418 protein-coding genes, 2 tRNA genes, 8 pseudogenes and 1 riboswitch (2 of these 429 cut by a window edge) are annotated in these 454,379 nt (G+C 59.4%); of the genes and pseudogenes, 268 read left to right on the forward strand and 160 right to left on the reverse strand.

All coding sequences use genetic code 11. The features are described 5' to 3' along the window. The 9 genes and pseudogenes from ACYZUD_RS30550 to gap all read right to left on the reverse strand — a co-directional run. Nucleotides 1-519, reverse strand: the 5' portion of a protein-coding gene (locus ACYZUD_RS30550) for a methyl-accepting chemotaxis protein (RefSeq protein ID WP_462025136.1). Its footprint begins 237 nt before the window's first position; the window shows 519 of its 756 coding nt (coding positions 1-519); its start codon is at nt 517-519; its stop codon lies beyond the left edge, outside the window. A 150-nt stretch (nt 520-669) separates the two neighbouring features. After that, nucleotides 670-2,037, reverse strand: a pseudogene (locus tag ACYZUD_RS30555) (methyl-accepting chemotaxis protein); the annotation flags it as partial. 67 nt (nt 2,038-2,104) lie between these two features. Next, a complete protein-coding gene (locus tag ACYZUD_RS30560; protein ID WP_462021526.1) occupies nt 2,105-2,500 on the reverse strand; it encodes a YbaN family protein in 396 nt (131 codons plus the stop codon). Between the two features lie 164 nt (nt 2,501-2,664). Beyond that, nucleotides 2,665-3,264: a biliverdin-producing heme oxygenase gene (locus ACYZUD_RS30565; protein WP_462021527.1), complete on the reverse strand. Its 600-nt coding sequence runs from the start codon at nt 3,262-3,264 to the stop codon at nt 2,665-2,667. A gap of 113 nt (nt 3,265-3,377) precedes the next feature. Then, nucleotides 3,378-5,969, reverse strand: coding sequence for a TonB-dependent receptor (locus tag ACYZUD_RS30570; protein WP_462021528.1), 2,592 nt, complete (start codon nt 5,967-5,969; stop codon nt 3,378-3,380). A gap of 120 nt (nt 5,970-6,089) precedes the next feature. Further along, nucleotides 6,090-7,055: a FecR family protein gene (locus ACYZUD_RS30575; RefSeq protein WP_462021529.1), complete on the reverse strand. Its 966-nt coding sequence runs from the start codon at nt 7,053-7,055 to the stop codon at nt 6,090-6,092. A gap of 125 nt (nt 7,056-7,180) precedes the next feature. Next, entirely contained in the window at nt 7,181-7,699 is a 519-nt protein-coding gene (locus ACYZUD_RS30580) for an RNA polymerase sigma factor (protein WP_462021530.1), read from the reverse strand. A gap of 77 nt (nt 7,700-7,776) precedes the next feature. Continuing rightward, nucleotides 7,777-8,241 carry a methylglyoxal synthase gene (locus ACYZUD_RS30585; RefSeq protein ID WP_462021531.1) on the reverse strand — a complete coding sequence of 155 codons (465 nt, stop codon included), beginning with the start codon at nt 8,239-8,241 and terminating at the stop codon, nt 7,777-7,779. A 202-nt stretch (nt 8,242-8,443) separates the two neighbouring features. Then, complete coding sequence (gene gap / locus ACYZUD_RS30590; RefSeq protein WP_265040509.1) at nt 8,444-9,445, reverse strand: type I glyceraldehyde-3-phosphate dehydrogenase; 1,002 nt, start codon at nt 9,443-9,445, stop codon at nt 8,444-8,446. A 220-nt stretch (nt 9,446-9,665) separates the two neighbouring features. Here gap and edd point away from each other — a divergent pair, with 220 nt between their 5' ends. From edd to ACYZUD_RS30645, 11 genes are all read left to right on the forward strand, one after another. Then, nucleotides 9,666-11,492 carry a phosphogluconate dehydratase gene (edd, locus tag ACYZUD_RS30595; protein ID WP_462021532.1) on the forward strand — a complete coding sequence of 609 codons (1,827 nt, stop codon included), beginning with the start codon at nt 9,666-9,668 and terminating at the stop codon, nt 11,490-11,492. Further along, a complete protein-coding gene (locus ACYZUD_RS30600; protein WP_462021533.1) occupies nt 11,489-12,448 on the forward strand; it encodes a glucokinase in 960 nt (319 codons plus the stop codon). Before edd ends, ACYZUD_RS30600 begins: the two co-directional genes overlap by 4 nt. A gap of 179 nt (nt 12,449-12,627) precedes the next feature. Then, complete coding sequence (locus tag ACYZUD_RS30605) at nt 12,628-13,359, forward strand: response regulator (RefSeq protein ID WP_123409256.1); 732 nt, start codon at nt 12,628-12,630, stop codon at nt 13,357-13,359. Continuing rightward, the gene (locus ACYZUD_RS30610) at nt 13,349-14,818 is read left to right on the forward strand and encodes an ATP-binding protein (protein ID WP_462021534.1); all 1,470 of its coding nucleotides are present in this window, start codon (nt 13,349-13,351) and stop codon (nt 14,816-14,818) included. The genes ACYZUD_RS30605 and ACYZUD_RS30610 overlap by 11 nt, the downstream gene beginning before the upstream one ends. 198 nt (nt 14,819-15,016) lie before the next feature. Then, on the forward strand, nt 15,017-16,276 hold the full coding sequence (locus tag ACYZUD_RS30615) for a D-mannose isomerase (RefSeq protein ID WP_462021535.1): 1,260 nt from the start codon (nt 15,017-15,019) through the stop codon (nt 16,274-16,276). Nucleotides 16,277-16,393: 117 nt separating this feature from the next. Further along, entirely contained in the window at nt 16,394-17,695 is a 1,302-nt protein-coding gene (locus ACYZUD_RS30620) for an ABC transporter substrate-binding protein (RefSeq protein ID WP_462021536.1), read from the forward strand. Between the two features lie 150 nt (nt 17,696-17,845). Next, nucleotides 17,846-18,754 carry a carbohydrate ABC transporter permease gene (locus ACYZUD_RS30625; RefSeq protein ID WP_017340433.1) on the forward strand — a complete coding sequence of 303 codons (909 nt, stop codon included), beginning with the start codon at nt 17,846-17,848 and terminating at the stop codon, nt 18,752-18,754. Next, a complete protein-coding gene (locus ACYZUD_RS30630) occupies nt 18,747-19,592 on the forward strand; it encodes a carbohydrate ABC transporter permease (protein ID WP_462021537.1) in 846 nt (281 codons plus the stop codon). Before ACYZUD_RS30625 ends, ACYZUD_RS30630 begins: the two co-directional genes overlap by 8 nt. A gap of 2 nt (nt 19,593-19,594) precedes the next feature. After that, on the forward strand, nt 19,595-20,755 hold the full coding sequence (locus ACYZUD_RS30635; RefSeq protein WP_462021538.1) for an ABC transporter ATP-binding protein: 1,161 nt from the start codon (nt 19,595-19,597) through the stop codon (nt 20,753-20,755). Between the two features lie 192 nt (nt 20,756-20,947). Beyond that, entirely contained in the window at nt 20,948-22,294 is a 1,347-nt protein-coding gene (locus ACYZUD_RS30640; protein ID WP_462021539.1) for a carbohydrate porin, read from the forward strand. A 107-nt stretch (nt 22,295-22,401) separates the two neighbouring features. Further along, nucleotides 22,402-23,256 (forward strand): D-hexose-6-phosphate mutarotase, encoded by an 855-nt coding sequence (locus ACYZUD_RS30645; protein WP_462021540.1) that lies wholly within the window; start codon nt 22,402-22,404, stop codon nt 23,254-23,256. 113 nt (nt 23,257-23,369) lie between these two features. Here ACYZUD_RS30645 and ACYZUD_RS30650 read toward each other — a convergent pair whose 3' ends face one another. Beyond that, nucleotides 23,370-24,230 (reverse strand): MurR/RpiR family transcriptional regulator, encoded by an 861-nt coding sequence (locus ACYZUD_RS30650; RefSeq protein ID WP_177318169.1) that lies wholly within the window; start codon nt 24,228-24,230, stop codon nt 23,370-23,372. 223 nt (nt 24,231-24,453) lie between these two features. Here ACYZUD_RS30650 and zwf point away from each other — a divergent pair, with 223 nt between their 5' ends. From zwf to ACYZUD_RS30670, 4 genes are all read left to right on the forward strand, one after another. Beyond that, the gene (zwf, locus tag ACYZUD_RS30655; RefSeq protein WP_462021541.1) at nt 24,454-25,923 is read left to right on the forward strand and encodes a glucose-6-phosphate dehydrogenase; all 1,470 of its coding nucleotides are present in this window, start codon (nt 24,454-24,456) and stop codon (nt 25,921-25,923) included. After that, entirely contained in the window at nt 25,910-26,623 is a 714-nt protein-coding gene (gene pgl, locus ACYZUD_RS30660; protein ID WP_462021542.1) for a 6-phosphogluconolactonase, read from the forward strand. Before zwf ends, pgl begins: the two co-directional genes overlap by 14 nt. 17 nt (nt 26,624-26,640) lie before the next feature. Further along, nucleotides 26,641-27,306 (forward strand): bifunctional 4-hydroxy-2-oxoglutarate aldolase/2-dehydro-3-deoxy-phosphogluconate aldolase, encoded by a 666-nt coding sequence (locus tag ACYZUD_RS30665; RefSeq protein ID WP_462021543.1) that lies wholly within the window; start codon nt 26,641-26,643, stop codon nt 27,304-27,306. A 241-nt stretch (nt 27,307-27,547) separates the two neighbouring features. Then, nucleotides 27,548-28,273 carry an intradiol ring-cleavage dioxygenase gene (locus ACYZUD_RS30670; RefSeq protein ID WP_462021544.1) on the forward strand — a complete coding sequence of 242 codons (726 nt, stop codon included), beginning with the start codon at nt 27,548-27,550 and terminating at the stop codon, nt 28,271-28,273. Nucleotides 28,274-28,275: 2 nt separating this feature from the next. Here the strand turns inward: ACYZUD_RS30670 and ACYZUD_RS30675 are convergent, their stop codons facing one another. After that, nucleotides 28,276-29,457 (reverse strand): aminotransferase class V-fold PLP-dependent enzyme, encoded by a 1,182-nt coding sequence (locus ACYZUD_RS30675; RefSeq protein ID WP_462021545.1) that lies wholly within the window; start codon nt 29,455-29,457, stop codon nt 28,276-28,278. Between the two features lie 22 nt (nt 29,458-29,479). Then, nucleotides 29,480-29,716 (reverse strand): DUF3820 family protein, encoded by a 237-nt coding sequence (locus ACYZUD_RS30680; RefSeq protein WP_007949456.1) that lies wholly within the window; start codon nt 29,714-29,716, stop codon nt 29,480-29,482. 204 nt (nt 29,717-29,920) lie between these two features. Between ACYZUD_RS30680 and ACYZUD_RS30685 the strand changes: the two genes are divergently transcribed. The 4 genes from ACYZUD_RS30685 to ACYZUD_RS30700 all read left to right on the forward strand — a co-directional run bounded on the left by ACYZUD_RS30685 (nt 29,921) and on the right by ACYZUD_RS30700 (nt 33,598). Next, complete coding sequence (locus tag ACYZUD_RS30685) at nt 29,921-30,388, forward strand: ferritin-like domain-containing protein (protein WP_462021546.1); 468 nt, start codon at nt 29,921-29,923, stop codon at nt 30,386-30,388. Nucleotides 30,389-30,545: 157 nt separating this feature from the next. Then, nucleotides 30,546-32,534 carry an FUSC family protein gene (locus ACYZUD_RS30690; RefSeq protein ID WP_462021547.1) on the forward strand — a complete coding sequence of 663 codons (1,989 nt, stop codon included), beginning with the start codon at nt 30,546-30,548 and terminating at the stop codon, nt 32,532-32,534. Next, nucleotides 32,521-32,727 (forward strand): DUF1656 domain-containing protein, encoded by a 207-nt coding sequence (locus tag ACYZUD_RS30695; protein ID WP_056741485.1) that lies wholly within the window; start codon nt 32,521-32,523, stop codon nt 32,725-32,727. The genes ACYZUD_RS30690 and ACYZUD_RS30695 overlap by 14 nt, the downstream gene beginning before the upstream one ends. 10 nt (nt 32,728-32,737) lie before the next feature. Further along, a complete protein-coding gene (locus tag ACYZUD_RS30700; RefSeq protein ID WP_462021548.1) occupies nt 32,738-33,598 on the forward strand; it encodes an efflux RND transporter periplasmic adaptor subunit in 861 nt (286 codons plus the stop codon). A gap of 75 nt (nt 33,599-33,673) precedes the next feature. On the opposite strand, the gene ACYZUD_RS30705 is transcribed toward ACYZUD_RS30700, so the two are convergent. Both ACYZUD_RS30705 and ACYZUD_RS30710 read right to left on the reverse strand, forming a co-directional pair. Next, nucleotides 33,674-34,144: a MaoC family dehydratase gene (locus tag ACYZUD_RS30705; protein WP_462021549.1), complete on the reverse strand. Its 471-nt coding sequence runs from the start codon at nt 34,142-34,144 to the stop codon at nt 33,674-33,676. 43 nt (nt 34,145-34,187) lie between these two features. Further along, nucleotides 34,188-35,132 carry a lysophospholipase gene (locus tag ACYZUD_RS30710; protein ID WP_462021550.1) on the reverse strand — a complete coding sequence of 315 codons (945 nt, stop codon included), beginning with the start codon at nt 35,130-35,132 and terminating at the stop codon, nt 34,188-34,190. A gap of 224 nt (nt 35,133-35,356) precedes the next feature. Between ACYZUD_RS30710 and fadD2 the strand changes: the two genes are divergently transcribed. Together fadD2 and fadD1 are read left to right on the forward strand one after the other, a co-directional pair. Beyond that, complete coding sequence (gene fadD2, locus ACYZUD_RS30715) at nt 35,357-37,045, forward strand: long-chain-fatty-acid--CoA ligase FadD2 (protein ID WP_462021551.1); 1,689 nt, start codon at nt 35,357-35,359, stop codon at nt 37,043-37,045. Between the two features lie 375 nt (nt 37,046-37,420). Next, a complete protein-coding gene (gene fadD1, locus ACYZUD_RS30720) occupies nt 37,421-39,121 on the forward strand; it encodes a long-chain-fatty-acid--CoA ligase FadD1 (RefSeq protein ID WP_462021552.1) in 1,701 nt (566 codons plus the stop codon). A 122-nt stretch (nt 39,122-39,243) separates the two neighbouring features. On the opposite strand, the gene ACYZUD_RS30725 is transcribed toward fadD1, so the two are convergent. After that, nucleotides 39,244-39,621, reverse strand: coding sequence for a hypothetical protein (locus ACYZUD_RS30725; protein WP_033056806.1), 378 nt, complete (start codon nt 39,619-39,621; stop codon nt 39,244-39,246). 199 nt (nt 39,622-39,820) lie between these two features. Between ACYZUD_RS30725 and ACYZUD_RS30730 the strand changes: the two genes are divergently transcribed. From ACYZUD_RS30730 to def, 3 genes are all read left to right on the forward strand, one after another. After that, on the forward strand, nt 39,821-40,012 hold the full coding sequence (locus ACYZUD_RS30730; protein WP_010457349.1) for a CsbD family protein: 192 nt from the start codon (nt 39,821-39,823) through the stop codon (nt 40,010-40,012). 171 nt (nt 40,013-40,183) lie between these two features. Next, nucleotides 40,184-41,140 (forward strand): YihY/virulence factor BrkB family protein, encoded by a 957-nt coding sequence (locus tag ACYZUD_RS30735; protein ID WP_462021553.1) that lies wholly within the window; start codon nt 40,184-40,186, stop codon nt 41,138-41,140. After that, nucleotides 41,137-41,676 (forward strand): peptide deformylase, encoded by a 540-nt coding sequence (gene def, locus ACYZUD_RS30740; RefSeq protein WP_462021554.1) that lies wholly within the window; start codon nt 41,137-41,139, stop codon nt 41,674-41,676. Before ACYZUD_RS30735 ends, def begins: the two co-directional genes overlap by 4 nt. A 72-nt stretch (nt 41,677-41,748) precedes the next feature. On the opposite strand, the gene ACYZUD_RS30745 is transcribed toward def, so the two are convergent. The 3 genes from ACYZUD_RS30745 to ACYZUD_RS30755 all read right to left on the reverse strand — a co-directional run bounded on the left by ACYZUD_RS30745 (nt 41,749) and on the right by ACYZUD_RS30755 (nt 44,313). After that, the gene (locus ACYZUD_RS30745; protein ID WP_462019512.1) at nt 41,749-42,720 is read right to left on the reverse strand and encodes an IS110 family RNA-guided transposase; all 972 of its coding nucleotides are present in this window, start codon (nt 42,718-42,720) and stop codon (nt 41,749-41,751) included. A 274-nt stretch (nt 42,721-42,994) separates the two neighbouring features. Next, nucleotides 42,995-43,816: a class I SAM-dependent methyltransferase gene (locus ACYZUD_RS30750; protein WP_462021555.1), complete on the reverse strand. Its 822-nt coding sequence runs from the start codon at nt 43,814-43,816 to the stop codon at nt 42,995-42,997. A gap of 59 nt (nt 43,817-43,875) precedes the next feature. Beyond that, nucleotides 43,876-44,313, reverse strand: coding sequence for a GNAT family N-acetyltransferase (locus tag ACYZUD_RS30755; RefSeq protein WP_462021556.1), 438 nt, complete (start codon nt 44,311-44,313; stop codon nt 43,876-43,878). Between the two features lie 408 nt (nt 44,314-44,721). On the opposite strand from ACYZUD_RS30755, the gene ACYZUD_RS30760 reads away from it, so the two are divergent. The 4 genes from ACYZUD_RS30760 (at nt 44,722) to ACYZUD_RS30775 (ending at nt 48,377) form a co-directional block, all read left to right on the forward strand. Continuing rightward, nucleotides 44,722-45,663 (forward strand): fatty acid desaturase, encoded by a 942-nt coding sequence (locus ACYZUD_RS30760; RefSeq protein ID WP_462021557.1) that lies wholly within the window; start codon nt 44,722-44,724, stop codon nt 45,661-45,663. 136 nt (nt 45,664-45,799) lie between these two features. Beyond that, complete coding sequence (locus ACYZUD_RS30765) at nt 45,800-46,591, forward strand: phosphate/phosphite/phosphonate ABC transporter substrate-binding protein (RefSeq protein WP_462021558.1); 792 nt, start codon at nt 45,800-45,802, stop codon at nt 46,589-46,591. A 233-nt stretch (nt 46,592-46,824) separates the two neighbouring features. Next, nucleotides 46,825-47,367 (forward strand): sigma-70 family RNA polymerase sigma factor, encoded by a 543-nt coding sequence (locus ACYZUD_RS30770; RefSeq protein ID WP_462021559.1) that lies wholly within the window; start codon nt 46,825-46,827, stop codon nt 47,365-47,367. Next, complete coding sequence (locus tag ACYZUD_RS30775) at nt 47,364-48,377, forward strand: ABC transporter substrate-binding protein (protein ID WP_462021560.1); 1,014 nt, start codon at nt 47,364-47,366, stop codon at nt 48,375-48,377. The genes ACYZUD_RS30770 and ACYZUD_RS30775 overlap by 4 nt, the downstream gene beginning before the upstream one ends. Before the next feature lie 141 nt (nt 48,378-48,518). Here the strand turns inward: ACYZUD_RS30775 and gstA are convergent, their stop codons facing one another. After that, on the reverse strand, nt 48,519-49,121 hold the full coding sequence (gstA, locus tag ACYZUD_RS30780) for a glutathione transferase GstA (protein WP_462021562.1): 603 nt from the start codon (nt 49,119-49,121) through the stop codon (nt 48,519-48,521). Between the two features lie 99 nt (nt 49,122-49,220). On the opposite strand from gstA, the gene ACYZUD_RS30785 reads away from it, so the two are divergent. The 3 genes and pseudogenes from ACYZUD_RS30785 to ACYZUD_RS30795 all read left to right on the forward strand — a co-directional run. Then, complete coding sequence (locus ACYZUD_RS30785; protein WP_462021563.1) at nt 49,221-50,093, forward strand: LysR family transcriptional regulator; 873 nt, start codon at nt 49,221-49,223, stop codon at nt 50,091-50,093. A 537-nt stretch (nt 50,094-50,630) separates the two neighbouring features. Further along, nucleotides 50,631-51,254 (forward strand): annotated as a pseudogene (locus ACYZUD_RS30790) (PAS domain-containing protein); the annotation flags it as partial. Between the two features lie 159 nt (nt 51,255-51,413). Continuing rightward, nucleotides 51,414-51,845: pseudogene (locus ACYZUD_RS30795) on the forward strand (methyl-accepting chemotaxis protein); the annotation flags it as partial. A 74-nt stretch (nt 51,846-51,919) separates the two neighbouring features. Here ACYZUD_RS30795 and ACYZUD_RS30800 read toward each other — a convergent pair. Further along, nucleotides 51,920-52,483: a hypothetical protein gene (locus ACYZUD_RS30800; protein WP_462021564.1), complete on the reverse strand. Its 564-nt coding sequence runs from the start codon at nt 52,481-52,483 to the stop codon at nt 51,920-51,922. A gap of 173 nt (nt 52,484-52,656) precedes the next feature. Then, on the reverse strand, nt 52,657-53,289 hold the full coding sequence (locus ACYZUD_RS30805) for a glutathione S-transferase family protein (protein WP_462021565.1): 633 nt from the start codon (nt 53,287-53,289) through the stop codon (nt 52,657-52,659). 85 nt (nt 53,290-53,374) lie between these two features. Between ACYZUD_RS30805 and ACYZUD_RS30810 the strand changes: the two are divergent. Further along, nucleotides 53,375-53,539: pseudogene (locus tag ACYZUD_RS30810) on the forward strand (DUF6124 family protein); the annotation flags it as partial. 159 nt (nt 53,540-53,698) lie between these two features. On the opposite strand, the gene gntR reads toward ACYZUD_RS30810, so the two are convergent. Next, entirely contained in the window at nt 53,699-54,730 is a 1,032-nt protein-coding gene (gntR, locus tag ACYZUD_RS30815) for an HTH-type transcriptional regulator GntR (protein WP_462021566.1), read from the reverse strand. 215 nt (nt 54,731-54,945) lie between these two features. Between gntR and ACYZUD_RS30820 the strand changes: the two genes are divergently transcribed. Both ACYZUD_RS30820 and ACYZUD_RS30825 read left to right on the forward strand, forming a co-directional pair. Continuing rightward, entirely contained in the window at nt 54,946-55,479 is a 534-nt protein-coding gene (locus ACYZUD_RS30820) for a gluconokinase (RefSeq protein ID WP_462021567.1), read from the forward strand. An 81-nt stretch (nt 55,480-55,560) separates the two neighbouring features. Next, nucleotides 55,561-56,913, forward strand: coding sequence for a GntP family permease (locus ACYZUD_RS30825; protein WP_462021568.1), 1,353 nt, complete (start codon nt 55,561-55,563; stop codon nt 56,911-56,913). A 171-nt stretch (nt 56,914-57,084) separates the two neighbouring features. On the opposite strand, the gene alaC is transcribed toward ACYZUD_RS30825, so the two are convergent. After that, entirely contained in the window at nt 57,085-58,302 is a 1,218-nt protein-coding gene (gene alaC / locus ACYZUD_RS30830; protein ID WP_462021569.1) for an alanine transaminase, read from the reverse strand. Between the two features lie 140 nt (nt 58,303-58,442). On the opposite strand from alaC, the gene ACYZUD_RS30835 reads away from it, so the two are divergent. The 3 genes from ACYZUD_RS30835 (at nt 58,443) to ACYZUD_RS30845 (ending at nt 60,461) form a co-directional block, all read left to right on the forward strand. Continuing rightward, nucleotides 58,443-59,105, forward strand: a complete 663-nt coding sequence (locus tag ACYZUD_RS30835) for a LysE family translocator (RefSeq protein ID WP_462021570.1) — start codon at nt 58,443-58,445, stop codon at nt 59,103-59,105. 67 nt (nt 59,106-59,172) lie between these two features. Beyond that, on the forward strand, nt 59,173-59,658 hold the full coding sequence (locus tag ACYZUD_RS30840) for a GyrI-like domain-containing protein (RefSeq protein ID WP_462021571.1): 486 nt from the start codon (nt 59,173-59,175) through the stop codon (nt 59,656-59,658). A 314-nt stretch (nt 59,659-59,972) separates the two neighbouring features. Next, on the forward strand, nt 59,973-60,461 hold the full coding sequence (locus tag ACYZUD_RS30845) for a GNAT family N-acetyltransferase (RefSeq protein WP_462021572.1): 489 nt from the start codon (nt 59,973-59,975) through the stop codon (nt 60,459-60,461). Between the two features lie 57 nt (nt 60,462-60,518). On the opposite strand, the gene ACYZUD_RS30850 is transcribed toward ACYZUD_RS30845, so the two are convergent. The 4 genes from ACYZUD_RS30850 to ACYZUD_RS30865 form a co-directional block, all read right to left on the reverse strand. Then, complete coding sequence (locus tag ACYZUD_RS30850; RefSeq protein ID WP_462021573.1) at nt 60,519-61,226, reverse strand: hypothetical protein; 708 nt, start codon at nt 61,224-61,226, stop codon at nt 60,519-60,521. Between the two features lie 160 nt (nt 61,227-61,386). Beyond that, nucleotides 61,387-62,436 (reverse strand): alkene reductase, encoded by a 1,050-nt coding sequence (locus ACYZUD_RS30855; RefSeq protein ID WP_462021574.1) that lies wholly within the window; start codon nt 62,434-62,436, stop codon nt 61,387-61,389. Between the two features lie 22 nt (nt 62,437-62,458). Further along, nucleotides 62,459-63,625, reverse strand: a complete 1,167-nt coding sequence (locus ACYZUD_RS30860) for an MFS transporter (protein WP_462021575.1) — start codon at nt 63,623-63,625, stop codon at nt 62,459-62,461. Nucleotides 63,626-63,627: 2 nt separating this feature from the next. Continuing rightward, nucleotides 63,628-63,948: an ArsR/SmtB family transcription factor gene (locus ACYZUD_RS30865; RefSeq protein WP_462021576.1), complete on the reverse strand. Its 321-nt coding sequence runs from the start codon at nt 63,946-63,948 to the stop codon at nt 63,628-63,630. 156 nt (nt 63,949-64,104) lie between these two features. On the opposite strand from ACYZUD_RS30865, the gene ACYZUD_RS30870 reads away from it, so the two are divergent. Then, complete coding sequence (locus ACYZUD_RS30870; protein ID WP_462021577.1) at nt 64,105-64,683, forward strand: acyl carrier protein phosphodiesterase; 579 nt, start codon at nt 64,105-64,107, stop codon at nt 64,681-64,683. Nucleotides 64,684-64,809: 126 nt separating this feature from the next. Here ACYZUD_RS30870 and ACYZUD_RS30875 read toward each other — a convergent pair whose 3' ends face one another. Further along, entirely contained in the window at nt 64,810-65,601 is a 792-nt protein-coding gene (locus tag ACYZUD_RS30875; RefSeq protein WP_462021578.1) for a lysophospholipid acyltransferase family protein, read from the reverse strand. After that, nucleotides 65,601-66,356 carry an L-ornithine N(alpha)-acyltransferase gene (gene olsB / locus ACYZUD_RS30880; protein WP_008152922.1) on the reverse strand — a complete coding sequence of 252 codons (756 nt, stop codon included), beginning with the start codon at nt 66,354-66,356 and terminating at the stop codon, nt 65,601-65,603. Before olsB ends, ACYZUD_RS30875 begins: the two co-directional genes overlap by 1 nt. Before the next feature lie 154 nt (nt 66,357-66,510). Here olsB and ACYZUD_RS30885 point away from each other — a divergent pair, with 154 nt between their 5' ends. From ACYZUD_RS30885 to ACYZUD_RS30905, 5 genes are all read left to right on the forward strand, one after another. Further along, nucleotides 66,511-67,389: an acyl-CoA dehydrogenase middle domain-containing protein gene (locus ACYZUD_RS30885; protein WP_462021579.1), complete on the forward strand. Its 879-nt coding sequence runs from the start codon at nt 66,511-66,513 to the stop codon at nt 67,387-67,389. Nucleotides 67,390-67,554: 165 nt separating this feature from the next. Beyond that, on the forward strand, nt 67,555-68,649 hold the full coding sequence (locus ACYZUD_RS30890) for a serine hydrolase domain-containing protein (protein WP_462021580.1): 1,095 nt from the start codon (nt 67,555-67,557) through the stop codon (nt 68,647-68,649). Continuing rightward, a complete protein-coding gene (locus tag ACYZUD_RS30895; protein WP_462021581.1) occupies nt 68,646-68,975 on the forward strand; it encodes an amidase in 330 nt (109 codons plus the stop codon). The genes ACYZUD_RS30890 and ACYZUD_RS30895 overlap by 4 nt, the downstream gene beginning before the upstream one ends. A 179-nt stretch (nt 68,976-69,154) precedes the next feature. Continuing rightward, complete coding sequence (locus ACYZUD_RS30900) at nt 69,155-69,745, forward strand: YceI family protein (protein ID WP_462021582.1); 591 nt, start codon at nt 69,155-69,157, stop codon at nt 69,743-69,745. A 1-nt stretch (nt 69,746) separates the two neighbouring features. Further along, nucleotides 69,747-70,904 (forward strand): phospholipase D-like domain-containing protein, encoded by a 1,158-nt coding sequence (locus ACYZUD_RS30905; RefSeq protein WP_462021583.1) that lies wholly within the window; start codon nt 69,747-69,749, stop codon nt 70,902-70,904. Nucleotides 70,905-71,007: 103 nt separating this feature from the next. On the opposite strand, the gene bglX is transcribed toward ACYZUD_RS30905, so the two are convergent. Next, the gene (bglX, locus tag ACYZUD_RS30910) at nt 71,008-73,299 is read right to left on the reverse strand and encodes a beta-glucosidase BglX (protein WP_462021584.1); all 2,292 of its coding nucleotides are present in this window, start codon (nt 73,297-73,299) and stop codon (nt 71,008-71,010) included. A 237-nt stretch (nt 73,300-73,536) separates the two neighbouring features. Between bglX and ACYZUD_RS30915 the strand changes: the two genes are divergently transcribed. The 4 genes from ACYZUD_RS30915 (at nt 73,537) to ACYZUD_RS30930 (ending at nt 77,158) form a co-directional block, all read left to right on the forward strand. Continuing rightward, nucleotides 73,537-74,145, forward strand: a complete 609-nt coding sequence (locus tag ACYZUD_RS30915; RefSeq protein ID WP_462021585.1) for a LemA family protein — start codon at nt 73,537-73,539, stop codon at nt 74,143-74,145. 173 nt (nt 74,146-74,318) lie between these two features. After that, nucleotides 74,319-75,077, forward strand: coding sequence for a TPM domain-containing protein (locus ACYZUD_RS30920; protein ID WP_462021586.1), 759 nt, complete (start codon nt 74,319-74,321; stop codon nt 75,075-75,077). Nucleotides 75,078-75,105: 28 nt separating this feature from the next. Then, entirely contained in the window at nt 75,106-75,723 is a 618-nt protein-coding gene (locus tag ACYZUD_RS30925) for a TPM domain-containing protein (RefSeq protein WP_462021587.1), read from the forward strand. A gap of 220 nt (nt 75,724-75,943) precedes the next feature. After that, entirely contained in the window at nt 75,944-77,158 is a 1,215-nt protein-coding gene (locus ACYZUD_RS30930) for a class I SAM-dependent methyltransferase (RefSeq protein ID WP_462021588.1), read from the forward strand. A gap of 59 nt (nt 77,159-77,217) precedes the next feature. On the opposite strand, the gene ACYZUD_RS30935 is transcribed toward ACYZUD_RS30930, so the two are convergent. After that, nucleotides 77,218-78,123 carry a DMT family transporter gene (locus ACYZUD_RS30935; protein WP_462021589.1) on the reverse strand — a complete coding sequence of 302 codons (906 nt, stop codon included), beginning with the start codon at nt 78,121-78,123 and terminating at the stop codon, nt 77,218-77,220. 319 nt (nt 78,124-78,442) lie between these two features. Here ACYZUD_RS30935 and ACYZUD_RS30940 point away from each other — a divergent pair, with 319 nt between their 5' ends. Continuing rightward, on the forward strand, nt 78,443-79,024 hold the full coding sequence (locus ACYZUD_RS30940; RefSeq protein ID WP_462021590.1) for a DJ-1/PfpI family protein: 582 nt from the start codon (nt 78,443-78,445) through the stop codon (nt 79,022-79,024). 14 nt (nt 79,025-79,038) lie between these two features. After that, entirely contained in the window at nt 79,039-79,344 is a 306-nt protein-coding gene (locus tag ACYZUD_RS30945; RefSeq protein ID WP_462021591.1) for a ribbon-helix-helix domain-containing protein, read from the forward strand. 147 nt (nt 79,345-79,491) lie between these two features. On the opposite strand, the gene ACYZUD_RS30950 is transcribed toward ACYZUD_RS30945, so the two are convergent. From ACYZUD_RS30950 to ACYZUD_RS30960, 3 genes are all read right to left on the reverse strand, one after another. Beyond that, entirely contained in the window at nt 79,492-82,050 is a 2,559-nt protein-coding gene (locus ACYZUD_RS30950; protein ID WP_462021592.1) for a TonB-dependent receptor, read from the reverse strand. A gap of 122 nt (nt 82,051-82,172) precedes the next feature. Further along, nucleotides 82,173-83,132: a FecR family protein gene (locus ACYZUD_RS30955; RefSeq protein ID WP_462021594.1), complete on the reverse strand. Its 960-nt coding sequence runs from the start codon at nt 83,130-83,132 to the stop codon at nt 82,173-82,175. Next, nucleotides 83,129-83,665, reverse strand: a complete 537-nt coding sequence (locus ACYZUD_RS30960; protein ID WP_462021595.1) for an RNA polymerase sigma factor — start codon at nt 83,663-83,665, stop codon at nt 83,129-83,131. The genes ACYZUD_RS30955 and ACYZUD_RS30960 overlap by 4 nt, the downstream gene beginning before the upstream one ends. A gap of 168 nt (nt 83,666-83,833) precedes the next feature. Here ACYZUD_RS30960 and ACYZUD_RS30965 point away from each other — a divergent pair, with 168 nt between their 5' ends. Continuing rightward, complete coding sequence (locus tag ACYZUD_RS30965) at nt 83,834-84,178, forward strand: YegP family protein (RefSeq protein ID WP_462021596.1); 345 nt, start codon at nt 83,834-83,836, stop codon at nt 84,176-84,178. 88 nt (nt 84,179-84,266) lie between these two features. Here ACYZUD_RS30965 and ACYZUD_RS30970 read toward each other — a convergent pair whose 3' ends face one another. Continuing rightward, nucleotides 84,267-85,154, reverse strand: a complete 888-nt coding sequence (locus tag ACYZUD_RS30970; protein WP_462021597.1) for a dihydrodipicolinate synthase family protein — start codon at nt 85,152-85,154, stop codon at nt 84,267-84,269. Nucleotides 85,155-85,183: 29 nt separating this feature from the next. Further along, nucleotides 85,184-85,966: an aldolase gene (locus tag ACYZUD_RS30975; RefSeq protein WP_462021598.1), complete on the reverse strand. Its 783-nt coding sequence runs from the start codon at nt 85,964-85,966 to the stop codon at nt 85,184-85,186. Nucleotides 85,967-86,125: 159 nt separating this feature from the next. Between ACYZUD_RS30975 and ACYZUD_RS30980 the strand changes: the two genes are divergently transcribed. After that, nucleotides 86,126-86,668, forward strand: a complete 543-nt coding sequence (locus ACYZUD_RS30980; protein WP_462021599.1) for a helix-turn-helix domain-containing protein — start codon at nt 86,126-86,128, stop codon at nt 86,666-86,668. Nucleotides 86,669-86,766: 98 nt separating this feature from the next. Here ACYZUD_RS30980 and ACYZUD_RS30985 read toward each other — a convergent pair whose 3' ends face one another. Continuing rightward, entirely contained in the window at nt 86,767-87,786 is a 1,020-nt protein-coding gene (locus tag ACYZUD_RS30985; RefSeq protein WP_462021600.1) for a DUF4917 family protein, read from the reverse strand. 155 nt (nt 87,787-87,941) lie between these two features. Here ACYZUD_RS30985 and yiaY point away from each other — a divergent pair, with 155 nt between their 5' ends. Then, nucleotides 87,942-89,090: an L-threonine dehydrogenase gene (gene yiaY / locus ACYZUD_RS30990; protein WP_462021601.1), complete on the forward strand. Its 1,149-nt coding sequence runs from the start codon at nt 87,942-87,944 to the stop codon at nt 89,088-89,090. On the opposite strand, the pseudogene ACYZUD_RS30995 reads toward yiaY, so the two are convergent. Beyond that, a pseudogene (locus tag ACYZUD_RS30995) lies at nt 89,087-90,258 on the reverse strand (MFS transporter). The gene yiaY and the pseudogene ACYZUD_RS30995 overlap by 4 nt on opposite strands. 17 nt (nt 90,259-90,275) lie before the next feature. Then, nucleotides 90,276-91,511, reverse strand: a complete 1,236-nt coding sequence (locus ACYZUD_RS31000; protein WP_462021602.1) for an aminotransferase class I/II-fold pyridoxal phosphate-dependent enzyme — start codon at nt 91,509-91,511, stop codon at nt 90,276-90,278. 201 nt (nt 91,512-91,712) lie between these two features. On the opposite strand from ACYZUD_RS31000, the gene ACYZUD_RS31005 reads away from it, so the two are divergent. The 4 genes from ACYZUD_RS31005 to ACYZUD_RS31020 all read left to right on the forward strand — a co-directional run bounded on the left by ACYZUD_RS31005 (nt 91,713) and on the right by ACYZUD_RS31020 (nt 96,496). Beyond that, nucleotides 91,713-92,621, forward strand: coding sequence for a LysR family transcriptional regulator (locus tag ACYZUD_RS31005; RefSeq protein ID WP_462021603.1), 909 nt, complete (start codon nt 91,713-91,715; stop codon nt 92,619-92,621). Nucleotides 92,622-92,862: 241 nt separating this feature from the next. Next, nucleotides 92,863-94,056 (forward strand): CaiB/BaiF CoA transferase family protein, encoded by a 1,194-nt coding sequence (locus tag ACYZUD_RS31010; RefSeq protein ID WP_462021604.1) that lies wholly within the window; start codon nt 92,863-92,865, stop codon nt 94,054-94,056. Beyond that, a complete protein-coding gene (locus tag ACYZUD_RS31015; protein ID WP_462021605.1) occupies nt 94,053-94,979 on the forward strand; it encodes a hydroxymethylglutaryl-CoA lyase in 927 nt (308 codons plus the stop codon). The genes ACYZUD_RS31010 and ACYZUD_RS31015 overlap by 4 nt, the downstream gene beginning before the upstream one ends. 185 nt (nt 94,980-95,164) lie before the next feature. Then, nucleotides 95,165-96,496 (forward strand): MFS transporter, encoded by a 1,332-nt coding sequence (locus ACYZUD_RS31020; RefSeq protein ID WP_462021606.1) that lies wholly within the window; start codon nt 95,165-95,167, stop codon nt 96,494-96,496. Between the two features lie 139 nt (nt 96,497-96,635). On the opposite strand, the pseudogene ACYZUD_RS31025 reads toward ACYZUD_RS31020, so the two are convergent. Continuing rightward, nucleotides 96,636-96,799, reverse strand: a pseudogene (locus ACYZUD_RS31025) (DMT family transporter); the annotation flags it as partial. A gap of 105 nt (nt 96,800-96,904) precedes the next feature. Here ACYZUD_RS31025 and fos point away from each other — a divergent pair. The 5 genes from fos to ACYZUD_RS31050 all read left to right on the forward strand — a co-directional run bounded on the left by fos (nt 96,905) and on the right by ACYZUD_RS31050 (nt 100,313). After that, on the forward strand, nt 96,905-97,321 hold the full coding sequence (gene fos / locus ACYZUD_RS31030; protein WP_462021607.1) for a fosfomycin resistance glutathione transferase: 417 nt from the start codon (nt 96,905-96,907) through the stop codon (nt 97,319-97,321). 64 nt (nt 97,322-97,385) lie between these two features. Next, nucleotides 97,386-98,024: a LysE family translocator gene (locus ACYZUD_RS31035; protein ID WP_462021608.1), complete on the forward strand. Its 639-nt coding sequence runs from the start codon at nt 97,386-97,388 to the stop codon at nt 98,022-98,024. Between the two features lie 85 nt (nt 98,025-98,109). After that, nucleotides 98,110-99,459 (forward strand): sensor domain-containing protein, encoded by a 1,350-nt coding sequence (locus ACYZUD_RS31040; RefSeq protein WP_462021609.1) that lies wholly within the window; start codon nt 98,110-98,112, stop codon nt 99,457-99,459. 116 nt (nt 99,460-99,575) lie between these two features. Next, complete coding sequence (locus tag ACYZUD_RS31045) at nt 99,576-99,734, forward strand: KGG domain-containing protein (RefSeq protein ID WP_010462447.1); 159 nt, start codon at nt 99,576-99,578, stop codon at nt 99,732-99,734. Between the two features lie 75 nt (nt 99,735-99,809). After that, nucleotides 99,810-100,313 carry a DUF4142 domain-containing protein gene (locus tag ACYZUD_RS31050; RefSeq protein WP_462021610.1) on the forward strand — a complete coding sequence of 168 codons (504 nt, stop codon included), beginning with the start codon at nt 99,810-99,812 and terminating at the stop codon, nt 100,311-100,313. A 68-nt stretch (nt 100,314-100,381) separates the two neighbouring features. Here the strand turns inward: ACYZUD_RS31050 and ACYZUD_RS31055 are convergent, their stop codons facing one another. Then, nucleotides 100,382-100,792, reverse strand: a complete 411-nt coding sequence (locus tag ACYZUD_RS31055) for a low affinity iron permease family protein (protein WP_462021611.1) — start codon at nt 100,790-100,792, stop codon at nt 100,382-100,384. Between the two features lie 149 nt (nt 100,793-100,941). Here ACYZUD_RS31055 and ACYZUD_RS31060 point away from each other — a divergent pair, with 149 nt between their 5' ends. Then, complete coding sequence (locus ACYZUD_RS31060) at nt 100,942-101,088, forward strand: hypothetical protein (protein WP_462021612.1); 147 nt, start codon at nt 100,942-100,944, stop codon at nt 101,086-101,088. A 137-nt stretch (nt 101,089-101,225) separates the two neighbouring features. Then, a complete protein-coding gene (gene tam, locus ACYZUD_RS31065; RefSeq protein WP_462021613.1) occupies nt 101,226-101,996 on the forward strand; it encodes a trans-aconitate 2-methyltransferase in 771 nt (256 codons plus the stop codon). Nucleotides 101,997-102,377: 381 nt separating this feature from the next. Here the strand turns inward: tam and ACYZUD_RS31070 are convergent, their stop codons facing one another. The 15 genes from ACYZUD_RS31070 to ACYZUD_RS31140 all read right to left on the reverse strand — a co-directional run bounded on the left by ACYZUD_RS31070 (nt 102,378) and on the right by ACYZUD_RS31140 (nt 117,998). Beyond that, nucleotides 102,378-102,641, reverse strand: coding sequence for a short-chain dehydrogenase (locus ACYZUD_RS31070; protein ID WP_462021614.1), 264 nt, complete (start codon nt 102,639-102,641; stop codon nt 102,378-102,380). Between the two features lie 454 nt (nt 102,642-103,095). Beyond that, nucleotides 103,096-103,503: a type II toxin-antitoxin system HicB family antitoxin gene (locus tag ACYZUD_RS31075; RefSeq protein WP_462021615.1), complete on the reverse strand. Its 408-nt coding sequence runs from the start codon at nt 103,501-103,503 to the stop codon at nt 103,096-103,098. A gap of 37 nt (nt 103,504-103,540) precedes the next feature. After that, nucleotides 103,541-103,720: a type II toxin-antitoxin system HicA family toxin gene (locus ACYZUD_RS31080; protein ID WP_462021616.1), complete on the reverse strand. Its 180-nt coding sequence runs from the start codon at nt 103,718-103,720 to the stop codon at nt 103,541-103,543. Nucleotides 103,721-104,025: 305 nt separating this feature from the next. Beyond that, a tRNA-Gly gene (locus ACYZUD_RS31085) sits at nt 104,026-104,099 on the reverse strand. Nucleotides 104,100-104,280: 181 nt separating this feature from the next. After that, complete coding sequence (locus ACYZUD_RS31090; protein ID WP_462021617.1) at nt 104,281-105,165, reverse strand: alpha/beta fold hydrolase; 885 nt, start codon at nt 105,163-105,165, stop codon at nt 104,281-104,283. A gap of 313 nt (nt 105,166-105,478) precedes the next feature. Beyond that, on the reverse strand, nt 105,479-106,171 hold the full coding sequence (locus tag ACYZUD_RS31095) for a pseudouridine synthase (protein ID WP_462021618.1): 693 nt from the start codon (nt 106,169-106,171) through the stop codon (nt 105,479-105,481). A gap of 58 nt (nt 106,172-106,229) precedes the next feature. Continuing rightward, complete coding sequence (locus tag ACYZUD_RS31100) at nt 106,230-106,424, reverse strand: cysteine-rich CWC family protein (protein WP_462021619.1); 195 nt, start codon at nt 106,422-106,424, stop codon at nt 106,230-106,232. 6 nt (nt 106,425-106,430) lie between these two features. Further along, complete coding sequence (locus ACYZUD_RS31105; RefSeq protein ID WP_462021620.1) at nt 106,431-107,918, reverse strand: sensor domain-containing diguanylate cyclase; 1,488 nt, start codon at nt 107,916-107,918, stop codon at nt 106,431-106,433. A gap of 264 nt (nt 107,919-108,182) precedes the next feature. Beyond that, nucleotides 108,183-109,961, reverse strand: coding sequence for an allophanate hydrolase (atzF, locus tag ACYZUD_RS31110; RefSeq protein ID WP_462021621.1), 1,779 nt, complete (start codon nt 109,959-109,961; stop codon nt 108,183-108,185). Between the two features lie 25 nt (nt 109,962-109,986). Then, nucleotides 109,987-113,619 carry an urea carboxylase gene (gene uca, locus ACYZUD_RS31115; protein WP_462021622.1) on the reverse strand — a complete coding sequence of 1,211 codons (3,633 nt, stop codon included), beginning with the start codon at nt 113,617-113,619 and terminating at the stop codon, nt 109,987-109,989. 303 nt (nt 113,620-113,922) lie between these two features. Continuing rightward, on the reverse strand, nt 113,923-114,564 hold the full coding sequence (locus ACYZUD_RS31120; RefSeq protein ID WP_462021623.1) for an urea amidolyase associated protein UAAP2: 642 nt from the start codon (nt 114,562-114,564) through the stop codon (nt 113,923-113,925). Between the two features lie 11 nt (nt 114,565-114,575). Then, nucleotides 114,576-115,301 (reverse strand): urea amidolyase associated protein UAAP1, encoded by a 726-nt coding sequence (locus tag ACYZUD_RS31125; protein ID WP_462021624.1) that lies wholly within the window; start codon nt 115,299-115,301, stop codon nt 114,576-114,578. A 13-nt stretch (nt 115,302-115,314) separates the two neighbouring features. After that, the gene (locus ACYZUD_RS31130; RefSeq protein ID WP_462021625.1) at nt 115,315-116,103 is read right to left on the reverse strand and encodes an ABC transporter ATP-binding protein; all 789 of its coding nucleotides are present in this window, start codon (nt 116,101-116,103) and stop codon (nt 115,315-115,317) included. After that, the gene (locus tag ACYZUD_RS31135; RefSeq protein WP_046046146.1) at nt 116,100-116,915 is read right to left on the reverse strand and encodes an ABC transporter permease; all 816 of its coding nucleotides are present in this window, start codon (nt 116,913-116,915) and stop codon (nt 116,100-116,102) included. The genes ACYZUD_RS31130 and ACYZUD_RS31135 overlap by 4 nt, the downstream gene beginning before the upstream one ends. A 15-nt stretch (nt 116,916-116,930) precedes the next feature. After that, nucleotides 116,931-117,998, reverse strand: coding sequence for a putative urea ABC transporter substrate-binding protein (locus tag ACYZUD_RS31140; protein ID WP_462021626.1), 1,068 nt, complete (start codon nt 117,996-117,998; stop codon nt 116,931-116,933). Nucleotides 117,999-118,060: 62 nt separating this feature from the next. After that, nucleotides 118,061-118,161: riboswitch (guanidine-I (ykkC/yxkD leader) on the reverse strand. Nucleotides 118,162-118,444: 283 nt separating this feature from the next. On the opposite strand from ACYZUD_RS31140, the gene ACYZUD_RS31145 reads away from it, so the two are divergent. Then, a complete protein-coding gene (locus ACYZUD_RS31145) occupies nt 118,445-118,678 on the forward strand; it encodes a hypothetical protein (RefSeq protein WP_462021627.1) in 234 nt (77 codons plus the stop codon). Nucleotides 118,679-118,845: 167 nt separating this feature from the next. Then, nucleotides 118,846-119,295 carry a hypothetical protein gene (locus ACYZUD_RS31150; protein ID WP_462021628.1) on the forward strand — a complete coding sequence of 150 codons (450 nt, stop codon included), beginning with the start codon at nt 118,846-118,848 and terminating at the stop codon, nt 119,293-119,295. 116 nt (nt 119,296-119,411) lie between these two features. Here ACYZUD_RS31150 and ACYZUD_RS31155 read toward each other — a convergent pair whose 3' ends face one another. Continuing rightward, nucleotides 119,412-120,524: an enoyl-CoA hydratase/isomerase family protein gene (locus tag ACYZUD_RS31155; RefSeq protein ID WP_462021629.1), complete on the reverse strand. Its 1,113-nt coding sequence runs from the start codon at nt 120,522-120,524 to the stop codon at nt 119,412-119,414. 132 nt (nt 120,525-120,656) lie between these two features. Here ACYZUD_RS31155 and ung point away from each other — a divergent pair, with 132 nt between their 5' ends. Next, a complete protein-coding gene (ung, locus tag ACYZUD_RS31160) occupies nt 120,657-121,349 on the forward strand; it encodes a uracil-DNA glycosylase (RefSeq protein ID WP_462021630.1) in 693 nt (230 codons plus the stop codon). 96 nt (nt 121,350-121,445) lie between these two features. Here the strand turns inward: ung and ACYZUD_RS31165 are convergent, their stop codons facing one another. From ACYZUD_RS31165 to ACYZUD_RS31180, 4 genes are read right to left on the reverse strand one after another with little or no spacing between them, the layout of a single operon-like run. Then, nucleotides 121,446-122,486 carry an AbrB family transcriptional regulator gene (locus tag ACYZUD_RS31165; RefSeq protein WP_462021632.1) on the reverse strand — a complete coding sequence of 347 codons (1,041 nt, stop codon included), beginning with the start codon at nt 122,484-122,486 and terminating at the stop codon, nt 121,446-121,448. Beyond that, nucleotides 122,479-123,993 carry a tripartite tricarboxylate transporter permease gene (locus tag ACYZUD_RS31170; RefSeq protein ID WP_462021633.1) on the reverse strand — a complete coding sequence of 505 codons (1,515 nt, stop codon included), beginning with the start codon at nt 123,991-123,993 and terminating at the stop codon, nt 122,479-122,481. The genes ACYZUD_RS31165 and ACYZUD_RS31170 overlap by 8 nt, the downstream gene beginning before the upstream one ends. A gap of 1 nt (nt 123,994) precedes the next feature. Continuing rightward, nucleotides 123,995-124,453: a tripartite tricarboxylate transporter TctB family protein gene (locus ACYZUD_RS31175; protein ID WP_462021634.1), complete on the reverse strand. Its 459-nt coding sequence runs from the start codon at nt 124,451-124,453 to the stop codon at nt 123,995-123,997. A 59-nt stretch (nt 124,454-124,512) separates the two neighbouring features. Further along, nucleotides 124,513-125,490 carry a Bug family tripartite tricarboxylate transporter substrate binding protein gene (locus tag ACYZUD_RS31180; RefSeq protein WP_462021635.1) on the reverse strand — a complete coding sequence of 326 codons (978 nt, stop codon included), beginning with the start codon at nt 125,488-125,490 and terminating at the stop codon, nt 124,513-124,515. Between the two features lie 400 nt (nt 125,491-125,890). Between ACYZUD_RS31180 and ACYZUD_RS31185 the strand changes: the two genes are divergently transcribed. Then, nucleotides 125,891-126,562, forward strand: coding sequence for a response regulator (locus tag ACYZUD_RS31185; RefSeq protein WP_462021636.1), 672 nt, complete (start codon nt 125,891-125,893; stop codon nt 126,560-126,562). After that, entirely contained in the window at nt 126,555-127,940 is a 1,386-nt protein-coding gene (locus ACYZUD_RS31190) for a sensor histidine kinase (RefSeq protein WP_462021637.1), read from the forward strand. The genes ACYZUD_RS31185 and ACYZUD_RS31190 overlap by 8 nt, the downstream gene beginning before the upstream one ends. 119 nt (nt 127,941-128,059) lie before the next feature. Here ACYZUD_RS31190 and ACYZUD_RS31195 read toward each other — a convergent pair whose 3' ends face one another. Both ACYZUD_RS31195 and ygfZ read right to left on the reverse strand, forming a co-directional pair. Further along, on the reverse strand, nt 128,060-128,881 hold the full coding sequence (locus ACYZUD_RS31195) for an HDOD domain-containing protein (RefSeq protein ID WP_462021638.1): 822 nt from the start codon (nt 128,879-128,881) through the stop codon (nt 128,060-128,062). Nucleotides 128,882-128,916: 35 nt separating this feature from the next. Then, entirely contained in the window at nt 128,917-129,858 is a 942-nt protein-coding gene (ygfZ, locus tag ACYZUD_RS31200) for a CAF17-like 4Fe-4S cluster assembly/insertion protein YgfZ (protein ID WP_462021639.1), read from the reverse strand. A 149-nt stretch (nt 129,859-130,007) separates the two neighbouring features. On the opposite strand from ygfZ, the gene ACYZUD_RS31205 reads away from it, so the two are divergent. Together ACYZUD_RS31205 and ACYZUD_RS31210 are read left to right on the forward strand one after the other, a co-directional pair. Further along, complete coding sequence (locus ACYZUD_RS31205; RefSeq protein WP_033054070.1) at nt 130,008-130,262, forward strand: FAD assembly factor SdhE; 255 nt, start codon at nt 130,008-130,010, stop codon at nt 130,260-130,262. After that, entirely contained in the window at nt 130,246-130,698 is a 453-nt protein-coding gene (locus ACYZUD_RS31210) for a protein YgfX (RefSeq protein ID WP_462021640.1), read from the forward strand. The genes ACYZUD_RS31205 and ACYZUD_RS31210 overlap by 17 nt, the downstream gene beginning before the upstream one ends. Here the strand turns inward: ACYZUD_RS31210 and nadB are convergent. Then, nucleotides 130,667-132,283, reverse strand: a complete 1,617-nt coding sequence (gene nadB / locus ACYZUD_RS31215; RefSeq protein WP_462021641.1) for an L-aspartate oxidase — start codon at nt 132,281-132,283, stop codon at nt 130,667-130,669. The two genes, ACYZUD_RS31210 and nadB, sit on opposite strands and share 32 nt — an antisense overlap. Nucleotides 132,284-132,840: 557 nt before the next feature. On the opposite strand from nadB, the gene rpoE reads away from it, so the two are divergent. The 4 genes from rpoE to ACYZUD_RS31235 all read left to right on the forward strand — a co-directional run bounded on the left by rpoE (nt 132,841) and on the right by ACYZUD_RS31235 (nt 136,617). Continuing rightward, nucleotides 132,841-133,422, forward strand: a complete 582-nt coding sequence (gene rpoE, locus ACYZUD_RS31220) for an RNA polymerase sigma factor RpoE (protein WP_003172477.1) — start codon at nt 132,841-132,843, stop codon at nt 133,420-133,422. A gap of 30 nt (nt 133,423-133,452) precedes the next feature. Continuing rightward, entirely contained in the window at nt 133,453-134,040 is a 588-nt protein-coding gene (locus ACYZUD_RS31225; protein WP_462021642.1) for a sigma-E factor negative regulatory protein, read from the forward strand. Between the two features lie 8 nt (nt 134,041-134,048). Then, nucleotides 134,049-135,011: a MucB/RseB C-terminal domain-containing protein gene (locus tag ACYZUD_RS31230; protein WP_462021643.1), complete on the forward strand. Its 963-nt coding sequence runs from the start codon at nt 134,049-134,051 to the stop codon at nt 135,009-135,011. 178 nt (nt 135,012-135,189) lie between these two features. Further along, nucleotides 135,190-136,617, forward strand: coding sequence for a DegQ family serine endoprotease (locus ACYZUD_RS31235; RefSeq protein WP_462021644.1), 1,428 nt, complete (start codon nt 135,190-135,192; stop codon nt 136,615-136,617). A gap of 66 nt (nt 136,618-136,683) precedes the next feature. On the opposite strand, the gene ACYZUD_RS31240 is transcribed toward ACYZUD_RS31235, so the two are convergent. Beyond that, nucleotides 136,684-138,117 (reverse strand): M48 family metalloprotease, encoded by a 1,434-nt coding sequence (locus ACYZUD_RS31240; protein WP_462021645.1) that lies wholly within the window; start codon nt 138,115-138,117, stop codon nt 136,684-136,686. Between the two features lie 98 nt (nt 138,118-138,215). On the opposite strand from ACYZUD_RS31240, the gene ACYZUD_RS31245 reads away from it, so the two are divergent. Beyond that, the gene (locus tag ACYZUD_RS31245) at nt 138,216-138,455 is read left to right on the forward strand and encodes a sulfurtransferase TusA family protein (protein WP_028621876.1); all 240 of its coding nucleotides are present in this window, start codon (nt 138,216-138,218) and stop codon (nt 138,453-138,455) included. A 31-nt stretch (nt 138,456-138,486) separates the two neighbouring features. Then, on the forward strand, nt 138,487-139,557 hold the full coding sequence (locus ACYZUD_RS31250) for an AI-2E family transporter (protein WP_462021646.1): 1,071 nt from the start codon (nt 138,487-138,489) through the stop codon (nt 139,555-139,557). A gap of 142 nt (nt 139,558-139,699) precedes the next feature. Here ACYZUD_RS31250 and ACYZUD_RS31255 read toward each other — a convergent pair whose 3' ends face one another. Both ACYZUD_RS31255 and ACYZUD_RS31260 read right to left on the reverse strand, forming a co-directional pair. Beyond that, nucleotides 139,700-140,173, reverse strand: coding sequence for a peroxiredoxin (locus ACYZUD_RS31255; protein ID WP_046046123.1), 474 nt, complete (start codon nt 140,171-140,173; stop codon nt 139,700-139,702). 10 nt (nt 140,174-140,183) lie between these two features. Further along, nucleotides 140,184-140,744: a glycine cleavage system transcriptional repressor gene (locus tag ACYZUD_RS31260; protein ID WP_008034925.1), complete on the reverse strand. Its 561-nt coding sequence runs from the start codon at nt 140,742-140,744 to the stop codon at nt 140,184-140,186. Between the two features lie 329 nt (nt 140,745-141,073). Here ACYZUD_RS31260 and dapA point away from each other — a divergent pair, with 329 nt between their 5' ends. The 7 genes from dapA (at nt 141,074) to ACYZUD_RS31295 (ending at nt 146,097) form a co-directional block, all read left to right on the forward strand. Next, entirely contained in the window at nt 141,074-141,952 is an 879-nt protein-coding gene (gene dapA / locus ACYZUD_RS31265; RefSeq protein ID WP_462021647.1) for a 4-hydroxy-tetrahydrodipicolinate synthase, read from the forward strand. A gap of 17 nt (nt 141,953-141,969) precedes the next feature. Continuing rightward, nucleotides 141,970-143,085, forward strand: a complete 1,116-nt coding sequence (bamC, locus tag ACYZUD_RS31270; protein ID WP_462021648.1) for an outer membrane protein assembly factor BamC — start codon at nt 141,970-141,972, stop codon at nt 143,083-143,085. Nucleotides 143,086-143,089: 4 nt separating this feature from the next. Beyond that, nucleotides 143,090-143,848 carry an MBL fold metallo-hydrolase gene (locus ACYZUD_RS31275; RefSeq protein ID WP_008153089.1) on the forward strand — a complete coding sequence of 253 codons (759 nt, stop codon included), beginning with the start codon at nt 143,090-143,092 and terminating at the stop codon, nt 143,846-143,848. A 28-nt stretch (nt 143,849-143,876) separates the two neighbouring features. Then, nucleotides 143,877-144,590, forward strand: coding sequence for a phosphoribosylaminoimidazolesuccinocarboxamide synthase (gene purC, locus ACYZUD_RS31280; RefSeq protein ID WP_427636696.1), 714 nt, complete (start codon nt 143,877-143,879; stop codon nt 144,588-144,590). A gap of 83 nt (nt 144,591-144,673) precedes the next feature. After that, nucleotides 144,674-144,763, forward strand: a tRNA-Ser gene (locus ACYZUD_RS31285). A gap of 184 nt (nt 144,764-144,947) precedes the next feature. Next, complete coding sequence (locus ACYZUD_RS31290) at nt 144,948-145,580, forward strand: LysE family translocator (RefSeq protein ID WP_462021649.1); 633 nt, start codon at nt 144,948-144,950, stop codon at nt 145,578-145,580. A gap of 325 nt (nt 145,581-145,905) precedes the next feature. Continuing rightward, nucleotides 145,906-146,097, forward strand: coding sequence for a YegP family protein (locus ACYZUD_RS31295; protein ID WP_462021650.1), 192 nt, complete (start codon nt 145,906-145,908; stop codon nt 146,095-146,097). 54 nt (nt 146,098-146,151) lie between these two features. Here ACYZUD_RS31295 and ACYZUD_RS31300 read toward each other — a convergent pair whose 3' ends face one another. Beyond that, nucleotides 146,152-146,358, reverse strand: coding sequence for a hypothetical protein (locus ACYZUD_RS31300; RefSeq protein ID WP_462021651.1), 207 nt, complete (start codon nt 146,356-146,358; stop codon nt 146,152-146,154). 234 nt (nt 146,359-146,592) lie between these two features. Here ACYZUD_RS31300 and ACYZUD_RS31305 point away from each other — a divergent pair, with 234 nt between their 5' ends. Further along, nucleotides 146,593-147,519 carry a LysR substrate-binding domain-containing protein gene (locus tag ACYZUD_RS31305; RefSeq protein WP_462021652.1) on the forward strand — a complete coding sequence of 309 codons (927 nt, stop codon included), beginning with the start codon at nt 146,593-146,595 and terminating at the stop codon, nt 147,517-147,519. A gap of 57 nt (nt 147,520-147,576) precedes the next feature. After that, the gene (locus tag ACYZUD_RS31310) at nt 147,577-147,942 is read left to right on the forward strand and encodes a 5-carboxymethyl-2-hydroxymuconate Delta-isomerase (protein WP_462021653.1); all 366 of its coding nucleotides are present in this window, start codon (nt 147,577-147,579) and stop codon (nt 147,940-147,942) included. 3 nt (nt 147,943-147,945) lie between these two features. Here ACYZUD_RS31310 and ACYZUD_RS31315 read toward each other — a convergent pair whose 3' ends face one another. From ACYZUD_RS31315 to ACYZUD_RS31325, 3 genes are all read right to left on the reverse strand, one after another. Then, entirely contained in the window at nt 147,946-148,881 is a 936-nt protein-coding gene (locus tag ACYZUD_RS31315) for a LysR family transcriptional regulator (RefSeq protein ID WP_462021654.1), read from the reverse strand. A 96-nt stretch (nt 148,882-148,977) separates the two neighbouring features. Next, a complete protein-coding gene (locus ACYZUD_RS31320) occupies nt 148,978-149,895 on the reverse strand; it encodes a DMT family transporter (protein WP_462021655.1) in 918 nt (305 codons plus the stop codon). A 16-nt stretch (nt 149,896-149,911) separates the two neighbouring features. Beyond that, entirely contained in the window at nt 149,912-151,096 is a 1,185-nt protein-coding gene (locus ACYZUD_RS31325) for a cyanate transporter (RefSeq protein ID WP_462021657.1), read from the reverse strand. A 535-nt stretch (nt 151,097-151,631) separates the two neighbouring features. Between ACYZUD_RS31325 and ACYZUD_RS31330 the strand changes: the two genes are divergently transcribed. The 6 genes from ACYZUD_RS31330 to ACYZUD_RS31355 all read left to right on the forward strand — a co-directional run bounded on the left by ACYZUD_RS31330 (nt 151,632) and on the right by ACYZUD_RS31355 (nt 158,179). After that, nucleotides 151,632-153,014 (forward strand): glutamine synthetase family protein, encoded by a 1,383-nt coding sequence (locus ACYZUD_RS31330; RefSeq protein ID WP_462021658.1) that lies wholly within the window; start codon nt 151,632-151,634, stop codon nt 153,012-153,014. A gap of 179 nt (nt 153,015-153,193) precedes the next feature. After that, complete coding sequence (locus tag ACYZUD_RS31335; protein WP_462021659.1) at nt 153,194-154,843, forward strand: phosphoethanolamine transferase; 1,650 nt, start codon at nt 153,194-153,196, stop codon at nt 154,841-154,843. A 73-nt stretch (nt 154,844-154,916) separates the two neighbouring features. Further along, on the forward strand, nt 154,917-155,579 hold the full coding sequence (locus ACYZUD_RS31340; protein WP_462021660.1) for a class I SAM-dependent methyltransferase: 663 nt from the start codon (nt 154,917-154,919) through the stop codon (nt 155,577-155,579). A 123-nt stretch (nt 155,580-155,702) separates the two neighbouring features. Further along, on the forward strand, nt 155,703-156,836 hold the full coding sequence (gene rnd, locus ACYZUD_RS31345) for a ribonuclease D (protein ID WP_462021661.1): 1,134 nt from the start codon (nt 155,703-155,705) through the stop codon (nt 156,834-156,836). Next, complete coding sequence (locus ACYZUD_RS31350) at nt 156,833-157,126, forward strand: YcgL domain-containing protein (RefSeq protein ID WP_007898694.1); 294 nt, start codon at nt 156,833-156,835, stop codon at nt 157,124-157,126. The genes rnd and ACYZUD_RS31350 overlap by 4 nt, the downstream gene beginning before the upstream one ends. Before the next feature lie 120 nt (nt 157,127-157,246). Further along, the gene (locus ACYZUD_RS31355; RefSeq protein ID WP_462021662.1) at nt 157,247-158,179 is read left to right on the forward strand and encodes a D-2-hydroxyacid dehydrogenase; all 933 of its coding nucleotides are present in this window, start codon (nt 157,247-157,249) and stop codon (nt 158,177-158,179) included. Nucleotides 158,180-158,269: 90 nt separating this feature from the next. Here the strand turns inward: ACYZUD_RS31355 and ACYZUD_RS31360 are convergent, their stop codons facing one another. Then, nucleotides 158,270-158,863 carry a nitroreductase family protein gene (locus ACYZUD_RS31360; protein ID WP_462021664.1) on the reverse strand — a complete coding sequence of 198 codons (594 nt, stop codon included), beginning with the start codon at nt 158,861-158,863 and terminating at the stop codon, nt 158,270-158,272. Between the two features lie 280 nt (nt 158,864-159,143). On the opposite strand from ACYZUD_RS31360, the gene ACYZUD_RS31365 reads away from it, so the two are divergent. After that, complete coding sequence (locus ACYZUD_RS31365; protein WP_462021665.1) at nt 159,144-159,593, forward strand: YcgN family cysteine cluster protein; 450 nt, start codon at nt 159,144-159,146, stop codon at nt 159,591-159,593. A 142-nt stretch (nt 159,594-159,735) separates the two neighbouring features. Next, entirely contained in the window at nt 159,736-160,965 is a 1,230-nt protein-coding gene (locus ACYZUD_RS31370; RefSeq protein WP_462021666.1) for a hypothetical protein, read from the forward strand. A 112-nt stretch (nt 160,966-161,077) separates the two neighbouring features. Here the strand turns inward: ACYZUD_RS31370 and ACYZUD_RS31375 are convergent, their stop codons facing one another. From ACYZUD_RS31375 to ACYZUD_RS31390, 4 genes are all read right to left on the reverse strand, one after another. Beyond that, nucleotides 161,078-161,455, reverse strand: coding sequence for a YgaP family membrane protein (locus tag ACYZUD_RS31375; protein WP_462021667.1), 378 nt, complete (start codon nt 161,453-161,455; stop codon nt 161,078-161,080). Between the two features lie 91 nt (nt 161,456-161,546). Continuing rightward, nucleotides 161,547-162,017 (reverse strand): RNA methyltransferase, encoded by a 471-nt coding sequence (locus tag ACYZUD_RS31380; RefSeq protein WP_462021668.1) that lies wholly within the window; start codon nt 162,015-162,017, stop codon nt 161,547-161,549. 207 nt (nt 162,018-162,224) lie between these two features. Beyond that, complete coding sequence (locus tag ACYZUD_RS31385; RefSeq protein WP_056742523.1) at nt 162,225-162,599, reverse strand: YajD family HNH nuclease; 375 nt, start codon at nt 162,597-162,599, stop codon at nt 162,225-162,227. A gap of 48 nt (nt 162,600-162,647) precedes the next feature. Further along, the gene (locus ACYZUD_RS31390; RefSeq protein ID WP_462021670.1) at nt 162,648-163,334 is read right to left on the reverse strand and encodes a spermidine synthase; all 687 of its coding nucleotides are present in this window, start codon (nt 163,332-163,334) and stop codon (nt 162,648-162,650) included. Between the two features lie 96 nt (nt 163,335-163,430). Between ACYZUD_RS31390 and ACYZUD_RS31395 the strand changes: the two genes are divergently transcribed. Then, nucleotides 163,431-163,721 (forward strand): hypothetical protein, encoded by a 291-nt coding sequence (locus ACYZUD_RS31395; protein ID WP_462021671.1) that lies wholly within the window; start codon nt 163,431-163,433, stop codon nt 163,719-163,721. Here the strand turns inward: ACYZUD_RS31395 and ACYZUD_RS31400 are convergent. Further along, nucleotides 163,718-164,191 (reverse strand): cyclic nucleotide-binding domain-containing protein, encoded by a 474-nt coding sequence (locus ACYZUD_RS31400; protein ID WP_084323263.1) that lies wholly within the window; start codon nt 164,189-164,191, stop codon nt 163,718-163,720. The genes ACYZUD_RS31395 and ACYZUD_RS31400 overlap by 4 nt on opposite strands. Nucleotides 164,192-164,406: 215 nt before the next feature. Next, complete coding sequence (locus ACYZUD_RS31405; protein WP_462021672.1) at nt 164,407-166,461, reverse strand: S9 family peptidase; 2,055 nt, start codon at nt 166,459-166,461, stop codon at nt 164,407-164,409. A 203-nt stretch (nt 166,462-166,664) separates the two neighbouring features. On the opposite strand from ACYZUD_RS31405, the gene ACYZUD_RS31410 reads away from it, so the two are divergent. The 3 genes from ACYZUD_RS31410 to ACYZUD_RS31420 are packed head-to-tail and all read left to right on the forward strand — an operon-like array spanning nt 166,665 to nt 168,526. After that, nucleotides 166,665-167,162 (forward strand): MFS transporter, encoded by a 498-nt coding sequence (locus tag ACYZUD_RS31410; protein ID WP_462021673.1) that lies wholly within the window; start codon nt 166,665-166,667, stop codon nt 167,160-167,162. A 32-nt stretch (nt 167,163-167,194) separates the two neighbouring features. Beyond that, nucleotides 167,195-167,971 (forward strand): class II glutamine amidotransferase, encoded by a 777-nt coding sequence (locus tag ACYZUD_RS31415; RefSeq protein ID WP_462021674.1) that lies wholly within the window; start codon nt 167,195-167,197, stop codon nt 167,969-167,971. A gap of 12 nt (nt 167,972-167,983) precedes the next feature. Further along, on the forward strand, nt 167,984-168,526 hold the full coding sequence (locus tag ACYZUD_RS31420; protein WP_462021675.1) for a DUF2937 family protein: 543 nt from the start codon (nt 167,984-167,986) through the stop codon (nt 168,524-168,526). Nucleotides 168,527-168,557: 31 nt separating this feature from the next. Here the strand turns inward: ACYZUD_RS31420 and ACYZUD_RS31425 are convergent, their stop codons facing one another. The 4 genes from ACYZUD_RS31425 to ACYZUD_RS31440 form a co-directional block, all read right to left on the reverse strand. Next, nucleotides 168,558-170,669, reverse strand: a complete 2,112-nt coding sequence (locus ACYZUD_RS31425; protein WP_462021676.1) for a TonB-dependent receptor — start codon at nt 170,667-170,669, stop codon at nt 168,558-168,560. Continuing rightward, entirely contained in the window at nt 170,666-171,889 is a 1,224-nt protein-coding gene (locus ACYZUD_RS31430; protein WP_462021677.1) for an MFS transporter, read from the reverse strand. Before ACYZUD_RS31430 ends, ACYZUD_RS31425 begins: the two co-directional genes overlap by 4 nt. Continuing rightward, complete coding sequence (locus ACYZUD_RS31435; protein ID WP_462021678.1) at nt 171,879-173,801, reverse strand: IucA/IucC family protein; 1,923 nt, start codon at nt 173,799-173,801, stop codon at nt 171,879-171,881. The genes ACYZUD_RS31430 and ACYZUD_RS31435 overlap by 11 nt, the downstream gene beginning before the upstream one ends. Nucleotides 173,802-173,923: 122 nt before the next feature. Then, complete coding sequence (locus ACYZUD_RS31440) at nt 173,924-174,841, reverse strand: LysR family transcriptional regulator (RefSeq protein WP_462021679.1); 918 nt, start codon at nt 174,839-174,841, stop codon at nt 173,924-173,926. A 147-nt stretch (nt 174,842-174,988) separates the two neighbouring features. Between ACYZUD_RS31440 and ACYZUD_RS31445 the strand changes: the two genes are divergently transcribed. The 4 genes from ACYZUD_RS31445 to ACYZUD_RS31460 all read left to right on the forward strand — a co-directional run bounded on the left by ACYZUD_RS31445 (nt 174,989) and on the right by ACYZUD_RS31460 (nt 178,720). Beyond that, on the forward strand, nt 174,989-176,275 hold the full coding sequence (locus tag ACYZUD_RS31445) for an MFS transporter (RefSeq protein ID WP_462021680.1): 1,287 nt from the start codon (nt 174,989-174,991) through the stop codon (nt 176,273-176,275). Nucleotides 176,276-176,349: 74 nt separating this feature from the next. Then, complete coding sequence (locus ACYZUD_RS31450; RefSeq protein ID WP_462021681.1) at nt 176,350-177,102, forward strand: 5-oxoprolinase subunit PxpA; 753 nt, start codon at nt 176,350-176,352, stop codon at nt 177,100-177,102. Beyond that, nucleotides 177,099-177,803 carry a 5-oxoprolinase subunit B family protein gene (locus ACYZUD_RS31455; RefSeq protein ID WP_462021682.1) on the forward strand — a complete coding sequence of 235 codons (705 nt, stop codon included), beginning with the start codon at nt 177,099-177,101 and terminating at the stop codon, nt 177,801-177,803. The genes ACYZUD_RS31450 and ACYZUD_RS31455 overlap by 4 nt, the downstream gene beginning before the upstream one ends. Then, nucleotides 177,800-178,720 (forward strand): 5-oxoprolinase subunit C family protein, encoded by a 921-nt coding sequence (locus ACYZUD_RS31460; protein WP_462021683.1) that lies wholly within the window; start codon nt 177,800-177,802, stop codon nt 178,718-178,720. The genes ACYZUD_RS31455 and ACYZUD_RS31460 overlap by 4 nt, the downstream gene beginning before the upstream one ends. A 101-nt stretch (nt 178,721-178,821) precedes the next feature. Here the strand turns inward: ACYZUD_RS31460 and ACYZUD_RS31465 are convergent, their stop codons facing one another. Both ACYZUD_RS31465 and ACYZUD_RS31470 read right to left on the reverse strand, forming a co-directional pair. Continuing rightward, on the reverse strand, nt 178,822-180,000 hold the full coding sequence (locus ACYZUD_RS31465; RefSeq protein WP_462021684.1) for a vWA domain-containing protein: 1,179 nt from the start codon (nt 179,998-180,000) through the stop codon (nt 178,822-178,824). A 21-nt stretch (nt 180,001-180,021) separates the two neighbouring features. Continuing rightward, nucleotides 180,022-180,867 carry an AAA family ATPase gene (locus ACYZUD_RS31470; RefSeq protein WP_462021685.1) on the reverse strand — a complete coding sequence of 282 codons (846 nt, stop codon included), beginning with the start codon at nt 180,865-180,867 and terminating at the stop codon, nt 180,022-180,024. Between the two features lie 202 nt (nt 180,868-181,069). Between ACYZUD_RS31470 and ACYZUD_RS31475 the strand changes: the two genes are divergently transcribed. Beyond that, entirely contained in the window at nt 181,070-181,300 is a 231-nt protein-coding gene (locus tag ACYZUD_RS31475; RefSeq protein ID WP_462021686.1) for a DUF4160 domain-containing protein, read from the forward strand. Further along, nucleotides 181,288-181,791: a DUF2442 domain-containing protein gene (locus tag ACYZUD_RS31480; protein ID WP_462021687.1), complete on the forward strand. Its 504-nt coding sequence runs from the start codon at nt 181,288-181,290 to the stop codon at nt 181,789-181,791. The genes ACYZUD_RS31475 and ACYZUD_RS31480 overlap by 13 nt, the downstream gene beginning before the upstream one ends. On the opposite strand, the gene ACYZUD_RS31485 is transcribed toward ACYZUD_RS31480, so the two are convergent. Further along, nucleotides 181,788-182,864: a DUF748 domain-containing protein gene (locus ACYZUD_RS31485; protein WP_462021688.1), complete on the reverse strand. Its 1,077-nt coding sequence runs from the start codon at nt 182,862-182,864 to the stop codon at nt 181,788-181,790. The genes ACYZUD_RS31480 and ACYZUD_RS31485 overlap by 4 nt on opposite strands. Before the next feature lie 126 nt (nt 182,865-182,990). Here ACYZUD_RS31485 and cysK point away from each other — a divergent pair, with 126 nt between their 5' ends. Beyond that, a complete protein-coding gene (gene cysK, locus ACYZUD_RS31490; RefSeq protein WP_462021689.1) occupies nt 182,991-183,965 on the forward strand; it encodes a cysteine synthase A in 975 nt (324 codons plus the stop codon). A gap of 219 nt (nt 183,966-184,184) precedes the next feature. After that, a complete protein-coding gene (locus ACYZUD_RS31495) occupies nt 184,185-185,123 on the forward strand; it encodes an aspartyl/asparaginyl beta-hydroxylase domain-containing protein (protein WP_462021690.1) in 939 nt (312 codons plus the stop codon). A 268-nt stretch (nt 185,124-185,391) separates the two neighbouring features. On the opposite strand, the gene ACYZUD_RS31500 is transcribed toward ACYZUD_RS31495, so the two are convergent. After that, nucleotides 185,392-185,928, reverse strand: coding sequence for a hypothetical protein (locus tag ACYZUD_RS31500; RefSeq protein WP_462025137.1), 537 nt, complete (start codon nt 185,926-185,928; stop codon nt 185,392-185,394). A gap of 458 nt (nt 185,929-186,386) precedes the next feature. On the opposite strand from ACYZUD_RS31500, the gene ACYZUD_RS31505 reads away from it, so the two are divergent. The 4 genes from ACYZUD_RS31505 (at nt 186,387) to ACYZUD_RS31520 (ending at nt 194,927) form a co-directional block, all read left to right on the forward strand. Next, a complete protein-coding gene (locus ACYZUD_RS31505; RefSeq protein WP_462021691.1) occupies nt 186,387-187,250 on the forward strand; it encodes a DMT family transporter in 864 nt (287 codons plus the stop codon). A 298-nt stretch (nt 187,251-187,548) separates the two neighbouring features. Beyond that, nucleotides 187,549-189,642 (forward strand): CHAT domain-containing protein, encoded by a 2,094-nt coding sequence (locus ACYZUD_RS31510; protein ID WP_462021692.1) that lies wholly within the window; start codon nt 187,549-187,551, stop codon nt 189,640-189,642. Nucleotides 189,643-189,652: 10 nt separating this feature from the next. After that, nucleotides 189,653-191,038 carry an esterase/lipase family protein gene (locus tag ACYZUD_RS31515; RefSeq protein ID WP_462021693.1) on the forward strand — a complete coding sequence of 462 codons (1,386 nt, stop codon included), beginning with the start codon at nt 189,653-189,655 and terminating at the stop codon, nt 191,036-191,038. Nucleotide 191,039: 1 nt separating this feature from the next. Next, complete coding sequence (locus ACYZUD_RS31520; protein ID WP_462021694.1) at nt 191,040-194,927, forward strand: CHAT domain-containing protein; 3,888 nt, start codon at nt 191,040-191,042, stop codon at nt 194,925-194,927. Here ACYZUD_RS31520 and ACYZUD_RS31525 read toward each other — a convergent pair whose 3' ends face one another. The 3 genes from ACYZUD_RS31525 to ACYZUD_RS31535 all read right to left on the reverse strand — a co-directional run bounded on the left by ACYZUD_RS31525 (nt 194,928) and on the right by ACYZUD_RS31535 (nt 198,438). Continuing rightward, on the reverse strand, nt 194,928-195,830 hold the full coding sequence (locus ACYZUD_RS31525; RefSeq protein WP_462021695.1) for a hypothetical protein: 903 nt from the start codon (nt 195,828-195,830) through the stop codon (nt 194,928-194,930). It abuts the gene before it with no gap. Further along, entirely contained in the window at nt 195,827-196,741 is a 915-nt protein-coding gene (locus ACYZUD_RS31530; RefSeq protein WP_462021696.1) for a DMT family transporter, read from the reverse strand. The genes ACYZUD_RS31525 and ACYZUD_RS31530 overlap by 4 nt, the downstream gene beginning before the upstream one ends. A 71-nt stretch (nt 196,742-196,812) precedes the next feature. Then, nucleotides 196,813-198,438, reverse strand: a complete 1,626-nt coding sequence (locus tag ACYZUD_RS31535) for a methyl-accepting chemotaxis protein (protein ID WP_462021697.1) — start codon at nt 198,436-198,438, stop codon at nt 196,813-196,815. Between the two features lie 411 nt (nt 198,439-198,849). Between ACYZUD_RS31535 and aceK the strand changes: the two genes are divergently transcribed. From aceK to ACYZUD_RS31550, 3 genes are all read left to right on the forward strand, one after another. Then, nucleotides 198,850-200,568, forward strand: coding sequence for a bifunctional isocitrate dehydrogenase kinase/phosphatase (aceK, locus tag ACYZUD_RS31540; RefSeq protein WP_462021698.1), 1,719 nt, complete (start codon nt 198,850-198,852; stop codon nt 200,566-200,568). Nucleotides 200,569-200,778: 210 nt separating this feature from the next. Beyond that, nucleotides 200,779-204,690, forward strand: coding sequence for an ATP-dependent RNA helicase HrpA (gene hrpA / locus ACYZUD_RS31545; protein ID WP_462021699.1), 3,912 nt, complete (start codon nt 200,779-200,781; stop codon nt 204,688-204,690). Nucleotides 204,691-205,024: 334 nt separating this feature from the next. Next, a complete protein-coding gene (locus tag ACYZUD_RS31550) occupies nt 205,025-206,146 on the forward strand; it encodes a beta-ketoacyl-ACP synthase III (RefSeq protein WP_462021700.1) in 1,122 nt (373 codons plus the stop codon). A gap of 200 nt (nt 206,147-206,346) precedes the next feature. Here ACYZUD_RS31550 and ACYZUD_RS31555 read toward each other — a convergent pair whose 3' ends face one another. After that, a complete protein-coding gene (locus ACYZUD_RS31555) occupies nt 206,347-207,639 on the reverse strand; it encodes a putative porin (RefSeq protein ID WP_462021701.1) in 1,293 nt (430 codons plus the stop codon). Between the two features lie 283 nt (nt 207,640-207,922). Between ACYZUD_RS31555 and ACYZUD_RS31560 the strand changes: the two genes are divergently transcribed. Beyond that, entirely contained in the window at nt 207,923-209,047 is a 1,125-nt protein-coding gene (locus tag ACYZUD_RS31560; RefSeq protein ID WP_462021702.1) for a GNAT family N-acetyltransferase, read from the forward strand. A 141-nt stretch (nt 209,048-209,188) separates the two neighbouring features. Here the strand turns inward: ACYZUD_RS31560 and ACYZUD_RS31565 are convergent, their stop codons facing one another. The 6 genes from ACYZUD_RS31565 to ACYZUD_RS31590 form a co-directional block, all read right to left on the reverse strand. Beyond that, on the reverse strand, nt 209,189-209,590 hold the full coding sequence (locus ACYZUD_RS31565; protein WP_462021703.1) for a hypothetical protein: 402 nt from the start codon (nt 209,588-209,590) through the stop codon (nt 209,189-209,191). Between the two features lie 226 nt (nt 209,591-209,816). Further along, entirely contained in the window at nt 209,817-210,512 is a 696-nt protein-coding gene (aqpZ, locus tag ACYZUD_RS31570) for an aquaporin Z (protein WP_462021704.1), read from the reverse strand. Nucleotides 210,513-210,829: 317 nt separating this feature from the next. Next, complete coding sequence (locus ACYZUD_RS31575) at nt 210,830-212,662, reverse strand: ABC transporter ATP-binding protein (protein ID WP_462021705.1); 1,833 nt, start codon at nt 212,660-212,662, stop codon at nt 210,830-210,832. A 91-nt stretch (nt 212,663-212,753) separates the two neighbouring features. Continuing rightward, nucleotides 212,754-213,311: a peptidylprolyl isomerase A gene (locus tag ACYZUD_RS31580; RefSeq protein WP_017337032.1), complete on the reverse strand. Its 558-nt coding sequence runs from the start codon at nt 213,309-213,311 to the stop codon at nt 212,754-212,756. Then, nucleotides 213,305-214,120 carry an alpha/beta fold hydrolase gene (locus ACYZUD_RS31585; RefSeq protein WP_462021706.1) on the reverse strand — a complete coding sequence of 272 codons (816 nt, stop codon included), beginning with the start codon at nt 214,118-214,120 and terminating at the stop codon, nt 213,305-213,307. The genes ACYZUD_RS31580 and ACYZUD_RS31585 overlap by 7 nt, the downstream gene beginning before the upstream one ends. 14 nt (nt 214,121-214,134) lie before the next feature. Next, nucleotides 214,135-215,058, reverse strand: coding sequence for a LysR family transcriptional regulator (locus tag ACYZUD_RS31590; protein WP_150713769.1), 924 nt, complete (start codon nt 215,056-215,058; stop codon nt 214,135-214,137). 49 nt (nt 215,059-215,107) lie between these two features. On the opposite strand from ACYZUD_RS31590, the gene ACYZUD_RS31595 reads away from it, so the two are divergent. The 4 genes from ACYZUD_RS31595 (at nt 215,108) to ACYZUD_RS31610 (ending at nt 217,933) form a co-directional block, all read left to right on the forward strand. Beyond that, a complete protein-coding gene (locus tag ACYZUD_RS31595; RefSeq protein ID WP_462021707.1) occupies nt 215,108-215,422 on the forward strand; it encodes a 3-phosphoglycerate kinase in 315 nt (104 codons plus the stop codon). Between the two features lie 187 nt (nt 215,423-215,609). Then, nucleotides 215,610-216,209, forward strand: coding sequence for an FMN-dependent NADH-azoreductase (locus tag ACYZUD_RS31600; protein WP_462021708.1), 600 nt, complete (start codon nt 215,610-215,612; stop codon nt 216,207-216,209). A 348-nt stretch (nt 216,210-216,557) separates the two neighbouring features. Next, nucleotides 216,558-217,436, forward strand: a complete 879-nt coding sequence (locus tag ACYZUD_RS31605) for a carboxylate/amino acid/amine transporter (RefSeq protein WP_462021710.1) — start codon at nt 216,558-216,560, stop codon at nt 217,434-217,436. After that, nucleotides 217,433-217,933 carry a MepB family protein gene (locus ACYZUD_RS31610; RefSeq protein ID WP_462021711.1) on the forward strand — a complete coding sequence of 167 codons (501 nt, stop codon included), beginning with the start codon at nt 217,433-217,435 and terminating at the stop codon, nt 217,931-217,933. Before ACYZUD_RS31605 ends, ACYZUD_RS31610 begins: the two co-directional genes overlap by 4 nt. Nucleotides 217,934-217,953: 20 nt before the next feature. On the opposite strand, the gene ACYZUD_RS31615 is transcribed toward ACYZUD_RS31610, so the two are convergent. Further along, nucleotides 217,954-219,252 (reverse strand): mechanosensitive ion channel family protein, encoded by a 1,299-nt coding sequence (locus ACYZUD_RS31615; RefSeq protein ID WP_462021712.1) that lies wholly within the window; start codon nt 219,250-219,252, stop codon nt 217,954-217,956. Between the two features lie 193 nt (nt 219,253-219,445). Between ACYZUD_RS31615 and ACYZUD_RS31620 the strand changes: the two genes are divergently transcribed. Beyond that, complete coding sequence (locus tag ACYZUD_RS31620; RefSeq protein WP_150745821.1) at nt 219,446-220,792, forward strand: DEAD/DEAH box helicase; 1,347 nt, start codon at nt 219,446-219,448, stop codon at nt 220,790-220,792. 72 nt (nt 220,793-220,864) lie between these two features. On the opposite strand, the gene ACYZUD_RS31625 is transcribed toward ACYZUD_RS31620, so the two are convergent. Then, a complete protein-coding gene (locus tag ACYZUD_RS31625; RefSeq protein WP_462021713.1) occupies nt 220,865-221,140 on the reverse strand; it encodes a hypothetical protein in 276 nt (91 codons plus the stop codon). Between the two features lie 292 nt (nt 221,141-221,432). Here ACYZUD_RS31625 and ACYZUD_RS31630 point away from each other — a divergent pair. The 8 genes and pseudogenes from ACYZUD_RS31630 (at nt 221,433) to ACYZUD_RS31665 (ending at nt 234,603) form a co-directional block, all read left to right on the forward strand. Further along, nucleotides 221,433-223,139: pseudogene (locus ACYZUD_RS31630) on the forward strand (ShlB/FhaC/HecB family hemolysin secretion/activation protein). A 24-nt stretch (nt 223,140-223,163) separates the two neighbouring features. After that, nucleotides 223,164-227,294 carry a two-partner secretion domain-containing protein gene (locus ACYZUD_RS31635; protein ID WP_462021714.1) on the forward strand — a complete coding sequence of 1,377 codons (4,131 nt, stop codon included), beginning with the start codon at nt 223,164-223,166 and terminating at the stop codon, nt 227,292-227,294. 274 nt (nt 227,295-227,568) lie between these two features. Beyond that, entirely contained in the window at nt 227,569-230,313 is a 2,745-nt protein-coding gene (locus tag ACYZUD_RS31640) for a DUF637 domain-containing protein (protein WP_462021715.1), read from the forward strand. Between the two features lie 12 nt (nt 230,314-230,325). Continuing rightward, nucleotides 230,326-231,504 carry a hypothetical protein gene (locus ACYZUD_RS31645; RefSeq protein ID WP_462021716.1) on the forward strand — a complete coding sequence of 393 codons (1,179 nt, stop codon included), beginning with the start codon at nt 230,326-230,328 and terminating at the stop codon, nt 231,502-231,504. Further along, a complete protein-coding gene (locus ACYZUD_RS31650) occupies nt 231,501-232,367 on the forward strand; it encodes a PoNe immunity protein domain-containing protein (RefSeq protein ID WP_462021717.1) in 867 nt (288 codons plus the stop codon). Before ACYZUD_RS31645 ends, ACYZUD_RS31650 begins: the two co-directional genes overlap by 4 nt. A gap of 148 nt (nt 232,368-232,515) precedes the next feature. After that, nucleotides 232,516-232,671, forward strand: a pseudogene (locus ACYZUD_RS31655) (hypothetical protein); the annotation flags it as partial. A gap of 512 nt (nt 232,672-233,183) precedes the next feature. Further along, entirely contained in the window at nt 233,184-233,531 is a 348-nt protein-coding gene (locus tag ACYZUD_RS31660) for a hypothetical protein (RefSeq protein WP_462021718.1), read from the forward strand. 889 nt (nt 233,532-234,420) lie between these two features. Continuing rightward, nucleotides 234,421-234,603 (forward strand): hypothetical protein, encoded by a 183-nt coding sequence (locus tag ACYZUD_RS31665; protein ID WP_462021719.1) that lies wholly within the window; start codon nt 234,421-234,423, stop codon nt 234,601-234,603. A 726-nt stretch (nt 234,604-235,329) separates the two neighbouring features. On the opposite strand, the gene ACYZUD_RS31670 is transcribed toward ACYZUD_RS31665, so the two are convergent. After that, nucleotides 235,330-235,602, reverse strand: a complete 273-nt coding sequence (locus tag ACYZUD_RS31670; RefSeq protein ID WP_129442062.1) for a hypothetical protein — start codon at nt 235,600-235,602, stop codon at nt 235,330-235,332. 301 nt (nt 235,603-235,903) lie between these two features. Further along, nucleotides 235,904-236,635 carry a DUF899 domain-containing protein gene (locus tag ACYZUD_RS31675; RefSeq protein ID WP_462021720.1) on the reverse strand — a complete coding sequence of 244 codons (732 nt, stop codon included), beginning with the start codon at nt 236,633-236,635 and terminating at the stop codon, nt 235,904-235,906. Between the two features lie 177 nt (nt 236,636-236,812). Here ACYZUD_RS31675 and ACYZUD_RS31680 point away from each other — a divergent pair, with 177 nt between their 5' ends. Next, a complete protein-coding gene (locus tag ACYZUD_RS31680; RefSeq protein WP_462021721.1) occupies nt 236,813-237,202 on the forward strand; it encodes a transcriptional regulator in 390 nt (129 codons plus the stop codon). 138 nt (nt 237,203-237,340) lie between these two features. Here ACYZUD_RS31680 and ACYZUD_RS31685 read toward each other — a convergent pair whose 3' ends face one another. The 3 genes from ACYZUD_RS31685 to ACYZUD_RS31695 all read right to left on the reverse strand — a co-directional run bounded on the left by ACYZUD_RS31685 (nt 237,341) and on the right by ACYZUD_RS31695 (nt 239,399). Further along, nucleotides 237,341-238,210 carry a DUF6279 family lipoprotein gene (locus ACYZUD_RS31685; RefSeq protein ID WP_462021722.1) on the reverse strand — a complete coding sequence of 290 codons (870 nt, stop codon included), beginning with the start codon at nt 238,208-238,210 and terminating at the stop codon, nt 237,341-237,343. A 65-nt stretch (nt 238,211-238,275) separates the two neighbouring features. Further along, nucleotides 238,276-238,992 (reverse strand): TorF family putative porin, encoded by a 717-nt coding sequence (locus ACYZUD_RS31690; protein WP_462021724.1) that lies wholly within the window; start codon nt 238,990-238,992, stop codon nt 238,276-238,278. A 218-nt stretch (nt 238,993-239,210) separates the two neighbouring features. After that, nucleotides 239,211-239,399, reverse strand: a complete 189-nt coding sequence (locus ACYZUD_RS31695; RefSeq protein WP_017337097.1) for a hypothetical protein — start codon at nt 239,397-239,399, stop codon at nt 239,211-239,213. 351 nt (nt 239,400-239,750) lie between these two features. Here ACYZUD_RS31695 and ACYZUD_RS31700 point away from each other — a divergent pair, with 351 nt between their 5' ends. From ACYZUD_RS31700 to ACYZUD_RS31710, 3 genes are all read left to right on the forward strand, one after another. Continuing rightward, complete coding sequence (locus ACYZUD_RS31700; RefSeq protein ID WP_462021726.1) at nt 239,751-240,587, forward strand: CvfB family protein; 837 nt, start codon at nt 239,751-239,753, stop codon at nt 240,585-240,587. Between the two features lie 418 nt (nt 240,588-241,005). Continuing rightward, complete coding sequence (locus tag ACYZUD_RS31705; protein WP_462021727.1) at nt 241,006-242,451, forward strand: NCS1 family nucleobase:cation symporter-1; 1,446 nt, start codon at nt 241,006-241,008, stop codon at nt 242,449-242,451. A gap of 165 nt (nt 242,452-242,616) precedes the next feature. Then, complete coding sequence (locus tag ACYZUD_RS31710) at nt 242,617-243,549, forward strand: DMT family transporter (RefSeq protein WP_462021728.1); 933 nt, start codon at nt 242,617-242,619, stop codon at nt 243,547-243,549. Here ACYZUD_RS31710 and ACYZUD_RS31715 read toward each other — a convergent pair. After that, entirely contained in the window at nt 243,494-244,675 is a 1,182-nt protein-coding gene (locus ACYZUD_RS31715; protein ID WP_462021729.1) for an MFS transporter, read from the reverse strand. The genes ACYZUD_RS31710 and ACYZUD_RS31715 overlap by 56 nt on opposite strands. A gap of 103 nt (nt 244,676-244,778) precedes the next feature. Between ACYZUD_RS31715 and ptrR the strand changes: the two genes are divergently transcribed. Continuing rightward, the gene (gene ptrR / locus ACYZUD_RS31720) at nt 244,779-245,672 is read left to right on the forward strand and encodes a putrescine utilization regulator PtrR (protein WP_462021730.1); all 894 of its coding nucleotides are present in this window, start codon (nt 244,779-244,781) and stop codon (nt 245,670-245,672) included. 139 nt (nt 245,673-245,811) lie between these two features. Further along, nucleotides 245,812-245,940, forward strand: coding sequence for a PA1414 family protein (locus ACYZUD_RS31725; RefSeq protein ID WP_007914492.1), 129 nt, complete (start codon nt 245,812-245,814; stop codon nt 245,938-245,940). 170 nt (nt 245,941-246,110) lie between these two features. Here the strand turns inward: ACYZUD_RS31725 and ACYZUD_RS31730 are convergent, their stop codons facing one another. From ACYZUD_RS31730 to speB, 6 genes are all read right to left on the reverse strand, one after another. Next, nucleotides 246,111-246,362, reverse strand: a complete 252-nt coding sequence (locus ACYZUD_RS31730) for an acyl carrier protein (protein ID WP_462021731.1) — start codon at nt 246,360-246,362, stop codon at nt 246,111-246,113. Between the two features lie 55 nt (nt 246,363-246,417). After that, entirely contained in the window at nt 246,418-247,143 is a 726-nt protein-coding gene (locus tag ACYZUD_RS31735) for an MBL fold metallo-hydrolase (protein ID WP_462021732.1), read from the reverse strand. Between the two features lie 84 nt (nt 247,144-247,227). Continuing rightward, entirely contained in the window at nt 247,228-248,607 is a 1,380-nt protein-coding gene (locus ACYZUD_RS31740; protein WP_462021733.1) for a sodium:solute symporter family protein, read from the reverse strand. Between the two features lie 169 nt (nt 248,608-248,776). Beyond that, on the reverse strand, nt 248,777-250,288 hold the full coding sequence (locus tag ACYZUD_RS31745) for a purine-cytosine permease family protein (RefSeq protein ID WP_462021734.1): 1,512 nt from the start codon (nt 250,286-250,288) through the stop codon (nt 248,777-248,779). 54 nt (nt 250,289-250,342) lie between these two features. Beyond that, a complete protein-coding gene (locus ACYZUD_RS31750) occupies nt 250,343-250,765 on the reverse strand; it encodes a YybH family protein (RefSeq protein ID WP_462021735.1) in 423 nt (140 codons plus the stop codon). A 9-nt stretch (nt 250,766-250,774) separates the two neighbouring features. Continuing rightward, on the reverse strand, nt 250,775-251,725 hold the full coding sequence (speB, locus tag ACYZUD_RS31755) for an agmatinase (RefSeq protein WP_462021736.1): 951 nt from the start codon (nt 251,723-251,725) through the stop codon (nt 250,775-250,777). A 369-nt stretch (nt 251,726-252,094) separates the two neighbouring features. Here speB and ACYZUD_RS31760 point away from each other — a divergent pair, with 369 nt between their 5' ends. Both ACYZUD_RS31760 and ACYZUD_RS31765 read left to right on the forward strand, forming a co-directional pair. After that, a complete protein-coding gene (locus ACYZUD_RS31760; RefSeq protein ID WP_007945995.1) occupies nt 252,095-252,988 on the forward strand; it encodes a LysR family transcriptional regulator in 894 nt (297 codons plus the stop codon). A 4-nt stretch (nt 252,989-252,992) separates the two neighbouring features. Then, nucleotides 252,993-253,589 carry a tRNA-uridine aminocarboxypropyltransferase gene (locus ACYZUD_RS31765; protein WP_462021737.1) on the forward strand — a complete coding sequence of 199 codons (597 nt, stop codon included), beginning with the start codon at nt 252,993-252,995 and terminating at the stop codon, nt 253,587-253,589. 138 nt (nt 253,590-253,727) lie between these two features. Here the strand turns inward: ACYZUD_RS31765 and ACYZUD_RS31770 are convergent, their stop codons facing one another. From ACYZUD_RS31770 to ACYZUD_RS31780, 3 genes are all read right to left on the reverse strand, one after another. After that, the gene (locus tag ACYZUD_RS31770) at nt 253,728-255,083 is read right to left on the reverse strand and encodes an HlyD family type I secretion periplasmic adaptor subunit (RefSeq protein WP_462021738.1); all 1,356 of its coding nucleotides are present in this window, start codon (nt 255,081-255,083) and stop codon (nt 253,728-253,730) included. Nucleotides 255,084-255,093: 10 nt separating this feature from the next. Next, complete coding sequence (locus tag ACYZUD_RS31775; RefSeq protein WP_462021739.1) at nt 255,094-257,253, reverse strand: type I secretion system permease/ATPase; 2,160 nt, start codon at nt 257,251-257,253, stop codon at nt 255,094-255,096. 156 nt (nt 257,254-257,409) lie between these two features. After that, nucleotides 257,410-258,768: a TolC family outer membrane protein gene (locus tag ACYZUD_RS31780; RefSeq protein WP_462021740.1), complete on the reverse strand. Its 1,359-nt coding sequence runs from the start codon at nt 258,766-258,768 to the stop codon at nt 257,410-257,412. A gap of 595 nt (nt 258,769-259,363) precedes the next feature. On the opposite strand from ACYZUD_RS31780, the gene ACYZUD_RS31785 reads away from it, so the two are divergent. The 3 genes from ACYZUD_RS31785 to ACYZUD_RS31795 all read left to right on the forward strand — a co-directional run bounded on the left by ACYZUD_RS31785 (nt 259,364) and on the right by ACYZUD_RS31795 (nt 271,365). Next, nucleotides 259,364-266,548, forward strand: coding sequence for a retention module-containing protein (locus tag ACYZUD_RS31785; protein WP_462021741.1), 7,185 nt, complete (start codon nt 259,364-259,366; stop codon nt 266,546-266,548). Nucleotides 266,549-266,883: 335 nt separating this feature from the next. Further along, nucleotides 266,884-268,869, forward strand: coding sequence for a hypothetical protein (locus tag ACYZUD_RS31790; RefSeq protein WP_462021742.1), 1,986 nt, complete (start codon nt 266,884-266,886; stop codon nt 268,867-268,869). Between the two features lie 294 nt (nt 268,870-269,163). Then, entirely contained in the window at nt 269,164-271,365 is a 2,202-nt protein-coding gene (locus tag ACYZUD_RS31795) for an autotransporter outer membrane beta-barrel domain-containing protein (protein WP_462021743.1), read from the forward strand. Between the two features lie 64 nt (nt 271,366-271,429). Here ACYZUD_RS31795 and ACYZUD_RS31800 read toward each other — a convergent pair whose 3' ends face one another. From ACYZUD_RS31800 to ACYZUD_RS31820, 5 genes are all read right to left on the reverse strand, one after another. Continuing rightward, nucleotides 271,430-272,047 carry a hypothetical protein gene (locus ACYZUD_RS31800; RefSeq protein WP_462021744.1) on the reverse strand — a complete coding sequence of 206 codons (618 nt, stop codon included), beginning with the start codon at nt 272,045-272,047 and terminating at the stop codon, nt 271,430-271,432. Between the two features lie 10 nt (nt 272,048-272,057). Then, nucleotides 272,058-273,277 (reverse strand): IS3 family transposase gene (locus tag ACYZUD_RS31805; protein ID WP_462021020.1). Its coding sequence is split into 2 segments (ribosomal slippage): nt 272,058-272,932 and nt 272,932-273,277, totalling 1,221 coding nucleotides; the frame shifts between segments, so codons are not numbered across the junction. A gap of 2,275 nt (nt 273,278-275,552) precedes the next feature. Further along, the gene (lapD, locus tag ACYZUD_RS31810; RefSeq protein WP_462021745.1) at nt 275,553-277,493 is read right to left on the reverse strand and encodes a cyclic di-GMP receptor LapD; all 1,941 of its coding nucleotides are present in this window, start codon (nt 277,491-277,493) and stop codon (nt 275,553-275,555) included. A 115-nt stretch (nt 277,494-277,608) separates the two neighbouring features. Further along, nucleotides 277,609-278,004: a YbaN family protein gene (locus tag ACYZUD_RS31815; protein ID WP_462021746.1), complete on the reverse strand. Its 396-nt coding sequence runs from the start codon at nt 278,002-278,004 to the stop codon at nt 277,609-277,611. A 10-nt stretch (nt 278,005-278,014) separates the two neighbouring features. Further along, the gene (locus ACYZUD_RS31820; protein WP_462021747.1) at nt 278,015-278,602 is read right to left on the reverse strand and encodes a UPF0149 family protein; all 588 of its coding nucleotides are present in this window, start codon (nt 278,600-278,602) and stop codon (nt 278,015-278,017) included. Between the two features lie 273 nt (nt 278,603-278,875). Here ACYZUD_RS31820 and recQ point away from each other — a divergent pair, with 273 nt between their 5' ends. The 4 genes from recQ to ACYZUD_RS31840 all read left to right on the forward strand — a co-directional run bounded on the left by recQ (nt 278,876) and on the right by ACYZUD_RS31840 (nt 283,590). Continuing rightward, nucleotides 278,876-281,002, forward strand: coding sequence for a DNA helicase RecQ (gene recQ / locus ACYZUD_RS31825; RefSeq protein ID WP_462021748.1), 2,127 nt, complete (start codon nt 278,876-278,878; stop codon nt 281,000-281,002). A gap of 119 nt (nt 281,003-281,121) precedes the next feature. Continuing rightward, a complete protein-coding gene (locus ACYZUD_RS31830) occupies nt 281,122-281,556 on the forward strand; it encodes a MarR family transcriptional regulator (RefSeq protein WP_007895007.1) in 435 nt (144 codons plus the stop codon). A gap of 129 nt (nt 281,557-281,685) precedes the next feature. After that, nucleotides 281,686-283,257: a FimV/HubP family polar landmark protein gene (locus ACYZUD_RS31835; RefSeq protein ID WP_462021749.1), complete on the forward strand. Its 1,572-nt coding sequence runs from the start codon at nt 281,686-281,688 to the stop codon at nt 283,255-283,257. 45 nt (nt 283,258-283,302) lie between these two features. Then, nucleotides 283,303-283,590 carry an Rdx family protein gene (locus ACYZUD_RS31840; RefSeq protein ID WP_084320512.1) on the forward strand — a complete coding sequence of 96 codons (288 nt, stop codon included), beginning with the start codon at nt 283,303-283,305 and terminating at the stop codon, nt 283,588-283,590. On the opposite strand, the gene ACYZUD_RS31845 is transcribed toward ACYZUD_RS31840, so the two are convergent. Next, nucleotides 283,584-284,477, reverse strand: a complete 894-nt coding sequence (locus ACYZUD_RS31845; protein WP_462021750.1) for a DMT family transporter — start codon at nt 284,475-284,477, stop codon at nt 283,584-283,586. The genes ACYZUD_RS31840 and ACYZUD_RS31845 overlap by 7 nt on opposite strands. Before the next feature lie 156 nt (nt 284,478-284,633). After that, a complete protein-coding gene (locus ACYZUD_RS31850; protein WP_462021751.1) occupies nt 284,634-285,392 on the reverse strand; it encodes a helix-turn-helix transcriptional regulator in 759 nt (252 codons plus the stop codon). A gap of 134 nt (nt 285,393-285,526) precedes the next feature. Here ACYZUD_RS31850 and ACYZUD_RS31855 point away from each other — a divergent pair, with 134 nt between their 5' ends. After that, complete coding sequence (locus ACYZUD_RS31855) at nt 285,527-286,342, forward strand: UDP-2,3-diacylglucosamine diphosphatase (RefSeq protein ID WP_462021752.1); 816 nt, start codon at nt 285,527-285,529, stop codon at nt 286,340-286,342. A 129-nt stretch (nt 286,343-286,471) separates the two neighbouring features. Here the strand turns inward: ACYZUD_RS31855 and ACYZUD_RS31860 are convergent, their stop codons facing one another. Together ACYZUD_RS31860 and ACYZUD_RS31865 are read right to left on the reverse strand one after the other, a co-directional pair. After that, nucleotides 286,472-287,062, reverse strand: coding sequence for an HD domain-containing protein (locus ACYZUD_RS31860; RefSeq protein ID WP_462021753.1), 591 nt, complete (start codon nt 287,060-287,062; stop codon nt 286,472-286,474). A 99-nt stretch (nt 287,063-287,161) separates the two neighbouring features. Next, nucleotides 287,162-287,473, reverse strand: a complete 312-nt coding sequence (locus ACYZUD_RS31865) for an Mpo1-like protein (protein ID WP_462021754.1) — start codon at nt 287,471-287,473, stop codon at nt 287,162-287,164. 160 nt (nt 287,474-287,633) lie between these two features. Between ACYZUD_RS31865 and ACYZUD_RS31870 the strand changes: the two genes are divergently transcribed. Then, complete coding sequence (locus ACYZUD_RS31870; RefSeq protein WP_462021755.1) at nt 287,634-288,695, forward strand: AraC family transcriptional regulator; 1,062 nt, start codon at nt 287,634-287,636, stop codon at nt 288,693-288,695. Here ACYZUD_RS31870 and ACYZUD_RS31875 read toward each other — a convergent pair. Further along, nucleotides 288,652-290,106 (reverse strand): TrkH family potassium uptake protein, encoded by a 1,455-nt coding sequence (locus tag ACYZUD_RS31875; protein ID WP_462021756.1) that lies wholly within the window; start codon nt 290,104-290,106, stop codon nt 288,652-288,654. The two genes, ACYZUD_RS31870 and ACYZUD_RS31875, sit on opposite strands and share 44 nt — an antisense overlap. 121 nt (nt 290,107-290,227) lie before the next feature. Between ACYZUD_RS31875 and ACYZUD_RS31880 the strand changes: the two genes are divergently transcribed. Further along, nucleotides 290,228-290,794 (forward strand): NAD(P)H nitroreductase, encoded by a 567-nt coding sequence (locus ACYZUD_RS31880; protein WP_462021757.1) that lies wholly within the window; start codon nt 290,228-290,230, stop codon nt 290,792-290,794. 112 nt (nt 290,795-290,906) lie between these two features. On the opposite strand, the gene ACYZUD_RS31885 is transcribed toward ACYZUD_RS31880, so the two are convergent. From ACYZUD_RS31885 to ACYZUD_RS31910, 6 genes are all read right to left on the reverse strand, one after another. Then, nucleotides 290,907-292,247, reverse strand: coding sequence for a sensor histidine kinase (locus ACYZUD_RS31885; RefSeq protein ID WP_462021758.1), 1,341 nt, complete (start codon nt 292,245-292,247; stop codon nt 290,907-290,909). A gap of 172 nt (nt 292,248-292,419) precedes the next feature. After that, a complete protein-coding gene (locus ACYZUD_RS31890; protein ID WP_462021759.1) occupies nt 292,420-292,866 on the reverse strand; it encodes an LTXXQ domain protein in 447 nt (148 codons plus the stop codon). Between the two features lie 277 nt (nt 292,867-293,143). Then, nucleotides 293,144-293,821, reverse strand: a complete 678-nt coding sequence (locus tag ACYZUD_RS31895; RefSeq protein ID WP_027922300.1) for a response regulator transcription factor — start codon at nt 293,819-293,821, stop codon at nt 293,144-293,146. Between the two features lie 7 nt (nt 293,822-293,828). Then, nucleotides 293,829-294,242 carry a translation initiation factor 2 gene (locus ACYZUD_RS31900; RefSeq protein WP_462021760.1) on the reverse strand — a complete coding sequence of 138 codons (414 nt, stop codon included), beginning with the start codon at nt 294,240-294,242 and terminating at the stop codon, nt 293,829-293,831. Between the two features lie 109 nt (nt 294,243-294,351). Next, nucleotides 294,352-294,651, reverse strand: coding sequence for a YciI family protein (locus ACYZUD_RS31905; protein ID WP_462021761.1), 300 nt, complete (start codon nt 294,649-294,651; stop codon nt 294,352-294,354). A gap of 1 nt (nt 294,652) precedes the next feature. Then, nucleotides 294,653-295,249, reverse strand: a complete 597-nt coding sequence (locus tag ACYZUD_RS31910) for a septation protein A (RefSeq protein WP_462021762.1) — start codon at nt 295,247-295,249, stop codon at nt 294,653-294,655. A gap of 87 nt (nt 295,250-295,336) precedes the next feature. Here ACYZUD_RS31910 and ACYZUD_RS31915 point away from each other — a divergent pair, with 87 nt between their 5' ends. The 6 genes from ACYZUD_RS31915 (at nt 295,337) to rluB (ending at nt 300,398) form a co-directional block, all read left to right on the forward strand. Further along, nucleotides 295,337-296,200, forward strand: a complete 864-nt coding sequence (locus ACYZUD_RS31915) for a PHP domain-containing protein (protein WP_462021763.1) — start codon at nt 295,337-295,339, stop codon at nt 296,198-296,200. A 13-nt stretch (nt 296,201-296,213) separates the two neighbouring features. Further along, nucleotides 296,214-296,843, forward strand: coding sequence for an L-threonylcarbamoyladenylate synthase (locus tag ACYZUD_RS31920; RefSeq protein ID WP_462021764.1), 630 nt, complete (start codon nt 296,214-296,216; stop codon nt 296,841-296,843). 120 nt (nt 296,844-296,963) lie between these two features. After that, nucleotides 296,964-297,662, forward strand: coding sequence for a segregation and condensation protein A (locus ACYZUD_RS31925; RefSeq protein WP_461988683.1), 699 nt, complete (start codon nt 296,964-296,966; stop codon nt 297,660-297,662). A gap of 11 nt (nt 297,663-297,673) precedes the next feature. Next, nucleotides 297,674-298,648: an SMC-Scp complex subunit ScpB gene (gene scpB / locus ACYZUD_RS31930; protein ID WP_462021765.1), complete on the forward strand. Its 975-nt coding sequence runs from the start codon at nt 297,674-297,676 to the stop codon at nt 298,646-298,648. A 144-nt stretch (nt 298,649-298,792) separates the two neighbouring features. Continuing rightward, entirely contained in the window at nt 298,793-298,984 is a 192-nt protein-coding gene (locus tag ACYZUD_RS31935; RefSeq protein WP_462021766.1) for a DUF1289 domain-containing protein, read from the forward strand. 145 nt (nt 298,985-299,129) lie between these two features. Further along, nucleotides 299,130-300,398 (forward strand): 23S rRNA pseudouridine(2605) synthase RluB, encoded by a 1,269-nt coding sequence (rluB, locus tag ACYZUD_RS31940; protein ID WP_462021767.1) that lies wholly within the window; start codon nt 299,130-299,132, stop codon nt 300,396-300,398. A gap of 196 nt (nt 300,399-300,594) precedes the next feature. Here rluB and ACYZUD_RS31945 read toward each other — a convergent pair whose 3' ends face one another. Then, a complete protein-coding gene (locus ACYZUD_RS31945) occupies nt 300,595-301,560 on the reverse strand; it encodes a leucyl aminopeptidase (RefSeq protein WP_462021768.1) in 966 nt (321 codons plus the stop codon). Nucleotides 301,561-301,628: 68 nt separating this feature from the next. Next, the gene (locus ACYZUD_RS31950) at nt 301,629-301,766 is read right to left on the reverse strand and encodes a hypothetical protein (protein ID WP_010461921.1); all 138 of its coding nucleotides are present in this window, start codon (nt 301,764-301,766) and stop codon (nt 301,629-301,631) included. Nucleotides 301,767-302,695: 929 nt separating this feature from the next. Here ACYZUD_RS31950 and ACYZUD_RS31955 point away from each other — a divergent pair. Both ACYZUD_RS31955 and arfB read left to right on the forward strand, forming a co-directional pair. Beyond that, nucleotides 302,696-304,108: an amino acid permease gene (locus tag ACYZUD_RS31955; protein WP_462021769.1), complete on the forward strand. Its 1,413-nt coding sequence runs from the start codon at nt 302,696-302,698 to the stop codon at nt 304,106-304,108. A 239-nt stretch (nt 304,109-304,347) separates the two neighbouring features. Next, entirely contained in the window at nt 304,348-304,761 is a 414-nt protein-coding gene (gene arfB, locus ACYZUD_RS31960) for an alternative ribosome rescue aminoacyl-tRNA hydrolase ArfB (RefSeq protein WP_462021770.1), read from the forward strand. On the opposite strand, the gene ACYZUD_RS31965 is transcribed toward arfB, so the two are convergent. The 6 genes from ACYZUD_RS31965 to phhA form a co-directional block, all read right to left on the reverse strand. Then, on the reverse strand, nt 304,758-305,957 hold the full coding sequence (locus tag ACYZUD_RS31965; RefSeq protein WP_462021771.1) for an MFS transporter: 1,200 nt from the start codon (nt 305,955-305,957) through the stop codon (nt 304,758-304,760). The two genes, arfB and ACYZUD_RS31965, sit on opposite strands and share 4 nt — an antisense overlap. A 102-nt stretch (nt 305,958-306,059) precedes the next feature. After that, on the reverse strand, nt 306,060-306,242 hold the full coding sequence (locus ACYZUD_RS31970) for a hypothetical protein (protein WP_034146244.1): 183 nt from the start codon (nt 306,240-306,242) through the stop codon (nt 306,060-306,062). A gap of 77 nt (nt 306,243-306,319) precedes the next feature. Beyond that, nucleotides 306,320-306,451 carry a hypothetical protein gene (locus ACYZUD_RS31975; RefSeq protein WP_010461912.1) on the reverse strand — a complete coding sequence of 44 codons (132 nt, stop codon included), beginning with the start codon at nt 306,449-306,451 and terminating at the stop codon, nt 306,320-306,322. Nucleotides 306,452-306,700: 249 nt separating this feature from the next. Beyond that, nucleotides 306,701-307,894: an amino acid aminotransferase gene (locus ACYZUD_RS31980; protein WP_462021772.1), complete on the reverse strand. Its 1,194-nt coding sequence runs from the start codon at nt 307,892-307,894 to the stop codon at nt 306,701-306,703. After that, nucleotides 307,894-308,250, reverse strand: coding sequence for a 4a-hydroxytetrahydrobiopterin dehydratase (locus ACYZUD_RS31985; protein ID WP_008030478.1), 357 nt, complete (start codon nt 308,248-308,250; stop codon nt 307,894-307,896). Before ACYZUD_RS31985 ends, ACYZUD_RS31980 begins: the two co-directional genes overlap by 1 nt. A gap of 104 nt (nt 308,251-308,354) precedes the next feature. Then, complete coding sequence (phhA, locus tag ACYZUD_RS31990) at nt 308,355-309,140, reverse strand: phenylalanine 4-monooxygenase (protein WP_462021773.1); 786 nt, start codon at nt 309,138-309,140, stop codon at nt 308,355-308,357. A gap of 390 nt (nt 309,141-309,530) precedes the next feature. Here phhA and ACYZUD_RS31995 point away from each other — a divergent pair, with 390 nt between their 5' ends. The 64 genes from ACYZUD_RS31995 to ACYZUD_RS32310 all read left to right on the forward strand — a co-directional run bounded on the left by ACYZUD_RS31995 (nt 309,531) and on the right by ACYZUD_RS32310 (nt 378,781). Then, a complete protein-coding gene (locus tag ACYZUD_RS31995; RefSeq protein ID WP_462021774.1) occupies nt 309,531-311,090 on the forward strand; it encodes a sigma-54-dependent transcriptional regulator in 1,560 nt (519 codons plus the stop codon). 296 nt (nt 311,091-311,386) lie between these two features. Further along, the gene (locus ACYZUD_RS32000; RefSeq protein ID WP_462021775.1) at nt 311,387-312,127 is read left to right on the forward strand and encodes a flagellar basal body rod protein FlgF; all 741 of its coding nucleotides are present in this window, start codon (nt 311,387-311,389) and stop codon (nt 312,125-312,127) included. A gap of 45 nt (nt 312,128-312,172) precedes the next feature. Further along, nucleotides 312,173-312,958, forward strand: a complete 786-nt coding sequence (gene flgG, locus ACYZUD_RS32005) for a flagellar basal-body rod protein FlgG (RefSeq protein WP_192302164.1) — start codon at nt 312,173-312,175, stop codon at nt 312,956-312,958. 52 nt (nt 312,959-313,010) lie between these two features. Further along, entirely contained in the window at nt 313,011-313,706 is a 696-nt protein-coding gene (gene flgH, locus ACYZUD_RS32010) for a flagellar basal body L-ring protein FlgH (protein WP_462021776.1), read from the forward strand. 27 nt (nt 313,707-313,733) lie between these two features. Beyond that, entirely contained in the window at nt 313,734-314,822 is a 1,089-nt protein-coding gene (locus ACYZUD_RS32015) for a flagellar basal body P-ring protein FlgI (protein ID WP_462025138.1), read from the forward strand. Between the two features lie 11 nt (nt 314,823-314,833). Then, entirely contained in the window at nt 314,834-316,132 is a 1,299-nt protein-coding gene (gene flgJ / locus ACYZUD_RS32020; protein WP_462021777.1) for a flagellar assembly peptidoglycan hydrolase FlgJ, read from the forward strand. A 23-nt stretch (nt 316,133-316,155) separates the two neighbouring features. Beyond that, entirely contained in the window at nt 316,156-318,222 is a 2,067-nt protein-coding gene (gene flgK, locus ACYZUD_RS32025; protein ID WP_462021778.1) for a flagellar hook-associated protein FlgK, read from the forward strand. Nucleotides 318,223-318,235: 13 nt separating this feature from the next. Next, complete coding sequence (locus ACYZUD_RS32030) at nt 318,236-319,801, forward strand: flagellar hook-associated protein 3 (protein WP_462021780.1); 1,566 nt, start codon at nt 318,236-318,238, stop codon at nt 319,799-319,801. A 95-nt stretch (nt 319,802-319,896) separates the two neighbouring features. After that, nucleotides 319,897-323,469 carry a glycosyltransferase gene (locus ACYZUD_RS32035; protein WP_462021781.1) on the forward strand — a complete coding sequence of 1,191 codons (3,573 nt, stop codon included), beginning with the start codon at nt 319,897-319,899 and terminating at the stop codon, nt 323,467-323,469. A gap of 234 nt (nt 323,470-323,703) precedes the next feature. Then, the gene (rfbF, locus tag ACYZUD_RS32040; protein WP_462021782.1) at nt 323,704-324,477 is read left to right on the forward strand and encodes a glucose-1-phosphate cytidylyltransferase; all 774 of its coding nucleotides are present in this window, start codon (nt 323,704-323,706) and stop codon (nt 324,475-324,477) included. Beyond that, nucleotides 324,459-325,541, forward strand: coding sequence for a CDP-glucose 4,6-dehydratase (gene rfbG / locus ACYZUD_RS32045; RefSeq protein ID WP_462021783.1), 1,083 nt, complete (start codon nt 324,459-324,461; stop codon nt 325,539-325,541). Before rfbF ends, rfbG begins: the two co-directional genes overlap by 19 nt. Next, nucleotides 325,538-326,098, forward strand: coding sequence for a dTDP-4-dehydrorhamnose 3,5-epimerase family protein (locus tag ACYZUD_RS32050; protein WP_462021784.1), 561 nt, complete (start codon nt 325,538-325,540; stop codon nt 326,096-326,098). The genes rfbG and ACYZUD_RS32050 overlap by 4 nt, the downstream gene beginning before the upstream one ends. Beyond that, entirely contained in the window at nt 326,095-327,321 is a 1,227-nt protein-coding gene (locus tag ACYZUD_RS32055) for a methyltransferase domain-containing protein (RefSeq protein WP_462021785.1), read from the forward strand. The genes ACYZUD_RS32050 and ACYZUD_RS32055 overlap by 4 nt, the downstream gene beginning before the upstream one ends. Next, a complete protein-coding gene (locus ACYZUD_RS32060; RefSeq protein WP_462021786.1) occupies nt 327,318-328,175 on the forward strand; it encodes an NAD-dependent epimerase/dehydratase family protein in 858 nt (285 codons plus the stop codon). Before ACYZUD_RS32055 ends, ACYZUD_RS32060 begins: the two co-directional genes overlap by 4 nt. Continuing rightward, nucleotides 328,165-329,235 (forward strand): class I SAM-dependent methyltransferase, encoded by a 1,071-nt coding sequence (locus ACYZUD_RS32065; protein WP_462021787.1) that lies wholly within the window; start codon nt 328,165-328,167, stop codon nt 329,233-329,235. Before ACYZUD_RS32060 ends, ACYZUD_RS32065 begins: the two co-directional genes overlap by 11 nt. 16 nt (nt 329,236-329,251) lie before the next feature. Beyond that, entirely contained in the window at nt 329,252-329,989 is a 738-nt protein-coding gene (locus ACYZUD_RS32070; RefSeq protein ID WP_462021788.1) for a cephalosporin hydroxylase family protein, read from the forward strand. Between the two features lie 51 nt (nt 329,990-330,040). Then, entirely contained in the window at nt 330,041-332,974 is a 2,934-nt protein-coding gene (locus ACYZUD_RS32075; protein WP_462021789.1) for a TIGR00180 family glycosyltransferase, read from the forward strand. 104 nt (nt 332,975-333,078) lie between these two features. Further along, on the forward strand, nt 333,079-334,248 hold the full coding sequence (pseC, locus tag ACYZUD_RS32080; RefSeq protein ID WP_462021790.1) for a UDP-4-amino-4,6-dideoxy-N-acetyl-beta-L-altrosamine transaminase: 1,170 nt from the start codon (nt 333,079-333,081) through the stop codon (nt 334,246-334,248). A 61-nt stretch (nt 334,249-334,309) separates the two neighbouring features. Continuing rightward, nucleotides 334,310-335,005 carry a pseudaminic acid cytidylyltransferase gene (gene pseF, locus ACYZUD_RS32085; RefSeq protein WP_462021791.1) on the forward strand — a complete coding sequence of 232 codons (696 nt, stop codon included), beginning with the start codon at nt 334,310-334,312 and terminating at the stop codon, nt 335,003-335,005. Beyond that, on the forward strand, nt 335,002-336,504 hold the full coding sequence (gene pseG, locus ACYZUD_RS32090; protein ID WP_462021792.1) for a UDP-2,4-diacetamido-2,4,6-trideoxy-beta-L-altropyranose hydrolase: 1,503 nt from the start codon (nt 335,002-335,004) through the stop codon (nt 336,502-336,504). The genes pseF and pseG overlap by 4 nt, the downstream gene beginning before the upstream one ends. After that, nucleotides 336,501-337,553, forward strand: a complete 1,053-nt coding sequence (pseI, locus tag ACYZUD_RS32095; RefSeq protein WP_462021793.1) for a pseudaminic acid synthase — start codon at nt 336,501-336,503, stop codon at nt 337,551-337,553. Before pseG ends, pseI begins: the two co-directional genes overlap by 4 nt. 228 nt (nt 337,554-337,781) lie before the next feature. Continuing rightward, nucleotides 337,782-338,708 (forward strand): ketoacyl-ACP synthase III, encoded by a 927-nt coding sequence (locus tag ACYZUD_RS32100; RefSeq protein WP_462021794.1) that lies wholly within the window; start codon nt 337,782-337,784, stop codon nt 338,706-338,708. 99 nt (nt 338,709-338,807) lie between these two features. Next, nucleotides 338,808-340,100, forward strand: coding sequence for a motility associated factor glycosyltransferase family protein (locus tag ACYZUD_RS32105; protein WP_462021795.1), 1,293 nt, complete (start codon nt 338,808-338,810; stop codon nt 340,098-340,100). After that, nucleotides 340,097-340,366, forward strand: coding sequence for a hypothetical protein (locus tag ACYZUD_RS32110; RefSeq protein ID WP_462021796.1), 270 nt, complete (start codon nt 340,097-340,099; stop codon nt 340,364-340,366). The genes ACYZUD_RS32105 and ACYZUD_RS32110 overlap by 4 nt, the downstream gene beginning before the upstream one ends. Nucleotides 340,367-340,619: 253 nt before the next feature. After that, the gene (locus ACYZUD_RS32115) at nt 340,620-341,471 is read left to right on the forward strand and encodes a flagellin domain-containing protein (RefSeq protein WP_462021797.1); all 852 of its coding nucleotides are present in this window, start codon (nt 340,620-340,622) and stop codon (nt 341,469-341,471) included. 73 nt (nt 341,472-341,544) lie between these two features. Further along, nucleotides 341,545-341,913: a flagellar protein FlaG gene (locus ACYZUD_RS32120; RefSeq protein ID WP_462021798.1), complete on the forward strand. Its 369-nt coding sequence runs from the start codon at nt 341,545-341,547 to the stop codon at nt 341,911-341,913. An 82-nt stretch (nt 341,914-341,995) separates the two neighbouring features. Next, nucleotides 341,996-343,417, forward strand: a complete 1,422-nt coding sequence (gene fliD, locus ACYZUD_RS32125) for a flagellar filament capping protein FliD (protein ID WP_462021799.1) — start codon at nt 341,996-341,998, stop codon at nt 343,415-343,417. Nucleotides 343,418-343,543: 126 nt separating this feature from the next. After that, nucleotides 343,544-343,939 carry a flagellar export chaperone FliS gene (fliS, locus tag ACYZUD_RS32130; RefSeq protein ID WP_462021800.1) on the forward strand — a complete coding sequence of 132 codons (396 nt, stop codon included), beginning with the start codon at nt 343,544-343,546 and terminating at the stop codon, nt 343,937-343,939. 10 nt (nt 343,940-343,949) lie between these two features. After that, nucleotides 343,950-344,246, forward strand: a complete 297-nt coding sequence (locus ACYZUD_RS32135) for a flagellar protein FliT (RefSeq protein ID WP_462021801.1) — start codon at nt 343,950-343,952, stop codon at nt 344,244-344,246. A 173-nt stretch (nt 344,247-344,419) separates the two neighbouring features. After that, on the forward strand, nt 344,420-345,895 hold the full coding sequence (locus ACYZUD_RS32140; RefSeq protein WP_008044600.1) for a sigma-54 dependent transcriptional regulator: 1,476 nt from the start codon (nt 344,420-344,422) through the stop codon (nt 345,893-345,895). Nucleotides 345,896-346,023: 128 nt separating this feature from the next. Beyond that, a complete protein-coding gene (locus ACYZUD_RS32145) occupies nt 346,024-347,229 on the forward strand; it encodes a sensor histidine kinase (RefSeq protein WP_462021802.1) in 1,206 nt (401 codons plus the stop codon). A gap of 5 nt (nt 347,230-347,234) precedes the next feature. Next, nucleotides 347,235-348,620 carry a sigma-54-dependent response regulator transcription factor FleR gene (gene fleR / locus ACYZUD_RS32150; protein WP_462021803.1) on the forward strand — a complete coding sequence of 462 codons (1,386 nt, stop codon included), beginning with the start codon at nt 347,235-347,237 and terminating at the stop codon, nt 348,618-348,620. Between the two features lie 254 nt (nt 348,621-348,874). Beyond that, on the forward strand, nt 348,875-349,204 hold the full coding sequence (fliE, locus tag ACYZUD_RS32155; RefSeq protein ID WP_008035213.1) for a flagellar hook-basal body complex protein FliE: 330 nt from the start codon (nt 348,875-348,877) through the stop codon (nt 349,202-349,204). 15 nt (nt 349,205-349,219) lie between these two features. Beyond that, nucleotides 349,220-351,007, forward strand: coding sequence for a flagellar basal-body MS-ring/collar protein FliF (gene fliF, locus ACYZUD_RS32160; RefSeq protein WP_462021804.1), 1,788 nt, complete (start codon nt 349,220-349,222; stop codon nt 351,005-351,007). Further along, nucleotides 351,000-352,019, forward strand: a complete 1,020-nt coding sequence (gene fliG / locus ACYZUD_RS32165) for a flagellar motor switch protein FliG (RefSeq protein WP_003184041.1) — start codon at nt 351,000-351,002, stop codon at nt 352,017-352,019. The genes fliF and fliG overlap by 8 nt, the downstream gene beginning before the upstream one ends. A gap of 7 nt (nt 352,020-352,026) precedes the next feature. Beyond that, nucleotides 352,027-352,836, forward strand: coding sequence for a flagellar assembly protein FliH (gene fliH / locus ACYZUD_RS32170; protein WP_462021805.1), 810 nt, complete (start codon nt 352,027-352,029; stop codon nt 352,834-352,836). After that, on the forward strand, nt 352,826-354,184 hold the full coding sequence (gene fliI / locus ACYZUD_RS32175; protein ID WP_461951318.1) for a flagellar protein export ATPase FliI: 1,359 nt from the start codon (nt 352,826-352,828) through the stop codon (nt 354,182-354,184). The genes fliH and fliI overlap by 11 nt, the downstream gene beginning before the upstream one ends. A 6-nt stretch (nt 354,185-354,190) precedes the next feature. Then, complete coding sequence (gene fliJ, locus ACYZUD_RS32180) at nt 354,191-354,640, forward strand: flagellar export protein FliJ (protein ID WP_462021806.1); 450 nt, start codon at nt 354,191-354,193, stop codon at nt 354,638-354,640. A 166-nt stretch (nt 354,641-354,806) separates the two neighbouring features. After that, on the forward strand, nt 354,807-355,112 hold the full coding sequence (locus ACYZUD_RS32185; RefSeq protein ID WP_462021807.1) for an STAS domain-containing protein: 306 nt from the start codon (nt 354,807-354,809) through the stop codon (nt 355,110-355,112). 65 nt (nt 355,113-355,177) lie between these two features. Beyond that, entirely contained in the window at nt 355,178-356,824 is a 1,647-nt protein-coding gene (locus ACYZUD_RS32190; RefSeq protein ID WP_462025139.1) for an ATP-binding SpoIIE family protein phosphatase, read from the forward strand. Between the two features lie 30 nt (nt 356,825-356,854). Next, a complete protein-coding gene (locus ACYZUD_RS32195; RefSeq protein ID WP_462021808.1) occupies nt 356,855-357,223 on the forward strand; it encodes an Hpt domain-containing protein in 369 nt (122 codons plus the stop codon). A gap of 82 nt (nt 357,224-357,305) precedes the next feature. Further along, nucleotides 357,306-358,664: a flagellar hook-length control protein FliK gene (locus ACYZUD_RS32200; protein ID WP_462021809.1), complete on the forward strand. Its 1,359-nt coding sequence runs from the start codon at nt 357,306-357,308 to the stop codon at nt 358,662-358,664. A gap of 223 nt (nt 358,665-358,887) precedes the next feature. Continuing rightward, nucleotides 358,888-359,388, forward strand: coding sequence for a flagellar basal body-associated protein FliL (gene fliL, locus ACYZUD_RS32205; RefSeq protein WP_462021810.1), 501 nt, complete (start codon nt 358,888-358,890; stop codon nt 359,386-359,388). Nucleotides 359,389-359,397: 9 nt separating this feature from the next. Continuing rightward, entirely contained in the window at nt 359,398-360,366 is a 969-nt protein-coding gene (fliM, locus tag ACYZUD_RS32210) for a flagellar motor switch protein FliM (RefSeq protein ID WP_008024584.1), read from the forward strand. Between the two features lie 69 nt (nt 360,367-360,435). Next, nucleotides 360,436-360,894 (forward strand): flagellar motor switch protein FliN, encoded by a 459-nt coding sequence (gene fliN, locus ACYZUD_RS32215; RefSeq protein WP_462021811.1) that lies wholly within the window; start codon nt 360,436-360,438, stop codon nt 360,892-360,894. Beyond that, nucleotides 360,895-361,335, forward strand: a complete 441-nt coding sequence (fliO, locus tag ACYZUD_RS32220) for a flagellar biosynthetic protein FliO (protein WP_462021812.1) — start codon at nt 360,895-360,897, stop codon at nt 361,333-361,335. It begins immediately after the preceding gene. Next, nucleotides 361,335-362,093 (forward strand): flagellar type III secretion system pore protein FliP, encoded by a 759-nt coding sequence (gene fliP, locus ACYZUD_RS32225; protein WP_462021813.1) that lies wholly within the window; start codon nt 361,335-361,337, stop codon nt 362,091-362,093. Before fliO ends, fliP begins: the two co-directional genes overlap by 1 nt. Beyond that, the gene (gene fliQ, locus ACYZUD_RS32230) at nt 362,090-362,359 is read left to right on the forward strand and encodes a flagellar biosynthesis protein FliQ (RefSeq protein ID WP_007948918.1); all 270 of its coding nucleotides are present in this window, start codon (nt 362,090-362,092) and stop codon (nt 362,357-362,359) included. The genes fliP and fliQ overlap by 4 nt, the downstream gene beginning before the upstream one ends. Nucleotides 362,360-362,362: 3 nt before the next feature. Continuing rightward, nucleotides 362,363-363,145: a flagellar biosynthetic protein FliR gene (gene fliR / locus ACYZUD_RS32235; protein ID WP_462021814.1), complete on the forward strand. Its 783-nt coding sequence runs from the start codon at nt 362,363-362,365 to the stop codon at nt 363,143-363,145. A 3-nt stretch (nt 363,146-363,148) separates the two neighbouring features. Continuing rightward, the gene (flhB, locus tag ACYZUD_RS32240; protein ID WP_462021815.1) at nt 363,149-364,288 is read left to right on the forward strand and encodes a flagellar biosynthesis protein FlhB; all 1,140 of its coding nucleotides are present in this window, start codon (nt 363,149-363,151) and stop codon (nt 364,286-364,288) included. Between the two features lie 248 nt (nt 364,289-364,536). Then, nucleotides 364,537-366,666, forward strand: a complete 2,130-nt coding sequence (gene flhA / locus ACYZUD_RS32245; protein WP_462021816.1) for a flagellar biosynthesis protein FlhA — start codon at nt 364,537-364,539, stop codon at nt 366,664-366,666. A gap of 11 nt (nt 366,667-366,677) precedes the next feature. Continuing rightward, nucleotides 366,678-368,006, forward strand: a complete 1,329-nt coding sequence (gene flhF / locus ACYZUD_RS32250; protein ID WP_462021817.1) for a flagellar biosynthesis protein FlhF — start codon at nt 366,678-366,680, stop codon at nt 368,004-368,006. Nucleotides 368,007-368,122: 116 nt separating this feature from the next. Further along, nucleotides 368,123-368,953: a flagellar synthesis regulator FleN gene (gene fleN, locus ACYZUD_RS32255; RefSeq protein ID WP_008001746.1), complete on the forward strand. Its 831-nt coding sequence runs from the start codon at nt 368,123-368,125 to the stop codon at nt 368,951-368,953. Then, nucleotides 368,950-369,690 carry an RNA polymerase sigma factor FliA gene (gene fliA / locus ACYZUD_RS32260; RefSeq protein WP_007894214.1) on the forward strand — a complete coding sequence of 247 codons (741 nt, stop codon included), beginning with the start codon at nt 368,950-368,952 and terminating at the stop codon, nt 369,688-369,690. Before fleN ends, fliA begins: the two co-directional genes overlap by 4 nt. 167 nt (nt 369,691-369,857) lie before the next feature. Then, nucleotides 369,858-370,229 (forward strand): chemotaxis response regulator CheY, encoded by a 372-nt coding sequence (locus tag ACYZUD_RS32265; RefSeq protein ID WP_008006721.1) that lies wholly within the window; start codon nt 369,858-369,860, stop codon nt 370,227-370,229. Between the two features lie 22 nt (nt 370,230-370,251). Beyond that, nucleotides 370,252-371,040 carry a protein phosphatase CheZ gene (locus ACYZUD_RS32270; RefSeq protein WP_462021818.1) on the forward strand — a complete coding sequence of 263 codons (789 nt, stop codon included), beginning with the start codon at nt 370,252-370,254 and terminating at the stop codon, nt 371,038-371,040. Nucleotides 371,041-371,054: 14 nt separating this feature from the next. After that, entirely contained in the window at nt 371,055-373,298 is a 2,244-nt protein-coding gene (locus ACYZUD_RS32275; protein WP_462021819.1) for a chemotaxis protein CheA, read from the forward strand. A 51-nt stretch (nt 373,299-373,349) separates the two neighbouring features. Continuing rightward, on the forward strand, nt 373,350-374,468 hold the full coding sequence (locus ACYZUD_RS32280) for a protein-glutamate methylesterase/protein-glutamine glutaminase (RefSeq protein ID WP_462021820.1): 1,119 nt from the start codon (nt 373,350-373,352) through the stop codon (nt 374,466-374,468). Then, nucleotides 374,468-375,208, forward strand: coding sequence for a flagellar motor protein (locus tag ACYZUD_RS32285; protein WP_462021821.1), 741 nt, complete (start codon nt 374,468-374,470; stop codon nt 375,206-375,208). The genes ACYZUD_RS32280 and ACYZUD_RS32285 overlap by 1 nt, the downstream gene beginning before the upstream one ends. Nucleotides 375,209-375,223: 15 nt before the next feature. Further along, nucleotides 375,224-376,117 (forward strand): flagellar motor protein MotD, encoded by an 894-nt coding sequence (motD, locus tag ACYZUD_RS32290; RefSeq protein WP_462021822.1) that lies wholly within the window; start codon nt 375,224-375,226, stop codon nt 376,115-376,117. Nucleotides 376,118-376,160: 43 nt separating this feature from the next. Further along, nucleotides 376,161-376,949, forward strand: a complete 789-nt coding sequence (locus tag ACYZUD_RS32295) for a ParA family protein (RefSeq protein WP_462021823.1) — start codon at nt 376,161-376,163, stop codon at nt 376,947-376,949. Nucleotide 376,950: 1 nt separating this feature from the next. Next, nucleotides 376,951-377,829, forward strand: coding sequence for a CheW domain-containing protein (locus tag ACYZUD_RS32300; RefSeq protein ID WP_462021824.1), 879 nt, complete (start codon nt 376,951-376,953; stop codon nt 377,827-377,829). A 73-nt stretch (nt 377,830-377,902) separates the two neighbouring features. Then, nucleotides 377,903-378,388 carry a chemotaxis protein CheW gene (locus tag ACYZUD_RS32305; protein WP_008024622.1) on the forward strand — a complete coding sequence of 162 codons (486 nt, stop codon included), beginning with the start codon at nt 377,903-377,905 and terminating at the stop codon, nt 378,386-378,388. Then, nucleotides 378,389-378,781: a DUF2802 domain-containing protein gene (locus tag ACYZUD_RS32310; protein ID WP_462021825.1), complete on the forward strand. Its 393-nt coding sequence runs from the start codon at nt 378,389-378,391 to the stop codon at nt 378,779-378,781. Between the two features lie 116 nt (nt 378,782-378,897). On the opposite strand, the gene ACYZUD_RS32315 is transcribed toward ACYZUD_RS32310, so the two are convergent. After that, entirely contained in the window at nt 378,898-379,227 is a 330-nt protein-coding gene (locus ACYZUD_RS32315) for an EscU/YscU/HrcU family type III secretion system export apparatus switch protein (protein ID WP_462021826.1), read from the reverse strand. After that, nucleotides 379,224-380,798, reverse strand: coding sequence for a flagellar hook-length control protein FliK (fliK, locus tag ACYZUD_RS32320; RefSeq protein WP_462021827.1), 1,575 nt, complete (start codon nt 380,796-380,798; stop codon nt 379,224-379,226). The genes ACYZUD_RS32315 and fliK overlap by 4 nt, the downstream gene beginning before the upstream one ends. Nucleotides 380,799-380,995: 197 nt before the next feature. On the opposite strand from fliK, the gene ccmA reads away from it, so the two are divergent. From ccmA to phnP, 23 genes are all read left to right on the forward strand, one after another. Further along, complete coding sequence (ccmA, locus tag ACYZUD_RS32325; protein ID WP_462021828.1) at nt 380,996-381,631, forward strand: cytochrome c biogenesis heme-transporting ATPase CcmA; 636 nt, start codon at nt 380,996-380,998, stop codon at nt 381,629-381,631. Continuing rightward, the gene (ccmB, locus tag ACYZUD_RS32330; RefSeq protein ID WP_462021829.1) at nt 381,628-382,296 is read left to right on the forward strand and encodes a heme exporter protein CcmB; all 669 of its coding nucleotides are present in this window, start codon (nt 381,628-381,630) and stop codon (nt 382,294-382,296) included. The genes ccmA and ccmB overlap by 4 nt, the downstream gene beginning before the upstream one ends. Nucleotides 382,297-382,391: 95 nt before the next feature. Continuing rightward, complete coding sequence (locus ACYZUD_RS32335) at nt 382,392-383,147, forward strand: heme ABC transporter permease (RefSeq protein ID WP_462021830.1); 756 nt, start codon at nt 382,392-382,394, stop codon at nt 383,145-383,147. After that, nucleotides 383,144-383,320 carry a heme exporter protein CcmD gene (gene ccmD, locus ACYZUD_RS32340; protein WP_008055370.1) on the forward strand — a complete coding sequence of 59 codons (177 nt, stop codon included), beginning with the start codon at nt 383,144-383,146 and terminating at the stop codon, nt 383,318-383,320. The genes ACYZUD_RS32335 and ccmD overlap by 4 nt, the downstream gene beginning before the upstream one ends. Then, complete coding sequence (ccmE, locus tag ACYZUD_RS32345; protein ID WP_462021831.1) at nt 383,317-383,772, forward strand: cytochrome c maturation protein CcmE; 456 nt, start codon at nt 383,317-383,319, stop codon at nt 383,770-383,772. The genes ccmD and ccmE overlap by 4 nt, the downstream gene beginning before the upstream one ends. A 3-nt stretch (nt 383,773-383,775) precedes the next feature. Next, nucleotides 383,776-385,764 (forward strand): heme lyase CcmF/NrfE family subunit, encoded by a 1,989-nt coding sequence (locus tag ACYZUD_RS32350; protein WP_462021832.1) that lies wholly within the window; start codon nt 383,776-383,778, stop codon nt 385,762-385,764. Continuing rightward, nucleotides 385,761-386,297: a DsbE family thiol:disulfide interchange protein gene (locus tag ACYZUD_RS32355; protein ID WP_462021833.1), complete on the forward strand. Its 537-nt coding sequence runs from the start codon at nt 385,761-385,763 to the stop codon at nt 386,295-386,297. The genes ACYZUD_RS32350 and ACYZUD_RS32355 overlap by 4 nt, the downstream gene beginning before the upstream one ends. Further along, nucleotides 386,294-386,767: a cytochrome c-type biogenesis protein gene (locus ACYZUD_RS32360; RefSeq protein WP_462021834.1), complete on the forward strand. Its 474-nt coding sequence runs from the start codon at nt 386,294-386,296 to the stop codon at nt 386,765-386,767. The genes ACYZUD_RS32355 and ACYZUD_RS32360 overlap by 4 nt, the downstream gene beginning before the upstream one ends. Further along, the gene (gene ccmI, locus ACYZUD_RS32365; RefSeq protein WP_462021835.1) at nt 386,760-388,001 is read left to right on the forward strand and encodes a c-type cytochrome biogenesis protein CcmI; all 1,242 of its coding nucleotides are present in this window, start codon (nt 386,760-386,762) and stop codon (nt 387,999-388,001) included. Before ACYZUD_RS32360 ends, ccmI begins: the two co-directional genes overlap by 8 nt. A gap of 14 nt (nt 388,002-388,015) precedes the next feature. Continuing rightward, nucleotides 388,016-388,420: a hypothetical protein gene (locus ACYZUD_RS32370; protein WP_462021836.1), complete on the forward strand. Its 405-nt coding sequence runs from the start codon at nt 388,016-388,018 to the stop codon at nt 388,418-388,420. A gap of 366 nt (nt 388,421-388,786) precedes the next feature. Further along, nucleotides 388,787-389,620, forward strand: coding sequence for a phosphonate ABC transporter ATP-binding protein (phnC, locus tag ACYZUD_RS32375; protein ID WP_462021837.1), 834 nt, complete (start codon nt 388,787-388,789; stop codon nt 389,618-389,620). Between the two features lie 43 nt (nt 389,621-389,663). Continuing rightward, the gene (gene phnD, locus ACYZUD_RS32380; RefSeq protein ID WP_462021838.1) at nt 389,664-390,680 is read left to right on the forward strand and encodes a phosphonate ABC transporter substrate-binding protein; all 1,017 of its coding nucleotides are present in this window, start codon (nt 389,664-389,666) and stop codon (nt 390,678-390,680) included. A gap of 141 nt (nt 390,681-390,821) precedes the next feature. Continuing rightward, the gene (gene phnE / locus ACYZUD_RS32385; protein ID WP_419709063.1) at nt 390,822-391,604 is read left to right on the forward strand and encodes a phosphonate ABC transporter, permease protein PhnE; all 783 of its coding nucleotides are present in this window, start codon (nt 390,822-390,824) and stop codon (nt 391,602-391,604) included. Nucleotides 391,605-391,640: 36 nt separating this feature from the next. After that, nucleotides 391,641-392,345: a phosphonate metabolism transcriptional regulator PhnF gene (gene phnF / locus ACYZUD_RS32390; RefSeq protein WP_462021839.1), complete on the forward strand. Its 705-nt coding sequence runs from the start codon at nt 391,641-391,643 to the stop codon at nt 392,343-392,345. 14 nt (nt 392,346-392,359) lie between these two features. Then, nucleotides 392,360-392,806, forward strand: coding sequence for a phosphonate C-P lyase system protein PhnG (gene phnG / locus ACYZUD_RS32395; protein ID WP_462021840.1), 447 nt, complete (start codon nt 392,360-392,362; stop codon nt 392,804-392,806). Beyond that, the gene (gene phnH / locus ACYZUD_RS32400; protein ID WP_462021841.1) at nt 392,806-393,411 is read left to right on the forward strand and encodes a phosphonate C-P lyase system protein PhnH; all 606 of its coding nucleotides are present in this window, start codon (nt 392,806-392,808) and stop codon (nt 393,409-393,411) included. Before phnG ends, phnH begins: the two co-directional genes overlap by 1 nt. Beyond that, the gene (locus ACYZUD_RS32405; protein WP_462021842.1) at nt 393,411-394,484 is read left to right on the forward strand and encodes a carbon-phosphorus lyase complex subunit; all 1,074 of its coding nucleotides are present in this window, start codon (nt 393,411-393,413) and stop codon (nt 394,482-394,484) included. Before phnH ends, ACYZUD_RS32405 begins: the two co-directional genes overlap by 1 nt. Beyond that, nucleotides 394,481-395,353, forward strand: a complete 873-nt coding sequence (locus ACYZUD_RS32410) for an alpha-D-ribose 1-methylphosphonate 5-phosphate C-P-lyase PhnJ (protein ID WP_462021843.1) — start codon at nt 394,481-394,483, stop codon at nt 395,351-395,353. Before ACYZUD_RS32405 ends, ACYZUD_RS32410 begins: the two co-directional genes overlap by 4 nt. Then, on the forward strand, nt 395,350-396,159 hold the full coding sequence (gene phnK, locus ACYZUD_RS32415; RefSeq protein ID WP_462021844.1) for a phosphonate C-P lyase system protein PhnK: 810 nt from the start codon (nt 395,350-395,352) through the stop codon (nt 396,157-396,159). Before ACYZUD_RS32410 ends, phnK begins: the two co-directional genes overlap by 4 nt. A 29-nt stretch (nt 396,160-396,188) precedes the next feature. Then, on the forward strand, nt 396,189-396,908 hold the full coding sequence (phnL, locus tag ACYZUD_RS32420; RefSeq protein ID WP_462021845.1) for a phosphonate C-P lyase system protein PhnL: 720 nt from the start codon (nt 396,189-396,191) through the stop codon (nt 396,906-396,908). Continuing rightward, entirely contained in the window at nt 396,898-398,043 is a 1,146-nt protein-coding gene (locus tag ACYZUD_RS32425; RefSeq protein ID WP_462021846.1) for an alpha-D-ribose 1-methylphosphonate 5-triphosphate diphosphatase, read from the forward strand. Before phnL ends, ACYZUD_RS32425 begins: the two co-directional genes overlap by 11 nt. Further along, the gene (gene phnN, locus ACYZUD_RS32430; RefSeq protein ID WP_462021847.1) at nt 398,043-398,612 is read left to right on the forward strand and encodes a phosphonate metabolism protein/1,5-bisphosphokinase (PRPP-forming) PhnN; all 570 of its coding nucleotides are present in this window, start codon (nt 398,043-398,045) and stop codon (nt 398,610-398,612) included. Before ACYZUD_RS32425 ends, phnN begins: the two co-directional genes overlap by 1 nt. Continuing rightward, complete coding sequence (gene phnP / locus ACYZUD_RS32435) at nt 398,603-399,352, forward strand: phosphonate metabolism protein PhnP (RefSeq protein ID WP_462025140.1); 750 nt, start codon at nt 398,603-398,605, stop codon at nt 399,350-399,352. Before phnN ends, phnP begins: the two co-directional genes overlap by 10 nt. Nucleotides 399,353-399,570: 218 nt before the next feature. On the opposite strand, the gene ACYZUD_RS32440 is transcribed toward phnP, so the two are convergent. Continuing rightward, the gene (locus tag ACYZUD_RS32440) at nt 399,571-400,290 is read right to left on the reverse strand and encodes an SDR family oxidoreductase (protein WP_462021848.1); all 720 of its coding nucleotides are present in this window, start codon (nt 400,288-400,290) and stop codon (nt 399,571-399,573) included. Between the two features lie 268 nt (nt 400,291-400,558). Then, on the reverse strand, nt 400,559-401,764 hold the full coding sequence (locus ACYZUD_RS32445; RefSeq protein ID WP_462021849.1) for an MFS transporter: 1,206 nt from the start codon (nt 401,762-401,764) through the stop codon (nt 400,559-400,561). 235 nt (nt 401,765-401,999) lie between these two features. Here ACYZUD_RS32445 and ACYZUD_RS32450 point away from each other — a divergent pair, with 235 nt between their 5' ends. Then, nucleotides 402,000-402,629 carry a hypothetical protein gene (locus ACYZUD_RS32450; RefSeq protein ID WP_462021850.1) on the forward strand — a complete coding sequence of 210 codons (630 nt, stop codon included), beginning with the start codon at nt 402,000-402,002 and terminating at the stop codon, nt 402,627-402,629. Nucleotides 402,630-402,821: 192 nt separating this feature from the next. On the opposite strand, the gene ACYZUD_RS32455 is transcribed toward ACYZUD_RS32450, so the two are convergent. The 8 genes from ACYZUD_RS32455 to gcl form a co-directional block, all read right to left on the reverse strand. Further along, nucleotides 402,822-403,820, reverse strand: coding sequence for a sulfate ABC transporter substrate-binding protein (locus ACYZUD_RS32455; protein WP_462021851.1), 999 nt, complete (start codon nt 403,818-403,820; stop codon nt 402,822-402,824). Between the two features lie 201 nt (nt 403,821-404,021). Then, nucleotides 404,022-404,846, reverse strand: coding sequence for an ion transporter (locus tag ACYZUD_RS32460; RefSeq protein ID WP_462021852.1), 825 nt, complete (start codon nt 404,844-404,846; stop codon nt 404,022-404,024). A 21-nt stretch (nt 404,847-404,867) separates the two neighbouring features. Continuing rightward, a complete protein-coding gene (locus tag ACYZUD_RS32465; protein ID WP_462021853.1) occupies nt 404,868-405,782 on the reverse strand; it encodes an urea transporter in 915 nt (304 codons plus the stop codon). Nucleotides 405,783-405,945: 163 nt separating this feature from the next. Then, complete coding sequence (pyk, locus tag ACYZUD_RS32470; protein ID WP_462021854.1) at nt 405,946-407,361, reverse strand: pyruvate kinase; 1,416 nt, start codon at nt 407,359-407,361, stop codon at nt 405,946-405,948. Then, nucleotides 407,351-408,631 (reverse strand): glycerate kinase type-2 family protein, encoded by a 1,281-nt coding sequence (locus ACYZUD_RS32475; RefSeq protein ID WP_462021855.1) that lies wholly within the window; start codon nt 408,629-408,631, stop codon nt 407,351-407,353. The genes pyk and ACYZUD_RS32475 overlap by 11 nt, the downstream gene beginning before the upstream one ends. A gap of 150 nt (nt 408,632-408,781) precedes the next feature. Beyond that, a complete protein-coding gene (locus ACYZUD_RS32480) occupies nt 408,782-409,672 on the reverse strand; it encodes a 2-hydroxy-3-oxopropionate reductase (protein ID WP_462021856.1) in 891 nt (296 codons plus the stop codon). A gap of 125 nt (nt 409,673-409,797) precedes the next feature. After that, the gene (gene hyi / locus ACYZUD_RS32485) at nt 409,798-410,580 is read right to left on the reverse strand and encodes a hydroxypyruvate isomerase (RefSeq protein WP_010456880.1); all 783 of its coding nucleotides are present in this window, start codon (nt 410,578-410,580) and stop codon (nt 409,798-409,800) included. A 144-nt stretch (nt 410,581-410,724) separates the two neighbouring features. Beyond that, nucleotides 410,725-412,500, reverse strand: a complete 1,776-nt coding sequence (gcl, locus tag ACYZUD_RS32490) for a glyoxylate carboligase (RefSeq protein WP_462021857.1) — start codon at nt 412,498-412,500, stop codon at nt 410,725-410,727. Nucleotides 412,501-412,766: 266 nt separating this feature from the next. Between gcl and ACYZUD_RS32495 the strand changes: the two genes are divergently transcribed. Together ACYZUD_RS32495 and ACYZUD_RS32500 are read left to right on the forward strand one after the other, a co-directional pair. Then, nucleotides 412,767-413,207: a GlcG/HbpS family heme-binding protein gene (locus ACYZUD_RS32495; RefSeq protein WP_462021858.1), complete on the forward strand. Its 441-nt coding sequence runs from the start codon at nt 412,767-412,769 to the stop codon at nt 413,205-413,207. Nucleotides 413,208-413,421: 214 nt separating this feature from the next. Further along, nucleotides 413,422-413,880, forward strand: coding sequence for an REP-associated tyrosine transposase (locus ACYZUD_RS32500; RefSeq protein WP_462021859.1), 459 nt, complete (start codon nt 413,422-413,424; stop codon nt 413,878-413,880). A gap of 111 nt (nt 413,881-413,991) precedes the next feature. Here the strand turns inward: ACYZUD_RS32500 and ACYZUD_RS32505 are convergent, their stop codons facing one another. Beyond that, nucleotides 413,992-414,597, reverse strand: a complete 606-nt coding sequence (locus ACYZUD_RS32505; RefSeq protein ID WP_462021860.1) for a TetR/AcrR family transcriptional regulator — start codon at nt 414,595-414,597, stop codon at nt 413,992-413,994. 134 nt (nt 414,598-414,731) lie between these two features. On the opposite strand from ACYZUD_RS32505, the gene ACYZUD_RS32510 reads away from it, so the two are divergent. Further along, nucleotides 414,732-415,646, forward strand: a complete 915-nt coding sequence (locus tag ACYZUD_RS32510) for a DUF808 domain-containing protein (protein WP_462021861.1) — start codon at nt 414,732-414,734, stop codon at nt 415,644-415,646. Nucleotides 415,647-415,843: 197 nt separating this feature from the next. On the opposite strand, the gene ACYZUD_RS32515 is transcribed toward ACYZUD_RS32510, so the two are convergent. Together ACYZUD_RS32515 and ACYZUD_RS32520 are read right to left on the reverse strand one after the other, a co-directional pair. Then, nucleotides 415,844-416,632, reverse strand: a complete 789-nt coding sequence (locus ACYZUD_RS32515; RefSeq protein WP_462021862.1) for an MlaA family lipoprotein — start codon at nt 416,630-416,632, stop codon at nt 415,844-415,846. Beyond that, nucleotides 416,625-417,923, reverse strand: coding sequence for a serine/threonine protein kinase (locus ACYZUD_RS32520; protein WP_462021863.1), 1,299 nt, complete (start codon nt 417,921-417,923; stop codon nt 416,625-416,627). The genes ACYZUD_RS32515 and ACYZUD_RS32520 overlap by 8 nt, the downstream gene beginning before the upstream one ends. A gap of 224 nt (nt 417,924-418,147) precedes the next feature. Here ACYZUD_RS32520 and ACYZUD_RS32525 point away from each other — a divergent pair, with 224 nt between their 5' ends. Then, nucleotides 418,148-418,516, forward strand: a complete 369-nt coding sequence (locus ACYZUD_RS32525) for a hypothetical protein (protein ID WP_462021864.1) — start codon at nt 418,148-418,150, stop codon at nt 418,514-418,516. 138 nt (nt 418,517-418,654) lie between these two features. On the opposite strand, the gene ACYZUD_RS32530 is transcribed toward ACYZUD_RS32525, so the two are convergent. Further along, nucleotides 418,655-420,250 carry a glycoside hydrolase family 17 protein gene (locus tag ACYZUD_RS32530; protein WP_462021865.1) on the reverse strand — a complete coding sequence of 532 codons (1,596 nt, stop codon included), beginning with the start codon at nt 420,248-420,250 and terminating at the stop codon, nt 418,655-418,657. Between the two features lie 301 nt (nt 420,251-420,551). Between ACYZUD_RS32530 and ACYZUD_RS32535 the strand changes: the two genes are divergently transcribed. The 3 genes from ACYZUD_RS32535 to ACYZUD_RS32545 all read left to right on the forward strand — a co-directional run bounded on the left by ACYZUD_RS32535 (nt 420,552) and on the right by ACYZUD_RS32545 (nt 423,664). Further along, complete coding sequence (locus tag ACYZUD_RS32535; protein WP_462021866.1) at nt 420,552-421,403, forward strand: glycine betaine ABC transporter substrate-binding protein; 852 nt, start codon at nt 420,552-420,554, stop codon at nt 421,401-421,403. Nucleotides 421,404-421,697: 294 nt separating this feature from the next. Further along, nucleotides 421,698-422,009 carry a DUF485 domain-containing protein gene (locus tag ACYZUD_RS32540; protein WP_462021867.1) on the forward strand — a complete coding sequence of 104 codons (312 nt, stop codon included), beginning with the start codon at nt 421,698-421,700 and terminating at the stop codon, nt 422,007-422,009. Continuing rightward, nucleotides 422,006-423,664 carry a cation acetate symporter gene (locus ACYZUD_RS32545; RefSeq protein ID WP_462021868.1) on the forward strand — a complete coding sequence of 553 codons (1,659 nt, stop codon included), beginning with the start codon at nt 422,006-422,008 and terminating at the stop codon, nt 423,662-423,664. The genes ACYZUD_RS32540 and ACYZUD_RS32545 overlap by 4 nt, the downstream gene beginning before the upstream one ends. Before the next feature lie 914 nt (nt 423,665-424,578). Here the strand turns inward: ACYZUD_RS32545 and gltA are convergent. Next, a complete protein-coding gene (gene gltA, locus ACYZUD_RS32550; protein WP_017337241.1) occupies nt 424,579-425,868 on the reverse strand; it encodes a citrate synthase in 1,290 nt (429 codons plus the stop codon). 363 nt (nt 425,869-426,231) lie between these two features. Here gltA and sdhC point away from each other — a divergent pair, with 363 nt between their 5' ends. From sdhC to ACYZUD_RS32610, 12 genes are all read left to right on the forward strand, one after another. Next, nucleotides 426,232-426,606, forward strand: a complete 375-nt coding sequence (sdhC, locus tag ACYZUD_RS32555; protein WP_462021869.1) for a succinate dehydrogenase, cytochrome b556 subunit — start codon at nt 426,232-426,234, stop codon at nt 426,604-426,606. Continuing rightward, nucleotides 426,600-426,968 carry a succinate dehydrogenase, hydrophobic membrane anchor protein gene (gene sdhD / locus ACYZUD_RS32560; RefSeq protein WP_007945134.1) on the forward strand — a complete coding sequence of 123 codons (369 nt, stop codon included), beginning with the start codon at nt 426,600-426,602 and terminating at the stop codon, nt 426,966-426,968. Before sdhC ends, sdhD begins: the two co-directional genes overlap by 7 nt. Nucleotides 426,969-426,971: 3 nt before the next feature. After that, nucleotides 426,972-428,747: a succinate dehydrogenase flavoprotein subunit gene (gene sdhA, locus ACYZUD_RS32565; RefSeq protein ID WP_462021870.1), complete on the forward strand. Its 1,776-nt coding sequence runs from the start codon at nt 426,972-426,974 to the stop codon at nt 428,745-428,747. 11 nt (nt 428,748-428,758) lie between these two features. After that, complete coding sequence (locus ACYZUD_RS32570) at nt 428,759-429,463, forward strand: succinate dehydrogenase iron-sulfur subunit (RefSeq protein WP_407010860.1); 705 nt, start codon at nt 428,759-428,761, stop codon at nt 429,461-429,463. Between the two features lie 262 nt (nt 429,464-429,725). Beyond that, on the forward strand, nt 429,726-432,557 hold the full coding sequence (locus tag ACYZUD_RS32575; protein ID WP_462021871.1) for a 2-oxoglutarate dehydrogenase E1 component: 2,832 nt from the start codon (nt 429,726-429,728) through the stop codon (nt 432,555-432,557). A gap of 42 nt (nt 432,558-432,599) precedes the next feature. After that, nucleotides 432,600-433,823 (forward strand): 2-oxoglutarate dehydrogenase complex dihydrolipoyllysine-residue succinyltransferase, encoded by a 1,224-nt coding sequence (odhB, locus tag ACYZUD_RS32580; RefSeq protein WP_462021872.1) that lies wholly within the window; start codon nt 432,600-432,602, stop codon nt 433,821-433,823. Nucleotides 433,824-433,933: 110 nt separating this feature from the next. After that, nucleotides 433,934-435,370: a dihydrolipoyl dehydrogenase gene (lpdA, locus tag ACYZUD_RS32585; RefSeq protein WP_462021873.1), complete on the forward strand. Its 1,437-nt coding sequence runs from the start codon at nt 433,934-433,936 to the stop codon at nt 435,368-435,370. A 196-nt stretch (nt 435,371-435,566) separates the two neighbouring features. After that, entirely contained in the window at nt 435,567-436,733 is a 1,167-nt protein-coding gene (gene sucC / locus ACYZUD_RS32590; RefSeq protein WP_007898980.1) for an ADP-forming succinate--CoA ligase subunit beta, read from the forward strand. Continuing rightward, nucleotides 436,733-437,614 (forward strand): succinate--CoA ligase subunit alpha, encoded by an 882-nt coding sequence (gene sucD, locus ACYZUD_RS32595; protein WP_008148605.1) that lies wholly within the window; start codon nt 436,733-436,735, stop codon nt 437,612-437,614. Before sucC ends, sucD begins: the two co-directional genes overlap by 1 nt. A 430-nt stretch (nt 437,615-438,044) precedes the next feature. Then, nucleotides 438,045-439,358 (forward strand): branched-chain amino acid transport system II carrier protein, encoded by a 1,314-nt coding sequence (gene brnQ / locus ACYZUD_RS32600; RefSeq protein ID WP_462021874.1) that lies wholly within the window; start codon nt 438,045-438,047, stop codon nt 439,356-439,358. Nucleotides 439,359-439,624: 266 nt separating this feature from the next. Then, nucleotides 439,625-440,362 carry a DUF599 domain-containing protein gene (locus tag ACYZUD_RS32605; protein ID WP_462021875.1) on the forward strand — a complete coding sequence of 246 codons (738 nt, stop codon included), beginning with the start codon at nt 439,625-439,627 and terminating at the stop codon, nt 440,360-440,362. After that, nucleotides 440,362-440,763: an MAPEG family protein gene (locus ACYZUD_RS32610; protein WP_462021876.1), complete on the forward strand. Its 402-nt coding sequence runs from the start codon at nt 440,362-440,364 to the stop codon at nt 440,761-440,763. Before ACYZUD_RS32605 ends, ACYZUD_RS32610 begins: the two co-directional genes overlap by 1 nt. Nucleotides 440,764-440,844: 81 nt before the next feature. On the opposite strand, the gene ACYZUD_RS32615 is transcribed toward ACYZUD_RS32610, so the two are convergent. After that, the gene (locus tag ACYZUD_RS32615; protein ID WP_462021877.1) at nt 440,845-441,090 is read right to left on the reverse strand and encodes a hypothetical protein; all 246 of its coding nucleotides are present in this window, start codon (nt 441,088-441,090) and stop codon (nt 440,845-440,847) included. Nucleotides 441,091-441,248: 158 nt separating this feature from the next. On the opposite strand from ACYZUD_RS32615, the gene ACYZUD_RS32620 reads away from it, so the two are divergent. From ACYZUD_RS32620 to ACYZUD_RS32635, 4 genes are all read left to right on the forward strand, one after another. After that, entirely contained in the window at nt 441,249-441,725 is a 477-nt protein-coding gene (locus tag ACYZUD_RS32620) for a PaaI family thioesterase (RefSeq protein ID WP_462021878.1), read from the forward strand. Continuing rightward, nucleotides 441,722-442,174 carry a PaaI family thioesterase gene (locus tag ACYZUD_RS32625; RefSeq protein WP_462021879.1) on the forward strand — a complete coding sequence of 151 codons (453 nt, stop codon included), beginning with the start codon at nt 441,722-441,724 and terminating at the stop codon, nt 442,172-442,174. The genes ACYZUD_RS32620 and ACYZUD_RS32625 overlap by 4 nt, the downstream gene beginning before the upstream one ends. A gap of 80 nt (nt 442,175-442,254) precedes the next feature. Continuing rightward, complete coding sequence (gene htpG, locus ACYZUD_RS32630; protein ID WP_462021880.1) at nt 442,255-444,159, forward strand: molecular chaperone HtpG; 1,905 nt, start codon at nt 442,255-442,257, stop codon at nt 444,157-444,159. Between the two features lie 66 nt (nt 444,160-444,225). After that, entirely contained in the window at nt 444,226-444,954 is a 729-nt protein-coding gene (locus ACYZUD_RS32635) for a dienelactone hydrolase family protein (protein WP_462021881.1), read from the forward strand. Between the two features lie 100 nt (nt 444,955-445,054). Here the strand turns inward: ACYZUD_RS32635 and ACYZUD_RS32640 are convergent, their stop codons facing one another. Together ACYZUD_RS32640 and ACYZUD_RS32645 are read right to left on the reverse strand one after the other, a co-directional pair. Next, on the reverse strand, nt 445,055-445,915 hold the full coding sequence (locus tag ACYZUD_RS32640; RefSeq protein WP_462021882.1) for a pirin family protein: 861 nt from the start codon (nt 445,913-445,915) through the stop codon (nt 445,055-445,057). A 61-nt stretch (nt 445,916-445,976) separates the two neighbouring features. Further along, entirely contained in the window at nt 445,977-446,393 is a 417-nt protein-coding gene (locus ACYZUD_RS32645; RefSeq protein ID WP_462021883.1) for an OsmC family protein, read from the reverse strand. Nucleotides 446,394-446,547: 154 nt separating this feature from the next. Between ACYZUD_RS32645 and ACYZUD_RS32650 the strand changes: the two genes are divergently transcribed. Further along, complete coding sequence (locus ACYZUD_RS32650; protein ID WP_462021884.1) at nt 446,548-447,567, forward strand: amidohydrolase family protein; 1,020 nt, start codon at nt 446,548-446,550, stop codon at nt 447,565-447,567. 135 nt (nt 447,568-447,702) lie between these two features. Here ACYZUD_RS32650 and ACYZUD_RS32655 read toward each other — a convergent pair whose 3' ends face one another. From ACYZUD_RS32655 to purM, 3 genes are read right to left on the reverse strand one after another with little or no spacing between them, the layout of a single operon-like run. Next, complete coding sequence (locus tag ACYZUD_RS32655) at nt 447,703-448,416, reverse strand: DUF3108 domain-containing protein (protein WP_462021885.1); 714 nt, start codon at nt 448,414-448,416, stop codon at nt 447,703-447,705. 8 nt (nt 448,417-448,424) lie between these two features. Continuing rightward, nucleotides 448,425-449,075 carry a phosphoribosylglycinamide formyltransferase gene (gene purN / locus ACYZUD_RS32660; RefSeq protein WP_462021886.1) on the reverse strand — a complete coding sequence of 217 codons (651 nt, stop codon included), beginning with the start codon at nt 449,073-449,075 and terminating at the stop codon, nt 448,425-448,427. Beyond that, nucleotides 449,075-450,133, reverse strand: coding sequence for a phosphoribosylformylglycinamidine cyclo-ligase (gene purM, locus ACYZUD_RS32665; RefSeq protein ID WP_010456810.1), 1,059 nt, complete (start codon nt 450,131-450,133; stop codon nt 449,075-449,077). The genes purN and purM overlap by 1 nt, the downstream gene beginning before the upstream one ends. Before the next feature lie 382 nt (nt 450,134-450,515). On the opposite strand from purM, the gene ACYZUD_RS32670 reads away from it, so the two are divergent. The 4 genes from ACYZUD_RS32670 to ACYZUD_RS32685 form a co-directional block, all read left to right on the forward strand. Further along, nucleotides 450,516-451,574 carry a DUF2066 domain-containing protein gene (locus ACYZUD_RS32670; RefSeq protein WP_462021887.1) on the forward strand — a complete coding sequence of 353 codons (1,059 nt, stop codon included), beginning with the start codon at nt 450,516-450,518 and terminating at the stop codon, nt 451,572-451,574. 36 nt (nt 451,575-451,610) lie between these two features. Beyond that, nucleotides 451,611-452,684, forward strand: a complete 1,074-nt coding sequence (locus ACYZUD_RS32675) for an AI-2E family transporter (protein WP_462021889.1) — start codon at nt 451,611-451,613, stop codon at nt 452,682-452,684. Nucleotides 452,685-452,914: 230 nt separating this feature from the next. Beyond that, on the forward strand, nt 452,915-453,619 hold the full coding sequence (hda, locus tag ACYZUD_RS32680) for a DnaA regulatory inactivator Hda (RefSeq protein WP_008033543.1): 705 nt from the start codon (nt 452,915-452,917) through the stop codon (nt 453,617-453,619). A 213-nt stretch (nt 453,620-453,832) separates the two neighbouring features. Beyond that, nucleotides 453,833-454,379, forward strand: partial view of a C40 family peptidase gene (locus ACYZUD_RS32685; RefSeq protein WP_462021890.1) — the 5' portion only. The gene runs 80 nt beyond the window's last position; the window shows 547 of its 627 coding nt (coding positions 1-547); its start codon is at nt 453,833-453,835; its stop codon lies beyond the right edge, outside the window.

Below are 454,379 nucleotides of genomic sequence, written 5' to 3' on the forward strand. Positions count from 1 at the left end.
CACGGCTTGCTGGATTTGCCCGGCGTTGCTGTGGGCCTGGGTCTGGCTCGAATGCATGGTGGCAACCACGCCGCGGGTGCCGGTCTGGATGCGTTCGATCACGATGCGAATTTCTTCCACCGAATCCTGGGTGCGTTTGGCCAGGTTTCGCACTTCGTCGGCCACCACTGCAAACCCGCGACCGCTTTCGCCGGCACGGGCCGCTTCGATCGCGGCGTTGAGGGCCAGCAGGTTGGTCTGCTCGGCGATGCTGCGGATCACTTCCAGCACCGAACCGATCTGTTCGCTGTTGACCGCCAGCGCTTCGACTTCGGTCACGGCCTTACTGACTTCATCGGCCAGCTGATTGATGTCGCGGGTGCTGCGCTCGATGATCGACATGCCATCGCGGGCCGATTGATCGGCGCCCTTGGCGGCATTGGCGGCGTTCGATGCACTGTTGGCAACGTCGTGGGCGGTGGCGCTCATCTCGTTGGAGGCGGTGGCGACCTGGTCGATTTCGCGGAACTGCACCTGCATGCCTTCGCTGGTCTGACGGGCGATTTCCGAAGACTGGTCGGCCGTGCCGCGTGCATCGGTGATGCTCTGTTTGATCTGCGCGATAGTCGGTTGCAGCTTGTCGAGGAAGCGGTTGAACCAGCTGACCAGTTCGCCCAGTTCGTCTTTTTTGCTGTAGTGCAGGCGTTGCGTCAGGTCGCCGTCGCCGCTGGCAATCGCCTTGAGCATTTGCGCCACGCTGTTGATCGGCCGGGTCACGCCCGACGCGGTGAGCCAGATCAGCAACAGACCGACCAGGCCGGCAATGACCGCCACCAGCAGCGCTTTGATCGTGCCGCTTTGCTGGGCGTCATCGAGTACCGCTTGCAGCTTCACCGAATCGGCCAGCAGCACCTGTTTCGGCAGGTCGATCACCACGCCCCAGGCTTTGGAATCGGCAATCGGGCTGACCGGGTATACCGCACGGATCAGATCGCCTTGTTCGAGGATCTTCGGCGAACCACCGCTGAGCAATTGCAGGACGTCCTTGCCATCTGCGCCCAGTGTTTCACCGATGCTTTTACCGACCTTGCTCGCGTCAATGCTGTAACCGGCGAGCACGCCGCTGCCGGAGACGATCAGCATGTGCCCGGCGCTGTTGAACAGATCACGCTGGGAATCGACCGCCGCCGCTTGCAGGGCGTCGAGGGCGATGTCCACACCGACCACACCGATGGATTTGCCGTCCACCAGCAGCGGTACGGAAATGGTCGTCATCAGCATTTCCTTGCCACCGACGGTGTCGGCATACGGGTCCAGCAGGCAGGTGCGCTTGCTGTCGCGAGGGCAGGTGTACCAGCTGTTATATGGGGTGCCGCTGAGGCTCAGGGTGGTTTTGGTCATGTCGTCTTCGACCATGATCGTGTTGATCCCGGCACCCCCTGCGCGGCTCCAGTAACTGGCGAAACGTCCGGCTTCGTTTGACTGGCGAGCGGCGTCATTGGCGAATTCGCTGTCCTTGCCGTCCAGGCCGTTGGGCTCGAACGCCAGCCAGATCCCCAGCACTTTAGCGTTGCGTTCGAAGGCGGTTTTGAGGCTCTGGTTCAACTCTTCACGCAGGGCACCGGCCTCAAGCGAACGCTTGGCGGCCATGTTGCGCATGTCCTTGATCTGATCGGCCAGGGCGGTCACCACCATCAGGCTTTCACCGAACGTCTTCTGCACCCGCACGGCTTGCTCGGCAGCCTTGGCCTGGAGCAGGTTCTGCACACTGGCGGTGAGCATCTTGCTGCTGGAGGCGCTGACCAGTTCATCGTTCTGATTGGTCTGGTAGATGTTCATGCCGACAATCAACACGACCACCCCCAGCAGGCACAGGCCGGACAGCAGAACGATTTTCAGGCGAATGGACAGAGAGTTGAACATAGGGCGAACTCGCGAAGGGATGAGGTGTTGGCTGTGAGTCGTGGTCGACCCGGTTCGCCGAGTCCATTCAGCGCCATTCACTGCACATCGGCGAGGGTCGGGGGTTGCATGAGGTGGGTGCCGACGAGCGGTCATGGTTGAACGTTTGCGCGGGAAAATGTGCCGAAAAGCGGGTTAAAACGGGGAAAAACCCCGGTGTTGCTCAGGACGGTTGCGGCAATGATTCCGGTCGCGACCAGATCCACAGATTGCCCAGGCTCATGCCCGCGATGGCGAGGTAAATCGGCCAGCCATGATCAAGCATGACCAGCATCAACCCGGCGCACAGCAGCATGCTGACGGTGGCGCTGACCTTGGCCCGACGGGCGATGATTTTGCCGTTGCGCCAGTTGCAGAGGATCGGCCCGAACAGCCGATGGTTTTCCAGCCAGGCACTCAGGCGCGGCGAACTCTTGGTCGCGGCCCAGGCGGCGAGCAGGATGAACTCGGTGGTCGGCAGGCCCGGAACGACGATGGCGACCAGGCCGATACCCAGACTGATGTAAGCCAGTAGACCGAAGAGGATGCGGGCGAGTTTGGAGGAGGCAGGGTGGGGCATGGGGCTCAAGGGAAGGCGTGTGAGGTTTGATCGGAGATCTTGCGGACTTGCCCGGTCCCTGTGGGAGCGAGCCTGCTCGCGATGGCAATATCACATTCAACACCGTGGGTGAATGTTAATCCGCTATCGCGAGCAGGCTCGCTCCCACAGGGGAGTGCATTCAGTCAGGCGAGTTCGGGGGTGGTGGCGCAAGCCTGTTCCAGCAACACGGTGAAGCGGTTGAACGCATCGATCGCGCCTTTATCCAGATCGGCTTCTTCCTGCGCATTGAGCTCCAGGCCATCAAGGGTTTTGACGAAACTCTTCCAGCCTTCAGCGCGACCACCGGCCGGTTCGCCGAGGTGACGGGCACCGAAGGTTTCGCTCAAGCCCAGGCCGACAGCACGCTTGATCAGGAACGCGGCACCGAGCTTCGAGCCTTCGGACACAAACAACCAACCCAGCGCTTCGGCTTTGGTCGGGTTCTTCACTGCACCGGCGACGGGCGCCGGAACTTCGGTTTCCAGGTCTGCGAGATCCGCCTTGGCCGCTTCGGCTCGGCATCGAGCCGGCAGGTCCGCAACGATCGCCGTCAGCTCTGCATCGTTGTACAGCGACACCAGTTCCGATTGAAACAAGTACTGGGCAACCACGAAACGGGCAAAGTTGGCCTGGGTTTCGAACGGTGCGTGGGCTTTGACCAGCGCATCGAGTCTGGAATGTGGCTCGTGGGTGATCTGATTCAAACGTTGCGAACGCAGAGCAGGGCGTTGAGCAGTGGTCATGAGAAATCCTTGAGGAATAGGGGCGCTTGGTAACGAGACGAATAAGAAGACGCCTGACAGTAAAAAATCCTCACTGTGCGGTTTCATAAAACCGCGCAGCGAGGTGGGCAGGCTCAGATATCCCAGACCAGGTTGACTGCGAAGTTGCGACCCGGCTGAGTCAGGCGATCGAGGTTGGCCGGGCTGATGACCGAGGCCTCGCCGACGCCGTCGTAACCGCGCACGTCATCCCACAGCCAGTACTTCTTGTCGGTCAGGTTGTAGACACCGGCGCTGACGGTCACGTCGTCGGTCACCTTGTAGAACCCGGTCAGGTCCAGCACGCCGAAGCCCGGTGTCTTGAACTGGGTGCTGACGCCGTCCGGTGATTTGAAGTTGCTGTCGTCGACGCGGTTTTTCTTCTTCACCAGGGTCCAGCTGAGCAAGCCACCGTAGTTGCCCTGGTCGTAACCAAGGCCCAGCACGCCGGTCAGCGGGTTGACGCTGTTGATCGGTTCGCCGGTGTCGTTGTTGCGACCGTAAAGATAGGACACCGAACCCTGGGTGTAGAGACCTTGTGGCGCGCCGAATACATCGAGGTTCAGACGTCCCTTGAACTCCGCGCCCTTGATGGTGGCGTGCCGGATGTTGTTGCTCTGGAAGGTCAGCTCGTCGTAACCGGGTGTGACCGCATCTTCATTAATGAAGTCGCGGTACTTGTTGTAGAACACCGCCACATCGAAGTACCCGGACTCGAAATTGCCGCGCAGCCCGGTTTCGTAGCCTTTGCTGGTTTCCGGTTCAAGGCCCGGGTTGGGTTCCACGCGATAACCGGTGGTGGTGTTCTCGAAGCGCCCGTACAACGCCTTGGCGGTCGGGGTGCGGAAACCTTCGGCGTACTGACCGTACCAAGTGTAGTGATCGGTCAGGGCGTAGGTCAGGCCGAATTTCGGCGACACACGGTGCCAGGTCTTGTGCTCGTTGCTGACGGTGCCGCGACCATCGGCCGCCACGGTGTTCATGAATTCCTGGGTGATGTGCGGCTTGAGGTCGGTGTAGTCGTAGCGCAGGCCTGGCAGGAAGGTCCATTTGTCCCAGCTGATCTGATCCTGGGCGAACAGGCTGTAGGTGTTGACGGTCGGGTCCGGGAAGTCGCTGGATTTTCTCAGGACATCGTTCGGGCTGACCGCGCCGATGACCCGGCAACTGCCAAAGACTTCGAGGCAAGTGCCATTACCGCTGCGCGAGCCAGTGACTTTCTGCTGCTTGATCGTGGTGCCATAGGTCAGCAGGTGTTCTGTGTCGGCAATGCTGAAAGCCTTGTCCAGTTGCGCGTCGAAGACCCACTGCTTTTCTTCGTACAGGGTTTCCCGGGTGCGCAGCACTTTGCGTGAGATCGGGTAGTAGAACTCTTCGGTACTCTGATCGGTCTTGGCGACCTGATGGTTCAGGCTCCACTTGACGTTGTCCACCAGCAGGCTGTCGAGGGCGAAGCTGTGTTCCAGGCCGAAGCGCTCGCGGGTGATGGTGTCGTTGCCGGTGCGCCACTGGTACATACCGCCGGGCAGAATACTGGTCGGAACAGCCGGCTGGCCGTTGGAGTACGGACCGCCGTAGGCGCTTTTCAGATCGGTGTCGCGATCATCCTTGTACTTTTCGTAGGTCAGGCCCAGGCGCGAATCTTCGTTGTAGTTCCAGCCGATCTTGGCCAGCACGTTGCTGGTGCGCACGTCTTCCGGGTTGGCGGCGGTGCGCGCAAGGCCGGTGCCGTTGTTGCTACCGTAGGATTCGGTTTCGTGACCGTCGCGTTGGCTGTAATGCAGCAAACCATCGAACTGATCGGCACGGCCGGCGACGGTGGCGGACTTCAGCCAGCTTTCGTCGGCGGAGCTGTAACCGGTTTTCAGGCGCGCGCCGACGTCTTTGCCGGGCTTGATGATGTCGTCCGGATCGAGGGTGAAATAGCTGACCGCGCCGCCGATGGCGTTGCTGCCGTAGAGCACCGAGGCCGGGCCGCGCAGGATTTCGACGCGTTTGATGATTTCCGGGTCGACGTAGTTGCGCTGGGTCTTGGCGTAGGGGCCGTTGAAGAAGTCGTTCGGTACTTCGACGCCATCGACCTGGGTCAGGATCCGGTCGCCGTCGATGCCACGGATGTTGTAGCCGCTGATTCCGCCACGCTGACCGGCGCCGCCCACCGAAACGCCCGGTTCGTAACGCACCAGGTTCTTGATGGTGTTGACGTTGTTGTGATCCAGCTCGTCGCGGGTGTGGACGGTGACGGTGCCCGGCACGCTTTCCACGCTTTGTTCCTGGCGGGTGGCGCTGATGGTCACCTGTTCCAGGTTGAGGGCGCCGCTGCTGGCACGCTTCTCCAGCACGATGTTGTTGTTGCCCAGTTTGCGATAGCTCAGGTTGGTCCCCACCAACAGGCGATCCAGGGCTTTTTCCGGCGGCAACGAGCCGCGCACGCCCGGCGAGGCCACGCCTTGCGCCAGCTCGGCCGGCAAGCCGACCTGCCAGCCCGTCACGGCGGTAAACGCATTGAGCGCTGAGACCAGTGACTGCTGAGGAATGGCAAACGAGTAGTCGCCCATGTTGCGCGCCGGCTGCTCGGCGGCGGTGGCGGCCATGAGCGGCGCGCTGCCTGCCATCAGGATGGCGGCGGTCAGCAGTGAGAGCACGCGGGAAGGTGTAGAGGCTTGGCGGGTAAGGCGAGAGGACATCGATAGCGCTCCGTGTCGCACGAATCTTATAGGTGCTGATTGGCATTAGAGATGCGAATCAATTGCATTGGCTATAACGAGACGTACGGGCTTCGGCTATCGAGTAAAAATAATTCTCATTTAGTTCAGGATCACCAGCGCCGGGAATTCCCGGAGCCGTGCCGAGGTGATGTGAGCGAGTGAGCGGACCACGTCCAGCGGTTGGTCGAGGCGGTAATTGCCGGTCACGGCGATGTCGGCCAATTGTTCGTTGTTGTTGATGATCCAGCCTGGATAGTAGCGACGCAGTTCCGCCAGCACCTGGCTCATCGGGCAATTCTCGAACACCAGTCGACCCTGGACCCAGGCCAGATCGGTCGCGGCATCGAGCTTGGCTGGCCGGTCAAAACCATTCGGGCCGATGCGGATGCTTTCCCCGGCGGACAAGCGAATCCGCGCGTCGTCGCGAGTCGCCCGCAAGTCGACATCGCCGCGCTGCACCCGAACCTGCGCCACGCCATCGAGGTAGCGCACCGCAAACGCCGTATCGTGCACGCTGGCCTTCACCGGCCCGGCGTCGATTTCCAGCGGCTGGCCGCGATTGGCCGGCACTTCGAAAAACGCCTCGCCCTGATACAGGCGGGCGACGCGTTGCTGATCGTTGATGGTGCTGGAGAATGCCGAATTGGTATTGAGCAGGACTTTCGATCCGTCTTCCAGTTGCAGGCGCTGGCGTTCACCGACCACGGTCAAGTGATCGGCCTGCAAGCGCATCGGCAGGTTGCTGAAGCTGAACAGGCCCAGGATCAACACCGCTGCGGTGGCCAGGGGTATCCAGTGCGGTCGCAGGCGTGACAGGACGGTCACCTTCGGCGGCTGCGCGGCCAGGCTCTGCGCGCACTGCACGACTTGCGGGCCATCCCAGATGGCCTGGGCCTTGTCGAACGCTTGCGCATGCAAGGGGTCGGCGGCCAGCCATTCATGAAATTGTCGGGTCTGTTCCTCGCTCGGACTGCCCAGCACGATCAGCCAGTCCAGGGCCTGGTCCATCGCACTTGCGGGGTCCTGCGCCGGGGAAGGCGAAGGGGGGCGGTGAGTGTCCGTCACGGTGTTTCCTCGGCAGTGTCTGTGCACGGCTGTTTTTTAGTGAAGCTTGAAAGAGGGGCAAGGGTAGCAAAGCCTGATGGTCAGCGCAGTCGATACAGGCGAACGGAGAATGAGCCCAAGAGGGCTCAGTCACCGTTTAACCGTTCGGCAACGCCGATACAGATCGCCATGATCAGCTTCAAGTCCTTCTGCACGGTGCTCAACGACACACCCAGCTTCTCGGCGATCTCCAGGTAGCTGTGCCCGTGCAGGCGACTGAGGATGAAAATCTGCTGCTGACGGGCGCTGAGTTCACTGAGGCTCACGTTCAATCGCTCCAGTAACTGTTCGGCATGGGCAGCGTCCTCGGCACTGCTGACGGGTGCGGCGACGCTTTCCATCACGTCCAGCGGCACGTCGTCGAGCACAGTGCGCGACTGGATGCGTCGCGCACGCAAATGGTCCAGCGCCAGGTTGCGGGCGGTCTGGAAAACGAAGGGTTCAAGGTGATCGATGGCCCGTTCGCTGAGCGCACGGGTCACGCGCAGGTAGGTCTCCTGCAGGAGGTCTTCGGCGGTGCTGTGATTATTGACCATCCGCTCCAGCGTGCGCAGCAGAGAGACTCGCTGGGCGATGAAGACGTGATTGAAGCGCGATTGACTCACGGGAGGACCTGATCCATTTCGAGCGAATGATAATGCTTATCATCCGCTCGAGTGGTCAAGCACTGATTTGTGAAGGTTTACGCGCGACCCAGCAGATAGGTCGCGTAATCGGGGATGCGGTGCAGGTGCGCCTGCTCCATCAGCGGGCTGCTGAGCAGGTAGTCGGCGCTGCATTCATTGCAGGCAACGGGAATGTTCCAGACCGCCGCGACGCGTAGCAACGCCTTGATATCCGGGTCGTGTGGCTGCGGTTCGAACGGGTCCCAGAAGAACACCAGCATGTCGACCCGCTGCTCGGCGATTCGCGCGCCGAGTTGCTGGTCGCCGCCCAAGGGGCCGCTGATCATGCTCTCCACGGGCAGGTCGAGGCGTTGTTGCAACAACAACCCCGTCGTGCCGGTAGCCACCAGTTCATGTTGCGCGAGCCTGTCTTTCTGCCGCTCGGCCCAGTCCAGCAAAAACACTTTGCAGTGATCATGGGCGACCAGGGCGATACGCTTGCGCGCCGCCATGGTCTTTTGCGTAAAGCTGATACCGATCATCGAATGCTGCTCCTGGCGTCACACGCCGACATGGCACGACGCTTATTCGGCTTTGCTAACACCGGGTAGGAGCTGCCGAAGGCTGCGATCTTTTGATCTGGCTTCTTCTCGGGATCGCTGAAAATCAAGATCAAAAGATCGCAGCCTTCGGCAGCTCCTACAGGTGCGCGTCAACGCAGAATGAGGCGTTGTGCCCCTTTGCTTATTCGGCGTTGCACAGCGCCAGGCAGTTATCGAGCATGCGGTTGGAGAAACCCCATTCGTTGTCGTACCAGGCCAGTACCTTGAGCAGCTTGCCGCTGGACTTGGTGTGGTTGGCGTCGAAGATCGACGACAGCGGGTTGTGGTTGAAGTCGCTGGAGACCAGCGGCAGGGTGTTATAACCGAGGATCTTCGAGTGCTGGCTGGCTTCCTTGAGCAGCGCGTTCACTTCATCGGCCGACGCTTCGCGCTTGAGCTGCACGGTCAGGTCGACCAGCGAGACGTTGATCACCGGAACGCGCACCGCCATGCCGGTCAGCTTGCCCGCCAGTTCGGGCAGCACCAGGCCGACCGCTTCAGCGGCGCCGGTCTTGCTCGGGATCATGTTCTGGGTGGCGGAACGGGCGCGGTACGGGTCGGTGTGGTAGACGTCGGTGAGGTTCTGATCGTTGGTGTAGGCGTGGATTGTGGTCATCAGACCGCTTTCGATGCCCAGCTCGCGGTGCAGCACCTGGGCCACCGGGGCCAGGCAGTTGGTGGTGCACGAGGCGTTGGAAATAATCTGGTGCGATTGGCGCAGAATGTCATGGTTAACGCCATAGACCACCGTGGCGTCGGCACCTTTGGCCGGGGCCGAGATGATCACTTTGCGCGCGCCGGCCGTAATATGCGCGGCGGCTTTGGCCCGGTCGGTGAACAGACCGGTGCATTCGAATACGACATCAATCTTCTCCGCAGCCCATGGCAGTTCGGCCGGGTTGCGGATGGCGCTGACAGAAATCCGGTCGCCGTTGACGGTCAGGCTTTCGTTGTCGTGCTGGACATCGGCGTCGAACGTGCCGTGAACAGTGTCGTACTTGAGCAGATGAGCGTTGATCGAGCTGTCGCCCAGGTCATTGATGGCAACGATCTGCAGATCCTGACGATAGCCCTGGGTATACAGTGCGCGCAGGACGTTACGGCCAATACGGCCAAAACCATTGATTGCGATTCGAAGAGTCATTTAACAGGGCCGCCGTCGTTTTGTTGTTGGAATTACAAGATTATTCGCATAAAAATAGAAAACAAGCCTTTTTAATGGCAATATTTTGTTCAATCTACAACGAGTGACCTGAGTCAACTGGTCCGACCGATCAAGAAAACCGTCTGTCATCCCATCGACAACGGCTCTTGCTCAGCATAGACAATCAGGTCGCCACATCCGTTAGCCTGGAGTTCTACACATGCATCCCCGCGTCCTTGAGGTCACCGAACGGCTTATCGCCCGCAGCCGCGCCACGCGTGAGGCTTACCTTGCACTGATTCGCGGTGCAGCCAGCGATGGTCCGATGCGCGGCAAGCTGCAATGCGCCAACTTCGCCCACGGTGTGGCCGGTTGCGGCACCGACGACAAAAACAGTCTGCGGATGATGAACTCCGCGAACATTGCGATTGTTTCGTCATATAACGACATGCTCTCGGCGCATCAGCCGTACGAAGTCTTCCCTGAACAAATCAAAAAAGCCCTGCGTGAGATCGGCTCCGTCGGCCAGTTCGCCGGTGGCACCCCGGCCATGTGCGATGGCGTGACTCAGGGCGAGCCAGGCATGGAGCTGAGCCTGCCGAGTCGCGAAGTGATCGCGCTGTCCACTGCCGTCGCGCTGTCCCACAACATGTTCGATGGTGCGCTGATGCTGGGTATCTGCGACAAGATCGTGCCGGGCCTGATGATGGGCGCATTGCGTTTCGGTCATCTGCCGACGATCTTCGTGCCGGGCGGGCCGATGGTCTCGGGCATTTCCAACAAGCAGAAAGCCGATGTCCGTCAGCGCTACGCCGAAGGCAAGGCCACCCGCGAAGAGCTGCTGGAATCGGAAATGAAGTCCTACCACAGCCCTGGCACCTGCACCTTCTACGGCACGGCGAACACCAACCAGTTGCTGATGGAAGTCATGGGCCTGCACTTGCCGGGCGCCTCTTTCGTCAACCCGAACACCCCGCTGCGCGATGCCCTGACTCGCGAAGCCGCGCACCAGGTCACCCGCCTGACCAAGCAGAGCGGCGACTTCATGCCGATCGGCGAAATCGTCGACGAGCGTTCGCTGGTCAACTCCATCGTGGCGCTGCACGCCACCGGCGGCTCGACCAACCACACCCTGCACATGCCGGCCATCGCCATGGCCGCAGGCATTCAACTGACCTGGCAGGACATGGCCGACCTCTCCGAAGTCGTGCCGACCCTGAGCCACGTCTACCCGAACGGCAAAGCCGACATCAATCACTTCCAGGCGGCGGGCGGCATGTCGTTCCTGATCCGCGAACTGCTGGAAGCCGGGCTGCTGCACGAAAACGTCAACACTGTGCTCGGCCATGGCCTGAGCCGTTACACCAAGGAACCGTTCCTTGATAACGGCGAGTTGGTGTGGCGCGAAGGTCCTATCGAAAGCCTCGACGAAAACATCCTGCGTCCGGTCGCTCGCGCGTTCTCCCCGGAGGGCGGCTTGCGAGTGATGGAAGGCAATCTCGGTCGTGGTGTGATGAAAGTTTCCGCCGTTGCGCTGGAAAACCAGGTCGTCGAAGCACCGGCGATGGTGTTCCAGGATCAGCAGGATCTGGCCGATGCGTTCAAGGCTGGTTTGCTCGAGAAGGACTTCGTAGCCGTGATGCGCTTCCAGGGCCCGCGCTCCAACGGCATGCCGGAACTGCACAAGATGACGCCGTTCCTTGGCGTGTTGCAGGATCGCGGCTTCAAAGTCGCGTTGGTGACTGACGGGCGCATGTCCGGCGCGTCGGGGAAAATCCCGGCGGCCATTCATGTCAGCCCTGAAGCGTATGTGGGCGGCGCTTTGGCGCGGGTGCAAGAGGGCGATATCATCCGCGTCGATGGCGTCAAAGGCACTCTGGAGCTTAAGGTGGACGCCGAAGAATTCGCAGCGCGCACGCCGGCCAAGGGCCTGTTGGGCAATAACATTGGCAGCGGTCGCGAACTGTTTGGTTTCATGCGCATGGCCTTCAGCTCCGCAGAGCAGGGCGCCAGCGCCTTTACTTCTGCCCTGGAGACGCTTAATTGAAACTGGCTTTGGTCGGTGACATCGGTGGGACCAACGCACGTTTCGCGTTGTGGAAAAACCAGCAGCTGGAATCGATCCAGGTGCTGGCGACGGCCGATCACGCCAGCCCGGAAGAGGCTATTGCCCTCTATCTGAGCGGGCTCGGCTTGGCGTTGGGTTCGATCGGCTCGGTGTGCCTGTCCGTGGCCGGCCCGGTGAGCGGCGATGAATTCAAGTTCACCAACAATCACTGGCGACTGAGCCGCAAGGGTTTCTGCAAGACCTTGCAGGTGGATCAACTGCTGTTGGTCAACGACTTCTCGGCGATGGCGCTGGGCATGACCCGTTTGCAGCCGGACGAGTTTCGGGTGGTCTGCGAAGGCACACCGCAACCGTTGCGGCCGGCGGTGGTGATCGGCCCTGGTACTGGCCTGGGCGTTGGCACGTTGCTCGACTTGGGCGAAGGCCGTTTCGCCGCGTTGCCGGGTGAGGGCGGCCACGTCGACCTGCCCCTGAGCAGTCCGCGCGAAACTCAGCTGTGGCAGCACATCTTCAATGAGATCGGTCATGTCAGCGCTGAGACGGCGTTGAGCGGCAGCGGCTTGCCGCGAGTCTATCGGGCGATCTGCGCGGTGGATGGTCACGCGCCTGTGCTTGAAACGCCGGAAGCCATTACGGCGGCCGGTTTGGCGGGCGATCCGATTGCCCTCGAAGTGCTTGAGCAGTTCTGCTGCTGGCTCGGTCGCGTGGCCGGCAACAACGTGCTGACCACGGGCGCACGCGGCGGCGTGTACATTGTTGGCGGGGTGATTCCGCGGTTTGCCGATTTCTTTATCGAAAGCGGGTTTGCCCGGTGCTTCGCTGACAAGGGTTGCATGAGCGATTACTTCAAGGGCATCCCGGTGTGGCTGGTGACGGCACCGTATTCCGGGCTTGTGGGTGCGGGTGTGGCGCTGGATCAATCCATCCCAGCCTGAAATACAATCAAAAATGTGGGAGCGAGCCTGCTCGCGATGGCAGTGTGTCAGTCAACAAGAATGTTGAATGTAATGGCCCCATCGCGAGCAGGCTCGCTCCCACAGTTGGTTCTGCGGTGTTTGTAGATTCAGTGCTTAAGGCATAATCCGCCCAATTCAAATAACAAGGACGCCTTCCCGTGAGCTCAGTCAACAAGTCGATTTTGTTGGTCGATGACGATCAAGAGATACGCGAGTTGCTGGACACCTACTTGACCCGCGCCGGTTTCCAGGTGCGTACCACGCCTGATGGCGCTGGCTTTCGCCAGGCCATGAACGACGCGCCAAGCGATCTGGTGATCCTCGACGTGATGCTGCCGGACGAAGACGGCTTCAGTCTGTGCCGCTGGATTCGCCAGCACCCGCGTCAGGCCCAGGTGCCGATCATCATGCTCACTGCCAGTTCCGACGAGGCCGACCGGGTCATCGGTCTGGAGCTGGGCGCCGACGACTACCTCGGCAAACCCTTCAGCCCCCGTGAATTGCAGGCGCGTATCAAGGCCCTGTTGCGCCGCGCGCAGTTCGGTCAGGAGCGTTCCGGCAGTGAAGTGCTGGCGTTCGATGACTGGCGTCTGGACATGGTCAGCCATCGGCTGTTCCACATCGACGGCGAAGAAGTGATTCTCTCCGGCGCCGATTTCGCGCTGCTGAAACTGTTCCTTGATCACCCGCAGGAAATCCTCGACCGCGACACCATCGGCAACGCCACCCGTGGCCGCGATTTGATGCCGCTGGATCGCATCGTCGACATGGCGGTCAGCCGTTTGCGTCAGCGCCTGCGCGACACTGAAAAACCGCCACGACTGATTCGCACGGTGCGCGGCAGCGGCTACCAACTGGCGGCCAATGTGGTTGCCAGCAATGGCCACTGAGTTCTTGCGCAGACTCGCCGCCCGCGTGCCGGTGCCGCGCTCGCTGCTCGGGCGGATGTTGCTGCTGACGTTGCTGGCGGTGCTGTTCGCGCAGACGTTGTCGAGCGTGATCTGGGTCTCGCAACTGCGCGCCACGCAGCTTGAAGGCTTGGTCACCAGCGCCCGCAGCCTCGCGCATTCGATGACGGCCAGCGTCAGTTATTTTCGCTCGCTGCCGGTGGCGTTTCGGCCGCTGGTGCTCGACCAGTTGCGCAGCATGGGCGGCACCCGTTTTGTCGTGACCCTCAATGACAAGCCGTTGGGCATGGAAGTGCTGCCGATCACCCCGCGCAAAGAAGCGGTGCTCAAGGCGGTGGACCAAGTGTTGCGCGACTCCCTCGGCCACGACACGGATATCTCCGTGACCTTCGTCAGCCCCGAGGATCTGCGGATCTTCAATAGCGGGCTGAAACTCGATGAGTTGCCGCGCTCCTGGGCGCATTACGCGCTGACCCTGGAACCGGTGAACCCGCCGGTGCTGGTCACGCAAATCCAGATGGCGCCGGGGGAATGGCTGTACATCGCCTCGTTGTTGCCGGAGCCCTACACCAGCCTTGAAGAACAGGGGCTGCCGGCGCAGCAGGTCTGGTTCATCGTCCTCACCAGTGGCTTTTTGTTGTTGTTCATCGGTCTGCTGGTGCACTGGCAGAGCCGGCCGCTCAAACGGTTGGCGCGGGCGGCGCGGGACATGTCCCTCGGGGCGGAAGTCGAGCCGGTGGCCGAAGGAGGCGGCAGTGAGGTGGTCGAAGTGGGCCGTGCCTTCAACGCGATGCGCGAACGGATCAGCCGTTACCTGACCGAGCGCAGCCAATTGTTCAGTGCCATTTCCCATGACCTGCGCACACCGATTACCCGGTTGCGACTGCGGGTGGAACTGCTTGAAGACGAACAGTTGCAAGCCAAGTTCGGCCGCGATCTGGATGAGCTGGAGCTGCTGGTCAAAGGCGCGCTGCAATGCGTGAAAGATACCGACATCCACGAAAACATCGAACCGGTGGACCTCAATCATGTGCTCGATTGTCTGGTAGAGCCTTACCTGGCGCCCAATGGCAATGGTCGCGTGACCCAGCAGGGGCGGGCGTTGGCGGCGTATCCCGGCAAGCCTTTGGCGCTCAAGCGTTGCATTGGCAACCTGATCGATAACGCGTTGAAGTACGGGCAGAACGCGCATTTGCATATCGATGATGACGAGAATGCATTCGTCCTGCATGTCGATGATGAAGGGCCGGGGGTGCCGGAGCAGCGATTGGAGCAGGTGTTCGAGCCGCACTTCCGGTTGGCCGGTCAGCAGCAGGGTTATGGGTTGGGGTTGGGGATTGCCCGCAACATTGCGCATAGCCATGGCGGGGAAGTCAGCCTGCAGAACCTGCGTGAGGGCGGGTTGCGGGTGACACTTCAATTGCCTCGGTCTGTCGATTGAGAAGATCAAAAGATCGCAGCCTTCGGCAGCTCCTACAAGGTGTACGCCATCCAATGTAGGAGCTGCCGAAGGCTGCGATCTCTTGATCTTGCTGCTTGATTGTCACAAGTCAGTGACATAACTCGCCCCCTTCGTTACAAGCCCGCCATCGCCCGTTGTTTAGACTGCCCGCAGTCATAACAACAAAAAAGGCACCCCATGGACACCTTCCAACCCGCCTTCAGCAGTTGGCTGAACGCACCGGCTCATCAGCAGTGGCTCGCCGCCGAAGGCCTGCGCCTGCTGGCATTTGCCAAGGCCTCCAGGCTCCCTGAAGGGTTCGGCAATCTCGATGAAAAGGGCTGTCTCCCGGCCAACGCCCAAGCCGAAACCATGAACACCGCGCGCATGACCCACAGCTTCGCCATGGCCCACATTCAGGGCCTGCCGGGTTTTGCCGAGCTGGTGGATCACGGCGTAAAAGCCCTCAGCGGCCCGCTGCGCGATGCCGAGCACGGTGGCTGGTTCGCCGCCCCGGAACACCGCGACGGCAACACCGGCAAAGCGGCCTACCTGCATGCTTTCGTCGCACTGGCCGCGAGTTCTGCGGTAGTCGCCCAGCGCCCCGGCGCACAAGCCTTGCTCATTGATGCGATCAACATCATCGACACGCATTTCTGGAGTGAAGAGGAGGGCGCCATGCGCGAATCCTTCAATCGCGACTGGAGCGAGGAGGAAGCCTACCGCGGCGCCAACAGCAACATGCACGCCACCGAAGCCTTCCTCGCATTGGCCGATGTCACCGAAGACAACCGCTGGCTGTGCCGCGCCCAGCGCATTGTCGAGCGCGTCATTCACGGTCACGCCGCCGCCAATGATTACCTGGTGGTCGAGCATTTCGACCGCGACTGGCAGCCGCTGCGCGAGTACAACCACGACAACCCGGCTGACGGTTTCCGCCCCTACGGCACCACGCCGGGCCACGGTTTTGAATGGGCGCGGCTGTTGTTGCACCTCGAGGCCGCGCGGGTGCGGGCGGGGATGCTCACCCCGGGCTGGCTCGCCACCGATGCGCAAAAACTCTTCGACCATAACTGCGGTCATGGCTGGAACGTTGACGGCGCACCGGGGATTGTCTACACCCTCGACTGGGACAATCGCGCCGTGGTGCGCCATCGCCTGCACTGGACTCATTGCGAGGCCAGCGCCGCTGCCAGCGCGTTGCTCAAGCGCACCGGCGATGCGCAATACGAAAGCTGGTACCGACTGTTCTGGGCGTTTTGTGACAGTCATTTCATCGATCGTTGCGATGGCAGTTGGCACCACGAACTCGATCCGCAGAACCGCCCGAGCGCTGATATCTGGGCTGGAAAGCCCGACCTTTACCACGCCTGGCAAGCCGTATTGATCCCGCGCCTGCCTCTGGCACCGAGCCTGGCCAGTGCCTTGGCGGGGTTGTCCCAGAGCGGTTCTATGTAACCATACGGTGACATTCGAACGTCCCTTCGTTACCTGCGAGGGGATAACTCCTGTTTAAAATCCGATGCAGCGCAAGCACCAGACTTGCATGCATAACAACAAGAAAGGTAATTCTAGATGAATGCGATTTCTCGCCTCGCTACTGTCATTTCTCTTGCCTCATTGCTTCCTATCTCTGCATTCCCGCTCAGTGCACTTGCCGCCGATTCCAAAGGTTCGGTAGAAGTCGTTCACTGGTGGACCTCCGGTGGTGAAAAAGCTGCCGTCGATGTCCTCAAGGCCCAAGTCGAAAAAGACGGCTTCACCTGGAAGGACGGCGCAGTCGCCGGTGGTGGCGGTGCTACGGCCATGACCGTACTCAAAAGCCGCGCGGTGGCCGGTAACCCGCCGGGCGTAGCGCAAATCAAAGGCCCGGACATCCAGGAATGGGCGTCTACCGGCCTGCTCGACACCGACGTGTTGAAAGACGCTGCCAAAACAGAGAAGTGGGACAGCCTGCTCGACAAGAAAGTCTCCGATACCGTGAAGTACGAAGGTGACTACGTGGCCGTGCCGGTGAACATTCACCGCGTCAACTGGCTGTGGATCAACCCGGAAGTCTTCAAGAAAGCCGGCATCGAGAAAGCACCTGCCACCCTTCAGGAATTCTACGCGGCCGGTGACAAGCTCAAGGCTGCGGGCTTCATTGCGCTTGCCCACGGCGGCCAGCCTTGGCAGGACAGCACCGTGTTCGAAGCGGTGGTGCTTTCGGTCATGGGCGTCGATGGCTACAAGAAAGCCCTGGTCGACCTGGACAACGCTGCGCTGACCGGTCCTGAAATGGTCAAGGCGCTGACCGAGTTGAAGAAAGTCGCGACCTACATGGACGTCGACGGCAAAGGCCAGGACTGGAACCTGGAAGCGGCCAAAGTCATCAACGGCAAGGCCGGCATGCAGATCATGGGTGACTGGGCCAAGAGCGAGTGGACAGCGGCCAAGAAAGTCGCCGGCAAGGACTACGAGTGCGTAGCGTTCCCGGGCACCGACAAGGCCTTCACCTACAACATCGACTCCCTGGCTGTGTTCAAGCAGAAAGACCAGGGCACTGCTGCCGCTCAGCAGGACATTGCCAAGGTCGTGCTGGGTGAGAACTTCCAGAAAGTCTTCAGCATCAACAAGGGCTCGATCCCGGTTCGAAACGACATGCTGAGCGACATGGGCAAGTACGGTTTCGACTCCTGCGCCCAGACCGCTGCCAAGGACTTCCTGGCGGACGCCAAGTCCGGCGGCCTGCAGCCGAGCATGGCGCACAACATGGCGACCACGCTGGCGGTACAGGGCGCGTTCTTTGATGTCGTGACCAACTTCATCAACGACCCGAAAGCCGATCCGGCCACTGCCGCCAAGCAACTCGGCACGGCGATCAAAGCTGCCAAGTAACCGTTAGCGACGCAACCCTGTGGGAGCGAGCCTGCTCACGAAAGCGGAGTGTCAGGCACAGGTGTAGTACCTGACACACCGCCTTCGCGAGCAGGCTCGCTCCCACAAGGGATGTCACTGTAATTTTTAATCTTCGTACTGGATCTTCCCATGAGTTCTGTTGCTGTGTTCAGCAAGGCCTCGCCGTTCGATGCACTGCAGCGCTGGCTCCCCAAACTGGTGCTGGCGCCCAGCATGTTCATCGTCCTTGTGGGCTTCTATGGCTATATCCTGTGGACGTTCGTCCTGTCGTTCACCAGTTCGACCTTTCTACCGACTTACAAGTGGGCGGGTCTGGCGCAGTACCAGCGGCTGTTCGACAACGACCGTTGGTGGGTGGCGAGCAAGAACCTGGCCGTGTTCGGCGGCATGTTTATCGGCATCACCCTGGTGATCGGTGTGCTGCTGGCGGTGTTTCTTGATCAGCGCATTCGTCGCGAAGGTTTCATTCGCACCATTTACCTGTACCCGATGGCGCTCTCGATGATCGTCACCGGTACCGCCTGGAAATGGCTGCTCAACCCCGGCATGGGCCTGGACAAATTGTTGCGCGACTGGGGCTGGGAAGGCTTTCGCCTGGACTGGCTGATCGACCCGGATCGCGTGGTGTATTGCCTGGTGATCGCTGCGGTATGGCAAGCCTCGGGCTTCATCATGGCGATGTTCCTCGCCGGTCTGCGTGGCGTTGATCAATCGATCATCCGTGCGGCCCAGATCGATGGCGCGAGCATGCCGCGCATCTACCTGAAAGTGGTGTTGCCGAGCCTGCGCCCGGTGTTCTTCAGTGCGGTGATGATCCTGGCCCACATCGCGATCAAGAGTTTCGACCTGGTGGCGGCAATGACTGCCGGTGGCCCGGGTTATTCCTCCGACCTGCCTGCGATGTTCATGTATTCCTTCACCTTCAGTCGCGGCCAGATGGGCATGGGCTCGGCCAGTGCGATTCTGATGCTCGGTGCGATTCTCGCAATCATCGTGCCTTACCTGTACTCCGAGCTGAGGACCAAGCGTCATGACTAGTTTCGCTGCCAAACCTTCTATCAGCCTGAGTCGCATCGCGATCTACGGCGTGCTGATCCTGGCCGTATTCCTTTACCTGATACCGCTGGTGGTCATGCTGTTGACCAGTTTCAAGACACCGGAAGACATCAATACCGGCAACCTGCTGAGCTGGCCGACCGTGGTCAGCGGCATTGGCTGGGTCAAGGCCTGGGCCACCGTCGACGGGTATTTCTGGAACTCGATCAAGATCACTGTCCCGGCGGTACTGATCTCCACCGCAATCGGTGCCCTGAACGGCTACGTGCTGTCGATGTGGCGCTTTCGCGGCTCGCAGTTGTTCTTCGGTCTGTTGCTGTTCGGTTGCTTCCTGCCGTTCCAGACCGTCCTGCTGCCGGCCTCGTTCACCCTCGGCAAAATGGGCCTGGCCAGCACCACCACGGGCCTGGTGTTCGTGCACGTGGTCTATGGCCTGGCGTTCACCACGCTGTTTTTCCGTAACTACTACGTCAGCGTTCCCGATGCACTGGTGAAGGCTGCACGGCTGGATGGCGCGGGTTTCTTCACCATCTTCCGGCTGATCATCCTGCCGATGTCCACCCCGATCATCATGGTCTGCCTGATCTGGCAGTTCACCCAGATCTGGAACGACTTCCTGTTTGGTGTGGTGTTCTCCAGCGGTGACTCGCAACCCATCACAGTGGCGCTGAACAACTTGGTCAACACCAGTACCGGGGCCAAGGAATACAACGTTGATATGGCGGCGGCGATGATCGCCGGGCTGCCGACCCTGCTGGTCTATGTGGTCGCAGGCAAGTATTTCGTGCGCGGGCTGACGGCCGGCGCAGTCAAGGGGTAATCATGGCAACGCTCGAACTTCGCAATGTAAACAAGACTTACGGCCCTGGCCTGCCGGACACCCTCAAGAACATCGAACTGTCGATCAAGGACGGTGAGTTCCTGATCCTGGTTGGCCCTTCGGGTTGCGGTAAATCGACCCTGATGAATTGCATCGCCGGCCTGGAAACCATCACCGGCGGCGCGATCATGATCGGCGACCAGGACGTCAGCGGCATGAGCCCGAAAGACCGTGACATCGCCATGGTGTTCCAGTCCTACGCGCTGTACCCGACCATGAGCGTGCGCGAGAACATTGCCTTCGGCTTGAAGATCCGCAAGATGCCTGCCGCCGATATCGAAGCGGAAGTGGCGCGGGTGGCCAAGCTGCTGCAAATCGAACACCTGCTGAACCGCAAACCCGGCCAGCTCTCCGGTGGTCAGCAACAGCGCGTGGCGATGGGCCGTGCCCTGGCGCGGCGGCCGAAGATTTACCTGTTCGACGAACCGCTGTCCAACCTCGACGCCAAGCTGCGCGTCGAGATGCGCACCGAAATGAAACTGATGCACCAGCGCCTGAAAACCACCACGGTCTACGTGACCCACGACCAGATCGAAGCCATGACTCTGGGCGACAAGGTGGCGGTGATGAAGGACGGGATCATTCAGCAGTTCGGTACGCCGAAAGACATCTACAACAACCCGGCCAACCTGTTCGTGGCGAGCTTCATCGGTTCGCCGCCGATGAACTTCATTCCGCTGCGTTTGCAACGCAAGGAAGGTCGTCTGGTGGCGCTGCTCGACAGCGGTCAGGCGCGTTGCGAATTGCCATTGGGCATGCAGGACGCCGGCTTGGAAGATCGCGAAGTGATCCTCGGCATGCGCCCTGAGCAGATCGTGCTGGCGGGCAGCGAGCCGAACGGTTTGCCAACCATTCGCGCCGAAGTCCAGGTCACCGAACCGACCGGTCCCGACACGTTGGTGTTCGTGAATCTCAACGACACCAAAGTCTGCTGCCGCCTGGCGCCGGACGTTGCACCGGCCGTGGGCGAGACCCTGACCCTGCAATTCGATCCATCGAAAGTGCTGCTGTTCGATGCCAAGACCGGGGAGCGCCTGGGTGTGGCTGGCCTGCCGAAAACCGAGACTCACAACGCCAACGTAGCCCAATTCAAAGGCCGCTGAAGATCAAAAATGTGGGAGCGAGCCTGCTCGCGATAGCGGTGTGACATTCAACAGTGATGCTGAATGTGCTGGCCTCATCGCGAGCAGGCTCGCTCCCACAGGGGGATTCGCGGCGGATGGAGACCTCCGCCGCAACCGATGTAAACCGCGTTAGATAAAAACAGTTAATAACAATAAAACGAGGATGTAGGGATGAAGAAGAACAACAACGCTCAGCTTATCTGCCAGTTGTCGGCGATTGCGGCAATGATGCTGGCTGGTAGTGTGCACGCGGCTGACGCGTTCAGCGCCGATTCCGAGTGGATGACCGGTGATTGGGGTGGCGAGCGGACCAAGCTGATCGAGCAAGGCATCGACATCAAGATGGACTACGTCGGTGAAGTGGGCGGCAACCTCCACGGTGGCTACAACAACGACAAGACTGCGCGTTACGCCGACCAGTTTGGCCTGGGCGTGGCGCTGGACCTGCAAAAGCTGTGGGGCTGGGATAACACCCAGGCGAAGATTCAACTGACCAACCGTAACGGCGAGAACATCTCCAATGACCGTGTCGGCGACCCGCGTGCCGGCACCTTGAGTTCCTCCCAGGAAGTCTACGGTCGTGGCCATATGGTCCGTTTGACCCAATTGTGGATCAAACACCAGTTCCTCGACGGCAAACTGGACGTCAAGGCCGGTTACTTCGGCGAAGGCGAAGACTTCAACACCTTCCCTTGCGAGTTCCAGAACCTGGCGTTCTGCGGTTCCCAGGTGGGTAACTGGGCGACCAACATCTGGTACAACTGGCCGATCAGCCAGGCGGCGGTCCGCGTGAAGTACAACATCTCGCCTGAGTTCTATGCGCAGATCGGCGCGTACAACCAGAACCCGTCGCAACTGGAACACGGTAACGGCTTCAAGCTCAGCGGCAGTGGTACCAAGGGCACCGTCTTGCCGGTCGAACTGGTCTGGTTGCCTAACCCGAACAACCTGCCGGGCGAATACCGTGTCGGTTACTACAAAAGCACGGCCAAGGCCGATGACGTTCGTGAAGACGACAACGGCAATGACGCGGCAACCAGCGGCAACGCTTACCGCAGCCACAGCAGCAAGTCCGGCTACTGGTTCGTGGCGCAGCAGCAACTGACCGACCACAACGGTGACAAGAGCCGCGGCCTGACCGTTTCGGCCAATGCCACGTTCCACGACAAGGACACCAACATCGTCGACAACTACCAGTCGCTGATGCTTGTGTACAAGGGCCCGTTCGATGCTCGTCCAAAAGATGACGTCGGTATCGGTTTCGCCCGTATCCATGTCAACGATGACGTGAAGAAAAACGCCGAGCTGGTCAACGCCTCCAATGGTGTAGCGGACTACCAGGACCCACTGTTCTCGCCATTGCGTGACACCGAGTATAACTACGAGATCAACTACGGCTTCCACGTTACCAACTGGCTGACCGTGCGTCCTAACCTGCAATACATCACTCACCCGGGCGGTGTGGATGAAGTCGATAACGCGCTGGTCGCCGGCCTGAAAATTCAGTCGGTGTTCTAACGCTGTTGCGATAAGCTCCTCTCTATGTGCGCATTTTTGCGGACGGCCCAGGCTGTCCGCTTTTTTTTGGGGGCGGCGCACCCCGGGTGATTTCAGGACCGTGGCACATGCATGAGCATCCGCTACAACGCTTCTTCAAATCCTTGCGCGAACGTCCGGTGTTTGCGTGGGAGCGCTATCAGATGCGCGACGTGCTGGTGATCGATCATCCGTTGTGTCAGGCGGTGTTCAGTCGGCAGGGCGCGCAGTTGCTGCACTTCCAGCCAAAGGGGCAGAAACCCTGGCTCTGGTGTGCGGCGAAGTGGCCGCACGTCGGTGCGATTCGTGGTGGCGTGCCGGTGTGTTGGCCGTGGTATGGCCGTCATCCGAGCGAAAACGCCTGGCCGTCGCATGGTTGGGCGCGATTGCTCGACTGGAAGCTGCTGGACAGCAGCCATGACGAGGATGGCGTGCGCTTGCACTGGCAACTTCAGTTGTGTGACTGGCAAGTGGACCTGCATGCGCACCTTGGCGAGCGCATGGATTTGCGCCTGAGCACTGAGCATCAGGACAGCCTGCCGTGCCAGTTGAGTCAGGCGTTGCATGCCTATTGGCGTATTGGTGACGTTGGTGAGGTAGCGCTGTCTGGGCTCGACGGAGCGCAAGGTTACGACCAGTTGAACCGTCAGGTTTGTCAGCAGGAAGGTGAGTTGCGAGTCGATGGCGGCTGTCAGCGAGTGTTCCAGCAGGAAGGCGAATTACAGCTCAAGGACCACGCCTGGCAGCGGGAATTGTGCATCGACACGGGTGACGATGCGGACACGGTGGTCTGGCATCCCGGTTCGCGACCGTTGTTGGGGGTAACCTGGAACGAGATTTCCGAGTTTGTCTGTGTGGAAGCGGCCAGCGGCGGGACCGATAGCCTGAGCCTGGCGCCGGGGGAGAGGGCGCATTTGAGTTTGCAGGCGCGGGTGGGGGCGTGACTGAATATCAAAAGATCGCAGCCTCGTTTCACTCGACAGCTCCTACAGGCGTACGCGGTTCCTTGTAGGAGCTGTCGAGTGAAACGAGGCTGCGATCTTTTAAGCCAAACGCTCTAATTAAACTCATCCCCAATTGGATACCGGCTGGCATTCAGGCTTTCCTTGATCTTGCGCAAATGCGGCTGGAAATCCACGCCCCGACGCAAGGTCATGCCGGTAGCCAGCACATCCAGCACGGTCAGCTGAATGATCCGCGAGGTCATCGGCATGTAGATGTCGGTGTCTTCCGGCAGCGGAATGTTCAGGCTCAAGGTACTGGCCTTGGCCAGTGGCGAACCCTCGGCCGTCAGACCCAGTACCGAAGCGCCGTTTTCCCGGGCGATGCGGGCCACTTCCACCAGTTCGCGGGTGCGTCCGGTGTAGGAAATGATCACGAACAACTCGCCGGTGTGCGCCACCGATGCAATCATGCGCTGCATCAGCACGTCCGCGTGGGCGGTGACAGCCAGGTTGAAGCGGAAGAACTTGTGCTGTGCATCCAGCGCCACCGGGGCCGAGGCGCCGAGGCCGAAGAAGTGGATCTGCCGGGCCTGAATCAACAGGTCGACGGCGCGGCTGATCAGGTTCGGGTCCAGCGCTTGCAAGGCACTGTCCAACGAGGCGATGGCGCTGCCGAAAATCTTCTTGGTATACGCTTCAGGATTATCATCGGCCTCGACCGCACGGCTGACATACGCCGCGCCGCTGGCCAGGCTCTGAGCCAACTGCAGCTTGAGTTCCGGATAACCGCTGACGCCGAACGAACGGCAGAAACGGTTGACCGTTGGCTCACTGACCTTTGAGGCCTGGGCGAGGGCGGCGATGCTGAACCGGGTGGCCTGCTGTGGGTTGAGCAGGATCACTTCGGCGACTTTGCGTTCTGCCTTGTTCAGGTCTTCAAGGCGATTCTGGATTTGTTCCAGTAAATTTCGCACGCGGTCCATATCTGTTCCTTGTTCACCTACAAAAAGTCGCTCTGCTATGCGAATTGGGCCTTTGATGCGGCCACAAGCGGTGGCCTATCCTACTGATGGCTCCGACTGACCACCACTCGGAATCTGTATTTTGCGAAAATGTTGTGGTTATTACTACATTTTCCCTTGAGTGATGCCTTGAAAAAAGGTATTTGTAGCTTAACTTGATAAAAGAACAAACATCATGCCTTCGATTACGGTTGAACCGTGCACCTTTGCCTTGTTCGGCGCCCTCGGCGATCTGGCCTTGCGCAAGCTGTTTCCTGCCCTTTATCAACTCGATGGCGCAGGCCTCTTGCACGAGGACACGCGCATTATTGCACTGGCCCGTGAGCCTGGCAGCGAGCAGCAACACCTGGCGTTCATCGCCTCCGAGCTGCGCCGCTATGTCGATGCCAAAGAGCTGGACGAAGCTGTGGTCGAACGCTTCCTGGCTCGCCTGAGCTACCTGCACGTCGACTTCCTCAAGGCTGACGACTACGTCGCCCTGGCCGAGCAGGCCGGCAGCGCCCAGCGGGTGATTGCCTACTTCGCCACCCCGGCCGCCGTTTACGGTGCCATCTGCGAGAACCTGTCGAAGGTCGGCCTGAGCGAAAACACCCGCGTGGTGCTGGAAAAACCCATCGGTTCGGACCTGGAATCCTCGCGCAAGGTCAACGACGCCGTGGCGCAGTTCTTCCCGGAGAACCGCACCTATCGCATCGACCACTACCTGGGCAAAGAAACGGTTCAGAACCTGATCGCCCTGCGTTTCGCCAACAGCCTGTTCGAAACCCAGTGGAACCAGAACTACATCTCCCACGTGGAAATCACCGTGGCCGAGAAGGTCGGGATCGAAGGCCGTTGGGGCTACTTCGACAAGGCCGGTCAGCTGCGGGACATGATCCAGAATCACCTGCTGCAACTGCTCTGCCTGATCGCCATGGACCCGCCGGCCGACCTGTCCGCCGACAGCATCCGTGACGAGAAAGTCAAAGTGCTCAAGGCACTGGCGCCAATCAGCCCGGAAGGCCTGACGACGCAAGTGGTGCGCGGCCAGTACATCGCCGGTCACAGCGAAGGCAAATCGGTTCCCGGTTATCTGGAAGAACCGAACTCCAACACACAGAGCGACACCGAAACCTTCGTTGCCCTGCGTGCCGATATCCGCAACTGGCGTTGGGCCGGTGTGCCGTTTTACCTGCGTACCGGCAAACGCATGCCGCAGAAGCTGTCGCAGATCGTCATCCACTTCAAGGAACCGTCCCACTACATCTTTGCTCCCGAGCAGCGCCTGCAAATCAGCAACAAGCTGATTATCCGCCTGCAGCCGGACGAAGGCATTTCCTTGCGTGTGATGACCAAAGAACAAGGCCTGGACAAGGGCATGCAGCTGCGCAGCGGTCCGTTGCAGCTGAATTTTTCCGACACCTGGCGTAGCGCACGGATTCCCGATGCCTACGAGCGGTTGTTGCTGGAAGTGATGCGCGGCAATCAGAACTTGTTTGTCCGTAAAGATGAAATCGAAGCCGCGTGGAAGTGGTGTGACCAGTTGATCGCCGGGTGGAAAAAATCCGGTGATGCGCCCAAGCCGTACGCGGCCGGGTCCTGGGGACCGATGAGCTCCATTGCTCTGATCACGCGGGATGGGAGGTCGTGGTATGGCGATATCTGAATTGAAACTGCCTCAGGGCGTCAGCGCCCATGAGTTCAAAAGCCCGGTGCTGCTGGCCGAAGGCCTGGCGCTGAACGTGGCCAAGCAATTGAGCGACGCAATCGATGCCACCGGCACCGCAACGCTTGTGGTCTCCGGTGGTCGCAGCCCGGTGGCGTTTTTCCAGCACCTGGCCAAGCAGGCGCTGGACTGGTCCAACGTCGTGGTGACCCTGGCGGACGAGCGCTGGGTGCCGGTAGAGCACGCCGACAGCAATGCCGGTCTGCTCAAGCGCTACCTGTTGCAAGGTCCGGCGGCCAAGGCTCGGTTTCTGAGTCTCTATAGCGCCACCGCCAACCTTGAACAGGCAGCCGAGCAGGCTGATCGCTTGCTGGGAGAGTTGCCGCCGATCGACGTGCTGGTACTGGGCATGGGCGACGACGGTCATACCGCCTCGCTGTTTCCCAACAGCCCGAACCTGGCCGACGCCTTGAAAGTCGACGGTACACGCCGTTGCTACCCGATGCTGGCGCCAACCGTGCCGCATCAGCGCCTGACCATGAGTCGCGCGCTGCTGGCGTCGGCGAAGAACACCGTTCTATCGATTTCCGGTCAGTCCAAGCTGACCACCCTGAGTGCCGCACTGGCCGGTGACGATGTCGCCGCAATGCCGATTCGCGCGTTTCTGCAACCTACGTTAGAGATTTACTGGTGCCCATGAGCCAAGGATCAGCCGCTATGAAAAACACATCCCCGACCGTTTCCATGGCGGACAAAGTTGCCCTGATCGACAGCCTCTGCGCGAAGGCGCGGATTCTGCCGGTGATTACCATTGCTCGTGAACAGGATGTTCTGCCGTTGGCCGATGCCCTCGCGGCCGGTGGCCTGACGGCGCTGGAAGTGACCCTGCGTTCGCAGTTCGGCCTCAAGGCCATCCAGATTCTGCGTGAGCAGCGTCCGGAACTGGTGACCGGTGCCGGCACTGTGCTCGATCGCCACATGCTGGCGGCCGCCGAAGCGGCGGGTTCGCAGTTCATCGTCACGCCGGGCATCACCCGTGACCTGCTCGAAGCCAGCGTCGACAGCCCGATTCCGCTGCTGCCAGGCATCAGCAATGCCTCGGGCATCATGGAAGGCTACGGTCTGGGTTATCGCCGCTTCAAGCTGTTCCCGGCGGAAGTCAGCGGTGGCGTAGCCGCCATCAAGGCCCTCGGCGGCCCGTTCGGTGAAGTGAAATTCTGCCCGACCGGCGGCGTCAGCCCGGCCAACATCAAGAGCTACATGGCGTTGAAAAACGTCATGTGCGTGGGCGGTAGCTGGATGCTTGACCCCGAGTGGATCAAGAACGGCGACTGGGCCCGCATTCAGGAATGCACCGCCGAGGCGCTGGCGTTGCTGGACTGACCGGATTTACCAAACACTTCGTTGTGTGCTTTACGGCTTTACGGTGCGCTTGGTCGGTGCACCGTTTTTTTTTGCCCAAGAAAACCGATGGCAGTCAGTCAAACCGCCACAGATCACTCATCAATCATTCTGTCTCTTTACTGACTGGCATCAGAGACAGGACATCATGCGATACATAGTTACCGCATCTCGCTGCTCGTCCAGCGTTAACCTGCGTTCATCTTATTGAAGAGAGAACGTCATGGACGACAACACCTCGGTTACAACCTCGCAACCGGTTTACCTGCTATCACCCGAACAGATCGCCGGCCCCTATTTTCGAAATCCGAAATTGATCAGACGAAACATCAGCGAAGGCATGGACGGTATCCCGTTGGTGCTGAGGCTGACGATCGTCGATGCCATGACCGGTCAGCCGGTCACAGACGCACTGGTGGATATCTGGCATTGCAATGCGCGCGGAGCGTATTCGGGCTGGAGCAAAATCAATCCGGACAAGGAGGTCGACATCGGTGACATCGGCTCGATCCCGCGCACCGACGACGATACCTACCTGCGCGGTGGGCAATTCACGGACAAGAAGGGCGTCGTGCGGTTTACCACGATTTATCCGGGGTTCTATGCCGGCCGTACACTGCACATTCACGTCGCCGTACGCATCACGGGCGGCAATAACTATCTGCAAGAGCGGCATGTCGCCTGGGTCGGTCAGCTTTACTTTCCCGAGGCGGCCTCGCGCTCGGTCCTTAACGCCATGGAGTACAGCGATCGATCCGTCTCGCCGCTGACCAACGGCCAAGACTTCTTCTATGAAACCATGGGCGGCGAAGCCTCGACCTTGAACATTCACACTCTGTCTCGAGACTCGAAAGACGATGGTTTTTTCGGGCACATGACCATCTGCGTCGACACGTTCGCAGTGTCGACGCAGATCAAACCCGAGGACTTCGACAAGTACACGGTGTGACGTCAGCGCAGTTCGGTCAGCGCCCGGGCCAGTAAATCCATGTCTGCGGCGGTGGTGGTGAATCCCGGCGTAATGCGGATGCACGGACCACTCGCCGCCCCGCTGCGTGCCACGGTGAACAGGTTGTAGTCCTTGAGCAGCCGCTCGACCATCGCCTGCTGGTCGGCAAGTCGGGTAAAGCGCATCGACGTGATGCCGCAATACAGTCGTGGGTCATCCGGGGTCATGACGTCGATCCCCGGCAGCTCGCGCACTGCGCTCACCCACCGGTTGCGCAGGTAATTGAGCCGAGCGCCCTTGGCGGCGGAACCGCCCATGGCCCGATGCTCCTCGAACACCAGCGGCAGGGTCAGCAACGCCGGAATATTGGGCGTGCTGTAAGGCGTGCGGGCACGAATGTCGGTGACAGGAAAGTGCATCTCGCCCATGTCCGGGTCGATGTCGGCCAGGCGCTCCGGGGCGATATAGATAAAGCCCAGGGTCAGCGGCGCACCGATCCATTTGTGCAGGTTGTAGCCGGCGAAGGCGACACCCAGATCATCGAGGCTGAACTCGAACTGGCCGAGGGCATGGGCACCGTCGAGGATCACATCGATACCGTGTTCCCTGGCGATTGCGGCAATCGCTTTGACCGGCATGACCAGGCCAGTTCGATGGGTGACGTGGGTCAGGGCCATCAGTTTGAGTCGCGGATAACGCGCGAAGGCTTCGCGGTAGGTGGCCAGCAAACTGTCGAAACTGGCGGGGTGCCGGTGTTCGATCTCGATCACTTCGACGCCGCGATTGCGCGCCAACCAGCGCATGGCGCCTTTGACCGTGTCGTACTCCAGATCGCAGATCAGTACCTGATCGCCGGGCTTCAGTTGGTTGTAGTTGCGGATCAGCGACTGCAAACCGTCCGAAGCGTTGCGGGTGAGGGCAACGCTTTCGGCGGGTACGCCCACCAGGTCAGCGACCTGCGCGCGGATTTCCAGGCTTTCGCCCGTCTCGAAACGCTGGCGCACATGCACCGAGTTGCTGCGGTTGATGAGTTCGATGTTGCGCTGATACTCCTCGACCACCGTGCGGGACATGCGCCCGAAGTAACCGTTTTCCAGGTTCACCGGGCCGGGTTCAACGGCGTAGCGGTCGGCGAAGGTCAACCAGAAGGCTTCATCACGGGCGCGGCGGGTGTTATCGGGCATGGGCTACTCAGTGGTGGGCAGGTCAGTGGCGAGGAGCGGGCTTGCCATGTTTGGCGCGCAGCGGCTCAAGCAGCTCCGACAGGCCGTTGTGATCGATTTCCTGCATCAGCGCCAGCAGGCCGCCGAGTTCGCCATGGGGGAAACCTTCCCGGGCGAACCAGTTCAGGTATTGGCCGGGAAGGTCGGCAATGATTCGCCCCTTGTATTTGCCGAAGGGCATTTCGCGGGTGATCAGCAGTTCGAGTTTTTCAGGGTTCATCAATCGGTCGTCTTGATTCATTCAGGCTGGAAAATACAGGCATTCTGCATGCAGGCCAATTGACAGATCATGCAAAAAAAGCGGATACAGATGACGTCGTAAAATATAAGTAATTGAAATTTAATAAGTATTTATTCAATTCGAAGCTGGCATGCAGGGTGCAATACCTATTGCATCTTTCATCAACCCGCAAGGAATTGAAAAATGACCGACCTCAATAAAGAAGCGATCTCTGTACTCAACGACCTGATTGAAACCAGCAAAGACGGTCAGGAAGGGTTCAAGACTTGCGCTGAAGACATCAAGCATCCAGAACTCAAAACGCTGTTCATCACTCGTTCCGCCGACTGCGCCACTGCAGCTGCCGAACTTCAGAGCGCTGTGCGTTCGATGGGCGGTGATCCGGAAACCTCCACCAGTGTCAGCGGCGACTTGCACCGTCGCTGGGTCGACGTGAAGGCCATGTTTACCGGCAAGGATGAAGAAGCCGTGCTGAACGAAGCCGAACGCGGTGAAGATCATGCGCTGAAGGCTTACAAAGAAGCCATGGAAAAAATCAACAAGCACAACCTGGTGGGCATTCGTGACCTGGTTGAGCGTCAGTACCACGGCGTGCAACGCAATCACGATCAGGTAAAAGCCCTGCGTAACCAGGCTCGCGCACGCTCGTAAGCGTTCGTTGTCTGTCAAAAACGCCAGCCAGTCTGGCGTTTTTTTGTGCCCGGGATTTAGCACTGGACGGACTATAGATAGCTAGCTAATAATTTACTTTTCAAGTGAATTGACCGAAGCCGTCTATCGTTAAACCGTTCCTCCAAGAGTCCCTTACGTGCCTATCACTTTGCAGGCTTTGTTTGCGCCTGACCGCCGCGCCTTACAGTTCGCGATCAAAACCCTGATCGGCGGAGGTCTGGCGCTGTGGCTGGCATTGCGCTGGGGGCTGGAACAACCGGCCTGGGCGTTGATGACGGCGTTCATCGTCGCCCAGCCGTTGTCCGGGATGGTGGTGCAGAAGGGGTTGGCACGTTTGCTGGGCACTCTGGTCGGGACGATCATGTCGGTGGTGTTCATGGGGTTGTTCGCCCAGACGCCTTGGTTGTTCCTCCTGGCATTGGCCTTGTGGCTCGGGCTGTGTACCGCGAGCTCGACCTTGTTGCGCAGTGCCTGGTCCTATTCATTCGTGCTGGCCGGCTACACGGTGGCGATCATCGCGTTACCGGCCATTGACCATCCGCTGACGGTGTTCGATCAAGCCGTGGCTCGCTGCACCGAAATCAGCCTGGGCATTATCTGCGCCACTGCTGCCAGTGCGTTGCTCTGGCCAATGCGGGTCGAGCGGCAACTGGCGGATCACGCACGGGCGGCGTGGCAAAGCGGTATGAACGCCGCGCGTGCGACCCTGGCCGGTGACAGTCAGGCGCGTAAAGGGTTGTTGGAAATCCTCGGGAAAATCGTCGCAGTGGATGCCCAGCGCGAGCATGCCTGGTTCGAAGGTGGCCTCGGCCGACAGCGCGCGCGGGCGATCAGCGGTTTGAGCCAGAAACTGTTGATGCTGCTGCGCATCGCCCGTTCGGTGCGTCGGCAGTGGAAGCAGCTGGAACCGCAGGAAACCGAGCAACTGTTGCCTTGGATGACCGAGGTTCAGGACGCGCTCGACAGCCCGGATACCGCGACGCTGCAAGCATTGCGACCGAGGTTGCTCGACGCCTCCCACGACCCGCACATCAGCTCCGCGCAAAGTTACTGTCTGGCCCGTTTCACCTTGCTGCTCGATACCGCGATGGCGGCTGGCGCGGCGTTGAAGGCGGTCGAGGAGGGCAGGGACGCAGTGGATCCACCGAGAACCCTGACACCCCACCGCGACCTGTCATTGGCGCTGGTGTTCGGTGCTCGCAGTGCGTTGGCGTTTCTGGTGGTCTCATGCTTCTGGTTGGCGACCGCCTGGCCCGCCGCGTCGGGTGCGTTGCTGCTGACCTGCGTCGTTTGCAGTCTGTTCGCCAGTCGCGAAAACGGTGCGCAGATCGGCATGAGTTTTCTGCGAGGGATCCTGCTGGCGATTCCGGCCGCGTTTATCGTCGGGCAGATTCTGCTGCCGCAATGGAGCGGTTTTGCGTTGCTCTGCATGGGCATGGGCGTGCCGTTGTTCTTCGGCGCGCTGGGCATGGCCAAGCCGCAGATCGGGGCGACGGCTACCTCGTTTTGCTTGCACTTTATCGTGCTGGTCTCGCCGCTCAACGCGATGAAATTCGATGTCGCGACGTTCTTCAACAGCGCTCAATCCATCGTGATCGGGGTTGGCGCCGCAGTGCTGGCGTTCCATTTGCTGATCCTGCGCAACCCGACGTGGCATGGTCGACGTCTGCTGGCGGCGACCCTCGATGATTTGGTTCGCCTGACCCGACGCAATCTGCGCGGTGCCGAAAGCTGGTTCGGCGGTCGCATGGCTGACCGCTTGCTGCAACTGGCGCGGCATTATCCGGAACTGCCGGAGCCGGCGCGCAGTCGCTGGGACGATGGCTTGCTCGGCCTGGATATCGGCGACGAGTTGTTGCATTTGCGCTTGAGCCTGGCGGTGGCGCAGGTGCCGGTCAGTGCGCCGCAACGGCGTTATCTGGAGCAACTGGAAAAAGTCCTGGAGCAGGGGCCGGCCGGTAGCCGGGCCGAGGCGCTGGAACAACCCAGCGAAGCGTTCTTGAACACCTTGTACGCGTTACCGCCCAGCGATGCCTTGAAACTGGCTCAAGGGGCGGTGCTGCAATTGCAGAACAGCTGGCGTGCCTGGTGCCGTCAACAGGAGCAAAGCCATGGGCTTGCGTGAGTGGTCGGTGGGCGGGGTGCTGCTCAGTCCGTTTCTGATTTATGTGTTGCTGGCGCTGCTGGTCACCGGGGCCTTGCGCCTGTTGTTGCGCCTGACGCCGGTCGGCCGCTGGATCTGGCACGAAGCGCTATTTGATTGTGCCTTGTACGTCTGTGTATTGACCCTGATCACCGTCGTCCTCGGACCTTTATAAGGAGTTGAACATGCGTACACCCGTACGTGTCGCGGTAACCCTGTGCCTGGTGGCGGTGGCGATTTTTGCCGGCTTCCATTTGTGGCAGTACTACATGTTGACGCCCTGGACCCGCGACGCGCGGATCCGCGCCGACGTGGTGGTCATCGCCCCGGATGTGTCGGGTTGGGTCCGTGAACTGAAGGCTGTCGATAACCAGCAGGTCAAGGCGGGTGATCTGTTGCTGAGCATCGACCGCGACCGGTTCGAAGCGGCGCTGGAAAAGGCTCAAGCGGTGGTGCAGACGCGCCAGCAGCAACTCAATCTGCGTGAACGCGAAGCCAGCCGTCGCGCCAGCCTCGGGCCGCAGGCGATCAGTGCCGAGCTGCGCGAGAACGCACAAATCAACGCCGGTATCGCCCGTGGCGAACTGCGCGAAGCCCAGGCCGAAGCCAAGGTCGCGGAGCTCAACCTGGCCCGCAGCCAGGTGCACGCGCCCCGAAGCGGCCATATCACCAACCTGCGTCTGGCCGAAGGCAATTACGTGAATGCCGGGCAACCGGTGATGGCGTTGATTGATGATTCGACCTTTTATGTGCAGGCGTATTTCGAAGAAACCAAGCTGCCAAGGATTCGCGTTGGCGATCCAGTGAAGGTCTGGCTGATGAGCGCGGGGGAGGCGTTGCAGGGACATGTCGAGAGCATCAGCCGGGGGATTACCGACCGCAATACCACGCCGGATGGACAGTTGCTGGCGGAGGTGGAACCGACGTTTAACTGGGTCAGGCTGGCACAGCGGATTCCGGTGCGGATCAAGCTGGACAAAGTGCCCGAGGGGATCAACTTGAGTTCGGGGATGACGGCGAGTGTGCAGGTGCACGAAGGGCCTTAAGATCAAAAGATCGCAGCCTGCGGGTGTACGCGAAACTCTGTAGGCGCTGCCGCAGGCTGCGATCTTTTTGCGGCGTCAGCCGATGCTGATCGCCGGCAGGGTCGGCAGCGTCACGGTCTGTTGCTTGCGCGGCGCCAGAATCTCCGCTTCGCCATCCACCACCAATTCATCGCGCTGGTTAAATACGCGAGTGGCAATCCGCACACGAAACTTTGGCAGTTTCTCGAGGATCTCCAGGCGCACGGTCAGGGTGTCGCCAATCTTCACCGGCTTCTGAAAGCTCATCTGCTGACCGATATAAATAGTCCCCGGCCCAGGCAACTCGCAGGCCACGGCCGCACTGATCAGCGCACCGCTGAACATGCCGTGGGCGATGCGCTCCTTGAACATGGTGCCAGCGGCGAATTCGGGGTCCAGGTGCACCGGGTTGTGATCGCCGGACATGGCGGCGAACAACTGAATGTCACGTTCTTCGACAGTCTTGCTATAGCTGGCGGTCTGGCCGACTTCGAGGGCTTCGTAAGGGGTGTTGGTAACCTGGGTCATCTGTTTCAATTCCTGTCACGAATAAATAAATTTCACAAAAAAACTATTCCGATCTGGGTGGCCGGCGATGGCTCAGCGCCTGTGCGATCCAGTTCAACACGTCATCGATCACTTCATCACGGTTGCTCTCGTTGAACAGTTCGTGCCGCGCCTGCGGGTAAATAGTCAGTTGCAGGCTCTGGTTGCCGGCCGCGCGCAGCGCATGGGCCAGATCTTTCAGACGCTTGCCTTCGCTCACCGGATCACATTCACCGCCAATCACCAGCAGCGGCAGGCCCGGATCGATCTGGGCGAGATTGGACGCTTTGCTGATTTGCTGCAAGCCGCCGAGCAAATCTATCCACAGCTGATTGGTGCAGCGAAAGCCGCAGAGCGGGTCGTTGGCGTACAGGTCGACCTCCGCCGGGTCGCGACTGAGCCAGTCGAACTTTGTGCGCGCCGGTTTGAATTTCTTGTTGAATGAGCCGAACGACAGCCATTCGATCAGCGCGCTGCGACCCGTGGGCCCCTGGCGCAATCGTTCGAGACGGGCGATCTGTCGGGCGGCGCGATAAAGCGCCACGGGCTGGAAGTTCGAGCCGCTGAGCACCGCGCCGTGCAGGCTGGCGCTGTGATGCAGCAGATAGCCCTGGGCGATGTAGCTGCCCATGCTGTGACCGAGCAGCACGATCGGCACGCCGGGATGCTGCTGGCCGATGTGCTGGTTGAGGCTCGCCAGGTCGCCGACCACCTTGCACCAGCCATCGTCGTCGGCGAAATGGCCGAGTGTCCCGTTTTCGGCAGTTTTGCCATGTCCACGCAGGTCCGGCGCGTAGACGCCATACCCTTGATCACAGAATTTTTCCGCCAGACGGGTGTAGCGGCCACTGTGTTCCGCCATGCCATGGGCCAGCAGGATCACTGCTTTTAAAGGCGCGGCGGGCAACCACTGGTTGACGAAGAGGCGGCTGCGGTCACTCGCGGTCAGCCAGAAAGTGTCGTGGATCATGGCGATTCCTTTGCATGCATGGGCACGGGCTCGTTGCATTGTATAGCGCATCCTTCGCTTGCCGTCTGATCAGGCCACGCCACGGCAGGAAGATTCACACGATCAATGACGCCCGTTGGCATATTTGCCTGATTCGTCATAGCTGCTAGTGTCCGTGAAGCCCCGCTATTTAAAAGTGACAGAAAAGCGGCCCCGGATAGGTTCAGGTAAAGAGGACAAGAACAATGCAACCTGATTTCTGGAATGATAAACGCCCGGCCGGCGTACCCCTGGACATCGATCAAGGGGCCTACAAGTCGGTCATCGAGGTGTTCGAGCGTTCCTGCAAGAAATTTGCTGACCGCCCGGCGTTCAGCAACATGGGCGTCACCCTGACCTACGCCGAACTGGAGCGCTACAGCCTGGCATTCGCCGGTTACCTGCAAGCCCACACCGACCTGGTGCCGGGGGATCGCATCGCGGTGCAGATGCCCAACGTCCTGCATTACCCGATTGCCGTGTTCGGTGCGCTGCGCGCCGGGCTGATCGTGGTCAACACCAACCCGCTGTATACCGCGCGGGAGATGCGTCATCAGTTCAAGGACTCCGGCGCCCGGGCGCTGGTGTACCTGAACATGTTCGGGCAGAAGGTTCAGGAAGTGCTGCCCGACACCGACATTCAGTACCTGATCGAAGCGAAGATGGGCGACCTGATGCCCGCCGCCAAGGGCTGGCTGGTCAACACCGTGGTGAACAAGGTCAAGAAAATGGTCCCGGCCTATTCCTTGCCGCAGGCTATTTCTTTCAAGAGTGCGCTACGTCTGGGCCGGGGCTTGGGCATCAAGCCGCTGAACGCCGGTCTCGACGACATCGCCGTGCTGCAATACACCGGCGGCACCACCGGCCTGGCCAAGGGCGCCATGCTGACCCACGGCAACCTGGTCGCCAACATGCAGCAGGTGCGGGCGTGTCTGGAACAGTTCGGCAGTGACGGCCAGCCGTTGCTGCGCGAAGGGCAGGAAGTGATGGTCGCGCCGCTGCCGCTGTACCACATCTATGCGTTCACGGCGAACTGCATGTGCATGATGGTGACCGGCAACCACAACGTGTTGATCACCAATCCACGGGACATCGGCGGCTTCATCAAGGAACTGAAAAACTGGCGGTTCTCGTGTTTGCTGGGGCTCAACACGCTGTTTGTCGCGTTGATGGACCATCCGGACTTCAAGACCCTGGATTTCTCCAGCCTCAAGCTCACCAACTCCGGCGGCACCGCGCTGGTCAAGGCCACCGCCGAGCGTTGGGAACAGCTCACCGGTTGCCGCATCACCGAAGGTTACGGCCTGACCGAAACCTCGCCGGTGGCCTGCACCAACCCTTACGGTGACAAGTCGCGGATCGGCACGGTCGGCCTGCCGGTGCCGGGCACCACGCTGAAGGTGATCAACGATGAAGGCGTCGAGCAGCCTTTGGGTGAGCGCGGCGAACTGTGCATCAAGGGCCCGCAGATCATGAAGGGCTACTGGCAGAAACCTGAAGCCACCGCCGAAGTGCTGGATGCCGAGGGCTGGTTCAAGTCCGGCGACATCGCGGTGATCGACCCCGATGGTTTTGTGCGCATTGTCGATCGCAAGAAAGACATGATCATCGTCTCGGGTTTCAACGTGTACCCGAACGAGATCGAAGACGTGGTGATGGCTCACCCGAAAGTCGCCAACTGTGCGGTCATCGGTGTACCGGACGAGCGTTCGGGGGAGGCGGTGAAGTTGTTCGTGGTGGCCCGTGAGTCGGGGGTCAGCCTTGAAGAGCTGAAGGCCTACTGCAAGGAAAACTTCACGGCGTACAAAGTGCCCAAGCACATTGTGTTGCGTGAGTCGTTGCCGATGACGCCGGTGGGCAAGATTCTGCGGCGGGAGTTGCGGGATATCGCCTGACAGACCGTAGATCGAGGCGATCCCGAAAGATCGCAGGCTGCGGCAGCTCCTACAGGGGAATGCGAATCCCATGTAGGAGCTGCCGCAGGCTGCGATCTTTTGCTTTGAAAGCCCGGTTTCAGGGGCTTTCAAGGGGTTATAGGATTTTTGCTCTAAAAGTGACTATTGAATATTCAAGAGTCACTAATGTGACTATAGAGGCCGCTTTTGGCTCTGGTCGGCCCTTGGCAAAGCTGCTACTCTCGGCGCGCTTTGTGACTTCTCGGCCTAGTAAAAAGCCAGACTCACCAACAAAAGACACCAATAAAAAACACACACCAATAATAATCGCATCAAATGCGGTATTGAATTCGCGTTGCTGAGGAGTGGGCTTCCATGATCGAAGACTTTTGGAAGGATAAGTACCCTGCCGGGATTGCTGCCGACATCAATCCAGACGAGTATCCGAATATTCAGGCAGTGTTGAAGCAGTCCTGCCAACGCTTCGCCGACAAACTGGCTTTCAGCAACCTGGGCAAGACAATCACCTACGGTGAACTGTACGAATTGTCCGGTGCCTTTGCCGCTTACCTGCAACAGCATACCGACTTGCAGCCGGGCGATCGAATCGCCGTGCAATTGCCCAACGTGTTGCAGTACCCGGTCGCTGTGTTCGGTGCCATCCGCGCCGGGCTGATCGTGGTCAACACCAACCCGCTGTACACCGCGCGGGAAATGGAACACCAATTCAACGACTCCGGTGCCAAGGCCCTGGTCTGCCTGGCCAACATGGCGCACCTGGCTGAAATCGTCGTGCCGAAAACCGGCGTCAGGCACGTCATCGTCACCGAAGTGGCCGACCTGCTGCCGCCGCTCAAGCGTCTGCTGATCAACAGCGTGATCAAGTACGTGAAGAAGATGGTCCCGGCGTATCACCTGCCCAAGGCCATCAAGTTCAACGACGTGTTGAGCAAGGGCCATGGCCAGCCAGTGGCTGAAGCCAACCCGGCCAGCAGTGATGTCGCGGTGCTGCAATACACCGGCGGCACCACCGGCGTGGCCAAGGGCGCGATGCTGACCCACCGCAACCTGGTGGCGAACATGCTGCAGTGCAAGGCGCTGATGGGCTCCAACCTCAACGAAGGCTGCGAGATCCTGATCACGCCGCTGCCGCTGTACCACATCTATGCCTTCACCTTTCATTGCATGGCGATGATGCTGATCGGCAACCACAACGTCCTGATCAGCAACCCGCGCGATTTGACGGCGATGGTCAAGGAACTGTCGAAGTGGAAGTTCAGCGGCTTCGTCGGCCTGAACACGTTGTTCGTCGCGCTGTGCAACAACGAAGGCTTCCGCAAGCTGGATTTCTCCGCGCTGAAAGTCACCCTGTCCGGTGGCATGGCCCTGCAACTGGCCGCGGCCGAGCGCTGGAAAGCGGTTACCGGTTGCGCCATCTGCGAAGGTTACGGCATGACCGAAACCAGCCCGGTGGCAACGGTCAATCCGATCCAGAACATCCAGATCGGCACCATCGGTATCCCGGTTCCGTCGACCCTGTGCAAAGTCATCGACGATGCTGGCGTTGAGCAGCCGTTGGGCGAAATCGGCGAACTGTGTGTGAAAGGTCCGCAGGTCATGAAGGGCTACTGGCAGCGTCAGGACGCCACCGATGAAATGCTCGACAGCGAAGGCTGGTTGAAGACCGGTGACATCGCGGTAATTCAGCCTGACGGTTACTTGCGCATCGTCGATCGCAAGAAAGACATGATCCTGGTCTCCGGTTTCAACGTTTACCCGAACGAGCTAGAAGATGTGCTGGCGACCTTGCCGGGCGTGCTGCAATGCGCGGCCATCGGTGTGCCGGATGAGAAGTCGGGCGAGGCGATCAAGATCTTCATCGTCGCCAAACCGGGCGTGACCCTGACCAAGGAACAGGTGATGGAGCACATGCGCGCGAACGTTACGGGCTACAAGGTTCCGCGTTCCGTGGAGTTCCGCGATGCGCTGCCGACCACCAACGTTGGCAAGATCCTGCGTCGTGAATTGCGTGATGAAGAGCTGAAGAAGCTCGCCGCGAAGAAGGTCAGCGCGTAACCAACAAAAAGCCCCGCAGATGCGGGGCTTTTTTAAGATCAAAAGATCGCAGCCTTCGGCAGCTCCTACATTGGGATGGCGTACACCCGTAGGAGCTGCCGAAGGCTGCGATCTTTTGCTTTTTAGAGGCGGAACTGCGCGAAATTGACGTTGGTGCCCGCCGGGCGCATGTCCTGCAAGTACGAATCCTTATCCGCGCTCAGTTCCAGGCTCAGGGCCGCTTTACGCTTGCCTTCGTTGCGCACCACCAGGCCTTCGAGCTTCTCGCGCAGGAACACCGTCGGCACTTTCAGGTGCAGCAGTTCGTCGGTATCCGGCGTGTGCATCAGCAGGTGAACCCATTCGTACTGACCAATGGCCAGGCGCGCCACCGGGATGTCGAACCACCAGATGTTGCGGTTGCGGTTCAATTCGGTGAAATGGCAGTTGTTGACGCCAAGCACAGCACCGCCGAGTTCCTGGTTTCTGCGGGCAATGGCCTGCTTTTTATCGAGTTTCATAACATTCCTACGGGATTGGATCTTCAGCGCCATGGCCTGAATACGTTGCGCATTCTCGGGGGTTGGTTGGCAAACATAAAGCCCAACCTGCACTGAACGATGAAATGTCGCCGTGAAAATAAATGAAACTCCGCGCAAACGCCTCCGGTCAACCTTGTGTAACGACTTTTCCCGTTGAATTGTTCACAGGAGAACCACCATGAGCAGCACAGGCGATAAAGTAAAAGGCATGGCCAACGAAGCGGCCGGCAACGTCAAGCAAGGCGTCGGCAAGGCTACCGGTAACGACAAAATGCGCGCCGAAGGCGTGGTGCAGGAAAGAAAAGGCGAGGCTCAGCAAGCCGTGGGCAAAGCCAAGGACGCGATCAAGAAAGGCGTCGACAAGGCTTGATCCGGCCCTTGAAGTGCGAAACGAACGGCCATCCACGGATGGCCGTTTTTGTGTCAGCCTGAACTTGCGCAATGAAATTGTTTCAAAGACGCCAAGTGAGCTACTTTGATGTAAAAAACGGCCCCTGAGTCGCCACGACTTCGACCAAATTTGCGGCGAAAGGAGACGCTAATGTTTTTCCCACACATGAAAGGTTTGCGCCTGCACCGTGTCATGGTGCGCACGGTTACCGAGTTCGTCGACGACGAGATGTCGACCTATGCCTCGGCGCTGGCCTATCAAATGCTGTTTTCGCTGTTTCCCTTCATCCTGTTCCTGATCGCCCTGATCGGTTTCCTGCACCTGCCGGACTTCTTCTCCTGGCTGCGCCTGCAATCGGAACTGGTGCTGCCGCCCCAGGCGCTGGAACAGGTGAACCCGGTGATCGATCAGCTTCAGCAATCCAAGGGTGGCTTGCTGTCGGTCGGTATCGTGATCGCCCTGTGGACTGCCTCTGCCGGTGTGCGGCTGATGATGAGCGCGATGAACGCCGCTTATGACGTGGTCGAAGGGCGCCCGGCGTGGAAGCGTTTTCCGCTGTCGATCTTCTACACCATCGGCATCGCCGGCATGTTGCTGGCCGCCGCCGCGCTGATGGTGCTCGGCCCGCAGGTGATGGGCTGGATTGCTTCGCAGGTCGGCCTTGAAGAATTCATCGTCACGCTCTGGACCATCGTGCGCTGGCCGGTGATCGTGATTCTATTGATGATGGCGGTGGCGCTGATCTACTACGTCATGCCCGACGTCAAACAAGAGTTTCGCTTCATCACTCCGGGCTCGGTGCTGGCGGTGGTGGTGTGGATCATCGCGTCGCTGGGCTTCGGTCTGTACGTCAAGACGTTCGCCAACTACAACGCCATGTATGGCAGTATCGGCGCGATCATCGTGCTGTTGCTGTACTTCTACATTTCCGCTGCGGTGCTGTTGCTCGGCGCCGAAATGAATGCCGTGATCGAACACATGTCGACCGAGGGCAAGAATGATGGTGAAAAAGTCCCCGGCGAGCATGACCACGAACACAAACACCATGTTTCGGGACTGGGTCGGGACCACTCGATCAAGCCGACCACTGACGAAGTCATCAAATGATCCGTGAAATTCTGAAAATGGGCGACGAGCGTCTGCTGCGCATCGCCCCGCCGGTGTCGGCCGAAATGTTCGACAGCCCCGAGTTGTGGCAACTGATCGACGACATGTTCCAGACCATGGAAAGCGTCGGCGGCGTTGGCCTGGCCGCGCCGCAGATCGGCGTCGACCTGCAACTGGTGATCTTCGGTTTCGAGCACAGCGAGCGGTATCCGGACGCTGAAGCGGTGCCGCAGACCATTCTGATCAATCCACTGATCACACCGCTGAGCCCGATCCTCGAAGAGGGTTTCGAAGGCTGTCTGTCGGTGCCCGGCCTGCGCGGCGCGGTGGATCGTTATCAGCAGATTCGCTACGAAGGTTTCGACCCAAAGGGGCAGCCGATTGTGCGCATCGCCGATGGGTTTCATGCGCGGGTGGTGCAGCATGAGTGCGATCACCTGATCGGCCGGTTGTACCCGTCGCGGATTACCGACTTCAGCAAGTTCGGGTTTACTGAAGTGATGTTTCCGGATCTGGATCCCAACGCAGACGATTGAACCGCGAAAAGATCGCAGCCTTCGGCAGCTCCTACAGAGTTTTGCGTACACCTGTAGATACCGTCTTGACTCTCACCGAGCAAGCGCAAGTTTCGGGTCGAAGGGTTGACCCGACTTGAGCACGCCATAGACGAAGTGCAGCAGCTTGCGCATCGCGGCACAGATGATTTGCTTGGGAGCCTTGCCGTTGGCCTTCAGGCGGTCTTTGAGGGCGATGATTGCTTCGTTGTGTTTCAGCGCCACGATTCCTGGCATGTAGAGGCTGGCGCGCAGTCGTACCGAGCCGATTTTCGAGATCGGGGTGCGGCCCTTGAGCATGCCCGAGTCATGCAGCTTCGGGTTGAGTCCCGCAGCAGCCACCAGTTTGCGCGGATCGTCGTATTTGCGCAGGTCGCCCAGTTCGGCCAGTAGTCTCTCAAGTGTTTTTTCGCCGATGCCATCGATGGTCACGATCAAGTCGCGCATCTGACGCATGTCGGGGTCGTCATCGATGTGTTGCTTGATTACCTTGTGCGTCTCAGCGATCTCTTTTTCGACGTGGCGCAGTACCGACTGGATCGAGTCTTTGACGCTTTCGTCGGACACGTCCAGACGATTACGCTCCATTTGCTGCATTTCCTGAAGATCATCGAGGCGGCGAACCATCGCCTTCAGTTGGCGAAACTTCAGCGGTTCCGGGGCCCAGAGCGACAGTTTTTCATGTTTTTCTCTGGCGAAGTCAGCGATCAGCTTGGCGTCGCTTTTATCGGTTTTGACTCGACGCAGTTCGCTGTTGGCATAGGCATGGGTCGTAGCCGGGTTGACCACACAGACCCGATAACCCTTGTTGTAAACAAACTCGGCGAGCGCCAGGTGGTAGACGCTGGTGGCTTCCATCACGATCAGGGCCGAAGGCTCGGCCTGCTTGTGCAACCAAGCCTCAAGTTCCTTGAAGCCCTTGGCATCGTTAGCGAGTTTGGCCTTGGTTTTGTGTTTGCCATTAGGCAGATGAGTGGCGATATCAAAAGTATTTTTTGCGACATCGACGCCAACGAAACTGGACATGAATACCTCCAATCAGATCAATTGCGATCATCACTGCACTCTGTCCAACCTTGCAAATGCGGGCTCTCGCCGAAGACGGGCCCAAGATACCGTTCGAACTATACGAGTGAGTGTGGAGGGTTGGAGCACCATCTACATTGCAGGCATAACGCCTAAGGAGCTGCGCGTCTTCCAGATCCCTCCCTCGATGATCAGTCGAGAACTATCGCTCCTGACGGAGCGATAGTCGAGATACAAGGAGCTGCCGAAGGCTGCGATCTTTTGATCTTCGCTGTTATTTCGTGGGTTTGACGAACCGCAACGTCATCCGGTCCGACTCACCAATCGCCACATACTTCGCGCGATCCTTCTCCCCCAACGTCAACGCCGGCGGCAATGTCCAGACGCCTTCCGGGTAATCCTTGGTGTCCTTCGGATTGGCATTGATCTCGCTCTGCCCCTCAAGCTTGAAGCCCGCATCGGTCGCCAGTTTCACCACGTACTCGGTGGTCAGGTAACCGCTGTGCTTGATGTCTTCCAGCGACGCCCCATCCTTGGCCCGGTGATCGACCACCCCCAGCACACCGCCCGGTTTCAGCACCTTGAAAAACGCCTCGAATGTCTGCGGCGCGGTCTCGGCCAGCACCCAGTTGTGCACGTTGCGGAAGGTCAGCACCGTGTCTGCCGAGCCGGGTTTGCCGAACACCGGGGCCTTCGGGTCGAACTCCAGTACCTGGGCCTTGGCGTACTGTGCAGGGGCCGCGGCGAATTTCGCCTTCAGCTTTTCTTCGCTCTTGCGCGCGTAGTCACTGACCGTCGGCGCTTGCACGGCGGCGACATAGTGCCCGTGGTCCTTGAGCAGCGGTGCCAGCAGCTCGCTGTACCAGCCGTTGCCGGGGGTGATTTCAATGACCGTCTGGTTCGGCGCCAGACCAAAGAACTGCAGGCTCTGCTGCGGATGACGATAGCTATCGCGTGCCACGTTCTCGGGCGCTCGCCAGGTGCCGGCCAGCACCTTGGCGTATTGCTCGGCTGAGATCGGTGGGGTTTGTGCGGCATGGCCGAACACGGGAGCGAGCAGGGCGGTCAGCGTCAAGGCAAGAAGGGCAGGTTTCATGGAGCGTCCTGAGAAGTCGAAGTCGACCCCGAGGCTAGCACGCAGCAATTACCGGCCGATCACACATTATCAGCGGTCGACCTCACCAATGGTTCTAAGCCCATGGCGATCATCGGTTTGCTGCGTGCGTACCGGCTCAAGCGTTCGACCATGGCGTAAGGCATCTGCGGATCGAAGGAAAACCCGCGACGTTCATAAAAGCCACGCAAGTCCGGATGGCAGAACAACCACGCTGGGTGCTCAAGACCTTTCACCGCTTCGGCAATCAACGCCGCCGCGATCCCCTGTTCACGGCAGGCCGGATCGACGAATAAACCGGTCAACCAATACCCGCCCGAGACGGGTCGCAAACACAGGGCACCGATGATCTCGTCGCGCCTGGCGACCCAGAGTTGAGCGTCGCGGACGGCTTTCATCGGCGATTGGTGGGCGCGATAAAACTTGTTCATCAGCGGCCATAACGGCTCGGCGAGCAAGGTGTACTGGGTGTCGGGCATGGGTTTGATCTGTCGGTGCGCAAAGCGGACGATTATAAAAGAACGCGGGCGCGGGGATAGGTGTATACCTGATCTCACATCCCGTATGAGTGGAGTACGTATCATGGCCAAAGGCATGGATTCAAAAAAAGCGGCAAAGAAGAAACCGGCGAAAACCGCCGATGAAAAGCGCGCGGACAAGAAGGCCAAGAAGGTGGATGTGTTCGGTCATTGATCCCCGCTGATTGATCGTTCCCACGCTCCTGCGTGGGAATGCCTCCCGTGACGCTCCGCGTCACAGCGACGGACGCAGAGCGTCCGGTGAAACACTCCCACGCAGAGCATGGGAGCGATCTTTCTGAAAATAATCTGCAAGATTTCCCTGCGCCATTGCACAGAAGGGGACTGGTCCCCGATCTGAGCAACGCCATGCCCCATTACTTCGATAGTGCCCACCGAGAAGAAATCGAAACCCTGCGCCAACGCCTGACCGCTCGCACCGAGTGGCCGACCTGGTTGCTGCTGATCGGCGCGTACGTCGGCTGGTTCAGCATCGTGCTGGGCAGTGCGTGGTTGGGCCTTTGGTGGAGCACGTTGCTGCTGATTCCGTTGGTGGTGCTCTGGCTGTCGGTGCAGCACGAATTGCTGCACGGGCATCCCACCCGCTGGACCTCGCTGAACAAGATCCTCGGCTACGCGCCGTTCGCCGTCTGGTATCCCTACACCCTGTATCGCGACAGCCATTTGCTGCATCACCGCGACGAAGACCTGACCCTCCCCGGTCGTGATCCGGAAAGCCGTTACCTGAGCGTCGAGCAATGGCAGGGCAGTTCGCTGTTCGAGCAGGGTCTGCACTGGCTGAACAAAACCGTTCTCGGACGCTTCGCCCTCGGTGCGCCGCTGGCCTTGCTGGCGCTGGCCCGGGAAGAACTGCAACGACTGCAGGCCGGCGAGCGACAAGCCTGGTTGATGTGGCTGACCCACGGCGCACTGACCCTGCTGATGCTGGTGTTCATCGCCCGCTACAGCGTGCTGCCGGTGTGGCACTACCTGTTGCTGATCAGCGTGCCGGCGCTGTCGGTTGCGATGATTCGCTCCTACTATGAACACCGTCCCCATGCCGCGCCCGAGCAACGCACCGTCCTCAACGAAGCCGCCTGGCCGTGGCGCTGGCTGTTCCTGAATCTCAATTTGCACCTGGTGCATCACGACCTGCCGGGCCTGCCCTGGTACGACTTGCCTCGTGCCTACCACGCGCGCCGCGAGCAATGGCTGGCGCGCAGCGGCGGGTTTCTGCTGCAGGGTTATGGCCAGTTGTGGCGCGAGAACGGGGTGAAGGCGATCGACAGTCCGCGGCATCCGTTTTATTGATTGCTTGCGTTCCCCTTGTGGGAGCGAGCCTGCTCGCGATAGCGGTGTTACTGACAACATAAATATTGAATGTTATGGCCTCATCGCGAGCAGGCTCGCTCCCACATTTGGATGTTCGTTGTATCGGAAGATTTTGATGACCCAACGCCTCGCTGAATTACTGATGTACGTCGCCCCCGAGCCAATCCACCAGGCCAACGAGCGCTGGCTGACGCGAATCTTCGAGCGACTGGGCGCCACCCGCCGCGACGCCGACGGCCTGTCGCTGATGGACCTGTGGCTGTCCCCGCACCTGCTGCTGACCCAAACCTGCGGCTATCCGCTGATGACGGCGTTGCGCGGTCAGGTTCGGGTTCTCGGTCGCCCTCGTTATGAACTGCCGGACAGCACCGGTGGCAACCATTGCAGCCTGCTGCTGTGTCGCGCCGATGATTCGCGGCGCAGCTTGCCGGCCTTTCGCGGCAGCCGCGGTGTGATCAACGGCGAAGACTCCAACAGCGGCATGAACCTGCTGCGCCACCGACTGGCGCCGCTGCATCACGACGGGCATTTCTTCGCCAGTGTCGGTATCAGCGGCAGCCACCGCGAAAGCCTGCGCTGGCTGCGTGAAGACAAAGCGGACCTGGCGGCCATCGACAGCGTGACCTTCGCCTATCTGGCGCAGCATGCCGAAGCCGAAGTGGCCGGCCTGCGCGTCGTGGTTCGTAGTGCATTCAGTCCGACCTTGCCCTACATCACCGCCGCGGCAGTCACCGATGAGCAGGCTGCACAGCTTCGACAAGTGATGAACCAGACCTTGCGGGAGCTGCCGGATGTCGCTGAAGTCCTTGGTCTGCAAGAGGTGCTGCCGGCCAGCGAGAGCGACTATCAGGTTGTTCTCGATTATCAGCAGGAAGCCGAGACGTTGGGGTACGGGCGGTTGCGATGAGTCTTGAGGATTGTGTCGACAGACCCATTTTCGCGAGCAGGCTCGCTCTCACAGAATTTCGATGGCCCCTGTGGGAGCGAGCCTGCTCGCGAAAGCAATCGGTCAGCCTTAACTTTAATTCCTTAATAGAATATAAAAATGCTTTTTAAGTATTATTAAAGAATAAGGCTCCTTGCTAGGATCGCGTCACCGGACGACCGGACATTCAGCGACCCCTAACCCTTGGAGCCTCTATGTCCGGCGCCGACCTTTCCCATCGCAATGACGTGGGCGGATTGTTCCGCGACCATTATTCCTGGCTGTGTACGCGGTTGCGTCGGCACCTGGGCGCCAGTTCCAGCGTCGAAGACATCGCCGCCGAAACCTTCGTGCAACTGCTCGAATCACCGGGGCTGACGCCGATCCGCGAGCCTCGCGCCTTGCTCACCACCATCGCCCGCCGGTTGATTTATCAACTCTGGCGCCGCCGCGATCTGGAACGCCAACACCTCGATCAATTGCAACACGTCGATCAGCCTCAAGCGCTGTCGCCCGAGGAGTTGGTGCAATTGACCCAGGCGTTGCATGGCCTCGACCAGACACTTGAGCGTTTGCCGGGCAAGGTCCGGGCGACCTTCCTGTTGTCGCGACTCGATGGCCTGACCTACCCGCAAATCGCCGCCGAACTGGGCATTTCCCAACGCTCGGTCAGCGTCTACATGACCCGCTCCCAGGCGTTGTGCGCCCAGCACAGCGCCAATGAACCCTTGAATCCCCTGACCCAGAGGTCCGCATGAGATCGATCAAAACCCTGCTCGGCAGTTCGCTGCTGGCCCTGAGCCTTGTGGCAACCCATGTTCCCGCAGCGGAAAAGACCACCCCCATCCACTTCGGCGACATCACCTGGGAAAGCGGTAGCCTCATCACCGAGATCCTGCGGCTGATCGTCGAGAAGGGTTACGGCTACCCGACGGACACCTTGCCCGGCAGTACCGTCAGCCTCGAAGCCGCGTTGGCCAAGAACGACATTCAAGTGATCGGTGAAGAGTGGGCCGGGCGCAGTCCGGCGTGGGTCAAGGCCGCTTCGGAAGGCAAAGTGTTTGGCTTGGGCGACACGGTCAAAGGTGCCACCGAAGGCTGGTGGGTGCCGGAATATGTGATCAAGGGCGACCCGGAGCGCGGGATCAAACCCCTGGCCCCGGAGCTGAAATCCGTTGCCGACCTGGCGCGCTACAAGGACGTGTTCCGCGACCCGGAAGATCCGAGCCGCGGGCGCTTCCTCAACAGCCCGACCGGCTGGACGTCGGAGATCGTCAACAGTCAGAAACTCAAGGCCTATGACCTGACCGCCAGCTACGTCAACTTCCGCACCGGTTCCGGCGCAGCGCTGGATGCCGAGGTGGCCTCGTCGATCCGCCGTGGCAAACCGGTGCTGTTCTACTACTGGTCGCCGACACCGCTGTTGGGTCGCTTCAAACTGGTGAAACTCGACGAGCCGCCATTCGATGCCGAAGCCTGGAAAACCCTGGCCGATGCCAACAACCCGAACCCTAAAGGCACCCGTTCGATGCCGGCCAGCCTGGCCATCGGCGTGTCCGCACCGTTCAAGGCGCAGTATCCGGATTTGGTGGCGTTCTTTGAAAAGGTCGACTTGCCGATCGATCTGCTGAACAAGACCCTTGGACAGATGAGCGAAAAACGTCAAAAGCCGCGTGAAGTGGCTGAAGCGTTTTTGCGCGATCAGCCGCAGATCTGGAAGGGTTGGGTGCCGGGTGAGGTGGCGACCAAGGTGAGTGCGAGTTTGTAATTTCACCTGATGTTTTGCGATGCCTGAACTTCCGCTTTCGCGAGCAGGCTCGCTCCCACAAGGGATCTTTTGTGAACACAGTATTTGTGAACACCAGAAACCCAATGTGGGAGCGAGCCTGCTCGCGAATGGTCTCCAGCCTTACACCGTCTCTGCAGCCAATGCCGCCCGCACTGCCGGCCGCGAATCAACCCTCGCCTGAAACCGCGCCAACGCCGGCCACTGATTCAAATCAATCGCAAACAACGACGTCCAGCGCAACACCGTAAACAGATACGCATCGGCAATGCCGAACCCGTCGCCCATCAAGTAATCCTGCCGCTCCAGCGTCTGGCACAACACTGTAAACCGCTTGAACAGTTTCTCCTTGATCAACGCTTTGATCTCCTGCGGAAACTGCGAACTGAACAGCCAACCCAGCCCGCCATGAATCTCCGTCGAGACGAAGTTCAGCCACTCCTGCAATCGCACTCGCTCGAACGTCCCGTTCACCGCCGCCAGTTTTGCCTCGGGTCGCAGGTCCGCCAGGTATTGCAGAATCGCCGGGCCTTCGGTCAGCACCTCGCCGTTCTCCAGTTGCAACGCCGCGACGTAACCTTTCGGGTTGATGGCGAGGAAGTCATCGCCAGCCAAGGTTTTCTTGGTGCTGTTGTCGACACGGACCAAATCGAATGGCAGTTCCAGTTCGCGCAACACAATGTGGGGTGCCAGTGAGCAGGCTTGGGGGGCGTAATACAACTTCATCGGGAGGGCTCTGGTTGGGGATTTGCGCCAGTGTCATAGTGCGCGATCCCTTCGGTAAAATTAATCTTTCAGAAAACTGCCATAAGGAAAGCTACTGCCATGATGAATCTGATGCACTGGCGAATGGTGGTGGCGGTGGCGGATACGGGCAATATCACCCGAGCAGCCGAGCGAGTCGGCATGACCCAGTCAGGGGCCAGCCAGGCGCTGGCGTTGATCGAAGAAACCCTGGGCGTTCAGCTGTTCAGTCGGGAGAATCGCCAGACCCTTCCGACCGCCATCGGCCTGCCCGTCATCGAACAGGCGCGAACCATGCTCGGCGCCCTGGAAAACATTCGCAGCACCGTCGATGCCGCTAAAGACATTCAGCGCGGGACAATTCGGCTGGCGAGTTTCCCCATGGTGCTGGCGACCTTTCTGCCGCCGCTGCTGCGCCGGTTCAGCCGGCTTTACCCCGGCATTCAAGTGGTCGCGCTGGAAGTCAGCGACGACGAAGTGGAAACCCTGCTCGGTGCCGGGCTGGTGGATGTTGGTGTGGTGTTGAACCCCGCACCTGAGCGCATTGCCGGTCATCTGGGACGCGATGCCTGGGTGGCGGTTCTGCCGGGCGGCCATCCTCTGGCGCACCGCTCGAATGAAGACGGCATTTCCCTCGCGGAGTTGGCGGAGCAACCTTTTGTGCTGGCCACCGGCGGTTGTTCGACCAACGCCCGCAGCCTGGCCATCGATGCCGGGCTGCAACTGCGCGACGTGCGGGTCGAGGTCCGTGAGTGGAGCAGTGCCTTCACGCTGGTACGGGAAAACATCGGCGTGACCCTGGTGCCGGAAATGACGCTGCCGACCCATCGCCAAGGGCTGCGCGTGGTGCCGGTCAAACCGCGTATCGATCGTGAGTTTGCCTTGGTGGTCGCCGCGAACCAGCCACCGTCAGCGGCGGTACAGGCATTGTTGAGCGTGCTGGCCGTGAAATGACTGACGCCCGCGCTGAATCGATTTTGTCCTCGATAGTGGCTGAATAGTGGCCTTGCATCCGAATCAGTGCTGTCTATGCTGAGGCGTAGCTAACCATGTCGGTCGCAATATGAAGGATCACGACCCGGCAAGGAACGGTGAAACACGCCTCAGAGTGTGCAACCCAAGGCACCGACACAGAACAACAGGGAGCTGTCCGGTAAAGGGAGTTACTTGAAAACGTTAGGGTTGGCCCGGTCCCGGGCTATCAAGAGAAGGATGTCTTGATAAGAGCGTTGCGGCATGGACTCTCCGATTGAACATCATTTATCACCTGACATGTCCTTCCTTTGGAGGGATGCGTGTGCCTGTTCCAAGGAACGTTGTGGTGGACCGTTGAAAGACCGAAGGAACTTTCATCATTCAAAAGACCGCGCTTAAGGTGATACAACCATGTTTAACCTACATCGCAAGTCTGACCTGCTGGAAATCGAGCGATTCAGCGGCGCATTGACCGAAGCCAACGCCAAGTGGGTGGCTGTCAGCCGTTCGATGGCGATGATTGAATTCACCGCTGAGGGCATCGTGCTCGATGCCAACGACAACTTTTGCAGCGCCATGGGTTACAGCGTCGACGAAGTGCGCGGCAAACATCACCGGATATTCTGCGAAGAAGCGTTTTATCGTAGCGAAGCCTACGCCAAGTTGTGGCGTGACCTGGCCCGTGGCGAGCCGGTCAGCGGGACCTTTTTGCGCTTGAACAAGAGCGGCAAGGAGATCTGGCTCGAAGCCAGTTACATGCCGGTATTCGGCCCCGACCGGCAGGTCCGGAGTGTGATCAAAATCGCCACTGACATCTCCGCCAGGGTCAACAAGGAACACGAAAACGAAAGCATGCTCGCTGCGATCGGTCGTTCCATGGCGGTGATCGAGTTCACTCCCGAAGGCAAAGTGATCACGGCCAACGACAACTTCCTCAAGACCCTGCATTACTCGCTAAATGAAGTGGTTGGCCAGCATCACAGTCTGTTTTGTCATCGCGCCGAAGCCGAATCGCAGACTTACAAGGCGTTCTGGGCTTCGCTGAATCGCGGCGAATATCACTCGCACCGTTTCGAGCGCAAAGATAAACACGGGCATACGGTGTTCCTGGAAGCTTCCTATAACCCGTTGTTCGACGCCAAGGGCCGGCTGTACAAAGTGGTCAAGTTCGCCAGCGACATCAGCCAACAGGTCACTACCCTGCAAACCGCTGCGGAATCGGCCCACAGTACTTCGGTACAAAACGATGCTTGTGCGCAGAAAGGTTCTCAGGTGGTGCAGCAAACGGTGCAGATCATTCAGGACATTTCGAAAAACCTGAACGAAGCGGCGCTGAGCATCGATGCCGTGAGCAAACAGTCCGACATCATCGGCACCATCGTCCAGACCATTCGCGGCATTGCCGATCAGACCAACTTGCTGGCGCTCAACGCCGCGATCGAAGCGGCCCGGGCCGGTGAACACGGAAGAGGGTTTGCGGTGGTTGCCGATGAAGTTCGCAGCCTTGCCGCACGAACCAGCCAGGCGACGCTGGAGATTGTCGACGTGGTGCGCAAGAACCACGATTTGTCGTTAAGTGCGGTATCGAGCATGCAGTCGAGTTTGAGTCGAACCGGGCTTGGGGTGGAACTGGCGAACGAGGCGGGGGAGGTGATCCTGGAGATTCAGCAGGGCTCGCGGCATGTGGTGGATGCCATCAGCCAGTTCAACTCGACGTTGCAGTTGAACTGAGTCGCGATGCGTTCCCGTAGGAGCTGCCGAACCTTCGGCAGCTCCTACGGGCCCCGCGCGTTGTCTCGATACTGTTAAAGCGACGCGAGGAACTTGTCGACCACCTGGCTGCTGCCTTTTTCGCTGCTGCCGTTTTCTTTCTCGGCCTGCGCCAGTTTTATCTTGTCTTGCATGCGCTCGGCCATTTCTTTAGCGACCGCCTGTTGTTGTTCCGGCGGCATTTGTTCTACTTCTTCTTTCGTCAGCCCCATCTCTTCCAGAATGGCATCTTGCATGCGCTCTTCCGGGGTTTTGCTCATGTATTCCTTGAATGCGTCCGTGGCCGTGCCGCCACTGAACTTATCTTGAGCATCGGTCGGTAGTGGGGCGTAAGTTAATTGCAGTCCTACGCGGGTTTTCGCGAACGCTTCATCAACGTTGTCACTGATTTTGGTCGCCTCACTGACTTGCTGTGTGGCGATTTGGGTGGCGGACTCCTGCACTTTCGCGCTGGCCTGAGCGGTTTGCGCCTGAACGTTGTTTTGCAGGGCTTGCACCATCACGCCCTGAAGCCCGGCGGCGGCTTCGGCGGTCGGATCTTCACCGGGCTTCTTGGGGAGTGGTGTCATTAACGTTTGTTTATTAGCACTGACCAACATGACGAGTAGACCTTGTAGGTGTTTGTGGTGCAGTGCTTTGAGCAAATAGTATGCCTAATGAATTATTGTCAATAATTTCAATTGGTTATTGTTGTATTGCCAGCCGAGTGATCGAGCTGTTGCGGTCAATCCTTGCCGCTCGTCGGCAGAGGTCGACCGCCGCGAAACGGTCATCAAGGCAGGCCATTGCAGCCATGTTTCAGAAACCCCGGGCGTTGCGCCAACCGTTGGAAATACTCGTCGATGGCCGGGTAGTCGGGTCGCTCCATGGGCGTCATCAGCCAGCGGTTGACGCTAAGCCCGACGACAATGTCGGCCAGCGTGAACCGTGGTCCGGTGACATACGCTTTGGTGGCCGCGAGCTGATGTTCGAGGATGCCCATCTTCTGGTTCCAGCCACGCACACCGGCGGCAATGTGATGCGGGTCCTGGAACTCCGGATCCTTGCGCACCAACGCCGTGAATGCGTAGCTCCAGGACGCATTGAGTTCGGTGGCTTGCCAATCCATCCACTGTTCGACCCGGGCACGCGCTGCCGCCTCGTGCGGTAGCAGATCAGTGTTTTGGTGTTTACCGGCCAGATAGCGGCAGATGGTGTTGGATTCCCACAGCACGCCCGCTTCGTCGATGATCACGGGCACCAGGGCGTTGGGATTGAGCCGGAGAAACTCCGGGCTGTGGGTGGTTTCATAACCGCTGCCCCAGTCCTCACGTTCATAGGCAACACCCAGTTCCTCACAGGTCCACAGGACCTTTCTGACGTTGATGGATGAAGCTTTACCCAGAATCTTCAGTGAATGTTCCATGAGCTAACTCCGTTAGCGCTTCGAGGCTTCGGGAATTTAATAGTGTGCCAGCCAATGGGCGACATCAAGTCTGTTTAAACCGCCTGCGCACGCCTGCGAATCGCTGGCCTCGGCGAGTGTCATGACCGGTGACTTTGCTGCATTTCTGGAAGGCACTCAGCGCAATACGGCACAGGCGATTGCGCAGATCATCATGCTGGCCGAGTTGGCGGTGAATTGGGTGCTGGATAACCTCGATCTGCAGGAATAAACGCGGAACTTGTGGCGAGGGGGCTTGTCCCCGTTCGGCTGCGCAGCAGTCGTAATCCTTTAGACACGGAGTCATTGAGGAGAAAGCGGGGCCGCTTCGCGACCCAACGGGGGCAAGCCCCCTCGCCACAGGCAAGCCTCTTCACCACAATGGATCGCGTCAGGTACTCTCGCGCACCTTCAACTCAAACCCCATGTCCTGCACCGGTTTAGCCACCGTATTACCCGCCAGCAACGTCAGCATCAACTCCGCCGAACGGCGGCCGATGGCCTCGCGCGGTGTGCTGATGCTGCTCAGTCGCGGCACCATGTGGGCCGAGGCCGGCAGGTCGTTGAAGCCGAGGATCGCAACCTGTTCGGGGATCTTGATCCCGCAACGCATCGCTTCAAGCAAGGCGCCCTGGGCCAAGTCGTCGTTGCCGAAGAAGATCGCATCGACATCCGGATGACTGGCCAGCAGCTGCAGGAACAACTCGCCGCCCAGGCCGACAGAGGAGGCGCGCGGTGTCAGCACCTCCAGATCCGGGTCATACAAACCGGCCTTTTGCAGGGCTTTGCGAAAACCTTCGCCACGCAGCAAGGTGCGTTGATCCAGCTGTGCGCCGATGTAGGCCAGGCGTTTGCGTCCACGAGACAGCAAATGTTGCGCGGCGGTTTCCCCGGCGGCGAGCTGCGAAAAACCGACGCAGTTGAGGCCGGCCGCACTGTCCAGTTCCATCATGTACACGCACGGAATGTTGCTCGCCTCGATCATCCTGCGCGAACTTTCGGTGCGGTCGAAACCGGTCAGCAGCAAGCCGCGAGGCTGATAGGCCATGTAGTTGCGCAGCAGGTTTTCTTCTTCATCGCGCGAGTAGTGGAAGTTGCCGATCAGCACTTCGAAGCCCTTGGGGCGCAAAACCTGATGAATGGCTTCCAGCGTATCGATGAACAACAAGTTGGACAGTGACGGCACCAGAACCACCACCGAATGGCTCTGGGCCGAGGCTAGTGCGCGGGCGGCGGGGTTGACTACGTAGTTGAGTTCCAGCGCCGCTTTCTGCACTTTTTCCACCAGTTCGGTGGCCACTGTGCTGACGCCGCGCAAGGCGCGGGAGGCGGTGATCGGGCTGACACCGGCCAGGCGTGCGACTTCATTGAGGGTAGGGCGGCCAGTGGTGCGAGTATTTTTATCGTTTTTAGAAGAGGTCATCGGGCGGCTTGCCAAACAAAATTCAAGGCACTAAGGTAGCGCTGTCTCGATGCAGCTGCAAATGCGTGAGCGGGGTTTGCCTGATCCTCGCTTTTCGGCATTGGGAACGAACATGCTGCAACCCACAAAAATGACAAGAAGGCGTCGGCAACTTCTGCTTTTGATCTGGTGTCACAACTGGCAAAGGTAGCGCTGTCTGCGCGCTGAGGTGTTACATGACTCATCCCATCACCGCCCTGGTCATCATGGGCGTTGCCGGTTGCGGCAAGACTTGCGTCAGCGAGGCCTTGTGCCAACTCAGCGGCGCGACCGCCATTGAAGGCGACACTTTCCACCCTGCCGCCAATATCGAAAAGATGAGCGCGGGTATACCCCTGAACGACGAAGACCGTGCCGGCTGGCTCGACAGCCTGTGCGATGAACTGCGCCGCGTCGATGCCAAGGGCCAGCGCCCGGTACTGACTTGCTCGGCCCTCAAACATGTTTACCGCGAACGTCTGCGCAGCGCCTTGCCGGGCCTGGGCTTCGTTTTCCTTGAGCTGACCCCTGAAGTCGCCGCCGACCGTGTGTCCCACCGGCCGGGCCATTTCATGCCGTCAACCTTGATCGACAGCCAGTTCGCCACGCTTGAATCGCCCGTTGGCGAGCCACTGACCCTGGCCCTCGATGCCTCGAACCACAGTGTTGATCAGTTGGCGAAACAGGCTCATGCCTGGTGGCTGGACCATGGCTTGAAACGCGCCGGTTAATTTTTCTTGAAGAGATAGCGCTGTCCTTATGGCTTTCGACTTACCCGCTTTAATAACAACAACAACCAGGAGACACCCCTAATGTTTGGCATGTCCCACGAGACGTTCCTGCTGCTCGATGCAGTGGTCACGGTGATCGGGCTTATTGTCCTGATCACCAAATTCAAGTTTCACCCGTTCATTGCCCTGATCATTGCCGCAGCCTTTCTCGGGCTGACGTCCGGCATGCCGATCGGCACCATCATCAAGGCGTTCCAGGACGGCTTCGGTGGCGTGCTCGGTTTCGTCGGGATCATCCTGGCGCTGGGTACGATGCTCGGCAAAATGATGGCTGAGTCGGGCGGGGCGGATCAAATCGCCCAGACCCTGATCCGAGCCTTCGGCAAGGACAAAGTGCAGTGGGCCATGATGTTCGCGGCTTTCCTGGTCGGCATTCCGCTGTTCTTCGAAATCGGCTTTGTACTGCTGATCCCGCTGGTGTTCATCGTTGCCCGCCGTACCGGCGTGTCGATCATCAAGATCGGTATCCCGTTGCTGGCCGGTCTGTCCGCCGTACACGGTCTGGTTCCACCGCACCCGGGTCCGTTGCTGGCCATCGGCGTGTTCGGTGCCGACATCGGTAAAACCATTCTTTACGGCCTGATCGTTGCGCTGCCGACGGCCATCATTGCCGGCCCGATTTTCGGTACGTTCATTGCCAAATACATCCCTGGCCACCCTAACCAGGAACTGGTGGATCAACTGGCTCGCGAGCCGGAGTCCGCTGACCTGCCGAGCTTCAGCATCACCCTGATCACCGTGCTGCTGCCGGTGTTCCTGATGTTGCTCAAGACGTTTGCCGACGTGGTGCTGCCGGAAGGTAATTTCGCGCGCTCCTTCATGGACCTGGTCGGTCACCCGATCTCGGCGCTGTTGCTGGCGTTGCTGCTGTCGCTGTACACCTTCGGCCACAAGCAGGGCATGGGTTCGAGCAAGATTCTGAAGTTGCTCGACGCCAGCCTCGCACCGACCGCCGCGATCATCCTGATCATCGGTGCCGGTGGTGGCTTCAAGCAGATGCTGGTCACCAGCGGCGTGGGTGACGTGATCGGCCACATGGCGGTGAACGCACAGATTTCGCCGATTTTGCTGGCCTGGCTGGTGGCTGCGGTGATTCGTGTGGCGACCGGTTCGGCGACCGTGGCGACCATTACGGGCGCAGGCATTGTGGTGCCGGTGGTGGGGATGATTCCGGGTGTGAACCGTGAGCTGCTGGTATTGGCCACCGGTGCCGGTTCGTTGATCCTGTCTCACGTCAACGACGCGGGTTTCTGGTTGGTGAAGCAGTACTTCAACATGACCGTGGCGGAAACCTTCAAGACCTGGACCGCGATGGAAACCATCCTGTCCATCGTTGCGCTGGGCTTCATTCTGCTGCTGTCACTGTTCGTCTAAGCACGCCGCAGACACAAAAAAACCGCAGCGATGCGGTTTTTTTGTGGCTGAATCGAAGTCCCTGTAGGAGCTGTCGAGTGAAACGAGGCTGCGATCTTTTGATCTTGATCTAAAAAACAGATCAAAAGATCGCAGCCTCGTTTCACTCGACAGCTCCTACAGTGTCAGGTGTCAGGTGTTTGTTTTGGTGAGCAGCCCATCCGCCCGGAGCATCCCGCGAATCCCGCGTACGGCCTGACGAATCCGGTCCTGGTTTTCGATCAGTGCGAAGCGCACATGATCATCCCCATACTCACCGAATCCCACGCCCGGCGAGACGCAGACCTTGGCCTCGGAGAGCATTTTCTTGGCGAACTCCAAAGAACCCAGGTGCGCATAAGCTTCGGGGATCTTGGCCCAGACGTACATTGACGCTTTCGGATTTTCGACCATCCAGCCCAGCTCATGCAGGCCTTTGACCAGCACGTTGCGACGCTGCCGATACTGCTCGGCGATGTCTTTGACGCACTGCTGATCGCCTTCCAGCGCCGCAATGGCCGCGACCTGCAGCGGGGTGAACGTGCCGTAGTCGTGGTAGCTCTTGATCCGCGCCAGGGCGTTGACCAGTTCGGCATTACCGACCATGAAACCAATCCGCCAGCCGGCCATGTTGTAGCTCTTGGACAGGGTGAAAAACTCCACCGCGATGTCCTTGGCGCCCGGCACTTGCATGATCGAGGGGGCTTTCCAGCCGTCATAGACGATGTCGGCATAGGCCAGGTCGTGCACCACCAAAACGTCGTACTGCTTGGCGAGGGCGATCACTCGCTCGAAGAAATCCAGCTCCACGCACTGGGCGGTGGGGTTGGACGGGAAGCCGAGAATCATCATTTTCGGTTTCGGGATCGAGCCGCGAATGGCGCTTTCCAGTTCGGCGAAGAAGTCCACGCCTGGAATCAGCGGTACCGAACGCACCTGGGCGCCAGCAATCACGGCGCCGTAGATGTGAATCGGATAACTCGGGTTGGGTACCAGAACGGTATCGCCCTGGTCGAGGGTGGCCAGCATCAAATGCGCCAGGCCTTCCTTGGACCCGATGGTGACAATGGCTTCGGTTTCCGGGTCGATGTCGACCTCGTAGCGATCCTTGTACCAATTGGAAATCGCCCGGCGCAGACGCGGAATGCCCTTGGACGTCGAGTAACCGTGGGTGTCTTCGCGCTGGGCGACGGTCACCAGTTTTTCGACGATGTGCGGCGGAGTAGGGCCATCAGGGTTGCCCATGCTGAAGTCGATGATGTCTTCGCCACGACGACGGGCGGCCATCTTCAGCTCGGCAGTGATGTTGAATACGTAAGGGGGGAGTCGATCTATGCGCGCAAAGCGGCGCGGCGAACCTGGGTTAGCCATTGTTGCCTCGGATAACGTGAGCGCCCGGAACCGTCCGAGCGACGCTGGCCACTGCGGTGGCCTGTTGCGGAAGATAAGGGCTGGTATGGCACACTGTCCAGCGTCTATATAAATAAATTTGTCCGAAGGGAAATGGGTTGATGGAATTCACCAGTGGCTTCTTGCTGAGCCTGTCGCTGTGCCTGGATATCGGCGTGGCCAACATCGCGATGATCACGCTTGCGATGCAACGCGGCTATTTCCAAGGCTTTGCCCTGGGGTTGGGGACGTGTGTCGGCGACCTGATCTACGCGGTACTGGCGTTGGCGGGCATGACCGTTTTGCTGCAATACGAAACCGTGCGCTGGGTGCTGTGGATCGGTGGTTCGGCGTTGCTCGTGTATTTCGCGGCGAAGATGATCTATTCGGCGATCCACCATGAGGCGCTGTTGGCCGAGACGGCCGAAGTGGGACACCACTCGCACCGCAAAGAGTTTTTCCGCGGGATCTTTCTCGCCATGTCCTCCCCCAGCGCCATTCTCTGGTTTGCGGCGGTGGGCGGCACGCTGATCGCGCGTTCGGGCGGCAATGGTGCCCTCAGTTCGGCGCTGTTTCTCGGCGGATTTCTTTGTGCCGGGGTGCTCTGGTGTGTCGGCTTGTGCTTCGCTGCGAGCCATGGTGGCAAGTTGCTGGGTGACAAATTGCTGCGTTATTCGTACATGGCATCTGCGGCGATCTTCTGCTATTTCGCGGTCTACGTGATTCTATCGGGTTATAACGAGTTCATCGGCTCTGGCGCCGCCGAACAGTTGCACGCACTGTAATTGGGTGAATCGGGTTTGGCTTCTATACTCCCAGCCGAACCCACTTTTTCGTACCAGGAGTCGAGTCATGGATGAGCAAACAGGCGTCGAAACGGCCAAGCCACGTTTCGAACACGGTCATTTCCTGCTCATTGCAGGGCTTGGCGGGCGATTTACCCAGGAAACTGCCAAGCGGATTCCAGAGCTCTGGGAGAAATTCATTCCCGAGATTGGTCAGGTTCCCGGTCAGAAAAGCGAAGTGACCTACGGCATCTGCTGCAACCCGGATGGCAAGGGCGGCTTTGAATACATCGCCGGCGTCGAAATCAGCAAGCTCGACGACCTGCCCGACAAATATCGCTGGGTGGAGGTTCAGCCCCAGCACTACGCCGTGTTCGAACACAAGGGCACTCTGGATACTTTGCCCCAGACGTTTCAGTACATCTGGAAAACCTGGTTGCCGCAGTCCGGTTATCAGGCGGCGGATGCCCCGGAATTCGAGCGCTACAGCGAAGACTTCAACCCGAAGCTCAACACCGGTGTGCTGGAAATCTGGCTGCCGCTCAAACCGTGAATACCGCGAGAGGCGGACGGCTGTCCGCCTCTCGATGGGTTATTTACTTTGTTTCATTCGTCGCGCCCGCATCATGTCGATCGACAAGGTGACGAAGCCCAACGTGCTGATGCCCAACAGCATAAGAAGACCGATTTGAACGCTGCTCATGGTGTGTTCCCCCTATGGATGGCCAGAGACAGGGAACAGCAATAATCCGAACCGAGGCGCAATGACAGCGTCTATACGAAGGCTTTATGGCGTAAGCGGTGATCGATATGAACACCTTATTAATTTATGATCCCCTGCCTTTCCCTCGCTGATTCCGAGCCGCCATGAACACCGTCATTCGCCACGTCACTCCTGCTGACCTGGACCGTTGCTATGCCATCGAAACCGTTGCCTACGAAGGCGACGAAGCCGCGACCCGCGATAAAATCGCCACCCGCATCGCCACCTGGCCCGAGGGTTTCATCGTTGCCGAAATCGGCGGCGTTGTAGCCGGTTTTATCAACTCTGGTGCGGCGTTTGAGGTAGAAATGTCGGACGAAGCGTTCAAGGAGTTGATCGGTCACGACCCGGCCGGTCCTCATGTGGTGATCATGTCGGTGGTGGTGCACCCGGACTTTCAAGGGCAAGGCCTGGCGAAACGTTTGATGGGTGAGTTCATTGAGCGGATGCGTGCGTTGAACAAGGCCAGCATCAACCTGATGTGCAAGGAGCGACACATTCCGCTCTATGCGGGTTTTGGGTTCGCCTACATCAAGCCTTCAGCCTCCGATCATGGCGGAATGGCGTGGCATGAAATGGTGTTGGAACTCTGATCAATAAACAAAGCGCCGTTTCAGGGCGCTTTGCCTTCAGATGAGAACTCAGCCTTCTCAGCCCAGAATAATGACAACGTTGTAGCTATAAGGTGCTCCATCCAGGCTGCGGGTGATGCTGGACTTGCACTTCAGCGGAGCCTTGCCGATGGAGCGGATGTTATGTTGCCTGCCAGGAACGCTTTTCGGCTCAAACGACCAGGTGTCGTAAGGTGTTTCTATCTTCAGCAGTGTTGAAAAATCAAATGCCAGGTTGCCACCTTTGTAACTAAAGCCATGTTTTACTTGCGTTGGACGATTAGACCTGCGACTGCGACGTGCAGGTGTCTCGCTGCTCAGTTTGAATGACTCATATTGCCAAGGTGCGATGTCATAATCTTCTTTTGGATGTACGCTGTTATCCCAGCTGGAGGTATTGAGTTTAAATGTCTCTTCGGTGCCATTGTAGATATAGACAACTACGGTGGTGTGAGATGTAATCTTGCTGATGGACTGCCAGGTTTCTTTTTCGTCTTGCCTTGCTTCTTTGGTAAGTTCGTCAAATTCTTCTTGAAGTTCCATACGTTCCCTGGCTTTCACCAAATCTTCTTCGGTAGGCTGGGGAATATAGTCAGTTAAACTGGCCAGAAACTCAAAGTAAGCTACTATTCCGGCGTTGACGGTGTCTTTGAGGGAGTTTTTTTCAAATGAGACATTCTCGATGTCTTCATGAGTTTCTTCGCTGGCAGAGTTGTTGTTGTCATCGTCGTGTTTCATATCATCCATGATGTAAAGCTCTTGTGAGTTAATTAGAGCTGTCGAAGATAGCAGGACTTTATTTGATACTCCTGTCAGATATGTGTTGGTTTATTGCATGCAACTAGCGATTGCTGATAAACAAAAAAGCCCCGGCTCTTTCGAGTCGGGGGCTTTTGTATTTCAGTGGTTACAACACCGGATAGTCGATATAACCGACCGGGCCTTTGGCATAGAACAACTCTGGGCGCGCCTCGTTCAGCGGCGCATCGGCTTTCAAGCGTGCGGGCAGGTCCGGGTTGGCAATGAACGGCACGCCGAAGGCGACCGCATCGGCCTTGCCGCTGGCCAACCAGGCATTGGCACTTTCCTTGGTGAAGCGTTCGTTGGCGATGTACGGGCCGCCGAAGGCTTCCTTGAGTTGTGGGCCGAGGCTGTCGCCAGCTTCTTTCTCGCGCGAGCAAATGAAGGCGATACCACGCTTGCCCAGTTCGCGAGCGACGTAGGTGAAGGTCTCGGACAGGTTGTCGTCGCCCATGTCATGGGAGTCGGCGCGTGGTGCCAGGTGCACACCGACGCGGCCGGCGCCCCAGACTTCGATCGCGGCATCGGTCACTTCCAGCAGCAGGCGTGCACGGTTTTCCAGGGAGCCACCGTAGTTGTCGGTGCGCTGGTTGGTGCTGCTTTGCAGGAATTGGTCGAGCAGGTAACCGTTGGCGCCATGGATTTCCACACCGTCGAAACCGGCTGCCTTGGCGTTCTCGGCACCGGTGCGGTAAGCGTCGACAATGTCGGCGATTTCAGCGGTTTCCAGTGCACGCGGGGTCGGGTAGTCGGCCAATGGGCGAACCAGGCTGACGTGACCTTTTGGCTGGATGGCGCTCGGTGCGACCGGCGCTTCACCGTTGAGGTACGACGGGTGGGAAACCCGGCCGACGTGCCACAGTTGCAGGAAGATCTTGCCGCCCGCGCCGTGGACCGCTTTGGTCACGTTGCTCCAGCCACGCACCTGGTCGTTGGACCAGATGCCCGGGGTGTCCGGGTAGCCGACGCCCATCGGCGTGACCGAAGTCGCCTCGCTGAGGATCAGGCCAGCGGAGGCGCGCTGCACGTAGTACTCGGCCATCAGCGCGTTCGGCACACGGCCTTCGTCGGCGCGGCAGCGGGTCAGTGGCGCCATGATGATGCGGTTGGCCAACTCGAGGTCGCCCAGTTTGATCGGATCGAAAATAGTCGTCATTTAATACAACCCTCGTGAGGTATCAGTTGGTAGCAGGGGCCAGTTCGGGATTACCGCTCTGACGGAAAGTAATCAGGGTCACCAGCAGGGCGAGTACCGCCAGTGCGGCTGCCGCGAGTGGCACGCTGGTCAGGCCGAAGCCGTGGGCGATGACGCTGCCGCCGACCCAGGCACCGAGTGCGTTGCCGACGTTGAAGGCGCCGATGTTCAGGGTCGACACCAGGTTCGGTGCCGCCTTGCCGTAGGTCACGACGTTCACTTGCAGGGCCGGTACGGCGGCAAAGCACGCGGTGGCCCAGAGGAACAGGGTGATTTCGGTCGGGATCACGGCAACGCTGGTCCAGGTCAGTACGGTGGAGACCACTGCCATGCTGATGAACACACCGATCAGCGTGGCCGCCATGCCTTTGTCAGCCAGCTTGCCGCCGATGATGTTGCCAACCGTCAGGCCCAGGCCGATGAGCATCAGGGTCCAGGTCACGCCGCGTGGCGAGACACCGGTGACCTCGCCCAACAGCGGCGCGACATAGGTGAACAAGGTGAAGACCGAGGCGGCGAACAAGGCGGTCATGCTCAACGACAGCCAGATACCGGCGCCTTTGAGAGCGCGCAGTTCGGCGCGCATGTCGAGTTTTTCTTCATCGCGCTTGGCCGGCAGGAAGCGGATCAGGCCGATCAGCGCAATCACGCCGATCACGGTCACCGCCCAGAAGGTCGAACGCCAGCCGGCTTGCTGACCGAGCGCGGTGCCCAGCGGAACGCCCAGCACGTTGGCCAGGGTCAGGCCGGTGAACATCAACGCCACGGCCGAGGCGCGTTTGTTGGCCGGCACCAGACCTGCCGCCACCACCGAACCGATGCCGAAGAACGCACCGTGGCAGAGGGCAGTCACCACACGGGCAAACATCAGTACGTTGTAGTCACTGGCCACGGCGCAGAGCAGGTTGCCGATGATGAAAATACCCATCAACGCTACCAATGCAGCCTTGCGCGGCAGTCTGGAGGTAGCCAGTGCCATGAACGGCGCACCAATGGCCACGCCCAGGGCATAACCGGTCACCAGCCAGCCGGCACCGGGGATCGACACCCCGAGGTCGGCCGCCACTTCGGGTAACAGGCCCATGATGACGAACTCGGTGGTGCCGATGGCGAAGGCGCTCAAGGCCAGAATAAGTAGCGAGAGAGGCATTGTCAGTTCCCCGTCGGAGCACTGAGCTCCTTAACGATGGCGTCGAGGAACGCTTGAATCACGTCCTCGTTGCGTTTGAAGAAGTGCCATTGACCGGCTTTCTGGCTGCTGATCAGTCCCGCACGTTGCAAGGTCGCCAAATGGGCGGACACGGTCGACTGCGACAGGCCGCAACGTTGATCGATCTGTCCGGCGCAAATGCCGTACTCGTGGTTGTGGAGCTGTTCCGGAAACTGGGTTTTGGGATCTTTCAGCCAGATGAGAATGTCTCGGCGTACTGGGTGTGCCAGGGCTTTTATTATTTCGTCGAGGTCGATGGTCATGGGTTTGGGCTCGTGATGAGTAAAACGCTATATCGCGATGAGGCGAACTTTAAATCGGTACTTCGCGATATACCAATATGATTTTGGTCTGATGACCGCATAAATCGGTATATCGGGTTATAACGATATTGAGGGCGTAGTGCTAAGCTGCGCGGCATGAACTATCTCGCACATCTGCACCTCGGTGGCCAGCGCCCCGGTCAATTGCTCGGCAGCCTGTATGGCGATTTCGTCAAAGGACGGCTGCAAGGGCAGTTCGATCCGGAGGTTGAAGCGGCCATTCAGCTGCATCGCAGCATTGACGTCTTTACCGACCGCCATCCGTTGGTGGATGTTTCGTTGTCGCGGTTTTCCATGACGCGCAGGCGTTATGCGGGCATCGTGCTTGATGTGTTTTTCGACCATTGCCTGGCGCGGGACTGGACGCTGTATTCGGATCAGCCGCTGGAGCAGTTCACGTCTGATGTGTACCGGGTGCTGTCCAGGGAGCCACAGTTGCCGGAACGCCTGGCGCGGATCGCGCCACACATGATGGCCAATGACTGGTTGGGTTCTTACCGGGAGTTCGCGGTGCTGGAGCAGGTGCTTCGGGGGATTTCCCGGCGGCTGACCCGGCCGGAGGAACTGGCCGCAGCGATGCAGGAGTTGCGGTTGCTGTATGAGCCGTTGAGCGAGGATTTCAGATTGTTCTATCCGCAGTTGCAGGACTTTGCCCAACACTATCCAACGACATAAACCCATTGTGGGAGCGAGCCTGCTCGCGATAGCGGCTTAACATTCAACGAAGATGCTGAATGGCATACCGCTATCGCGAGCAGGCTCGCTCCCACAGGGGATTTTTCATTCTTAAGAAAATGTGTGTCAGGCCGCGATAGCCGGACGCATTGGAACTTGCTGCGTTTCCGGAATCGCCCCGAACAACGCCTTCTGCACCGCTTGCTGCGCCTCGAATGCCAGCGCCGCCCGCTCACGACCTTCACAAGCGATCGGCTTGAGCAAATGAATCTCCACCTCCCCCCGGTCATTGGCGAACAAGCGCATCAGGTGCGAGAGCAAATCATCATCGCCAATGAATGGTGCCAGCGAATCAAGCTCTCCGTCGCGCAGATAACGAATCGCCACCGGTTGCAGTGCCACTTCGGAATCGATCGCCGCCGACAGCAGGCGACCATGAAAGGTGCGCAACGAACGGCCATCGGTGGTGGTGCCTTCCGGGAACATCAGCAGTGGATGTTCCTGCTCCAGATGACGGGTCATCTGTTTGCGGATCAACTGACTGTCGCCCGACCCGCGACGGATAAACAGGCTGCCGGCCTTGGCCGCCAACCAGCCCGCCACCGGCCAGGTGCGCACTTCGGCCTTGGACAGAAACGACAGCGGCGTGAGCATGCCCAGCAACGGAATGTCGGTCCAGGACACGTGGTTGCTGACCCAGAGCATCGGTGCCTTCGGCAATTCACCGTGCACGGTCACGCGAAAGGGCAGGGCATTGCCCAATCGCGCCATGAAGAACCGCGACCAGCGCTGGCGACGGACCATCGAATGAGCGATTCCCAAGCGCTCGAATAGTCCGAATACACCGGCCATCGTCAAACCCAGCGCGACCACCACCAACACTCGCGCAATTCGTGCGTACACCCGCAACCGGCTCATTACACAGCCGCCTTGAAGTGTTTGGCGTAACGCGGGCAGAGCTCGTCGCGCTTGAGCAGGATGAACACGTCGGCGACCTGGAAGTCTTCGTCCCAGCACGGCTCGCCGCAGATCTTCGCGCCCAGGCGCATGTAGGCCTTGAGCAGCGGGGGCATTTCGGCGATGACGTTGGACGGAATGTCGAGGCTCGGCAGCGGTTTTTTCGGCTCGGCCCGCAGGTGTTCGGTGCACAGGTAGCGTTCGCGCAGGCGCTGCATGATCGCGTGGGCCTGAATGCCGCCGTCCTGCATCGGGATGCTCGCGCAACCCATCAAATAGCTGTAGCCGCCCTGGTTCAGCACTTCGGCCAGTTCACCCCAGAGCACCGCGATGGTGCCGCCATTGCGGTAGGCCGGATCGACGCAGGTACGACCGATTTCCAGGATCGGGCCTTTCAAGTGGACCAGGCCATGCAGGCTGAATTCTTCTTCGCTGTAGAACTTGCCCAGGCTGCTGGCAGCCGTGTGGTCAAGCAAACGGGTGGTCGCCACCAGACGCCCGGTGTTCAAATCACGCACGCCGATGTGGGCGCAGTGAACATCATAGTCATCCATGTCCAGACCCAGCTCGGCGCCCTTCAGCTTGGCGTTGAATTCGCCGCTGAACACGTTGAAGCGCAAGGCCTGGGCTTCCTGCAAGGCCTCGGCGCCCACCAGGCGTTCGGCTTGCAGGCGGCGTTCATTGCCGGTGTCGCTGATGCGGGCGATCTGAGTCATTAGGAATCTCCGTGCGGGCTGCTCACCCGTCTTGGGTTACAGCCGATCGACTTTCTTTATGCAGCCGTGTTGTGCAAAGTCAGGCTATGTAGCCCCGGTGTCATCGCCATGAAGCTTTGGTGATGCTTATATGACAGCCCACAAGGAGCCTCTTATGCCCTGGCAAACCCTGTTGAACCGCCGCGATCGCCTGCCCGCCAACCCGGACCTGGGGGAAGGCTTCGCGACCTTGCTGCAGCAATTGGGCACGGTCACGCCGTTTGAATTGGCAGTGGTTGGCGCGCGGTTGATGGCGACGCCCGGTTTGGCGTTTCTGGTGGGGTATCAGGCGGCGTTGCGCATGCTGTGGCCGAGCGCGCCGCTGAGCCTCGGCGCCCTGTGCGCGACCGAACAGCGCAGCCTGCGCGTGGCAGAGATGCAGACCCGCCTGAGCGATTTACGCTTGAGCGGACGCAAGGATTTCGTCACCGCCGGCGATGCGGCCGACTGGCTGCTGATCTCGGCCCGCAGTGAGGAACCCGGCGAAGCGCCGCGCCTGAGTCTGGCGGTGGTCTATCCCGGCGAACCGGGCGTGCGCCTGGAAAAACTCCCGGCGATCCCGTTGATGCCGGACATCAGCCACGGTCGGTTATTTTTGGACAACGCGCTGTGCGAACTGCTGGCGGGGGATGGCTGGGATGCTTACGTCAAACCGTTCCGCACCCTCGAAGACATCTATGTGCTGAGCGCCATGACGGCCTGGTTGTATGGCGTGGGGCAGGACAGTGACTGGCCGCAAACCTTGCAACTGCGCTTGCTGGCGCTGCTGGCCGGGTGTGCTGAAGTCAGTCGGCAGGCGCCGAACAATCAGGCCGGGCATGTGTTGCTGGGGGGATTGTTCGCGCAGTTCGACGGGCTCAAGGCCGAGGTCAATCAGGCACTGGCCGATGGCCCACCGCAATGGGCGGCGATGTGGCAGCGGGATCAGGCCGTGATGGATCTGGCGGCGGGGGCGCGAGGAAAGCGACTGGCCAAGGCCCTTGCTGGATCTTGAACCAACCCCTGTAGGAGCTGCCGAAGGCTGCGATCTTTTGATCTTTAGCGTTCCCACTGACGCCGAGAATCAAAAGATCGCAGCCTTCGGCAGCTCCTACAGGGACCGAGAGAGTGTCATTTAACTGGACTAGGCTCAGCAGGCCAATCCCTCCGAGCCCCCACCATGTTCAAAGGCTTGTCCCTGATTTTCATGCTGCTGCCGAGCCTCACGGCCCACGCCGAAAACTGGCCTGCCGAGCAATGGGCCACCGCCCCGACGATGACGGGGCCGGCCCTCCAAGCCCTGGAGGCTTACGCTTTCCCGCCCCGCGACGACACCACCCGCCAAGGCATTCGCACCGATGCCTTGCTGGTGATCCGCGACGGGCAATTGATCTACGAACGCTATGCCGGCCCAACGACTGCCGACACACCGCACCTGACCTGGTCCATCAGCAAAAGCCTCATGGCCACGGTCCTCGGCGTGGCCTACGGCGAAGGCTTGTTCAAACTCCAGGACCCGGCACTGAAATTCTATCCAGCGTTGTCAAAACACCCGACGCTGACCATGGCCGACCTGCTGCACTGGGCCTCGGGCCTGGACTGGCAGGAGGATTATGAATATGCACCGTTGAAGTCTTCGGTGGTGGCCATGCTTTACACCCGAGGTCACCAGGACATGGCCGCGTTCACCGCTGGCCACGACGAATACGCCAGGCCCGGCCAGGCGTTTCGTTATTCCAGCGGTGACACCAATCTGCTGTCGGCCGCGCTGAAAACCATCGTCGGCCCGGCACGTTATCCGGGCTATCCATGGACGGCGCTGTTCGAGCCTTTGGGGATTCGCCACGCCGTTTGGGAAACCGACGCCACGGGCACGTTCGTCGCATCCTCCTACACCTACCTCACAGCCCGGGACCTGGCGCGAGTCGGCCTGTTGATGGCCCGCGAGGGTCGTTGGGGCGAGCGGCAGTTGCTGCCCAAGGACTGGGTCGCTTTCAACCGAGAACCTTTTGATCGCTATCAGGCCAACCAGGACGATGCCGTGCCCGGCGGTCATTGGTGGCTCAATCGCTCGCTGGAGGGCGCCGCAAAACCCTGGCCCGATGCCCCCGCCGACACGTTCACCGCACTCGGCCATTGGGGCCAGGCGATGTACGTGATACCCGGCGAAAAACTGGTGATCGTCCGCTACGGCGATGACCGCGATGGCACTTACCGGCACAACGAATTGCTCAAACGCGCGCTCAAGGCGTTTGCCGTGAAGGTGCAGCCATGAACCGCCAAGGTTTTGCTCGCCGCCGACCGTTCAGCTCGCTGTTGTTGATCCTGCTGATCGCCTTGCTTGGCTGGATCTGGCACGAGCGGGTGGCGCTGTGGGCCTTCCCGAACATCATCAGCGCCTACACCGCCAAGGAATATTGCTCGTGCCGGTATGTGATGAATAACGATGTCGAGTATTGCCATGGCTACGTGAAGCAATGGCTGCCCACCAGCGGATTTACCGATGATGCCGCGAACAAGCGCGTGACGGTCAGTGGCATGGGACGCAGCAATAGCGCCGAGTGGGTCGGCGAACGGCAGGGCTGCCGGTTGATGCCTTGAAAAGATCGCAGCCTTCGGCAGCTCCTACGTGATCGGGGTACATCCGAAGCGTGATCTCATGGCCGGACATGCAACCCTTGTAGGAGCTGCCGCAGGCTGCGATCTTTTGATCTTCGCGGTTTGCAATGCGCTCACGGACGGTTAAGGTTCGCTCAGGTTTATCGGCCCCACGAGTCTCTATGTTCAACCGCTCCCTCTGCAAAACCCTCGCCTTCCTGTTGCTGGCCGGCGCCACGTTGTCGGCCCAGGCCAATTGGTATCTAGATGGCGAGTCCTCGCGGCTGTCGTTCATCAGCACCAAAAACACCAACATCTCTGAAGTGCAGCGCTTTCTGGTGCTGCACGGCAAGGTCAGTCCCAAGGGCCTGGCCGAGGTAGAAGTCGAACTGGATTCGGTGAACAGCGGTATTCCCCTGCGCGACGAACGCATGCGCAAGGAACTGTTCGAGATCCAGACGTTTCCCGAAGCGCTGATCACCACGCAAATCGATCTGCGCCCGATCAACGACCTCGCCCCCGGTGCGCAACTTGAATTGCGCCTGCCGCTGACCGTCAACCTCCACGGCAAGCAACACCAATACAACGCCGAACTGTTGGCGACCCGTCTCGATGACCGGCGCTTTCAGGTGGTGACCCTCGAGCCGCTGGTGATCAACGCCGAAGACTTCGACCTGGCCCCCGGCCTGGAAAGTTTGCGCAAGGTCGCCGGTTTGTCGGCCATCAGTCTGTCGGTGCCGGTGGGTGCGGTACTGATCTTCACGGCGCGCTGACATGGCTGGCGCAATCTTCCCCTGGCGTGAAGGCAACCGCTTTGAACTGCTGATCGACGGCCCGCAGTTTTTTCCGCGGATGCTGGTCGCGATTGCCCGCGCCGAAGAACAGGTCGAACTGGAGTTGTATCTGGTGGAGGCGGGCGCCTGCGCCGAGGCCATGGTGCAGGCGCTGGTCCAGGCCGCCGAGCGCGGTGTGCGGGTGCGCTGCCTGTTCGATGATTACGGCAGCCTGGCGTTCACCCTGACCCTGCGTCAGCGTTTGATGGCCGCGGGCGTGGAGCTGCGTTTCTACAATCGACTGAGCTGGCGGCGCTGGGTGGGTAACTTCTACCGCGACCACCGCAAGCTGTTGTTGGTGGACCAGTGTCTGGCGGTGGTCGGCGGCACGGGTGTCACCGATGAGTTCTGGACACCGGGCGAAGACACCAGCGAATGGCACGAAGTCATGGTGGAAATCAGCGGTCCCTTGGTTATCGACTGGCAACTGCTGTTCGACCGGCAATGGATCGCCAACCGCCATCGGCGTGCCTGGAAACCCGCGTCGCACTTTGGCTTGCCGCGTTTACCGCGAGTGCCGTCCATGGGCGAGGGCATGGGCCGGGTCGCCTATGCCGACGCCCGCCAGCACCGGGACATTCTGCAATCGCTGATTCGCGCCTTGAACAGCGGCCATCGACGAATCTGGCTGGCCACGCCGTACTTCCTGCCGACCTGGAAGGTCCGTCGCTCGTTGCGCAAAGCGGCGGCGCGGGGCGTCGATGTGCGCCTGCTGCTGACCGGGCCGCGCACCGATCACCCGTCGGTGCGCTACGCCGGGCATCGCTATTACCCGCGCCTGCTCAAGGCCGGAGTGAAAATCTTCGAATACCAACCGTGTTTCCTGCACCTGAAAATGGTGCTGGTCGATGACTGGGTGAGCATCGGCTCGTGCAACTTCGATCACTGGAATTTGCGTTTCAACCTGGAGGCGAACCTTGAGGCGGTGGACGCGGGGTTGACGAGTGCGGTGACGGCGAGTTTTGACAGGGACTTCGCGTTGAGTCAGGAAGTCAGTCTTGACGCGTGGCAACGCCGGCCGCTGTGGCGGCGGGTCAAGCAACGGGTGTGGGGATGGGTGGATCGGCTGGTAGTAAATCTGCTGGATCGGCGGGGATAGGGTAAGAGCAAGATCAAGAGATCGCAGCCTTCGGCAGCTCCTACAGAGGTACACATGCCCCCTGTAGGAGCTGCCGAAGGCTGCGATCTTTTGCTTTTAAGGGTTACAGCAATTCGAAGCTCTGCTGCGTCACGTCCTGTGAATCCAGGCCGATCTGCACATTGAACTTGCCCGGTTCCGCCGCGTACTTGAGCTGGGCGTTGAAGAACTTCAGGTCGTCCTCGGTGATGGTGAAGTGCACGACTTTCTGTTCGCCGGCCTTGAGCAGCACTTTCTGGAAGTTCTTCAGTTCCTTGACCGGTCGGATCATCGAGCCGGTCACGTCCTGGATGTACAGCTGCACCACGGTTTCGCCGTCACGCTTGCCGGTGTTTTTCACCATGACGCTGGCGTCGAGCTTGCCGGTTTTGTTCAGCGTGGTCGACGACAGGGCCATGTCGGTCAGGCTGAAATCGGTGTAGCTCAGACCAAAGCCGAACGGGAACAGGGGACCGGTGGTGTCATCGAAATACTGCGAGGTGTAGTTGCCCGGTTTGCCCGGCGTGAACGGCCGGCCAATGCTCAGGTGGTTGTAGTAGGTCGGAATCTGACCCACCGAACGCGGGAAGGTGATTGGCAGTTTGCCCGACGGGTTGTAGTCACCGAACAACACGTCAGCGATGGCGTTGCCGCCTTCAGTACCGCTGAACCAGGTTTCCAGAATCGCGTCGGCCTGTTCCTTCTCTTCGAGAATCGACAGCGGCCGGCCGTTCATCAACACCAGCACCAGCGGTTTGCCGGTGGCTTTCAGGGCCTTGATCAACTCGCGCTGATTGGCCGGGATGTTCAGGTCGGTACGGCTCGACGATTCGTGGGACATGCCACGGGATTCGCCGACGGCGGCTACCACCACATCAGCGTCCTTGGCGGCTTTCACCGCCTCGTCGATCAACACTTGCGCCGAACGCGGATCGTCCACCACTTCCGGGGCATCGAAGTTCAGGAAGTTGAGGTAATCGAGGACCTTCTTGTCGCTGGTGATGTTGGCGCCACGGGCGTAGATCAGCATCGATTTATCCCCCAGCGCACGGGTCATGCCATCGAACAGGGTCACCGATTGAGCCGGACGGCCAGCGGCGGCCCAACTGCCCATCATGTCGATCGGCGCCTTGGCCAGAGGGCCGACCAGGGCGATTTTCGCGGTTTTCTTCAGCGGCAGGGTTTCGCCCTGGTTCTTCAGCAACACCAGGCTGCGGCGCGCAACGTCACGGGCCTCGGCGCGGTGCAGACGGCTTTCGGCGTAGGTGTCGGCCGGATCATCTTCAGCCTTGCCGATACGCAGGTACGGGTCCTTGAACAGGCCCATGTCGTACTTGGCGGCGAGCACTTCACGCACGGCGTTGTCGATGTCCTTCTGTTCGATTTCGCCAGCCTTCAGCAGCCCCGGCAGCTCTTTGCCGTAGAGGGTGTCGTTCATGCTCATGTCGATGCCGGCCTTGATGGCCAGCTTCGCGGCTTCGCGACCGTCCGCAGCAACGCCATGCTTGATCAGCTCGAAAATCGCCCCGTGGTCACTGACTGCCAGGCCTTTGAAACCCCACTCCTTACGCAGCAGGTCGTTCATCAGCCAGGTGTTGGCGGTGGCCGGCACGCCGTTGATCGAGTTCAGCGCAACCATCACCCCGCCGGCACCGGCGTCGATGGCGGCGCGGTACGGCGGCAAATAGTCCTGGTACATCTTGACCGGGCTCATGTCGACGACGTTGTAATCGCGACCGCCCTCGACCGCACCGTACAAGGCAAAGTGCTTGACGCTGGCCATGATGCTGTCGGCCGCGTTTGCGCCCGTGCCCTGGAAGGCTTTGACCATGACGCCGGCGATGCGCGAAACCAGGTAGGTGTCTTCGCCGAAGCCTTCGGAGGTGCGGCCCCATCGCGGGTCGCGGGAGATGTCGACCATCGGCGCGAAGGTGATGTCGAGGCTGTCCGCCGCGGCTTCCTTGGCGGCGATGCGCCCGGACAGGCCGATGGCGTCCATGTCCCAACTCGAGGCCAGGGCGATAGGGATCGGGAAAATGGTGCGGTGACCGTGGATCACGTCATAGGCGAAGAACATCGGGATCTTCAACCGGCTGCGCATGGCCGCGTCCTGCATCGGACGGTTTTCCGGGCGCGTGATCGAGTTGAACGTGCCGCCGATGTTGCCGGCCGCGATTTCCTTGCGGATCAGCTCCCGGGGCATTTCCGGGCCGATGCTGATCAGGCGCAACTGGCCGATTTTTTCATCGAGGGTCATCTGCTTCATCAGGTTGCTGATGAAAGCGTCCTTGTTCTCCAGAGGTGTGGGCGTCGTGGCGGCCAGTACGGTATGACTGGCCAGACTGACGAACAGGCCCAGCAAACACAGCTTCTTCATGAATGGTTTTCTCAAAGGCCTAAACGGCAGTGAATACGCGCCGGTCAGCCAAAATTTAGGGAGCGACTATTGTTGTTCAGGTAAATGCAGCACACTTCTACAGTGTTTTAGCGCTGGGGCATCTTTTAGCCCATTGGCTCGATGCAATCCAGTGGCGGCGGCAGATTATGCCCCAAGAGTCGGGTCAGAAGGTCGCGGGTTGTTTTTCAACGGACTGTGCAAGGGAGCGTCAACCAGATGAATGTACGACACCACTATCGGTCGAGCCTGCACGTCGCAGCCTTGATGTTGCTGACCACGTTGTTGGCCGGTTGCGGCATCAACAACATTCCGACCCTCGACGAGCAGGCCAAGGCCGCCTGGGGCCAGGTGCAGAACCAGTACCAGCGCCGTGCCGACCTGATTCCCAATCTGGTGGAAACCGTCAAGGGCTACGCCCAGCATGAGCAGGAAACCTTGACCGCGGTGATCGAAGCCCGGGCCAAGGCGACTTCGATTCAGGTGGACGCCAGCACCCTGGACAATCCGGAAAAACTCAAACAGTTCCAGCAAGCCCAGGATCAGTTGACCGGTGCCCTGAGTCGTTTGATGGTGGTGTCCGAGCGTTACCCGGACCTCAAGGCCAACCAGAACTTCCTCGCCTTGCAATCGCAACTTGAAGGCACCGAGAACCGCATTGCCGTCGCTCGTCGTGATTTCATCCTCGCGGTGCAGAAGTACAACACCGAACTCCGTACTTTTCCGGGACGTTTGTGGCACACCGTGATGTACAGCGATCTGCCGATCCGCGAAACCTTCGAGGCCACCAGTCCGGATGCGGAAAAAGCACCTGAAGTGAAGTTCTGATTTGGCCTGAAGTATCACCACCCGTAGGAGCTGCCGAAGGCTGCGATCTTTTGACTTTGATTTTCTTGAGGTCCTAAAAATCAAGATCAAACGATCGCAGCCTTCGGCAGCTCCTACACGGTCAGGCCAGGCTTGAGAGATGTGTTGATTCGGGTGCACGGATGAGGTTGCCAATGCGCGTGTTGAAAGTGGGCCTGGTGCTGGTGCTCTGGGTAGTTGCCCTGGCAGCCCAGGCCGAATTGAAGTTCCCGGAGCTGACCGGTCGGGTGGTGGACAACGCCCAGATGATCGAGCCGTCGGTGCGCGAGCAGTTGACGCAACAGCTCAATGCCCATGAAAAAGCCACCGGCGAGCAGTTGGTGGTGGTCACGCTGCCGGACTTGCAGGGCACCGACATTGCGGACTTCGGTTACCAACTCGGGCGCCACTGGGGCATCGGTCAGAAGGACAAGAACAACGGCGCGTTGCTGATTGTCGCCCGTGATGAGCGCAAGTTGCGGATCGAAGTCGGTTATGGCCTGGAAGATCGCCTGACCGATGCGCAAAGTTCGGTGATCATCCATCAGGTGATCACCCCGGCGTTCAAGGCCGGCAACTTCAGCAAGGGCATCAGCGACGGGGTCGCGGCGATGCTGGTGGTGCTGGGTGGCAATCCGCTGGATGAGCCGTCCACCGTATATGACTCTGGCGGCAATCAGGAGAGCGACTTCGTCTCGCGGCATCCAGGGGTGTTCGTGTTTCTGGTGATGCTGTTCATCCTGACGATTTTCGTCTGCCAGATGCTCGGTATCCTGCCCAGTGGCGGTGGTGGCGGCCGAGGCAGCTCGGGAGGCGGTTTCGGCGGTGGAGGTTTTGGCGGCGGCGGTGGAGGCGGGGGCTTCAGCGGCGGCGGGGGCAGTTTCGGGGGCGGCGGTTCGTCGGGCGGCTGGTGAGAATAATAATGAGCAGGCACTTCTAAACATGGCATTACTGACTGAACACGAACAACGCAAAGTCGCCGAGGCGATTGCCCGGGTCGAGCGCGACACCGACGCCGAACTGGTGACGGTGCTCGCGGCCCGTGCCGACGACTATGCGTACATCCCGTTGCTCTGGGCCAGCCTGTTGGCGCTGGTGGTGCCGGGGATCGTGCATTACCTGACCGGCTGGCTGACCATGCACAGCCTGCTGCTGGTGCAATGGATCACGTTCATCGTGCTGTGCCTGGTGTTCCGCATTCCGAAAATCACCACGCACCTGATCCCGCGCTCGGTGCGTCACTGGCGTGCCTCGAACCTGGCCCGGCGGCAGTTTCTGGAGCAGAACCTGCACCACACGGTCGGCAGCACTGGCATTCTGATTTTCGTCTCCGAGGCCGAGCGCTATGTGGAGATTCTGGTGGATGAAGGGATTTCCACGCGGCTGGATAACAAGAACTGGGACGCGATCGTTGCGGCGTTCACTCAGCAGGTGAAGCAGGGGCAGACCTTGCAGGGGTTTGTCACTTGCGTCGAGGCGTGCGGCGAGTTGCTCAAGGTGCATGTGCCGGTGACGCATGTGCGTAATGAGTTGCCGAACCGGTTGGTGGTGTTGGGCTAAAATCCAAGCCGCAATACATTCCCTGTAGGAGCGAGCTTGCTCGCGATGGACTCAAGAACACCGCGTTTATACTGCCTCTGCGCGTTATCGTTGACGACCATCGCGAGCAAGCTCGCTCCTACAGATCGCACCGTTCGGTAAATAACTGCGTGTCCCCAGCGGCCATCCCCCCTAAAATACCCGCCATTCCCCGATCCGCACCGCCCGAGGCCGTTTTTCCATGTCTGTCACCGCCACTCCCGCCAGCCTCGCGCCGGATCATCACGCTCAATTTATCGACCTGCTGCAAACCAGCCTCGATGCGAACGCCTTCATCAAACTGGTATTGGCCAAGTACGTCGGCACCGAAGCCGATTTGCAGCGGCTGATCATCAAACAACTGACGGTCAAGGATCAGCCGTGCCTGTCCTTCGTCTACCGCTATAAAACCCGCGACATCACCAAGAACCTGCCGCTTGCCGAGGGCGTGGCGACCATCGCCGCGCTGTTGCCGGCCTCGTTCAAAAATGCGCATTTACTGGCGCTGACTGACGAAGCCCAGCTCGAATACAGCAAAAAGGGCAAGGCTTCGCTGTTCAAGAGCAAACCTCAGCAATTGCGTGAAGTGCCGTCTGCCGAGCACAACCGGGAAAAGAACCGCTTCCTCGACCTGAACCGGCCGTTTCTCGCCGACCTCGGTGTGACAAACAGCAAGCACGAGCTGATCCCGGCGATGTCACGCAAGTGGAAGCAGATCAACAAGTTCATCGAAGTCTTCAGCCATGCGCTGACCACCTCGCCGCTGGCGCTGGACAAGCCGGTGCGGGTCGCGGACTTCGGTTCGGGCAAGGGTTACCTGACCTTCGCGATCCACGACTACCTGCGCAATACCCTGAACGCCGAAGGCGAGGTGACCGGCGTCGAGCTGCGGGAAGACATGGTCACTCTGTGCAACGCTGCCGCCGCGAAACTGGAACATCCGGGGCTGGTGTTCAAATGCGGTGATGTACGCAGCGTCGCACCGAGCGAGCTGGACGTGATGATCGCGCTGCATGCCTGCGACATCGCCACCGACTATGCGATCCACACCGGCATCCGCTCCGGCGCGTCGATCATCATGTGTTCGCCGTGCTGCCACAAACAGATCCGCCTGCAAATCCAGAGCCCGGCGCTGCTCAAGCCGATGCTGCAATACGGCCTGCACCTGGGCCAGCAGGCCGAAATGGTCACCGACAGTTTGCGTGCGTTGTTCCTTGAGGCTTGCGGTTATGAAACCAAGGTGTTCGAGTTCATCTCACTGGACCACACCAACAAGAACAAGATGATCCTGGCGGTCAAACGCGCCGAGCCGGTGGACCCGGCCCAGCTGTTGGTGAAGATTCAGGAGCTGAAGGATTTCTATCAGATCACGGAACACTGCCTCGAAACCCTGCTGCGATCTGACGGCTACCTCTGACCCTGTGGGAGCGAGCCTGCTCGCGAAGGCGGACTGACAGTCAACAATGATGTTGGCTGTTACGGCCCCTTCGCGAGCAGGCTCGCTCCCACAGGGGCCTTCACTGCGGTCTTGCGCCCCAGCATCACCGTCACGATCACCCCGGCGGCAAACAGCCAGGTGATCGGCTCGACGTGTTCACCGAAGAACAGCGCCGAAAAGGCGATGGTGAAGAAGATCTGCAGCAACTGGATCTGACTGACCCGGGCAATGCCGCCCATCGCCAGCCCGGCGTACCAGGCAAAGAACCCGATGAACTGCGAGAACAGCGAGACGTAACCAAACGCCCACCAGGTCCTGGCCGACACCTCGCCCTGATGTTGCAGCGCCAGGTACAGCACCGGCCCGATCAACAGCGGCGTCGACAGCACCAGCGCCCAGCAGATCACCTGCCAGCCGCCCATCTCCTTGGCCAGGCGGCCACCTTCGGCATAACCCAGGCCGCCCACGGCAATGGCCCCGAGCATCAGCAAATCACCCGTCTGAATGCTGCCGGCGCCGCTGATCAGCGCATAACCGAGCACCAGCGCACTACCCAGTGCGGCGCAGGCCCAGAAGGCTTTCGACGGACGTTCGTGGGACAACCACGCGGCGTACAGCGCCACGCACAGTGGTTGCAAACCATTGACCAGCGCACCGTGGGACGCCGGCAAGGTCTGCATGGCCCAGGCCGAGAGCACCGGGAAGCCAAGGATGACCCCGGCGATCACCAGGGTCAGGCCTTTGACCTGTTTCCAGGTCGGCCACTTTTCCCTGCGCCACAGAAGCAACATCGCTGCCGGAACTGCCGCGAACAAGGCACGACCGAGGCCGTTGAGCAACGGGTGGAGCTCCTGCACGACGATCCGCGTGAAGGGCAGGGTGAGGCTGAAGATCACAACGCCGAGCAGGCCGAGGGCCATGCCGGTGTTTTCGCGCGAGGACATGATGGCAACCAGAATCGAGGGTGGCGGGAAGAGCCTTCATCTAGCCATAAACCACGGACGTTGCTCTGCTACAGCTAGGCGCGGAGTTATCCGTACAGTTGCGAGTGATGCGAGCAACGCGTAGGAGCTGCCGAAGGCTGCGATCTTTTCATCCGCCGCGCCGCAAATCTGACTCGGCCCATCCCAAGATCAAAAGATCGCAGCCTTCGGCAGCTCCTACAGGTGATCAGCGTAGTAGTCGGGTATTACCTGCCATGCAGATTAAGGACTACCTTGAATACTCCTGCAGGCCCACGTATTTCCCAGAGGAGTCCTCCCCATGGCTGCCAAGAAAATTCTGATGCTGGTCGGCGATTACGTCGAAGACTACGAAGTGATGGTGCCGTTTCAGGCGCTGCTGATGGTCGGCCACACGGTGCACGCCGTTTGCCCGGACAAAACCGCCGGTCAGACTGTGCGCACGGCGATCCATGACTTCGAAGGTGACCAGACCTACAGCGAAAAACCCGGCCACCTGTTTGCCCTGAACTTCGATTTTGCCAAGGTCAAGTCCGCAGACTATGACGCGCTGCTGGTACCGGGCGGTCGTGCGCCGGAGTACCTGCGCCTGAACGAAAAAGTCCTGGAGCTGGTACGGGATTTTGACAAGGCCGGCAAACCGATCGCCGCCGTGTGTCACGGTGCGCAATTGCTGGCGGCGGCGGGGATTCTCGAAGGTCGTGAGTGCAGCGCTTACCCGGCCTGTGCCCCGGAAGTGCGGTTGGCCGGCGGTACGTTCATCGATATCCCGGTGACGGATGGTCATGTTCAGGGCAATCTGGCCACTGCGCCGGCCTGGCCGGCGCATCCGAGTTGGCTCGCTGGCTTCCTCGGTTTGTTGGGCACCAAAATCACGCTGTAACGAGGGACGTTTCCATGTGCGAGCTCTACGTCAAGGCCGATCCGATTCTCTACGAATCGCGCTCCCGCTCGCTGCGCATCTGCGGGGTGGTGACCACCCTGCGGCTGGAAAATCAGTTCTGGGACATTCTCAGCGAAATCGCCGAGGTCGACGGCATGACCACCAACCAGTTGATCGCCAAGCTGTATGAAGAGGTGATGGACTACCGCGGCGAAGTGGTGAATTTTGCTTCGTTTTTGCGGGTGAGTTGTACGCGGTATCTGACGCAGCGGCGGGTGGCTGCTCCGGAGTTGTCCGTGGTGCGGGCTGCTGCGAAGTAGCGGAGACCGCGTCGACCCAATCGCGAGCAGGCTCGCTCCCACAGGGTTCTTTGGTGTTCACAAAACTGTGATCACACAGCGATCCACTGTGGGAGCGAGACCGGCTTGCCGGCGATGGCGCCGGATCTGGTAACAAAAAACTGTGGATCAGAAGAACCGCGTCACACTCACCTTGGCATTCCGCCCCTGGCTATACGCGCGGTCGCCACTCAACGCCGGGCGATAGTTTTCATTGAACAGGTTGTCGACAGTCAGGTTGACCTCAGTGCCCTTGAGGTAAGCCTGCTGCGGTTTCCAGTTGGCGAACAAACCCTGAACGTTGTAACGCTCGTTGGCGTATTGGTTGTAGAACACATCACCCAACGTGTTTTTGCCTGAGCCGTACTTGTCGCTCGGCAGGCGGTCGGTTTGGCGCACGAACTCGCCCTGCCAGCCGACCTGGGCATCCCAGTTAGGAATCTTCACCCCCAGCACGGCCACCCATTTGGCTGGCGGCACGTCCCGTACCCAAACGTCCGGCCCCCACGGGTTGGTGTAGGCGCCTTCGTGTTTGCCGGTGAACCACGCGTAGGACAGCGAGCCGAACAGGTACGTGGAGTCGTAGAAACTTTCCACTTCGAAGCCCTTGATGGTCAGGCCGCCGATGTTGCGGTAGTTGCCCATCGGGCCCGAGCCCTTGCAGTCCGTGGCGATGGTGCCGCCCTTGATTGCCTGGTTTTCGCAGCCGATGCCGGTGGCCTTGAAAATTTCGTCATCGATCTTGTTGCGCATCAGCGTGGTGCGGATCTGTACGTTGTCGTGGTCGACGAACACATTGGAAAAGTGGCTGATGTTACCGGCGCGCCATCCGGTGATGCGCTCCGGGTCAAGGTCGACACTGGTGGCGGTGCGGCTGCCCGAACCCTGGACTTCGTACTGCTCGTCGATCACCGGTGCGCGCCAGGTTTTGCTGTAGTCGACAAAGAACGCGACATCGGGCGTGACCTTCCAGAACGCCGACAGACGCGGTGACCAACCGGTGTAGGTGCGGTCGCTGTAATCGTGGCCGAACGCCGGGTCCGGGTTGGCGTAGAGCGGCGCTTCGTTGGCTTCACCGCGATTGCGAACGTGGTCGTAACGCACCGACGGGGTGAGGGTGAAGTCACCCAATGTGATTGCGTCCTGCAAGTAGGCACTGTTGGTGTCGACCTTGCCCTGGGGCATGAAGCTGGGCTGGAAATAGCCGTAGTTGTACCTTGGCACATTGTAGGTCGTGCCCGGCATCCACATTTCGGTGTCGCGGCTGTGCTTGCGGATTTCCACACCGCTGGTGAGTGCGTGGGCCAGGTCGCCGGTGTCGAACAGACTGGTGTTGCGCAGTTCGACGATCCGGTCCTTGTAGGCGGTGTCCATCTTGCGTCCGCCGGTGGACGTCTGGAAGAACGCCGTGGCATCGCGTTCGTCAGTCTGGTCGGTGTTGGACTCCGAGTAGCTCAGCTTCAAGTCGATCAAACGATTGTCCAGAGGCTGGTACTGGTACTTGGTCGACCAGGTGGTGTCGATGGTTTCGCGATTGGCCAGAAATCGCTTGAGGGCATTTTTGTAACCGTATTGCTTGATGTTCGCCTTGGTCGGCGGGGTCGGGTAGCTGGTGGAGGAAAAGGGTGTCCAGCGTTCACTCTCGGAATGGGAATACGACAGGCCGACGCTGTGTTCATCATTGAGGTGCATGTTGAGTTTGAACAGCTGACCGTCCAGATCCTGCGCGCTGTTGGGCAGGCGCTGGGGGTTGATCGGGAAACTGTTGTCCGGATCCGGCGGAGTGCCCGCCAGTTTCATGTCATCGCCATCGCGCTTGGTCAGGTACAACAATGCATCGGCGCGGCCGTCGTCGCTGCGACCGAACAGGGCCGAGCTGTAGGTTTGTTGATGGTCATTGCTGGCGTAGCCGTATTTGACCATGGCGCCGCTGTTGCGCCCGTCCTGGAGCAAGTCCGGGGCGTCCTTGGTTTCCATGTGCACGGTGCCGCCGAAGCCGCCGTTGCCGGTGAACACCGAGTGCGGGCCTTTCTCGACTTCGATGCTTTTGATCAGCTCCGGCTCGATGAACACCGTACCTTGCTGGTAGCGCTCGAAACCGCTTTTGGTTGCGCCGTCCAGGGTCAGCGGTACGTCCTCGGCATCGCCCAGGCCCCAGATGTTGATGGTCTGACCGCCGGGTTTCATCGAACCGCCCATGCTCACACCGGGCAAGGTCGCCAGCAGGGCGGGGATGTTGTTCGGTTGGCGGCGATCGATGTCGGCCTGGGTCAGGGTCGAGCGACCGACAGTGCTGGAGTCGACCTCGGTGCCAGTGCCGATCACGCTCAAGGCGTCGAGTTGAATCCCTTCGCTGCTGCTGGTGACCGGTTCTGCGGGACGCACCACGTAGGTCTGATTAACCTTGATCAGACTGAACGGGCTGTTGTCGAGCAACCGGCGAATCGCCGCTTCCGCGCTGTAATCGCCATCGAGGGCCGGTGCCTTGAGGTTGCGTAACGGCTCTTCATCGAACAACAACTGAATCTTCGCCTGCTGGGCAATCTGGCTCAGCGACGTGGCCATGGGCTGCGCCGGCAGATGCAGGTTGATGGACTCGGCGTGGGCTTGCAGGCTGAATGCCAGGCACGCGGCGAGCAGGGTCGGTCGAAGGCCGGTAAGCGGATAAGGCGAAGACACGCGAAACATTGAATCCCCCGGGGCGGCTGAAAGGCCAAAAAGGCTTGCGTACAGAACGCAGACCGGAGGAAGACGCGGCAGGTAAAAAAAACCTCACATGCGAATGAAAAATATTCTCATGTGAGGTTGTTTCAGCGAGCTTCAATGCGCAGCTGGCCGTCAGCGAGGGTGACGGTTTTAACCGGGACCAGCGCCGGGAGCGCGCTGATCAGCGCGTCGGGATCATCGACGTCGAGGCTGCCGGACACCTTGAAACGACCCAGTTTCGGATCGGCCAGCAGCACCGGGCGAGGGCGATACAGATTCAACTCGTCCACCAGGCTGGCCAGTTCCCGATTACGAAACGACAAGTGCCCGCTGCGCCATTCGGCCACTTGCCCGTCAGCCAGGGTTTGCTGTTGCAGCGTGCCGCTGGCCAGGTCAAACGAGGCCTGCTGCTGCGCGCCGAGCAAGGTGTGTGTCTTGCTGTTCGGGGCAAACGCGACCTGACCGTGGGCGACACTCACCACCACTTGTTTCTCGGTGCGCCGCACATCGAAGCCGGTGCCGACCACCCGCACCGTGGCCTCACCGGCATGCACCCAGAGCGGGCGTTCTTTGTCGGGGGCCACTTCGAGATAGAGCTGGCCCTGATCGAGGTAGAGCTGACGCTGCTGGCCGTTGAAATCGATGCGCAGTCGCGTGTTGGCGTTGACCGACAAGACGCTGCCGTCGGGCAGGTTGAAGGTGCGCGCCCCTTGGGCCTGGGCGGCGATCTGTTGCTGATAGACGCCGTGGGGCGTGCCCAGATTGAACGCCAGCACCGCGCACACCAACACCGCCGCGATGGCCAGGGCCGGACGCCAGGCATTGGGTTTGCGGCGCACTTTCAGTGGCACCGGTTTGTTCAGTTGCCGGAGTTCGGCCAGATCGGCCCACAGGTGTTCGAACGCGTGGTAGGCCCTGGCCTGTTCGGGCACGCTCAGCCACTGCTCGAACGCCTTGCGGTTGGCGCTGCCGTGATCCTCGCGATTGCGGACAAACCAGCTCGCGGCCTGGGCATCGATGCTGTCATCCGGCAGGTCGGTTTCAATGTCGCGATGGCGGTTCATTCTGGCTGCTCCGTGCCGTTCTCGTGGTCCAGGCGTTGCTTGCAATGCAGCAGGGCGAAGGCGATATGTTTTTCCACCATGCTCAGGGAAATGCCCATGCGCTCGGCAATCTGTGCCTGACTCAGACCTTCAAAGCGGTGCAGCATAAGGGCTTCCCGGCGGCGTGGCGAGAGTTCGGCGAGAACACCTTTGAGCTGCTCCAGGCGTTGCAAGCGTTGTGCGCCTGCCAATGGGTCATGATGGTCGTCGGTGACGGGTTCCGGATCGGTGTCGTGACCGGGCTGCACGATGTGGCGCACCTTCTGCCGACGCCAATGATCGCGCAGCAGGTTACGCGCCATCTGAAACAGGAACGCCCGCGGCTGCTCGACCTTGGCCCGGTCGCCATAGTCGAGCCATTGGGTGAAGACGTCCTGCGTCATGTCCGCCGCGTCGCTGGGGTTATCCGTGCGTTTGCGCAGGTAATGCAGGATGTCTGCGTAGAACCGGCGAAAGGAGTCGGCCGACAGTGGGTCGGGCGTGAGGCGAGGCATGGATATCCTTCTTGACGAAGCGCGATGCAGGAGGTCTCGAATGATATCGAGAATTATTACTATTTGTCATCCTGGCAAATGATGTCCATCGCCTGGCAGTGGATAAACCCGGTAGACGGTCTTTACTGTCAGGCAACTTTCGTTGGATCAATCGACAGGAGAAGCACCATGTCTGGATGGTATGAGTTGAGCAAAACCAGCAACGGCCAGTTTCGGTTTGTGCTGAAAGCAGCCAATGCCGAAACCATTCTGGCCAGCGAGCACTACACCACGCGCAGCGCCGCCGAAAACGGCATTGCCTCAGTGCAGAAGAACAGTCCGCTGGATGAGCGCTACGAGAAAAAGACCACCAAGGATGGCCATCCCTACTTCAACCTCAAGGCCGCCAACCACGAGATTATCGGCAGCAGCGAAGCCTATACCTCTGATGCCGCGCGGGAAAAAGGCATTGCCAGTGTGAAGGCCAACGGGCCGAGCACGGTGATCAAGGACAAGACCCTCCCGGTGCTCTGAAAGTAAAAAGATCGCAGCCTGCGGCAGCTCCTACAGGTGACCGCATTCCCATGTAGGAGCTGGCGAAGCCTGCGATCTTTTCATTGCGTTAACGCAATGCTTTCAACAAGTCTTGCAACTGACTGATACCCGCCTCACCCAGTGGAAACACCGGCAACCGCGGATCGCCGACTTCCAGCCCGGTGGCACGCAAGCCGGCCTTGATAGTCGCCGGCAAGCCACCCTTGAGGATGAAGTCCAGCAGCGGCAACTGGCGATAGAACAATTCCCGGGCCTTGCTCAAATCGTTGGCCAACACCGCTTCATACAGATCGAGGTTGAGCTGCGGAATCAGGTTCGGCGCCGCGGTACACCAGCCTTTCGCACCGGCGGCAAAGGCTTCCAGGGCCAACGGGTTGCAGCCGTTGTAGAACGGTACCTGGCCTTGGCCCAGCCGTTGCAGCTGGTGCATGCGCTGGATGTCGCCAGTGCTCTCCTTGACCATGGTCACGTTGTCCACGGATTTGACGATCCGCAGGATCAGGTCCACCGACATGTCGGTGCCGCTGGTGGCTGGGTTGTTGTACAGCATGATCGGTACGCCAATGCTGTCGCCGATGGCGCGGTAGTGGGCGAGGATTTCCGCTTCGCTGAGTTTCCAGTAGGACGTCGGCAGCACCATCACCACGTCGGCGCCATGGGCTTCGGCGAAGCGTGCGCGGCGTACCGCTTTGGCGGTGGTCAGGTCGGACACGCTGACGATGGTCGGCACGCGTTTGGCCACGTGCTTGATGCTGAATTCGCTGACCTGATCCCACTCCGCGTCGCTCAGGTAAGCGCCTTCGCCGGTGCTGCCCAGCGGTGCGATCGAGTGGACGCCGCCGTCGATCAGGCGGTCGATGGAACGCCCGAGCGCGTCAAGATCAACGCCTTCGCCATTGGCGGTGAACGGGGTGATGGTGTAGCCGATGATGCCGTGAATGCTTGGGGTCGACATGGCGACTCTCCTCTTGAATAGGGGTGGGTTCAGTTCAGGCAATCGGCGTGTTGACGCAGGTTCTGCCGAGCGTAGTAGTTGAACGCGGCGGCGTGGCGCTTCGGTTTGGAAATCCAGTCATGGGCTTCACGTCCCAACTCCGGCAGGATCGGCTTGATGGTCCCGGCACTCATCGCCAGCAGTTGCAGCTTCGCGGCGCGCTCGATCAGTTGCGCAATCACACACGCTTCCTCGATGGTGGTGCCGGTGGACAACTGGCCGTGGTGTGAAAGCAGGATTGCCCGTTTGTCGCCCAGCGCCCCGGCAATCAGTTCGCCTTCTTCGTTACCCACCGGCACGCCTGGCCAGCCTTCGAGAAACGCGCAGTCGTCGTAGAGCGGGCAGAGGTCCATGTGGGAAATCTGCAGCGGTACTTCGAGCATCGACAGCGCCGCGACGTGGGTCGGGTGCGTGTGAATGATGCAGTTCACGTCCGGTCGGGCGTGGTACACCCAGCTGTGGAAACGGTTGGCCGGGTTGGGCATGCCGTGACCTTCAAGCACTTCCAGGTCTTCGTTGACCAGCAGCAGGTTGCCGGCGGTGATCTCGTCGAAACCCAGGCCCAGTTGTTGAGTGTAATAGGTGCCTGGCTGCGGGCCGCGGGCGGTGATTTGCCCGGCCAGGCCGGAATCGTGACCGTTCTCGAACAGAATACGACAGGTCAGGGCCAGCTTTTGCCGGTCGGTCCACGTATTATCCGCCAGGGTGTTTTGCATCTGTGTCAGCGCTTGCTTGACCAGTTGCTCTTTGGGTAGTGCTAAGGTCTTGGCCATATCGGTGTCCTTTGGGTGGTTCAATGGACGTCGGTTTTGCCTTTCACTCGTTGCTCGCAAGGTCAGGGGTGAATGCAAATGACACAAACGAGACTATATGACACCTTGTGTCATTGGCAAGGACACATCGTCGCCTTCTTGATGGATTAATCGCTCCACATGTCTATCCGTTTGAAATTACTGAGAAAAAAACTTGGCGTAACGCTGGAGGCCCTGGCCGAAAAATCCGGCATGACCAAGAGCTATCTGTCCAAAGTCGAGCGCGGGCTGAACACGCCGTCGATTGCGGCCGCCCTGAAACTGGCCAAGGCACTGAACGTGAAGGTCGAGGAGTTGTTCTCCGAAGACAAGGTCAGCCTCGACAGCTACAGCCTGGTGCGCAGCGACGAACGCCAGTCGCTGGGAGCCGATGAGCAGAGCCCCGGTTACGCGGTGCTGGCCCGACAGGTCAGTGAGCGCAGCCTGCTGCCGTTCATCATCTACCCGCCGACCGAGTTCAGCGACAAAGCCTTCAAGGAACACTTGGGGGAAGAGTTTCTGTTCGTCCACGAGGGGCAGGTGGAAGTGGACTTCATGAATGAGCGAGTGCTGCTCAATCGTGGGGATGCGTTGCACTTCAATGCGCAGAAACCGCACCGGATTCGGTCAGTGGGCGAGGTGCAGGCGCAGTTGCTGGTGGTGGTGCATAGCGCCGAGGAATGAGTCGACTGTAAAGGCATCGCGAGCAGGCTCGCTCCCACAGGGGAATGCGTTCCAATGTGGGAGCGAGCCTGCTCGCGATGGCGTCAGCCGCGTCGCCGCTAAACCTCGACTGGAACCGTGAGCTTCGGGCTACCCAGCGCATGCGTCTTCGAATCAAAAAACCGCAATTCAACCCCCGTCCCCTCAAACACCTTCGCGTAATGCCGCTTCTGATGCTGGATGAACGCCTTGCTGCGCGGATAAATCGAGATCGCCATCACCTTCGGTTTCGCCTGGCGCAACGCGTGGATGATGTGGCTGTCCTGCTCGCCCAGAGAGTGACCAAACAGGCACAACCCATCACCGTGGCCTAGCAACTGGTCATAGCAAAACGACAAATAATCCGAACTGCGAATGGTCTTGAGCTTGTCCTGAGTCGGGCCTTCGTTGACGAACAGCGGCACATCGTCGAGGGTCTTGATCGTGTTGTTGATCGCAAAACTGCCCAGCAGCGTGCCCTCGGTCGACATCAACTTGCGCGCCGTGCCGTCCTGATTCCGTACCAGATGCAAGCCGCCGTGCAGGTACAGCACACGGGTTTTATCAGTCGTCGTGGCGCTCAAATCAAAACCCGGCTCGGCCCCCTGGAACAGATCGGTGATCGCCTCAGGCTGGTGCTGGATCGCCCAGTAGTTGAGCAAGTCGTAATTGGTGGTAAACACCGTCCGATAACGGCCCAGTTCCTGATTGATCGTCGCCAGTGTCGAAGGCACGACCAGCCGCCACGGGATGTGCACCGCGTGCACGGTGTTGATCAGCGCTTCCTTGATCGCGTAGTAACGATTGCGCGGCGCGGCGGAGCTGACGGCCAGGGCCTTGTTGACGCGGCTGGTGGTTTTCAGCGCGCTGAGCACCTGTTCGAAACTGCGCGTCTGCATCGCGTCGAACACGCTCAGCTCGGACTGGCTCAGGGGTTTTTCTTCGACGGTGCGGGCGTTTTCAAACAGTGAGTCGTAGCCGAAGTCGTCCCACACCGCACGGCTGGCGCCGTTACCCACCAGCAGGCCGCTGAACGAGGCGGTGGCGCGCAAAGCGTTCCAGTCTTCAAGTTGGGCATCAACATCCTGGAAATCGGTCATTGCGTTCGTCGTCTCAAGGCAGAAGGTCTGATGGGCGGCGACTTTATCACGACCGAGACTTGAGCCAGATCAAGTTACTGCGCGAGCGATGGGTCGATCCTGTGGGTATCCGCCAGATCGGTCAGCCGATTCGGCCCCCACCAGGAGATTGGCTCATGAGCAGCACGTTTTTCATTCCCGCCGTGAACATCATGGGTATCGGTTGCCTCGACGAAGCAATGGACGCCATTCGCAAGTACGGATTTCGCAAGGCGCTGATTGTCACTGACGCCGGGCTGGCCAAGGCGGGCGTGGCGAGCATGATCGCCGAGAAGCTGGCGATGCAGGACATCGATTCGGTGATCTTCGACGGCGCCAAGCCAAACCCGAGCATCGCCAACGTCGAGCGGGGCCTGGGCCTGCTCAAGGAGAGTCGCTGTGATTTCGTGGTGTCCCTGGGCGGCGGTTCGCCCCACGACTGCGCCAAAGGCATCGCTTTGTGCGCCACCAATGGCGGGCAGATTCGCGACTACGAAGGCGTGGATCAGTCCACCAAACCGCAACTGCCGCTGATCGCCATCAACACCACCGCCGGCACGGCCAGCGAGATGACCCGTTTCTGCATCATCACCGACGAATCCCGCCACGTGAAAATGGCCATCGTCGACCGCAACGTCACGCCTCTGCTGTCGGTGAACGACCCGGCGCTGATGGTCGCCATGCCCAAAGGCCTGACGGCGGCCACCGGCATGGACGCGCTGACCCATGCCATCGAAGCCTACGTTTCCACTGCCGCCAACCCGATCACCGATGCCTGTGCACTGAAGGCCATCACCTTGATCAGTAGCAACCTGCGTCTGGCGGTACGAGATGGCAGCGACATGGCGGCACGGGAAAACATGGCCTACGCGCAGTTCCTCGCCGGCATGGCGTTCAATAACGCATCGTTGGGTTATGTCCACGCCATGGCTCACCAATTGGGTGGGTTCTATGACTTGCCCCATGGTGTGTGCAACGCGGTTCTGCTGCCTCATGTGCAAAGCTTCAACGCGCTGGTCTGCGCCGACCGCCTGAGCGATGTTGCCGTTGCGATGGGCGCCGATATTCGTGGTTTCAGCCCGGAAGAGGGCGCCCAGGCAGCGATCGCCGCGATCCGCAGCCTGTCCACGGACGTGGAAATTCCCGCTGGTTTGCGTGAGCTCGGCGCCAAGCTCAACGACATCCCGGTCCTCGCCAGCAACGCGTTGAAAGATGCATGTGGCCTGACCAATCCTCGAGTGGCTGACCAACGGCAGATCGAAGAGATTTTCCGCAGCGCGTTTTAAGCGCTTTGGCGGTAGGGCGCGAAGATCACGCAGAACATCGCGCCCAACGCCAGCAAGGTGCACAACAGAGACAGTGGCCATGCCTGCTGGCTTGCGATCAGGCTGGCGACTCCGCCGATGGCCGCAGCCATCAGTTGGTGAATGAAGCCGCTCAACGCCATCGCATAGGCACCGCCGACCGGCGAACCGTCGTTGGCCAAGGACAGGCTGATCGGGTAGTTCAGAGACTGGCCGAACACCGCCACGCAATACGGCAGCCAGAACAGCAGCGCGATTGACGTGGCAGCAATGCTGCCCAGTAACATCACCGCGCTGCCCGCCAGCACCAACCCCACGCCTGCCGTCATCAGCCAGCGTTGACCGGTGCGCAGCACGAAGCCATTGACCCCCAATGCCCCCAGAAAATACGCCGCACTGATCGGCCAGCCCAACAGCCCATATTCCACGGCAGACCAGTTGAACGGACCTTGCAGGATCAGTGGCGCGGCGGTGTTGAACGCGATGATCACCCCGTATCCCAGGCCGCCGGTGATGGCCGGCAGCAAGAACGCTCGATCACGCAGGATGCGCCGGTAGCTCGGCCAGACGGACGACTGAACATTGTCCTCGACCAGCAATGGAAACGTCACTCGCGCAACGGTCATTGCCATCAATAAACTTGCCCCACCTAACAGATAGAAGATCGCCGGCCAACCCAACCCAACCCCACCTGGATAATCGACCCCAGGTATTGACCGATTCCCAGCGCCACCACGAAGGAAATCGAAATCCACGACAGGGCTTTGGCCAGCAGGTCCCCACGGAAACTGTCGCGGATCAGCACCCGTGCCATCACCGAGATGCCGCTGGCGCCAATGCCTTGAAGCAATCGAAAAAACAGGAACGATTCAAGCGTCTGACCCAGTGGCAGCGCCAGATTGCCCAGTCCGTAGATACCGAGCGCGGCGAGCAATACCGGTTTTCGGCCAATGCGCTGGCCAAGGCTTCCCCAGAACAGCATCGGCAGCGCCATGCCGATCAAATACACCGCCAGGCCCCATGAAACCTGCGAGGCATCGGCGGATACATGTCGAGCAATCTCCGGCAGTGCCGGCAGGTAAATGCTCATGCCCAATTGGGCGAGAAAGACCGTGCAGCAGGTGATCAGGAGGGTGGTGCTGCTCTTCATTGGGTCTTCCCTGGATTTCAGCGGCCGATGTCCCGGCCGTGAGCGCGTAAAAGCTCGGTGATGAGATCACAAAAGTGGCGGATCAGCGGCGGCTCCATGTCGGCGCGCAGCGTGATTCTGATCGCGGCCTTGCCTTGTGCTACCACCGGGAAAAACACTGCCGAGGTGAAGAAACCGTGATTGGCCAGATCGATGGCAATGCTGTTCGCCAACGCCGCTTCACCGCAGGTGATCAGACGAATCGCCATGTTGCTGCCGTGTTGTTCAGTACGAATCAGGCTGTCAAAGAGCCGGATATTAACCTGAAGTTTTTCCTGTAACGCGGCAAATTCCGCCGTGCGATGAAGCGCAATGGACGCTTTACCCGCACCGATGGCTGCACTGTTCAGGCTTTGCGACCAATTACTGGGGCCGCCGTAACGTTGAATGAGCTTCTTCTGCCGTTCGTTGCCCAGCATGACCAGGCCACCGCTGGCGCCAAACGTCTTGGCCAGCGAGGCGACGATCAGGCAGTCATCCTCCAGGGCGTGCAATCTGGAGCGGACGAGGCCGGCGCCGAAGGTGCCGACGGCAGAAAGCGCATGGGAGTCGTCCAGGTAGAGAAACAGCCCATAGCGATCCTTCAGATACAAAAGGCTGTCCATGTCCGCAGTCCCGCCCATGCTGTAGGCGCCGTCGGCGATATACGCGACCGTGGCGTGTTGCTGACACTGCTTTTCGAGAAAATCCATGTCGTTATGCGGGCATGTCACCACCGTGGTTTCATCGGCGCAGGCGGCCTTGAGGTGATTCATCGAGTAATGGGCTAACCGGTCAAACACCATCACCGGAGGACGGTTTTGCGTGAAGACGCCACTGGCCAGCAACGGAAGAATTCCGGCACTCGTCGCACTGCATGACAAGGTGCTCAGGCAATGGGCGCCGAACAGTTCGGACAGTTCGGTTTCGTACTGGTCCAGAATCGCCAGCTTGCAGCGGTTCTTTGAGTTGGCGATGCGAAGGGTGCCGGTTTCCCACAACGTGGTCATGGCGCCGTCGAGCAGACCGGGGTGGTGATCCAGGCCCAGGTAAGACGTGGTGCAGAAGTGATGAAACGCACGCCCGTACTGGTCAATCATGCGGTTGGTACTTCTGATGTCGACATTGAGTCCCGCGACTTTTCCGGCTTCAGCGGTCTCCCAGTCGTAGTCGGCCAGCGAGATCAATTTTCGATAATTGGTGAAGGTGTTTGTCGCGTGCGCTGTCTGGTCCATATGACGTGTCTGTCCCTGAGTGATGTAACCGTCCGTGTGTATTTCGAGACTTTACAGCGTGCGGCGAGGACCTTGAATCGGCCGTTTCCGGTACGGTTGAGTGTTGCAAGAGATTTGCGTGTAGGGCGATGGCTTGTGATGTTGTGGGCCAAAACCGGGCTATATTGCCGACTCAGCCGAACCCCACTCATCGAGCCCTCCATGCTGCAAAAAAGCCTGACCCGCCGCCTCGATCTGATCACTCTTCAGCTGTTCGTCGCTGTCCACGAGGAAGGCACGCTGACCCGTGCCGCTGCCCGTGAAGCCATCGCGGTGTCGGCGGCCAGCAAACGGCTGATGGAGTTGGAGGAAGCGTTCGGCATCAGCCTGTTCGTGCGCCAGGCCAAGGGCATGACCCTGACGCCGGCCGGCGAAACCCTGCTGCACCATGCCCGGCAGATGCTGTTCAACGTCGAAAAAATGGGCCTTGAGCTGGGCGAGCACAGCCACGGTATTCGTGGGTATGTGCGAATGCTCGCCAACCTGTCGGCGATCATTCAGTTCCTGCCCGAAGACCTGCGGGACTTTTCCGAGCGCCATCCCCAGGTCAAGACCGACCTCGAAGAGCGCCCCAGCAGTGGGGTGATTCAGGGGGTTCTGGACGGCGTTGCCGACCTGGGAATCTGTTCCAGCGACAGCGACGTCAAAGGCCTGCACAGCGTGCTTTACCGTCAGGACAAACTGATGGTGCTGATGCTCCCGGATCATCCGTTGGCCAGCCGATCCGAGCTGGCGTTCGCCGACACGCTGGACAGCGACTACGTCGGTTTGCATTCCGCCAGCTCCATCAACATGCGCACCCACGCCGCAGCGCGCAAGGCTGGCAAGGTGCTGCGGTTGCGGATTCATGTGCCGGGTTTCGACGCGATGTGCCGGATGGTCCAGGCCAACATGGGCATCGGCATCCTGCCGCAGAAAGCCTATGAATTGTTTGGTCGGGCGTTGGGTTTGCATGCGGTGCCGTTGACGGATGACTGGTCGGATCGGGCGCTCATTCTGGTGGTGCGCGATGAAGCGGCGTTGTCGCCGGTGAGCCGGATGTTGTTTGAGCAGTTGCGTGGGCAGGTCTGATTATTCTCGATTGGATGTGCTGGCCTCATCGCGAGCAGGCTCGCTCCCACACGGATCTGCGGCGTTCACAAATCCCCTGTGGGAGCGAGCCTGCTCGCGATGACTGACCTGAGGTCGCCACTCCCCTCATGCCAAGCGTTCGCGTTTCACGAACGCCCGTTGCCAACTGAAGGTTGGATTCCTCGCCCCTCGGTCCTCTAGCCTTGGCTCATATTCCAAGAACAACAAGAGGTACCCCGCGATGACTGCCCCCTTGAGTGCAATCAAAGTGATCGAGATCGGCACCCTGATTGCCGCGCCGTTCGCCGCCCGCATGCTCGCCGAGTTCGGTGCCGAAGTGATCAAGATCGAAGCCATGGGCCAGGGCGATCCCCTGCGCAAGTGGCGCAAGCTGCACGAAGGCACCTCGCTGTGGTGGTACCTGCAATCGCGCAACAAGAAGTCCCTGGCGCTGAATCTGAAATCCCCCGAAGGCATCGAACTGGTCAAGCAACTGGCGACCAGCGCCGACGTGCTGATCGAAAACCTGCGCCCCGGTGCCCTGGAAAAACTCGGCCTGGGCTGGGACGTGCTGCACGCCCTCAATCCCAACCTGACGCTGGTGCGCATCTCCGGTTACGGCCAGACCGGCCCGTACCGCGACCGCCCGGGTTTCGGCGCCATCGGTGAGGCGATGGGCGGAATTCGCTACACCACCGGCACCCCCGGTTCGCCACCGGCCCGGGTCGGTGTCAGCCTTGGCGATTCCCTGGCTTCACTGCACGCGGTGATCGGTGCCTTGATGTCGCTGTTGCGGGTCAAGACCGGGCAGGGCGGCGGGCAAGTGGTCGATGTGTCGCTGGCCGAAAGCGTGTTCAACGTCATGGAAAGCCTGGTGCCGGAATACGACATGCTCGGCCACGTTCGTGAGCGCAGCGGCGGCGCCTTGCCGGGCATCGCGCCCTCCAACACTTACCTGACGGCCGATGGTGCCTACGTGGTGATCGCCGGCAACAGCGACCCGATCTACAAGCGTCTGATGGAAGTGATCGGTCGAAACGACCTGGCCGAAGCGCCGGAGTTTGCCCATAACGACGGACGCGCAGCCAAAAGCAACGTGCTCGACGCGGCAATCACCCACTGGACCAGCAGCCTGCCGATCGCCGATGTCCTGACGGCCCTGGAAGCCGCCGAAGTGCCGGCCGGACGCATCTACTCGGTGGCCGACATCGTCGCCGATCCGCATTACCAGGCGCGGGACATGCTGCTCAGCGCCGACCTGCCCGGCGGCACCACGGTGAAGATGCCGGGCATCGTACCGAAACTGTCCGAAACCCCTGGTGGCGTGAACTGGTCAGGACCGAGTCTGGGCCAGCATACCGACGGCATTCTCGCGGGGCTGGGCCTTACTGAGTCGCAGATCGTACGGCTGAAAACCGAAGGGGTGGTGCAATGATCACTGATTACTCCGAGACGCTGATTGTTCAGGAAGTCTCGCCCCGCGACGGCTTGCAGATCGAGCCGACCTGGGTTGAAACGGTCGACAAGATTGCGCTGATCGATCAACTGTCGCGGGCCGGTTTCAGCCGCATCGAAGCGGGTTCGTTCGTGTCGCCCAAGGCCATTCCGGCGCTGCGCGATGGCGAGTTGGTGTTCAAGGGCATCACCCGGCAACCGGGGGTGATCTATGTTGCGTTGATCCCCAACCTGAAAGGCGCGCAACGGGCGTTGGCGACCAGGGCCGACGAGCTGAACCTGGTGATGTCCGCCAGTCAGACCCACAACCTGGCGAACATGCGCATGCGTTGCGAAGCCTCATTGGCGGCGTTCGGCGAGATCGTGCAATACGTTCGCGGTACACCGGTGCGACTCAACGGCAGCATCGCCACCACCTTCGGCTGCCCCTTTGAAGGCAAGATCGATGAGGATCGCGTGTTGCAAATCGTCGAGGCTTATCAGGAACTCGGGATCCAGGGCATCACCCTGGCCGACACCACCGGCATGGCCAATCCGCGTCAGGTTGATCGACTGGTGCGACGAGTGTTGCAGCGGGTTGCGCCGGCAGATTTGACCCTGCATTTCCATAACACTCGCGGGCTCGGCTTGTGCAACGTGCTGGCCGCCTACGAGGCCGGTGCCCGACGCTTCGACGCGGCACTGGGCGGGCTCGGCGGTTGCCCGTTTGCGCCAGGCGCCTCGGGCAATATCTGCACTGAGGATTTGGTGAACCTGTGCGATGAAATCGGCATTCAAACCGGTATCGATCTGCCGCTGTTGCTGAAGTTATCGCGAGGATTGCCCGCGCTGCTCGGTCACGAAGTGCCCGGTCAACTGGCCAAGGCCGGACGCAATTGCGATTTGCATCCGTCCCCGTCCTGACACCCCGAATAACCCCTGTGGGAGCGAGCCTGCTCGCGATGCCTGAGTCACATCCAGCATAGATGTCGACTGATGCATCGCTATCGCGAGCAGGCTCGCTCCCACAAAAAAGCTTCCACACAGCAATTCTCAACCAGACAACAAAAACAATCGGACACCACGGGAAGTCCGCCTGGAGAAGCACCATGAGCCTTAATGTACTGGAGGCGGGCGCGAGCCCGTCCGTTAGCCACGACGAAGAAAAAGCCCTGGTCAGCAAAGTCGCCTGGCGGCTGATGCCGCTGATCATGGTCTGCTACCTGTTCGCGTTTTTCGACCGCATCAACATCAGCTTCGCCAAGTTCCAGCTACAGACCGACCTGAGCCTGAGCGACACCGCTTATGGCCTCGGCGCCGGGTTGTTCGTGGTCGGTTACGTGATCTTCGAAGTACCGAGCAACATGATGCTCTACAAGGTCGGCGCCCGCCGCTGGATCGCCCGGATCATGATGTCCTGGGGCCTCGCGACGGCGGCGATGGTCTTCGTCAACAGCGAATGGCAGTTCTACGCGCTGCGCTTCGTGATCGGCGCGATGGAGGCCGGTTTCGCGCCGGGCGTGCTGTATTACCTGACGCTGTGGTTCCCGCAGCACTATCGCGGACGCATCACCTCGATGCTGTTTCTGTCGTCGGCGTTTGCCGGCCTGGTCGGCGCACCGTTCTCCGGGCTGGTGCTGCAACACCTCGACGGCTTTATGGATATGCGCGGCTGGCACTGGCTGTTTCTGCTCGGCGGCGTGCCCTGCATCGGCCTCGGCTTGCTGGTGCTGACTTTGCTCAAGGACCGCATCGAAGACGCTCATTGGCTGACGCCGTCGGAGAAAACCCTGCTGGCCAGCCGCATCGCGCACCATGAACCGCACAAGAGCGGCGGCTCGTTGCTCGCCGCCCTGCGCATCCCGGGTTTCCTGACCCTGGGGCTGATCTACTTCCTGATTCAGGTGGCGTCCTACGGCTTGAACTTCTGGGCACCGCAACTGATTCGCAGCGCCGGTACCGAAAGCCCAGTGATGATCGGTTTGCTGACGGCGATCCCTTACGTCTGCGGCGCCATCAGCATGGTGGTGATCGGGCGGTTGTCCGACTCGACCGGGGAGCGACGCAAGTTTGTCGCCGGTTTGGTTGCGGTGGGCGCGGTGGGGTTCTTCTGTGCGGGGATCTTCGCCAACCACACGACCTTCTTGATTGTTGCGCTGGGCCTGCTCGGTGCCGGGATCATTGCGTCCATCCCGAGCTTCTGGACCCTGCCGCCGAAACTGTTGGCCGGTGCCGGGGCGGGTGCTGCCGGCGGGATTGCGGTGATCAACACCCTCGGCCAGTTTGGCGGCATTGTCAGCCCGGTCATGGTCGGACGGATCAAGGACCTGACCGGCAGCACCACACCGGCGCTGTACGTCATCGGCGTCTGCGCACTGATCGCCGTCGCGCTGCTGTTGTGGGGGTTGCCGCAGAAGCTGCGCACGCTCGACAAGTTCTGAAAGCTGCGGTGCTGCACAGGCCGCCATCTCGAGCAGGCTCGCTCCCACACTCGATCGGTGCCACGCCGCAGATCAAAGGTGGGAGCGAGCCTGCTCGCGATGACGGCCTGACAGTCAACATCTCACTGTCAGTTATCGCTCAACCGGCCGTCACCAAATCCTTCGCCGGCGAAGCACTGAACTGAATCAACACCACTCCCGCAATCAACAACCCCCGCCGCAAACACCCGCCGCAACGTCCTGCCGCTCCACCAATCCAAACAGCCCGAAGTGATCCAGCACCCGCGACGCCACCACTTGCCCGGTTGAATGGGCGGATCGGGCAGGGGATTTCGTGCTCGCCTCAAGATTTTCTTATGTTTACGCTCAGATACCGTTGATTCAGAACATACCCGTGAGGAAACAAAATTGCTGACTGGCCTCAATCACCTGACCCTCGCCGTCACCGACCTGAACCGCAGCGTGGCGTTCTATCAAGATGTGCTGCTATTCAAACCTGAAGCCATTTGGGACACCGGTGCCTATCTCTCGCTGCCGGGCTTGTGGCTCTGCCTGTCCCTCGACCCACTGCGCAACTGCGAACCCGCCGCCAACTACACCCACTACGCCTTCAGCATCAGCGCATCAAACTTCCCGCTCTTCGTCGAACGCCTGCGAACCGCCAACGTGCACGAATGGCGCGACAACCGCAGCGAAGGCGCATCGTTCTATTTCCTCGACCCGGACGGGCACAAGCTCGAGGCCCATGTCGGCGATCTGGCATCACGACTGGCGGCCTGTCGACAGCGGCCTTATGCCGGGATGAAGTTCTTCGACGATCAGTAACTCGATGCGCGGGGACCTGATATAGACTTGCGTGCATTCACCAAGTAGTTCAAAAGGCCTTCCAATGACCCCATCGCTGCTAATGGCCGTTCTCGCCTCGGGTTTTATCTACGGCATCACGCCGGGGCCAGGTGTATTGGCGGTGTTCGGGATTGGCGCAGCGCGTGGCCGGCGGGCGGGGGCCGGGTTTCTCTGCGGGCATTTACTGGGCGACGTGGTCTGGTGCAGTACCGCCCTGATCGCGATTGTCGGTGCCCGGGAAATCGGCAGTATCGCGTTCGATGTATTGGGTGTCATCAGCGGGCTGTATCTGTTCTGGCTCGGTTGGCGCGCGATTCGGGCTCGTCGCAGCAGTGCCGAGTCGCCTCAAGGCGCGGCGCGGCAGCCGTTCTGGCACGGCATTCTGTTCGGTTTGACCAATCCGAAAGCGTATCCGGTGGCGGTAGCGACCTTTACCGCGCTGCTGTCCAGCCGTGCAGAATTGCTGCACTGGTCGATGTTGCCATGGCTGATCGTCCTGAGTTTTGTCGGCGGCCTTATGGCCTACGCTATCCTCATTGGGATTGTGGGCGCGCGGCAGGTGCGTACGTTGTATCAACGGCATGAACTGGCGATCACCCGGTTGTGCGGGGTGATGTTTATCGGTTTCGCCATCAATGCCCTGGTGCATGCATTGCCGGGTTTGATGCCGAACAAGGCTTGAGGCTGATCGCAGGGAGGCGTCAGTTGTACTGATCGGTCAGGGATGGTTTTTTATTGCTGCATTGTTTGGACATGCTCTCTGCACCATGGCAACCAGAAATTCCGCGCCCCTGGCGAGCTACATCGATCTTTTGCTGGACGCCGTCTGTGCGGTCGACAAACAAGGTCGCTTCGTATTTGTCAGCGCGGCCTGTGAGCGCATATTCGGTTACACCCCGGACGAACTGGTCGGTCAACCGATGATCGATCTGGTGCACCCCGCCGACCGGCAGCGCACCCTCGACGCCGCGCGGGAGATCATGGGCGGCGACCCCAAACTCAACTTCGAAAACCGTTATGTGCGCAAGGATGGCCGCGTGGTGCACATCCTTTGGTCCGCTCGCTGGTCGGAGGTCGATCAGCTACGCATCGCCGTGGCCCGCGACATCACCGAGCGCAAGCAAGCAGAGTCCCGGCAAGCGGCGCTGTATGCGATCTCCGAGGCCGCCCATGCCGCGGAAGACTTGCTGGCACTGTTCAAACGCATCCACTTGATCATTGGTGAATGGTTGCCGGCGCTGAACTTCTCCGTCGCGCTCTATGACGAACACTGCGCGCAGCTCAATTTCCCGTACCACGTCGATGACAACGAGCCGCAACCCGAACAGCCTGGAACGGTCACCGGACGTCTGTGTGCCGAGGTGCTCCGCAGTGGTCAGCCGATTCTGCTGACCCCGGACAAGGACGACGCACCGGAGGGGTTTGAGCTACTGGTTGCGGGCCAGCATTCGCCTTGCTGGCTGGGTGTGCCACTGAACTCGCAAAACGGCACCATCGGCGCACTGATCGTAAAAAGCGTCGCGGGCGGCGAGCGCTACACCGAGCAAGACAAGGAGTTGCTGCAGTTCGTTTGCGCCCAGATCGCGACGGCGATCGAGCGCAAGCAATTGCACGCCCGGTTGCAGCGAATGGCCCAGTACGACCAACTGACCCAACTGCCCAATCGCGAGTTGCTCCGTGACCGGCTGAAAGCCTCACTGGCACTGGCCAAGGCCGAGAGCGGACGCATGGCGTTGCTGTACGTCGATCTCGACCGCTTTAAAGAGGTCAACGACACCCACGGCCATGCGGTCGGCGACATGCTGCTGCAAGCGGTCGCCAACCGCCTCAAGGGCTGTGTGCGGGAAACCGACACCGTGGCGCGCATTGGCGGTGACGAGTTCGTGGTGTTGTTGCACAGCATTCAGGCCTCGGAAGACGCTGATAGCGTGGCGGGAAAAATCCATCAGATCCTGGCTCAGCCGCTGCGGCTGGACGGCCACAGTGTGAACATCCAGCCGAGCATCGGCGTCGCGCATTACCCCGAGCACGGCACGGAAGAAGGCCAATTGTTCAGACACGCCGATGAAGCGATGTACGCCGCCAAACGCGAGAATCACCTGCGCATCGAAGCCTGACATTGCGCCACCGTTCGTCGCATCGATACCAGCTTTTCTAAACCTTTGCCGTGATGGAAATTCAGATTCTATGCGGGCTCCTGCTCGCTGCGATCATCACCAAGAGGTAGAGAATCATGCCTAATTCAAGAAACTCGAACTCGGGAAACTTCGCCAACGATCGAACGAAGGCGTCTGAAGCCGGTCGCAAAGGTGGGAAAACTACCACCACGACTGTCGATAAAGACCCAGCGAAACCCGATATGGGCCGCAAAGGCGGTCAGAAATCCAAATAGTGGGTGAAGGTAGTTTTGATTGAGAGGCGGGAGCGAAAGCTCCCGTTTGAATTTTTTCTTGAGGAGGGCGCGACCATGAGCCGGATGGCCACCCGATTACGCAATGCCAGCTTTGCCACGTTACTGGGCCTGTGTGCCAGCAGTGCCTTTGCCCAGTCCCCCGCCGAATTCATCAACGATGCCTCGGCCAAAGGCATGGCCGACATCGAAGCCAGTCGCCTGGCGCACCAGAAATCCGAGTCCAAGGAGGTCAAGGACTACACCATCGTCGTCATCAACGACCGCACCACCGCCAACCAGCATCTGGCGAAAATCGCCAAGCAACTCGACTTGCCGGTGGCCCCACGCGAAGAGGTGGTCGACAAGGCCAAAGCCTTGATGCCGGAAGTGAAAGAGGGCACGTCTTTTGACCAGGCTTATACCGCCAGTCAGGTGAAGACTACCCAGGAAGCCATCGAGCAGATTCAGCAGGTCGCGCAGACAACCGATGTGCCGGAAATCAAAGCCTTCGCTGAAGAAACCCTGCCCAAACTGCAAAACCACCTGGAAATGGCCAAGGCGTTGCAAGCCAGTCGCTAGACCAAGCATTTAACGGTGTTCAATGTAAACGGCGCGTGATTCACATCACGCGCCGTTTTTGTTTGTGCTCAGCACTCATTCAGATCCTGTTTGCGCTGGCTCGATGCCGCCAGCCCCGCCAGACCGTGTACGTCCTTTTCACCCATCGCGCGATAGTGTTTGCGCAGCGCTTCCAGCTGTTTGAGATCCAGCAGTTCAAGCCCCAGCATCGCGTTCTGCGCCTCCTTGTTCACGCGTAGCAACTCATCGATCTTCAAGTGCAGGATGTCGGTATCGCGGTTCTGCGTGTTCTGGATCAGGAACACCATCAGGAACGTGATGATGGTGGTCGAGGTGTTGATGATCAGCTGCCAGGTATCATTGAACTGGAAGATCGGCCCGCTCAACCCCCACAGACCAATCAGAATCAACGCGCCCATGAACGTCTTGGGACTGCCGGCCCACAGAGCGAGTTTCTGCGAGATTTTTGCGAATTTCATTGCCGTGTTCCTTATCGGGATGCGCCTGATTTTGTGACAGCGACGGCATGTTGAAAATTCTACTTACATTTGCGCGCGTCATGAAAAAGACGCAACCAATGGGCGCCGGAGGCAGTCACTACTTCAGTTCCTTGCCCTTGGAGAATCGGATGAACCTCGCTCGCCTGTTTTGCCTTTCCTGCTGCCTGCTCGCGTTGCAAGGCTGCTTCGATAATTCGGATAACGAAACCAAAGACAATACGGATGGCACCCGGTCTTCGGTGCAGATGCAGGATAAGGAAGCTGCGGATAAATAGTGTTCGCGCCCATTACTCGACCTGTAGAGGGCGTTGCGTCTGACTTTTACTTAGGTCGGTAGGGCGGAATGCGCTCGTCGATGTATCGTAGCGAACCGGTTGTCCGCATCACGACAACGCACCGACAGGAGAACGCAATGAGTTGGTCCGCCAAACAATACGTCGCTTTTGAAGATGAACGCACGCGCCCGGCCCGTGACTTGCTGGCCGCGATTCCCGGCGCGGACGTGCGCTCGGCCATCGACATCGGTTGCGGCCCCGGTAACTCGACTGAGCTGCTGGTGGAACGCTTCGCCAATGCCACGGTGCGTGGGCTCGACAGTTCGACCGATATGATCGAGGCCGCCCGCAAGCGGTTGCCGCAGGTGCAATTCGACACCGCTGACATCGATACCTGGAACGAGAACGGTCCCTTCGATGTGATTTTCGCCAACGCGGTGCTGCAGTGGCTGCCTGACCACGCAACGTTGCTGCCGGCACTGGCGAGCAAGCTTTCTTTCGGTGGCAGTCTGGCGATTCAGATGCCGGACAACCTCAACGAACCGTCCCATCGCCTGATGCGCGAAGTGGCAGCCGATGGTGCTTGGGGTGGCAAACTGGCGGGCGCCGCCGGGCAGCGAACGGAGATGGAGAGTGCCAGCGGTTACTACGAGATGCTGCGACCTCACTGTTCCCGTGTCGACGTATGGCGCACGACTTACCATCACCCGCTGGCGGGCGGCGCGTCTGGCGTGGTCGAGTGGTTCAAGGGCAGTGGCTTGCGGCCTTTTCTCGATCCGTTGAATGAGGAAGAGCGGGCGCAGTACCTCAAGCAGTATCAGGCGGCAATCGAGCGGGCTTATCCGGCGCAGGCCGATGGTTCGGTGCTGCTGCCGTTTCCGCGGTTGTTTATCGTCGCGACTCGCTAAGTGCAAAAAAAGGACGGATAACGCTGCAGTTATCTGTCCTTTCGCCGGGTACTCAAGTATTCAAAAATAAACGAAGCAAAGCCGAACAACCCGATCATTGAAATGATCATGATCCCCAACTCTGAATGCTCCATGTTGATCTCTTGGCGATGTGTGAGGGGGCACAATAAATTATCTGTGGTGAGGCTCAATGCAGCGCTACGGCTTCTTTACTGGCTTGCGGGGATCTATACGCAAAATATACGTGGGGCGGCAAAAGAATCACTCAGCGCTTAACGCTGACCGGCAGCAAGCTCCCTCGCCACAGTAATTCGTCGCTCGTTCTATCTGTTAACGGAACGGCAAGAGCACCCGGAAAGGTGCCCCCATTTCCCGTCAGAACTATTCCGCATCCATGCGTCGAGCGACAACGTCCAGCACATCGCAACCGTCGCGCAAGGGTATGCAGCAAAGCAATGCGAAGTCGCTGAGAATCACCGAGTCAGTTGTGATGTCGCCACGCATCGCGAGGTTTTCCAGGACCTGCGTCACCGCACCAATTCTGTAGCGGGCGGAGCTAAGAAGGGAATGCAGCGGCTGGGTGGTGTTGACGTAGAAAGTGGGAAGGTCGTCGGCGTTGCTGGTTAAAGCCATGTATTCATTCATGAGTGGTTACCATATCGGAGGGAAGACCTACCACTCAATCGTCGCCAAACAATAGGGTGGTAGCTGTACGTGGGTTGGCGAACCGGGACATGGTAAAACCGGCAGACCCTAGGGTCTCCCACGCACAGCCACCAAAAAAGAGGCAGCCAAGTGCGTTCAAAAGCGCTCCGAGAAATTCTCGGAGGCTTCTGTACCAGTCATCGAGTCGCCAAACCCGATACGCCATTTGGGCGCGCTCGGACTATAGGTCTCATGACAAAGGCACAGCAATGGACAAGTGTACGGACAATTCCCAGAGTCGTGTAGGACGTTGCTTTTTCGACAATTGGCCACTTTCGTGCCACTGGTGGATGGGCGAAAAGCATCAGCGTTTCACCAAATTCCGGCCATAAAAAAACCGGCCACGTGGGGGGCCACGTGGGGCCGGTTTGTGCATCTTGAAAAAACAAAGTCATCAGCTCTGCTGCAACACCTTAAGCGCTGCCGAAGCCAGAAAACCTGAACGGCTTTTCTCCTCGGGATGATGCAGTACGTACTCATCGATACGGTTGAGCAGATAGCCGGGTAGTGTGATGTTCAGCTTCTGGGCTTTGCCCAGATATTTGGTGACATCAATATCCACCAGAGCCCAAGTGCAGCCTGAATATTGCGGATTGGCAACATGTAAGGTGATTTTGTTGGCCGGTGGAATCGGCGAACCGTCCTCAGCCAGAATCTCGAAATGGCCCTCAATGGCTTCACGAGCCATAGCCATCGCATCATCCAGATCTTCACCGGCGGAGTAGCAACCCGGAATATCCGGCACTTCCACGCCCCATGCGTGTTCGTTGTCGCCCATTGAAATTGCAATTGGGTAAAGCATGTTCATTGTCCTTCTGAGATGCCGCGCATTGAGATCGTCAACGCAGCGCCTGTTGCAAAATACTCATGGCCGTTTTTTTGAGTAAATCCTTTTTCGGATGAGGAACTGTCACGAGACCCGGTTTGGTCGGATGCTTAAAGTGATGGTGACTACCCCTGATCCGAACCAGGTACCAACCATCCGCGACGATTTGGCTAATCAAAAATCGGCTATTCACATCACCTCCCGGTGGTGTGCTTAGGTGGTTACTATACCTACTGAACTTTTATGATCAACACTATAACCACTGAGTCCTCTCGGGCACCAATGGTCAGGTGGTAAGAAAACATCCTAGGAGAGCGTGAGGGGGTGGTTCGCGGATAGCCTCAAATGAGGCGTTTTCTGTATTGCAGGATTTTTCCATCACCATCGAAGCGGTTGCCTGGCTCATTTTTCAGGCATAAAAAAACCGGCCACTTGGGCCGGTTTTTTGTGTTGCTGCATCCCCCGTCAAAACCACCCTGACGTGAGACTAAATTCGATTGGAGCGGGTGAAGGGAATCGAACCCTCGTTATCAGCTTGGGAAGCTGGAGTAATGCCATTATACGACACCCGCTCAGAGCGGCTGACTTTGTACCAGATGTGCGCGTGGAAATGAAGTTTTTCTTTGCGCGGGATGGCTTTAGCGCAGGTGAAACAAGACATCAGACCGGGTGACGGTCGTTCGCGGGCAAGCCTCGCGCCTACAAGAATGCGTTTAACGCTATAGGGCGAAGCTTGCTCGCGATGACGCTGTTTCAGATTGCGAATGCATGGTGGTCCTGGACGTAGTGGTAACGCGGTCGGCTTGCCAGTTGCTCAGGTTTCAGGAAACCGAGCAGTGCGTTGCGGCTGTCCCGGCAGGCGGCTTTGTGTTCCATGTCGAGAAAGTGGCCCGTCGCGTCCAGCGTCGTGAAGGTGGCGTGTTTCACGTGATCGGCGAATAACCGGGCGCCATCGGCGGCGGTGTATTCGTCCCATTCGCCGTTCATGAACAGCACTGGCACGTTGATCTTTTCAGCGGCTTTGAGGAAGCACTGGCGATCGCTGTGCAGCAGGTCGCTGATGTGGAAGTGCATCTGCCCGTATTCATGCTCGGCCAGGGAGCTGACGTGGCGATAGTTGAAGCGTTTGAACAGGGTCGGCAGGTGTTTGCCGATGGTGCTGTTCACCAGGTTGCCGACCCGGTCGCCGTCCCGGCTGCCGAGGTAATCGATGCCGCGCTCGAGGTAATCGAGCATGTGCGCATTGATCTCCGGGGAGAACGAGCTGATCACGGCTTTTTCGATGCGTCGTGGCCGTTGGGCCAGGGCAACCAGGGTCGCGGCGCCACCCCAGGAAAACGACAGCACGTGTTCGGCGGCGAAGTGGTCGATCAGCTCCAGGAGGATCTGCCCTTCGACTTCCTTGGTCAGCAATTTCTCATGCAGGTTGTGGGCTTTTGACTTGCCCGCGTAGGGCTGGTCGTAGCAGACCACATTGAACTGCGGATGAAGGTTTTTCACGGTCTGTGCAAACGACGCAGTCGTGGCCATCGAGCCGTTGACCAAGATAATGGTCTTCTCTGCGGCGTCTGCGCGATAGAACTCCGTGTAAACCCGATACTGACCCTGTATATCCAGCACAGCGATTTCTGGCCTCATGTCATAAGACTCCTGGCAAGCGGGTATGCGCGCAAATGAGATTGCACGAGCTTTGTGACAGGTAGGCATACGCCTGGAATTTGAGAGGCCCATGTCGATCCATTGCAGTCCGGTCGACGGGTATTGTTATTGGCGGGCAGTCTGCCGGTGCACCGCGGAACCTGAGGGTTCTCTACCGACAAAAAGTTTCTTAGAAGTATATTGTGACTCGTCGGTCACATTTCGGCCGACGTCCTGATTCAAGCAGGGGTCACGTCATCACGCAAGTGTCATTCGTAAATTGTTCGACAACTTCTGCTGAGCGGTCGTCTGCTTAGATCGATTGGATCTCTTCGGTGCGCAACGCGCGGTATTTGCCCGGTTTTAGCGCATTGTCGAGTACCAACGGGCCCATGCGTTCGCGGTGCAGGCGCAACACTTTGTTGTCGAAGTGGCCGAACATCCGCTTCACCTGGTGATAACGGCCCTCGACGATGCTCAGGCGTGCCGACTTTGGTCCAAGCACGACCAGTTCGGCCGGTTGCGTGGTGAGGTCTTCGAAGGCGAAATACAGGCCCTCGGTGAACTTGATCGCGTACTCGGGGCCGATGGTCTGCTCGGTCTCGACGTAATACACCTTGGGCAATTTGGTCTGTGGTTGGGTCAGACGTCGCGACCAGCTGCCGTCGTTGGTGATCAGCATCAGGCCGGTGGTGTTGAAATCCAGGCGCCCGGCGATGTGCAGGTCTTCGCTGTCCGGCTCGTGGATCAGGTCGAGTACGGTCGGGTGCTCTGGATCACGGGTAGCGCTGACGCAACCAGGCGGCTTGTGCAGCATGAAGTAGCGTGCGGGCTTGCCGGCTTGCAGCACTTGCTCATCGACTTCGACGCGGCTGAATTCCAAGACCTCAGCGTGCGGGTCGCTGACGATTTTTCCGTCGATCCTGACGCGCTTTTCCACCAGCAACAGGCGCACCTGCTTACGGTTGAAGCGGGGCAGGTTGCTGAGGAAGCGGTCAACGCGCATGACAAGGGAATCGACAGGAAAAGGGCCGCACATCTTACGTGATCGGCCGGGCGCTTGCTTACAACTGCGCCTCGACCTGCGCGCAGCGTGGGCACAGGCAGGACTTGTCGCGCAGTTCGGGCGGCAGCGCTTCTAGCACCGCCGGGTCGATGCTGACGCCGTAGCACCAGCAAGCGCGATCGGCGGTTCGAGGGTCGGCCAGGGTGCAGTCGTTGGACGCACCGCAGGCCGGGCAGCATTCAGGTTTATTCATGTAGGACTATGCATAACTGGAGTGAGGCATTTCCACGCAGGTTCGGTTACGACCGGATTGCTTGGCCCGATACATCGCATGATCGGCCCGCGAGAGCAGCATGTGCAAGGTGTCATCGGTTTGCAGCGTGGTAACGCCGATGCTGACTGTCAGCTGCAATGCCTGATCGTTGTAGGCATAACGCTGTTGTTCGACATGTTGACGAATTTTCTCGGCGATCATCAGACCGGTCTCACCGTCGGTGTCCTTGAGTAGCACGATGAATTCTTCACCGCCCCAGCGACAGACAATGTCGGAGTGCCGCAGGCAACTCTCCAGATCCCGTGCGAAGCCGATCAGCACCTGATCGCCGGCCAGGTGGCCGTAGGTGTCGTTCAAGACTTTGAAGTGGTCCAGATCCAGCAGCAACGCGGTCAGCGGTTTGGGCTCGCGCTGGGCCTCGTGCATGGCTTGCGCGGCCAACAGGTCGAAGCCGCGGCGGTTGGGCAACTCGGTCAGGCTGTCGAGCGTCGCCTGAGCCTGGATCTTGCCCTGGTAGCGCTTGATGACCTGGTTGAGCAGGGCCAGCACGATCAGCGTGACGATCAGGCAGATCAGCAGGTTGAGGTACAGCGACTGGCGGATTTCACTGAGGGCACCGTCTTCGCGTTTATCGACGAACAGGTACCAGTTCAGCTCCGGGATGAACCGCACGTTGAGGAAATGTCCCTGGCCCTGGACGGAATATTCGTAGCTGCCGCTGTGGGGTTTGGGCAGTTGGCTGACCAGGCTCTTCATGCTGTCGAGTTCGCCGAGGGTCTGCCCGACTCGCGAGCCTTGTGGGCCGCCGTCGGCACCGGTGAGCACCAGGCGTCCGAAGGTGTCGACGAAATACACGCTGCGCTGGTAGCGCTGCTGGTACTTGTCGATCAGCTTGATCACCGCATCGACGGTCAGTCCGACACCCGCTGCGCCGATGAAACGGTTGTTGTAGTCGTAGACTTTGTAGTTGATGAAGAAGGTCAGGTTGTCCTTGTTGGCCATGTCCGGGTCGACGTTAATCTCGTAGGGATCGACCATGTCGCGCACGCGGAAGTACCAGGCATCGCGAGGCTCGTCGACTTTGACCTGCTTGAGCACGCCTTTGGCGTGATAGTAGGTCAGTGATGTGTTGGAGACGAAAAACGCGGTGTAGGCACCGTAGTGGGTCATGACTTCGTTGAGGTAACGGGTCATTTGTTCGGGGTTCTGCTCGCCGCTTACCACCCAGTCACGCATGAAGGTGTCGCGGGACATCATCGAGGAAATCAGGATCGGTCTGACGAGGTCTTTCTGGATTTCCGAATAGACCGTGTCCGATGTCAGCGGCAGTTCGGTGTTGACGATGTTGTCGCGGATCGAGGCGCGCGACGCGTAGTAACTGAGGAATGAGGTCGCGAGAAAGCCTGCCCCCAGCAGCGCGATCAGCGTAAGGACCAGCGAGCGTTGTGAATACAGCGGCGAGCGAAGCGGCATGACGATTCCGTTGGCAGTGACCCGATGGCAAGCATTCTAGTGGCACGGCGGGGAAATAACTGCGGCATTTGTAGGGCGAATCGGCAAGGATCAGCGGCTGGGGCGCATTGGCTGACGTCTTCGCGGGCAAGCCTACAGGTACAGCGCGGTCCATGTGGGAGCGAGCCTGCTCGCGATTGCGGAGTGTCAGGCGACATTATTTTTGCCTGTTAGACCGCCATCGCGAGCAGGCTCGCTCCCACAGGTTCTGATCGTTCCTACGTGCTAGCCAAGGCTTTTCAAGTAAGCACGCCATCCGCCTAGATGACTGATATCCACCGCGCCCTCCAGCCCATACGCCTCACAGATAAACCCGCTCTCCCAACGCCCATCCGTCAGTTGCACCTTGCCCAAACCCAGCGGCGCCGGGATCCCGGTCAGGAACGAACCCAGTTCACTGCTCGGCAATTCCCACACTTCCACTGCAATCGCTACGCCACCGTCCTTCACCCGAACCATCCCGGGACGAAACGGCGGGCCGCCGGCCAATGCATACAGTTGATAATCCGGTGAGCTGAACGTCGTCTCTACCAGCCGAGCCCCGCGCCGCTTCAGTTGCCAGTTCAACGCCAACCCGTCCAGATGCGCGCCACACACCACGAGCCGTGCGCGATCATTGCGCGCGACAGTCGTCGGCGCCGATAACCTCGAACCTTGCTGACGCTGCAGCGCATCCGCCACACCCAACAAATACTGATCGGTAAACGCCCGGCCAAACAGCGTCACACCCCAAGGCAGGCTGTTGCCCATGAGTCCGCTGGGCACGGCGACGGCGGCGTAATCGAGCAGGTTCATGAAGTTGGTGTAGTAACCCAGTTCCGAATTGCGCAGCACCGGTTCGGCCGCAAGCTCCGCCAGCGTGACGGCGCGGCCGATGGTTGGCGTGAGCACGCAATCAAGGTGTTCCAGCGCTCTGTCACACACGGCTTTCAGGGCTTGCAGCCGATACTGGGCACGGAAAGTTTGCACGCCGCTGACTGCCGGAGCCTTGGCCAGCACCGCGCGAATCACCGGCAGCACGGCTTGCGGGTTTTGCTCCATCAACTCGCCAGCCACGCTGTAGCGTTCGGCTACCCACGGTCCCTCATAGAGCAATCGAGCCGCTTCGAGGAATGGCGACATATCCAGTTCAACCGCTTCACCGCCCATGGCCTTGAGCTGGTCGATGGCATCGCCGAACAACAACGGGCCTTCAGGGCAACCGAAGAACTCCAGGTCCTGCGCACGCGGCACGCCGAAACGGAAGGGGCGTGGTGCACCGAACGCCGAACCGTCGTTCCACAGCGGATTGCTGCGGCTGTATTCATCTCGCGGGTCGAGGTGCGCCGTGAGCGCCAGTAGCTGGCTGGCTTCCCGAGCGGTCGCGGTGAAAGTCGTCACGCAGTCCAGCGTGCGGCAGGCCGGCACCACGCCCGCCGTGGAGATCAACCCTTTGGTGGCTTTCAACCCGACCAGGTTGTTCAGCGCTGCGGGCACACGTCCCGATCCCGCCGTGTCCGTGCCCAACGAAAAACTCGCCACGCCGAGCGCCACCGCGAGCGAAGACCCGGCGCTGGAACCACCTGACGGATACTCCGGCAACACGCTGTTGGGGCAAGCGCCATACGGCGAGCGACTGCCGTTGAGGCCGGTAGCGAACTGGTCGAGGTTGGTCTTGCCCAGCGGAATCGCCCCCAGCGCCAGCAATTGCTCGACGATGGTCGCCGAACGTTCCGGCACGTAGGCAAACGCGGGGCACGCCGCTGTGGTCGGAATGCCCGCCAGGTCGATGTTGTCCTTGATCGCGAACGGCACGCCGTACAGCGGCAAGCTGTCGATGTCACGACCGTCGAGCGCGGCGAGGTACGGTTCCAGCTCTTCAACACTGAGCAAGTGGATGAACAGGTGATAGTCCGGGTTCAACGCCGCGGCTTTATCGCGCAGGCTCAGCAGCAGTTCACGGGGCGTGATGTTGCCGACGCGATAAGCGCTGCGCAGGGCGTCGAGTTGCAGATTGATGTTCATGGCGTTAATCCTTTTCAAAATGGGTTCAGTCGAGTTCCAGCACCACGACGCGCTGTCCGGCGCGCACCGCCGAACCCGGTTGCACGCGAATCTCGCGCACCACACCGGCCATGGGCGCGAGCAGCGGGATTTCCATCTTCATCGACTCCAGAATCACCAGCACATCACCGGCGGCGACGCGGCTGCCGGTCTCGACCTGAACCTGCCAGAGGTTGCCGGCGATGTGGCTGTCGACGCTCTGTTGACCGCTGGCCAGTGGTGCATCTTCGGTCACTTCCGGAGCCAGTTCTTCGCTGTCGAAATGCGCCTGGCCACTGGCGATCCAGCGCTCGCGTTCGGCGTTGAACGCGCCTTTTTGCTGATCGCGAAAGGCTGCGATGGTCTCGGCTTCTTTCGCCAGGAAGGCCTGGTAGTCCGCCAGATTCAGCTGGCTGTGTTCAATGTTCAGATCGAAACGCCCGAGGGGGAAATCCCGTCGAATGCGCAACAGTTCATCGGCGCTCACCGGGTAAAAACGGATCTGGTCGAAGAACCGCAGCAGCCACGGTTTGCCATCGAACGCAGCGACTTCGCGGTAGCGGTTCCACATCTGCAACGTGCGGCCGACGAACTGATAACCGCCGGGGCCTTCCATGCCGTACACGCACATGTAGGCACCACCGATGCCCACCGAGTTTTCGGCGGTCCAGGTGCGGGCCGGGTTGTACTTGGTGGTCACCAGACGATGCCGCGGATCGAGCGGAGTGGCGACCGGTGCGCCGAGGTAGACATCGCCCAGACCCATGACCAGGTAACTGGCGTCGAACACCGTGCGCTGCACTTCGTCGAGGTTGGGCAGGTCGTTGATGCGACGGATGAACTCCAGATTGCTCGGGCACCACGGTGCGTCCTTGCGCACGGTGGTCATGTATTTCTCGATCGCCAACTGGCAGGCCGGGTCGTCCCAGGACAGCGGCAGATGGACGATGCGCGAAGGCACTTGCAGGTCTTTGGCGGCGCACACGGCGTCCCATTCACCGGAGACGATGCCGAGCAGATCGGCCAGTGGCAGTTGTTCGGGTTGGTAGTGCACTTGCAGCGAACGGATGCCCGGCGTCAGGTCGATCACGCCATGCAGGTGTTTGCTTTCCAGCGCTTGCATGAGGGCGTGGGCGCGGAAGCGCAGGACCAGGTTCAGTTCGGGCGCACCGATTTCCAGCAGTAGATGCGTGTCGCCGGACAACCGGGCAACCAACCACGTATCGCCCTGACCAAGATCCAATACCACAGGCGACACAACCCCCTGTGGGAGCGAGCCTGCTCGCGATGAAGTTGACGCGGTGTCTGATCTGGCCCCATCGCGAGCAGGCTCGCTCCCACAGGGATTCCATTTCAGGGCGAGATGGCGGGCGGTTTTCAGATCGACCGGGACGAACTGAATTTTATCCCCGGCCTTGAGCTGCCCAAGCTGACAAAGATCCGCTTCGATCACCGTCACCGGGCATACAAATCCACCCAGGCTCGGACCGTCGGGACCGAGGATCACCGGCATATCACCCGTGAAATCCACAGCCCCGATGGCATACGGATTGTCATGAATATTCGACGGATGCAGACCTGCCTCGCCACCATCCGCGCGCACCCATTCAGGCTTCGGCCCGATCAACCGAACACCGGTTCGGCTGGAGTTGAAGTGCACTTCCCACTGCGTGGTGAAGAAGGTGCCGATGTAGTGTTCGGTGAAGTATTCCGGCGCGCCATGCGGGCCGTAGATCACCCGGATTTGCCGCACGGCAGGCAACTCGGTGACCTGTTGTTCAGACAGTTGTTGACCGGCGCTGCGGTCGCTCAAGGCCGGCACATGCAACACATCCCCGGCCCGCAACGCTCGACCGCCATGACCACCGAACTGCCCCAGTGTGAAGGTACTTTTGCTGCCCAGATAATCCGGCACTTGCAGACCGCCGCGCAGGCACAGATAGCTGCGTGCGCCTGCACCGGCAATCGTGCCCAAGCTCAAAGTAGCGCCTGCGGGAATCAGCAGCGCAGTGTTCATCGCTACGGTCTCACCGTTCAGCGTCAGTGGAATCGTCGCGCCGGTCACCGCCACAACGGCATCGCAATTGAAGCGCAGCAACGGCCCGCTCATGGTGATTTCCAGCGCCGCTGCACCTTCGTCATTGGCCAGCAAAAGGTTACCCAACCGCAGCGCACGGCTGTCCATCGGCCCCGACGGCGGCACGCCCACCGCCCAATAGCCGAGACGACCGGGATAGTCCTGAACGCTGGTCTGCGTGCCGGCGCTGAGCACTTCAAACGTGTTGGCCTGATACACCAGACCTTCCAGGCAACGGGTCCACGGTTGGCCGCTGGCGAAGGGTGCATCCAGCAGAATCTGGCGCAAGTAATCGCGGTTGGTTTCCACCCCGTAGAGCAGGCTGTCGCCCAAGGCCTGATGCAGACCAGCAGCCGCTTCTTCGCGGCTCGGCGCCCAACTGATGACTTTGGCGATCATCGGATCGAAGTACGGGGGGATCTCGCAACCGGCTTCAACCCAGGTGTCGATCCTTAAAAGTTTGCCATCGGCGACGGGGAAATTCACAGCAGTGAGCAGGCCAGGGCTCGGCTGAAAATCCCGACCCGGATCCTCGGCATAGAGCCGCGCCTGAATCGCATGGCCGTCGGCTTTCAGCCCTCGGCTCAACTCACTCAATGGCGGCAAATCACCGGCCGCCAGTTCCACCATCCAACGCACCAGATCCACGCCCCACACTTGCTCGGTGACGCCGTGCTCCACCTGCAAGCGGGTGTTCACTTCCAGAAAGTAGAAACGTTGCGCCTCGCTGTCGAAGACGAATTCCACCGTGCCGGCGCTGCGGTAGTTCACGGCTTTTGCCAGTTTGATCGCTGCTGCACAAAGCGCTTCGGCCATGCCGTCAGGCAGGTTCGGCGCCGGGGTTTCCTCAAGGACTTTCTGGTTGCGTCGCTGTACCGAGCAGTCACGCACGCCGAGGGCAATCACTTCACCCTGGCCGTCGCCAAACACCTGGACTTCCAGGTGCCGGGCACGCTGGATGTACTTCTCGATGAACACACCGGCATCGCTGAAATTGTTCTGGCCGAGGCGTTTGACCGCTTCGAAGGATTCGCTCAGTTCGGCCGCGCTGCGGCACACACGCATGCCGATGCCACCACCGCCAGCGGTACTTTTGAGCATCACCGGATAGCCGACCTGTTCGCCGGCGATCAACGCCGCGTCGAGGCTGTCGAGCAGTTCGGTGCCTTCGAGCATCGGTACGCCGTGTTGCTTGGCCAAGGCGCGAGCCGTGTGCTTGAGGCCGAACACACGCAGTTGCTCCGGCGTCGGGCCGATGAAGGCAATGTTGGCGGTTTCGCAGGCTTCGGCAAACGCAGCATTTTCCGAGAGGAAACCGTAGCCGGGATGGATCGCCGTGGCGCCGGTGGCTTTGGCGATGGCGAGGATTTTGTCGACGGCCAGATAGGTGCCGGCGGCAGCGCCTTCACCGAGGCTGTGGGCTTCATCGGCCTGCAGGATGTGCAGGCTGGCGATATCGGCTTCGGAATAAACGGCGACGCCCTTGACCTGCAACTCACGCAAGGTTCGCAGGATGCGGCAGGCAATGGCGCCACGGTTGGCAATCAGGACTTTTTCGAACATGGCAAAACCCCTGGAGGCGATAGCGCATCAGCCTCGACCTGGGATGCGGGCCGTCCCGCAGTTTTTCGATAGGCGCCGAGGTCGTCCTCGACGGCAAAATCAATGCTCTTTAGAACACCACCGAACCTGTGGGAGCGAGCCTGCTCGCGATAGCGTCGGCACATTCGAAATTGATGTGACTGACACTCCGCCATCGCGAGCAGGCTCGCTCCCACACTAGATTTTGGTGTTTTTACTTTTTGAGGCATTGGCCGGAGCGGGCCTGGCACAAGACAAACAACCACCGCCGCAACCGCGCTAATTTCAGTTCCATACCAGTAGCTCCGCAGGGGTCGGGTTGTAGGCATTGCACGGGTTGTTCAGTTGCGGGCAGTTGGAGATCAGCACGATCACGTCCATCTCGGCTCGCAGGTCGACGTATTTGCCTGGCGCCGAAATCCCGTCCTCGAACGTCAGCCCGCCATCCGCCGTGACCGGCACGTTCATGAAGAAGTTGATGTTCGGCCCGATGTCGCCCTTGCCCAGCCGCCCGTCGTGGACGCAGGCCCGCAGGTAGTTGTCGCGGCAGCTGTGCATGTAGCGTTTCTCCAGCGCGTAACGCACGGTGTTGCTCTCCTGGGCGCAGGCGCCGCCGAGGGTGTCGTGGCGGCCGCAGGTGTCGGCGACGATGGTCAGCATCGGCTTGCCAAGGTTGGAATAGAGCACGCTGCCGGTGCTCAGGTAGACACTGTTCTGCCGGCGTAACGTGCGTTGCACGTCGTAGCGTTCTTTAGGGTTGGCGACGCTGTAGAACAGGGTGTCAACGGCCTGATTGCCTTCCAGGTCGAGGATGCGCAAGGTCTGGCCGGCCTTGACCTCCATCAGCCAGGGTTCGCCGGCGGGGATGGTGGCGCGGTAGACCGCATTTTCAGGCTGCTGTTGAGCAGTGGCGATTGCGAGTGACATGGCAGCGATCCTCAGGCGAACAGGCGGTCGGTGTTGATAAAGCCGCGCTCGTTTTCCGGGCGCGAGGTACGGCAGTGTTCGGCGACGCTGGCGTCGGCGTTCATCCAGCTGAGCTTCAGGGGTTTTGGTGCGTATTCAGGTGTCGGGTCCATCGGATGCTGAAGGGCGGTCAGCACCACCAGCGTGTCCATCGGCGCGTACAACTCGATGTAGTCGCCAGCCTTGGAGTTGTCTTCGACGAAGTGGAAACGTCCGGTTTCATCGACGTTCACACGGCTGAACAGGTTGAGGGTCATCAGTAGGTCGGACAGACCCAGCCCCCACTTGCCCAGCTCTACCAACAGGTTGTCGGTGCCGTTGCGAAAGAAGCCGTTGCGCAGTTCCTGATAGCGGCCCTGGCCGTATTTGTCCGCGACTTCTTCGGCGCAGAGCACGCCGCCGAGGCTGTCACTCCAGCCGCAGGTATCGGCGGTGATGGCCGCCAGCACGCGTCCCATGTCCGAGTACAGGCAATGGCCGGTGGTGAGCTTGGCGGTGTGTTGGCATTTGAGGCTGTCGGGCAGGTTCAGGCGTTCGGTTTTTTCATTGGCGTTGAGCAGCGTCAGGCTGACGTTGGCGCCACCGCGCAGGTCGGTCAGGCGCAGCAGTTGGCCGCGTTTCAAAACGAAGGAGCGATGGCCGCCGCCGGGGAGCATTTCTTCGGCGAAGGGCGGGAACAGTTGAGTCGAATCAGTCATGTGCAAAATCCTCTTAAGCGGTGCGAAGCGCGCCTGCCAACTGAGCCGGCAAGGCATCGACGGCGGCGCGGTTGGCGCGGCGGTCGCTGTTCAAAGGGATGTCGTAGGTAATGCGCGCGCCATAGGCGCCGGGGGCGTGCGGGTCAATGCGGACCTTGTCGAACACCAGCAGGCGGGTGCCGAGGCTGAACCCTTCGGACAGGTCGTGGGTGACCATGAACACCGTCAGTTGCGTCTCGCGCCACAGCTCCAGCAACAGGCTGTGCATGTCCTTGCGGATGCCCGGATCGAGGGCGCCGAACGGCTCGTCGAGCAGCAACACCCGAGGTTTCATGATCAGCGCCTGGGCGATGGCCAGCCGTTGCTGCATGCCACCTGAAAGTTGCGCCGGGTACTTGTCCAGCGAGTGGCCGAGGCCGACTTTGTGCAGCAACACTGAGGCTTGTTCGCGCGCATCTTTTTTAGCGCTGCCGAACAAGCGCCCAAGCAGCGGCGAGCGTGGTAGTTCGAGGCCGAGGGCAACGTTGTCCAGCACGGTCAGGTGCGGGAACACCGAGTAGCGCTGGAACACCACGCCACGGCTGGCATCGGGTTCGCCTGCCAAGGCTTGGTCATCCAACAGAATCTCGCCGCGACTGGCGCGTTCCTGGCCGAGCAACAGCCGCAGGAAGGTCGATTTGCCGCAACCCGACGCGCCGACCAAGGTGCAGAACTCACCCTCGTTGACGTTCAGATTCAGCCCTTCGAGCACCACCTGGTCGGCGTACTGCTGCCAGACGTTTTTTACCGTGATGAAGCTCATGCCCGGGCTCCTTCATACCAAGGGAACGCCCGTTGGGTCAGGCGCTTGAGGCCCCAATCCATCAGCCAGGCGAGCAGGGTGATCCACACCACGTAAGGCAGAATCACGTCCATCGCCAGGTAGCGGCGCACGAGGAAAATCCGGTAGCCGAGGCCGTCGGTGGACGCGATGGCTTCGGCGGCGATCAGGAACAGCCACGCCGACCCCAGCATCAGCCGCAGCGAGATCAGCAGACGCGGCAGCAATTGCGGCAGCACCACCCGCAGCATCAACGTCCAGGTCGAAGCGCCGAGGGTCTGGGCCTTGATCAGCAACTCGACCGGAATTTCCCGGGCGCGCTGCTCCAGATCGCGGGCCAGGCACGGGGTGATGCCGATCACGATCAGCATCACTTTCGACAACTCCCCCAACCCGAACACGATGAACAGAATCGGCAGGATCGCCAGCGGCGGCACCATCGACAGCACCGTCAGCAGCGGCGATAACGGTGCGCCGAACAGCGGCAAGGTGCCGGCGGCGATGCCCAGGCACAGCCCGGCCAACGCGCTGATGCCAAGACCAATGGCCAGCCGTCTCAGGCTGGACGCGGTGTCTTGCCAAAGCAGGTATTCACCGGTGCGACTGTCCGCCGTGAAAGCCAGGCGTTTCACCGCGTCGGTCATCTGCACCGCGCTGGGCAGCAGCTTGTCGTTGGGGTTGTCTGTCAGCCGCTCGGCCGAGCCCATGAAGTAGGCGAACAGCACCAGGGCGAACGGCAGGATCACCAACAGCAGGCGACTCGGGCGATCCGGGTGGCGATTGATCAGGCGCATGGCCAGTTCCTCCGGTTACAGCTTGGCGTCGGCAGCCATCTGCACGTAGGTCGGGTCGAAACGCAGCTTGAGGTTGGTCTTGTCGCCGCTGGTCACGCCATTGGCGAAGGCCATGCCGATCGCGCTGGTGTCCTTGGCGCCTTCACCCAGCAAGCCGTGCTGGAACGAGAACTCGGCGACCTTGCGCATGGTTTCCGGCAGCTGTTTGCTGGTGGAAAACGCTAGGGCTTCTTTGGCCGTGGTGAACAGTTTGGTGGTGTCCAGTTGCGCCTGGAAGCCGGCCAGATCGGTGCCGGAGGCTTTGGCCATGTGTTCGAGGGCGGCTTTGCTGGCGGCGTTTTTCGCGTTCATCAACTCGACCACTTCGAACCAGGCGCCGGTCAGCGCTTTGCCCAATGCCGGATTGTCTTTGAGGGTGGCGCTGTTGACCACCATCATGTCCATGATTTCGCCGGGTATCTGGCTGGAGTTGAAGACTTCGGTCACACCGGGTTTGGCCTTGATGTCCGAGAGCATCGGGTTCCAGGTCGTCACGGCGTTGACCTGATCGGTGTTGAAGGCCGCCGATATGTCGGCGTCGGAGGTGTTGACTACTTTCAGGTCTTTCTCGGTGAGGTCCACCGAGTCGAGCGCCCGGGCCAGCAGGTAGTGGGAGACCGACAGCTCCACCAGATTGACGTCCATGCCCTTGAGGTCGGTGACTTTCTTGCCGTCGCCCTTGAGCACGATGCCGTCATTGCCGTTGGAGAAATCGCTGACGATCAGCGCGGTGCTGTCGACGCCACCGGCGGCCGGGATGGTCAGTGCGTCCATGTTGGTCATGGTGCAGCCGTCGAACTGGCCGGCGGTGTATTGATTGATGGATTCGACGTAGTCGTTGAGCTGCACCACATCAATCTTGATGCCGTACTTCTTCGCCCATTTGTCGACGATGCCTTGGCTGCCGGCGTATTCCCAGGGCATCCAGCCGGCGTAGATGGTCCAGCAGACGCTGAAGTGGTCTTTCTGGGCGGCCTGGGACGAGACACTCACAAAGGCTGCGAAAGCGGCGGCGAGCAGGGCGGGTAAACGAAGTCGGGACATGGGTGGTTCTCCAGTTGATCAAGGGCGGGCAGGAGTCAACGCGGCACCGTGAACGGTGGCTTGTCTCCCGGGCTTTTGTCCCGCCGTGTAACCTCAACTGGAGGTCGCCAACTCTCGGACCAGCCACTCGCCTTAGCGAGCCGGAACCCTAGTCAGCCATTGCAAATTGTGGTGCCGCGAACCTGTGATGACTCCTGCACGGGTTTGTTAAAGCGAGAGCCGTGCCAAGTCGGTTAAAGGCCTCTGGCTCGGGGGATGGCACGATTGGCGCGGTGGAAAGGGAGGCGGTATTGCCTTGTGATGGTGCGTGGCTGCACCGCATTGGGACGTGTTGGCCGCTGATCTGAAGGTTCTTGCTTGCGCCGCACTCGCTTGCGGTTTTCAAGTCAAAAGTCATGTCGGTCGGCCTGTGCCGACTGCTGTCGCTGGTCTTCCCGGAGGCCGTCATGTTGCGTCGACTATTGTTCAGTGCGTTGCTCGGTCTGGGGCTATCTGGCTGCTACTACTACGCAGGCCCCGCCGATGTGTACACGGCACCTTATTACTATCCCGGTTACTACTCGCCTTACTACTACGGTGGCTATTACGGCCCGCGTTATTACGGAGGCTATCGCTACTATTACTACGGTGGGCATGGGCCGCGTTATTACGGCGGTGGATATCACCGCTGGCGCCATTAATCAGCGCGTGAATAGATGAAAAACCTTTCATCGGCTACTTGTTTCAACTTGTTGCAAGAGCGCACCAGATTTCGAATTCGATGTCTGATCTTTCGACAGTCACCGAATAATTGACTGTCGCTCGCCAGCGTCGCTGGTGTGGCTCACTCGCGGTCCAGGAGGCCGCCATGCTCTGTCGAAAAAAGCTCCACCGAATTCTTCTGATTGCAGTATTGGGATTGTCTCTTGGTGCGTGCGTGCCCTATTCCGATGGAGGAGCCAGCTACTACAGTTCCGAGGTCTACACGTCCCCAGCGCCGTATTACTCCGGTGGCGGGCCTTACTACTCCAATGGCGGTTACTACACGGCCCCGCGCAGGTATTACTCGCCGCCTGCACGGTATTACCAGCCAACGCCGCGGTATTACTATCAGCCGCGGGTTTATCAGCCGGCGCCGCGTTATTACCAGCCGTCGCCACGAGCCGATTACCGGGCTCACCAGAATCGCGGTTGGGATGGCCATAACCGCGGTGGAAACAACGACTATCGTGGCGGCCATGGTGGACGCGACAACCGTGGTGGAAGGGGCGACCACAACGGTCGCGGCGATCACGATGGCCGGGGCGGCCACCGCTGATTTGAGTTAAACGCAGTACTTGTGGGAGCGAGCCTGCTCGCGAAAGCGGTGTATCAGACAACGTTAAATGTCACTGATATGCCGCCTTCGCGAGCAGGCTCGCTCCCACATTTGGTTCAGTATTCGGAAAGACCCGCCAGCGGATGCCGCCCCTCCCAGACCTTATGGAAATGCGCTTCCACCACCGCATCCGGCACGTTGTTGATATCCGGCCAGTGCCAGTGAGGTTTCTGGTCCTTGTCGATCAACCGCGCCCGCACGCCTTCGCTGAACTCCGGATGACGGCAGCAGTTGAGGCTCATGGTGTATTCCATCTGAAAGACCTGAGCCAATGACAGGTGCCGGGCGCGGGCAATCTGTTCCCACACCAGATGAGCGGTCAGCGGCGAGCCTTCGCTCATCGTCCGCGCGGCACGGCTGAGCAGCAGGTCCGTGTGATCGCGCAGCGAGGCGATAGCCTTCCAGGCGCAACGTACATCGCTGACGTCCAGCAACTCGTCGATGTGCTGGCGACGCGGCAACCACTGGGCCTCGGGCATTTGCGCGACCGCTTCCTGCTGCAAGGCCTTGAGCAGGCTGTTGAGCTGCATCGCCGTCTGTTCCTGCCAGTTCAATTGCAGCAAGCGCTCAATCAGCTCTTCCTGCTGTTCATCGAGCAGGAAGCGGTCAGCCAGGTCCAGATCGATCGCATCGCGACCGTTCATGTGGGCGCCGGTCAGGCCGAGAAACAAGCCGAGCTTGCCGGGCAGCCGCGACAGAAACCAACTGGCACCGACGTCGGGGTACAGGCCGATACTGATCTCCGGCATCGCCAGCCGACTGCTCGGCGTGACAATCCGGATACTCGCCCCTTGCAGCAGCCCCATGCCGCCGCCGAGCACATAACCATGGCCCCAGCAGATCAGCGGTTTGGGGTAGGTGTGCAGATTGAAGTCCAGGCGATATTCCGCCGCAAAAAAGTTCGCGGCCAACGGCGGCACTTCTCCGGGGTGAGCGCGACAAGCCTCCACCAGGCTGCGCACTTCGCCACCGGCGCAAAAGGCTTTGGCGCCGTTGCCGCGCAACAGTACGCAGACGATTTGTGGTTCCTTGGCCCAGGCGTCCAGTTGATCGCGCAGGGCGTTGATCATCGGCAAGGACAGGGCGTTGAGGGACTTTTCGGCATCCAGGCTGGCGATGCCGATGCGTGCGCCGTCGGTGCCGGTGAGTTCTTCGAAGTGCAGATTCATCGTGACCTCGATCGGGAATTTGAGCGTTCAGTATGATCGCAATGCAGGAAAGTGCCGGATCTGCGTCAGATCAATTGACAAGCGTGATGGGCTTTCCTAGGGTTCGCCCCATTGTCTTTGCCGGATGTAACCATGACTGCTGACGACCGTATCAAACTCGAACCGAGCTGGAAGGAGGCACTGCGTGCCGAATTCGACCAGCCCTACATGGCAGAGTTGCGCACCTTCCTGCAACAGGAGCGCGCGGCAGGCAAGGAAATCTACCCTCCGGGACCGATGATTTTCAACGCGCTCAATTCAACGCCGCTGGACAAGGTCAAGGTCGTCATCCTCGGTCAGGACCCGTATCACGGCCCCGGTCAGGCCCATGGCTTGTGCTTCTCGGTGCAACCGGGCGTGCCGGCGCCGCCGTCGTTGGTGAACATCTATAAAGAGTTGAAACGCGACCTGAACATCGAGATCCCCAATCACGGCTATCTGCAGAGCTGGGCTGATCAGGGCGTGTTGATGCTAAATACCACCATGACCGTTGAGCGCGCCAACGCCAATGCGCACAAGGACAAGGGTTGGCAGTTTTTCACGGATCGGATCATTGAAGTGGTCAGCCAGCAGCAGCCGCATCTGGTGTTCATGCTGTGGGGCGCCCATGCCCAGAGCAAGCAGAAACTCATCGATGCCACCAAGCACCTGGTGCTGACCTCGGTGCATCCGTCACCGTTGTCCGCTTATCGCGGTTTTCTTGGGTGCGGGCATTTCAGCCGGACTAACAAGTTTCTTGAACAGAATGGCGAGACGCCGATCGAGTGGCGGTTGCCGCCAGTCTAAAAGCATCGCGAGCAGGCTCGCTCCCACACTGGACTTTCAGTGTTCACAACATCAATGTGGGAGCGAGCCTGCTCGCGATGGGCGCGACTCGGTCTATCAGTCTGGCTCCGGCACCCGATTCCAATATTTGAACAACGGCTCCGCCAGAAACAACACAAACAACAGCCGCATCACCTGCATCGCCGTCACTAGCGGCACCGACAATTGCAGCGTCTCCGCCGTCAGGCTCATCTCCGCAATCCCGCCGGGCATCATGCCCAGGGTCAGCGAACGCAGATCCAGATGCGTCAACGCACTCAACCCCAATGCCGCGGCTGTCGCGATCAACATGGTCAACACCGTCCCGATCAACGTCCGGCCCATGAATGAAGGCGCGCGCCGGAAAAACTGCCGGTTGAAGTGACAACCCAACCCGCTACCGATCAACCATTGGCCGATCTGGCTCCCGCCATTCGGCAAACCAATGTGCAGATCCCAACCAATACTCACCGCCGCGCTCACCAGCAACGGCCCGAACAGCCACGGATTGGGTTGACGAAGACGTTCCCAGAGCCACGCCGCCAAGGCGCCCGCCGGGAATAGAAGCGCCAGCCACCACCAATTGACGGCGGATGGATGAAAAATCGGTGTGCCGCTGCCCAGCAAATACTTGAAGGCTGCCGGCACGCAAAGCACGACGACCAGCACTCGCAGACTTTGCCCCGCCGCAACACGACTCAGCACCGCGCCATTGCGGGCGCCGAGGTTGACCATCTCCCCTGAACCACCGGGCATGCTGGAAAAGAACGCGGTGGCGCGATCTTCACCGGTACGGCGCATCAACCAGACCCCGACCACGGCCGACAGGCTGGTGACCAGTGCACCGAAGAAGATCAGGCCAAAGTGGCTCAGCACCTGCTCCATCACCACCGGGGTGAAGTGCAGGCCAATGCCGATGCCGACGATCCACTGGCCGCACTTGCGGCCGCCAGGGATTTCCGCCAATTGCCAGGGTGTCAGGCAGCGCACCAGGATGATCGCCAGCAACGAGCCGACCATCCACGGCAGCGGCCAGCCGACCTGACTGGCGAGGTAACCGCCCAGCAGGCCGACCAGCGGGGTTCCCCACCAGGCTTTGAAGGGTGTTCGTTCAGACATCGGCAATAACGCGCCGCGCGACCGAACGCTTGCGCCAGATCCGCAGCAGCGGCATCAGCAGCATCACCGCGGTCAGCACCCAGACACCGAACGTGATCGGGCTCGACCAGAGGATTTCCAGTGCACCGTTGGAAATCGACAGGGCGCGCCGCAGGTTCTGTTCCATAAGACCGCCGAGGATGAAGCCCAGCAACACGGGCGACAACGGAAAATCCAGCTTGCGCAGAATGTAACCGAAGATGCCGATGCCGATCATCAGGAACAGGTCGAAGGTGGTCGCGTGCACCGCGTAGACGCCGATCCCGGTGATGATCGCGATCACCGGCACCAGCGCCCAGTTCGGCACGGCGAGGATGCGGGTGAAGATACGGATCATCGGGATGTTGAGGATCACCAGCATGATGTTGGCGATGAACAACGAGGCGATCAGGCCCCAGACGATGTCCGGTTGCTGTTGAAACAGCAGCGGTCCCGGTGTGATGTTGTACAGCGACAGCGCGCCGATCATCACCGCCGTGGTGCCCGATCCGGGAACACCGAGGGTCAGCATCGGTACCAGAGCGCCGCACGCCGAAGCGCCGATGGCGGTTTCCGGTGCCGCGAGGCCGCGCATGTCACCCTGGCCGAACGTACCCTTGGCGCCGGCGATGCGTTTCTCGGTCATGTAGGCCACGGCACTGGCCAGCGTTGCTCCGGCACCGGGCAATACGCCCATGATGAAACCCAGCAGGCCGCAACGGATGTTCACCACGAACACCGCCGACGCTTCCTTGAAGTTGAACATCATCCGCCCGGTGGCTTTCACCGCTTCCTGGCCGCGATGGGTTTTTTCCAGCAGCAGCAGGATTTCGCTGATGGAGAACAGGCCCAGCACCAGCACCACGAACTGAATGCCGTCGGTCAGATGGATGTTGTCCCCGGTGAATCGGTACACACCGCTGTTGGCATCGATCCCGACCGTCGACAGAAACAGGCCGATCAGCGCTGCGATAAAGGTCTTCAGCGGACGTTCACCGGCCATGCCGCCCAGGCAGACAATCGCAAACACCATCAGGACAAAGTATTCCGCCGGCCCGAAGGCTATCGCCCATTTCGCCAGCAACGGGGCGAACAGCACCATGCCGCAAGTGGCGATGAACGCACCGATGAACGAGCTCCAGGCCGACAGCGACAATGCCACACCGGCCAGGCCTTTGCGGGCCATCGGATAACCGTCGAGGGTGGTCATCACGGTGGACGCTTCGCCCGGAATGTTCAGCAGGATCGAGCTGATCCGGCCGCCATATTCGCAACCCAGGTACACCGCTGCCAGCAGGATCAGTGCTGACTCCGGCGGCAGGCCGAGGGCGAAGGCGATCGGGATCAGCAACGCCACGCCGTTGATCGGGCCCAGGCCTGGCAGCAGGCCAACGACGGTGCCGATCAGGGTGCCGCAGAGCGCGGTCACCAGGTTGTACGGGCTCAATGCAACGCCGAAGCCCTGGCCCAAATAGCCGAAAGTATCCATATCAGTTCTCCAGAACGTCGAGCAGGCCCAAGGGCAGCGGCACATCCATCAACTTGTCGAACAGCAGGTAGAGGCCAATGCTCATCAGCGTCGTCACGACGATGCTCGGGCCCCAGCGACCGCCGTACAGGCGCGCCATCGGAATGCCGATCAGGATGCTGCTGAGGATAAAGCCCAGCGGTTCGAACAGCCCGGCGAAGATCAGCAGTAACAAGACACAGATGCCGATCTTGTTCAGGGTTTCGCGGTCGAGTTTCGGGTCATCGTCGCTGTGCACGATCGGCGTCGGGCGAAACAGCATGTACAGCAGGCCAAGGCCCATCAGGCCGAGCATCAGCAGCGGAAAGGCCCGAGGTCCCACCGGTTCGTAGGAAAAAGCCGCTTGATACGGCCACGCCATCAGTGCCAGGCCAACACAGGCCAGCAACAGCACCGAAGCAAAAATGCGTTGTAAGAGCATGGAAAACTCCTGTGCCACGGCCCCGCAAACCGGGGGCCGTAGCCGCTAGACAGAGGCGATCACTGAATCAGGCCGAACTCTTTGGCCAGCACTTTGTAGTCCGCGACCTGCTTCTTCACGTAGGTGTCCAGCTCCGGGCCGGTCATGGCGAACGGGAAGAGTTCACGCTGATCGCGCAGCTTGGCGAACTCGTCGGAAGCCAGCAGTTTGTCGAAGGAGTCTTTCCACCAGGCGTAGTCTTCGTCGCTGACTTTTGGCCCGAGGTAGAAGCCGCGAACCACTGGCCAGACGATGTCGTAGCCTTGCTCTTTGGCGGTTGGAATGTCTTTCATTTCCGGTTCGTCCAGGCGCTTCTCGGAGAACACCGCCAGCAGGCGCATGTCACCGCTCTGGATGTGCGGCATGGAGTCGGAGATGTCGGTGCTGCCGACCTGAATGTGGCCGCCGAGCAGCGCGGTGGCGATTTCACCGCCGCCTTCGAGGGCGACATAACGCAGGTCACGCGGGTTGATCCCGGCCGCCTTGGCGATCAGGGCGGTTTGCATCCAGTCCTGGCTGCCGACGGTGCCGCCGGAACCGATCACCACTTTGCTTGGATCTTTCTTCAACGCTTGAACGAGGTCGTCGAGGTTCTTGTAAGGCGAATCGCTTTTTACCGCGATGGCGCCATAGCTGGTGCCGACAGCGGCGAGCCAGCGAACATTGGTTTCATCGAAACGACCGAACTTGCCCTGGGCCAGGTTCAGCAGCGAACCGCTGGACCACGCGACCAGCGTGCCGGCGTCGGCCGGACGTTGAGCGACCACCGCGTTGTACGCCACCGCGCCGACACCGCCGGGCATGTAGGTCACGCGCATCGGTTTGGTCAGCAGTTTCTGGTTCACCAGCGCGCTTTGCGCCAGTTTGCAGGTCAGGTCGAAACCACCGCCCGGCGAGGCCGGGGCGATGCATTCCGGGCGTTTGGGCTCGGCCATCAGTTGGCCGGCAAACAGCATGCAGCTGGCGGCGAGGGCGAAACGGCGCAGTGATCGATTCATTTTTGTCTCCACGGGAGTTTTTGTTTTTGGGGATATTTCAGGTGCGGCGGTTTCGCGCCGTGCAACCGGCTTCGGCGCTGGCAAGCGTAAACGATGGGAATCGGAGGAAAGGGTGGGGCGGGCAAGCCTGAAGCTGTGTGTTCAGCATGGTGCAGTACCTCGTTTATTGTTCTTATTGGCGAAAACGCTTCATGGCGTTTTTCGGGAGCTACATTTCAAAGCACGATTCGATGGCTTGTCGAAACCATCCGTGGGGCGACTCTAACCGTCGAACCTTTCACTAACCTTTCACTAGCCTTTCAGCGGACTTTCACGGTTTTCAGGCTTCACAGCGGCGGATGCGGCTGTAAACTCCGCGCCAAAGAATGGCGTCGAACATCCCTGAATGAGGTAAAGATCCATGCGTGTTCTGCTCGTCGAAGACCATCTGCAACTTGCTGAAAGTGTCGCCCAGGCGCTCAAGAGCACTGGGCTGACCGTGGATGTGCTGCACGACGGTGTGGCGGCCGACCTGGCCTTGAGCAGCGAGGAATACGCCATGGCGATTCTCGATGTCGGGCTGCCACGCATGGATGGTTTCGAAGTGCTGGCGCGTCTGCGGGCGCGGGGCAAGAACCTGCCGGTGCTGATGCTGACCGCCCGCAGCGACGTCAAGGACCGGGTCCATGGCCTGAACCTCGGTGCCGACGACTATTTGGCCAAACCTTTCGAACTGACCGAGCTCGAAGCCCGGGTCAAAGCCTTGCTGCGCCGCAGTGTCCTCGGTGGCGAACGCCAGCAGACCTGTGGCGTGCTGGCTTACGATCTGGACACTCGGCGCTTCACCCTCGGCGAAGAGTTATTGATCCTGACCTCCCGCGAACAGGCGGTGCTCGAAGCACTGATTGCCCGTCCCGGCCGGGTGATGAGCAAGGAGCAACTGGCTTCCCAGGTCTTTGGCCTGGACGAAGAAGCCAGCCCCGATGCCATCGAGATCTACGTCCACCGTTTGCGCAAGAAACTCGATGGCCAACCGGTCGCCATTGTGACCTTCCGCGGTCTCGGCTACTTGCTGGAAAGCCGCGATGCATAAGCCCAGCAGCCTGCGTTGGCGGTTGCTGTGGAACCTGGCGCTGTTGCTGGTGGTGTTGATGCTGGCCAGTGGTTTGAGTGCGTACTGGAACGGTCGCGAAGCTGCCGACACTGCCTATGACCGGACGTTGCTGGCCTCGGCGCGGACCATCGCTGCGGGTGTGTCCCAGCGCGATGGCAGTCTCAGCGCCGACGTGCCTTACGTGGCCCTGGATACGTTTGCCTATGACAGCGCCGGGCGGATTTTCTACCTGGTCAACGACATCAATCAGAAGCTGATTTCCGGCTACGAAAACCTCCCGCCGCCGCCACCAGGAACGCCGCGCACCGACGACTATCCGGCGCTGGCACGTTTCTATAACGCGACTTATCAGGGGCAGAACGTGCGGGTGGTCAGCCTGCTCAAGCCTGTGAGCGAGCCGAACATGAATGGCATGGCGGAAATCCGCGTGGCGGAAACCGATGAAGCGCGCGTCAGCATGGCCCGCAGTCTGGCGGCGGACACGTTGTTGCGTCTGGGCATGCTGGCGGTTGGTGCGCTGTTGATGGTGTGGTTTGCGGTCAGCGCGGCGCTGCGTCCGTTGGAGCGTCTGCGCACGGCGGTCGAAGAGCGACAGTCCGACGATCTGCGGCCGCTGCCGCTGGTGGAAGTGCAACATGAATTGTGGCCACTGGTGCGCGCGCTCAATCACTTTACCGAACGCCTGCGCGGGCAGTTCGAGCGTCAGGCGCAGTTCATTGCCGATGCGGCCCATGAACTGCGTACACCGCTGGCGGCACTCAAGGCGCGACTTGAACTGGGCCTGCGCTCGACCGAACCCGAAACCTGGCGCAGCACCCTTGAAACGGCAGCCCAAGGCACGGATCGCCTGACCCATCTGGCCAATCAATTGCTCTCGTTGGCACGGGTGGAGAATGGCGCCCGGGCGATCGCCGAGGGCGGTGCGCAGTTGCTCGATCTCAGCCAGCTGGCTCGCGAACTGGGCATGGCCATGGCGCCGCTTGCTCACAAGCGTGGCGTGGCACTGGCGCTGGAAGCGGACGAACCGGTGTGGCTGCGCGGTGAGCCGACGCTGTTGAACGAACTGTTGAGCAATCTGGTGGACAACGCACTGGCCCACACGCCGCCCGGCGGTAACGTCATTCTGCGCGTCACGGCGCCGGCGGTGCTGGAGGTCGAGGACGACGGCCCCGGGATCCCCCTTGAAGAGCGCGATCGGGTGTTCGAGCGCTTCTATCGGCGCAACCAGCAGGTCGCCGGGTCGGGATTGGGGTTGGCGATTGTCGGCGAGATCTGCCGGGCACACCTGGCGCAGATCAGCCTGCACGATGGCGCGCAGGCGGGGTTGAAAGTGCGGGTGAGTTTTATTGCAGGGTAGTTTTGTGGTGTCAGGGCTGGCCCCATCGCGAGCAGGCTCGCTCCCACAGGGGATCTTTGGTGTTACGTAGGTCCATTGTGGGAGCGAGCCTGCTCGCGATGGGGGCGACGCGGTCTTGATCAGTAAAACATCGACCGCGATTCTTCCAGATCCCTGCACATCGATTCGTTATCCGGATCGATCCCCAGCTTCTTGAACGCCGGCACACTGAACGCATCGATGCGAGCGAGGGGGTGGTCGGTGTCCTTGTGGCAATACAGACTGGCCACCTGCACCAGATCGACATAATCAATCCGCCCGGACTCGCGCTTGAAGTCCAGATACTGCCCCGGCACCTGCACCAGCATTTCCGGAAACTCCCAGACCCTGAGCAGTTTGTCGCCGATCAGTGGATGAATGTGGTCGATCACATGGTTGAGGCTGACCGGGTCCGACAGCAGTTCATAGTGATCTTCGGCGTACGTCAGGATCGGCAAAACGCCGATCTGATGCACCAGGCCGCCAAGGGCCGCCTGATCGGGCTTGAGTTGTGTGTAGCTGCGGCACAGCGCATAGCTGACCCCGGCGATTTCCAGGCTTTTGCGCCAGACATCGCGCATTTTCTGTTCCACCACCTCGGAGCGGGCATGGAAAATCTGTTCCATGACCAGGCCGATGGCCAGGTTGCTGCTGTAATTGACGCCCAGCCGAGTGATGGCCGTGTGCAGGTCGGTGACTTCCTGGGTTGCACGCAGCAGCGGGCTGTTGACCACTTTGATCAGGCGCGCCGACAGCGCGGTATCGCGGCCGATCACTTTGCTAAGGGTGCTGACACTGATTTCCGGGTCTTCGGCAGCCTTGCGAATCTGCATGGCCACTTCCGGTAATGTTGGCAGAACCAGGTCATCGTTATCGATGGCCTCAACCAAATCCTGTTGGACCTTTTCCGCCAGCTCGCTCATTTCGTTTCTCTAGGGTGTTGCAAAAAATACGACAGTTATCGCTGGATTTCGCGATCGCGATCCAGTTGGTAAGGCAGGTCAAGCAGGTGCAGGGCCGGACCGTCGAGCGCGCCCACGTGGATGTCGCCGGCTTCTGCTGCCTCGGCTTGCAACACGGCCAGCAATTCAATGTTGTGCTCGGCACGTGCTGCCAACACTACTTCGCCGATCGAGCTGCTGTGAGTCGGGGAAAACAGTTGGGTGCCGGGCTCCGGCAGTTCACCGGTTTCCAGTTGCAGGCGATACAAGCGGCGCTTGAGTTTGCCCAGGTACTGCATGCGCGCGACGATTTCCTGGCCGGTGTAGCAACCCTTCTTGAAACTTACACCGCCGACGGCTTGCAGGTTGAGCATCTGCGGGATGAACAACTCACGGGTACCCGGCATGACCTGACCGATCCCTGCGCGGATCTGGCCCAGCAGCCATTGATTCAGATCGCCTTCAGACAACAGTGCGGACAGCTTGCCCTTGATGACGTCGGCTTGATCGGCGGCGGTCCAGAGTTCGGCGCGGTCCGGCGAGACGCGGATGGCGATCAGGCTGTCATTGCGCGCGACACTGTCGGTTTCTGCCGGCAGCACGAGACCCAGGCTGGCCAGTGCGCTATCACCATGATCGATGCCGAAGCGGACCCAGGCGGCGCTTTCATCGGTCAGTTTTGATTTGGAGAACACCGCGTACTTTTTCAGGTCCGCCAGTTGCGGCTCCAGCAATTCGGTGGCCATGGCCATTAGAACGCCGTCACCTTGCAGCAGAATGCGGAAACTCGACTGCATGCGGCCTTTTTGCGTGCAGCGGGCGCCCAGACTGGCCTGGGTGTCGCTCAGATAATTGAGGTTGCAGGTCAATTGGCCTTGCAGGAATTTGCTGGCATCCGCGCCGCGGACCGCGAGAACGCCTTCGTGAGACAGGGTGCAGAAAAAAGCAGAATCGGCCATGGGTCATCGCAGGGTAAAGAGACTGGGGGACATCATAAGGGGGCGCTCTCGAAATGGGTAGTTCACAAAGGATCGTGGGCGCCCGACCAAAGCCGAGTGTTCGATGGTGCCTGGGACTGTATACTTGCCGCCTATTTGAGGAGCGCTCCATGGTCGAAGATGTTGAACTGAATCGCCTCTACTGGCACAGCCGCCGCGGCATGCTTGAACTTGACGTGTTGCTGGTGCCGTTCGTAAAAGAGGTCTACCCGCACCTCAATGATGTCGACCGTGATTGCTACCGCAGGCTGCTCGAGTGCGAAGATCAGGACATGTTCGGCTGGTTCATGGAACGCGCCGAATCGGAAGATCCGGAGCTTCAGCGCATGGTTCGCATGATCCTGGATCGTGTCCAGCCCAAGTAATTCGTTCGAATGCCGCTGGCATGCCTCACGGCAGTTGCTGGCGGCGTATCTGTTGGCCCAGGTGTTCGCGCTGGGTTCGTTGTTTCTTCTCTCTATACCGGCATGGGCCAGTCTGCTCGGCGCTTTTTGCTGCCTGGCTCACGGCGTTTGGGCGTTGCCTCGGCAGATTCTGCTGACACACCCGCAGGCAATTCGCGGCTTGCGTCGCGATGCCGATGGCTGGCAGTTGTGGAGTCAGGCGCAGGGCTGGCAGCCGGTGCAACTGCGGCCGGACAGCCTCGCGCTACCGTTGGTCGTTGTGCTGCGTTTTCGTCTAAGGGGCGAGCGGCGGGTCCGGGCGATTTGCGTGCCGCGGGATTCGCAGGCGGCGGATGTGCACCGGCGCCTGCGGGTTCGGCTCAAGTTCAGCCGGCGTAGGTGGGCGGCACCAGAATAGTGTCCAGCGCGACCGGCAGCATGTTCGGATAATCGAGGGTGTAATGCAGACCGCGACTTTCCTTGCGCTCCATGGCTGACTGAATCATCAGTTCCGCCACCTGGGCCAGGTTACGCAGCTCGATCAAATCCCGACTGACCTTGTAGTTGCTGTAGAACTCGTCGATTTCGTCCAGCAACAGCCGAACACGGTGCTGTGCCCGTTGCAGGCGCTTGTTGGTGCGTACGATGCCGACGTAGTCCCACATGAATCGCCGCAGTTCATCCCAGTTGTGCGCAATGATCACGTCTTCGTCGGAGTCGGTGACCTGGCTCGCATCCCAGACGGGCAGGGCGATGGGAATCGACACCTGCGGCAACTGCCTGAGAATGTCCGCCGCCGCCGAACGGGCATAAACGAAGCACTCCAGCAGCGAATTGCTGGCCATGCGGTTGGCGCCGTGCAGGCCGGTGAAACTGGTTTCGCCAATCGCATACAACCCCGGCACGTCGGTGCGGCCCTGTTGATCGACCATCACACCGCCGCAGGTGTAGTGCGCCGCCGGAACCACTGGAATCGGTTGTTTGGTGATGTCGATGGAGAATTCGAGACAGCGCTCGTACACCGTCGGGAAATGCGTCTTGATGAAGGCTTCTGGCTTGTGGCTGATGTCCAGATAGACGCAGTCGACGCCCAGACGCTTCATCTCATGGTCGATGGCGCGGGCGACGATGTCCCGTGGTGCCAGCTCGGCCCGAGGGTCGAAACGCTGCATGAAGCGTTCACCGTTGGGCAGTTTCAGGTGTGCACCTTCGCCCCGCAGCGCTTCGGTGATCAGGAAACTCTTGGCTTGCGGGTGATAAAGGCAGGTGGGGTGGAATTGGTTGAATTCCAGGTTCGCCACCCGGCAGCCCGAGCGCCAGGCCATGGCGATGCCATCACCGCAGGCGCCGTCGGGATTACTGGTATAGAGGTAGACCTTGGCCGCGCCGCCTGAGGCGAGGATCACAAAACGGGCGCCGTAGGTGTCGACTTCACCGGTGCTTCGATTGAGGACATAGGCGCCAAGGCAGCGATCGCCTTCAAGGCCCAGACGCTTTTCAGTGATCAAATCGACAGCGACGCGCTGTTCCAGCAATTCGATGTTGGGTCTTTGTTTGGCTTGGGCGAGCAGGGTTCTGAATATTGCCGCGCCCGTGGCATCGGCGGCGTGAATGATGCGTCGATGACTGTGACCGCCTTCGCGAGTCAGGTGGAACTCGAATCCGCCGTCTTCGGTGCCGGACTGTTCATCGCGGGTAAACGGGACGCCTTGGTTGATCAGCCATTGAATCGCTTCTTTACTGTGCTCGACGGTAAAGCGCACTGCGTCTTCATGACACAGGCCACCACCGGCATTGAGGGTGTCATCGACGTGGGATTCCACGGTGTCGGTGTCATCCAGGACGGCAGCGACGCCTCCCTGGGCCCAGAAAGTCGAGCCATTGGCGAGGTCGCCTTTGCTCAGTACGGCGATGCGCAAATGACCGGGCAAGGTCAGCGCAAGGCTCAAGCCGGCAGCACCGCTGCCAATTACCAGGACATCGTGTTGAAACTGTTGGCTCATTTCAGGATTCCGCTCAAAGCGACCCGGGTCGGGGTTGGCGCTAGACACCTGGATCGGCGAGTCAGGCAGCCACACAGCCCACTAGTATATAGAGGGGGGGAGCGGCACAATAGCCGAGCTCATATGGCATTGTGAAACTACTGTGAAGGAAAAAACCGGACGCTTCGTCGGATGTTTTTTCGACGGGTTCGGCGACAAGAAGACTGTATCGTGGATTTAACAGTCTTTTTCTCTTCACGGTTGCACAATGTCGGTGTCGCGCAGCTATAAATATTTGGAACTTTTGCCAAAGGCCCAAGATCAATAGACCGTTGCCTGAATCAAGGGACAGTGTCGGCTTCTACGCGGGATCGTGGTTTGATCCTTGCCGGCGAATCCGATGACAAGATTATTCGCGCAGCCGGGTCAACCCGCGCTGCGCTTTTCGTGCGTGCCAAATCAGAGCCCGCAGGAAACTTGCCTGGAGGGGGAGAACTTTTGCGAAAAGCCCGAGTCTATGTTTGCAAGTCTGGTCGTTTAGTTATGCAAGCCTCCTCCGAGCTTATCGAGGAGAGTTCATGCTAACCCAGGAAGAGGATCAGCAGCTGGTCGAACGCGTTCAGCGCGGCGACAAGCGAGCTTTCGATCTGCTAGTGCTGAAATACCAGCACAAAATTCTCGGGTTGATCGTGCGTTTCGTGCACGACACCCATGAAGCCCAGGATGTGGCACAGGAAGCCTTTATCAAGGCGTACCGTGCACTTGGAAATTTTCGCGGAGACAGCGCGTTTTATACGTGGCTTTACCGCATCGCCATTAACACGGCGAAAAACTATCTGGTTTCACGCGGCCGCCGGCCGCCGGATAGCGATGTCAGTTCCGAGGATGCAGAGTTCTACGATGGCGATCATGGCCTCAAGGATCTCGAGTCGCCAGAACGCGCATTGCTGCGGGATGAGATCGAAGGCACCGTCCATCGAACCATTCAGCAACTGCCAGAAGATTTGCGTACGGCTTTAACTTTACGTGAATTCGATGGTCTGAGTTACGAGGACATTGCGAGCGTCATGCAATGTCCGGTGGGTACCGTGCGCTCCCGGATTTTCCGCGCTCGGGAGGCCATCGATAAAGCCCTGCAGCCGTTGTTGCAGGAAAACTGAGACAGCGGCGACAGCCAAGAGAGGAACGCCATGAGTCGTGAAGCCCTGCAGGAATCGCTGTCCGCAGTGATGGATAACGAAGCGGACGAATTGGAATTGCGTCGGGTATTGAATGCCTTCGACGATGTTGAAACCCGTGAAACATGGGCTCGTTATCAAATCGCTCGGGCAGTGATGCACAAGGATCTGCTGCTTCCACGTCTGGACATTGCTGCGGCAGTTTCTGCTGCGCTGGCTGACGAAGCCGTACCGGCAAAAGCCTCCCGTGGTCCATGGCGCAGCCTGGGTCGTCTGGCAGTCGCTGCTTCGGTAACGGTTGCCGTACTGGCAGGTGTTCGTCTATACAATCAGGACGAGATCGCTGGTGTCGAACTGGCTCAACAATCCAGTCAACCGGCTCTGGCCGTTCCTCAGGTCAAAGGCCCGGCTGTATTGGCAGGCTACAATGAGAGTTCGGAAGCCACTGGTCCTATGGCCAACGGCGTGTTGCAAGGTCAGCCAGGCTGGCACGATCAGCGTCTGCCAAGCTACTTGCGCCAACATGCTCAACAGGCTGCACTGAAAGGTACTGAGAGCGCTCTGCCTTACGCTCGTGCAGCAAGTCTGGAAAACCGTTAAGGAGGATCATGCGCGCCATACCTCTACTTACGCTTCTGCTCGGTGGCTGGTTTGTTGTTCCAGCCCATGCTGATGAAGCCCAGGACTGGTTGACCCGTCTGGGCCAAGCCGAGCAACAGCAAAGCTTTCACGGTACTTTCGTCTACGAGCGTAACGGTAGTTTTTCTACCCACAACATCTGGCACCGCGTCCAGGATGGCAAGGTCCGCGAGCGTTTACTCCAGCTCGACGGCTCGGCACAGGAAGTCGTGCGCATTGATGGGCATACTCAATGCGTCAGCGGCACCCTGATAGCGGGGCTTGGGGACTCCCCCAACTCCTCTGCTCGTGCACTCGATCCACAAAAGCTCAAGAATTGGTATGACCTTACCGTCGTCGGTAAGTCGCGTGTGGCCGGGCGTGCGGCAGTGATTGTTTCACTGACGCCTCGCGATCAGCACCGCTACGGTTTTGAACTGCATCTGGATAAAGAAACCGGCCTGCCTCTCAAGTCATTACTTCTGAATGAGAAGGGGCAATTGCTCGAGCGATTCCAGTTCACGCAACTGGACACTGTCGATGTTCCGTCCGACAGCGACTTGCAACCGGGCGACGATTGCAAAGCTGTCACCCTCGACAGCGACAAGGCTTCTGCAGCGAAGGTCACTCAGGTCTGGCATTCGGACTGGTTACCACCAGGGTTTGAGCTGACCAGCAGTACTGCGCGCAAGGATCCAGAGACCAAAAACCAGGTCAACAGTCTGATGTATGACGATGGTCTGGCCCGTTTCTCGGTGTTCCTTGAGCCATTGAACGGCGCCACAGTCACCGACACTCGCACCCAGTTGGGGCCTACCGTTGCTGTTTCCCGCCGCTTGACTACCCCTCAAGGCGAGATGATGGTCACCGTCGTTGGCGAAATTCCGGTCGGTACCGCTGAACGGATCGCGCTGTCCATGCGCACTGATGCCGCTGCAACTACCAAGCAGTGAGCTGAAATCGAAATGTTTGGTGAGCATTTCAATTTGCAAATATCCCCGAAATTTTTTATAGGTCAGAACCTCTCGGCTCTGGCCTTGTTTGTTGTTCCCGGAACAAAAATACCGGCGTATCGTTCCCGGTGTTCCTTGCTCCATATCGCTTAACCATGCTCGTCGTAACGGGAGCCGTATGTCGATACCACGCTTGAAGTCTTATCTCTCTATTTTTGCCACCGTGTTGGTACTCGGTCAGGCGGTCACCGCTCAAGCGGTCGAGTTGCCTGACTTCACGGAATTGGTCGAGCAGGCCTCGCCCGCGGTGGTGAACATCAGTACCACGCAGAAACTGCCGGATCGCAAAGTGAACCAGCAGATGCCCGACCTTGAAGGTTTGCCGCCGATGTTGCGCGAGTTCTTCGAGCGCGGCATGCCGCCGCAACCGCGCACGCCACGTGGTGACCGTCAGCGAGAGGCCCAGTCACTGGGTTCGGGTTTCATCATCTCCCCTGATGGCTACATTCTGACCAACAACCATGTCATCGCCGATGCCGACGAAATTCTCGTTCGTCTCGCCGACCGCAGCGAGTTGAAGGCCAAACTGGTCGGCACCGATCCGCGCTCCGACGTGGCACTGCTGAAAATCGAAGGCAAGGATCTGCCGGTCCTGAAGCTCGGCAAATCCCAGGACCTGAAGGCTGGCCAATGGGTTGTGGCCATCGGCTCGCCATTTGGTTTCGACCATACCGTGACCCAAGGCATCGTCAGCGCCGTCGGTCGGAGCCTGCCGAACGAAAACTATGTGCCGTTCATCCAGACCGACGTGCCGATCAACCCGGGTAACTCCGGTGGTCCGCTGTTCAACCTGGCGGGCGAAGTGGTCGGGATCAACTCGCAGATCTACACCCGTTCCGGCGGCTTCATGGGCGTGTCGTTCGCGATCCCTATCGACGTCGCCATGGACGTTTCCAATCAGCTGAAAAGCGGCGGCAAAGTCAGCCGTGGCTGGTTGGGTGTAGTCATTCAGGAAGTGAACAAGGATCTGGCCGAGTCGTTCGGTCTTGAGAAACCGGCCGGTGCGCTGGTGGCTCAGATTCAGGATGATGGCCCGGCTGCCAAGGGTGGTCTGCAAGTAGGCGACGTGATCCTGAGCATGAACGGCCAACCGATCGTCATGTCCGCTGATCTGCCGCATCTGGTAGGCGCACTGAAGGCTGGCTCGAAAGCCAATCTGGAAGTGATTCGCGAAGGCAAGCGCAAGAATGTCGAGCTGACGGTTGGCGCTATTCCTGAGGAAGGCAAAGAGCTGGACACCCTGCCAAAATCCAGTGTCGAGCGCAGCAGCAATCGCCTGGGTGTTTCCGTGGCCGAGCTGACCGATGAACAGAAGAAAACCTACGACCTCAAGGGCGGCGTCGTCATCAAGGAAGTTCAGGACGGTCCTGCTTCCCTGATTGGCTTGCAGCCAGGCGATGTGATCACTCACCTGAACAACCAGGCGATTGGTTCCACCAAGGAGTTCACGGATATCGCCAAGGCGCTGCCGAAGAACCGCTCGGTGTCGATGCGGGTTCTGCGTCAAAATCGCGCCAGCTTCATCACCTTCAAACTGGCCGAATAAACCGGTTGTCGGCTGAATAAAAAACCGCCTCGAAAGAGGCGGTTTTTTTGTGCCTGCTGAAAAGCGTCAGCCCATCATGTCCTTGATCATGCGCTCCTGTTCCATCAACTCCCGTTGCCGCGCGTCGATCCGCGACGACAGTGGGAAGTTGGTGCCCGCCTTGCGTTTGGCGAAGTCCAGTTGCTGAATGGCCTGACGGTAGTCGCCGACCAGGGCGAAGTACTCAGCGCGGGCCTGATGCAGGCCAATGATGTTGCCTGACAGCCCGCGGGTTTCGGCCACCATGTACCAGACATCCGGATCGTCCGGACGGCTCTTGAGCAGATTCTCCAGCGCTTTTTCCGCTTCGGGCGCACGGTTCTGCTTGAGCAGCAGATCGACACGCACCGAATTCAACGGATAGTTGCCCGGATACTGAGTCAGCATCCGGGCAACCCGGGTCTGGGCGTCGGGCAGGCGATTGTTGGTAATGTCCAGATCGACCTGCGCCAGATTGTAGATGATCTCGTTCGGCGACTTGGCCAGCAGCAACTTGAGGTTTTCCCGTGCTTCGTTCAGCTGGCCGCCCTTGATCTGGGCAATCGCCAGACCATAACGCGCGACATCGTTTTTCGGGTTTTCATCAAGCTGTGCACGGAAGCGCTTGGCGCCCAGGCCGGGGGTTTCTTCATAGATCAACTGGACCCGTGCACGAATCAGCTGATAACGCATCGAGTCTTCGATGCCGCCCGGTTTGGCCTGTTCGGCTCGGTTGCGGGTGTCGGCGATCCGCGATTCGGTCACCGGGTGAGTCAACAGGAATTCCGGTGGTTTGGCGTCGAAACGGTATTGGCGCGCCAGTCGCTCGAACATGGTCGGCATGGAGCGCGGGTCGTAACCGGCCTTTTCCAGATTGAGGATGCCGATGCGATCGGCTTCCTGTTCGTTCTGGCGCGAGAAGCGCCGTTGCTCCTGAATCGCCGCCGCCTGCGTGCCCGCAATGGCCGCGATCCCTGCATCGCCTGCACCGGCCGCGGCAATCACGATCCCGGCCAGCAGTGCTGCCATCATGGGTACTTGCATACGCTGCTGGGCTTCGACGCCACGGGCAAAGTGGCGCTGCGACAAGTGAGCCAATTCGTGAGCGAGTACCGAAGCATATTCACCCTCGGTCTGGGCATTGAGGAATAAGCCGCCGTTGACCCCGACAATCCCGCCCGGTGCCGCGAAGGCGTTGAGCTGCGGGCTGTTGATCAGGATGAATTCCAGGCGCCGGTCATTGACCTGGCTGGTCTCCACGAGTCGGTATACGCTGGATTCGACGTAGTCCTTGAGCTGCGGGTCGTTGAGCTGGGAGACCTGGCTACGCAACAGTGCCAGCCAGGCGCGACCCAACTGGTGTTCCTGTTGCGGCGAGACGATGGCAGAACTGGCGTCGCCGAGTGACGGCAGGTCGTCGGCGAAGCCCGGTGAGGCAAGCAGGCAAGCGAGCGTCAGCAGGGTAGGGCGCAAAAAAGTCATGCACAAAGCCTTAGTCGACAAAGACCTTACTGTAGCCGGACAGTAAGCTTGGGACCAGATATTCTAAGCCGCTCGACCACCTGACCCGGAGTGATGCAATGACCGACGCTGTAGCCCATGACGCCGAACTTGACGCCAGCGGCCTGAATTGCCCGTTGCCGCTGCTCAAGGCCAAGCTGGAACTCAATCGAATGGCCAGCGGCGCGGTGCTCAAGGTGATCGCCACCGATGCGGGTTCACAGCGCGACTTCCGCACCTTCGCCCGATTGGCCGGTCATACGCTGCTTCGTGAAGAAGATGAAGCGGGCGTTTACCGTTACTGGTTGAAAAAAGCCTGAAATCTGCTGCGTTCGTTTCTAAGGATTATTGATGTTCAAAGTGTTACGCGACTGGATTCAGCGCTACTTTTCCGACGAAGAAGCCGTGGTGCTGGCGGTCCTGCTGTTTCTGGCGTTTACCGCCGTACTGACGCTGGGCGGCATGCTCGCACCGGTGCTCGCCGGGATGGTGCTGGCGTATCTGATGCAGGGGTTGGTGGTGACCCTCGAACGCCTGCGCATGCCAGGTGGAGTGGCGGTGGGGCTGGTCTTTGCGTTGTTCATGGGGCTGTTGATGGTGTTCATCGTGGTCCTGGTGCCGTTGCTCTGGCATCAATTGATCACGCTGTTCAACGAGTTACCCGGCATGCTCGCCAAATGGCAGTCGCTGTTGTTGTTGCTGCCCGAGCGCTACCCGCATCTGGTGTCCGACGAGCAGGTACTGCAGGCCATCGAAGTCGCGCGGGGCGAGATCGGCAAGTTCGGCCAGTGGGCATTGACCTTCTCGCTGTCGAGTCTGCCGCTGCTGGTGAACATCATGATTTACCTGGTGCTGGTACCGATCCTGGTGTTCTTCTTCCTCAAGGATCGGGAAATGATCGGCCAGTGGGTGCGCGGTTACCTGCCCCGTGAGCGGGCGCTGATCACCCGTGTTGCCCACGAGATGAACCGGCAGATCGCCAACTACATTCGCGGCAAGGTCATCGAGATCTTCATTTGCGGTGGCGCGACCTACATCGGTTTCGTCGTTCTGGGGCTTAACTACGCGGCGCTGCTGGCGCTGTTGGTGGGTGTGTCGGTCGTGGTGCCTTACGTCGGGGCGGTGGTGGTGACGGTTCCGGTGCTGCTGATTGCGCTGTTCCAGTGGGGCTGGAGCGATCAGTTCATCTATTTGATGGCGGTTTACGGAATCATTCAGGTTCTGGACGGCAACGTGCTGGTACCGCTGCTGTTCTCGGAAGCGGTCAATCTGCATCCGGTGGCGATCATTTGCGCGGTGTTGTTGTTTGGCGGGCTGTGGGGGTTCTGGGGAGTGTTCTTTGCGATTCCCCTGGCGACGCTGTTCAAGGCAGTGCTGGATGCGTGGCCGCGCAAGGAGCCAGTGGTGGCGCCGCTGCTTTAACTGTCAGTCATGAGTCTTCAGTGAGGCTGAGGGCCTCATCGCGAGCAGGCTCGCTCCCACAGTTGACCGAGTCGTCCAGACAGACGCGGTCCAATGTGGGAGCGAGCCTGCTCGCGATAGCGTCCGAAAGGACGCCAAATAATCAGGCCTTGTTCAACGCCTGAGCCGCCGCCAGAACAGCATCCACATGCCCCGGCACCTTCACGCCACGCCATTCCTGACGCAGCACGCCATCCTTGTCGATCAGGAAAGTGCTGCGATCGACGCCCATGTATTCCTTGCCATAAAGCTTTTTCAGCTTGATCACATCGAACAGCTGGCACAGTGCTTCTTCCTTGTCGCTGATCAGCTCGAAGGTGAACGCTTGCTTGGCCTTGAAGTTTTCGTGGGATTTCAGGCTGTCGCGGGACACACCGAAGACTTCGGTGTTGGCGGCTTTAAAGGCGTCAAGCTGATCGCGAAAGCCCTGACCCTGGGTGGTGCAGCCTGGCGTGCTGTCCTTCGGGTAGAAGTAAATCACCACCTGCTTGCCTTTGAGGCTCGCGAGGTTGACGGTCTGCCCGCTGGTGGCGGGTGCTTCGAAGTCGGCAACCGGTTGGTCGATGGCAACGGCCATGAAAGCTTCCTTACATTGGGTTTTGTGGGCGCCACGGTTCGATCAGGGCATCCAGGTTCAGCGCATCGGCGAAATCGAGGAACTGATCGCGCAACCAGCTGATCTGCACGCCGGCCGGCAAGGTCACGGTAAACGTGGCATTGAGCATGGTGCCGCCGGTTTGCGGGGCCTGATAGGTGTCGCAGGTCAGGTTTTCCAGCTCGACGTTGTGGTCCATGAAGAACTGGCACAGCTCGTTGATGATGTCCGAGCGGTAGGCCGAGCTGACGTAAGCCACGTAAGGCAGGGCCTGGGGACGGTTCTCCAGGGCCGCGCTGCGCACCACGTTGACCGTGAAGGCGTGCTTCTTGGCGAGGCTCGGCAGGCTGCCTTCCAGGCGCGCCAGGGCGTCCCAGCTACCGGAGATCTCGAGGATCAACGCACTGCACTCGCCATGACGGGTCAGGCGAGAGGTGACCACGGCGCAGCGGTTTTCATGGCTGGCGCGGCACAGGACGTTAGTCAGCTCCATGGGGTTGGCGCCGAGGGCACTGATGACAAGGAATTGTTCGCGAACTGTGGGGGTGGACATGCAGCATTCCTAAAGCGATGAGCGGTCGATACTTCTACGGGCTTTTTTTACCGGGGACGAGCCTGCGGATACGAATTCAGAAAACCCGAGCCGGAAGGTTGCAACCTGCTCCAGTGTGGCAAGAGCGAGGGGTGGCAACGCTGGATCGGGGCTTGTGATGCCGAAAATGGAGGCTGGAACCCGGCGTACGAGCTTATCAGTACCGATCAAAGTCTGAAGGGTAGCGAAAAGCAGCGCCAAGGGGAATGGCAGCAGCGCAGTACTTCGCTTGTACAAGCATCTTGGCGCCAGTACCATTACGGCTCTCTTTTTCCGGCAGGAGCGGTTGCATGATTGCGGGCAGTATGGTGGCACTGGTCACACCCATGGATGCACAAGGTCGTCTCGACTGGGACAGCCTGAGCAAACTGGTGGACTTTCACCTGCAAAACGGCACCCACGCCATCGTGGCGGTCGGCACCACAGGTGAATCGGCCACCCTTGACGTGAACGAGCACATCGAAGTGATTCGTTACGTGGTCAAGCAGGTTGCAGGGCGTATCCCGGTGATCGCCGGTACCGGCGCCAACTCGACGCGCGAAGCCATCGAGCTGACCACCAATGCGAAAATCGCCGGCGCCGATGCCTGCCTGCTGGTTACTCCGTACTACAACAAGCCGACCCAGGAAGGCTTGTACCAGCACTTCAAGGCCATTGCCGAAGCCGTCGACATCCCGCAGATCCTCTATAACGTGCCCGGCCGTACGGCATGCGACATGCTGGCCGAAACCGTGATCCGCCTGTCGACCGTGAAAAACATCATCGGCATCAAGGAAGCCACCGGCGACCTGTCTCGCGCCAAAGCCATCATCGACGGCGTCAGCAAAGACTTCCTGGTGATCTCCGGTGACGACGCGACTGCGGTCGAGCTGATGCTGCTCGGCGGCAAGGGCAATATCTCGGTGACCGCCAACGTTGCTCCGCGTGACATGGCCGACCTGTGCAACGCCGCTCTGAAAGGCGACGCCGTCACAGCCCGCGCCATCCATAAAAAGCTGATGCCGCTCAATAAGACCCTGTTTATCGAATCCAACCCTATCCCCGTGAAATGGGCGCTGCATGAAATGGGCTTGATGCCGGACGGTATCCGTCTGCCGCTCACCTGGCTCAGCGCTGCCTGTCACGAACCGCTGCGGCAGGCCATGCGCCAGTCCGGCGTCCTGGTTTAATTGAGGAAGCACTACGCATGAAGCGATTGGCCGGACTTTCCGCACTTGCCTTGATTATCTCCAGCACCAGTGGCTGTGGATGGGTCTGGGGCCCGGAAGGTTATTTCCGTGACCGTGGTAGCGATTACCTGGAAGCGCAACAGACTGCACCCATGCAATTGCCGCCGGATGTCAGCACCGCCAAGCATCTGGATCCGCTGTTGCCGATCCCGCGCAACGTGGCCGATGACACCGTCAAGGGCGAATACATCGTGCCTCGTCCGCAGCCGCTGTCCGCAGCGGCCGACGTTAGCGCCTACTCGCTGCAGAAAACCGGTGATTCCCGCTGGATCGTGGCTCAAAACCCGCCAGCCGAAGTCTGGCCAGTGGCCGTGCAGTTCTTCCAGGACAACGGTTTCCGTCTGGACGAACAGCGCCCGCAAACCGGCGAGTTCACCACCACCTGGCAGCATTCCGACGAACTGTCCGCAGCGATGGCCAAGCGCCTGAGCGCAGCCGGTGTCAGCACCGACAGCGAAACCCGCGTGCGGGTGCGTATCGAGCCAGGCGTGCAGCGCAATACCAGTGAAGTCTATGTGGTCAGTGCCGAACGTCCTGCCGGCAGCACCGCTGACGTGGCCTTCACCAACCGTTCGGTCAACACTGGCCTGGACGCGGCACTGGTCGACGACATGCTTGCGAGCATGAGCCGCATCTCGGAGAAGGGCGGCTCGGTCTCCATGCTGGCTTCGCGTGATTTCGATACACCAAGTCGTGTCAGCCTTAGCGAAGACGGCAGCGGTAACCCGGTTCTGAACGTTGGTAACGACCTGGATCGTGCCTGGTCGAGCGTCGGTCGTGCGCTGGAGCAGGGCGAATGGCGCGTTGAAGACATCAACCGCAGCCTGGGCCTGTACTACATCAACCTCTCCGAAAAAGCCGAGAAGAAAGACGAGAAGCCTGGTTTCTTCGGCAGCCTGTTCGGCAGTGCGCCGAGCAAGGAAGAAGTTGAAGCCCGTGCCGAGCGTTATCAGGTTCGCCTGAGCAAGGTTGGCGATACCGTCCAGGTCACCGTCGAGAAAAACATCAACACCGTGGCGCCGGCTGACGTGGCGCGCAAAGTGTTGAGCGTGATTCAGGACAACCTGGGCTGATCACATGCGTTTTGCCGTTCTCGGCAGCGGTAGCCAAGGGAACGGCACGCTGATAGCCAGCGCTGACACGTATGTGCTGGTGGATTGTGGTTTCTCCCTGCGGGAAACCGAAAAACGCCTGCTGCGCCTGGGTGTGAACCCGGCGCAGTTGAGCGCGATACTGGTGACCCACGAACATGCCGACCACGTGCATGGCGTGGGTTTGCTGTCTCGGCGCTACAATCTGCCTGTCTACCTCAGTCGCGGCACCCTGCGCGGGATGCGCAAACCGATTGAACCGGCTGGCCTTCTGGCTGGCGGAGAGCAACTGCAGATCGGCGCACTGAGCATCGGTGTCATTGCCGTGGCCCACGATGCACAGGAACCGACGCAGTATGTTTTCAGTGACGGTGAGCGGCGTTTCGGCCTGCTGACCGACCTGGGCTCGTATTGCAACAAGGTGCTGGACGGCTATCGGGACCTCGATGCGTTGATGATCGAGTCCAACCATTGCCGTGACATGCTGGCTCGCGGTCATTACCCGTACTTTCTCAAGCAACGGGTGGGCGGTGAACTGGGACATTTGAACAACCACCAGGCGGCATTCCTGGTGTCCGAGTTGGGCTGGCAAGGCCTGCAACACCTGGTCCTGGCCCACCTGAGCAGCAAGAACAACCTGCCGCAGCTGGCCCGGCAATGTTTTGTCGACACCCTCGGGTGCGACCCGGACTGGCTGCAACTGGCCGATCAAGATTCAGGGCTCGACTGGCGACACATCGCCTAGCCCACCTACTTAGCAAGCGGAGCCCATCATGGAAAAACGTGAAGAACTCTACCGCGGCAAAGCCAAATCGGTTTTCAAGACCGATGACGCTGACCGCTTGATCCTGCTGTTTCGCAACGACACTTCGGCGTTCGACGGCAAGCGCATCGAGCAGCTCGACCGCAAAGGCATGGTGAACAACAAGTTCAACGCCTTCATCATGCAGAAACTCGAAGCCGCCGGCGTGCCGACCCAATTCGACAAGCTGCTGGGCGACAACGAATGCCTGGTGAAAAAACTCGACATGATCCCGGTCGAGTGCGTCGTGCGTAACTACGCCGCCGGCAGCCTGGTCAAGCGCCTGGGCGTCGAAGAAGGTATCAAGCTCAACCCTTACACCTTCGAACTGTTCCTGAAGGACGACGCCAAGGGCGACCCGTTCATCAACGAATCCCACGTCGTGGCATTCGGTTGGGGCACTGCCGAGCAATTGGTTCGCATGAAAGAACTGTCGCTCAAGGTCAACGAAGTCCTGAGCAAACTGTTCGACGACGCTGGCCTGCTGCTGGTCGACTTCAAACTCGAATTCGGCGTGTTCTCCGACGGCTCCATCGTCCTGGGTGACGAGTTCAGCCCGGACGGCTGCCGCCTGTGGGACAAGGCGACCGGCAAGAAAATGGACAAGGACCGCTTCCGTCAGGGCCTCGGTGACGTCATCGAAGCCTACGAAGAAGTTGCCAATCGTCTGGGCGTACCGCTGTAATCGACGCAAGCATCTGATAGCACGGAAAAATTTCGCTTAGGGGGTTCGCTTCCGGCAAAAGTGTTGTTATGATGCGCGCCGTTGGAGAGATGCCAGAGTGGCCGAATGGGACGGATTCGAAATCCGTTGTACCTTCACCGGTACCTAGGGTTCGAATCCCTATCTCTCCGCCATTACATAGAAAAAACCCCGTAGCTGAATAAGCTACGGGGTTTTTTCGTTTCTGGCGTTTCAGTTTTCCCATGGGGATGAGCGCGTCTACGACGGCGACTGTTATGTATAAATTTCCTTGGGCTGTGCTGCCTGGTCTCTAGAGGTCTGCGCTACCGTTGCAGTTCTTCAGCATGGGGAATCGCGATGATAGATATAACTAACCTGTCGGTTTTTGTTGTCGCCGTGATTCTTTTACTCGCTGTGCCCGGGCCGAATATGGCGTTTGTGATGACCCATGCGATAGCTCATGGTTGGCGCGCTGGTCTTGCTGCGGCACTTGGCATAACGGTGGCTGATCTCGCTATGACTGCCTTGGTGAGCATCGGCGTGGGAGCAATCATGATGAGTTGGGCTCCCGCATTTGATCTGATCCGCTGGGCGGGAGCCTGCTACCTGCTTTGGCTTGGCTGGGTGGCGCTGAAATCGATTCCTGCTACAAACGCGAAAGTTCAGTCGCCTCTCGTCTCGATGCATTCAATATTCATACGAGCAACTCTGAACAGCTTGCTCAATCCCAAAGCGTTAGTCTTTTTTGTGGTTTTCTTGCCTCAGTTCGTGACGCCAGGCTTGGGCAGTGCCAACCTTCAACTCATAGTGCTCGGAATATGTTTAGCGATAATCGCATTCATCTTTCATTTTTTGTTGGGGCTTTGTGCCGGCGCAGTTCACAAGAAGTTGAGAGGTCTTCCAATCTCCAAACGGTTCGGTTCCTATGGATTTGCCGCAGTCATGGTCGCATTGGCAGCGCGCTTGGTGCTTCTTGAAAGGCCCCAGTAAGGCGAAGAAATCCGGATCTTTTTTTCCTTCAGTGTCCGTTAGGTTGTGATCGGTCAAGAACGACCCCGCATCCTGCATTTATCCGGTTTTTTGCGTCGGACCAAGCAACAATCCCGGGTAAGAAAAATAAGCGCGATCACAAGAAAAATTACCCACCCCAGTCACTCTATTTACCCACCCCCGTATCCATTGGCCGCCCCGAGAATCAGGGCTTTTCCCTCGAAATATTCCCTGACATTGAAAGACCTCGCCGCAAAAAATCCTCATCTACTCTGGGTTCGCAGGTCACTGATCTGCGGTAACCAGCCATCGCAAGGAGCGATCAATGTACTTTGAGATTTACAGGCAAACCCGTGGCACCCCGCAGACCGGCAAAGGTCAATGGCGCTGGCGTTTGAGGGCGGGGAACAATGAAACGATTGCCAGCGGGGAGGCGTACGTCAACAAGGCTGATTGTGTGCATGCCATCAGCTTGATCAAGGGGACGCACGATCAGACGCCGACCAAGGAGATCTAGGTCTCAGGTGGTGAAGCTGCTCAGTCAGAGCAGCTTCGTTTTAACCAGGCAGTCTTACGGTTGCGAGTGGCCCAGTTTTCGTTTGATCAGGTCGTAGACGTCCTTGTGAGTGGAGTTGTGCAGGGATTTGTCCTTGCAGGCCGACGTCAGGAAGGTTTTGACCTCTTCCTTCGCGTGAGGATAAAGGCCGGCAACGTAATCGGTTTCATGGTCCTGAGTGCAGTTGAAGTGTTTGTCGTCTTTCGCTTTGTCTCTAGCCATTGGGAGGCTCCTTTGAGTTCAAATGGTTTCGGTGGCCAGGGCATTTTTTGCCCCAAACGTTGCTGAGCTTAGAGGCATAAGTGCTGTCCGCCAGACGAGCGAATAAATCAGGAAGGGGATGTCGGACGAAGCAGATGTTTGCATTTGGATTAAACGCAAACTGCTTGAGTCGCATAGACGTCGATTGCGACAGCTACCTAAACTGTCTCCAGACTTGGGGAGCGGGGACACTGGATGAATCGCAACGAACTGCGTAAAGCCGATATCAACCTGATGGTGGTGTTCGAGACACTCATGCTCGAACGCAACGTCACTCGGGTGGCGAAGAAGTTGTTTCTCGGTCAGCCGACCATCAGCTCGGCGCTCAACCGTTTGCGAGCGATGTTCAACGATCCGCTGTTCATTCGGGTGGGTCACCGCATGGAGCCGACAGCGCGGGCCGAGGAGATCATTCGGCATCTGTCGCCGGCGCTGGATTCGTTGTCGGTGGCTTTGAGCCTGACCCATGATTTCGATCCCACCAGCAGCACGATGACTTTTCGTATCGGGCTGTCGGACGATGTCGAGTTTGGTCTGCTGCCGCCGTTGCTGCGTGCGTTGCGCCAGGAAGCGCCGAAGGTGGTGTTTGTGGTGCAGCATGTCGACTACTGGCGGATTCCCGACCTGCTGGCGTCCGGCGATATCACCGTGGGTATCAGCCAGACCCGCGGCCTGCCGGCCAACGCCAAGCGCAAGTTGCTGAGGCACATCCACCCCTGCGTGTTGCGTGCCGATGCATCCGACGCGCCGCTGACCCTCGATGAATATTGCTCCCGGCCGCACGTACTGGTGTCCCATTCCGCCAACATCAGTGGCTACGCTGATGAGTGGCTGGCGGAGATCGGTCGTTCGCGCCAGGTGGTGCTGTCCGTGCCGCAATACAGTTCGTTGCCGGCGTTGCTCGCCGGGACCGATCTGATTGCCAGCCTGCCGGATTACACGGCCGAGGCGATGGCTGCGTCCGGCCATCTGTTCAGGGAGCCGTTCCCGTTCAAGACACCGACCCTGGACCTGTCCATGGTCTGGCTCAGCCATGTCGACACCGACCCCGCCGAACGCTGGTTGCGCTCGCGACTGGAGGCGTTCATGAGTGAGCGTTTTGTGTCGCCGCCATCCCGGTGAGCCGGACCGCTCTGTGTTATATGTACGACCTTTGCGCTTACTTACAGGAGTCACGTCATGCCTCACCTGCACATGGAATACACCACCAACCTGCCGGATCTGAATGCCGACGTGGCGTTGATCCGGCTTAACAATACGCTGGTGGCTTCCGGTCAGTTTGCTGCCGAGTTCGACATCAAGAGCCGTGCGGTGAAGGTCGAGACGTTCAAGGTCGGTACTGCATTGGGTGAGCGGGCGTTCGTGCACGTGAAGCTGGCGTTGTTGAGCGGTCGCTCGCCACAGATCAAGCAGCAGTTGTCCGACAGCCTGCTGGCGGTGGTGCAGGACCTGTGTGAATGGCCTACGGGTGTTGAAGTCCAGCTGGCCGTGGAGATCCTCGACATCGATCGAGAGTCCTACACCAAAGTCGCCATCAACAACTGAGTCTCAGGCCTTTTCCTGCGCGGTGCAGGCTTTGATCACTTGTTCACGGAGCCAGGTATTGGCGCTGTCCTGATCGACGCTTTGACTCCACTGCATGTCGAGGGTGAAACCCGGCAAGCCGTTGGGCGCTTCGCAATGATTGAAGATCGCCTCGCTGGCCAGCAATTGCTGGATGCGCCGAGGCAAGGTCAGGATGAAATCGGTGCCGGTAATCATTTTCAGCGCCGCGCTGTAGCTGTTGGAGCGCGCGACGATTTGCCGTTTTTGCGCCTGCTGCGCCAGCCAACCGTCGACCATGTTGGTGGTGGACGTCCAGGGTGTCGGGAACACATGCCGGCGTTCGACGAAGGCTTGCAGGCTTAAACGCGGTTCCAGTGGGGTGGCGCGTTTATCGAAGACGCAGACCAGATCATCCTCCAGCAGCATCCGGGATCTGAAATCGCCGTGGCTGCGATGAAAGTTCGGGCCGAAACAGATCACCAGATCGAGGCTGCCGTCGCGCAGTTCTTCGGCCGGAATGTCGGTTTCAAACTTGTGCATGTTGACCATCACCGGCAAATCGGCGGAATCAAAACTTTTCAACAGGCGTGGCAGGATTAACTGCTCGAAGTATTCCGGTGCGCAGATGTTGAAGGTCACAGGCTGTAAGGTCGGGTCGAAGGCCTGCGCCCCGGCGTGACACAGGTTGATGCTTTCGAGGACCTTCAGCACGTGGGTATACATGTTGCTGGCTTTGTAGGTGGGGCGCATCCCCGCGCGGGTGTTGATGAACAACTCGTCGTCGAAACAGGTGCGCAGCTTTTTCAGGCAGTAACTCACGGTGGACTGACTGACGCAGAGCGTCTCGGACACACCGGTGACGTTGCTTTGCTCATACACGGCGATAAACACCATGAGGTCCTGCATATCCAGTTTTCTTAGCACATTACTGTTCAGCATCCGTTCCGTCTCGCTGCGTTCCTTGCGCTGACTGTGCGCAAACTGTGCGAATGATCCTAACGGAACGATGGTGCCAGGAGAATGCCTTGTAGGAATTCAGCCATGAACTGTTGCGGGCACCGCGCGCCGGCTGGACATCAGCAATGCCAGCATACCGACTCCCACCAGCAGTGCGCCGATGATTTCCAGCGGTAGCGGCGACTGACGTAACCACAACCAATGAAACAGCGTGATGAACAACGTGCTCAGGTAAATGTAGGAAATGACCGAAGAGGGCGCGATGGCGCCGATTGCCCGGTGCAGCAGCCAGAAAGTCGCCAGCGTGGCAAACAGCGCCAGGTAAATCAGCCAGTAAAAATCATTCAGGGTCAGCAACGACGCCGATCGCCAGCCACCGCTGAACCCACAGAGTGCCAGCAAAAACAGCGCACCGAACACCATGTTCCAGAACGTCATGCCCGCCGGTCCGCGACCTTTGAGGCTGTTGGCCTTGAGTCGCTGACTCAGGGGCGAGTAGAGCGACATCGCCAGGCAACCGCCCCCGTACACCGACACCGCGTAGAGCGATGGCAGTTCGCCGGGACCTGCGCCTTGCAGTACCAGCAACACGGCCCCGGCAGCGGCAATCAGCATCGGCAATACCCGTTGTTTCAGGCTGCTTTCGGGCATCAAAACGGCTTCGAACAGCAGGGTCAGCAGTGGCACCAGTGTGAACATCGTCCCGGTGTTGACGGCCGAGGTATAGCGCAGCGCCTCGAACAGCGAGCCGAAATACACCGCCAGCAACGAGCCGAGTACGGCATGGCCGAGCAGCCCGCGAACGGTCATGGAGGTATCGCCCTTGAACAGCAGCAACGGCAAAAACACCAGGGCGCAAAACAGCAGGCGCAGCCCGGTCAGCAGCACCGGGTCGATGGCCTGACTGACCTGGGCAGCAGCGGAAAACGAGGCGGCGATCAACAGCGCCCAGAGCAACATGCCGAGGTGAGCGGCGGCGAAACCGGTGTGTTTCATGAGGTGGGTGTCCGGGTCAGTGAATGTGTCTGGCGTAGTGCCGCGGGTCGAAGCGCAGGACCATCAGGATCATCAGCGCCATGACGCCTGTGAGTGACCAGCAGGCCCATTCGAAGCTGCCGAGTTGGTCGCGGATCATCCCGGCAATCAGCGGCGAGAGGCCGGCGATCAGGTAACCGATGCCTTGCACGAATGCGGTCAGTCCTCCGGCGCGCTGGGGATTGTCCAAGTGATCCAGTGACACAATCAGGCTCATCGGAAACAGTCCGCCGATGCCCAGCCCCAACAGGCACGGCCACAACAGACTCAAGTGTCGGGGGCTGAGTATCAGCCCGCAGAAGCCGGCCATGATCAGGGCCAGCAACACCACCAGTACCAGGCGCCGGTCACGGCTGCGATTGGCGATGGCCGGTGTCAGCAGGCCGGACAACACTTCCATGGCGGTCAGGAAACCCAGCAACAAACCGGCGTTCTGTTCACTCCAGCCCTTTTCGACGTAGTACGGCGCCAGCCAGGCCAGTACACAGGTGTAGGACGCTGTGCCCAGGCCGAAGAAGATGGCGAGTAACCAAGCGCGGGAATTGCTGAAGAACGACCCATTGCGTTGTGCCTGAGCAGGCAGCGTCGGCATCCCTGCGCGATGGGTGCACCAGAATAGCAACGCGACCAGTGCCAACGCTGTCCAGATCGCCAGACCCACTCGCCAGCTCCCCGTGCGCGTCATCACCCGCGGTGCGAAGGAGGCGGCGATGGCTGCGCCGCCCATGATCGAAGTGACATAGAGGCCCATGCACACGGAAACGTTGTCGCTGAAGCGGGACTTGATCAGTGCCGGCATCAACGCCTGGATCAGCGCGATACCGATACCTGCCAGCACGGCACTGAGGATCAGTTCGGCCGCTGAGTCGAGAAACAGGCGCGACGCGGTGGCCAAACCGATGATCAGCAGTGAAAGCACCACGGTGCGTTGTTCGCCGAGTCGTTGGCTGACGCTGAGACCGAAAAACATCGCCAGCCCCATCGCCATCACCGGCAGCATGGTCAGCAGGGACGCCAGGCTGAAACTCAGCGGGATCTCACCGCGAATCGCCGACAGCAAAGGACCGACAGCGGCCATGGAGGGGCGCAGGTTCAGGGCGACGAGAATGATGCTGAACATTAACCAGAGGGCAGGGCGGGAGCTTGCACGAACGTTTTCCATCAATCGGACCTTGAATGATAAAGGCCCGATTAGGCGCGCGAGGCCCGGAGGCCGCAAATCAGAAAGTCCGGAGTAGTATTTAAAAATCAAATACCTCTGCTGCAACGCATAACCCCTGTGGGAGCGAGCCTGCTCGCGATGAGGCCATATCATTAACATCTATGTTGCCTGTAACACCGCCATCGCGAGCAGGCTCGCTCCCACAGGGGTATTTAGTGTTTGGCAAATCTTGTTCGCCTAAGCGTTCAGTGAATGTTTAGCCAATCTGTAACCAAAGTTCTTCAAATCCCGATTTAACGACTTAACCACCCGTGTGACGCTGCTGCTCATCTGTTTACTGCGGTCTTCTCTATGGACGGTTGTCCAGTCGCACTTCCTTCCGAACTTGCCTTCTGGGCGCTGTGGCATTGCCGTCACGCGCGCCCGCCGGATTCCTGCCTTTCCCGTTGATTGTTCCTACAGGTCCTGCGCTGTTTGCCGGGATCAAAGCGGCGGCGCCTGTGCGTTTGCCTGACGCGGAAATAAGAGAATTCCCATGAGTTGTGCCACAACCTCCTTCGCCACGAAGCAAGAAGCCCTGACTTTTCTTGAGCAGAACCCGGATATCGAGATGTTCGAGTTGTTCATCCTCGACAACAACGGCGTACCTCGGGGCAAGTTGTTGCATCGCGATGAACTGTTGGCGGTATACGAAAGCGGACGGCCATTGCCGAGCACCATTCTCGGCTTGACCATCAACGGCGATGACGTGGAAAACTCCGGGCTGGTCTGGGACGTGGGCGATATCGATTGCCGGGCTTACCCGCTCAGCGGCAGTTTGACGCGCATGCCGTGGCGGTTGATTCCTACGGCGGCGGTGCAGGTCAGCATGCACCCCCGGGAAGGCATGCCCGCGACCATTGCCGATCCACGGCATCTGCTGGCGAAAGTCGTCGAGGGTTTGCAGGCCGATGGTTATTACCCGGTCATGGCGGCGGAACTGGAGTTCTACCTGCTGGATCAACAGCGCGACAGCAACGGTCGGCCGCAACCTGCGCGGGATGTCGATGGCGGGCGCCCGCGTGGAACTCAGGTCTACGGTTTGCGTGAACTGGAGCAGATCGAACCGTTCCTGGCCGACCTCTACAGCGCCTGTAAACTCCAGGGCATTCCGGCGCGTACGGCCATTTCCGAATACGCGCCGGGGCAAGTGGAAATCACCCTTGAACACCGCACCGACGCCTTGCAGGCGATGGACGAAGCGGTGCGCTACAAGCGGCTGGTCAAGGGCGTGGCGCACAAACACGGGATGACCGCGTGCTTCATGGCCAAGCCTTTCGATGACCTGGCGGGTACCGGCATGCACATGCACGTCAGCCTGGCGGACAAGGATGGCAACAACCTGTTCGCCAGCGAAGCTCCGGACGGCACGCCGCTGCTCAAGCAAGCGGTTGGCGGCATGCTCAGTACCTTGCTCGACTCGTTGCTGCTGTTCTGTCCGAACGCCAACTCCTACCGTCGTTTCCAGACCAACAGTTACGCGCCGCTGGCCGCCACCTGGGGCGTGGACAATCGCACCGTCAGTTTGCGTGTGCCCGGCGGCCCGGCGTTCTCCCGGCATATCGAACACCGTATTTGTGGCGCCGACGCCAACCCGTATCTGGCGGCTGCGGCGATCCTGGCCGGTATCCATCGCGGTATTCGCGAACAACTCGACCCAGGTACGCCAGTGGAGGGCAACGGTTATGCCCAGGCCACGGAATTGTTGCCAACCGACTGGCTGACCACGTTGCGGGCGCTGGAAGGTTCGAGCTGGGCGCGGGAGGCGTTCGGCAGTGAGTTTCTTGGCGTCTACCTGGCGGTGAAGCGCGCCGAATATCGGCAGTTCATGGGCGAGGTCGGTGAGCAGGACTGGCGCTGGTATTTGAATCAAGCCTGAACAGAATCTGAACCATTCTCAAATATGTTTAAAGTTCTGGTCTAGAGCACGAAGCCAACTAATCGTTGGCTTCTTTTTCACAAAAAATTGATGGTTGGCTGCCTAAAGTTAGTGCTGTCTCGGTGAATGAAATTTTCACATTTATCGAAGGCACTTCTTTTCAGGAACAGCCGATTATCATGTTGAAGATTAAAGCCGTGCGCCCCGAGTGGGTGACACTGATTGCCAGCGCCTTTCTATTAACGGGCTTCAATTTAGTTCTCTGGCAACACCTGTTTGAAATCACCGCGTCCGACGTTAAAGGCATGGTCATGCGAGCGGCTTTCGGGGTGATGATACTGGCAGCCTTCAACATTGTGCTGACCCTGTTGGCGTTCCGGCCCGTGATGAAACCCGTCTTGACCCTGATCTTTATGGTCAGTGCGGGCGTGGCGTACTTCATGAGCCAATACGGTGTATTGATTGACGCTGGCATGTTACGCAACTTCGCCGAAACCAATGTCACGGAAGTGCGAGGATTACTCTCAATAAAGTTGCTTGTTTATATCGTACTGCTTGGTATTTTACCTTCGTGGTTGTTGTGGGTGACGCCTGTTAATTACCGTCGCTGGCACCGCGAGTTATTAAGTAAGCTGCTGGTAAGTATTGCATCGGTCGCGGTGCTCGGTGGCGTCGCACTGGTTAACTATCAAGGTCTGTCTTCGTTGTTTCGCAATCACCATGAATTGCGCCTGATGGTGGTCCCGAGTAACTACATGGGGGCCTCGTTCGGTTATCTGCGAGAGCAAGTCGTTTCCGCTCGACAGCCCTTCGTCAAAATCGGTGAGGACGCGGAGAGAAACCCGACCGGGCAAACTCACGCTCGCAAATCCCTGACGGTGCTGGTGGTGGGTGAAAGCGCCCGGGCGGAGAACTTCGGCGTCCTCGGTTACAACCGAGACACCACCCCAAGACTGGAAAAAGAGGCCGGCCTGATCGCTTTCACCGACGTGCATTCCTGCGGGACCGAAACGGCGGTGTCGGTGCCATGCATGTTTTCCAACATGGGTCGCAAAGACTACAACCCGAGCAAGGCAAAGAATGAAGAAGGCCTGCTGGACGTGCTCAAACATGCGGGGCTGGACGTTATCTGGCGCGATAACCAGTCGGGCTGCAAAGGCACTTGCGACCGTGTCACCCTCGACGATGTCAGCAACCTGAAGGACCCGGTGCTCTGCGCCAACAGCGAATGCCGCGATGAAATTCTCCTGCAAGGTTTACAGCATTTCATCGACACCCTCGATAAAGACACCGTGCTGGTGCTGCACCAGATGGGCAGTCACGGTCCGGAGTACTTCAAGCGCTACCCGAAAGCGTTCGAACACTTCACCCCGGTTTGTGAAAGTAACGCGCTGAACAATTGCAGCCGCGAAAGTATCGTCAATGGTTACGACAACACCCTGGTGTATACCGACTACGTGCTGTCGACCCTGATCGACCTGTTGCGCAGCAACCAGGACAAAGTCGATACCGCGATGCTGTACCTGTCGGACCATGGCGAGTCCCTGGGCGAATACAACCTGTTCCTCCACGGTACGCCTTACATGCTGGCGCCGGATCAACAGAAGCATGTTGCGATGTTGGCCTGGTTCTCCGACAGCTATCAAAAGTCGTACTCGGTGGACACCCATTGCCTGCAACTGAGCCGTGAAAAGCCCTTGAGTCAAGACAACCTGTTTCATTCGATGCTCGGGCTGCTGGAGGTCAACAGCAAGGTCTACAACCCGGATCTGGATATGTTTGCCGGCTGCCGCGGTGCGGTGATCGACGGTGTGTTGGCGAAAGAGTGAGTACTACGACCTTTTTTTCACGTTTGGACCGCTAACCTGCGCCCGGTAGATTTTTCTGAAAGAGTCATCCCACATGTCCGCTCAGCCCCCATCCGCCATTGAGCTTGAGCTCGCCCGGCGCTACGACCAGGAACACGCCCGCATCTGTCTTGCGCTGCGTCCGCGTGGCTTGGCCGGACGCCTGGCGTTCTGGCGTGACGAGCAACTGGTGCGCACTGCGCTCAAGGTGGCTGGCGAGCCGGGGCTGATCCTTGACGTTGCCTGCGGGGCCGGGCGCTTCTGGCCGGTACTGGCCGAACATGCGAACCGGGTGATCCTGGCGGCCGATCCGTCGCAGGACATGCTCGATCACGCCCGAACCCATCACCCGCAAAATCTGCTGAAAAGGGTCAAGACCTTTCAGAGTTCGGCGTTCACCATCGGGTTGTCGGCGAATGCGGTTGACTGCATTTTTTGCATGCAACTGTTTCAACACATCGCCAGCCCCGAGCATCGGTCGGCCATGCTCGGCGAGTTCCATCGGGTCAGTCGCGATACGGTGATTGTGGCGGTCCGGGTCGATGCTCATTTCAAGCGCCGGCGCCCGGATGCGGCAGGCGTTCACGCCCGGCAGCTGGCCAATAAGGCCGAGGTGGAAGCCGAATTCAAACAAGCGGGTTTCCGCTTGCTCAGTCATCAGGACTTCTTGCCCGGTTGCGCGCGAATGCGGGTCTACGTGCTGCGTAAGGCCAGATAACCTCCCTCTGTCAGACAATTCTTGCTATCTGGCCAGTGTTTTCGCTAAAGCTCTTGTTCAGTGAATGCGCGGAAATCGCCGGGGGCGATATATACTGCGCGCCATTCTTCAAGGGAGAGCCGTGTGGCCATCGATATTCACTGGATTCGCGACAACGATAGCCTCGGTCAGTTTTGCGCCGAGTGGCAGCAGCTGCCATTCGTTGCCCTCGACACCGAATTCATGCGGGTCGACACCTTCTATCCGATCGCAGGCCTGCTGCAGATCGGCGATGGCGTACGCGCTTACCTGATTGACCCGCTGACCATCGACAACTGGCAGCCCCTGGCCGCGTTGCTGGAAAACCCGGCCGTGGTCAAAGTCGTCCATGCGTGCAGCGAAGACCTCGAAGTCCTGTTGCGCCTGACCGGCAGTCTGCCGGCGCCGCTGTTCGACACCCAACTGGCCGCCGCTTACCTGAACCTGGGTTTTTCCATGGGTTATTCGCGGTTGGTGCAAGAGGTGCTCGGCATCGACCTGCCCAAGGGCGAAACCCGGTCCGACTGGCTGCAACGCCCGCTGTCCGACACTCAGATCAGCTACGCCGCTGAAGATGCCTTGCACTTGGCGGAAGTTTTCGTACAGCTTCGTCCGAAGCTTTCTGACGACAAGTACGCCTGGGTCCTGGAAGACGGCGCGGAACTGGTGGCCAACCTGCGCCGCGAAGTGGATCCGTACGAGGTTTACCGCGAAGCCAAACTGGCCTGGAAGCTGTCCCGCGCCCAACTCGCTGTGTTGCGTGAACTCTGCGCCTGGCGTGAGCGCGAGGCCCGTGCCCGTGATCTGCCGCGCAACCGCATCATTCGTGAGCATTCCCTGTGGCCGCTGGCGCGCACGCAACCGGACAACCTCGGCGCGTTGGCGAAAATCGAAGACATGCACCCGCGTACCGTGCGTCAGGACGGCGAATTTCTGCTTGATCTGATCAAGCGCTCTGGCAGTGTGTCGCCAGATCAATGGCCGCCTGCCGTGCCGGAGCCGTTGCCGGTGGATGCCGCCGCGCTGGTCAAACAGCTGCGGGCGATCGGCCAGGCCGAAGCCGAGCGCCTGAACATCGCGCCAGAGCTGATGCTACGCAAGAAAACCCTGGAAGCGCTGCTCAAGAGCGGCTTCCCCAAGGGTCCTTACCAATTGCCTGATTCGCTGCGTGGCTGGCGTCGCGAATTGATGGGCCAGGTGCTGCTCGACAGCCTGGCCACCGCCGGAGAACAGCCTTGAAACGTATTTGCTCCATCTATCGAAGCCTGAAGAAAAACGAGATGTACCTCTACGTGCTCAAAAGCGATGCACTGGAGCGCGTTCCGGAAAGTCTGATGGCCGCCTTCGGCAAACCTCACCACGCGTTCGATCTGGTGCTGACTCCCGAGCGCAAACTGTCGCGCGAGGACATCACCGTGGTGCTGGAAAACCTCGAGAAGCAGGGCTACCACCTGCAAATGCCGCCGGCCGAAGACGAATACATCGAACACTTGCCGGAAGAATTGCTGCGACGCAACGACCCGATGTGATCGGCAGACAGGCTCTGTTCAGGGCCTTTATGAAACACTGGAATGATTTTGGCGATGGCCAGGACGATGGAGCGATACTCCGTCGGCGGCCGTCTGCACTGTTTTTGAAAGGTTTGAACCATGCGCGTTCTGATTGCTGAACACGACCACCCTGTGTACGCCCAACTGCTGCGTCAGGCAGCGCCCGATCTGGAAGTGCTGACCAGCGGTGACTCCGCCGAACTGGCCCGTCAGGCCGCCGATTGTCCGATCTGGCTTGGCCAGCCGGATTTGCTGGCCACCCTGCTGCGTCAGGGCCACGAGCCGCAATGCCTGCAATCGACTTGGGCCGGCATCACGCCGCTGCTGGCCGACGGCTTGCCACGCCACTATCGCCTGACCCGCGCGGTGGGAATTTTCGGTCAGGTCATGGCCGAATACGTATTGACCTACATGCTTGGCCACGAGCGCGAAGTGCTGCCGCGGCTGGTCAGCCAGGTCGAGCGCAAGTGGGACAGTCGTCAGGGGCAGAGCCTGGCGGGGCGCAAGGTGCTGATCGTCGGCACTGGAGACATCGGCCAGACCGTCGCGCAGTTTTTGCTGCCGTTTGGCGTCGAGTTGTATGGCATTGCCAGCGAAGCTCGCGAGCAGGCGCCGTTTGTCGAAGTCGGGGCGATGGCCGATTTGCCACGTCTGGTCGGTGAAGTGGATTACGTGATCAATCTGCTGCCGAACACGCCGACAACCCACGACCTGTACGACGCGGCGCTGTTCAAGCAGTTCAAGCCGACCGGCTTGTTCATCAACGTCGGACGCGGCGTGGCAGTGGTCGATGCGGATCTGGTGGAGGCCTTGAAGGAAGGGCATCTGGCCGGCGCGGTGATTGACGTCTGCCGTCAGGAGCCGCTACCGCAACGTCATCCATTCTGGACGGCCTGGGGCTTGCTGTTGACCGGTCACAGCTCGGCACCGACTTCGCCAACGATGATGGTGAACCTGTTTGTCGAGAACCTTCGGGCGTATCAAGCGGGTGAGGCGTTGCGCGGGGAAGTGGATTTCAATCGCGGCTATTGAGGCGCAAGCAAAAAGATCGCAGCCTGCGGCAGCTCCTACAAGGATATGTGTACACCTGTAGGAGCTGCCGCAGGCTGCGATCTTTTGATTTTAGAGGGTGAAATCGCCTTCAGCCGCCAACTCGCTCAGCGGACGACGCGGGCTTGGCTCTTCACGCGCTTGCAGGTAATCCGCCAGCGTCGATTTATCGCCCAGTTTGCCGATCGCCACGGCCGCATGCAGCGCGTAGCCTTCTGGAATGTTCAGCTCCTTGCGGGTCAGCTCCTGATCGAAACCGGCCATTCCATGGGTGTGCCAGCCGCTGATGCTCGCTTGCAACGCCAGATGGCCCCAGGCGGAACCGGTGTCGAAGGTATGCCACAGGGCCGGGGTTTCTTCAGTGGCGCCAGGCACCGCGAAAGTGGTTTTCGATACCACGATCACCAGCGCTGAAGCGTGTTGCGCCCAGCTGCGGTTGAACTCGTTCAGCAGGCCGAGGTAACGCTCCCAGTTCGGCGTGTCGCGACGCGCGTAGAGAAACCGCCAAGGCTGCGAGTTGTAGGCCGATGGCGCCCAGCGAGCAGCTTCGAAGAAGCTCAGCAGGGTCTCGACGGGAATGGTTTCGCCGGTGAAGGCGCGGGGCGACCAGCGATCGGTGAACTGAGGGTGGATGGCGTAATCGGCAACGCGGGGATTGGCACTCATCAAGAGATTCCTTGCTACGTTTGAAAGTAAGGGTCGTCTGAAACCTGCGGGCGCAGTTGAGCTGAGCGATGAGGTTTTTCGAGAGCCTGGGCAGTCCACCTGAATGCGACGCGGTTGAGCGTTAATGGCACGCAGGTCTGGCTCCTTGCGATTGGCAAAGCTACTTGGCGGCGCAATAACTGACAAGCCCGTTCTACCGGCAGTCGCCAATGCTTGGCCCACAAGGGCCTTGGCACTAGACTGGCGGCCTTTTCACCACCTTGATGTTGATGCTTGAGCCATGGCCGCCAAAGTCGAATCGTTCTGGATACGCAAAACCCTCGATCAACTTGATCAAGAGGAATGGGAATCGCTGTGCGACGGCTGTGGCCTGTGCTGCCTGCAAAAGCTCGAAGATGAAGACGACAACAGCGTCTATTACACACGCATCGCCTGCAAACTGCTGGACCTGAAAACCTGTCAGTGCACCGATTATCCGAATCGTCGTGAATTCGTGCCCGATTGCATCCAGCTCACACCGGGCAAGGCCGACGAGTTCAAATGGTTGCCACCGACCTGTGGGTATCGATTGGTCAGTGAGGGCAAGGACCTGCCGCTCTGGCATCACCTGGTGTGCGGTGATCGCGATGCGGTGCATCACGAGCGAATTTCACAATCCGGGCGCATGCTCGCCGAAGGCAGCGTGGCCGAAGAGGATTGGGAAGACCATCTGATTTTTCGGGCGGGTTGATGCCCATTGCTATTTTCATGTGGCGAGGGAGCTTGCTCCCGCTTAAGTGTGTAGCACTCACAAAATCGGAAGTGATTACAAGAATTTGGGGCTGCTAAGCAGCCCAGCGCGAGCAAGCTCGCTCGCCACACTAGGAGTGTGTATGGCTGTGGGATTGCGGCTGGCGTTGGCCGTCGGGCTGTTGGCCCTGAGTTCGTCCGTGTGGGCGGCGAAGAAGGTCGATCTGGACTACCACGTGCGCCTGTTGCCGCAAAGCGATCAGGCTGAAGTGCGGTTGACCCTGGCCCAGGGTTCGGCGGTACGCAGTCTGGATTTCGACCTCGGTGATGGCAGCCACTACAGCGACTTCAAGGCTGATGGCCAATGGCAGCTCACACCGGGCAAGCCGGCCCGTGGTGTCTGGCGTCCGGCCGCCGACAAGGCCAGCCTGACCTACCGCGTGCGCATCAGCCATGGCCGCAAGAGCGGCAGCTTCGACACGCGCATGACGCCAACCTGGGCGCTGATGCGTGGCGACGATCTGGTACCGGCGGCCAAACTCGATCAGCAGGATGGCATCGAGCTGGTTTCACGCCTTGAATTCGAATTGCCCACCGGCTGGAAAAGCGTCGAGACCGCCTGGCCGCGAATCGGCAAGAACAAGTTCCGCATCGATAACGTTTCCCGACTGTTCGACCGGCCCACTGGCTGGATGCTCGCCGGCCACCTCGGTAGCCGACGCACCAGGCTTGGGGAAACCGAAGTCACTGTCGCCTCGCCCCAAGGCCAGGGCATGCGCCGCATGGATGTGCTGACGCTGCTGACGTTTGTCTGGCCGCAAGTGCAAGCGGTGTTCCCGCGTCATCCCACCAAACTGTTGATCGTCGGTGCCAACGACCCGATGTGGCGCGGCAGCCTGGCGGCGCGCGAATCGATCTACCTCAACACGCGTCTGCCGCTGGTCAGCGAAAGCGGCACCAGTGCGTTGGTGCGCGAATTGGCCCAAGTGTTCGGGCGGATCAACGACCAGCAGCGCAGCGACTGGATCAGCGAAGGCTTTGCCGAGTATTACGCCATCGAACTGGTGCGCCGTGCCGGTGGCATGAGTGATGAACGGTATGACGGTTTGCACAAGAAGTTGCTCAAGGACAGCCAGAAAGTCACCACTTTGCGTGGTGAGCAGGTCAGCCCGGCGCAAGTGGCCAAAGCGGTGGTGTTGCTACAGGAACTGGATCGCGAGATTCGCTTGAAGACCCGCAACAAGCGTTCGCTGGATGATGTGTTGCGCGGGGCGATGCATCTGGGGAGTGTTGATACCCAGGAGTTTATTCAACTCGCAGAAAGCATCCTCGGTGAGTCTTCCAGGGTCCTCGATACCGAGTTGCTTCAGTAACACCGCCATCGCGAGCAGGCTCGCTCCCACATTGGTCTTGTGTAAGACACCGGCCTAATGTGGGAGCGAGCCTGCTCGCGAAGAGGCCCTGAGCCTCGACGCATCTTCCGGATCAAACCCCGGCTTTTGGCGACTTCAAGGCGTCATTGCCGGTCACGGTAGCAGTCTTGGTCGCCGCCTCGGCATTAGCCTTCAACCGACTCAACTCTTCCCCGGCACGCTCAATCTTCGCCCGCACGTTACTCATGTCCCGGCGGCTTTTTTCCAGCAGGCTCTTGGCCGAACTGTGCCCGGTAATACCACGAGCCAGTGCCACGCCGCCGATTGCCACTTGAATCAACCCGAACACACCGCCGCGACGCAGGCCTTTACCCACCATCACCACGCCCCCGGCCAGGGAGCCGATGCGCTCCCAGCCCTGAACGTTCTGCTCGGGATGGGTCTGGAACGGGGTGGATTCGATGCGCTCTACGCGTTTGAGTTCGCTCATGATCTGTCTCCAGGCTGGAATGGCTGCTTCAGGAATAGATAATTAAGCTGACTGCCGAAGCGGGCGGCTTGTTCCATCGGATGTGCGGTGTTCAGCGGAATTTCGGCCCCGAGCGGGTGTTGAGGCCCTTGGCCATGCGGTCGTAGAGCACGACGTTGACAGTGGCCGCGAGGTTCATGCAGCCGGTGGTCGGGATGTAGACCACGTCCTCGCACCAGTCGCGAATCTCTTTATCCAGCGAGCCGTCTTCCGGGCCGAAGATGTACAGCGCGCGATCCGGGTGGGTGTATTCCGGCAGGGAGCGAGCACCCTCGACCAGTTCCACGGCGACCGGCACGCAGCCCAGGGGCAGGATTTTCTTCAGGTCTTCGATACCGATCAACGGGATGTCGTAGTGGACGCGCTTGGTGTCGGTCACGAAGTCGGCGGCGCGGTCATAGCGTTTGCCGGTATAGAACACGGACGCCACGCCATAGCAGCCGGCGGCGCGCATGACCGAGCCGACGTTTTCCGGTGATTTGGGGTTATACAAACCAATGCAGCTGTACCGTTTGTCTGCCACGAGCGGGGTGCCTTCGGGGAAAAAGCGCGATTATACGGGGATTGGGGGAGGGGTGGTCAGTTTGAGATTGGTGGTGTCTGGTCGATAGCTTTCGCGAGCAGGCTCGCTCCCACAGTAGATTTCGGGTGTTCACAAATGCTGTGTTCATCCAGATCCCCTGTGGGAGCGAGCCTGCTCGCGATGGCGTCAAGCCAGGCGCTGAAGATACTACTCGTCTTTCTTCATCAAGCCGGCCAACGCGGCAAACGGGTTGTGCGTCGCCTTGGCAATCTTCGGCGAGCTCAGCGAGCCTTCGCCGAAATACTGCTGATCGGTATACCGCGAGTGTTCGTTGTCATGGCAATACAGGCACAACAATTCCCAGTTCGAGCCGTCCTGAGGGTTGTTGTCGTGGTTGTGGTCGCGGTGGTGCACGGTCAGTTCGCTCAGGCGCTTGCCGGAGAATTCACGGGCACAGCGGCCGCACACGTGCGGGTACATCTTCAGGGCCTTGTCGCGGTAACCCATTTCCTTGTCGCGCTGATTGTCGGCGAGGATGCGGTCCAACTTTGAAGTGTTGGTCGGAGGCGTTGACGAACTCATGGGTTCACCTTTGTAAAAGACTAATGACGGTATTAAGCGAAGTTTAGCTCAGCCCTTGAGCTTCTCGGCAATCCAGATGGTGTGGCGGGTGCCCTTGTTGCCGTGGGCGAAGACTTGCACTTCCTCGGCCTTGAAACCGGCCTTCTTCAGTTTGTCGGAAAACTGCCGGTCGGCGCTCGCGGACCAGACCGCCAGCACGCCCTTGGGCCGCAGGGCCTTGGCGCAGGCGCTCAGGCCGCCGGCAGAGTAGAGCCAGCTGTTGGCTTTCTGGGTCAGGCCTTCGGGGCCGTTGTCGACGTCGAGCATGATGGCGTCGAAACCTTGCGGCTCGGCTTGCAGGACGTTCGCCACGTCCTCCATGCGAATCACGGTGCGCTTATCGAGCAACGGGTTGCCGGATTTCTCCCCCAGCGGCCCGCGATTCCACTCAACCACGCCGGGCACCAGTTCGGCGACCACCACTTCAGCGGTCTTGCCTAAATGCTTGAGGGCCGAGGCGAGGGTGAAGCCCATGCCCAGGCCTCCGATCAACACCCGCGAATTCGGCCGGCCGGCGACCTTGCGGCACGGGATCTCGGCCAGGGCATCTTCGGAGCCGTGCATGCGAGTGTTCATCAACTGCCCGCCGTCACCGCCCTGGATCTTGATGACGAAATCCTCACCGTATTCGAACAGGCACAGGGCACCGCCGTTTTCAGGGATGGGGGCGGTGTCGAGCAGAACGAAACGTTTCATGGGACTCTCAGTGAGAAGAAATTGGCAGCAAGGGGAAGGCAAACAGACGCAGTTGGGAGTAGCCTGCAAAAGACCACAAGGCCAACGGAGCCATTGATGAAGCGCACCATTCTAACGGTCATTGCCCTGGCCGCGCTCTCGATAACTGCAGTGCAGGCCCAGGAACAACAAACCATTCCCACCAGCCCCGCGCCGCTGCCCGGCTCGCCCGGAACCGCGACGCCGACGCCTTATCCACAGATCACCCCGGCGGCCGTGCCCAAGGCCGGGCCCGGCAGTGGCGGGCCGCCGCTGTTGCCGCCGATCGAAATGCCCAACCCGCCCAAGGACCAGACCTTGCCGGGCCTTGAGCAGAACAGCACGAAGATCAAATCGCCGGGCGGTTAAACCTGCTGCGAGAGCAGTTGCCCATCGGCCATGCGCAAGCGTTTGGACAGGGAGACGGCGAGGGCGCGGATGATCTTGGCAGCGATTTTTGGCGCGTCGTTGAGCATCTTTTCCAGTGAGTCCTTGCCCAGGTTGAGCAACTGGCAGTTGCTCGCCGCCACGCAACTGGCCGAACGTCGCTCGCCGTCGAGTACGGCCATTTCTCCGAACGCCCGACCGCTGCGCAAGGTGGCCATGGTCACCCGCTGCCCGTCGCTGTTGGTTTTCTGCACCGCCACCTGGCCGGTGTGGATGATGCACATGAAGCTGCCGGCATCGCCTTCGTGGAAGATCTCTTCGCCTTCGGCCACTGTGCTGATGCTGAAATAGCCCGAAGCGGCGGCGAAGTCTGCCGGCAGCAGTTGATCGAACAGGCCGCAATCCATCAGCCAGTCGCGAATTTCGTTGTTCAGTAAGGTCGGTTCTGACATGTCGTCCGGTCTTTTTCTTGTGTCTGGTTCCGGTTCTTCTGGATGCCCTCAATCCTTGTGGGAGCGAGCCTGCTCGCGAGAGCGGCGGCACATTCAACATCAATATTGAATGTTGTGGCCTCATCGCCGGCAAGCCGGTCTCGCTCCCACAGTGGAGTTGTATGGCCTCGGGTCCGGCGTACTGTTGTTAAGACCGGGACGCCGGGCCAAGTTCCTCAGGCAATGCCCAAAACCTTGAAAACAAATGCGTATTCGAGTGCTACGTCACGCAATCCCTGATACCGACCGCTCATCCCGCCATGCCCGGCGCCCAATTCGGTCTTGAGCAGCAGCGGATTGTTGTCGGTTTTGGTCGCGCGTAATTTGGCCACCCACTTCGCTGCTTCCCAGTACTGCACACGGCTGTCGTTGTAGCCGGCGATCACCAGGGTGGCCGGATAGGCTTGCGCGGTGACGTTTTCGTACGGGGCGTAGGCCTTGATCCGATCATAGACGTCCGGTTCTTCAGGGTTGCCCCACTCGTCGTATTCGGTGACGGTCAATGGCAGATCCGGGTCGAGCATGGTGTTCAATACGTCGACGAACGGCACTTCGGCAATCGCTGCGCCGAACAATTCCGGCCGCATGTTGAGCACTGCGCCGATCAGCAGACCACCGGCACTGCCACCGCTGATCGCCAATTGCGGTGAGGTGGTGAAGCCGTTGTCGATCAGGTGTTCGGCGCAGGCGATGAAGTCGCTGAAGGTGTTGTGCTTGTGCTCCTGTTTGCCGGCGCGGTACCAGGCTTCGCCCAGTTCCCCGCCGCCACGTACGTGAGCGATGGCAAACGCGACGCCACGATCCAGCAGGCTCAAGCGGGCATGGGAGAACCACGGGTCGAGGCTTTCGCCATAGGCGCCATAGCCGTACAGATAAAGCGGCGTCGGCTTACCGAGGGCTTCGCGTTTGACCACGAGGCTGATCGGCACTTTCGTACCGTCCGGTGCTGTTGCCCACAGGCGTTGGCTGACGTAGGCATCGGCGTCGAACGGGCCGAGCACCGGCGTTTCCTTGAGCACTTTCTGCTCGCCGGTGGTCAGTACCAGCTGACGGACTTGCGCCGGGCGGTTCAACGCTTCATAGCGTAGACGGATCCTGTCGCTGACGAATTCCAGGCTGTTCTGCACGTGCAGGCTGTAAGCCGCGTCCGGCAGTTGCACGCGGTAGCTCGGCAGCTCTTGCGGGTGGACTTCAATCACCGGCAAGCCGCCGACCCGCAGGCTTAGGGTCATGGCCCCGGCGTTGAGGCTCATGCCCTCGATCATTGTTGTGTCGCTGTGAGGGATCAGGTTTTGCCAGTCGGCTTCGGTCGGCGCAACACCGGTATCGACGGCCGTGTACAGGGCAAAGTTGATGCCGTCGCGGTTGGTGCGAATGAACCAGGTCCAAGCGCCGTCGAGCGCACCGTGGTCGACGTCATACTCATGGTCTTCAACCCGTGGCGCCACGCAGGTAAAGGCCTGTTGCGGCTGGAACGCGTCCAGGACCCAGACTTCGCTGGTGGTTTTGCTACCCAGGGACAGCAGCAATTGCTGCTCCGAACTTGACCGGTAGCAATGCATGAAGAAGCGGCCGTCCGGTTCATGGAAGACTTCTTCGGCCGCCGTGCCGTCCAGTCGATAGCGGAACAGTTTGTGCGGGCGATGGGTGTCGTCCAGTTCGCCGAAGAACAGTGTCAGGCTGTCGTTGGCCCAGGTCATGCTGCCGTCGCAGTCCTGGAATTCCAGTTCGCTGACCCGGCCGCCGGACAATTCCTTCACGAACAGCGTGTAAATCTCTTCGCCGCTGGAGTCGATGCTGTAGGCCAGGCGCTGGTGGTCCGGGCTGATGCTGAACGCGCCCAGGGAAAAGAAGCCGCCGTTGGCCAGTTCGTTCGGGTCCAGCAGCAGTTGTTCCTGACTTTCGTCCAGCTGCAGGCTGTCATCGGCCGGGCGCGGGCAGCGGTAGTGACGGGCGTATTCGTCACCCGCCGTGGTGCGCGTGTAATACAGGTACGGCCCCCAAGGGGAGGGCAGTGACAGGTCGGTTTCGAGAATCCGGCCCTTGATCTCTTCGAACAGGGTTTCACGCAGCCCGGCCTGATCGGCGGTTTGTGCCTCTTGATAGCTGTTTTCAGCCTTGAGGTAATCGAGCACCGCGTCGGTGTCGCGTTCCTGCAGCCAGGCATACGGGTCAGAACCTTCAGCCTTGTGGGCAATCGGGGCGCTGGTGATGTTGGCGGATACGGGCATGAATGGCTCTCAAACAATGTACTGAATAGGGGGCTTCGCAACCTGTGGGAGCCGGCCTGCTCGCGAAGAGGTCAGCATATTCAACATCAATATTGACTGACCCAGCGCTTTCGCGAGCAGGCTCGCTCCCACATGGATTGCGCTTGGGGCAAGCCTGACGTGCGAAAAGTCGTTACTATAAGCGCCTCTTTGCCTGCCTTGCCATGGACACCATGACCGAGAACGACTATCTGATCGCTTGGGGCCTCTACGCCTTTGCCGCTTTGGGCTGCCTGTTGGTGTGGATGCGCATGACCCGCTGGATGTGGCGCTGGTTGCGTGAGCCGCTGCGGTTGTTGGTTGCCGTGTTGCTGTTCAGCCCCACCATCATTGATCCGGTGAAGGAAAAGGTCGCCCCGGCCATCGCCATTACGGCCCTTGATTTGCTGTTCAAAGTCGGCAACAACGCCTGGCGGGCGGTTTCCGATTTGTTCATGTACGGCATGATCGCCTTCGGCATTTACCTGGTGTTCGTGGCGATCCGTTTCCCCATCGAACGCGCCTCGAACGCTCGCAAGGAGCGGGCGGCCGCCGCCAAGGCTGCGGTCCGGGCCGACGAACCTGAAGACGATCAACCTTTCGGCGGCGCCGGCGACGATCGTTACGGCCGTCCACCGGTTCCGAGCAATCCCCAGCGCATGCGGGTCGAACCGCGTTTGTAACGTTGCCCCTGCCTTGAAGCGAGAGTCCGAGCATGTGTGAGTTATTGGGCATGAGCGCCAATGTCCCGACCGATATTGTGTTCAGCTTCACCGGGCTGATGCAGCGCGGCGGCCGGACCGGTCCGCACCGTGACGGTTGGGGCATCGCTTTTTATGAAGGCCGCGGCCTGCGACTGTTCCAGGACCCGGCGGCGAGCAGCGAGTCGGAAGTCGCGAACCTGGTGCAGCGCTATCCGATCAAGAGCGAAGTGGTGATCGGGCATATCCGTCAGGCCAACGTCGGCAAGGTCTGCCTGTCCAACACCCATCCGTTCGTGCGCGAGCTGTGGGGGCGTAACTGGTGTTTCGCCCACAACGGCCAGCTCGCGGACTTTCAACCGACCACCAGCTTCTACCGTCCCGTCGGCGATACCGACAGCGAAGCGGCCTTCTGCGATTTGCTCAACCGGGTGCGGGCAGCGTTCCCGGAGCCGGTCGATATCGAAGTGCTATTGCCGGACCTGGTGGCCGCCTGCGCCGAATACCGCGGCAAAGGCGTGTTCAACTGCCTGCTCAGCGATGGCGACTGGCTGTTCTGCTATTGCTCGACCAAACTGGCGCAGATTACCCGTCGAGCGCCATTCGGCCCGGCGCGCTTGAAGGATGTCGATGTGATCGTCGATTTCCAGGCCGAAACCACGCCCAACGACGTGGTCACGGTGATCGCCACTGAACCCTTGACCGAAAACGAAACCTGGACCCGCTACGAACCGGGCCAATGGAGCCTCTGGCGACGCGGTGAATGCGTCAGCCAGGGCAAGACCGAATAAGGATTTCCCCTCATGTTGCTCAGTTATCTACGGCTGGTGTTGTTTGCAGCAGGCTTGTTGATCGGTGTCCAGGTGCCGGGGTTCATCAACGATTATGCCAAGCGGGTCGAAGCGCATCTGATTGAGGCACAGACCGGCTTGAGTGGTTTTCAGGGAACTGCCAATCAGTTCTTCAAGGGCGACATGCAGGCCTTGGTCGCCCATTACCGCGCCAGCGAAGACCCGATCTTTCGCAGCGATGCCGACAGCCTGAGCAACCTGCTCACCCGTCAGTTGGCCCTCGATAAACAGTTCCAGGCCATGCAAGGCCCGTGGTACATCCGTTTCCTGCAGGTGGCGCTGGCTGCCGACCCGGATATTCGCAAGGAAACCTGGAACGGCTACAGCTACCAGATCCTGCTGACGCCGGAAGCAATGATCTGGGGCATGAGCGGCGCGTTGTTGCTGTCTTTCGGGATTGAATGCCTGTTCCGCCTGATCGACTGGGTGGTGCTGGGCGGCAAGCGCTTGCGCCAGAGCCGGCCGATCGAAGATCGGGATGTGCGTGGGTTGTAAAAAAGCAGATGCCGGCTAACCGGCTCTTTTTTTACCAATCGATTGAGTAACTCATGCTTAACGTCCTGCCTTGCGCGTTCGCGTAGGGCACTCGGGCATTGGCTTGCGTGAAGAGGTTCTGGTAAGTGCGGTCAGTCAGATTGTACGCACCACCTTCCAGACGACCGACCGGCAACTGCATCGAACCAAGCAGGTCCACCAGCGTATAGCCGTGTATCTCGCGCCCGTTGTTGTCCTTGGCGGCGGCATCGTAACTGGACAGATGCATGCCTTGCAGACGCAGGGTGTAGTCATCCTTGGTATAGCCAACAAACAGCGTGGTTTTGGCAGGTGAGATACGGGTAGCCGGAAGGTCCGCCCATTTGCCTTTGTGCTCTGTCTCTCCTTTGGCCCAAGCGTACGTGCCACCCAACGACCATTGATCGGTCGCACGATAAGTCAGGCTGCTTTCGATACCGCGAATTCGCTCTTTCTGATTGATCAGACGTAATACGCGATCATTGGCATCGTAGAACTGGGTTACGCCGGAGGTGTTTTCATACGCAGTGATGTCGGCCAGCCATTGGTCCCAGTTGCCGCGCCAGCCCAGTTCGTAACTGTCGACTTTGATCGCTTGAGCATTGAGGCTCTGGATGTCGAAAGTACTTTTTACATCCCGCAAGAAGCGCTGGATGTCCGGCAGCGAAAACCCCTGACTGTAATTGACGAAGACGTCCTGGTTTTCGCTCAGGTGGTAAACCGTCCCCAGGTTGTACAGCGTGGCGTCGTATTCAAGAGTGTCGCCAGGTAACGTTGCACGTGTACCAGTCTGAACGATCTGACCGTAGGCAATACTGTCGAAGACTTCGCTTTCAATCCACTCGCGGCGCAACCCGCCGCGTAAGGTCCAGTCACCAATGTCCCAGGACATCTGTCCGAACAGCGCCTTGGTAGTTGTTTTGATATCCGGGCCCATTTCGTAGGTCGTGCCGGTCTTGGTGTAGGCCAGACCATTGAGCGTGTACTGATCACCGCGTTGGCGGGAGCGCTCGTGATCGTAGTCGGCGCCCCAGACCAGACTGCCCGTGGCGCTGCCGATTGCCGGCAAAGGCGTATCAATGGCCGCACGCAGACCGTAGACATCCTGCACGCTGTTGTTGTCAGCGATGCCCGCTTTGCCTCGCGCCAGGTCCGGGAAAAACAGAGCGTCAGCCCGGCGCCAGTAACTTTCCAGCTGCAGGCTCTGGTTGTAGAAGTCCTTGTCTGAGTAGTTAAGGTTGACGGCCTGATTATGCGTGTAGGGCTGATCGCCGAGTTTCAGCCCTTTGACCGCTACTGCTTGCTTCCGGTTTTTCGGGTCTTTGGTGTAGTGGGTGTCCTGCTGGTCCTTATAGTCTTGCAGCGACAGGCTGAGCTTTTTGTCGGCATCCAGTTCGAAACCGAATCGACCTTGCAGGTCATAGGTCCCGGTGTCCATGTTGCTGCCTTGAGAGGTGTCCTGAGGAATGCGCTTGCCATTGCCGTCGTATTGATCGTTGCGTTGGGTCAGGTCTGCGGAGACGTACCAGTCCAACGCTTCCTGACGTCCGGTTGCACTCTGAAAGATTTCATAGGCGAAACCTTTGCCGTTGAAATGGTTGCCGCTGGTCAGGCCCAACCTGGTGCTGTACGCGAAATCCTGTCCCTGATTTCGCTTGGTAATGATGTTGATAATGCCGCCTGAAGCTCCGGCACCGTAGACGCTGCTGGCGCCGGAAATGACTTCGATGCGTTCTATGCTGGCTGGCGCAATGCTGTTCAGCTGTCGGAAATTGTCTCGTGTGGCGTTCTGAGACACGCCATCTATCAGCACCAGCATGTTGCGCCCGCGCAACGTCTGGCCAAAGTTGCTCATCCCCCCACTGGATGGCGCAAGACCAGGGACCAGTTGCCCGAGGATGTCGGAGACTCGCCGACCCGCGCCGCTCTGTTCGCGAACTTGCTGTTCGTCGATGACTTGGACCGACCCGGGAATCGAGGCGATGCTCGCTTCATTGCGCGTCGCGGAAACGACAGTGGCTTGAATATCCAGGGTGCCGGGCTGCTGTTCAGTCTCATCAGCCGATAGAGCGGGGCTGAAGGCGCCGAGCAGGGGAATCAGATAGGAAAGTTTGTATTGGGTCATGGCAGTGTCTTTTTTTGTTGTGGTAAATGTGAGCGGATCAGGCCAAGGGGGCCGGTGTTGCGGTGACGTATCCAGCGGATCCCGAGAGCGGCCAGCACGTAGGTCAGCGCCACCAGCCAGAAACTGTGGGCGAGGCCTATCAGCCCCATGCCGGCACCACCGACAACAACGCCGAGCAGAGCGCCAGCTTTGGCGGCGCTATTGCCGAGGCCCAGGGCATATCCCTGAAGGTTTGAGGGGATGGTATTGGCGATCAGTGCATAGGCGACGGGAAGCAGCGCTCCTTGCCAGATGCCCCAGACCAGTCGACTGACGAGAAACCCAAGCCATTCGTTGGCCAGCGCTGTCGCGGCAAGCGTCAAGGCGCATAACCAGGCCACGCCTTCAATAACGCGCAAGGTGTGAGTCGTTTTCCAACGGTCGAAAAGGCGTCCCCATACTGGTGCGGAGAGGGCCAGGGTGGCGGCACTTGCTGCGTAAGTGGCCCCGATCAGCCAGTTTGGTGCCTGCAAAATGTTGTCGACGTACAAGGCGTAAAACGGTTGCGGAATCATCTTTGCGGCTTGAATCAGTACGATGATCAGCAACATTCCACCTAGCCAGCCTTTGGGCAGGGACACCGGCGCAGCAGGCGGGTTGTTCGCTCTCCGCGCTTTATCGGGGGGCAGGAAGAAGCTTCCCAACGCACACGCCAGACAGATCAGCGCCGCGCCATAACAGAGGAGGGCAAACCCTAAGATGTCCATCAACCAACCGCCCAGAATCGGGCCGATCAACGAGCCGACGGCGGTCGCTGATTGCAAGCGAGCCAGGGTATGACCGCGCCGCTTGTTGTCGCAGCAGGCAAGCGCGTAGGCTTGGGCGGCTGCGAGAAATCCAGCCAGCGCGCCTTGCATCACGCGAATACCGACCAGTAACCATGGGTCGAGGATGATGGCCGCCAATCCTTGGCAAATCGCGAGTGCCAGCAACGCTCGAACGAGCATCGGTTTATGCCCGGTGCGATCGCCCAATCGACCCCATAGAGGCGTCACGATCATGGCTGCAAGCATTGGACCTGCGTAGACCAGCGCCGATAGTAATGAGGTGTAGCCGGCGCCCTCAGGCTTGAGAAGATGCTGGATCTGCAAGGGCCAGAACGGGCCGCTCATTTCCATGGCGCCCATGGAAACGAACTGGATGATGATCAACAGGCGCAACGCGCGCCCGTCAGCGCGCATGTGTGCTTGAGCGCAACGGATTACTCAAGCGCCCGACGACATCGGTGTGACAGTCGAGCAAACGCATACGCATGAACGATTTGGCTGGCCAGTCCTGTTCCAGCAAGGCGCGGCGCTCGGTCTCCCAACGTTCCGGCTCGACGTGCTCGCGCAAGGCATCGAAGCATTGCGCTATGTGGGTCGCCATCCGATCCCAAAGGATGCTTTCAGGCACATCCCAGTGTCGCGCGCAGAGCAATGTCAGCTCACCGAAGTGGCACATGAATGTGGTGTGAAGAAGTTTGTCGCGAACGAATCCGGGGTCGTCGTAGAGGGTCATTGCCGGGTCATGCAACCGGATATCGAGGTCCTTCCCGTGCAGCGTTTTTCGATGGATGCGAATATCGCCAAAGTCGCGCAGCAGCAGTCGATTCAACTGCCCGTCAGCACTCATCACCATGAAGCTGTTCTGCTGGTGAGCTTCGAACGCCACGCCGTACATCAAGTACATACCCACCAGGCTCGGTACGGTAATCGTCAGGTAATCCTCGAAGAACGCCAGCATGGCTTCGCTGTCGTCACGGCGCTGAGCCAGCCGTACCCAGTCGCGCAGCAATGGTTGTCCGAATTCATTGACGGCGAACAGGCTGCCGACCGGGACAACTAATTCACCGTTTTTAACAAGGGTCAGCGGGTTGTCGCGAAAAAGCACCGCGACATGCCGGGAGCGTTCGTCATCGGTCGGTTGGGGGGCGTAGTGAACGCCGATGCGTTCCGGGAGGATGTTCAGCAGACGCTGAATACCGGGCTCTCGATCCAGAATTTTTAGAAGCAGTTGGCTGATGCGCGGTCCCATCCTGGCCGAACGCGGTGACACGGTACGCTGCACACTGGTCAGTCGCAATGACACCGGCAGTTTGACCATGGGCGCTGTTCGAGCGGTCTGGGGTATTACCGTTCGGAAGGACATGGTCGGATGGGCAGTGAACGCAACGATGTCCGTGATTATCAATCGGTGGTCAGCGAGTTCTTCTGCGAACGATTGAGGCAGTTCCTCATTGGCCTGCCAGGGATGTGAGGGAAGCGGGATGTAGTCAGAGACATCCAGACCGAGTTGTTCCAGATACTGCTGCAGTTGTTCGGCTGCTTGAGGGAAATGGGCTCGCCACCAGTCCAGATAGTCGGGGGTGCCGGCAATCGTTTCGACGTGGGCGAATTGGCGGTGCAAGGCGCAAAGTACAATCGGAAAACTCGCCTCGAATTCTGGGGAGAACGCGATGACCTGCGTGGCGCTCAAGCCCCGTTTGGTCTTGTAGTTCGGATGCCAGGGATGGCCAAGCGTGCCCCATTGTTCGAGCAACAACGTTGGATTCCAGGGGACCGTATCGGCTTTGAGCCACGCAAGCAGATTGTCATCGTGCTCGGTGTCGATTTGCTCTCTCAAACGCTCGGTCCATCCGTGATGAAACGCCAGGCACAAGGTGTCATTGCGGAAGCTGTCATCCAGCTCTTGGGCCAGGCGTTCGAGCACTTCCGCAGAGGCGGCGGGGGAGAAGTGGGTGCTCAGATGAGCGAGCAGCTCGCTGGGCAACTGAATTTTGTGTGGCATCTTGCCGGAGGCGTGGAGGACGATGCTGCCACGCAAGTCCCAACTGTCCATTCTTCCGCCAGACAGGTGATCGAAGCAAAGGTGCGCGTCATCCCCGACAGACAACCAGCAGCGGTCACTTTTGTCGTAGGTGCAAATATCGGCGGGGATCAGGTTTTCGCGAAACAGCGCCTGGATCAGGCGCTGGAAGCAGCGCTGTGCGGCGGGTTCAAGCGCGTTGCTCAAATGATCGACGGTGATGCGATGAGACTGGAATGCCTCGGTGCCAAGGGCTTCGCTCCAGTGTGAGAGCAACTGCTGCTGTTTTTGCGTGTAAGCGCGCATCGAATTCGACTCCTGTCGATAGTCGTTTAGCTGAAAGCGCGCAAAGAGTAATGTTTTGGAAAAGGATGGTAATGAGGGTGATTCCTATTGTCGTGTGGGAAACTTCTTGTTCCTCGTTCAATTCACGGTTTACTCAAAATGATGTAATCGTCACCCACCTTGCGCGCATACCCCTCCAACACCTGCTGACACAACGCAACAATCTCCTCGACCCACTCCACACCCACTCGCCACGACACCACCACCTGCAAATCAGGCGGGCGCTGATCGATGGCCAGCAAGGTCAGTTCCCCGCGCGCCAGTTCCTCGGCCACCAGCACCGGCGGCAACGCGCCGATACCGAAGCCATCGCGCAACAGGCGGGTAATCGCCGACACCGAGTTCACGCAATTCAGTCGTGGCGTCATGACGCCATTAGCCTGCATCAGCGCGAGGATGTCCTGATGCGGATGTGAGTTCTTCGAGTAAGTAATGATCCGCTCGCGAGCCAGATCGGTGATGCCTGAATATTCGCGGTTGTAGATCGAATTGCTGGCAACGATCCAGCCCATCGGATGGCTGGCCAGTTCCAGGCTGCGCACGCTTTCCTGGCGCAGCAGATCGGTTTGCAGGATCAGATCGAGAAAGCCTTTTTGCAGTTGATCGCAGAGATTGAGCGCGGTATCGGCCACCAGCTCGATTTCCACCCGCGGATAGTGGTCCATCATCTGCGCCACCAGCGGGCTGAGCCAGGTATGGATCACCGTGTCCATCACACCGATGCGCACCCGCCCGACCTTACTCGAGCGCGTCTCGATCGACTGCTTGAGGGCCTGCATGGTGTCCATCATTTGTTCGGCGTATTCGAGCACTTTCAAGCCTTCCGGCGTCAGGCTCACACCGCGTGAATCGCGCAGGAACAGCTTCACCCCGAGCTCGCCTTCGAGCACCGCGATGCGGCTGGAAATCGACGCCTGGGTGGTGAAGAGCTTGTCCGCCGTCAGGCGAAAACTCTTGAGTCGGGCGACCCAGACAAAGGTCTCAAGAAACTTCAGGTTCATGGGATAAAGTTTTTCTTATGCCTAAGGCGGGGTTTTATTAGTTGGACGTAGCAGGGCCGGGCGCCCAAAAATCAGGGCATCCGGTTCCCACGATAGGCGTCGTCGGGGCTCAGAACAATACCAATAAAATTTGCGCGGAGATTTGCCATGAGTGCGCCCGACACGCTCGACATCCCCAAGGCCACGGCTCGTCCGGGACCTTTCGACTGGTACCGCAACATCAATCAGCAGGAACGCCGCACCTTCTGGAGCTGCAAGATCGGCTATGGCCTGGACGGCATGGACACCCAGATGCTCAGTTTCGTGGTGCCGACCCTGATTGCCATGTGGGGCATTACCACGGGTGAAGCCGGGTTGATCCATACCAGCACACTGATCGCCTCGGCCATCGGCGGTTGGGTGGCCGGGATTCTTTCCGACCGTATCGGTCGCGTGCGCACTTTGCAACTGACGGTGCTTTGGTTTGCCTTCTTCACCTTCCTCTGCGGCTTCGCCCAGAACTACGAGCAACTGCTGATCAGCCGCACCTTGATGGGCTTCGGTTTCGGTGGCGAGTGGACCGCCGGCGCGGTGCTGATGGGCGAAGTGATTCGCGCCAAGGACCGTGGCAAGGCGGTGGGCATGGTGCAATCGGGCTGGGCACTGGGTTGGGGACTGACGGCGATTTTGTATGCGCTGCTGTTCTCGGTATTGCCACCGGAAGACGCCTGGCGTGCACTGTTTATCCTGGGCATCGTGCCGGCGATTTTCGTGATCTTCGTCCGCCGTCTGGTCAAGGACCCGGAGATCTACCGCGAAGCCAAGGCCAAGCAGGAACCGAGCAACCCGGCGAAGGTCTACGAGATCTTTGCCCCCGGCATCCTCTTCACCACGATTCGCGCTTCGGTGCTCACCACCGGCGCGCTGGGCGGTTACTACGCAATCACCTCATGGCTGCCGACGTTTCTGAAGAACGAGCGCGGTTTGAGCGTACTCGGCACGGGCGGATATCTGGCGATGGTGATCGTCGGTTCCTACGTCGGCTACGTCATCAGCGCGTATTTGACGGACATCCTTGGTCGCAAGAAGAACTTCATTCTGTTCGCGGTCGGCTCGTTCACCATCGTTTTGCTCTACACCCAATTGCCGGTCAGCAACGGCGTGATGCTGTGGCTGGGCTTTCCCTTGGGCTTCTTTGCTTCGGGGATTTTCAGCGGCATGGGGGCGTTTTTGACCGAGCTGTTTCCGACGCGGATTCGCGGCTCGGGCCAGGGCTTTTGCTACAACATCGGCCGGGCGCTGGCGGCGTTGTTCCCGCTGCTGATTGGTTTGCTCAGTCAGACGGTACCACTGAGCGTAGGCATCGGGGCTTTTGCGGCGGTTTCCTACGGGGTGGTGATCCTTGCGGCGCTGAGCTTGCCGGAAACCCGTGGCAAGCAACTCGACGCCGAGTAACTGATAATCTGCGGGCCTATTCTTACAAATATGTCCCACAGTTAAAAAGACAAGAAGCTACAGGAGTGTTCACCGTGAGCCGCCTGCTATTGAACTGCGACATCGGCGAGAGTTTCGGCAACTGGACCATGGGTCTGGACGCCGAGGTCATGCCCTTCATCGACTGCGCCAACATCGCCTGCGGCTTCCACGCCGGCGACCCGAGCATCATGCGCAAGACCGTCAGCCTGGCCCTGAGCAATGGCGTGCAGATCGGGGCGCATCCGGCCTATCAGGATCTGGTGGGGTTCGGCCGCCGCTCCATGACCTACACCGCCCAGGAACTTCAGGACATTGTGCATTACCAGGTTGGTGCCCTCGACGGCATTTGCCGGGCGCAGGGCGGGCGGGTCAGTTACGTCAAACCCCACGGTGCGATGTACAACGACATGATGGCCAACCCGGCGCAATTGCGCGCAGTGCTGCAAGCCGTGGCGTCTTATGACCGGACGTTGCCGCTGATGCTGATGGCCACTCGCGACAACAGCGCCGCGCAGCAATTGGGCGATGAATACGGCGTGACCCTGTGGTTCGAGGCTTTCGCCGATCGCGCCTACGACAGCGCCGGGATGCTGGTCTCGCGGCAACTGCCGGGATCGGTGCATCACGATCCGGAAAAAATTATCGAGCAAGCGCTGACGATCGCCCGTGGCGACAACCTCATCGCCAGCGACGGCAGCAGCTTGCACTTGCAGGCCAACACCCTTTGCGTGCACGGCGACAACGCCAGTTCGGTGGCGGCCGTGCGACGGATTCGCGAAGCCCTCGACCAGCAGAGCGCACCATGAAACCTCGGGTGGAAGTGGTGGCGCTGGATTGCCTGATGGTGCGTCTGTTCGATGAAATTGCCGAAGCGAACATGCCGTGGATGCTCGCTGCCAGCGAGAATCTGCGTGCTGCGTTCGCCGGGCATCTGATTGATCTGGTGCCGTCTTATACGACGTTGATGGTGCATTACGACCTGACGGCGCTGAGCCCGGTTCAGGCGCGGGAACTGATCGCCGAAGCCTTGATCGATCTGTCGCCCAACGCTGGCACCCGTGGAAAATGCCATGTGCTGCCGGTCTGGTATGACGTGAGTGTCGGTCCGGAGTTGAGCCTGTTGTCTCAGCGCAGCGGGCTGGCGGTGGATGAAGTGATTCGCCGCCACAGCGAGCGCGAGTATCAGGTGTTCGCGTTGGGCTTCGCCCCGGGTTTCGCGTTCATGGGGCTGGTGGAAGAAGTGCTGGCTGCGCCGCGTCTGAACACCCCGCGCAAGAAAGTCGCCGCCGGCAGTGTCGGTATCGCGGAACGACAGACGGCTGCCTATCCGGTGGTGTCCCCCGGCGGCTGGAACCTGATCGGCCGCACCCCGGCCAAACTGTTCGACCGCGAACGTGACGGCTACAGCCTGATGCAACCGGGCGATACGGTGCGCTTCGAAGCAGTCAGCCATGCCGAGTTCATCAACCTGGGCGGTGACGACACGCCATTGGAGGCGCAGGCATGAGCCGTCTATCGATTGAAGCGAGTACGCCGCTGTGCCTGTTGCAGGACGCCGGTCGTTTCGGCGTGCGGCATCTGGGCGTGACCCAGGGCGGCGGACTGGATTGGCGATCGATGTCCTGGGCCAATTGGCTGCTGGGTAACGGACTGGATGCACCCGTGATCGAAATCACCCTGGGCGGGTTTACAGTGGTGGCCGAGGACGATTGCGTGCTGGCGCTGGCCGGGGCGGATCTGGGCGCGCAAGTGGATGGCGAAGCGTTGGCGCCGTGGCGCAGTTTCAGGCTGAACAAGGGGCAGCGATTGCAGTTCACTCAGCCGTTGCTGGGTGCTCGGGCTTATCTGGCTGCACCGGGCGGATTTGATGCGCCAAAGGTATTGGGCAGCAGCTCGACCGTGGTCCGTGAGGAACTCGGTGGCCTGGATGGCATGGGCCGGGCGTTGGCCAAAGGAGCGTCGTTGAGCTACTCGGGGAACTCGTTGCTACTGCTGCGGGAGTTGCCGCGCGATCAGGTACCGGATTTCAAATCCAGCCCGCCGCTGGAGCTGGTGTTGGGTGCGCAGATCGGTGAGTTCAGCGGCCAGAGTTTGTACGACGCATTTAACCGTGCCTGGACCCTCGACAGCCGTGCCGATCGCATGGGTATTCGCTTGCTGGGGACGGCGTTGCAGTACCAGGGCAAACCGATGATTTCCGAAGGCATCCCGCTGGGCGCGGTCCAGGTGCCGCCGGATGGGCAGCCGATTGTGTTGCTCAATGACCGGCAGACCATTGGCGGCTATCCGCGGTTGGGGGCGTTGACGCCGTTGGCGTTGGCTCGGTTGGCGCAGTGTTTGCCAGGGGCAACGGTGAGGTTGAAGCCGGTGGTGCAGGATGTAGCGCATCGGGAGCAGGTCGAGTATTTGCGGCGATTCAGGTGAAGATCAAAAGATCGTCCGAACGCGGCCCGAACCTTCGGCAGCTCCTACAGAGATCGGTGCAGGAGCTGCCGAAGGCTGCGATCTTTTAGGCCGTCAAGCGGTTACTTGGAAAGAAACCGCATCCCTTCCTCAAGCCCCCGCAACGTCAACGGGTACATCTGGTCATCAATCAAATCCCGCACGATGTTGGTCGACGAGGTATAGCCCCAGGTGTCTTTCGGATACGGGTTGATCCAGATGAGCTTCTTGTACTTCTCCTTGAAACGCTGCATCCACACATAACCCGCTTCTTCGTTCCAATGCTCGACGCTGCCGCCGGCCTGGGTGATTTCATAAGGCGCCATGGCGGCGTCGCCAATGAAGATCACTTTGTAGTCGGCACCGTACTTGTGCAGCAGGTCCTGGGTCGAGGTGCGCTCGGAAGTGCGGCGCATGTTGTTCTTCCACACCGACTCATAAATGAAGTTGTGGAAGTAGAAGTACTCCAGGTGCTTGAACTCGGTCTTACAGGCCGAGAACAACTCCTCGCAGATCTTCACGTGCGTATCCATCGAGCCGCCGATGTCGAACAGCAGCAACAACTTCACGGTGTTGCGCCGCTCCGGCCGCATCTGGATGTTCAGCAACCCGGCATCTTTCGCGGTGTGGTCGATGGTGCCATCGATGTCGAGCTCTTCCGCCGCACCCTGACGAGCGAATTTGCGCAGCCGGCGCAGGGCAACCTTGATGTTGCGCGTGCCCAGTTCCACCGAATCATCGAGGTTCTTGTACTCGCGCTGATCCCAGACCTTGACCGCTTTGCCCTGGCGTTTCCCGGCATCACCGACCCGAATGCCCTCCGGGTTGAAGCCGCCGGAACCGAACGGGCTGGTGCCGCCGGTGCCGATCCATTTGTTGCCGCCGGTATGACGCTCTTTCTGTTCTTCCAGACGCTTCTTGAACTCTTCGATCAGCTTGTCCAGGCCGCCGAGAGACTGGATCTGCGCCCGCTCTTCATCGCTCAGGGAACGCTCGAATTCCTTGCGCAGCCAGTCTTCCGGAATCAACGCCTGCAGGTGATCGTCGAGTTTTTCCAGGCCATTGAAGTAAGCACCGAAGGCCCGGTCGAACTTGTCGAAATGCTTTTCGTCCTTCACCAGAATCGCCCGGGACAAGTAATAGAACTCGTCCATGTCGGCGAAGACCACGCGCTGTTTCAGCGCGTTGATCAGGTCCAGCAGCTCACGCACCGAGACCGGCACCTTGGCTGCGCGCATTTCATTGAACAGGTTGAGCAGCATGGCGATCGCCCTTATCGATACTTAGCGAGAACCGCGACGGCTCATGAACGCCAGGCGCTCAAGCAATTGCACGTCCTGTTCGTTCTTCACCAGGGCGCCGGCCAGCGGCGGAATGGCCTTGGTCGGATCGCGTTCGCGCAGCACCGCTTCGCCGATGTTGTCGGCCATCAGCAGTTTGAGCCAGTCCACCAGTTCGGAGGTCGATGGCTTCTTCTTCAGGCCCGGCACTTTGCGCACGTCGAAGAACACGTCCAGTGCTTCGCTGACCAGGTCTTTCTTGATGTTCGGGTAATGCACGTCGACGATCCGCTGCATCGTGACGCGATCCGGGAAGGCGATGTAATGGAAGAAGCAACGGCGCAGGAAGGCGTCCGGCAGCTCTTTTTCGTTGTTGGAGGTAATGATGATGATCGGGCGTTTCTTGGCCTTGATCGTCTCGTCGATCTCGTAAACGTAGAACTCCATCTTGTCGAGTTCTTGCAGCAGGTCGTTAGGGAACTCGATGTCGGCCTTGTCGATTTCGTCGATCAGCAGGATCACCCGCTCTTCGGACTCGAAGGCTTCCCAGAGCTTGCCCTTCTTCAGGTAGTTGCGAACGTCGTGGACCTTTTCGGTACCCAGTTGCGAGTCCCGCAGGCGGCTGACCGCGTCGTACTCGTACAGGCCCTGATGCGCCTTGGTGGTGGACTTGATGTGCCAGGTAATCAGCCTGGCGCCGAAGGACTCGGCCAGTTGCTCGGCGAGCATCGTCTTGCCGGTGCCCGGCTCGCCCTTGACCAGCAACGGACGCTCCAGGGTGATGGCGGCGTTGACCGCCAGCTTCAGGTCATCGGTGGCGACATAGGCCTGGGTGCCTTCGAACTTCATCTGCTAATCCTCGAACGGTAACGCCGTCCTGAACGAGGCAGGGCGGGGTGCAGTAATTGTAGTACCCGACTATAACGCGCTGCCCGGTCGACTGTGAACGCAGACGGCTTATTCAGTCTCTGAATGGGGCGTCACATCTTGACTCAGTCTCGGCGGCTGGCCAGTATTGAGCTATCGCCATTTTGGCGATAGCTTGCCAGGCATGTCTACTAAATACCGATTTCGCGATACGTACCGCATTCAGTTGCGCGAGAAGGATCATCCGCCACCCCATGTCCACCTGACCGGTGGCGGGCTCGATGTGATGCTCAGCCTGGAAACCGCCGAAGTGATGGTGGGCAAGGCGCCACCGCTGATAATCAAGGAAGCGCTGGAGTGGGTCAGGGCGCATCAAGTGCAATTGCTGGAGGACTGGAAACGATGTTACCCATGAAACGACCACGGCTGTCGGCTGTGCAGGCGTTGCCGGATTACCGCCTGGCGCTGACCTTTATCGACGGTCAGCAGCTCACTCTCGATTTGAGTCGCGATTTGCACGCCTTTCCAGGGTTACAGCCACTGCTGGAGGATCGCGCTTTCCACAGTGCAACCCTGGGCGACGATGGCTGGAGCGTCGAGTGGCCTGAACTGGACATCCAGATTGGCGCCGACACCCTGTATCTGGATGTTCTGGCGCAAAATGCCTCGGATGAAAACACCCGGATCTTCATTGACTGGCGCGCTCGCACCGGGTTACCGCTCAATCAGGCGGCCGAGGCGCTGGGTGTCAGTGCCCGAAGCATCTCCCGCTACAGCAGTGGCCGTGAAGCAGTGCCCCGATCGCTGGCACTGGCCTGTCTGGGTTGGGACTTCCTGCAGCAGCAATCGAGACCGGCACGGGCGGCGGAAGAAACCGGTCGCTATACCGTCACACATAAGCCTTAACCGGCATCCGGCTTGGGCCGCTCGTATCGGGCATTGAACGCCTGGACGAAACCATTACGTAAAATCTGCAAAAACGCCTGGAACGCGCTGACATCTTGTCGATGCACGTTGCCGCTCAATTCAACGCGAGTCGCAAACTGGTTCTTGCCCTGGTTTTTCAGCACGGTTTCGGTGCCGCCGACAATGGCCTCCCAAATGGAGCGGAAAAGTCCTTTGTCCTTGTTCTCTACATCCTGCTGCCAGTTGAACACGTCGACGTCCTTCAGCAGCGGCTTGATGTATCCCGTTAATTGAGCTTTTTTGGCCTGCGCCTCAATCACCACATCGCCGTGACCAGCATTGAAATCGAACTTGCCATAGGCCGAGGCGAAGTCGTTCATGCGTTTGAGTTCGATGTCCCTGGCCCGCAGCCGGAATTCGAAGTCTTCGAAATTGCTCAATGGATCGAAGGTCGCCGTGGTTTCCAAGGGTGCATGCCCCAGCAGTAACGCCTTGCCTTCGAAGCGAGCATCGCGCTTGCCTTCGGTGTCGACCACGTTGGTCAGGTTGTAAATACTGGCATTGACCTGGGTAGCGTTCATGTTAACGGGTGGTTTGGAATTGAAATTTCGAAAGCTGATCTTGCCATCGTTGATGCGCACTTCGTTCAAGGTTATCGGCAGCAACTTGCCCAGTTGCGCCCGCCAGTCGGTGCCCTGACCGGTCTGGGAGTTTTGCTTGTTGGCGCCGCCGTCGACGAAGTTCACCTCGGGGTTGATGAACTGCACCTCGGCCACGACCGCGTGGTCGTACCACAGCGAATGCCAACTGACGGAGAGGTCGATCAGCGGTGCGTTGACGAAGGGCACCGGGACCTTGCCGTCGACCTTGACGATTTTCAGGCCATTGATTTTGTAGGCACCGCGCCACAGGGCCAGGTCCACGTCAGTGATCTGGCCACGGTAGTCGCCCATGTCCGCCAGCTTGTCATTCAGGTAGTCGCGCACCATGTAGGGCAGGGCAATATTCAGGGCAATCAGTAGCACAACGAGACCGGCAAGCGTCCACAGGGGCCAACTGTATCGACGTTTCATGATGGCAAATCTCTGGCGATGTAAAGCCATTGACTGCGGGGGGCACCGGACGTTCGACTGACTGGACGACCACGAGCAACAGGCATACCGTGGAGGGCTTATTCAACGCTGTATAAGGACCCAGCCATGAGCCGTATTTTTGCTGACAACGCCCATTCCATTGGTAATACGCCGCTGGTGCAGATCAACCGCATCGCCCCGCGCGGTGTGACCATCCTGGCCAAGATCGAGGGGCGTAACCCCGGTTATTCGGTCAAGTGCCGGATTGGCGCGAACATGATCTGGGACGCCGAAAGCACCGGAAAACTCAAGCCTGGCATGACTATCGTCGAACCCACCTCCGGTAATACCGGCATTGGTCTGGCGTTCGTTGCCGCTGCGCGTGGTTACAAGCTGATGCTGACCATGCCGGCGTCCATGAGTATCGAGCGACGCAAGGTCCTCAAGGCATTGGGTGCCGAACTGGTATTGACCGAGCCGCCCAAAGGCATGAAAGGTGCGATCGAGAAGGCCGCCGAAATTGTTGCCAGCGACCCGTCTGCCTATTTCATGCCGGCTCAGTTTGAAAACCCGGCCAACCCGGCCATCCACGAAAAAACTACCGGTCCGGAAATCTGGAACGACACTGACGGTGCGGTTGACGTACTGGTAGCAGGCGTCGGAACGGGCGGAACCATTACCGGGGTTTCGCGGTATATCAAGAATACCCAGGGCAAACCGATTATTTCGGTGGCCGTGGAGCCGTTGGTGTCGCCAGTGATCACTCAAGCGATGGCCGGTGAAGAGATCAAACCGAGCCCCCACAAGATCCAGGGCATCGGCGCCGGTTTTGTGCCGAAGAATCTGGATCTGTCGATGGTCGATCGGGTGGAGTTGGTCAGCGATGACGAATCCAAGGCCATGGCCCTGCGCTTGATGCAGGAAGAAGGGATTTTGTGCGGCATCTCGTGTGGCGCCGCCATGGCTGTAGCGGTTCGCCTGGCAGAAACCCCGGAAATGCAGGGCAAGACCATCGTGGTGATCCTGCCCGACTCCGGCGAGCGCTACCTGTCGAGCATGTTGTTCAGTGATCTGTTTACCGAGCAGGAGAACCAGCAGTAGGAGCTGCCACAGGCTGCATCTTTGATCTTATGTAAGGGGGGTGATTCAGGTCAGCCCCCGTTCAGGAACCCTGTGTTAAGAAGTGCTTTATTGCGCAATCCTTAACACTGAATGTTGGGTTATGCGGGTTTTTCCCGAGGCCGGTAATGTTTATCATGGCCGGCTGCCACGTCGGGTAAATGGCGTTGTGCAGAGTTGTTTACTATCAAGGAGTTGTTGATGACCTTTTCCCTTGTCGCGAAGGCGTCGCTGTTGCTGCTGTTTCTCGGTAGCACGCTTTATGTGCATTTGCGTGGCAAGGCGCGATTGCCGATCCTGCGTCAGTTCGTCAACCATTCGGCTCTGTTCGCCCCCTACAACGCGTTGATGTACCTGTTCTCCAGCGTACCGTCCAAACCCTATCTGGACCGTAGCAAATTCCCCGAACTTGACGTGCTCAAGGACAACTGGGAAGTCATCCGCGACGAAGCGATGCACCTGTTCGACGAGGGTTACATCCGCGCCGCCGAAAAGAACAACGACGCCGGTTTCGGTTCGTTCTTCAAAAAGGGCTGGAAACGGTTCTACCTCAAGTGGTACGACAATCCGCTGCCATCGGCTGAAGCGCTGTGCCCGAAAACCGTGGCGCTGGTCAGCAGCATTCCCAACGTCAAGGGCGCCATGTTCGCGTTGTTGCCGGGTGGCAGTCACCTCAACCCACACCGCGACCCGTTCGCCGGCTCCCTGCGTTATCACTTGGGACTGTCGACACCGAACTCCGATGATTGCCGCATCTTTGTCGACGGTCAGGTTTACGCCTGGCGCGATGGCGAAGACGTGATGTTCGATGAAACCTACGTGCACTGGGTCAAGAACGAAACCGAGAAGACTCGGGTCATCCTGTTCTGTGACATCGAGCGACCGCTGAGCAACCGCTTCATGACCCGCATCAACCGCTCGATCAGTGCTTTTTTGGGCCGCGCCACTGCGCCGCAGAATCTTGATGACGAACGGGTTGGCGGGATCAACCGGGCTTACGCCTGGAGCAAGAACTCCAGTGACAAGGTCAGCGGCGTGGTCAAGCAGTGGAAGCGCCGTAACCCCAAGGCCTACCGTGTGATGCGGCCGGTGTTGGCGGTGGTGGTACTGGCGTTACTGGGGTATTGGTTGTTTGGTTGAGGCTGATTCCCGGATGAAAAAAACCGCTCGTTGGGAGCGGTTTTTTTATGAGGAAAATTTAAACGACGCGCCTGCGAGAACTCCGGTAGGTTCTTCCGCTACGGGGTTTGCCAACGTTTCTCTGATTCGACGCAAAACACTTTCGGGCAACTCCGTGGAAGGACGTTTCCGATTTGTCTTGATCGGTACTCTGTCTTTAGCTTTTTTTTCAGCGAGAATTTTCATTGAATTTCCAGCGTTGTTCGTTAAATGAACAGTTGGCTCGATGCTAATCACACTTCATAAGCATCACAAGCCGACCCTCAAAGTCGAATTTGAATCCGAGTTGCTGATATGTCGCTATACCTTTTACAGGCTCCTGAATTTCGATTTGCTCGCTTCCTATGATCTGCGCATAGTGGGTAACGGCGGTCAATGTCAGTGATGCGATCAGACTTTTCAGGGGATGATTCTTGTCTGAATTGCCTTCTAGACGCACGATCTTTACCCGTTGCCGGCTCTGATTCGGGTTCGCAAAATAAAGCCCGCATAACTGCTGATCAAACCAGATCGCCAGATCGAAACACATCGGCTCTCTTGTCTTCCATCCAATGACCTCATTCCATGAAAAATGTGGATCTTCCCAGTGATAGAAAGCATCCAGAGCTTGCACGTTGATCGCTTCAAAGTGAACCTTGGACAAGTCGAAGTCGACATTCCCGGCTTGCCCCAATTCATGATGCAGCCGAGCGACGGTGGTGGACGCAAGCTTTCTGGCTCTCGACCTATACAACTGATACCGAAGATGCGTCCGTTCCCTTGGCATTTGATCTCTTGCATTCCATGTCCCCGTTAGCGGGCGTTCCAGTTTCATTCAAGAGTAGAGAGCAGCACTGGGGCTGTCGTTACTGGCCCTTTGTCCAAGTCATTGCAATCCATGTCACGCGCTGGTTATAGTCGGCGCTCGGTGATTCCAACCCACCGTTCTACCCATCAAAAAAGATCAGCCCATGCCAGCTCCCCTCATCAACGCGGTAGTCGATTCAGCGGTCAACGCTGGCGTCGTGCCGTGCGGGGATCAGCAGCCTGTGCAGATCAGTCATTACCCCCCACCTGTCAGTAGCACGCCGGTGTACGCAGTCGTATCACCGCCAGGCGTTGGCATTTCGGGCTGATCAGCTTTCTTCTGCTGTTTCCATGCCCTTAAAAAAGCTTTCGCCTGAAAAAACTACTGAATTTCAGCTTCGGCTGAGTTGGCTTTTTGCCTGACTACAGGTGGTATTCATGTTTGTCCTTTCGAAAAAGTCCGCGCTCGCGGCGGCGTCCACAAGCCTGTTCGTTCTGCTGTGGAGCAGCGGGGCGATATTCTCCAAATGGGGGCTGGCCCACGCGTCACCCTTTGCCTTCCTGTTGTTTCGCTTCGCCATCGCGTTGTGCGGTCTGGCGCTGTTGGTGCCGTTGCTCAAGTTGAAACTGCCCAAGGGTGGCAAGCCGATGCTGTACGCGATGGCCACGGGCGTGGTGTTGTTGGGGGCTTATCAGATTTTCTATCTGCTGGCCCTGGACCTGAAGGTCACGCCGGGGGTGATGGCGACGATCATGGGCGTGCAACCGATCCTCACCGTGGTGATCATGGAGCGTCGGCGATCAACCAGTAGAATGTTCGGTCTGACGTTGGGCCTGGCCGGGTTGATCATGGTGGTTTACCAAGGCATCGGTCTGGCGGGCATGTCACTGGCCGGCATGCTCTTCGGTTTGCTGGCGCTGGCGAGCATGACGTTTGGTTCGATCATGCAGAAGCGCATCACTGAAAATCCCCTCGGCACGCTGCCGGTGCAATACCTGGCGGGACTGTTGCTTTGTGGGATCTTCGTGCCGTTCCAGCCGTTTCACTTCGAGCACAGCACCGGTTTCATCGTGCCGGTGTTGTGGATGGGATTGGTCGTGTCGGTGCTGGCGACGCTGCTGCTGTATCGGCTGATCGCACGAGGCAATCTGGTCAATGTCACCAGTCTGTTCTACTTGGTGCCGGCGGTGACGGCAGTCATGGACTACCTGATTTTCGGCAACCGGTTGGCGGTATTGAGCATGTTTGGCATGCTGCTGATTATCGTCGGATTGGTGTTTGTTTTCCGTAAACACCGCTGATTATGGCGGGCTTGGGTCGAAGCGCAGCAACTTCGATTCAAGCCTGTACCCATGCCTGTTTGTGGCTGGGCATCGGGTAACTGCCTGAGCACTTTCCAGGCAACTGTCATGGGTGGTGGCTATATGATGTTGTGCTGTAATGTACTTGCTGGATTCAACGGGCAATCGTAGTGGATGTTGCTCTCTCGGGTTCCAGCACCCAAGTGTTGAAGGAGTTTCACTTCGAGCGGATTGGAAGGGGGCATTTCCGGTTCGCTAAGCATGCCGGCTGACGAGTGTCCGCTGGTCAAGGAGCGCTATGTCTATTGATTCGAGTGGTTTGAGCCGCGCTTTTCGCAGGTTGTCATGGCAGCATTCCACCGCCAGCTTTTTGGCTGCCTTATCCGCGCTTAACGGTGATTACATCATCATCGCCAAACGGTATTACCCACACGGTAACGCCGACCTGCTGGTGCGTAGCGAACTTATCAAACAGTTTCTCGAACAAGTAACAGATAGTGTGGCGAAGAGGCGAAAGTTGGAGCGCGTGCTACGCGCTGATCCTGGACAGTTGGCCGGGCTACTTGTTTCTGAATGGGGAGAAGGATTCGTCCGACCTCGATCCTTCAGAGCGTTTCTCCTCGGTTTGGGTTTTAGTTTCGAGTCTGTGCCTGTTATCGATATCGATCGGATGCCTGCGCACTTTTTACCGGATCGATGCGTGATCGTCAGGGGCACCCGCACGCTGGGTGTATTTGATGAACAAACCTTGTTGGAGGACGACGTCTGGCGTTCGGGAGTGGATCGATACGACCCTCCTGGCCCAATGCTTCACTACAGACACAGTAACCCTCGTTCAAGTGATTACTCCGAAGACATGCCGCGAAAGACCCCGCCGCCGCGCAAGATTGCCCCGCCGTTTATCGCTCACCCAAGGATCACGCCTGATACGGTCGCTTGTGCCGAGCAGCTTCTACATTTCACCGTAGGTTTTTCTGCATCACCTGACGCTGATGCAGATGAGCTGCGGCGGATCAAGATAGTGGACGCCTCGCCTGGTGAGAAATTGTTGATTGTTGTGAGCGCCGAAGGTGCCGCCATTAAAGGCAAGGCAATGGCCGAACTTGAGCTTGATATGACGGCCGAGTGTCGTTTCATGGTGCTGCCAGGTACAGGTCTGAAGGAAATCACACTGCGTGCGCACTATATGTTTCGCGACAAACTGGTCGGTGCGATTGTGAAAACACTGGACGTTGAAAGTGCCACATCCCGGGCGCCCTCGAAGCACGCAACGAGCTCTGCATCGTCCTGTACATTTCCGCTGGCGGACGCCGGTGCTATTGAACCGGTCGACATTGTTCTCTGGGTGCAGAAGGAAACGGAAGATCGCGTTGCCTGGATGGCCCTGAAGCGTGGCACCAAATTAAGGCTGGGTCCCTTTTCTGTTTCGCTGAAAAATCCGCAAGCACTTGGTAAACGATTGGCCAATTTGTGCAGCCAGACCGACGATCATGACGAAAGCACCGCCCGGGCAGAATTGCGGGCAATGGGTAAAAAAATCACCCGTCTGATCCCAAAAAAAATACTCAACGAAGTACTTTTACCTGCACTTTCAGACGGTAAAGTCCCTAGCATTCTGCTGTTGACCGATGAACCCTATGTGCCTTGGGAGTTGGCGTCCTTTGCACCTGACGAGATTGGGCAGGAGAACCCTGCATATCTCGGTGAAGTGGCGCAAATCGGGCGGTGGTGGACCGCGGAGAACTCCCCGGGACCCGTCTCGCAGGTATCGATCAAGCTCATTAGTGCACTGGCGGGCGACTATCAGGGCGGAGCAATGCCTAAACTCAAGCACGCGTTGCAAGAGAGAGAGCTGCTGCACCAGAAATACAAAGCGAAAATTATTGTTGCGCGGGAGTCTGAAGTAAAAGCGTGGCTCGACCTGGAACCCCGCCCGTCGGGGCATTTGGCTCACGTTGCCTTGCATGGTTACAGTGATATAGAACCGGACATGCAGGGGCTCAGACTAGAGGACGGTTTCAACATCTCCCCTTATCGATTTGCTGGCGACTGGTACAAAAACCAGACGCCTCGATTTACCGCTGTATTCCTTAACGCCTGTCAGGTGGGGACTGCCGGCGAACAGCTGGGGTGTCTGGGTGGATTTCCCGGGGCTGTCATCGCAGGTGGAGCCAGTGCTTTCATCGCGCCGCTTTGGGAAGTAAAGGACGATGTGGCGCTTCAGGTGGCTAAATCGTTCTACAAAAGCACACTGAGTGGTCGTAATACGGTGGGCGAAACTTTCCGTCGGATAAGAGAGGGAGCCCGCGACAAAGGCAGCATCACGAGTTTGGCATACCTGTTTTATGGGCACCCATTGTTGCGGATGTCGCGGCCAAAATCAGCGGGATGAGTACCTTCAAATGACCATAACCATACGCGGATTACCACAACCGGAGCCATTGCCCGGAACTTCGTTCCGCCTGTTTGCCCCGGGCTATCGAGGTCGGGTCAAGAATCAAAATCTTTCCCCTGCGACTCGCGCCGGGAGGGCAGGGCTGTCTCTTTTGACCATCGCTGCTGACGCCGAAATAACGGTGATGGGGCAACTGGACATAGAGCTAACGTCATATTCCAGGCAACAATCGGGCAATCGGGGGCAAGGAAGCACTGATCCACAAGTGATCGTCGCGGTGCAGGACGGGTTCGGCTACGCCGCCCTTCATACCAATGAACAGCAGCAATCTGTCTGGCTGTTTCCAGTCGCTCATTCGAAACGGGAATCCGCGTTTGTCCTGCCCAACCCAGATGATGAGTCTGACAGCGGGAGACGAGGCCCCTTGACCGTCACGATGCGCTGTTTGGTGAGTGTTGTTTGCTGGGCCATTTCGCCTCTGACCCATGCCAGCGCCGAAGTGCTGACCAGACATTGGGAAGCGGGCAAGCGTCCCTATGATCTTTTGCAAGTGCAATCTGACGGCGAGTTCATCAAGCCTTGCTGGGAAACGTTTACACCGGGGCCTGCACTCTTGCTGATTCATGGCACTTTCAGTACACCGCAAGTCGGCTTTTCCGGATGGCTGGGAAGCCCCGCCTATCAGGCCATGGTAAAGCGTTATCACGGGCGAGTCCTGGCACTGGCTCATCCTTCCTTATCCGCTAGCCTGCAAGAGAATATCGACTGGTTGCTGCAGCAGTTGCCACCTCATGTCGTGAAGGAAAATACGTTCGATATCGTCAGTCACAGCCGTGGCGGTCTTGTCGCGCGTGAGCTTGTCAGTCGAGCGGAAAAGGGGCTCAGAGTCGAACGGGTCTGTCAGGTGGGGACGCCGAATGAAGGCACGCCTTTGGCTGATATACAGCACTGGACGAGGTTTCTGAATGCGCATACCAGTTGCTTGAATGCCCTGCCTGACACCATGACGACCGTGATGCTGGAAGCGTTGTTGTGCCTTGTGAAAATCATTGGTGCGGGACTCACCGGCGGATTGCCGGGCCTGAAGGATATGGATCCGGCCAGTCTTTGGCTCCAGGACAAACACATCGGTAACGGTCAAACAGCCTGGTTTACCGTAGGCGCCGCTTACAACGGTAATCAGGCCGACGATGGACTGATGGCTCATCTCAAGGCCTCGGCGATTGATGGTTTTTTCGGTGTCAGCAACGATCTGGTGGTCCCATCGCAGGGGTGTCATCAGTCAGTCCAGCAGGCGACGGATTCATTGCTGCTGGAAGGTGGCGAGACCAATCACTGCAACTATTTCCAGTCCGCCCATGTTCACTCAACGTTGTCTCGATGGTTGATCTGAAATGGCCGCCGACGCGCCTCAGAGCCCCGATAACCAGACTGAGTTGCCTGTTACCGCTTCATTGGTATATGACTGTCCACTTTGCGAGCAACAGCTCAATTCAACGTTATGGCAGATCGTTGATCTGGCGTTGTACCCACACATGCGACGTTTATTGGTTGAACGCACGCTCCATGAAGTCAGTTGCGTTCACTGTGAGTCGATTCATCGATTTAATCCGGCTTTTGTCGTCTGGGAGCCGTTGGGTGGTCAACTTCTTGGCTTTCACGAAGAGTCACAGGACCCAGGTTTTCGCATGCGCCTGGAACACCTGGCGGACTCTCTGCGAAACCTGCAATCCGACGCCGTCAACGTTCCGTTGTTGATATGCGCCACGCCCGGGGAACTGATCAGCAGGTTGCTGGAAGGTGACTGGAGTTTGTGTGTGGCGGCTGGATTTGAACACGACGTCACATGGGAACGGACGCTCGCCTTGTTGCCCGATGAGGTGAGGTCAGACTTGGTGGATCTGTTACTGGGCGTTGGCTACCCAAGTATGCTGGAGCTCATTCAAGACGATGTTGTGATAGGTGCAGCCTTGCATCTGGCCAACGACGAGGATAGCCAACAGCTACAGGATGTTGTTCGCAATGCCTTGCACGCAATTATCGGGCGATCAGCCATGACCTGCGCGATCTTGATTGATGCGATTTTGCCTGCGTTGGCCTTTTGTTCCCACACTCCACCGGTTCATGAGGAACTTCACCACCTTCTGGACATCGCTTTGCAGGAGGCCGTGGGGGAGCTTTCACTGGTCGAATTGGAGAGGGACGCCAGCGTCTTGTTCAGGTGGTCTGGCTGGATCTTTCAGCACAGCTCGGGAGTCGATCGAGCAATCACTCTCTACGACCTGGCCGACGGCGTCTTTGATCGCCTCAATACCCAACAGTATTCCGGGGCCCTGGGCGATGCAGTGCGGGGGCTGTTCGCGGCGGTGATTGCTGCAGATCCTTCATCGGATCTTATGTGGATGGCTCGCGAACGTCTGGGTGAGCTGCGGTTACTCAACGTTGTGTCGGACGTGGAAGACTGTGAAGACATGCGCAGGGCCGCGCGTCAATTCGGCGAACGGAGTCATTCGTTTATTGCGACGCACATCTGGATATTTTTGATGCGATGGCTCGCAATTCGCGTCGACGGTCAAGGCCGCTTCACTGAAGTGGATGCTGCGCTGGAAGCTGGCAAAGAGGGGCTTGCCTGTGCCTCGTTACTGCCGCTTAAAAATGTTCTGACACTGTCCGCGGAGATTGCCGACATCGCAACCAGGATGCCAGGGAAGGGGAGCGTAGCCAGACAGGCATGGGCGATTCAAATCTATCATGTTGTCCTGCAAAAAAGTAATGATAGTGGAACTTCAAAGCAGGCATCAGTTCGTCTGAATATCGCTAACGCTCTGCTGAGTATCAGCGCAGACAATGTGACCAACGTTGAGGAGGCCATTTCGGTGTTGTCTAGTGGTGGTCAACTACTGCCGCTTTTCGCTGAGTGCGGTCTGCGCAGGACTGCACTGTCGGTACTCGCCCGAGCCTATAGACGCCGGGTGACCGGCAAAAAGGCGACGAATCTGGAAAATGCCGTGTCTTGTTACCGTCAAGCGCTCACGCAAGATTCGCCTGCAACCAACGACCCAATCGATACCGATGAGGTGCGGGGCACTATCCAGTCCAACCTGGGCAACGCATTGATGAGTCGTGTCAGTGGTGATCGACGAAAAAACCTGGTCGAAGCACTGTCGTTGTACATGGCCGTGGAGGCTGAGCAGCGAAGTATGAATGCCGTTGCCCAGCTCCAGGCTCGCACTTGGCTAGCGATCGGAAATGCCATCTATGAGATAGCCTTGCTGGAGAATCCTCCCCATAAAAACCGATTGCGTCGGTCGATCATTGCCTATGGGAAAGCGTGTGAGTTATTCGACCCTCTCATTGTGCCGGCGGAGACAGCATTGGCGTTGATGTTGTTGGGGCAGGCAAAGTCATTCGCTATTTCGAGCAATAAAGACTTCGCCACAACTGTCGACTATTACCGTCAGGCCGATGAGTTGGCTGCCCAGGCTGGAGATCTCGCACTTCAGGAAAGCATTGCCGCCAGGCACGGCTCACTCCTCTTCTTTTCCTTGCGTTTTCCCGAGGCTGTGAGTATTTACACCCAAGCACTGAACTTCAGATATCGATTGATGGCTGAGGCGACCTCTGGATTGACTCGGCAACACCAACTGACCGCAATTGCCCCCTATGGCGCGCGCCTGGCCTATGTGCTCATTCTCAATGGGCAGCTCGACAACGCTATCGATGTTTTGCATTCGGTACGTGCGCTTGAACTTCGCGCAGCGCTACAGGGGGTGCAGTCGCTCACCGATAGTATCGAGCTTGTTCGATACAGGGAGGCCCGGGCCAAGCTTTTGTCGTTGGAGTTTTATGAGCAGAGCTTGAATGCCAGCGCTATCGCCCATGAGCCCAACGATGCATCGATTGATCCGCGCGAAGCGTTCGGCAGGCTGCATCAGCAGCTTCAGGAAGCACGCAATGAAGTACAGCAGGCGCAACAGGCGTTGAGTCTGATCGGAGTGAACGATGCCCTCTCGGGTTACCGGGGGCTGGCGGCGGATGTCGGAGCTGATGAGCTACTGGTGATGCCGATCATCACTGATGTGGGATCACTCATCGTGTTTGCAACATCAGAGGCACTCGATTGTTCAGATGACAGCGTCGTATCGGTAGACGGGACCCGGTTGTTTGATATCCAAATAATGATGGGGGAAAGGGTTTCGCTGGATGAATATGCACAAACACTGTCGAGAGTCACAGAGTCCGACGTAGACCTGGAGGTCGGTGACGAAACAGCACCGTCGCGCAGTTGGCGACAGATTGTTGCATCAGTGGCGGCGGCACGATCGAATGCCGAGCGTGCCGAAGTTGTCTCATGGATGGACGAGTTTTTCGCCACGTTGGGGCGCACCGCAATCATGGAGGCAATCTTCAAGCGCTTGGCTGAGACAGGCAAACAACGTTTGCGACTGGTTGGTCTCGGCGCGCTGCAGTCATTGCCATTTTCCATGGCGCTCGATCATGACAGTCAGTTGCCGCTGATGTTTAAAACCAGCGTGACAACCCAGGTCGGGTTGATGAATGCTCTTCAGATAACCGGCATTGAAGCGTCCCGTCCACGAGTTCTAATCGTCGCGGACCCCCAGGATAATCTGCCTCTCGCGCGTTGGGAGGCGGCCATGATTGTGCAAGTGGCAGCCAATTACGCGGATGTCGAGCTGCTGCAAGGGAGCGACGCAACCAGCACTGCGCTACTGGAGCGAATCGGGCACGCCGATGTTCTGCATTTTGCTGGCCATGCGGTGCATGATGCGCATCATCCTGGCCACTCTCGGCTTATATGCGCCGATGGCGCACTCTCGATTCAAGCCCTTGTGACCACGACAAAGCGAACACCGCTGAAATTGGTCGTTTTATCCGCCTGTAATACCCATCACATTGATAGCTATCGATTACCCGACGAATTCGTAGGTTTGCCGGGAGCTTTTTTTGCGCTGGGCGTCGAGACGGTGATCAGTTCAATGTGGCCGGTGTCCGATGAAGCTACCGCTGTGCTGATGGCTGAGTTCTATCGTCAGATGCTGGAAGAGCAGAACGATTGCGCGCAGGCACTCGCTTGCGCACAACGTCATCTGGCAAATGGCACTGCCTTGCAGTTGCGTCTTGCCGACAGGCTGGAGCTGTATAACAAAGAGGTGCGACTGGTTGCCCTGGATCGTCGAATCCTTGGTTACCGGCGCCGCCCGGATATCCGCCCATTTGCTCATTCGGTTTACTGGGGGGCGCAGGTTTGCCAGGTATGTTAGTCAACGTTGTGAAGCAGTTATCCAGGTCTGAAAGTGTTTGCTGATGTCCTGTTTGAGAACCTGAACGTTCTGCTTGTTTTGCATGAAGATATCGGCCAGTGCTCGAATGAACACTTCGCTTTTTACCAAAGTATCGAAGATCGTTTTTTGTACGTGGAGCGGCAAGTGAGAGAGAGGGTTGGGCTCTTCTAAAAGCTGGTCAAATGTAGGCATCAGATGCTTGACCATAGACGGTGACGTTATATTCATCAGCGTCACGGTAATGAGAGCTAATCCGAGGTCGTATTCGGTATACAACGTGTACTTTTCAAACGGGTTATCGAGGGGGGACGGCAACGTGTGCTCAAGTAGCAACGAGTCATAGAGGAAGGCAAGATCCGACTCGATGTCATGAGGCTCGATTTTATTGTCGTAGCCAATGAGTGCGAAAAAAGGAGAGGGGGACTGTACTGAAATGTATTCCTCTATCTGGTAGGAATGGCAGGCAGCGAGAATAACCATCAGGTTACCTCTGCAGGCTGTATTGATCTCCCGGAATAACAGAATGAGTTCTTCCCACGTGATAATTTCAACCCCATTGGCTGGTGAAAATATGGCCAGCCCGTGGTCCCTGCACCCATGGGTCTCCAGATGGATTATCGGTGAGGTGCCTTTGAGGCATTCCTCTTTTATTTCTTTCAATAAAGAGATCAAGTGATGCTTTGAGTTCAGTTCTATCAAGGTCGGAATCGCCCCGAGTTCGCCTTGCCTGACTCTTTCGGAACTGATGCTGCCAGCGATGTGATTCCGAATGTAATCCGCAGTATCGGGGTCGTCTGGTCGCAGCGACTTGAGGATGATGATCTTATTGCACGGTGCGGCGGTCAGCCTGCGATACGTGAAAGTATTGCTGTCCTGGGTCATTGGGTGACTGCCTGTTTATCAACGTTTTTTCGTTTTGCCGGCTTCAACACCAGCCACAACGCCGCCGCAATCAACACCCCGCCATAAATGTGCGCCATCGACAACGGCTCATCCAGCAACAACGCCCCCCACAACACCCCGAACGGCGGGATCAGGAAGGTCGTGGTCATCGACCTCACCGGCCCGACCGAGCTGAGCAGGCGGAAGTAAATAATGTACGCCAGCGCGGTACATACCAGCCCCAACCCCAGCAACGACAGCCAGACATTCCAGCCGCCCCAGCTTGTCGGTGGCTGGCTGATCACGCTGTAACCGAACAGTGGCAACAGGAACAAGGTCGCGCCGAGCATGCTGCCCAATGCAGACAAACGACTGTCGAGGCCGCCAGCCTGGTCGAGCCAGCGGCGGGCGAGGAACCCGGCGAAGCCATAGCAGGTGGTGGCGAGCAGGCAGGCGAGGGCGCCCATCAGCAGTTGCATGTCGAACGCCACCGGACCGGCACGGGTCAGGACGCCGACGCCGAACAATCCGAGGAATACCCCGCCGAGCTTGGCGGCTGTGAGTTTTTCATGGAAGAACAGGCCGCCGATCAACACGCCCATCAGCGGCGTGGTGGCATTGAAAATCGCCGAGTAACCGGCTGGCAGCACTTGGGCCGCCACGGAATAGAGGGTCGCCGGAATGCCGGAGTTGATCACGCCAAGCAGCATCACGGTCTTGAGTTTGCCTTTGAAATCCCAGCTGATGCGCATCAGCCCGAGAATCACCAGCAAGCCGACAGCGGCAATCGAAACGCGAAAAAAGGCCGTCGGGACGGTGCCGATCACCGGGGCAATGATGCGCATGAACAGAAAGCTCGCCCCCCAGATTGCCGCCAGCGACAGTAAACGAAAAATATCGACAGGGCTCACGGGACACTCCTTCCTTGATGGGGACGAGAGTGTTGCCGAGAGCCTTGCCTATGGCAACCGAAAAACGGGCATCAAATTACGAAGCGCGTCACCAGGCCGTTGAGGTCGACGGCCAGCCGTGACAGTTCCTGACTGGCGGCGGAGGTCTGGGTGGCACCGGCGGCGGTCTGGGTCGAGAGGTCGCGGATGGTCACCAGGTTCTGATCGACTTCCCGGGCCACCAGTGCTTGTTGCTCGGCGGCACTGGCGATGACCAGGTTGCGTTCGTTGATCTGCGAGATCGACGCAGTGATTTTCTCCAGGGCCTGACCGGCGCTGTTGGCCCGGCGCAACGTCTGGTTCGCCTGCTCGGCACTGCTTTGCAGCGCGCTGACCGTGGCCCCGGTGCCTTGCTGGATGTTGCTGATCATCAGCTCGATTTCTTCGGTGGAATTCTGCGTGCGTTGCGCCAACGAGCGCACTTCATCGGCCACCACGGCAAACCCGCGTCCGGCTTCACCGGCCCGGGCCGCTTCGATCGCGGCGTTGAGCGCCAGCAGGTTGGTCTGCCCGGCGATGCCGCGAATGACTTCCAGCACTTTGCTGATGTCCTGCGCCTGAATCGCCAGGCCTTCGGCGTGTCCCGAGGCACCGAGCACTTCGCTGACCAGCCCTTGAATCGAGGTGATGGTTTCGCTGACCTGAACATGCCCGTGTTTGCTGTCCTCGTTCGAAGCTTGCGAGGCTTCGGCGCTGGACACGGCATTGGCGGCGACTTCGTCCACTGCCGTGCTCATCTCGGTAACGGCCGTGGCGGCCATCTCGATCTGGTCGTTCTGCTGTTGCAGGCCACGGGTGCTTTCTTCCATCACCGAACTCATTTCTTCGGCAGCGGAAGCCAGTTGCCGGGCTGAATCGCTGATACCGCGAATGGTCCCGCGCAGGTTGCCTTGCATGTCGGCCAGGGCGTCGAGCAATTGCGCCGCTTCGTCCTTGCCATCGCTGACGATCTTGCCGCTCAGGTCGCCCGAGGCAATCCGGCGCGCGACGTTCAGGGCCTGATTGATCGGTGTGGTAATGCTGCGCGTCAGCAACCACGCCAGCAACAGAGTGGCGACCAGTGCGACGAGGATGATCGCGCCGACGATCCATTGGGAGCGCTGGTACATCAGCGCGGCAGCGTCGGCGGCGGCATCGGCACCTTGCTGGTTGAAACTGATCATCGACTCCAGCGATTTATCCAGCACGCTGCCCTGAGGGGCCAGTTCACTGTTGAGATGTGCGTAGGCCTGGTCATTTTGGCCGGCATCAAGCTGGGCGATGATCTGGTCGAGGATGGCCAGGTACTTGGCGGTGTCTGCACTCAGGCTGTCGAGCATGCCCCGTTCCTGGTCGCTGGACAGGAGCGTCTTGTGGTCGTTGAGACGCTTGAGCAGTTCCTGGCGTTGGGCGTTGATGATGCCTTTGCTCTTTTCTCGCGTGGCGCTCTGATTGATGGCAATCAACCGCAACGATTCCAGGCGGATGGTGGCGATATTGGATGCGCTGTCGTGGATGCTCTCGATACTCGGCATCCACGATTCCTCGATGAGCGATGCACTCTCGCGCAGGGTCGCCATTTGACCCAGGCCGAACAGTCCGACCACCACCAGAAGGCTGGCCAATACCGCAAAACTCAAACTCGCGCGCAGACCTATGTGCATGTTCCTTATAGGCATTTAAAAGTGCTCCTTGGGCGTTTGGGGGAGTAGTCCTCGTGTACCGGGGATCTTGTTTTCAGGCGGGTGAACGCGGGTGGTATATCAAAGTGCCATCATTCTGGTAAGGCCAATCCGTGAGTGTGTTGCAGGCTGAAACGCATACAGGGGAAACTGGAAAACTCGGCCGCCGTCGATTGCCAGAGGCTGGATTGGATCCGAAAGCCAGGCAATCCAAGGGCTGTGATGAATCGTTTCATCGTTGAAGGGATGACTTGCGGGGCTGTTTACTGACCGAACGGTCGACTCAAAAAAACCGGAAAAATATCTGTAACCAAATGAATCATTCGATGGCGAGCCGAAATTACGCTTCTCCTGCACCCGGTTCACTGGCTAAGCTCAGGCCTTTCGAATTCCCGCAGAGGTCTCACCATGCCGCAGCAATGGCCAGCCGCCGACATCGCCCGAATGATCCTCGATGGCTTTGACGATTACCGCGAGCATTTCCGTCAGATCACCGACGGCGCCCGGGCCCGCTTCGAGCAAGCCAAGTGGCAGGAGGCGCAGGTCGCATCGGCGGCGCGGATCAATCTGTACGAAGAGAAAGTCGGCGAAACGGTGGAGCGCCTGCGCATCGCGTTTGACGCCGACACGCTGGACGTCAGTTGTTGGCCGCTGGTCAAAAGCGCCTACATCAGCCTGATCGACCTGCGCTTCGACGATGAGTTGTCCGAGACCTGGTACAACTCGATCTTCTGCGGGCTGTTCAGCCACGACCTGATCAGCGACGGCTGCATGTTCATCCACACCACGCGGCCGAGCCTGCGCCGGGCACGCGCCGCACAAACCCGCATTTACAAGCCCCAGGGCCAGTTGTCCGGCATGCTCGCGAGCATTTTTGCCGACTACCGTTTCAGCGAGGATTACGCCAACCTGGCAGGCGACCTGAGTCGTCTCGAAGGGCAATTGCGCGAGAACCTGCCGGACTGGGTCTGCAAGGATCCGGAGCTGAGTGTCGAACTGTTTTCCTCGGTGCTTTACCGCAACAAGGGTGCCTACCTTGTGGGCCGCATCTACACCCAGGACGAACAATGGCCGCTGGTGATTCCGCTGCTGCACCGCGAAGGTCGCGGCATTCAGATCGATGCGCTGATCACCGATGAAGCGGACGTGTCGATCATCTTCTCGTTCACCCGTTCGTATTTCATGGTCGACGTGCCGGTGCCGGCCGAGTTCATCGGTTTCCTCAAGCGCATCCTGCCGGGCAAGCACATCGCCGAGTTGTACACCTCGATCGGCTTCTATAAACATGGCAAGTCGGAGTTCTACCGGGCGCTGATCAATCACCTGGCCAACACCGACGACCCGTTCATCATGGCGCCAGGTGTGCGCGGCATGGTCATGAGCGTGTTCACGCTGCCGGGTTTCAACACCGTATTCAAAATTATCAAGGACCGTTTCTCGCCGTCGAAAAACGTCGACCGCGCCACGGTGATCGAGAAATACCGCCTGGTGAAAAGCGTCGACCGGGTCGGGCGCATGGCCGACACCCAGGAGTTCGCCGACTTCCGTTTCCCGTTGAGCAAGTTCGACCCGGCGTGCCTGGAAGAGCTGCTCGAAGTGGCGGCGTCCACGGTGTCGGTGGAGGGCGATACCGTGTTGATTCGCCACTGCTGGACCGAACGGCGGATGACGCCGTTGAACCTTTACCTGGAAAACGCCAACGAGGCCCAGGTGCACGAGGCGCTGGAGGATTACGGCCTGGCGATCAAACAACTGGCGGCGGCGAACATCTTTCCCGGCGACATGCTGCTGAAGAATTTCGGCGTCACCCGCCACGGTCGCGTGGTGTTTTATGACTACGACGAAATCTGCTTCCTGACCGAGGCCAACTTCCGCCACATCCCGCAACCGCGCACCCCGGAAGATGAGATGGCGTCGGAGCCTTGGTATTCGATCGGGCCGCTGGATGTGTTCCCCGAGGAATTCCCGCCGTTCCTGTTTGCCGATTCCGGGCAGCGCAAGCTGTTCGATCAGTTGCATGGCGAGTTGTACAACGCCGATTACTGGAAAAGCCTGCAAGAGGCGATTCGGGCCGGCAAGGTCATCGACGTGTTCCCGTACCGTCGCAAAGGCCTCGATAACGAATAACGCCACGCCCCCTGTAGGAGCTGTCGAGTGAAACGAGGCTGCGATCTTTTGATCTTGTCTTTAAAAATCAAAATCAAAAGATCGCAGCCTCGTTTCACTCGACAGCTCCTACACAGCTCCTACACAGCTCGTACAGTAGAACCACCCGCAATCCCTGCCAAATCTGCGACAATCCGCCCCCTGCGCCACTAGACGACTTTTGCGTACCTGATGACTGACGAATCGCCTTCCATCGACAAATTGCTGAAAAACCTCGATCACGCCATGCTCGCCGACCGTCACCGGCTGCGGCGGCAGTTGCTTGAGCTGCGCAAGAAACCCGACGAGGCCAAGCTGGCTCAGTGGGTGGCGCGCATGCAGGCGTCCTGTGATCAGGTGCTGGCGCGGCGGGCCAGCCTGCCGGTGATTCGTTACGACGACAGCCTGCCGATCGCCGCCAAGCGCGACGAAATCAAAGAAGCGCTGCTCAAGCATCAGGTGCTGATCATCGCCGGCGAAACCGGCTCGGGTAAAACCACCCAGTTGCCGAAAATCTGCCTGGAAATCGGTCGCGGTCAGCATGGCCTGATCGGCCACACCCAGCCCCGTCGAATCGCTGCGCGCAGCGTGGCCAGCCGCGTTGCCGAAGAACTGGCGACGCCGTTGGGCGCGCTGGTCGGCTATCAGGTACGGTTCGAGGATCAGAGCGATTCCAACACCCTGATCAAACTGATGACCGACGGCATCCTGCTGGCGGAAACCCAGAACGACCGCTACCTCGAACGCTACGACACGATCATCGTCGACGAAGCCCACGAACGCAGCCTGAACATCGACTTCCTGCTCGGTTACCTGAAAACCTTGCTGCCGCGTCGTCCGGACCTGAAGGTCATCATCACCTCGGCGACCATCGACCTGGAGCGTTTCTCCAAGCATTTCGATGACGCGCCGATTGTCGAAGTCTCCGGTCGCACCTTCCCGGTGGAAACCTGGTATCGCCCGCTGACCCTGGAGCAGGACGAAGAGGGCAACCGCGTCGAGGATGACTTGACCGTGGATCAGGCGATTCTGGCCACCCTCGACGAAATCGCCGCGTTCGAACGCAGCGAGCGCAAGAGCCCCGGCGATGTGCTGGTGTTCTTGCCGGGCGAGCGGGAGATTCGCGACGCGGCGGATATGCTGCGCAAGGCCCAGCTCAAACACACTGAAATTTTGCCGTTGTACGCGCGGCTTTCGCCGGCCGAACAGCAGCGGATTTTCCAGTCGCACCCAGGCCGTCGCGTCGTATTGGCCACCAACGTCGCGGAAACCTCGCTGACCGTGCCCGGCATTCGTTACGTGATCGACAGCGGCACCGCGCGCATCAGCCGTTACAGCTATCGCGCCAAGGTCCAGCGCCTGCCCATCGAAGCCATTTCCCAGGCCAGTGCCAATCAGCGTAAAGGCCGGTGCGGACGGGTCGAGCCAGGCATTTGCATCCGCCTCTATGGCGAAGAAGATTTCATCGGTCGTCCGGAATTTACCGACCCGGAAATCCTCCGTACCAACCTTGCCGCCGTGATCCTGCAGATGCTGCACCTGCGTCTCGGTGAGATCACCGATTTCCCGTTCATCGAGCCGCCGGATGGCAAGGCGATCAGCGACGGTTTCAACCTGCTGCAAGAACTGTCGGCGGTGGATCGCAACAGCCAACTGACCCCGCTCGGTCGCCAGTTGGCGCGACTACCCGTGGACCCACGCATGGGCCGCATGCTGCTGGAAGCGGCGAAGCTCGGCAGCTTGCAGGAAGTGCTGATCGTCGCCAGCGCCATGTCGATTCAGGACCCGCGCGAACGTCCGCCGGAGCGTCAGCAAGCAGCGGATCAGGCGCACGCGCAATGGAAAGACGTGGACTCGGACTTCGCCGGGCTGGTCAATCTGTGGCGTGGTTTCGAAGAACAGCGCCAGGCGCTGACGGCCAGCCCGCTGCGCAACTGGTGCCGCAAGAATTTCCTCAATTACCTGCGTCTGCGCGAGTGGCGCGATTCCCACCGCCAGTTGAGCCTGATCTGCCGCGACATGCAGTTGAGCCTCAATAAAGAGCCGGCGGACTACCCGAAACTGCACAAAGCCGTGCTGGTGGGACTGCTCAGCCAGATCGGCCAGAAGACCGAAGACGGCGACTACCTCGGTGCCCGTCAGCGCCGCTTCTGGATTCACCCGTCGTCGGGTATCGGCAAAAAGCGTCCGCAATGGCTGATGACCGCCGAACTGGTGGAAACCACCAAGCTTTATGCACGTATGGTCGCCAAGATCGACGCCGACTGGATCGAGCCGCTCGCCGGGCACCTGATCAAGAAGAACCACTTCGAACCCCATTGGGAGAAAAAGCGCGGTCAGGTTGTGGCCTTCGAGCAGATCACCTTGTTTGGGCTGATCGTGGTCGGCCGCCGGCCGGTGCATTACGGGCCGATCGATCCTGTCACGTCCCGTGAGTTGTTCATTCGTGAAGGCCTGGTACGGGGCGAAATTCAATCCAAAGCCAAATGTTTGTCGGCCAATGCGCAGTTGCTGGAACAACTCGACGAACTGGAAGCCAAGGCTCGCCGGCGCGACATTCTGGCCGACGAAGAAACCCTGTTCGCCTTCTACGATGCGCGACTGCCGGCGGAGATTCACCAGACGGCGACTTTCGACAGCTGGTACCGGGTCAACAGCCAGAAAGACCCGCAGCTGCTGATCATGCGCGAAGAAGACGTGCTGGCCCGCGAGGCCAGTGAAGTCACCGCGTTGCATTACCCGGACACCTTGCACATCGGTGATCTGGAACTGGCGCTCGGTTACCACTTCGAACCGAACCATCCGCGCGATGGCGTAACCCTGCGCGTGCCGGCGCCGCTGTTGCCGATGCTGCCGCCGGAACGTCTGGAATGGCTGGTGCCCGGCGTTATCGAGGCCAAGTGCATTGCGCTGGTGCGCAACCTGCCCAAAGCACTGCGCAAGAACTTCGTGCCGGTGCCGGATTTCGTCAAGGCTGCGTTGCAGCGCATGACCTTCGCCGAGGGCTCGCTGCCTCAGGCGCTGGGTCGTGAGCTGCTGCGCATGACCGGTGCGCGGGTCAGTGACGAAGCCTGGGCTGAAGCGGCGCAGCAGGTCGAAAGTCATTTGCGCATGAACCTGGAAATCGTCGATGGCCAGGGCAAGTTTCTCGGTGAAGGGCGTGATCTGGCCGAGCTGACTGCCCGTTTCGCTGAAGCGAGCCAGGCCGCATTGGCCGTACCGCAGACTGCGAAAAGCCGGCAACCGGTCGAGGCGAAAGCCTTCGCGGCAGTGGCGGAAAAGACTCAACAGAAGATCGCCGGGCTGTCGATGACGGTCTATCCGGCGTTGGTGGAGGCGGCGGGTACGGTCAAGGAAGGACGTTTCTCGACGCCGGCCGAAGCCGAATTCCAGCATCGTCGCGCGTTGCAGCGTTTGCTGATGCAACAACTGGCGGAGCCGGCTAAGTTCCTGCGCGGCAAGTTGCCGGGGCTGACCGACCTGGGCCTGATGTATCGCGACATGGGACGTATCGACGCGCTGGTGGAAGACATTCTGCTGGCCAGTCTCGACAGCTGCATCCTTGATGACGAAGACCCGCTGCCGCGTGACGGCGCCGGACTGGCAGCCTTGGCCGAACGCAAGCGCGGCGCGTGGACCGAGCATGCCGAGCGGTTGGCCAAATTGACCCTGGAGATTCTCAAGCTCTGGCACGGCCTGCAAAAGCGCTTCAAGGGCAAGATCGACCTGGCGCAAGCGGTGGCCCTGAATGACATCAAGCAGCAGCTGAGTCATCTGGTCTATCCGGGGTTCGTCCGTGAAACCCCGATGCAATGGCTCAAGGAATTGCCGCGCTATCTCAAGGCCATCGAACAGCGCTTCGAGAAGCTCGGCGCCCAGGTGCAGAAGGACCGCGTCTGGAGCAGCGAATTGTCCGGCCTCTGGACTCAATACCAGACCCGCGCCGCCAAACATGCCCAGGAAGGCAAACGCGATCCGCAACTGGAGCTTTACCGCTGGTGGCTGGAGGAATACCGGGTTTCGCTGTTCGCCCAGCAATTGGGGACGAAGGTGCCGATCTCCGATAAGCGTTTGAACAAACAATGGACCCAGGTCGAGCCATAACCCCCGATCCCCTGTAGGCGCTGCCGAAGGCTGCGATCTTTTGATCTTCCAGTGTCGCGACAAAGAAAGATCAAAAGATCGCAGCCTTCGGCAGCTCCTACAGTTCCGAGTTGTGTCAGTGACAGGCGGTTCATCCAGCAAAAGGGGCGAAAACCCAACGTTTATGGCAAACTTCGCGCCTATAAACGCCGGCCCCGCGGTTTTGAGCCTTCACAGGCCTGGGCGGATCGGAATAAAGCGATGCCAGGTTTGCTTCCCGTGACGGGAATAGACCCTTTGTGTGTTGGTACGTCGGTGCCAACGCTTTCTGCCTGAACAGATTAGAGAAACGACCATGCATAACGTCGTCATCAGCGGCACCGGCCTGTACACCCCGGCCAACAGCATTTCCAACGAAGAGCTGGTGCAGTCTTTCAACGCTTACGTCGCGCAGTTCAACGCTGACAACGCCCAAGCGATTGCCAGCGGCGAAATCGAAGCATTGACCGAGTCCAGCGCCGCGTTTATCGAAAAAGCCTCTGGCATCAAAAGCCGCTTTGTCATGGACAAGGACGGCATCCTCGACCCGCAACGCATGGCGCCACGCCTGCCGGAGCGCTCGAATGACGAGTGGTCGGTGCTCTGCCAGATGGCCATCGGCGCGGCCGAACAAGCCTTGCAGCGTGCCGGCAAAACCGCTGCGGACATCGACGGTGTGATCGTCGCCTGCTCCAACCTGCAGCGCGCCTACCCGGCCATCGCCATCGAAGTTCAGGAAGCGCTGGGCATCCAGGGTTTCGGTTTTGACATGAACGTGGCCTGCTCGTCGGCGACCTTCGGCATTCAGGCGGCCAGCAACAGCGTGCAACTGGGCCAGGCCCGGGCGATCCTGATGGTCAACCCCGAGGTCTGCACCGGTCACCTGAACTTCCGCGACCGCGATAGCCACTTCATCTTCGGCGACGCCGCGACGGCGGTGATCATCGAGCGCGCCGACCTGGCGACGTCCAAGTACCAGTTCGACATCGTCAGCACCAAACTGTTGACCAAGTTCTCCAACAACATCCGTAACAACTTCGGCTTCCTCAACCGCGCGGCGGAAGAGGGCATCGGTACCAAGGACAAATTGTTCGTACAGGAAGGCCGCAAGGTGTTCCGCGATGTTTGCCCGATGGTGGCCGAACTGATCGGCACGCACCTGGAAGAAAACCAGCTCAACGTCAGCGACGTGAAGCGCTTCTGGCTGCACCAGGCCAACCTCAGCATGAACCACCTGATCGTCAAGAAACTGCTGGGACGCGAAGCCACCGAAGAAGAAGCCCCGGTGATTCTCGACACCTACGCCAACACCAGCTCTGCAGGTTCGGTGATTGCGTTTCACAAGAACCAGGATGATCTGGCGGCCGGTTCGCTGGCGGTGCTCAGCTCGTTTGGCGCCGGTTACTCGATTGGTAGCGTGATTCTGCGCAAGCGCTGAGTTCGTCTTAAAAGATCGCAGCCTTCGGCAGCTCCTACGGGGATTACATACACCCTGTAGGAGCTGCCGAAGGCTGCGATCTTTTTTTGCCCAAATAAAAAAACTCGCGTTGCCATATCGGACGGATGATGGGGACCGATACACCAACGCGAGTTTGTAAAAGCAACTCGGGCTTCCTTGCCCGAGCCGTATAGCAGGGATCAGAACTTGGCTTCTGCGTCCAGTTGCAGGGTGTTGATTTTCGAATCCCGCAGGGTGGCGTTGGTGTAGTCGGAGTCAGCCATGAAGTACGTCGCGCCAAGGGCGAAGTTCTTGTCCAGCTCGTAGCTCACTTTCAACTTGCTGCCGCGCGAACCGGTGAAACCGTTGGCGAAGTCGGAGTCGGTGAAGGCGCCGACCACCGCGTTACGCTGTACGTCGCGATAGTTGTAGTCCACGCCGAAACCGAAGATCTTGGTCTTGACGCCGGCCAGCCAGCCCATGTCCTGATCGTTGCTGGCACTGTCGTTGTTGACAACTTGACCGTACAGCGACAGCGGCATTGGCAGGCCGCCGATATCGATCTGACCGAAGCCTTCGTACACTTTGAACTCTTCGCCCGCACTGTTGCCGTTGATGGCCAGTGTGGCGGTGTCCTCATCGTTGTCGTAAGCGTAGAGACTGCCACCCAGCGTCATTTTCAGGTTATCAGTGATCGCGAAGCGCGCGCCCAACTGGCCAGCGTACAGACGCAGGTCATGACGGAACTGCTTGCCTTCACCGTCGACGTTGTCCTGGAGGGTGTAGTGGCCGGCGCTACCGAACAGCTCGGCCGTGCTGCCTAGCGGGTATTTGTAAGTCAGGGCCAGACCTTCGGGGCTGATGTCGCTGTCCCAGATGATGTCGCCCATGCTCACCCATGGTTGTGCCATTTTGCCGCCGATCAAGTGCAGGTTCTTGATGGCAGTCGGGTGGTAGTCGACGTAGCCCTGGTCCAGCCAGATATCTTTCTTGGCGAAGTTGCCTTCCAGACTCTGGTTGGTGGAGCGAGCATCGTTGTTGTTGCCAGTGGCGATGCGAATGCCGGTGTCCACTTGCGGATTGATTTCGGTGTAGGCACCCAGGCGGACACGAATACGTTGACGATCCTGGTCGCCGGTGTTCGGTACGCCATCGTTCTTGACCGTTTCCTGACGGAAACGAACGTCGCCCTTGAACTGGGTCTTGGCAGCCCACGCCAGTTTCTGGTCGAAGGTGCTCAGTTCGTTGGTTTTCTTCGCCGTCGCCGCGATCTGCTCGTTGGTCTCTTGTTGAGCCTGACGGGCAATCTGTTGCTCCTTCTGATCCCGGGCCAGTTCGGCTTGCAGTTCGCTGTACTGCGCGTTGGTAATCGAACCGTTAGCCTTGAGCATGTCGAGCAATTTGGCGTCGACTGCGGCGCTGGCCGGAACACTCATGGCCAGCAGCAGTCCGCCACACAGGGCCGCCGCAGTTTTCGTGGAAGCAAGACGCATATCAATCTCCGAAGATGAGAGGGGATGACTGAGCCATCCAGGGCACAACCGACCGTTGAGGGACGGAAAACAGTGGCCGGGGTAGAACCCGACGCTCTAAAAACTGGCGCCAGTATCGCGATGGTTTATGACAAAGCAGTGGCAAAGTGATGGCGTCTCGATGACGATACAAAACGTGAGTGAACTTTTTATCAGGGGCCCTGTCGGCGGATCGCGGGTGTGGAATAGGTGGCGATAAGCGATACTCGCGGGGCTTTCGCGATAAGAAGTGGAGAAGAAATTAATGCCGCTGCAACGTCTGGAAAATCTGTCCGATATCGCACCGCACACCTGGGATGCCCTGGTGCCGGATGCTCAGCCGTTCCTGCGTCACGCCTTCCTCAGTGCGCTGGAAGACAGTGGCAGTGTCGGCCCTCATTCCGGTTGGCAGCCTGAGCACTTGTTGCACATGGACGGTGGCCGGTTGATCGCCGCGCTGCCCAGTTACCGCAAATGGCATTCCTACGGCGAGTACGTGTTCGATCACGCCTGGGCCGATGCGTGTGAGCGCGCCGGCATCGACTATTACCCCAAGCTGTTGACCGCCGTGCCCTTCAGCCCGGTCAGCGGGCCGCGTTTGCTGGCGGCCACGGTCGAGGACGGTTTCGAACTGCTGAAGAGCCTGCCGGGCTACCTTGAGATCGAAGAACTCTCCAGCGCCCACATCAACTTCACGGACCCGTTCACCGATGCGGCATTGGCCGAACAGCCGGGATGGCTGCAGCGCATCGGCTGTCAGTACCACTGGCAGAATCGCGGGTATCGGGACTTTCAGGACTTCCTCGACGTCCTCAGTTCGCGCAAGCGCAAGCAGATGCGCAAAGAGCGCGAGCAGGTGGCGGGACAGGGCATTGATTTCGAATGGCTCGAAGGCAGGCAACTGGATCAGGCACAGTGGGATTTCGTCTATGCCTGTTACGCCAATACCTATGTAGTGCGTAGGCAAAGGCCTTATCTGACGCGGGATTTTTTCAACCTGTTGGCTGAGCGCATGCCGGAATCCATTCGCGTGGTGTTGGCCAAACAAGGCTCACGGCCGGTGGCGATGGCCTTCAGCCTCGTGGGTGGGGACAGTTTTTACGGTCGTTACTGGGGGTGTCTGGCGGAGTTCGACCGTCTGCACTTCGAGACCTGTTTCTATCAAGGCATGGACTACGCGATTGCCAACGGCTTCCAGCGTTTCGATGCCGGTGCCCAGGGTGAGCACAAGTTGATTCGCGGGTTTGAACCGGTCATTACTCGATCATGGCACTACCTGCGCCATCCGGGATTGAAAGCGGCAGTGAAGGATTTCCTCGAGCAGGAGCGCGCCGGTGTTTTGGCTTATGCCGAGCAAGCAAGTGCGGCGTTGCCTTATCGTCAGGCTTGAATGTTAGGTTCTTAAAAAAGGCCCTTCACTGAAGGGCCTTCTGATTGGCGATCTATGTATTGAGCTGCAATAAGGCTCGTTTGTTATATGGGGCGCTGAAATTTTACAGTTTTTATGTGGGTGACTTTATAGGCTTTGTAATTACCACCACGCTCCCTGACAGTTGTGAAGTTTTTTACCTGTTTCGGAGCTTTTGAATTTCTCCAGTGTGGGCTCATTAGACCAGTAAGGGAAAGTCACACTACCGGAGAGCGGGACGTTTTTGTTTTCGGGGAAGAAACAGGCATATTCATACTTTGGTCTCACACAGGTCACTGGATTTGTTGCAGACAGCGCTTCAGTGAGTTCTCGCGCTACTTCCTGTGGGTCGCGTATTTTGGCAGTAAAGCTGCTTTCCTTGCCGTTGATGGTGCAGTTGTACTCATGTTCAATTTTCGCAGACTCGATTCTAATATATTCGTGAATGTCCATTGCATGAGCGTTTCCATGAAAAAGTCCGAGGCTCAGAAAAGTAAGGATGATGATTGATTTTAGGTTGTTCATGCAGCAATCCTTTGCTGGTTGGTTTTGTTGTTTGTGTGCTTGTTTTATTTGGTTGTTCTGAATTGCATTGTTGCGTTGAAAGAGTAACTTTCTTTTCTGGAGGGAGTAAGGGCGGGGTTGTATCTGATTGTGCTGATTGCAAAGAATGAGGGACTTCTAAAGTTATCAATGAAGGTGGGGATCTGATTTGTTCTGCTGGCAAATCAGATCCCCACCTCACCAAGTATCAGCTGCCTTCCTTGCCTAGCCACCGATATGTCACACCACCAACCACTGCACCCAGCAGCGGTGCGACCCAGAACATCCACAATTGCGCGATGGCCCAGCCGCCGACAATCAGTGCCGGGCCGGTGCTGCGGGCCGGGTTGACCGAGGTGTTGGTGACGGGAATCGAGATCAGGTGGATCAGCGTCAAGGCCAGGCCGATGGCGATCGGTGCCAGCCCAGCGGGGGCGCGTTTGTCGGTGGCACCGAGGATGATCAGTACGAACATCGCGGTCATGACCAGTTCACAGACAAAACCGGCGACCATCGAGTACTTGCCGGGGGAGTGTTCGCCATAGCCGTTGGAGGCCAGTCCGTTGGCGGCATCGAAACCTTCCTTGCCGCTGGCGATGAAGTAGATTAACGCGGCGGCGATAATCCCGCCGATCACCTGGGCGATGATGTAGGCGGGCAGTTCCCTGGCCGGGAATCGACCGCCGACATACAAGCCGACTGACACGGCGGGGTTGAGATGGCAGCCGGAAATATGGCCAATGGCGAACGCCATGGTCAATACCGTCAGACCAAACGCCAGGGCCACGCCAAGCACCCCGATCCCCAGCGGAGAAGACGCGGCCAGGACCGCACTGCCGCACCCCCCCAACACCAGCCAGAACGTACCTAACAACTCAGTGACTGAACGTTTGAACAGAGACATGAGATCTTCCTTGATAGGCGAGCTATCGAGACTGTATCGAGTAATGCATCCTGCAGATTTACGACAGGCTCATCTCCAGAACCTTGGCTGATTACAGCAGGGTTTTGGTGGATTTCCAGTGACCATGAAAAAACCGCCAGAGCCCGTGGTTGGCGGGTTGTGGCGGTTTTTTGTGTTGAACGCTGTCCTTCGGGAACAGCAGGACTCATGTGGGAGCGAGCCTGCTCGCGAAGAAGGAGGGGCCTCCACATCAATGCTGCCTGACCCACCGCTTTCGCGCGCAGGCTTGCTCCCACAGGGTTGGTGGTGAACTCAAATTAATCGATACCGACAAACCCGCCCGTCTGGTGCTGCCACAACCGTGCATACAACCCACCATGGGCCAGCAGTTCGGCGTGGCTGCCGGTTTCGGCGATCTTGCCTTTTTCCAGTACCACCAGCCGGTCCATTCGGGCGATGGTCGAGAGCCGGTGAGCAATGGCGATCACGGTTTTGCCCTGCATCAGGGTTTCGAGGCTTTCCTGGATTGCCGCTTCAACCTCCGAATCCAGCGCCGAAGTGGCTTCGTCCATGATCAGGATCGGCGCGTCCTTGAGCAGTACGCGGGCGATGGCGATCCGTTGACGCTGGCCACCGGACAGTTTCACCCCGCGTTCGCCGACGTGCGCATCGAAACCGGTGCGGCCTTCGGAGTCCGACAACAACGGGATGAACTCATCGGCACGGGCCTTGTGCACCGCTTCCCACAGCTCTGCATCGGTGGCCTCCGGTTTGCCGTAAAGCAGATTGTCGCGGATCGAGCGATGCAGCAGGGACGTGTCCTGGGTGATCATGCCGATGCGCTCGCGCAGGCTTTCCTGGCCGACCTCAGCGATGTTCTGGCCGTCGATGAGGATCTGCCCGCCCTGCACGTCATAGAGGCGCAGCAGCAGATTGACCAGGGTCGATTTGCCGGCACCGGACGGGCCGATCAAACCGATTTTTTCACCGGGTTTGATCGTCAGGTTGAGGTCGCCGATGATTCCGCTCTTCTTGCCGTAGTGGAAGTCCACGTGCTCGAAACGCACCTCGCCACGGGCGACTGTCAGCGGTTTGGCTTGCTCGCGATCAGTGACGCTGACCGGTTGAGAGATGGTCTGCAAACCGTCCTGGACCATGCCGATGTTTTCGAAGATGCCGGTGACCACCCACATGATCCAGCCGGACATGTTGACGATGCGGATCACCAGGCCGGTGGCCAGGGCAATTGCACCGACCGTGATCAGCGACTGCGTCCACAACCACAGCGCCAGGCCGGTGGTGCTGACGATCAGCAAGCCGTTCATGCTGGTGATGACCACGTCCATGCTGGTGACTACGCGGCCGGCCAGTTGGGCTTTTACGGTCTGTTCTTCGATGGCTTCCTTGGCGTATTGCTGCTCGAAGTTAGTGTGGGCGAAGAGCTTCAACGTGGTGATGTTGGTGTAGCCATCGACGATCCGGCCCATGAGCTTGGAACGCGCATCCGAAGACACCACGGAGCGCTCTTTCACCCGTGGCACGAAGTAGCAGAGGGCGCCGATGTAGGCGGCGATCCAGGTCAGCAGCGGGATCATCAGGCGCCAGTCGGCTTCGGCAAACAGCACCAGCGAACTGATCGCGTAGATCCCCACATGCCAGAGCGCGTCGACGGCTTGCACGGCCGAATCGCGCAACGAGTTGCCGGTCTGCATGATGCGTTGGGCGATGCGCCCGGCAAAGTCGTTCTGGAAGAAATTGAGGCTCTGTTTGAGCACGTAGCTGTGGTTCTGCCAGCGAATCATGCTGGTCATGCTGGGGCTCAGGGTCTGGTGCACCAGCAGGTCATGCAGGCCGACGAACACCGGGCGCAGGATCAGCGCAACCACGGTCATCCAGGCCAGTTCGCTGCCGTGTTCCTTGAAGAAATTGACGTTCGGGGTGCCCTGGGCCAGGTCGATGATGCGGCTCAGGTAGCTGAACAGCGCCACTTCGATCAGCGCGCCGAACAGGCCGACGATCAGCAGGGCGGCGAAACTCGGCCAGACCTGCTTCAGGTAATAGGTATAGAAGGGGAGAACACGATCGGGCGGAGCCGCCGTCGGGGCGTCACGGAATATGTCGATCAGTTTCTCAAAACGGCGATAAAGCATCTGTTCTCCGCCCGCGCACGGGCTCTCCTTTAAACGATATGAGCGGCGCCGGATACCGGCGGCCGCTCAACACTCCCTGTGTATTCTGGTCTTAGTCGATGCGCTTGGCCGACTTGATGAACACAGGGTCGGCAGGCACATCTTTCATGCCGCCACGGGTGGTGGTTTGCGAGTTGACGATGACGTCCACGACATCCATGCCTTTCACGACTTTACCGAAGACAGCATAGCCATCGCCCTGGTCCAGGAAGTCGTTGTCCTTGACGTTGATAAAGAACTGGCTGGTGGCCGAATCCGGCACAGAGGTACGGGCCATGGACAGCGTGCCACGGACGTTATGCAGGCCGTTTTTGGACTCGTTCTTGATCGGAGCCTTGGTCTCTTTCTGCTGCATTTGTTGGGTGAAACCACCACCCTGGACCATGAATCCAGGAATCACGCGGTGGAAGATCGTGTTGTTGTAAAAGCCGCTGTCGACGTACTCAAGGAAGTTCTTGGTACTGATCGGCGCCTTGACCGGGTCCAGTTCGATTTCGATCTGACCGTTGGTGGTCTCCAGCAGAACGTGCGGCGCCTTGGCGGGCGTGGCGGCCATCAGGTTGGCGGCAAACAGAACGGAGCCGGCGACGAGGGCGATTTTTTTCAGCATGGGTCAGTAATCCTGAGTGTGGTGGTGTCGACTGCGGTGAGAAACTCGAGCAGGGTTTGGTTGAAGTGTTCGGGTTGATCCAGCGGGGTGGCGTGGCGTGAATCGGCGATCACCACCAGCCGCGCATCGGGCAGCAGTTTTACGTAAGTCTCTTTCAGCGACACCGGCGTGTAGTCACGGTCGGCGCTGACGATGAGGGTTGGACAGGACACCTTCGAAAGTCGTTCCTGAACCCCCCAGCCAACAATCGCATCGAAGCTGGCGAGATAAGCATGTTTGTCGTTTTTTGCCCAGCGTTCGGCCATTTTTTGTCGCAAGTCCGCCTGTTCAGGTTTCGGGAAAAGCTTGCCGCCCAGGGCCTTGCCGATGGCGCCCAGGCTGAGGACGCGCATCAGGCTCCAGCGCTTGAACCACTGCCAATAATCGTCGCGGCTGCGCAATTTGACCTCGGGCGCACTGTTGACGATGCACAGGCTCTTGAGCAGTTGTGGCTGGTCCACCGCCAGTTGAAAGCCGATCATGCCGCCCATCGAAAGTCCCACATAGTGTGTTGGGCCGAGGTTCAAATGTTCGATCAGGGCAATCAGGTCGGCACTGAACCCGGCGATGCTGTAGCGCTCGCGGGGTTTATCGGAACGCCCGTGGCCGCGCACATCAGGCACGATCACCCGGTAACGGGCGGACAGCGCCGGGATCTGCTTTTCCCAGTCCAGGGTGCTGGAACCGAGCCCGTGGACCAGCAGCAACGGCGTGCCGTGGCCATATTCCTCATAGTGCAGGTTGCAACCTTCATGTTCGAAATAGGCCATGCATTCACTCCTTGTCAGGCTTGTTCAGGGGCGGCGAAAGGGGCATCCAGCGGCGCGGTGTCAAAGGTGCGCAGCAGTTCGATGAGGATCTGCGTGGCCGGGCCCAGCGGTTTGTCCTTGTTCGAGTACAGGTAGAAGCTTGGATTACGGCTGCCGCCCTGATCCAACGGTAGCAGCTTGAGCGTACCCTCCTTGAGTTCCCGTTCGATCATGTGCCGGGGCAGCCAGGCGAAACCCAGGCCGCTGCTGACAAAAGTCGCGGCGGTGGCCAGGCTACCGACGGTCCAGCGCTGTTCGGCGCCGAGCCAGCCGACATCCCGTGGCTGTTGGCGACCGGAGTCGCGGATCACCACTTGCATCTGGCTTTCCAGATCCTGGAAATTCAATTCGCGGTTCAGGCGATGCAGGGCATGCTCGGGATGGGCGACGGCGACGAATTCGACGTCGCTCAGTTCCGCACCCAGATACCCGGGAATGCTGAAACCGGTGATGGCCAGGTCGGCCACGCCTTCGAGCAAGACTTCCTCTACCCCCGACAGCACTTCTTCGCGCAGACGCACCCGGCAGCCACGGCTTTGCGGCATGAACGCCGTCAAGGCGCGGACAAGGCGGGCGCTCGGGTAAGCGGCGTCGACCACCAGCCGCACTTCCGCTTCCCAACCTTGCTCCATGTGATGGGCCAGGTCTTCCAGCTGACTGGCCTGTTTCACCAGTTGCCGGGAACGGCGCAGCAGCACGCCACCGGCTTCGGTCAGCACCGCTTTACGGCCGTCGATGCGCAACAGCGGCACACCGAGCTGGTCCTGCATGCGTGCCACGGTGTAGCTGACCGACGATTGCGAACGGTGCAGCGCTTCGGCGGCCTGGGCGAAACCACCGTGGTCGACCACGGCCTGTAACGTTCGCCATTGATCAAGCGTCACGCGGGGCGCTTTCATGTTGAGCTCCTCTTGTCCTAAGCTGGCAGTCCTTATTGGAGACTGCTGAATGAAAAAATTCTGTTGTTTGGTGCTGGCGATGCTGCCACTGACTGCGTTTGCCTATCCTATCGATGTTCAAAAACAGCTGAACGGCTTGAGCATTGACTACAACGCCTTTGACACAGACGCCGACATCGCCTCCATTCAGGTGAACAACTACGGCACCACCGACGCGGTCTGCAAAGTGGTTTTCAACAATGGCCCGGAAGCGCCGCGCACCCGCACGATCGAAGTGCCCGCCGGCAAACACAAAAACGCCACCGCCAAGTTCACCCGGACCATCATCAAGATGCGCATCAACCTGACCTGCACCCCGAAATGATTCCACAACCCTGTGAGAGCGAGCCTGTGTGGCGAGGGGGCAAGCCCCCTCGCCACACAGGGCATGCTCCGCTTATAAACGAATTTATTGATGGGTTGTAGCAGTTATTTGCGCTTTTTCATCGATATGACTCTGTTTAACCTTCACTCCATCGACTTACAGCATTCTCAGATGGAGGCTACATCCCATGTCCCGCGTTCTGATCATCGAAAGCAGTGCCCGTCAGCAAGACTCGGTTTCCCGTCAACTGACCCAGACCTTCATCAGCCAGTGGAAAACCGCTCACCCGAACGACCAGATCACCGTCCGTGACCTGGCCGTCAACCCGGTGCCACACCTGGACATCAATCTGCTGGGTGGCTGGATGAAACCTGCCGAACAGCGCAACGACATCGAGCAGGCGTCCCTGGAACGCTCCAACCAGTTGACCGACGAATTGCTGGCTGCCGACGTGCTGGTCATGGCCGCTCCCATGTACAACTTCGCCATCCCGAGCACCCTTAAAGCCTGGCTCGACCATGTGCTGCGTGCCGGCGTGACCTTTAAATACACCGACACCGGCCCGCAAGGTTTACTCAGCGGCAAGCGCGCTTACGTGCTGACGGCTCGCGGCGGGATCTACGCCGGCGGCCCGGCGGATCACCAGGAACCCTACCTGCGTCAGGTCATGGGTTTCATCGGGATTCACGACGTGACCTTCATCCACGCCGAAGGCATGAACCTGGGCGGTGACTTCCAGGAGAAAGGCCTGAACCAGGCCAACGCCAGGCTTTCCCAGGTCGCCTGACCCGTTAATCGCCAGATAATCGCTGGATGGTCTAGTGACCTGGCGCAACCCTTCAAGCCTGTACGCGCATCGACCTCCCTTTGCACTTGTTGCTCCTGAGTGCTGTAGCCCGATTGAACGCTTTAGCGAGATCGGGCTTTTTTTTGCCTGCGATTTGGTGTGCGCAAACACAAGCCCCTTGTGGGAGCGAGCCTGCTCGCGAAAGCGATTTACCATTCAATGTTGATGTTGACTGACACTCCGCTTTCGCGAGCAGGCTCGCTCCCACAGTGGATTTGTGTGTTGCCTGACGATTAGCGGTGAAAAGCAAAAACCGCTATCGTCGCCGCCATTCGAAACGAGGCGAGCATGGGCTATCTACTTTTTGTCACGCTGATCCAGGCGTTTTCCTTCAGTCTGATCGGCGAATACCTGGCCGGTCATGTCGACAGTTACTTTGCGGTGCTGGTGCGAGTGGTGCTGGCGGGACTGGTGTTCATCCCGTTGACCCGCTGGCGCTCGGTTGAGCCGGCGTTCATGCGCGGCATGCTGTTGATCGGCGCATTGCAGTTCGGCGTGACTTACGTTTGCCTGTACCTGAGTTTCCGGGTGCTGACGGTGCCGGAAGTGTTGCTGTTCACCATCCTCACGCCGCTGCACGTGACCCTGATCGAAGATGCGCTGAACCGGCGCTTCAATCCGTGGGCCCTGGTGGCAGCACTGGTGGCGGTGATGGGCGCGGCGGTGATTCGCTACGACCGGATCAACCCGGATTTCTTCATGGGGTTCCTGTTGCTGCAACTGGCCAACTTCACCTATGCCGCCGGCCAGGTGCTCTATAAGCACTTGGTGGCGCGCCATCCAAGCGACCTGCCGCATTACCGGCGCTTCGGTTACTTCTACCTTGGCGCATTGGCGGTAGCGTTGCCGGCGTTCCTGCTGTTCGGTAAACAGAACTTCCTGCCCGAAGCGCCGCTGCAATGGGCCGTGCTGCTATTCCTCGGCCTGGTCTCGACCGCGTTGGGGTTGTACTGGTGGAACAAAGGCGCGTGCCTGGTGAACGGCGGGACGCTCGCGGTGATGAACAACCTGCATGTGCCGGTGGGGTTGCTGATCAATCTGCTGATCTGGAACCAGCATGAAGAACTGGGGCGGTTGTTCCTGGGTGGCTCGGTGATTCTGATGGCGGTGTGGATCAGTCGGTTGGGTGTCAGACGAGAAGCGAAGCCGGTGCAGGAACGGCAATGATGGATCTTATCGCCGCCATCGAGCAGATCTACGAGCCCGCAGGCATGACATTGACGGATGAGGCTCAGCGCGAGGAAGAGAGCGCCGAATACGGCGCCTGTCGCTTTGGCCTCGATGGCCAGACGATTGTCTACCGTGTGGCGAAAACCACGCCGACCAAGATCGGCCAGTTCGTCACGCTGTGGAAGCGGCCGACGCCGGACAGCGAGATTGCACCGCTCGACACCGGCGATGGGGTTGCCTTTGTGGTGGTGAGCGTTGCTGATGAAACGCACTGTGGGCAGTTCGTGTTCGACCAGAAGATACTGGCTGCCAAAGGGGTCATGTCGATTGACGGTGACGGTGGCAAGCGCGCAATTCGCGTCTATCCGCCCTGGGCCAGACCTGTCGCAAAACAGGCGATCAGGACGCAGCAATGGCAGCTGAAGTATTTCCTCACACTTGAACAGAACGGGAGCGCCGACGCGGTTCAGGTGTGCCGACTCTTTGGAAAATAGACACCTAACCCCTGTGGGTGTTACATGATGTATTTTTCGGCTTCGGGGATGTGGCTTGCGCCCAGCATCGCCGGGAGCAACCCGGCCCTTAAATCACCGCCACTGGGCTGCTGATACAGGCTCAAGCCAAACTCCGGCAGCACCGCCAGCAGGTAATCGAAAATATCCCCCTGAATCCGCTCGTAATCAGCCCACACGGTGGTGCGGGTGAAGCAGTAGATTTCCAGCGGGATGCCTTGGGCCGTGGTCTGCATTTGCCGAACCATACAGGTCATGTTCGGCTGGACCTCCGGGTGGCTTTTCAGATACGCCAGCGCATAGGCGCGGAAGGTCCCGATGTTGGTCATCCGTCGACGGTTGGCCGACATGGCCGCGACGTTGCCCTGGGCTTCGTTCCAGGCCTTGAGTTCGGCCCGCTTGCGGCTGATGTAGTCGGTCAGTAGATGCACCTGGGACAGCTTCAGTTCTTCGTCATCGCGGATGAATCGCACGCCACTGGCGTCGATGAACAGGCTGCGTTTGATCCGGCGCCCGCCGGACTGCTGCATGCCGCGCCAGTTCTTGAACGACTCGGACATCAGGCGCCAGGTCGGAATCGAAACGATGGTCTTATCGAAATTCTGCACTTTCACCGTGTGCAGGGTGATGTCCACCACGTCACCGTCGGCACCGACTTGCGGCATCTCGATCCAGTCGCCGACCCGCAGCATGTCGTTGCTGGTCAACTGCACGCTGGCGACGAACGACAGCAGGGTGTCCTTGTAGACCAACAGAATCACCGCCGACATGGCGCCCAGACCCGACAGCAGCAACAGCGGCGAGCGGTCGATCAGGGTGGCGACAATGATGATCGCGCCAAACACGTACAAGACCATTTTCGCCAGTTGCACGTAGCCTTTGATCGAGCGGGTGCGGGCGTGTTCGGTCCGGGCGTAGATGTCCAGCAGGGCGTTGAGCAGGGCGCTGATGGCCAGCACCAGGAACAGAATGGTGAACGCCAGCGCCACGTTGCCGAGGAAAATCAGGCTGGTCTTGCTCAGCTCCGGCACCAGGTGCAGGCCGAACTGGATCACCAGCGACGGTGTCATCTGCGCCAGGCGATGAAACACCTTGTTATGTCGAAAGTCGTTGATCCAGTGCAACGCCGGCTGACGACCGAGTAATTTGGCCGCGTGCAGGATCAGGTAGCGCGCCACTCGTCCGAGGACCAGCGCAATCACCAGCAACACCATCAGCGCCAGGCTGGAATGCAGGAGCGGGTGCTGATCGAGGGCACCCCAAAGGTCTTGGGCGTTGAGCCAGAGCTGTTTGATATCCATGGGTAAAAACGGTTCTTCTGTAGGACGCGACGGGGCGATTAGAGCATTTAAGACGCTTTGGATGACGTTTGATGACAAAAGACGCAACAAAAAAGCCACTGTTTGCAGCCGTTTGTATAAAGAAACTCGGCCTCAGCGCTCGAAACCGTTACCCTATGCAGCTGTTTTTTTGTATTTCTTCGAGGTAGCACCCGTGTTTTCCCAATTCGCCCTGCACGAACGCCTGCTCAAAGCCGTGGCCGAGCTTAAATTTGTCGAGCCAACGCCTGTGCAAGCAGCGGCTATTCCGCTGGCGCTCCAAGGGCGTGACCTGCGGGTGACAGCGCAAACCGGTAGCGGCAAAACCGCTGCATTCGTTTTGCCGATCCTCAACCGCTTGATCGGCCCGGCGAAAGTCCGTGTCAGCATCAAGACCCTGATCTTGCTGCCAACCCGTGAGCTGGCCCAGCAGACCATCAAGGAAGTCGAGCGCTTTGCGCAGTTCACCTTCATCAAATCCGGTTTGATCACCGGCGGTGAAGATTTCAAGGTCCAGGCCGCCATGCTGCGCAAAGTGCCGGATATCCTGATCGGTACGCCGGGCCGGATGATCGAGCAACTGAACGCCGGCAACCTCGACCTCAAAGAAGTTGAAGTGCTGGTGCTCGACGAAGCCGACCGCATGCTCGACATGGGGTTTGCCGAAGACGTCCAACGTCTGGTGGAAGAGTGCACCAACCGTCAGCAGACCATGCTGTTCTCCGCCACCACCGGCGGTTCGGGCCTGCGCGAGATGGTCGCCAAGGTCCTGAACAATCCGGAGCACTTGCAGCTCAACAATGTCAGCGACCTGAACGCCACCACCCGTCAGCAAATCATCACCGCTGACCACAATCAGCACAAAGAGCAGATCGTGAACTGGCTGCTGGCCAACGAGACCTACCAGAAGGCCATCGTGTTCACCAACACCCGGGCCATGGCCGACCGCATTTACGGCCGCCTGGTGGCGCAGGAATACAAAGCGTTCGTGCTGCACGGTGACAAAGACCAGAAAGACCGCAAACTGGCCATCGATCGCCTGAAGCAGGGCGGCGTGAAAATCCTCGTCGCCACCGACGTCGCCGCTCGCGGTCTTGACGTGGATGGCCTGGACCTGGTGATCAACTTCGACATGCCGCGCAGCGGCGACGAATACGTTCACCGCATCGGTCGCACCGGACGTGCGGGCAACGATGGCCTGGCCATCTCGCTGATCTGCCACGGCGACTGGAACCTGATGTCGAGCGTCGAGCGCTACCTCAAGCAGAGCTTCGAGCGCCGCACCATCAAGGAAGTCAAAGGCACCTACGGCGGACCGAAAAAGGTCAAGGCCTCGGGCAAGGCCGTTGGCGTGAAGAAGAAAAAGGTCGACGCCAAAGGCGACAAGAAGAAAACCGGCGCCAAGGCACCGACGAAACGCAAGATCGCCAACCGCCCGAAGACCGACGCCCTGTCGCTGGTCAGCAAGGACGGCATGGCTCCGCTCAAGCGCCGCAAACCGGAAGCGCCGGCTGCTGAATAAGCCGTTCTGGCGACCCAATAAAAAACCGGACAAATGTCCGGTTTTTTTATGCTCGCGATTGGGCTAAACCGATCAACTCTCGGCTTTCTTCTCTGCCGATCCCAACTCCTTCAAACGCTGATCGATCAACTGGCACTTGTCCGGCAAATCCTTGCTGGCCGTCTCCAGATCCATCTTCTGTAATTCATCATTGATCTCTTTGGCTTTGGCCGGGTTCTGCTCGGTGAGCCTGGTGACTTCCTTGGCCAGTTGTTCGCGCTTGGCGGTGGCTTCCTCGGGGGTGCAGGCCCAGGTGGGAAGAGCGCAGGCGAGGGTGGCGGCGAGGGTGAGTTTCAGCAGGGTTTTCATAGATTGGGCCTCGGTTCCGTATCGGGCGGTTAATCGGTTGAGGCTGCCGGGGGTGTGAAAGTTCCGCTTGCTGCGCAACGGGGAAACAGGTCCTAGGAAATATACTACGGCCCTTGGATTCTTCTGGCGTCCGTCCAAGAGGTTTCCCGCCGATTCGCCGGAGCCGTCCGCTTCAGGCGATGACGCTCATCGGGTACCGGTTTCGAGCCTAATCAATATTTGACGCCAGAATGGTGGCTCTCTAATATCGCGCCACTGTTTTGCCATCATTCTCTGTTTCGAGGGATCGAACATGTACTCACCCGCCCTCGGGGCGAGGTTGTGCCTGGCTTTGCTGTGCCTTTCTCCGCTAAATCCTGCTCACGCCGCCCCGACGCCAGGGGAAACCGACCTGATCCGTGAGCGCCAGGATCGTCTCCTCGAAGAACAACGTCGGCGTCTCGAAGAGCTCAAGGAATTGCCCGGCAAGGAAGCCAAACCAACTCAACCGGCCGCCCCGACCGACACACGTTGCTTCCCGATCAAGGACATCGAACTCAAAGGCGCTGACAGTCTCTCTGATAGCGAGAAGAGTCGTCTGCTCAAGCCTTACATCGGTCAATGTCTGGGCGTCATCCAGCTCAACGAGCTGCTCAAAGCCATCACCGACCACTACATCGAAAAGGGCCTGGTTACCAGCCGCGCGTACTTGCCGCAGCAGGATTTATCCGGCGGGCATTTGAAGGTGCTGGTGGTCGAGGGGCGGCTCGAAGGTTTGAAAGGCGCGCAGGGCAGCCAACTGTCAGACCGCGAGTTGGCCATGGCTTTCCCGGGCAAGAGCGGTGATCTGGTCAGCCTGCGTGAGATCGAGCAGATGGTTGATCAGCTCAATCGCTTGCCATCGAATCAGGCGCAGATGGCATTGACCCCGGGCCAGAACGTCGGCGGCAGTGAAATTCTGGTCAAGAACACTGCGCAAAAGCCCTGGCGTGCCGGGTTATCCCGTAGCAACGACGGCCAGCGCAGCACCGGCGAGCAGCAGTGGCGCACCACGTTTGACTGGGACAGCCCGTAGGGCCTGGCCGATCAGTTGATGCTGCGCGGTGGTCACGATGCGATGACCGATCACCAGCACACCTCCAACAACGCGATGCTCTATTACAACGTGCCGTGGGGCTGGTGGAACTTCAGTTACACCTACAGCCAGAGCGAGTACCGCTCACAGATCGCCGCCAATGATTACAACTTCAAGCAGACCGGCGACAGTGAAAACCATCAGTTGCGCGCCGAGCGGGTGATCCACCGCGATGCCGTGAGCAAGACCTCCCTCAGCGCCGGCCTCTCTTACCTGCGCACCAACAACTTCATCGAAGACAGCAAACTCAAGTTCAGCAGCAACCGCATCAGCGAAATGCAATACGGCATCAACCATGGTCGGCGGATCGGCAGTGCATTCGTCAACCTCGACCTGGGCATGCAGGAAGGCATCGGCGCCTTCGACGCCCAGGGCAATGGCCATCCCGTCCCCGGCGAGCCGGATGCGCGCTATCGCAAATACACCGCCACCGCGACGTATCTGCAGCCGTTCAAGTTGTGGGGCGAGTCGTTCAGTTTCACCAGCCTGATGACCGGCCAGCGCAGTGAAGACGTGCTGTTCAGCCCACAGCGCACCAGCCTCGGCGGGCAGTCGTCGATCCGTGGCTACAAGGATCAATCTTTGTCCGGCGACAGCGGCGGTTATTGGCGCAACGACCTGCGCTGGAGCCGCCCGGTGACGCTGCAATGGCTGCGCCCAGTGTTCGCCGAATACGGCACCAGCCTCGGTTACGACCAGGGCGTGATACGCGGTGACCGCTACAACGACGATCAGCACGGGCGCATGTCCAGCAACTCGGTGGAGTTGTTTGCTCGCGGTCAGCATGTTGCCGCGAGCGTGACCTTCGCCCATTCCCTCGAACGCCCGGACACCCTGACCGAGCGTGAAGCACCGATCTATTTCCGCGTGGATTTCTTCCTCTAATTACAGTTCTTCGAGATCACCGACATGGACGTTCGCCAGTTCTTCTTCCTCGCTCGCCAACCTTCCGCTGTCGTGAAAACCCGAGAGCACTTCTGGGGCATGCCCAAGCGCGGATTGGCGTTCCTGTTGGCCAACGTCATGTTCTGGCAACCGTTGTGGGCACAGGCTGGGGGCATTGCAGTCGTCAATCCAGGGACCACGCTGGATCAAGCCGGCAACGGCGTGCAGATCATCAACATCGCCACGCCCAACGGTAGTGGTGTGTCCCATAACCAGTTCTATGATTACAACGTCAGTGCCCAAGGGGTCATCCTCAACAACGGTTCCACCCAAACCTCAGCCACGCAACTGGGCGGCATCATCGTCGGCAACCCGCACCTGAAAAACAGCGGCTCGGCACAAACCATCCTCAATGAAGTCATCGGCGGCAGCCCCAGCCAGTTACGCGGTTACACCGAAGTGGCGGGGCAGTCGGCGCGGGTCATCGTTGCCAACCCTTATGGCATCACCTGCAATGGCTGCGGTTTTATCAACACCCCGCGCGTGACGTTGACCACCGGTAAACCGGTGCTCGATGGCAGTGGTCGCGTCGATCGCTTTCAGGTGGATCAGGGCAGCATCGCCATCGAGGGCGCCGGGCTCAACGCGAACAACATCGGCCACTTTGAAATCATCACACGCAGCGCGCAGATCAACGCCGAGATCCAGGCAAACAACCTGACCATCGTCGCCGGCCGCAACGACGTCAACGCACAGACCCTCAACGCCACCGCACGGGCCGAAGATGGCAGCGCGAAGCCGCAACTGGCCATCGACTCTTCCGCATTGGGCGGCATGTACGCTGAGACGATCAAACTGGTGGGCACCGAAGCCGGGGTGGGCGTTAAGGTAGCGGGCAACCTCGCTGCCAGCGCCGGTGATATCCAGATCGATGCCAACGGGCACCTGAGCCTGGCGCAGACATCGGCCGCCGGTGCCGTGAGCGCCAACGCCGTCAGTCTCGACGCCCAGGGTGCGGTCTACGCCGGCACGACGGTCAACATTCAAACCCAGGGCAACCTGACCAACCAGCAAACCCTCGCTGCCCGCGACAGCATCACCTTGAGTGCCGGTGGCCAGTTGACCAACAACGGGATCATCGAAGCCGGGGTCAACGCCGACACCAGTCGTAATGCCAGCGGCGATGTCAGCCTGACTGCGCAGGACCTCAACAACGCCGGAAAAAGCGTGGTTGCCAGCCGCGATCTCACCATCAACACCCAGCAGACCCTGAACAATCAGGGCGGCACCCTGAGTGGTCGGCGTCAAGTGAGCGTCAGCGCCACAACCCTGGATAACCAGAACCAGGGTCGGGTGCTGAGCGCTGATCGCCTGAGCCTGAAGGCGGACCAGGCCCTCAATAATCAAGGCGGCTTGATCAAAGGCCAGGGGCAGCTCGATGCCACCCTGAAGCACCTGAACAATAGCGTGGGTGAAGTGTCCAGCCAGGGCAACAGTACGTTGATCCTGGGCTCGCTGGACAACAGCGGTGGTGTGCTGATGGCGGAAATGGGTCTCGACATCAGCGCCAGCGACACGATGACAAACCACGCAGGGCTGATCTCTGGGTGGCAGGGCCTGACGATCAAAGGCACGCGCCTGGACAACAGCAACAGCGGCACCGTTTCCAGTCGTAGCGGCAATGTCGATATCAGTCTCAGTGGTGCGCTACTCAACAGCACGGCTGGCGCGCTGGTCAGTCAGAAAGCGCTGACCATCAACGCGGCCAGCCTCGACAACAGCGCCAAGGGCATCGTCTCCAGCGCTACCGAACAAACCATCAGTGTCAGTGGGCTGCTCGACAACTCCGACGACGGTTTGCTCGACAGCGGCGCAACCCTGATCCTGCAGGCCATGGCGCTGAGCAACATCGGGGGCACGGTCAACGCGTCGGGCGACCTGCGGTTCAGTGGCACCGACCTGAATAACAGCCAGGGAACATTCATTGGCAAGCAGGCCATCACCCTTGACCTGCTCGGCGCCCTGATCAACACCCAGGGTCGAATGTCTGGCGTTGGTCCGCTGCTGCTCCAGCGCAGCACCCGCGTCGACAACCAGGGCGGCGAGCTGTCCAGTCAAGGGCTGCTCAGCCTGCTGACCGGCAACCTGGACAACCGAAACCAAGGCACCGTCGCGGCCAATGACAAGCTGCTGATCAGCGCCAGCGGTACGGTCGACAATGGCGACGAAGGACTGATCGCCAGCCGCAATGCCGATCTGGAACTGAGCGCCGCCAGCGTCGGTAATGCCAAGGGGCAGCTACAGGCCAACAGTGCTCTGCAGCTGAATGTGTCGGGAAATATCGACAACCAGAGCGGCCAGATCGTGGCCAAGCAAGGCGAGCTGTCGCTCAAGGCGGCCAACCTCGACAACCACGGCGGCCACCTCGCGGCCTTGAATGGCGACGCCAGTATCGAAACCGCCGCCAATGGGACGTTCAACAATCGTGATGGCGGGCTGTATGCCAAGACGCTGCTCCAGGTCAGCGCCAAGGATCTGGATAACAGTGGCGGGCAGATCAGCGCCAACCGGATTGGCCTCGACCTGCAAGGCGCTCTGAACAACCGCAATGGCATCATTGAAAGCCTGAGCAGCCTGACGACCACGGCCGCCAGCCTGGATAACCAGAGCGGCCAGTTGCGCGCTCTGGGGACCAGCAACAAAACCCTGTTCAGCATCGGCGGCACCTTCGATAACCGCGATGGCCGTCTGGAAACCGCCAACACCGACCTGAGTATCGAGGCCAGTGGTTTTCAGAATCAGGGCGGCAGCTTGCTACACGCCGGGAACGGGGTGTTTGGCATCTCCATGGCGAATCTTAATGACGTCGGCGGACGCCTGGTCACTCAAGGTGACCTGACGCTCGACGCCGACGACTGGACCAACAGCACTTCGATTCAAGCTGAACGCCTGACGGTTAACGTCAAACACCTGACCCAGACCGGCACTGGCCAACTGCTGGCCGCCACCCATCTGGAGGGTACGGGCACCGACTGGAGCAACGATGGCCTGATCGGCAGTGATGGCGACATCAGCGTTGACCTGACGGGTAACTACAGCGCCAAAGGTCGTCTCAGCAGTCTTGGCACCCTGGACCTGCACGCGTCTCGGCTCGACCTGGAAAGCACCGCCAGCATCGCCGGGGGTGGTGACACTTCCATCGACATCGATGCCCTGTTGAACAATGCCGGACGGATCACCTCCAGCGATAACCTGACACTGACTGCAAGCGGCATCAGCAACAGCGGCACCGTGGGAAGCGGCAAGGAGCTGATCGTCAACACCGGGGCTTTGCTCAACGACCAAGGCCTGATCTTTAGTGGCGGTAACCTGCAACTGCTGGTCTCCAGTTTCACCAACCGTTATGCCCAGGTGTACAGCCTGGGCTCGGTACTGATCGCCAAAGACACCGGCCAGACTCAGGCCGATCTGCTGGATAACCGTTCAGGCGCCATCGAAAGCCTGGGCCAGATGACGATCGCCGCGACCACGGTCAACAACGTGATGGACGTGCTGGAATACACCGAGCACGAAAAAAGCGCCACCAGCATTACCCGTTTGTCGTGCACCCTGATTCCGGTCGCTGGTTGCGACGATCGTGGTGGCGGTCGTATCAACGGTCTGTGGGAAATCGCCGAAACCGACCGCCTGCGGGTGACCAAAAGTAGTGCCGCGTCCAGCCTCACCAGTGGCGCAGACCTGCTGATCGATACGCAGATTCTGAACAACACCAGCAGCACCGTGGCGGCCACCGGCAACCTGCAGGTGAATGCGACAACCATCAACAACCGGGGGCTGCAACCCCAGGAAATCCAGACCCTGCGGCGTTACTGGAGCTTCGTCAACGAAACCGGGAATGCTGCGGCATTGGCGGACACTTTCAATGCGCGGAACAACCCGAACCCTTCGGCTACGGTCGAGTCGGACCTGAGTGCGTTCCTCGGCTGGATGGGGGGGGCTGCTGGCGCAAAGCAGCACGGTTACCAACGGCGATCAATCCTTCGCCGCAACCCTCCAGGCCGGTGGCAACGTCAACCTCAACACGAGCCAGACCCTCAACAACAGCGTGGTGCGCTCCTTCTACGCCTATGTCGGGGCCGGCCAGACCCAGGCTGACACCAGCGCCGGCAGCGGTTACTCGACGCCGGTCTCCATCAACCCCCAACTTCCCCCAGATATCGCTCAGCAGCAGGTCAATCCGGTGGTCTTGCCGGGCTTCACCTTGCCCAGTAGCCCGAACGGCTTGTTCCGCCTGAGCGCTCAAGGCACCAGCACCGCGCCGGCGCCCAGCCCTTCGGCGATCGCCGGCCTGCCAGACAATTCCGCGCAATCCAAACCGCATAAATACCTGATCGAAACCAACCCGGCGCTCACCGACCTCAAGCAATTCATGAGTTCGGACTACCTGCTGACCAACCTCGGCTTTGACCCCGACATCAGCGCCAAGCGACTGGGTGACGGCCTGTACGAACAACGGATGATCCAGCAGGCGGTCGTTGCCCGCACCGGACAGCGTTTTATCGACGGCCAGACTTCCGACGAGGACTTGTTCAAATACCTGATGGACAACGCCATCCAGAGCAAGCAACAGCTCAACCTGGCGGTGGGCGTGAGCCTGACGGCGGAACAGATCGCCGCGTTGACCCACGACATCGTCTGGCTGGAAAGCCATGAAGTGAATGGCGAACAGGTGTTGGTGCCGGTGTTGTACCTGGCGCATTCGGATAACCGCCTGGCGCCCAATGGTGCGTTGGTGGCGGGCAAAGATGTCAGCCTGATTTCCGAGAGCCTGATCAACGACGGGACATTGCGAGCCAGTAATAACCTGTCGGCTTTTGCAGGGGACAACTTGGTTAACAGCGGGTTGATCGAGGCAGACAATCGTCTGAATCTGTTAGCAGGCAATAATCTGGTGAACCGTGCCGGCGGAATTATCGCCGGTCGCGATGTCAACCTCTCGACCATTAATGGCGATGTGATCAACGAGCGCAGCCTGACCTCGCATCAAAGCAGTGGCGGTGCTTACACACAGCAAGAGCAAAGGGATTTTGTTGATAGTGCCGGACGAATTGAAGCGGACAACGACCTCACCATAAAGGCAGGTCAAGACGTCAACATTATTGGCGGTGCGCTGCAAAGCGGCCGAGACATGAATCTGACAGCAGGTCGGGACGTCAACGTTTCATCCGTGCAAGTCACCAGCAGTATGGCTCAGGACAGCAAATTCAACAGCAGTAACATCACTCAGCTGGGTTCCAGTATCAACGTTGGACGCGACCTGTCGGTCCAGGCGGACCGCGATATCACGGTCATCGCCAGTGAAATCGATGCCAAACGCAATATCACCATGGACGCGGATGAAAACCTGACTATCAGTTCTGCGGCGGATGAAGAACATTCTCTGTTCAAGAGCAAAAAACTCAAGATGCAGGAAGACCATGTCAGCCAGGTGATGAGCGACGTTACGGCCGGCGGCAACGTGAAACTGAACGCAGGTCAAAATCTTGCGGTGATCTCCAGCCGGATTACCGCAGGCGACGAGGCGTATCTGAAGGCAGGTGAGAGGCTCGATATCCTCGCGGCACAAGATACCGATTACTCGCTGTACGACATGAAGAAAAAGGGTTCATTTGGCGCTGAGAAAACCCAGCGGGACGAAGTCACCGATGTCAAATACATCGGCAGTCAAATCACCTCGGGAGGCAACCTGACGCTGGTGAGTGGTGGGGATCAGCTGTATCAAGGCGCGAAACTGGATAGCGGTAAGGACCTGACCCTCGACAGTGGTGGCAGCATCACCTTCGAAGCGGTGAAGGACTCTCATCAGGAGAGCCACGACAAGAGCAGTAATAGCTGGGCGTGGACCAGCATGGAGAGCAAAGGCCAGGTTGACGAAACACTGCGGCAAAGCCAGCTTTTTGCTAAAGGCCAGACAATCATCAAAGCGGTTGATGGGCTGCACATCGATATCAAGGACATCAACCAACAGAGCGTGAGTCAGGCGATCAATGCCATGGTGCAAGCTGACCCGGGCATGGCTTGGCTCAAAGATGCTGAAGCCCGCGGCGATGTCGATTGGCGCCGGGTTAAAGAGTTGCATGACAGCTGGGATGAAAGTCATTCCGGGTTGGGTGGCCCGGCGATGATCATCATCGTCATCATCGTCAGCTACTTCACAGCCGGTGCGGCCTCCGGAATGGTGGGGTCAGTTGCTGGCGCGACCGCTGGCTCGGGTACGGCACTCGCCGCCGGAACCGCGGCGACTGCAACGGCGCAAGCTGTTGCTGCTGGTTGGGCGAACGCGGCCCTCACCGCCATGCTCACCTCCGCAGCCAGTACAGCCGCGGTCAGCACCATCAACAATAAAGGCAATCTTGGCGCGGCCCTCCAGGAAACCTTCAGCGCCGACAGCATGAAAAACTACATCGTTGCCGGAGCCGTGGCGGGACTTGCTACCGGTATATTCAACGATTGGACTAGTACCAGCACAGAACCAGGCACTGCGTTGACTGACTCCACCAACGGAGCTTTGGCGAACACGGGCAAGGTTGTAACTGCCAGTCCCGGTGGACTGAGCAGTCTGGGAGGTATCGCCCAGTTCACCGCGAACCAGGCTCTGCAAAACAGCACCTCTGCACTGCTCAATAAGGCATTGGGTCGCGATGGTAGCCTCGGTGATGCCTTGCAAAGCAGTCTGGTGAATGCGTTTGCTGCCTATGGTTTCAACCTGGTTGGTGATATCGGCCTGCAGAACGATTTGCCCGAAGGAGGCCTTGCAAAAATCGGCCTGCATGCGGTGATGGGTGGCCTGGCCTCGCTCGCTGCGGGCGGTGATTTCAAGACTGGGGCCCTGGCGGCAGGAGTCAATGAAGCCTTCGTCGGTAAGTTGGCCTCGGCCTATGCCGGCATGTCTAAGGAGGACAGGGATCGACTGTTGGCCATGAACTCGCAACTGATTGGAGTGCTGGCAACTGCTGTTCAAGACCCTGATGCCGATAACAACAAGCTGCAAATCGGTTCGTGGGTCGCACAGAACGGAACCCTGTACAACCGTCAGCTTCACGCCGATGAGCAAGACTGGATCAAGGCGCATGCCAAAGAGTTTGCCGAGAAAAATCGCATCAGTGAAGACTAAGCCACGAAACGCTTGAGCCAGCAAGCGCTCAAGGATGTCGACTTCCTGTGGCGATCCATCCTGACTGATGGAGACGACAGTGCAGCGCAAGCTTTCTTGAGCAATTCCGGTCAGACATTCACCAATGACCTCGGCGGACAACAAGCGCTGTTCACCGCAAAAGGGCAACAGCTGTTCCGGCCAGAAATGTTTGCGGATACAGCTGATCCGAAGTTCTATCAGCAGTTCGTTCAAAGCGGCGTGAGTCGTGAACTGAGTACAGGTTTGCTCAAAGAACTGAAGGATTCTGGCGTTGAGATAAAAAATGGCGCTGTAGATCTCGCAAAGCTGGCCACTGAGCATCCCGATGTTGTGCTGGGTGGGTTGTGGGAAGGCGCCAAGGGGCTACCTCAAAGCGTGGTGGACGGGTTCGTGGAGAGCGGTCACGCGATTGGAGAAGGGGCGGCTGTCGGCCTCGATGATGACCTTACCCAGAAGCTGAACACCATCTACGGACAGGATGTTCATGCTGCTCAAACCACGTTGTTGGCCATTCGGACGCTACTCGCCGTGTCTGGCGCGGGTAGTGCCGCGAAGGTTGGTGGCAAGCTGTCGGAAAAGGCAGCTGAAGCAATCGGTAAAAAACTGGATGAGGTAATAGACAGGCTGGCTGAGCAGGCCTTCATAAAAAGTGGAGGTATTGTTGATAGTAAAGGCAATTCACTGATCGATCTCAAATCCCTCAGCAATGATCAGAAACGAGTCATCGGAGAAGTGTTCGGGGAATCGACTGTATGGCAAATAGTGCCTGATGGCGAAAAACTGGCGAGAATGCAAGGTGCGGGCGAGACCGGCATTGACGACTTGTTTCGGGTCAATCGCCCGGATGTTGATTATGTTGTTATCGAGTATAAATTTGTCGGCGACCCCAAGAAAGGCGGCAACGCGAGTCTGATAAATACGAATGATGGTAAACAGGGGAGTGAAAGTTGGACTCTGGGGTCCGGGCGCTTGGAGAAGGCCGTAGGGGAGCAACATGCATCTGATGTCATGCGTGCTATTGATGCTGGCCGCACCGAAACGTGGGTTGTACGGACGGGAGCGAATGGGGCAACCGAGATACAGGTGCTCGATTCGTTAGGTAAACCAAAGCCTGTCGATACGTCCAAAATATTAGCCTCAAAAACAAATCTTTCAGGAGCGCAACCATGATCCGCGACTCAATGGCCGATGGGGGATATTGGGATAAATGGACGAAACTCAGCTGCGAAAATATCACCAGGAATTTTGAACAGATTAAGAGCCCACCGGGAAATCCGGTATATCGTCCGCAGTTTATCTGGGATACATCAAAGGAAGTTCTGCGTCTTGTGCTCCGGCGCTATTCCCAGGGTGATCCCGTTTCAGAGATGGAGCAGTTGTTCCCAAAACTTCTCGATAGCTGGGCGCTGTCGAATGATCTGGCGGATGAAGTATGTGCCGAACATAAACTGAAAACCTGCCGCGACTGGGTATTCGATCTGTCGGACCTAAACCACTATATCTGGTGTTTTTGGCTGGTCGGGCTGGCGCTCGCTTTGCACATCCCTGACGACCAGTGGAACCGATTGCTTGCCCTAATTGGTGGCGAAGGTCGCGACATCTTGCTAGATCGGATAATCGCCAGTCGCCAGCCATCGCGTAGCATTGGAGATGTTCTCCTGCATCCAAAGCCCTATGCCCGATTGCTCAAAGCCATCGACGCACCCAAGGAGCACCAGGCCACTCTTCTGCGAGCGTTTGTCGATGCTTGGTACCCCGAACTCAACCGGCGCGGCAAACAGCAACCGTGGTGGTACAACTACGGAGATCCTGAAAAGCATCCGCTAGAAAAAGGCAGTTACTTTGGACGTTGGTGCATCGAAGCTGTAGCAGCCTTCGAGGCTTTCAAATTGGATGACAGCCGTTGTCTGGGACATCCGCATTATCCAGGTGATTTGCTGCGCCCCAACGGGCCGAGCACCCACAGGGCACAACCGGAAAACAAACAACCACGAAGTTGGCGGGCATTTTTTGGAATACGGCGAAAAGAGTAATCCGGTTGTCTCCAGTTGCGAACAGCATGTTCACGATGTCACCCAGCAGGATCAACATATTCCCGTGTCAAGCGTACCCGCGGTGTGAAGGGATTCATCTATAGCTCAAGGCACCAGCACCGCACCGGCGCCCAGCCCTTCGGCGATCGCCGGCCTGCCAGACAACTCCGCGCAATCAAAACCGCATAAATACCTGATCGAAACCAACCCGGCGCTCACCGACCTCAAGCAATTCATGAGTTCGGATTACCTGCTGACCAACCTCGGCTTCGACCCCGACATCAGCGCCAAGCGACTAGGTGACTTGCTGGCCATTCGAACACTACTCGCCATATCTGGAGCGGGCAGCGCTGCGAAGGCCGGTGGTAAGCTTTCGGAACAAGCCGTCGAAGCTATTGGGAAAAAACTGGATGAGGTGATAGACAGCCTGGCAGAGCAGGCTTCCATCAAAAATGGTGGTACAAAAGGACCTTTGAATACCTTGGAAGGTGTTCCTGGTCGAGTCCAGTCCCGAGTTAACTTAGCTAATGATGGTATGGAACACTTGGCTTCACGTCACTTGTCGGGCAAAGTAAATGCAAGCCAGTTTTCTATCGGGGAGCCTGAGTTGCGTGGTCTTCTGCAAAGCAAAACGGTTGTAAGTACACCGGTCACACGAATGGTAGACAGTGCTGATGGCGTGCGCTATGTGCGCGAAGTTGATGTTGGGCGTTCTATTGGTACGGATAAATTCAGTGGTGGACAGTCAACCTCGATAATGACTGTTATGACTGATAAATTTGGGAATCTAGTAACAGCATTCCCAGGGGTGCTCAAATGAGCTCTCGTGACCATGTGCGAGCGGATTTGCTGAGCTCTATGGCGTCGATGTTTTCAGGGGGCACTAATCCTCTGTTGTTGGCTGCTCTTAAAGCGGCTTTTCCCTGGTTGTCTTTTGCTCTGATCGTAAACTGGATTCCTGAGCAAGCCGAGGATATTTACTGGGTGCTGATCGACTTAGATCGTATTGCTACTGTAGAAATCTCGCGATTAAGTAGTGAATTGGCAGACGTATCAGTCGAAGTGTTAGATTTAAATAAATATAAGGAGCGTCGCCTTTCCGTTGAGAGTCGTCGAAAGCTCGAAGTTGCGATTGATCTGATGAGGGAAAATTACGCTAGGTAGAGGTATTCTCTAGTGGTACAAAAGGCATTGATAAACTTTTTGAAGCTGACCGAACACCGAAGGCAAGTGAGTTAAAACAGTTTGCCGAAAGCCGGGGATGGAAACCCTCTCAGACCGACGGTGGGCCTCTCAAATATGTTGACGAAAATGGCATTCCTCGTGTAACAATTAAATAAGGTAACTCACGTGCTCCAGGAAGTGCTGATCCGCATGTTGAGTTAAAAAGTGCAACAGGCCAAAGAACAGATGCTTTTGGTAATCCGGTAACCAGAAAAAGTCTGGGAAATCACACTTCAATTGATTTTGATCTGTGAGAATTCATATGAATTATTATGAGGTTCAGTCGCTATCAGGTTTTTACTTTGAGGATAGCTACGTCTTATCGATTGATGAGGTTTCAATTCATTGGTATTTGAATTGGAAGCCGTTCTGACTGACAAATATCCGCAATATGAGACCCCTAAGCAAGGAGAGCAATATTGCTACCGAAGCGTTTTTTTACGCTTTTTAAATACTGATTATTTAAAGTGGTTGGACCGCCGGTTCACGACATTCTTAGACGCTTCTGGCGATTCTGATTATGGGGGTATTGATAGAATTGTTGTCGATAATGGTAGTTATGCATTGTCTGGTGATTGGGGGGGCAATCCTTGTTAAGGGGGACAGGCTTTTGATATGAGAAATGAATCGAGATCTACAGCGAGAGAATTGAAGTCTAATAGAACATTGGCTGACTCGTTGAGTAAAAGTGACCCAAATAGAACTTGGGGAGAGATTGTTAATAAATATTCGGGTCAAGGATTGTCAGGAGATGATCTATGGCTGAAGATCATCGAAAAATCCCAATCATCTCGGGCGCCTGTCAATATTGGGATAGGGATGTAATGGTATGAACAGCGTTTCTGAGTCAAGTTCAGATTCTAATCATTTCATATTTTTTTCTGATTATGAGAAAGAAAGGTTTGATGAGTTTGTGGATGTTTTATTAAGGGCTTTGAGTGTCAAGGAAGAAGGTCGTGAGTTTGGTCCGTACTCGGTATTGGTCACATTTACTATGAGGGGCATAGGTTAATTTTGACGAGCGGATCATTTGAGGGATGTTTCATTTTCATGGATAAAAATAGTGCTTTTTTGGCCAAAAAATAGTTGAGAATTTTAGTGTTGTGAGTTGATTTGGATGTGCAAAAGTGGAGGTCTTCCCTCCGCTCCGCGGAGGATAAAGGGGGCAGACCCTGAGGGATCCTAAATCTACTCCAACGCCTGCGCCTGTTTGAAAAGCAGAAAGAGTCTCTGACTATTGGGTACACCAAGTAGTACAAGGATCAGCTTTCCGCCACTTAATGCTGGAGCGCATTCATCACGTGCTTCGGAAGGTCGCCTAGGTCTTTACTTAGCTCGCAGTACAGAGAGATCGGAAAGCCTGGTTCTGGTGAGTTCCATAGCGCGGATGGCACCAAGGAGTTTCGCATCGACTCCGGATCTCTATCGGGAGCTCATGCTCCTGGAGTTTCGCATGTGCACTTTGGAGTTAAAGACCCTATGGCGGGAAGTTATATATCTAACAATCATGTTCCCTATACGGACTAGGATGTCGTTATGTCTATAATTCGAGAGGGTATAGTCGTTGACGGCGAGTATTTTTGCTGGAGAGTGCTTATTGATGATGATCGTGATGGAGACAGGTTGCCAAAGGCATTCCTTCTATTCGGATTCCCCGTGACGAGCGCACCTGCGCTGTGAAATATTCATCTACCGCTCATTCAATAAAGCGGGAGATCCAAAAGGTCGCCCGTTTTCTTCACTCCGCAGCCTGTGCCCGCAATCGGCGACCAATCACATCCATCAAATCACAACCATCGCGCAAAGGTATGGCCAGCAGTTTGGAAAAGTCCGAAAGCACCACCGTGTCGCAACCAATTTCGGCGCGAAAGGCAATATTTTCCAACACCTGCGTGACCGTGCGAATGCGGTAATCCGCCATCGCTTGCAGGACATCGAGCGGTGCTTGGGTATCAATGAGCAGAGAAGCCGGGATCAGGTCGATTCCGGTGAGGGGCATGTATCGATTCATTTGAAGATCTCTGTTTGATTGGCTAATGCCGTCACTCAGTCGTCGCCAAACGAGAGGGTGGCAGCTGTACGCAGGTTGGCGAACCGGTACAGAGAAACCGGCAGACCCGAAGATCTCCCGCGCACAGCCGCCATAAATAGCGGCTTTACGGGTGCGTCGGCGCCTGCAATTAAGCTGATAGCCTTCGCATTCTCTGTATCAGGTCGCCAAACCTGAATCGCCATTTGGGCGACGGGCGGACTATAAGCTTCATCGTTCCGACGGTGCAAGGCGCCTGATTTCCGAGATTGGTGTAGGAACTTTAGCTGTGGCAGCAACTGGTCGCTGCCTTTTCCTCATACCGGTCGTGATGCCTCACCCATTCCATGATTTCCTCTTCATTGCGCCCCTTGGGCGTAAGGTCGAGGTAGTTGTAGGCGCCAACCAGCATGTCCAACCCACGCGCATACGTGGAATAGGTGTGGAAAATCTCGCCGGTTTCATTGCGATAAAACACGCTCAGGCCGGGGAGTTCTTCTTCAGATCCGTCGGATTTTTCGTAGTTGTAAGTAGCCTTGCCGGCAGCGACATCTTCAGCTCGAGCCGAGACGCCAAAGTCATAGTTGAAATCGCAGCCTTGCGACGACACCCAGTCGAATTTCCAGCCCATGCGCCGTTTGAATGCCTGGAATTCGGCGAACGGCGCGTGGGAAACCGCCACCACCGCCACGTCATGGTGAGCCAGGTGCTGGTTGGCGCCGTCGATGTGGTCGGAGAGGAACGAGCAACCGGGGCAGCCTTCGTCCCAGCCGTCGGCGAACATGAAGTGGTAGATCATCAGCTGGCTGCGGCCGCCGAACAGGTCGGCGAGTTTCAGTTCGCCGTTGGGGCCCTGGAAGTGGTAGTCCTTGTCGATTTTCACCCAGGGCAGGGCGCGGCGTTCGGCGCTGAGTTTGTCCCGTTCCCGGGTGAAGGCTTTTTCGTGGGCCAGGTGTTGCTTGCGGGCGACGAGCCATTCTTCTCGGGATACGACCGGATGATTCTGAACGTTCATTGGATTTTCTCCTGCGCGATGCTGGGAGGTGACTTACACAGCCTAGTCGTTTGACCCACACCCAATTCGACATACCGCCGGTCGGTACGGGCAAAAACCTCGGCTGAACGGCTGCGAACGCTGCCGGTCACAACCTATGAAGGCCATCTCACTCACGGGCTTGGAGGTTGAATCAGGATGACGACTTATAACTGGGATTTGATTGAGCGTTTGCTGCACGAAGTTCAGAACGGTGCGAGCAGTTTCACGCCACGACCCTATGCCGAGCAGTACGCAGCCGAAAAGGCGACGGAGGGCGAGGAGACGGAAAACCTGGACCACCTGAAAGCGGTCGCCGGCGAGTACGAAAAGTTACTGCTGGCGCGCGGCTATATTGAGCCTCGGCCTGAGGAGCAGGGAGGCACTGGTTCGAATTACATTTTGACGCCTCGGGGCTCGAGTTTATTGAGCCTGATCGACAGCAGCATTCCGGGTAATGACCATCCTCGGCAGGTGCTGGATGAGCAGGAAGATGCGCTGGATGAGGTGACGTTTGATCAGGTGGCGTCGAAGGCGCAGATTGCCTGAAGATCACGCATATCCCTGTGGGAGCGAGCCTGCTCGCGATGGCTGGGTCACATCCAGCATTGATGTCGACTGACTCACCGCAATCGCGAGCAGGCTCGCTCCCACATTGGATTTTCTTGGCATCAACTCCATGTAGGCTCAGCTCTGTTGCGCCGCCTTCAGGCACTTCAAATCATTGAAGTCCTTGCGCACCCCTTCGATTTTTTTCAACAGCCGCTGGCGCTGAACCGGCGTGCTCTCTGCCATCAAATCCACAAATAAACTTCGTGCCTGTGCTTCGGTGTTGGCGTAGGCCTGGCGATAAGCAGGCGTCCACAAACTCTCGCGATTCACCAGAAGTGTCTCGAGCCGCTGTGGGAATTCCGGACTTTGACGCTGCGCAACCGCTGCACTGAACTGCTTCTGCCAATGCACGCGGTTGGCGATCCATTGCGTGTTCTGATCACTCAAGGCAGATGACCATGCGGTTACGCGTTGCTGCTGGGTGGGGCTCAGCGGACCGAGCCAGTCATCCAGACGTTTTGTCATGCGCTCGCCTCGTTCCTTGATCTGCTGATCGAGAGACGGTTTGAGGTAGGCCTCCTGGCGTTTGCGCTGGTCCTTGGCAAAAGCGTCGTTCATCTCCGCGACTTGCTTGTCATCCAGCCCCTGCAACAATTCGATGGCCGACGGGGTGATTTCCCGGGCAGTCTGGGCGATGGCCTGTTTGGCTTCTTGAGTGCGGGTTTGCAGCGCGGCGTCGGTGACCTGGTTGGTTTCGACCATGACCTGCAAGCGGTCGAGCCAGTCGAGGTAACCCGGCAGTTGCGTGGTGCAGTGCCAGCTCAGGTGTTCTTTCAGGCGTTCGTTGAACCAGCCTTTCTGCTCGCCGTTCATGTCCAGGTAATCGCTGAGCGTCCACGGAATGATCACGTCGAGGTTGCGATAGGCCAGGCCCACGCGACTGCACGCGCCGAGGGCGAGACTGAGGGTGATGGCGACGACGAGACACTTTAACCAGCGCGACATGGGCGAGTCCTTGCGAAAGCGTAGGTTCTCATGTGATCGCAGGATGAGCCTGCCAGTTCAGCCGATCAATAGAAGGCGTGTTCGGCCTTGAGGGTCACCAGCCCGTCGCATTGGCTGTTGTGCCCGGAGTAGGCGGAGCAGTCGCCGCCGCTGAGGCTCGAATCGCTGTAGATCAGGTCCAGGTCGATGCCCATGAACGGCCGGGAAAGGGTCACTGACCAATCGGTGAAACTGCCTATGTATCCACCGTCAACGGACACCGGGGCGTTGAGCTGGTGCGTGGTGTATTTCATGCTGATCCCGATACCAAATGGCTGATTCCCACTCAGGTCGGCGAACACGGTGCTGTTCTGTTTATCCGGGTCGCTGCTGAACGCTGCACCGAACCGGCTACCCAGCAGGGTCAGGCCACCGAAGAGTTCCTGGGTGTCGAGGGTGTCCACTTTCGGATAGCTGTAATGGATCATTCCTACTTCGTAACCGAGGGTTTGATCGAAGGGTTGTTTAAAGCCCATGTAGGAATCGACTTCAAGGTTGTTCCCCGGACTCAATCCCATGCTCGGTGACCATTGGCCGAAGTAGAAACCGCTGTCGTGACTCAGGTCGAGGCCGCCGTGAAAAGAGCCAGTGGTCGAGGGTTTGACCAGCCCCTGGGCCATGCTGCGGCTGGGCGTGGTGCCGAGTTTGAGATCGAAGTCACCCAGCTCACGCTGAAATATTTGCGCATTGGCGACCGAACACGACAGCAGACTGCCGAGGAAAAAAAGAAAGGGCTTGAGCATGCGTCACTCCATGACAGCGGGGAGCAGAAACGAAAAACTGCTGAAACGCTTAATCTAGACGTGTGCAAGCATACCGGCGAATGCTCGGCATTGAGGGCCGTTCGTCGATTTTTGAGATATTGGTGTGTTTGGTGAGGTGTTGCAGAAGGGGTCCAGTCCAAGCGCTTCGAAGCTCAAAGCGCTTAGGGACCAGTTAACGCGGGGGATCTTGTAAAAAGTTACTTTTTGCCGAGCGTGATCTGCTTCGAAGGGCCGAACGTCTGGCCGCTGACGCCTTTGGCAATTTGCTGGATCTCGCCGCCGGACTTGAGGAACGCAGCAATCTGGTTGTTGATCGATTCGCTGGTTTCAACGGCTGGAGCTGGCTTTGCTTTGCTGTTGGATGCTTTTACACGCATGGCGGCCATTAACCTGTAGAAAATTAACTTGGCCACGCATCGTACAGGAAATACTTGACAATTGCTTGGTAAATATCCCCCTGAAATACACATCACAGAAGCTGGATTAATCGCAAGGTATTATTCGAAATACTCCCCTAAGCTGCTGTTTTAACTAAGAACATCTGAGGGGGAAAAGAGGTTTTTGCTGGGCTGAGAAGGGGGAAACTCATCGGGTCGGCCTGACGAGCGGCCAGACGCATCCGACAAAAACCAGGAAAATTAAGGCCTTCAGAGGATTTTCCCGCACCACCGGGCCGGGCGCCAAACGCAGCCCGCAAAACCGGGTAGAATGCCGCCCACGCAATGAGGGTATTGGAAATGGCTTTAGTCGGGCGTTACAACAGTTTGCAAGTGGTTAAACACACTAACTTCGGTTTATATCTGGACGGTGGCGCGGATGGCGAAATCCTCCTGCCCAATCGTTATATTCCCAAAGATATTCCCAGCGAAGATGAAGACTGGCTCAACGTTTTTATTTATCTGGACAGCGATGACAAACTTATCGCAACTACCGAAAAACCGAAAGTTCAGGTCGGTGAATTCGCCAGTTTGAAAGTCGTTGAAGTCAACAGCATCGGCGTATTCCTGGATTGGGGCCTGCCGAAGGATCTGTTGCTGCCGTATTCCGAAGAAAAGCGTCAGATGACCGCCGGCGAGTATGTCGTGGTGCACGTTTACCTCGACAAACATACCCGCCGCATTACCGCGACGGCGCGTCTGGACCGCTACCTGGACAAGACCCCGGCCAGCTACACCCCTGGCCAGGAAGTTGATCTGCTGGTTGCCGAAGCTACCGATATGGGTTTCAAGGCGATCATCAACAACAAGCACTGGGGCCTGATCCACAAGAACGAAATCTTCAAGTTCATGCGCGCCGGTAAAGAAGAGAAGGGCTTTATCAAAGAAGTCCGAGCCGACGGCAAGATCAGCCTGAGCCTGCAACCGGTCGGCGAAGAAGCCGCCACCAGCCTGAACTCGAAGATCCTCGCCAAGTTGCGCGACAACAACGGCACGCTGCCGGTGAGCGACAAGAGCGATCCGACGGTGATCACCAGCATGTTTGGCGTCAGCAAGGGCAACTTCAAGAAGGCCATCGGTGCGTTGTACAAGAACGGCCAGATCGTCATTCATGCCGACCGCATCGAATTGAGCTGACATTAAGCCGGCCCTGCAGGCTGCGATCTTTTGACTGTGAAAGATCAAGATCAGAAGATCGCAGCCTGCGGCAGCTCCTACGATAAGCGTTGGGCGGCAAAATCCCCGATTCACCACAAATCCAATGTGGGAGCGAGCCGGCTCGCGATCGACTGCACAGCAGTCGCCCATCTCAGTTGTATACATAAATCCTGCACCGTTTGCAGGCGCGCGCGCCCTGTTCATGGGCATCATCACCCCCACTACGTCTTGAAGGCTTTACTCTGAACAGGGTTTAAAGCCCGGTTTGTCACACCTTTAATTCGTATGGCACGCATTCTGCGTAGTAACTCGTATACAAATCATGCCAGCTCCCGTACGCAGTGTGGTCGCCACATCAGTTTCGGGGGCCGCGCCTGTACTTTCGAGGAGCCCCGCGATGACCGAGCAATTGCCCAACGGCTACAGCCCCCGCCTGTATAACCAGGACCTGGGGCCGCTGCCGCAAAAATGGAATTGGTACAACATTTTTGCTTTCTGGATGAGCGATGTGCACAGCGTCGGCGGTTATGTGTTCGCCGCCAGTCTGTTCGCCCTGGGGCTGGCCAGTTGGCAGGTGCTGATCGCCTTGCTCGGCGGGATTTGCATTGTGCAGGTGATCGCCAACCTGGTGGCCAGACCCAGCCAGCAAGCGGCGGTGCCGTATCCGGTGATCTGCCGGTTGGCGTTCGGGGTCTTCGGGGCGAATATTCCTGCGGTCATTCGCGGGTTGATCGCCGTGGCGTGGTATGGGATTCAGACATACCTGGCGTCCAGTGCCTTGATCATTGTGGTGCTGCGATTTTTTCCTTCCATGGCGGCCTACGCCGAACCGCATTTCGCCGGTTTGTCCTACCTCGGCTGGTTCGGTTTCCTCAGCTTGTGGTTCGTCCAGGCGCTGGTGTTCTGGGCTGGCATGGAGTCGATCCGACGCTTCATCGATTGGGCGGGGCCGGTGGTGTACGGCGTGATGTTCATGCTCGCCGGGTGGATTGTCTGGCAGGCGGGCTGGAGCAACATCAGTTTTACCCTCGCGGAAAAATCCCTGTCCGGCTGGGAGGCGTTCGGACAAGTGATAGTCGCGACGGCGTTGGTGGTGTCGTATTTTTCCGGCCCGACCCTGAACTTCGGCGATTTCAGCCGCTACTGCCGCAGCATGAAAGACGTGCGTCGCGGCAATTTCTGGGGCCTGCCGGTGAATTTTCTGGCGTTCTCTTTGGTAACCGTCGTGATCGTCTCCGGCACGTTGCCGGTGTTTGGTGAAATGCTGCACGACCCGATTGCCACCGTGGCGCGCATCGACAACAGCGTTGCCGTGCTGCTCGGGGCCTTTGCTTTTGTCACCGCCACCATTGGCATCAACATTGTCGCCAACTTCGTGTCCCCGGCGTTCGACTTCGCCAACGTCGCCCCGAGCAAAATCAGTTGGCGTGCTGGTGGCATGATTGCGGCTGTGGCTTCGATCTTCATCACCCCGTGGAACCTGTTCAATAACCCCGAAGTGATTCACTACACCCTCGACGTGCTGGCCGCGTTTATCGGTCCGTTGTTCGGGATCCTGCTGGTGGATTACTACTTGATCAAAAAGCAGCAGATCGACGTCGATGCGCTGTTCAATGACGGCCCGAGCGGGCGCTATTACTACAGCGGCGGGGTCAACTGGACGGCGGTCAAGGCGCTGATTCCTGCGACTCTGACGGGCGTGGCGATCACCTTCACCCCGGTGCTGCAGCCGATGGCCAACTTCGCCTGGTTTACCGGCTGCTTCCTTGGCGGTGCGCTGTACTTCATCCTGGCCAAGCGCGAACAGGCACAGCTGCCTGTGGCGCTGGCCACGGCAAGGTGACGCAACCAGGAATTTAAAGGTCTCTGGCAGGCGGCAATTTCTGGCCATTTGGTTAATAATCGACAGCATCATTTTTCGCCCCGGCGCCTCGGTTCAAGAGGAAGACCGGGGCTTTGTTTTTTACTGTCGAGTCACTGCCATGGATTGTGTTGTCGAGGTGTTCCGGTGAGCGCCAACCGGCGTAACGCCGATGGGTTTGCGCTGCAAGTGATGGTTGGTCTGTGCCTGATCTGGGGCGTGCAGCAAGTGATGATCAAGTGGGCGGCGCCCGACATTGCGCCGGTCATGCAGGCCGCCGGGCGCTCAGGCATTTCTGCGTTGCTTGTAGGATTGCTGATTTGCTGGAAGGGTGGCTGGGATCAGGTCGGCAACACTTGGCGTGGAGGTTTGTTGGCCGGTGCGCTGTTTGGACTGGAGTTCTTCTTCATTTCCGAAGGCCTGCAACTGACCACGGCCGCGCACATGTCTGTATTCCTTTACACCGCGCCGATCTTCACCGCGTTGGGCGTTCATTGGCTGCTGCCGAGCGAGCGTCTGAGACCCGTCCAGTGGCTGGGCATTTTCCTCGCCTTCGTCGGGATCGCCATTGCGTTTGCCGGTGGGGTGTCCTGGGACAACCTTGATCACCGCATGTTGATGGGCGATGCGTTGGGCGTGCTGGCCGGCGCATCCTGGGGGGCGACGACGGTGGTGGTGCGCGCCTCGCGCCTGTCGGAAGCGCCGGTGACGCTGACCCTGTTTTATCAGTTGATTGTCGGTTTCGTCGGTCTGCTGCTGATTGCGATCCTCAGCGGCCAGGTCACTCACGTCAGCCTGACCACCGTGGCGGTGGCCAGTGTGCTGTTCCAGGGATTGGTGGTGTCGTTCTTCAGCTACCTGACCTGGTTCTGGCTGCTACGCCGGTATATGGCGGCGAACCTGGCAGTGTTTTCGTTCATGACGCCGCTGTTTGGCGTCACGTTCGGTGTGGTGTTGCTGGGTGAAGAGCTGAGCCTCAACTTCGTCATCGGTGCCGTGCTGGTGCTGCTCGGCATCACGTTTGTCAGCGCTGAGCAGTGGGTGCGCCGTCGTTTGCGCAAAGCCCTCGGGCAGCAGTGACCGGGGCCAACAGCAAGCCACCGGCGATGAGCAAACCACTGCCGGCGAATACCAGCGCAGGTTGTAACCCACCACTGAAATGGCTGCTCAGTGCCGCCAGCAACGGCCCGCTGAGCTGACCCACGGCAAAGCACGCGGTCAGCAGCCCGGCATTGCGCTGGGTGGCGTGGGGCGCCAGTTCCCGGGAGCGTTGCATCACCAGCTGCATGCAGGCCAGGAACGGCGTGCCACACAGAATCACCCCCAGCGCCAGGCCCGGCCCGCTATCCAACAGGCAAGAAAAGACGCCGGCGGCTTGCAGCCACAACGTTGCCATCAGCCAATGGCGGGTGCCATTAGGGTGTTGGCGACGCAGACTCACCAGCACCACTCCGCTGGCCGATGCCAGGCCGAAGCACGGCCAGAACAAATCGGCCTGCCATTGGCCATGGAACTGTGCGTTGGCCATTTGCGAGAGGAAAGTGGCCGGGATGATGTAGCCCAAACCGTACAACCCATAGATCATCCCTAAACGGCCGATACCTTGATTGCCCGAGTTCGCGACGCTGGGTGCTGCGGCGACGATCACGGTCGGCTGCGGCAGAAACGGCAGAATCCCCAGCAGCATCACCAGTCCGACGCCGGCGTACACCAACCACAAGGTGGCGGAGGGCTGACCCAGCAGGTTCGAGCCCAAGGCCAGCAACCCTGTCAGAAAAATTCCCAGACCCGGTCCGGCAAATACCAGCGCGCCAAGCCGTGGCCGACCGGCTGCCACCGCCAACGGCTGGCTCAATGCAGTGATCATCACCAACACCCACGCGCTGGCCACACCGGTGCCGAAACGCAGCAGCAGATGCGACCAGAAGCCGTTGGCCCAAAACGATGCCAGGGTCAGCAGCACACAAAGCCACAAGCCACCCAGCAGCCGTCGCCGGACTTGTTCGGGACGACGGGAGAACATCGCATCCACTGCGCCGACGAAATAACCGAGGTAGTTGGCTGCAGCAATCAGACCGGCGGCCGTGAGATCGATCTGACCTTCACTGAGCAGGTGCGGCAGCTGCGGCGTGAGGGCGAAACGCCCGATGCCCATGGCCATCATCAGTGCGATAAAACTGGCGGACAAGCGAATCAGCGGAGACATGGTCTGAGTTCCAGCAGAGGATCAATGACCGTCAGGCTAGGACTGATTGACTTTCTTTAAAAATGAATAATAGTGAGTAACTTGTTCTGATTTGGAGAATAGTGTGGAATTCGGCCAATTGCGGATCTTCCAGGCGGTGGCGGAGGAGGGTTCGATCACCCGTGCTGCCGAACGCTTGCATCGCGTGCCGTCGAACCTGTCGACGCGACTTAAACAACTGGAGGAGCAACTCGGTGTAGAGCTTTTCGTACGCGAGCGTCAGCGTTTGCAGTTGTCGCCGGCGGGAAAAGTCCTTCTGGACTACACCGCCAAGCTGTTCAACCTGCGCGACGAAGCTCAAGCGGCGGTGCAGGGCGGGCAACCGGCAGGTGACTTCGTGCTCGGTACGATGTACAGCACCGCCGCCATTCACCTTCCAGGGCTATTGGCGCGTTATCACCGCAGTTACCCGGCGGTGAACCTGCAAGTACAGTCCGGGCCTAGTGGCGAATTGCTGGAGGGGCTGCTGACCGGTCGGCTTGATGCGGCACTGGTGGATGGTCCGCTGGAACTGGCCGGACTCGATGGCGTGCCGTTGTGCGACGAACGGCTGGTGCTGATCAGCGAGGCCGATCACCCACCGGTACGCAGCGCTCTGGATGTGCAGGGGCGGTCGGTGTTCACCTTTCGGCAGGGCTGTTCCTACCGGATGCGCCTGGAAGCCTGGTTCGCCCACGACCACGCGGCCATGGGCCGGGCGATGGAGATTGAGTCTTATCCGGGAATGCTGGCCTGTGTGATTGCCGGCTCCGGTGTGGCGCTGATGTCGGAGTCGATGCTCGCCAGCCTGCCGGGCCGTGAAAGCGTAGCGGTACACCCGCTGGCCGAGCCGTTTGCCAGTGCGACGACCTGGCTGATGTGGCGCAAAGGCATGGTCGGCGCCAATCTAAATGCGTGGATCGAACAGCAGCAAGCAGTCTATCCATCGGCAGCGATTCCGGCCCAGGCGCTTGCTTGACCTAACGGTCAGGTATTCTGATCAATTCAGTAACAGATCATTGCGAACTTCGGCGAGCATTGCGTAGGACTTCGGACTATTATCAGTGCGAAGGGGCTACAGAATTTCAGCCGCTCGGCACTACCCTGAAGGGGGCACCATGAAAGAGAAAATCCAAAACTGGCTGCATGACCTGGGTGTCGCACTCGGTTTGATCGAACCGCCTCTGCAACCTGTGCCTATTCGCACTGACGACGAACAACGTCGACGCCAGCAGCGCCGCCGGTAACAGTGGCGAGGGAGCTTGCTCCCGCTGGGCCGCGCAGCGGCCCCATTAACGCCATCAAAGTCGGCAAATAGCGCTCGGGTCAAGCTTGCGACTGCTGCGCAGTTCAGCGGGAGCAAGCTCCCTCGCCACAAGTTTTCTGGTATCCACGAGAACGTATTTGGCCGCTGTTCTCAATAGCGCCCGATCCCCATCAAAAACCGGCTCAAGTCATTCGCCGTCCTCGCGGTCTTGAGCATCCGGTCTTCCTCGGCAGTAAACGCTGTCAGACCCAGTTCATCTTCCAGATGGAAGATCAGCTCTTCGATATCCTCTTTATCCAACCCCAACTGCGCCAGGCTGGCGTTGTCGTCAAAGTCGTCCCGACACTCCAGCAAACGGCTGACGAAGTGATGCACGGTGGTACGGACAACGGTTCTTTTCATGATTGCTCTTCAGGGGCGTTATTGTTGTTGTCCCCGGGTCTGAGTACAGCAGGCTTCAGGCATGCGAGCGCTGCCACTCGTCAATCATCGTGCGCAAATGCTCCCCGGAAAAACTCCCGAAATGCCCGCCGTGAACCGTGCGGATCGGCAGCGCGCGCAAGCGTTGCAAACTGCGGGCGTAGTCGCCGAGGTTGGAGTGGTAGGCGTCTTCGATCAGCGGGCCGTCGTAGATGATGTCGCCGCTGAACAGCGTTTCGGTCGCGGCCTCAAACAGGCTGATGCCGCCCGGTGAATGGCCCGGCGTGTGCAGCACTTGCAGGACGCGATTGCCCAGATCCAGCACATCGCCTTCCTCAATCATCCCCGTGGCCGGCGCGGCTTTGATCCGATACTCGGCGTAGCACAACGGGCAATCGGGGTGAGCCTCGAACATCTCGTCACCGACAAATGCCTTGCTCAGCGTGTTCTCGCCATCCGGCGCAGCGAGGATCTGCGCTTCGGCCGGGTGTACCAGGCGTTCGGGGAATTCGTGATGGCCGGCGATGTGATCGAAATGGCAATGGCTGGCCACCGCCACCAGTGGCCGTTCGGTGATCCACGGCAGTTGCTCGCGCAAGCTCACCAGCCCCGAACCGCTGTCCAGCAGCAAGTCTTTATCGCGGCCCTGAATGTGCCAGAGGTTGCAGCGGTAGAAGGGGCGGATCCAGGGCTCGTGAATCAGTCGAATGCCGTCACTGAGCTGCTTCACCTCAAACCACTGATCGCGGCCGACGATTTTCATAAGCAGTTTCCTGCAGGCGAAAAAAACGGGTGTGGCAACCGACGCCACACCCGTCGAAGAAAGCATCAAGTCGTTGTATTGAGCTTAGACGGCGCTTGCCACCGCTGTCGGGCGACGGGACAGCAGGCTGACCAGCACGAAACTCACCAGACCCACGCCGAGGCTGTAATAGATCGGGGTGTTGGCATCCATACCATCCTTGATCATGAACACCAGCGCGGTGACAAAGCCCAGGCCCATGCTGGCGATGGCGCCGGCGGTGGTTGCGCGTTTCCAGAAAATGGCGCCGATCAGCGGGATCAGCATGCCACCCACCAACAGGTTGTAGGCCAGGGTCAGGGCGCTGATCACGTCGTTGACGACCAGTGCGATACCGAGCACGACGATGCCGGTGAGCAGGGTGAACAGGCGGTTGATGCCCAGGCTCGATTCTTTACCGCCGCGCAGTTTCGGCAGCAGGTCTTCGGTCAGGGTGGTGGAGGCGGCGAGCAGACCGGCGCTGGCGGTGGACATCATGGCGGCCAGAGCAGCAGCGATCACCAGGCCGCGAATGCCGTCCGGCAAGGACAGTTTGACGATGGCGGCGAACGCGTTGTTGACGTTGTCCAGATTCGGAATCAGCACGTGAGCCGCCATGCCGATCAGGGCGCAGGCCAGGCCGTAGAGGATGCAGTAGAGACCGGCGAACGTACCGGCGTACTGGGCGACTTTGGCGGACTTGACGGTAAACACGCGCTGCCAGATGTCCTGGCCGATCAGGATCCCGAAGAAGTAGATCATGAAGTAGGTGATGATGGTGTCCCAGCCGATGGTGGTGAAGCTGAACGCGGCTTCCGGCAGTTTCAACACCAACTCATCCCAACCGCCGACGCGGTACAGGCAGATCGGCAACAGGATGAACATCAGGCCGACGGTCTTGATCACGAACTGGACGATGTCGGTCAGGGTCAGGGACCACATGCCGCCGATAGCCGAGTAGACCACCACCACGCCACCGCCGAGCAGTACCGAGATCCAGAACGGCAGACCGAACAACACTTGCAGCACGGTGCCGATGGCGAGGATCGAGGTCACGCCGATCATCAGCGCGTACGCCAGCATGATTGCCGCGCTCGCGGAGCGGGCCATCGGGTTGTAGCGTTTTTCCAGGACCTGGGTGACGGTGTAGATTTTCAGCTTCAACAGCGGTTTGGCGAGGAACAGGTTCAACGCCACGATCCCGCAGCCCAGTGCGGCGCAGAGCCAGAAACCGGAGATGCCATGAACGTAGCCCAGGCGCACAGTGCCGACGGTGGAAGCGCCGCCCAGAACGGTGGCGGCCATGGTGCCCATGTACAGGGTCGGGCCGAGGTTACGACCGGCGACCAAGTAGTCTTCGTTGGTCTTGGCCTTGCGCATGCCGAAGTAGCCGAGTACCAGCATCGCGGCGGCGTATATGAGAACGACGAATAAATCCAAAGCCATGATGGCGTGTCTCCGATTGTCTTTTTTATGGTGAAACAAAGGCGTTTCTGTGGGGCTGCTCTCTGTGGGAGCGAGCCTGCTCGCGAAAGCGGTCTGTCAGCCACATCAATGTTGGATGTGCCGCCGTCATCGCCGGCAAGCCGGTCTCGCTCCCATAAGTGAAATGTTGTCAGGCCGGCTGACGCAGTTCAGGTTTTGCCGTGATGCTTGTGCCCTTGCTACGTGAATCGTTTGGACCGAACACGGTTGCCGATTCCGGGAACAGACTCAGCAGCACCAGATACACCAGCGAGGCCAGGCCCAGGGTGACCGGCAGGCTGATGTCGATACCGCCGGCCAGATCGCCCAGCACGCCGACAAACTGTCCCGGCAGGTTCACAAAGCACAAACCGACCAGCGCACTCGGGATCCAGGCCCCCAGTCCACGCCAGTTCCAGCCATGGGTGAACCAGTACCGACCACCTTTCTCGCCACGGGTGAACACTTGCAGGTCATCCGGGCAGTAGAAGCCGCGACGCACCAGCAGACCGATGATCATGATCACCATCCACGGGGTGGTGCAGGTGATGATCAGCACGGCGAAGGTCGACACGCTCTGCACCAGGTTCGCCGCAAAGCGTCCGATGAAGATGAAGGCAATCGACATCACGCCGATCAGCAGCGTTGCCTTGACCCGCGACAGCACCCGAGGGAACACGCTGGACATGTCCAGCCCGGTGCCATAGAGCGAGGTGGTGCCAGTGGACATGCCGCCGATCACCGCGATCAGGCACACCGGCAGGAAGAACCAGCTCGGCGAGACCGCCAGCAGACCGCCGACATAGTTGTTGGCCGCGATGTAGTCCGGCGCCTTGATTGCCACGATGGTGGCGGTGGCGAGGCCGAACAGGAACGGGATCAGCGTGGCGAGTTGCGCAGCAATCACCGCCAGCATGATGCGACCCTTGGGGGTTTCACGCGGGATGTAGCGCGACCAGTCGCCGAGGAACGCGCCGAAGGAAATCGGGTTGCTCATGGCGACCAGCGCGGCACCGATGAAGGCGGCCCAGAAACCGGCCTGACCCAGGGCGACGGTGCCGGCGAACTGGCTGTCGAAGGTCGGGGCGAACGCGAAGATGCCGAGCAGGAACAGCAGGCTGGCGGCCCACACCGCGATGCGATTGACCCACAGCATGAAACGGAAGCCGTAGATGCACACGGTCAGCACCAGGATCGCGAACAGACCGTAGGCCAGGCCCAGGGTCAGGTCGGTTTCCGGAATGCCGATCAGGCGTTTGGCGCCACCGATCAGCGCATCACCCGAACTCCATACCGAGAGCGAGAAGAAGGCAATGGCGGTCAACAGCGACAGGAACGAACCGACGATCCGTCCGTGTACGCCGAAGTGGGCACCGGAGGACACCGCGTTATTGGTGCCATTGATCGGTCCGAACAGGCCCATCGGCGCAAGGATCAGCGCCCCGAGCACCACGCCCAGCACAATCGCCCACACGCCCGCCTGGAAGGACAGGCCGAACAGCACCGGAAAACTGCCGAGCACCGCGGTGGCAAAGGTGTTGGCGCCGCCGAAGATCAGGCGAAACAGGTCGCTGGGTCCGGCGTCGCGCTCATGATCCGGGATCTGTTCGACCCCGTTGGTTTCGATGCGGCTAAGGCTTTTTTCTTTGTTGTTGTTATTCATGATCTGCTCCGATCATAGAGGCGCGCTCATCGTGTGTGAGCGTCACCTGTTTGGCTAAGGGGGTGGCAGCCCTTCCGGCATGGCGGACAAGTGTTCGTGGCAGGCCAGCCATAGGCCTTGTTGTTCTTGGCCAGACGCTTGTTTCTTGAAAACAATCGTCTCGCGCTCCTGGCTGAAGTGTTGCTCCCCTTGCATGCGCAGCTCGGTGGCCACGTCATGGATGAAAATCGCCACGTCACCCTGCAGGCTGACGAAGGCGTTGCTTGAGGTGCACGAAAGCACCTCGAAGCCATCCTCCGAGCGCCAGGTGTCCCACAGCGCCTGATAGGCATCGCGCGACAGCAGGGGCTGCTCGAGGGTGTAGAACACGAAGCTGGCGTCAACGCTGAACGCGCCGAAGTAGGCTTCGCGATCGTTACGGGCAAAGGCCGACACCAGATCGGCGGCGGCCTTGAGTACCTGATCACATTCGGTCATGACCAGCCCTCAGCGGTGGACCACGCCAGGCAGTACGCAGAGCATTTCGTACAGCAGGTTGGCGCCCAGTAGCGAGGTGTTGCCGGTGGTATCGTACGCCGGCGAGACTTCTACCAGATCGCAACCGACCAGGTCGAGTCCTTGGCAGCCGCGAATGATTTCAATCGCCTGAATGGTCGTCAGACCACCGATTTCCGGGGTGCCAGTACCTGGCGCCCAGGCCGGGTCGATGCCGTCGATATCGAAACTCAGGTACACCGGACCGCCGCCGACTTTCTCGCGAACTTCGGCCATCAAAGGGGCCAGGGATTTGTGCCAGCATTCTTCGGCCTGAACCACACGGAAGCCCTGGTTGCGGCTCCAGTTGAAGTCATCGGCGGTGTAGCCCTGAGCGCGCAGGCCAATTTGCACCACGCGGTCGCAATCCAGAAGGCCTTCTTCGACGGCGCGACGGAAGGTGGTGCCGTGGGCGATTTTCTCGCCGAACATGTGATCGTTCACATCGGCGTGAGCGTCGATGTGCACCAGGCCGACCTTGCCGTGCTTTTTATGGATGGCACGCAGGATCGGCAGGGTGATGGTGTGGTCGCCGCCGAGGGTCAGGGGGATCACATCGTGTTCGAGGATATTGTCGTAGGCCTCTTCGATGATCCGTACGGCGTCCAGCAGGTTGAAGGTGTTGATCGCCACGTCACCGATGTCGGCAACCGACAGCGAGTCGAAGGGCGCAGCGCCGGTGGCCATGTTGTACGGGCGGATCATGACCGATTCAGCGCGGATTTCACGAGGTCCGAAGCGGGTGCCGGGGCGCAGGGAAGTGCCGATGTCCAGCGGGATGCCGATGAAGGCAGCGTCCAGGCCGGCAGCCGTTGGCAAATGGGGGAGTCGCAGCATGGTAGCGATGCCGCCGAAGCGCGGCATTTCATTGCCGCCCAGTGGTTGGTGAAGAATCTTGTCCACGGGTAGGGCCTCATCGTCGTTGTTTTATTTATGCAGGTAAGCCGGTCGGGGAAGACGCAGGCACCGCTGTGGGCCGATTCTGCGAAATGTAGTGGCGGGGAAGAATCGCTACGGGCAAATACTTAGTTCAGATTTTTCTAAACTAATGGATGTGGCGGAGATAGACTTGAAGCCCATGCCCGAAGGCCCTGATGTCTGTCAGCCAAGGTATGGAACGCCGCAACCCATGTGGGAGCGAGCTTGCTCGCGATAGCGGTGGGTCAGTCAACATCAATGTTGCTGTCAGGCCCTCATCGCGAGCAAGCCCGCTCCCACAGTAATCTGTGCTTCTCAAAAGTATTGTGCGTTTCGTTGCATTTGGAGTGTCTGATGGCCAACGCTTTACCCGACCTGAAACTGTTGCGCATCTTCGTCAGCGTGGTTCGTCATCAGGGATTCGCCAACGCCCAGCAAGAGCTCAACCTCTCGACGTCGGCCATCAGCACTTACATGAGCCAGCTCGAAGCCGCCCTGGGCCTGGTGCTCTGCCATCGTGGTCGGGGCGGTTTCAGCCTGACCAGCAAGGGCGAGTTGTTCCATCAGGAAACCCTGCGCCTGCTCGGCGAACTCGAAGGCTTCGAGCAGTACGCTGCAGCGCTCAAGGGTGAGTTGCGCGGCACGCTGAACCTGGGGGTGATCGACTCCACCGTCAGCGACAAGGCCTTGCCGTTTGCCGAGGCCATCGGCGCCTACAGCCAGGAGCACCCGGCCGTGCATTTGCATTTGTCGGTCATGAGTCCCTACGAGCTGCAACTCGGCGTACAGGACAACCGCCTCGACCTGGCCATTGGTGCCTTCTCCACGCGCATGAGCGGGCTGGTCTACATGCCGCTGTACCGCGAGCAGCACTGGCTATATTGCAGCAGCCGTCATCCGCTGTTCACCGAACGGCGCATCCCCGAGCAAGTCATCACCCAGCAGCGTATGGTCGGACGCGGTTACTGGAGCCAGGCGGAACTGGCCCGGCACGGCTTCAAGCACAGCGCCGCGACCGTGGAAAGTATGGAAGCCCAGCTGATTCTGGTGCTGTCGGGCGCCTACATCGGTTACCTGCCGGAGCATTACGCCCAGGCCTGGGCCGACAAGGGCGACTTGCGTGTGCTGCTGCCGGCGACCTTTGGTTATCAGGCGCCGTTTTCGATGATCGTGCGCCGTGGTCGCAGCCGCGAACCGCTGATCCAGACCTTTCGCGATTTGCTCAAAGCACAACTGAATCAGGCTTGAGACGATGTCCAGAATCCAATGCCCGCGCTGCCTGCGCCCACACACTCACTGCCTGTGTCCGTTGATCCCGAGCCTCGACAGCCGCACCCGGGTATTGCTCCTGCAACACCCGAGCGAAGTGAACCATGCGCTTAACACCGCGCGTCTGGCGGCGTTGGGGTTGAAGAATGCCGAGCTAATCGTGGGCGAAGTGTTCGAGGAGTTGCCGGCGCTGTTGAATCAGCCGGGGTATCGGGCACGATTGTTGTTTCCTGTCGATGATGCTCAGCCGTTGCAGGCATACACCGAAACCGATGAACCGTTATTGCTGGTCGTCCCGGACGGCACCTGGCGCAAGGCACGCAAGATGCTGCACCTCAATCCGTTATTGGCGGCGTTGCCGAGGGTGACGCTGGCGGCGGGCGCGGTGTCGCGTTATCGACTGCGTAAAGCGCCGGGGCCGGGGGCGTTGTCGACGGTGGAGGCGATTGTTCAGGCGTTGCAAGCCCTCGAAGCGCCCGTCAGTTTTGAGCCGTTGCTGAAGCCGTTCGAAGCGTTGATCGAGGGGCAGATTGCGGCGATGGGGGAAGAGGTTTTTCTGCGCAATCACGGGCCGAAATGATCGTTGCCTGATCAACCGCTATCGCGAGCAGGCTCGCTCCCACATTTGACCGGGTTCTTCCAGAAGAAATGCGATCGACTGTGGGAGCGAGCCTGCTCGCGATAGCGGTAGAAAAATCACAGAGAATCCTGACCGGAATTACCGTTCACGCATCGCCTCAGTCCTGGCTTTCAGCACTGGTTTAAGCAAGTAATCCAGCACACTTTTCTCCCCGGTAATGATGTCCACGGTGGCAACCATCCCCGGAATAATCAGCAACGGCTTCACATCCCCGCCCAAGTGATTCTTGTCGGTCCGCACCTGAATCAGATAAAAGCTGTTGCCCTTGTCATCTGTGGTCGTATCCGCCCCGATCAGCTCAAGCTTGGCACTCAACCCGCCATAAATCGTGTAGTCGTACGCACTGAACTTGACCATGGCTTTTTGGCCCGGATGCAGGAACGCCACGTCCTGTGGCCGGACCTTGGCTTCGATCAGCAGGTTGTCTTCAATGGGCACGATTTCCACCATGTCGCTGCCCGGCTGAACCACGCCGCCGATGGTGTTGACCTTCAGCACTTTGATAATCCCGTGCACCGGCGACACCACGGTGGTGCGGGTCACGCGGTCGTCGATGGCGATGCTCGATGCCGTGATTTTCGACAGGTCGGTGCGTTTCTCATTCAGCTCTTTCGCTGCGTCCGAACGGAAGGATTGTTCCGACTCATCGATCTTGCTTTTGATCTCGTTGATCGCCGATTCGGCACGGGGAATCGCCAGCGTGGTGGCGTTCAGCGAGCCGCGAATCTCCACCGCACTGCGCTTGAGACGCAGGATTTCCACCGGCGAAACCGCCCCGGTGCCCACCAGCGGCGCCGACATGTTCATCTCTTGTTGCAGCAGCGCCAGGCTGGAACTGTATTGCCCCTGCTTGGAGCGGAACTCCGCCAGTTCCTGGGTTTTTTGCCGAAGTTGTTCAGTCAGCGTGCGCTGTTCGCTGGCCAGTCGACGTTGCCGTTGTTCGTACAGCGAACGTTCGTCTTCGGCCACTTGCGGCGCCTTGGCGATCACTTCCGGCGACAGCTTGAAGGGGCGCCCCTCGGCCTCGGCGGACAGGCGTTCGACCTGCGCGGTCAAGGCATAACGATCCGCTTCACTCTCACCCTTGTTCGACAGGAACCGTGTGTCGTCCAGGCGCAGCAACGTATCGCCCTTGTTCACCATTTGCCCTTCACGCACGAAAATCTCAGTGACAATGCCGCCCTCCAGGTTTTGGATCACCTGGACCTTGCTCGACGGAATCGCCTTGCCTTCGCCCATGGTGACTTCCTGCAGCACGGCGAATTTGGCCCAGACCACCGCGGTGATAATCAACGCGGCGGCCAGCCACACGGTGATCCGCGACCAGCGCGGTGAGTCCTGCAACGAGGCACCGGCGGTTTCCGGCATGAACTCGCTTTCCGCACTTTTGCTGAAGCTGTCGAAGTAGCCGCGTGAACCTTGTGACGAAGACATGGGCGGACTCCTAGACGGCCGCAGAGCCGACGCGGCCCTTGCGCAATGCATCGATGACCGCTTCTTTCGGACCGTCGGCAACGATCCGCCCGTTATCCAGCACCACCAGACGATCCACCAGGCTGAGCATCGAGGTGCGGTGGGTGACCAGCAGCAGCGTTTTGCCCTGGACCCAACCGTGGAGTTTTTGTCGCAGAACGTCTTCGCTGCTGTTGTCCATGGCGCTGGTGGGTTCGTCGAGCAGCATGATCGGCGGGTCGAGCAACAACGCCCGTGCCAGCAAAACCGCCTGACGTTGTCCGCCCGACAGCAGTTGCCCGCGTTCACCCACCGGCCGGTCAAAACCTTGTGGATGCTGGCGAGCCAGTTCGGTGACGCCGGTGAGTTCGGCCACTTCAAGCATCCGCGAATCGCTGATGTAGCGCGCGCCGAGGGTCAGGTTGTCGCGCAGGCTGCCGGCCAGCAGCGGCAGGTCATGGGCGACGTAACCGATCTGCTGGCGCAGGTCGGCGACGTCCAGTTGCCGCAGGTCCAGGCCATCGAGCAGGAGCTGGCCTTCTTCCGGTTCATAAAAGCCCATCACCAGTCGCGCCAGGGTGCTTTTACCCGAGCCACTGCGGCCGATGATGCCAATCCGTTCGCCGGGTTTCACACTGAAACTGACATTGGCCAGGGCCGGAGCACTTTGGCCGTTGTAGTGGAAGGTCACACCGATGACATCCAGCGCACCTTGCAGCTGTGTGCGCTCAAGCGGCCGCTGCTTGGCGTCGCGTTCCTGTGGCAGGCCCATCAGCGCATCGGTGCTTTTCATGGTCAGTTGCGCTTGCTGATAGCGCGTGATCAAACCGGCGATCTGCCCCAGCGGCGCGAGCACGCGACTGCCGAGCATGTAGGTCGCCACCAGCGCACCGACGCTGAGGTTGCCGGCGATGATGCTGTAGACCCCTGCGATGATGGTCGCCATGCCGGAGAACTGCTGGATGAACAACGTGCCGTTGGTGGCCAGCGACGAGAGGTTGCGCGCGTGGCTGTCGAGGCGGGTGAGGGCGCCGTGGGTGCTTTCCCATTTGTGCTGGCGTTCGCTCTCGGCGCTGCAAGCCTTGAGGGTTTCCAGGCCGCCGAGGGTTTCGATCAACAACGCTTGGCGTTCGGCGCCGAGGGTCAGGCTTTTTTGCACGGTGTCGCGCAGGCGGGCCTGAATCACCATGGCGAAGATGATCGTGATCGGAAACGCAAACAATGGAATCACCACCAGCCAGCCGCCGAGCAGGCCGATCACCACCAGCATCAGCACGGCAAAGGGCAGGTCGATCAGGCTGGTCAGGGTCACGGCGGTGAGGAATTCGCGCAGGCCCTGAAAGTCATGAATGCTTTGGGCGAAACCACCGATGGTCGCGGGTCGGGCTTTCATCGACATGCCGGTGATGCGTTCGAACAAGGTGGCCGACAGGATCACATCGGTTTTCTTCCCGGCGGTGTCCAGCAAGTGCGCGCGAACCACCCGCAGCACCAGCTCGAAACCGGTGCCGATCAGCAAACCGATGGACAGCACCCACAACGTCGACGTGGCCTGGTTCGGCACCACCCGGTCGTAGGTCTGCATCACGAACAGCGGCACCATCAGCCCCAGCAGGTTGATCAGAAAACTTGCCAGGATGGCATCGCTGTACAGCCACTTCGACAACTTCAGCGTGTCGCGAAACCAGGCTTCGACGCGTGGCACCAGGGGCGAGCGCAAGTCTTCGAGTTCATGGCGCGGCCGGGCGAACAGGGCCTGGCCGCTGTAATTTTCCGCCAGCTCTTCACGGCTGACCCATTGTTCACCGCCGTCGGCTTCGCTCGGCAGAATCAGTGCACGCCCGTCCTCACCCCAGCGTCGCAGAATCGCGGTGCGGCCGTTGTTGAGGATCAGCATCACGGGCAGGTTGAGGGGCGAGATGTCCGCCAGCTCACGGCGCAGCAAGCGCGCCTGCAAACTGGCCCGGGCCGCTGCGCGGGGCAGCAGGTCCAGGCTCAAGCGTTGGTGTGCCATTGGCAGCCCGGCACTCAGGCTGGCGCGACTGACCGTCGCGCCATGAAGTTTGCAGAGGATCAACAGACCGTCCAGAAGCGGGTCATCGAAGCTCAGCCGCGGATCGACACCGGTGTTGCCGGGTTCCATGCTGGTCAATTTGATCGCTCCCGTTGAACTACGGTATTTGGCATAGATATCTATACGTCTCCCTGTAGGAGCTGCCGAAGGCTGCGATCTTTTGATCCTGGCTTTGTGGCGGCGATGACGCCGCCAAACATCAAAAGATCGCAGCCTTCGGCAGCTCCTACTGGATTACCTCAGTTCCGGCAGACGGGCTTCGTTTTTCACTTCGGTCTGGGCGATCGCGTCGGCGGGCAGGACCACTCGTTGTTTGCTCAACAACTCGCCCATGTTCGCCAACACGCGGTACATCGAAAACTCTTCGACGTAGCGCACTTCGGTGTAGCGACGGTTGGCGTTGTAGAGCTCGTTTTCACTGTCCAGAACGTCAAGCAGGGTCCGTTGGCCGAGGCCGAACTGGTCCTGGTAGGCGGCACGCACGCGGGTGGTGGTTTCGGCGTACTCGCGGGCGGTCGGGGTTTGTTTCCTGGCGTTGACCATGGCGTTCCAGGCCAGGTGAATGTTCTCGTTGAGCTGGCGCAGGGCGTTGTTGCGGATGTCCATGGCCTGGTTGATCTGGTGCGCATTGGACGCCAGGCGCGCCTTGTCGCTGCCGCCACGGAACAGGTTGTAGTTCATCACGATACCGACGCGCCATTCGTTGTCGTGGCCTTCTTCACCCTGCACGTTGTTGTTGGCACCCACCGCAGCTTCAGCATCGAAGCGCGGGTAGAACGGCGACTTGGCGACTTCGTACTGGCTTTCGGCCGATTGCACGTCGGCCTGGGCGGATTTCAGATACGGGTTGTTGTTCACCATGCTCTGTTGGGCGTCCCGCAGCGTGGCGGGCAATTCGCCGCGAATCGACGGCAGCGTTTCCAGTTCATCGGGCATGCGCCCCACGACGGCGAAGAAATTCGATTCGGCATCGGCCAGATCGACTTCAGCAGTATCGAGGTTGTTTTCCGCAAGAGCCCGACGCGCCACGGATTGATCGGCGTCGGCGTTGCTGCCGATACCGCGCTGGGTGCGCAGGCCGATCTGGTCGTTGACGCGCAGGTGGGCTTGCAGGTTGTTCTTGGCCAGGGTCACCAGTTCGCGGCGCTTGAGCACTTCGAGGTAGACCTCGATGGTGCGCAGGGCCAGGTCCTGCGCGGTGCCTTGAGCGAAATAGGCTCGGGAGTTGACCACGCCTTTGGTGCGCTGGACTTCATTGGCGGTGTTGAACCCGTCGAAGAGCATCTGCCGCAGACGCAGTTCCGATTGGGTGTAGGTGAGGATTTCGGTGTGGTGATTGCCGAATGCCCGGGTGTTGGTGTTGTCGCTGTACCCGCGCCCGTAGGCGGCATTCAGATCAACCGATGGATAAAAGCCCCCTTTGGCGACTTTCACGTCTTCATCAGCCGACAGACGGCTATCCACGCGCGACGCCAGCTCCGGGTGGGTCGCAATAGTGCTCTGGATCGCCTCGGTCAGTGACATGGCTTGAGCCTGAGAGGTGCAGGCCATGGCCAGTAGAATCGCGCTGCAAAGGGGGGTCAATAGGCGCATGGGTGCATCTCCCTGAAGTCCTGATGGTGCTTATCAGTCGCCAAATATTTGACGACATTTATAGGTAAAACCGTTTCATGCTTGTAACAACAGAGCTAAGAACATTCTGAGAAGAACCTAAGAAGTTTTTCTCATAAGTTTTATGCCAAAAAAAACTTATGCACTCTGAAAAATCCAGCACATTGTTCAATTCGAAAGCCCTTGATTTATGGGCCTTAGGGCGCTCGCAAGGGTCAGCAAAAAAGTTCCATCCACTTATCGACATAGGGCGTAGAAGTGCTGGAGGGGAGGGACGCGAAACGGTTTAGGGGTGACGGTTTTCTGTCACTCGGTGGTTCGAAACCGTTACGCATCGCTCGCAAGGCAAGGTTGTTGCGCAACGGGCCCCCGATGCCCTTGATTGCATAGGGGTTTATCCCGAAACGGACACCTCGCCTCGTGGGCGACACGCTTGGCGTGAATGTCGCCAGGGCGGCGGCTTGGTTGTGGCAAGCCGCCGCCCGGTAGACGATCCGCTGGTCACCCGCTCAGGCCATGAGCACATTCTTCGCAAACAACAGGATGCCGACAGCGGTTGGCAGCGGAGGAAATGCACATGGCTACGCTCATCGGTATCGTCGGTAAGGTCATTGGTCAGGTGTTCGCCCAGGCGAGCGACGGTACCCGACGTGCCCTGGTCGAAGGGGATCGGCTGTTTGCCGGCGATCAACTGATCACCGGGGCCGAAGGCGCGGTGGCGGTGCATCTGCAAAATGGCCAGGAACTGACCCTCGGGCGTGGCAGCAGCCTGCACATGACTTCCCAGTTGCTTTCGCACCAGACGGTCCCTCACGTGGACACCGCTGAAGCGGCGACGCCGACCCAGGCGCAACTGACCGATGTCGAACAACTGCAAAAAGCGATCGCGGCGGGTGATGACCCGACCCAGACGGCTGAAGCCACGGCGGCGGGGCCGGCCACACCGGGTAATCCCGGCGGGGCATCGGGCGGCGGTCACAGTTTTGTGCTGCTGGAAGAAGTCGGGGGGCGGGTCGATCCGACCATCGGGTTCCCTACTGAGGGCTTCAACGGCATTCCCGAATTTCCCCTGGAGCGTCTGGCCGGTGATCCGGACACCGGCGGCAACGCGAACAATGGAGACAACGACATTGTTGGCGATGACCCGCCAGACAACCCGGTGACCCTCGATGGCCTGTCGGTAGAGGGGGGCGAACTGACCCTCAACGAAGCCAACCTGGCTGACGGTTCTGCAAGCAATCCGGGGGCGCTGACCCAGAACGGCACCTTCACCGTGTCTGCTCCTGACGGCCTGACCAGCCTGAGCATCGGCGGGGTCAACGTGATCAGCGGCGGCGTGGCGGCAGGTTTCCCGCAGACGATCACCACCCAGTTGGGCAACACCCTGACCATCACCGGCTACAACCCGGCCACCGGCGTGGTGAGTTACAGCTACACCCTCAACGGCAACGAAACCCATTCGGCCGGTGACGGCATCAACAACCTCAGCGAACAGTTCACCGTGGTGGCCGGCGACAGCAATGGCGATACCGCCACCGGTACGCTAGACGTCAACATCACCGACGACGTGCCCAAAGCGGTCGATGACAGCAACGCCAGTACCGCGTCGGAAACCCTGGCGACCCTGACCGGCAGTGTGCTGCCCAACGACACCCAGGGCGCTGACCGCATTCCCACGGGGCCCGACAGCGGGCCGGTGATCGGCGGCACCTTCACCGGTACGTACGGCACGCTCGTGCTCAATCCCAACGGCACTTACACCTACACGCTGAACACCAGCGATGCCGACTTCAAGGCCTTGCACGGTGGCGGCAGCGGCACCGAAACGTTCACCTACACCCTGACCGATGCCGACGGTGACGCCAGCACCGCCAACCTGGTGCTGCAGATTCATAACAACGACGACCCGGTCATCATCAATGGGCTGAACGTCGAAGGCGGCGAGCTGATCGTCCGTGAGCAAAACCTCAGTGACGGCAGCAACCCCGATACCCCGGCGCTGACCCAAAGTGGCACCTTCACCATCACCGCCCTCGATGGCGTGCAAACCCTCAGTGTCGGCGGGATCAACGTGGTGGTCGGTGGCGTGAGCGCAGGCTTCCCGCAATCGGTCGTCACGCCGTTGGGCAGCACGCTGACCATCACCGGGTTCGACAGCGCGACCGGCGTGGTCAGCTACAGCTACACCCTGGCCGATAACGAAACCCATCCGACGGCCAATGGTGCCAACAGTATTTCCGAGCAATTTGCAGTCACCGTGGTCGACGACAACGGCACGACAGCCAATGCCAACCTCGATGTGACCATCGTCGACGACGTGCCCCAAGGTGTGAATGACAGCAACGCCGGCACGGCTTCCGAAACCTTGCTGACGCTCGACGGCAACGTGCTGACCAACGATGTGCAAGGCGCCGACCGTGTGCCGAGCACCAGCGCCGACACGGGCCCGATCACGCCCGGCACGTTCACCGGGACTTACGGCACCCTGGTGTTGAATGCCAACGGCACGTACACCTACACCCTCAACACCAGTGACGCCGATTTCAAAGCACTGCATGGCAATGGCAGCGGGACGGAAAACTTCGTCTACACCCTCACCGACTCCGACGGCGACACCAGCACCGCAACGCTGGTACTGAACATCCACAACAACGACGATCCCGTGACCCTCGGTGGCCTTGATGTCGCTGGCGGCGAACTCACCGTCCACGAAGCAAACCTCAGCGATGGCACCAGCCCCGACACACCGGCCCTGACCCAGAGCGGCACCTTCACCGTCACCGCGCTCGATGGCCTGCAAACCCTGACCGTGGGCGGGATCAACGTGGTCACCGGTGGCGTGGCCGCCGGCTTCCCGCAATCGGCCGTCACGCCGCTGGGCAGCACGCTGACGATCACCGGTTATGACCCGGTGACCGGCGTGGTCAGCTACACCTACACCCTGGTGGACAACGAAACCCATCCGAATGCCAACGGTGCCAACAGCATTACCGAGAACTTCAACGTGGTCGCCACCGACGGTGACGGCAGCACGGCGTCCGGGCAGATCAACGTCAACATCGTCGACGACTTGCCCACCGCCAAACCGGATGCGGCCAGTGTGCAGGAAGGCGGCACGGTCAGCGGCAACGTGCTGGACAACGACATCGGCGGTGCCGACGGCCCAGCGCAAAGTGGCGCGGTGGTCGGCGTGCGCGCCGGCAGCGACACCTCGACCTCGGCCATTGGCGGTCTGGGTTCGAACATCAACGGCACCTACGGTTACCTGACCCTGGACGCCAACGGCAACGCGGTCTATCACAGCAATCCGAACGCGGTGAACGGCCCTGGCGCGACCGACGTTTTCACCTACACCGTGCGCGATGCCGATGGCGACGAAAGCACCACCACCATCACCATCGACGTGTACAACAGTTGCATCAGAGCGGTCGCTGATACTGACGTCACCGTTTACGAGAAAGCCCTGGACCTGAACAAGGACGGCCAGGATCTGGCCGCCGGCACGGTCACCGGCAGCCAGCCTGGCAGCACCGGCGAAACCGCCACCGGCACTCTGGTCGGTTCGGTCAGCGGCGCCGTCGGCGCGATCACTTACACCCTGGTCGGCAGCGCCACCGGGGCCTATGGTCAGCTCCTGCTCAATCCCAACGGCACTTACACCTACACCCTGACATCGCCGGCGAGCACCACGCCGCATGCCGACGATGGCGCCAATACGTTGAGCGAAAGCTTCACCTACAAAGCCACCGATGCGTTGGGCAACAGCACCACCAGCACCATCGTGGTCAACATCGTCGATGACGTGCCCAAAGCCGTGAACGACAGCAACGCCCATACGGCCTCGGAAAGTCTGTTGACCTTGAACGGCAACGTGCTGACCAACGATGTGCAAGGCGCCGATCACGTAGCGACTGGCCCGAGTGCCGGCCCGGTCACCCCCGGCACCTTCACCGGGACTTACGGCACCCTGGTGCTCAATGCCAACGGTACTTACACCTACACGCTCAACACCAGCGATGCCGACTTCAAAGCCTTGCACGGTGGCGGCAACGGCACGGAGACGTTCGCCTATACCCTCACCGATGCCGACGGCGACACCAGCACCGCGAACCTGGTGCTGAACGTCCATAACAACAATGACCCGGTCATCATCCGGGGCCTGGACATCGACTGTGGCGAACTCACGGTCTACGAGAAAAACCTCAGCGACGGCTCCAGCCCCAACGCACCGGCCCTGACCCAGAACGGCACCTTCACCGTCACCGCGCTCGACGGCCTGCAAACCCTCACCGTGGGTGGCATCGCCGTGCTGACCGGTGGCGTGGCTGCCGGTTTCCCACAATCGGTCGTCACGCCGTTGGGCAGCACGCTGACCATCACCGGATACAACCCGGCGACGGGCGTGGTCAGTTACAGCTACACCCTGGTGGACAACGAAACCCACCCGAACGCCAACGGTGCCAACAGCATCACCGAGAACATCAACGTCGTCGCGACTGATACCGATGGCAGCACGGCGTCGGGCCAGATCAACGTCAACATCGTTGACGACTTGCCCACCGCCAAGCCGGACTCGGCCTCGGTCGTGGAGGGTGGCACCGTCAGCGGCAACGTCCTCGACAACGACAAGGGCGGTGCCGATGGCCCTGCGTCCGGAGGCGCGGTGGTCGGTGTCCGCGCTGGCAGCGACACGTCGACTTCGGCCACTGGCGGCCTGGGTTCACACATCAACGGCAACTACGGCTACCTGACCCTCGATGCCAACGGCAACGCGGTCTATCACAGCAACCCGGACTCGGTGGGCGAACACGGCGCCACGGACACCTTCACCTACACCGTGCGCGATGCCGATGGCGATCAAAGCACCACCACCATCACCATCGATGTCAGTAACAGTTGCATCAAAGCGGTCACCGACACCGACGTGACCGTCTACGAAAAAGCCCTGGACTTGAGCAAGGACGGGCAAGACCTGGCGGCGGGCACCGTCACCGGCAGCGAACCTGGCAATACCGGTGAAACCGCCTCGGGAACGCTGGTCGGCTCTGTCAGCGGCGCCAGTGGCGCGGTCACTTACACCCTGGTCGGCAGCGCCACCGGGACGTTCGGGCAAATCCTGCTCAACCCCAACGGCACCTACACCTACACTCTGACCTCTGCGCCGAAAACCTCGCCGAACGCCAATGACGGGCCGAACACCCTGAGCGAAAGCTTCACCTACAAAGCCACCGATGCGCTGGGCAACAGCACCACCAGCACCCTCAAGGTCAACATCGTCGATGACGTGCCCAAAGCGGTTGCTTCGGACCGTTCGGTGGCTGCCGTGGAGATCGACTCCAACCTGCTGCTGGTGATCGACGTGTCCGGCAGCATGGCCGACGCTTCCGGCGTGGTGCGCGGCCAGTCGCGGCTGGACCTGGCCAAAGAGGCAATCGGCGCCTTGCTCGACAAATACGATGACCTGGGCGACGTGAAAGTGCAGATCGTCACCTTCGCCAGCAACGCCGCCGACAAGACCTCGGTCTGGGTGGATGTGGCGACGGCCAAGTCAATCATCTCCGGCCTGACGGCGGGCGGCGGCACCAACTACGACGCGGCCGTCACCACCGCGAAAACCGCCTTCGACACCGACGGCAAACTCACGGGGGCGCAGAACGTCGGCTACTTCTTCTCGGACGGCAAACCCAACGAAGGGGCCATCGGTACGTCGGATGAGGCGGCCTGGAAAGCGTTCCTCGAAGCCAATGACATCAAGAACTACGCGATTGGCCTGGGCAGCGGCGTCAGCAATGCCAACCTCGATCCGCTGGCCTATGACGGCGTTTCCAACACCAACACCAACGCCGTGGTGGTCACCGACCTCACTCAACTCAACTCGGTGCTGTCGGGCACCGTGGTGGGCGCGCCGGTCACCGGTTCGCTGCTGGGCGAGGGCGGCTCGTTCGGTGCCGATGGCGGTTTCATCAAAACCATCACCGTCGACGGCACGACGTACACCTATGACCCCAAAGGCAACAGCAACCAGGGTTCGCTGAGCTTCAGCGGCGGCGACAACCACGGCACCTTCAACACGGCCAACAACACCCTGAGCATCGCCACCGACAACAAAGGCACCCTGGTGGTGAACCTCGACACCGGCGAGTTCAGTTACGTCTCGCAGAAAACCACCGCGGTGGTGCTCACCGAAAACATCGGCTACAGCGTCAGCGACAACGACGGCGACCTGGCCAGTTCGACGCTGGTGGTCAAAGTCATTCCGAACGCGCCACCGGTGGCGGTCGATGATCACGTCATCACCAACGTGCTGTCGGGCAGTGTCGTGGTGCCGGGCGAGTTGCTGCTGGCCAACGACACCGACCCCAATGGCGACCCGCTCACGGCTTCGCCGACCACCTTCAACACCGGTTGGCTGCCCAAAGGCGCGGACTTCACCGGCAGCGGGGCGATCAACTTCTCGGGCACCAGCAACAACAACGCGGCCAATCAGACATTGGCGAATGTGCGCAGCGCCTTTGCAGCGAACGCGGCAACCATGACGGCGGTGCTGGTGGTCAGCGGTTACCTGGGCAAAGTCGACAACGCCAATGGCAACGATGAAGACCGCATCACCGTCAACCTCAAGCAAGGTGAAACCCTCAACCTGGACCACAACCTGGCGGCCGGTCACATCACGATGGAGTACTCCGTCAACGGTGGCGCCTACATCCCCATCGGTGACGGCCAGAGCATTACCGCGACGTCGGACGGCACCTATCAGATCCACGTGACCAACATCGCCAACACCAGCGGGGGCAACGTCAATAGCGCTGAAACCTACAAGCTGACCATGACCGTCAACTACGCCGGGGCCCACGACATCACCCCGGACTTCCACGGCACCTACACCGCCAACGACAACCACGGCGGCAGCGATGGCGCGGCGGTGACCATCAGCTATCAGGATGGCCACACCCTCACCGGCACCTCCGGCGATGACGTGTTGCTGGCGGGGGCGGGCGATAACACCATCAATGCCGGGGACGGCAACGACGTGCTCACCGCTGGCGGCGGCAACAACACCCTGCACGGCGGCGCCGGCAACGACTTGCTCTACAGCGGACCGGGCAACGACCTGCTCGACGGCGGCATCGGCAACGACACCGCCAGCTACGCCCACGCCACCGCCGGGGTCAAGGTTGATCTGAGCCTGCTCGGTGCGCAAAACACTTCAGGCGCCGGGACCGACACCCTGACTGCGATCGAAAACCTCATCGGTTCGAACTTCGACGACAAACTCACCGGTGACCACAACAGCAACATCATCACCGGCGGTTTGGGCAACGACGTGCTCAACGGTGGCGGCGGCGACGACTTCCTCATCGGTGGCCCGGGTAACAACACCCTCACCGGCGGCAGCGGCGCGGACACCTTCCAGTGGCTCAAAGGCAACAGCGGCCACGACGTGGTCACCGACTTCACCCCAGGCACCGACAAACTCGACCTGTCGCAACTGCTGCAAGGGGAGAACGGCACCGCGGCATCGCTGGATGACTACCTGCACTTCAAAGTCACCGGCAGTGGCGATTCACTGGTCACCAGCATCGACGTCAGCGGCATGGCCGGCGCCGCGCCGAACCAGACCATCGAGCTGGCGGGCGTGAACCTGGCCAGCCATTACGGCGTGACGCCGGGGGCGGGTGGGGTGATTGCCGGCGGGGCGGATACGGCGACCATCATCAACGGGATGTTGAATGATCATTCGTTGAAAGTGGACACCGTATGACCTGAAACCTGAAACGACAAAACCCGCCATTCCTGAGTAAGGGATGGCGGGTTTTTTGTTGTGTGCGATTCAGGGGAGTGTCCGACCAGCGGTAGCAAAACCTGTAATTTCTGACAGTAGCCAGCGCTCTGTGCCTGCCTTTAAATCAAGTCATCGGGTGAGCGAAACACATTGTGGCTCTTACCGTTTCACACAGTGTGTTTTCACTCCCGTCGGTCGCCATCGAGGCCTGATCACCACCGCTTTCCCAAACAAACGCCAGGTCTTTGTTGATCGGGCGTTGACTCGCCACACCCTTGGGCCGCTGAAGCCCGGTCACCGCAAGGAACTGCAAAATGACTGTCTATGAAAGCTATAAGGCACTGACTCCGCAACAGCAGCGTCTGTACAACAACAGAGTGATGTTGGGCAATCTTCCCAAGCAACTTAATGATCCGGCCACATTGCCGAATGTTCAGTTACTACCCGCAACCGCCGATGATCCAGGCGATCAACTCAAGGCCGGTGATCGGATCTTTCCGTTGGATGTGCATATTCTCCCGTTTCCCGACGCCAGCTCCCCGGATAGAGAACTGGTAACGGTGCAGTTGATGTGGGATGGGAGCCTGGTAGGTGCTCCGCAAAACTTTAGGACTCCGTTGGCCGATATTAATACTGAGTTTCCCATGAAGTTCACACTGGCGGATGAGTATATCAATAATCCTGGGCCGCATAAGTTGAGTTATAAACAGACATACGGCGCTAATGAAACCTTTGCTACAGATTTGCTGGTCAATATTGATATGGCGGCGCCGGTGCCGGTCGGAAAAGTAAAAGTTCCATCTGAAGTCGAAGTGGATGGAGTTATCAGTAAGTCTTATCTGGATACTCACGGCTTTGTTCTATTAAGTATCAATGAGTACGGCGGAGCAAAAATCGACGACAAAATCGAATTTCGATATGGTAAGTCTATAGCGGCTTCTCGACTTATAGAGGTTGTAGTTCGCGATACTCTTGCCAAGCCAATGGAGACCAAAAAACTTACCAAGGAATTTATTGGTACGGAAGAAGGTGAGCACTCGCTGTTTTATCGGTTGCTGGATCGTAAAGATAATGCAAGTGCATATTCCGAATTCCTGGTGCTTGGCGTAATGCTTTCTGATCCTCCGCAAAACTTAAAACTGGACGTTGAACTACACGATGATGACAATAAAATTCTTGTTGAGGATGCACAAACACCGGTAACTGTCGTGCTTACCTACGATAATTGGTTGAGAGGCGACAGGCTTGTGCTGAGTGTTGATGGGCAGATTCCATCAATCGAGACAGACATCACTCAGCTTCCATTTGTAATGCCACTGACCTATAAATATCTGCAGAATGGCAATGACGGTCCGAAAACGGTTCCCCTTAACTATCAGGTCAAGCGTGGCTCCCTCTCTTTTCCAAAGGTTACAACTCCAAAAGACCTGAATATTGACCTGGTATCCCCGGTGCCGGTTGATCCGGAAAATCCTGGATTGCCAGGTTTTCCGCACCCGGATCTGTTGCCGGTCACCGTGCAAGGGACGGCGACTTCCGATCCTAACAAGATCAGAGCCGCTGACTTGGTCGCCGATGTAGACGCCTCTGTACTTATCTATAAAGGCCACAAGCCAGGGCAAGTTGTATCGCTTCATTGGAATGGACCTCCCGTTCCGGCAGACCCTGTGAAAGGGAAAGGCGGAGTCTATACGCTGGATGGCTCCGAAACCGATGCAACGATATTAACGTTTACCATCAAGGCTGACCTGATTACAGCCGGCGGCAACGATGTGGATCTGCTGGTGCACTATAACGTTGAACACCCACTGAATGAAAATTTCAATCGCTCTCAGGATGCAATAGTGGATGTGCATATTGTGGCCGCTGTTATACCTAAGCCGACATTCATGCATACAGTAGGTGGTATCAACGGACCTACACTTTACTGTTTGTCCATGCGGAAAGATTCGTTTTCAAATTGGGTTATTGAAGTGCAGGTGCCCGGTGGCGAAAATCAACTGGCAGATCAGGACCTTGAGTTTGTCTATCAAGGGTATCTGAACGATACTAGCGACCCAGTCGACGATAAACCGGGAGCAGCGATACCCGGTAACACGGTGACCGTACTTAAAACGCCGAGCGCAGTTGAGGCCAGAGATGGCTTTGTTGTACAGGTGCCCTATGCGCCATTTGCCATTACTGATAATGGTTGGGGGCAAATAAGTTATACAGCGAAGATAGATGGCCAGCCGGCATCGACTGAATCAGACATGACTAAAGTGACCATGCGAATTGCCGGGGGGACCTGCCCACTTTGATGGCTTCTATAAAGAGGCACATTCGTGCCTCTTTTTTTATTTCAATACGAATAGGTTTTTTATGGGTCTTGGTTGGTCTGGCGGTTTTTCCCTGGGTCGATAGAGATTAATCCTACATTTTTCTGTAGGAAGGCTCTGTATCGTCCGCATCCCTTGGCGTCTCCCAGCGTATTGGCCGAAGGGGACCGTATCACGAAAGGGTGCAGGCATATGACAACTGAAGATAAAGGTTTACGCGTACCCGTTGACACGGGTGCATTTACATTGCTGGCAACATTGCCGGCTTTTTTCTTAATGAGCTGTTCAGCGTTTGCAGCGGTCATCGTCGATAACGGCGACACGCTGGATATCGATTCGACCACGACTCCGGTCACCGACTATCTGATTCGTAATAACAGCAGACTGAACATGACAGGCGCGACGACTCAAAGTGTCACGGTTCTATCCGGGTCAACCCTGAACATCAACGGTGCAATCGTCAACGGCAACAACGGCGGCAACGGCATAACGATTAACAGCAGCCAAGCGACGATCAATCAGGCCACGGTGACGAGCGACGCCATCGCTTTGTTGGTCAACCGTCCGAACGGGTCAACGCAAGGCTCTACGGTGACCGCCACCGACAGTCAATTCAGTGGCGGTGTATCCGGTGCCACGGTGACGGGGCTGAGCACCCTCGAACTCATCAATAGCCAGGTCACGGGAACGGCAGCAGGCAGTGTCGGCCTGGACATTTCCGGGGGCGTAGTGCGCGCAATGGCGGGTACTCGCATCAGCGGTGATGCCTCGGGTGTATTGATGAAAAATGACCCGGCAAACCAGGGGAACGCATCACTGGTGCTGAACAACTCCAGTGTGGAAGGTCGCAACGGGGCGGCGATAGTTGTGGCCCGGGGCATCGAGGCCACCATTGAGGTGTTGAACAACTCAACACTGATTGGCAGTAACGGTAATGTGCTGGAAGTAGAGGGTGCTTCGACGGCGAACATGAGAGTGGCAAACAGTGCCTTGCAAGGCAACGTGCAAGTGACCGAAAACAGCACGGCGAATCTCACGTTTGACCGTGGTTCGATGGTGGGTGACATCGTGCGCGAAGACGGCTCTACCGCTAATGTCACGTTGAACAATCGTTCATCGTTCACCGGGCGCTTGAACAACAGCAACCTTTCCCTCAACAGTCAGTCGAGCCTGACCATGGTCGACAATGACAGCATCGACAACTTGTCGATGAACGACGGTATCGTCAATTTCGGTGCTCCAGGAGAAGTGCGCGGCAGTCGTCAACTCGAGGTCGGCACCCTGACGGGCAGTGGCATCATTGCCATGCAGGCCAATTTTGTCACTGGTGAAGGCGATCAACTGAAAGCCGGGACGGCGACAGGCAGCTACGAGTTGGCCGTCAACGCTTCGGGCACGGACGCGACGTCTCCCCAACAAGTGACGCTGGTGCAAATCGACACTAACCACGCAGCCTTTTCGTTGCTGGGAGGCAAGGTCGATGTGGGCACATGGGAATACGATTTAGCCGAAAGAACCAACGCCACGGGCGGCACCGAGTATTACCTGAACCCTACCACCCGGCTCAGCTCCGGTGCCAAGTCGATGGTGGCCCTGTTTCAAACGGCCCTGACCGTGTCGTATGGCGAGACAAAGTCACTCGAAAACCGCATGAGCGAATTGCAGGCGAACGACAGCCTCCATGGCCTGTGGATACGGCCTTATGGCAACAAGTACAGCGTCGCCGACGGCTCGTCGGGTGTGGGTTATCGTCAACAGCAGCAGGGTTTTTCCCTGGGCGCCGATACCCGACTGGGTGACAGCAATTGGCGGGTCGGCATGCTGGCGGGTTACAGCCAGTCCGATCTGAATCTTGACGGCGGCACGTCTGCCACGGTCGACAGCTACTACTTCGGTCCCTATTTTGGCTGGCTCAATCCGGACAACGGCTACTACGTCGATGGCGCTCTCAAGTTCAACCATTTTCGCAACGACACCAACGTCAACATGAGCGATGGCAAACAGGCCAAAGGCGATTACACCAACTCCGGTGTGAGCGCGTTGGTGGAAGTCGGCCGTCATATCAATCTGGGGGATGACTGGTTTGCCAAACCGTCCGCCCAGGTGTCCGCGGCGGTCATTCAGGGAGAAAATTACCGTCTGGACAATGACATGGAAGCTGACGGGGACCACACGCGTTCGCTGCGGGCAAAGCTGGGTATTACCGCCGGTCGAAGCATCAATGTGGGGAGTGGCACCCGAGTGCGACCTTACGGCAGCGTGGCGATGGTCCATGAGTTCGCCAGCAACGACGACAATGTTCGCATCAACGGTAACCGCATCAACACCAACCTGTCGGGTTCCGGTCTCGAGTTCGGCGCGGGGGTGACGGTTTCCTTGTCCGAGACGATGCATCTTGATGCTGGCGTCGATTACTTCAAGGGTCAAAATATCGAGCAGCCGATAGGGGTCAAGCTCGGTTTGAGTGTTCAGTGGTAATTGGGTGAGACGAAAAAAAACCGCGGCCAGCGGTTTTTTTCGCACTGGCTGTTGCTGGTCTTAGTTAGCCTTTGGGGGAGTCCGCTACTGCTGATCTGACTGTGAAAGTCCAGGTATTAGACTCGGCGTTGTGATCATCCGATGCTACGGCGCTGACGCGATAGGTGGTGCCGATGGCCAGCCTGTTAATGATTCGCGCCCATTTTCCATCACTGTTGGTGTCCTCTGGTGACGGATCGATGACATCGTTGATCTTGATCTTGACCTCCTTTAGCGGTTCGCCATCGCCCCTGACGACGACCCAGCTGCGGGTGGTGCTACCGTTATCGGGAATCAAAGCATCGGATTGGTAGACGCGGGTATTGTACGGCGCCTGGGTCTGCTCCACGGTAAACCGGTACGGTTCGGACTCACCACCATCGGGGTATTGTGCCTTGGCAACAAGGGCATAAGGTTTGGCAGTCAGTGGTCCTATAGCTTTTTTGTAGCGTCCGTCTGTGACTTGCGCTGCGCCCAACGTATCGCTCCCGTCGAAGATCTCAACGTACTGATCTTCCTCACCTTCGCCTTCGACATTCAGGTTTCTCTCGAATGTGCTGCCATCCTTATCAACGAGTTTTTCATTGTTATCGGTAACGGTTTCGAGGGTCGCCAGTGGACTTGCCCCTACCAAACCGGACACCAACTCCCCGTTAAATTGATGCTGCCGCTAAGCGCCTGAACTCCCTCGGTGAACGATATTTCAAGGCGCTGTGCGGATGCTGCTCGTTGTAATGCTCGAAGGCAATTGCCAGGTTGTGCAGCGCCGTTTCTCGATCCGGCTTGGGCATATGCGCCACATAATCGCGCTTGATCGTCTTCACGAAGCTCTCTGCCATACCATTGCTCTGAGGGCTGCGCACTGGAGTGGTCACCGGCTGCAAACCGATCTGTCGAGCAAACAGGCGTGTCTGTTCGGCGGTGTACGCCGAGCCGTTGTCGCTTAGCCATTGCACCGGCGTTGCAGGCAGTTGATCACCGAAGCGTTTCTCTACGCTCTCCAGCATCAAGTCGCGGATGTCATCGCCGCTGTACCCGGTCGGACTCGCGACCCAGCCGATGGCTTCGCGGTCACAGCAATCCAGGGCGAAGGTCACGCTCAGTTTGGCGCCGTCCTCACAGCGGAACTCAAAGCCGTCCGAGCACCAACGCGTATCACTGGTTTCCACGGCAATACGGCCTTCGTGCCGACGCGGCACGCCGGGCTGTTTGATCCGGCGTTCAAGCAAAAGGTTGTGGTCACGCATCACCCGGTAAACCCGCTTCACGTTGATCGCCGGCAGCGACCGCTTTTCACGGGCGCGACGCAGCAATCCCCAAACACGACGGTAGCCATAGCTGGGCAGCTCGCTGATCTGTTGCTGGATTTCAACCACCAGATCAGCGTCGTTCAGGGCCCTGCTTCGCCGGACTTTGGGCGATACCGATTGCTTGATTCGAACCGTTAATTGCGAGCGCGCCACACCGAGACATTCGCTGACCAGTTTCACTGGTCGTCCCCCGGCAACAAGGGTGAGTGCGCAATCCATTTTCGCGACCGGGCGATCTCCACCGCCTCTTTGAGGATTTCCGCTTCCATCGTCTTCTTGCCGAGCATCCGTTGCAGTTCACGGATCTGCTTGAGCGCATCGCTCAGCTCCGAGGCGGGCACAACGGCTTCACCGGCACTGACCGCCGACAGACTGCCGTCCTGATATAACTTGCGCCATAGGAACAGCTGGTTGGCATTGATGCCGTTGCGTCGAGCGACCACCGAAACGCTTTGCCCGGGCTCAAGGCTCTCGCGAACCATGGCCAGTTTTTGCTCCGGACTCCAGCGCCGTCGCCGCTCCTGGCCCAAAAGCTCCCCACTCTTGTCGTTGCTATTAGTCATAAACATAACCGTTTGCCTATCCCTTATCGTAAGGGGGAAACGGTGTCCTGTCTTCCATGGGGCTCGTTCAGCCAGAACAGCCGCTCTTACGGTAAAGGTCCGGGGCGGATCGGATTCCTTGCCAGTGTTGAGTTCCTTGATGGTGAGGCTGTAAGGGCCGGGGGATACAGCAAGCGCAATTTCCCAGGCACCGTCGTCCTTTGCAGTATCTGTCGCAGTGGCTATCGGGTTACCGGCATTGAGTAGCTGAACGTCCTCACGGGGCCTGGCCTTACCCTGGATGGTCAGCGCCTTGTCGAGGATAATCTGGCCTTCAGGGACAGGATCGCCGTTGGAGTCCTCGATGTCATCGAGGGACAGATCGATGTCCGGCAACACGGTAAAGGTCCGCGGGGTGGATTCTTTGCCGGTGTCGAGCTCCTTGACCGTGAGACTGTAAGGCCCGGTGGAAACAGCAAGTGTAATTTCCCATGCGCCGTCGTCCTTGGCGGTGTCTGTCGCATTGGCGATTGCATTGCCGTCATTGAACAGTTGAACCTTCTCACGGGGCCTGGCCTGACCCCGGATGATCAGGTTGTCGTCATAGGTAATACCGTCTTCAGGGACAGGATCGCCGTTGGAGTCCTCGATGTCGTCGAGGGACAGTTCGATGTCCGGCAGTACGGTAAAGGTTCGCGGAGTGGATTCTTCGCCGGTGTCGAGCTCCTTGACCGTGAGACTGTAAGGGCCGGTGGAAACAGCAAGCGCAATTTCCCAGGCACCGTCGTCCTCGGCGGTGTCTGTCGCATTGGCGATTGCATTACCGTCATTGAACAGTTGAACCTTCTCACGGGGCCTGGCCTGACCCCGGATGATCAGGTTGTCGTCATAGGTAATACCGTCTTCAGGGACAGGATCACCGTTGGAGTCTTCGATGTCATCGAGGGACAGATCGATGTCCGGCAGCACGGTAAAAGTCCGCGGAGTGGATTCTTTGCCGGTGTCGAGCTCCTTGGCCGTGAGGCGGTAAGGCCCGGTGGAAACAGCAAGCGTAATTTCCCATGCGCCGTCGTCCTCGGCGGTGTCTGTCGCATCGGCGATTGCATTGCCGTCATTGAACAGTTGAACCTTCTCACGGGGCCTGGCCTGACCCCGGATGATCAGGTTGTCGTCATAGGTAATACCGTCTTCAGGGACAGGATCGCCGTTGGAGTCCTCGATGTCGTCGAGGGACAGTTCGATGTCCGGCAGTACGGTAAAGGTCCGCGGGGGGCTGGTTTCTTCTCCCCCAGCGTAGAGTTTTTTGGCCTTGAGGCTGTAAGTGCCGGGGCGCACAGTGATGCGAGTCTCCCACACAGCTTTGTCATCTGCAGATATTGACGGGCCTTCCAGGGGAACGTCCTTATTGAGCAGCTGAATTTCCCCGTGTGGCCTGGCCTTACCCTTGATGGTGAGGGTGTCGTCGTAGGTAATGGCGCCTTCATCGACCGGGTTGCCGTCGGAGTCGCCGACAGCGTCGAGGGACAATGCGATGTCAGTTCGTACCGTGAAGCTGCGCGGATCGGATTCTAAACTTTCGCCGTATAGCGCCTTGACGGTGATGTCATAGGTTGTGTCTGCAACGAGATTCTCGAGGACAAGCGTGTAATCGCCATCGCCACCAACTGGCGCTTCTTCAAGTGGAATGCTGCCATTGAACGCCCGGACTTTCTCATTCGGCAGAGCTTTGCCTGTTACGGTCAGCGTTGTGTAGTAGGTGGGGGCGCCGTCCTCAATAGTGCCCTCTTCATCGGCTACGACCTCAATGATCGGCTTCTCGGTGAGCACGAGAAAATTCCTGGGCGGGGTAGAAGTGGTGCCGGGAGGTGTCCTGTCAAAGGCAGTCAGGCTGTAACGTTTGAACTCCTTCACCTCGAACAGATCTGTCTTCCATATGCCGTTCGGATCACTATCGGCGGTTGCCAACGTGTTAAAACTGTCCCGTACTTGAATAGTCCTTCCTGGATCAGATTCCCCGTGCACCTTGAAGACGGTGTCGTGGCTGCTCTGACCAACAAGGTTGCCTTTGGAATCTTCGATCCTTGTGATGCGCAACAAAAGGTCTGTTTCATCGGGCGGAGTGGCAGATGGAATGTTCGGTGTTTTAGCAGTCATGGCGATGACTCCGGTCCTGGAGAGAGGGCGACGGAGCAATTTAAGACGTGAATCGGCTGCATTGACTACTGTCAGAAATAACAGGTAGACACTGGTTTCCGATAAGCGGTTTGGCTCGTGGGAAGCATCGGACCTATCGAAATTACATCGGCTCCGGCGGTCCGATCAACCGCCCCATCACACCAAACACTCCCAGCGCCTTGATCGCCTGCAACTCCCCTGGGGTCTCGACCATTTCCCCAATTAACGGTAAATCAATGCTGTTGGTTGCTCTGAAAATCGCCTCGATGAACAGGCGCTTGTCCCCCTGCTCATCAATGCCACGAATGTACGCCCCATCGATTTTCAAGTACGCCAACCCCAATTGAGTGAGGTTGCCGATCTGGCTGAAGCTGCCACCAAAATGTTGCAGGCCAATGCGGTAGCCGGTGTCGAGCAGGCTGTGGCAGAGGCGTTGCAATGTTTCCGGGGGCGGTAGTTGGCGTTCGTCGATTTCCAGGGTCAGCAGCGGCGCCAGTTCGGGCAGGGACTCAAGTATGTCGAGGATCTGTTGCAACTGCGCTTGATCGCGCAGGGTGCTGCCGGACAGGCTCAACGCCAGGGGCCAACGGTTGATGACGAGGTAGTCGAGGGTCGCTTCGAGCATGGCCAGATCAAACCGCTCCGACCAGCCGAGACGCTCGATCCACGGCAGGAAATGCCCGGCGGCAATCGCCTCGCCCTGCGGATCGAGCAGGCGTGCAAGCACTTTGTGATGCAGCACCTGGCTGGTGTCGGCGCATTGCACGACGGGTTGGAAATACAGCTGCAACTTGCCTTGGCTCAGGGCGTCGTCGATCCAGGTTCGCCAATCGTGTTGGGACTGGATCGGCGCAGTGTCGCTGTGGCTCAGTTGTATCCACGGCCGTTCGGGATGTTGCCGGGCTTCGGTCAGCGCTTGATCCAGGCGCATCAGCACGTCACTGGCCGGTTCACCCGGGTGGTAAGCGACGATTCCCACGTGTGCGACCGGCATGCAGTCGCTGGCGCCGGTCAGGCGCAGGTTTTCCAGGGTGGCGCTGATTTCGGCGGCCAAGCGTGCGGCTTCATTGCTGTCCAGGCCCGGTGTCAGCAGGCTGAATTCGCCACCGCGATTGCGCGCCGCCAGCCAGGTACGACGCTCCGGTAGCTGAGTCAGGCGTTTGAGCAATTCACCGACGGTGCTGATCAAGTCATCGGTGCGCTGACCACCCAATCGCTGGTTCAGGCCGACCAGATCGTTGATCCGCAGCATCAGTAAATGACCGTCGCTGCTCTGTTCCGACACCAGCAACTGGTCGGCCAGTTGTTCATCCAGCAAGCGCCGGTTGGCCAGACCGGTCAGGCTGTCCTGATAGGATTGCGCCCGCAGCTTTTCACTGCGCGCAGCCTCTTCGGCAAACAGCGCCTTGAGCTTTTCGACCATCTGATTCATCGCCAGCACCACCCGTTTCAATTCCGGTGTACGCGGCAGTTTCGGCAGGCTGCGGAACTCGCGATTACTGATGGCTTCTGCCTGTTTGACCATGGCCTCGAGTGGACGAAATTGTCGACGTAACAACCAGCCACCGAACACGGCGCTGAGCAGTCCGCACAGCAGCAACCAGATCAGGCTGCCGAGGGTGCTGTCCCAGAGTTTGGCCAGGGCGAACTGTGGATTACTCAACACTTCAACCCGCGCGACCTGTTCCCAGCCGCGCATGATCAACGCATCGCCACCCTGTGGGCGCAGGTTGACCAGACTCACAAACCAGCCGGGAACACTCTCGATTTGCGCCGCTGCGCTGCGCTGCACCAACACCTGTTCATCCTCGGCGTTAATGATCCGGATGCTGCTGAAATAGCCACTGTCGAAAATCGAGCTGACCATCAACTCCATCATCGCCGGATCATCAATCTGCGCCGTCAACGACAAACCCAGTGCGGTGGCGGCGTCCTGAGCGTGGGAGCGCAACTGGCCGAGCATCTGTTCGCGCGAGCTTTCCAGACCGACAAAAAAACTGCCGCTGAAGGCCACCAGCAAGAACAGGCAAATGGCGAGAAACAACTGTTTGCGCAGTGACATGAAGGCGCTCCTTGCTGTGGCGACTAGCTATCGCCCACGGCGAAACCTTCGCTGCTCGGGTGCAGGTGTCTGAAGTCTAGGTGGTGTTTGCAACAAGGGTGGGCTGGTCGTCGGCTCAGGACTTGTGCAGGGTTTTCTGCTTGAGGATGTAGATCGTCACCAGCACCGCGCTGGTCAACATGAACCCCCGGGCCCAGGGCAGGGGCACAAGGTAGCAGGAGAACAGAATGCTCACCCACATCAGGCCGATGGCGTAGACCTTGCCCTTGAGCGGGATGCCGTTGCCATCGAGGTAATCGCGAATCCACGGCCCAAGCCGTGGATGCTCCACCAGCCACTGATAGAAGCGCGGCGAGCTGCGGGCGAAACAGGCGGCCGCCAGCAGCAGGAAGGGCGTAGTGGGTAATACCGGCAGGAAAATCCCGATCACCCCCAGCGCTACGCTCAGCCAGCCGATGGCCAGCAGGACGTAACGCAGCATCAGGGGGCGGTTGCCTATGGGGTTGTCCATAGGCAAAGCCTTAGTGGTGACGTGGCTTGAGGATCGCCGGTTTTTCGTCTGGCGCGTTGCACAGCAGGTACAGCGCGGTCAGGGCTTCCGGGATCTGCACGATCATGTCGTCCATCAGGTTGGCGTCGGCCGCGATGTCGGAGAACTCAGGCTGTTCGTCGAACAGACCCGAACCGACCATGATCGGCAGCAGCATTTCGCTGACTTCGTCTTCGGCGGTTTCGAACCAGGCTGCTTCGCGCAGGAACACGCCTTCCATGAAACCGATGCACCAGCCGCGCAGGTCGGAGTCATCCGGCTCGTCGCCCAGGTCCAGGTCGCACGGCAGCTCGAATTCTTCGTCAGACGCCAGTTGGCGGGCGATGTGAGCCTTGAGCAGCAGCAGGGTGGATTCGATCGCTTCACGCTCGGTGTCGTCGGCGTAATGCGGCTCTTCGGCGAAGAGGGCATCGATCCATTCACGGTCGGGAACGGTTTCTGAACAGATCGACAGCGCAGTGAGGTAGCCGTGGGCGGCCACGTAGTCCAGCGCCTCGTCATGCAGTTCATCGGCGTCGAGGAAGACTTGCAGGCGGGTTAGTTGCTCAGCGAAGGACATTAAAGGGCTACCTTGGGGAATATTCGATGCGGGAATTCTAGGCCTTCTTGAGCGCTTGGGCCAGCCGTGCGGCATATTTGCACCCCCGTGTGTCTTATCAGCGGCGCCCTTTGCCGGACAGGGGTCGGGTATACTCCCGCGTTTTGTGATGCCCTGCTGGCGTCGCGGCTGAGATGTGAAGCGTCATGCAATGCGCACTTACGATTTGTCGGTGCAGCCTGCGTGGTTCTGAACCAGCCTTGCAGGGATGTTTCGGTGATTTTTGGAGTTTTTATGCTCGAACAGGCTCAACGCGTCCTCAAGGACATCTTCGGCTACGACAGTTTCCGTGGCCGCCAGGGTGCAATCATTGAGCGCGTGGCCAGTGGCGGCGACGCCCTGGTGCTGATGCCTACCGGTGGCGGCAAGTCCTTGTGTTTCCAGGTGCCGGCGTTGCTGCGCGAAGGCCTGGGGGTGGTGGTGTCGCCGCTGATCGCGCTGATGGACGACCAGGTCGCGACCCTTGAAGAACTGGGTGTCGCGGCGGCGGCGTTGAACTCTACGTTGAGCGCGGAACAACAGCGTGATCTGGCGGCCCGGATCAAGCGCGGCGAAGTGAAGATGCTTTATCTCGCACCCGAGCGGCTGGTTCAGCCACGCATGCTGGCCTTCCTGCAAAGCCTTGAAATCGCCCTGTTTGCCATCGACGAAGCGCACTGCGTGTCCCAATGGGGTCACGACTTCCGCCGCGAATACCTGCAATTGGGCCAGTTGGCGGAGTTGTTCCCCAACGTCCCGCGTATCGCCCTGACCGCCACCGCCGACAAGCGCACCCGGGAGGAAATCGTCGACCGCCTGCATTTGCAGAATGCCGAGCGTTTCCTCTCGAGTTTCGACCGTCCGAACATTTTCTATCGCATCGTGCCCAAGGAGCAGCCGCGCAAGCAATTGCTGGCGTTCCTCGCGGAACGGCGCAGCGATGCCGGCATCGTCTATTGCCTGTCGCGCAAGAAGGTCGACGAAGTCGCGGTGTTCCTCAGCGAGCAAGGTTTCCCGGCGCTGCCGTACCATGCCGGTCTGCCCAACGATACGCGGGCCCATCACCAGAAGCGCTTCCTCAACGAGGAAGGCCTGATCATGGTCGCCACCGTAGCGTTCGGCATGGGCATCGATAAGCCCAACGTACGTTTCGTCGCCCACCTCGATTTGCCGAAATCCCTTGAAGCGTACTACCAGGAAACCGGTCGCGGCGGCCGTGACGGTCTACCGGCGGATGCCTGGATGGCTTACGGCCTGCAAGACGTGGTGATGCTCAAGCAGATGCTGCAAAACTCCGAAGGCGATGAGCGGCACAAGCGTCTGGAGCAACACAAGCTCGACGCCATGCTGTCGCTTTGCGAAGAAACCCGCTGCCGTCGTCAAACGTTGCTGGCTTACTTTGACGAAGACATGCCCGAGCCGTGCGGCCATTGTGACAACTGCGTCGATGGCGTGCAGACCTGGGACGCCACCGAGCCGGCCCGTCAGGCGCTCTCGGCGATTTACCGGACCGGCCAGCGCTATGGCGTCGGGCATCTGGTCGATGTACTGCTGGGCAAAGACAACGAAAAGGTTCGCAGCTTCGGTCATCAGCACCTGTCGGTTTATGGTGTCGGCAAGGCGATGGGGGAGAGCGAATGGCGCTCGTTGTTCCGACAGCTGGTTGCCCGTGGTCTGGCGGACATCGATCTCGAAGGCTACGGCGGGTTGCGTCTGAGCGACACGTGCCGGCCGCTGCTCAAGGGTGAAGTGACCCTGGAACTGCGCCGCGACCTCAAGCCGCAAACCACCGCCAAAAGCAGCAAGAGCCAGGCGAGCCAGCTGGTTCGTGGCGAAGAACGCGAACAGTGGGAAGCGCTGCGCGCCTTGCGCCGCAAGCTTGCCGAAGAACATGGTGTGCCGCCGTACGTCATCTTCCCCGACTCCACTCTGCTGGAAATGCTGCGCAGCCAGCCGACCTCGCTGTCGGAGATGGCCACGGTCAGCGGCGTCGGTGCGCGCAAACTGGAGCGTTACGGCGAGGCCTTCCTCGAAGTCCTCGGCGGCCAGGTCGAGGCACCGAAAGTGGTGGCCGACGTACGTCACGAACTGATCACCCTGGCGCGGGCCGGCATGACGCCGGTTCAGATCGCCGGCCAACTGCAATGCTCGGAAAAGAACGTCTACACCATGCTTGCCGAAGCGATTGGCAAGCAGCAATTGTCACTGGAACAGGCGCTGGATCTGCCCGAGGACTTGATGGGCGAAGTCCAGGACGCCTTCCTCGACGGCGAGGGCGAGTTACCGCCGGTAGCGGAGATTGCCGCACTGTTCGCCGGTCGCGTGCCGGAAGGGGTTTTGTACTGTGTTCGAGCGGCGCTGCAGTCCGAATTCGAGATTTAAGTGACCGCACTCATAGATGTAACGATTCAGTACAGAACATGCCTTGCCTCCTGCCAAGGGTCATGCTTAGCTGACTAATAATTAGTTTTTCTCTATTTCAGTCTAATCATGAGTGTTTTATGCCGTTAACCGATCAACACCGCTTTGGCATGCAACTGGCCCAGATGTCGCGCGGCTGGCGTGCCGAACTGGACCGCCGTCTGGCTGGTCTGGGTTTGTCCCAGGCACGCTGGCTGGTGCTGTTGCACCTGGCGCGCTTCGACGATGCGCCAACCCAACGTGAGCTGGCGCAAAGCGTCGGCGTCGAGGGGCCGACCCTGGCCCGACTGCTCGACAGCCTGGAAAGCCAGGGCCTCGTCCAGCGCCAATCCGTGCTGGAAGACCGCCGGGCGAAAAAAATCGTCCTCTGTGCCCCGGCCCGTCCCCTGATTGAACAAATTGAAACCATTGCCACCCAACTGCGCCACGAGCTGTTCGAAGGTGTCGATGAGGCGGATTTGAAGGTCTGCATGCGGGTGCATGGGCACATTCTCGCCAACCTGGAAAAATCTTGAGGCATAACCGCGCGCCGGACTTTTGAGAGACCCCGTTGGGCAGACTATAAAGAACTACTTGGCAATATCGTGTTCGTACCGGATGTGCGAACACGTACAAGGTTGGTTCTGGTTATCTAAGGGATGCTCATGCTCGAGAGTTGGCGATTGGTTGTGCGGTGTTGCGCCAGGCTGCTTCTGGTCGGTGGTGCTGTCACTTACTCTGCATGGGCGCCCGCGCTGGGCCTGGGTGACATCACCCTGCATTCGGCGCTGAATCAACCGTTGCATGCCGATATCGCCCTAGTGGATGCCGCGGGTCTGGAGGAGGGCGAGTTGTCGGTCAGCCTGGCGACGGCGGACGAGTTCGGCCGCGCAGGTGTCGAGCGGGCGTTCTTTCTCAATGATCTGAAGTTCACGCCGATCCTGCGCGGCAATCGCAGCCTGATCCGGGTGAGCTCAAGCAAACCGGTCAACGAACCCTTCCTGAATTTTCTCGTGCAGCTCAATCAGCCCAACGGGCGCTTGCTGCGCGAATACACGGTGCTGATCGATCCACCGGGTTCACCGGGCATTGTTCCCGTCAGTGACGAGCCCGTTGCCAAGCCCCGGTCGTCAGCATTTCCGACTGTCCAGCCGGCCACTGCGCCCAAGGTTTCGGCGGCAAAACCTCGTGTCGATCAACCTGCCGCTACGCCGGTGAATGATCTCGCTGCCGAACAGCTGGCTGCCAGCGTGCTGCAAAATCAGCAGCTGCAAGCCACCCTCGACGAGTTGAAATCGAAGCTTCAGACCCAGGACGAACAGATCGCCGGCCAGAAGCAGCAGGTGGCCGAACTGCAAGCCCAATTGGCCGAAGTCAAACAGACTTCCGTGGAGCCGGTTGTGCCAACCGCTGTCGTGCCAGCGCCGGTCGTGGTGGAAGAGCCCGAGGTGACCCACTGGCTGCTGATCTTGGGATTGCTGGCGGTGGTGGCTTTGGTGCCGCTGGGGCTGTTCGTTCGCCGGCAACGTCAGCAGGTTCAGGCATTGCCCGAGCCGTTACCCGTTCTGCCGTCACGGCATGAGCCGGTGCTCAATCGCACGGCAGAACCCGCTGTTCAGGCCGCCACGGTAAAACCGGCACCTGTACCGGGTGACGAGCCGCCCGAGGGCGGTGACGCCGGGTTCGACGTGCAACAACTTCAAGACATCCGCGCTCGCCACCCAAAACTCAGCAGTGTGGCGCCAGTGGTTGCCGCGCCAGTCATCACGCCGCCCCCGGCAGCTCTGTCGAGCGATGAATTCCAGTTGAACCTGGATGATCTGTCGATGGATTCCAATTGGGACCTGATCAGCCCCTTCGAAAACACCGCGTCCCCCGCTAAATCACCGAGCGAACCCGCGCCGGTCGAGCCGCCTTTCACTTCGAACCTGCACGTCTTGCCCGATGTATTTGAAATGCCCGACGAGCCCGAACTCGAATGGGTCGCCGAACCTGACGCGCAATCCCTGGATGACACCTTTCTCGATGAGTTCAACGATCCCGGCCAGCCACTCGAACTGGAACCGCTGGATTTGGAACCGAGCGGGCCGAGCAATGCAGGCAAACTGGAACAAGCCCGGACCTGCATCAATGATGGCGATCTCGACAGTGCGATCGAACTGCTCAATGAGCTGCTCAAGGACAGTGATGAATCGCTCAAACAGACCGCACGAAGTCTGTTGGCCGGTATCCGCTGAGCCTCTATCATGGCGGCGCCCCCTGGCTCAGGAGTCTTGCCCGTCATGACCGCGCATAAACCGGAAATCGTCATCACTTATTGCACACAATGCCAGTGGCTGTTGCGCGCTGCCTGGCTGGCCCAGGAACTGCTCAGCACCTTCGGCGACGACCTCGGCAAAGTGTCCCTGGTGCCCGGCACCGGTGGGGTCTTTCACATTTTCTGTGACGATGTGCAGATCTGGGAGCGCAAGGCCGACGGCGGTTTCCCGGAGGCCAAAGTGCTCAAGCAGCGGGTCCGGGATCAGATCGATCCGGACCGCGACCTGGGGCATAACGACCGCACTCAGTGAGACGCCGCTTCGGCTGCGAGCGCTTTCTTGCTTGAGCCGCCCGACAGTCTGCTGGACACCACGATGGCCACGATGATCAGCGCGCCGCCGAACAGCATGCGCAGCGTCGGGTTTTCATCGAACAGCAGCCAGGCCATGGTGATGCCGTAAACCGGCTCCAGGGCAAACACCACCGCGGCAGTCCGCGCCTTGATCACCGCCAGGCTGGCGACGAACAGGCTGTGTGCGACGCCGGTGCAGAACACCCCGAGCAGACCGATCCACAGCCAGTCGAGGGCGCGCACTTCGCTCAGTTGTGGCGCCGCCACCGGCAACAGGCACAGTGCGACCACCACGTTCTGATTCAGCGCGGCCTGCACCGGTGGGATTCGCCCGGAGCTGGCGCGGTTGGTCAGCGATAGCAACGCAAACAACAAACCGGAGCCTACCGCCCAGAGCAGGCCGGTGGTGGCGCCGCTGGCCAGATCGAAGTCAGGCGTGACCAATACCAGCCCGACGCTCACCAGTACCACCAGCAGGATTTCATTGGCGCGAATCCGCTCGCGGAAGATCAGCCCTTCGAGGATCACGGTAAACGCCGGGAAACTGGCAAAACCCAGGGTCGCAATCGCCACGCCCGCGACCTTCACCGCAATGAAGAAACTCACCCAGTGCCCCGCCAGCAGCAAACCGCTGAGCAACAGTCGGCGCCAGTCCACGGCTTCGAGTTTCTGCCAGCGAGTATGACTGGCGAAACGCGCGAAAACCGCCAGGGCGAGTACGGCAAACGCGGCGCGACCGAAGACGATCACGGCGGGGGAGGCCGCGGCGAGTTTGCCGAACACACCGGTCAGGCCGAACATCAGTGCGCCAATATGCAGGGCGCCAAGGGCGGTACGGGGAGTCATTGCAATCCTTAACAGCAAAGCAAGCAGGGGTAGGCGCTGCCGCAGGCTGCGATCTTTTGATCTTGATCTCAAGAAAACAGGATCAAAAGATCGCAGCCTGCGGCAGCTCCTACATTGAAGCGTGTTGAACCCGTTATGTCTGTCGGCAGACTATTGTCATTTGTTGCCAGCCTCGCGCCGCAGTTTGCCCGGCGAAGTGCCGAACTCACGCAGCACCGCCGCAGCGAATGCACTTTGAGAGCTATAACCCACCCGACTGGCAATCTCGCCAATGGGCAACGCCGAATCCCGCAACATTCCCACGGCCATGTGCAGGCGACGACTGCGGATGTAGTCCATCGGTGTCTGCCCGCACTCGGCAACGAATCGCGCATGCAGTCGAGCACTGGACAGGCCGGCGACGCGGGCCAGATCGGCGACTTGCAGGGGGTATGCGGCGTACTGATCGATGTGTGCATTCAGCGCCGCGTAGGGCAGGCGCCGACCACCCACCACCTCGGGTTTGGCGTTGTTGAGGCAGGCCAACAGCAATACCGCGCCTTGTTGCGCGATCAGTGGATCGCTGACCTGACTGCCCGCCAGCCAACTCACCAATTGGCTTTGTCCGGCATCCAGCGGCAGGCGCCCGGCGTTGTCGAGCAAGCGACGGCTGGCTTCAGCATGTTCGCCAAGGGACTGCGAAACCCATTGATCGCTCGGTACATCCAGCACCAGGCAACGACTACCGTTGGCACTGCCACACGCGTGATGGAAACCCGACGGCACCACCACGAAACTCTGCTGAACTACCTGACTGCCACGCCCGTCAACCTCGAAGTCCAGCGCGCCCGACAGCCCGAACACCAGTTGTGCGTGGTCGTGGCTGTGGACGATCAGGTCGTGGGTGTACTGGCGTAGCGTGAGGATCGGTCTCATCGCAGTCTCCTGGGCAAGGCTGCCAGTCTACACCGAGGGTGCTCGCGAGCGCTGTCACAGGACTGACTTGCCACTGTCATGGGCAATTAACCCGACCGGCGCAAGCTTGCCCAAACAATCGCAGAGGGTTGCCCATGACCAGCGCCGAGCTCGCCAAACCCAGTCGTAAGCAACGTGTACGGACCTTGTGGATTTCCGATGTACATCTGGGCACCCGGGACTGCCAGGCCGAACACTTGTCGCAGTTTCTCAAGGGCTACCACGCGGACAAGATCTATCTGGTCGGCGACATCATCGACGGCTGGAAACTGCGCGGCGGCATGTATTGGCCCCAGGCGCACACCAATGTGATTCGCCGTCTGTTGACCATGAGCAAGCGCGGCACCGAAGTGATCTACGTCACCGGCAACCACGACGAATTCCTGCGCCGTTATTCGAAGCTGATTCTGGGCAACATCCAATTGGTGGACGAAGCGGTGCACGTGACCGCCGATGGCCGCCATCTGCTGGTGATCCACGGCGACCAGTTCGACGTGATCACCCGCTATCACCGCTGGCTGGCCTTTCTCGGCGACTCGGCCTACGAGTTCACCCTGACGCTCAATCGCTGGCTCAATCATTGGCGTGCCCGTTATGGCTACGGTTACTGGTCGTTGTCGGCGTACCTCAAGCACAAGGTGAAAACCGCGGTCAGCTTCATCAGCGATTTTGAAGAAGCCATCGCCCACGAATGCGTCAAACGCGAATTGCACGGGGTGGTCTGCGGGCACATTCACCATGCCGAGATTCGCAAGGTGGGCGAGGTGGACTACCTCAATTGCGGGGATTGGGTGGAGTCGTGCACCGCGCTGATCGAGCATTGGGATGGCTCGATCGAGTTGTACCGGTTGGCGGATGCTCAGGCGCGGGAGGCGGAGTTGAAAGCAGTGAAGGTCGCAGAACCCGCTTGAGAACAAGGTGTCAGGGCGGGCCTCATCGCCGGCAAGCTGTGGGTGTGTCCTGGATATGTGACTCACCGAAGACCCACTGTGGGAGCGAGCCTGCTCGCGATGGACCGCGTAGCGGTCCCCTGAGATTTATCAGGCCGGCGCGTGCTCTTCCATCGCCGCCTTATAGATTGAATTTTTGGGATGAGCAAACAGCCGCTCCATCATCGGCTCAAAGAAACTCAGCGGTAGCGTCTCGTAAGCCGGATCAAACGCCGCCGCATCATATTTGGCGCAGAACTCGATGGTCGCCTGATACTGCGGATGACCGCTGAATTGCTCGCGCAAATGCCGGTCCATGCCCAAATGATGGAAAAAGTAGTACCCCTGAAAAATCCCGTGTTTCTCCACCATCCACAGGTTCTCGGCGCTGACGAATGGCTTGAGAATCGCCGCCGCGATGTCCGGGTGGTTGTAGGAACCCAGGGTGTCGCCGATGTCGTGAAGCAGGGCGCAGACCACGTACTCTTCATCACGGCCATCGCGCCAGGCGCGACTGGCGGTTTGCAGGGAGTGCGTCAGACGATCCACCGGGAAGCCGCCAAAATCACCCTCCAGTAATTTCAGGTGCGCCACAATCCGTGTCGGCAATTGCCTCGCGTAGGCACTGAAGTCTGCGGCGATGATCGCCCAGTCTTCCTGCGTGCCGTCCTGCATGTGGGTGAAACGGGCGTTGGCATTCATCGGCTATCCTCTTGTTCTTGTCGAAAGGGATTTTTTGAGTGTAGGACCTGGATCCATGACCGCACTGGCTGTGCAGGACGCTTTTGTGGCCGATCGGGCCTAGAACGGCACACGGCCCAGAATCATGTCGCGGTACATGACGAAATCGCCGAGCAGGCTGTAAAACGGATACTGAAAGGTTGCAGGGCGATTCTTCTCGAAGAAGAAATGCCCGGCCCAGGCGAAGCTGTAACCGGCCAGCGGAAGGGCCAGTAACCACAGCCAGGCGCCTTTGCCGATGGTCAGGACCAGAATGAAAATAACCAGCGTCGTGCCAATGAAGTGCAATCGCCGGCAGGTGCTGTTGCTGTGTTCGCTGAGGTAATACGGGTAAAACTCAGCGAAGCTGTTGAATCGTTTGAGGTTTTCCACGACTGCGATCTCTGTGGTTATTGTTCTGACGGCAAGTTGTTCTGCGGGTAGCTTATTTGAGTCTAGAGTGATCATTGGCATCAGCCAGTGACAATAGGCGCCACTTTAGTATCCTTCGGAAATTGGCCGTAGCATGCGGCTCACCATGTAAGTAAACGCCATGAGCGAACGAACGACTTCTGCAAGCTGGGCGATGGGGATTGTCAAAGCACTGGAGATGGACGGCCTGGATTGCCGGGTACTGTTCAAGCAACTGGGGCTCGACTACGCAGCACTGGATGATCCGGATGCGCGCTTCCCGCAAGATTCCATGACAAGGCTCTGGCAGCGCGCGGTTGAGCTGTCCGGCAACCCGGCGATTGGCCTGAACATGGGCAAGGTGGTGCGACCGGCTTCCTTCCATGTGGCCGGTTATGCCCTGATGTCCAGCCAGACGCTGGCCGAAGGCTTTCAACGGCTGGTGCGTTATCAGCGCATCATCGCCGAAAGTGCCGACCTGAGTTTCCGATTGCTGGATGAGGGTTACGCGCTGATTCTGACGGTCCATGGCGATCACCTGCCACCGACCCGGCAAAGTGCCGAAGCGTCACTGGCCTGTGCGCTGGCCCTGTGCGGCTGGCTGACCGGGCGCACGCTGCACCCGCGCAAGGTACTGGTGCAGGGCGAAGAGCCCGTCGATCTCGAACCCTATAAACAAGCCTTCCATGCGCCGCTGGTGTTCAACGCACCTTATGACGCCTTGATTTTCGAGCGCGCCGACATGGAAGCGCCGCTGCCCACCGCCAACGAAGCCATGGCGCTGCTGCATGACCGGTTTGCCGGTGAATACCTGGCGCGGTTTTCCGAGAGTCGCGTGACGCACAAGGCGCGGCAGGTGTTGTGCCGTTTGCTGCCCCAGGGCGAACCCAAGCGCGATACCGTGGCGCAGACGTTGCACCTGTCGCAACGGACGTTGCAGCGGCGCCTGCAGGAAGAGGGCACGAGTTTTCAGACATTGCTGGACGATACCCGGCGCGAACTGGCCGAGCAGTATCTGGCGCAGCCAAGCATGACCCTGCTGGAAATTGCCTACCTGCTGGGGTTCGCCGATCCGAGCAATTTCTTCCGCGCCTTCCGACGCTGGTTCGACGCCACTCCTGGTGAGTACCGGGTGCGGCTGATGGAAGCGCCGAATCCGGTCAGTGACGCCAGAACGCCGGTATACACAGAACAAACACCGTAATGATCTCCAGCCGGCCCAGCAGCATGCCGAACGAGAGAATCCACTTGGCGGCATCCGGCAGGGTGGCGAAATTGCCCGCCGGGCCGATGGTCTCGCCCAACCCCGGACCGACGCCGGACACGGTGCTGGCCGCGCCGGTCAAGGCGGTCATCCAGTCGACACCGAGCAGCGACAGCAACAGCGCGATCACGCAGATCGTGATGGCGAAGAAGAACGAAAAGGTCAGAATCGAACGCACGATCTCTTCGTCGAGGCGGTGACCGTTGTACTTCTGCTTAATCACCGCGCGCGGGTGAATCAATTGGTTAAGGTTGGCCTTGAGCAGGATGTAGGCGACCTGGAAGCGGAAAATCTTGATCCCGCCGGCGGTCGATCCCGAACAGCCGCCAATAAAGCCCAGATAAAAGAACAGCATCAGCGAGAAATTGCCCCACAGGCTGTAGTCCCCCAGCGCAAAGCCTGTCGTCGTCACCACCGAAGTCACGTTCAGCGCCACATGCCGCAGGGCTTCCAGCCAATGCAGCTGGGTAGTCCACCAGTACCAGGTGCCGAGCACCAGCCACGTCACCAGCAACATGCCGAGCAAGCCTTGAACCTGCTCATCCTTGATCAGTGCCCGGCGGTTACCGCGCAAGGTTGCCACGTACAGGGTGAACGGCAGGCTGCCGAGAATCATGATGACGATCGCCACCCAGTGCACTGCCGGTTGTTTCCACTTGGCCAGCGACAGGTCGGAGGTCGAGAAGCCGCCGGTGGAGATCGCCGACATCGCGTGGTTGATCGCATCGAACGGGCTCATCCCGGCCCACCAGAACGCCAGGCTGCCGAAAATGGTAATGCCGACGTAGGCCGCTACGATCAAACGCGCCACCATGTGCGAACGGGGCATGACTTTTTCGGAACGGTCTGACGACTCGGTCTGAAACAGCCGCATGCCACCGATGCGCAGCAGTGGCAGAATCGCTACCGCCATGCCGATAAAACCGATGCCGCCGATCCAGTGCAGCAATGAGCGCCACATCAGGATGCCGGGGGACATGTCGTCCAGATGGTTGAGTACCGTCGAGCCGGTAGCGGTAATGCCGGACATGCTTTCGAAGAACGAGTCGGTGTAGCTGATGTGCTGGGTCAGCAGAAACGGCAGCGCGGCGAAGATGCACACCACCAGCCAGCTGCTGACGGTCAACAGGTACATGTCTCGCGGGCGCAGGTGTACATGCTCGGGGCGTCCGGGGATGACCAGGGCCAGGCCTGCGACAAAGGTGATCATGCTCGCCCAGAGGAACGACGGCAGGTCGCCGGTGCGATCGAAGATCACCAGCGTGGCCATGGGTACGACCATGGCAATAGCCAGCGTGATCAGGAAGATGCCGATGATGAAACCAATGAGACGTAAGGTCGGCAACGCCATGAAGTCCGCTCGGGCTGATAGTGGGAAGGGCGCCATTCTACCTGTGGGGCAGGGCATGTAAACCGGCACCTCTGCGGCACTTGCAGCTAGAATAGCCAAACATTTTTTCAGGAGGTGGCCGATGCAGGCTCTCGACGCTTTGCTCAACCGTGTTTCCGTTCCACGACTGCTCGAACCGGCACCCACCGCAGAACAACGTGAAGTGCTGTTTGCCGCCGCGATGCGTGCACCTGACCACGGCCACTTGCAGCCATGGCGCTTTCTGACTGTCGAAGGCGCGGCGCGCGAGCAAATGGGCGAGTTGCTGGCTGAAGCGGCGAAGCTGCAAGACAGTGACGTGACCGAGGCGGCGTTGGACAAGGCGCGCAATGGTCCGCTGCGTGCGCCGTTGGTGGTTGTGGTAATTGCTCGTTTGCAGGATCACGTCAAATACCCGAAGTCCGAACAACGGCTGGCGGCTGGTTGCGCGGCTCACGGGATTTTGCTGGCGGCGTACGCGCAAGGCATTGGCGCGGTTTGGCGCACCGGTGACCTGGCCTATTCGGCGCATGTGGCCAAAGGGTTGGGGTTGGCGGAAGGGGAAGAGGTGATCGCGTTTCTTTACCTCGGGACGCCGCAGAATGAACCGCGCGTGGCCGCAAAAGTCGACCTGGCTGAGTTCGTCAGCGCCTGGCCCGGTAAGGCCTGAAGATCAAAAGATCGCAGCCTCGTTTCACTCGTCAGCTCCTACAGGGTTATGTGTACTCTGTAGGAGCTGACGAGTGAAACGAGGCTGCGATCTTTTTGCATCACCCCTGCTCTTACGGTTGAACCACGGCCCCAGGCATCAACGGTAATTCCAGGCTGGCGATGAACCCGCCATCCGGGTGATTGGCCAACACCAGGCTCCCGCCATGTCGCTCCGCCGCACGACGCGCAATGGCCAGCCCCAAGCCATGTCCTGCCGCGGACTGCCCGGGCGCCCGATAGAACGGCTCACCCAACTGGCTCAAATGCTCTGAATCCACACCCGGCCCATGGTCTCGCACGCTGACTACAATCCGCTCACCCTGACGTGACGCCTGCATTTCTATCGATTGCCCTTCGGGGTTAAATCGCTGGGCATTGCGCAGCAGGTTGTCCACGGCCCGCTCAATCATTGTCGGCCAGCCTTTGAGGTTCAGCTGCGGCTCGGCCTCGAGGCACACGTCCTGATCGGGTGAACCCAGCTGGGCATCCTTTTGCAGGGTGCTGAGCAGAGCGTTGAGATCCACTTCTTCAGCGCTGGCGTTGTCGGCATCGACCCGCGCCAGTACCAGGATTTCGCTGATCAGCGCTTCCAGTCGGTCGCATTCACGGGTGAGGCGCGGCCAGAGCTTTTCCCGTTCCTCAGGATTGGCCCGCTCGGCCAATGCCAGCGCAATGCGCAGTCGGGCGAGGGGCGAGCGCAGCTCGTGGGACACGTCACGCAGCAGTTGTCGCTGACTGCCGATCAAACTTTGCAGGCGCGCGCCCATGCGGTTGAAGTCGTTGGCCAGCACGCCGAATTCATCGCGACGGTTGGCCAGTTTTACCAGGCTGTTCTGCTGATAGGTGGTTTGCCCCAGATCATGCACCGCGCCGCGCAAGCGGCTGAGTGGACGGGTGATGGACAACGTCACGAGCAGACTGAACAGGGTCAGCACCACCAGCGCGATGCCCAATGCACTCAGCGGCCAGAGCAGGCTTTCGCGGTGCCAGGCATCCAGTTCCGGGTGCGGAATCCGGTAGATCAGCAGGTAGGTGTCGCCGGTTTTTGTGCTGGTGTATTCATCGGTCAGACGACGCCATGGCAGGCGCCGATCGTCGTTGTTCTGCCGAGCTTCGAAGGCGGCCGCGCGACGGGGAAAGGTGCCGCGCACCACTGGATCGCCGCTTTCGTTGAGCACTTGAACATCGATGTGATACTGGCGCTTGCGCTGTTCCAGGATGTCCTGGGCCGCTTCTTCACCCTGGGCTTCGTAGGTTTGCGTCCACTGTTCGGCCAGGGTGTTGAGGCCCGGGTGACGACTGAGAATCCACGCGTCCTGGTTGAGCATGTGCCCCAGCAGAATGGAGAGCCCTGCAACCAGAGCGATGGCCAGCCAGAAGCTGGCCAGAATACGCCAGAACAATGAGCGCACAGAAGATCCTCAGACAAACGCAAACCATGTGGGAGCGAGCCTGCTCGCGATAGCGTCGGCACATTCAACATCAACGTGTCTGAAAGAACGCTATCGCGAGCAGGCTCGCTCCCACATTAAATTGAGTGACACCCGCCCCAGCGGAATCATCCGTTAGAGCGGGGTTAACGCATTATTGCGCTTTTTGCGGCTGTTGCGCTTTCCAGGCCTTGAACTCGGCCCATTCGGCGCGGCGCTCGGCCTGTTTCTTCTGGATCTCGTCGAATTGCTTCTGTTGATCCGGTTTCAGCAGAGCCCGCACATCGGCTTCGGCTTTTTTGTGGTTGGCCGCCATTTCGTCTTTCATGGCTTTCTGGTCGGCTGGCGAGAGTTTCTCCAAGTACTTGTCGACCACTTGCTTACGCGAGTGCATCTGCTCGCCCATGATCTTGCGGATCTGCTCGCGCTGTTCGCGGCTCAGGTCCAGTTGGCTGTACGGGCCTTTACCGTGCATGCCGTGCATCTGACCGCCGTGGCGCGAGCCGTCCATCGGACCCATAGGGCCGGCACCTTCAGGCATGGCCATGGCAACGGTCGGCAGGGCGGCAGCGAACATCAGAGCGATAAGAGTCTTGCGCATGGTGAATCTCCTTGTCTCGTTCCCGGTACGTTCCGGATGAGTACAGATTACGGAGATCAAGGTCAGCGGCGGTCAGCGGAGCGTAAAGCTTGGGTAAAGACGATTTCGTGCCGTCCTGACAAATCCGCTGATTCACACACACCCTGTAGGAGCTGCCGAAGGCTGCGATCTTTTGATCTTGATCTTTTAAGGCAGCTAAAAAGCAAAATCAAAAGATCGCAGCCTTCGGCAGCTCCTACGGGGCGAATGCATGTCCCAAGAGGGATCGTGTCGGGAATCAGAGGCTGTAGTAGTAACCGCGGCTACGCAGGGCCACGATGCGCGGGCGGCCATCGGGGTGTGGGCCGATTTTTTTGCGCAGGTTACTGACGTGCATGTCCAGGCTGCGGTCGTACAGGGTCAGCTTGCGACCGAGGGCGATTTGCGCCAGTTCCTGTTTGTCCAGTGGCTCGCCGGGCTGTTTGAGCAGGGCTTCGAGCAAGCGGCTTTCGGAAACGGTGAGAGTGAACTCCTGTTCATCGATGCTGACCACGCCGCGCACCGGGCTGAAACACAGGTCGCCCAGTTCGAGCTGGCTGGACACTGCCGCCGGATGACTGCGGCGCAACACCGCGCGCAGGCGGGCTGTCAGTTCCCGTGGGTCGCAGGGTTTGGCGAGGTAATCGTCGGCACCGAGTTCCAGGCCGAGGATGCGGTCCAGGGGCTCGCCGCGGGCCGAGAGCATCAGCACCGGCAAGTCCGGGTGATCGCTGCGCAATTGCTTGAGCAACTCCAGACCGCTGCCGTCCGGCAGCATCACGTCCAGCACCACGGCGGCGGGGGACGTTTCGGCCAGCGCGCGACGGGCGCTCTGGCCGTCGTGGCACGCGCGAACCTGGAAGCCTTCCTGGCTCAGCCAACTGCTCAGGAGCTCACACAGCTCCTGGTCATCATCAATTAATAACAGCTCGCTCATGACTCACTCAATTTAGCCATTGTCGACGTTTTCGACTTGCACCACTGGCGAAGATTCCGCAGAGCAAGGCCAATAGCGCTACTCCGGCCCCGATGACGAACCACTGCTGCTGATCGGTCAACAGACGCGGCAGCGGACTGCTGGCCTGGGCTTCCTTGAGTTGCAGCTTGAGGCGCTGGTTCTCTTGGCGCAACCGGGCCAACTGGACGCTTTCGCGCTCGCCATCGGCATTTTGCAATTGTTTGCTCAGTTCTTCCCGTTGCCGTTCGCTCTCTTTCAAGCGCTGCTGCAACTCGGTGATCTGGCCGCCGGCGCTCAAGGACAGAGGCGTCGAATGATAGCCCTCGGCGCTTTCTTCACCGTGGGCGGGCGCCACGATCGACAACGTGACCAACATCAGACACAACGGACCTTTGCGCATCGGAGCTCCTGATTCCAATCGAGTATTGGGCAGGTTATCGGCCGGTAAACGAGAATAATGAGCGATTGAGCGCGCGATGAACCGACAAGGTTCATCGCGCGGGAGAAGACTACGGCAGGACTTGCTTGAACGGCTTGACCGAAACGCTGGCGTAGACGCCGGCGGCGATGTACGGATCGGCGTCGGCCCAGGCCTGGGCGGCGTCCAGGGAATCGAACTCGGCGACGATCAGGCTGCCGGTGAAACCCGCAGCGCCCGGATCATTGCTGTCGACCGCCGGGTGTGGGCCGGCCAATACGATACGACCTTCGCCCTTGAGCACTTGCAGGCGCTCAAGGTGTGCAGGCCGTGCGCCCAGGCGGGCTTCCAGGGAATTGGCGACGTCTGTGGCAATGATTGCGTAAAGCATGTCAGTCCTCGGTTTTTGGCGTTGTGGTATCGGCGTCGTGCAAATGACGGGACAGGTAGATGCCCTGGCCGATCAGGAACAGCAATGTCATGCCCAGGCTGCCGAAGACCTTGAAGTCGACCCAGTAGCTCTGGAACGTGAACGCGACGAACAGGTTGGCGGCACCGCAAAACAGGAAAAACGCGATCCAGGCGATGTTCAGGCGCGTCCAGACCAGGTCCGGCAGGGTCAGTGCATGGCCCATGATGCGTTTGATCAGCAACTGGTCACCGACGAAGTGGCTGCCGATGAACGCCAGGGCGAACAGCCAGTTGACCACCGGGGCTTTCCATTTCAGGAAGGTCTCGCTGTGGAACGCCAGGGTCAGGCTGCCGAAGACCAGGCAGGCGATGAGGGTCAGCCACTGGCTCTTCTCCAGCTTGCGCTGCTTGATGTAGAGCGTGCCGTAGACCACCAGGGAGCTGATGATCAGCATCGCGGTGGCGCTGTAGATACCGCCTACAGTGACCTCGTGACCGGCAATGTCGACGACCCGTGGATCGATTTTGAAGACGATGAAAAACAGCAGGAGCGGGATGAAATCGATGAATTGTTTCACAGTGGCAGCCAGAAGCAGGATGTGGCGGCATAATAACAAACATATGGGCGCGCGATAGCGTCAGCTGATTTGAGGTAACACATCCCCGTGAATGTCGATTTGCACTGCCATAGCACCGCCTCCGATGGCACTCTCGCGCCTGCAGTTCTGGTTGCGCGTGCGTTCGAGAAAGGCGTGCGAGTCCTGGCCTTGACCGATCACGACACCCTCGAGGGCCTCGAAGAAGCCCGCAGTGCGGCGACCGCGCTGGGGATGCAACTGGTCAACGGCGTCGAATTGTCCTGCACCTGGGGTGGCGCAACCATTCATGTGCTGGGCTACGGATTTGATGTGAATGCCGCGCCGTTGGTCGAGGCCATTGCCAAATTGCACGATGGCCGCTGGCTACGGTCCGAAGAAATAAGCCGCAAGCTGGCGTTGAAAGGCATGCCGGGGGCGCTCGAAGGCGCACGCAGGATTCAGCAGGCGCTGGGCGACAGCGGCAATGCGCCGGCCCGTCCGCATTTTGCCGACTGGATGGTGCGCGAAGGTTTCGTCAAAGATCGCGCCGAAGCGTTCCGCAAATGGCTGGGCGCCGGCAAGCTGGGGGACGTCAAGCAACACTGGCCGACCCTGGAAGACACCGTCGAAACCCTGCGCGCCGCGAAAGCCTGGGTCAGCCTGGCGCACCCCTGGCACTACGATTTCACCCGTAGCAAGCGTCGCCGCCTGATTTCTGACTATATTCAAGCAGGGGGCCACGCGATCGAAGTGGTCAATGGCCATCAGCCCGCCGAGCAAGTGGGCAGCCTGGCGATTCTTGCCCGCGAGTTCGGTCTGCTGGTCAGCGCCGGCAGTGATTTTCATGGCCCTGGAGGCTGGTCCGAGATCGGCGAATACCGCCCGCTCCCGGAGGATCTGCCACCACTGTGGTGTCGATTCAAACATGACCCAATTATTGCCGCCGTCTGAACAGGTAGAGAATGTGAGTCAATTTTTCCAGATTCATCCGGAAAACCCGCAAGCGCGCCTGATCAAACAGGCTGTCGAGATCATTCGCAAAGGCGGGGTGGTGATTTATCCCACAGACTCGTCCTACGCCATTGGTTGCCAGATCGGCGACAAGAATGCCGTGGAGCGCGTGCGCCGATTGCGTCAGCTGGATGAAAAGCACAACTTCGCGCTGATTTGCAGCGACCTGTCGCAACTCGGGCTGTTCGCCAAGATCGACACCGGCACGTTCCGCCTGCTCAAGGCTCACCTGCCGGGGCCTTACACCTTCATTCTCAACGCCACCCGCGAAGTCCCGCGGCTGTTGTTGCACCCGAAAAAACGCACCATCGGCCTGCGTGTGCCGGCCCATCCGATTGCCCTGGCGCTGCTCGAAGAACTCGGCGAGCCGCTGATGAGCGTGACCCTGATCATGCCCGGTGACACCGACCCGTTGAGCGATCCTTACGAAATGCGCCAGTTGCTCGAGCATCAGGTCGACCTGATCATCGACGGCGGTTTCGGCGGGATCAAGGCGTCCACCGTGATCAACCTCGCCGACGGCGAGCCGGAAGTGATCCGCGTCGGTTGCGGCGACCCTGCGCCGTTCATGGCCGAGGCCTAGATGTCAGCAGTAGAACCCGTCGACAGTCAGGCCGGAGCCCAGCAAGAGCTGCCCTTCGCCATGGTCTATGGCCAGGCGGTCATGGAAATGCCGCTGGACCTGTACATCCCGCCGGATGCTCTGGAGGTCTTCCTTGAAGCGTTCGAAGGCCCCCTCGACCTGCTGCTGTACCTGATCCGCAAACAGAACATCAATATCCTCGACATCCCGGTGGCGGAAATCACCCGCCAGTACATGGGCTACGTCGAGTTGATGCAGTCGGTGCGCCTGGAGCTGGCCGCCGAGTACCTGGTGATGGCCGCGATGCTGGCCGAGATCAAGTCGCGGATGCTGTTGCCCCGCGCCGAAACGATTGAAGACGAAGAAGACGACCCGCGTGCCGAACTGATCCGTCGCTTGCAGGAGTACGAACGCTTCAAGGCGGCTGCCGAAGGCATCGATGGCCTGAGCCGCGTCGGTCGTGACGTGGTGGTGCCCAAGCTCGATGCCCCGGAAGCCCGGGCGCGCAAGCTGTTGCCGGACGTGAGTCTGGAAGAGTTGCTGATGTCCATGGCCGAGGTGCTGCGCCGTGGCGACATGTTCGAAAGTCACCAGGTCAGTCGCGAGGCACTGTCCACCCGCGAACGTATGAGCGATGTGCTGGAACGGCTCAAGGGCGGCGGTTTCGTGCCCTTTGTCGAGCTGTTCACGGCTGAAGAAGGGCGTCTGGGGGTGGTAGTGACCTTTATGGCGATCCTCGAACTGGTCAAGGAATCCTTGGTCGAGCTGGTGCAGAATGAGCCGTTCGCGGCGATCCATGTCCGGGCCCGAGCCGAATAACGAGTTGAATCATGAACCTGACTGAACCCCGCGAGCTGGCGCCACTGCTTGAAGCCTTCCTGTTGGCCTCGGGAAAACCGCAATCGCTTGAACGCCTGTTCGAACTCTTTGAAGAGGGCGAGCGGCCGGAGCCGCCGGTCTTCAAGAAAGCGCTGACTATTTTGGCCAAGTCCTGCGACGGCCGCGCCTTCGAGCTGAAGGAAGTGGCCTCCGGGTATCGCCTGCAGATCCGCGAAAAGTTCTCGCCGTGGGTCGGGCGATTGTGGGAAGAGCGTCCGCAACGCTATTCCCGCGCCATGCTCGAAACCATGGCGCTGATCGCCTACCGCCAGCCGATCACCCGGGGCGAGATCGAAGACGTGCGGGGCGTGGCGGTCAACAGTCACATCGTCAAAACCTTGCTGGAACGTGAGTGGATTCGCATCGTTGGCTACCGCGACGTGCCCGGCAAACCAGCGATGTTCGCCACCACCAAGGCCTTTCTTGATCACTTCAACCTGAAGAACCTCGACGATTTGCCGCCCCTGGCTGAACTGCGTGAGCTGGAACCTGATCCAGTGCTTGATTTCGACGACGCGCCGGTGCCGGCCGGGTTGCAGGAACTGGCGGATGCCAGTGCCGAGCCGGAAGAGCCGAAGGAAGAAACCAGTTTCCACACGCTGTTGCTGGAACTGGACACCATGGAAGAGGGGATCAAGACTGACTTTGACGACATTCTGCGCGATGGCGAGGTGATGCAGACCGAAGAGGTTCTGGAGCAGTCGGAGCCTGAGATCGAAGCTGAAATTCCGGTCGAGCCAGAAGCTACTGTCGAAGAAGAGCTTGAAGATGACGTGCTTGGTGTCGCTGAAGCTCGAGAAAAACTTCTGGCCGCCGTTGCCGCGCTCGAACAGCCTAAACCCGAGCCTGAGTTGAGTGACGAAGAGGCTGAAGCCCGGGCTCTCGCCGAAGCGATCGAAGCCGAACGCCGCGAATTCGACGACTGACCACAAATCCTGTGGGCAAACCCGATCACTGTGGGAGCGAGCCTGCTCGCGAAGGCGGCGTGTCAGCCAATATGATGTCGACTGACACTCCCTCTTCGCGAGCAGGCTCGCTCCCACAGTGATCGGGTTTGCCTGGAGTTATTGATGAGCTCAACCAAAGACCCCTGCATCAGCGTCTGCAAATTCACCGACGACATCTGCCTCGGCTGTGGCCGCAGCAAGCGCGAGATCAAGGCCTGGAAGACACTCGACAAGGCCGACAAGCGCACGGTGCTGGCCAAAGCGTCGCTACGGTTGATCAAGCTTGGCGCCACCGGTCGGCGGAAAAGCAAATAACCTTGCCTCCATCAGCTAGTCTCTGATGCGCGAACGCTCCCATGAGCGTATGATTCGCGACCCTTCGGCGATCCATTTGCCCAAGTACCCAGATTTACATCGCTTCAGGCCACGCCTGAACAGACCTACACCGGGAGGTGCCCAGATGAGTATCAACGACCAGAAAGACGACCAGGAAATCGGCCCCGCAGGCGAAAAACTGCAGAAAGTCCTCGCCCGTATCGGCGTCGGCTCGCGCCGTGACGTAGAAGCCTGGATCAGCCACGGCCGCATCAAGGTCAATGGCAAAGACGCCACCCTCGGCCTGCGCGTCGACCTGCATGACGCCATCACCATCGATGGCAAGGTGATCAAGCGCGAAGAAGCCGCCGAGTCGGTACGCCGCGTGATCATGTACAACAAACCCGACGGTGAGATCTGCACCCGTGACGACCCTGAAGGCCGTCCGACCGTGTTCGACAAGATGCCGCGCCCGAAAGAAGGTCGGTGGATCAACATCGGTCGTCTGGACATCAACACCACCGGTCTGCTGATGTTCACCACCGACGGTGAACTGGCCAACCGCCTGATGCACCCGTCCTACGAAATGGACCGTGAATACGCGGTACGTGTACGTGGCGAAGTCGATGACGAGATGATCGAGCGTCTGAAAGCAGGCGTCGTCCTCGAAGACGGCCCGGCCAAGTTCACCGACATCAAGCAGGCGCCAGGCGGCGAAGGTTTCAACCACTGGTACCACTGCGTGGTGATGGAAGGTCGCAACCGCGAAGTCCGTCGTCTGTGGGAATCCCAGGGCCTGGTGGTTAGCCGTCTGAAGCGCGTACGTTTCGGTCCGGTGTTCCTCAACTCCGACCTGCCGATGGGCCGCTGGCGCGAAATGAGCCAGTACGAAGTCGATATTCTGAGTGCTGAAGTCGGCCTGACCCCGGTGGCCATGCCGCAAATGAACGCCAAGAGTAAAGACAAGCTTGAGCGTATGCAGCGTAAATCGTCCCGTCCGGTGGGCAAGACCGAGCGCGTGCGCACGCTGCGTCCAGCCGCCGGTGCTCCGGCAGCCGGTGCGCGTGCTCCACGTGAGCCGCAGATCGAAGGTGAGCGTCCGGCCCGTAAACCAGCAGCGCCACGTGCTGATGGTGAACGCGGTCCTCGCACTCCGCGTCCGGCCAACGGTCGCACTGAGCGTGGCGAAGGTCGCGGTGCGCCAAGTGGCGGTCGTAGCGATCGCGGTGCTCCAGCGGGTCGCGGTACGCCAGTGGCAGACCGTCCTTCTGATTCCAAGCGCCCGGCCAAGCCTGCGCCGAAGAAACGCCCAGGCATCGTCCTGGTCGACCGTGACGCACCATCGGGCAAACGCCGCGGTGCGCCAGCCGGCTCCGGCCAGCGTCCGGGCTTTGGTCGTCGCAAGCCTGAGTAATCGGTAAGCGCCACATGAAAACGCCAACCTTCGGGTTGGCGTTTTTTTTCGTCTGGCTTCAGTGATGTGGTGAATGTCAGGGCCTCTTCGCGAGCAGGCTCGCTCCCACAGGTGACCGGGTTGTTTCATGAAAAAGTGATCAATGTGGGAGCGAGCCTGCTCGCGAAGGCGCCATCCGCATCACCTCAGGTTAGCGCTAGAAGACAAACCGCCCATCAAACACCGGCTCATCATCCAGCGCCAACACGCCGCTGGAGAAGATCAGGTCCAGATGATGGCTACCCTTCGCGCCGCCGCCCAATCCCAGGTGCAGCCCACAATGGCGCTCCTCGAACCCGGCATTGCGTGCATACAACGCCTTCACCCCTTCGTTGGTGCCAATCCCCAACTCCTCGATCCGCCGATTCGACGGATTGGCGTCCAGGTATTTGTTGAAGTCATGCTCCAGGCCCGGAACATCCGTGGCGATTTTGCTGATGGTCGAGTTCTCGATCCACAACTCCAGCGGTGACTCCAGCACCCCGTACTTGCGGGCAAACGGAATCGTGCTGAGGAACGTCCCCATGAACTTCACCTGACCGTTAATCGCTTCGCTGTGCGTCGCAATTTCACCGGGCGCCAGGTCAAAGTTGCCGACTCCGTTGATATCGGTCCACTTCTTGATGCTATGCATCGGCGTTTCGAACCACGAGCCGTGATCATCTTTGAAACTTAACGTCGTCGCGTGAGACATGCGTTGGATCAAGTGGCTATTCAACCCGGCAATCCGCTGCGGGGTAACACTGAAAGTGTCGTAGAAGTAATTGCCGTAATCCTTGAACAGCAGCGATTTCTTCCAGTTCTCGGCCATGACGCCTTGCAACGCTCGGACAAACTCCGGGCCTTCGGGGCGTGGGGTAGGCAGGGTGGACGAGTCGTAGAAGAAAATGTACAGATCGCTGTCGGCAATTGCCTGGGCCAGCAATGCCGTGGGTTCGAGGTCCAGGCGCATGGCGCTGAAGCTGAACCGTGGGCTGTTACCGGCGTGTTCGGCGATGGCGCCGGTGAGCGGTTCATAATCCGCCGTGTGGCCAAGCAAAACCTTCGCCGGGTTGATTCCGACAAGGGCCGGGTGGTGTTCGAGGTAGTAAAGGAAATGCGAGATGGCGCGCTGCTTATCCATGTAGTCCTCCCTGACAAACCGTGAAAAGTGGCAGGCACAACCGGCCGGACCGTACCTGCCGGGATGTCTTACAAAGGCCACATCGCCGTGCCGAACGGAACAACCGCGTCGGCTTGCATCATTTCAACGGCGGCTTCATGGGTCGGTGCTTCAAACCAATCGTCCAGTTGCAGTTCAGTTTCCAAGTCTTTTTCAAGTGCTTGCATTGTGAATCTCCTAGATGACTTTTCAGTAAGTGCAGCGGTGTTGTTTTCAATCAGTGAATACATCACCAACCTGCCGGTCGATGCGTCTCGGCAAGTCGCTGGAAACCTAGTTCAGAGGTTTTTAAATTGCAAAAAAATAATTAAATGAGATTTGTTTGAACTTTTTATTCCGTTTTTTGAGCGGCAATTTATTAATAGAAAACAAAAAACTAACTCGACCTTTTCCTTAGGAAACTTCCTGCCGTCAATTTGCAGTCAGCCCGCGTCCCGATCTGATTCGGAAAATTTACGTTACGCGCTGTAAAGAATTGCTGACGAAAACCCGGACCGAACCCCATGGATTGACGTTTACGGAAGGGTGTAAGGAAAATCTGCCGACTGTGAGCCGTCTGACCTTGGCGCAGGGCTCTGGCGCGCTTGTTTCAGCCGCGGTTGAAGGGTGAGATGCGCCCCATGCCTGTCGTGCAGGTGCATAACAAGAAGGAGGCGCAATGTACGCCGTGACTCATGACCATCTCTCCCCGTGGGGCGATTTTTCCGCCGTCCCCGTCAATGACCCGCAAAGGTCTGACTCCCTTTTTGCAGCCGCCCGAGACGTTCGGGGCGGACACAGGCAATCCCGGCAACCGACGCGCTGATCCAGCGGTGTCTGGCAGCAGGGGGTTACAGGTGTACAATGCGCCGCGTTTTAACTGTGACCTCCTGTGCATCTGCGCAAACTTCAAGGCTATCCGCCTTGTTCACTCCGTCGCGTCACGAGCGTGTCGGGTTCGATTTCGTCACAGATAAAAACAAACAGGTGACGCATGACTGTTGTAAATACGCTGAACTCCTGGTGCCTGCGCTGGGGTTTGATCGGCGCTGCTTGAAATCGCAACCGAGCAGCAACGTCTAACGAACATCATCAAACCTTGCGTGAGACCCTTTTCATGAGTGGACAAAACTCGCATTCAGGCGAGCTGAAACGCGGCCTGAAAAATCGCCATATTCAACTGATTGCCCTCGGTGGCGCGATCGGTACCGGGTTGTTCCTTGGCTCGGCCGGCGTACTGAAATCCGCTGGCCCGTCGATGATCCTCGGCTACGCCATCTGCGGCTTCATTGCTTTCATGATCATGCGCCAGCTCGGCGAAATGATTGTCGAAGAGCCGGTGGCCGGTTCCTTCAGCCACTTCGCCCATAAATACTGGGGCGGTTTCGCCGGATTCCTGTCGGGCTGGAACTGCTGGATTCTGTACATTCTGGTGGGCATGTCGGAGCTGACCGCCGTCGGCAAATACATCCACTACTGGGCGCCGGACATCCCGACCTGGGTCTCGGCAGCCGGTTTCTTCGTGCTGATCAACCTGATCAACCTGGCCAACGTCAAAGTCTTTGGCGAGGCCGAGTTCTGGTTCGCGATCATCAAGGTCGTGGCGATCGTCGGCATGATTGCCCTGGGCAGTTATCTACTGGTCAGCGGCCACGGCGGCCCGCAAGCCTCGGTGACCAACCTGTGGTCCCACGGCGGTTTCTTCCCGAACGGCGTCAGCGGTTTGGTGATGGCCATGGCGATCATCATGTTCTCCTTCGGTGGCCTGGAAATGCTTGGTTTCACCGCAGCAGAAGCCGACAAACCGAAAACCGTGATCCCGAAAGCCATCAATCAGGTCATCTACCGGATCCTGATTTTCTACATCGGTGCGCTGGTCATCCTGCTGTCGCTGACACCATGGGACAGCCTGCTGGCCACCCTGAACGCGTCGGGTGATTCCTACAGCGGCAGCCCGTTCGTGCAGGTGTTCTCGATGCTCGGCAGCGACACCGCCGCGCACATCCTCAACTTCGTGGTCCTGACCGCGGCGTTGTCGGTGTACAACAGCGGCACCTACTGCAACAGCCGCATGCTGCTGGGCATGGCCGAGCAAGGCGATGCGCCGAAAGCCTTGGCGAAGATCGACAAGCGCGGCGTGCCGGTGCGTTCGATCCTCGCGTCGGCAGCGGTGACGCTGATCGCGGTGCTGCTGAACTACCTGATCCCGCAAAACGCGCTGGAACTGTTGATGTCGCTGGTGGTGGCCACCCTGGTGATCAACTGGGCGATGATCAGCTTCTCGCACTTCAAGTTCCGCCAGCACATGAACAAGACTAAACAAACGCCGCTGTTCAAGGCCCTGTGGTACCCGTACGGGAACTACATCTGCCTGGCGTTCGTGGCGTTCATCCTGGGTGTGATGCTGTTGATTCCGGGGATCCAGATTTCGGTGTATGCGATTCCGGTGTGGGTTGCGTTCATGTGGATCTGCTACGGCATCAAGAACAAGCGCAGCGCCCGGCATGCGCTGCAGGCTGGCGTGAAATAACGCAGCACGCAGAAACAACAAACCCGGCCATATGCCGGGTTTTTTTGTGCTTGATTCATCATTTCAGGGCCACACTGAAAACCTGTGGGTGCGAGCCTGCTCGCGATGAGGTCGTGTCAGTCGACATCAATTTTGCCTGACACACTGCTATCGCGAGCAGGCTCGCTCCCACAATGGCCCGCATTGTCCTTCAGGCTATTCGGGTATCCTGATGAACCCCAAACGCGGACCCCTTTTCCATGCTGGTGATTTCCAACAATGTGCATCTGCCGGATGCCGAGGTCGAGTTGACGGCCATCCGCGCCCAGGGCGCCGGTGGGCAGAACGTCAACAAGGTCTCCAGTGCTGTGCACCTGCGCTTTGACATTCCGAATTCGTCTTTGCCCGAGTTCTACAAGGAACGACTGCTGGCGCTGCGTGACAGTCGCATCACCAGCGAAGGCGTGTTGATCATCAAGGCCCAGCAATACCGTACGCAGGAAGCCAATCGCGCCGATGCGCTGGAGCGGCTGACCGAGTTGATTCTCAGCGCCACGAAGGTTGAAAAGAAACGCCGCCCGACCAAGCCAACCCTGGGTTCGAAGAAGCGTCGGCTCGAATCGAAGACCAAGCGCGGCAGCATCAAGGCCGGACGCGGCAAGGTCGATTTCTAGCGGGCGTCTCTCTGTTCACGATGCTTTGGCGCCTGGCGGTACAAGTAGACGCTCAGCATCAAGCCGCTCAAAGCGGCGAGGGCGGCGAACAGGAAGATCGAGGCAAAACCAAATCCGGCCGCAATCGCACCCGCCAAGGGTCCGGTAATCCCCAGCGACAAATCGATGAACAGCGAATAAGCCCCGACCGCCGCGCCACGGCTGGAGGCCGGTACCAGGTTGACCGCTTCCACGCCCAGCGCCGGGAACACCAGCGAAAATCCGAAACCGCTCAATGCCGCGCCGGCCAATGCCCAATGGGCGTCCGGTGCCAGCCACAACAGCAACAGCCCCAGGGTTTCCACTGACAGGCAGGCAATCGCCACGCGAAAGCCGCCGAGGCGGTTGATCAGGTTGCCGAACAGCAGTCGTGCACCGATGAAACTGGCGCCAAACAGGCTCAGGCACAGCACCGCGTTGTCCCAGTGTTGCGTGGCGTAATACAACGTGATGAACGTGGCGATAGTGCCAAAACCGATAGAGCCCAGCGCCAGGCCGCAACCGTGAGGCAGCACCCGCCCCAGCACATGCATGAACGGCAGGCGTTCACCGACAACAATCGGCGCGGCGGTTTTCGGCCAGGCCAGCACCAGACCCAAAACGGCCAGCAGCACAATGCTCACGCCCATGCTCCACAAGCCCAGTTGATTGACCAACAGCACCCCCAGCGGTGCACCGACGGCCAGTGCGCCGTAACTGGCGATGCCGTTCCAGGAGATGACTTTGGCGGTGTTGGCGGCGCCGACCCGGCCGATGCCCCAGCCGATGGAACCCGAACCCACCAGGCTTTCCGCGCTGCCTAGCACCAAACGGCCGATCAACAGGCTGATCAAACTCAACATCGGCAGGCTCTGGGTCCAGGCTGAAATCAGCATGAACACACCGCTCAAGCCGCAACCGGCGAGGCCGTACATCACCGCCAGTTTGCTGCCTTTGTTGTCGATGATTTTCCCGGCGTAAGGACGGCTGAGCAGGGTGGCCAGGTATTGCACGCTCATCACCAGGCCGGCGATCACCGCGCCGAAACCGAGGTCGCTGTGGACGTAGCCCGGCAACACGGCCAGGGGAATGCCGATATTCAGGTAGCCGATGAAGGTAAACAGGACGATGGAAACGACTTGCAGCGTGACCGCCAGGGGGCGCTGGTGTTCAGACATGGGCAAAGATCCACGGGAAAGCAGTATAGATAGGCTGCTTATGATAGCGGCGCAAAGGGCCGCGGGGCGTGGAAAAGTAAAACTATTTACCGGATGGGTGAATCAAGGCTTGGCGGGGGCGACCAGTTGCGTCGTGACCAAGGCGGCCAGGGCGTTTTCTTCGCTGCCGAAACGGGCGAGCAAAGCGGCTTGTTTCTCGGGGGAAAGGCGATTCCAGATCTCGATCATCTTCTCGGCTGTGCCGATCAGGACGCTGGCCTGGGTTTCGGTGAAGTCATCGGTCATGGTGCGGGGGCTCAAGGTTCAGGCGGTGTGGAAAGCGCATGTTAGCGCTTTCCACACGGTCTGGCATTGCAGGTGTTTCAGTCTTCGCTGTCGGCCTGGCGGCGTTCAGTGGCTTCTTTCGGCTCGGGCTGTTGGGCACCGGCTTGTTGCGTGGTCGTCTGCTCAGTTTCGTGCAGGCTTGGGAAGGGGAGATTAGGGATCTCGTGCATATCGCGCTCCTCGCTAAGTCTGTTGATAGATCTGGTAGATCCGCGCTTTTAAAAAAGCCTGGGCAGGATACAGCAGGAGAAATGACAAATAGACTTTTATATCCATTTGTTGCGACGGATGGGATTGTCTAGACAGGTCTGTGTAGGAGCGAGCTTGCTCGCGATGGTGTGTCAGGCAACGTTGATGTCGACTGATACACCATCGCGAGCAAGCTCGCTCCTACAGGGGAGAATTGCAGTGCTTGCGGGTTACTTGCAGACGTCAGCAATTGCCTGCGCAAGCAGATCCAGGCGCGTCGCATCAATCCCCGCCACGTTCGCCCGCCCGGTGCCGACCATGTACACGCTATGGTGGTCCCGCAGTTGCTTGACCTGCTCCGGCGTCAAACCGGTGTAGGAAAACATCCCGCGCTGCGCGCCAATGTGCGCAAAGCGCTCGCGCAAACCGTGAGGTTCAAGCGCTTCCACCAAACCGCTGCGCAGTTGGGCGATACGCAAACGCATGGCTTCCACTTCGTCGGCCCAGAGGCTTTTCAGCTCCGGATCGCCAAGGATGGTCGCCACCACCGCAGCGCCGTGATCCGGCGGCGTCGACCACAGGTTACGGGCGATGTTGGCCAGTTGGCTGCGGATATCCACCAGTTTGTCGGCGGTTTTGGCGCAGACAATCAAAGCGCCGGTACGGTCGCGGTACAAGCCGAAGTTCTTCGAGCAGGAACTGGTGATCAGCACTTCGGGCAGCTCGGCAGCGAACAGCCGGGTCGACCAGGCATCCTGTTCCAGGCCATCGCCGAAGCCCTGGTAGGCGAAGTCGATCAGCGGCACCAGGTCGCGACTGCGCACCACATCCAGTACCCGGCGCCAGTCGTCATGGGACAGATCGAAACCGGTCGGGTTGTGGCAGCAGGCGTGCAACAGCACGACATCGCCTTTTGGCGCTTCGTTGAGCGCTGCCAGCATGGCTTCGACGTCGAGACGGTTATCACTGCCGACATAAGGGTAGTGGTTAACCTTGACCCCGGCCGTGGCGAAGATGGTTTCATGAATCGGCCAGGTCGGATTACTCAGCCATACCCCACGGCCCGGCAGGCACTGGGCGATGAAGTCCGCGCTCAGGCGCAGCGCACCGGTGCCGCCCGGCGTCTGGGTGACGCCGGCCCGCTGTTCGGCGATCAGCGAAGAGTCGGCGCCGAGCACCAATTCATTGATGACCTTGCCGAACGCCGGTTCGCCGTGACCGCCGATGTAAGTCTTGGTGGTCTGACGATCCACCAGGCGCTGCTCGGCGAGCTTCACGGCCTGGGGAATCGGCGTCAGGCCAAAGGCATCTTTATAGACGCCCACGCCAAGGTCGAATTTGCGCGGGTTGGGGTCCTGCGCATAGGCCTCCATCAGGCCGAGAATCGGGTCGCCGGGTACTCGACCTATGGCGTCGAAATGCATTATTTGCGGCCCTCGGCGTCCTTGGCCACTTCGTCAGTGCGTGCGGCCATGATGAAGTCGTTGCGGTGCAGGCCCTTGATGGAGTGGCTCCACCAGGTCACGGTGACTTTGCCCCATTCGGTCAGCAGGCCTGGGTGGTGACCTTCGGCCTCGGAGATTTCACCGACGGCGTTGGTGAACGCCAGCGCGTGTTTGAAGTTCTTGAACAGGAAAACTTTTTCCAACTGCATCACGCTGTCGCGGACTTCGATGTTCCAGTCAGGGATCTGCTTGATCAGTACCGGCAGTTCTTCGTCGCTGACCTGAGGGGCATCGGCGCGGCAGGCTTCGCAGTGGGCTTGGTTCAATGTGGACATGATGGGTTCCTGAAATCGAATTATTGGAAATCGGCCGTCAGTGTCACCACGCTAAACCAAAGCGGTGGTTCCTGACAGGCTCACTTGATTCTAAAAGCTGCGGATCACGCGGCTTTCGGCGGAAACTTCGGTGTGTGCAAGCCCAGCTGCATGCCTTGCTTGACCATGCCCATGATGTCTTCGTGGGCCAGGTCGAACAGGCGCTTGAGGTTCGGCAGGACAAAGTACAGCGGTTGCAGGATGTCGATGCGGTACGGCGTGCGCATGCATTCCAGCGGATCAAAGGCCTGATGCTCAGGCCCGTCCGACAGGCAGTAAACGGTTTCTTTCGGCGAGGAGAGAATGCCGCCGCCGTAGATGCGCATACCTTCTGAAGTGTCGACCAGGCCAAACTCGATGGTCATCCAGTACAGGCGCGCCAGGTAAACGCGTTCTTCCTTGGAAGCCTGTAGGCCGAGTTTGCCGTAGGTGTGGGTGAATTCGGCGAACCAAGGGTTGGTCAGCAGCGGACAGTGGCCAAAAATCTCGTGGAAAATGTCCGGTTCTTGCAGGTAATCCAGCTCTTCACGGGTACGAATAAACGTCGCCACCGGAAACTGCTTGTTGGCCAGCAGTTCGAAAAAGGTCTGGAAGGGAATCAGTGCGGGTACCCGGGCGACCTGCCACCCGGTGGTTTCACCGAGCACTTTATTGATCTCACCGAGTTGCGGAATGCGGTCGTGGGGCAGACCGAGTTTTTCGATACCGTCCAGGTATTCCTGGCACGCACGCCCCTCGATCACTTTCAGTTGGCGAGTGATCAGCGTGTTCCACACCGCGTGTTCTTCGGCGGGGTAGTCGATAAAACCTCGCGCATCGGGCTCGCGAGCCACGTATTGCGTCTGCTTCATGCTGCTCTCCTGCTAGGGGGTTTCGTTCTTGTTATGTCCTGCTATGGACCTAGAAATACCCCAAGGTGGGCGACGTTGCAGCAGGGGATCCGCGTCATGCGCAGGAGAATTCATCGATTTTCGTAAAGTTTTCGTTACGGATTGGCGGTTGTCGCGCAGCTATTGCGATTGGCGGGTTTGAAATGGCGTGCGGGTGTCACATAATCTTGACGACTATCTGAGCGTACCAGCAGAAAAATACCCTGTGGGAGCGAGACCGGCTTGCCGGCGAAAACGTCGGCACATTCAGCAGTGATGTATCAGACAGACCGTTTTCGCGAGCAGGCTCGCTCCCACAGGTTGTGCGTCTGGCATCAGCCTCATTCAACCAACGCTTTTTCGGGCCTTTATATGCGTATCAAAGTCCACTGCCAGAATCGCATCGGCATCCTGCGCGACATTCTCAACTTGCTGGTGGAATACGGGATCAACGTCGCTCGCGGCGAGGTCGGCGGAGAGCATGGCAATGCCATCTACCTGCATTGCCCGAACCTGATCAACATTCAGTTCCAGGCGTTGCGTCCGAAATTCGAGTCAATCAACGGGGTATTTGGCGTCAAGCGTGTAGGGCTGATGCCCAGCGAGCGTCGGCACATGGAGCTCAATGCCTTGCTTGGCGCGCTGGAGTTTCCGGTGCTGTCGATCGACATGGGCGGCTCGATCGTTGCCGCCAACCGCGCGGCGGCGCAGTTGCTCGGGGTGCGGGTCGATGAGGTGCCGGGTATTCCATTGTCCCGTTACGCTGAGGACTTCGACTTACCGGAACTGGTGCGCGCCAACAAATCGCGGATCAACGGGCTGCGGGTCAAGGTCAAGGGCGACGTGTTTCTTGCCGACATCGCGCCGCTGCAATCGGAACATGACGACAGCGAAGCCATGGCCGGCGCAGTGCTGACGCTGCACCGTGCCGACCGTGTCGGTGAGCGCATCTATAACGTGCGCAAGCAGGAGTTGCGCGGTTTCGACAGCATCTTCCAAAGCTCGAAAGTGATGGCCGCGGTGGTGCGCGAAGCCCGACGCATGGCGCCGCTCGATGCGCCGCTATTAATAGAAGGCGAAACCGGTACCGGTAAAGAGTTGTTGGCGCGCGCCTGCCATTTGGCCAGCCCTCGCGGGCAGTCGCCGTTGATGGCGCTCAATTGCGCCGGCCTGCCGGAATCCATGGCCGAGACCGAGTTGTTCGGCTATGGCCCCGGTGCGTTCGAGGGGGCCCGGGCCGAGGGCAAGCTCGGGCTGCTGGAGCTGACGGCAGGCGGTACGCTGTTTCTCGATGGTGTCGGGGAAATGAGCCCGCGCTTGCAGGTGAAATTGCTGCGCTTCCTGCAGGACGGTTGCTTCCGTCGTGTGGGCAGCGATGAAGAGGTTTATCTCGATGTACGGGTGATCTGCGCGACTCAGGTCGACTTGTCCGAGTTGTGTGCCCGTGCTGAGTTTCGCCAGGATCTTTATCACCGCTTGAACGTGCTGTCATTGCACATCCCGCCGCTGCGCGAATGCCTCGACGGCTTGACGCCACTGGTGGAGCACTTCCTCGATCAGGCCAGTCGGCAGATCGGTTGTCCGCTACCGAAACTGGCGCCGGCGGCTATGGAGCGACTCAGTCATTACCATTGGCCGGGCAACGTTCGGCAGTTGGAGAACGTGCTGTTCCAGGCGGTTTCACTGTGCGAGGGCGGCACGGTCAAGGCCGAACATATTCGCCTGCCGGATTACGGCGTGCGTCAGCCGCTTGGCGATTTCTCGCTTGAGGGCGGGTTGGATGCGATCGTCGGGCGCTTTGAAAAAGCAGTGCTGGAGCGTTTGTATTCCGAGCATCCGAGCAGTCGGCAACTGGGCAAGCGGTTGGGGGTTTCACATACCACCATCGCCAACAAACTGCGTGAGTACGACGTCGGTAAAGACAATAGTTGAAGATCGAAAGATCGCAGCCTCGTTTCACTCGACAGCTCCTACAGGTGTACGCATTCCAATGTAGGAGCTGTCGAGTGAAACGAGGCTGCGATCTTTTGATCTCTTGATCTGTTGCCGCGAAGCGGCATAACACCGCCGGTTTTTCGTCTTTGACACAATCCCCGAATCCTCTCTGAACCCGTCAAGCCCTTTGTTTGCCGGGCCCCGCGCCGCCAGAAAAAAGTTGGTCTGCAAATTGCTTATGGCTCAGCAGTACAGCAGTGGGCGGCAAACGTCCGGCATGCAGAGGAAAGAGTGTGGACAAGTACCTTTATGTGGCAATGACCGGCGCCAGCCAGAATGCACTGGCGCAGAAGGCTCATGCGAACAACCTCGCGAACATTTCCACCAACGGTTTCCAGAAAGACCTGGAGCAGGCGCGTTCCATGCCGGTGTTCGGTGACAGCTTTCCGGCGCGTGCGTTTGCCATGTCCGAACGTCCGGCCACCGACTTCTCTCCTGGCGCGATGGTGGAAACCGGTCGTGACCTCGATGTCGCCGTGACCGGCAACGGCTGGATTGCGGTGCAGAACCCTGATGGTGGCGAAAGTTACGTGCGTACCGGCAGCCTGAACGTTGACGCCCTCGGGGTGCTGCGGGCTGGCAATGGTATGCCGGTGTTGGGCAATGGCGGGCCGATTGCCGTGCCACCCGAGCAGCAAATCGAAATTGGCGAAGACGGCACCATCAGCATTCGTGCGATGGGTGAAGGTCCCCGCGTGATGGCGGAAGTCGACCGCATCAAGCTGGTCAATCCGGACTTCAAGACCATGACCAAAGGCCTGGACGGCTCGATTCACACCAAGGACGGCAAGCCCGCGCAAGCCGATGCCGGCGTCAAGCTGGTGTCCGGTTTCCTCGAGTCGAGCAACGTCAATGCCGTGGAAGAGATGACCTCGGTACTGGCGCTGTCCAAGCAGTTCGAGCTGCACATCAAGATGATGAACACCGCCAAAGACGATGACCAGGCCATGGCTCGGGTCTTGCAGATCAGCTAATTATCAGAACGTCGCGCCGTAAAACAGGCGCACGAGGAGAATCGAATGCTTCCGGCTCTATGGGTTGCCAAAACAGGTCTGTCCGCCCAGGACACCAACCTGACGACCATTTCCAACAACCTGGCGAACGTGTCGACCACGGGTTTCAAACGTGACCGTGCCGAGTTCCAGGACTTGCTGTACCAGATCAAACGCCAGCCAGGCGCCCAGTCGACCCAGGACAGCGAATTGCCGTCGGGCCTGCAACTGGGTACTGGTGTGCGCATCGTCGGCACCCAGAAAAACTTCAACGCCGGCAGCCTGCAAACCACCGAGCAGCCGTTGGATATGGCCATCGACGGTCGCGGTTTCTTCCAGATTCTGCAGCCGGATGGCACCACGTCCTACACCCGTGACGGTACGTTTCACCTCGACTCCAACGGTCAGATCGTGAACGCCAGCGGCTTCGCCCTGGAACCGGCCATTGTCATTCCGAACGATGCCCAGACCTTCACGGTCGGTCGCGACGGCACCGTGTCCATCACCGTTGCCGGCAACCCGGCCGCCCAGGTGATCGGCAACCTGCAAACCGCCGACTTCATCAACCCGGCCGGCCTGCAAGCGGTGGGTAACAACCTGTTCCTGGAAACCGCTGCCAGTGGTGCGCCGCAAGTCGGTACGCCGGGCCTGGCCGGTTTCGGCACCACGCTGCAGAACACCCTGGAAACGTCCAACGTCAGCACCGTTGAGGAGATGGTCAACATGATCACCACTCAGCGCGCCTACGAGATGAACTCCAAGGTGATCTCCACTGCCGACCAGATGCTCTCGTTCGTAACGCAGAATCTGTAATCAAGTCTATGAGGCGACCATGAGGTCGCCTGCAACACCGTGAGGTAGGGTCATGAATCGCTTTGTATCTGTTCTGGCACTGAGTGGGGCCATCGTGCTCGCGGGTTGCGTTGCCCCGCCGCCCAAGCCCAATGACCCTTACTACGCCCCGGTGTTGCCGCGCACACCGCTGCCGGCTGCCGCCAACAACGGCTCGATCTACCAGGCCGGTTTCGAACAGAACCTGTACGGCGACCGCAAGGCGTTCCGGGTCGGTGACATCATCACCATCACCCTGAACGAGAGAACCCAGGCCAGCAAGAACGCCAACTCGCAGATCGACAAGAACAGCAACACCAGTGTTGGCCTGACCTCGTTGTTTGGCTCCAGCCTGACCACCAATAACCCGATCGGAAGCAATGACCTGAGTCTGGATGCCGGTTATAGCGCCGATCGCGCGACCAAGGGCGACAGCAAGTCCGGCCAGAGCAACAGCCTGACCGGTTCGATCACGGTGACCGTCGCCGACGTGCTGCCCAACGGCATCATCGTCGTGCGCGGCGAGAAGTGGCTGACCCTCAACACCGGCGATGAGCTGGTGCGGATTGCCGGCCTCGTTCGCGCCGATGACATCGCTACCGACAACACCGTGTCGTCGACCCGTGTCGCCGATGCGCGAATCACCTATTCGGGTACCGGTGCTTTTGCCGATGCGAGTCAGCCAGGCTGGTTCGACCGTTTCTTCCTCAGCCCGCTGTTCCCTTTCTAGGTGGTTACATTGAACTTCAAGCACCTGATGGTGGCCGCCCTGATGCTGTCTGCAGCCTTCAACGCTCAAGCCGAGCGGCTGAAGGACATCGCCAGTATTTCCGGCGTGCGTTCCAACCAATTGATCGGTTACGGCCTGGTGGTCGGGCTTAACGGTACCGGTGACCAGACGACCCAGACGCCGTTCACCCTGCAAACTTTCAACAACATGCTCTCGCAGTTCGGTATCAAGGTGCCGGCAGGTTCTGGCAACGTGCAGTTGAAGAACGTCGCAGCCGTGTCGATCAGCGCCGATTTGCCGGCGTTCGCCAAGCCGGGTCAGCAGGTCGATATCACCGTATCGTCCATCGGCAACTCCAAGAGCCTGCGCGGCGGCACTTTGCTGCTGACGCCGCTCAAAGGTATCGACGGCAACGTCTATGCCGTCGCCCAGGGCAACCTGGTGGTGGGTGGTTTTGATGCTGAGGGTCGTGACGGTTCGAAGATCACCGTCAACGTTCCGTCGGCGGGTCGCATCCCTGGCGGCGCATCGGTCGAGCGTGCGGTGCCGAGCGGTTTCAATCAGGGCAACAGCCTGACCCTGAACCTCAACCGTTCGGACTTCACAACGGCCAAGCGCATCGTCGACAAGATCAACGACATGCTCGGCCCTGGCGTTGCCCAGGCCATCGACGGCGGTTCGATTCGTGTCAGTGCGCCACTTGATCCGAGCCAGCGGGTCGACTACCTGTCGATCCTCGAGAACCTCGAAGTCGATCCGGGGCAGGCGGTGGCGAAAGTCATCATCAACTCCCGGACCGGCACCATCGTGATCGGCCAGAACGTCAAGGTTTCCCCGGCCGCCGTGACCCACGGCAGCCTGACCGTGACCATCACCGAAGACCCGATCGTCAGCCAGCCCGGCCCTCTGTCCAACGGGCAGACGGCGGTCGTGCCGCGCTCGCGGGTCAACGCCCAGCAGGAAGCCAAGCCGATGTTCAAGTTCGGCCCGGGCACCACCCTCGACGAGATCGTGCGTGCGGTGAACCAGGTCGGCGCGGCACCGGGTGACTTGATGGCCATCCTCGAAGCCCTGAAACAGGCCGGCGCGTTGCAAGCCGACCTGATCGTGATCTGAGGACGGCGACCATGGATATGCGCAAGAGCGGTCTGGTCAGCACTAGCGACTCGGGTTCCTATTCGGACCTGAATCGCTTGAACCAGCTCAAGGTCGGCGACAAGGACAGCGATGGAAACATGCGCAAGGTGGCGCAGGAATTCGAATCGCTGTTCCTTGGTGAAATGCTCAAGTCCATGCGCTCGGCCACCGAAGCGCTGGGTCAGGACAACCCGCTCAACACGCCGGCGGCCAAGCAGTACCAGGAAATGTACGACCAGCAGTTGGCCGTTTCCATGTCTCGCGAGGGCGGTGGTATCGGTCTGGCGGACGTGCTGATGCGTCAGATGTCGAAGAATAAACCGCTGGCGCCAGGCGAAGCGGCAACGCTGTCGGCCGCCAAGCAGGAAGCGGCAAAAGCGGCGGCGCAGACGCCGGTGGCTGCCGGCACGGTCGCGACCGACGGACCGCTGTCGCGGGTCAATGGCCAGCGTCCGTTGTGGGCTTCGCGCTCGCTCAATGCACCGCAAGGGGTAGGCGAGGGCGCGCATCGCAATGACATGGCGCTGATCAATCAGCGACGTCTGGCGTTGCCACCGAAACTGGCGGATCGCTTGCTGGCAGGCCTGGTGCCTTCCGCCACGACGACTGCCACGACGACTGCCGCGACAGTCAACAAGACGCCATTGCCGGAGCGCGCCACGCCTACCGGTTCGGGGCCTTTGTTCAATGGCGACTGGCTGGCGAATGCGCAAGCGTCATCGGGCGCCGGCCTGCAGATTCATGGTCGTGCCATTGCTCAGATTCCACTGGCGCCAGCGAAGAAAGCCTTCGGTTCCGCCGACGAATTCGTCAACACCATGCTGCCGATGGCCAAAGAAGCCGCCGAACGCATTGGTGTCGATCCGCGTTACCTCGTGGCTCAGGCTGCGCTGGAAACCGGTTGGGGCAAATCGGTCATGCGTCAGCAGGATGGCAGCAGTAGCCACAACCTGTTCGGCATCAAGGCCAGCAGCAGTTGGACGGGCAATTCGGCGCGCGCAATCACCAGCGAATTCAGGAATGGCGAGATGGTCAAGGAGACGGCTGAGTTCCGTTCCTACGACTCTTACAAGGATAGTTTTCATGACCTTGTGACTTTGCTGCAAACCAATAATCGCTATCAAGATGTTGTGAAGTCGGCCGATAACTCAGAACAGTTTGTACGCGAGTTGCAAAAGGCCGGTTACGCAACCGACCCGGACTACGCAAGCAAGATTTCGCAGATAGCCAAGCAGATGACGAGTTACCAAAACTACGCTGCGGCGGGCGCTTCCACGACGCCTTTATAGGCATAAGGTATAAGGTCTGAACCATGAGTTTGCTCAATATCGGGATGTCGGGTCTGGCCGCAGGCCAATCCTCGTTGATGACTACCGGCAATAACATTGCCAACGTCGACACCGCCGGGTACTCGCGCCAGCAAACAGTGCAAGGCACCAAGGCCTCGCAGCAGTTCGGCAATGTCTACATCGGCACCGGTACGACCCTGGCCGACGTGCGCCGGGTGTACAACAGCTACCTCGATGCGCAGTTGCAGACCACCACGTCGCTCAACAGCGATTCGGCAGCGTACCTGGGCCAGGTCACGCCGCTGGACACGTTGATGTCGGACAGCGGCACCGGCCTGAATGGCGCACTGACCAAGTTTTTCGCTTCGGTACAGAACGTCAATGCCAAGCCGGGTGACGACGCTTCCCGCCAGTTGCTGCTCAGCGATGCTCAGGCCTTGAGCAACCGTTTCAACTCGATCTCCTCGCAGTTGAACCAACAGAACGCCAACATCAACGGCAACCTGACGAGCATGGCCGAACAGGTCAACAAACTGGCCGCCACCGTCGCGCAGTTGAACCAGAAGATTTCCGAAGTATCCAGTTCCGGCGGCATGCCGAACGACCTGCTCGACGCCCGCAACGAAACCGTGCGCCAACTGTCGACCTTCACCGGTGCGCAAGTGGTCGAGCGTGAAGGCAGCCTCGACATTTATCTGGGCAGCGGTCAGCCGCTGGTCATGGGCAACACCGTCAACAAACTCGAAGTGGTGCCGGGCAAAGACGATCCGGGCCGCTTGTCACTGCAACTCAATCGCGGGTCGAGCACCATCGATATCACGTCGATCATGACCGGCGGCGAGATCGGCGGCCTGCTGCGTTATCGCAGCACCGTGCTGGATCCGGCCATGAACGAATTGGGCCGTGTGGCCCTGGTCGTCGCCGATCAGATGAACTCGATCCAGGCCCAGGGCATCGACAAGAACGGTGACTTCGGTTCGAACCTGTTCAGCAGCATCAACAGTGCTGCGCAGATGTCTCAGCGCAGTGTCGCAACCATCGGCAACAGCGTGGGCTCCGGCAACTTCGATGTGAGCATCGAGGACACCGGCCAGCTGACCATCAACGATTACAAGGTCACGTTCACCAGCGCCACCGACTACACCGTTGCGCGTCTGCCGGACAACACGCCCATGGGCACTTTCAACACGGCGACGACACCGGCGCCGGTCATTGACGGGTTCTCGCTGAAGCTCACCGGTGGCACTGCCGCCGCCGGCGATACCTTCAAGATCACGCCGACCCGCAACGCCGCGGCCACCATCAAGACCGAGATGACCGACTCCAAACGTCTGGCGATTGCGGCACCGTTGGGCGCGGCCATTGCGGCGAGCGGCAGTGGCAGCGGCACACTGACGATTCCGGCCAGTGGTCAACCGACCCTGACCACCAAGTTCGACATCTACGACGCGGCCACCACCACCGCGATGCAGAACGGCCTGAAAACTTCCACGCCGACCAAAGTCGTGTTTGGTAACGTGTCTGCCGACGGCACCACCCAGACCTACCAGTTCCTGGATGCCAAGGGCGGGGTGATCAGCAGTGGCACCATCAAGCCGGGTGAAACCAACACCCTGAACCTGACCGTGCCGCTCCAGGATGCCACGGGTGCGCCGATCCCGCCTGCGCCCGCCGCTCAGTACACCGTCAGCTTCGACATGACCATCGCCGGTTCCCCATCCAGCGGCGCTGCGATCAACGTTTCGCTCAGTCAGCCGGGCACTCTGGACAACCGCAACGGCACAGCGTTGGCCGACCTGCAAACCGCACAGACCGTGGATACCGGCTCTGCCAGCAAGGGCATCTCCCTGACCGACGCCTACGGCAAACTGGTCGAGGGTGTCGGCTCCAAGGCTGCCCAGGGCAAGCTCGACAGCGCTGCGACTGACGCCATCCTGGCTAACGCCAAGGGCGCGCGTGACTCGCTCTCCGGTGTCGACCTCGATGAGGAAACCGGCAACCTGGTCAAGTATCAGCAGTACTACACCGCCTCTTCGCAGATCATCAAGGCTGCGCAAGAAATCTTCAGCACACTGATCAACAGTCTTTAAGGAGTCGTAGCCCATGCGCATTTCTACCGCCCAGTTTTACGAGTCTTCGGCTGCGAACTATCAGAAGAACTTCGCCAACGTGGTCAAGAGCAGCGAAGAGGCCAGCAGCCTCGTTCGCGTCAACACTGCCGCCGATGATCCGGTCGGCGCTTCGCGTTTGCTGCAATTGGGGCAGCAGGCTTCGATGCTCGATCAGTACGAGGCCAACGCCACTACGATCAAGGCGACCCTGGGTACGACTGAAGCGGTGATGACCAGCATCAACAACGTCCTGCAACGCGCCAAGGAATTGGCCGTGAGCGCCGGCAACGCTGGTTACACCGATGCCGACCGTCAGGCTAACGCGCTGGAACTGGGGCAGATCGAAGAGCAGTTGCTGAGCCTGATGAACAGCAAGGACGAGAACGGCAAATACATCTTCGCCGGCTCCAAGGGCGATACCGTGCCGTTCACACGTAACAACGATGGCACCTACAGCTACAACGGCGACCAGGTGACGCTGGACCTGGCGGTCGGCGATACCATGTCGATGGCCACCAACAGCACCGGTTGGGATGCGTTCCAGCAAGCGATCAATACCAGCCGCAGCCAGGTCACCAGGACTGCGCCGGTCGTGGATGACGGTCGCGTGACCCTGTCCAATGGCCAGGTGTCGTCGAACGTCAGCTACAACTCCAAATTCCGCAGTGGCGAGCCCTACACCGTGAGCTTCGTCAGCGGCACCCAGCTGCAGATCACCGACTCGGGCGGCAACGACGTGACTGCCGAAGCCAGCCAGGGCGGCGTGTTCGATCCTGCCAGCAAGTCGGGCCAGCCCGTCACGTTCCGCGGTGTCGAGCTGACACTGAACATCAACCTGGGCACAGGTGACGTTCCAGCCACCGTGCTGCCGGGTCATTCCTTTACCCTGGCGGCCAAACCGGACTCCTTCAGCGGAGCCGGCAGCCCGGGCAACCCGTCGACGAGCCAGATCACCGGCAGTAGCATCACCAATGCGGCGGATTACCACGCCAGTTTCCCTAGCGGTTCGGCGATCCTGAAGTTCACCAGCCCCACGGCCTTCGACCTGTACGCCGCGCCTTTGACGGCCAACAGCTCGCCAGTGTCCAGCGGGACCCTGGTCGGCACCGTCGCCACCGCATCGGGTGTGAGCTTCACGTTGAGCGGCGCGCCGGCTGCCAACGATCAGTTCAGCATCGCGGTCAATACCCACGAAACCCAGAACGTTCTGGACACTGTGAGCCAATTGAAAACCGCGCTGAATACGCCAACCAACGGTGACCCGATCGCCACTCAGAAATTGCAGGCGTCATTGGCGTCGGGCATTGCCAACCTGGCCAGCGGCACCGATCAGCTGTCCACTGCCTTGAGTTCGGTCGGCGGACGTGGTGCTGCCCTGGATACCCAGAGCGATACCAACCAGAGCCTGAAACTGGCCAATACCCAGACCCAATCGTCGATCCGCGATTCCGATCCGGCTGAAGTGATGACCCGTCTGACCTTGCAGCAAACCATGTTGCAGGCTTCGCAATTGGCCTTCAGCAAGATTGCTCAGCTGGGCCTGTTCAACAAGGTCTGAGTCTGCGTCTGCCGAGCTGCCAACCGTCTTTTTTTAAGCGGTTCCGGGGCCTCTGCCTGAAAGGGTAGAGGCCCGCCGCTCGAGAGTTTCCCGTCGTGAATCAACTTCCCCTCGTCAGCATCGTCATCCCTGCCTACAACCCGACGTACTTCGACCAGGCACTGATGAGTGCGCTCGCTCAGACCTACGCGCGAATCGAAATCGTCATATGCGATGACTCGTCCGACGATGCAATCCAGAACATCGTCGAGGGCATTGTCGAGCCGGTTCACCCGATTCGCTACCTGCGTAATCCACACCGTCTCGGGTTGCAGAAGAATGTGCTGCGCTGTGTGGAAGAGGCTCGTGGCGAGTTCATCAAAGTGCTGTGCGACGATGATCGCCTGTTTGCGCCAAGCGTTGAATTGCAGGCGCAGGTGTTGATCGACCACGCGGATGTGAATGTGGTGTTTGCCCTGCGGATGCTCAGCGATGCGGGTAACTTCATCCTGCCGCCCCGGGTCGACAACTGCCGGTTCTCACCAAACGACGCCTTGCTCAAGGGCGATGACATGCTGGCGATCTTCGAGGGCACGCCAAAGAATTTCCTCGGTAACTTCAGTTCGACCCTGATGCGTCGCGCCGATGTGCTGGAGTTGTTGCCGGCCCTGATTCAGGAAGGTGCCGGTTTCATCGCCATGCTCGATTTTGCCTTGTTCGTGTGCCTGATGCGTCGCGGTAACCTGGCGTCGCTGAACACCGTGCTGAGTACCGAGCGTCTGTACCCGGAGCGATTGAGCAAAACCCCGGAGATGATCAAGGCCGCAGCTGTCGAGTGGAACTGGCTTTCGCAGATGCTCGCGGCGCGTAGCGGTGAATCGGCACCGGCGTCGGGCTGGGTACGCTACATCGACCTGAACAAAATCAAGGGTCAGCCCCACGCCTGGGAAGAGTTGTGCGTTGTACGTGTTCTGGGCAATCGCAACACGGTGGTGAATGGTCGGGTGGGTGGCGAGAGCGAAAGTTACGCCGATTTTTATCGCGAATGGCTGGCGATCCGCAGGTTCTCAGAGGTCGAGCAGCGCTTTATGCCGCAGCGTATCGACAGCTGGACATTCCGTCCGCAGATCGTGCCGATTGTGATCGATAGCGCCGCTGATAGTGCGACGCTCAACAAGACGTTGCAGAGCATCAGTCAGCAGCTGTACGCGCCTCAGGCGGTGCTGGTGTTGTCCGATGCGTTATGTACGGCAGACGATCGTGTGGTGCAGTTGCCGTTTCAATCTGACTGGGCCCAACAGCTCAACGCAGTGGTGCCGCAGCTGGAAGGCGCCCACTGGTTTTACCTGTTGCGGGCCGGCGATACCTTGCGTGAATCGGCGCTGCTGATCCTGGCCGAACGCATTGCGGGGTCGGTGGGCATGCTCTGTGCCTACAGTGACGAGGGGGCGCTGATCAATGGCGAGTCGGTCGATCCGGTGTTCAAGCCCGATTTCAACCTCGACCTGATGCGCACCTATCCCTACGTCGGCCGAACCCTGGCCTTCGAGCGCCAGCGCTTCATGGCGCTGGGCGGCTTCGATTCGGCTCACGGCGAGCTGGCGCCGCACGATCTGCTGTGGCGTCTGGTGGAAGATGCCGGGCCGCAAACCATCGAACACATTGCCGACATTCAGGTGGAGTCGAGCCTGACGTTTGCCGACTGGTTGTCGATGCCTGAAGTGATCGAGAGCAACGCAGGGATGGTCGGCGCGCACCTGGATCGCATTGGTGTAGCACATGCGGTCCGGCAGGAAGAATTGCCGTTGATCAATCGCATCGACTACCACCATGGGGTGCGTCCGCTGGTGTCGATCATCATCCAGACCGGCGATTCGCTGTACGCCTTGCAGCGTTGCGTCGAAGGCTTGATCGAGCGGACGGCTTATACCCAATACGAAATCCTGATCGTCGAAAGCGGCACGGACGACCCGGCGATGCTCGACTGGCTGGCTGCGATGGCGCAATTGGGCGCCTCGATGCTGCGCGTGCTGCGTTACGCCGGTGACGCCAACGACGCGGCGATCCGCAACTTTGCCGCGAGCCTGGCGCATGGCGAGTACTTGCTGCTACTCAGTGCGCAGACGGTGATCTGTGACCGCGACTGGCTGGATGAATTGCTCAATCATGCCCAGCGTCCCGAAGTGGGTGTGGTCGGTGCTCGCATCCTCAGCCCCGAGGGCTCGATTGTCAGTGCCGGGTTGATTCTTGGCCTGGCGGGGCCGGTCGGTTCGCCGTTTTATGGCGAGGCGGCCGGTTCTCGAGGCTACATGCAGCGTTTGCACGTGACCCAGAACTGGAGTGCGGTGAGTCATCACTGCCTGATGATACGCAAGCAAGTGTTCGATGAGCTCGACCAGTTCGATGAGGTGACGTTCACCCAGGAACTCAGCGACGTCGACTTGTGTTTACGGGCAAGTAAAGACGGCTACCTGGTGGTCTGGACGCCTTACGCCAACGTGGTATCGGTGCCGCAAGACGTATCGCCGGCGCAGCCGTCGACTCTGGTGCAGCGCGAGCGTGAGGAGGAAGCCTTCTATCGCAAATGGCTGCCGAAAATCGCCAAGGATCCGGCCTACAGTCCAGCGCTGAGCCTTGGGTATTCCAGCTTCAGTCTGGAGCCGTCGCTGCGCAATAACTGGAACCCGTTCTGCACTCGCGCATTGCCGTTGATTCTGGGTCTGCCGGTCAACAGCAGCGCCGTCGGCCACTACCGGGTGACCGCGCCGCTGGCCGAGCTTGAGGCGGCCGGGCGAGTGATCGCGCGGGTGGCCTATGAGTCGCCGTCGACTGTAGAGATCGAGCGTCTGTCCCCGGACACGATCATTCTGCAAGGGCGTTACAGCGAAGGTGCCGCCGGCGACATTCTGCGGATGAAGAAGTATTCCAGCGCGCTACGGATTTTCGAACTCGACGACTACATCGTCAGTGCGCCGAAGAAAAACACCCACGCCCGCAACAAACCGGTCAACACCGAGCAAATGCTGCGTGAAGGCATCGGTCTGTGCGACCGGGTGGTGGTCACCACTCAACCGCTGGCCGATGCCTTGTCGAGCATGCACAGTGAGATTCGCGTGGTACCGAACATGCTGTCGCCGGACCCGTGGGCGACGCTGACCAGCCAGCGTCGCACCTCCCGCAAGCCGCGCGTTGGCTGGGGTGGCGGCACCAGCCACACGGGAGATCTGGAAATCATTGCCGAGGTGGTGCGCGAGCTGGCGAGCGAGGTCGAGTGGGTGTTCTTCGGCATGTGCCCTGATGGGTTGCGCCCGTATGTCCATGAATTTCACTCCACCATCGGCTTGCAGAGTTACCCGTTCAAACTGGCGAGCCTGAACCTCGATCTGGCGCTGGCACCGCTGGAGTTCCACATCTTCAACGACTGCAAAAGCAACCTGCGATTGCTGGAATACGGCGCCTGCGGGTACCCGGTGATCTGCACCGACACCGAGGCCTATCGCGGCCACTTGCCGTGCACCCGGGTCTATAGCAACAGCACGGACGAATGGCTGCAGGCGATCCGCATGCACCTGGCCGATCCGGACGCCAGTTACCGCATGGGTGATGAGTTGCGTGAGGCGGTGCACCGCGATTTCATGTTGCGTGGCGACAACCTGAACCACTGGCTGTGGGGCTGGTTGCCGGACTGACTCCGTGACGCGTCGCCAACCTTGAAAAAAAACGCCCGAACGCCGCTCGCGTCCGGGCGTTTTTTTGTTCTGTGCAATTGGCTCACTTCCTGCAAGTCACCGGTATATCGCCATAAAACCTTCACCCCGCTTGGGGTGTGAACGGCCCAATGGCTGCGGGTCAATGATGTGCATCTGACGGTTTGCCGACCCTTACGGGGGCCGCCGCACCGCGCGAAGAGCAAGAGGACAGCGATGAAGGCAGTAATTCTGGCGGGTGGTCTCGGTACGCGGATCAGCGAAGAGTCGCACCTCAAGCCCAAGCCGATGATCGAGATCGGCGGCAAGCCAATTCTTTGGCACATCATGAAACAGTACTCCGCCCATGGCATTCATGACTTCGTGATCTGCCTTGGCTACAAGGGGTATGCGATCAAGGATTTCTTCGCCAACTACTTCCTGCACACCTCCGACGTCACCTTCGACATGTGCAACAACCGCATGGACGTTCACCAGAATTACAGTGAGCCATGGCGCGTCACGCTCATCGATACCGGTGAAGAAACCATGACCGGCGGACGTCTTCGCCGTGCTGCCCGTTATCTGGAGGGTGAACAGGCGTTCTGCTTCACTTACGGTGACGGCGTCTCGGACCTCAATATCGGCGCCCTGGTGGATTTCCACCTGGCCCACGGCAAGCTCGCCACCGTGACGGCGGTACAACCGCCGGGGCGTTATGGCGCGCTGGAGCGTGATGGCGACACGGTGTTGGGTTTCACCGAGAAACCTCGCGGTGACGGCGGCTGGATCAACGGCGGTTTTTTCGTCCTGTCGCCCAAGGTCTTGCCGTACATCGCTGACGATCAAACCTCCTGGGAAGCCGAACCCCTGGCGACGCTGGCGGGTGAAGCCCAACTGCAGGCCTTCCAGCACGAAGGGTTCTGGCACCCGATGGACACCCTGCGCGACAAGAATCACCTTGAGGCGTTGTGGCAGAGCGGGGAGGCCCCATGGAAGCAATGGGACTGAGCCCGGAGTTCTGGCGCGGCAAACGGGTCCTGTTGACCGGCCACACCGGTTTCAAGGGCAGTTGGCTGACGTTGTGGCTGCAAAGCCTGGGGGCCGAGGTCAGCGGGTTTTCGCTGGATCCGTCCACTGAGCCGAGCCTGTTCGAACTGGCGCGTGTTCACGAAGGCATCAATGATCATCGCGGCGACCTGCGTGACCTGGGCGCCTTGCTCGAATTGATCGCTGAAACCCAGCCGGAAATCGTCCTGCACCTGGCGGCCCAGCCGCTGGTGCGCGAAGGCTATCGCGACCCGTTGGGGACGTACTCCAGCAACGTCATGGGCACCCTTAATCTGCTCGAAGCGATTCGCCAGGTCGGCGGCGTGCGCGCCTGCGTGCTGGTGACCACCGACAAGGTCTACGCCAACCAGGAATGGCTATGGCCGTACCGTGAAAACGAAGCCCTCGGTGGTCATGATCCCTACAGCAGCAGCAAGGCCTGTTGCGAGTTGCTGGCCCAGTCTTACGCGGCTTCGTTCTTCCCGGCCGATCGTTACGCTGAACACGGTCTGGCATTGGCCACGGCCCGCGCCGGTAACGTGCTGGGCGGCGGCGACTTCGCGCCGGAGCGTTTGATTCCCGATGTGCTCAAGGCGTGGTCCGCCGACGAACCGGTAACCCTGCGCTACCCGCAAGCCGTGCGCCCATGGCAGCACGCGCTGGAGCCGCTGGCCGGCTATCTGCAACTGGCGGCCGGTCTTTATGAGCAAGGTCCGCAGTTTGCCGGTGCCTGGAACTTCGGCCCGAGCGAAACCGACATGTGCAGCGTTGGCGAAGTAGTCGAGATGCTCTCCAAGCGCTGGCCACAAGCGCGTGGATTGCGCATCGAGCCGAGTGAATTGCATGAGGCCGGTCTGTTGCGCCTGGACAGCAGTCGCGCCCGTCAGCTGCTGGCCTGGCAACCGCGCTGGTCGTTGCAGCAGTGTCTGACCCAGACCCTCGATTGGCACCTGGCCTGGCAAAACGGCGACGATATGCGCGCCTTTACCCTGGGCCAGTTGAACCTGTACCGAGGCGCGTTGTGAGCGGGTTTCTGTTGAATGCGTTGCCGCTGAACGGTTTGTTCAGCGTGCAGCACAAGCGCTTCGAAGACGATCGCGGGTACTTCGCCCGGTTGTTCTGCGAAGGCAGCCTGAGCGCCTTCGGCCAGCCATTTCATATCCGCCAGATCAATCACTCCTGCACCCGCGAGCGGGGCAGCGTGCGGGGTCTGCATTATCAGAACGCCAATGCGCCTGAAGCCAAGTTGATCACCTGCCTGCGCGGTGAAGTCTGGGACGTGGCGGTGGATCTGCGTCCCGACTCTGAGACGTTCCTGCACTGGCAAGCCGAACACCTGCGCGCCGGCGACGGTCGCAGCCTGCTGATTCCGGCCGGGTTCGCCCACGGTTTCCAGACCCTCACCGACGACGCCGAATTGCTCTACTTGCACAGCGCGGATTACACGCCTGCGCACGAAGGTGGCTTGAGTGTGAACGATCCACGGCTGGCAATCGCCTGGCCATTGCCTGTCAATAATCTGTCGGCCCGGGATTCCAGCCATCCCTTGCTTGATGAACACTTCGCTGGAGTGCGTCTATGAACTGCCGTGGTTGCGGTACTCCTCTGGCCTTGCCGCTGATCAATCTGGGCACCTCGCCACCGTCCAATGCCTACGTACGTGCTGATCAACTCGATCAGGCCGAGCAATGGGTGCCGCTGAAGGTTGCGGTGTGTCAGCAGTGCTGGCTGGTGCAGACCGAGGATTACACCCGCGCCGACAGCCTGTTCGACGCCGAGTACGCCTATTTCAGTTCGTTCTCCAGTACCTGGCTGGCCCACGCCGAGCGCTATGTGGCGCAGATGGTCGAACGCTTCGGCCTGACCGCCGACAGTCGTGTGGTGGAAATCGCCGCCAACGACGGTTACCTGTTGCAGTACGTGGCCGGGCGCGGCATCCCTTGCCTGGGCGTCGAACCGACCCGCAGCACCGCGCAAGCGGCGCGGGAAAAAGGCCTGGAGATTCGTGAACTGTTCTTCGGTCGCGACACCGCCGCGCAACTGAACAGCGAAGGCTGGGGCGCCGACCTGATGGCTGCCAACAACGTGTTGGCCCACGTCCCGGACATCAATGATTTCCTCGGTGGTTTCGCCACTTTGCTCAAGCCGACCGGTGTGGCGACCTTCGAGTTTCCGCAACTGCTGACGCTGATGGCCGGGCAGCAGTTTGACACGCTGTATCACGAGCATTTTTCCTACCTGTCCCTGACGGCCGTGCAGACCTTGTGCGAGCGCAATGGCCTGGAAGTGTTCGACGTCAGTCAGCTGTCGACCCATGGCGGGTCGTTGCGGGTGTTCGTCCAGCGTGTCGACGGCATTCGCCGCGACGTGCAGCCAGCGGTTCAACAGCAATTGCAGGCCGAACTGGCCGCCGGTGTGAAAACTCCCGAGTACTACGCGACCCTCGCTCCCGCCGCGCAACGCATCAAGCACGAACTGCTGCGCTTCCTGCTGCAGGCCAAGGCCGATGGCAAGCGTGTGGTCGGTTATGGCGCGGCGGCGAAGGGCAATACCTTGCTCAACTATGCCGGGGTCAAACCGGACCTGCTGGCCTGGGTTGCCGACGCCAACCCGCACAAGCAAGGCAAGTATTTGCCGGGCAGTCGCATTCCGATTGTCTCGCCTGCGCAGATCGATCTGGAAAAACCGGATTACGTGCTGGTGTTGCCATGGAATCTGTTGCACGAAGTCAGTCAGCAACTGGCGCAGGTACGACAGTGGGACGGCCGTTTCGTGATCGCCGTACCTGAGTTGACTGTGCTGTGAAAGTGCTCGTGACCGGTGCCACCGGGTTCGTCGGCCGACATCTGGTGGCGGCCTTGCTCGCCCGTGGCTGCGAGGTCCGGGCGGTGGCGCGTAACGCCGAGACCGCTACGAGCATGCCGTGGATCAATGCCGTGGAGTTCATCGCAGCGGATATTCACGCCGATGACCTGAATATCACCGCGCTGACCGATGGCATCGATGCCCTGGCGCATCTGGCCTGGCCCGGTTTGCCGAACTATCAGGCGCTATTTCACTTCGAGCACAACCTGATGGCCGATTACCGGTTCATCAAGAGCGCGGTCGAGGCGGGCGTGTCGCAAGTGCTGGTGACCGGCACCTGTTTCGAGTACGGCATGCAGAGTGGTCCGCTCCGCGAACAGGCCACGCCGCAGCCGGGCAATCCTTACGGGCTGGCGAAGAATACGCTGCGGCTTTTCCTCGAAAATCTACAGCGGGTTCAGCCGTTCACCTTGCAGTGGGCACGGCTGTTTTACCTGCACGGAGAGGGGCAAAACCCGAACAGTTTGCTCGCAGCACTGGATCGGGCCATCGATGCCGGAGACGAGCGCTTCAACATGTCGGCCGGCGAACAGCTGCGCGACTACCTGGCGATCGAAATGGCGGCCGGTCATCTCGCGGTGATCCTGCAACAGCGTGGCTTCGATGGTGTGATCAATTGCGCCAGCGGCCAGCCGATTTCGGTGCGGGCGCTGGTCGAACAGCGAGTTCGTGAGCGCGGCGCGTCGATCGATTTGAACCTGGGTCACTACCCATACCCGACCCACGAACCGATGGCGTTCTGGGGCGTGACGGACCGCTTGCAACAGCTACTGGGAGCAGAACATGAGGTATGAGTTGTATCGGGTCGCCGACCTGCCAGTGTTGCAAAATCGCACCTTCGCCGACCCAGCGTCGGCCAGGGCTTCGGCCTGCGCCGACATGGTCCTGGTGCAAGACGAGGCGAGCGGGCTGATCTTCAATCAGGCCTTCGACGCGGACAAGCTCAGCTACGACGCCGACTATCAGAACGAGCAGGCTCATTCCGGCCAGTTCCAGAAACACCTGAGCGATGTCGAAGGGATCATTGCCCGCCACTTCAAGGGGCAGGAACTGATCGAAGTCGGCTGCGGCAAAGGTTACTTTCTTGAGCTACTCAAAGGTCTGGGCTACCCCATCACCGGTATCGACCCGGCCTACGAAGGCAGCAACGCCGATGTGATCAAGGCACCGTTCACTCGCGGCCTGGGTCTGTCGGCGGACGCTATCGTGTTGCGGCATGTGCTGGAGCATATCCAGGACCCGGTGAGCTTTCTCGCCGAGATGGCCGAGGCCAATCAGGGCGGGCAGATCTACATCGAAGTGCCGTGCTTCGACTGGATTATCGAGCACCGTGCCTGGTTCGACCTGTTCTACGAGCACGTCAATTATTTCCGCCTTGATGACCTGCGCCGGATGTTCGGCACCGTGCACGAGGCCGGTCATCTGTTTGGTGGCCAATACCTGTACATCGTCGCCGACCTGGCGACATTGCGCCTGACGCCAGAGCAACCGGTACCGCGCCTGACGTTGCCGGACGGTTTCACCAGCAGCCTTACGCGTGCGGTGCAGATTATCCAGGCGGCGCCTGGGCAAGGTTCGGCGATCTGGGGGGCCTCGTCCAAAGGCGTGATTTATTCGCTGTTCTTGCAACGAGCCGGAGTTGCGGTGGATCGCGTGGTGGACATCAACCCGGCCAAACAGGGTCGCTATCTGCCCCTGAGCGGCGTGCGGGTGTCCTCGCCACAAGAGGCCATGGATGCCTTGCCCGAAGGCGCCAATCTGTTTGTGATGAACTCCAACTACCTCGAAGAAATCAAGCGGATGACCGGTGGGCGCTACGTCTATCACGCCGTCGACAGCGCTTCGTTCCAGTGACTATTGAGATTCTAAAATGACCGACAACACCGTCAATAAAGCCTTCGAAGCCGAATGCCAGGCAGAAATTGCCCGCCAGGGCGATGACCAGAAACTCACCGGCCTGGCCCGGGATTTCTTCAACGAATCGGCCAAGCACAAGTACAGCTACCACTTCTCGTGGATGGGCCGTCCGATCATCCAGTTGCCTCAAGACATGATGGCCATGCAGGAAATCATCTGGCAGGTCAAACCGGACCTGGTGATCGAGTGCGGCATCGCCCACGGCGGTTCGATCATCTATTACGCGTCCTTGCTGGAGCTGCAAGGCCATGGCGAAGTGCTGGGCATCGACCTCGACATTCGTGCGCACAACCGTGAAGCCATCGAAAGCCACCCGATGAGCAAGCGCATCAAAATGATCGAAGGATCGAGCATTGATCCTGCGATCGCCGCGCAAGTGCGTGCAGCGGCCGAAGGCAAGAAAGTCATTCTGGTGCTGGATTCCAACCACACCCACGATCACGTGCTCGAAGAGCTGCGCCTCTATGCACCACTGGTTTCGGTGGACAGCTACTGCGTGGTCATGGACACCGTGGTCGAAGACATGCCAGCCGACTTCTTCCCGGATCGTCCGTGGGGCCCGGGCGATAACCCGAAGACCGCCGTGTGGAAGTACCTCGAAGAAAACAAGGACTTCGAAATCGATCGGCAGCTGCAAAACAAGCTGTTGATCACCGTAGCGCCGGACGGCTATCTGCGTCGCGTTCGTTAATCAAAAGTAGCTTCAGGTTCTTGGCGATTGGCCGGTAGTGGGGATAGAAAGATGCAGGTTCAAAACAGTACTCAAAACAACGTAGCGCCGCTGAACGAGCGGTTTACGGTGGTGGTGATTTCCCATAACCGCAAAGCGTTCCTACGCCGCACTTTGCAGTACTACAGCAGCTATCCCTGCACGGTTCTGGTCCTGGATTCATCCGTTGAGGGTGATGAAGACATTGCCCGGGATTTCCCGTCGGTCGACTATCGCCACTTGCCGCAATACACCTACAAGGGGCTGCAGGACAAACTCACCTACGGCGTTAATCAGGTCACCACGCCGTACATGGTGTTCGCCGCTGATGACGATTTTCTGCTGCACCGCGCGCTGACCGAGTCGGTGGAGTTTTTGGAAGCCAATCCCGACTACGGCCTGTGCCATGGCTACGGGATCATGTACCTGTCCCGGGCTACCGAGGTGAACTACTATCGCCGCGACCGCAAGGTGCACGAGGATTACAACTCGGATCTGGCTGAAGATCGCGTCGTGCGCTTCATGGACAACTTCCTGCCGCCGTTTTATGCGGTGACCCGTACCGACCTGCTGCAACAGTGGTACCGCCTGCTGCCATCGAGTACCGGTTTCGAATGGCAGGAAATTGGCCATACCTTCTACCTGTTGGCCTGCGCCAAGGCGCGGATTCTGCCCATTCCGTTCGCCGTGCGGGAAATCAACTACGGTGCCTCGGACCACAACACCAACGTGTTGACGGTGCTGACATTCAAGGATGCGAAAAGCGCGGCCGAGCGCGAGCACTTTGCCGAGTTCCTGGCCTCTATTCCGACGCCGCTCAGCGTCAAGGGCCCGGCCCAGGTTAAACAGATTGCCCTCGACAGCTTTGCGGCCATGGCCGACTGCTTGCTTGAAGGTCGCTCGCTCAAAGGCACGATGATCTTCCGCTCGGCCTGGCTCGAGGCGGGGAAAGAGCCGATTCGTAGCTTCGGCCCCCAGCAGTTCGTCGAAATGCCGTTCTACAACAAGCCGGTGTTCGACCTGCTGACCGAGTTCGAATTCCTGCTGCACGCCATGCCTGCCGGTCGCCTGCAACTTCAGGAACTGGAAGGCATCCTGCTCAAGCAGCATGAGCTGATGCGCATTCACCCCAACGACACCGACCGCACTGTACGCAGCCGGTTGTGGGAGGCCTTGAGCCTGAACGTGTTCAACCGGGCCGTGGTCAAGCGCCTGGCCGAGTCGTTAAAGGACAGCGACGAGCCGGAAGAAGGCCTCAAGCTGCAAGCCTGGTCCGAGCGCCTGGACGCTATGCCCGGTCAGCAAGACCGTCGGTTGTTCGAGAACATGCCCTCCGGCCGCTTGCTGAACTGGCTGGAAGCGCGCAACCCGGATGCCGGGCAGCTCAAATCGATTGCCGCGCATTTGGCCAAACACAACGGTGGCCCGCAGTTCGGCATTCTGCTGCTGGATCTGAACGCCGACATGTTCAAGTTGCAGGCGACTTTTGACAGCCTGGTCGGCGGTCACTGCAAGGCGTTCAACCTGGTGGTGTTCACCACCGGTGATTTGCCGGCGACCACCACCGTGCGCGACACCGTGCACTTCGTCAAAGTCACTGCGACCAACTACGTCGAGCGCATCAACCAGATCGTCGCCCAGTCCACGGCCGACTGGCTGCTGCTGGCCGAGGCCGGTGACCAGTTCACCGCCAGCGGTCTGTTGCGTGCCAGCCTTGAGCTGACTGGCGCCGAGGGTGTGCGTGCGGTGGCGATGGACGAAATTCAGCGTCAGGCCAACGGTGCTCTGGCGGATGTATTCCGCCCAGGAGTTAACCTCGACCTGCTGCAATCCGTACCGTCGCTGATGGCGCGACACTGGTTGATCCAGCGTGATGTGTTGGCCCAGGCCAAAGGTTTCTCGACCGAGTACCCCCAGGCCCTGGAGTTCGATTTGTTGCTGCGTCTGATCGAGGACGGTGGCCTGGCAGGGCTGGCACATCTGGCCGAACCCTTGCTGACTTGCGATGCGCCGGTGGAGCCGGAAAACGCTCAGGAGCGTCAGGCGCTGACCCGTTCTCTCACGGCGCGCGGCTACCGTGCTCGGGTCAGTTCGGCGCTGCCGCTGACTTATCAGATCGACTACCAGCACGCCGAGCGGCCGCTGGTGTCGATCATCCTTCAGAGTGAGGACAACCTTGAGCATCTGCAACGCGCATTGATCAGCGTGCTGCAACGTACCCGCTACCAGCGCCACGAAGTGCTGATCGCCGACAACCATAGCCAGTCCGAAGCATTGGTGGCCTGGCTGAGCAACCTTGAAGGCAAGGGTGATCGTATCCGCGTCCTGCGCAGCAGTCGCCGCCTGAGTGCATCGGCACTGAACAACTTCGCGTGCGCCGAAGCCAAGGGTGATTACCTCGTGCTGTTGTCGGCCGAATCCGAAGTGGTCAACGTCAACTGGCTGGAAAGCCTGGTCAATCAGGCCCAGCGTCCGGAAGTCGGCATCGCCGGCGCCAAGCTGATGGACATCCGGGGCGTCACCACTCAAGCCGGGTTGATCCTTGGCTTGAATGGCGATCTTGGCTCGGCCTTTGTGGGGGAGCGTAAAGACGCCAAGGGCTACCTGAATGGTCACCAGGTCGAGCAGAACTATTCGGCGGTGTCCGGTGCCTGCCTGATAATTCGCAAGGACTTGTATGAAGCGGTCGGTGGCCTGGATGAAGAGCATTTCGACGAAGCCTTCGCTGATGTCGACCTGTGCCTGAAAGTCGCCGATGCCGGCTATCTCGTTGTCTGGACGCCACAAGCGCAACTGCTGCACCCGGGCGTGCTGCCTGAGGCAGGCCAGGCTCGTGCCGCCCTGCGTGACAAGTGGCAGGCCCGCTTCGAACAGGATTCGGCCTACAACCAGAACCTGTCCTTGACCGGCAAGGGCTTTACCCTCGGCGACGCCTCCAGTGTGAACTGGGTGCAGTTGCTTGCCTAAGTTGTCTGACCCAGTAAAAGGACTCACGACATGTTCAACGGCAAATTGCTCCTGAAGGATGCGCGTACCTGCCTGCTCGATGTGCATTGCGTTGAGTCACGGTCATGACGCCTTACCGCATTCCCTACGGCCGACAAAACATTGATCAGACGGATATCGATGCCGTCATGGAGGTACTCAAGTCGCCCTGGCTGACTCAGGGGCCAACCATCGAGCGCTTTGAAAGGGCGCTGGCCGATCACTGCCAGGCCGAGCACGCGGTAGCGGTGTGTAACGCCACGGCAGCGTTGCACATCGCTTGCCTCGCCGCCGGGCTGGGGCCGGGCGATTATTTGTGGACAAGCCCGAACACCTTTGTCGCGTCCGCCAATTGTGGGCGCTACTGTGGCGCCGAAGTCGATTTCGTCGACATCGATCCTCATACCCTGAACCTGGATGCACGGTTACTGGCAGAGAAACTCGAGGTTGCCGAAGCGGTCGGGAAGTTGCCCAAGGTGGTGGTGGCGGTTGCGTTCGCGGGGCAGAGTTGCGACATGCGCACCCTCTCGCAGCTATCGGAGCGGTATGGCTTTATCTTGATCGAGGATGCTGCCCATGCGGTGGGTGCCTCGTACCTGGGGCGACCGGTCGGTTGTGGTCAATATGCGGCCATGACTATTTTCAGCTTCCACCCGGTCAAGATCATTACCAGCGCCGAGGGTGGCATGGTGCTGACCAATAATGCCGGGTATGCCGAGCGTCTGCGGCGGCTGCGCAGCCACGGCATCACGGGTGATCCGGCACAGATGAAGGTGCCGGAGACGGGGTTGTGGTACTACCAGCAACTGGAGCTGGGGTTCAATTACCGGATGACCGATTTGCACGCCGCATTGGGGCTGTCGCAAATGGCGCGTCTTGACGCGTTTGTGGCCAGACGTCGTCAACTGGCCGCGCGTTATGAAACACTGCTCGCTGGCCTCGCTGTGACATTACCGGTCGCTCAGCCCGGCGCAGAGTCGGCCTGGCACCTGTATGTGGTTCGATTGCAGCTTTCGCGCATCACGCTCAGTCAGCCGCAGGTGTTCGAAGCGTTGAGGGCGGCGGGGCTGGGCGTGAACCTGCATTACATTCCGGTGCACTTGCAGCCTTACTACCGTGAGCAGGGTTTCAAGGACGGCGACTTTCCTCAGGCCGAGCGTTATTTTTCCGAGGCCATCAGCCTGCCGTTGTACCCCGATCTGACGGATGAGCAGCAAGATGAAGTGGTGGAGCATTTAAGGCGAATCCTGGGTTGAACATCATGATTGATCGCGTGGGCACTCCTCGCGACGTCAGGCTCATGCTGGAACACCGGCTGTGAGCTGCGTCGCCATCATTCCCGCCCGAGGTGGCAGCAAACGGATACCCCGCAAGAACCTCAAGCTGTTCGACGGCGTGCCGATGATCGTCCGTTCCATCCGTACGGCACTGGCATCGAACCTGTTCGACCAGGTGATCGTCAGCACCGACGATGAGGAAATTGCCGAACTCGCGCGGGCCAACGGCGCTGAAGTTCCATTCATGCGTCCCGTTGCGCTGGCCGATGACTTCACCGGGACTGCCGCGGTCATCGTTCACGCCTTGAATCAGCTGCCGGCGTTCGACTATGCGTGCTGTATCTACGCGACCGCGCCGCTGTTGCAGGCGCGGTATCTGCGTCAGGGACATGAAATGCTGGTGCAGCATCCGGACAAGTCGTTCGCGTTTTCCGTAGCCGGTTTTGGCTTCCCGGTGCAACGTGCGTTGACCCTCGACGAGCACGGTGCCCTGATCCCGCTCTACCCGGAATATCGCGACACCCGTTCCCAGGATCTGACTGAAACCTTTCAGGACGCTGGTCAGTTTTACTGGGGGCGCAGCGAGGCCTGGTTACGTGGCGATGTATTGTTTTCCCCGGCGAGCCTGCCCGTGATCTTGCCGCGACATCTGGTGCAGGACATCGATACCCTCGAAGACTGGAAGCGTGCCGAATACCTCTACGCTGCGCTGAAGGCGGCAGGAGAGCTGCAATGAGAGTGCTGATTCGCTCTGATGCGTCGCCGACCATCGGCAGCGGTCATATCGCCCGCTTACTGCCCTTGGCCAGAACCTTGCGCAAGCAGGGCTCTCACGTTGCCTTTGCGTGTCGTCTGCTGCCTGGCCATCGACTCGACACTCTGGCGGCCGAAGGCTTCGACACCTTCGCGCTGCCCGATCGTTATCCCGGAGAAGACCCGCTGCAGGCCATCGAATCCATGCTGCCCTGGCAGGCGGATATCGCCGCGCTGGACCGGGCGCTGGAAAACCATCTTGCCTTCGACTGGATCATCGTCGACCACTACGGCCTCGATCATCATTGGCAGACCGCGGCTCGCCGTTGGGCGCCACGGATCGCCGCGGTGGATGACCTGGCCACTCGAACGTACAACGTCGACCTGCTGCTGAATCAGAATCTGTCGGGCACGCCGCAAGCCTACGCCGCGCTGCTGCCAGCCGATTGCCGAACCTTGCTCGGCCCGCGTTTCGCCATGCTGCGTGACGAGTTTTGTTGCCCTGCAATCGAGATCAAACCCCAGGCCAAACGGGTTTTGGTGAATTTCGGCGGCTTCGATGCGGCGATGCAGACCCATCACGCGATGCAGGCGCTGGAAAATTTTCATGAGCTGGAAGTCGACTTTGTTGCCGGTGCCGATAACCCGGCCTGGGAGCAGATGCAGGTTTTGGCGGCCAGTCGTCCGAACTGGCGCCTGCACAGTTTTGTCAGCGATTTTTATCGACTGATGACCGAGGCCGATCTGTTCGTCGGTGCCGGCGGCGGCACCAGTTGGGAGAGGGCGGCCATGGGGTTGCCGACGATCTGCATTGCGGTCTCGAACAACCAGCAAGCCAACGGCGAGGTGATGGCCGCTTCGGGGGCTCATGTCTTCATGGGGGCTCGCGAGCAGGTCAGTGTCGAACAATTGCGCCTGGCCATCGGCTTTGTCGTGGGCAATCAGGGGCTACGCCAAAGTCTGGCCGAACGTTCCCGGAAACTGGTCGATGGCCGTGGTGCGCAACGGGTCGCGGCGGCGCTGGCCGGTGCAGTTTTACAGATTCGTCCGGCTATCGTGGACGATGCACAGTTGTTGTTTGATGGGCGCAATAGCGAAGCGGTCCGACGCTGGTCGCTGGAGACCCATGTCATCGATTGGCAGCAGCACTGCAACTGGCTGACCGCGAGCCTGAGCAATGTGCAGCGCTTGCTGTTGATCGCCGAGGCCGATTACGGTCCGGTCGGTGTGTTGCGCTACGACCTGCGCGGTGTTGACGCCGAGGTCTCGATTTATCTGTTCGAAGGCCGTTTGGGGCTGGGTTGGGGCCGGGCGCTGCTGGCTCGGGGCGAAGCTTTCGTAGCCAGCCATTGGCCGCAACTGCAAACCATCTCCGCTCAGGTATTGCCAGGCAACCTGCCGTCGCTGAACGTCTTTCGCGAAGCCGGTTTCACCCAGCATGCTTGCGCATTCACGCGCGTATTAAAGGAACACTGCAAATGACGGGTTTCAAGATTGGCGACCGCTTGATCGGCGCCGATGCGCCGCCGTTCATCATTGCCGAGATGAGCGGCAACCATAACCAGTCCCTGGAGGTGGCGCTGCAAATCGTCGAAGCCGCAGCCAAGGCCGGTGCGCATGCCCTGAAGCTGCAAACCTACACCGCCGAAACCATGACCCTGGACTTGTCCGAAGGCGAGTTCTTCATCAAAGACCCGAATAGCCTTTGGGCCGGCTCTTCGCTGTACGCGTTGTACGAAAAAGCCCACACCCCATGGGAGTGGCACGCGCCGATTTTCGCCCGTGCCAAGGCGCTGGGCATGTTGGCGTTTTCCACACCGTTTGATGACACCGCAGTGGACTTCCTTGAAAGCCTCGACGTACCGGCTTACAAGATCGCGAGTTTCGAGAACACCGATCTGCCACTGATTCGTCGGGTCGCGGCCACCGGTAAGCCGCTGATCATTTCCACCGGCATGGCCAGCATCGCCGAACTCGACGAAACCGTGCGTGCCGCCCGTGAGGCCGGTTGCAAGGACCTGGTGTTGCTCAAGTGCACCAGCACTTATCCGGCGACGCCGGCCAACAGCAATGTGCGTACGATCCCTCATCTGCGCGAGCTGTTTGGCTGTGAAGTCGGTTTATCCGATCATTCGATGGGCGTTGGGGTGTCCGTCGCCGCGGTAGCGCTGGGGGCTACGGTGGTGGAAAAACATTTCACTCTCGACCGTGCCGCCGGTGGGGTGGACGCCAGTTTTTCCCTGGAGCCGGCTGAGCTCGCGAGCCTGGTGATCGAAACCGAACGCGCCTGGCAGGCCATGGGCCAGGTGCATTACGGTGTGACGGAGGCCGAGCGCAAGTCTCTGGTGTACCGCCGTTCGCTGTATGTCACTCAGGACATGGTCGCCGGTGAACCCTTCACCGCCGCTAATCTGCGGGCTATCCGTCCTGGTCTGGGGCTGGCCCCAAAACACGCGCAAACCCTTCTTGGTCGCCGAGCCCGCCAAGCCATAAAACGCGGAACGCCGCTGGACTGGTCGTTGGTCGAATAACCCCTTATGGGGCTGATTCGGCAAAATAGCGTGACCTGCGAGTCATAACGCGCATCTTCACTGTATTGTATTAATAGGGAAGGTGGCGCCTGGTGCCTGTTTGGCCCAGTGATAGCCCTTTATTCTTCCTGTTGTCGCCGCCTCGGGGCGACGTTTTTCTCTGTTTGTCGGCGCCCCTCGATTCCTTGCGAGCGGTGGTATTGGGCTGTTTATTATTGGGAAGCCGTAATGATTGGCATAAAGAGCATTGCGAGCTACGTTCCTGTAGCCGGCGTGGACAATTACGCACAAGGTGCAAAATTCGAAAAGGATGAAGAGTTCATCCTGGGCAAGATCGGTTCCGCCTTCCTGCCGCGCAAAGACGCAGGCCAGGAAACGTCGGACCTGTGTGTCGAAGCAGCCAATGCGCTGTTCGCCAACAATCCCGACCTGAAACGTGAAGACATCGACGTGCTGATCGTGGTCACCCAAAACGGCGACGAAGAAGGCCTGCCGCACACCGCCGCGATCGTTCAGGACAAGCTGGGTTTGCCGACGACCGTGGCCGCGTTCGATATTTCCCTGGGCTGCTCCGGCTACGTCTACGGCATTTACGCAATCAAGGGCTTCATGGAAGCCGCAGGCCTGAAGAATGGCTTGCTGATCACCGCCGATCCGTACTCGAAGATCGTCGACCCGGAAGACCGCAATACCACCATGCTGTTCGGTGATGCCGCCACGGCCACCTGGATGGGCGAAAACGCACCATGGCAGTTGGGCAAAGCCAAGTTCGGCACCGACGGTTCCGGTGCGCCGCACTTGAAGGTGACCGACGGCGTGTTCTACATGAACGGTCGTCAGGTCTTCAACTTCGCGCTGCTCAAAGTCCCGGCTCACTTGCATGAACTGCTGGCTGACTCGCAGCTGACGGCTGCCGATATCGATGCCTTCTGCATTCACCAGGGCAGCGCGGCGATTGTCGATGCCGTGGCACGGCGTTTCGAGGGCGAGCCGGAGAAGTTCATCAAGGACATGGTCGAGACCGGCAACACCGTGTCATCGAGCATTCCGCTGCTGCTGGAAAAACACGTCCTGGATTCCAGTTGGAAGCGCGTTGCGCTGAGTGGTTTCGGGGTCGGGCTGTCCTGGGGTTCGGCGATTATCTATCGTCCTTGAGTCTCGGCTCTATTTAGTCAAAGAAAGCCAGGCACAAAAAAAGCGTTCAAGGTGTAACCTTGAGCGCTATTTTTTTGCCTGAACGAAAAGCGAGGCTCCATGAGCGAGTTCTTTGAGCGCAACGTCGAAGTCATACAGCGCCGCTGGCCGATGCTGTATGCGCGCTTGCTGGTTGAGGACACAAGCCTGTTGCAGGCCGAGCTGGTGGAGGGGCTGGGCTCGACAGTGAGCATTAACGGCATTCAGCTGACAAGTCGCCATGACCGCACCCGCGAAGCCAGGCTTCAGGCTGACAGCGTGCCGATCGACAGTCCTGTGGTGCATGTCTATGGCACCGGGCTTGGTGATCTGCAAATGGAGTTGTTGGCGCGCGGCGGACTTGAACGTTTATATGTACACATCCTTGGCGGAGCGGTGTTTGCGTTGGTGCTGCAGCTGCTCGAACAACAGCAGTGGCTCAACGATCCGCGGGTTGAACTGTTGTATGCCGGCGATCTGGCGGAAATGCAGTTGCCGTTTTTCGCCTTGCCGTCGGAGTTGGTGCTGGCTGATGACTTCAATGCCAAGATGCGTGATCGCTTGATCAGCGAAACCCACCTGACATTCAATAACCGTGAGTTCGACCCTCAGGCTCCACATATCGTCGAGCGCTTGCAGGCGAGCCTGGCGCTGGTGCAGGCCGATGGCGATGTGGCCGAGTTGTTCGGTTCCTGTGCCGGGCAGGAAGTGTTCGTCATTGCCACGGGCCCGAGTCTTGAGCTGCACTTCGATCGCTTGCGGATGATTCGCGAGCAGGCGGTGCGCCCATTGTTCATTTGTGTCGATACCGCTTACCGGCCGCTCCTCAATCATGGCATTCGCCCCGACGTGGTGGTCAGCATTGATCAGCGCATTTCAACCCGGCATCTGCCGCCTGAAGGCACATCCGCGATTGCGCTGGTGTACATGCCCATGGTCGATCCTCAGGTGCTGGACGCCTGGCAGGGACGGCGTTACACCGGTTACTCCGCCAGCCCGATCTATCGACAATTGCGTCAGCAATGGCCCAAGGGTGAGCTGTATGGGGGAGGGAGCGTGATTCACCCGACGGTGGACCTTGCGGTGAAAATGGGTGCAGCGCAGATCACCCTGTTCGGCGCCGACTTCGCCTTCCCCGGCGACAAGACTCATGCCGGCTGGAGCGACGGCGACCTCGGCCCGCAGTTGGGGGCAGCCAAGCACTGGGTGCTCGATGGGCATGGCCAGCGAATCAAGACGCAACTCAACTTCCGCAGTTATCTGTGTGAGCTGGAGCGATTTATCGCGGGTCATCCACAGGTACGGTTCTACAACAGCAGCCGGGCAGGGGCGATGATCGCCGGTACCGCTTTTCACCCGGAGTTGTCGCTATGAGCGCACTTGAGTCCTTTGTTAACGTCGCGCAGCACTGTGCGACATTGTTCCGTCTGGGACGTGACGTGGAGGCCGGGCTGGCAATGATCGAATTGATCGGTGCGGTACAGCCGTCCTTCGATCTGGCGTCGCCGGCTGCTCAGCAGCAGTGGGTGCGCTTGCTGGGTCCGATGCTCGAGTGTCAGGAGTCACAGAACTGGCTTGCTCTGGCGGACTATCTGGAATACGAACTGGTCCAGTTGTTGACCGACAGTCTGTCCATTTAAGCAGTTTCGCTTCTGCCGGTGCAGGCGAGTCCTCGCCATCGTGTCATCGGCATTTCCCTGACGTCATTTTTTCGCTGCCCAGGCGCTGCCAAGTCTTTGATTTACGGGGGGTGGCAACGTGATGGCAAATATTTTTGAAAATCCCCTAAAGCAAGTTGCAATCCCGACGATAACTATTACGAAGGTTCTCTAGGCCATACCCGGCGGTTGCCAGGGCCGGAAGCCGCAGTACCCAACCAACGAGGAATTCGTCATGGCTTTAACAGTAAACACTAACGTTACATCGTTGAACGTTCAGAAAAACCTGAACCGTGCTTCCGACGCTCTGTCGACTTCGATGACTCGTCTGTCTTCCGGCCTGAAAATCAACAGCGCTAAAGACGATGCTGCCGGCCTGCAAATCGCTACCCGTATGACCTCGCAGATCCGTGGTCAGACCATGGCTATCAAAAACGCCAACGACGGTATCTCGATCGCTCAGACTGCTGAAGGCGCGATGCAAGAATCGACCAACATTCTGCAGCGTATGCGTGAACTGGCTGTTCAAGCACGAAACGACTCCAACGGCACCGACGACCGTGTAGCTCTGAACAAAGAGTTCGCAACCATGTCGGACGAGCTGACCCGTATTGCCAATTCGACCAACCTGAACGGCAAAAACCTGATCGACGGCACCGCTGGCACCATGACCTTCCAGGTCGGTTCCAACACTGGCGCTACCAACCAGATCACCCTGACTCTGGACAGCGGCTTCGATGCTGCCACCCTGAGCGTTGACTCTGCTGCCATCGCCATCACCGGTAACGACAGCGCCACTGCAGAAGCCAGCACTGCTGCTGCCATCGACGCAATCGATGCTGCACTGAAAACCATCAACACCAGCCGTGCGGACCTCGGTGCTGCCCAGAACCGTCTGACCAGCACCATCTCCAACCTGCAGAACATCAACGAAAACGCCAGTGCTGCACTGGGTCGCGTACAAGATACCGACTTCGCTGCCGAAACTGCACAGCTGACCAAGCAACAAACTCTGCAACAAGCTTCCACCGCAGTTCTGGCTCAGGCCAACCAACTGCCATCCGCTGTACTGAAACTGCTTCAGTAATAGCTGGGTGAGTTTTGGCGGGGGAGTGCGCACGTCGCGCTCTCTCGCTTTTTTACTTTAAGAGGTGATGGACATGGATATGAGCGTGAAGCTGAACTTGTCTTATCCTGCGGCCAAGCAGGCGACGACGCCTGTCGTCGATAAGCCGGCGCAGAAGCCTCTAGCGGAAACTGCGCCTGTGGTTGCCGTCAAGGATGAAAGTAAAGGTGCCCAGACCGAGCAGGAACAACTGAAGATGGCTGTTCAGGAAATTGAAAAGTTCGTTCAGTCGGTCAAGCGCAACCTGGAGTTCTCGATTGATGAGCCTTCAGGCAAAGTAGTGGTCAAAGTGATTGCCAGTGACTCCGGTGAGGTGGTCCGTCAGATCCCCAACGAAGAAGTCCTGAAGCTGGCCAACAGTTTGAATGATGCAAGCAGCTTGTTGTTCAGCGCGAAAGCCTGACAGCTGGCACGAATTTTGTTGCTATGTTCTTTTGGGCGTTGTAGTGGTCAAAAGGCCGGCGACACACTGAAGGGAGTTTCACATGGCAAGTCCAATTCTACCGGGCCTGGGTTTGGGTTCCGGCCTTGATACCACCGCTATCGTCAAAGCTTTGGTTGATTCTGACAAGGCCGCCAAGCAAGGTCAGATCGACCGTGGGACTGCGACGAACACCGCAAGCATCTCCGGTATTGGGACCTTGAAGTCCTTGATGGCTGCGTTTACCAAATCCATGACTGATTTGGGTAGCAAAACCAACCCGCAGTTTCCGGGTTTTGCCGCGACTTCCTCCGATGTGAAAATCGTCACGGCCACTGCCAGTAACTCCGCTGTGGGCGGTAACTACGTCATCAATGTCGGCAATCTGGCCACTTCGTCCAAAGTGGCCAGTGCTGCGTTTGCTGGTGGTACGAGTAGTGCCATTCCCACGGGCACGCTGACCATCAGCCAGAGTGGCAAGAACTTCAACGTCGATGTGGCCGCCGGTGCGACACTGCAGTCGGTTCGCGACTCGATCAACGCCGACAGCTCGCTGAAGGCTGCCGGTGTCAGTGCCAACATCGTCACTGACTCCTTTGGTTCGCGCCTTGTACTGGGTTCCACCAACACGGGTGCGGGCTCCGATATTTCCGTCAGTGGTATTGCCGGGCTTGAAATCGACGGCAGTAACGTCGTGGGCACAAGCGGTTCTCCAATGACCGCCACGTCTGCCGGTGCTATTGGTGCAGTGGCCCTCGATGCAAAATTCACCATCGACGGCATGGCGTTGACCAGTAAGACCAACGCGGTCGACAAAGCCGTTTCTGGTCTGACGTTTAACCTGGTGGCTACAGGTACCTCGACTGTTTCCGTGGCTGCGAACACCGATGGTCTGAAAGCGTCGATCCAGAAGTTTGTCGATGCCTATAACGCAATCGCCAACAGCGTTACGGCGCTCACCAAGCCTTCGCTCGATGCTGATGGTGAACCGACCATTCCCGCGGCATTGACTGGGGATGCGTTGCCGCGTTCGATCCTGTCGGCGATTCGCGGGCCTCTGTCGGAAACCGGATCAGGTGACAAGCTCACCGTGCTCGCGCAACTGGGTATTACCACCAACCAGAAGACGGGCGCCCTCGATTTCGACAGCACCAAATTCACCGCTGCGATGACTGACAAAAAACTGGGCGGTGAAGTACAGGAGATGTTCGCGGGTGATAACGGCTTGCTGGAGCGGATGAAGAAGGCTGTCGCGCCGTTTGCAGACACCGGCGCTATTCTGGATCAGCGTACGACCAGTCTGAACAAGGCCAAGACCAAGCTGGCAAGCGACCAGGATGCCCTTGATCGCCGAATCGAGACCCTGACCGCGGTACTGACCAAAAAGTACAACGACATGGACACCCTCGTCGGCAAGCTGAAAGCGACAGCCAGCAACATCACGTCGATGTTCGAAGCCATGACCGCGCAGCAGAAAAACTCGTAACATTCGTAACGCCAAAAGCCCGGCAGCGTTTTCACGCTCCGGGCTTTTTGTTTTTGAATCTAAAGTTTTTTGACGCGTCGTCGATACACTGGTTAGACGAACCACAGAATTCTGATGAGGTACAACATGAATCCAATGTTAGCCCTTCGCCAATACCAGAAGATTGGCGCTCAGGCGCAAACTTCCGAAGCCAGCCCGCATCGTCTGGTGCAGATGCTGATGGAAGGCGGCCTGGATCGTATTGCCCAGGCAAAAGGCGCGATGGAGCGCAAGGATATTCCGAACAAAGGGGTTCTGATCGGCAAGGCCATCGGCATTATTGGTGGTCTGCGTGAAGGTCTGGATCTGGAAAACCAGGCCGACTCCGTAGGTGAGCTGGATAACCTCTATACCTACATGATGAAGCGTCTGGCTGAAGCCAACATCAAGACCGATCCAAAGATTCTCGACGAAGTCGCCGATCTGCTTCGCACCGTCAAAGACGGCTGGGACGCTATCGCCGCGCCGGGTCCGCAGTTTTAAGGAGATCACCATGAGTCTTGTATTGCAGCGAATCGAAGAAACCCGTGAAGGCCTGGTCGGTGCTTTGGCTGAGCGAAACTGGGAAGCCATTGGTGAATTGGACCTGGCTTGCCGTTCCTGCATGGAAGACGTCTTGAGTGAAGCTTCGGTGGACGAGGCCGCGTTGCGCGACAATCTTGAGGAGTTGCTGGGGGTGTATAAACAGCTTCTTGAGGCGGCGACAGGAGAGCGGCAAGCGATAGTCGACGAGATGTCGCAGATCCATCAAGCACAGAGCGCGGCAAAGGTTTACCATCTGTTTGGTTAGTTAACCCCCAGTTAATCCAAACATAGTGCGCCATAAATTTGACTGTGCACGGTTTTTTGACTTAACTAGTGGCTGGTTCCAGATTTCAGGCGTCTACAGGCATAACGTGTCTGCAAGCGTCTAGCTTGCCCCCTCATTTCGGGCATTGAGTTGACTAGGGAAGTTGCTATTGCATGTGGCGTGAAACCAAAATTCTGCTGATTGATGACGATAGCGTCCGCCGCCGCGACTTGGCGGTGATTTTAAATTTTCTTGGCGAAGAAAATTTACCCTGTGGTAGCCATGACTGGCAGCAGGCTGTCGGCTCTTTGTCGTCAAGTCGTGAAGTGATCTGTGTCCTCATCGGGACGGTAAATGCTCCTGGTGCGCTTCCGGGTTTGTTAAAGACACTCTCAACCTGGGATGAGTTCCTTCCAGTTTTGTTAATGGGCGATAATTCTTCCGTTGACTTGCCAGAAGACCAGCGTCGTCGAGTGCTTTCGACCCTCGAAATGCCGCCCAGCTACAGCAAATTGCTCGATTCCCTGCATCGCGCCCAGGTCTATCGCGAGATGTACGACCAGGCCCGCGAGCGCGGCCGTCACCGCGAACCCAATCTTTTCCGCAGTCTTGTCGGCACCAGTCGGGCGATTCAGCACGTCCGCCAGATGATGCAGCAGGTCGCCGATACTGACGCCAGCGTGCTGATCCTTGGTGAGTCCGGGACTGGCAAGGAAGTGGTCGCGCGCAACCTGCACTATCACTCCAAGCGTCGTGACGCGCCGTTCGTGCCGGTCAACTGCGGGGCGATCCCCGCCGAGTTGCTGGAAAGTGAACTGTTCGGCCACGAGAAGGGCGCCTTCACTGGTGCAATCACCAGCCGTGCCGGGCGTTTCGAGCTGGCCAACGGCGGCACCTTGTTCCTCGACGAAATCGGCGACATGCCGCTGCCGATGCAGGTCAAGTTGCTGCGTGTCTTGCAGGAGCGCACCTTCGAACGCGTGGGCAGCAACAAGACCCAGAGCGTCGATGTGCGCATCATCGCAGCGACCCACAAGAATCTCGAAAGCATGATCGAGATCGGCACCTTCCGCGAAGATCTCTACTATCGCCTCAACGTGTTCCCGATCGAGATGGCGCCGCTGCGCGAGCGTGTCGAAGACATTCCGCTGCTGATGAACGAGTTGATCTCGCGCATGGAGCACGAGAAGCGTGGTTCGATCCGTTTCAACTCCGCGGCGATCATGTCCCTGTGCCGTCACGGTTGGCCGGGCAACGTCCGCGAACTCGCCAACCTGGTGGAGCGCATGGCGATCATGCATCCGTACGGGGTGATCGGCGTGGTCGAGTTGCCGAAGAAATTCCGCTATGTCGACGACGAAGACGAGCAACTGGTCGACAGCCTGCGTAGCGATCTCGAAGAGCGGGTGGCCATCAACGGTCATACCCCGGACTTCACCGCCAATGCGATGCTGCCGCCGGAAGGCCTGGACCTGAAGGACTACCTCGGTGGTCTGGAACAAGGGCTGATTCAGCAGGCGCTGGATGATGCCAATGGCATCGTGGCGCGCGCCGCCGAACGGCTGCGGATTCGTCGTACCACCCTGGTGGAAAAGATGCGCAAGTACGGCATGAGCCGTCGCGACGGTGATGAACAGGCAGATGATTGACGCCTGTTTTTCAAGTCCTTCATTTGTAGGCGGTTTTTTTTAGGCACGGGTATTGCTACATCCCTCGCAACGTTCCGTTTAACTGACGGTCAGCCAAGCGAGAGAGCACGATGCCCCAAGCCGCCCAAATGTCTCCTGTCCCTGACGCTTCGGGGCAACCGTCGTCCGTAGAGCAGGCAAGCCGGCTTGGCCTGGAGCAGGCGTTCGCGCTGTTCAACCAAATGTCGAGCCAATTGACCGATTCCTACAGCATGCTCGAAGCCCGGGTCACCGAGCTCAAGGGCGAACTGGCGGTGGTCAGTGCGCAACGCATGCAGGAACTGGCCGAAAAAGAACGCCTGGCCAACCGGCTGCAAAACCTCCTCGATCTGTTGCCCGGCGGCGTCATCGTCATCGACGCCCAGGGTATCGTGCGCGAAGCCAACCCCGCAGCCTGTGAACTACTCGGTCTGCCCCTCGAGGGCGTGCTGTGGCGTCATGTGATCGCCCGTTGCTTTGCGCCGCGTGAAGACGATGGTCATGAAATTTCTCTCAAGGACGGTCGGCGTCTGTCGATCGCCACTCGCTCGCTGGATGCCGAGCCCGGTCAGTTGGTGCTGCTGAATGACCTGACTGAAACCCGTCATTTGCAAGATCAGTTGGCCCGTCACGAGCGCCTGTCGTCCCTCGGCCGAATGGTCGCGTCGCTGGCCCATCAGATTCGTACACCCTTGTCCGCCGCGTTGCTCTACGCCAGTCATTTGACTGAGCAGGAGCTGCCGGTCGAGACCCAGCAACGTTTTGCCGGGCGCCTGAAAGAGCGTCTGCATGAGCTGGAACATCAGGTTCGCGACATGTTGGTGTTTGCGCGTGGCGAGCTGCCACTGACGGATCGTGTCACGCCCAAGGCGCTGATGCAGTCGCTGCAGGCGGCCGCACTGACCCATGTTCAAGACCTGCCGATCCGCTGGCAATGCGACAGCCATTCGGGCGAATTGCTGTGCAATCGCGACACTTTGGTCGGCGCGATCCTGAACCTGATCGAAAACGCCATCCAGGCCAGTGCCGGCGATGTTCGTTTGAAAGTCCATCTCTACACCCGTGACAACAATCTGCGCGTATCGATCAGCGACAGCGGCAGCGGCATCGATACGAAAGTGCTGGCGCGTCTGGGTGAGCCGTTTTTTACCACCAGGACCACCGGAACCGGCCTCGGGCTGACCGTGGTCAAGGCGGTGGCGCGTGCCCATCAGGGAGAATTGCAGCTGCGTTCACGGCTGGGCCGCGGCACCTGTGCGCAGGTCATCCTGCCGCTTTTTTCCGGTGAAAAGCCCAGCGCTCAGGGAGCGGAGTGAAGGTCATGGCAATCAAGGTTTTACTGGTCGAGGATGACCGTGCGCTTCGCGAAGCGCTGGCCGATACGCTGTTGCTCGCGGGGCACGATTACACGGCGGTAGGCTCGGCAGAAGAAGCGCTGGCGGCAGTCGGTACTGAGGCATTCAATCTGGTGCTCAGCGACGTCAACATGCCCGGCATGGACGGCCATCAGTTACTCGGATTACTGCGGGCTCGGCAGCCGCAACTACCGGTGTTGCTGATGACTGCTCACGGCGCTGTGGAGCGGGCGGTCGATGCGATGCGTCAGGGGGCGGCGGATTATCTGGTCAAGCCCTTCGAGCCCAAGGCGTTGCTCGATCTGGTGGCGCGGCACGCGCTCGGCAGTCTCGGCGCGATCGAAGGCGAGGGGCCGGTGGCGTTCGAGCCGGCCAGTGCGCAATTGCTGGAACTGGCCGCGCGGGTGGCACGCAGCGATTCCACGGTATTGATCTCCGGTGAGTCCGGGACGGGTAAAGAAGTGCTGGCGCGTTACATCCATCAGCACTCGCATCGCGCCAGCCAGCCGTTCATTGCGATCAACTGCGCGGCGATTCCCGACAACATGCTCGAGGCGACGTTGTTCGGTCATGAAAAGGGCTCGTTCACCGGTGCCATTGCGGCGCAGGCCGGCAAGTTCGAACAGGCCGATGGTGGGACCATCCTGCTCGACGAGATCTCCGAAATGCCCTTGGGCCTGCAGGCCAAGTTGCTGCGGGTGTTGCAAGAGCGGGAAGTCGAGCGGGTCGGCGCGCGCAAACCGATCACGCTGGACATTCGAGTGGTCGCGACCACCAACCGAGACCTGGCCGGGGAAGTGGCGGCGGGGCGTTTTCGCGAAGACCTTTACTATCGCCTGTCGGTATTTCCGCTGGCCTGGCGTCCGTTGCGCGAGCGCACCGCCGACATCCTGCCGCTGGCCGAGCGTCTGCTGGCCAAACACGTCAATAAAATGAAGCATGCCGCGGCGAGACTGTCGCCTGAGGCTCAAACGTGCCTGATCGGCTATCCATGGCCGGGTAACGTGCGTGAGCTGGATAACGCGATTCAGCGGGCGCTGATTCTGCAGCAGGGCGGTTTGATTCAGCCTCAGGATTTCTGCCTGGCCGGCCCTGTTGCCTGTGCGCCGTTGCCGGTATTGGCGCCTGCACCGGTGCGTGCCGTGGAGGTCGATTCCGAGTCTGCGGGAGCGTTGGGCGATGATCTGCGTCGTCGTGAATTCCAGATGATCATCGACACCTTGCGCTCCGAGCGTGGCCGCCGCAAAGAGGCCGCCGAGCGCTTGGGCATCAGCCCGCGCACCCTGCGCTACAAACTGGCGCAGATGCGTGACGCCGGAATGGATGTGGAAGCTTATTTGTTCGCTACCTGAGTAGCTGTAAGAGCGAGCTTGCTCGCGATGGTCGTTAACGATAACGCGGGTTTGCGGGATAAACGCGGCGCTCTCGAGTCCATCGCGAGCAAGCTCGCTCCTGCATATCGGAAGCAATCTGCTACAGAAGGACGGGCTTTTGTTTGGAGTGGCCACGGAGCTGGCACCCTTGTTGCTAACACCTCACTACCCGCCGAGTGAGTGTCAAAAAAATGCGGGTCGCCAAAGACGTAGCTTCGTCAAAGAGAGAAACCATGAGCCAAGGTATTGAATTCAATCGATTGATGCTGGACATGCGCTCCATGCAAATGGATGCCATGTCTGCACCGAAATCGACTGCCGCCGTCCCTGAACTGAGTGGCAGCAGCTTTTCCGACATGCTCGGTCAGGCCGTCAATAAAGTGAACGACACCCAGCAGGCTTCCAGTCAGTTGGCCAGTGCCTTCGAGATCGGCAAAAGCGGCGTCGACCTGACGGACGTGATGATTTCCTCGCAGAAGGCCAGCGTGTCTTTCCAGGCGTTGACCCAAGTGCGTAACAAGCTGGTTCAGGCATACCAAGACATCATGCAGATGCCGGTTTAAGGACGAGATTGAGTCATGGCAGAAGCAGTCGCCGATAATGTTCCGGCCAAGGCCACTCCAATAGACGGCAAGCCGCCGCTGTTCGGGTTGTCCTTCCTGGAAAACCTCTCCGAGATGACCATGTTGCGTCAGGTGGGCCTGTTGGTCGGCCTGGCTGCGAGCGTGGCGATTGGCTTTGCCGTGGTGTTGTGGTCCCAGCAGCCGGACTACCGGCCTCTGTACGGCAGCCTTGCCGGTATGGACGCCAAGCAGGTCATGGATACCCTGGCTGCCGCTGATATTCCTTACACCGTTGAACCCAACTCCGGTGCCTTGCTGGTCAAGGCCGATGATTTGTCCCGTGCGCGGCTCAAGCTCGCGGGCGCTGGTGTCACTCCCAGCGACGGCAACATCGGCTTTGAAATCCTCGACAAGGACCAGGGCCTCGGTACCAGCCAGTTCATGGAAGCGACCCGTTATCGTCGTGGTCTCGAAGGCGAACTGGCACGGACCATCTCCAGCCTGAACAACGTCAAGGGTGCCCGCGTGCACCTGGCGATTCCGAAAAGCTCGGTGTTCGTACGCGACGAGCGCAAGCCGAGTGCTTCGGTTCTGGTGGAACTGTATTCCGGCCGCTCGCTGGAGCCAGGCCAGGTCGTGGCGATCATCAACCTGGTCGCGACCAGCGTTCCCGAACTCAGCAAATCCCAGATCACTGTTGTCGACCAGAAGGGCAACCTGCTCTCTGATCAGGCGGAAAACTCCGAACTGACCATGGCCGGCAAGCAGTTCGATTACAGCCGTCGCATGGAAAGCATGCTGACTCAGCGCGTGCACAACATCCTGCAACCGGTGCTGGGCAATGACCGCTATAAAGCTGAAGTCTCGGCCGACGTGGATTTCAGTGCTGTCGAGTCGACCTCCGAGCAATTCAACCCGGACCAGCCGGCGTTGCGCAGCGAGCAGTCCGTCAACGAACAACGTACCGCCAGCAATGGTCCGCAAGGTGTGCCGGGTGCTCTGAGCAACCAGCCGCCATCGCCGGCTTCCGCGCCGCAAACCACCGGTGGCGCAACCGCGTCGGCCGGCATGGTGCAGCCAGGCCAGCCACTGCTGGACGCCAACGGTCAGCAAGTCATGGACCCGGCCACCGGCCAGCCGATGCTGGCACCGTACCCGGCGGACAAGCGTCAACAATCCACCAAGAACTTCGAGCTCGACCGTTCCATTAGCCACACCAAGCAACAGCAGGGTCGTTTGAATCGCCTGTCGGTGTCGGTGGTGGTGGACGATCAGGTCAAGATCAACGCAGCCAATGGCGAAACCACCCGTGCACCGTGGAGTGCCGACGAATTGGCGCGCTTCACCCGTCTGGTGCAGGACGCCGTCGGCTTCGACGCCAGCCGTGGTGACAGCGTCAGCGTGATCAACATGCCGTTCTCCGCTGAGCGCGGTGAAGTGATTGCCGATATTCCGTTCTACTCGCAGCCGTGGTTCTGGGACATCGTCAAGCAAGTGCTGGGTGTCTTGTTCATCCTGGTGCTGGTGTTCGGCGTACTGCGTCCGGTGCTCAACAACATCACCGGTGGCGGCAAAGGCAAGCAACTGGCTGGCATCGGCAGTGACGTGGAACTCGGTGGCATGGGCGGCCTGGATGGCGAGCTGGCCAACGACCGCGTCAGCCTCGGTGGCCCGCAAAGCATCCTGCTGCCGAGCCCGAGCGAAGGCTATGACGCACAGTTGAACGCAATCAAGAGTCTGGTGGCAGAAGATCCGGGTCGCGTGGCCCAGGTCGTGAAAGAGTGGATTAACGCAGATGAGTGATAACCGAGCCGCTGTCGCCAAACTGTCCCGGGTCGATAAAGCTGCGATTCTGCTGCTGTCCCTGGGGTCGACCGATGCCGCCCAAGTGCTGCGCCACATGGGGCCCAAAGAGGTCCAGCGTGTGGGTGTGGCCATGGCGCAAATGGGTAACGTGCACCGCGAGCAGGTCGAGCAGGTGATGAGCGAGTTCGTCGACATCGTCGGCGACCAGACCAGCCTGGGCGTCGGCTCCGACGACTACGTACGCAAAATGCTCACCCAGGCCCTGGGCGAAGACAAGGCCAACGGCCTGATCGACCGGATCCTGCTGGGCGGCAACACCAGTGGCCTCGACAGCCTGAAGTGGATGGAACCGCGCGCTGTCGCCGACGTGATCCGTTACGAGCACCCGCAGATCCAGGCGATCGTGGTGGCGTATCTCGACCCGGACCAGGCTGGCGAAGTGCTGGGCAACTTCGACCACAAGGTACGACTGGACATCATTCTGCGGGTTTCCTCGCTGAACACCGTGCAGCCAGCGGCCCTGAAAGAACTCAACCAGATTCTCGAGAAGCAGTTCTCCGGCAACTCGAATGCCTCGCGCACCACCCTGGGTGGCATCAAACGTGCGGCGGACATCATGAACTTCCTCGACAGCTCGATCGAAGGTCAGCTGATGGACTCGATCCGCGAAGTCGACGAAGACCTGTCCGGTCAGATCGAAGACCTCATGTTCGTGTTCAACAACCTGTCCGATGTCGACGACCGCGGGATTCAGGCGTTGCTACGCGAAGTGTCCTCCGACGTGCTGGTGCTGGCCCTCAAGGGCTCGGACGAAGGCGTCAAAGAGAAGATCTTCAAGAACATGTCCAAACGAGCGGCCGAACTGTTGCGCGACGACCTCGAGGCCAAGGGCCCGGTCCGTGTCAGCGACGTGGAAACCGCACAGAAAGAAATCCTCACCATTGCTCGCCGTATGGCCGAAGCCGGAGAAATCGTTCTCGGCGGGAAGGGCGGCGAAGAGATGATCTAAGGTCACTATGTCGTCCAAACATGATGAGTCCAACACCGACCTGATCCGTGCCAAGGACGTCGGTGGTTTCGACGTCTGGTCGTTGCCCAGTTTCGATCCGCATGTGCCGGAGCCCGAGCCTGAACCAGAGCCCGAGCCGCCGGAAATGGAAGAAGTGCCGCTGGAAGAAGTCCAGCCACTGACCCTCGAAGAACTCGAAAGCATTCGCCAGGAGGCCTACAACGAAGGCTTCGCAGTCGGCGAGAAAGAAGGTTTCCACAGCACCACGCTCAGGGTCCGACAGGAAGCCGAAGTGGCGCTGGCCGCCAAGATTGCCGGTCTGGAGCAGTTGATGGGGCATTTGTTCGAGCCCATCGCCGAGCAGGACACCCAGATTGAAAAGTCCCTGATCGACCTCGTGCAACACATCACCAAACAGGTGATTCAGCGCGAACTGGCCATCGACTCGACGCAGATCGAACACGTCATGCGCGAAGCCCTCAAGCTCTTGCCGCTGGGCGTGGGCAATGTGCGGCTGTACATCAATCCGCAGGACTTCGAACAGGTCAAAGCCCTGCGCGAACGCCATGAAGAAACCTGGCGCATCGTCGAGGACGAGGCCCTGTTGCCCGGCGGTTGCCGGGTCGAGACTGAGCACAGTCGTATCGACGCCACCGTCGAAACCCGCATTGCGCGAGTCATGGACAAGCTGTTCGATCAGTTGCATGAACAGTCCTTGCACCCGGCCGCGCCGGATCTGAGCCTGGAATTGCCGGTCGACGACAAGCCTGCCGTCCTGCCGGTCGAGCCTGAGCTGGACGATCCCGATGCGCCTTGACCGCACCAGCTTCGCCAAGCGCCTAGGCAGTTACGCCGAGGCCACGGAACTGGCCGGCGCACCGATCCTCGAAGGCCGCTTGCTGCGCATGGTCGGCCTGACCCTCGAAGCCGAAGGCTTGCGCGCCGCCATGGGCAGCCGCTGCATGGTCATCAACGACGACAGTTACCACCCGGTGCAGGTCGAAGCTGAAGTCATGGGCTTCTCCGGCAGCAAGGTCTTTCTGATGCCGGTCGGCAGCGTCGCCGGCATTGCGCCTGGCGCGCGCGTGGTGCCGTTGGCCGATACCGGTCGTCTGCCGATGGGTATGAGCATGCTCGGGCGGGTGCTCGATGGCGCCGGTCGTGCGCTGGACGGCAAGGGCGGGATGAAGGCTGAAGACTGGGTGCCAATGGACGGCCCGACCATCAACCCGCTCAAGCGGCACCCGATCAGCGAGCCGCTGGACGTGGGCATTCGCTCCATCAATGGTTTGTTGACGGTCGGTCGCGGTCAGCGGCTCGGGTTGTTCGCCGGTACCGGCGTCGGCAAGAGTGTGCTGCTGGGCATGATGACCCGCTTTACCGAGGCCGACATCATCGTCGTCGGGCTGATCGGTGAGCGGGGTCGCGAAGTTAAAGAATTCATCGAGCACATCCTCGGTGAAGAAGGCCTCAAGCGTTCGGTGGTCGTGGCGTCCCCGGCGGACGATGCGCCGCTGATGCGTCTGCGCGCGGCCATGTATTGCACGCGAATCGCCGAGTATTTCCGCGACAAGGGCAAGAATGTCCTGTTGCTCATGGACTCCCTGACCCGTTTTGCCCAGGCCCAGCGGGAAATCGCCCTGGCCATCGGTGAGCCTCCCGCGACCAAGGGCTATCCGCCATCGGTGTTCGCCAAATTGCCGAAACTGGTGGAGCGGGCCGGTAACGCCGAAAAGGGCGGCGGTTCGATCACCGCGTTTTATACCGTGTTGTCCGAAGGTGACGATCAGCAGGATCCGATCGCCGACGCCGCGCGGGGTGTGCTCGACGGGCACATCGTCTTGTCCCGGCGCCTGGCCGAGGAAGGGCATTACCCGGCCATCGATATCGAAGCGTCCATCAGCCGGGTCATGCCGTCGGTGGTCTCGCCGGAACACATGACCCGCGCCCAGTATTTCAAGCAGCTGTGGTCGCGTTATCAACAGAGTCGGGACCTGATCAGCGTGGGCGCCTACGTCGCCGGCGGGGATCGGGAAACCGACCTGGCGATTTCCCTGCAACCGCAGTTGGTCAAATACCTGCGCCAGGGTTTGAACGACAGCATCAGTCTGGGCGAAAGCGAAGCCTATCTCGGCTCGATCTTCGCGCCCGCGGCGGGCGGTTAATCGACCATGGCCCAGAGTCGGGCAGGGCGTCTGGCGCCGGTGGTCGAAATGGCCGAAAAAGCCGAGAAAACCGCCGTCCAGCGTTTGGGGCACTTTCAGGGTCACGTTCGCCTGGCTGAAAGCAAGCTCGCCGACCTTGAAGCCTTCCGCCTCGACTATCAGGAACAGTGGATCGTGCGCGGCAGCAGTGGCGTCTCGGGTCAATGGCTGTTGGGGTATCAAGGCTTTCTCGCGCAATTGGGCGTCGCCATCGATCAGCAGCGGCAAAGCCTGGTCTGGCATCAAAATAATCTGAACAAGGCACGGGAAACCTGGCAACAGGCATTTGCCCGGGTCGAAGGCTTGCGCAAGCTGGTTCAGCGCTACGCAGATGAGGCTCGGCAGTTGGAAGACAAGCGTGAGCAGAAGCTGCTGGACGAGTTGTCCCAGCGGTTGCCGCGTCAGGATCCTTACTGAACGTTGACTTTGAAAAGATCGCAGCCTTCGGCAGCTCCTACATTGACCGCGTGCAAACCCGATTCTGTAGGAGCTGCCGAAGGCTGCGATCTTTTGATCTTGCTCCTACCCCGACCAAGTGCTAAACCTTGTACACGTACGTTCGCCAATGACAAGGAAGCCGTTCATGTCAGTCGTTACAGAAGTCTCTCCGGATGGGCAAAAGCTGACGATATCGATCAAGGGACGATTCGATTTCGGTCGACATCAGGAGTTTCGCGAGTCTTATGAGCGACTCAGCAAGAAACCCGAATCTATTGTGATCGATCTTAAAGAGGCCACTTATCTCGATAGTTCGGCGCTGGGCATGCTGCTATTGCTGCGTGATCACGCCGGTGGCGACAGCTCCGATGTTCGAGTAGTCAACAGCAACTCGGATGTGCGAAAGATCCTCGCCATCTCCAACTTCGACAAGCTGTTCGACATCAGTTGAACACGGTGCAATCGCCGCTCGAGCCGCTGACCATACTGATCGCCGAAGACAGCGCGGCTGATCGAATGCTGCTGTCGAGTATCGTCCGTCGCCAGGGCCATGAAGTGCTGACGGCGGCCAACGGTGCCGAAGCGGTCGAAGCGTTTCGCCAGCAACGACCACAATTGGTGTTGATGGACGCGATGATGCCGGTGATGGATGGTTTCGAGGCGGCGCGGCAGATCAAGGCGCTGGCCGGGGAAACCCTGGTGCCGATCATCTTTCTGACGTCGCTGACCGAAAGCGAAGCTTTGGCCCGTTGCCTGGAGGCCGGGGGTGACGACTTTCTGGCGAAGCCTTACAACCAGGTCATTCTCGCCGCCAAGATCAAGGCGATGGACCGCTTGCGCCGGTTGCAGGCCACCGTCCTGGAGCAACGTGACCAGATCGCCAGGCACCACGACTACCTGCTCAACGAGCAGCGCGTGGCCAAGGCCGTGTTCGACAAGGTGGCCCACTCCGGCTGCCTGAACGCCCCCAATATCCGTTACCTGCAATCGCCCTATGCACTGTTCAACGGCGATCTGCTGCTGGCCGCGTTCACCCCGGCCGGTGACATGCATGTGCTGCTCGGCGATTTTACCGGCCATGGTTTGCCGGCCGCTGTCGGGGCCATGCCCCTGGCCGAAGTCTTTTACGGCATGACCGCCAAGGGTTACGGCCTGTCAGAAACCCTGCGCGAGATGAATGCCAAGCTCAAGCGCATCCTGCCGGTGGACATGTTCTGTTGTGCAACGCTGCTGTGCCTGAGTTTTCAGCGACGCTCGGTGGAGGTCTGGAATGGCGGGATGCCCGACGGTTACTTGCACAGCATCGCCAGCGGTGTGCGTACACCGCTGAGGGCGCGGCATTTGCCGCTCGGCGTTCTGAGCCCGCCAACCTTTGATGACCGCACTGAAGTGTTCCCGATGGCGGTCGGGGATCGGGTCTTCCTGTTGTCCGACGGGGTGATCGATACCTGCGATGCCAACGATCAGTTGTTTGGCGTAGAGCGATTGCAGCAGGTGTTTACGGCCAATCGAGAGCCTGATGAGCTGTTCGAGGAAATCGAGCAGGCGCTCCGGGATTTTCGCGGTGAAGCCCGCGACGATGTCAGCATGGTCGAGGTCAGTCTGTTGGAGGCGGCGCAGCTGAGCCCGCCGGCGCTGGTCTATTCCGACAGTGGTCAGTCCTGCCCGCTGGACTGGTCGGTGAGTTTCGAGTTTCGCGCCGCCACCCTCAAGCGCTTCAATCCGCTGCCGTATCTTTTGCAATTGCTGCTTGAGGTCCATGGCCTGCGTGCCCAGAGCGGGGCGCTCTACAGCGTTCTGGCGGAGCTGTATTCCAATGCCCTGGAGCATGGCGTACTGGGTCTGGACTCGAGCCTCAAGCGCGATGCGTCGGGTTTTACCCGCTATTATCAACAGCGCAATGCGCGCCTGGACGAGCTGCAGGACGGCTATGTCCGGGTGCATTTGCAGGTCACGCCAAAGGACGAGGGCGGTTGCCTGACGGTTCGGGTTGAAGACAGTGGCAAGGGGTTTGATATCGAGCGAGTGATGGCGTGGCCGCTGGATGGCATTCGTCTGTCGGGACGTGGCGTCAGCCTGATCCGACAGTTGAGTCGCAATGCCAGTTGGTCCGACGAAGGCCGAAGTGCCCGCGTGGAGTTTTACTGGGAGGCTCTGGCATAATCCATGCGTTCTTGATCAAGGAGTGAGCAAGTGGCTGACACGCACCTGGACCGCAACGTGCTGAGCGCGTTGCAAGAGGTCATGGAGGATGAGTATCCGAAATTGCTGGATACCTTCCTCGCCGATTCCGAAGAGCGTTTGCATTTGTTGCAAAAGGCCGGCGATGTCACGCGGCTTATTGACGCGGCCCATAGCCTCAAGGGAAGCAGTAGCAACATGGGCGCTATTCGCCTTGCCAAGCTGTGTGATGAGTTGGAACGGCGTGCAAAGCAGATTCCCCTCGCCGGCATTGAAAAACTCGTGGGTGAGATCAGCCAGGAGTTCGCCATTGTCAGGCCTCTTTACGAGGCCGAGCGCCAGCGTTCTCTCGCTGCCAGCGCGACCGTCCGGCGCTTTTAGCGTCTCTCACGCAAATCTGGCTCGACCCTTGCAATAATTCCGTCAACTGTACCTACGATCCAGTGCAGCGGAGACCGTTTTCATGCCCGTTACCCCCAATATTCTTCTTCAGGCCGCCGCGCAGGCCAAGACTCAAGCCGCCTCCGCCAATACTCCGGCGCAGACCGTTGAGCCCGGGGACAAGGCGTCCAGCTTCGCTCAGGTCTATGCCAATCAAGCCCAGAACAAGCCCTCTGCGGCGACTGATGGATCGGCGAAACCGACACGGGACAAGGCGCCGGACAACCCCGGCAAAAAGGACGTTGGCGACGACAAGTCTGCCGCCCCGGAACCGACAGTTGCCGATAGCGGCAAATCCTTGCCCGCCGATAAACCGGCGTCGACCGACGACAAGGCCGCCAGCGACGATGCGGTGGATGCTGCCACAACACCGATAGTCGACACGGCACCGGTTGATCCGACCCTTGATCCTGCATTGCTGCCGGCGTTACAGCCCGTGGTGACAGCTCCCGTTGCAGAAACTCCGCCCGTAGTTGCCACCGTGCAACCACAGGTTGAAGCGCCTGTCGCTGCGGCCGTGATGACGGCGCAGCCTGCGGTGGTGGCTGAAAGCGATTTCGACCCCGAAGCCGACCCTCTCGACGCGTTGCCTGCCGTGCGCATGGCCATGGAGCAGGGTGGTCATATTTCGGCGGCCAGTCAGGCTCAGCCCAAAGCTGCACCGACATCCGCCCAGGCCCAGGCTGACGGCGAGCCGACCTCGGCGCAGAACTTTGCCGCCGGCATGGCGGGCATGCTCGATGTGCAGGCCGACAAGGACAGCACCAGCGAGGGCGGAGAGAAGGCCTTCAGTGGGCTGATCAATGACGGCCTCAAGGATTTGAAATCCGCCAGCAGCGATACCCGTGTCGACGATTTCGCCAACCGTCTGGCGGCACTGACCCAGGCCGCCACACCGAAAACCGCCAACGCCTTGCCGGTGAATCAACCGATCGCTATGCATCAGAGTGGCTGGACCGAGGAAGTGGTGAACCGGGTCATGTACCTGTCCAGCGCCAATCTGAAGGCGGCCGACATCCAGTTGCAACCGGCCGAACTGGGGCGCCTCGACATTCGGGTGAACATGGTTCCGGACCAGCAGACCCAAGTGACCTTCATGAGCGCCCATCCAAGCGTTCGCGAAGCGCTGGACGGGCAAATGCATCGCTTGCGCGACATGTTTGCGCAGCAGGGCATGGGTCAGGTTGACGTCAACGTTTCCGACCAGTCCCGTGGCTCTCAGCAAGGCCAGGACCAGGCTCAACAAAGTCAGAGCGGACGCACCAACGCCAGCGGTGGTCGTCTCGACGGCGTGGATGAAGAGCTCGCGCCGACTGTTGCCGAAGTGGCGGCCAGCACGACCAGCGTCATCGGCTCCAGCGCCGTCGACTATTACGCCTGACCCAACGCAACCCCACTGTGGGAGCGAGCCTGCTCGCGATGAGGCAGTAACATTCAACATCTGTGTTGCTTGTTGCGCCGCTATCGTGAGCAGGCTCGCTCCCACATTTGTTTCGTGGTGGCTTGTCATCCACGGTCCCCCTGGCTCCCGACACTTCTGGCATAACACTTGCTCTTGCCTTGCCGTGCGACTGTGAAAACCCGAATAGTGACGGATTATTGGCATGGCGAAGAGCGAAGCAGCAGCAGTAAAAGACCCCGCAACCAAAGGCAAACTCAAGCTGATCATTGTGATGGTGGTGGCCTTGCTGCTGGCGATCGGCTTGTCCGTGGGGGCGACCTGGTTTTTCATGCACAGCGCCCAGAGCAAGCCTGCCGCCGCTGAAATTGCCCCGGTCGGCAAGCAGCCAGCGATTTTCGAGCCCATGGCCCCGGCCTTCGTGGCCAACTTCAACCAGAACGGTCGTCAGCGCTACATGCAGGTGAGCATCACCATGCAAGGGCGCAACCAGGCTGATCTGGAGGCGCTCAAAGTCCACATGCCGGTCATCCGCAATAACCTGGTCATGCTGTTCTCCGGACAGGACTTCGCCACCCTGGCGTCGCCGGTCGGCCAGGAGATGTTGCGTCAGAAGGCTACTGCCAGCGTCCAGGAAGTGGCGCAGAAAGAGCTCGGCAAAGTGGTCATCGAACAGTTGCTTTTCACTAATTTCGTACTGCAGTAGGAACACGACATGGCCGTGCAGGACCTGCTGTCCCAGGATGAGATCGATGCGCTGTTGCATGGCGTCGACGACGGTCTGGTACAGACCGATACCGCTGCCGAGCCCGGCAGTGTCAAAAGCTACGACCTGACCAGCCAGGATCGAATCGTCCGTGGACGCATGCCGACCCTGGAGATGATCAACGAGCGTTTCGCCCGCTACACCCGCATCAGTATGTTCAACATGCTGCGCCGCTCGGCGGACGTTGCCGTCGGTGGTGTGCAGGTGATGAAGTTCGGCGAATACGTGCACTCGCTGTACGTGCCGACCAGCCTCAACCTGGTCAAGATCAAGCCGTTGCGCGGCACCGCGCTGTTCATCCTCGACGCCAAACTGGTGTTCAAGCTGGTGGACAACTTCTTCGGCGGCGACGGTCGTCACGCGAAGATCGAAGGGCGCGAGTTCACTCCGACCGAACTGCGCGTGGTGCGCATGGTGCTGGAGCAGGCGTTCGTCGATTTGAAGGAAGCCTGGCAGGCGATCATGGAAGTGAACTTCGAGTACATCAACTCGGAAGTGAACCCGGCCATGGCCAACATTGTCGGCCCGAGCGAAGCCATTGTGGTGTCGACCTTCCACATCGAACTCGATGGCGGTGGCGGCGATCTGCACGTGACCATGCCGTACTCGATGATCGAGCCGGTGCGCGAAATGCTCGACGCCGGCTTCCAGTCCGACCTCGATGACCAGGACGAGCGCTGGGTCAACGCCCTGCGCCAGGACGTGCTGGACGTTGACGTGCCGATCGGTGCCACGGTTGCCCGTCGCCAGTTGCGCCTGCGGGACATCCTGCACATGCAGCCAGGGGACATTATCCCGGTCGAGATGCCGGAAGAAATGATCATGCGCGCCAACGGCGTGCCGGCGTTCAAGGTCAAGATGGGCTCGCACAAAGGCAACCTCGCGTTGCAAGTGATCGAGCCGATCGAGCGCCGTTGATCGGTGCTCGTACACATTCGCTTTTAACTGACGGCTTCCAATTCAATGGTTGCCCGCCGAGGACAAATGATGGCTGACGATATGAATACCCAGGACGACCAGGCGCTGGCTGATGAATGGGCTGCGGCCCTGGAAGAAACCGGTGACGCCGGGCAGGACGACATCGATGCCTTGCTGGCCGCCGATGCTGCCAGCTCGCCGTCCAACCGCCTGCCGATGGAAGAGTTCGGCAGCGTGCCGAAAAACAACGATCCGGTCACGCTGGACGGCCCGAACCTGGATGTGATCCTCGACATCCCGGTATCGATTTCCATGGAAGTGGGCAGCACCGACATCAACATCCGCAACCTGCTGCAACTCAACCAGGGTTCGGTGATCGAGCTCGATCGTCTGGCCGGTGAACCGCTGGACGTGCTGGTCAACGGCACGCTCATCGCTCACGGTGAAGTGGTAGTGGTCAACGAGAAGTTCGGCATCCGCCTGACCGACGTGATCAGCCCAAGCGAACGCATCAAGAAGCTGCGCTGAGTGAACAGGGTTCTGGGGATTGTGCTGGCCTTGCCGTTCAGTGCGCTGGCGGCCGAACCGGTGGCAACGGCTGCAGCGGCTGCACCCGCTGTCAGCAGCGGAGTGGCCGGGCAATTGACGCAACTGGTGTTCGGCTTGCTGCTGGTGCTGGGGTTGATCTTCTTCCTCGCCTGGTTGCTGCGCCGGGTCCAGCAGGCCGGGCCGGCGGGTAAGGGGCAGGTGATCGAGTTGATCGGTTCCCGGGCGCTGGGTCCCCGTGACCGTTTGATGCTGGTGCAGGTCGGCAACGAGCAGATTCTGCTCGGCCTGAGCCCCGGCACCATCACCGCGCTGCATGTGCTCAAGGAGCCGGTGCAAGTGCCGAGCGCCGAGAAGGCGACCCCCGAGTTCGCCCAGCGCCTGATGGAGCTGTTGGGCAAGGACCAGAAGGATAAGAAGTAATGGGTGCGTTACGCATCGTCTTGACGCTGGCCCTGATGCTGGCCGCGCCGCTGGCCTTCGCCGCCGATCCGTTGTCGATCCCGGCGATCACCCTGGGCACCAACGCCGCAGGCGCTCAGGAATACTCGGTCAGCCTGCAGATCCTGCTGATCATGACCGCGCTGAGTTTCATTCCGGCGTTCGTCATGCTGATGACCAGTTTTACCCGGATCATCATCGTTTTTTCGATCCTGCGTCAGGCCCTTGGTCTGCAGCAGACACCGTCGAACCAGATCCTCACGGGCATGGCGCTGTTCCTGACCCTGTTCATCATGGCGCCGGTATTCGACCGTGTGAATCAGGACGCCCTGCAGCCGTATCTGGCGGAAAAACTGACCGCTCAAGATGCCGTGGCCAAGGCTCAGGTGCCGATCAAGGACTTCATGCTCGCCCAGACGCGCAGCAGCGATCTTGAGTTGTTCATGCGTCTGTCCAAGCGCACTGACATCGCGTCGCCGGATCAGGCACCGCTGACGATTCTGGTGCCGGCTTTCGTGACCTCCGAGCTGAAAACCGCATTCCAGATCGGCTTCATGATCTTCATTCCGTTCCTGATCATCGACCTGGTCGTGGCCAGTGTGCTGATGGCCATGGGTATGATGATGCTTTCGCCGCTGATCATTTCCCTTCCGTTCAAGATCATGCTGTTCGTGCTGGTGGATGGCTGGGCGTTGATCATCGGTACCTTGGCGAGCAGCTTCGGCGGTGTTTCGCCATGACGCCGGAAGTAGCGGTAGACATCTTCCGGGAAGCGCTCTGGCTGACCACCATGATGGTCGCCGTGCTAGTGATTCCGAGTTTGCTCGTAGGTCTGTTGGTGGCGATGTTCCAGGCCGCCACGCAGATCAACGAACAGACCCTGAGCTTCCTGCCGCGCCTGCTGGTGATGTTGGTGACGTTGATCGTTGCCGGCCCGTGGCTGGTGCAGACGTTCATGGAATACATCCTGCAGCTGTACGGCAGTATTCCTCAGGTCATCGGCTAAACCATGTCGCTGCTCCAGCTGACCGATACCCAGATCAGCACCTGGGTGGCTACGTTCATGTTGCCCCTGTTTCGCATCGGTGCTTTGCTGATGGTCATGCCGGTTTTCGGTACGACCTTGGTGCCCACGCGAGTGCGCCTTTATTTCGCCCTCGCGATCACGGTAGTGATTGCCCCTGGGTTGCCGCCGATGCCGCCGGTCTATGCGCTGGACTTGAGTGCGCTGCTGCTGATTGCTGAACAGATCCTTATCGGTGCGGTGCTGGGTTTCTCCTTGCAGCTGTTCTTCCAGGCCTTCGTAGTCGCCGGGCAGATCGTTTCCATTCAGATGGGCATGGGCTTCGCTTCCATGGTCGACCCCACCAACGGCGTATCGGTGGCGGTGATCGGGCAATTCTTCACCATGCTGGTGACGTTGCTGTTCCTGTCCATGAATGGTCACCTGGTGGTCTTCGAAGTCCTCACTGAAAGCTTCACGACGATGCCGGTGGGCAGCGGGTTGATGGTCAATCATTTCTGGGAGTTGGCCGGCAAGCTTGGCTGGGTGCTCGGTGCGGCCCTGTTGCTGGTGTTGCCGGCAATTACCGCGCTGCTGGTGGTCAACATCGCGTTCGGCGTGATGACCCGGGCGGCACCGCAACTCAACATCTTTTCCATCGGTTTTCCGCTGACGCTGGTGCTCGGGCTGTTCATCGTCTGGGTCGGGCTGGCGGACATTATCAATCAGTATCAGCCGCTGGCCTCCGAGGCCTTGCAGTTGTTGCGCGAATTGGCACGGGCGAGCTGAGTCATGGCTGAGAGCGAAAGCGGTCAGGACAAAACAGAAGACCCCACGGAGAAGAAGAAAAAAGACGCCCGCGAGAAGGGCGAGATTGCGCGTTCCAAGGAGCTCAACACCCTGGCGGTCATGCTTGCCGGCGCCGGTGGCTTGCTGATTTTTGGCGGAGCCCTGGCCCAGGAAATGATGGAGCTGATGCGCATGAACTTCTCGCTCTCGCGGGAAGTGATCCTGGATCAGCGTTCCATGGGGACTTACCTGCTGCACTCGGGGCAGATCGCCCTCGTCGCGATTCAGCCCGTGATGATTACCTTGCTGCTCGCAGCGCTTATCGGTCCTATTTCTCTGGGCGGCTGGCTGTTCTCGGCCGGCACCATGGCGCCCAAGTTCAGCCGCATGAATCCTGGTGCGGGGCTCAAGCGGATGTTTTCGTTCAAAGCCGTGGTGGAACTGCTCAAGGCCTTGGCAAAGTTTTTTATCGTGTTGTCCGTGGCCCTGGTGGTGCTGTCTTCGGACATCGACGACCTGCTGCGCATCGCCCATGAACCCTTGGATATGGCGATTATTCACAGCCTGCAATTGGTCGGCTGGAGTACGTTGTGGATGGCCTGCGGGCTGATCATCATCGCTGCGGTGGATGTGCCGGTGCAGCTCTGGGAGAGTCACAAGAAACTGCTGATGACCAAGCAGGAAGTGCGCGACGAGCATAAGGATCAGGAAGGGCGGCCCGAGGTTAAGCAACGGATCCGTCAGTTGCAGCGCGAGATGTCTCAGCGGCGGATGATGGCCGCGATTCCCGAGGCTGACGTGGTGATCACCAACCCGACTCACTATGCCGTGGCGCTCAAGTACGATCCGGACAAAGGCAATGCACCGGTGCTGCTGGCCAAGGGCAGTGACTTCCTGGCCCTGAAAATCCGTGAAATCGCCGTGGCCAATGACGTGCTGTTGCTAGAGTCTCCGGCGCTGGCGCGTTCGATCTATTACTCCACTGAACTGGAGCAGGAGATCCCGGGCGGGCTGTATCTCGCCGTCGCCCAGGTGCTTGCCTATGTCTACCAGATTCGCCAGCACCGCGCCGGCAAGGGCAAGCGCCCGGAACCGCTCAAGGATGACCTGCCGATCCCGCCGGATCTGCGGCGCGATTCCTGAGTTCTGTGCTTTCGTGCTGACGCCATCGTGGGCAAGCCCACAGGTTTGGTGTCATGCGCGATTTCGTGAGCGACGCAAAACTTGTGGGAGCCGGGCTTGCCTGCGATGAGGCCGGTTCAGTCGGTACAAATCTCCCCGATAAAACCCTCTATTTCAACCCCCTGTAAAAGTTGGAAGGCTTCTTGCAGTAGCCGCTCTGCGCCCGCTTCAGGCGTCAAAAGTTTGCTTTAAAGGAACGGGGAAAACCGGTGGATCGCTCTCAGTTATTCAACAGTGCTCGCACAAACGTTGCCGACTTAAGTCGAGGCAATCTGGGTGTGCCGTTGTTGCTGCTGGTCATGCTGGCAATGATGATGCTGCCGGTGCCGCCGTTCCTGCTGGACGTGTTCTTCACGTTCAACATTGCGCTGTCGATTGTCGTCCTGCTGGTCTGCGTCTACGCGTTGCGACCACTGGATTTTGCGGTGTTCCCGACCATTCTGCTGGTGGCGACCCTGTTGCGACTGGCGCTGAACGTGGCCTCCACGCGAGTGGTGATGCTCCACGGTCAGGACGGTCATGCCGCCGCGGGCAAGGTGATCCAGGCCTTCGGCGAGGTGGTGATTGGCGGTAACTACGTGGTTGGTATCGTCGTCTTCGCGATTTTGATGATCATCAACTTCGTCGTGGTGACCAAGGGTGCCGGGCGGATTTCCGAGGTGAGTGCGCGATTCACCCTCGATGCAATGCCCGGCAAGCAAATGGCCATCGACGCCGACTTGAACGCCGGCCTGATCGATCAGAACCAGGCAAAACTGCGCCGGATGGAAGTGGCTCAGGAAGCCGAGTTCTACGGTTCCATGGACGGTGCCAGCAAATTCGTGCGCGGTGACGCCATCGCCGGTCTGCTGATTCTGTTCATCAACCTGATCGGCGGCATGGCCGTCGGTATCTTTCAGCACGGCATGACCTTCGGCGATGCCGGCCGGGTGTACGCCTTGCTGACCATCGGTGACGGTTTGGTGGCGCAATTGCCATCACTGCTTTTATCTACAGCCGCCGCGATCATGGTAACCCGTGCTTCCGGTTCGGAAGACATGGGCAAGCAGATCAATCGCCAGATGTTCGCCTCGCCGAAAGCGTTGGCGGTGGCGGCCGGTTTGATGGCGGTGATGGGCCTGGTGCCCGGCATGCCGCACTTCTCCTTTCTGACCATGGCAGCCCTGGCGGCCGGTGGCGCGTACCTGTTCTGGAAGAAGCAGAACGTGGTCAAGGTTCAGGCCCTGCAAGAGGTCAAGCGCCAGCAGGAGCTGTTGCCATCGCCTGCCCGCGCCATGGAAACCAAAGAGCTTGGTTGGGACGACGTTACGCCGATCGACATGATTGGCCTGGAAGTCGGTTATCGCCTGATTCCGCTGGTGGATCGCAACCAGGGTGGTCAGTTGCTGGCGCGGATCAAGGGTGTGCGTAAAAAACTCTCCCAGGATCTGGGCTTCCTGATGCCGACTGTGCATATCCGTGACAACCTCGACCTGGCGCCGAGCGCCTATCGCCTGACCTTGATGGGCGTGATCCTGGCCGAAGCGGAGATTTATCCGGATCGCGAGCTGGCGATCAACCCCGGCCAGGTGTACGGCACGCTCAACGGCATTACCGCCAAAGATCCGGCTTTCGGCCTGGAGGCGGTCTGGATCGAAATCAGCCAGCGTGCTCAGGCGCAATCCCTCGGTTACACTGTGGTCGATGCCAGTACGGTAGTGGCAACCCACTTGAACCAGATTCTGTACAAGCACTCCAGCGAACTGATCGGTCACGAAGAAGTGCAGCAACTCATGCAGTTGCTGGCCAAAAGCTCGCCAAAACTGGCCGAGGAACTGGTGCCAGGCGTGGTTTCGTTGTCGCAACTGCTCAAGGTTTTGCAGGCTTTGCTGGCCGAACAGGTGCCCGTACGGGACATTCGCAGCATTGCCGAGGCCATCGCCAACAATGCGTCCAAGAGTCAAGATACTGCCGCGTTGGTGGCCGCGGTGCGCGTCGGCGTATCCCGTGCAATCGTGCAAAGCATTGTGGGGACTGAGTCGGAGCTGCCAGTTATCACCCTGGAGCCAAGGTTGGAACAAATATTGCTCAATAGTCTTCAGAAGGCAGGACAAGGCTCGGAAGAGGGCGTTTTGCTTGAGCCAAGCATGGCTGAGAAACTGCAGCGCTCGTTGATCGATGCGGCGCAGCGTCAGGAAATGCAAGGTCAACCGGTGATTCTGCTGGTAGCCGGCCCGGTTCGCGCGATGCTTTCGCGATTCGGTCGACTGGCAGTCCCGGGTTTGCACGTGTTGGCGTATCAGGAAATTCCTGACAACAAGCAAGTGACCATCGTTGCGACAGTAGGGCCCAACGGCTGAGGTAGTGGTTTATGCAAGTTAAGCGTTTTTTCGCCGCCGATATGCGTCAGGCCATGAAACTGGTTCGTGATGAGCTGGGCGCCGATGCCGCCATCATTGGCAACCGCCGGATCGCCGGTGGGGTCGAGCTGACGGCTGCCCTGGATTACAAACTGTCGGCGCTGGCCCCGCGTGTTCCGAACATGGAACTTGAGGATGAGCTGCGCAAGACTCAGTCGCGGATCGTCACCGCCCAGGCCGAACTGAGCCTGCGTGGCGAGGGCGAGAGCGACAAGTCGACCAATCGCCAGTTGTTCGCCGGCCTGCCGCTGACCGCCGCCGAACCGCTGATCGAGCCGACCTACACCGAACCCCGTCGTCCGGCACCGGCCGCTGCACCCGCTTCCAATGGTGTGGACCCGCGTGCATTCGACTCGATGCGTTTTGAGCTCAACGGCCTGCGTGAGTTGCTCGAAGTACAACTCGGCTCCCTGGCCTGGAACCAGCTGCAAGGCAGCCGTCCGGCCCAGGCCAACCTCTGGCGTCGCCTGCAACGCATCGGCCTGTCCGGCCCGTTGTCCCGCGATCTGCTGGAGCTGACGACTGAAATTGAAGAGCCTCGCCAGGCCTGGCGCATGCTGCTGGCGCACCTGGCGCGGATGATCGCCACACCGGAAATCGAACCACTGGAAGAAGGCGGCGTGATTGCCATGGTCGGCCCTGCCGGCATGGGCAAGACCACCACTCTGGCCAAGCTCGCGGCCCGTTATGTGCTCAAGTACGGCGCGCAGAACATCGCGCTGGTGAGCATGGACAGCTACCGTATCGGTGCCCAGGAACAACTCAAGACCCTCGGCCGGATCCTCAACGTTTCGGTGACCCACGTCGACCCGGGCCAGTCCCTGGTGCAGGCGCTGGATCCTTTGCTGCGCAAACGCGTGGTGCTGATCGATACCGCGGGCCTTCAGGCCAGTGATCCGGCGTTGCGCATGCAACTCGAAAGCCTGGCCGGGCGTGGCATCAAATCAAAAAATTATCTGGTTTTGGCAACCACCAGCCAGAAGCAGGTTCTAACCGCCGCTTATCACAGTTACAAGCGTTGCGGGCTCGCTGGCTGCATCCTGACTAAACTGGATGAAACGGCAAGCCTGGGCGAGGTGTTGAGCCTGGCCATCAGTCATGAATTGCCGGTGGCCTACCTGACCGATGGCCCGCGGATTCCGGATGATTTGCATCTGCCGCGTCGTCATCAGTTGGTCAGTCGCGCCGTAAGCGTGCAAATGCAAGAAGAACCCAGCGAAGAAGCCATGGCTGACATGTTCGCTGACCTCTACCACAGTCCGACCAAGCGGGTCGGCTGAGGTATTAATGAACAGTTTTTGTACCTACATCGATGGTCTGCCATGCATTGTTCCGTTTGTGAACGCGCAGCCAGTAATGTGGCCTCCGTCTAAGTAAGACAAGGTAAAGAAATAACATGGGCAGCATGCATCCCGTACAGGTGATCGCGGTGACCGGCGGCAAAGGTGGCGTCGGGAAGACTAACGTGTCAGTGAACTTGTCCCTGGCTCTAGCTGAGCTCGGCCGGCGCGTCATGCTGCTGGACGCCGATCTGGGGCTGGCGAACGTCGACGTCCTGCTGGGACTGACACCCAAACGCACCCTGGCCGACGTGATCGAAGGCCGCTGTGAGCTGCGCGACGTATTGTTGCAGGGGCCTGGCGGCATCCGCATCGTCCCGGCCGCGTCCGGCACCCAGAGCATGGTGCACCTGAGCCCGGCTCAACATGCTGGCCTGATCCAGGCGTTCAGCGATATCGGCGACAACCTCGACGTATTGGTGATCGACACGGCTGCGGGCATTGGTGACTCGGTAGTCAGCTTCGTTCGCGCCGCTCAGGAAGTCTTGCTGGTGGTCTGCGACGAACCGACCTCGATCACTGACGCCTACGCACTGATCAAACTGCTTAACCGCGACTACGGCATGAATCGTTTCCGCGTCCTGGCCAACATGGCCCAGAGCCCGCAGGAAGGGCGCAACCTGTTCGCCAAGTTGACCAAGGTCACGGACCGCTTCCTTGACGTCGCTTTACAATACGTCGGTGCGGTGCCTTACGACGAAAGCGTGCGCAAGGCCGTACAGAAACAGCGCGCCGTCTATGAAGCCTTTCCGCGTTCCAAGTGCTCCCTGGCTTTCAAGGCGATCGCACAGAAGGTCGATACCTGGCCGTTACCTGCCAACCCGCGTGGGCACCTGGAGTTTTTCGTCGAGCGTCTCGTGCAACAAACGGCAGGACCCGTCCTATGACAGCCAGCGGCTACAACCTCTACAAGAAGTCGGCACGTGACGCGCAGTACGAGCTGATCGAGCGTTACGCGCCACTGGTCAAACGCATTGCCTACCATTTGCTGGCGCGTCTGCCGGCCAGTGTCCAGGTCGAAGACCTGATCCAGGCCGGGATGATCGGCCTGCTTGAAGTGTCGACCAAGTACGACGCCAGCAAAGGTGCGAGTTTCGAGACGTACGCGGGCATACGAATCCGCGGCGCCATGCTCGATGAAGTCCGCAAGGGGGACTGGGCGCCACGTTCGGTCCACCGCAATACCCGCATGGTCAGCGACGCAATTCGCTCGATTGAAGCTAAAACCGGCCGTGACGCTAAAGATCACGAGGTTGCGGCCGAACTCCAATTGAGTCTCGACGATTATTACGGGATTTTGAACGACACACTGGGCAGCCGGTTATTCAGTTTCGACGATCTGTTGCAGGACGGCGAACATGAAGGGCTGCACGAGGATGGCGCGAGTGCTCATCTCGAGCCGTCACGCGATCTGGAAGATGAACGCTTCCAGGCCGCGCTGGCGGACGCGATTGCCAATTTGCCGGAGCGTGAGCGACTGGTGTTGGCGCTGTACTACGACGAAGAGTTGAATCTCAAGGAAATCGGTGAGGTCCTGGGGGTCAGCGAATCGCGGGTCAGCCAGTTACACAGCCAGTGCGCGGCCCGTTTGCGGGGGCGTTTGGGGGAGTGGCGAGCGCGCTGAAGGCAGTGTGGGGGCACTGCAAACGTGGCTGGTGTGGTGTCGAACTGCGCCGGTCTCGATCTGTTGTGCTCCAGACAGTCATTGAGTGCATTGCCGGATTGATTGAAATGGCGCGTCCAGGTGCTGGGCGCGTTTAAGACTGCTTGGAGGTCGAATTGGACAAGAACATGAAAATCCTCATCGTTGATGACTTCTCAACGATGCGGCGGATCATAAAAAACCTGTTGCGTGACCTTGGGTTCACCAACACGGTCGAGGCCGACGATGGCATTACCGCCATTCCGGTTCTCAACAGCGGGAGTATCGACTTTCTGGTAACGGACTGGAACATGCCTGGCATGACCGGTATCGATCTGCTGCGCCACGTGCGTGCCGATGAAAAGCTCAAGCACCTGCCGGTGCTGATGGTGACCGCTGAAGCCAAGCGCGAGCAGATCATCGAGGCGGCCCAGGCGGGTGTTAACGGCTATGTGGTCAAACCCTTCACGGCCCAGGCGTTAAAAGAAAAAATCGAGAAGATTTTCGAACGCATCGGTTGAGAAACTGCGCCACGGGGGAGCTATGGAGCATATCGAATCTTCACAGGGCGATTTTGAATCGACCCTGAAAAAACATGCTGTCGAACTGGTCGAGAGCCTTGAAAAAGGCAAGTTCGGCGACGCTGTGCAACTGATCCATGAGCTCAACCAGACCCGTGACCGCGGCCTGTATCAGGAAGTGGGCAAGCTCACTCGCGAGCTGCATAGTGCGATCGTCAATTTTCAGATTGACCCGAACATGCCGCAAGCCGAGGAAGTGTCACAGATCACGGACGCCACCGAGCGTCTGGGTTATGTGGTCAAGCTGACCGAGGCCGCGGCCAACCGCACCATGGACTTGGTGGAAAACTCTACGCCGCTGGTCAACAGCCTGAGCATTGAAGCCCAGGCGCTGAGCACGGACTGGGGACGGTTCATGCGTCGCGAAGTCGGGGCTGAAGAGTTCCGCGAACTGGCCCGGCGGGTCGACGGGTTCCTGACGCGCAGCAGCGAAGACAATCGCGTGGTGTCGAGCAACCTCAACGACATTCTGCTCGCTCAGGATTACCAGGATCTCACCGGTCAGGTGATCAAGCGCGTGACCCAATTGGTCACCGAAGTTGAAAGCAACCTGCTCAAGCTCGTGCTTATGGCCAGTCAGGTGGACCGCTTTGCGGGCATCGAACATGACCGTGAGGCGATGCTGGCAGAAAAAGATCCGCAAAAACATCTCTCTCAGGGTGAAGGTCCGCAGATTCATGCCGATAAAAGAGAAGACGTTGTGTCCGGTCAGGACGATGTAGACGATTTGCTTTCCAGCCTTGGATTCTAGGAGCACCCATACACATGAGCTTCGGCGCCGATGAAGAGATCCTTCAGGATTTCCTGGTTGAGGCCGGCGAGATTCTAGAGCAACTGTCCGAACAGCTGGTCGAGCTTGAAAGCCGACCAGATGATGCGGACTTGCTCAATGCAATTTTTCGCGGTTTTCACACTGTAAAAGGGGGCGCCGGCTTCCTCCAGCTCAACGAGCTGGTGGAGTGCTGTCACATCGCCGAGAACGTGTTCGACATCCTGCGCAAGGGTGAACGTCGCGTCGACTCGGAATTGATGGACGTGGTTCTCGAAGCGCTGGACGCGGTGAACAGCATGTTCACCGAGGTCCGCGAACGCAGCCCGATCACGGCTGCCACGCCTGAATTGCTGGCGGCCCTGGCCCGTCTGGCCGAGCCGCAAACGGCCGATGAAGCCGCACCTGTGGCTGAGGTGGTCGAAGCACCGGTTGCTGAAAGCGAATCGGGCGACATCACTGATAACGAATTTGAACAACTGCTGGACTCGCTGAATGCCGTCAAGGCACAAGCCGAGGCCCCTGTGGCCGCTCCGGTACCGGCCAGCACGGCTGCTGGCAGCGACGATATTACCGATGCCGAATTCGAGTCGTTACTCGATCAATTGCACGGTAAAGGCCAGTTCGCCGTCGATGCGGTGGCCGCAGCGCCAGCCGCACCGGTTGCCCCGAAAGCGGCCGGCGACAGCTCCGACATTACCGACGACGAGTTCGAAGCACTGCTCGATCAGTTGCACGGCAAAGGTAACTTTGCGGTTGATGCGCTGGAATCGGCCATTGCCTCGGTACCGACCCCGGCTGCGCCAGCCGCCGCAGCGGCCGGTGGCGATCTGATCTCCGATCACGAGTTCGAATCGCTGCTCGACGAATTACACGGCAAAGGCAAGTTCACTGAAGTCGGCACCGGTTCTGCCGCGACTTCGGTGGCTGCACCCGCCGCCAAGGCTGCCGCACCGACACCTGCGGCCAAAGCGCCCGAGCCCAAAGCCGAAACGCCGAAGCCTGCTGCCGCTGCGCCTGCTCCTGCTCGTGCACCGGCCGCGCCGCCCGCGGAAAAACCGGCCAGCGAAGCCGAGACCACCGTGCGGGTCGATACCGCGCGTCTCGACGAAATCATGAACATGGTCGGCGAGTTGGTACTGGTGCGTAACCGCCTGGTTCGCCTGGGTGCCAACAGTGCCGATGAGGCCATGTCCAAGGCCGTGTCGAACCTCGACGTGGTCACGGCCGACCTGCAAACCGCGGTCATGAAGACGCGGATGCAACCGATCAAGAAAGTCTTCGGGCGCTTCCCGCGCCTGGTTCGCGACCTGGCTCGCCAGCTCAAGAAAGAGATCAACCTGGAGCTGGTCGGCGAAGAAACCGACCTCGACAAGAACCTCGTCGAGGCACTGGCCGACCCGCTGGTCCACTTGGTGCGCAACGCGGTCGACCACGGCATCGAGTCGCCGGAAGAGCGCGAAGCCTCGGGCAAGTCCCGCGGTGGCAAAGTCATCCTGGCCGCTGAACAGGAAGGCGACCACATCCTGCTGTCGATCTCCGATGACGGCAAAGGCATGGACCCGAACGTCCTGCGCGCGATCGCGGTAAAACGCGGCGTGATGGACAAGGATGCCGCCGATCGTTTGAGCGAAACCGAATGCTACAACCTGATTTTCGCACCAGGGTTCTCGACCAAAACCGAGATCTCCGACGTGTCGGGTCGTGGCGTGGGCATGGACGTGGTGAAAACCAAGATTTCCCAGCTCAACGGTTCGATCAACATCTACTCGACCAAGGGCCAGGGCTCGAAGATCGTCATCAAGGTCCCGTTGACCCTGGCGATCATGCCGACGCTGATGGTCATGCTCGGCAACCAGGCGTTTGCGTTCCCGCTGGTGAACGTCAACGAGATCTTCCACCTCGACCTGTCGACCACCAACGTGGTGGATGGCCAGGAAGTGGTGATCGTGCGGGACAAGGCGCTGCCACTGTTCTACCTCAAGCGCTGGCTGGTCAGTTCCGCTGCTCACGAAGAGCAGCGTGAAGGCCATGTGGTGATCCTTTCGGTGGGCACTCAGCGGATCGGCTTCGTCGTCGATCAACTGGTGGGCCAGGAAGAAGTGGTCATCAAGCCATTGGGCAAAATGCTCCAGGGAACCCCGGGCATGTCCGGCGCCACCATCACCGGTGACGGCCGCATTGCGCTGATTCTCGATGTTCCGAGCATGCTCAAGCGTTACGCCGCACGGCGTATTTGATTCTGGGGGGAGCGGGGCGACTGAGCCTCGCCCCCGCCTAACGGAGTGTTTATGGTAGTCAAGGTCCTGGTGGTGGACGATTCGGGGTTTTTCCGCCGCCGCGTCTCGGAAATTCTTTCAGCGGATTCGAATATCCAGGTCGTCGGTACGGCGACCAACGGAAAAGAGGCGATCGATCAGGCGCTGGCCCTCAAGCCAGACGTGATCACCATGGACTACGAGATGCCGATGATGGATGGCATCACGGCGGTGCGGCACATCATGCAGCGCTGCCCGACTCCGGTATTAATGTTCTCCTCGCTGACGCACGAAGGCGCCCGGGTCACCCTGGACGCGCTGGACGCCGGTGCGGTGGACTTCCTGCCGAAGAATTTCGAAGACATCTCCCGCAACCCGGAGAAGGTCAAGCAACTGCTGTGCGAGAAGATTCTCAGCATCTCGCGCAGTAACCGTCGCGCCAACACTTACAGCGCTCCGGTGGCCGCGCCAGCTCCGACGCCTGCACCTTCGAGCGCCAGCAGCTACGGCAGCAGCGCACCTGCGCGTCCGGCCCCGATCCCGGCTCGTGCGCCTGCGGCCAGCCCGTCGTCGCCAGCCCCGAAACGCAAAGCCTACAAACTGGTCGCCATCGGCACGTCCACCGGCGGTCCGGTTGCCCTGCAGCGGGTTCTGACTCAATTGCCGTCCAACTTCCCCGCACCGATCGTGCTGATCCAACACATGCCGGCGGCTTTCACCAAAGCCTTCGCCGAGCGCCTGGACAAGCTCTGCCGCATCAGCGTCAAGGAAGCCGAGGATGGCGACATCCTGCGTCCGGGCCTGGCGCTGCTGGCGCCGGGTGGCAAGCAAATGATGATTGACGGCCGTGGCGCGGTGAAAATCCTGCCGGGTGACGAGCGTCTGAATTACAAACCGTGCGTGGACATCACCTTCGGTTCTGCAGCCAAGTCCTACGGTGACAAAGTTCTGGCGGTCGTACTGACGGGCATGGGCGCCGACGGTCGTGAAGGCGCGCGTCTGCTCAAGCAGGGCGGCAGTGCGATCTGGGCTCAGGATGAAGCCAGCTGCGTGATCTACGGCATGCCGATGGCCATTGTCAAAGCCGACCTCGCTGACGCGGTGTACGGCCTGGACGATATTGGCAGGCACCTGGTCGAGGCTTGTATCTGATGGATGTTCTAAGCCTTATCGGGATCATCATGGCGTTCGTCGCCATCATTGGTGGCAACTACCTTGAAGGCGGTCACCTTGGCGCCCTGGCCAACGGTCCAGCGGCATTGATCGTACTCGGCGGGACCATCGGTGCGGCGCTGCTGCAATCGCCGATGAGCGCCTTCAAGCGCGCCATACAGATTCTTGGCTGGATCCTGTTTCCACCTCGCGTGGATCTGGCCGGTGGCATCGATCGCGTCGTGAACTGGAGCCTGACCGCCCGCAAGGAAGGCCTGCTCGGTCTGGAAGGGGTGGCCGACGCCGAACCCGACAACTACTCGCGCAAAGGCCTGCAACTGCTGGTGGACGGCGCCGAACCGGAAGCGATTCGCAGCATTCTGGAAGTGGATTTCTACACCCAGGAAAGCCGCGACATCGAAGCCGCCAAAGTCTTCGAAAGCATGGGCGGCTATGCGCCGACCATCGGTATCATCGGTGCGGTGATGGGCCTGATCCACGTCATGGGCAACCTGGCCGATCCGTCGCAACTGGGCAGCGGCATTGCCGTGGCGTTCGTCGCCACCATCTATGGCGTGGCCAGTGCCAACCTGGTGCTGCTGCCGATTGCCGCCAAGCTCAAGTCCGTTGCAATGCGCCAGTCGCGTTATCGCGAAATGTTGTTGGAAGGCATTCTATCGATTGCCGAAGGTGAAAACCCTCGCTCTATCGAGTTGAAGCTTCAGGGCTTCATGGATTGATGGGGGTAATGGACTATGGCTCGTCGCAGGCAACCTGAAGAACATGTAAACCATGAACGTTGGCTCGTTTCGTATGCCGACTTCATTACGTTGCTGTTCGCCTTTTTCGTGGTGATGTACTCGATCTCTTCAATCAACGAAGGCAAGTACAAGATCATCTCGCAAGCGTTGATCGGCGTGTTCACCGATTCGGATCGCGCGCTCAAGCCGATCCCGATCGGCGAAGAACGACCGAAGTCCGTGACGCCGGCCAAGCCGCTGATCAAGGACAGCGAGCAGATCGACGCGGGCATTTCACAGGCTGCCAACGATCCGCTCAAAAGCATCGCCGACGACATCAGCGCCGCGTTTGGCGACCTGATCAGCTCCGACCAGATGACCATTCGCGGCAATGAGCTGTGGGTGGAGATCGAACTCAATTCCAGCCTGTTGTTCGGCAGCGGCGACGCCATGCCCAGCGACATTGCGTTCAACATCATCGACAAGGTCGCGGCGATTCTGAAGCCGTTCGACAACCCGGTTCACGTCGAAGGTTTTACTGACGATCAACCGATCCGCACCGCGCAGTACCCGACCAACTGGGAACTGTCCTCGGCCCGTTCGGCGAGCATCGTGCGCATGCTGGCGATGCAGGGTGTAAACCCGGGTCGACTGGCGTCGGTGGGTTATGGCGAATTCCAGCCGGTGGCCAACAACGCGACTGCCGAAGGTCGGGCGCGCAACCGTCGGGTGGTGTTGGTGGTTTCACGAAATCTTGATGTACGCCGCAGCCTTACTGGTACCGGAACCGCCAATACGAAACCGGATGCCGCGTTGAAGCGTGCTGGCACACAAACTGCACCGACCCCGGTCAAGTCGCCGGGACGAGAGAGCGCCGTCAATTCTCCGTCACCCGCATTAATACGTTGAGCTATTTCTCGGTCGACCGGTTCGACCGGGAGGAACAATACGAATGAGAGTCTGGGCAGTCGCCAATCAAAAGGGTGGTGTCGGTAAAACCACTTCCTCTATCGCTTTAGCCGGTTTACTGGCCGAGGCGGGCAAGCGTGTGGTCGTGGTCGATCTTGACCCCCACGGCTCGATGACCAGCTACTTCGGTTACGACCCCGACAGCCTGGAACACAGCAGCTACGACCTGTTTCTGCACAAGGGCGGCGTGCCGCAAGGCTTGCCCGGTCAGTTGTTGTTGCCTACCAGTCACGCCAGTATTTCCTTGTTGCCGTCGAGTACGGCACTCGCGACCCTCGAGCGCCAGTCGCCGGGGCAGAGTGGCCTGGGCCTGGTGATTGCCAAGAGCCTGGCGCAACTGTGGCAGGACTTCGATTACGCCGTGATCGACAGCCCGCCGTTGCTCGGTGTGCTGATGGTCAATGCCTTGGCGGCGAGCCAGCAGTTGGTGATTCCGGTGCAGACCGAACACCTGGCCGTCAAAGGCCTGGAGCGCATGGTCAACACCCTGGCGATGATCAACCGCTCGCGCAAACAGGCGCTGGCGTTCAGCATCGTGCCGACCCTGTTCGACCGCCGCACGCAAGCCTCCCTCGGAACCCTGCGTGTGTTGCGCGACAAATACCCGGAAGAAATCTGGCAGGGCTACATCCCGGTCGACACGCGTTTGCGTGACGCCAGTCGTGCCGGCGTCACGCCTTCTCAATTCGACGGCAAGAGCCGCGGAGTGCTGGCTTATCGCGCGCTGCTCAAGCATTTGCTGGCGCAGCAATCTGTTGCGCAGGTGGCATGAGATGAATCGCCCGGTAAAAATCACTTCCCGTCCACAACTGGCGCTCCAGTCCTATCTGGACAGCTTGCTGATGGATGCGACCGAAGAGTTGCCGCCGGAAATCGAAGCGCTTCCCGAGGTGGTCGAGGTTGAAAGTGCGCTGGACGAGTTCCAGGCTGCGGTACTTGAAGAGCAGGCCCGCGATGCGCAGAAACCGGCAGAGAAACCCACGGCAGTTGCCGCACCGGTAGCCGCGCCCGTGGTGAAAGCCCCGGTGGCGCTGATCGAAGCACCGCCACCGGTTCTGGCGCCCCTGTCGACCATCGCGCCGCTGCTGCAAGCCTTGGTGCCACCGATCGTCGAAGTCCATCTGCCGCCCAGCAACACGCCGCCACCGGTGGAAACCGACGGTCGTCCGGCATGGGCTGCCGAGCCGTTCGAATGCCTGTTGTTCGATGTCGCCGGGTTGACCCTGGCGGTGCCGTTGGTGTGCCTGGGCTCGATTTATTCCTTGGCAGGTCACGAGCTGACGCCGTTGTTCGGTCAGCCGGAATGGTTCCTCGGGATCCTGCCAAGTCAGGCCGGAAACCTGAAAGTACTGGATACCGCGCGCTGGGTCATGCCGGACCGCTACCGCGACGATTTCCGTCAGGGCCTGCAATACGTTATTTCGGTTCAGGGCTACGAGTGGGGGCTGGCCGTGCATCAGGTCAGCCGCTCGCTGCGCCTGGACCCGAACGAAATCAAGTGGCGCACTCACCGTGGTCAACGGCCATGGCTGGCAGGTACGGTGATTGAACACATGTGTGCGTTGCTTGACGTTTCCGAACTGGCCGAGCTGATCGCCAGCGGTGGGGCAAAGCATATGGGCGGCAGCAAGCCGGCCCACAAACCGACATAACAAACAGGCTGTGGCAGTCACTGCCGCTGCACAGAACACACACCGCTAGGGCGGTTTTTCGAGGGGTCAGGGTATGAATGATAAGGCGTCGTCTGCAAAGGGTTCCGAAGATCCGATCCTGCAATGGGTAACCTTCAAGCTGGACAATGAAACCTACGGCATCAACGTGATGCGCGTTCAGGAAGTCCTGCGCTACACGGAAATCGCCCCGGTCCCGGGTGCCCCGAGCTACGTGCTGGGCATCATCAACCTGCGCGGCAACGTGGTCACCGTGATCGACACTCGTCAGCGCTTCGGCCTGATGAATGCCGAGATCAGCGACAACACCCGGATCGTCATCATTGAAGCCGACAAGCAAGTGGTCGGCATCATGGTCGACAGCGTGGCCGAAGTGGTTTACCTGCGTCAGTCGGAGATCGAAACCGCGCCAAACGTCGGTAACGAAGAGTCCGCCAAGTTCATTCAAGGCGTGTGCAACAAGAATAACGAATTGCTGATCCTGGTCGAGCTGGACAAGATGATGAGCGAAGAAGAGTGGTCGGAACTGGAGAGCATCTGATTGATTCTTGAGGTTGCGGTCATTGTCCTGTTCGTCTTTTGGGCGGGCACGCTGGCGATGTTTCTGACGTACATTCGTGCTCAGCGGCAAATCGCTGCGCAACAGGCTCAGGGCGATGCGCTGCGCGATCAGCGCATCAAGGACCTGGCCAAACGCGTCGACAACTACCAGAGCGGCAACGTACGCATGGGTGAAGACCTGCACGAGCTGCGCGCGGTGGTCGGGCCGTTGCCGGACAAACTGGCTCAGCTGGAACAGCGCGACCCGTCGAGCCTGTCGTTTGCCCAGGCGGCGCGATTGGTCGGGATGGGGGCGAGCGTGGATGAGCTGACTCAGTCCTGCGGGTTGACCCAGGCTGAGGCGGAGTTGATGAGCAAGTTGCACAAGAACTGACAGGTCAAAAGATCGCAGCCTCGTTTCACTCGACAGCTCCTACGGGGTGTACTCCATCCCAATGTAGGAGCTGTCGAGTGAAACGAGGCTGCGATCTTTTTGCATTCAGCGCCGAATCAATAGTCGTCGCCACGATCGGTGATGTCTTTCTCGACCATCGGCGCATCCGGATCATGCCCCTCGGGGAACTTGCCCTTCAGGTTCCACGCAAACGCAATGATCTCGGCAATCGTGCGGTACAACTCCTCCGGGATACTGTCCCCCAGTTCCATCCTCGCCAGCAGTTTCACCAGCTCGGCATTCTCGTAAATCGGCACTTCATAATCGCGGGCAATCTTCAGAATGGCTTCGGCCAGTTCGTCGTCACCTTTGGCCGTGAGGGTCGGGGCGTGGGTGCCGTCGTACTTGAGGGCGATGGCCTGGCGCGGGGCGTTGGGGTTTCTCATGCGGTTTCATCGACCCAGCGTTGTTCGAGACGGGTTTGGGGGCCTTGGGGCGGTGTGCCGAGGTGGCAATCGAGATCGCCGACATTCAAGCCTGACGCCAGCAGCCGTTCGCGCAGTCCGGCCAGATTGCTCTCGATCAGGCTGGCGGTGTAAGGCCGTTCGGCCCACAGCTGGCTGGACAGGCTGCCCTTGATCAACTGCGCCTGAATCTGCAGCGGGCCCAGCGGTTCCATGTCGAACGCCAGCTCGACGCGCCATAGCTGTTGCTTGGGTTCACGCTCGTCGCGGCGCTCGTTGGGTTGTTCTTTCTCGGGGGCTTCCTCGCGCTGAAACTTGACCTGCAGCGGCACGATGTCCTGCAGGTTGCGCATCGGGATTTCCAGTTGCCAGGTGCTCATCAGCCGTCCGTCACTGGTAACGCCGGTCTGCTCCAGGCTCGACAACTGATGACTTTGCAAGCGTGACACCGCCGCAGCGGCCAGGCGTAACAGGTGCTCAAGATCGTCTTCGCCTTCCGCGCTTTGCAGCAAACGTTCGGGTAACGGGAAACTGGTCGGCGACGGTTTGGCGCTGACCTGTCCGAGCATGCCGAGGGCATTGCGCACAAAGCTGGGCATGGCCTGGGCCAGTGTATTGGCGGCAATGATCGCGGTGAGATTGGTGTTGGCCGGCAGCCCCGGCGTCAGTTGCGCGATCAGCTTGAGCAGATCACCTTTCATGTCCGGGGTCAGCGTCGGATTTTGTCCGGTGAGCAACTTTGCTTCGAGGAACAGGCCACTGTTGGCCAGTGCCTGTGCCAGACCTTTTGGCGTGCTCAGTTGCTGAACATCCGGCAAGCCGGCGAGCAACTTGTCCACAACGGCACGCAGGTCGCGGGAAGTCTGATCCGACGCCGGCAGGTTTTGCAGGAGTTTGAGCAGCCCGTCCAGCGAGCCCTGGCGGCTCTGTTGGCTGACCAGTTGTTGGGTCACCGCCAGCTGCTCCTGGCGGCTGCTCAGCGGGACGAACTTCAGCGTCTGGGTGTCTTGCACCAACGCGCTGAGCAAGGTGCCGATACGCAGCGGGGTCGGGCTGTCGATGTTCAGGGTGCTGCCGCTCAGCGCGGTATTGAGCAGGGTCACCAGCGAGCGAAACACCGTTGGCTGCCCCGGGACCTGCGGCATCACCTGGGACGTCAGGACTTTGCCTTGCAGCAGCGTGCCAACAGGCAGTTGCGCCGTATCGATACGGGTCAGGGTGGCGACGCTGGAAGCGATAGCCTGTTGCACCGTGATGGCCAGGTTGCCCGCCGAGGGTTGGGTGATCGCCAGGTTCGTACCCTGAGGCAACGGTTGGTTGCTGGTGGCCTGGACCGTGGTTTGACGGCCACTCTCCAGGGTGACCTTGAGCAGCAGTTGAAAGGCCTGATCCGCCTGCTTGAGCGACAGCACTTCGGCCTTGGCGCTCTGGCCTGCGGTAATCAGGCCCTCCATCGGCGTCAGCAGCTTGAGCAGGTCACCGCTGACCACCAGCGGACGCGACGTCGCGGGCGTGGGCTGCGGGAGCGGGAGGATGTTCATTTCGCCTGTCATACGCGGTCACAACCTGAAGAAATTGCCCTCTTTAGAGTAGGGCATGGCATGTATAATGCCGCCCCGTTGCAACCGGGGCGCTGAAAACTTTGCAAATACTTGATCTGGCTCTTTAGAACGGGCCGCCAATGCATTTATCCTGCATCTCTTTAGCGGCCGTACCCTTGCCGACTTGAACCGTAAAGGCCCGTGATCTCTTGACCAGTCCTGTCCTGCAAACCGTTGCCCTTGCCTGTGAGCGAGACCTTCGGCTGCTCTTCGAAAATCTCGAATTGAGACTGGCCAGTGGCGAAATGTTGCAAATCAGCGGTCCCAACGGCAGCGGCAAGACCAGCCTTTTACGGCTGCTGTCCGGTCTGATGCAGCCGACCGCCGGTCAAGTGCTGCTCAACGGCCAGCCGCTGAACGAACAACGCGGGGAGCTGGCCCGCAATCTGTTGTGGATCGGCCATGCCGCCGGCATCAAGGACCTGCTGACGCCGGAAGAGAATCTGAGCTGGCTCTGTGCCCTGCATCAACCGGCCTCCCATGAGGCCATCTGGCAAGCGCTGGCGGCTGTCGGATTGCGCGGTTTCGAGGATGTTCCCTGCCACACCCTGTCCGCCGGCCAGCAACGTCGCGTGGCGTTGGCGCGGTTGTACCTGGACAGCCCGCCGCTGTGGATCCTCGATGAGCCGTTCACCGCGCTCGACAAACAAGGCGTGGCGCAACTCGAAGAACACCTGGCCGCACACTGCGAGCGCGGTGGTATGGTCGTTCTGACCACTCACCACACCCTGACCCGGATGCCGGCCGGCTATCGCGACATTGATCTGGGGAATTGGGCCGTATGAGTGTTTTCGGCCTGTTGGTCGCCCGCGAGGCCCGTTTGTTGTTCCGCCGTCCTGCGGAGTTGGCCAATCCGCTCGTTTTCTTCGCGATCGTGGTTTCCCTGTTCCCATTGGCGGTCGGTCCCGAGTCTCAATTGTTGCAAACCTTGTCTCCGGGACTGGTCTGGGTGGCGGCCCTTTTATCGGTTCTGCTCTCGCTGGACGGGCTTTTCCGCAGTGATTTCGAAGACGGTTCCCTTGAACAGTGGGTCCTTTCGCCGCACCCCCTGCCTCTTCTGGTTTTGGCCAAGGTACTGGCACACTGGGCCTTCTCCGGTCTGGCACTGGTTTTGCTCGCACCCCTGCTGGCGTTGATGCTCGGTTTGCCTGCCGCCTGTCTGCCGGTGTTGCTGCTTTCCTTGTTGCTGGGTACACCGGTGCTGAGCCTGCTCGGTGCGGTGGGTGCGGCCCTGACGGTGGGATTGAAGCGCGGTGGCCTGTTGCTGGCGCTGCTGATTCTGCCGCTGTACATCCCGGTGTTGATTCTTGGCAGTGGCGCCTTGCAGGCGGCATTGCAGGGCATGCCGGCGATCGGTTATCTCCTGTGGCTTGGTAGCCTGACCGTGCTGGCGATAACCCTGACACCTTTTGCAATAGCTGCTGGCCTGAAGATCAGCGTCGGCGAATAATAATGAGGTCTGGTCATTTTTTGATCGCTTTCTTTTGAAAAAAAGGCAGACCCTTTGGCTCTTCATAGCGAAGAGCAACCGTGATGGAAACAGTAATGAACTGGACCTGGTTTCATAAGCTCGGCTCACCCAAATGGTTTTACGGCATCAGTGGCAAACTGCTGCCATGGCTGAGCGTCGCGGCGTTGCTGCTGATCGGCGTTGGTGTCGTTTGGGGCCTGGCCTTCGCGCCGCCGGATTACCAGCAAGGCAACAGCTTTCGCATCATCTATATCCACGTTCCCGCCGCCATGCTGGCGCAGTCCTGCTACGTGATGCTGGCCGTGTGCGGCATCGTCGGGCTGGTGTGGAAAATGAAACTGGCCGACGTCGCCCTGCAATGCGCGGCGCCCATCGGTGCCTGGATGACCGCCGTGGCGCTGGTCACTGGCGCGATCTGGGGCAAACCGACCTGGGGCTCGTGGTGGGTCTGGGATGCGCGACTTACGTCCATGCTTATTCTGCTGTTTCTGTACTTCGGTCTCATTGCGCTGGGCAACGCCATCAGCAATCGTGACAGCGCGGCCAAGGCCTGCGCGGTGCTGGCGATTGTCGGCGTGATCAACATCCCGATCATCAAATACTCGGTAGAGTGGTGGAACACCCTGCACCAGGGCGCAACCTTCACCCTCACCGAAAAACCGGCGATGCCCGTCGAGATGTGGTTGCCACTGCTGCTGACGGTGCTGGGTTTCTACTGTTTCTTCGGTGCCGTGCTGTTGTTGCGCATGCGCCTTGAAGTGCTCAAACGCGAAGCTCGCGCCAGTTGGGTCAAGGCCGAAGTTCAGAACAGCCTGGAGGTCGCTCGATGAGTTTCGCTTCATTCGGCGATTTCCTCGCCATGGGCCATCACGGCCTGTATGTCTGGTCAGCCTATGGCATCTGCCTGGCGGTGCTGGCCCTCAACGTGGCGGCGCCGATCCTGGCCCGCAAGCGGTATCTGCAACAAGAGGCGCGTCGTCTGCGCCGGGAGAACGGCAAGTGAATCCGCTGCGCAAAAAGCGTCTTATCATCATTCTCGCAATCCTGGTCGGTATCGGCGCGGCCGTCGGCCTGGCCCTGAGCGCCCTGCAGCAGAACATCAACCTGTTTTACACCCCGACCCAGATCGCCAACGGCGAAGCGCCGCAAGACACGCGCATCCGCGCGGGTGGGATGGTCGAGAAAGGCTCGCTGCAACGTTCCGGCGATTCGCTGGACGTGAAATTCATCGTCACCGACTTCAACAAATCCGTCACCATCACTTATCGCGGCATTCTTCCGGACCTGTTCCGCGAAGGGCAGGGCATCGTTGCCCTGGGCAAACTCAATGCTGACGGCGTGGTGGTGGCCGACGAAGTGCTGGCCAAGCACGACGAGAAATACATGCCGCCGGAAGTGACCAAGGCCCTGAAAGACAGCGGCCAGTCGGCACCCACTCCTGCCAAAGAGGGCTAATTGATGACGTCTGGAATCTTTATCCCTGAATTGGGCCACCTGGCGATGATTCTGGCGCTGTGTTTCGCGCTGGTTCAGGCCGTGGTGCCGTTGCTCGGCGCCTGGCGCGGTGACCGCTTGTGGATGAGCCTCGCTCAGCCGGCCGCCTGGGGCCAGTTTGCCTTTCTGCTGTTCGCCTTCGGTTGCCTGACTTACGCGTTCATGGCCGATGACTTCTCCGTCGCCTACGTCGCCAGCAACTCCAACAGCGCCTTGCCGTGGTACTACAAGTTCAGCGCGGTGTGGGGCGCTCACGAAGGTTCGTTGCTGCTGTGGGCGTTGATCCTCGGCGGCTGGACCTTCGCGGTGTCGGTGTTTTCCCGGCAGTTGCCGCAAGTGATGCTGGCTCGCGTGCTGGCGGTGATGGGCATGATCAGCACCGGTTTCTTGCTGTTCCTGATCCTCACCTCCAATCCGTTCGCCCGGATCCTGCCGCAGATTCCTGCGGACGGTCGTGACCTCAACCCGTTGCTGCAAGACATCGGCCTGATCGTTCACCCGCCGATGCTGTACATGGGGTATGTCGGTTTCTCCGTAGCCTTCGCTTTCGCTATCGCCGCGTTGCTGGGCGGGCGTCTCGATGCGGCGTGGGCGCGTTGGTCCCGTCCGTGGACCATCGTCGCCTGGGCCTTCCTCGGTATCGGCATCACCCTCGGCTCCTGGTGGGCCTACTACGAACTCGGCTGGGGCGGCTGGTGGTTCTGGGACCCGGTGGAAAACGCCTCCTTCATGCCTTGGCTGGTGGGTACTGCGCTGATTCACTCGCTGGCGGTCACGGAAAAACGTGGTGTGTTCAAGAGCTGGACCGTGTTGCTGGCCATTGCTGCTTTCTCGTTGAGCTTGCTCGGGACCTTCCTCGTTCGTTCCGGGGTACTGACTTCGGTTCACGCCTTTGCGTCCGACCCTGAGCGCGGCGTGTTCATCCTGATCTTCCTGCTGTTTGTCGTGGGCGGTTCGCTGACGCTGTTCGCCCTGCGCGCGCCGGTGGTGAAGAGCCATGTCGGCTTCAACCTCTGGTCCCGGGAAACCCTGCTGCTGGGCAACAACCTGGTGCTGGTGGTGGCGGCTTCGATGATCCTGCTCGGCACCTTGTATCCACTGATTCTTGATGCAATGACCGGCGCCAAGCTGTCGGTCGGCCCGCCGTACTTCAACGCGCTGTTCATTCCATTGATGGCGTTGCTGATGGTGGTGATGGCGGTCGGCATGCTGGTGCGCTGGAAAGATACCCCGGTCAAATGGCTGATGAGCATGCTGACGCCGGTGTTGCTCGGCAGCGCTGCGTTGGCCGTGGTGGCCGGCGTCGCTTACGGCGATTTCAACTGGGCGGTGATCGCGACGTTCATGCTCGCTGCCTGGGTGTTGCTGGCCGGCGTGCGCGACATATTCGACAAGACGCGCCACAAAGGCCTGATCAAAGGCCTGCCGACCCTGACCCGCAGCTACTGGGGCATGCAGGTCGCGCATTTGGGCATCGCCGTGTGCGCCCTCGGTGTCGTGCTGTCGAGCCAGAACAGTGCCGAGCGTGACCTGCGCCTGGCGCCGGGCGAATCCATGGACCTGGGCGGCTACCAGTTCGTGTTCGAAGGCGCCAAGCACTTCGAAGGCCCGAACTTCACCTCCGACAAAGGCACCGTCCGGGTGATCCGCGACGGCAAGGAAATCAGCGTGCTGCACCCGGAAAAACGCCTGTACACCGTGCAGAACTCGGTGATGACCGAGGCCGGGATCGACGCCGGTTTCACCCGTGATCTTTACGTCGCCCTCGGCGAACCGCTGGGCGATGGCGCCTGGGCCGTGCGCGTGCACGTCAAACCGTTCGTGCGCTGGATCTGGTTCGGCGGTCTGCTCACCGGTCTCGGCGGGTTGCTGGCGGCGCTGGATCGCCGTTATCGGGTCAAGGTGAACAGCCGTGTGCGTGAAGCACTGGGCATGACGGGAGCCACGGCATGAGACGTTGGTTGATGCTGTTGCCACTGGCGATTTTTCTGGTGGTCGCTGTGTTCCTTTACCGTGGCCTGTACCTGGACCCGGCCGAGTTGCCCTCGGCGATGATCAACAAACCGTTCCCGGAGTTTTCCCTGCCGGCCGTGCAGGGCGACAAGACCCTGACCCGGGCGGACATCCTGGGTAAACCGGCACTGGTCAACGTCTGGGGCACCTGGTGCATTTCCTGCCGGGTCGAGCACCCGGTGCTGAACAAACTGGCCAAGCAGGGCGTGGTGATTTACGGCATCAACTACAAGGACGTCAACGCGGATGCCTTGAAGTGGCTGGACGAATTCCACAACCCGTATCAACTGGATATCCGTGACGATGAGGGCACCCTGGGCCTCAACCTCGGTGTCTACGGCGCCCCGGAAACCTTCTTCATCGATGCCAAGGGCATCATCCGCGACAAGTTCGTTGGCGTGATCGACGAACAGGTCTGGCGCGAAAAACTGGCGGCCAAGTATCAGGCGCTGGTCGACGAGGCGAAGCCATGAAGCGCTGGATAGCTGCTGCCATATTAGGCTTGAGCATGGCCGGCGTGGCGCACGCGGCCATCGACACCTACGAGTTCGCCAAGGAAAGTGATCGCGAGCGTTTTCGCGAGCTGACCAAAGAGCTGCGTTGCCCCAAGTGCCAGAATCAGGACATTGCCGATTCCAACGCACCGATCGCCGCCGACCTGCGCAAAGAGATTTTCCGCATGCTCGGCGAGGGCAAGGACAATCAGCAGATCATCGACTTCATGGTCGACCGCTACGGTGATTTCGTCCGCTACAAACCCGCTCTGACCGCCAAGACTGCTGTGCTCTGGTTCGGCCCCGCCGGCCTGCTGCTGGGCGGTTTTGTGATCATCGCCGTGATCGTCCGCCGTCGTCGCGTGCAACGCGCTGACACCCCGGACACGCTTTCTGCCGAGGAGCGCGAGCGCCTCGACCACTTGTTGGATAAAACCAAGAATGATTGATTTCTGGCTCGCTGCAGGTCTGCTACTTCTGGTCGCCCTGAGTTTTCTGTTGATCCCCGTTTTGCGTGGTCGCCGCGCTCAGCTTGAAGAGGATCGTACTGCCCTGAACGTCGCGCTGTATCAGGAGCGCGTGGCTGAGTTGCAGACTCAACAGGAAGAGGGCGTTCTGGACACCGCGCAAATGGACACCGGTCGCGCCGAAGCGGCTCGTGAATTGCTCGCGGACACCGAAGGCGTCGAGGCGGCTCGTGAATTGCTCGCGGACACCGAAGGCGTCGAGGCGCCGCGAGTGTCCCGTCTGGGCAAGCCGTGGCCACTGCTTGCGGCGATTCTGGTGCCGGTGTTGGGGCTGGGGCTTTACCTGCATTTCGGGGCCAGCGACAAAGTCGAACTGACCCGCGAATTTTCCCAGGCGCCGCAGTCGATGGAAGAGATGACCCGTCGCCTGGAGCGCGCGGTCGAGGCCCAGCCGGATTCCGCTGAAGGCTTGTACTTCCTCGGTCGCACCTACATGGCTCAGGACCGTCCGGGCGATGCAGCGAAAATTTTCGAACGCGCGGTCAATGCGGCCGGCCGTCAGCCGGAACTGCTGGGCCAATGGGCTCAGGCCCAGTACTTTGCCGATGGCAAGAAGTGGTCGGACAAGGTCCAGGCCCTGACCGACGAAGCATTGAAAGCCGACCCGAAGGAAGTCACCAGCCTCGGCCTGCTGGGTATCGCCGCCTTTGAAAGCGCGCGTTACCAGGACGCCATCGACTACTGGAATCGCCTGCTGGTGCAACTGCCGCCGGACGACAACTCCCGTGCCGCGCTGCAAGGCGGGATCACGCGGGCCACCGAGAAGCTCGAAGCCGGCGGTGGCAAGGTTGCGAAGGCGCCTGAGGCCAAGGTCGCGGCGCTGCTCAAGGTGCGTGTTGATCTGGCGCCAGAGTTGAAAGCCAAGGTTCAGCCGGGCGACAGCGTGTTTATCTTCGCACGCGCCACCGCCGGGCCTCCCGCACCGCTGGCCGCCAAACGCCTGACCGTCGCTGACTTGCCGGCAACCGTCGAACTGGGCGATGCCGACGCCATGATGCCGCAGTTGAAACTGTCGAACTTCCCTGAAGTCCAACTGGTTGCGCGCATCTCCCGCGCCGGTCAACCGACTGCCGGCGAATGGATCGGTCGCAGCCAGCCATTGGCCAGCAGCACCACCGCGCAGCAAAAACTGACCATCGACAGCCCGGATAAATAACAGGAAACGCCATCATGACCGCCATCGCTCGTATCACCCTGCTCGGTCTGGTCCTAGGGTTAAGCGCGTGTGCGGTCCAGCGGCCCGAGCCGACTCCGCTGCCGCCGATCCCGCCTTCGCAGCCCAGCCCCACGCCGTCTACCACACCGACGCCGAGCAAGCCGGGCATTCCAGCCAAACCCGCCAAGCCGCTGCCGCGCACCTCCGCCAGTTTCGCCCCGCCACCGGGTGGCAACAGCCACTGGGACCCGAAGCTCGGTGTGTATGTGCTGGATGACCAGACCAACACCTTCTACCGCCAGCGCACGTACTACCGCTGGGATAACGGCTGGAGCCGGTCGATCAGCCCTAACGGACCGTGGGAAGAAACGGATATCCATGGCGTGCCGGGCGGGTTGGGACGGCAATTCGGGCAGTAACAGCAAGCACAGAACAAGGCGACCTTCGGGTCGCCTTTTTTGTGCCCGCTGAAAAGAGGGATGGGCGTCCATGGAAGGTGGGTGCACCCAATACCCTGTGGGAGCGAGCCTGCTCGCGAAAGCGCCGGGTCAGTCGACATCAATACTGAATGTGGCGCCTTCATCGCGAGCAGGCTGCTCCCACAGGTTCTTTGCTGATCACAACATCTGCTCTGAACACAGCGCGCCGCTCAACCTTTCATCAAACCTTCATCAAATGGTTATTCCAGCGACTTGTGCGAGTCATAGGGCTGACACAGCCCGTGCCTAAAGTCGGTTGAACTTCAAAGCGGCCAGGGACGGCTGTTCAACCAGACAGAGAAGCCCATGAACGCAGCTATCCATGTCGATCATCTGAACAAGACCTTTGCGCGCAAGACCGCACTGGTCGACCTCGAGCTCACCATCGCGGCCGGTGAGATGGTCGCGCTGATTGGCGCTTCCGGCTCCGGCAAATCCACGTTGTTGCGCCACCTCGCGGGCCTGGCCTGTTGCGATCGCAATAACGGCGGCAGCGTCAAGGTGTTGGGCCGGGAAGTGCAGGCGTGCGGACGGCTCAATGGCAAGGTTCGTCGCTTGCGTGCTGACATCGGCTACATCTTCCAGCAGTTCAACCTGGTCAACCGCCTCAGCGTGCTCGATAACGTGCTGCTCGGTTGCCTTGGCCGCATGCCGCGCTGGCGCGGCAACCTGTGCCTGTTCAATGCCGAGGAAAAACAGTTTGCCCTGGAGTCCCTGGACCGTGTTGGCCTGGCCGATCTGGCGGCGCAGCGCGCGTCTACCTTGTCCGGTGGCCAGCAGCAGCGCGTGGCGATCGCCCGGGCCCTGACCCAGCGTGCCGAGGTGATTCTGGCCGATGAACCCATCGCCTCGCTGGACCCGGAGTCGGCGCGCAAGGTCATGGAAATCCTCGCTGACATTAACCGCCGCGACGGCAAGACCGTGGTGGTCACCCTGCATCAAGTCGATTACGCCACACGCTATTGCCCCCGTGCCGTGGCACTCAAGGGCGGGCGGATTCATTTCGATGGCCTCGCCGCCGACCTGAGCAGCCAGTTCCTCAACGATTTGTACGGTGCCGACCTCGACACCAGCCTGATGTTTTCCAACCAGACCCGCCATACCGAACCCGCGCCCCGGTTGGTGCTGGCGCGCGTGTGAACCATTCGTTTTTTCCAACAGCGCACCCTAAGGAATCCCTTCCATGTTGAACCGTATCGGTCGCGTATTTGCTGGCGCCGCTTTGCTCGCCAGTTGTGTGCTGGGCACCGCCCAGGCTGAAGAAAAAACCATCAACTTCGGCATCATGTCCACCGAGTCTTCGCAGAACCTGAAGAGCATCTGGCAGCCGTTTCTCGACGATATGCAGAAGAAAACCGGCCTGAAAATCAACGCCACGTTCGCCTCTGACTATGCCGGCCTGATCCAGGGCATGCGCTTCAACAAGGTCGATGTCGCCTGGCTGGGCAACAAGGCCGCCATCGAAGCCGTGGACCGTTCCAACGGCGAAATTTTCGCTCAGACGGCTGCTGCAAGCGGTGCCGCCGGGTACTGGAGCGTGCTGATCGTGCGCAAGGACAGCCCGATCAACTCCGTCGATGACATGCTGAAAAACGCCAAGTCCCTGACCTTCGGCAACGGTGATCCGAACTCGACTTCCGGCTATCTGGTGCCGGGTTACTACGTCTTCGCCAAGAACGGTGTCGATGCGGCCACCGCGTTCAAGCGCACCCTCAATTCCAGCCATGAGGTCAACGCCTTGAGCGTGGCCAAGGGACAACTGGATGTGGCGACCTTCAACACTGAAAGTTGGGATCGTCTGGAAGTCACCCAGCCGGACAAGGCTGCACTGCTCAAGGTGATCTGGAAGTCACCGCTGATCCCCGCCGATCCTCTGGTGTGGAGCAAGGCCCTGAGCGACAGCGAGAAGAAAAAGATCCGCGATTTCATCTTCAGTTATGGCGACACCGAGTCCGAGAAAGCGGTGCTCAAAGGCATGCAACTGGGCAAGTTCCTGGCCTCCAGCGACGACCAACTGCTGCCGATCCGACAGCTTGAGCTGTTCAAGCAGCGCACTACGATCAATGCCGACGCCAATCTCGATGCCGCAGACAAGACCAAGAAACTCGCCGACATCGACGCCGAGCTGGCCAGGCTGCAAGAGCGCCTGACCTTGCTGGAAAAGACCGCTGACAAGAAGACGGCAGCCAACGCCGGTTGATCCACCGCGGGACAACTGTGGGAGCGAGCCTGCTCGCGAAGGCGGTGTGTCTGTCGACATCGATGGTGCATGTGCCGCCGTCTTCGCGAGCAGGCTCGCTCCCACAGGTTTTCGCACTTGGCATTACTTAGAGGAATCTTCATGACCACTCTGCACGCTGAAGCCGTCGGCAAGCGCACCTGGCCGCAGTACACCGGTTGGGGCCTGTTCCTGGTCTTGCTGGCCTGGGCCTGGCACGGCGCCGAGATGAACCCGATGGCGCTGTACCGCGACTCGGGAAACATGGCGACCTTCGCCGCTGATTTCTTCCCGCCGGACTTCCACGAATGGCGCTCCTACCTCAAGGAAATGATCGTCACCGTACAAATCGCCCTCTGGGGCACGGTGCTGGCGATTGTCTGTTCGGTGCCCCTGGGCATCCTCTGCTCCGAGAACATCACCCCTTGGTGGATCCACCAGCCGCTGCGCCGTGTGATGGATGCCTTCCGTTCGATCAACGAAATGGTGTTCGCCATGTTGTTTGTGGTGGCGGTCGGGCTGGGGCCGTTCGCCGGGGTGCTGGCGCTGTGGATCAGCACCACCGGTGTGCTCGCCAAGCTGTTCGCCGAAGCGGTGGAGGCCATCGACCCGGGCCCGGTTGAAGGGGTTCGCGCCACCGGTGCCAGCGCCCTGCAAGAAGTGATCTACGGGGTCATCCCGCAAGTGATGCCGTTGTGGGTTTCCTACGCGCTCTACCGCTTCGAGGCCAACGTGCGCTCGGCGACGGTGGTGGGAATGGTCGGTGCCGGCGGGATCGGGGTGATTCTCTGGGAGAACATCCGCGCCTTTCAGTTTGTTCAGACGTGTGCAGTCTTGCTGGTGATCATCGTGGTGGTGAGCCTGATCGACATTCTGTCGCAACGCCTGCGCAAGCAGTTCATCTGAATTTCGGAGGGGTGCCCCTGGGCGCTTTTTTTAAGCATGCAGTTGTCTAGACAAGACGAGCCGGTGTACCGCGAATTGGCCGACATCCTGCGTCGCGAGCTGGCCGATTATCAGGCCGGGGACTTCCTGCCGGCGGAAGTGCAGTTGGCCGATCGCTTCGGGGTCAACCGCCACACCTTGCGCCGCGCCATTGATGAGCTGGTGTTCGAAGGCAGTCTGCTGCGCCGCCAAGGCAAGGGCACCCAGGTGCTGGAACGGCCGCTGATTTATCCGATGGCCGCCGACAGTGCCTACAGCCAGTCCCTGTCGGCCCAGGGGTTGGGCGTCGAGGCGGTTCTGCTCAAACGTCGTTACTGCTTCGCCAGCCGTGAAGAAGCGCAACACCTCGGGATTGCCGAGAGGGCGCCAATGATCGAATTGCAGACCCTGCGCAAGCTCGATCACCAACCCGTCAGCCTGATCCGCCATCGCTACTGCGCCAGCCATGCGCCGCTGCTGGCGGATTACACCGGCGGCTCATTGCGCCAGTACCTGAGTGAACGGGATAAGCCGCTGACCCGGACCCTGAGCCTGATCGGTGCCCGCTTGCCCAGCCGCGAAGAAGCCGCGTTGCTGATGATGCCCCGGCATTTGCCGGCGCTGAGTGTGTTCACCCTTTCCCGCGACCGCGACGGCCACCCGGTGGAGTTGGCCCAGTCCACCAGCCGTTCGGATCGCTTCCAGTACCAGGTCGTCACCTGATGGAGAACTCAACGATGAACCCTGATTCTCACAACCCGCGACAACACTGGATCGGCGTGCTGGCCCGCGTCCGTCGCAGCGAGTTGCAGCCACACGAAGCCGCGCTGCGCGACATCGAGTACCAACTGATTCGCGCCCCGGAAATCGGCATGACCCTGGTCCGTGGCCGTATGGGCGGCAACGGCGCGCCGTTCAACGTTGGCGAAATGAGCGTGACGCGCTGCGTCGTGCGCCTGGCCGATGGCCGTACCGGTTACAGCTACCTGGCGGGCCGCGACAAGGTCCACGCCGAGTTGGCCGCCCTGGCCGACGCGCATTTGCAGGGTGCGCAACAGCGCCACTGGCTCGATGAAGTGATCACGCCGCTGGCCAATGCCCAGGCACAACGTCGGGCGCAAAAAGAGGCGGACACCGCCGCCACCAAAGTCGAATTTTTCACCCTCGTGCGAGGAGAAAACTGATGAGCGCACCGCTGTTGCAACCGGCGTTTACCGACCCGGTACTGGATGCCCAGCGCGGTTTTCGTGCCGCGCTCAAGGCGCTCGCCGGCCCAGGATTGACCCAGACCTTGCACGCCACCCCAAGCCTTGAAGGGCTGGCGCCGGCCACCTACGCGTTGTGCCTGGCCTTGCTGGATGTCGACACGCCGCTGTGGTTGGCACCGTCTTTCGACACACCGCTGATCCGCGCCAACCTGATGTTCCACTGCGGCTGCCCGCTGGCCTCGAACCGGGAAACCGCACGTTTTGCCTTGCTCGCTGCCGAGGACCTGTCCGATCTGGGCGGTTTCGACATTGGCAATGACCGCTACCCCGATCAGTCCTGCACCTTGCTGGTTCAGCTGCCGCGCCTCGATGGCGGGGCAGGGCTGGCCTGGCGCGGGCCGGGGATCGAGATCGAGATCGAGCACAGGGTCAATCTGCCCCTGGCCGATGGATTCTGGCGCGAGCGCGAACAACGCAACGAATTTCCCCGCGGGCTGGACCTGTTTTTCGCCGCCGGTCACGAGGTTATCGGCCTGCCGCGCAGCACGCGGGTCGTTCGCACAACAGAGGAGCTTGCCTGATGTACGTAGCCGTCAAGGGTGGCGAACAGGCCATCGACAATGCCCATCGTCTGCTGGCAAAAAAGCGCCGGGGCGATACCTCGGTCACGGAGCTCGGCGTCGAGCAGATCCGTCAGCAACTGCCGCTGGCCGTGGCACGGGTGATGAGCGAAGGCTCGCTGTACGACGAAGAACTGGCCGCGCTGGCGATCAAGCAAGCGGCGGGGGATCTGGTCGAGGCGATCTTCCTGCTGCGCGCCTACCGCACCACGTTGCCGCGTTTCAGCCCGAGCCTGCCGATCGACACCTCAAACATGCAGCTCAGCCGGCGCCTGTCCGCCACGTTCAAGGACGTGCCGGGCGGGCAGTTGCTGGGGCCGACCTTCGATTACACCCATCGTTTGCTGGACTTTGCACTGCTCGCCGAAGGCGATTACCCGGGGCCGCAAACCAGCCCGAACGCCAGCCTCGAAGCTTGCCCTCGGGTTCTTGGGTTGCTGGCGAAGGAGGGCTTGATCAAGACCGAATCCGACAACCGCGACAGCGTGGCGGACATCACCCGTGACCCGCTGGAGTTGCCTGCCAGTCGCGCCGAACGCCTGCAAGCGCTGGCCCGTGGCGACGAAGGTTTTCTGCTGGCGCTCGGCTATTCGACCCAACGCGGTTACGGACGCAACCACCCGTTCGCCGGGGAGATTCGCATCGGTGACGTCGAGGTCTGGATCGACCCCGAAGAGCTGGGTTTTCCCATCTGCCTGGGCAGCATCGAAGTCACCGAGTGCGAGATGGTCAACCAGTTCGTCGGCTCCGCCACTGAGCTGGCGCAGTTCACTCGCGGTTACGGCCTGGCCTTCGGGCACGCCGAGCGCAAGGCCATGGGCATGGCACTGGTCGACCGCGCGCTGCGGGCCGGGGAGTTCAACGAAGAGATCGTGTCCCCGGCGCAGCAGGAAGAATTCGTGCTGATGCACTGCGACAACGTCGAGGCCGCCGGTTTTGTCTCGCACCTCAAGTTACCTCACTACGTGGATTTCCAGGCCGAACTGGAGCTGATCCGCAAACTGCGTAAGCCTGCCGAGGGGCAACAGCCATGAATGACCTGACTCAGGCACCGATTCGCGATGCGGCGTACAACTTTGCCTACCTCGACGAGCAGACCAAACGCATGATCCGCCGCGCGTTGCTCAAGGCCGTGGCGATCCCCGGTTACCAGGTGCCGTTCGGCGGCCGCGAGATGCCGTTGCCTTACGGCTGGGGCACCGGCGGCATGCAATTGACCGCGGCGATTCTCGGTGCCGACGACGTGCTCAAAGTCATCGACCAGGGCGCCGACGACACCACCAATGCCGTGTCGATCCGCCGCTTCTTCGCCCGCACCGCGGGCGTCGCGACCACCGAAAGTACGCCGGACGCAACGGTGATCCAGACCCGTCACCGCATCCCGGAAACACCGCTGCACGCCGATCAGATCATGGTGTATCAGGTGCCGATCCCGGAGCCGTTGCGCTTTATCGAGCCTTCGGAAACCGAAACCCGAACCATGCACGCACTCAATGATTACGGGGTGATGCACGTCAAACTCTACGAGGACATCGCCACCTTCGGCCACATCGCCACCGCTTACGCCTACCCGGTGATGGTCGACGAACGCTATGTGATGGACCCGTCGCCCATCCCCAAATTCGACAACCCAAAACTCGACATGAGCCCGGCGCTGATGCTGTTCGGTGCGGGTCGGGAAAAGCGTTTGTACGCGGTGCCGCCGTACACAAAAGTCACCAGCCTCGATTTTGAGGATCACCCCTTCGAAGCGCAGAAGTGGGAAGAATGCTGCGCCATTTGTGGCAGCCACGACTCCTTCCTCGACGAACTGATTATCGACGATGCCGGAACGCAGAGTTTCGTCTGTTCCGACACCTATTACTGCGCCCAGCGCGTCAGCGAGCAGGAGCAGGGCCAATGAACCAGGCGCTGAAAAACCAACTGTCCACCGCCACCGTCGAGCCATTGCTGCGAGTGCGCGACCTGTCGCTGTTGTACGGCCTGGAAAAGGGCTGCCAAGGCGTCAGTTTCGATCTGTATCCCGGCGAGGTGCTGGGGATTGTCGGCGAGTCCGGTTCAGGCAAATCGACGCTGCTCTCGTTGCTCAGCGGGCGCCTGCCGCCCCAGCGCGGCAGCATCGGCTATCGCGGCAAGGAGGGCGAGTGGCTCGACCTCTACAGCGCCAGCGAAGCCGAACGCCGGACCTTGCTGCGCACCGAATGGGGCTTCGTCGAACAGAACCCTCGCGACGGTTTGCGCATGGGCGTTTCTGCCGGCGCCAACATCGGCGAACGCCTGATGGCTCAGGGTGTTCGCAATTACCAGCAACTGCGCGGGGCGGGGATCGACTGGCTCAGCCAGGTGGAAATCGATCCGCTGCGCATCGACGACTTGCCCCGGACCTTCTCCGGCGGCATGCAACAGCGTCTGCAAATCGCCCGCAACCTGGTGTCGAGCCCGCGCCTGGTGTTCATGGATGAACCGACTGGCGGTCTCGATGTGTCAGTGCAGGCGCGGTTACTCGACCTGCTGCGCGGGTTGGTGCGTGAACTGGATCTGGCGGTGGTCATCGTCACCCACGACCTGGCGGTGGCCCGTCTGCTGGCGGATCGCCTGATGGTGATGCGGCGCTCGCGGGTGGTGGAAACCGGCCTCACCGACCAGATCCTCGACGACCCGCAGCACCCTTACTCGCAACTGCTGGTGTCTTCGGTGTTGCAACCGTGAAGCCCCGTCCATCTGTGGAAATCCGAGCGATGAATACCTTGATCGAGGTCCGTGACCTCTCGAAAACCTTCACCCTGCATCAACAGCACGGCGTGATCCTGAAGGTCTTGCGCGGTGTGGATTTCAGCGTGGCGGCCGGTGAATGTCTGGTGCTGCATGGCCAGTCCGGCGCCGGTAAAAGTACCTTGCTGCGCACCCTTTATGGCAACTATCTGCCGGCGGGCGGCAGCATTCGCGTGCAGCACGACGGTCACTGGCTGGAGCTGGTGGGCGCCGAGCCGCGCGACATTCTTCAGGTGCGCCAGCGAACCCTGGGCTATGTCAGTCAGTTCTTGCGGGTGATCCCGCGGGTGGCGTGCCTGGACGTGGTGATGGAGCCGGCCTTGGCTCGTGGCTGGTCGAAAAGCCTGGCGCAATCGCGGGCCGAGTTGTTGCTCAGCCGCCTGAACATTCCACAACGCCTCTGGCAGTTGGCGCCCGGCACCTTTTCCGGTGGCGAGCAGCAGCGGGTCAACATCGCTCGCGGCTTTATGGTGGCCTGGCCGGTGATGCTGCTCGACGAACCGACGGCCTCCCTGGACGACACCAATCGCCAGGTGGTGCTGGAACTGATGAACGAAGCGAAAGTGGCGGGCGCCGCGCTGATCGGCATCTTCCACGACCGCACCGCCCGCGAGGCGGTTGCCGATCGCCATCTCGACATGACCCCAGCCGCCGTGAACCACGAGGAATACGCCGATGTCCGCTGAACAGATTCTCAGCAATGCCCGACTGGTCACCGCTGACCGTGTATTCCTTGGCACGTTGGTGCTGCGCGACGGGTTGATCGCCGAGGTCACCGAAGGCCTGAGCCGGTTGCCCCAGGCCCAGGACCTCAACGGTGATTTCCTGTTGCCGGGCCTTGTGGAGTTGCACACCGACAACCTGGAAAAACACATGACACCGCGTCCCGGCGTGGACTGGCCGTCGACCTCGGCGGTGCTTAGCCACGATGCGCAGATCATCGCGGCCGGCATCACCACGGTGTTCGACGCCGTGTCCATCGGTGATGTGAACCCCAAAGGCAATCGCATGCAGAAATTGCCGGCGATGCTGGAGGCAATCTCCAGCACTTCCGACGCCGGGCTGACACGCGCCGAACACCGTCTGCACCTGCGTTGCGAACTGTGCCATCCGGACACGCTGAGCGTGTTCCGGGACCTGGTGGAGCATCCTCTGGTGCAACTGGTGTCGGTGATGGATCACTCGCCGGGCCAGCGGCAGTTCGTGCTGGAGTCCAAGTACCGCGAGTACTACATGGGCAAGTACCACCTGACGACCACGCAGATGGATGAATTCATCGTCCTGCAAATGGCCAACTCCCGTGAGTACAGCACCCGCTATCGCGCGGCGATTGTGGAGCACTGCCTGGCCCGTGGCCTGTCGGTGGCCAGCCATGACGACGCGACCCTGGCGCACGTCGAAGAGTCGGCGGGCTACGGCATGACCATCGCCGAGTTCCCGACCACTTTTGAGGCGGCGCGTGGCAGCCAGCAACAGGGCATGAAAGTGCTGATGGGCGCGCCGAACATCGTGCGCGGCGGTTCCCACTCGGGCAACGTTGCCGCCGCCGACCTGGCCGCTGAAGGGCTGCTGGACATTCTTTCCAGTGATTACTACCCGGCCAGTCTGCTGCAAGCAGCGTTTTTACTGGCGGCCCAGAGCAACCAGTGCGACCTGGCCCAGACTGTGCGCATGGTCACCCTGGCCCCGGCCAGCGCGGCAGGGTTGAATGATCGCGGCGAGATTGCTGTCGGTTTGCGCGCAGACCTGGTGCAAGCCAGGACCCGGGACGGGCTGCCGGTCGTTCAACAAGTCTGGCGACAAGCGAAGAGGGTGTTTTGATGGCGGGCAGGTTGATCTATCTCATCGGACCTTCGGGTTCGGGCAAGGACAGCCTGCTGGATGCCGCACGAACGCGCCTGGTCGAACGCGGCTGTCGTATCGTGCGGCGTGTCATCACCCGCTCGGCGGAGGCGGTGGGCGAAGCGGCGCAAGGCGTCAGCCCGCAACAGTTCGCCGAGATGGAGGCCCGGGGTGAATTCGCCCTGAGCTGGCACGCCAATGGTCTGTCGTATGGCATCCCCCGGGAAATCGACGATTGGCTGGCGGCGGGGCAGGACGTGCTGGTCAATGGGTCGCGCGGTCATCTGCCGCCGACCCGCCAGCGGTATCCGAACGTACTCGTGCTGTTGCTGAACGTGGATCAAGCCGTGTTACGCCAGCGCTTGTTGGCGCGAGGGCGTGAGTCCATGGCCGAGATCGATGAGCGGCTGGCGCGCAATGCCCGTTTCAGCGAACGCCTGCTCGCGGATAACGATCCGGCGTTGCACGTGATCGACAACTCCGGACGACTGGAGCGCACGGTCGAATGCTTGCTGGCCTGCGTCGACGGGCAACCCGCATGCGCCTGACATTACTGGGCACCGGTGACGCCCGACAGGTGCCGGTCTACGGTTGCGAATGTGTGGCCTGCGGCCAGGCGCGCAGCGATGAACGCCGCAGGCGTCGTCCGTGCAGTGCGTTGATCGAATGTGGCGATCAGCGCTGGCTGATCGACAGCGGCCTGCCCGACCTGACCGAGCGCTTCCCGCCACGCAGCTTCAACGGCATTTTGCAGACCCACTACCATGCTGATCATGCTCAGGGGCTGCTGCATCTGCGTTGGGGTCAGGGGCTGGTGATTCCGGTCCATGGGCCGGTAGACCCGGAAGGCCTGGCCGATCTCTACAAACATCCGGGGATTCTCGATTTCAGCGAGCCGTTTGGCGCCTTCGAAACCCGGGCGTTCGGCGCGCTCAGCGTCACGGCGCTGCCGCTGCAACATTCAAAACCGACGCTCGGTTACCTGTTGGAGGGAGAGGGGCGGCGGATCGCGTACCTGACCGACACCGTAGGCTTGCCGCCGGCCACCACGCAATGGCTGCAACGCGAGCCACTCGATGTGCTGGTGCTCGACTGTTCCATACCGCCGCAGCCTCAGGCGCCACGTAATCACAACGATCTGAACCTGGCACTGCGCTGCATCGACGACCTGCGACCGGGGTTGGCAGTGTTGACCCACGTCGGGCATACGCTGGATGCCTGGTTGCTTGAACACCATTGCGAGCTACCGGCCCAGGTCACCGTGGCTTTCGATGGCTGCGAGCTATAGAGCGCGGCAGACGTCGGGCAATCATGACGAACTGCGTTCAGAGAATGGCCCGGTAGGCGGTCAAGGCCTTGACCGAGTGGATGAGACGTCTGGGTACTGTCGCAGATCCATTGTGGGAGCGAGCCTGCTCGCGAAGACTGCGGCACATCCAACACTGATGTGACTGACCGTCCGCATTCGCGAGCAGGCTCGCTCCCACAGTGGCTTGATGCTGCCGCTTAAAACGCGGCTTTACCTATGGAAGCCCCGCCATCGACAAACAACGTTTGCCCGGTGATAAACCCACTCTGCTCCGACAACAAGAACGCAATCGCCGCCGCGATCTCTTGCGGTTGCCCCAAGCGGCCCATCGGCACGCCAGCCAGGTAACGAGCCTCGCCTTCGCTGCCCGGTGGGTTGTTTGCGCGAAACAGTTCCGTTTCAGTCGGGCCCGGGGCCACGGCATTCACCGTGACGCCGGTTTGCGCCAGTTCCAGCGCCCACGATCGAGTGAAGCTGATCAACGCCGCTTTGGCCGCCGCGTAGGCGGTGCGCTGGGTAATCCCGAGCACCGTCAGGCTGGAAATGTTCACCACCCGCCCCCAGCCTTTGGCGCGCATGTTCGGCAGCAGCGCCTGAGTGGCCTGCAATGCCGAATGCAGGTTGACCCGCATCACGTCGTCGAAGGTGTCGAGGTCGATTTCGCCCAACACTTGCGGGCGTACCAGGCCGACGTTATTGACCAGTCCATCGAACTCGTAAGTCCTGGCCAGATCCGTCAACACTTCCTGGGTCAGCGCTCTGTCGCTCAGGTCCAGCGGAAACAGAATGCCGGGAAAGCTCAGGTCAGGTGACCGGGCAATACCGACCACGCGATGGCCCGCACGGTCCAGATGCTCGGCCACCGCACGTCCAATGCCTTTGCTGGCGCCTGTGATGAGAAAGGTACGTCGGGTCATTGCAAGCTCCTTGAAAGAACGTGCCGCTGGGGCAGGTGGCATTTGAAAGGATCAGCCGCGAATCGTATCCGGCATCGCTTCAGGCTCAGGATGGTGAGTGTAATCCGGGTTGGCCTTGGCGTAACGAATCACGCCCGCGTGGTCGATCATCTAACGTGCCACATTGGCAGGGACCACGACGGATTGTCGTTGAAGGTCGGCGGGTCGTTAGTCGCGAGCAACCTTCGCCCCGTAGGAGCAAGGTTTGCCCGCGATGCTTTTTGACGGTTTACGCGGTAGCCAGCGAACGCTTCTCTGAAACACTCAAAAACCGCATCAACGCCAACAACGGAAACGCACTGCCGACAATCACGATCCACAACCAGCCGCCATGCTCATACACCGCACTGGCCACCGAGGAACCAAACGCGCCACCGATGAAGATGCTGGTCATGTACAGCGCATTCAATCGGCTGCGGCTTTTGGCGTCGAGGGCGTAGACCGCGCGTTGGCCGAGGACCATGTTCATCTGTACACAGAAGTCGAGTACCACGCCGGTGACCGCCAGGCCGATGACGCTGTAGGCCGGGTGGATGAAGGCCGGCAGGAAGCTCAGGCTGGCGAACAGCAGGGCCAGCAGCGACGCGATGCGAGTGTGGCCGGCATCGGCCAGCCGGCCGGCAATGGGCGCGGCGATGGCGCCGATGGCACCGACCAACGCGAAGATCGCGATCTGGGTTTGCGACAAGCCATGATTGCGCGCCAGTTCCAGGGGCACGGCGGTCCAGAACAGGCTGAAAGTCGCGAACATGCAACCCTGGTAGAACGCGCGCTGGCGCAATACCGGTTGTTGGCGCAGCAGTGTCCAGAGCGAACCCAGCAACTGGCCATAAGAAGCGCTGTGATCAGGCTGGCGCTTGGGGACCGTCACCGCCAGCACAATGCTGATTGCCGCCATCAACACCGCAGCGATGACAAACATCGAACGCCAGCCGAAGTGGTCAGCCACGACGCTGGACACCGGTCGCGCCAAGAGAATCCCCAGCAGCAGACCGCCCATGATCCCGCCAACCACGCGGCCACGAGATTCTTCCGGCGTCAGGTGCGCAGCCAGCGGAATCAGGATCTGCACCGACACCGAACTGAAGCCCACCAGCAGCGAGATCAGCAAAAACACATTTGGCTGATCGGTGAACGCCGCGCCCAGCAGACTGGCAATCGCCACCACGGTGGTGATGATCATCAAGCGGCGGTTTTCCAGCAGATCACCCAGCGGCACCAGGAAGAACAGGCCCAACGCATAACCAATCTGGGTCAGCGAAACGATCAGGCTGGCCATGGTGCTGGTCAGGCCGATGTCGGGTGCGATCAGGCCGATGATCGGTTGGGCGTAGTAAATGTTGGCAACGATGGCGCCGCAGCAGAAGGCGAACAGCAGCACCATGCCTCGGGTCATTGTCGCGGCGCCGTGGGGCACCTGGGTCGCTGGGTTCATAACGTGTCTCGCTGAACAAATTGGAATGCGCGCAGGCTAATCGGCTGGCCGAAACGGCGGAAGAGAGGTTGGGGTGATAGTAATCATTCCTTTGCGGAATGAGTGACGCAGGCTTGTGCGGTCGGCCGATGAACCTTGCGTCCAAACATTGAGGTCCGATGATACATTCACTTACATATTGTTCGATAGCGTGCTTATGTTCTCTCTTCACGATTCATAACCGGAAGGCACTTTCATGAATGCGATGTTCCGTCACCTGATTCGCGGTGCTTCAGCTATTACCTTGATCAGTTTGTTCACGGCAGGTCTCGTCCAGGCCACCGACGCACCGGGTATGCGCATGGGCGTGCGCGGCGAGATCACCGGCGTCAGCGCCGACGTGTTGAAAGTCCACGTCAACAGCGGTGAAAACGTGGTCATCAACCTGACCAAGGACACCAAGGTCCGCGCCGTCACCCTGGCCAATATCGAAGACATCAAACCCGGCAGCTACATCGGCTCCGCCGCCATCCCCCAGGAGGACGGTTCCCTCAAGGCCCTGGAAGTCCATGTCTTCCCACCGGAACTGGCGGGCAGCGGTGACGGCCATCGGCCATTCGACCTGGCCAAGGGCAGCAGCATGACCAACGGCAGTGTCGGTGACCTGGTCGTGAGCAATGGCCGTGTGCTGACCGTCAACTACAAGGGGGGCCAGCAGAAGATTCTGGTGCCGGAGGACGTGCCGATCGTGAACCTGGTGCCGGGTGATCGCAGCTTGCTGAAGGTGGGCGTGAAGATCGTGACATTCGTCACCCAAAGTGCCGACGGGACGCTGACGGCGCAGTCGATTTCGGCGGGCAAGGACGGCGTGACGCCACCGATGTAACGACCTGGCTAAATCGCCATGTAGGAGCTGCCGAAGGCTGCGATCTTTTGATCTTGAGCTTTTCGAGATCGCTGAAGATCAAGATCAAAAGATCGCAGCCTTCGGCAGCTCCTACGCAGAATCACATGCAGTTAAATCTCCCCCACAAAAAAAGCGACCTTCACAGGTCGCCTTTTTCGTTGGGCTCAGGGATTACTTACCGCTGTAGATCTGATCGAAGATCCCACCATCATTGAAGTGGGTCTTCTGCACGGTGCGCCAGTCACCAAAGGTCTTTTCCACGGACAGGAAATCAACTTTCGGGAAACGATCGGTGTACTTGGCCAGCACCGCCGGATCACGCGGACGCAGGTAGTTCGCCGCAGCAATCTCCTGACCTTCTGGCGACCACAGGTACTTCAGGTATTCCTCGGCCGCCGCGCGGGTGCCTTTCTTCTCGACGACTTTATCAACCACGCTGACTGGCGGCTCGGCTTCAGCCGAAACGCTCGGGTAGATCACTTCAAACTGATCACGACCAAACTCGCGCGCAATCATTTCCGCTTCGTTTTCGAAGGTCACCAGCACGTCGCCGATCTGGTTGGTCATGAACGTGGTCGTGGCTGCGCGGCCACCGGTATCCAGCACCGGGGCTTGTTTGAACAGTTTGCCGACGAAGTCTTTGGCCTTGTTCTCGTCACCGCCGTTTTTCAGCACATAGCCCCAGGCCGAGAGGTAGGTGTAGCGGCCGTTGCCCGAGGTTTTCGGGTTCGGAACGATCACCTGCACGCCGTCCTTGAGCAGGTCTGGCCAGTCTTTCAGGGCTTTCGGGTTGCCTTTGCGCACGATGAACACAGTGGCCGAGGTGAACGGCGCGCTGTTGTTCGGCAGGCGGGTGACCCAGTTGTCCGGGACCAGCTTGCCGTTGTCCGCCAGGGCATTGATGTCGGTGGCCATGTTCATGGTGATGACATCAGCCGGCAGACCGTCGATCACGGAACGTGCCTGTTTGCTGGAGCCACCGAAGGACATCTGCAGGGTGATGTTTTCGTTGTGCTCGGCTTGCCAGTGATTCTGGAAGGCAGTGTTGTAGTCCTTGTAGAAATCTCGCATCACGTCGTAGGAAACGTTGAGCAGGGTCGGTGCGGCCTGAGCCACGCTAGCCAGAGTCAGGCCAGCGGCCAGAAGTGAGGCGCCAAAGAGTTTTTTCACTGCGCAGTCCTTTTCATGTAGGAGCTGCCGAAGGCTGCGATCTTTTGATCTTGATCTTCACAAGCAAAATCAAGATCAAAAGATCGCAGCCTTCGGCAGCTCCTACGGGTTATTTGTTATTTATCAAAAGGTGTTGCCACCGTTTTGCCAGCGACTATAGCCGGGCTTGCATAGTCCTTTAAAGATTAAAAAGCACTTTGCTTATTCCAGTTTTTTGAACAGCTGATTACCGCACCGCGAGCAGAATGCGGCACCGGCTTCGTGGCTGTTTTTCTTGCACACCGGGCAATCGGTTTGCAGCTGTTCGCCGCGCATGGCGTTGGCCAGTTCGGCGGTGAAAATCCCCGTGGGCACGGCGATGATCGAGTAACCGGTGATCATCACCAGCGACGAAATCACCTGGCCCAGCGGCGTCTTCGGCACGATGTCGCCGAAGCCCACGGTGGTCAACGTGACAATAGCCCAATAGATGCCTTTGGGAATGCTGGTAAAACCGTGTTCCGGGCCTTCGATCACATACATCAGCGTGCCGAACACCGTCACCAGGGTGCAGACGCTGACCAGAAACACCACGATCTTCTGCTTGCTGCCGCGCAACGCCGACATCAAATAGTTGGCTTGTTTCAGATACGGACTGAGCTTGAGCACGCGGAAAATCCGCAGCATCCGAATGATCCGGATAATCAGCAGGTACTGCGCATCGGCGTAATACAGCGCCAGGATGCCGGGCACGATGGCCAGCAAATCCACCAGCCCATAGAAGCTGAACGCATAGCGCAACGGCTTGGGCGAGCAGTACAGGCGCAGGCCATACTCGATGGCGAAGATGACGGTGAAGCCCCATTCGATGTACGCCAGCACATCGGCATAGTTCTTGTGGATCGTGTCGATGCTGTCGAGCATCACGATCACCAGGCTGGCAAGGATGATCAACAGCAGTATGCCGTCGAAACGCCGCCCGGCCTTGGTGTCGCTCTGGAAAATCATGACGTAAAGGTCTTCACGCCAGTTTTTGCTGCTATCCATGGAAAACGCCTGAACCGGGAATCAGCGAAGCCTAGGTTGATTCTCCCCGAGAGCGCAAGGCGCGCTGTCTGCAGCCGCCTGACGCAACACCCGAATGCCGGCGCGGATCAGCCAGCAGGCGAGGATGAACGGCGCGGTCAATGTGGCCAGACCGAGTGCGGCGAAGCCCGGTGTGAGCAACAGAGCCAGCACAATGCCCGGCAACGGCAACCACGGTTGGCGGCGGTTCTGGCTGAAGGCGAGCGCGGCGAGCACCGTGTTGTAGCCGCCCAGACCCAGCAATGCGTTTGAGGTTTCGTGATGCACAAGGGCAAATCCGAGGCCGGCTGCGGAGCCCAGCAGCGCCCAAAGGAAAGCGTGGCGGTCGGCGATCAACAAACCGACGGCAATCAGCGCACCGGCCAATGGATGACCGAGAAACATCACCTGACCGAACCCTTTCAATGAGGCTGCCAGCAGATTCAGCGTGTTCATTTCCATCAGTGGCGCTGGAGGTTGCGGCGCCGCAAACGACAGCAGTAACCAGCTCATCCCCACGAAGGGCGCCGTGTAGGCGGGCAGGCAATAATGCTCGCGGGCGCGCTTGAGCCATTGCTGAGTGAGCATCGCGCTCAGGCCGCCAGCGGCGATGATCAGCGGCGGCAACAGCGCTGACCATGGGTAATAGAGGCTCAGCAGCAAGCCGAGCAGGACACCGTTGTAACTGAATAGCCCGGCCTGACGATCAGCCTTGGCGTAACCGCGACGTTGCGCGGTGAGCAACCCGGCGACACCGCCCAGCAGTGCTCCGCCGAGCAGGGTTGGCGCGGTAAACAGAATGGCCAACAGGCACAGCAGACCGAACAGCGGATGACGCTGGAGGAAGATCTGACTGAAACCGTTGAGCAGGGCCGTCGCCCAATCGGGGCAGTGGGTGTTGAAGTGGTTGGCAGGCATTTTAGGTCTGAATGTCAGAGGAACCGTGTCGCCTGCATCGCGAGCAGGGCTCGCTCCCACACTGAATCTTTGTTCAGACGATGGATTTGTAAACAACACCAATCCACTGTGGGAGCGAGCCTGCTCGCGATGAGGCCGGTGCAGGCGCCACAAAGGATCGTCTTTAAATCAACGTCTCGATACGCAACGAGTTAGTCGACCCCGGCTGCCCGAACGGCACACCCGCCGTGATCAACAACGTATCCCCGCGCCGGGCCATCCCCTGCGCCTGCGCAATTTCCAGCGCGGTCGAGCACACTTCATCCACCTGCCGCAGCCGATCATTGACCACCGAATGCACGCCCCACGCCACCGTCAAACGGCGGGCCGTCTGCAGGTTCGGCGTCAGGTTCAGAATCGGCACCGTCGGCCGTACCCGTGCGGCACGCAAACTCGACGTGCCGGACTCGCTGTAGTTCACCAGCACCGCCACCGGCAGCACATTACTGATGCGACGAATCGCACAGCTGATCGCATCGGAAACAGTCGCCTCGGCCTTCGGCCGGCTCACGTCCAGTTGCGCCTGATAGTCCGGACCGTTTTCCACCTGGCGGATGATCTTGCTCATCATCTGCACGGCTTCCAGCGGGTACTCGCCGGATGCGGTCTCCGCCGACAGCATCACCGCATCCGCGCCTTCGGCCACGGCGTTGGCAACGTCGGTCACCTCGGCGCGGGTCGGGGCCGGGGAGAAACGCATCGACTCCAGCATCTGCGTCGCCACCACCACCGGTTTGCCGAGCTGACGGCAGATGCTGATGATGTTTTTCTGGATCTGCGGCACGCTTTCGGCCGGCACTTCCACACCCAGGTCACCGCGAGCGACCATGATCGCGTCGCTCAGTTCGGCGATTTCCCTCAGTTGGGTGACGGCCGAGGGTTTCTCGATCTTGGCCATCAAAAACGCTTTGTCACCGATCAGTTCGCGGGCTTCGCGAATGTCTTCCGGGCGCTGCACAAACGACAGCGCGACCCAGTCCACGCCAAGCTCCAGACCGAAACTCAAATCGCGACGATCCTTGGCGGTCAGCGGGCTCAGCTCCAGCACCGCTTGGGGCACGTTCACCCCTTTGCGATCCGACAGTTCGCCGCCATTGAGCACCGTGGTGTCGATGGCGTCGGAGTACTTGGTCACCACGCGAAGACGCAGCTTGCCGTCGTCCAGCAGCAGGTCCATGCCCGGTTCCAGCGCGGCGATGATTTCCGGGTGGGGCAGGTTGACCCGACGCTGATCCCCCGGCGTCGGGTCCAGGTCCAGGCGCAGTGCCTGACCGCGATGCAGCTGCACCTTGCCCTCGGCGAATTTGCCGACCCGCAATTTCGGGCCCTGCAGGTCCATCAGAATCCCCAGCGGATAATTCAGCTGGCGTTCGACTTCACGAATCCACTGATAGCGCTGGGCATGGTCGGCGTGATCGCCATGGCTGAAGTTCAGGCGGAAGATATTGACCCCGGCCTGCACCAGCTCACGGATGTCGTCGATCCCGTCGGTGGCCGGGCCAAGGGTGGCGAGGATTTTGACCTTTTTGTCAGGCGTCATGTTTAGGGCTCTCGAGAATCAGGATGGCGCGGAAGTCGTTGACGTTGGTGCGGGTCGGCTCGGTGACGATCAGTGCGTCCAGCGCCTCGAAATAGCCGTAGCCATTGTTGTTGTCCAACTCGTCGCTGGCGCTCAAACCGAGGGCTGCGGCGCGGGCGTAGCTGTCCGGGGTCATGATCGCGCCGGCGTTGTCTTCGGAGCCGTCGATGCCATCGGTGTCACCGGCCAGCGCATAGACGCCGGGCAGGCCTTTGAGGCTGTCGGTCAGGCTCAGGAGGAATTCGGCGTTGCGCCCGCCTCGGCCGTTGCCACGCACGGTGACGGTGGTTTCACCGCCGGAGAGGATCACGCACGGCGCCGCCAACGGTTGACCGTGCAGAACCACTTGCCGAGCGATGCCGGCGTGGACTTTGGCCACCTCGCGGGATTCGCCTTCCAGGTCACCGAGGATCAAGGGGCTGAAACCGGCCTGACGGCATTTCACCGCAGCAGCTTCAAGCGATTGCTGTGGGCGGGCGATCAACTGGAAATGACTGCGTGCTAGGCTCGGATCACCGGGTTTGACCGTCTCCGATTCCGGGCTCTGCAGCCAGTTGCGCACGGACGCGGGGACTTCGATGCCATAGCGCTTGAGGATCGCCAGGGCTTCGGCAGAGGTACTTGGATCGGCCACGGTCGGGCCGGAAGCGATGACCGTGGCGAGGTCGCCCGGCACATCGGAAATCGCGTAGGTATAAACCGTGGCAGGCCAGCAAGCCTTGCCGAGACGGCCGCCCTTGATCGCCGAGAGGTGCTTGCGCACGCAGTTCATCTCGCCGATGGTGGCGCCGGATTTGAGCAGGGCTTTGTTGATCGATTGCTTGTCGGCCAGGGTGATGCCAGCCGCTGGCAACGCCAGCAGGGCAGAACCGCCGCCCGAAAGCAGGAAGATCACGCGGTCGTCTTCGGTCAGGTTGCTGACCAGTTCAAATACTCGCTTGGCGACTGCCTGACCTGCGGCGTCCGGCACCGGGTGAGCGGCTTCCACCACTTCGATTTTTTCGCACGGGGCGCCGTGACCGTAACGCGTTACCACCAGACCTGAGACTTCACCCTGCCAGCAACGCTCGACCACCTGGGCCATGGCCGCTGCGGCTTTGCCGGCGCCGATGACGATCACCCGACCACTGCGATCTTTGGGCAAATGAGCTTCGAGGACTTGCTGCGGATGGGCCGCGTCGATGGCTGTGGCAAACAGCTCGCGCAGGAATTGTTGCGGATCGACCGACATGGCGGGCTCCCGGAAATTTCTTGTTATTGGAGGGCGACTCGGTTCCCTGTGGGAGCGAGCCTGCTCGCGATTCAGGCACTGCGGTCTTTCAGGTACACCGCGGTGATTTCATCGCGAGCAGGCTCGCTCCCACAAGTTGTGGGGCAGAGCTTACTTATCGCGAATCGAGAAATTCGCCATGTGTTCCAGGCCCTTGATCAGCGCCGAGTGGTCCCAGTTGCTGCCACCGATGGCCGCGCAGGTGCTGAACACTTGCTGGGCGTTGGCGGTGTTGGGCAGGTTGATGTTCAGCTCCTTGGCGCCTTGCAGGGCGAGGTTCAGGTCCTTCTGGTGCAGGCTGATGCGGAAGCCTGGGTCGAAGGTGCCTTTGATCATGCGCTCGCCGTGCACTTCGAGGATCTTCGACGAAGCGAAACCGCCCATCAGCGCTTCACGCACCTTGGCTGGATCGGCACCGTTTTTCGACGCGAACAGCAGGGCTTCGGCCACGGCCTGGATGTTCAGCGCAACGATGATCTGGTTCGCCACTTTCGCGGTTTGACCGTCGCCGTTACCGCCGACCAGGGTGATGTTTTTGCCCATGGCCTGAAACAGCGGCAGAGCGCGCTCGAAGGCATCGGCGTCGCCACCGACCATGATGCTCAGGGTCGCTGCTTTAGCGCCGACTTCACCACCGGACACCGGTGCGTCGAGGTACTGCGCGCTTTTTTCGTTGATCTTGGCCGCGAAGGCTTTGGTGGCGGTTGGCGAGATCGAGCTCATGTCGATCACGATTTTGCCTTTGCCCACACCGGCGGCAACGCCATCGGCGCGGAACAGCACGTCATCGACCTGCGGGGTATCCGGCACCATGACGATGATGAATTCCGCTTCTTGCGCGACTTCTTTCGGGTTCGCCAGCGCGACGGCGCCAGCGGCGATCAGGTCGGCCGGGGCAGCGTCGTGGTGCGCCGACAGGAACAGGCTGTGACCGGCTTTTTGCAGGTTCAACGCCATTGGGTGGCCCATGATGCCGGTGCCGATAAATCCGATTTTAGCCATGAGAAAATCCTCTTGTTTTTATAAGCAGCTGTAGGAGCTGCCGAAGGCTGCGATCTTTTGATTTTGCTTTTGAAGGTCAAGATCAAAAGATCGCAGCCTTCGGCAGCTCCTACAGGGATATACGTTTAGATCGCGTTATGGGTTTTGAGCCAGCCCAGACCCGCTTCCGTGGTGGTCAGCGGCTTGTATTCACAGCCAACCCAACCCTGATAACCGATGCGGTCCAGGTGTTCGAACAGGAAGCGGTAGTTGATTTCACCGGTGCCCGGTTCGTTGCGCCCAGGGTTGTCGGCCAACTGGATGTGGTTGATCTCGCCCAGGTGCGCGGCCATGGTGCGGGCCAGGTCGCCCTCCATGATTTGCATGTGGTAGATGTCGTATTGCAGGAACAGGTTGGCGCTGCCGACCTGCTCGCGAATCGACAAGGCTTGCGCCGTGTTGTTCAGGTAGAAACCCGGGATGTCGCGGGTGTTGATCGCTTCCATCACCAGTTTGATGCCCGCCGCTTGCAGCTTGTCGGCCGCGTACTTGAGGTTGGCGACGAAGGTTTTTTCCACGGTGGCATCGTCGACGCCTTGTGGACGAATACCGGCCAGGCAGTTGACCTGGGTGTTGCCCAATACTTTGGCGTAAGCGATGGCCAGGTCGACACCGGCGCGGAACTCTTCAACCCGGTCCGGCAGGCATGCGATACCGCGTTCGCCCTTGGCCCAGTCACCGGCCGGCAGGTTGAACAGCACTTGGGTCAGGCCATTGGCGTCGAGCTTGGCCTTGATCTCGGCGGAGCTGAAGTCGTAGGGGAACAGGTACTCGACACCACTGAAGCCGGCCTTGGCGGCCGCTTCGAAACGGGCAAGAAAATCCTGTTCGGTGAACAGCATGGACAGGTTGGCTGCGAAACGCGGCATGGTGGTCTCCCGTAAAAAATAGGTGCCTGTAGCAGCTGCCGAGGTACGAGGCTGCGTTGGGCTGCGAAGCGGCCCTCGACAGCGGTCCTGCGGACACGCAACGCAGCCTCGTACCTCGGCAGCTGCTACAGGTATCAGGTCATCTTAATCAAGCAACGAAATCGCCGTTGGCGCATCGTTGCCGACCAGCGCCAGGTCTTCGAATTCGTTGACGGCGTTGATCTCGGTCCCCATGGAAATGTTGGTTATGCGCTCCAGGATAATCTCGACGATCACCGGTACCTTGAACTCTTCGATCAGTTCCTGAGCCTTGCGCAGGGCCGGCTGGATCTGACCCGGTTCGAACACACGCAGCGCCTTGCAACCGAGGCCTTCGGCCACCGCGACGTGATCGACACCGTAACCGTTGAGTTCCGGAGCGTTCAGGTTATCGAAGGACAGCTGCACGCAGTAGTCCATGTCGAAACCGCGCTGGGCCTGACGAATCAGCCCCAGGTACGAGTTGTTTACCACAACGTGGATGTACGGCAGCTTGAACTGCGCGCCTACCGCCAGTTCTTCGATCATGAACTGGAAATCATAGTCGCCCGACAGCGCCACGACCTTGCGGGTCGGATCAGCCTTGACCACGCCCAGCGCTGCCGGAATGGTCCAGCCCAACGGGCCGGCCTGGCCGCAGTTGATCCAGTGACGCGGCTTGTAGACGTGCAGGAACTGTGCGCCGGCAATCTGCGACAGACCGATGGTGCTGACGTAGCAGGTATCTTTGCCGAACACCTGGTTCATCTCTTCGTAAACGCGCTGCGGCTTGACCGGCACGTTGTCGAAGTGAGTCTTGCGCTGCAGGCTGGCCTTGCGCTGTTGGCAGTCTTGCAGCCAGGCGCTGCGGTTTTTCAGCTTGCCGGCGGCTTGCCATTCCCGAGCGACTTCGATGAACACGGTCAGCGCGGCAGCGGCGTCGGAGACGATGCCCAGGTCCGGATTGAACACACGACCGATCTGCGTTGGTTCGATGTCGACGTGAATGAACTTGCGGCCTTCGGTATACACGTCGATCGAACCGGTGTGGCGGTTGGCCCAACGGTTACCGACACCCAGCACCACATCGGATTTCAGCAGGGTCGCGTTGCCGTAACGGTGCGAAGTCTGCAGGCCGACCATGCCGACCATCAGCGGGTGATCGTCCGGGATCGTGCCCCAGCCCATCAGGGTCGGGATCACCGGAATACCCGTCAGCTCGGCAAACTCCACCAGCAATTCGCTGGCGTCGGCATTGATGATGCCGCCACCGGCGACCAACAGTGGACGCTCGGCCTGATCGAGCATGGCCAGGGCCTTCTCGATTTGTACGCGGTTCGCGGTTGGCTTGGCCAGCGGCAGTGGTTCGTAGGCGTCGATGTCGAATTCGATTTCAGCCATCTGCACGTCAAACGGCAAGTCGATCAGCACGGGGCCTGGACGACCGGAACGCATTTCGTAAAAGGCTTTCTGGAACGCGTAGGGCACCTGGCCCGGTTCCATGACGGTGGTTGCCCACTTGGTCACTGGCTTGACGATGGCGGTGATGTCGACAGCCTGGAAGTCTTCCTTGTGCATACGGGCGCGGGGTGCTTGCCCGGTGATGCAAAGGATCGGGATCGAGTCGGCCGAGGCGCTGTAGAGCCCGGTGACCATGTCGGTGCCGGCCGGACCGGAAGTGCCGATGCACACGCCGATGTTGCCGGCCTTGGTACGGGTGTAGCCCTCGGCCATGTGCGAGGCGCCTTCAACGTGGCGAGCGAGGACGTGATCGATGCCACCGACCTTCTGCAAGGCGGAGTACAGCGGGTTGATCGCGGCGCCGGGGATGCCAAAAGCGGTATCAACCCCTTCACGGCGCATCACCAGAACGGCGGCTTCGATTGCTCTCATTTTGCTCATGGTTTTGTGCCTCTTACGTTTTGTAATTGTATACAAGTGGCTTTGCGCAGAGTGTATTCACGGCGGACGGCGCAGGTCAATCCATTTTCTCAAGCGGCTGTTTCATTCGTCGGAAGCTCGATTTACCGTGGATTTTTGTCGAATGTGGCGCTTTTCGAAAATTATTGTATACAAAAAAATAACTCATTGTGTTCTATTTGTTGCATCGGATTGCTGAACAAAAAGCAGTCCAACGGCTTTCCCTATAACAAAATGAGGACAGCACCATGAGCGCTTTAACCTTGAAAGTCGCAGTCAACCTGACCAGTCAGGCCATCGCCGCGGGGCGTGCAATCTCCGCAGCTCCATTGACCATCGCGGTCCTGGATGCCGGCGGGCATCTGATCACCTTGCAACGCGAAGACGGCGCGAGCCTGCTGCGCCCACAGATCGCGATCGGCAAAGCCTGGGGCGCCATCGCCCTGGGCAAAGGCTCACGCCTGCTGGCGCTGGACGCGCAACAGCGCCCGGCGTTTATCGCGGCGTTGAACAGTCTGGGGCAGGGCAGTGTGGTGCCTGCACCGGGCGGGGTGTTGATTCGGGATCAGGATGGGAACGTGCTGGGGGCTGTTGGCATCAGCGGGGATCTGTCGGATGTTGACGAGCAGTGTGCGATCAATGCGATCGAGGCATTGGGGTTGCGGGCGGATGCGGGGGTTGCTGCTTGATTTGTGGTGAATGAACTACCGCTATCGCGAGCAGGCTCGCTCCCACAATGGTTCGGTGGTGGACACAAAATGTCTGTACACCGCCAATCCACTGTGGGAGCGAGCCTGCTCGCGATGGCTGTCCATCAGACATCTCTAGCGATAAGTCTGTCCTGCCTTCAGGCATTCGCCGGTCTACCCTTCTTCATGAATTGATCATGCAAGGGGCAAAGGAATGCCTGATTTACCCGCTTCAAACCGCTTGCGCATCGGCCGCTATGCCGAGCCAAACCGCATCTATCTTTTGACTACCAACACACTTGGTCGACAGCCTGTTTTCAACGACGTTCTCTTGGGCAGATTAGTCGTCGCACAATTTCGCATTGCGCAGGACCACGGCTGCGCTAACTCATTGGCCAGGGTCGTCATGCCCGATCACTTTCACTGGTTGATCGAGTTACAGCAGGGGTCGTTGAGTGAACTGATGCAAAAGACCAAATCTTTGAGTACCAAAGCAATAAATCTGTCTACCGGCCGTAAGATCGGCCTTTGGCAGCATGGCTTTCATGACCGGGCGCTGCGCCGTGAGGAAGATTTGGTAAAACTGGCACGGTACATTGTGGCAAACCCATTACGCGCGGGATTGGTCGAGCGTCTCGGCGACTATCCGCTGTGGGATGCTATCTGGGTTTGAACTGAAACCGGGTCGCCTTCATCGCGAGCAGGCTCGCTCCCACAGGAGATTTGTGGGCACTGGAGATCCAATGTGGGAGCGAGCCTGCTCGCGATGAAGGCACGCAGTCTTTCAGTCCAGCTCACATCCCTTGAGCACCAACCGGATAATCGTCTGCGCCGCCGCTTCATAATCGGCCTCATCCAGCTTGGCTTTGCCGGTCACGGCAGAAATCTGCCAATCGAAGTCGGCATAGGTCTGGGTCGCCGCCCAGATGCTGAACATCAGGTGGTTGGGGTCGATGGGGGCGATCTGGCCGCGGTCGATCCAAGTCTGGATGCAGTCGATGTTGTGCTTGGCCTGGCCGTTGAGCTGCTCCACCAGGTCGGGGCTCAGGTGCGGGGCGCCGTGCATGATTTCGCTGGCGAACACCTTGGAAGCAAAGGGCAGGTCGCGGGAGATGCGGATTTTCGAGCGGATGTAGCCGCTCAGTACTTCGCTGGGCACACCGTCGGCGTTGAACGGCGTCGAGGCCTGCAGGATGGGCTCGATGATGCTTTCCAGGACCTCGCGGTAGAGGTTTTCCTTGGATTTGAAGTAGTAGTAGACGTTGGGCTTGGGCAATCCCGCCTTGGCTGCGATGTCACTGGTTTTGGTCGCAGCGAAGCCCTTGTCGGCAAATTCTTCACTGGCGGCACGCAGGATCAGTTCTTTGTTGCGCTCGCGGATAGTGCTCATAAACCAGGTGATTCCTTGCCTGTTCTGGCGGTTGCGCATGGTAGCACCGGCCTCGCGCGGCGCTCAAGAATGCCCCGTGCGACGCGCGGCCGCGCTATGCTGCGCAGCATCCATTCAAGAAGGAAGCCTGATTCATGGCAGGAAGCAGTTTGCTGTTGCTGATCGACGACATTGCCGCCGTACTCGACGATGTGGCGTTGATGACCAAAATGGCCGCCAAGAAGACCGCCGGCGTGCTCGGCGACGATCTGGCGCTTAATGCCCAACAGGTTTCCGGCGTGCGTGCCGAGCGGGAAATCCCGGTGGTGTGGGCGGTGGCCAAGGGCTCGTTTCTCAACAAGCTGATCCTGGTGCCGTCGGCCCTGGCCATCAGTGTGTTCATTCCGTGGCTGGTCACGCCGTTGTTGATGGTCGGTGGCGCTTATCTGTGTTTCGAAGGTTTCGAGAAACTCGCCCACAAATTCCTGCACAGCAAGGCTGAAGACCAGGCCGAGCATGCCGAGCTGGTCGAGGCTGTGGCCAATCCGGCGATCGATCTGGTGGCGTTCGAGAAAGACAAGATCAAGGGTGCCATCCGCACCGACTTCATTCTTTCCGCGGAAATCATCGCCATCACCCTCGGCACCGTGGCCGATGCTTCGCTGACCCAGCAAGTCATCGTGCTTTCGGGGATCGCCATCGTCATGACCATCGGCGTCTACGGCCTGGTGGCGGGTATCGTCAAACTCGACGACCTCGGTTTGTGGCTGACTCAGAAGCCCGGGCAGATGGCTAAAAGCATCGGCGGCGGGATTCTGCGTGCGGCGCCGTACATGATGAAAAGCCTGTCGGTGATCGGCACGGCGGCGATGTTCCTGGTGGGCGGCGGGATTCTGACCCACGGTGTGCCAGTGGTTCATCACTGGATTGAAAGTGTCAGCGCCGGGGCGGGTGGTGCCGGGTTTATCGTGCCGACATTGCTGAATGCGGTGGCGGGGATTGTGGCGGGTGCGGTGGTGTTGGCGGGTGTGATGGTTGCCAGTAAAATCTTCAAGGCGATTAAGGGCTGAAGCCGGGCACTATTCAAAAATGTGGGAGCGAGACCGGCTTGCCGGCGATAGCGGTGCGTCAGTCAACATGGATTTTAACTGTACTGACCTCATCGCGAGCAGGCTCGCTCCCACAGGTGATTTGTGGTGTTTGAGACTCCGCGCATGAAAAAGGCCATTCGATTCGCATCGAATGGCCTTTTTTGTGACCGCAGAAATTACTCGGCGATCTGCAACTTGCGCGACTCGGTGTACACGTAACGCACTTTCTCGTACTCGAACGGCGAGTTCAGCTGGCCGTAGCGGAAGCTGGTCTGGTAGCGCTTGTCGACGCCACGCAGAACCCAGACCTCAGGGTGGTTGGAGCTGACTTCGGAGACGTTCAGGAAGTTGATCGCCGACTCTGCGGTGAAGTCCACTGCCAGGCCGCCGGTGTCGCGGATGTTTGAAGGCCCGAGGATCGGCAGCACGAAGTAGGCGCCGCCCGGTACGCCGTAAAAGCCCAGGGTCTGGCCGAAATCTTCGCTCTGGCGCGGCAGGCCCATGGCGGTGGCCGGGTCCCACAGGCCGGCGATACCGACGGTGGTGTTGAGCAGCAGGCGCGCGGTGGTTTCCATCGAACGCTGACCCTTGAACTGCAGCAGGCTGTTCAACAGGTTTGGCACGTCACCGAGGTTGTTGAAGAAGTTGCTGACACCGGTACGCAGGAAGCTCGGCGTGATGTAGCGATAACCGTCGACCACCGGCAGGAACACCCATTGGTCAAAACGATAGTTGAAGTGATAAACCCGGCGGTTCCACTCTTCCAACGGGTCGTAGACATTCAGTGCGTTGAGCGTCGAGCGTTCGAACTCGCGCTGATCCAGCCCGGGGTTGAATTTGAGTTTGCTCAACGGTTCTTTGAAGCCGTCACTGTCGATCACGACAGGGGCGTTGGCTTTGCTGTTGTCGGCATTGGCGACGCCTGCACAGAGTAACGCTGCGATAAGCAGGAGGTATTTAGCCACGGAAAAACTCCAGCATGGCGTCGCTGTTGACGCGGTAGTTAAGGTTGCCGCAATGGCCGCCCAGTGGATAAACGGTCAAGCGATCGCCGAAAGTCTTGCGCAGGAAGCCGAGGTCGCCAGGGCCGAGGATCACGTCGTCAGCGTTGTGCATGACGGCGATTTTCGGGCTGTCGTGCAGGTAGTCCTTCAGTGCATACAGGCTGACCTGGTCGATCAGTTGCAGCAGGCTGCCGCCGTCGGTGCGGGCACGCCACATCGGGATGACCTGCTCGGTGATGTAGCAGTCGAAGTCACATTGCAGCGCACGTTTGAGGAACGGCGTGAGCGTGGTGCCTTCGGTGATCGGGTATTTCGGTGGCGTGATCAGGCCGCGACGGTTGATCAGGTCCGAGGTGAAAGCGATGTCGGCTGCCGAGAAACGGAACGAGGTGCCGATCAGCATGGCCATCTGTTCGTTGCTCAGGTGTTGCTTGGACTGCTGGAAGTCATAAAGCAGGGCATCGTTGAGGTCGATGTAGCCTTTCTGCTGGAAGTAGCGGGTCAGTTTGTTCAGCACCAGTTCATAGAAGGTGGTGGTGTTGTTGATGCCCTTGACCTCGGTCTGGACCAGCTTGTCCAGGTTGGTGATCGAGGTGTAGAGGTTGACCGGCGGGTTGAGCAGCAAGACTTTCTTGAAATTGAAGCTGCGGCGGGTTTCGTCCAGGTGCGCGACGAAGGCGGCATCCAGTGCGCCGAGGCTGTAACCGGTCAGGAAGTAATCGGTGACCGGCACTTTCGGGTTCTGTGCCCGGATCGCCTGCATTACCCGGTACATGTCTTCGGCGTCTTCCTTGGTGATGCCCGGGGTGGCAAAGCGTGAAGCGGCGCTCATGAAGTCGAAGCTGGTGGGCGACGACAGTTGCACCACGTGGTAGCCGGCCTTGTAGTAGAGCTTCTTCAGGTATTCGTTAAGGCTGCTGTCGTAGCGCGCGCCGGTGCCGGCGATCAGAAAGATCAGCGGTGCGTCTTTATCCTGGGTAGCGATGCGATAGGTAAATTTCTTCACCGGCCAGAAATTGTCCGGCAGTTCGAACTCGCGCTCCGGGCGCAACGTGACGCTGCGGTCCGCCTGATTGATGTCGTCGTCCAGCGGCAACTCCGGACGCAGGTCCGGCGGTGTCGTGGCAATGGTCGCCTCGAACGGGTTGGTCAAGGGGTAGCCATAGCTGGCGGCGTCGATATCGACCGCCAGTGCGGACGCACTCAAAATAAGGCCGCCAAACAGGGCGGCGAAGCGCAAGGAACGGAGCATGACTAGATCCCTTAGAGGAAGGTGCCGAATGAAGTTCGCAGGCTATGACCACGGGGTTTGCGCCAAAGTGCCATGGATCGGCACCAATCAGGCCTAATTTCGGAGTAATGGTAGCTGGACGATACACTTTGCAGCTATTTCGTGACCAATTATCTGTTGCGCGCGTTTGCTTAGGGCTGTCGGGGGATTAAGCTGGCCGCCGTTTTCGTTTATTGGAGTGCTTCATGTCCCGCCGTTTGCCCGTGATTCTGCTGCTTGTTTTGCTGCCTTTATGGCTGGCCGCCAGTTATGGCGCCCGTTATGGCTTCATGGAGGATGCTCAATGGGTCGGCCTCTGCGTGGACGAGGCGAGCCGTTGGGAATGCCAGGTCCGTTCGAGCCTGGGCCTGATGATTCATTTCAAGGTATTGGGCTGGGCGGCATTGGCGGCAGCGGTGATCGGCTTTGTGCTGCCGGGCCGGGCCGGGTGGTGGTTGGCGGTGCTGGCGCTGGTGTTCGGGTTTCCGGCGCTGGCGTTGTACAACACCACGTTGGCGGTGTTTGCGGTGGTGATTGCTGCGTTGCGTCTGGTCCGGGCATCCCGCAGCGCTTGATAATCAGTCATCGTCGGAACGCCGCCCGGAGCAGGCTCGCTCCCACATTTGATCTTTGTCGTACACAAAATTCGTGGCCACCGAAGATCCATTGTGGGAGCGAGCCTGCTCGCGAAGAGGTATGCGCCGCGCTGAAGATTAACTCTTGCGAACCCGCAAACTGCGCCACAACGCCGCCACCATCAACACACTCACCAGCGCCCAGCCCCAGGCCTGCTGGTTCTGCAAACCTTCTTGATACAGCTGCGGCGCAATGCCGGCACCGATGATGAAGGTCAGCAATGCAATTTCCCTGCGCGGCGCGCTCACCGGACGGCACAGATAAACCAGTGCCGGCAGGATGAACGCAACACTCGGGAAGCTGCGATAGCGCGGATCGAACACCAGCTCCAGCATCGTCACCGCCGCGGCAAACCCTGCCGCCGCCAGCCACCAGCCCGCCCGACGCTCCAGCGCAGCGAACGCTCGTGTACGCCAGCCGGTGCGTGCGCTCAGGGTCAGTGCCGCATGGGCCAGTACCAAGAGGTTCAACGCCGTCAGCAAAGCGACCCACAGCCATTCATTGGCAAAGCGGGTGGTGACACGGGCCAGGTCGCCCCAGGCACCGATCGAGCAGGCGGCCAGTGCGCCGAGCAGTGGTAGAACCAACGCCGCACGGGTGCTGCGCACGCGACCGCCGAGGATCAACGTGCCGAGGAAGATCAAACCGCCGACAACCAGCCACTGCGACCAGTACGGCACGTTCGAAACCGGACCCGCCAGTACACCTTTGTCCTGACGATCGGCATCAAACAGGCCCCAGTAACCACCGACAGCACCTTCGCTGGCGCGTTTCCATGGCTGGTCGAAGGCTTCAATCAGGTTGTAGTGCCAGCCTTCCTGCTCGGCCATGATGACAAACGCGCGAATGAACCTGGCTTCGTTGACCCGGCTCGGCAGGGCGGTTTCGCGCTGGCGGCCTTCGCTTGGCCAACCGGTTTCGCCAATCATTACGTCCTTGGGCGCGAATTTGTTGCCGAACACCTGGCGTACTTCGGCCACGTGCTGCAGGGCGGCGTCGATGTTCGACGGGTCATCTTCCCAATACGGCAGCAAGTGGATCGTCAGGAAGTCCACTGCCGGGGCGATTTCCGGGTGCTTGAGCCAGAACTCCCAGACGTCGGCATAAGTGACAGGCTGCTTGACCTGGCTTTTGACCTTGTTGATCAGCCTGGCCAACTGCGCGCCGGTGATTTCCTTGCGCAACAGGGTTTCGTTGCCGACGATCACCGAGGTCACCACATCTGCGTTGGCATTGGCCGAGGCGATCAGCAGGTCAACTTCCTTGGCGGTATCCACGGCGTTACTGTTGACCCAGGCGCCGATCATCAATTTCAGACCATGTTTGCGCGCCAGATCGGGGAGGGCCTCGAGGCCGGTCATGGAATAGGTGCGGATGCATTCGAAGCTTTTGGCCAGCAGCGCGAGGTCGGCGTCCATGCGCTCGGGGCGCAACTTGAACGGCTGATCGAATGGCGACTGGTCCTTGTCGAACGGCGTGTAGGAGGCGCACTGCAGCTTGTGTGTCGCGCTTGCAACGTCCGGCAGAATCACCGGTTTACCGATGCCGTACCAGAAACCGCCAAGGGCAAAAAGCCCCAGCAGGCAGGCAAAAAGATACGCAAAAAAAGGGAAGCGGGATGTCGCAGGCATGGTCAGGCCGTCTGGGAGCAAAGCCGCGCATGTTACCTTCATTTGGTGCGCGCTTGGTGGCCTGCATGATTTTGACATGCAAAGTTCGGGCGGATCGGCCGGGGCATTTCAGGTGGTCGCGATTAATGGCGTTCTGATGTCGTTTCTCGATGCCTTGAGGTCGCTGGCAGAGCAGGTCGCTGTTGGCGTGGGGTTGATTATCGAGGCGTCAGTGTTCTCATTAATAAATCGCGCTGATGATCGAACGAGTTTGCGGTGAGGCGTGATGGGCGCGCTGTGCACCATAACAATACGTTGACGCGACTCGGCATCCGTCGAGCGCAGCACTTTCGGGGAAGTAACGATGAAGATGCGACGACTTTTAGGCGCAAGTGCCGCTCTGGTGCTTGCGATTGGTTCCACAGTGGCCAATGCCGAGAGCAAAACCCTGAACATCGGTTACGTTGACGGCTGGTCCGACAGCGTTGCGACCACCCACGTGGCGGCCGAAGTGCTTAAGCAGAAGCTGGGTTACGACGTGAAGCTGCAAGCCGTCGCCACCGGGATCATGTGGCAGGGGGTGGCTACTGGCAAACTCGACGCCATGCTGTCTGCCTGGCTGCCGGTGACTCACGGCGAATACTGGACCAAGAACAAGGATCAGGTCGTCGACTACGGCCCTAACTTCAAGGACGCGAAAATCGGCTTGATCGTGCCGGAGTACGTCAAGGCTAAAAGTATTGCCGACCTGAAAACCGATGACACCTTCAAGAATCGCATCGTCGGCATCGACGCCGGTTCAGGCGTGATGCTCAAGTCCGATCAGGCGATCAAGGACTATGGCCTGGATAACTACACCCTCAAGGCCAGTTCCGGCGCCGGCATGATTGCCGAGCTGACCCGTGCCGAGAAGAAAAACGAGTCCATCGCTGTCACCGGTTGGGTGCCGCACTGGATGTTCGCCAAGTGGAAACTGCGTTTCCTGGACGACCCGAAAGGCGTTTATGGCGCGGCTGAAACCGTAAACAGCATCGGTAGCAAAGGCCTGGAAGCCAAGGCGCCGGACGCGGTCAAGTTCCTGAAGAACTTCCAGTGGGCGTCGAAAGACGAAATCGGCGAAGTCATGCTGGCGATCCAGGACGGTGCCAAGCCTGAAGCCGCTGCGAAAGATTGGGTGGCCAAACACCCGGATCGCGTAGCAGAGTGGGTTAAATGATTTGAACTGACGCGTTTGGTCAGCCCCTTAAAAGGCCGCTTGGCAGGATTGCCAAGCGGCCTTTTGCATTTTCCTGTGGGAGCGAGCCTGCTCGCGATTACGGTGTGTCAGTTAACGTTGATGTTGATTGACACACTGCATTCGCGAGCAGGCTCGCTCCCACATTGTTTAATGCAGGCTGGAAAATGGCGATTGCGTCATGTCGTTCTAATACTAAGGTCGTCTGGAACCTGCCCCGCAGCCGCATAGAGTGGATAACGTTCCAACTTCATCTGTGCTGCGAGGATAAAAACAATGAACGACAGCATTTACCTCTCGATTCAAAACAGCCCGCGCTTCAAGGAGCTGGTTAGTAAGCGAGAAAGGTTCGCCTGGATTCTTTCGGCGATCATGCTTGGGCTTTACTCCGGATTCATCCTTTTGATTGCTTACGGGCCGCATATTCTGGGCGCGAAACTCAGCCCTGAGTCATCGATTACCTGGGGCATACCGATCGGTGTCGGGCTGATTCTCTCGGCCTTTATCCTGACCGGAATCTACGTTCGACGCGCCAACGGCGAATTCGACGACCTGAACAATGCGATTCTCAAGGAGGCTCAGCAATGATCCGGCGTCTATTGGCTCTATTGAGTGTTGCGGCATTCGCACCGGGTGTCTGGGCGGCTGAAGCCCTGACCGGCGCCGTTCAGAAACAACCGCTGAACGTCGCCGCGATCCTGATGTTCGTGGCGTTTGTTGGCGCGACTTTGTATATCACCTACTGGGCCTCCAAGAAAAATAACTCGGCGGCCGACTACTATGCAGCCGGCGGCAAGATCACCGGTTTCCAGAACGGTCTGGCGATTGCCGGTGACTACATGTCCGCGGCGTCCTTCCTGGGTATTTCCGCTCTGGTGTTCACCTCCGGCTACGACGGCCTGATCTACTCGATCGGCTTCCTGGTGGGCTGGCCGATCATTCTGTTCCTGATCGCCGAGCGCCTGCGTAACCTGGGTAAATACACCTTTGCCGACGTGGCGTCCTACCGCCTCGGGCAAACCCAGATTCGCTCGCTGTCCGCTTGCGGTTCGCTGGTGGTGGTGGCGTTCTACCTGATCGCGCAAATGGTCGGTGCCGGCAAGCTGATCCAGCTGCTGTTCGGTCTCGACTATCACGTCGCGGTGATCCTGGTCGGTATCCTGATGTGCATGTACGTGCTGTTCGGCGGCATGCTGGCGACCACTTGGGTGCAGATCATCAAGGCCGTGCTGTTGCTGTCTGGTGCCTCGTTCATGGCGCTGATGGTGATGAAGCACGTCAACTTCGATTTCAACGCACTGTTCTCCGAGGCGATCAAGGTTCACCCTAAAGGTGAGGCGATCATGAGCCCCGGCGGTCTGGTGAAAGACCCGATCTCTGCGTTCTCCCTGGGCCTGGCACTGATGTTCGGTACCGCTGGCCTGCCGCACATCCTGATGCGCTTCTTCACCGTGAGTGACGCAAAAGAAGCTCGTAAGAGCGTGCTGTATGCAACCGGCTTCATCGGCTACTTCTACATCCTGACCTTCATCATCGGCTTCGGCGCGATCCTGCTGGTCAGCACCAACCCGGTCTTCAAAGATGCTGCTGGCGCGCTGTTGGGCGGCAACAACATGGCGGCGGTGCACCTGGCCAACGCGGTCGGTGGCAGTATTTTCCTGGGCTTCATTTCTGCAGTAGCGTTCGCGACCATTCTGGCGGTAGTTGCCGGTCTGACCCTGGCCGGTGCTTCGGCGGTGTCCCACGACCTGTATGCCAGCGTGATCAAGAAGGGCAAGGCCAACGAGAAGGACGAGATCCGTGTCTCGAAAATCACCACCATCGCTCTGGCGGTGCTGGCGATCGGTCTGGGCATTCTGTTCGAAAGCCAGAACATCGCGTTCATGGTGGGCCTGGCGTTCTCCATCGCGGCGAGCTGTAACTTCCCGGTGCTGCTGCTTTCCATGTACTGGAAGAAGCTGACCACCCGCGGTGCGATGATCGGTGGCTGGTTGGGGCTGATCAGTGCCGTTGGCTTGATGGTGCTTGGGCCAACCATCTGGGTGCAGATCCTGCATCACGAGAAGGCTATCTTCCCGTATGAGTATCCGGCGCTGTTCTCGATGATCATTGCCTTTGTCGGGATCTGGTTCTTCTCGATCACTGACAAGTCCAAGGCGGCTGACAATGAGCGGGCGCTGTTCTTCCCGCAGTTTGTTCGTTCGCAGACTGGTCTGGGGGCGAGTGGGGCGGTTGCTCACTAAGTCTTCGGGTTTTGTCTAAGTAAGTTGCGGTAAACAGAAATGCCCCGGTCGAGAGATCGGGGCATTTTTTGTTGGGTGGGAATTAGCTTTTGTAGGGGCGAGGCTTGCCCATGTAGGCGGTGTCATGGTTAGCCGGGCTTTTTGGTCGTGTACATATCCATTTCTTCGGTAACGGCGGCTTAGGGTTCCGCTCTTACAGCGGGTCACTTGGAAAAGCGCCAAGTAACCAAGCGCTCTCGCCCCTGACGTCCGGTGCCTCGCCCAGGCTCGGCATGCCCTCGCTCTGGTCCTGCTCCGTGGGCCCGCTGCCATCGGCCATCCATGGCCGGGGGCGGCTACCGCGGCATCCTTGCCGCGGTGCCCACTGCGCAGAACCTCCGCTCGGCCTCCCGACGGGGCAGATCAAGATCAAAAGCAAGATCAAAAACCAGAGCCAGAGCTGCGTTGAACCTGTGGGAGCGAGCCTGCTCGCGAAAAGCGTCCGGACACCGCGTTCATTCAGACCGCACGCGTCATCGTTGACGTTCATCGCGAGCAGGCTCGCTCCCACAGGGGGAACACGTACGCTTGAAGTGACAGGCCGGCCGGTAGGCCGCCTCGCGGTGCTGTTGCGGTAGTCGCCCCCTCGAGAGGCCGAGTGGAGGTTCTGCGCAGCGGGCCCACGGAGTAGGACCGGAGCGAGGGCACCCTGAGCCTAGGCGAAGGGCCGAACGAAAGGGGCGAGAGCGTTTGGTTACTTGGCGCTTTTCCAAGTGACCCGCTGTAAGAGCGGACCCCTAAGCCGCCGTTACCGCAGAAATGGATATGTACACGACCAAAAAAACCAGTGCCATCAAAGCGCACAAACAAAAACGGCCTCTATATAAATAGAGGCCGTTTCCGGTGCAACTTAAGACGTTATCGCAAGACAGGTCTTATTTGCGGTCTTCCAGCTTGGTGATGTCACGCGACTCGTAGCCGGTGTACAACTGGCGCGGGCGGCCGATCTTGTACGGGCTGGAGAGCATTTCTTTCCAGTGGGAGATCCAGCCGACAGTCCGCGCCAGGGCGAAGATCACGGTGAACATGCTGGTTGGAATGCCGATCGCCTTGAGGATGATCCCCGAGTAGAAGTCGACGTTCGGGTACAGCGAACGTTCGATGAAGTACGGGTCGGTCAGGGCGATCTCTTCCAGGCGCATGGCCAGTTCGAGTTGCGGATCGTTGTTGATGCCCAGTTCCTTCAGCACTTCGTCGCAGGTCTGCTTCATGACGGTGGCGCGTGGGTCGCGGTTTTTGTAAACGCGGTGACCGAAGCCCATCAGTTTGAACGGATCGTTCTTGTCCTTGGCCTTGGCGATGTACTTGTCGATGTTCGAAACATCGCCAATCTCGTCAAGCATGGTCAGAACTGCTTCGTTCGCACCGCCGTGGGCAGGGCCCCACAGTGCAGCGATGCCGGCGGCGATACAGGCGAACGGGTTGGCTCCCGAAGAACCGGCCAGGCGTACGGTGGACGTCGATGCGTTCTGCTCGTGGTCGGCATGGAGGATGAAAATCCGGTCCATGGCCTTGGCGAGTACCGGGCTGATCGGTTTGATCTCGCACGGGGTGTTGAACATCATGTGCAGGAAGTTTTCCGCGTACGTCAGGTCGTTGCGCGGGTACATCATGGGTTGACCCATGGAGTACTTGTAAACCATCGCTGCCAGGGTCGGCATCTTGGCAACCAGGCGGATCGCGGAGATTTCGCGATGCTGCGGGTTATTGATGTCCAGGGAGTCGTGGTAGAAGGCCGAGAGGGCGCCGACTACACCGCACATGACGGCCATCGGGTGGGCGTCGCGACGGAAGCCGTTGAAGAAGGTCTTCAGCTGCTCGTGAACCATCGTGTGGTTCTTCACGGTGCTGACGAACTGGGCCTTCTGTTCTGCGGTCGGTAATTCGCCGTTGAGCAGCAGGTAGCAGGTTTCCAGGTAGTCCGACTTTTCAGCCAGCTGTTCGATCGGGTAGCCGCGGTGCAGCAGGATGCCGTTGTCGCCGTCGATATAGGTGATCTTCGACTCGCAAGAGGCGGTCGACATGAAACCAGGGTCAAAGGTGAAACGGCCCGTGGCCGTCAGGCCCCGAACATCGATAACATCGGGACCAACGGTGCCGGTTAAAATGGGCAGCTCGACGGGGGCTGCGCCCTCGATGATCAACTGCGCTTTTTTGTCAGCCATGTGGCCTCCTATTTATGCTTGAAATCATCAGACAGACCCCCCACGCAGGGCCCGCACCACTATAGTGAGATAAATTTGAATGTCAATTTGCCTAAAGTCTTGCTCCAGAAGGCTTTAACCGGACTTTTTCCTCGAAATTGACTGCCATTTACGCCTTTTATCCAACTTGTGCAATGCGCTATTAGGGGAAGGTGAACGCGTTGTCATTAGTAGCCTAACTGTCTATACTCGGCCTCCGACCGCCAGGGGCTTTTGGGCCTGCTTTATTGGGGGTCGCACTCCCTGGGTGGTGGGTACCTGACCAGTGCACTCCCCAACAACTTTGCCCTGATTGTTAGGGGCTCTTCAGTGTGAAAAAAAGCCGTGAATAGCCAACGACCTGTAAACCTAGACCTAAGGACCATCAAACTCCCAGTCACTGCTTACACGTCCATTCTTCACCGTATATCCGGTGTCATCCTCTTTGTCAGCCTGGCCATCATGCTTTATGCATTGGACAAGTCGCTCGACTCGGAAGAAGGCTTCGGGCAGGTGAAAGCGTGTCTGACCAGTCCGCTAGCCAAGCTAGTGACATGGGGCATCCTGTCCGCTCTGCTGTATCACTTGGTTGCCGGTGTGCGCCACTTGATGATGGACATGGGCATCGGTGAGACGCTTGAAGGCGGCAAACTGGGCTCGAAAATCGTTATCGCCGTTTCCGTGGTGATAATCGTTCTGGCAGGAGTTTGGATATGGTAACTAACGTCACGAACCTGTCGCGTTCGGGCCTCTATGACTGGATGGCACAGCGTGTGTCTGCGGTCGTTCTCGCGGCTTACTTCATTTTCCTGATCGGATACGTCGTCGCCAACCCTGGCATCGGCTACGCCCAATGGCATGAACTGTTCGCAAGCAACTGGATGCGTATTTTCAGTCTCCTGGCTCTCGTTGCCCTCGGCGCTCACGCCTGGGTCGGCATGTGGACCATCGCGACCGACTACCTGACGCCAATGGCGTTCGGCAAGTCCGCGACTGCAATACGTTTCCTCTTCCAGGCAGTATGCGGCGTTGCGATGTTCGCCTACTTCGTCTGGGGTGTGCAGATTCTTTGGGGTATCTGATTCATGTCTAATACAGTTAACACGCTTTCGTTCGACGCCATCATCATTGGCGGCGGCGGTGCTGGCATGCGCGCTGCTCTGCAGCTGGCACAGGGCGGTCACAAGACTGCCGTTGTCACCAAGGTTTTCCCGACTCGTTCGCACACTGTATCCGCCCAGGGTGGCATCACCTGCGCCATCGCCTCGGCAGATCCGAACGATGACTGGCGCTGGCACATGTACGATACCGTCAAGGGTTCCGACTATATCGGTGACCAGGACGCTATCGAATACATGTGTTCCGTAGGTCCGGAAGCGGTCTTCGAACTTGAGCACATGGGCTTGCCGTTCTCCCGTACCGAACAGGGCCGTATCTATCAGCGTCCGTTCGGCGGTCAGTCGAAAGACTTCGGCAAAGGTGGCCAGGCTGCCCGTACTTGCGCCGCTGCCGACCGTACCGGTCACGCACTGCTGCACACCCTGTACCAGGCCAACCTCAAGGCCGGCACCGTATTCCTCAACGAATACTACGGCGTCGACCTGGTGAAGAACGAAGATGGTGCCTTCGTAGGCATGATCGTCATCTGCATCGAAACCGGCGAAACCTCCTACGTCCGCGCTAACGCCACCGTACTGGCGACTGGCGGTGCAGGCCGTATCTACTCGTCCACCACCAATGCCCTGATCAACACCGGTGACGGCGTCGGCATGGCTCTGCGTGCTGGCGTGCCGGTACAAGACATTGAAATGTGGCAGTTCCACCCGACCGGCATCGCCGGCGCCGGTGTATTGGTTACCGAAGGCTGCCGCGGTGAAGGCGGTTACCTGATCAACAAGCACGGCGAGCGTTTCATGGAGCGTTATGCTCCGAACGCCAAAGACCTGGCTGGTCGTGACGTTGTTGCCCGTTCGATGGTTAAAGAAATCATCGCCGGCAACGGTTGCGGTCCGGATGGCGACCACGTAATGCTGAAACTCGATCACCTTGGTGAAGAAGTTCTGCACAGCCGTCTGCCAGGCATCATGGAACTGTCCAAGACCTTCGCCCACGTCGATCCAGCCGTGGCGCCGATTCCGGTCGTTCCAACCTGCCACTATATGATGGGCGGCGTTGCCACCAACATTCATGGTCAGGCGATCACTCAGGATGCCGACGGCGTCGACCAGATCATTCCTGGCCTGTTCGCAGTAGGCGAAGTGGCTTGCGTATCGGTTCACGGTGCCAACCGTCTGGGCGGCAACTCGCTGCTCGACCTGGTGGTATTCGGTCGTGCTGCCGGCCTGTTCCTGGAACAGACCCTGAAAGAAGGCGTCGACTACGCTCGCCCTCGCCAGTCCGACATCGACGCTGCCCTGGCACGTCTCGATGGCCTGAACTCGCGTACCGAAGGTGAAGACGTCGCTACCCTGCGTAAAGAGCTGCAAAGCTGCATGCAGAACTACTTCGGTGTATTCCGTACCGGCGAATACATGCAGAAGGGTATTGCCCAGCTGGCTGATCTGCGTAGCCGTATCGCCAACGTCAAAATCAACGACAAGAGCCAGGCGTTCAACACGGCTCGGATCGAAGCTCTGGAATTGCAGAACCTGCTGGAAGTGGCCGAAGCTACTGCCATCGCCGCAGAAATCCGCAAAGAGTCCCGCGGTGCTCACGCCCGTGAAGACTTCGAAGAGCGCGATGACGTTAACTGGCTGTGCCACACCCTGTATTTCCCGGGTGAGAAGCGCGTTGCCAAGCGTGCCGTGAACTTCTCGCCAAAAACAGTCCCGACCTTTGAACCAATGATTCGGACTTATTAAGGGTGGCCGCCATGTTGCAAGTCAGTGTTTATCGCTACAACCCTGATCAGGACGCCGCGCCGTTCATGCAGGAATTCCAGGTCAATACCAACGGTAAAGACCTGATGGTGCTGGACGTGCTGGCCCTGATCAAAGAGCAGGACGAGGGTTTCTCCTATCGTCGCTCTTGCCGTGAAGGCGTTTGCGGTTCCGACGGCATGAACATCAACGGCAAAAACGGTCTGGCGTGCGTCACGCCGCTGTCCTCTGTCGTAAAAGGTAACAAGCTGATCGTTCGTCCTCTGCCAGGTTTGCCGGTTATCCGTGACCTGGTCGTCGATATGAGCATCTTCTACAAGCAATACGAAAAGGTTAAGCCATACCTGCAGAACGACACGCCGGCTCCGGCCATCGAACGTCTGCAGACCCCTGAAGAGCGTGAAAAGCTCGACGGTCTGTACGAGTGCATCCTGTGCGCTTGCTGCTCGACCTCTTGCCCGTCCTTCTGGTGGAACCCGGACAAGTTCCTGGGTCCAGCTGCTCTGCTGCAAGCGTATCGCTTCCTGGCAGACAGCCGCGACACCAAGACTGCCGAGCGTCTGGCTTCGCTGGATGATCCGTTCAGCGTATTCCGCTGCCGCGGGATCATGAACTGCGTCAACGTCTGTCCGAAAGGCCTGAACCCGACTAAGGCCATCGGTCACGTACGTAACATGTTGCTGCAAAGCGGCGTGTGATTCAGCTGCTGTACCCGTAGGACTGCTGTACCCGTAGATGCTACGGCGCAGGCTTCAACCGGCGCCGTAGTTTTAACCTGAGCAGCAGCTTATAAGGCTGCGGCTCTTATTTTGAAGAAATGAGACAAGCAGGGGCATCCGGGCTGGTACCCGGACTATCAGCGTGATCCTAAGTGGCTTGTTTTGGTCGCTGCATTCGGACTTCTGCAAGTTTGCTCGGTGTCGACGCCGGTGGTGTTCCCCTAACCGAGGGTGACCAAGCATGCAAGAAAGCGTGATGCAGCGCATGTGGAACAGTGCCTACCTATCCGGTAGTAACGCTGCCTATGTGGAAGAGCTCTACGAGCTCTACCTGCACGACCCTAACGCTGTGCCAGAAGAGTGGCGCACCTACTTCCAGAAGTTGCCTGCTGACGGCAACACTGCCACCGATGTTTCGCACTCCACAATTCGCGATCATTTCGTCTTGCTGGCAAAGAACCAGCGCCGCGCCCAACCGGTTTCCGCCGGCAGCGTGAGCAGTGAGCACGAGAAGAAGCAAGTTGAAGTGCTGCGATTGATCCAGGCCTACCGTATGCGTGGCCACCAGGCAGCCCAGCTTGACCCGCTGGGGCTGTGGCAGCGTCCTGCACCTGCAGACCTGTCGATCAATCACTACGGCTTGACCAATGCCGATCTTGATACGACCTTCCGTGCCGGCGACCTGTTCATCGGCAAAGAGGAGGCGAGCCTACGCGAAATTCACGAAGCGTTGCAGCAGACATATTGCCGCACCATCGGCGCTGAATTTACGCATATCACCGATTCCGAGCAGCGCCAGTGGTTCCAGCAGCGTCTGGAAAGCGTGCGCGGCCGTCCGACTTATTCCGCCGACATCAAGAGCCACTTGCTTGAGCGCGTTACCGCCGGCGAAGGTCTGGAAAAATACCTGGGGACCAAATACCCGGGTACCAAGCGGTTTGGTCTGGAAGGCGGCGAGAGCCTGATTCCGATGCTCGACGAGCTGATCCAGCGCTCCGGTTCCTACGGCACCAAGGAAATCGTTATCGGCATGGCCCACCGTGGCCGTCTGAACGTGCTGGTCAACACCTTCGGCAAGAATCCGCGCGAGTTGTTCGACGAGTTCGAAGGCAAGAAGAAGGTCGAGCTGGGTTCCGGTGACGTTAAGTATCACCAGGGCTTCTCGTCCAACGTCATGACCACCGGCGGTGAAGTTCACCTCGCGATGGCCTTCAACCCGTCCCACCTGGAAATCGTATCTCCAGTGGTCGAGGGTTCGGTTCGCGCCCGTCAGGATCGTCGTAACGACCCTACCGGCGAGAAGGTTCTGCCGATCTCCATCCACGGTGACGCGGCATTCGCCGGTCAGGGCGTGGTGATGGAAACCTTCCAGATGTCGCAGACCCGCGGTTTCAAGACCGGCGGCACCGTGCACATCGTGATCAACAACCAGGTCGGTTTCACTATCAGCAACCCGCTGGACTCGCGCTCCACCGAGTACGCGACCGACGTTGCGAAAATGATCCAGGCGCCGATCCTCCATGTGAATGGTGATGATCCGGAAGCCGTATTGTTCGTGACCCAGCTGGCCATCGACTACCGCATGCAGTTCAAGCGTGACGTGGTGATCGACCTGGTCTGCTACCGTCGTCGTGGCCACAACGAGGCCGACGAGCCAAGCGGCACCCAGCCAATCATGTATCAGCAGATCACCAAGCAGCGCACCACCCGTGAGCTGTACGCCGATCGTCTGACCCAGGGCGGTGTGCTTGACGCAGAGCGTGTTCAGGCGAAAGTCGACGAATACCGCAACGCGCTGGACAACGGCCTGCATGTTGTAAAAAGCCTGGTCAAAGAGCCGAACAAAGAGTTGTTCGTGGACTGGCGTCCGTATCTGGGCCATGCCTGGACCGCGCGTCACGACACTCGCTTCGATCTGAAAACCTTGCAGGAATTGTCCGCCAAGCTGCTGGAAATTCCAGAAGGCTTCGTGGTTCAGCGCCAAGTCTCGAAGATCTACGAAGACCGTCAGAAAATGCAAGCCGGCGGCCTGCCGATCAACTGGGGTTACGCCGAAACCATGGCGTACGCGACCCTGGCGTTCGAAGGTCATCCGATTCGCATGACGGGTCAGGACATCGGTCGCGGTACGTTCTCGCACCGTCACGCTGTCTTGCACAACCAGAAAGACGCGGGTACTTACATCCCGCTGCAAAACCTGTACAAGGGCCAGCCACGTTTCGACCTGTACGATTCGTTCCTGTCCGAAGAAGCCGTGCTGGCGTTCGAATACGGTTACTCGACCACCACGCCTGAGGCGCTGGTGATCTGGGAAGCCCAGTTCGGCGACTTCGCCAACGGTGCCCAAGTGGTTATCGACCAGTTCATCACCAGTGGCGAACACAAGTGGGGCCGTCTCTGCGGTCTGACCATGTTGCTGCCGCACGGTTATGAAGGTCAGGGACCGGAGCACTCGTCGGCGCGTCTGGAGCGTTACCTGCAGCTGTGCGCCGAGCACAACATTCAGGTTGCCGTACCGACTACCCCGGCCCAGATCTACCATTTGCTGCGTCGTCAGGTGATTCGCCCGCTGCGCAAGCCATTGATCGTTCTGACTCCGAAGTCGCTGCTGCGTCACAAACTGGCCGTGTCGACCCTGGAAGATCTGGCCGAAGGTTCGTTCCAGACCGTTATCCCGGAAATCGATGTTCAAGACCCGAAAAAGGTCGAGCGCATTGTTCTGTGTAGCGGCAAGGTCTACTACGACCTGTTGGAAAAACGCCGTGCCGAAGGTCGTGATGACATCGCCATCGTGCGTATCGAGCAGCTGTACCCATTCCCTGAGGACGACTTGAACGAAGTCCTGGCTCCGTACACCAACCTCAAACATATCGTTTGGTGTCAGGAAGAGCCGATGAACCAGGGTGCCTGGTACTGCAGCCAGCATCACATGCGCCGCATCGTTGGCAATCACAACAAGTCGCTCGTACTCGAGTACGCCGGCCGTGATGCTTCTGCTGCACCTGCTTGTGGTTATGCATCGATGCACGCTGAGCAGCAGGAAAAACTGCTGCAAGACGCCTTTACTGTTTAACGCCTTCGCGCACCTGAAACCGAATTTAAGGACCCACAGATAATGGCTATCGAAATCAAAGCCCCCACTTTCCCGGAATCGGTTGCCGATGGCACCGTTGCCACCTGGCACAAAAAACCGGGCGACGCCGTCAAGCGTGATGACCTGATCGTCGACATCGAAACCGACAAGGTTGTGCTGGAAGTGTTGGCGACTGCCGACGGCGTGCTGGGCGCTATCGTCAAGAACGAAGGCGACACCGTTCTGTCCGACGAAGTCCTGGGCTCCATCGAAGCGGGCGGTGCTGCTGCCGCTCCGGCTGCTGCCGCTGCTGCCCCGGCCGCTGCACAGGCTGCTGCTCCAGCCGCCGAAGGCGAAGACGATCCTGTTGCTGCACCGGCTGCTCGCAAGCTGGCTGAAGAAAACGGCATCAACATCGCTTCCGTTGCCGGCACCGGCAAAGGCGGTCGTGTGACCAAGGAAGACGTGGTGGCGGCTGTTGCTGCCAAGAAAGCCGCTCCGGCTGCCGCACCTGCCAAGGCTGCTGCACCTGCTGCTTCGGCTCCAGTGTTCGCTGCGGGCGAGCGTGTTGAAAAACGCGTTCCGATGACCCGTCTGCGCGCCAAGGTTGCCGAGCGTCTGGTTGAAGCTCAATCGAACATGGCGATGCTGACCACTTTCAACGAAGTCGACATGACCGAAGTCATGGCCCTGCGTTCGAAGTACAAGGACCTGTTCGAGAAGTCCCACAATGGTGTGCGCCTGGGCTTCATGTCGTTCTTCGTGAAAGCGGCCACCGAAGCGCTGAAACGCTTCCCGGCTGTCAACGCGTCGATCGACGGTGCCGACATCGTTTACCACGGTTATGCCGACGTCGGTGTGGCTGTTTCCAGCGACCGCGGTCTGGTTGTACCGGTTCTGCGTAACGCCGAACTGATGAGCCTGGCTGAAATCGAAGGCGGCATCGCCACCTTCGGCAAGAAGGCTCGTGACGGCAAACTGTCGATGGACGAAATGACCGGCGGTACGTTCACCATCACCAACGGTGGTACCTTCGGTTCGATGATGTCGACGCCGATCGTCAACCCGCCGCAAGCGGCCATCCTGGGCATGCACAACATTCTGCAGCGTCCTATGGCGATCAACGGTCAGGTGGTTATCCGTCCGATGATGTACCTGGCGCTGTCCTACGATCACCGTCTGATCGATGGCAAAGAAGCTGTGACCTTCCTGGTTACCATCAAGAACCTGCTGGAAGACCCGGCTCGTTTGCTGCTGGATATCTGATTTCGTTGCACGGGCCGTTCAGTGATGGACGGCCCTCCTGTAATGACCAGCTTCGTCCCACGACGGTCCCCAAAAGGGACCGTCCGGTTTGATTCGAGAAGGAATGACACATGACTCAGAAATTCGACGTGGTAGTGATTGGCGCGGGCCCTGGCGGCTACGTGGCTGCCATTAAAGCAGCGCAACTGGGCCTCACCACTGCCTGCATCGAGAAATACACCGACAAGGAAGGCAAACTGGCCCTCGGCGGTACTTGCCTGAACGTCGGCTGCATTCCATCCAAGGCGCTGCTGGACAGCTCCTGGAAATACAAGGAAGCCAAAGAAGGCTTCGCGATCCACGGTATCAACCACGCTGGCGTGACCATGGACGTGGCCGCGATGGTTGGCCGCAAGGCCAACATCGTCAAAGGCCTGACCTCCGGCGTTGCCACCCTGTTCAAGGCTAACGGCGTCACTTCCCTGCAAGGCCACGGCAAACTGCTGGCCGGCAAGAAAGTCGAACTGACCAAGCCAGACGGCACCGTCGAGATCATCGAAGCCGAGAACGTGATTCTGGCTTCGGGCTCGCGTCCGATCGACATTCCACCGGCTCCGGTTGACCAGAACGTGATCGTCGATTCGACTGGCGCGCTGGAATTCCAATCGGTACCTAAGCGTCTGGGCGTGATCGGCGCTGGCGTGATCGGTCTGGAACTGGGTTCGGTTTGGTCCCGTCTGGGTTCCGAGGTGGTTGTCCTGGAAGCCCTGGAGAAGTTCCTGCCAGCCGCTGACGACGCCGTTTCCAAGGAAGCCTACAAAACCCTGACCAAACAAGGTCTGGACATCAAGCTGGGTGCTCGCGTCACCGGTTCCAAAGTGAACGGCGACGAAGTCGTTGTGAGCTACACCGATGCCAACGGCGAACAGAGCATCACCTTCGACAAACTGATCGTTGCCGTTGGTCGCCGTCCAGTGACCACCGAACTGTTGGCTGCCGACAGCGGTGTGACCATCGACGAGCGCGGTTTCGTTTTCGTTGACGACCAGTGCGCGACCAGCGTACCGGGCGTTTACGCGATCGGTGACGTGGTTCGCGGCATGATGCTGGCGCACAAGGCGTCCGAAGAAGGCATCATGGTTGTTGAGCGCATCAAGGGCCACAAAGCCCAAATCAACTATGACCTGATCCCGTCTGTTATTTATACTCACCCGGAAATCGCGTGGGTTGGCAAAACCGAGCAGGCCTTGAAAGCTGAAGGCGTTGAAGTTAACGTCGGCACCTTCCCGTTCGCAGCCAGTGGCCGTGCCATGGCAGCCAACGATACCGGCGGTTTCGTGAAAGTCATTGCCGATGCCAAGACTGACCGCGTATTGGGCGTCCACGTGATTGGCCCGAGCGCTGCAGAACTGGTTCAGCAGGGCGCGATCGGCATGGAATTCGGCACCAGCGCTGAAGACCTGGGCATGATGGTTTTCTCCCATCCGACCCTGTCTGAAGCCTTGCACGAAGCAGCTTTGGCTGTGAATGGCGGCGCCATCCACATCGCCAACCGCAAGAAGCGTTAAGACAATAAGAAACCACGGCGGTACGGCCCGTCGTGAGCCTTGCATGCAAGACTCACCGCGGAAAGTCCGCTGGACGCAGTCTTGCGTGGCTGCACCGGGTACCCGGAAAGGCTACGCAAGCAGCAGTCACAGGTGGTGCGGCACTTGAACAAGTGCAGCACCGAATGCGCAGTACCTAACGAAGACGGTAATAAGCATGAATCTTCACGAGTATCAGGGTAAGCAGCTGTTCGCTGAATACGGCCTGCCAGTTTCCACCGGTTACGCAGTAGACACCCCGGAAGCAGCAGCAGAAGCTTGCGACAAAATCGGCGGCACCGAGTGGGTTGTCAAAGCCCAGGTCCACGCTGGTGGTCGCGGTAAAGCGGGCGGCGTAAAGCTGGTTCGCAGCAAAGAAGACGCCAAAGCATTCGCTCAACAGTGGTTGGGCAAGCGTCTGGTGACTTACCAGACTGATGCCAATGGTCAGCCAGTCACCAAGATCCTGGTTGAATCGTGCACTGATATCGCTAAAGAGCTGTACCTGGGCGCTGTCGTTGACCGTTCGAGCCGTCGCATCGTGTTCATGGCTTCCACCGAAGGTGGCGTGGACATCGAGAAAATCGCTCACGACACCCCTGAGAAAATCCTCAAGGCCACTATCGATCCACTGGTTGGCGCTCAGCCATTCCAGGGTCGCGAGCTGGCATTCCAGCTGGGCCTGGAAGGCAAGCAGGTTGCTCAGTTCGCCAAGATCTTCGTAGGTCTGGCCAAGCTGTTCAAGGATCACGACCTGGCTCTGCTGGAAGTGAACCCGCTGGTGATCAAGGCTGACGGCGATCTGCATTGCCTCGACGCCAAGATCAACATCGACGCCAACGCCATGTACCGTCAGCCTAAGCTGAAGACTTTCCACGATCCGTCGCAAGACGATCCGCGCGAAGCGCACGCTGCCAAGTTCGAACTGAACTACGTAGCGCTGGAAGGCAACATCGGTTGCATGGTCAACGGTGCTGGCCTGGCCATGGGTACCATGGACATCGTCAACCTGCATGGCGGCAAACCAGCCAACTTCCTCGACGTGGGCGGCGGTGCTACCAAAGAACGCGTTACCGAAGCGTTCAAGATCATCCTGTCCGACACTAACGTCGCCGCAGTATTGGTCAACATCTTCGGCGGCATCGTTCGCTGCGACATGATTGCCGAAGGCATCATCGGCGCTGTGAAAGAAGTCGGCGTGAAAATCCCGGTTGTTGTTCGCCTTGAAGGCAACAACGCTGAGCTGGGCGCTAAAGTACTGGCAGAAAGCGGTTTGAACATCATCGCTGCTACCAGCCTGACCGACGCTGCTCAACAAGTCGTTAAAGCTGCGGAGGGCAAATAATGAGCGTCCTGATCAATAAAGACACCAAAGTTATCTGCCAGGGTATTACCGGTTCGCAAGGTAGTTTCCACACCCAGCAAGCCATCGAATACGGCACCAAGATGGTTGGTGGCGTTACTCCTGGCAAAGGCGGCACCGAACACCTGGGCCTGCCAGTGTTCAACACCGTGAAAGACGCTGTAGCTGCCACTGGCGCCACCGCCAGCGTGATCTACGTTCCAGCTCCTTTCTGCAAGGACTCCATCCTGGAAGCAGCATTCGGCGGCATCAAGCTGATCGTTTGCATCACTGAAGGCATTCCTACCCTGGACATGCTGGATGCCAAGGTCAAGTGCGACGAGCTGGGCGTAGTCCTGATCGGTCCTAACTGCCCAGGCGTGATCACTCCAGGCGAATGCAAGATCGGCATCATGCCAGGTCACATTCACTTGCCAGGCAAGGTCGGTATCGTTTCCCGTTCCGGCACCCTGACCTACGAAGCTGTGAAGCAAACCACTGACGCCGGTTTCGGTCAGTCGACTTGCGTCGGCATCGGCGGTGACCCGATCCCGGGCTCGAACTTCATCGACATCCTGAAGCTGTTCCAGGAAGACCCGAAGACCGAAGCGATCGTGATGATCGGTGAGATCGGCGGTTCGGCTGAAGAAGAAGCGGCTGCCTACATCAAGGCACACGTGACCAAGCCGGTTGTTTCCTACATCGCTGGTGTGACTGCCCCTGCGGGCAAGCGCATGGGCCATGCTGGCGCAATCATCTCTGGCGGCAAAGGCACTGCAGACGAGAAGTTTGCTGCCCTGGAAGACGCAGGCGTTAAAACCGTGCGTTCGCTGGCAGACATCGGCAAGGCTTTGTCCGAGCTGACCGGTTGGGCGATCAAGTAAGCCTCGCGCTTAGCTGACGCTTCACCAAACAAAGGCCACCTTCGGGTGGCCTTTGTCGTTTCTGGTATCTGTGTTGTTGGTGCCGACCTCTTCGCGAGCAGGCTCGCTCCCACACTTGATCTCGGTTGTTCACCAATGGTGTGTCCATTGAGATCTCCTGTGGGAGCGAGCCTGATCGCGAAGGCGGACTTACAAGCGCCGACCAATTACATGCAAAAACGCGACACAAAAATGTCGCAGATCGGATAGTTCGCACCCTAACAGTGCGTTTTCCGGCCAAATTCGTTAGGCTAGCCGCCATTTTTGCGTCCGCAGCCCACAAGGCCGCTAAGCGCTAAACGGGTCAGTCCTATACGGATCGACAGCATTTCCCTCACCCATAAGGGAAATCCCTCTCTAAATTCCGATTCAGTAGTGTGGTATTTCCTTAATGAAAGTGTTGAAAGGCCAGGACATCCTGGCACTTGGTTTTATGACGTTTGCCCTGTTTGTCGGGGCTGGCAACATCATCTTCCCGCCTATCGTCGGTTTGCAGTCCGGGCCACATGTCTGGATGGCGGCGCTGGGTTTTCTGATCACCGCGGTCGGTCTGCCGGTGATCACTGTTGTAGCCCTGGCCAAGGTCGGCGGCGCAATGGATGCCTTGAGCAGCCCGATCGGTAAAGTCGCCGGTGGCCTGTTGGCCGCTGCTTGCTACCTCGCTGTCGGCCCGCTGTTCGCGACGCCGCGTACCGCGACCGTATCGTTCGAAGTAGGCCTGGCGCCGCTGACCGGCGAAAGCCCGCTGGCGCTGTTCCTCTATAGCTCCGTGTACTTCCTGCTGGTGTTCTTCATCTCGCTCTATCCGGGCCGTTTGCTGGATACCGTAGGACGTTTCCTCGCACCGCTGAAGATTATCGCCCTGGCCGTTCTCGGCATCGCCGCGTTCGCGTTGCCGGCTGGCGATATCGGCGTGGCCACCCCTGAATATGTGGCGGCACCGTTCTCCCAAGGCTTCATCAATGGTTACTTGACCATGGATACCCTGGGCGCACTGGTCTTCGGTATTGTCATCGTCAACGCCATCCGCTCCCGCGGCGTCGAGTCGCCGGTGCTGATCACCCGTTACGCGATCATTGCCGGGCTGATTGCCGGCGTCGGTCTGGCGCTGGTCTACGTCAGCCTGTTCCGTCTCGGTTCGGGCAGCCATGAAGTGGCCGCGGGTGCCACCAATGGCGCCGCTGTTTTGCACGCCTATGTGCAGCACACCTTCGGCTCCCTGGGCAGCGGTTTTCTGGCGGTGTTGATCTCCCTGGCCTGCCTGGTCACGGCAGTCGGTCTGACCTGCGCCTGCGCCGAATACTTCAGCCGTGTACTGCCACTGTCCTACAAGACACTGGTGATCATCCTGGCTGCGTTTTCCTTGCTGGTGTCCAACCTGGGCCTCACCAAGCTGATTGCGTTCTCGATCCCGGTACTGACTGCGATTTACCCGCCGTGCATCGCTCTGGTAGCCCTGAGCTTCTGCAAGGACTTCTGGCATGAACAGGGTCGTATCGTCGGTCCGGTGATGCTGGTGTCGTTCATTTTCGGTCTGATCGACGCGCTGAAAGGCGCCGGTCTGGCGGACTGGATGCCGACTCAACTGGCTCGCCTGCCGTTGAGCGAACAGGGTCTGGCGTGGCTGGTGCCGTCGGTCATGACGTTAGTGGTCGCAGCGGTCTGCGATCGCATGCTGGGCAAGCGCGAAGAAGCACTGGCTTAAGCCGCTTCATCGTCCGTCAGAAGCGGGCCTTGAGCACACATGGAAATGCCCCGTATCAATCGATACGGGGCATTTTTTATGGACGTGATGCAGTGTCTTTTTCCTTGAGCTAACGTCGAAGCATTGCCAAACCTGATGTGGGAGCGAGCCTGCTCGCGATTGCAATTTCATGTTCAATAGCGATGTTGACTGATCTACCGCTATCGCGAGCAGGCTCGCTCTCACAAGGTTTCTGACATTCCGTTCAAAACATCACAAGGACCTGCATGTCGTTCATCCACGCCAACCTGATCCACATTCTTGCCGCGCTTTGGTTCGTCATCTGCTGGGGCGGCTACACCCGTTATGCGACATGGAAGGGCCGCGACACCGCGTGCCTGGCCAGTGTGTTGCACTTGTATCGTGAAGACTGGATGCGCCGGATGTTGTTGCGGGACAACCGTATCGCCGACGCCAGCGTGGTCGGTAACCTGGAACGCAACGCTTCGTTCTTTGCCTCCAGCACACTGATTATCCTGGCTGGTATCCTCACCGTGCTCGGTGCTTCCGAAAGGGCCGTATCGTTGCTGGCGGACATCCCGATGGTGCAGCAGGCATCCCAAGGGATGTCGGAGATCAAATTGCTGTGCCTGGCGCTGGTGTTTGTGTATGCGTTCTTTACGTTCAGCTGGTGCATGCGTCAGTACAACTTTGCGGCGATCCTGATTGGCTCGGCGCCGATGGTCGGTGAGCGCCACGTTTCCGAACAGGAGCGTAAAGCCTTTGCGGCCCGTGCGGCGCGTGTCATTTCCATGGCCGCCAACCAGTTCAACTTTGGCCTGCGCTCTTATTACTTCGGCATGACCATGCTGGCCTGGTTCGTCAGCCCGTGGTTGTTCATGTTGATGAGTGCCGGCGTGGTGCTGGTGCTGTATCGCCGCGAGTTTCATTCTGACGTTCTCGATGTGATGGTCTATACACCTACAGAGGCACCATTGCCTGACGCCAACAAGGAAGCCGCCTGATGAGTATCCCGTTCTGGTGTGTGTTTATCAGCGCATTGTTGATTTACGTGGCGAAGATCCCGGTGGCCAAGGCGATGAATGAGCAGGGTGGTTACGACAACCACCTGCCGCGTCAACAGCAAGCGCAACTCACAGGCTTCGGCGCCCGAGCGGTGGCGGCTCATCAGAACTGTTTCGAGGCGTTCATATTGTTTGCGGTGGGGGTGTTGATGGCGCACACCACGCAAACGGCGGGATGGCTGATCGACTCGCTGGCAATCATCTTCGTGATTACCCGAATCATTTATTTACTGTGCTATTGGGCTGATCTTGCCTGGCAGCGGAGTCTGGTGTGGTTCATTGGACTAGTGTGTTCGTTGCTGTTGATGATTAGTCCGACTTTTAGAACGATTTTGCTGTAACGCCCGGCCGTGAAAACAAAAGCCACAGACAAAAGAAAACCCGCACTTGGCGGGTTTTCTTTTGTCACGCTAAAAACTGTTTTAGTTCTTAGGTGCTTCTGGAGCAGCTTCTTTTGCCGCTGCATCGTTCGATTCAGCCTGATCTTTGGCTGCTTCGGCGTTTTCTTTCGCCGCGTCGTTCACTTTATCCTGAGCTTTGCTCATGTCCTGCTGAGCTTGCTCAGCATGTTGGTTAGCATCTTGAGCTTTGTCCTCGGATTTTTTATCGCAGGCTGCGAGACCGAGGGAAGCGGTCAACATCAAGGCAATAGCTAAAGTCTTACGCATGGGGTGTTTCTCCTTATGGAAAATATCTACTGGCCTTTCGAGCACAGCCCACAGCGTTAAGTTCCTCAATTCGCTCAGATATATAAGTTTGTTTTACGGCGGAACTTTTGCGGTTTCGCCTGCTGCTTTGACCGGACACTAAGAAGAGTTTTTATCAAATGGCCGAAAACCCCGTTTTTGAGCGTGCGACGCGATTCCTGTCGGCGCTGCGACACTGTCAGGTACTTGGGCTGCGAGTTCACAGCGCCAGCAGCGAAGGGCTCACCGTGATTCTGCCGTACAGCCCGCAGATCGTCGGCAATCCGCAAACCGGTGTGATCCATGGCGGTGCCCTGACCTCGTTGATGGACACCGCTTGCGGCATGGCAACCCTGTGCGTATTGCCCGAGTTCGAAGTCTGCCCGACCCTGGACCTGCGCATCGATTACATGCACGCCGCCGAACCCCATAAGGATGTCTACGGATTCGCCCAGTGCTACCGGGTCACTACCGACGTGATCTTTGCCCGCGGTTTTGCCTATCAGGACGATCCCGAGCAACCCATCGCCCATGTGGTGGGCACCTTCATGCGCATGGGCAAGGGCGTCAAAGGTACCAAAGGCTTTGGCGGCGTCATTGCCGGAGGTGTGAAATGACCGATACGTTCAAGGAACAACTGCAGCAAGCCCATGAACAGGGCGACTACGCCTCGCTGCTGCACCTGATTCCCTACGCCAAGCTGATTGGTGTCGAGTGTTCTCGCGTCGGGGATGAGCTGTTGTTTCGCCTGCCGGCCAACAAGGACAACATTGGTAATCCTTTGTTGCCGGCGATTCATGGCGGCGTGATTGCCGGGTTCATGGAGCTGTCCGCAGCACTGCACCTGCTGATTTTCACCGGTTCGCCGGGTGTACCGAAAATCATCGACTTCTCCCTCGACTACCTGCGCGCCGGGCAGTTTCGCGATACCTGGGCTCGCTGCCAGGTTTGCCGTCAGGGACGCCGTGTCGCCAACGTTGCGATTACAGCCTGGCAAAGCACCGAAGCGGAGCCGATTGCCACGGCCCGGGCTCATTTCAAAATCGAAGAGCCCTTGAAATCCTGAACTCAGCCCCCAACTTTGATGACAACCCGCCGCTGACCCTCAAGGTCGCGGCTTAGCCATCTGATTGGAGTTTGATGACCATGAGTGTGGAAACTCAAAAGGAAACCCTGGGCTTCCAGACCGAGGTGAAGCAGCTGCTGCACCTCATGATCCATTCGCTGTATTCCAACAAGGAAATCTTCCTTCGCGAATTGATCTCGAACGCCTCTGACGCTGTCGACAAATTACGTTTCGAAGCCCTGTCCAAGCCTGAACTGCTGGAAGGTGGCGCTGAACTGAAAATCCGTGTGAGCTTCGACAAAGACGCTAAAACCGTCACCCTCGAAGACAACGGCATCGGCATGAGCCGTGAAGATGCGATCACCCACCTGGGCACCATCGCCAAATCCGGCACTGCCGATTTCATGAAACACCTGTCTGGCGATCAGAAGAAAGACTCGCACCTGATCGGTCAGTTTGGTGTCGGTTTCTACTCTGCATTCATCGTCGCCGACAAAGTCGACGTATTCAGCCGCCGTGCCGGCATCGCAGCCAGCGAAGGCGTGCATTGGTCGTCCAAGGGCGAAGGCGAATTCGAAATCGCCACCGTCGAGAAAGCCGATCGCGGTACCCGCATTGTCCTGCACCTGAAATCGGCTGAAGACGAGTTCGCCGATGGCTGGCGTCTGCGCAACATCATCAAGAAGTACTCCGATCACATCGCTTTGCCGATCGAACTGCCGAAAGAAGTGGCAGCCGCTGAGGGCGAAGAGAAGCCGGCCGTTGAGTGGGAAACCGTCAACCGCGCCAGCGCCCTGTGGACTCGCCCTCGCACTGAAGTGAAGGATGAGGAATACCAGGAGTTCTACAAGCACGTCGCTCACGACTTTGAAAACCCGCTGAGCTGGAGCCATAACAAGGTCGAAGGCAAGCTGGAGTACACCTCGCTGCTTTATGTGCCGAGCCGTGCACCGTTCGACCTGTACCAGCGTGAAGCGCCGAAAGGTCTGAAGCTCTACGTGCAGCGCGTGTTCGTCATGGATCAGGCCGAGTCGTTCCTGCCGTTGTACCTGCGTTTCATCAAAGGCGTGGTCGATTCCAACGACCTGTCGTTGAACGTGTCGCGGGAAATCCTGCAGAAAGACCCGATCATCGACTCCATGAAGTCGGCGCTGACCAAGCGCGTTCTCGATATGCTGGAAAAACTGGCGAAGAACGAGCCAGAGCAATACAAAAGCTTCTGGAAGAACTTCGGTCAGGTCATGAAAGAAGGCCCGGCAGAAGATTTCGCCAACAAAGAGAAAATTGCTGGCCTGCTGCGTTTCGCATCGACCAGCGGTGAAGAGGGCGAGCAAGTTGTAGGTCTGGCCGAATACCTGGCTCGCGCCAAGGAAGGTCAGGACAAGATTTACTACCTGACCGGCGAAACCTACGCGCAAGTCAAAAACAGCCCGCACCTGGAAGTCTTCCGCAAGAAAGGCATCGAAGTGCTGCTGTTGACCGACCGCATCGACGAGTGGCTGATGAGCTACCTCAACGACTTCGACGGCAAGAGCTTTGTCGACGTGGCGCGCGGTGACCTGGACCTGGGCAACCTGGACTCGGAAGAGGACAAGAAAGCCGCGGAAGAAGTCGCCAAGTCCAAAGAAGGTCTGGTTGAGCGTCTGAAGACTGCACTGGGCGACTCCGTCGCTGAAGTTCGGGTTTCCCACCGTCTGACCGACTCCCCGGCGATTCTGGCCATCGGCGAGCAGGACCTGGGCATGCAGATGCGTCAGATTCTGGAAGCCAGCGGTCAGAAGGTTCCGGATTCCAAGCCGATCTTCGAGTTCAACCCGGCTCACCCGCTGATCGAGAAACTCGACAACGAGCAGAGCGACGAGCGCTTCGGCGACCTGTCGCACATTCTCTTCGATCAGGCGGCCCTGGCGGCCGGCGACAGCTTGAAAGACCCGGCTGCGTATGTGCGCCGCCTCAACAAGCTGCTGGTTGAACTGTCGGTTTAACTGCGTTGTACAAAAACCCGCTTCGGCGGGTTTTTTCATTCTGGTGTCTTTTACTGGGAGTTAGTCATGAGCCAAATCACTGTTCGTTCCGTCGCTTATCAGATCGATGGCCAGTCGTACGAAAGCCGCCTGGCTTTCGATGCCGACCATAAGGGCCCACGCCCGGGTCTGTTGATGGCGCCGAACTGGATGGGCGTCAGCGCCGGTGCCGAGGAGATCGCCAAATCGGTGGCATCCAAGGGTTATGTGGTGTTGATTGCGGACGTCTATGGCCAATCGGTTCGTCCACAGAACGGTGACGAAGCGGGCGCGGCAATGATGCCGCTGAAGAATGACCGCGCGCTGCTGCGCAAGCGCTTGCAGGCCGCATTCGAACAGTTGCAGAGTCAGGGCGAGGCGGCAGTCGATACCTCGAAACTGGCGACGTTCGGTTTCTGCTTCGGCGGGTGCTGCGCACTGGATCTGGCTCGCACTGGCGTGCCTGTCAAAGCGGCGGTGTCGTTCCACGGGACGCTGGATTCGCCGAATCCGGCGGATGCCAAGAACATCAAAGGCTCGGTGCTGGTGTTGCACGGTGCTTCCGATCCGTTGGTGCCGAAAGAGCAACTGCCGGCATTTGAGGATGAAATGAATGCGGCGGGTGTGGATTGGCAACTGCTGAGCTACGGCGGCGCGGTGCATTCGTTTACCGACCCGCATGCCAATGTGCCGGGCAAGATGATGTATGACGCGAAGACTGCGGGTCGTGCGTTTGCGTCGATGCATAACTTGCTGGATGAAGTGTTCAAGGGCTGATTGCCCCTAAGATCAAAAGATCGCAGCCTTCGGCAGCTCCTACAGGTGTACGCATAATCCTGTAGGAGCTGCCGAAGGCTGCGATCTTTTGATTTTTGCCCTAGGGCAGTTCGATCCGCTCAACTTCCCCCGGCACCGTCGGCCAATCCCCGGCCGCCCAGCGCCGCCGCGCTTCGTCGATCGCCGCCGGATCGCTCGCCACGAAATTCCAGTTGATCCGTCGCGGCCCATCCAGTGGAGCGCCGCCAAACAGCACGGCATGACAATCGCTCTCGGCGAACAACGTCATCTCTTCCCCGGCAGGCAGCACCACCAGTGCATGCGGTTCTATCGACTCGCCATCCAGTTGCACTTCGCCGTCCAGCACATACAGCGCCCGTTCTTCATGCTCGGTAGGGATCAGCAACGTAGTCGCCGTTTGCAGGTTCAACTCCGCATACAACGTAGGAGAAAGCACCGGCACCGGCGATTCCAGGCAAAAGCCTGACCCGGCAATCATCCGGATCTTTACCCCGAGGTTATCGCTCACCGGCAGCGTGGCAGCCGGGTGATGGCTGTAGTGCCCCGGCCCCGTTTCATGATCTTTGGGTGACGCCAGCCAGATCTGCAAACCGTGCATCGTGAAGCCGCTGTCCTTGAGCGCCTGCGGCGTGCGCTCGACGTGGGCAATCGCGCTGCCCGCCGTCATCCAGCTGACATCACCGGCATCCACCACCTGGTCGGAGCCGAGGCTGTCCTTGTGCTGGATCTTCCCTTCGAACAAGTAGGTGAGGGTGGACAGACCGATGTGCGGATGCTGACGGATGTTCATGCCTTTGCCCGCGGGATAACGGGTTTCGAGCATGTGGTCAAAAAACACGAAGGGCCCGACGCTGCGGCATTTGGCTGACGGCAAAGGGCGAAGAATCGGCTGGCCTTCGACATCTTCGGCGCGGGGACGGATCACGAGCGGAGTGTTCATGGTGCATTCCAGGCTGAGCGGGTGACGCGTGGAGCATAACCCGCTTGCGCAGCCCTTACCGCTATTGGCTGAAAGCGCCTTCCGACAGATGGGTTTCGATGCTGACTTCGGTGGTGGTCATCAGCTTGTGGATAGGGCAGCGGTCGGCGACGCGGTGCAGTTCGTCGTGCTGGGCATCGGTGAGCACACCCTTGAGCGTCAGTTTGACGTGCAGGGCATATTTGCCTTTTTGCTCTTCGCTGTTATCGCGTTTGACCTCGACCGTGACACCGGTCAGCGGGATGTCCTTCTTCTTGGCGTACATCTTCAGGGTCAGGGCCTTGCAGGCACCGAGGGCGGCATCGAAGTAGTCGTGGGGCTCTGGCGCAGTGCCTTCACCGCCGACATCTTTGGGTACATCGGCAAACAGTTCGTGCTCATCGATCTGGACGCTATGACGAAAACCTTCGGCGGAAACGGTATTGACGGTAACAGTCATGGGAAACCTCGTAGGCAGCAGGAAAAGTCATTCGATCAAAAAAGACCTTGAAGTTATAGAGCATTCCTCCTGTTACGCGTTCCACTTTCTTGCCGGGTGAACCCAGCTTCGCCTGCTGGGGTCTACGCTAATTCGTACTTTCCGGAGATTGCCCGTGCCTCTGAACCGCTTGAGCCTCGCCTGGCTGTTGGTGCTGTCCAGTGCGTGTGCCAACGCCCGCGAATATGCCTACAGCGATGCGCACCTGCATTACGTGGATTTTTTCCAGGAAACAGCAGGCATGCCGAAATTGCTCGAGGCCATGGCGGACAATCGCATCGAGCATGTGATGATTTCCGGCATCCCGGTGGCCAAGAAATGGCATGAAGATGAGCCCAAGCGCCCGCGCTATTACGCGGGCGATGACGCTGATGCCTATTGGTTCAGCGCCGCCGATGTGATCGTCGCGGCTGCCGTGAACAAGCTGACACCCGAGCAACGTCAGCACTTTCACCCGTTCCTGTCAGGCTTCAACCCCAACGATAAAAACTCCGTTGCCCACATCCAGCGAATGCTCGATCTCAACCCAGGCCTGTGGCAGGGCATCGGCGAAGTCTTCACCCGTCATGACGACGTGACTGCGCTGACCTCCGGTGATACGCCCCGGGCGAATAACGAGGCCATGACGCGGATCTACCACCTCGCCGCCGAGAACGACTTACCGGTGATGCTGCACTCCAACATCACCTCCAAGCGTGAGAAAAATCCGCTGTACCTGGCTGAAGTCGAAGAGCCGCTACGCAATCATCCGCATACACGGTTCATCTGGGCCCATGCCGGCACCAGCGCCGAGATTCATCGACACCAGATCCAGCTTGAATTCCTGTTGCCGACCCTGACGCGAATGCTTGAGGCCTATCCCAATCTGTTCATCGACCTGTCCTGGAACATGCTGACGCCTTACTTGCTGGATGAGCAGGGCAAGCCTCGGCAAGAGTGGTTGAGACTGGTCGAGCGCTTCCCGGAGCGCTTCATGCTCGGGTCCGATGTGGTGGGACGTTTCAACAAGCTGGGTAAGGAAATGCGCAGCTTCGATCCGTTTCTCGATGCCTTGCCTGAGGAGGTAGCGAGAAAAGTCGCGCGGGACAATTTCCTGGCGATCCTGCCCAGAGCGAAGAAGGGGTTGTTGCCCTGAAAAGATCGCAGCCTTCGGCAGCTCCTGCTTTTTTATGCAAACTCCTGTAGGAGCTGCCGAAGGCTGCGATCTTTTAAGAAGCCACCAGACGAAAAAAAGCCCCGCATTAGCGAGGCTTATTCGTATCAATCCGGATCAACTGCCTTTGACAGCCTTGCCGTTGACCGTGCCGTCGAGGAGCATGATGTTGTACTCCTTGCCGTCGGTTTCAACCTGTTGCAGACGAACCAGCAGGTAATCCCAGTCCTTGGCGAACCACAGGACGGTAATGCGTTTGCTTTGTGTCGGGTCGCGCACGCGCTCAACCTTGATCGCATCAATCTGGCCAGCCTTGGTGTCGACTTTCTCCGAACCCAGCACGCGGAAGTCATAAGTGTCGACTTCGCCATCATCGACGACCTGATAACTCATGCTTTTCTTGCCGGCGGCGACGTCGTGCTGCAGCGCCAGTTGGTAGGTGGACTTGTCGACCATGCCACGGTTGAGCGGGATCTTCACCGGATCGCCACGATCGGTGCCGGTGACCATTTTGGTGGTCCAGTCGAAGTCCAGGTCAGCTTTCTTGGCTTTGCCCAGGCCACCACGTTCGAAGTGGTAGGACTGGGGCAGCAGGGTGTCCTTGTCCACGGTCAAGGTACTTTCTTCAGTCAGGCTGGCGATCATCATCGAAGCCTTGAAGCTGAGCTTCCAGACACCGTTGGCTTGCTTGGTCAGGTTGCGTTCGGCAGTGCCGCTCATGGGCAACTGCTTCCAGTCGGCGGTGTAGCTGGCGGAGAAGGGTTGAAGGTCTGCAGCCTGCGCAAAAGGCAGGACGAGCAGAGCGCAAGCGAAGAGCAGGGCGCGACGCATAAAATCTCCTAGGTTCGAATCAAGTGGCCGCTGGCCGCGAGTAACTTCCCATCCAGTAAAGCACCTTGCTCGCCGAGTGATAAACGACCTTCGGCAAACCAGCGTACAGCCATCGGGTAGATCAGGTGTTCCTGGGCATGGACTCGCTGCGCCAGACTCTGCGGCGAATCGTGCAACTCTACCGGTATTACTGCCTGTACGACCAGTGGTCCGCCATCGAGTTCCTCGGTGACGAAGTGCACGGAACAGCCGTGCTCAGTGTCGCCGGCCTCCAGCGCGCGCTGATGAGTGTGTAACCCTTTGTATTTGGGTAGCAGCGAGGGATGGATGTTGAGCAGGCGACCCTGGTAGTGACGCACGAAGTCAGCGCTGAGAATGCGCATGAAGCCGGCCAGTACCACGAGTTTGGGGTTGAAGGCGTCGATCAGTTCAATCAGCGCGGCATCAAAGGCCTCGCGGCCTTCGAAAGCCTTGTGATCCAGGGCGCGGGTGTCGATACCCGCGTCCCTGGCGCGTTGCAGGCCAAAGGCATCGGCGCGGTTGGAAATCACCGCAGCGATGCGGACCGGGCTGTCGCCGGTCCGCGTGCTGTCGATCAAGGCCTGCAAGTTACTGCCGGTGCCGGACAACAGCACCACCACATCACAGGTGACGGACATTAATGAGCCTTGAGGTTCTTCAGTTCAACCTGAGCCGCGCCTTCGGCAGCGGTGGCGATCTGACCGATGACCCAAGGCTGCTCGCCGGCTTCACGCAGCACGTTCAGCGCGGTTTCAACGTGCTCTTGAGCGACACAGATGACCATGCCCACGCCGCAGTTCAGCACGCGGTGCATTTCGTTTTCGTCGACGTTGCCTTTCTCTTGCAGCCAGTCGAATACGGCCGGGCGGGTCCAGCTTGCGACGTCAACCACCGCTTGAGCGCCTTTTGGCAGAACGCGCGGGATGTTGTCCAGCAGGCCGCCACCGGTGATGTGGGCCATGGCTTTGACGGCGCCGGTGTCCTTGATCAGCTTGAGCAGCGGCTTCACGTAGATACGGGTCGGAGCCATCAGCAGGTCGGTCAGCGGTTTGCCGTCGAGCTGGATGTTTTCGATATCTGCACCGGACACTTCGATGATCTTGCGGATCAGCGAGTAGCCGTTGGAGTGCGGGCCGGAAGACGGCAGGGCGAGCAGGGCATCGCCGGCAGCGACTTTCGAACCGTCGATGATTTCGGATTTTTCCACAACGCCGACGCAGAAGCCGGCCAGGTCGTAGTCTTCGCCTTCGTACATGCCAGGCATTTCAGCGGTTTCGCCGCCGACCAGGGAGCAGCCGGACAATTCACAGCCAGCGCCGATGCCGGTCACGACCTGGGTCGCGGTTTCGACGTTCAGTTTGCCGGTGGCGTAGTAGTCGAGGAAGAACAGTGGCTCGGCGCCGCAGACCACCAGGTCATTGACGCACATGGCAACCAGGTCGATGCCGATGCTGTCGTGCTTGTTCAGGTTCAGTGCCAGGCGCAGCTTGGTGCCGACGCCGTCAGTACCGGAAACCAGCACTGGCTGCTTGTAGCCGGCCGGGATTTCGCAGAGGGCGCCGAAACCGCCCAGGCCGCCCATGACTTCCGGGCGCGCAGTACGCTTGGCGACGCTCTTGATGCGTTCGACCAATGCTTCACCGGCGTCGATGTCTACACCGGCGTCCTTGTAGCTCAGGGAGGGTTGCTTGCTCATGATCCAGGCCTTTAGGGGGGATTCAGGGGTAACGACCGAGTCCAGTGGGACCGCCGAAACGAACGAAGGCGAGTGCCTTGCGCGAATTTCAGGGTGCCCGGCTGTTGCCGGTCTGCGAAGGCGCGCGATTTTATCAGGCTTGAGGGGCAGCGGCCATCCTCAGGCCGACAGCAGGGGCATATCGGCATAAAAAAACCGTTATTGCGCGTGTTGGCGACCTTGCCGATGGCTGTATAAGGTATCGCCAGTTACCGTCTATCGTTATGGCAGTGCTAAAAACTACCGAGGTCGTGTGAATGTTTTGCGCCGGGCGATGGTCACAGCCTTGCTCGATTGTCTTCATGCGGTCTGTTCCAGCCGCTCTTGTCGTCAGGAATCCTCCATGCGTTTTTTCAGATCATTGTTTGTGGGTTGTTTGTCACTGGTCAGCCTGGCGAGTCATGCCGAAACCGTCAAAAGCCTTTATCAGGTGCGCGAGCCTGTCACCAGTCAGGCACCTGAGGAGCGCGATCAAGCTACCCAGCGAGCGCTGGACACGCTGGTGTTGCGTCTGACCGGCGACCCCAAGGCTGCGCAAAGCCCAGGGTTGGCGGCCATCCGCAAAGACCCGCAACAGATCATCAGTCAGTACGGCTTCGACGCCGGGCCGCCGGAAGTGCTGAAGGTCGATTTCGACCCGGCCACCACCGAACAGGCGTTGCGTCGTGCCGGGTTATCGCTGTGGGGCGCGAACCGGCCGTCGATCCTTGCGTGGTGGTTGAACGACTCCACCGAGGGTTCAAGTCTGGTGGGTGATGGCCAGGCCGCCGCTGCGCCGCTGCGTCGCGCCGCCCAACACCGTGGATTGCCGCTGCGTTTGCCTTTGGCGGACCTGAGCGAACAACTGGTCGCCACGGCGCCAAATCTTGAAGGTACGGATGCGGCGCCACTGCGCGGTGCATCGGACCGTTACAACGCTGACGCCTTGCTCGCGGTGCATGCCCGTGAAGAGGGCGGCCAGTGGCAGGCCAAGTGGCATTTGTGGCTGGGCGATCAGAAGGAGGCGGGTAACGTGCAGGGCGCGGATCAAGCCGCCGTGGCCGATGCGGTGATGCTGGCGGTCAGTCAACGACTGGCACCGCGATTCGTCGTCAAGCCAGGTGCTTCGGGCGAGCAATTGCTGGAGGTGCAGGGTATGAACCTGGAACGCTACGCAGCACTCGGACGTTTGCTGGAACCCTTTGGTGCGCGTCTGCAAAGTGTTGACGGTGACCGGATTCTTTACCGGGTCAACGGCAGCGCCGATCAACTGCGGGCGCAGCTGTCGCTGGCGAAGTTGCAGGAGGTGGCGGCAGGTGAAGCGCCGACCCCGGCCGCACCTGTTCAACCCGTGGTCGACGGTGTGACACCTGCCGTGGCGCCAAGCCCGGCTCCGACACCGCAGTTGCGTTTCCGTTGGTAAGTTTTTTCTTTCCTTATATAGAAGCAGGAGTGGTTCATGGCCGATACGCGGCGTTGGTTCTGGTTGGGTGGGGTGATCCTGCTCTGCGCGTTTGTCTGGCTGTTGCATCCGATCCTGACGCCATTTCTGGTGGCGCTGCTGTTGGCCTATCTGTTCGATCCGCTGGTGGATCGGCTGGAGAAGGCTGGTCTGTCGCGAACTTGGGGCGTGGTGGCGGTGTTTGCGCTGTTCACCTTGATCTTCACGGCGTTGCTGCTGGTGCTGGTGCCGATGCTCGCCAAGCAGTTGTTTCGCTTGTATGAGCTGGCGCCGCAGATGCTCGACTGGTTGCAGCACACCGCACTGCCGTGGGCGCAATCGAAGTTCGGGCTGTCGGATGGCTTCTGGAAATTCGACAAGCTCAAGGCAGCGATCAGTGAGCACATGGGCCAGACCACCGACATTGTCGGGATCGTGCTGAGTCAGGCGACGGCTTCCGGCCTTGCGTTGATCGGTTGGCTGGCGAATCTGGTGTTGATCCCGGTAGTGAGTTTCTACCTGCTGCGGGACTGGGACTTGATGATGGCCAAGATCCGCAGCCTGCTGCCCCGTGATCGCGAAGCGCGCATCGTGACCCTGGCGGGTGAATGCCATGAAGTGCTCGGGGCGTTTGTGCGCGGGCAGTTGCTGGTGATGGTGGCGCTGGGCGTGATCTACGCGGCGGGCCTGATGCTGGTGGGGTTGGAGCTAGGGCTGTTGATCGGCCTGATTGCCGGTTTGGCGGCGATCGTGCCGTACATGGGGTTTGTCATCGGGATTGGCGCGGCGTTGATTGCCGGTCTGTTCCAGTTCGGTGGCGATTTGTATCCCATGGTCGGTATCGTCGCGGTGTTCATGGTCGGTCAGGCGCTGGAGGGCATGGTGCTGACGCCGTTGCTGGTGGGCGATCGGATCGGTCTGCACCCGGTGGCGGTGATCTTCGCGATCCTGGCCGGCGGCGAGCTGTTCGGTTTTACCGGGGTGCTGCTGGCGTTGCCGGTGGCGGCGGTGATCATGGTTCTGGTGCGCCATGTTCATGATTTATATAAGGATTCTGATATGTACGGGGGTGTCGACGAGCCTGGGCTATAAGGCTTGTTGATGGCTCATTGCGGGCCGCCCGGTTCATTGCCGGGCTGGCCTGTATCCTTCGCGTGACTGTCACCTGTAGCGCCAAAGAAACAGCCATAAAACCGGTGCATTAACGCAAACCTTTGATTTTGCTTATGGTCTGTCGCATTGTGCGGTCAGCGTCACGGGTATAAACTTCGCAAACTTTACACAGAGGCCACTAACGGTTCCTTTGGAACTGTTCAGTCAGCATGAAACCGATTCAGCTGCCCCTAGGTGTGCGTCTGCGTGATGACGCTACCTTTATCAATTACTACCCAGGCGCCAATGCCGCTGCACTCGGCTATGTCGAGCGGCTTTGCGAAGCCGATGCCGGCTGGACCGAAAGCCTGATTTATCTCTGGGGCAAGGACGGGGTAGGGCGTACGCATTTGTTGCAGGCGGCCTGCCTGCGCTTCGAGCAGTTGGGAGAGCCGGCGGTGTATCTGCCATTGGCCGAACTGCTGGATCGTGGCATCGAAATCCTCGACAACCTCGAACAATACGAACTGGTGTGCCTGGATGACCTGCAAGCAGTCGCCGGGCGGGCGGATTGGGAAGAGGCGTTGTTCCATCTGTTCAATCGTCTGCGTGACAGCGGTCGGCGGCTGCTGATCGCCGCGTCGACATCCCCGCGTGAACTGCCGGTGAAGCTGGCGGACCTCAAATCCCGTCTGACCCTGGCGCTGATCTTCCAGATGCGCCCGCTGTCCGACGAAGACAAACTGCGTGCCTTGCAACTGCGTGCTTCCCGGCGCGGCCTGCACCTGACCGACGAGGTCGGACATTTCATTTTGACTCGCGGTACCCGCAGCATGAGTGCGCTTTTCGAGTTGCTTGAACGTCTCGATCAGGCCTCCCTTCAGGCTCAGCGCAAGCTGACGATTCCGTTCCTGAAAGAGACTCTGGGCTGGTAAAGCCAAGCCCTGGCGGGGTTTTGGCGTATTTCAGGCGCCAGAAAATCCGCTTTCCTACAGGGTTGCAGGCTGCGCGAGTGTCTAAATGGGGCTTAAGCGCTTAGATGTAAGCGCGAAACCAAGAAGTCACATAAAGTTCGATTGAATTTGCAAATGAGGTTGATAGCGGGCATAGTCTCGGCTTCTTTACAACTATCAGCCACGGTCGTGCCCATGCTAAATCGCTTTGCACCCCTCGTGCCTCTCGCACTCGTCACCCTGTTGTTCGGTTGCGCTGCCCACTCTCCAGTGACTCAGCAAGAGCAACAACAGCAGGTTAAAAATTCAGTTACCGCCCAATCTTCTTCCGTTCTTTTCCAGGAAGAGCTGGCCACCGATAAAGAACTGGCAGACTTCGCCGACGGCAAGTCGTACCAGCTTCCGGTTCTGGCCGACAGCATTCTCGAACGTGGCATGTCCCTGATCGGTACCCGTTACCGTTTCGGCGGCACCTCCGAAGCCGGCTTCGATTGCAGCGGCTTCATCGGTTACCTGTTTCGTGAAGAGGCCGGCATGAACCTGCCGCGCTCCACTCGCGAAATGATTAACGTGGACGCTCCGCTGGTGGCTCGCAGTGCCCTCAAGCCCGGCGATCTGCTGTTCTTCGCCACCAATGGTCGTCGCGGTCGTGTAAGCCACGCCGGGATCTACCTCGGTGACAACCAGTTCATCCACTCCAGCAGCCGCAAAAGCGGTGGGGTCCGGGTCGATAGCCTGGGCG

It is taken from the genome of Pseudomonas sp. XS1P51, from assembly GCF_054897845.1.

Excerpts from the sequence above, each read along its gene's own strand:
- ACYZUD_RS30560 (WP_462021526.1), bottom strand. The coding sequence starts at position 2,500 with ATGCCCCACCCTGCCTCCTCCAAACTCGCCCGCATCCTCTTCGGTCTA.
- ACYZUD_RS30565 (WP_462021527.1), bottom strand. The coding sequence starts at position 3,264 with ATGACCACTGCTCAACGCCCTGCTCTGCGTTCGCAACGTTTGAATCAG.
- ACYZUD_RS30570 (WP_462021528.1), bottom strand. The coding sequence starts at position 5,969 with ATGTCCTCTCGCCTTACCCGCCAAGCCTCTACACCTTCCCGCGTGCTC.
- ACYZUD_RS30585 (WP_462021531.1), bottom strand. The coding sequence starts at position 8,241 with ATGATCGGTATCAGCTTTACGCAAAAGACCATGGCGGCGCGCAAGCGT.
- gap (WP_265040509.1), bottom strand. The coding sequence starts at position 9,445 with ATGACTCTTCGAATCGCAATCAATGGTTTTGGCCGTATTGGCCGTAAC.
- edd (WP_462021532.1), top strand. The coding sequence starts at position 9,666 with ATGCATCCCCGCGTCCTTGAGGTCACCGAACGGCTTATCGCCCGCAGC.
- ACYZUD_RS30610 (WP_462021534.1), top strand. The coding sequence starts at position 13,349 with ATGGCCACTGAGTTCTTGCGCAGACTCGCCGCCCGCGTGCCGGTGCCG.
- ACYZUD_RS30615 (WP_462021535.1), top strand. The coding sequence starts at position 15,017 with ATGGACACCTTCCAACCCGCCTTCAGCAGTTGGCTGAACGCACCGGCT.
- ACYZUD_RS30620 (WP_462021536.1), top strand. The coding sequence starts at position 16,394 with ATGAATGCGATTTCTCGCCTCGCTACTGTCATTTCTCTTGCCTCATTG.
- ACYZUD_RS30625 (WP_017340433.1), top strand. The coding sequence starts at position 17,846 with ATGAGTTCTGTTGCTGTGTTCAGCAAGGCCTCGCCGTTCGATGCACTG.
- ACYZUD_RS30630 (WP_462021537.1), top strand. The coding sequence starts at position 18,747 with ATGACTAGTTTCGCTGCCAAACCTTCTATCAGCCTGAGTCGCATCGCG.
- ACYZUD_RS30635 (WP_462021538.1), top strand. The coding sequence starts at position 19,595 with ATGGCAACGCTCGAACTTCGCAATGTAAACAAGACTTACGGCCCTGGC.
- ACYZUD_RS30640 (WP_462021539.1), top strand. The coding sequence starts at position 20,948 with ATGAAGAAGAACAACAACGCTCAGCTTATCTGCCAGTTGTCGGCGATT.
- ACYZUD_RS30645 (WP_462021540.1), top strand. The coding sequence starts at position 22,402 with ATGCATGAGCATCCGCTACAACGCTTCTTCAAATCCTTGCGCGAACGT.
- zwf (WP_462021541.1), top strand. The coding sequence starts at position 24,454 with ATGCCTTCGATTACGGTTGAACCGTGCACCTTTGCCTTGTTCGGCGCC.
- pgl (WP_462021542.1), top strand. The coding sequence starts at position 25,910 with ATGGCGATATCTGAATTGAAACTGCCTCAGGGCGTCAGCGCCCATGAG.
- ACYZUD_RS30665 (WP_462021543.1), top strand. The coding sequence starts at position 26,641 with ATGAAAAACACATCCCCGACCGTTTCCATGGCGGACAAAGTTGCCCTG.
- ACYZUD_RS30670 (WP_462021544.1), top strand. The coding sequence starts at position 27,548 with ATGGACGACAACACCTCGGTTACAACCTCGCAACCGGTTTACCTGCTA.
- ACYZUD_RS30675 (WP_462021545.1), bottom strand. The coding sequence starts at position 29,457 with ATGCCCGATAACACCCGCCGCGCCCGTGATGAAGCCTTCTGGTTGACC.
- ACYZUD_RS30680 (WP_007949456.1), bottom strand. The coding sequence starts at position 29,716 with ATGAACCCTGAAAAACTCGAACTGCTGATCACCCGCGAAATGCCCTTC.
- ACYZUD_RS30685 (WP_462021546.1), top strand. The coding sequence starts at position 29,921 with ATGACCGACCTCAATAAAGAAGCGATCTCTGTACTCAACGACCTGATT.
- ACYZUD_RS30695 (WP_056741485.1), top strand. The coding sequence starts at position 32,521 with ATGGGCTTGCGTGAGTGGTCGGTGGGCGGGGTGCTGCTCAGTCCGTTT.
- ACYZUD_RS30700 (WP_462021548.1), top strand. The coding sequence starts at position 32,738 with ATGCGTACACCCGTACGTGTCGCGGTAACCCTGTGCCTGGTGGCGGTG.
- ACYZUD_RS30705 (WP_462021549.1), bottom strand. The coding sequence starts at position 34,144 with ATGACCCAGGTTACCAACACCCCTTACGAAGCCCTCGAAGTCGGCCAG.
- ACYZUD_RS30710 (WP_462021550.1), bottom strand. The coding sequence starts at position 35,132 with ATGATCCACGACACTTTCTGGCTGACCGCGAGTGACCGCAGCCGCCTC.
- fadD2 (WP_462021551.1), top strand. The coding sequence starts at position 35,357 with ATGCAACCTGATTTCTGGAATGATAAACGCCCGGCCGGCGTACCCCTG.
- fadD1 (WP_462021552.1), top strand. The coding sequence starts at position 37,421 with ATGATCGAAGACTTTTGGAAGGATAAGTACCCTGCCGGGATTGCTGCC.
- ACYZUD_RS30725 (WP_033056806.1), bottom strand. The coding sequence starts at position 39,621 with ATGAAACTCGATAAAAAGCAGGCCATTGCCCGCAGAAACCAGGAACTC.
- ACYZUD_RS30730 (WP_010457349.1), top strand. The coding sequence starts at position 39,821 with ATGAGCAGCACAGGCGATAAAGTAAAAGGCATGGCCAACGAAGCGGCC.
- ACYZUD_RS30735 (WP_462021553.1), top strand. The coding sequence starts at position 40,184 with ATGTTTTTCCCACACATGAAAGGTTTGCGCCTGCACCGTGTCATGGTG.
- def (WP_462021554.1), top strand. The coding sequence starts at position 41,137 with ATGATCCGTGAAATTCTGAAAATGGGCGACGAGCGTCTGCTGCGCATC.
- ACYZUD_RS30745 (WP_462019512.1), bottom strand. The coding sequence starts at position 42,720 with ATGTCCAGTTTCGTTGGCGTCGATGTCGCAAAAAATACTTTTGATATC.
- ACYZUD_RS30750 (WP_462021555.1), bottom strand. The coding sequence starts at position 43,816 with ATGAAACCTGCCCTTCTTGCCTTGACGCTGACCGCCCTGCTCGCTCCC.
- ACYZUD_RS30755 (WP_462021556.1), bottom strand. The coding sequence starts at position 44,313 with ATGCCCGACACCCAGTACACCTTGCTCGCCGAGCCGTTATGGCCGCTG.
- ACYZUD_RS30760 (WP_462021557.1), top strand. The coding sequence starts at position 44,722 with ATGCCCCATTACTTCGATAGTGCCCACCGAGAAGAAATCGAAACCCTG.
- ACYZUD_RS30765 (WP_462021558.1), top strand. The coding sequence starts at position 45,800 with ATGACCCAACGCCTCGCTGAATTACTGATGTACGTCGCCCCCGAGCCA.
- ACYZUD_RS30770 (WP_462021559.1), top strand. The coding sequence starts at position 46,825 with ATGTCCGGCGCCGACCTTTCCCATCGCAATGACGTGGGCGGATTGTTC.
- ACYZUD_RS30775 (WP_462021560.1), top strand. The coding sequence starts at position 47,364 with ATGAGATCGATCAAAACCCTGCTCGGCAGTTCGCTGCTGGCCCTGAGC.
- gstA (WP_462021562.1), bottom strand. The coding sequence starts at position 49,121 with ATGAAGTTGTATTACGCCCCCCAAGCCTGCTCACTGGCACCCCACATT.
- ACYZUD_RS30785 (WP_462021563.1), top strand. The coding sequence starts at position 49,221 with ATGATGAATCTGATGCACTGGCGAATGGTGGTGGCGGTGGCGGATACG.
- ACYZUD_RS30800 (WP_462021564.1), bottom strand. The coding sequence starts at position 52,483 with ATGTTGGTCAGTGCTAATAAACAAACGTTAATGACACCACTCCCCAAG.
- ACYZUD_RS30805 (WP_462021565.1), bottom strand. The coding sequence starts at position 53,289 with ATGGAACATTCACTGAAGATTCTGGGTAAAGCTTCATCCATCAACGTC.
- gntR (WP_462021566.1), bottom strand. The coding sequence starts at position 54,730 with ATGACCTCTTCTAAAAACGATAAAAATACTCGCACCACTGGCCGCCCT.
- ACYZUD_RS30820 (WP_462021567.1), top strand. The coding sequence starts at position 54,946 with ATGACTCATCCCATCACCGCCCTGGTCATCATGGGCGTTGCCGGTTGC.
- ACYZUD_RS30825 (WP_462021568.1), top strand. The coding sequence starts at position 55,561 with ATGTTTGGCATGTCCCACGAGACGTTCCTGCTGCTCGATGCAGTGGTC.
- alaC (WP_462021569.1), bottom strand. The coding sequence starts at position 58,302 with ATGGCTAACCCAGGTTCGCCGCGCCGCTTTGCGCGCATAGATCGACTC.
- ACYZUD_RS30835 (WP_462021570.1), top strand. The coding sequence starts at position 58,443 with ATGGAATTCACCAGTGGCTTCTTGCTGAGCCTGTCGCTGTGCCTGGAT.
- ACYZUD_RS30840 (WP_462021571.1), top strand. The coding sequence starts at position 59,173 with ATGGATGAGCAAACAGGCGTCGAAACGGCCAAGCCACGTTTCGAACAC.
- ACYZUD_RS30845 (WP_462021572.1), top strand. The coding sequence starts at position 59,973 with ATGAACACCGTCATTCGCCACGTCACTCCTGCTGACCTGGACCGTTGC.
- ACYZUD_RS30850 (WP_462021573.1), bottom strand. The coding sequence starts at position 61,226 with ATGGATGATATGAAACACGACGATGACAACAACAACTCTGCCAGCGAA.
- ACYZUD_RS30855 (WP_462021574.1), bottom strand. The coding sequence starts at position 62,436 with ATGACGACTATTTTCGATCCGATCAAACTGGGCGACCTCGAGTTGGCC.
- ACYZUD_RS30860 (WP_462021575.1), bottom strand. The coding sequence starts at position 63,625 with ATGCCTCTCTCGCTACTTATTCTGGCCTTGAGCGCCTTCGCCATCGGC.
- ACYZUD_RS30865 (WP_462021576.1), bottom strand. The coding sequence starts at position 63,948 with ATGACCATCGACCTCGACGAAATAATAAAAGCCCTGGCACACCCAGTA.
- ACYZUD_RS30870 (WP_462021577.1), top strand. The coding sequence starts at position 64,105 with ATGAACTATCTCGCACATCTGCACCTCGGTGGCCAGCGCCCCGGTCAA.
- ACYZUD_RS30875 (WP_462021578.1), bottom strand. The coding sequence starts at position 65,601 with ATGAGCCGGTTGCGGGTGTACGCACGAATTGCGCGAGTGTTGGTGGTG.
- olsB (WP_008152922.1), bottom strand. The coding sequence starts at position 66,356 with ATGACTCAGATCGCCCGCATCAGCGACACCGGCAATGAACGCCGCCTG.
- ACYZUD_RS30885 (WP_462021579.1), top strand. The coding sequence starts at position 66,511 with ATGCCCTGGCAAACCCTGTTGAACCGCCGCGATCGCCTGCCCGCCAAC.
- ACYZUD_RS30890 (WP_462021580.1), top strand. The coding sequence starts at position 67,555 with ATGTTCAAAGGCTTGTCCCTGATTTTCATGCTGCTGCCGAGCCTCACG.
- ACYZUD_RS30895 (WP_462021581.1), top strand. The coding sequence starts at position 68,646 with ATGAACCGCCAAGGTTTTGCTCGCCGCCGACCGTTCAGCTCGCTGTTG.
- ACYZUD_RS30900 (WP_462021582.1), top strand. The coding sequence starts at position 69,155 with ATGTTCAACCGCTCCCTCTGCAAAACCCTCGCCTTCCTGTTGCTGGCC.
- ACYZUD_RS30905 (WP_462021583.1), top strand. The coding sequence starts at position 69,747 with ATGGCTGGCGCAATCTTCCCCTGGCGTGAAGGCAACCGCTTTGAACTG.
- bglX (WP_462021584.1), bottom strand. The coding sequence starts at position 73,299 with ATGAAGAAGCTGTGTTTGCTGGGCCTGTTCGTCAGTCTGGCCAGTCAT.
- ACYZUD_RS30915 (WP_462021585.1), top strand. The coding sequence starts at position 73,537 with ATGAATGTACGACACCACTATCGGTCGAGCCTGCACGTCGCAGCCTTG.
- ACYZUD_RS30920 (WP_462021586.1), top strand. The coding sequence starts at position 74,319 with ATGCGCGTGTTGAAAGTGGGCCTGGTGCTGGTGCTCTGGGTAGTTGCC.
- ACYZUD_RS30925 (WP_462021587.1), top strand. The coding sequence starts at position 75,106 with ATGGCATTACTGACTGAACACGAACAACGCAAAGTCGCCGAGGCGATT.
- ACYZUD_RS30930 (WP_462021588.1), top strand. The coding sequence starts at position 75,944 with ATGTCTGTCACCGCCACTCCCGCCAGCCTCGCGCCGGATCATCACGCT.
- ACYZUD_RS30935 (WP_462021589.1), bottom strand. The coding sequence starts at position 78,123 with ATGTCCTCGCGCGAAAACACCGGCATGGCCCTCGGCCTGCTCGGCGTT.
- ACYZUD_RS30940 (WP_462021590.1), top strand. The coding sequence starts at position 78,443 with ATGGCTGCCAAGAAAATTCTGATGCTGGTCGGCGATTACGTCGAAGAC.
- ACYZUD_RS30945 (WP_462021591.1), top strand. The coding sequence starts at position 79,039 with ATGTGCGAGCTCTACGTCAAGGCCGATCCGATTCTCTACGAATCGCGC.
- ACYZUD_RS30950 (WP_462021592.1), bottom strand. The coding sequence starts at position 82,050 with ATGTTTCGCGTGTCTTCGCCTTATCCGCTTACCGGCCTTCGACCGACC.
- ACYZUD_RS30955 (WP_462021594.1), bottom strand. The coding sequence starts at position 83,132 with ATGAACCGCCATCGCGACATTGAAACCGACCTGCCGGATGACAGCATC.
- ACYZUD_RS30960 (WP_462021595.1), bottom strand. The coding sequence starts at position 83,665 with ATGCCTCGCCTCACGCCCGACCCACTGTCGGCCGACTCCTTTCGCCGG.
- ACYZUD_RS30965 (WP_462021596.1), top strand. The coding sequence starts at position 83,834 with ATGTCTGGATGGTATGAGTTGAGCAAAACCAGCAACGGCCAGTTTCGG.
- ACYZUD_RS30970 (WP_462021597.1), bottom strand. The coding sequence starts at position 85,154 with ATGTCGACCCCAAGCATTCACGGCATCATCGGCTACACCATCACCCCG.
- ACYZUD_RS30975 (WP_462021598.1), bottom strand. The coding sequence starts at position 85,966 with ATGGCCAAGACCTTAGCACTACCCAAAGAGCAACTGGTCAAGCAAGCG.
- ACYZUD_RS30980 (WP_462021599.1), top strand. The coding sequence starts at position 86,126 with ATGTCTATCCGTTTGAAATTACTGAGAAAAAAACTTGGCGTAACGCTG.
- ACYZUD_RS30985 (WP_462021600.1), bottom strand. The coding sequence starts at position 87,786 with ATGACCGATTTCCAGGATGTTGATGCCCAACTTGAAGACTGGAACGCT.
- yiaY (WP_462021601.1), top strand. The coding sequence starts at position 87,942 with ATGAGCAGCACGTTTTTCATTCCCGCCGTGAACATCATGGGTATCGGT.
- ACYZUD_RS31000 (WP_462021602.1), bottom strand. The coding sequence starts at position 91,511 with ATGGACCAGACAGCGCACGCGACAAACACCTTCACCAATTATCGAAAA.
- ACYZUD_RS31005 (WP_462021603.1), top strand. The coding sequence starts at position 91,713 with ATGCTGCAAAAAAGCCTGACCCGCCGCCTCGATCTGATCACTCTTCAG.
- ACYZUD_RS31010 (WP_462021604.1), top strand. The coding sequence starts at position 92,863 with ATGACTGCCCCCTTGAGTGCAATCAAAGTGATCGAGATCGGCACCCTG.
- ACYZUD_RS31015 (WP_462021605.1), top strand. The coding sequence starts at position 94,053 with ATGATCACTGATTACTCCGAGACGCTGATTGTTCAGGAAGTCTCGCCC.
- ACYZUD_RS31020 (WP_462021606.1), top strand. The coding sequence starts at position 95,165 with ATGAGCCTTAATGTACTGGAGGCGGGCGCGAGCCCGTCCGTTAGCCAC.
- ACYZUD_RS31035 (WP_462021608.1), top strand. The coding sequence starts at position 97,386 with ATGACCCCATCGCTGCTAATGGCCGTTCTCGCCTCGGGTTTTATCTAC.
- ACYZUD_RS31040 (WP_462021609.1), top strand. The coding sequence starts at position 98,110 with ATGGCAACCAGAAATTCCGCGCCCCTGGCGAGCTACATCGATCTTTTG.
- ACYZUD_RS31045 (WP_010462447.1), top strand. The coding sequence starts at position 99,576 with ATGCCTAATTCAAGAAACTCGAACTCGGGAAACTTCGCCAACGATCGA.
- ACYZUD_RS31050 (WP_462021610.1), top strand. The coding sequence starts at position 99,810 with ATGAGCCGGATGGCCACCCGATTACGCAATGCCAGCTTTGCCACGTTA.
- ACYZUD_RS31055 (WP_462021611.1), bottom strand. The coding sequence starts at position 100,792 with ATGAAATTCGCAAAAATCTCGCAGAAACTCGCTCTGTGGGCCGGCAGT.
- ACYZUD_RS31060 (WP_462021612.1), top strand. The coding sequence starts at position 100,942 with ATGAACCTCGCTCGCCTGTTTTGCCTTTCCTGCTGCCTGCTCGCGTTG.
- tam (WP_462021613.1), top strand. The coding sequence starts at position 101,226 with ATGAGTTGGTCCGCCAAACAATACGTCGCTTTTGAAGATGAACGCACG.
- ACYZUD_RS31070 (WP_462021614.1), bottom strand. The coding sequence starts at position 102,641 with ATGAATGAATACATGGCTTTAACCAGCAACGCCGACGACCTTCCCACT.
- ACYZUD_RS31075 (WP_462021615.1), bottom strand. The coding sequence starts at position 103,503 with ATGCTTTACCCAATTGCAATTTCAATGGGCGACAACGAACACGCATGG.
- ACYZUD_RS31090 (WP_462021617.1), bottom strand. The coding sequence starts at position 105,165 with ATGAGGCCAGAAATCGCTGTGCTGGATATACAGGGTCAGTATCGGGTT.
- ACYZUD_RS31095 (WP_462021618.1), bottom strand. The coding sequence starts at position 106,171 with ATGCGCGTTGACCGCTTCCTCAGCAACCTGCCCCGCTTCAACCGTAAG.
- ACYZUD_RS31100 (WP_462021619.1), bottom strand. The coding sequence starts at position 106,424 with ATGAATAAACCTGAATGCTGCCCGGCCTGCGGTGCGTCCAACGACTGC.
- ACYZUD_RS31105 (WP_462021620.1), bottom strand. The coding sequence starts at position 107,918 with ATGCCGCTTCGCTCGCCGCTGTATTCACAACGCTCGCTGGTCCTTACG.
- atzF (WP_462021621.1), bottom strand. The coding sequence starts at position 109,961 with ATGAACATCAATCTGCAACTCGACGCCCTGCGCAGCGCTTATCGCGTC.
- uca (WP_462021622.1), bottom strand. The coding sequence starts at position 113,619 with ATGTTCGAAAAAGTCCTGATTGCCAACCGTGGCGCCATTGCCTGCCGC.
- ACYZUD_RS31120 (WP_462021623.1), bottom strand. The coding sequence starts at position 114,564 with ATGTCACTCGCAATCGCCACTGCTCAACAGCAGCCTGAAAATGCGGTC.
- ACYZUD_RS31125 (WP_462021624.1), bottom strand. The coding sequence starts at position 115,301 with ATGACTGATTCGACTCAACTGTTCCCGCCCTTCGCCGAAGAAATGCTC.
- ACYZUD_RS31130 (WP_462021625.1), bottom strand. The coding sequence starts at position 116,103 with ATGAGCTTCATCACGGTAAAAAACGTCTGGCAGCAGTACGCCGACCAG.
- ACYZUD_RS31135 (WP_046046146.1), bottom strand. The coding sequence starts at position 116,915 with ATGCGCCTGATCAATCGCCACCCGGATCGCCCGAGTCGCCTGCTGTTG.
- ACYZUD_RS31140 (WP_462021626.1), bottom strand. The coding sequence starts at position 117,998 with ATGTCCCGACTTCGTTTACCCGCCCTGCTCGCCGCCGCTTTCGCAGCC.
- ACYZUD_RS31145 (WP_462021627.1), top strand. The coding sequence starts at position 118,445 with ATGTTGCGTCGACTATTGTTCAGTGCGTTGCTCGGTCTGGGGCTATCT.
- ACYZUD_RS31150 (WP_462021628.1), top strand. The coding sequence starts at position 118,846 with ATGCTCTGTCGAAAAAAGCTCCACCGAATTCTTCTGATTGCAGTATTG.
- ACYZUD_RS31155 (WP_462021629.1), bottom strand. The coding sequence starts at position 120,524 with ATGAATCTGCACTTCGAAGAACTCACCGGCACCGACGGCGCACGCATC.
- ung (WP_462021630.1), top strand. The coding sequence starts at position 120,657 with ATGACTGCTGACGACCGTATCAAACTCGAACCGAGCTGGAAGGAGGCA.
- ACYZUD_RS31165 (WP_462021632.1), bottom strand. The coding sequence starts at position 122,486 with ATGTCTGAACGAACACCCTTCAAAGCCTGGTGGGGAACCCCGCTGGTC.
- ACYZUD_RS31170 (WP_462021633.1), bottom strand. The coding sequence starts at position 123,993 with ATGGATACTTTCGGCTATTTGGGCCAGGGCTTCGGCGTTGCATTGAGC.
- ACYZUD_RS31175 (WP_462021634.1), bottom strand. The coding sequence starts at position 124,453 with ATGCTCTTACAACGCATTTTTGCTTCGGTGCTGTTGCTGGCCTGTGTT.
- ACYZUD_RS31180 (WP_462021635.1), bottom strand. The coding sequence starts at position 125,490 with ATGAATCGATCACTGCGCCGTTTCGCCCTCGCCGCCAGCTGCATGCTG.
- ACYZUD_RS31185 (WP_462021636.1), top strand. The coding sequence starts at position 125,891 with ATGCGTGTTCTGCTCGTCGAAGACCATCTGCAACTTGCTGAAAGTGTC.
- ACYZUD_RS31190 (WP_462021637.1), top strand. The coding sequence starts at position 126,555 with ATGCATAAGCCCAGCAGCCTGCGTTGGCGGTTGCTGTGGAACCTGGCG.
- ACYZUD_RS31195 (WP_462021638.1), bottom strand. The coding sequence starts at position 128,881 with ATGAGCGAGCTGGCGGAAAAGGTCCAACAGGATTTGGTTGAGGCCATC.
- ygfZ (WP_462021639.1), bottom strand. The coding sequence starts at position 129,858 with ATGGCCGATTCTGCTTTTTTCTGCACCCTGTCTCACGAAGGCGTTCTC.
- ACYZUD_RS31205 (WP_033054070.1), top strand. The coding sequence starts at position 130,008 with ATGGTCGAAGATGTTGAACTGAATCGCCTCTACTGGCACAGCCGCCGC.
- nadB (WP_462021641.1), bottom strand. The coding sequence starts at position 132,283 with ATGAGCCAACAGTTTCAACACGATGTCCTGGTAATTGGCAGCGGTGCT.
- rpoE (WP_003172477.1), top strand. The coding sequence starts at position 132,841 with ATGCTAACCCAGGAAGAGGATCAGCAGCTGGTCGAACGCGTTCAGCGC.
- ACYZUD_RS31225 (WP_462021642.1), top strand. The coding sequence starts at position 133,453 with ATGAGTCGTGAAGCCCTGCAGGAATCGCTGTCCGCAGTGATGGATAAC.
- ACYZUD_RS31230 (WP_462021643.1), top strand. The coding sequence starts at position 134,049 with ATGCGCGCCATACCTCTACTTACGCTTCTGCTCGGTGGCTGGTTTGTT.
- ACYZUD_RS31235 (WP_462021644.1), top strand. The coding sequence starts at position 135,190 with ATGTCGATACCACGCTTGAAGTCTTATCTCTCTATTTTTGCCACCGTG.
- ACYZUD_RS31240 (WP_462021645.1), bottom strand. The coding sequence starts at position 138,117 with ATGACTTTTTTGCGCCCTACCCTGCTGACGCTCGCTTGCCTGCTTGCC.
- ACYZUD_RS31245 (WP_028621876.1), top strand. The coding sequence starts at position 138,216 with ATGACCGACGCTGTAGCCCATGACGCCGAACTTGACGCCAGCGGCCTG.
- ACYZUD_RS31250 (WP_462021646.1), top strand. The coding sequence starts at position 138,487 with ATGTTCAAAGTGTTACGCGACTGGATTCAGCGCTACTTTTCCGACGAA.
- ACYZUD_RS31255 (WP_046046123.1), bottom strand. The coding sequence starts at position 140,173 with ATGGCCGTTGCCATCGACCAACCGGTTGCCGACTTCGAAGCACCCGCC.
- ACYZUD_RS31260 (WP_008034925.1), bottom strand. The coding sequence starts at position 140,744 with ATGTCCACCCCCACAGTTCGCGAACAATTCCTTGTCATCAGTGCCCTC.
- dapA (WP_462021647.1), top strand. The coding sequence starts at position 141,074 with ATGATTGCGGGCAGTATGGTGGCACTGGTCACACCCATGGATGCACAA.
- bamC (WP_462021648.1), top strand. The coding sequence starts at position 141,970 with ATGAAGCGATTGGCCGGACTTTCCGCACTTGCCTTGATTATCTCCAGC.
- ACYZUD_RS31275 (WP_008153089.1), top strand. The coding sequence starts at position 143,090 with ATGCGTTTTGCCGTTCTCGGCAGCGGTAGCCAAGGGAACGGCACGCTG.
- purC (WP_427636696.1), top strand. The coding sequence starts at position 143,877 with ATGGAAAAACGTGAAGAACTCTACCGCGGCAAAGCCAAATCGGTTTTC.
- ACYZUD_RS31290 (WP_462021649.1), top strand. The coding sequence starts at position 144,948 with ATGATAGATATAACTAACCTGTCGGTTTTTGTTGTCGCCGTGATTCTT.
- ACYZUD_RS31295 (WP_462021650.1), top strand. The coding sequence starts at position 145,906 with ATGTACTTTGAGATTTACAGGCAAACCCGTGGCACCCCGCAGACCGGC.
- ACYZUD_RS31300 (WP_462021651.1), bottom strand. The coding sequence starts at position 146,358 with ATGGCTAGAGACAAAGCGAAAGACGACAAACACTTCAACTGCACTCAG.
- ACYZUD_RS31305 (WP_462021652.1), top strand. The coding sequence starts at position 146,593 with ATGAATCGCAACGAACTGCGTAAAGCCGATATCAACCTGATGGTGGTG.
- ACYZUD_RS31310 (WP_462021653.1), top strand. The coding sequence starts at position 147,577 with ATGCCTCACCTGCACATGGAATACACCACCAACCTGCCGGATCTGAAT.
- ACYZUD_RS31315 (WP_462021654.1), bottom strand. The coding sequence starts at position 148,881 with ATGCTGAACAGTAATGTGCTAAGAAAACTGGATATGCAGGACCTCATG.
- ACYZUD_RS31320 (WP_462021655.1), bottom strand. The coding sequence starts at position 149,895 with ATGAAACACACCGGTTTCGCCGCCGCTCACCTCGGCATGTTGCTCTGG.
- ACYZUD_RS31325 (WP_462021657.1), bottom strand. The coding sequence starts at position 151,096 with ATGGAAAACGTTCGTGCAAGCTCCCGCCCTGCCCTCTGGTTAATGTTC.
- ACYZUD_RS31330 (WP_462021658.1), top strand. The coding sequence starts at position 151,632 with ATGAGTTGTGCCACAACCTCCTTCGCCACGAAGCAAGAAGCCCTGACT.
- ACYZUD_RS31335 (WP_462021659.1), top strand. The coding sequence starts at position 153,194 with ATGTTGAAGATTAAAGCCGTGCGCCCCGAGTGGGTGACACTGATTGCC.
- ACYZUD_RS31340 (WP_462021660.1), top strand. The coding sequence starts at position 154,917 with ATGTCCGCTCAGCCCCCATCCGCCATTGAGCTTGAGCTCGCCCGGCGC.
- ACYZUD_RS31355 (WP_462021662.1), top strand. The coding sequence starts at position 157,247 with ATGCGCGTTCTGATTGCTGAACACGACCACCCTGTGTACGCCCAACTG.
- ACYZUD_RS31360 (WP_462021664.1), bottom strand. The coding sequence starts at position 158,863 with ATGAGTGCCAATCCCCGCGTTGCCGATTACGCCATCCACCCTCAGTTC.
- ACYZUD_RS31365 (WP_462021665.1), top strand. The coding sequence starts at position 159,144 with ATGGCCGCCAAAGTCGAATCGTTCTGGATACGCAAAACCCTCGATCAA.
- ACYZUD_RS31370 (WP_462021666.1), top strand. The coding sequence starts at position 159,736 with ATGGCTGTGGGATTGCGGCTGGCGTTGGCCGTCGGGCTGTTGGCCCTG.
- ACYZUD_RS31375 (WP_462021667.1), bottom strand. The coding sequence starts at position 161,455 with ATGAGCGAACTCAAACGCGTAGAGCGCATCGAATCCACCCCGTTCCAG.
- ACYZUD_RS31385 (WP_056742523.1), bottom strand. The coding sequence starts at position 162,599 with ATGAGTTCGTCAACGCCTCCGACCAACACTTCAAAGTTGGACCGCATC.
- ACYZUD_RS31390 (WP_462021670.1), bottom strand. The coding sequence starts at position 163,334 with ATGAAACGTTTCGTTCTGCTCGACACCGCCCCCATCCCTGAAAACGGC.
- ACYZUD_RS31395 (WP_462021671.1), top strand. The coding sequence starts at position 163,431 with ATGAAGCGCACCATTCTAACGGTCATTGCCCTGGCCGCGCTCTCGATA.
- ACYZUD_RS31400 (WP_084323263.1), bottom strand. The coding sequence starts at position 164,191 with ATGTCAGAACCGACCTTACTGAACAACGAAATTCGCGACTGGCTGATG.
- ACYZUD_RS31405 (WP_462021672.1), bottom strand. The coding sequence starts at position 166,461 with ATGCCCGTATCCGCCAACATCACCAGCGCCCCGATTGCCCACAAGGCT.
- ACYZUD_RS31410 (WP_462021673.1), top strand. The coding sequence starts at position 166,665 with ATGGACACCATGACCGAGAACGACTATCTGATCGCTTGGGGCCTCTAC.
- ACYZUD_RS31415 (WP_462021674.1), top strand. The coding sequence starts at position 167,195 with ATGTGTGAGTTATTGGGCATGAGCGCCAATGTCCCGACCGATATTGTG.
- ACYZUD_RS31420 (WP_462021675.1), top strand. The coding sequence starts at position 167,984 with ATGTTGCTCAGTTATCTACGGCTGGTGTTGTTTGCAGCAGGCTTGTTG.
- ACYZUD_RS31425 (WP_462021676.1), bottom strand. The coding sequence starts at position 170,669 with ATGACCCAATACAAACTTTCCTATCTGATTCCCCTGCTCGGCGCCTTC.
- ACYZUD_RS31430 (WP_462021677.1), bottom strand. The coding sequence starts at position 171,889 with ATGCGCGCTGACGGGCGCGCGTTGCGCCTGTTGATCATCATCCAGTTC.
- ACYZUD_RS31435 (WP_462021678.1), bottom strand. The coding sequence starts at position 173,801 with ATGCGCGCTTACACGCAAAAACAGCAGCAGTTGCTCTCACACTGGAGC.
- ACYZUD_RS31440 (WP_462021679.1), bottom strand. The coding sequence starts at position 174,841 with ATGAACCTGAAGTTTCTTGAGACCTTTGTCTGGGTCGCCCGACTCAAG.
- ACYZUD_RS31445 (WP_462021680.1), top strand. The coding sequence starts at position 174,989 with ATGAGTGCGCCCGACACGCTCGACATCCCCAAGGCCACGGCTCGTCCG.
- ACYZUD_RS31455 (WP_462021682.1), top strand. The coding sequence starts at position 177,099 with ATGAAACCTCGGGTGGAAGTGGTGGCGCTGGATTGCCTGATGGTGCGT.
- ACYZUD_RS31460 (WP_462021683.1), top strand. The coding sequence starts at position 177,800 with ATGAGCCGTCTATCGATTGAAGCGAGTACGCCGCTGTGCCTGTTGCAG.
- ACYZUD_RS31465 (WP_462021684.1), bottom strand. The coding sequence starts at position 180,000 with ATGCTGCTCAACCTGTTCAATGAAATGCGCGCAGCCAAGGTGCCGGTC.
- ACYZUD_RS31470 (WP_462021685.1), bottom strand. The coding sequence starts at position 180,867 with ATGAAGTTCGAAGGCACCCAGGCCTATGTCGCCACCGATGACCTGAAG.
- ACYZUD_RS31475 (WP_462021686.1), top strand. The coding sequence starts at position 181,070 with ATGTCTACTAAATACCGATTTCGCGATACGTACCGCATTCAGTTGCGC.
- ACYZUD_RS31480 (WP_462021687.1), top strand. The coding sequence starts at position 181,288 with ATGTTACCCATGAAACGACCACGGCTGTCGGCTGTGCAGGCGTTGCCG.
- ACYZUD_RS31485 (WP_462021688.1), bottom strand. The coding sequence starts at position 182,864 with ATGAAACGTCGATACAGTTGGCCCCTGTGGACGCTTGCCGGTCTCGTT.
- cysK (WP_462021689.1), top strand. The coding sequence starts at position 182,991 with ATGAGCCGTATTTTTGCTGACAACGCCCATTCCATTGGTAATACGCCG.
- ACYZUD_RS31495 (WP_462021690.1), top strand. The coding sequence starts at position 184,185 with ATGACCTTTTCCCTTGTCGCGAAGGCGTCGCTGTTGCTGCTGTTTCTC.
- ACYZUD_RS31500 (WP_462025137.1), bottom strand. The coding sequence starts at position 185,928 with ATGCCAAGGGAACGGACGCATCTTCGGTATCAGTTGTATAGGTCGAGA.
- ACYZUD_RS31505 (WP_462021691.1), top strand. The coding sequence starts at position 186,387 with ATGTTTGTCCTTTCGAAAAAGTCCGCGCTCGCGGCGGCGTCCACAAGC.
- ACYZUD_RS31510 (WP_462021692.1), top strand. The coding sequence starts at position 187,549 with ATGTCTATTGATTCGAGTGGTTTGAGCCGCGCTTTTCGCAGGTTGTCA.
- ACYZUD_RS31515 (WP_462021693.1), top strand. The coding sequence starts at position 189,653 with ATGACCATAACCATACGCGGATTACCACAACCGGAGCCATTGCCCGGA.
- ACYZUD_RS31520 (WP_462021694.1), top strand. The coding sequence starts at position 191,040 with ATGGCCGCCGACGCGCCTCAGAGCCCCGATAACCAGACTGAGTTGCCT.
- ACYZUD_RS31525 (WP_462021695.1), bottom strand. The coding sequence starts at position 195,830 with ATGACCCAGGACAGCAATACTTTCACGTATCGCAGGCTGACCGCCGCA.
- ACYZUD_RS31535 (WP_462021697.1), bottom strand. The coding sequence starts at position 198,438 with ATGCCTATAAGGAACATGCACATAGGTCTGCGCGCGAGTTTGAGTTTT.
- aceK (WP_462021698.1), top strand. The coding sequence starts at position 198,850 with ATGCCGCAGCAATGGCCAGCCGCCGACATCGCCCGAATGATCCTCGAT.
- hrpA (WP_462021699.1), top strand. The coding sequence starts at position 200,779 with ATGACTGACGAATCGCCTTCCATCGACAAATTGCTGAAAAACCTCGAT.
- ACYZUD_RS31550 (WP_462021700.1), top strand. The coding sequence starts at position 205,025 with ATGCATAACGTCGTCATCAGCGGCACCGGCCTGTACACCCCGGCCAAC.
- ACYZUD_RS31555 (WP_462021701.1), bottom strand. The coding sequence starts at position 207,639 with ATGCGTCTTGCTTCCACGAAAACTGCGGCGGCCCTGTGTGGCGGACTG.
- ACYZUD_RS31560 (WP_462021702.1), top strand. The coding sequence starts at position 207,923 with ATGCCGCTGCAACGTCTGGAAAATCTGTCCGATATCGCACCGCACACC.
- ACYZUD_RS31565 (WP_462021703.1), bottom strand. The coding sequence starts at position 209,590 with ATGAACAACCTAAAATCAATCATCATCCTTACTTTTCTGAGCCTCGGA.
- aqpZ (WP_462021704.1), bottom strand. The coding sequence starts at position 210,512 with ATGTCTCTGTTCAAACGTTCAGTCACTGAGTTGTTAGGTACGTTCTGG.
- ACYZUD_RS31575 (WP_462021705.1), bottom strand. The coding sequence starts at position 212,662 with ATGCTTTATCGCCGTTTTGAGAAACTGATCGACATATTCCGTGACGCC.
- ACYZUD_RS31580 (WP_017337032.1), bottom strand. The coding sequence starts at position 213,311 with ATGCTGAAAAAAATCGCCCTCGTCGCCGGCTCCGTTCTGTTTGCCGCC.
- ACYZUD_RS31585 (WP_462021706.1), bottom strand. The coding sequence starts at position 214,120 with ATGGCCTATTTCGAACATGAAGGTTGCAACCTGCACTATGAGGAATAT.
- ACYZUD_RS31590 (WP_150713769.1), bottom strand. The coding sequence starts at position 215,058 with ATGAAAGCGCCCCGCGTGACGCTTGATCAATGGCGAACGTTACAGGCC.
- ACYZUD_RS31595 (WP_462021707.1), top strand. The coding sequence starts at position 215,108 with ATGAAAAAATTCTGTTGTTTGGTGCTGGCGATGCTGCCACTGACTGCG.
- ACYZUD_RS31600 (WP_462021708.1), top strand. The coding sequence starts at position 215,610 with ATGTCCCGCGTTCTGATCATCGAAAGCAGTGCCCGTCAGCAAGACTCG.
- ACYZUD_RS31605 (WP_462021710.1), top strand. The coding sequence starts at position 216,558 with ATGGGCTATCTACTTTTTGTCACGCTGATCCAGGCGTTTTCCTTCAGT.
- ACYZUD_RS31610 (WP_462021711.1), top strand. The coding sequence starts at position 217,433 with ATGATGGATCTTATCGCCGCCATCGAGCAGATCTACGAGCCCGCAGGC.
- ACYZUD_RS31615 (WP_462021712.1), bottom strand. The coding sequence starts at position 219,252 with ATGGATATCAAACAGCTCTGGCTCAACGCCCAAGACCTTTGGGGTGCC.
- ACYZUD_RS31625 (WP_462021713.1), bottom strand. The coding sequence starts at position 221,140 with ATGAAAACCCTGCTGAAACTCACCCTCGCCGCCACCCTCGCCTGCGCT.
- ACYZUD_RS31635 (WP_462021714.1), top strand. The coding sequence starts at position 223,164 with ATGGACGTTCGCCAGTTCTTCTTCCTCGCTCGCCAACCTTCCGCTGTC.
- ACYZUD_RS31640 (WP_462021715.1), top strand. The coding sequence starts at position 227,569 with ATGAGTTCGGACTACCTGCTGACCAACCTCGGCTTTGACCCCGACATC.
- ACYZUD_RS31650 (WP_462021717.1), top strand. The coding sequence starts at position 231,501 with ATGATCCGCGACTCAATGGCCGATGGGGGATATTGGGATAAATGGACG.
- ACYZUD_RS31660 (WP_462021718.1), top strand. The coding sequence starts at position 233,184 with ATGAGCTCTCGTGACCATGTGCGAGCGGATTTGCTGAGCTCTATGGCG.
- ACYZUD_RS31665 (WP_462021719.1), top strand. The coding sequence starts at position 234,421 with ATGAACAGCGTTTCTGAGTCAAGTTCAGATTCTAATCATTTCATATTT.
- ACYZUD_RS31670 (WP_129442062.1), bottom strand. The coding sequence starts at position 235,602 with ATGAATCGATACATGCCCCTCACCGGAATCGACCTGATCCCGGCTTCT.
- ACYZUD_RS31675 (WP_462021720.1), bottom strand. The coding sequence starts at position 236,635 with ATGAACGTTCAGAATCATCCGGTCGTATCCCGAGAAGAATGGCTCGTC.
- ACYZUD_RS31680 (WP_462021721.1), top strand. The coding sequence starts at position 236,813 with ATGACGACTTATAACTGGGATTTGATTGAGCGTTTGCTGCACGAAGTT.
- ACYZUD_RS31685 (WP_462021722.1), bottom strand. The coding sequence starts at position 238,210 with ATGTCGCGCTGGTTAAAGTGTCTCGTCGTCGCCATCACCCTCAGTCTC.
- ACYZUD_RS31690 (WP_462021724.1), bottom strand. The coding sequence starts at position 238,992 with ATGCTCAAGCCCTTTCTTTTTTTCCTCGGCAGTCTGCTGTCGTGTTCG.
- ACYZUD_RS31695 (WP_017337097.1), bottom strand. The coding sequence starts at position 239,399 with ATGGCCGCCATGCGTGTAAAAGCATCCAACAGCAAAGCAAAGCCAGCT.
- ACYZUD_RS31700 (WP_462021726.1), top strand. The coding sequence starts at position 239,751 with ATGGCTTTAGTCGGGCGTTACAACAGTTTGCAAGTGGTTAAACACACT.
- ACYZUD_RS31705 (WP_462021727.1), top strand. The coding sequence starts at position 241,006 with ATGACCGAGCAATTGCCCAACGGCTACAGCCCCCGCCTGTATAACCAG.
- ACYZUD_RS31715 (WP_462021729.1), bottom strand. The coding sequence starts at position 244,675 with ATGTCTCCGCTGATTCGCTTGTCCGCCAGTTTTATCGCACTGATGATG.
- ACYZUD_RS31725 (WP_007914492.1), top strand. The coding sequence starts at position 245,812 with ATGAAAGAGAAAATCCAAAACTGGCTGCATGACCTGGGTGTCGCACTC.
- ACYZUD_RS31730 (WP_462021731.1), bottom strand. The coding sequence starts at position 246,362 with ATGAAAAGAACCGTTGTCCGTACCACCGTGCATCACTTCGTCAGCCGT.
- ACYZUD_RS31735 (WP_462021732.1), bottom strand. The coding sequence starts at position 247,143 with ATGAAAATCGTCGGCCGCGATCAGTGGTTTGAGGTGAAGCAGCTCAGT.
- ACYZUD_RS31740 (WP_462021733.1), bottom strand. The coding sequence starts at position 248,607 with ATGGCTTTGGATTTATTCGTCGTTCTCATATACGCCGCCGCGATGCTG.
- ACYZUD_RS31745 (WP_462021734.1), bottom strand. The coding sequence starts at position 250,288 with ATGAATAACAACAACAAAGAAAAAAGCCTTAGCCGCATCGAAACCAAC.
- ACYZUD_RS31750 (WP_462021735.1), bottom strand. The coding sequence starts at position 250,765 with ATGACCGAATGTGATCAGGTACTCAAGGCCGCCGCCGATCTGGTGTCG.
- ACYZUD_RS31760 (WP_007945995.1), top strand. The coding sequence starts at position 252,095 with ATGGCCAACGCTTTACCCGACCTGAAACTGTTGCGCATCTTCGTCAGC.
- ACYZUD_RS31765 (WP_462021737.1), top strand. The coding sequence starts at position 252,993 with ATGTCCAGAATCCAATGCCCGCGCTGCCTGCGCCCACACACTCACTGC.
- ACYZUD_RS31770 (WP_462021738.1), bottom strand. The coding sequence starts at position 255,083 with ATGTCTTCGTCACAAGGTTCACGCGGCTACTTCGACAGCTTCAGCAAA.
- ACYZUD_RS31780 (WP_462021740.1), bottom strand. The coding sequence starts at position 258,768 with ATGCGCCTATTGACCCCCCTTTGCAGCGCGATTCTACTGGCCATGGCC.
- ACYZUD_RS31785 (WP_462021741.1), top strand. The coding sequence starts at position 259,364 with ATGGCTACGCTCATCGGTATCGTCGGTAAGGTCATTGGTCAGGTGTTC.
- ACYZUD_RS31790 (WP_462021742.1), top strand. The coding sequence starts at position 266,884 with ATGACTGTCTATGAAAGCTATAAGGCACTGACTCCGCAACAGCAGCGT.
- ACYZUD_RS31795 (WP_462021743.1), top strand. The coding sequence starts at position 269,164 with ATGAGCTGTTCAGCGTTTGCAGCGGTCATCGTCGATAACGGCGACACG.
- lapD (WP_462021745.1), bottom strand. The coding sequence starts at position 277,493 with ATGTCACTGCGCAAACAGTTGTTTCTCGCCATTTGCCTGTTCTTGCTG.
- ACYZUD_RS31815 (WP_462021746.1), bottom strand. The coding sequence starts at position 278,004 with ATGGACAACCCCATAGGCAACCGCCCCCTGATGCTGCGTTACGTCCTG.
- ACYZUD_RS31820 (WP_462021747.1), bottom strand. The coding sequence starts at position 278,602 with ATGTCCTTCGCTGAGCAACTAACCCGCCTGCAAGTCTTCCTCGACGCC.
- recQ (WP_462021748.1), top strand. The coding sequence starts at position 278,876 with ATGCTCGAACAGGCTCAACGCGTCCTCAAGGACATCTTCGGCTACGAC.
- ACYZUD_RS31830 (WP_007895007.1), top strand. The coding sequence starts at position 281,122 with ATGCCGTTAACCGATCAACACCGCTTTGGCATGCAACTGGCCCAGATG.
- ACYZUD_RS31835 (WP_462021749.1), top strand. The coding sequence starts at position 281,686 with ATGCTCGAGAGTTGGCGATTGGTTGTGCGGTGTTGCGCCAGGCTGCTT.
- ACYZUD_RS31840 (WP_084320512.1), top strand. The coding sequence starts at position 283,303 with ATGACCGCGCATAAACCGGAAATCGTCATCACTTATTGCACACAATGC.
- ACYZUD_RS31845 (WP_462021750.1), bottom strand. The coding sequence starts at position 284,477 with ATGACTCCCCGTACCGCCCTTGGCGCCCTGCATATTGGCGCACTGATG.
- ACYZUD_RS31850 (WP_462021751.1), bottom strand. The coding sequence starts at position 285,392 with ATGAGACCGATCCTCACGCTACGCCAGTACACCCACGACCTGATCGTC.
- ACYZUD_RS31855 (WP_462021752.1), top strand. The coding sequence starts at position 285,527 with ATGACCAGCGCCGAGCTCGCCAAACCCAGTCGTAAGCAACGTGTACGG.
- ACYZUD_RS31860 (WP_462021753.1), bottom strand. The coding sequence starts at position 287,062 with ATGAATGCCAACGCCCGTTTCACCCACATGCAGGACGGCACGCAGGAA.
- ACYZUD_RS31870 (WP_462021755.1), top strand. The coding sequence starts at position 287,634 with ATGAGCGAACGAACGACTTCTGCAAGCTGGGCGATGGGGATTGTCAAA.
- ACYZUD_RS31875 (WP_462021756.1), bottom strand. The coding sequence starts at position 290,106 with ATGGCGTTGCCGACCTTACGTCTCATTGGTTTCATCATCGGCATCTTC.
- ACYZUD_RS31880 (WP_462021757.1), top strand. The coding sequence starts at position 290,228 with ATGCAGGCTCTCGACGCTTTGCTCAACCGTGTTTCCGTTCCACGACTG.
- ACYZUD_RS31890 (WP_462021759.1), bottom strand. The coding sequence starts at position 292,866 with ATGCGCAAGACTCTTATCGCTCTGATGTTCGCTGCCGCCCTGCCGACC.
- ACYZUD_RS31895 (WP_027922300.1), bottom strand. The coding sequence starts at position 293,821 with ATGAGCGAGCTGTTATTAATTGATGATGACCAGGAGCTGTGTGAGCTC.
- ACYZUD_RS31900 (WP_462021760.1), bottom strand. The coding sequence starts at position 294,242 with ATGCGCAAAGGTCCGTTGTGTCTGATGTTGGTCACGTTGTCGATCGTG.
- ACYZUD_RS31905 (WP_462021761.1), bottom strand. The coding sequence starts at position 294,651 with ATGCTTTACGCAATCATTGCCACAGACGTCGCCAATTCCCTGGAAGCC.
- scpB (WP_462021765.1), top strand. The coding sequence starts at position 297,674 with ATGAACCTGACTGAACCCCGCGAGCTGGCGCCACTGCTTGAAGCCTTC.
- ACYZUD_RS31935 (WP_462021766.1), top strand. The coding sequence starts at position 298,793 with ATGAGCTCAACCAAAGACCCCTGCATCAGCGTCTGCAAATTCACCGAC.
- rluB (WP_462021767.1), top strand. The coding sequence starts at position 299,130 with ATGAGTATCAACGACCAGAAAGACGACCAGGAAATCGGCCCCGCAGGC.
- ACYZUD_RS31945 (WP_462021768.1), bottom strand. The coding sequence starts at position 301,560 with ATGGATAAGCAGCGCGCCATCTCGCATTTCCTTTACTACCTCGAACAC.
- ACYZUD_RS31950 (WP_010461921.1), bottom strand. The coding sequence starts at position 301,766 with ATGCAAGCACTTGAAAAAGACTTGGAAACTGAACTGCAACTGGACGAT.
- ACYZUD_RS31955 (WP_462021769.1), top strand. The coding sequence starts at position 302,696 with ATGAGTGGACAAAACTCGCATTCAGGCGAGCTGAAACGCGGCCTGAAA.
- arfB (WP_462021770.1), top strand. The coding sequence starts at position 304,348 with ATGCTGGTGATTTCCAACAATGTGCATCTGCCGGATGCCGAGGTCGAG.
- ACYZUD_RS31965 (WP_462021771.1), bottom strand. The coding sequence starts at position 305,957 with ATGTCTGAACACCAGCGCCCCCTGGCGGTCACGCTGCAAGTCGTTTCC.
- ACYZUD_RS31970 (WP_034146244.1), bottom strand. The coding sequence starts at position 306,242 with ATGACCGATGACTTCACCGAAACCCAGGCCAGCGTCCTGATCGGCACA.
- ACYZUD_RS31975 (WP_010461912.1), bottom strand. The coding sequence starts at position 306,451 with ATGCACGAGATCCCTAATCTCCCCTTCCCAAGCCTGCACGAAACTGAG.
- ACYZUD_RS31980 (WP_462021772.1), bottom strand. The coding sequence starts at position 307,894 with ATGCATTTCGACGCCATAGGTCGAGTACCCGGCGACCCGATTCTCGGC.
- ACYZUD_RS31985 (WP_008030478.1), bottom strand. The coding sequence starts at position 308,250 with ATGTCCACATTGAACCAAGCCCACTGCGAAGCCTGCCGCGCCGATGCC.
- phhA (WP_462021773.1), bottom strand. The coding sequence starts at position 309,140 with ATGAAGCAGACGCAATACGTGGCTCGCGAGCCCGATGCGCGAGGTTTT.
- ACYZUD_RS31995 (WP_462021774.1), top strand. The coding sequence starts at position 309,531 with ATGCGTATCAAAGTCCACTGCCAGAATCGCATCGGCATCCTGCGCGAC.
- flgG (WP_192302164.1), top strand. The coding sequence starts at position 312,173 with ATGCTTCCGGCTCTATGGGTTGCCAAAACAGGTCTGTCCGCCCAGGAC.
- flgH (WP_462021776.1), top strand. The coding sequence starts at position 313,011 with ATGAATCGCTTTGTATCTGTTCTGGCACTGAGTGGGGCCATCGTGCTC.
- ACYZUD_RS32015 (WP_462025138.1), top strand. The coding sequence starts at position 313,734 with ATGGTGGCCGCCCTGATGCTGTCTGCAGCCTTCAACGCTCAAGCCGAG.
- flgJ (WP_462021777.1), top strand. The coding sequence starts at position 314,834 with ATGGATATGCGCAAGAGCGGTCTGGTCAGCACTAGCGACTCGGGTTCC.
- flgK (WP_462021778.1), top strand. The coding sequence starts at position 316,156 with ATGAGTTTGCTCAATATCGGGATGTCGGGTCTGGCCGCAGGCCAATCC.
- ACYZUD_RS32030 (WP_462021780.1), top strand. The coding sequence starts at position 318,236 with ATGCGCATTTCTACCGCCCAGTTTTACGAGTCTTCGGCTGCGAACTAT.
- rfbF (WP_462021782.1), top strand. The coding sequence starts at position 323,704 with ATGAAGGCAGTAATTCTGGCGGGTGGTCTCGGTACGCGGATCAGCGAA.
- rfbG (WP_462021783.1), top strand. The coding sequence starts at position 324,459 with ATGGAAGCAATGGGACTGAGCCCGGAGTTCTGGCGCGGCAAACGGGTC.
- ACYZUD_RS32055 (WP_462021785.1), top strand. The coding sequence starts at position 326,095 with ATGAACTGCCGTGGTTGCGGTACTCCTCTGGCCTTGCCGCTGATCAAT.
- ACYZUD_RS32065 (WP_462021787.1), top strand. The coding sequence starts at position 328,165 with ATGAGGTATGAGTTGTATCGGGTCGCCGACCTGCCAGTGTTGCAAAAT.
- ACYZUD_RS32070 (WP_462021788.1), top strand. The coding sequence starts at position 329,252 with ATGACCGACAACACCGTCAATAAAGCCTTCGAAGCCGAATGCCAGGCA.
- ACYZUD_RS32075 (WP_462021789.1), top strand. The coding sequence starts at position 330,041 with ATGCAGGTTCAAAACAGTACTCAAAACAACGTAGCGCCGCTGAACGAG.
- pseC (WP_462021790.1), top strand. The coding sequence starts at position 333,079 with ATGACGCCTTACCGCATTCCCTACGGCCGACAAAACATTGATCAGACG.
- pseG (WP_462021792.1), top strand. The coding sequence starts at position 335,002 with ATGAGAGTGCTGATTCGCTCTGATGCGTCGCCGACCATCGGCAGCGGT.
- pseI (WP_462021793.1), top strand. The coding sequence starts at position 336,501 with ATGACGGGTTTCAAGATTGGCGACCGCTTGATCGGCGCCGATGCGCCG.
- ACYZUD_RS32100 (WP_462021794.1), top strand. The coding sequence starts at position 337,782 with ATGATTGGCATAAAGAGCATTGCGAGCTACGTTCCTGTAGCCGGCGTG.
- ACYZUD_RS32105 (WP_462021795.1), top strand. The coding sequence starts at position 338,808 with ATGAGCGAGTTCTTTGAGCGCAACGTCGAAGTCATACAGCGCCGCTGG.
- ACYZUD_RS32110 (WP_462021796.1), top strand. The coding sequence starts at position 340,097 with ATGAGCGCACTTGAGTCCTTTGTTAACGTCGCGCAGCACTGTGCGACA.
- ACYZUD_RS32115 (WP_462021797.1), top strand. The coding sequence starts at position 340,620 with ATGGCTTTAACAGTAAACACTAACGTTACATCGTTGAACGTTCAGAAA.
- ACYZUD_RS32120 (WP_462021798.1), top strand. The coding sequence starts at position 341,545 with ATGGATATGAGCGTGAAGCTGAACTTGTCTTATCCTGCGGCCAAGCAG.
- fliD (WP_462021799.1), top strand. The coding sequence starts at position 341,996 with ATGGCAAGTCCAATTCTACCGGGCCTGGGTTTGGGTTCCGGCCTTGAT.
- fliS (WP_462021800.1), top strand. The coding sequence starts at position 343,544 with ATGAATCCAATGTTAGCCCTTCGCCAATACCAGAAGATTGGCGCTCAG.
- ACYZUD_RS32135 (WP_462021801.1), top strand. The coding sequence starts at position 343,950 with ATGAGTCTTGTATTGCAGCGAATCGAAGAAACCCGTGAAGGCCTGGTC.
- ACYZUD_RS32140 (WP_008044600.1), top strand. The coding sequence starts at position 344,420 with ATGTGGCGTGAAACCAAAATTCTGCTGATTGATGACGATAGCGTCCGC.
- ACYZUD_RS32145 (WP_462021802.1), top strand. The coding sequence starts at position 346,024 with ATGTCTCCTGTCCCTGACGCTTCGGGGCAACCGTCGTCCGTAGAGCAG.
- fleR (WP_462021803.1), top strand. The coding sequence starts at position 347,235 with ATGGCAATCAAGGTTTTACTGGTCGAGGATGACCGTGCGCTTCGCGAA.
- fliE (WP_008035213.1), top strand. The coding sequence starts at position 348,875 with ATGAGCCAAGGTATTGAATTCAATCGATTGATGCTGGACATGCGCTCC.
- fliF (WP_462021804.1), top strand. The coding sequence starts at position 349,220 with ATGGCAGAAGCAGTCGCCGATAATGTTCCGGCCAAGGCCACTCCAATA.
- fliG (WP_003184041.1), top strand. The coding sequence starts at position 351,000 with ATGAGTGATAACCGAGCCGCTGTCGCCAAACTGTCCCGGGTCGATAAA.
- fliH (WP_462021805.1), top strand. The coding sequence starts at position 352,027 with ATGTCGTCCAAACATGATGAGTCCAACACCGACCTGATCCGTGCCAAG.
- fliI (WP_461951318.1), top strand. The coding sequence starts at position 352,826 with ATGCGCCTTGACCGCACCAGCTTCGCCAAGCGCCTAGGCAGTTACGCC.
- fliJ (WP_462021806.1), top strand. The coding sequence starts at position 354,191 with ATGGCCCAGAGTCGGGCAGGGCGTCTGGCGCCGGTGGTCGAAATGGCC.
- ACYZUD_RS32185 (WP_462021807.1), top strand. The coding sequence starts at position 354,807 with ATGTCAGTCGTTACAGAAGTCTCTCCGGATGGGCAAAAGCTGACGATA.
- ACYZUD_RS32190 (WP_462025139.1), top strand. The coding sequence starts at position 355,178 with ATGCTGCTGTCGAGTATCGTCCGTCGCCAGGGCCATGAAGTGCTGACG.
- ACYZUD_RS32200 (WP_462021809.1), top strand. The coding sequence starts at position 357,306 with ATGCCCGTTACCCCCAATATTCTTCTTCAGGCCGCCGCGCAGGCCAAG.
- fliL (WP_462021810.1), top strand. The coding sequence starts at position 358,888 with ATGGCGAAGAGCGAAGCAGCAGCAGTAAAAGACCCCGCAACCAAAGGC.
- fliM (WP_008024584.1), top strand. The coding sequence starts at position 359,398 with ATGGCCGTGCAGGACCTGCTGTCCCAGGATGAGATCGATGCGCTGTTG.
- fliN (WP_462021811.1), top strand. The coding sequence starts at position 360,436 with ATGGCTGACGATATGAATACCCAGGACGACCAGGCGCTGGCTGATGAA.
- fliP (WP_462021813.1), top strand. The coding sequence starts at position 361,335 with ATGGGTGCGTTACGCATCGTCTTGACGCTGGCCCTGATGCTGGCCGCG.
- fliQ (WP_007948918.1), top strand. The coding sequence starts at position 362,090 with ATGACGCCGGAAGTAGCGGTAGACATCTTCCGGGAAGCGCTCTGGCTG.
- fliR (WP_462021814.1), top strand. The coding sequence starts at position 362,363 with ATGTCGCTGCTCCAGCTGACCGATACCCAGATCAGCACCTGGGTGGCT.
- flhB (WP_462021815.1), top strand. The coding sequence starts at position 363,149 with ATGGCTGAGAGCGAAAGCGGTCAGGACAAAACAGAAGACCCCACGGAG.
- flhF (WP_462021817.1), top strand. The coding sequence starts at position 366,678 with ATGCAAGTTAAGCGTTTTTTCGCCGCCGATATGCGTCAGGCCATGAAA.
- fleN (WP_008001746.1), top strand. The coding sequence starts at position 368,123 with ATGGGCAGCATGCATCCCGTACAGGTGATCGCGGTGACCGGCGGCAAA.
- fliA (WP_007894214.1), top strand. The coding sequence starts at position 368,950 with ATGACAGCCAGCGGCTACAACCTCTACAAGAAGTCGGCACGTGACGCG.
- ACYZUD_RS32265 (WP_008006721.1), top strand. The coding sequence starts at position 369,858 with ATGAAAATCCTCATCGTTGATGACTTCTCAACGATGCGGCGGATCATA.
- ACYZUD_RS32270 (WP_462021818.1), top strand. The coding sequence starts at position 370,252 with ATGGAGCATATCGAATCTTCACAGGGCGATTTTGAATCGACCCTGAAA.
- ACYZUD_RS32275 (WP_462021819.1), top strand. The coding sequence starts at position 371,055 with ATGAGCTTCGGCGCCGATGAAGAGATCCTTCAGGATTTCCTGGTTGAG.
- ACYZUD_RS32280 (WP_462021820.1), top strand. The coding sequence starts at position 373,350 with ATGGTAGTCAAGGTCCTGGTGGTGGACGATTCGGGGTTTTTCCGCCGC.
- ACYZUD_RS32285 (WP_462021821.1), top strand. The coding sequence starts at position 374,468 with ATGGATGTTCTAAGCCTTATCGGGATCATCATGGCGTTCGTCGCCATC.
- motD (WP_462021822.1), top strand. The coding sequence starts at position 375,224 with ATGGCTCGTCGCAGGCAACCTGAAGAACATGTAAACCATGAACGTTGG.
- ACYZUD_RS32295 (WP_462021823.1), top strand. The coding sequence starts at position 376,161 with ATGAGAGTCTGGGCAGTCGCCAATCAAAAGGGTGGTGTCGGTAAAACC.
- ACYZUD_RS32300 (WP_462021824.1), top strand. The coding sequence starts at position 376,951 with ATGAATCGCCCGGTAAAAATCACTTCCCGTCCACAACTGGCGCTCCAG.
- ACYZUD_RS32305 (WP_008024622.1), top strand. The coding sequence starts at position 377,903 with ATGAATGATAAGGCGTCGTCTGCAAAGGGTTCCGAAGATCCGATCCTG.
- ACYZUD_RS32315 (WP_462021826.1), bottom strand. The coding sequence starts at position 379,227 with ATGAGAAACCCCAACGCCCCGCGCCAGGCCATCGCCCTCAAGTACGAC.
- fliK (WP_462021827.1), bottom strand. The coding sequence starts at position 380,798 with ATGACAGGCGAAATGAACATCCTCCCGCTCCCGCAGCCCACGCCCGCG.
- ccmB (WP_462021829.1), top strand. The coding sequence starts at position 381,628 with ATGAGTGTTTTCGGCCTGTTGGTCGCCCGCGAGGCCCGTTTGTTGTTC.
- ACYZUD_RS32335 (WP_462021830.1), top strand. The coding sequence starts at position 382,392 with ATGAACTGGACCTGGTTTCATAAGCTCGGCTCACCCAAATGGTTTTAC.
- ccmD (WP_008055370.1), top strand. The coding sequence starts at position 383,144 with ATGAGTTTCGCTTCATTCGGCGATTTCCTCGCCATGGGCCATCACGGC.
- ACYZUD_RS32350 (WP_462021832.1), top strand. The coding sequence starts at position 383,776 with ATGACGTCTGGAATCTTTATCCCTGAATTGGGCCACCTGGCGATGATT.
- ACYZUD_RS32355 (WP_462021833.1), top strand. The coding sequence starts at position 385,761 with ATGAGACGTTGGTTGATGCTGTTGCCACTGGCGATTTTTCTGGTGGTC.
- ACYZUD_RS32360 (WP_462021834.1), top strand. The coding sequence starts at position 386,294 with ATGAAGCGCTGGATAGCTGCTGCCATATTAGGCTTGAGCATGGCCGGC.
- ccmI (WP_462021835.1), top strand. The coding sequence starts at position 386,760 with ATGATTGATTTCTGGCTCGCTGCAGGTCTGCTACTTCTGGTCGCCCTG.
- ACYZUD_RS32370 (WP_462021836.1), top strand. The coding sequence starts at position 388,016 with ATGACCGCCATCGCTCGTATCACCCTGCTCGGTCTGGTCCTAGGGTTA.
- phnC (WP_462021837.1), top strand. The coding sequence starts at position 388,787 with ATGAACGCAGCTATCCATGTCGATCATCTGAACAAGACCTTTGCGCGC.
- phnD (WP_462021838.1), top strand. The coding sequence starts at position 389,664 with ATGTTGAACCGTATCGGTCGCGTATTTGCTGGCGCCGCTTTGCTCGCC.
- phnE (WP_419709063.1), top strand. The coding sequence starts at position 390,822 with ATGACCACTCTGCACGCTGAAGCCGTCGGCAAGCGCACCTGGCCGCAG.
- phnF (WP_462021839.1), top strand. The coding sequence starts at position 391,641 with ATGCAGTTGTCTAGACAAGACGAGCCGGTGTACCGCGAATTGGCCGAC.
- phnG (WP_462021840.1), top strand. The coding sequence starts at position 392,360 with ATGAACCCTGATTCTCACAACCCGCGACAACACTGGATCGGCGTGCTG.
- phnH (WP_462021841.1), top strand. The coding sequence starts at position 392,806 with ATGAGCGCACCGCTGTTGCAACCGGCGTTTACCGACCCGGTACTGGAT.
- ACYZUD_RS32405 (WP_462021842.1), top strand. The coding sequence starts at position 393,411 with ATGTACGTAGCCGTCAAGGGTGGCGAACAGGCCATCGACAATGCCCAT.
- ACYZUD_RS32410 (WP_462021843.1), top strand. The coding sequence starts at position 394,481 with ATGAATGACCTGACTCAGGCACCGATTCGCGATGCGGCGTACAACTTT.
- phnK (WP_462021844.1), top strand. The coding sequence starts at position 395,350 with ATGAACCAGGCGCTGAAAAACCAACTGTCCACCGCCACCGTCGAGCCA.
- phnL (WP_462021845.1), top strand. The coding sequence starts at position 396,189 with ATGAATACCTTGATCGAGGTCCGTGACCTCTCGAAAACCTTCACCCTG.
- ACYZUD_RS32425 (WP_462021846.1), top strand. The coding sequence starts at position 396,898 with ATGTCCGCTGAACAGATTCTCAGCAATGCCCGACTGGTCACCGCTGAC.
- phnN (WP_462021847.1), top strand. The coding sequence starts at position 398,043 with ATGGCGGGCAGGTTGATCTATCTCATCGGACCTTCGGGTTCGGGCAAG.
- phnP (WP_462025140.1), top strand. The coding sequence starts at position 398,603 with ATGCGCCTGACATTACTGGGCACCGGTGACGCCCGACAGGTGCCGGTC.
- ACYZUD_RS32440 (WP_462021848.1), bottom strand. The coding sequence starts at position 400,290 with ATGACCCGACGTACCTTTCTCATCACAGGCGCCAGCAAAGGCATTGGA.
- ACYZUD_RS32445 (WP_462021849.1), bottom strand. The coding sequence starts at position 401,764 with ATGAACCCAGCGACCCAGGTGCCCCACGGCGCCGCGACAATGACCCGA.
- ACYZUD_RS32450 (WP_462021850.1), top strand. The coding sequence starts at position 402,000 with ATGAATGCGATGTTCCGTCACCTGATTCGCGGTGCTTCAGCTATTACC.
- ACYZUD_RS32460 (WP_462021852.1), bottom strand. The coding sequence starts at position 404,846 with ATGGATAGCAGCAAAAACTGGCGTGAAGACCTTTACGTCATGATTTTC.
- ACYZUD_RS32465 (WP_462021853.1), bottom strand. The coding sequence starts at position 405,782 with ATGCCTGCCAACCACTTCAACACCCACTGCCCCGATTGGGCGACGGCC.
- pyk (WP_462021854.1), bottom strand. The coding sequence starts at position 407,361 with ATGACGCCTGACAAAAAGGTCAAAATCCTCGCCACCCTTGGCCCGGCC.
- ACYZUD_RS32475 (WP_462021855.1), bottom strand. The coding sequence starts at position 408,631 with ATGTCGGTCGATCCGCAACAATTCCTGCGCGAGCTGTTTGCCACAGCC.
- ACYZUD_RS32480 (WP_462021856.1), bottom strand. The coding sequence starts at position 409,672 with ATGGCTAAAATCGGATTTATCGGCACCGGCATCATGGGCCACCCAATG.
- hyi (WP_010456880.1), bottom strand. The coding sequence starts at position 410,580 with ATGCCGCGTTTCGCAGCCAACCTGTCCATGCTGTTCACCGAACAGGAT.
- gcl (WP_462021857.1), bottom strand. The coding sequence starts at position 412,500 with ATGAGCAAAATGAGAGCAATCGAAGCCGCCGTTCTGGTGATGCGCCGT.
- ACYZUD_RS32495 (WP_462021858.1), top strand. The coding sequence starts at position 412,767 with ATGAGCGCTTTAACCTTGAAAGTCGCAGTCAACCTGACCAGTCAGGCC.
- ACYZUD_RS32500 (WP_462021859.1), top strand. The coding sequence starts at position 413,422 with ATGCCTGATTTACCCGCTTCAAACCGCTTGCGCATCGGCCGCTATGCC.
- ACYZUD_RS32505 (WP_462021860.1), bottom strand. The coding sequence starts at position 414,597 with ATGAGCACTATCCGCGAGCGCAACAAAGAACTGATCCTGCGTGCCGCC.
- ACYZUD_RS32510 (WP_462021861.1), top strand. The coding sequence starts at position 414,732 with ATGGCAGGAAGCAGTTTGCTGTTGCTGATCGACGACATTGCCGCCGTA.
- ACYZUD_RS32520 (WP_462021863.1), bottom strand. The coding sequence starts at position 417,923 with ATGCTCCGTTCCTTGCGCTTCGCCGCCCTGTTTGGCGGCCTTATTTTG.
- ACYZUD_RS32525 (WP_462021864.1), top strand. The coding sequence starts at position 418,148 with ATGTCCCGCCGTTTGCCCGTGATTCTGCTGCTTGTTTTGCTGCCTTTA.
- ACYZUD_RS32530 (WP_462021865.1), bottom strand. The coding sequence starts at position 420,250 with ATGAAGGTAACATGCGCGGCTTTGCTCCCAGACGGCCTGACCATGCCT.
- ACYZUD_RS32535 (WP_462021866.1), top strand. The coding sequence starts at position 420,552 with ATGAAGATGCGACGACTTTTAGGCGCAAGTGCCGCTCTGGTGCTTGCG.
- ACYZUD_RS32540 (WP_462021867.1), top strand. The coding sequence starts at position 421,698 with ATGAACGACAGCATTTACCTCTCGATTCAAAACAGCCCGCGCTTCAAG.
- ACYZUD_RS32545 (WP_462021868.1), top strand. The coding sequence starts at position 422,006 with ATGATCCGGCGTCTATTGGCTCTATTGAGTGTTGCGGCATTCGCACCG.
- gltA (WP_017337241.1), bottom strand. The coding sequence starts at position 425,868 with ATGGCTGACAAAAAAGCGCAGTTGATCATCGAGGGCGCAGCCCCCGTC.
- sdhD (WP_007945134.1), top strand. The coding sequence starts at position 426,600 with ATGGTAACTAACGTCACGAACCTGTCGCGTTCGGGCCTCTATGACTGG.
- sdhA (WP_462021870.1), top strand. The coding sequence starts at position 426,972 with ATGTCTAATACAGTTAACACGCTTTCGTTCGACGCCATCATCATTGGC.
- ACYZUD_RS32570 (WP_407010860.1), top strand. The coding sequence starts at position 428,759 with ATGTTGCAAGTCAGTGTTTATCGCTACAACCCTGATCAGGACGCCGCG.
- ACYZUD_RS32575 (WP_462021871.1), top strand. The coding sequence starts at position 429,726 with ATGCAAGAAAGCGTGATGCAGCGCATGTGGAACAGTGCCTACCTATCC.
- odhB (WP_462021872.1), top strand. The coding sequence starts at position 432,600 with ATGGCTATCGAAATCAAAGCCCCCACTTTCCCGGAATCGGTTGCCGAT.
- lpdA (WP_462021873.1), top strand. The coding sequence starts at position 433,934 with ATGACTCAGAAATTCGACGTGGTAGTGATTGGCGCGGGCCCTGGCGGC.
- sucC (WP_007898980.1), top strand. The coding sequence starts at position 435,567 with ATGAATCTTCACGAGTATCAGGGTAAGCAGCTGTTCGCTGAATACGGC.
- sucD (WP_008148605.1), top strand. The coding sequence starts at position 436,733 with ATGAGCGTCCTGATCAATAAAGACACCAAAGTTATCTGCCAGGGTATT.
- brnQ (WP_462021874.1), top strand. The coding sequence starts at position 438,045 with ATGAAAGTGTTGAAAGGCCAGGACATCCTGGCACTTGGTTTTATGACG.
- ACYZUD_RS32605 (WP_462021875.1), top strand. The coding sequence starts at position 439,625 with ATGTCGTTCATCCACGCCAACCTGATCCACATTCTTGCCGCGCTTTGG.
- ACYZUD_RS32610 (WP_462021876.1), top strand. The coding sequence starts at position 440,362 with ATGAGTATCCCGTTCTGGTGTGTGTTTATCAGCGCATTGTTGATTTAC.
- ACYZUD_RS32615 (WP_462021877.1), bottom strand. The coding sequence starts at position 441,090 with ATGCGTAAGACTTTAGCTATTGCCTTGATGTTGACCGCTTCCCTCGGT.
- ACYZUD_RS32620 (WP_462021878.1), top strand. The coding sequence starts at position 441,249 with ATGGCCGAAAACCCCGTTTTTGAGCGTGCGACGCGATTCCTGTCGGCG.
- ACYZUD_RS32625 (WP_462021879.1), top strand. The coding sequence starts at position 441,722 with ATGACCGATACGTTCAAGGAACAACTGCAGCAAGCCCATGAACAGGGC.
- htpG (WP_462021880.1), top strand. The coding sequence starts at position 442,255 with ATGAGTGTGGAAACTCAAAAGGAAACCCTGGGCTTCCAGACCGAGGTG.
- ACYZUD_RS32635 (WP_462021881.1), top strand. The coding sequence starts at position 444,226 with ATGAGCCAAATCACTGTTCGTTCCGTCGCTTATCAGATCGATGGCCAG.
- ACYZUD_RS32640 (WP_462021882.1), bottom strand. The coding sequence starts at position 445,915 with ATGAACACTCCGCTCGTGATCCGTCCCCGCGCCGAAGATGTCGAAGGC.
- ACYZUD_RS32645 (WP_462021883.1), bottom strand. The coding sequence starts at position 446,393 with ATGACTGTTACCGTCAATACCGTTTCCGCCGAAGGTTTTCGTCATAGC.
- ACYZUD_RS32655 (WP_462021885.1), bottom strand. The coding sequence starts at position 448,416 with ATGCGTCGCGCCCTGCTCTTCGCTTGCGCTCTGCTCGTCCTGCCTTTT.
- purN (WP_462021886.1), bottom strand. The coding sequence starts at position 449,075 with ATGTCCGTCACCTGTGATGTGGTGGTGCTGTTGTCCGGCACCGGCAGT.
- purM (WP_010456810.1), bottom strand. The coding sequence starts at position 450,133 with ATGAGCAAGCAACCCTCCCTGAGCTACAAGGACGCCGGTGTAGACATC.
- ACYZUD_RS32670 (WP_462021887.1), top strand. The coding sequence starts at position 450,516 with ATGCGTTTTTTCAGATCATTGTTTGTGGGTTGTTTGTCACTGGTCAGC.
- ACYZUD_RS32675 (WP_462021889.1), top strand. The coding sequence starts at position 451,611 with ATGGCCGATACGCGGCGTTGGTTCTGGTTGGGTGGGGTGATCCTGCTC.
- hda (WP_008033543.1), top strand. The coding sequence starts at position 452,915 with ATGAAACCGATTCAGCTGCCCCTAGGTGTGCGTCTGCGTGATGACGCT.